Source organism: Vibrio gallaecicus (assembly GCF_024347495.1).
Lineage (GTDB): Bacteria > Pseudomonadota > Gammaproteobacteria > Enterobacterales > Vibrionaceae > Vibrio > Vibrio gallaecicus.
On sequence record NZ_AP025491.1, the window covers coordinates 807,402 to 1,268,774 of the forward strand.

Consider the following 461,373-nt stretch of genomic DNA (forward strand, 5'->3'; position numbering starts at 1 on the left):
CCACTACCCATTACGCCTTTCTAGATTTAGAGGGAAATCCTCTTAAACTTCACCACTCTGAAAAATTAGCGCAAGAATTAATGACGCTTCACCCGGTAATTCGCCTGCGTGATGCTAGGCACTTCGAGCGACCATTTAATGCTCAAACAGCTAAAAGCAATGGCAATGGCAATGGCAATGGCAATGGCAATGGCAATGGCAATGGCAATGGACAGACTAACGGTAACACTAGAGTTGAAAAACGAATTGATAACACTTGCCGACGTTTAATGGCTATTCCGGGACATGTAAACAAAGGTGAAATGCGTAGCAGCCTTAATTCAATGCAAAGTTTAATTGAGCACTACTTTTCATTTAAGAGCTTAACAAGAAAGAATCCTCGTAAACCAAGAGACGGTTTACTCTATTCATCAGGGGCAAATGACAAAAGTATTCACCAAATTGTAGAAGAAACGAAAAACAAACAAACTCAACTGCTGTTTATGGGACTGTTGAATGCCTATTTACAAGCAAAGGGACCAACCGATCTAAGGCGTTGCGCTCGCCCTTTATTGATCCTTGAAGATCCTGAAGGTCGTTTACACCCGACACACCTTGCTAGAGCTTGGAGTTTATTGCAGAAGTTACCCATGCAAAAGATCTTAACGACTAACAGTGGTGACCTTCTTGCAGCTGTACCTCTACAATCCATTCGTAGGTTAGTTCGTCAATCAGACAAAACTGTCGCAAATCAGCTATCTACAAACAAATTCTGTAAAGATGAACTGCGTAGAATCGGTTTTCATATTCGTTTTCACCGTTCTGGTGCTTTATACGCAAGGTGCTGGTTATTAGTGGAAGGTGAAACGGAAGTGTGGCTTTTCAATGAGTTAGCGAATCAATGTGGCTATAACTTAGCAGCCGAAGGCGTTCAAATCATTGAGTTTGCACAATCCGGTTTGAAAGCTCTTATCAAAGTAGCCAAAGAGTTTGGGATTGATTGGCACGTAGTGACTGATGGAGATGCAGCAGGTAAAAAGTATGCTTCCACTGTTATTTCACAGCTCGGACACGATCAAGAGAGACATAGACTGACAGAACTGCCAGATAAAGACATTGAGCATTATTTATATGCGAATGGCTTTGAAACTTTTTTTAGAGATATGGTGAAGATCCCGCATGATCACCCTATTCCAGCCAAAAAAGTGGTAATGAAAGTCTTAAAAAAACACGCAAAACCCGACCTAGCTTTAGCTATTGTTTCTTATTGTGAAAGTCGCGGTCAAGAGTGCATTCCTCTGCTACTTAGATGGACGCTAAAGCGTGTAATTACCATGGCAAACGGTAATACCTAACTTTCTGATTTCATATATGAATATTTTATAGATTAATCTGATTATAACTTCTATTAAAAAAGGCACACCAAATGGTGTGCCTGTATAAAAACATATACAAATTAATCGGGGGTTAATCTTAATCCTTACAGTACAACCAACATTGTGTAAAAACTGATTTAAGCTTTCGCGTGCTTAAGCTTTTACTTGTTTAGAGTGTTGTTCTGGTAATTCAGAAGATTGGTTTGATTTTTCATGAAGCCATAAGCCCGTTGCTTTCATTAAGTATCCAAATACACCACCGAGCAGAAGTGAAGGCACAACAAGTTGCCAATCACCTGCTGCTGCAAATGTCGCACAACAACCAATGAAGGTACCAGGGATGTACCCTAGCCAAGCTTGTTTTGCTTGAATACACATAAAGAAAGCAACCACAGCCGTAATCACATAACCCAGAATTTCAAGACCTGCAAATGTTGAGCTGTGAATAATCACCATCGCCCAAAAAACGCCAGTCATGTTTGTCAGTAAGCTACTCAATAGCCCCTTAAACCCGGCAGTAGGTGAAGCAAAGTAGCTGGTGCACCCTAAGAAACCAGCCCACGAGAGTAAGCCAAAAGAAATGGCAATCCATCCCCAAAGACCTGACAAAATACCTGTTGTTAAAGAAATTGCGACTAATGTACTCATACTATTTCTAAACATTCAGTAGTTGCTGTTGCTACTACCTGTTTAGCCTCATATAAAATCAAGTATGCATACTATGTGAAGAATGGACTTTTTCTAGCGATCTAAATCACACTAACAATGTACGGTGGATTGGGTTTATCACAATAAGGAGACCGATATCGCTTAATCAACAGATATCGGTATCTAGGTTTGGGTGGGATTTTTATGAATATTATCTAAATTAGAATCTTAAAGGACCGATGGTCTTCCTTTCATCATTCGTTTACCTTCTTGCTTTATACATTCAGCAAGCGGGTTTTCAGACATATCGGCACGCCAAATAAATGAAAGTGTTCTTTCCATTTCTAACTGCGGCACATTCAGTGTTACTAACTGTCCTGATTCGATAAAACGCTCTACATCTAAAAATGGTAAGCATGTTAGATATTGACCATTCGCAACCAAACTTCTCAGTACTGGAACGTGCTCATACTCACGCCATACATCAAGATCTGAAATTAAATGATGAATAGAGCTATCAAATATTTTTCGAGTGCCAGAGCCATGTTCACGTAATACCCACTTTGCTTGCTCTAATTGAGCCAAACTGACCCTTTCACGTTTTGCAAATGGATGATGAGCCGATGCAACAACGGTTAAATGGTCTGTACACCACACTTCTTGATTCACTCGGTTGTCGTCACAGCGCCCTTCAATCACACCTAAATCATATTTGTAATCCAGAACTCCATCTATCACAGCTTGGGTACTTTGCACTCCAAGCTCAATTCTCATTTCCGGAAAGTCGTTATCAATAATACTGATGAGGTCTGGAACTAAGTGCTCTGCTGGAGTTTGGCTCGCGCCAAGTTTAAGTTCACCACTTAATAGATGCTGTTCATAAAAGCCCATCTCAATTTGCTGAGCATCTTGCAATAAACGCTTGGCTTTGGGTCTAAGCCACATCCCCCAATGAGTAAGCGCCATTTGCTTCCCTTGCCTTTCAAACAAAGGTCTGCCGAGCATTTTCTCTAGTTGTGCAAGCGACATACTGGTCGCGGATTGTGTCAGGGCTAACTTGTCAGCAGCCTGGCTCACACTGCCGGACTCTGCAACAGCGTCAAACACCGTTAGTTGCTTAAGTGAATAGCGCAATTTTCTTCCTTAATTTTATTGTCATTATATGTGGATCCATCGCTTTATAAAACTGACGTTGTAAGCAATCAATTTCATTTTACCCTCTGAAAAATCTATATCAATATTTTTGATAAGGTTTTTAAAAATTATCAATTTTACCTAAGCACCTTCGAGTCGTAATCTGATTTGGCAGCACAGAAACACAGTCTGCAAAACAAATAAATAAACACTTTACTCATTAAACACTGACTCATTAAAACACTAGGAATTACGTATGAAGGATTGTTCAAGGAGGTGGTATGGCTGCCAGTACTTCTGAAAATCATCAATTGTTTTCACCGACAGAAATGATGGCTGAAGCTGAAAAGTTTGCATTAAGTAAAGCCAGTAAAACGAGCGGGATGACAATCAGCTTAGCCATTATGGCAGGTGCTTTTATCGGCTTAGCATTCTTATTCTACATAACCGTAACAACAGGTAGTGCAGATGCAGGCTGGGGGCTCAGCCGCTTAGCAGGCGGAATCGCATTTAGTATGGGGCTTATATTAATCGTGATATGTGGTGGAGAGCTTTTTACAAGTTCAGTTCTCTCTAGTATTTCATGGGCAAATAAGCAAATTACATTTGGCAAGATGCTGTCTATTTGGGGAAAGGTCTACCTAGGTAATTTCATAGGAGCAATGTTTCTTCTTGCTCTTGTGGCGGCGGCAGGTTTGTACCAATTGGATCATGGTCAATGGGGACTTAATGCTCTAAACATTGCACAACACAAGCTACACCATAGCCCAGTTCAAGCGTTTGCTTTAGGGGTGCTATGTAACCTACTCGTCTGCTTGGCTATATGGCTAACATTTAGTTCTGCCAATGCCATGACTAAAGCAATGATGACAGTTCTACCCGTAGCAATGTTTGTCAGCAGCGGTTTTGAACACTGTGTTGCCAACATGTTCATGGTGCCATTGGGGATTACTATCCAAACATTTGCACCTGAAAGCTTCTGGGTACAAATAGGCGCAAGCCAAGCAAGCTACGCAGATTTGAATATTGTGCAATTCGTTACCGCTAATTTAGTACCCGTAACACTTGGCAATATCGTCGGAGGTGCAGTACTCGTTGGATTAGCTAACTGGAGCATCTACCGCCGCCCACAACTAAAAGCAACTCAAGTTGCCACTATTACTCAAACAACAAATATTACGTCAGTTAAGGAAAATCCTATGAACACTAACACTCTAGTTAAAGAAATCATGAATACTCAACCTATTACTCTTAGTGTGGAAATGCCAACTGCCGTTGCTATCGATACACTTTTGGATGCTAACCAAGTTGGCGCTCCAGTATGTGACATTGAAGGTCGCTTAGTTGGATTTTTCTCTGTGCATGACGTGATGGTTGATTTGTGGTGCCAAGATTACTTACCAGTTAAAGGTCAAAAGGTTGTTGATTTAATGAGCCGTGATGTCATCGCAATAAGCTCTACAGACAAACTTGTGGATGTTGCTGAATTCTTATGCATCGATAAAGAGCAGCTATACCCAACAACAAGCATGGGCATCGCGACTCGCTTAACTTCTCTATCTCTTGAAGAGCGAGCAAAAGCGATGAAAGTGAGCCAGCCACATATGCTGCCTGTTTTAGAAAACGGCGTGATGACTGGCATGCTCACCAGAGCAGAAGTAATGAAGTCATTACGACCAGTATACGGTGATCGTTTGAATATTGTAGAGCCAGCACAACTAGAAACGGCGTAACTAAAAACCTTAGCTGTAAGAGCATTAGTTGGTAAAACAGTAGTTAGAACGCTAATCATAAAGAATTATTCGCCATACAACGTTAGGCTAATAGTTGGATAATAAGTAACAAAGCTAAACCTACAAAGATTAAAATTAATAATAGTCATGTAGTTAGTATAGATTTAGTGAGAATGGTTCTAGTGAGAATACGGCTTAAATTAATATAATTCTTGCTAGACGCTCTAGAAATGAATAGCTTAAATTCAACATAATAAAAAGGCGCAAAGTAGTAATACTTTGCGCCTTTCTTCATTCTATATTTTTATGTATTCAGTCTATTGCAACATATGCATGCTTCTTAAATTTAGAAGCCACTCACTGAAAGCAAATACCTAGAAGGCTCTAGGCTAAGAAAATACTGCTATTTTTTTACACCTTCAACATGCAGATCCATATCTACATAGCTTGAAGCGCCCATTACTGGAATGTTGAAATCAACAAGCTCTAGACGAGTAGTACCAACGAAACCAGCACGCTCTCCGCCCCAAGGGTCTTGACCAGCACCGATAAACTCTGCTGCTATTGTAATAGGCTTAGTAACACCATGAAGAGTCAAGTCACCCATCACATCTAGTTTACCATTACCTTTATCAACAACTTTTGTACTGCTGAATTTAGCGTCGCTAAATTTGCTTGTGTTGATAAAATCTTTACTACGGATGTGCTTATCACGCTCTGCATGATTTGAATCTAAACTAGTTGTATCGATAGTTACATTTACTTTAGACGCTTCAACATTGCTTTCATCAAAAGAAAAATCGCCTGAGAATGTGTTAAAGCGACCTTGAATAAAGCTGTAACCTAGGTGGCTTACTTTAAAGTTTACTGATGCGTGTGCACCTTTTGTATCAATCACATAATCGGCTGCGTTTGCTGCAAAAGGCATTGCCATTGCGAATGCTAGTCCTGTAGCGATAATTGATTTTTTCATTTTGAAGCTCCTATCATTTTTCGTAACGTATCGTCTTTGTCGATAATATGATGTTTAATTGCAGCTAGAGCGTGTACTGATGCCATGATGATCAGCACCCAAGCTGCGTAGTAATGAACTGAACCCGCAAGATCAGATTGATTTTCAAATAACTCACCTAAACTTGGAACGGTGAACCAATTGAATACGTCTATTCCTCTACCATCTGATGTTGAAATCAAATAGCCCGAAATAAACAATGCAAATAAATTAATGTACATAAAACCATGCACTAGTTTAGCCGCAACAACTTCATAAGGTTTCCCTTCAACAGAAGGTGACGTGGTCACATGCTTCCAAACGATTCTAATTAGAGTTAAGGCCGCTAGCAAAATTCCAGCAGAACGATGTAAATCAGGGGCAGTTTTATACCACTCACTATAGTAAGAAAGATCAACCATCCATAAACCTACACCAAATAAGCTAAAAATAGTCAGCGCTGAAATCCAGTGGATTGCTCGAGCAACTGCATTATAATTTTTGATTTTGTTTTCCATGAATAACCACACTAATACAAATGGGAATGATTTCGGCTAACTTTAACGTTGTGCCCCTTCTTGTTACACATTATTTACCAAGCTTTACATAAAGGACACAGGATGAAATGAATCAACTTATTCAAAATTTTCGAACAAGTCGTGCTTTCCCTAGCTTAAATCTCAACAATTTGCTCAATTTCATACAATTCATCTGCAATATCTAACATTTTTCTTTCCATTACTTTTTGAGCATCTTCAATACCTTTGTTGTAATAAACGGCTCCAAACTTCTTACTTACAAAATCAACAAGAAACTCTGTATCAAATTGACCGAGTTCGACATCAAGCTCATCTTGTAGGTAAACTTGCAATGAATCGGTTAACGCTTTTTTTTGATTTTTGTCTAACTGAATATCCATCATTAATCCTCTTTTTTTACAATAATTTAAAACACTCATTATCATATCGCTAGCTACTCAGATAATTACTCGCGCTATTGTTTATTTTTGATAGAGAGATCATGAACTAACTATTTGATGATAGTCATCTCAAATGAATTTACCGTACTATGACAAACTCTCAATTTCATTACCTGGTAGTAAGGGTGCTCATTGTTATTAGATCTCGTCATTCAAAGTGTCAATCTGTTTCAAGACGATTGCCTAAAGCTCTGTGAACGCCATTACCCAACAGTCCATAATCAAGGTATTAGTGAGCATCATATCGGTAAGGCATTTGCCAGAAGAATGCAGCACACCTTTCTCAGCTTCGAGCATGCTTCTGAAATTAGCCCCTTAGATACAGTCGAGTCACCGGATTACCCGCATCATTTTAGAATCTCTTCCGAAATTGGGACAGTTTGGGTGATCTCTCATCATATGGTCAGTGCAGGAAAGGTATGCCGTAAGAAATTAATGTCAGATATTCAAAGTTGGCAACAAGAATATGGCTTTGCAATACAACCTAATGATTTACTAATTTTAATTAGTGACCATTGGATCGGTAGAAATAAAAATAGCCGAGAACTTCTTCATTGGTGGATGGGTGAACTTCCTGATACTGTCAATGAATATACGCAACAGGGTATCACTTTATATAAAAGTGACTCGCAACTTGCGCATATCCTAAGCGAAAATTTCAATATAAGTCCTTGTTATATAAAATTTGGACATCCATTAAAGCGTTCAATAAATCAACAAATGGTAAGGAAATATATTCAACTTTATGCCGTTCTTCAATGGCAATAGTTATTATTACTTCTCACTTTAAAATACCTTTATAATTCGACATTCATCGCAAGCTGAAAATATCGTCACAACATACAAACCCTCACTTATTCGAACCTTTACCCATAAGGTCTCAAGTGATATTTGATTCATATGCAGAAACAAAATGTAATCGATTACTAGAGTTAATTTAGACACTCGTCCATAATCGATAAATAATCATCCGTTAATTACATAGTATGCTTACTTATTATTTTTATTTCTGATAATACTAAGACTATATAAATTCACCCAATATATTAGCCAAGTATTTTCAATGGTATACAGTAAAAAGTTTCAAATAAAATGTAAGTTTTGGGGGCTGTGATTGCATATTAATTAGCTAAATGGGGTGTTATTCTAAATACTCGAAATTGGGCTTTATTAATTGACAATTCACTCATACATGTCAATATTGTGACACTTGGTTAAACAATGGCTTCACCATTGTAATGTATTACTTGTAGCGTATTAAACTATGATTTTAAGTGAGAGAAGTGAGTTTATAAGCTGCATATACGTCGATGACGACATGCAGTTTGTAGCTGATTACAAAAATTTGACGCTGGGCAGTGTTTATCAACCCATATTTGATTCAACAATGACTCAAATCGGTGTTGAGGCATTAGTCCGTATTGTTGATGACAAAGGCAATACTGTACGCCCTGATGAGTTTTTTCATTCTGATGCAACCTGCAATACAGATAAGATCAATGTTGAGCGCTTAAGTCGAGTCATTCACATTAGAAACTTTGCTCAATCAGATATTTCTCACCTACATCTTTTCTTAAATGTGTTACCCAATGTAGGCGAGTTATTTGCTGTTGAAGACGTAAGTGATAGCCTGTTAGCTAAACGCCTTGTTGAACTTAATTTGTCAAGTAGTCAAATTGTCATGGAGCTTGTTGAGCTCGATGCAAAGTGCGAAACCAATCTCAAAATTGCTGCAAGTTCATTAGTTGACAATGGTTTTCAAATCGCTATCGATGATTTTGGTTCAAATGCTTCAACGGTCAGTCGCGTTAAGCTAATTGCACCACACATTATCAAAATTGACCGCTCTCTCATGCTTGAGTTCGAACAAGGGAATTCAGAGAAAATTGAAGTCGCCCTGTCTTTAGCAAAAAAAATGAACGCTAAAACTGTTATAGAGGGTATAGAAACACCAGAACAGCTCAATGCGATGCAAGATCTTGGGTTTGATATGTACCAGGGCTACCACCTTGCAATGCCTGAAAAAATCAACCTGAACACTCAGCAAACAGGTTAAACAACCGATATTTAAGACCTGTTCTCCCTGATCCAGGTCTTTTTACATTTATGGTTTCTCACCTACTCTACTAATTTCAAGTTCTGACTTCTACCTAACAACTAACGACTAACGACTAACAATTCTTCGTTTTAACAGTAATTGTTCCACTGTAATCACTACCAGCATGTGGAATTTACTTCCGCTTTACCCTCACCTCTTTTTTACTTCTTATGTTTCTATGTATAGCTTCCACAAAAACACTTACTTTGTGAACCGCTAAAAAAACCCAGTATTTCGACTGGGTTGGCTAAAGAATCACGAGATTAAAAATCCTTTTATCCGGCAGTGGATGGTTTGATTCTATATAAGATAGCGAACATCACAGGTACAACGATTAATGTAAGTACCGTAGCAAAGCCTAAGCCTGCCATTATTGTTATTGCCATCGAGCCAAAAAATGCATCAAATACCAAAGGTACCATGCCTAAAATAGTGGTTAACGCTGCCATTGAAACAGGTCTAACACGGCTAATTGCACTATCAACTACAGCTAAGTAAGGGTCTTTACCTGTTAATAGTTCGCTGTTGATCTGGTCAAGCAGTACAATACCGTTCTTCAAAATCATGCCGCTTAGACTCAGTAAGCCTAAGAATGCTGTGAAGCTGAATGGCATATTGGTGCTCAACAGACCAATAGACACACCAATGATTGATAGAGGTACTGTGAACCAAATTACGAGAGGCTTACGTACCGAGTTAAACAGAAGCATAGTGATGATGAACATCAGCAAGTAACCCATTGGCAACGAACCAAACAAAGACTCTTGCGCATCTTTAGAGCTTTCGTATTCACCACCCCAGCTAATGCTGTAGCCTTCCGGTAGATCTAATGCTTCTACCTTGGGTTTCACACGCGCAAACAAACTCGCAGGCGTTTCATCCCCAAGTACATCATGGTCAGCCAGTACCGTTAGTGTACGTTTTCTATCGCGACGCTGAATCAGTGGCTCTGACCATTGAAGCTCTACACCATCAATCACCTGTTCAACCGGAATGTAAGTTTGCAGCGATGGGCTCCAAATCTTCACTTTGTTTAGTGATTCAAAATCAAAGCGTTCTTCTTCTGGTAAGCGCGCTACGATTGGCAGCATGTGCGTACCATCACGTAATAATCCGATGTTATAACCGCCAAATGCCATTTGTAGCGTTTCTGACAGATCAGTTTTTGAAATGCCAAGACGACGAGCTTTCGATTCATTGAACAGTGGAACTAACTCTTTAGTACGTTCACGCCAGTCGTGACGAACATTTCTCGAGCCAGGATCCGCTAGCAATATATCTTCTACTTCCACTGCTATGTTTCTCAGTACTTGTGGATCAGCACCGATGATGCGCGCTTCAATTTTCGAAGCTGGTGAAGGACCAAATTCAATCAATTTGAGTTGGAATGTTGGCTGTTCAAATTTGTTGGCTAAGTCCTTGTCTAGCTCTTCTAGGACTTTAAACATAGTGTCACGGTCAGTCGTTCGAACTTGCAATTGACTGTACGCTTCGTAGCTTTTCTCAGGTTGATATGTCAGAGCAAAACGTTGCATGCCCTGCCCAACGGTTGTTGTTACAAACTCCACATCATCTTGATTACGAATGTAGCTTTCAACTTTTTCTGTCTGTTTGATCGTTTCACGGACATCAGTGCCTTCTGGCATCCACATATCTACGTAGAACATTGGCGTATTTGAAGGCGGGAAAAACTGTTGCTTCACCATACCGAAACCAACAACTGATACCGCAAGCAATGCAATCATGCTAACTACAGTTACCCATCTAAAACGTAATGCTAGTTTTAAAGAGGCGCCAAACACAACGAATAGGATGCCTTTGTAAGGGTCTTCGTTTTCATCAACCTTATCTTCTTCTTTAAGCATCATTTCAGCTAAGAATGGCGTCAACGTTAGTGCGGTTACCCAGCTCAAAAACAATGAGAAACACAGCACCCAGAACAATGAGCCCATGAATTCTCCGGTTGCATCTTTCGATAAACCGATAGGCGCAAAGGCAGTGATAGCAATAATGGTTGCGCCTAGTAGTGGCCACTGTGTTTGCGTCACAATGTCTTTAGCAGCTTGAAGTTTAGTCTTGCCTTTTTTCAAGCCAACCAAAATACCTTCAACCACAACAATCGCATTATCCACCAGCATACCCAGAGCAATGATCAAAGCACCCAGCGAGATACGGTGCAATTCTACGTTGTTGTAGTCCATGAGAATGAAGGTGCCGAAAACAGTCAACAAAAGTACTAAACCAATGATTAAACCACTGCGTAAACCCATTGCGAAAAGCAAAACGATAATAACAATCGCAACGGCTTCAATCAGACTAATTAAAAAGTCAGCAACTGATTTATCTACTTCCTGCGCTTGGTTGTAGAAATAGTTAAGCTCTACACCCGCTGGTTTAATGCTTTCTAAGCGATCAATTTCTGCATCAAGTGCTTTACCTATTTCAACAACGTTTACGCCTGATGAAAATGCAATACCGATATTGATGGCTGGCTTGCCATTGTAAGTTAGTACATTTCCGGGTTTCTCTTGGATTCCTCTTGTAACGTCAGCTACGTCTTTCAAGCGAATCAAGTTGCCCGTATCACGGCCATGAATGATCAGGTTTTCAAGCTCTTCAACCGTACTCAATGTACCGTTAGGTTTGATCGTTAAGCTTTGACCATTCAACATAACTTCACCAGCAGAAACTACATTATTCTGCTGTGCTAATAGTGAATTCACGGTACCCATATCTAGGTTAAGAGCCGCTAACCTCTCAAGAGACATCTCAACAAAAAGTTGCTCTTGTTGGTTACCAGCGATGCTGACTTTACCAACACCTTCTACCAATTCGATTTCTCGAGTCAGGTAATCTGCGTATTGCTTAAGCTCAACGTAGTCATAACCATCCCCTGTCAGCATCATCATCACGCCAAATACATCGCCAAAATCATCGATGATTTGAACAGAGTTAACACCACTTGGAAGTGTCGGTTGTAGATCGTTGATTTTACGGCGCATCTCATCCCAAATTTGCGGCAGCTCATCAGGACCGTAATCCATCTTCATGCTAACCATAATTTGAGACATACCATTCGACGAAGTTGAAGTGATCTTGTCGATATAAGGAAGCTGTCGTATCTCTTTTTCAAGTGGATAAGTCAGTTCCTCTTCAACTTCCATTGACGTAGCGCCAGGGTAAGTTGAAATAATCATTGCATCTTTAATGGTAAAAGCTGGATCTTCTAAACGGGATAGGTTGCCAAAAGACGTCACACCGCCAATGGCTAAAATGACTAGAAATAGCCAGCTGATTACTTTGTTTTTTATTGAATATTCTGCGATGTTCATTCTGTTTTTCCTGACAATTCGATTCCGTCACGGAGTTTTCTTAGATTTGAATTTACGAGTAGCTCACCTTGCTCAACACCATGAGCGATAAGAGCCCCTTGACCGCTGATCTTGTCAACTTCAACTGCGCTTCTGAATGCTTTGCCATCATCTATTTTCCAAACATAAAACTGGTTTTCTGCAGCACCCGCTTGCAGTGTCGTCATTGGGAGCAGGTAACCTTGTACATCACTTAAACCAGCTTTTGCCATATCGACATTTACCGTGACGCTTGTACCCGGGAGAATCTCATTGTCTGGTTGCGGCATTTGCATCCAAAATTCATAAGTACGAGATTGAGGGTGGAGTTCACTTGTGTGCTCTAAATAAGTCAGTGGGTATTGATCAGTGTGACCACCAAATGTTGCTTGAGGATGGTAGGAGCTTGAGCGCATTTCAGGGCTAATTGATGCCAAGATAGAATCTGAAACTTGAATGCGCACATACACTTTGTCGTTTTGATAAACACTTAATAACGTTTCACCTGGTGTCGTATTTTCAAAACGCTGTTTATCTACTGTGGAAATTGTTCCAGAAAATGGTGCTAGAAGTTCGGTATAGCTTAGTTTACGTTTTGCAGCAGCAAAATTAGCCGATGCCAACTTATAATTAGCCGTCAACTGATCATGCTCTGATTGCGAAAGCATCTTTCTGCCAAACATCTCTGTACCACGAGCCAACTGCTTACTTGCAAGTTGGAACTGCGATTTAGCATCCGTTAAATCTTGAAGATAAGTAGCGTTGTCTAGAGTTGCAAGTAGCTGCCCTTTTTCGACATTATCGCCAGCTTCAACCAATACTTGCTGAATTTCGCCAGACAACTTAAATGCCAAAGGTGTCAGTTCAGCAGGCATAACTTGACCATTAAAACTTCTGAATTGATCAGTAAGTGGTGCGTCAACTTCAAATGTTGAAACTAAAAGAGAAGGTTGTTCTCGGTGAGCTACTTCATTGTTGCAAGCTTGCAACAGCAATGCAGACAAAACTACAACGGATAATTTAGAAAGGTTCATTAAATACCACCCTCACGTAACCAAGCTTTTACTTGCTGTCCATCTGATAACACATCTACACCGGCTTCTACGATAAGGTCTCCAGAAGACAGACCATCAATCACATTGCCTTGACTATTTAGAGTAACTTCAACTTTAGAGATAAGCTGTGAATCTGGGTTATAGCGCCACAGTTCACCACTATCTGCGTTTTTACTTAGCCAAGCTGAATCAACAATTCCAATACCGTATTCAGATTTATTTTTCTGAACTTCAACTTGCGCTGTCATGCCTGAAAGCAGATTAATGTCTTCATGTTTTTCAATAGACACAACCGCCTCATAACTATTAGTGTCTTCATCTGGTTGAGTTGAAATTTCTTTAAAACGAGTCGGTATGCGAATGCCGCGGTGGCTATCCATTACAACCCACATATTTGAATTGGTTAGATCTTGAATTGAGCGGTCTTCCAGTTTCGATACCGGAATAGAGAAAGTAACATCCATTTCGCTGTGGTTTAGAATATTAAGTACCGGCTGCTTTTCTGCAATCAATTGATATTGCTTACCAAATACCATAGACACTACACCATCGAATGGAGCGACTAATGCGGTATAGCCTAGGTTCGTTTTTGCTTGGTCTAACTCAACTTCAGCCGCTGTAAAAGTGTTTACGGCTTGATCGTAGTAATCAGTACTTACAAGTTTTTTCTCATACAATTCTGACGCTTGTTTGTACTGGCTATTAGCTAAGTCAAAACTAGCCTGTGCAGCATCAACCGCAATACGGAAGTCTGTTGCGTCTAATACAGCTAACACTTGACCTTTCTTTACTTCTTGCCCCATACGAACAGAGAAAGTTTCAATATCACCACCAACTTGAAAAGAAAGTGCCGCGCGATCAGTTGCGTCAACTTTAGCAATAAAGCGATCTAATGCCATTTCACTCTGCAAAGGCACTTCAAACAACTTTACTGGTTTAACAACCAATTCATTTTCTTCTGATTGAGCTTTATCACACCCGGTAAGAACGCTGCTTAACAGTAACGCCATAATCGTAATGCTGATTACTTTAATAGACCTATTGGGCTGCATAATGCATCTCCATTTATCATTATAATTTATTACACAGGTGTGCAGTATATTGAAATTGAGGCATTACACAAGTTTTACTTTCCACGTGTACAGTATTTTTTATTATGACAAAAACAGTGTAGAATCTATTCCAGCTATTATTAATGTAGAATTTGATATGACAGAGAAGAAGCAAGGCAGAAGAAGCGCAAAAGATGCTGAAGAAACACGCTTTCAAATTATGACAGTTGCTGCAGAGATGTTTTGCGACTTAGGTTATGAGCGTGTATCACTAAGAAATATTAGTGAAAAAGCGGGTGTCTCTCACAGCCTTATTCGTCATCACTTTGGTAGCAAAGAGAAAATATGGCACTCAATAAGTGATTGTTTACACTCATACTTTCAATCTTACATTAGTAAGATAATGCAAGAGCTACCAAAAGACATTACGCCAAACATCTCCATTTATTTGTTTTCTATGCGGCTTTTTACCAACATGATTCATTCGCGTAGACCTATGCAATTACTCTCGGATTCCGTTCGTCAAACAGACAATCTAGTGGATTACTTCATCGACAATGTTGGTGATCTTGAATATGAAATTAATATGTTGGCTGACCAATTTAACGATGCTAACCCAGATAACATTGTCAATATTTACGAAATAAAATGGCAAATGATCATGTATGCCAATGGAGCCGTCTGTTTGACTCCGTTTATGGAAAGCACTTGGAACGAAGGCGATATGAAAGCCACTTCTGAAGAAGCTTTGATGAATCATTGGCAAATGTTCAATTCACAAATGGTCAGTAAGTTTCAAGTTGAAGATGAGTGGGTGCTTAACCCGAGTTGTCTAGAAGACCTGATTTATGATGTGCCTTGCGTTTGGAAATGTAACCACGATCAAGCGTAACCAGAAAGAAAATACAGTTTTACTTTCTCAGATAAAAAATGCGCCATTACAGAGTTTCTGTAACGGCGCATTTTTATGTGTAATCAGTTAATACCTTAACAAGGGCGATACCTTATCGACGGGATTGACCTCGACCTTGATGAATTTTCAATTTAGCTTTCATCTTTCTTTTTTCTGACGAGCGGCTTTTTCCTCGCCCACCACGTTCTGGTGCAGAGTCATCCACCAAACTTGGCTCAAAGCCTTTGAGCCACTCTTGAGGAAGTCTATTACCAAGCAAAGTCTCAATAGCTTCAAGAAGATATTCTTCGTCACGTCCCATTAAAGAAACAGCAAGACCGCTATTGCCAGCACGCCCTGTTCGACCAATTCGATGTATATAATCTTCCGCTTTATAAGGCATATCATAGTTCACAACTTGTTCTAGCTGCTGAATATCGATACCACGAGCGGCTACATCAGTTGCAATTAGTGCTCTCACTTTACCTGATTTAAAATCATCTAGTGATTTTTGACGCGCACCTTGGCTTTTATCTCCATGAATGGAAGCTGCTTTAATTCCATCTAACTTTAATTCTTTTACAAGGTCATCTGTGCCCTGCTTTGTTTTAGTGAAGACTAAGACTTGTTGCCAGTTTTTAGAGCCAATTAAATAAGCAAGTAACTCACTTTTACGCTTTTTATCCACTGGATAAACTATCTGTTTAACCGTTTCAGCAGTGCTATTTTTCGGTGTCACCTGAATTTCACTAGGTGATTGCATCATTCGGTGAGCAATCGTTTTGATTTTATTATCGAATGTAGCTGAAAAGAAAAGCGTCTGACGAACATCATTCATGCGTTTCAAAATACGCTTAATGTCAGGTAAGAAGCCCATATCAAGCATTCTATCTGCTTCATCTAGTACCAAAGTCTCAGTCTGGCTTAACATGATATTTTTTGTAAAAACATGGTCAATTAAACGACCAGGTGTCGCGACAAGAATGTCGGCTCCTGCTCTCAAATTGTCAGTTTGTACTTTCATACTTGTACCGCCGTACGCAACCACAATCTTAAGGTCGGTTCCTTTTGCATAACTCACCAAGTTATCAAACACTTGCTGGGCCAGTTCCCTTGTCGGCACTAAAATCAATGCACGAACTAATTTAGGGTTTGGGATCACGTTATCTTTTGTCTCAATTAATCTTTGAATAATTGGTAAGCCAAACGCTGCCGTTTTACCAGTACCGGTTTGTGCACCTGCTAAAACATCTTTGCCTTCTAAAACCAATGGTATTGCTTGCTCTTGCACGCTGGTGGGCGTTGTGAAGTTCAGCTCAGATAACGTCGACAATAATTGCTCAGTTAAGCCAAGTTGATCAAAGGCTTTGGTGGATTCAGACATAATAAGTTGCTCAAAGATTAAATAGGCGCGGATTGTAGCAAACCTACATAAAACTGTTTAGCTTTCGTGATTATTTTTCTGTATTTCAAGCTGATTGAATTGGTAGGCGTTCTTTAACACGATAGGATAGAAAGACTCAAAGTGACACTGTAGCGAATAGTAGTGTTCCTCTAAATCTTTAAAGCAGTGTGCCAATGCTGCTAATCTTGGTCTTCTTAGAGCCATGCGTTGTAGAACGACTTCTATCGACTCCATGCTTTGATAAGACTCAAGCCAACGACCTTGGCTCATTTTCTCGTGAACAAATACGAAGTTTTCAGACCAATGCGGTTCAACTTCATGCTGAATCGTTCGATGTGAGTTTTGACAAAAGTTGAATAACGGCTGTGGGTGATACTTTGACCAATTCTGAGCGAGGCAGTGATCCCAAAACACATCTAAAGCAATTGGCGAATAACGACGAGTTTCATTAGAAAATAACCGCTTACACTGCAAAGTTATCTCGTGAGTGTCCGTAAAACTATCAATAAAACGATGAAGCTTAATACCAGCACATAATTCAGGATTATAGTGTTTTGAAGGATCGCCTTTAACAAAATCTCCCAGTAAATTACCGGCAAGACTACTTTTACAATGATGGGCGATATGAAGATGGGCGAGAAAATTCATTGAACCTCATTAAAGCATGCTTAATCGTATACGGTTGTGAACGTATTCATCATCTCTACTACAAATAGAAAACACTGACTATAAACTTATTGCATGAAAGCTTATTTATTGATGATGTAATTCTAGCGAACTTTACGAGGTTCAGGTTAAACAATGTGATAGCTAAACAAGTTGATGGTTAATAAATCAATGCTTAAGAAAATTAATAGTTAGCGCAAATTATTCAGCTGGTTTGAAGATGTCTTCAGCGAGTTGCTGAATCATTTGCTCATAATCTGATAACTGGATACCAATTTCCATAGCATCTAGCAATTCCAAGTTTTCTTCGTTTGTGTATTGGTCACTCATATTGTGCCCTTCTATTCCTTGATTCGGACCTAGCGTCCATTTACTGATAACGTCTTGCACCAGTACTTTTTATCAAACTAGTTGTATCTAATATATATGACAGTTTTAAGACAAGACCAATCTCATAAATTTATATTTATGAACAAGATCATGGTAAATCGTTTGCGTTTCTGCCGACCTCATTAAAAAACCAAAATGTGTAAACATTGATTTACAGTGGATATTTTATATTACATTTACAGTTGTAATTTCCATTAAAGTTCTACAAAATAGAGTTAAACAAGATGATAACAGCGATTTTACCACCTATAATTGGTTTAATTATCTTAAACAAACCCTCTACGTAAAGAATTATATACAATGAATAAATCAAAGGTTTTTGGTAGTACTTTGATCATTGCTGGCACAACAATTGGCGCGGGCATGTTAGCTTTGCCACTTGCATCTGCTGGGATTGGTTTTTCAACATCTTTAATTTTAATGCTAATACTTTGGGCATTAATGGCATTTACCGCTTTGCTGATGGTTGAATTACATCAATTCGCGGATAACGATGCGACTTTGCATACCTTAGCTGAGAAAATTCTAGGGACAAAAGGGAAATGGGTAGCGAGCTTTGCTGTTATGTTCCTATTTTATGCTTTATGTGCGGCATATATTGCTGGTGGTGGTTCACAGTTTAACCAACGTATATTCGACTTATTCGACATATCTCTTGATAGCCAATTAACCACACTTTTATTCACTGTACTGGTCGCAGTAGTCGTGACGATTGGTACGCACAGTGTTGATAGAGTCAACCGAGTACTGTTCAGTTTAAAACTTATTGCAATGGTTTTAGTACTTAGTTTCTTAGCGCCTAACATCACTTCTCAGTACTTAATGAGTATGCCAATCCAACAAGGTTTAATAGTTGCAGCGATTCCCGTTGTTTTTACTTCATTTGGTTTCCACGGCAGCATTCCATCCATCGTCAAATATTTAGATGGGGACGTAAAATCTTTACGTAAAGTAATGCTCATTGGCTCTGCATTACCATTGATCATTTACGTCTTTTGGCAAGGGGTAACGTTAGGAGTGGTTAGCCAAGAAACACTATTGGCAGACTCAAGTTTAGGGGCTTTGCTTGTGTCTTTATCTCAGACCGTTCAGCAATCTAATTTAAGCGTAATTGTAGGTATCTTTGCTGATCTAGCACTGTTAACTTCATTTATTGGAGTGAGTCTTGGACTATTTGAGTTCATGGGCGACTCAATGGGGAAACATTTAGGCAGTGCTAAACGCGTTAAAACTGCAATCATTACTTTTGTACCGCCTCTAGGGTTTGCTTTATTTTACCCTCAAGGCTTTATCACCGCACTTGGTTATGCCGCAATTGCATTGGCTGTATTAGCCATCTTACTGCCTACCATCATGGTTCATAAAGTACGTACCCAACCTCAATCCTTAGTAATGGCAACATCGGTTCCAGCTTCTAATGCTAGCCAAACAGAAAGCTTATACCAAGTACGCGGAGGCTCTAAGTCTCTTATTATCGCAGGCGGTATCGGGTTACTTATCATTAGCTTTCAATTGATGATCTCTTTTGGGATGTTACCTTCTCTAGGTTAAGATTCCGTCGCTAAAACATCCCTTAATTATTATTAAAGGCTTCTTACTATAGAAGCCTTTTTATTTTAGAAGTACACATACATACTGCAACTTCTATACTAATAAATTGTTACAAGTATAGTCAGCTAACCCAAGATAGTACCAAGTTGCATATTAATGAAAATGCTTAAGATCTCATAAATATGATTCATGTAACACTATGTTTCAAAAATAGCAGATTTGTATCACGTTTTTATTAGGTCGTGTTTATTAAAGTTCAACGTAATGGATATACCGTGGAGTCTTTATGAAAGAAGTTGAATTTCGAACGATAGATAAATTATTTATTAAGATGTCTATCAACGATAAAATGTGGGTAATTTTCTTTATCTTCCTTATGGCACTGAGCTCTGTTTCTGGTGCTCGATATTTTTCAAGTGTCGATAAAATCAATGATAGTGCAAAACAGCAAGTTGAAATGAAGCTTGATGGAATACTCACGGTTCTGGATAACCCTTCAGAGCAATACGGTAAGCTTCAATCAGCTTCATCACCAAGTGACACCATCATCAATCGAAACGGTTTAGTTACCGCGACTGCACAAGGAAAAGATGGAAAATACTATTCTCTTTCACTCCCAAGCAGCAATACAGAACAACAGAAGCAGCAAGCACTTTATTCTTTCCTTTTAAGCTACTTGTGGTGCATTCCTTTTGCACTCTTTGTGTATTGGGTGGCAACCTTCCTTGGCGGTGCGCTTTGGGTTCTTTACTCAACCACTCAGAAAATTGGCGATGGAGATTTAACTTCCCGTTTGGGCTTCCACCCAGGGCGAGATGAGTTTGGTACGATTGGTTGTGCACTGGATCGCTCAATGGACACATTAAGTGAACTAGTGAATAACGTAAATGAAAGTGCATCGACATTAAGCGAAACATCTTCATCATTTGAAACTGAAATGAAACGTAGCGAAAGCCAGATTTCTAGTCAGCACGCTTCACTTGATTCGGTAGCTACTGCAATGGATCAAATGACAGCTTCAGCTCAAGAAGTATCGAACATTTCGGCTCGTGCCACTCAGCAAAATGAACATGATGCCCAGCATGTACATAATAGCCATGCAAAAGTTCAGCAAGCTATTTCTGAGATTTCGACTCTTTCAACATTAATTGAACAAACATCGTCTTCAGTGACAAGTTTGAACGAAAATACTAACCAAATTAATGAAGTAATCACCACGATTAATGCTATCTCCGAACAAACTAACCTGCTTGCCTTAAACGCTGCGATTGAAGCAGCACGTGCTGGTGAGCAAGGTCGAGGTTTCGCAGTCGTAGCTGATGAGGTTAGAACCCTTGCGAGTCGAACTCAATCTGCGACAGTTGAAATACAAGCTATGATTGAGAAACTGCAAAGCGAAAGCCAAACCATCGCAACTATCACTCAGCAAACCGTTAGTCAGGCTCATACGAGTAGCGACTTAATTTCCAATATAGGTGGTGACGTCAATGCGATTGCAGATTCTGCGCAAGCTTTAATGGATATGAGCATACAAATCGCGACATCTGCCGATGAACAAAGTAGTGTAGCAAATACTATTGCAGCGGAACTTAATGACATTCGAAGCCAATCTGATGTGATACGAGAAGTTGCGCAAAGCTCATCAAGCGGCGTTTCAAAGCTTACCGATGCTTCTGTAAACTTGTCTAATACACTTGCTCGATACCGTACTAGTTAAAAAATCACAGTTTACTTACGTAGATAATGAAAAAGGACTCAAAATAGAGTCCTTTTTTGTACATCATAGTTTTAGTTCATCATAGCTTTAGTTCATCATTGCAACGCTTCGACCAACTATAAATAACGACAAACCTAGATTCGAGCAACTATACAGTGACCTACCCTACATTGACACAAGTTCATTACCAGCTTTCGCATCGTTTGGTTCGTTCTGAACTTGGTCATGTTCTCTAAAAAATAAGCTATACAAAACAGGTACCACACCTAAAGTAAGTAAAGTCCCTACCGCCATACCAAAAATCATCACAATAGACATTGAGTACCAGAATTCACCACCAGATATTGCAAGTGGTACAAGACCAAGAATAGTCGTCAATGTTGTCATCACAATCGGTCTGAAGCGAGTTACACAGGCTTCAATGATAGAATGGTTGATATTCCTACCTGAATTACGATTTTGTTCAATACAGTCGATTAGAACAATCCCATTATTAATAATAATACCTGCAAGACTGAATATCCCTAACATCGCCGGAAACGTAAAATACGCATCCATAATCAGCAGTCCTGATACCGCACCAATTAAAGACAAAGGAATCGTCAGTAAAATAATCGCCGGTCGGCGTATTGAATTGAATTGCAGTAGCAGCAATAAAATCATAGCAGCGAAACATTGAGGCAGGTAACCAAACAGAGCACCATTAGCTTTGCTCGCACCTTTAAGCTCTCCTCCTAACGCAATATGATAGCCCGGCGGCAAATCGATTTGCTCAAGAGTCGGTTGTATGAGCTTATTCAGCTCACTGGCTTGCAGTGATTCATGCTTGAGACTTATTGTTACTGTTCGCTCAAGGTTAAAGCGTCGAATGATAGATGCTTCACTTGTCGGTTCAATAGTTGCAAACTGTATCAATGGTAAAGCAGCACCATTAGTTGACGATATAATTTGAGTCGTGAATAGTTTATCTATCGACTTTTCATCTTCAGATGCTTTTACCACAACAGGAATCACATCCTCATCGTCACGATAACTTGTGACCTCATGCCCTCTTAAATAGCTGTCTAAGCTTGTCGCTATATCTCGGCTGCTAACTCCAGCTCTAAGAGCCTGAGCTTGATCAATATTGAGTACAAGTTTAGGAACATTGTTTTCCCAATCATTACGTATACCAACCGCACCAGGCACTTGCCTTAAAGCAATTTCTATATCTTTTGCGATATCTTGAATAACTTTGATATCTTTACCAACTACTTGGTACTCAACTAACCCAAGCTCCGTTCCGCCAAGCCACATGCGTTTTGCTTGTCCACTGGCTTCTGGTAGCTGCTGGGTAATAAAGCGATTTGTTTTATTGACCATGGTCAGTGCCGATTCATAGTCTTTTGTATTCACGACCATAAACACTCGGTTTGGCACTCTATCAATGGGTGATAAAGCAAGGAAAAATCTTGGTCCACCATCTCCCACATATCGAACAGTACTAACTACATCAGGGTTTTCTTTGGCGTCGAGCAACCAATTATCTAGACGTGTAGATACCCTATCTGACTCTTTAGCTGTTGTCCCAGCGGGGAGATCGACAAAAACAAGGTACTGATTACGTTCAGAACCTGGCATAAATTGCACGGTAACAAACTTAAACCCATATATTGATACAGCGAAGATCATCAAAACAACTGTTAAAGTAATGAATCTCATTCTTAAAATTCCGCTGATAAAGCGGCGATATAATGAATGGAATAATGACTCAGGATTAGCCGTTACAGTTTCATTGCTTGGTTTAATGAACCACACGCACATGACAGGTGTGGCGAACAAACATAAGAACCAAGAAGATAACAAGGCAACGGTGATCACTTGAGACAGTGAGCGTAAGTATTCGCCTGTAACGTCTTGTGCCAACAATAATGGCATAAACGCTAAGATGGTCGTTAATGAGGACGTTAATAAAGGCACTGCCATTGATTTTGAAGCTAAAATTGCCGCTTCAGTTCGTTCCACCCCTTCAGATATTTTACTCTTAATGAATTCAGCCACCACGATGCCATTATCCACCAGCAAACCTAACGATATAATAATAGCGGCAATAGACATCCTCTGAAGCTCAACCCCCCAAAGGGACATTCCTACAACGGTCATCAAAATCGTTAAGGGCACAATGCTTCCAACGATAAGCCCCATACGAACACCAAGAAAGACCATAACCACAGCCAGTACAACCGCGACCGTTTGCATTAGGTTAGTTGTTGCAGAGCTTACAGATGCGTTCACTTTGTCAGGCTGAAATGTCGCGAGGTCGAGCTTCATACCAACAGGGAGTGCAAGCTGGCTTTCTTCTAAAAACTCGCGGACTTTAATTCCAAATTCATCACTTTGGCTGCCAGAAGCCATTGAAGCAGCAATAATGACCGCTCTTTTTCCATTAAAATAAACTGGCGTGTTAAATGGATCTTCATACCCTCTTTTTACGTCCGCTAAATCACGTAAGTAAACGGTGTTACCAGATTCTCTTTCTTGGAGGTCTAAATTTAGAATTTCATCAACAGAATTAAAGTTTCCTGTAGGTTCAATTTCAATTTGAAGAGTATCACTTTCAATGCTCCCACCAGGAAGAACAACATTACGAGACTGTAGCGCTGTAACTATCTGACGAAATTGAAACTTTTCATTTTCAATTGCACCACTTCTCGTTTTAACCCAAATTCTTTCTTCATTAACCCCGTACAGTTCGACCTGTGAGACAGTTTGGATGCTGCTCAATTGATCTTGAAGATCTTCTGCTGTTTTTCTCAGTTCGCGGTCATCAAATCCATCACCTGTAAGTGCAATCGTCGCTGAATACACTCGCCCAAATTCATCATTAACGATAGGACCAATTGTTCCATCTGGTAATTCGCTTTTAATGCTGTCCATTCGGTTTCGTAACGTGTCCCAAATAGGCTGTAGATCGAAGTATTTATCATCCACCGTGACCGTGATTTGAGAAACTCCGGTACGCGACCAAGATTTAATTTCTGTCACTTCAGAGATCTGTTTAATCTCTCTTTCAAGCGGCTTGGTAATAAAGTTTTCGATTCTATCCGGCGACATCCCTGGAAATTGAGCAACCACAATAGCGTTACGAATCAAAATTTCCGGGTCTTCTTTACTCGGCGCATTCTTGAACGTGCTGATGCCTAAAACAAAAAGCATGATTAAAAATACTTGAGTAAAACGGTGGTACTTTAAAGCAAGTTCGGTAATTTTATACATATGAGAATCCCTATAGCCCTTCCCATAATGTGACTTCTTGCCCTTCATATAAGAATGGGATACCGGCAGTCACAACTTGCTCACCTTCAACGAGGTTATTTAAGACAACTACTTCTGAATTGATATTTTTCTTTATTGATACATAGCGCTTCTCAAGACGCGATGTTGTCGGATCAACTATATATATCGCAGCATTTTCTTCAGTGTTTGCTCCTTTATCATCGAAGTTAAACGCTTCTAATGGTAATAGGACAACATTTTGGCTCGTACTTCCTATATTAAGTTGGATGTTTGCTGACATGCCATTTCGCAGTGCTGAGGAAGGTTCACTGAGTACAAGTGTTACTGCATAAGCATTACCTCGTTTCACAACCGCACCTATTTCTGATACTTGCCCAACAAATACGGTGTCGTTTAGCGCTGGAACTATAATTTGAATTTTCTCGCCGAATGTCACCTCTTGGATCAAAGCTTCAGGCAATAGAAAATCAACTTCGTATACGAAATCATTCACTAACTCTAAGATTTTTTGACCTGAATTGACCTCAGTGTAATCGTCAATAAACACTTGGCTAATTTGACCAGAAAAAGGGGCGTATAATTTGGCACGCTCAAGGTTTAATTCTGCATTTGAAAGGTCGGTGAGAGCTAATTGCTCCTGTTGGTGTTTAGCATCAAATTCGGCGTGGATAGCATTAAGTTCAGAATCGGAAACGAAGCCTTTATTATTTAATTTTTCAGATCGTTCGAATTTATCTTGAGCTTGAAGGCGTGAAGCTTTTGCTGCTCCTACCGATGCTTGCGCCTTACGAAGTGCTAATAGGAGGTTACTGGTTTCAAGTTGAGCAAGCACTTGACCTTGCTTTACTTTGTGCCCTTTGGAAACAAGTACATGATTAACTGTACCACTGACTTGAAAACTGATTGGTGAAGTTTGGGCACTTCTAATAATACCCGTAAGTTCTCGGAATTGAGTGTGGGATTGATAGACAGCTTCAGTATATTTTACGCTTCTTACCGGTTCGTCAGAAACAAGATTTGAACTGTCTATTTTTTCATTACAGCCAGACAAGATTGCTGCGGATACGAGCAAATAAAAAAATTTCACAATTAAGCCTAAAGGTTATGGTACTCCATACCATCATACCCTATTGCATATTGTTAATCTATTTTAAATAGATTACCTTGAGGCTTGTCTCAAATTTCAGATCTATTCTGCAGATAACTGTCCAATATTCGAGCATAGCGTTAATCTAATATGGTGACATTTATTCGCGCTATCTTATTGCTGCTAGGTGACATTATGACTACAAAAAAAACACCGCCAAATGATATAACATGCCCTCTTTGCCAACATGATGAATACTTCATATCAGAAAATGGAGAAAAATTTACTTGTGGTTCCTGTGGGTTTCATACAAAACAATTTAGCCAAATTAATCCAACTAACCTTGTTCCAATTAACCCACAACCTCAGAGCGTGATGCATTGCTTAAGTAGTGCTTGTCATTAATCCACGCCGTAAGTTCATTTAAACTATAGATATTTAAGGTCGACGCATTATGTGTTTCGACCTTAGTTTTATCTGCAATATTAAATGTTTTTAGACAAAACGTTTTAATTCCTGCACGAATACCAGCTTCAATACCTTTCTTTGTATCATCCACATAAATACAGTCACTGGGCAAAAAACCCATATTCATTGCCGTGTATAAGATTAGATCTGGCTCAGGCTTCCAACTGTTTGCGTCAAAAGCAGAGAAGATTTTTCCTTTGAAATGATCGAACAAACCAGTCATCAATAAAGATGATTCAATCCTAGACTTGGGAGCGTTTGAAGCGATACAAAATTCAATATTTTCATTTTTTAAATATTGAATTAACTCAAACGCGCCATTCATCGGCTGCAAATGACGCAGAAATAAGCTTTCCACTTCTTCACGATATAAAGGCTCTAAAATATCGAGTGAAATCGACAAACCAAGTCGATTTTGCGTCTCAGATAAAATATCGGCAAGTTTTCCACCTTGAAAATGTGTCAGAGACTCCTCGATAGATAAGTCAGCATCGAATTCTGAAAAGACATTTACTAATGCCTGACAACATAATCTCTCACTATCTATTAGCGTTCCATCACAATCAAAAATGACGCATTTAACTTCTTGTTGAACCATGCTCTACTCAATAAGCCTTGACCTAAGTTTCATAGTATAGGCTCCTCAACTTTAGAGGCATGACTGATGTAGCAATTTGTAGATACTGACTTATTTAGCTTTGCGAAATATGAAATAGATCACGTGATTAAGTGGATATTGGAGCAATTTAAAACACTAAAGATAAAACTCGTTCTGTAGAGAAGACCGTGAGTTGGTTTATGTGGTTAGCTGAATAATGAATCTGAGTGCGTATTTCAACAACATCAGCCAAGCTCTTCATAAACGACTGAGTAAAGTATGGGGGTTAAGCATTTTCGATGTTTTTTGGAGATAAGCCGTCCATTGATAAGACGGCTTGTAGGAATTCACAATATATTTGCGTTTAATGTCCCAGTCTAAAGGGTCAGCAAAAGCTTGTTAGGTAAAAGTAATCGCACCAATACAGTAATAGCCAATATTGTCTTTGAATATTCGCCACTCAATAAGTGAAGCTGTTATTGCTGTATCTTGAAATCGACTAAGAAATGCTTTTAGCTCTCTAACCAATTTTTAGCTCTCTAGCCAATATTGAGACTTCAAACCATGGGCGTCTTTGCAAACTGCTATTAATTGCTCTACAAAACTGAGTTCACTTTGACCTTGTTGCCCATGTACCACATCTGAGATGAGTAATGATTTTTCATCTACTGTTAAAATAGCGCTGGCAACCACTTCACCTTTGGATAGACCAATATATAAGGTATGTTCATCACAAAGAATGATTTGGCTAAAAAATTCAAGAAGATTAGCTTTGTTACTTTCATTGCTGCCAGCAGTGGCTTGGTTTAATGAAAACATCACCGTCAACTTGTGGAAATCAACTTTGTAAATTTCATCGACTTGACTTTCACCAGTATCAATACCATCAGGTGTAATAAGATGATAAGATTTTGTCTGAGTACTTTGTTGATAAATATCTCGCCCTAAAAGGCACTCTTTTGTAGGAAAAGCAACATCCACCTGACTCAAGAGCCAGTTGTTTTTTTTGATCGCGATTGCAGGTATTTCATTATTCATTCTTTTATTACCTTTAATTGTTACCCCCAAATATCACAATTATTTGGTAGGCACACATTCGACTTAGGTGCCGAACTGCAGGCAAAAAGCATACAGACCATCGATACCAGCAACAAGCACTTTAAATACTTCATAATTTCTTCCTTTTTATCTACAACAATGGACCTTTCGTTAATGTAAGAAAAGTTCTAAACTCCTACATAAATCTTAAGTCGCTGATTAAAACAATTAGAACTCATTAAATTAAAAGGATTTCTTATGAAAAAAGCCTTAGTTGCCATTGGACTTGTAACACTACTTGCAGGCTGCTCTGATAATGAGGTGGGTGACGTATCTCTTGGTATGTTTACCATGAAAGATATCAAACTCAACACTCTTATCGACCCTGAAGTACCAGGTGTAACATGCCACGTTGCAAGCATCGAAGCTGATTTCAGTTTAGCTGATCCTAGTGACAGCTCAATTTCATGTCGCCAAACGGGCGAAATCACTCTCGATATGCTGAGTAATATCGACACTAGTAAGTCTGGTGAAGTTGTTTTCAAAAAATCAAAAAGCATCTTTTTTAAGAACATGAAAATTAGACGTATTTTTGATCCAGCCAATCAAACCCTAATGTATCTATCATATTCTACTAAAGAGACATCTGGTAGCTTTAAGCATAGCCTTTCGACTGTTCCATTATGGGGAACAAAAGCTTATACAGACCCTAACACTCTCAATTTAGAAAAATAGACCAGTTATAAACCACCTGTTCAATAGATGTTCAGGTGGTTCTTTATGTAATAAAAATGAAAGAAAAAATACAATAATGTGATATGATACGGGAAAATTTTCTCACTGTATTTTTCATATGAAGTTTCCTGGACAGCGTAAATCTAAGCACTACTTTCCTACTCATGCACGCGACCCATTGGTCAACCAAATTCAACAAACACCTAAATTGCATCGCGCGACTATTGTTGGCGTAGGTCAAACTATTGTTGATATTGAAGCCCGTGTTGACAACGCATTCCTAGAAAAATACGAGCTGAGTAAAGGTCACTCTCTTGTATTGGAAGAAAGCAAAGCCGATGCACTGTATGAAGAGTTAGTTGAGCGCGGTTTAATCACACACCAATACCCTGGTGATACGATTGGTAACACACTTCATAACTATTCAGTACTTGCTGACAGTAAATCTGTTTTACTTGGTGTTATGTCTAAGAAGATTGAAGTAGGCTCATTTGGTTATCGTTACCTTTGCCGCACATCTTCTCGTATGAACCTTAACCACCTTCAAACTGTTGATGGTCCGATTGGACGTTGTTACACGCTTATTTCAGAAGATGGTGAACGTACGTTTGCAATCAATGAAGGGCATATGAATCAACTGCTGCCGGAAAGTATTCCTGAGAAAATTTTCGAAAAAGCATCAGCATTAGTTGTTTCATCATACCTAATGCGCGGTAAGCCTGAAGATCCAATGCCAAAAGCGGTACAAAAAGCGATTGAGTACGCTAAAGCACATAACGTCCCTGTAGTACTAACACTCGGAACTAAGTATGTGATCGAAGGTAACGCAGAATGGTGGCAAGAATACCTAAAAGAAAATGTCACCATCGTCGCCATGAATGAAGATGAAGGTGAAGCATTAACAGGTGAAAAAGACCCACTTTTAGCCGCGAACAAAGCACTGGATTGGGTTGACCTAGTTCTATGTACTGCTGGTCCTATCGGCTTATATATGGCAGGTTACACCGACGAATTAGCAAAACGCGAAACGACCTTGCCTTTACTTCCAGGTAACATTCCTGAGTTCAATAAATTCGAATTTAGCCGAGCTATGCGTAAGCAGGACTGTAACAACCCCGTTAAAGTGTATTCTCATATTGGTCCTTACCTTGGTGGTCCACTTGAGATTAAAAACACAAATGGTGCTGGTGATGGCGCACTTTCAGCCCTACTTCATGACATGGCTGCAAACAGTTACCACCATGTTAACGTTCCAAATTCAGAGAAACATGAGTATGAATGTTTAACTTATTCGTCACTTTCTCAGATTTGTAAGTACGCAAACCGAGTGAGCTACGAAGTGTTAACTCAGCACTCACCTCGCCTTTCTCGAGCACTGCCTGAACGAGAAGATAGCTTAGAAGAAACGTACTGGGATCGTTAATTACAATTCAATATGCGCTTAATTGCTTAATTGCTTAATTAAATATAAAAAAAAGGCTACTTTTTGTAGCCTTTTTTTATTGGTAATACCTTATGTCGTGATATGAAAATTTTGTAGTTTTACGACTAGTGGTTTCTAGACTTGATCTCGCGCAATGTCACTGCAGATCTGTTATCTTCTAGCACATAAATTCATTCGTTTGCCTTTACATCAGAATTTAATGCCTTAACATCCTCACGCAAACGATTACGTACACTATTTCTTGTTTGATAGAGGAGCGAAAATGCTTTCTGATATTGATATCTGTCGTTCGACAGTACTAGCCCCAATCAACTCAATTGCTCGTAAAGCAGGATTACTGGATCAAGAGTTCCAAGCACTTGGTCAACATAAAGCAAAAGTATCCCTTAGTTGTTTAGACCGTTTGACCAATGATTCAGCTATAAATGGCGAGCTAGATCACAACCTAAAAACGCAAGGTAAACTCATCGTTGTTACTGCGATTACCCCGACTCCCCTCGGTGAAGGTAAAACAGTGACAACAATTGGTTTAGCTCAAGGTATTGCCAAATTAAATGAATCAGCTTCAGCGTGTATTAGGCAACCATCAATGGGACCTGTTTTTGGTGTTAAAGGAGGAGCGGCTGGAGGTGGCTATTCACAGGTCGCTCCAATGGAAGAGCTCAATTTACACCTCACAGGTGATATTCACGCTGTTACTGCAGCGCACAACCTTGCTTCAGCCGCAATAGATGCCCGTATTTACCATGAGCAAAGAGAAGGTACACTAGCCTTTGAGCAACGTTCAGGTTTACAAGCTTTAAACATCGATTCAGATCGAGTGGTATGGCGAAGAGTCCTTGATCATAATGACCGAGCTTTACGCATGATTACTGTCGGTAAAAATGAAGCTGGTAAGTCTATTAACGGCTATGAGCGTGAAGATGGGTTTGATATATCTGCGGCATCAGAATTAATGGCTATTTTAGCTCTTGCCTCAGATCTACAAGATTTGAGAAAACGTATTGGTAAGACCGTATTGGCTTATGATATTAACAATAAAGCACTGACAGCAGATGATTTTCAAGTAGCAGGAGCCATGACGGTCACTCTTAAAGATGCAATTGAACCGACATTAATGCAAACTCTTGAAGGTGTACCTGCCTTTATCCACTCGGGTCCTTTTGCCAATATTGCTCATGGTAACTCTTCCATTATTGCCGACAACATCGCTTTACAACTTTCAGATTACGTTGTAACAGAAGGTGGATTTGGCTCTGATATGGGATTTGAAAAAGCCTGCAATATCAAAGCACAAACATCGGGGAAATCACCAGATTGTGCTGTTATTGTTACTACCTTACGAGGGTTAAAAGCAAATTCTGGTTTATATAATCTTCAACAAGGTAACCCATTGCCAGACTCCATTTTCAATGATGACAATAAAGCATTGATCGCAGGCTTTGAAAACCTTAAATGGCACCTTAAAAATGTCAAAAAATATGGGGTCACACCTGTCGTAGCTATCAATCGATTCCCACAAGACTCAGACAATGAATTAGCGTTGCTTAAATCAATGGTTAATACCTATGACCCAGAAGTTTCAGTTGAGATCAGTAACGCTTTTGGACAAGGTGGTGAAGGAGCTATTGAGTTAGCCAAGTCCGTTATTAAAGCCTGTGATAATGATGACACATTTACGCCGCTCTACAAATTTGAACAAACGCTAGAAGAAAAAATCATGGCAGTCGCCGAAGTTGGATATGGGGCAAGCAGTGTTACCCTTTCTGAAACCGCCAAATGCCAATTGGAACAATACACAAAATCTGGATACTCCGATTTAGCGGTATGCCTAGCAAAGACACCTTTATCGATCTCCACTGAAGCACGGGTAAAAGGTGCACCAACTCAATTTGATGTACCAATTCGAGAACTCAAACTCTGTGCCGGTGCGGGCTTTATTTATGCATTGTGTGGCAATGTAATGACAATGCCAGGTTTACCAGACAAGCCAGCCTTTATGTCATTAGACATTAATTCAAAAGGTCAAATTGTTGGGTTAAGTTAATAAAGCATATTTATTGGTCATGGATTTACCATTTATCGTATTTTCATGACCATAAAAACCATTAATAACCAGTTATTAAGTAAGGCTAAAATTACTACTGGGGTAAAGATCACATTATTTTTCAATATGAAACTGTATTATGCCGCCCACATTAGAGGGGAATAATGAATACGAATATCATTAAATTAGCCGGACAATTCATCTTTGTTGCTTTCGCACTTGGTCTGGTTCCTGCCCTCTATATAAATTCAGAACTTGATCGTATTGAGACCCAATACAATCGAAATATTCAGCAATCTAGTTACAATCAAATAGAATACAGTTCGCATAAATTAAAAGATATTATTCGCGAAATTGCTATTTCAATTCCGACTCTAGCTCAATCTAAAACTTTGCTCAAAGCAATAAAGCACCCGACAACTGATAATACAGAATCTGTTGAAGACCTCTGGAATATGCTGGCTTTAGGTCAAAAGTATTACTCGCAAATTCGCTACCTTGATTTAGATGGCAATGAAGTCATTAGAGTAAATTATAATGAAGGGACATCTGAAACTGTCCCTAGCCCTAAGCTTCAAAACAAATCTTCCCGTGATTATTTTCAGAAAGCACAAAGTCTAAACATTGGACAAGTGTCTGCTTATGGTATTGATCTTGAAATCGAAAATGGAAAGATTGTTCAACCGCTAATACCCGCATTCCGCATCATGACTCCTGTTGCTACAGCTAACAATCAGATACTTGGGTATTTTATTGTAAACCTCAGCATGTCTGACATTTACCAACAGCTTCAGTATGAAAAGCAGGTCACCCAAACCTTACCTATTTTGCTCAATCGATCTGGTCATATCATTATGGATACTGACCTAGAGAGTGCATTTGGTCACTTATTGCCAAACCGCGCTGATAAAACTTTCGCCATCACTCAACCAGACCTATGGGCTGAAATTCAAAATCACGCGAGTGGTAGCTATCTAGAAGGTGAATCATGGTACATCTACACTGATGTTGCTCCTGATATCCAGCAAATTACTGAGCCTTTATACATGGTTCTTAAAGTCGAAAACCGACAATTTAATAAACTTTACAACAGTGAAATTCGTTCAACAATCGAGCAATCCATTGCCCTTGGTATAATTATATTTCTGCTTTCTAGTGGCTTTGTTTTGTGGAATTACACACACAAGAAAAACAGCATTGAAAGCCAATTAGCCACAGCGGCTATGAATGGTATGTCCGCGCTCGTTATTACTGACCGTAACAACCGAATCATCAAAGTTAATCAAGAATTCACTCGCATCAGTGGTTACACGATAGATGAAGTAAGGGGCAGACAGCCTTCAATGTTTGCATCTGGTAAGTATAACCAAGAGTTTTACATTAATATGTGGGCTGTAATTCGTGATAATGGCATGTGGGAAGGTGAAGTCATTAATAAACGTAAAGATGGCTCACTGATAACTGAAATACTCCGCATACAAGCAATTAAAGACAAACTAGGGGTGATTCAGTTTTATGTCGCCTCTTTCGTAGATATTAGTCGCCATAAAGAACTAGAAAAGCGTTTAAGAGACTTAAGTGAGAAAGATGCACTTGCCGGATGCTGGAACAGAAGAAAGTTTGATAATGAGCTACGAGATGAATGTCTTCGTACCACCCGCTACCCTGATAAAATTGAATCTTGCCTAGCCATTCTAGATATCGATCACTTCAAACGAATAAACGATATGCATGGTCACGACCATGGAGATGAAGTCATTCAAACCGTTGCGAAAGTATTGCAGCGTGAATGCAGGGAAACCGATTTTGTAGCCCGAATTGGTGGGGAAGAATTCGGAATTATTCTCCCGCACACATCAACTAATGAAGCATATTGTGTATTAAACCGCTTAAGAATTGCTATTCATGTAGAGTTGGAATATAAAGTCACAATAAGTGGCGGCGTCACCAATATTACAGATAATGCTAAGACCAACTATAAATGTGCGGATTTAGCTCTCTACGATGCCAAAACTAATGGTCGTGATACGATCTGTATCTTCCTTGATGAAGAAATCAATCAAATTGCTTAAGCGAAACAACTAAGGTTTCGCCCCTTCCATAAATCACTTTAAAACCATCTAGTTTTAATACTCATGTGACTTAAATTTCAATCATTATTCCATTTACTCGTGTTGCTTAAGAAGTGTGGCTCAGATGAAGCGGTTCAACTGATCGGTTTAGGGAATAGCTCTAACTCACTACCATTTATGACCATTATGCAGTCCATATTCGCAGCATGGGCGGCTTTCTTTCCTAACTCCGTATCTTCGAACACCACGCATTGACTAGGCTCTAACCCAAGTTGCTCGCAGGCTTTAAGAAATGTCTCTGGGTGTGGTTTGTGCATTTCTACATCCGTCGCAGTCACGAGAGCACTTATTTTATCTAATATGTTATTTTTCTTTAATAGTTGAGTAGCGCTCACTCTTTGGCTTCCTGTCCCAACCGCTAATTTTTTATCGGTTTGGTGTTCCATTAACAACGAGTAAGTGCAATCAATGATTGAGCCTTTATCTTCAATTTCAGAGAAAACCTTCATTTTGAATTGTGATACTAATGTTGGGTCCAGATCCAAACCATATTTCATATTTACTTGAGAAGTAATTTTAAAACTAGGCATACCACCTAAACTATGAATCCATTGCTCGTCATATTGGAAGTTGAAATGCTCAGCTGTCGATCTCCAAGCTTTCATATGCGCAGGCATTGTATCGATTAAAGTCCCATCCATATCAAAAATTAAGCCTTCATAAACGCTTAAATCTATAGTCATCAAATTATTATCCTATTAAAAAATTACTGATACCTTAACCAACATTGCGTATCATACTCCATCAATTTCCATAGTGAATATAGCTCTATGTTACATATTTCAAACTCTGTCACCATCAAAAGCTGGGAACTCCAGCTAACTGCGATCCGCTCACAAGGTGCTGGAGGACAAAATGTCAATAAAGTATCGAGTGCAATACACTTACGTTTTGATATACACCACTCTTCCCTACCCGACTTTTATAAAGAAAGGCTACTAGCCTTCAAAGATAGCCGTATTACAAAAGATGGGGTCATCATCATTAAAGCTCAGCAATACCGGACTCAAGAAAAAAATCGAGATGATGCTTTGGAACGGCTTAAAGAGTTAATCTTAAGTGCAACGAAAGTTGAGAAAGTGAGGAGACAGACTAAACCAACTCGTAACTCTCAAAAAAGACGTCTAGAATCAAAGAACCAACGTAGTCAAACTAAAAAGCTAAGATCAAAGATTAATTAACGTATTGCATCCTATTTTAAGGATTCAGATTGATTATTTCTCTATTTATAATATGCTCAGATAGTTAGTAATATTTATATTAATAATATACATAATAAAAACAGTAATATATTTTTGAGATATGCATAAAAACAATAGTTAAGGATCGATGATGAACATTAGGCAAAAGCTATATTCACTTGGTTTTATTGCCGTATTAGGTGTATTAACACTGTTATTTACAGCAACACATTTTGCGACAACCACCGGTGATTTAAACCAAGCAACAAATTTAGTTTCACAATTAGAAACTCGCCTACTGCATCTACGTAGGAATGAAAAGGATTTTCTTCTCAGGCATAACATAAAATATTTAGACAAATTTGAATCCAATGTCACTTTGTTTTTAGATTTGGAAAAACAACTTTCGGTCATATTAGACAAACATCAACTCCCTTCGAGTAGCAAGCTACGTCAAGATCTCGTTGCCTATCAGAATGGCTTCAATAAACTAGTTTTCGGATATCAAAAACTAGGGCTGAGCAGAAAAGAGGGCTTAAAAGGTTCTTATAATAAAGCCTTTGATACTGCTTACTCGCAGGCCTCAACTAAACAAGCCTTAGATTTATTGCTTTTCAATAAAGAAGTCTATAACGGTGTATACAATTTTGATTTAATTTCCTCTATTAATAGCAGTCAGCTAGTCGATACTAGCCGTCAATTTATAGCTCAAGAGAAAGTAATCGGGCTCAAATATAATGAAGGTTTATTGGGTGATACGCGCTCATTATCACACGCAGTTGAAGAGCAATTTAAAAATTTTTCAGCGACCATACATGATGAAAATTCACAACAACTGGAACGCTTAAGTTTTATAAAGCAGCTGGTGTCTGTTGTTGTCCTTCTTGTTATATCAGGTCTAGTTTTCCAAATATCACGCTCCATCAACCGCCAAGTTCAATCTTTATCTAATGTTATAAGCAAAATATCTCAAACGAATGATATCGGCGTACGTGCTAATTTACCGGGTAATGATGAACTAACTTCTATTGGTAAACATTTCAATAGTTTATTAGATAAGATCGAAGCCTTGATTCTTGGTTCTCAAGATAAGTCTAAACATTTATCCGGCAGTACTGGCAACATGCATAATCAACTTGAAGGTGTAATTACTCAATTCCATGTTCAAGCCGATCACACAGCAACAATGGCTACATCAGTTCAAGAAATGGTTTCAACAATCAATGAAATCTCCGAAAGTACTACGATTGCGGTAGAAGGTGTTCAGCAAGCGGCTAATAATGCGCAAAGTGGGCGTCAAGTCGTAAGGACAACTGTACAAAATATAAGTGAGCTTTCCTCGACCCTAGCGAATAGCCAAACTTCTATTAATTCTTTAAATGAACATGTTGATAAAATTGGTGGTGCCGTAAACATTATCCAAGAAATTGCAGAACAAACTAACCTTCTTGCTTTAAATGCTGCAATTGAAGCTGCACGTGCAGGAGAGCAAGGAAGAGGTTTTGCGGTTGTTGCGGATGAAGTTAGAGCACTTGCCAGCCGAACCCATCAATCAACTGAAGAGATTACTAAGGTTGTGTCAGCGATTCAAAACCAAATGTCGACAGTTGTTGGAGACATCGATAAATGTAACCAGCAAGGGCAAGACACACTATCTGACTCTGAATTGCTTGATTCAAGCTTAAGTCAAATAATAACGGATATGAGTACCATTCAAGCCAACTCTGAACGTATTGCTTCTGCAATAGAGGAACAAGGCATTGTAATGAATCAAGTGAGCGAATCTATTACGGAGCTAAACGGTATATCCGAAAATAATATGCATTCAGCGCAAGAGTGCTTACTAGAAGTAGACAACGTATCAGCGCAAGCTAATGATATGGATTCTGCTGTCGCAGAATTTAAAACAAGCAAAGTTTAGTTTGATAGATATCCTAGCCTAAACAGGCATTACAACACGCACTAAAAAGCCGCTCAATTGAGCGGCTTTTCACATCATTCTCAAAATTTTACTTCATCTTTCTACGTCTTAAACCAGCTAATAAAATAAGTGGTAACCCCAATATGGAAATACTACCGCCGCTAGAGCTACTGCTGCTTGAAGAATCACCGTCTGTTGGGCTGTTACCAAAGTATTCAATTTCACCATTAACTGCTAAGTGATTAGTTCTGAGATTATCAGAACTAGTAGACTTAGGAGTTTCCCCGCCAGCTAAAACACTGTCAATCCAAGCATTGTAATCATGAATTTCGGTGAATACTGAGGTCACGCCTATATTCGCACCACATGATGATGGACCAAAGCTAGTGATCCCTACTTGTACGTATTTACTTCCATCATACCAATATACAGGGCCGCCAGAGTCGCCTTGGCAGGTACCATTTTTAAGTCGAGTTAAAGAGCTGTAATCCCCATCAAAACAAATTTGCTTGGTGGTTATTCGATCGCCATTAAAAAATACAGATGAACAGGCGCTATTACTAACTAGGTTTAAATCAACTTGCAGCAACTGATCATTACCATCATAGCCTGATACGGTATCTCCGTGCCCTACAGCAGTAAACTTAGTGTTGACCTGATCATTTCGATAGGACTCACTATCTGGTCTACGAATAACATCATTAATAGTATCGATGTTCATGGCTGTTTCCAGCTTTAAAATAGCAACATCGTTCTCTAAAAAATAACTGATATCATCGTTATAGTCATTGCGATAGTAAATTTCTTTGACTCTATTCCTTTGAATATCCCCTAAAGGGTAGTCATCAACATTTTGCAGTTGAGGTACTACAACCGTGAACAGAGAGATTGCTTCATTGCCATAAATACAATGGGCCGCGGTCAATATATGGTGTTCATCTAAGATGGTGCCACCACAGAAAGGATTGGTGAAATATTTACCATCGTATTCAAAGCTATCAAGAAATAAATTAGCAATAGAAGGATATTCACTGACTGGTGCATTTACGCCATTAACTATATAACTAGATACATCATTGTTGTCACTTGCACTTGCACTTGCACTTGCACTTGCAAAGCCTGACAGCAATAAACATAAAGTTACGGATAATCGATTCACCTTCATTATGTTGCTCCATTACATCTTTATAAAATACGTAGCTACTAGAAACGATTTTTGTTGCTAATACAAGTGTAGCGTTAAATCAATAGACAGAATGAGATGAAGGTCGAGGCTGGTTACATGGATTAAGTTATTTTTTCAAATCTCCTCTTCGATATCATCGTTTAGTTCATTTAAAAACGCAGGCAACTGCCTAATAAAAAACAAAAAAACCTACTGCTTACTCAGCAGTAGGTTTAACTTTCTCCACCTCTGTAGATGGGAAGATTACGAGTTATTTAGAGAAAAAAGTAAAATCTAACCTTTGACTCTTAACAAATTGTACTAACCGCGGTAATAGCGCTGCGGTACAAATGGCATTTTTTCAACAGTCATCGCAAGTTTCTTACCACGAACTTCAGCGAATACTTCAGTACCAATAACGGCTAAATCAGTACGTACATAAGCCATAGATACCGGCTTCCCTGCGTTAGGACCAGCAGTACCACTTGTTACTACGCCAATTTTGTTATCATCAGCATCAAATAATTCAGCGCCTTCACGAACCGGTGCTTTAGTTTGACCAACTAAACCTACACGCTTACGTTGTACGTCTTTAGTAACAATTTGCTCTAAAATAATGTCAGCACCTGGGAAACCACCAGCACGTTCACCATCAGTGCGACGAACTTTTTGAATTCCCCATAGAAGGCTAGCTTCAACTGGCGTTGTTGTTGTATCTAGGTCATGACCGTACAGACATAGACCACATTCAAGACGAAGTGAATCACGAGCACCAAGACCAATCCACTCAACTTCCTCTTCGCCCGTTAATTTACGAGCCAGAGCTTCAGCGTTATCATTAGGTACTGAGATCTCGTAACCATCTTCACCAGTGTAACCACTTCGGCTCACGATGCACTCAACGCCATCGATATCTACTTTTTGAACGTCCATGAACAACATGTCTGCAACACTTGGTTGGAAACGAGCAAGAACTTCAGATGCTTTAGGTCCTTGAAGTGCTAATAGAGCACGATCATCAATCACCTCCATCTCAACATCAGCAGGAAGATGAGCAGTTAGATGGTCGATATCTTGTGTCTTACACGCAGCGTTCACAACAACGAATAGGTGATCACCTAGGTTTGCAACCATAAGGTCATCCATAATGCCACCTTGCTCGTTAGTAAAGAACGCATAACGTTGCTTACCTGCAGGGAGATCCATAATATCTACCGGAACTAGTGACTCAAGTACTTTCGCAGCATTCTCACCATGCAGGCGTAGTTGTCCCATATGTGAAACATCAAATAAACCAGCAGCATCACGCGTGTGTAAGTGCTCTTTCTTAACGCCAAGTGGATACTGAACTGGCATATCATAACCAGCAAAAGGAACCATTTTCGCGCCTACTTCAACATGTAAAGTATGCAGTGGTGTTTTCAGTAAGTTAGCTTGTTCTTGAGTCATTTTATTCTCCATGCGTCGCAGGGCTTTCATTTTAAGCCTGCCGCTTTGTCTCTATTAAGAGTCATCTCTTATTTGCTTGATTGTAGATCTTATTAATTAAGATACCTTGTACAAATATCGATAAGACCCGGTAGATAGTGGGAACTTAATTTAAGCGTAAATCAAATCCCCAAGAATTCACTTCAATAAACCATGATCTACATGAGTAAACCTTGTTCACTATAATAAACAAGCATGAGGCAGTTTTATAGCCTTAACAAGATTAAAACAGTCGAAAATGTGACATTTAACAATTAAATTACAATTAAAACGCCCAAACAAAAACGCCACTTTGATGATTATCACATCAAAATGGCGCTTTTTAATCGAAGTTAGCAACACAAGCAAACGGTTGCCTTCACTATAAGAAATTTATTATTCTTTGTTTTATTTTGCAGTAACCCACAAAATATGAGCATCATCGACGCTCGAAGAGATCAGCATATGCCCCATATTCGCATCATAATACATGCTATCCCCTTCACTCATTGAAACCGGTTCATAGAACTCAGAATAAAACATAACTGAGCCTGATATGATCATCAGAAACTCTTCACCATCATGTCGAACCCAGTCGTTATACTCATCAAAGCTACGAGCTCGCACTCGGCTCTTGAAAGGCATCATTTTTTTATTTGATAACTCTGTTGCCAGCAATTCATGCTCATAAGTTGGCGTTGGGTGTGGTTTCCCTTGACCTGACTTGGTTAAATCCCTACGCCCTGTTGCCACCTTTTTTCTTGGCGGTTCAAAGAGTTGAGGCATATCTATCTGCAAACCCAAGGCGAGTTTTTGCATAGCTTGATAAGTCGGCGAGATTTGTTCGTTTTCAATTTTACTTAAAGTAGACCGTGCCAAACCTGTTCTTTGACTGGCTTCTTCTAGAGTTATACCCAATTTGCTACGGATATCTTTGATTCTCTGACCAAGCTTTAAAGGCTCGATATTTTGATCTAGCGACTCTTTCGCCAACGTTAAAGATGGGTACTCATCATAAATGTCTTCTGACATAGGTCCCTCATTATTTTTATGCATCCTGTCTATAAATATTATTGTTGCACGAAGACCTTTGTTGATTAAAGAGCACACAGCAAAATAAACCGTGCTCTCGGTAACAGAATCAGAAAATCTGTTTCCTATAGGAAATTTTTGATTGATTGTTTGTGACAGGAAAGCTATGTTATCGACTTGTTAGATGAAGAGATGCTACTTCTGCTCGAAGCGAATGATAGTTTTAACATTTGCTTAAGCTATTTTTACCCTACTTTTTGGGGACCAATTCGTACTGCATTTACCCTACAAATAATCGTTAAACGTAATAACAAATATGACGCGAACGATAACAATGCAGAAACTAACGTAATACTGATGGAACAATAATAAACACTCACCATTGGTTATAATGAAAGGTCATCGACAATGAACAACGCACATCAAAGCCATAGCCTAGACAGCTTTTTTTCTACTACTCTTGCTGCGACAGACGATGCGGTGTTTGCTGGAATTCAAGCAGAGAACACACGCCAAAATGATCAAATCGAACTTATTGCTTCTGAAAACATCGTTTCAAAAGCAGTAATGCAAGCTCAAGGCACATGCCTAACGAATAAATATGCGGAAGGCTACCCTGGCCGTCGTTATTACGGTGGTTGTGAACACGTTGATACTGTTGAATCTATTGCTATTGAACGTGCTAAGCAGCTTTTCAAATGCCAATACGTAAATGTGCAGCCTCACTCTGGCGCACAAGCAAACGGCGCAGTTAAACTTGCACTTCTTCAGCCGGGCGACACTATTCTAGGGATGTCCTTAGATGCAGGTGGTCACCTTACTCACGGTGCTCGCCCAGCAATGTCTGGTAAATGGTTTAACGCGGTTCAATACGGTGTTGATCGTGATACGTTAGAAATTGATTACGAAGCAGTACGTCAATTAGCTATCGAAAGTAAACCAAAAATGATCATCGCGGGTGGCAGTGCTATTCCACGCGTAATCGATTTTGCAAAATTCCGAGAAATCGCTGATGAAGTTGGCGCTATCTTAATGGTAGATATGGCACACATTGCGGGTCTTATCGCGACAGGTGCTCACCCTAGCCCACTTCCACACGCACACGTAGTAACAACCACAACGCACAAAACATTACGTGGTCCTCGTGGTGGCATGATTCTTACCAATCACGAAGACATCAATAAAAAAATCAACTCTGCCGTTTTCCCTGGTCTTCAAGGTGGCCCACTAATGCATGTTATCGCGGCTAAAGCGGTTGCATTTGGTGAGGCACTAGGTCCTGAATTTACGACTTATATTGATTCAGTGATCGATAACGCAAAAGTTCTTGCTGAAGTATTGCAAACTCGCGGTTGTGACATCGTGACAGGCGGAACTGACACACACTTAATGCTCGTTGACCTTCGTCCTAAAGGATTGAAAGGTAACGTAACTGAAGAAGCATTAGAGCGTGCAGGGATCACATGTAACAAAAATGGTATACCATTTGACTCAGAAAAACCTATGATTACTTCTGGTATTCGTTTAGGTACACCCGCTGGAACCACTCGTGGTTTTGGTACTGAAGAATTCAAGCTTATCGGTCAATGGATCGGTGATGTACTAGATGGGTTAGTTGAAAGCCCAGAAGGTAACGCCGAAGTTGAGCAACGTGTTCGCAAGCAAGTAAAAGAGCTTTGCAAGCGCTTCCCTCTTTACCGTTAAGACTTTTAAAATAATTACTCGTTTTTTAAATTAACATCTCATAAATTTTTGGAGAATTAGCAATGGACAATACACTGAAGTTTGCAGACAGCCATGAGTGGGTAAAAGACAACGGTGACGGCACTGTAACAATCGGTATTTCTGAGCATGCTCAAGAAATGCTAGGTGACGTTGTATTCGTTGACCTACCAGATACAGAAGACGAAATCGAAGCTGGTGAAAGCTTCTCTCTTATCGAATCTGTAAAAGCAGCATCAGATATCTATGCGCCAATCACTGGTGAAATCGTTGCAATAAACGAAGAGCTAGAAGATAGCCCAGAGCTTATTAACGAAGAACCTTATGACGGTGGCTGGATTGTTAAAGTGAAGATGTCAGACACATCTGAACTGAACAACCTAAAAGACGCTGAAGAATACCTAAGCTCTATTGAAGAAGATTAATAGGTAAACTCATTACGATAAAGCTGCTCTTTGGAGCAGCTTAATTTTAGGGGCTAGCTCACGGCTCCAAAGAGAAAGTAGAACATATTATGACTGAATTACTTCAAAGCCAATTACTGAAAGACTTGGGTACTCAAAACGAGTTTGTTGCTCGTCATAACGGCCCAAATAAAGCAGACCAGCAAAAAATGCTTGAAGCTATCAACGCGACTAGCCTAGAAGCACTGATCGACGAAACGGTACCTGCACAAATCCGTTTAGAAAAGCCAATGACACTTGCAGCGCCACTAAGCGAAGTCGACATGCTGACTTCTCTAAAAGAGATCGCTAACCTAAATCAAGTGAAACGCACTTTCATTGGTCAAGGCTACTACAACACATTCACTCCAAACGTTATTTTACGTAACGTTTTAGAGAACCCAGGCTGGTACACAGCTTACACACCATACCAACCAGAGATCTCTCAAGGTCGTCTTGAGGCTCTGCTCAATTACCAACAAATGGTAATGGACCTAACCGGTATGGAAATCGCGAACGCATCTCTTCTTGATGAAGCGACTGCAGCTGGCGAAGCAATGACGCTGTGTAAACGTGCTGGTAAAAGCAAGAGCAACGTATTCTTTGTAGCAGATGATGTTCATCCTCAGACACTAGAAGTTGTTAAGACTCGTGCTGAGTACATCGGTTTTGAAGTCATGGTTGGCGCTCTTGAAACACTTCCAGAGCAAGACGTATTTGGTGCATTGGTTCAATATCCAGGCACAACTGGTGAAGTAAAAGACCTAACAGACATCATTGCTAAAGCTCAAGCAAACAAAACACTCGTAACAGTTGCTACTGACCTACTTGCATCTGCTCTACTTAAGCCTGCTGGCGAAATGGGTGCAGACGTTGTAATTGGTTCAGCACAACGTTTCGGCGTTCCTATGGGTTACGGCGGTCCACACGCAGCATTCATGGGTACTCGTGAAAAGCACAAACGTACAATGCCAGGTCGTGTAATCGGTGTATCTATCGATACTCACGGTAAACAAGCGCTTCGCATGGCAATGCAAACTCGTGAGCAACATATCCGCCGCGAGAAAGCGACGTCGAACATCTGTACAGCTCAAGCACTTCTAGCAAACATGGCGTCTTTCTACGCGGTTTACCACGGTGCAGAAGGCCTACGTACTATCGCTCGTCGTACACACCACATGACAGCTATTCTAGCAGCAGGTCTAACGAAGGCAGGCTACGAGCTAACAAACAACAGCTTCTTCGATACCATCACAATCAACTCTGAAGAGAAGACAGATGCACTGTATGCGAAAGCGCAAGCAGCAGACATCAACCTTCGTCTGCTTAAGGGTAAGATCGGTATCAGCTTAGATGAAACAACAACGATCGACGACGTGAACGCACTGTTCGCAATCTTCGACGTGAAAGAAGACATTCAAGCGCTATCTTCTGACATTGCATCAAATGAATTTGCAGCAATCCCAGAAAACTGCCGTCGTGAATCAAAATTCCTGACTCACCCAGTATTCAATACGCACCACAGCGAAACGCAAATGATGCGTTACCTAAAACAGCTTGAGAACAAAGACTTCTCTCTAACGCACGGCATGATCCCACTGGGCAGCTGTACAATGAAGCTGAACGCTGCTGCTGAGATGATCCCTGTAACATGGCCTGAATTTGGTTCTATCCACCCATTCGCGCCTCTTGAGCAAGCGGCTGGTTACACAGCGTTAGCAAAAGATCTTAAAGAGAAGCTATGTGAAATCACCGGTTACGACGATTTCTCACTACAGCCAAACTCAGGTGCATCCGGCGAATACGCAGGTCTAATCGCGATTCAACGTTACCATGCAAGCCGCGGTGAAGGTCACCGTAACGTTTGTTTGATTCCTAGCTCTGCGCACGGTACTAACCCTGCAACGGCATCTATGGTTTCTATGAAGGTAGTGGTTGTTAAGTGTGATGAAGATGGCAACATCGACATGGTAGATCTAGCTGCGAAAATCGAGAAACACAAAGACAACCTATCAAGCATCATGATCACTTACCCTTCTACGCACGGCGTATACGAAGAGCAAGTGAAAGAAGTGTGTGAACAAGTACACGCAGCGGGCGGTCAGGTTTACCTAGACGGCGCGAACATGAACGCTCAAGTAGGTCTTACTTCACCAGGTTTCATTGGTTCAGACGTATCTCACTTGAACCTACACAAAACATTCTGTATCCCACACGGCGGTGGCGGTCCGGGTATGGGTCCTATCGGTGTTAAATCACACCTAGCACCTTTCCTACCAGGTCACATTGAAAACGGTGTACAAGGTTCCGACTACGCAGTATCGGCTGCCGATCTAGGTAGTGCTTCAATTCTACCTATCTCTTGGGCTTACATTGCTATGATGGGTGAACCGGGTCTAACAGAGGCAACGAAAGTCGCTATTCTGAATGCCAACTACCTGATGGAACAACTTGCTCCACATTACCCTGTTCTTTACCGCGGTACTAATGGTCGCGTTGCGCACGAATGTATTATCGATATCCGTCCGCTGAAAGAAGAGACGGGCATCAGCGAAGAAGACATTGCTAAACGTTTAATGGATTTCGGATTCCACGCTCCAACAATGTCATTCCCAGTTGCAGGTACATTGATGATTGAGCCAACTGAATCAGAAGATTTAGAAGAGCTTGAGCGTTTCTGTGAAGCGATGATTGCGATTCGTCATGAAATGACAGCAGTGAAAAACGGTGAATGGCCACTAGACAACAACCCTCTAGTAAACGCACCGCATACACAAGCTGATCTTTCAGGCGCAGAATGGAATCGCCCTTATTCTCGCGAACTGGCTTGCTTCCCATCGAAAGCAACGAAGAACTCGAAGTACTGGCCTACTGTTAACCGTGTAGATAACGTATACGGCGACCGTAACTTAATCTGTTCTTGCCCAAGCATCGACAACTACGAAGATTAATTAGTCGTTGAGTTGAGAAACAAAGAGGTATCTTCAAAAGTTAAGCATTAACTAAAAAACGAATATATCTTTTATGAAATCCGAGTGTTTAATCGCACTCGGATTTTTCTTATCTAAGTTGCAACGAATTTAATTGCCCCACCAGCAAGACACCTAACCATATTTCCGCCTCCAGCGCCCCTCTCCTTCTAAAGCTCGTATCTATCTGTTTCTGAAAAATACGCGTTTAACCCAAATCTTTATTAACAATAATTTAGGTTTTCCTTTGAGGATTTTCATAGTTCGTGCGGTGTATCGGTTAGGACATCATTACAACTTTCAAAACCGACTGGATAAACGATGAGCGTATACCTCTTTGTATTCCACTCAAGATTTGTATCAGGAATTCTAAATGCACATTACTTTTCATTGGGCACCCATCTTATTGTTTGCTGCGCTATCAACAGGCTGTAACAGTGGTGGAGATAGCAACACTCCAAGTACCGACCCAGGTTTGCAGAACAACCAGAGACCGATTGCGATTGCAGGCATAAATCAGCAAGTGAAAGAAGGCGATCGGGTACAACTCGATGGAACCTCAAGCATTGATTATGATAAAGACGAAATTACCTATCAATGGTCTTTGAGTTCAGCCCCGCTTCAAAGCCTAGCGGAACTGTCTCAGGTCGATGCCATAAAGCCCACATTTACAGCAGACAAGTTAGGAACCTATGTTGTTGATCTTGTCGTTCATGATGGAACCGTCAGCAGCCGAACCAATCAAGTAAAAGTTGTTGCGGTTTCTGATGGAGAAAACTCACCACCGACGGTTTCGATATTCAATGACCATTACCGAGAGAATATTATTGGTAAAGCTGACCTGTCTGCTTCAGCAAATGATGCTGATAATGATGAGTTGACATTTCGCTGGAAAATCATACAACAACCAGAAAACAGTAGCCCAAGACTGGATACAACCACTACCACTTATTTTAAAGGCACTTACTCTAACCAACCGGATTTATCGACAGATACTATCGGGGATTACATTGTGGAGGTTACTGTATCCGATGGTTTAGCATCCGCTAGTGATACAGCCACTGTTTCTTTCTACTATGAGAACGTCCCACCAATTGTTAGAGGGACAGGAAGCCCTATCGGTGCCATTGAAGGCATGACGATTCCATTAGACGCGAGTACAAGCGAAGATCCAAATGGTGACCCGATCACTTTCCAATGGTCATTCATCTCAAAACCTCAAGCGTCAAACACTGTCATTGTTAACCCAAGCTCAGCAAAACCTCATTTTTTAGCAGACGTAGCTGGTGATTATGCCATTACTGTTGAAGTCAGTGATGGGGAGTTGTCGTCTTTTCCATCGAGGGCTGCCCATGTACGTGTGGATTCGCTGACCGGCCCCCATGCAAAGGTAACAATTAATGATGATCCCAACCCTGTTCTATTACCTTATGACAACTCGTTGATCATCGATAAGACACAAGATAGTGGTGACCTCCCAGACTATTATGAACTCGGCACTTATACATTCGAAGCCGTAATGAATGACATCACTTTAACGGTTAGTACCTTCCGAGATCGAACGAATACAGTACAACCAATAGCTCGAACGCCCTTTGGTGAATTAAAGGAAAGCGAAATATACGTTATTCCTGCTGGCACAAAAGAAGTAATTACAATCCTTTCCCCTCCAACTTCAGGTCAAACCACGGATATAAGCCTTGATTTTGCCTGGAGCCTCTACGGCTTGGGTGATTACAGTCCAATCCGAAGAGCTGGTGGGAATTACGCATTCACTAGTCGATAGCCAATATATTTACTTAGATTTATCCATTCAAAAGCGCTTATGAACTTAGGCGCTTTTTTATTTTATTTTTGTTTACGGGTTTGGACTCTTACTTCGGTGTATTTGATGAAAGCAAGTGAGATGTCTGTCGCGCGCACCGGGCAACTGGCTTGATTTCAATCATTTAAAATACATTTAAAAGGAATAGAAAATGAAACCAGTTCAACTTTCATGGATCGCAGCAGCATTTCTTGGTCTAAGCCCTGTCGTTCAAGCCGGTTTTGACGGTGCTATCAGCGACAATTCACTTCGCCAAGTTGGTGAATCAGAAGTTTATGTGCCATTTTTCCACTCAAAAGGCAAAGCAGGAATCGGCAGTGCTACTGGTAAACGCGTCGACTTCGACGGCTTAGCTGGAAATATTTTCAGCAGTAAAGAGCGAGACAGTGTTCATACATCAGGCAGTAAACACTTCAGTAACTCTCACTACAATTTTGTACAAGTTGCGAACCAAGACATTTGGTTTGGGGAATGGTATGAGGGTACACAAGACGCAGATTTCAATAACCGAACGGTTTACTACGTAGGGAACGATGCAGGTACAACAGTACCCACTAGCGGAACTGCAACTTACAACATCACAGGCATTAATAAGTTTAGTGGCAGCAATAAATTGTCTGGAACATTTGATGCTGATTTCAATAACCAAACTTTAACGGGTGCTATTTCGAATGCAACCCTAACTGTTGGTGTGAATAGCACTATTGACTCTGCAACGGCGTCGTTCAACGGAAGTGCAACCGCTACACAAGCTGGTTCTGTAACCCAAGGTTCATCTCAAGGTCACTTCTTCGGTGCTGATGCGGCGTCTCTAGCTGGTATCGCGACATTCACTAGTAATAGTGATCTTGATACTGCCTTCGGTGGTGAAAAGCAGTAAAACTTTAGCCTAAACCAAAGAAGCAGCACGCGCTGCTTCTTTCTTTTTCATCTGTGCTTCGCAAGCACTCGCGCATTAAGACATCCATGAAGTTCAACCTTTCCCAACGATTATTCCTACCGCTTATTTCTTTTGTCGTCATTCCAAGCGCATTAGTCAGTTTGCCGAGTGTGGCATCTAACCCTGATACTAGTCTTCGAATTGAACAACAAGATGCGCTATCGGCAGTCGAAAAAGAAAACGCCATTTTAGCTGAAGAGCTGCAAGATGAAGAACAGCGTCAAAACGCGCAGCAATCATCTTCTAATTCAATTGACCCTTCAATAGCGGACCCTGAGTCAACGTTCAGCATAGATCTTTCGGATTCAAACCAAGTCGCCCAAGCCTTGCACCTTTCTGCTCAGCAGCATAATTGGGGCTTAGCTCAGCAACTACTCAGCCATTATCAGCTATTCGATAACGCAGACCCGCTGCTTATTCATTATGTGCGTGGTGGTATTTATCGTTCACAAGGTGAGCTAAAACGTGCACAAGAGGAATACACTCAGTTAATCACGTTACAACCCAATTTCATGCCAGCGCAATTAGAACTGGCACGCGTTCTATTCGAAAACCACAACAACTCAGAGTCATTAGAATTATTCGAACAAATTGAAGCTTCACTCCCATCTAACAACCCTCGAACTCAAGGTATTCAACGGACCATAGATGTATTTTCTAGTGCGCTCAAAGCCCGAGATGACTGGGGCGGTTCCATTAGTTTCGGGCCATCGTTTAATGACAATCTAAACAGCTCTTCCGAAAGCTACACCTGTTTAGTTCATAGCGATATTGGGCAATGCATCATCGATAGAGTCACCCCAAAAAAACAACAGGCTTTTGGTATCGATTATGAAGCGAGCTTAAATAAACGAACCTCACTCACTGGTCATCATGGCGTTTCTTTTAGTGGGCTCACCTACGGCACTCGTTATTCAGGTCATGACGAATATGATGAGCAAACCGTCAAAGCGAGCTTTGGGTACAGTTATCAGAGCCAAAGGGATCGCGTGTCCTTTGCTCCACAATTTGAATTCAATACGTTTGCTGGAAAAAGCCTGTATTTAAGTTCTGGAATCAAACTGGATTGGTTCAAAACCGTAAACAAACAAAGTGCATTTAAATTCGAAACCAAAGTTGATTATCAAAACTATCAACCAGGAAAACTGGATTATCAGTCTGATTGGCAATTCTCGACCTTGTTCACTTATTGGTATCAATTACCTGATAAATGGTTGTTATTTGGAGGTGTGGACTGGACAGATAAACGAAATGATCAACAAGTTCATGCTTATACTTTGTCTGGCGTTCGACTTGGGGTTAACAAAAACGTCAGCACATGGTTAGACGTCAGTCTGTTTGCTTCTTTGAGAGATCGCCGATATCAAGATTTCAGCGCTTTACTTGGAGATAAGCGGAATGACAGAGAACAAAATTACACCTTAGTCATTCACTCGCCAAGTATTCAGTATTTAGGAGTGTCTCCCACCCTTAGCTGGACTCATAAACGAGTGAAAAGCAACATCGACTGGCTTTACACCTACCAACAAAATGAAGTTAGCCTAAAACTCACTAAGCGATTTTAATTGCAATTTATTCACATTGCTTATTAATTCAAATGGCTACGCGAATCCAATTGTTGTTTAAATCTAATTGGTACATAAGTCAAACCAGCGCTTAAACTAAACCAAAGCATAAGAAAAACCAACGCATAAGAACAACTGTTGCCTAACTTAAGCAGGTACACGATTTAAACAGGTCCACCACTGAACCACCAGCTAGTTGTACCTGTTTTCTCTGCGGCTTCTTATCATCCGTTATTTTTCACAAATTTCATTACGGATTTCTGATTCTCATTCGGTATACCTTCCATATCACTCAGCAAACCTTTTGCTATTACTACTTATCAAATGAGCCAATATAATGAATACGCTTTTTTTTCGCCTCATGTCAGCCCTTTCGGTGTTGACACTTAGCCCACTGGTTAGCGCAACTCAAGACACTGTTGATACTGTTTCTTCAGTAAATACAGTATCTCCTGTAAATACGGTACCTCCACTAAACACCGTACCTTCTGCAAGTTCTCTCTCAAGTTCAACACCAGCTACGCTACCTGAAGTGATAGAGCACCAAATCATTCCGCCTTCAAATCCGTTAATTACTCATGACCTATCAGCGATGGGCATGTACCACGCAGCGGATTGGGTAGTTAAATCCGTCATGATCTCTCTTTTCATCGCCTCAATAATCAGCTGGGCTATCTTCCTTGCTAAACAAATACAATTAGTACGGGCAAGCAAACGCACAACCAAACTACTCAGCACTTTAGTACAGAGCGAAAGCATTCAAAACGCCGAAGTAAATTTAAGTAACCATAAAGCGAGTGAGTTGATACTTTTCACCGCGGTTCAACATGAACTTCATTTGTCATCACTGGGACACGCAACGCCAGATGGAATAAAAGAAAGAGTCCAATTACGTCTTGAACGGGTTCAAACCGAGCTTTCTCGTAAAATGACATCCCTTACCGGTATTCTCGCGACTGTTGGTTCAATTAGTCCATTCGTTGGATTGTTTGGTACTGTCTGGGGGATCATGAATGCCTTCATTGGCATAGCAAAGTCCAAAAGTACGACCTTAGTGGTTGTGGCTCCGGGAATAGCGGAAGCCCTACTGGCAACTGCAATTGGGCTGATAGCCGCCATACCCGCCGTGATTATGTATAACTACTTCACTCGATTTATTGGAAAGTACAGAGCATTAGTCACGGATGTCTCAGCGGCAAGCATGGTGTTAGTCAGCAGAGAGCTCGATAGAAAAAGCCACAATGAAACCAACCTTAAATCAGATATAAAAAAGGCGGGTTAATCATGGCGTTTAAAACCTCTTCAGACAGTGATGAAATGGCTGAGAATCATGAAATCAATGTCACGCCTTTAGTTGATGTGATGCTTGTACTGCTGATTATAGTGATGGTCGCTTCGCCACTGGCGACGGTTAATGTTCCTGTAGATTTACCTTCATCATCTGCAGCCCCACAACCGCAACCAAACGAACCTTTCTACCTAACTGTTCAAAAGGATATGTCACTCACTCTTGGTGAAAGTGACGTTGTGACGCTAAGCGCATTAAAGCCAGCACTTGATTCGGCATTACAAGGAAAAGATAAACGTATTTATTTACGTGCAGATAAAGATCTTAATTACCAAGACTTAATGAAAGTGATGAACGCATTAGTTAAAGCGGGTTACGGTCAAATAGCATTAGTGGGAATTAAATTACCGGCGGGGAGCCAATAATGAGTCTGCTTGCTGATCCTTCAGTGAATATAAAAGAGCCTAAGAAACGCTTCCTGCTGATTGGGCTAACTGCAAGTATTCTTCTTCATTTGGTGTTTATTGTGGCGTATATGTGGACGCCGCAATATGATTTTACACCTCCTATACAAGCAGCTCCTATAGTCGTCACGATTGTTGCGCCTCTCGCTTCAAACAAACAAAAAATTGAAGACACTGTATTAGGTGACCCTCAAAAAGAAATTATTCAACAAGAGGTATTGAAAACGCCACCGAAAGAAGAAGTTTTTATTGCACAAACTTCACCTTCAATTGTTCCTATTATAGAAGCTGAAAAGCCTTCAACATTCTTAGCTCCTAACAAACATAATCAAGAGGTAGTAAAAAAATCCCCACCTCAGAACCAAACGACCGAAAGTAAAGCTGATAAGCCGCAAAAGCCTGCACGAAAGCCTGTAAAGCCAGAGCAATCAAAGAAAAAAGTCACTGAGATACCAATTAAGCCAGAAGCTAAATCGAAACCAGTGGATCCCATCAAAAAAAATAAGCCACTAAAAACAGAGTCTCAAGCCATATCACAGCAAGCACAATCAAAGAAAAACATAACCGCAAGTAATGTAGCGAATGCGGCGGCAGCACTACGACAAGGACAACTTTCTGAAAATGGTCGGATAGCAAAAGTAAGTTGGCAACAGGCGTTACATGCTCATTTAGAAAAGAAGAAAAAATATCCAAGGAAAGCAAAGCGTATGAAGAAAAAAGGCACACCTGTGATACGTTTTACTATGGACAGAGATGGTCACGTTATCAATGTATCTCTGATCCAAAGCTCTGGTACTTCTTCGTTAGATAAGGAGGCGATTGATCTCGTATACCGAGCGCAACCGCTCATTAAACCCCCAAGTTCAGTTGCAGGAAACCAACTCAGTTTAACCCTACCCATCAATTTTTCTTTCTAGTTCTCTTAAAAACCTATGGATGAGTAAGGTTCACTTTACCTGACCAAATACCACGGAAAGTTTACTGATATAGCCTGATTATTACTCTAAAAGCATGATTTATTCCACTTACATTGCATTTATGAAATCAATATTAGCTTCATGCTTTATAAATATTGCATAGTGTCGCATGACATATTGACCTTTCTATCATATTGAAAATCGACACGGCTAGCATAACGTGGTTTTGTCTTTCATTCTGGTCGAGCAACCTAAAGAACTAACGGCATACACCAAGGTTATCGGACAAGATAAAGGACTTTTTGTTAAAAGCTAAATTTACAAATGGTCCCTCGTTCTACACGGTGATTTTAGGTAAGTATATGGATGATTACTTAAAAAGAATTGAACAGCTTGAGAAAGAAAATGAGCGTCTAAAATCAGATAACGCTCGTTTACAAGAAAAATTAAACCTGGCTTTAGATGGCACAGGGTTATGCTTGTGGGAGCAACATGTACCTAGCGGCTCTTTAACTATTTTCAATATGGAATGGGGAAAAATGCTTGGCTTCCAACCTAACGAACTCAGTGCAACTGTTGAAATGTGGAAACAAAACTTACACCCTGATGACTATGACCTAGCCGTGGGGGCATTTGAAGATCACCTTGCAGGTAAGACTGACCTTTACCAAGTTGTACACCGAATGGTTCATAAAGATGGTAGTGATAGTTGGGTATCAGACAGAGGGAGAGTCGTCGAGTTTGATGAAAACGGCGCACCTCTACGTATGATGGGCACTCATATCGATATCACTCAAGAAAAGCGATATGAGATGAAACTGGCTGACTTAGCAAACAAAGATCCTCTCACCAGTTTATTAAACCGTTCTGCCATTCAAAGCAGCTTCAATGAACACTTATCCAATTATAGTGACGAAACCGCTGCATTAATTTTTATTGATGTTGATAATTTCAAATCAGTAAATGATGGGCTTGGACACCAAACGGGAGACAATTTATTAATCGAAATAGCTAATTGGCTTACCGAAGTCGCATTAAATAAAAGCAAAATTGGTAGGCTGGGCGGCGATGAGTTTGTATTGCTTTGCCGCTATTCTGAACGCCACGAAATAATGAGATTATGTGACATGATCCTTTCTTTCATTTCCCCGACGTTACTCGCATCAGAAAAAAATATACAGATAGGCTTTAGTATTGGAGCTTGTTTATTTACAGGCAAAACTCATCAATTTGAAGATATTTATGAAAAAGCCGACGCGGCTATGTATCAAGTGAAAAAGAATGGCAAAGATGGTGTCGCCGTCGTAGAACTAGAGGTCACCAGTTTAGAAGCAGAACACAGCAAGGATGAAGAAACACTTGCTAGCAGAGATACAAAAATAAGCTGTAAATTGTGAGTGACTCGCTACATTGCTCGAATATTTTATTAAGATGATATCTAATAAGCAAATACTAAAAAGCCCCAGCATTTCTGCTAGGGCTTTCTAATTTGGAGGCGCCTCCCGGAGTCGAACCGAGGTCCACGGATTTGCAATCCGCTGCATAGCCACTCTGCCAAGGCGCCTTTAATCGTGTTTTAAGAGTACGACTCTTTGAATCTCACAACTAAGTGAAGTTCAAATAGATGGTGCCCCGGGCCGGACTTGAACCGGCACAGCGCGAACGCCGAGGGATTTTAAATCCCTTGTGTCTACCAATTCCACCACCAGGGCACGCAAACTTGTTGCGATGCTCCTAACCAATGTGCTTTTTCAAGCGGGTTAGACACCATCTTCGATACCGCTTTCGCCATATCTTATAATTCTGTATCTCTTAAAGAGATTGGAGGCGCCTCCCGGAGTCGAACCGAGGTCCACGGATTTGCAATCCGCTGCATAGCCACTCTGCCAAGGCGCCTTCTTAACACAATAAACAATTATCATGTTTCGCTTTTAAAGAGAGCGACTCTCACTGCGTTTGAGATTTAAAAGTCTAATTCAAAAAACAAACTATGATGGTGCCCCGGGCCGGACTTGAACCGGCACAGCGCGAACGCCGAGGGATTTTAAATCCCTTGTGTCTACCAATTCCACCACCAGGGCAACGCATTAAAAGCGATGGTGACACCATCTGTTCTTTTGGCTTCTGCCTGAGAACGAGGCGTACTTTAACCGATTCCTCACACACGTCAACACTAAATTTTGCCTTTTTAATTCAATCGATTAAATATCATTCCAAAAGCGTTAATTCGCGCCACTTTGATGTTTTTTGTAGCACTATTTCCGACAAATACTTTGTTATTCTTCGATACTTCTAAACTAATATCTCACGCAGTCACTGTTCATTCACACTTAAAAATTACACTGGGATAACTACCCATCAATTTAATGTTACGTGAAGCCTCTCAAACGGTACCAATATGAACGCTACGCCGTTCTTTGTAATCTCGCTTATCCACGTGTCTTTAAACAAACACGCTATGGGTTCGACCCTAATGGTCAAAGAGTAATTCGCAACATGCACGGGAAAATCATGATTCGTGTCCTTTGGAGTCGCGACAGCAAAGAAGTGGTCGTGGTTATCAAGGGTTCTCACAGTGTCAGTGATTGGCTCTTAAATTTTTTATTGTGGACAAGATGTTGTAGAAAACTTGGATTGAACTATCGAATCCATGCAGGGTTTTATCATTTATTGTTCCAGGAAAGCATGCCTTCAAGAAACGAAGATAGATTAGGGCTGAATGTCATTCAAAGGCTCGAAGCGACTCTGATACCGTTTATAGAGCAAGGAAAGCGTATTGCGATAACCGGTCACTCCTCTGGTGGAGCGATTGGCTGTGTATTTGCAGATTACTTAGAAAAGAAATACCCAAAGAGTATTAAACGCGTAGTGACTTTTGGGCAACCCGCCATAGGAGACTGGCACTTTAAAAAACATTACGGGCTAAATCAAAAAACCTATCGAATTTGTTGTGATTTAGACGTAGTGACTTTTATGCCACCAGTGCCTTTGCTTTATTGGCATGTAGGGAAAATGCTCTGGTTATACAATGGACGTATTTATGAAAACACCCCATCGTTAATCCGATTAGGGCGCTCACTGATTAGCTGGTTAATTCGACCTTTTTCATATCACTTAATGAGTAAATACATACGTAATAAGGACTTCTTTGATGACCACTAACTAATTAGCCAGCAAGCTAAGAGTCTGCGATTAATAGTAAGTAAATGATTAGCCACAAACCATTCGTGAGAGCTAGGAATTGGGCGTTACTAGTCGATAGTTAAACGAATGAGATGATAACGTTACTTCTACCATTTCTTCATTAAGCGCCCGACCAAGCTTGGATGATAAGACCAGCAATGATCAAACATAGTCATGAGCTGTGGGTTTCCGTATTTTGATAAACTCACCGCGTGAAAACGATTTTTATGCTCTTTTAGTTTCTCAACTTGAGCAATCATTTCGTCAGATTGTTTAGGTGCGATGAAATCAGATAACACAACCAAATCAGCATTCTTGTATTTATCTCCCATCATCAAGTCGATGGACTTCATTAATACCGGTTCTAAATCCGTCCCACCATGGAATGAGTAGCTCAAGAAGTCACTGGCTTCCCTTAAACCATCCTGACGAGTCAATTCATACGTTATTTGTTCAGAGGAAAATAAAATAACATAGCAATCACGTTCCTCTGCTAACGCAATTTGCATTAGGGCATAAGCCATCGCCTTCGCGGATTGCTCAGGAAATCCACTCATTGAACCTGATGCGTCCACACAAACGATAAACGGTCCCTTTTCTACATCGACATCTTTACTGTCCGGCTTTTGGGCTTTCACTTTGCGTAGAGTCCGAGACTTACCTTGAGAGCGATAACTTAATAAACGCTTATCCGCTAAATGTTTATAAAAAATCACTTCAAGTTCAGGATAAGCCAGAAACATAGTTTCATTTGGCAGCATTTTGTTCAGGTCATCACTTTCATGAATTCCGACAATATCATCTACCGCTTCATCACTCTTCTCTTCAACCATCTGCAGTTCTTCAACTGGGGCTTTGTTCAAAGAAGGGTCATCGACCAATCCAGCCATTCTACCAAGCTGTTCGGCGATATCTTGCAAGCCTTTATTTTTTGTTAGGAACTCAGCATGTCGCTTCATCACGGTAAGGTCAGTTTTACTTAACTTTGCAGAAGCCATATCCCACAATCGTCCTACACTGCCCTCATCACCCGACTCAGTCACTTTATCCATGCTTTTCATGGTTTCCATGCGCTGGTAAAGGTCAGCAAGTACTTTTTCTTTACTCGCTTCAAGTTCAGTAAGTTGTGCTTGTTGTATTGCATCCGACAGGTACTGATACCATTGATCGCAAAAATAATGCGGGAACATGGCGTTATCAACGCCTTTATTTTGTTCAATTAAGCGACGAGCTTGTAGATAAAATGCAGAATGCCACTCAAGCTTCTTGATTACAGAATCAATCTCATCAAAAAACTGGTCTTCATTCCAATAAATCACTTCTTGATAGAGAGCCAATTCCTCTTTAAAACGATCGGTTTCGCAGACTTTAGTCACACGCTTTTTAACTTTGCCTCGCCACTTCAAAAGGTGATTTTTTACTGAAGATTTCATACCTTTATTTTCTGCCGCCATCATCAACTGAGAGCGAGCCATAAGATCATTGACAGCCGAGTCAATGATCCCTGAATCTGCCAGCATTAAGGCAAGGTTTAAGCCATCTGCGCCTAACATAAAACTATCCCCTTACTCAAAATACTGGCTCATAAATTTTATGCGCTGAACAATCTTGCTACTTTTAACTTGGGTTGATTCGAGCTCTTGCATAATATTTTGTAAGCTGATTTCCATTGCTTTAGGCAATTCAGGATCAATAAAGCTATGAGGCAGTGCCCCATGGAACTCTGAACGCACTCTCTTTAAATGGAAGTCGGCGGCTGTTAATTCTTTAAGTGCTTGCTCTGCACGGGTTAGCCATTTTTGATAGCGTTCTTCATCAAGGCCTTCTGTTGTGACCACGCTGACTAAAACAGAACGGTTGGCAATGTCTTTAATAACCAGTTGGTTTGAAGCATCTAAATCCATTTTTAAGCGACATAAGTTGGTGTTCTGATTTACATAACCGTAAATATCACCATGTCCTTCTTTGAGTACTCGGTCAAAATCATCTTTTGCTACATACACCCAGCGGCTATCACCCTTTTCAGATTCAGACACTGACATATTGCTTTGAAGTAATACGAGTTTTACTAAGTTATAGGCACTACCAACGTTATACATTTTGGCATTTTTGATATCGTGCTGATAAACGTCTTTATCTTTTCGTAATAATCCTGATGTTGTGCTGCCAACAGATAAAGATACAGATAAGCTGGTTTCAACTTCTTCTTGGATATCTTCTAATTCTTCACGGCACTGTTCAATTTGATGTTTCGATTCTTGTTGATCAAACGCTTGGTTAAGAGCAAATTCCTTCACAACACTACGCACAATTTCTCGAGATTCAGGACTGTTCCACAAGCAATCTTGTAGTAGCATAATATCAAGTGGGTTTACTGAATCTCGCCCACTGAAAAATGCACTCGCTTTAAGTAATTTAACTGCTTTTTTCCAACGTCTATCTGAAACATATAAATCTGATTCCGCGATATCAATGCCGTGACTTTGGATCTTACTTTCCAGCATGGTTTTCAATTCAAACAGCTTGTCGAAGCTATTATCTGATAGCCCTAAAGTATCGAGCTCTTTCTGCCATTGATGATATTCAATATCAGTAATAGCTAATCCTGGTGGAATGACTGCTTCTTGCGAAGTCCCCGTGGTTAACATCGATTTGAAATTTTGCTTGTTCTGAATGCGATTAACGAAAATTCGAACTAGCATTCGATCATAAAGCGCATCAAGTCCACTATCTTCATCCGGTAATTCGTTTGATGCAGAGACAAGTAAACGCATGGGTACGCGCTGTATCTCGCTACCATTTTTAAAAGTTTTTTCATTCACTACGGTTAAAAGTGTGTTCAAAATTGCAGGTCCTGCTTTCCAAATTTCGTCAAGGAAAACAACCTGAGCCGTAGGAAGGTAGCCCTCAGTTAAACGAACATACCGCCCGTTATCTTTGAGCTCTTGTATGCTTAAAGGACCGAACACCTCTTCAGGTGTTGAAAAACGAGTCATTAGATATTCAAAATAGCTACTATTATCAAAAGCTTGGATCAAACGTTTCGCAATCAAACTTTTTGCAATACCTGGAGGACCAAGTAAAAACACGCTTTCACCCGCTAACGCAGCCAACAAACATAACTTGATAGTATCTTCTCTTTCATACACACCGTCAGACAACGCTGCAGCTAACTTATTTATTCTTTCTGAAAGCAGCGCTTTGTCTGTGTGGGAAGAGATGGATGGATTCATCGTTGTATTACTCCAAGAACTAATAGCATTTGAGTCTGTATATATGTTTTTATACATTTGTTAGCACTTTGTTACAAGTGCATTTTATATTTGAGCTGTACTTATATCAGAAGGTTACATAGCTATTTTTATTGTAATCATAGATTCCACATTTGGGAGTCATATCACAATCGGTATGCATGCAAGTATAGGTTAAATAACGTTTATCCTTTTCCTATGTTGGTATAACCGCTATTGTGGCATCAGTCTCGCTTAAGAATGAATTTGAGCAGTTAGCTAGGAAATAACCACCATAAATGAATAAAGTAATCCATAAATGGAAGAGCATATCTCTCGTAGAAGAGAACATCGAATTACCCACTGGCGTTTCAATTTTACATACCACGATCAATCACCCTGGTGCTGCTGTGATTTTACCAATCACAAATGAGGGAAATATAATTCTTGTGAATCAATTCCGGCCTTCTCTTAAAAAGTGGCTACTAGAGCTTCCCGCTGGCACTATGGAGCCTGGTGAAACACCACAAGCGTGTGCAGAAAGGGAGTTAGAAGAAGAAACTGGCTACAGCTCAGGTAATTTTAGTAGCCTTGGTCAAGTCACTCCACTTGCCGGGTTTTGTGATGAAATTCAGTACCTATTTGTGGCGGAAAACTTAGTTCATACATCAAGGTTTACTTGTGATGATGATGAAATAATTGAAGTTATAGAAATCTCGGTGCATCAACTTGAAGAAAAAATAAGAAACGACCAGATAACGGACACCAAAACCATCGCCTGCTTAAGCAAGGCCAAATTATGTGGTTTTATCAAATAGTGATTTGATCGTTTATCGCTTTTGATCAAATAGCGCCATTGATTAATTGGCACTGTTGATTGACTAGCACTTTTGACCAATAAACTATTCGCCACTTCCAATAAAAACCAATAAGGACAATTCATGGATTTTCGTTCTGATACTGTAACTAAACCTACCCAAGCTATGCGTGAAGCAATGGCAAATGCAGATGTTGGTGACGATGTCTACGGTGACGATCCAACCGTCAATGAGTTAGAACAGTGGATTGCTAGTGAAACTGGTTTTGAAGCGGCTATTTTCACCTCCTCAGGCACACAAGCTAACCTTCTAGCATTAATGTCGCACTGTGAACGCGGTGACGAGTACTTATGTGGGCAACAGGCGCATAACTACAAATATGAAGCTGGGGGCGCAGCAGTTCTTGGATCTATTCAGCCACAGCCTATTGAAAACAACCCTGATGGGACTCTGGATTTCAAGAAGCTAGAAAATGCGATAAAGCCTGACGATTCGCACTTTGCCCGAACAAAACTATTAAGCTTAGAAAACACAATTAATGGAAAAGTATTACCTCTAGAATACTTATCGAATGCAAGAAAGTTTGTAAACAAGCATAATTTGCAACTTCATTTAGATGGTGCAAGAGTTTACAACGCTGCGGCGGCTCTAGATGTGCCAGTACGTGAGATAGCACAACACTTTGATTCTATGACCATCTGCCTTTCTAAGGGGCTAGGCGCTCCTATCGGCTCTTTACTGCTTGGTAGCAAAGAGTACATTGCGAAAGCGCGTCGATTAAGAAAGATGTTAGGTGGTGGCATGAGACAAGCTGGTATCCTAGCCGCAGCAGGGAAAATCGCATTAACGGATCACGTGGGACAACTTAAAGTTGACCACGAAAACTCTAAGAAACTTGCGATTGGATTAAGTCAATTAGAAGGCTTCTCTGTCAATCCTGATTTTGTTCAGACCAACATTGTTTTTGCAAAACTTGATGAAACGGTTGATATCTCACGTATCTCGCAAGAATTAAGCGAGGAAGGCATTACGATTACACCAGGCAACCCCATTCGATTTGTTACTCACAGGGATATTAGCTCTGAAGACATTTCCACATTTTTAGATTCACTCTCTAAAAAACTTTAGCCTATTCAAAAAAGAAGTGTGGCTCATGAAACCACACTTCTTTTCCTTTAGCATTAGTCACACTTCATTGATGATGCACTCTACTCCACTAGCAACTAAGACCCAATCAGATCTAATACCTCCTCTTGAGCATCCGCCTATACACAAGCTAGTAGCGCTAGCCTACTCATGCTTCATGCCTAATAATTTAATTATCGTTGTACAGCTAAAAACGACTAATGAAACATCGTCAAGAATGAACATGAATTATTTTCATATTGAATGTTAATTAAAACCATTATTAACCATAAGCGTAAGCACGTATAAAAGTCATTCAGCCTGATATCTAAAAGTATTATTAGTTCTTAACAGCTCATCAAGTAAGAATAATTAATATATATCAGGGCTGACTGGGAAGTTAAAAATAAAATAAAACACCCGGTATTAGTTAGGAAAACACTCAGCTTTTATATCAGGAAATAGGATACCATCTCACTATGAATAATGACTTCAATTTTACAATTAAGAGCCTTAGCCTTGATGAAAATTACCACCCTTCAGACAACACTCGTATCACAACTAACTTTGCAAATTTAGCAAGAGGCGAAAGCCGTAAAGAGAACTTGAGAAACGCTCTTAAGATGATTGACAATAGTTTCAACGCGTTGGCAAGTTGGGACAACCCGAAAGGCGATCGTTACTCAGTTGAACTTGAGATCATTTCTGTTGATATGGACATCCAGGATGGTGGTGAAACATTCCCTTCAATTGAAGTATTAAAAACAAACATCCTTGATCATAAAACAAATGAACGTATAGAAGGTATCGTAGGAAATAATTTCTCTTCTTATGTTCGAGATTATGATTTCAGTGTATTGCTGTTAGATCATAATAAAGAGCAACCTAAATTTAGTATTCCTGATGACTTTGGTGTTCTTCACGGGAAACTCTTTAAGTATTTCGTCAACTCAAAAACTTATAAAGAAAATTTTAAGAAGCCACCTGTAATTTGCTTAAGCGTTTCAGATAATAAAACATACTACCGAACGGAAAACCAACACCCTGTATTAGGTTTTGAATATCAACCGAATGAATCTTCTTTAACTGAGCAATATTTCAAAAAAATGGGGCTAGAAGTTCGTTACTTTATGCCACCAAACAGTGTTGCTCCTCTGGCATTTTATTTCTTCGGTGATTTACTCAACGATTACTCTAACCTAGAGCTAATCAGTACCATCAGCACCATGGGGACATTCCAAAAAATCTATCGTCCTGAGATTTATAACGCTAATGCTGTGGCGGGAAATTGCTACCAACCAAACTTGAAGAACTTAGATCATTCGTTAACTCAAATCGTTTATGACCGAGAAGAACGCGGCAAGTTAGCCATTGAGCAAGGAAAGTTTGCAGAAGAGAACTTTATCAAGCCATACCAAACGGTTCTTGAGCAGTGGTCTGCTAATTACGCCTAATATTAAACTTAACGATAGTAGTATTTATTATGAAAACATTATTACCGACTTCAACGGCTGGCAGCTTACCTAAACCCTCTTGGCTTGCACAACCTGAAACACTTTGGTCTCCTTGGAAATTACAAGGCGAAGAATTAACAGACGGAAAACACGACGCTTTAAAGGTGTCATTACAAGAGCAGCAACACGCTGGCATTGACATCGTTAGTGACGGTGAACAGACACGCCAACATTTTGTAACCACCTTCATCGAACACCTCAACGGTGTGGATTTTGAGAAACGAAAAACAGTAAAAATTCGTGACCGTTACGATGCTAGTGTTCCTAGCGTTATCGGCCCTGTTTCTAGACAAAAATCTGTGTTTGTGGAAGATGCAAAATTCTTAAGGAAGCAAACGAAACAACCTATAAAGTGGGCTTTACCTGGTCCTATGACGATGATAGACACACTTTATGATGATCATTACAAAAGCCGTGAAAAATTAGCTTGGGAATTTGCCAAGATCCTTAATCAAGAGGCCAAGGAATTAGAAGCGGCTGGCGTTGATATCATTCAGTTCGATGAGCCTGCTTTTAATGTATTTTTTGATGAAGTCAATGACTGGGGAATCGCATGCCTAGAAAGAGCAATCGAAGGGCTTAAGTGTGAAACAGCAGTCCATATTTGTTATGGCTACGGTATCAAAGCCAATACCGATTGGAAAAACACCTTGGGGACAGAATGGAGACAGTACGAAGAAGTATTTCCTAAACTTCAACAATCTAATATAGATATCATCTCTCTAGAGTGTCACAACTCTCACGTGCCAATTGAGCTACTCGAACTCATTCGAGGGAAAAAAGTAATGGTAGGTGCTATTGATGTGGCTACTAATACAATTGAAACCCCTGAAGAAGTGGCTGATACCCTCAGAAAAGTACTTAAATTTGTAGATGCAGAAAATTTATACCCTTGTACTAACTGTGGGATGGCTCCTCTACCACGCGCGATCGCAACAGCAAAACTAAATGCATTAAGCGCTGGCGCTGAAATAGTTCGAAATGAGCTATCTTCCTAAAATTCGTTCTTTAACATGCATTAGTGCCAGTTTGACACTGATGCATGTTAGGTATTTAAATACTGAGCATTATTCTTTCACTGGGTAGTGTAGCTCTATAAAATCAAAGATATCTTGCCAACTTCTTCTATGGACATCATGAGTTGAACGGTATGAAAGGTGCTGAAAAGGGTAACTATATTGATTTGCTTCAAGCCTAGACATGATTCTCTCAGACATTTCTTTGGAGGGCCAAACATAATCATGCGTTGCTGACGTCAGTAAAATTGCGGCCGAACTTCTTTCTACGGGAATAAAGGCTGATTCAACCAACTTTGTATCATGTATTACACTATACCAAGGCTCATAACTGCCTAATAACTGGTTACAGATATGAGGTATGTCTTTTCCAGCCCATGTCCATGCTGCTTGGCAAGGATCCGTTTTTATCAACTCTATCCAATCTTTTTCTGTTCGGTTTCTATCATAAGAGCCCCAAGCATATGCACTTGGCACGCCCGCAACAGCTAGATCAATTATTTCAAATTTACTTGCAAGCAGCAGAGCAAGTTCACCACCTCGACTCACGCCATAAACTGCTATTGTGTTTTTCTTTAGGTCAGGTTGCTTCTGTACCCACCGAAATGCATCACCAAAGTATTCAAGTGGCACACGATTAAGTGCCTGAGGGGTTACTTTTGACTGACTATTGAAATCAAAATAAGTTAAGGCAAGTACCGCATACCCACGTTCAACAAGCATTTCAACACTTTGTTTAACTACCGCACTATCAGAAAAATCACCGCCACCGGAGCCTCCCCACATTGCAACAACAGGCTGTTCTTTCTTCCCATCAGTGTAATATAAAGTACCGATTAAGGTGGGATCATCAATGACTCTTTCCGACATTGCTATGCATTTAAAAGAAACGATGGCTATAAACGCCATAAGAATAACTTTATACATTTATCCTCTCCTTTGAATATAAGATTTTCTAAGTCATAACGGCTATAACTTGTATAAAATCTATTTAAACCAACCACTAAACTGCTTTTGGTTAGAAAATATCATTGGTAAGGATTCAACTTAAACTATGCTTATAAAGTATGCGTTTCAAGTCTCTTAATGAGTCTTTAGATGCTTTATAACATGCAAAGCACTTTAAGTTGTTAAACAATAACACTGAAAAATTGATTTCAGAGTAGTAAAACCTATATTGACGTAGCCTACATTCAAAAATGTAAGTCACCACAAGTTAGGCAAGTAAACGATATATGAAGGATAAGAATTCGTTCAACACTCCTCAAAGTAGATCAATATTTACAATTTTAAAGCAACTTTATCTTACTTTTTGAATAGCTAAACTTTGAGTTTGAAAAAATAGCCAAATCTGGTGGTCGTTATGATAATGGAAATAAAGATATACAATATAAATAAACACGTACATTAAACTTGTACGTGCTTGAGAAACTCTACTTATAAACAGGCAGCAGCGTTCCAGGGACCAAATTTTTGCCTATGAGATTCATCAATAAGCGTATATTCAATCCCAACACCAGATTCACGAATCGCTGCAAAAAAACCTTCATCACTAGTGCATAGTTGCTCATGCAAACGTTTACCTGGCACCCCCCACATATATCGGCTGTCACGATCCGCTTTAATTTCAATTTTTAATAATGCCTGATCTTCAACAAATACAGCAGAAAGGTTTTCTTCTTGGTTGAGTTTACTAGTAGCCTCATACAAATTACCTATCAAAAGTTCTGATAATTTATTAGGTGTATAAACGTACCCTTCTTTAGGCCCTGTTGTTGCACACCCAACTAAAGACATAGCTAAAACTATGCAAGGTAACTTCACTTTCATTTTAATAACTCTTATTGATTATATAAACTGGCATGATATTTATATCTAATAAAATTACAATCTCGAAGTGCTGAATATTGAGCCCGATCAGATAAACACAACAAAGTACAAAAAATTCAGTAATTTACAGAACATCGCACGATTATTTCCACCTAGATAAGTGAAGAGCTTTCCCATACATATCGCAATGTTTTCTTTATCTTCAAATTGGAAAACACACCCAATGATGAAGATTTTATCTGAGGCAGATCCTTGAAGTCAGAGTTTATAACAACTTTAATCGACTAAGTAATTGATTGTTATAACTAAAATCAGTATGGTTAACAATTATTAATAGCACAGTATCATGATTAATTATCCGAATTATCATTAAAGACAGTTTTAATAAATAATTTTGGTAATAAAAGAATTTAAGCATTTAAATTTCGAGTTGTTTATATACTAATATCCAGATAATTTTCCACCATTGGATTCTCAACGATCAACCAAACACTGACAGCCAGCAAACAGCATGCATAGAAATAATTTAGCCCTTTCTCATATAATGGATCATCTGAAACTCGTGATAAAACATCACCCATCGAAACCCATATAAAATGTATTGATATATTTAACAAAGCCAGCCAAGTGATTAAAATATATATACCCTTATCTCCAAAAGCCTCCTGTGATGATTCAGTAAACAAAGAGAACATCAGGAAAACCATCAACCAGCCTTTACTATTTAATACTTGAATGAGTAAACCATCAAAAAATCCAAGTTCGGTAGTCATACTTTTTTCTTTAGCCGAATTCATACGAATAAACTTAACGGCAACGTAGACTAAATAAATCGAACCTAGCATTTGTAAACTACTCATCACCTCTAGATAGTTTTTTACAAACCCTCCTAAACCAAAGCCTATGATGATAGATTTAAGAATAAATACACTATCTATACCAGCAATTAACGGTATCGAACGTTTAACTCCAACACTAGCACCAGACGCCGCAAACACAATATTTGCCGGACCAGGACTAAACACCAATGGAAACATTACTCCCAACCAAATTATAAATAAACTCATACGATTCCCTTAACTAAAAGAAAAAATTTTAGCCAAACAAATTGTATCGGTCTTGTACAAAATTGAAGGTTAACTAATTCTATTTAAGTAGTTTGATGGGGAAATACCATACGCCTTTTTAAAATTACGAGTAAAATGGCTTTGATCGTAAAAACCACAAGCAAGAGAGGTTTCAACACAACTTAAACCTTTAGAAAGTAAATTTTTTGCATGCTTAACTTTTGTCAAAAGTAAATATTGATGTGGTGTAATTCCAAAAATGGCTTTAAAACTTTTGATTAGCTGGAATTTTGAGCAATTTGAAATGATTTCTAATTCAGATAATGAAGGATTATATTCGAAATTATCCTGTATAAAATCTCTCGCGAGATAGCTACTTTTGGTGCAGATAGTATGAATTGTTTCTTTTTTAGCTCCACCATATTGCTTAAATAACGTTTCAATAGATAAGGTAAATAGAGACTCTTTAGTTAACTTAAATGACGATTCTTCTAACGACATATGTAGTTGGAGTAAAATTTTAAAAAGACATTCGTCATAAATGATTGGACTATCGATAATTGGATCAATTGGAATATCACGGTTCGCAAATTGGTTGTTAAGCTCCTCCAAATTAAAATAAAACATCCTATATCGCCAACCACTCGGTGAACCAGCGAAGCCAGTATGAACTTCAGATGGATTAATTGCCACGATATGACGTTTGGGTATAACAAGGTTTTTACCACGATAGTATAACCCTTCTGCACCTTCCTCTATTACTCCAATGGCTAACTCTTCATGCCAATGTTTAGTAAATTCAAATTTTGTATAACTTGCAGAAAGAAGCTCTACACCTTTGAACGTTTCATTCGTCCAAATCTTAGATTTTTCCAAAGTTTCTCCCTTCTAGGCTAACTAAATTTAAAATACGAGTCGTCCTTCTATACCTATACGTCTTTGTTATTTTCCTTTAACCTTTAAAACACAATTAAGTCTCTGACAACACTACTATATAAACTCACACTTAGCATAGATTCTTTGATTACATAACCATATCAATACTGTGCCCCATCATGTTCACCAATATTATTCACAACATAATCTGTTACTTTTATGAAAGACCTGTTTAAACCAATAAACTTTCAACACTTGTATAGTGCTCTAAATATTTTTTAGGAATTACAACTAACTTCCACCAGCGTTCCCACGTTTAAAGGCAATTGCATAAACGTGGAGTACCCGATCTAAAGTACCACCTCTAAAAATCATGAGGACAAAAGCCTGTCGTTTCTTTCACCCGTTGGAGTTGACGAGGAGAGCGGCGAACAATTTCAAAAATTTTTAAACACTGTGAATACAGTTTAAGTTTGAGATTATTTTTTCAACTATTTTATTCTATTCAACCACTTTTTGTTCAACTAAGAGTGGGCTTTGTTGCGTAATTCATTGGAACTAAACCTAAAACCTACGATCTGATCAGCTACATTCACTCCCTCTCGTAGCCCTATGCCTAAACCTCGTTACAAAACAACCAACTGGAAGCAATACAACCAATCACTCATTAACCGCGGTTCTTTGACCTTTTGGATTGATGAAGAAGCGATAAGTGGCTGGACGCAAAGCAAACAGAATAAGCGCGGGAGGCCTCGTCGGTTCAGTGATTTAGCTATCACGACAGCCCTCATGGTGAAACGAGTTTTTTCTATGCCATTAAGAGCGCTGCAAGGTTTTATCAACTCGATATTTAGGTTAGCCCATGTACCGTTAAGTTGTCCGCATTACACCTGCATCAGTCGTAGAGCCAAGCAAGTTGAGGTCTCACTTAAGACAAAAACGAGAGGTACGATACAACATCTAGCTATTGATGCGACTGGCCTTAAGGTTTATGGCGAAGGTGAATGGAAAGTCAAAAAACACGGGACAGATGGCAAACGTAGAGTCTGGCGAAAACTTCATATTGCCGTGGATACAAACACTCATGAAATTATTGCAGCCGAGCTAAGTCTATCGACAGTTACAGATGGAGAAGTACTCCCGAATATACTGAAACAAACTCGCCGAAGTATCCACGAGGTGTCTGGTGATGGCGCTTATGATACGAGAGCATGTCACGATGCAATTAAGATTAAGCGAGCCGTTGCGCTTATTCCTCCAAGAGAAGGGGCTGCCTTCTGGGAGCGGGGTCATCCCCGAAATCTCGCAGTAGGTTGCCAGAAGTTATATGGCTCAAATAAGTATTGGAAAGAGCGGTATGGTTACCACAAACGCTCCCTCTCAGAAACAGCGATGTATCGAGTTAAACAGTTACTTGGTGGTCGTTTAAGTTTAAGACATTACAATGCACAAGTGGGAGAAACTTACGCGATGATAAAAGCGTTGAACAAGCTCACTGGGTTAGGTATGCCTGAAACTTGCCGTATTGACTAAGAAACGCACGATACGGGGCTGCTCTGTCTCTAAACTGAATTACGCAACAAAGCCTATCGCAGCACAAGTAGCATGGTTAAATGTTGGATATGAAGTACTTAGTGAAGCTTTATTAGTTCCATTGTCATATATATTAGGCAAGTCTTTATCGGATAGTGTTAATTTTAACTATAAGGGTAAAGAAGCCTTAAAAATCATACTGTCTAGCTATTTTTTAGTAACGCTCTTTGTTATCACTTTTACAGAAAATTTAGTTCTTGCTATGCAACAACAGAAAGAGTTGTTTGATGCTACAGTGGCTTATATTAGGCTTGAATCATTAGCAATATTTATTTCAAGTATATATGCTTTTTTTTCATTGGTTCTTGTTTTGAAAAATGAGAAAAAAACGATATATAAGTTGTTGTCTATACAAGTACTGTTAATGATTTTTTGCGATAGTTTATTAGTCAGTCAATTACCATTTCCCCTGAATTTTGGTGTCAATGGTGTAGCATTTAGCAATATTATTGTTAATTCATTATTAGCTGCTGTTACAGCGATATACTTTGTTAAGTCTGGTTTATTTTCTAGCTCTTCTAAAGAACATACACGACAGAATACATGGATTAAAGAGTGGGCAAAAATAGGGTGGAAGTCAGGTTTAGAGTCGTTTGTTCGTAATACTGCATTCATTGTTATGATTTTACAACTAGTGAATGAGGTTCAGCAGGCAGGTACATACTGGGTAGCAAACCAATTTATTTGGGGGTGGTTGTTACTTCCAGTATTAGCTTTGGGTAAGTTGGTTACGCAAGATGCCGCTACAAATAATGGTCTATCAAAAGTGAGAGTTCAGAGCTACCTTGGGTTAACTGTTGGAATTGTTCTTGTCTGGATAACAACATCACCAATGTGGAGTGGATTTATATCTAATGTGATGGGTATTGAAGACCCTAGTGGTATCATTGATCTAGTGTGGTTATTAGTAGCTTTTTATATCGTATTTAGTCTGAATAACGTTATTGATAGTTACTTCTATGGTATTGGTCGTACAGACCTAATGCTCTATCAATCGTTAATAGTAAACAGCTTATTCTATGGTAGTGCTTTTGTGTGTTACCAAGTCGGCATGTTTACCCCTAACCTTGAAACTATTAGTTTAATGTTTGGTGTAGGAATGACAGTTGATGCCATCATTACATGGCTGCTGTATCACATACATCATAACCGAAAGAATGATGCTTCTATTCTTGTCACAGTGTAGTGTAAAAAACATAACAAAGCATTTAAGACGGATTCCCAACGCTCGGCATTTTAGGTTTGCTTCAGTTTCAGTGTTTACGGCACAATACTTTAGGTTTGGTGGTCTGCGTTGTTCACCACTTAATGCGGCGTTATGCCGCTATAAGAAAATGGAGGATATATGAAAGGGAAAATCGTTCGCTGGGTTGATGATAGAGGTTTTGGTTTTATAAAGTCTGACAATCTCAATGGTGACATTTTTGTTCATGTATCCAAATTCAAAAAGGGTTTTCGCCGACCACAAGTTGGAGATAAAGTAGAATTTCAACTTGCGGAGAATACCTCTAAGCCAAGCGCTTCGATTGCACAGTTGGTTGGTGTCGAACCCCAAAAAAGCAACCCTTTTTCAATTATACTCCTTGCACTTATTGTTGGTTTTTTAGGTGCAGTTTTATATATCTTTGTAATAGAGCCAAAGTTAAATCCAGCATATGAAAATATGGGCTTTAACTGCCAAGGTAAAACTTATTGCAGCCAGATGGTATCTTGTGATGAAGCCAAGTTTTACTTGTCAAACTGTCCCGGAGTTAAAATTGATGGTGACAATGATGGTAGCCCTTGTGAGAGCCAGTTGTGCGGTAGTTGGTAGTATCGGCATAACAAAGCGTTTAAGACAGATTCTCAACGCTCGGCATTTTGGGTTTGATTCAGCTTTAGTGTTTACGGCACAATGGTTTAAGTATGGTGGTGGCGTTGCTCACTACTTAACGCGGCGTTATATTTATTTTTAAATCATGAAGTTACTCGAAATCCAATCTTCCTAATTTTGGTATCGTTTTCCATTTGGGGGAGATTTATGAGTTATCAAGATAAGTTAGAAAGAGCTGACAATTACCTAAAGGTTTTGGGGCTTTCTTGTAATACAGACAAGACGGTCTTATATAGGTTTTTGCGAAATCGAGGTATCCAGTTAAAACCCGTATATTGGGAATCACTTCCTACAAATATAGTCTTGAAATTCATTGAATTCTTCTTCGTATACCTGTTTATAACGTATCTGTTTAGCCTAGCCCAAGAAAATTCTAAGTTCATGGATACCTTAACAAATGCTCTCATAACAAGCTCTGTATTCTCTATTGCAATCAGCATTTACTATATCATAGTGGCTAGAAGAAAATCTCTCATAAAGTGGGAAAAAGTATAGAGGTATCATAAATATAACAAAGCGTTTAAGACAGATTCCCAACGCTCGGCATTTTCAGTTTGGGTCAGCTTTAGTGTTTAAGGTGGCAAGGTTTTAGGTATGGTGGCAGCGTTGCTCACTACTTAACGCGGCGTTATGTTTATGGGGTAAGAATGACAAAATCAATAAAAACAATCATTTATTCTTTGATCTGCTTTGCAGTACTAGTAACCAGTATTAGATTTGCTACTTACTTTTCAGTTTTCAATGGCGGGCTCTCAACTGATTCAAGTGACTGGGCTAATTTGGGTTCATATATTGGTGGTTTAACTACACCTGTATTGTCTTTCTGCGCTTTGATAGCTTTGTTGTTCAGTATCTATAGGCTTTGTTGCGTAATTCAGTTTAGAGACAGAGCAGCCCCATATCGTGCGTTTCTTAGTCAATACGGCAAGTTTCAGGCATACCTAACCCAGTGAGCTTGTTCAACGCTTTTATCATCGCGTAAGTTTCTCCCACTTGTGCATTGTAATGTCTTAAACTTAAACGACCACCAAGTAACTGTTTAACTCGATACATCGCTGTTTCTGAGAGGGAGCGTTTGTGGTAACCATACCGCTCTTTCCAATACTTATTTGAGCCATATAACTTCTGGCAACCTACTGCGAGATTTCGGGGATGACCCCGCTCCCAGAAGGCAGCCCCTTCTCTTGGAGGAATAAGCGCAACGGCTCGCTTAATCTTAATTGCATCGTGACATGCTCTCGTATCATAAGCGCCATCACCAGACACCTCGTGGATACTTCGGCGAGTTTGTTTCAGTATATTCGGGAGTACTTCTCCATCTGTAACTGTCGATAGACTTAGCTCGGCTGCAATAATTTCATGAGTGTTTGTATCCACGGCAATATGAAGTTTTCGCCAGACTCTACGTTTGCCATCTGTCCCGTGTTTTTTGACTTTCCATTCACCTTCGCCATAAACCTTAAGGCCAGTCGCATCAATAGCTAGATGTTGTATCGTACCTCTCGTTTTTGTCTTAAGTGAGACCTCAACTTGCTTGGCTCTACGACTGATGCAGGTGTAATGCGGACAACTTAACGGTACATGGGCTAACCTAAATATCGAGTTGATAAAACCTTGCAGCGCTCTTAATGGCATAGAAAAAACTCGTTTCACCATGAGGGCTGTCGTGATAGCTAAATCACTGAACCGACGAGGCCTCCCGCGCTTATTCTGTTTGCTTTGCGTCCAGCCACTTATCGCTTCTTCATCAATCCAAAAGGTCAAAGAACCGCGGTTAATGAGTGATTGGTTGTATTGCTTCCAGTTGGTTGTTTTGTAACGAGGTTTAGGCATAGGGCTACGAGAGGGAGTGAATGTAGCTGATCAGATCGTAGGTTTTAGGTTTAGTTCCAATGAATTACGCAACAAAGCCTTACCGATACCAAGATTCGCTTTGCAAAAATAACCCGATATATAAGGAGACAAACCCACCCTGTCAAATGACAATTTAATATCAGTTTCGGACGAGTCGGCTGCGTTTGTTGCAATATAAACCCGGTGACTTTTTGATAACTCTTGAAGTGTTCGTAATGCTCCGTCCACAGCTTGAACTTTTACCCAATCGCACATTTCCCCCTTTTGGTCAGGGAAATCGACCATGAGGGTATTACCCCAGTCAAACAGGTAGATTTTAGTCATATTGCCTCCTTGCACATAACGCCGCGTTAAGTAGTGAGCAACGCTACCACCCAGACTAAAACCTTGCCACTTTAAACACTAAAGCTGATTCAAACCCAAAATGCCAAGCGTTGGGAATCTGTCTTAAACGCTTTGTTAACAAGCATTACTTCCAGTTTTTATAGCATTTCAGAGCAGATTCCAACCAGTCTTTTTGCTCGGTCATATATTTTACAACCCACGTTATAAACAATTCAGAATAACGATGAATATCGGTAAAATTGCGATGTACAGAATTGTTATTCTGTTTCACTTTATGCTTATAACAAATAGCTTGAAACGAATGGCGATTTATTCGCTTACTACCTAAAACAACATTGATTTTATCTATAGATTCATTAGTTGTATGTGGGTGCGTTGTATTCAAGTCTTTAGCCTGAGTAATAATAACTGCGTTCTGACCGTGGTCACCGACACTAAGAGTAAGATCTGCATTACTTGGGTTTTTAGTTAGAGCAAGTTTGTAATCAATAGATATTGAATACTTGTCGGAGTCTATTTCCTTGGCTTTGTTCTCAAACTGCTTAAGAAAATTTGTTACTTCTGAAGCCGTAATTTCTCCATAACACTCTTTGATGATTCCAATTTCAGTCGCAGGTCCATCTAGGACAAGGCTAAGCATGCCGACACTTTGCCCCGCAAGAGGTGAGTTACCCATTTGATTACGGTATCTTTCTTGATAATTTAGGACATTAGCTTGGAAGAGCCTTGAAAGCTGAGGCTGTAGCTCTGGAATTAGCAAATGTGTTGCCTGATCTCGTAGTTGAATCAATGTTTCAATATTAAGTTTAACTGGATCATTATTTTGCAAACGAAGTGGCAAAGCATCATTAATAGAAATACTTTTACCATTTTTGTAAAACACCTTCCCCGAACCTAAAGCATCTAATATTTCTGCTGTTAGAAATAGCTCCCAAGCATTTACCATCATGATGGTAAATGCCTCTACACGATTACTTAAACTAGGACGATTGTACATTTCAAGCGCAAGAGTAAAAGCATCAAGGCTGCGTTTTATGAGCTTTTGATGCATTTTTTCGTTTGGTGTTAACTTACGTACAGAAGTGCTTTGAGACATCAAACGAGTGAAGTCATCGTTTGATATTTGCGATAACCCTTCCGAAATCCAGCCACCATTATCGGATTTGAAGATATAAGTACCTTTCAGCTTTTCACTAATATATTTGCCAACACTTTTGGGGTTATACCCCGTTGCATTAGCTGCATCTAAAAATGTAAAGCTAGTCGACTCTTGTTCTTGCTCTCGAAAGAAGTCCAACAACAATATTCTTTTATCTTGTCTAACCATATACTCCGATCTTTCTGATGCTTGTTAACGCCGGGTTAAGTGGTGAGCAACGCTACCACCCTACCTAAACCATTGTGACATAAACACTTAAACCGATGTAAGCCGAAAATGCCAAGCGTTGGGAATCCGTCTTAAACGCTTTGTTATATGCGTTTTATCAGGCACATTCCAAAGCTTTCCAACATTCTCTGACATTGCTTAATGTACATTTCTGCATGCATATCCAGAGAAACATAAGCGAACTGGTCATTTTCACCGTTAATATGCTTGATGGTATTCTTCGAATAATTGAACCTCTTGAGTGCGTCTTTTGGCTTTGCAAAAAAGCTTGGGTTAGAGTCATAAAAATCTCTAAGCATTTGCTTCAAATTACCGTGGGCACTCTCTAGCCCATTGATTTCGCACAAGCCCGAAAGCAGCTCTGACGCCGCCGCTGCAAGATGTAAACTCGAAGAAAACCGACCCGATTTATATAGATCTATAGCATCTTCAAGCATATCAAGAGCTATGTCACCTTTATGAGTTTTCATTTATGACCTCTAAGCATATAACGCCGCATTAAGGTGTGAGCGGCGCTTGGCTATACTTGAGCGAAGCGAAAACGGCAAGCGTTGCGAATCATTCTTAAATGCTTTGTTATACGACTGGTACCTGCAGAGTCCCTTTAATGACTGTCACTGCTGAGCCTATTAACTTCGTACGCCCATTAGATAAAAGTTCGGTAGTAACATAACCACCTCGTTCAGATGCCTGATAGCCTTGTAGGTTTAACTTACCCAGCTTTCCTGACCAATAAACGGTTAAAGCACAATGCGCAGAACCTGTAACGGAGTCTTCATTTACACCTACCCAAGGTGCAAAGTACCTTGAAACAAAATCTAACTCGTTACTATTTGAACTTGTAGTAACCAGAACTCCACGCCCCTTGGTTTGTTTCATTGCCTCAAAGTTTGGCTGGAGGTTTAGTAATGTTTCCTCACTATCAACTTCAATGAAAACCTTCGAATCAAAGCTACCAAAGGAAACTATTTTACATGCCTCTACGCCTAAATTATCCAAGAGCACCTGACAGGGAGCAATGTCGAATTGAAGGGTTGGTGACGGGAAATCCAGTTCAATTGTCGATTCGTTAACTAGTGCAGTTAAGGTACCAGACAAGGTTTCAAAATTAACTGTATCCTGCGTACTTACTTGCCCCCTTTCTTTAAGGACATGAGCAACAGCAAGAGTTCCGTGACCACATAGCTTTACCTCCGCCTTCGGAGTAAACCACTTCAGCGTCATATCAGAAAGCGATAGAAAAGCCGTTTCGGACACAGCCATTTCTTCAGCAATTGATAGCATTAAGCTTTCACTTAAGCCATTGTTTGTTATACAGACCCCAGCGGGATTACCTTTGAATGCTTCACTTGTAAATGAATCAACCTGATAGATATCTAAGTCCATTTAGTTCTCCTAATTCTATAAAGTCGTATAACGCCCAATTAAGTAGCTGACAACGCTACCAATACACTCAAACTTACCACCTAAATCACTGAAACTAAACCGAGTTGAAAATGCCAAGCGGTGGCAGTCTGCTTAAATTGCTTGTTAGCTTATATCACCATTCGTTCAAGAGAAGACGCCTCAAACCAGAAGCAATCATTTTCATAGTCTGGAGCACTAGATAATTCATCGAACGGGTCTAAAGATAAGAATACTGTCGATTCAAGGTATAAAAGTTTTACTTGAGAGATATATTCACAACCAAAGTCTTCATAAATTGAGTACCTTGTAACGCCTGACAACGTATATCGATATTCTTGATCGCCCACAATCCGTAATACCAACTCTATAGAGTGAACTTTCTGCACCCAATCACTACTTACAGTTAAACCCACCACCTTTGAATCTCGGATATCAGAACAGTCGATCATTTCCACATATCTCCCTTGTAAAGCTAACGCCGCGTTAAGTAGTGAGCAACGCCTGCCACCCTACCTAAAACCTTGCCACCTTAAACACTAAAGCTGACCCAAACTGAAAATGCCGAGCGTTGGGAATCTGTCTTAAACGCTTTGTTATGCGTATTTACCAGCGACTGCCCAACCCTGTACTAACAACACGCTTTCTCTTTGGGGGCGCTACGTAAGAACTATCCATGTATATCTCTTTACAAGACCTGCACGCCCAACGCCCTTTAGAACCAGCTCGTTGAAGACGAACAAGTAATTCATCTACATCTTTGCAGCGTTGGCAATAAGGAACTTCTTTTTGACCATTAGTCTCCAGCCAATAATACGGCTTTTCATATACAGTGTTTCCCTCGTTCTCAACCTCTTTTTGAAGCTTAGAAATCAATTCATCTTTCTCAAGCAATAGAGTTTGAATTTCTGACACTTCAATTCGCGCATCTGCAAGTGCTGATATGAGATCTGCTATTTGCAGATTCACCTCTGCTTGCTCAAGAGTAGAAGCGCTTGTGCGAACCGCTTTAGCTAGTTCCACAGCTGTTTTCAGACTTGTTAAAGCAGTTCCGATTGTAACTATATCTGCCATATTTCCTTTTTATACGCATAACGCCGCGTTAAGTAGTGAGCAACGCTTATACCTAACCTAAACCATTGTGCCATAAACACAAAACTCAACTTGAACTAAAAATGCCCCGCGTTGCGAATCTGTCTTTAACGCTTTGTTAGCTTACTGAGCGTTGTTACAAGTTCAGCTAACTCTCTATGTATCATTTCAGACCATTCAGGTGGAGCGCCAATCCCTGCTACGTGATACAACCTTTGTATGACTTCATGCAGACGGCGAAAATACTCTAAGTCAGTCCCCGGTGTATAAGCGCCTATGATGTTGTCATTTTGAATTTGCTTTAAATCGCAGTGAGCAATTATTTTATTTCTCGCTTTCTGCATTCCTTTATAGAACGGTTCAAAGTCATTTAAGAAGTCTTGCATAATCGGCTCACGCTCGATGCCATACTTTTTGCAATAAAAAGTAATGAATGATTTTTGTTGCTTCCTGCCTCAGCATTGTCATGTAGTTTCGCAATTTGAAGTACGGCATATTCATTTAAAATGACACCAAGGTATTTGTCTAGTGAACACCATCCAATGAGTTCTTCGGTATTACAATACGTTTTCATCAAAATGTGTATTTTCCACGCCCAATCACATTGGTCATAGAATTTCACTAAATCAGTATGTTCTTCTATTATTTCAGGCTTCATCTATACCCTTTTGTAAGCTAACGCCGCGTTAAGTAGTGAGCAACGCCTCCACCTAACCTAAACCATTGCACCGAAAACACCAAAGCTGACTTAAACTGAAAATGCCGAGCGTTGGGAATCTGCCTTAAACTCCTTGTTATGTTGAAGACGGTGATTCATTTTTTAGCAATAATCTACAATGACATACATATCCAGGTAATTTTTCCTTACCTTAAGTATAACTTCATTGCCCTCTTGCTGGCTCAACCAAAACTTTTTAGAAACGTAGAAGCCCAAGTGCCCATAAAGCTCATGATCAACACTCAATACATACCTCGTACCACCTCTATATACAGATTCAGTTGTTTTATTTAATACCTGTGTTGTTGTTTTAAATGATTGCCCTACTGATGTGTGTAAACTAATTAGACCTACAATACTTAAAATCACAAATAGATAGACTGAAGGACCTTGTCTTTGAAAAAAGTTCCTTTTATCAACAGGGATATAATACATTTCTGACGCACTTCGTCGCTTATGAACAATAAAGCCTACACATAAACTAACAACAGCTGTGACAACGATTAATTCGAATCCAAAAAAAACCTTACGCTGAACAATCATGCTGATCATCGCCGCTGCAAGCATTAAGAAAGGATGCTTTAATAATCTTATATTTTGGATGTTAACCTCTCCATTTACATAACGCCCTGTTAAGGTGTGAGCGACGCCATACCGATGTTTCCGCAAACCACCTTAAACACTTAACGCAACGCATAGTAAAAATGCCACGCGTTGCGAATCACTCTTAAACAGATTGTTAAATTACTATTCACTGTTACGTGTTGTTGCCCATTTTTGGTCTGCTTCAGCATCAATAAACTCAGCGAGACCAACCATATCGATACCTAGTTGCAATAGCCATTGAAAATCAATTTTAGGCTGGGTATACCGACGCTTAAGGAGTTGTTCATAACTAGTATCTTTATATACACTAAGTCGCTGAAGGTATTGCTCAGAACAGTGTCCATCACTATGTTGGATTACGTTTCTCACTTCCACAAGGTCATGTACAATAGGTAATTCAACTGGTGACTTTTTAGAATGAATGCCTATATGGAAAAGTTTCTGAAAACTATCGACCCTCTTAGGGTACGCACTCATTGCATGCTCTAAGATTTTCCTTTGAATTAGATTATCTTTAATGTCTTCTAAGTCGCCTAAGTCAAAAATCTCTTTGTTACTGAGCTGCTTTTGGTCGTTAGCAAGTAGTTCAACATTCCTCCACAGAATGTCTTCTGTGATCTCATTTAGGAAAATTTCAAAATTTGTAGCTAATTGAGACACTGAATGATTGAAAAGATTTCTAGATAAGTTTCTAGATATCGAGTCAAAGTTTTTATCTTTAATCGTTATTTTTGGTGTCGGAAGCTCGTTGGAGTTATTACTCTGACGTTTTCTAGGAGCAAAAAGTTGAGGCTTAACTGAATAGTCAGAAATAGGCATTTTACTCCCAATATGACTAAACAGAAGAACCTCGCTTATATAGTTAACCCATTCAGTTGTCCTGATACAAAAGTCATCCAAAGCATCTGACTTTTCACCGAGCGGCTCGATTTTAAATGGAAGCGTAATGTCAGTGATATCCACTGTGTTTATATTTAATCCCTTAGCCAAATTTTCCTCCTGTAATTTAACGCCGCGTTAAGTGGTGAGCAACGCTACCACCCTACCTAAACCATTGTGACATAAACACTTAAACCGATGTAAGCCGAAAATGCCAAGCGTTGGGAATCCGTCTTAAACGCTTTGTTATATGCGTTTTATCAGGCACATTCCAAAGCTTTCCAACATTCTCTGACATTGCTTAATGTACATTTCTGCATGCATATCCAGAGAAACATAAGCGAACTGGTCATTTTCACCGTTAATATGCTTGATGGTATTCTTCGAATAATTGAACCTCTTGAGTGCGTCTTTTGGCTTTGCAAAAAAGCTTGGGTTAGAGTCATAAAAATCTCTAAGCATTTGCTTCAAATTACCATGGGCACTCTCTAGCCCATTGATTTCGCACAAGCCCGAAAGCAGCTCTGACGCCGCCGCTGCAAGATGTAAACTCGAAGAAAACCGACCCGATTTATATAGATCTATAGCATCTTCATGCATATCAAGAGCTATGTCACCTTTATGAGTTTTCCTTTATGAGTTTTCATTTATGACCTCTAAGCATATAACGCCGCGTTAAGTAGTGAGCAACGCCTGCCACCTACCCTAAACCATTGCACCGTAAACACCAAAACTGACTTGAACTGAAAATGCCGAGTGTTGGGGATCTGTCTTAAACGCTTTGTTATGACTTTTCCCAAATATATTCGTATGCATTCATTTGTTGACCATTCAACATTGCAAATTCTTTCAGGTGCGCCCTTACTTTGAATCCATTTCTCTCTAAAGCAATACTAGAACCTCGATTACTTGATAACACAATTGCTTTTAACCGAGTCAGTTGAGTTTGATCATGTATATACTTTTGCATGTATTCTATAGCTTGAGTCGCTAGCCCTTTACGAGTGAATTTTTCTCCTATACGGTAACCGATGACCCCTAAATTATTATCTGAATCTTCCATCGTCAGGTTCAATCGCCCACAGATTTCACCATCCTGAGTGCGTAATATCATTGGTATCATCGTGTTGTATTCGTATAAATTTAGAAACTCCTTAATTTGACTCTTTACACCTGAAGCTGAATAAAAACCATCAAATCTTGGCGGTATATGTTGTTCAAACCAAACTCTGTTCTCAAGTTCGAAATTCAATAGCTCTGTAGCGTCCGATAATTTTACTATTTGAACTGAGATAATCATATTTTCCACCAGAGTCATAGCGCCCGCTTAAGGGGCTGCCAATTTTTAACCTACCTAATTTAACTTAACCACCGTAAACACCGAACTAAGCCAAAACTGCCAAGCGTTGGCAGTCCCACTTGAAGCGCTTGTTATGTGTGTTCGGGAATAAAGCCTGAAACAAGATATTCTTCGTATTCTTGATGTAACTGTAAAATCATTGAAGCCCATTTAGAAAGTGTTTTTCCGTGACGCCGATAAATTGTTGCACCAACTCTGTCTGAAGAAATGTCTTTAGACCCTGTTTTTTCGGTAGTTATATCAATGACCACTTTATGCTGCTCTCGCAAAATACAACGGAACACTCATATCTTCAGGCACATTGGCGAGCAATAGTTCTTCACAAATAGCCAGCTTTAGCCGGTATTTTAGCTCGGCTTCATTGGTACATAAGATTCTGACTGATTCTCGAAGCCTAACACGAAAATTCGACATACTTTCTCCAAACACATAACGCCGCATTAAGGTGTGAGCGACGCTTGGCTATACTTGAGCGAAGCGAAAACGCCAAGCGTTGCGAATCACTCTTAAATGCTTTGTTATGTGCATGCTATTTATAACGCAAGCTTTCAGGTGCTTCAAGTACGTCACATACATGCTTTTGTAGGTCAAATAAATACTTTTGAACCATCAGGGATAACAGATCATGATAATAAAATTCGTCCAACATTGAAGATTGGTTAATCATCAAAGATGTTGGGTGAACTATTTTTGATGTGAGTTTATATATCGTTGAATAGTCAAAACCAAGATCTACGGCTTCAGCCATATCCTTAACATTTTGGGGGCGTTTGATTGCAGACAACTCATATTTGTCTTTAAGCGTCCCCAGTCTTTCAAGTTCACTTTGTAAAAACTGAACCTGTTCGGAACTAGAGTCTCCACCGGCTATAAAGCCTTTAACTATGTCTTTTTGGTCATTTAATGCTTCAGTGAGCCAATTGTTTAAATTTTCCTCACTTTGGCAAATAAACTTTGCGCGAGCTAAATTCTCTAAAATAGAACGAACACCAAATGCAAGTAAATGGATATCATTGTATGCCGATGATTCTACATATCCGATGAACTTTGGAGTAGATTCGAGAATACGAGCCACTAAATCGTTTTGCTTTGAGCGAGTGTAGTTTTGACTACCTCCTGTCCACGCTGCAATTTTCTTAATACACTTACCGTATTTGCCGATATTTTTAACTACATCTTTCTGTGAACCATGAGTCACAACATCTGAAAAACTTCTATTCAATCCAAAACCTCCATCGAAGCACATAACGCCGCGTTAAGTGGTGAGCAACGCTACCACTGCACTCAAGACATTATGCCATAAACACTGATGCATATCTTTGAGCTGAAGCCGCCGAGCGTTGGGAATCCGTCTTAAACGCTTTGTTATGTTCGTAATTTACAGCGTGAGCCTAACTTCAAAAGCCACAGATTCAGAGGAAGTAATAGGACGCCACCAACAGCCCATAAAGCATCATGCAGATAAGGTAAAGCAACTCCACCTTTTAGCAAATTCAGCCCAAAGACTACTTCCAACAACCCACCAATCAACAGAAAAACGAAATACAAAGGGATATATATCACCGAGACTATCCATTGGAATATTTCCATTGAAATCATGTCATTATGAAGAGAATATGCCAAAGAAGCTTGAACAGATGAAGCGATGAAAGCAACTAATATCATTCCTTGATTTCTCATTTTTCACCTTAGAACATAACGCCCAATTAAGTAGCTGACAACGCTACCAATACACTCAAACATACCCCCTAAATCACTGAATCTAAACCGAGTTGAAAATGCCAAGCGTTGACAGTCTGCTTAAATTGCTTGTTATATTCATTTCAACAAACTATCCATATATTGCTTATCGTAATCGAGTAACAACTGGTTTTTCGTTCGATATAGGTCTTCTAGAGCCCATTTACTGCTGGCGGCAACATCTAGACCACGGTCATCATAGAGGTGGAACATCAGGTCTTTGTCACAATTAATTATAAACAGTTGCCCTGCTAGGGTTGAACCACGATCACCAAAGTCATAGTCAATACAAGCCTGAATGATCGGTTTTATATTTAACTCTGATACTGACACACCGGAGATGGTAACTCTTTTCCAGCAATGTTTTTGTACTCTAGATCTTCGGTATAGATATCTCGATGTTCCGAAAACTCTAAAGCTTTACCACACAGAGGCTCGAACAGTTTAAAGAAGTAGTCACTTTTTCTAATTTTCTTCCGTCCATCGGAAAAAATTTGATAACAGATTTTGATCTTATCCGAAGGTTTAAATGCTGCGTCATAGATGCTAAGTGCTCTGCTCATCGCAATTTCAAAATACTCTTCATTATAATCTTTTCGGTCATCACCCAACCATATGTCGACGTCATCAGAGCCTAACTCAAACCTCAAAGCAAATTTATTACAATAGAAGACTGGTTTTTCTAGTTGTATGTTCATTATTTATCTCCAGTTTTCAGGATGAATATAACGCCGCGTTAAGTAGTGAGCAACGCCCACCACCTAACCTAAACCATTGCACCGTAAACACCACAACTGACTTGAACTGAAAATGCCGAGCGTTGGGAATCTGTCTTAAACGCTTTGTTATGTTTGGAGTTAAAGGGATAAACGCAACTCAATTTCACGCCCTTCAACTAAGTGACCTGTTGATACAAAACCACAATTTTCGTAGAAACCTTGAGGACTATCTGAACCCGAAACAACACTTGTATATAAAGCCGATATTCCGAATTCATTAACCAGTGCTGATTTCAACAAATCGATAGCAATACGACCATAACCCTTCGACTGCTTAGATTTATCGAGCATGAACCGCCAAAGCTCAAATTTACCTGAAACTGTGTCTGCATTTACTAAAACAAAACCACTTGGATTACTGTCAGAGTAGATACCTTTAAACCCAGGAAAGCTCATAAAGTTTGCTTCAGCCAATGAAATAGCATTGCTATCAACATGATTTAGCTGATTTTGAGCCACCTGTAACTGGCAAATCTCATAGAAATTCGTTTTGTCTATACTTCTTAGTTCGAGGCTCATACTACCAATTTCCTTCGAAAACATAACGCCCAATTAAGTAGCTGACAACGCTACCAATACACTCAAACTTACCACCTAAATCACTGAAGCTAAACCGAGCTAAAAATGCCAAGCGTTGACAGTCTGCTTAAATTGCTTGTTATAAGACTTTTTACTAACGAATTAACCCCAAAATTTTCTTGAATACTGGCTCTCGACAGTCCTTTACAATTTCATACAAACACATTTCCAAACCTGTAATTTCTGCACCGATACTTTGTAAACGATTAACACCGAGCTGTTTATTTAAATAAGTTCGAGATGAAACACAATCACTGACAAGCTCCACTTTGTAACCCAGTTCGAGCAAACCTTTTGCTGTTTGATAAACACAAATATGCGCTTCTATTCCGCAAATTAGCCAGGTATCTACTTTTTGGCTTTTAATTGAACTCAAGAATTCTGAAGATTCACATCCGTTAAACGAAAACTTAGTTATAGGCTCGTGATTAAGGGCTGTATTGAGTTCTTCGACTGTAGAGCCTAATTTATCAGGATTTTGTTCGAGAGTAATAATCGGTAATTCTAGAGCCTGAGCGCCTTTAATGAGTTTCTGACAATTAGAAATTAAAGCTTCACTTTCATAAACTAAACGAGCGAGTTTACCTTGAATATCAACGACGATAAGTCCAGTATTTTCTCTATTCAACATACCAACCCTCCCAAGTTTAAATAAGCCTTATAACGCCCAATTAAGTAGCTGACAACGCTACCAATACACTCAAATTTAGCACCGAAATCACTGAAGCTAAACCGAGTTGAAAATGCCAAGCGTTGACAGTCTGCTTAAATTGCTTGTTATGTGCTGATCTTTCGCAATAAACATATAGCCCTCTCATGCTCTTTACCAACCAACCCTAAGCTTTTGTGAAAACGAAATCCTGAACGTTTAACCTGAGCTACATCTAAAGCTTTTTGTGCTTCTAAACTGTCGTGATTGATTATTGCGATTGTCGTATGCCACTTAAAGTAATCCAAAGGAAAAGTTAACTGTTCAAAATGTTCATGTAACACTCTTAAAGCTTCACCGTATTCTCTTTCAATTTTCTGTGTTGCTACCAAATGCGGATAATCTAAATATGCTTGAGTCTGAATAGTTCTAGATACTTTTTCACGTTCTATAATTTCTTTGTAAGTCGAAATACATTTATCTAGTTGATTAACTTTTTTGTAGGCTGCCGCTTTTGCTAACAAAGCACGAACATCTTCAAAATCATCATTTCTAGTTTCGAAGTATTCATCTACTAATCTAAGCGTTACATGTGGATGATTTTCGCTCAAACTCAACGCCTGAATGACCATATATTGATACTTTTGAGTTCGAGATCTTTTCAGCTTTGAGTAAAACGCCTGCTCTATTGTTTCATCCCAATCTTCATTTCTGTACCAATCTTCCGATGACATAACTCCTCCGAAGCACATAGCGCCCTGTTAAGGTGTGAGCAACGCAGTACCGAGCCACTGCATATCACCTTAAACACTAAACGCAACGCATAGCAAAAAATGCCACGCGTTTCGAATCACTCTTAAACAGTTTGTTAGGCTAATTATTTTCGGCAAACTTATGTTTAACTAACATACTCTTACCGTTTTCTAAAACCTTGCGACCTTCTACCAAATATTCAACTTTTGTGGTTTCATCTCTTTCGAATGCAGTTACGGTAACAACACCGTTGTTAAACTCGACATTATCGCCCCCACCACATGCATTCAGCGCTGGACTAAAAGACGCCTCTCCTTCAGATAGTTTCACAATCGATAAAACCTCTGCACACCCACTACCACCAGTAACGCCACGTAAAACAACATAATTGGAGCCTTCAGACATACCTAGTAGCTGACCATCAACTTCCAGAAACTCACTTTTACCTAACGACTTACCGTTAAGTTTATATGATTGGTAGTACAAGCCATCAGCTTCAATTTGAAAATCACCAAAAGAAGTGGTGATAACATTTTGAGCATTTACTGAACAAGCTACAACTAACGTTGTTAAAGTTAAAATTTTATTTTTCATTATTTTCCTCATTATTATTTTATTAGCCTAACGCCCAATTAACTTGCGCAGCAACGCAATGCAGAGATTCTGCACTGCGCCATAATCACTAGGACTGATTTGAAGTAAAACTGCCACGCGTTGTAAGTCAGGTTAAATTGTTTGTTATGTTTACGAGTCAGTCATATATGTGACAACTTTCGGATCACGAAACATTGCTGATACAGCCTCACCTAAAGTGTGGCTTGCTGTATCGTGTACATCGTAGCCATTTTCACTATAAGCCGTATAAATTGCACTATATCCGTTACCGATAGAAATAGAGATTTTTGTCGTGCACGATGGACCAAACATTCCTTTTTTACAACTTAAGTTATCCACTGACATCGACAACTCTTTAGCTGGGTTTTTTGACGATATAGTTGCTTTTCTTTTCACCAATTCTTGTTCAGTTATTGCGACCAAAGTTTCGGTAAAATCAAATTTTGATCCAGTAAATGCCATAATATCAAGATCAGCTACAACTATTTTGTCGTGGCTAGGTTGGGTATTAATTACCGCCACAGTATCGTTTACGTTGAATTCAATGAAAGGGCTAATTTCCGTAACATCAACTTCTGTCTTTAATGGTTAAACGCAGCCTCCGAGAATTAGCGGGAAGAGTATTACTATTTTATTCATTAGAACCACTATGCAACTTGTATCAAAAAATTTAGAGTGCAAGCTAACAAATTAAAGCCTCACAAAATGAGACTTACGCCTAATTTCAGGTAGTTAACATAACGCCTTGTTAAGGGGTGAGCAACGCAATACCGATGCCACCGCATACCACCTTAAACACTAAAACCAACGCATAGTAAAAATGCCACGCGTTGCGAATCACTCTTGAACAATTTGTTAGGAGTTTTATTCATAGCGTTCACAATCTTTCGGTATGTCTATATATGTTTCATTTGCCCTCCAGTCCTGAGTCTGAGGGTCAAAGTAAAGCTCATACGTTGAGACGCTGTTATATGTACCCGATGTTATCTGATTTCCAATAGTAACGATATTTGGCTCTGAAATAGTGAAAATCCAAACATTGTCACCTGAAACTAGCTCAAGGCGGCTATCAGAAACAAACGAAACCTCTTCTGTAGAAAAGAACTCTCTAGGATAACTTTCACAATACCACTTTAAATTCTGACCATAAGAGCTATAGACAGTTCTCATGTTGAATTTCTCGTACAAATCTTTTGTGGTTACTTGCTCTGCTCCGTTAGAGTTGAATGCAAACAATGTTAAAACGACACTAAAAAATCAATTTCATGCTCAAACTCCTAACGCCGCATTAAGGTGTGAGCAACGCTACCACCCAAACTAAACCATTGCACCGTAAACACTAAATTCAACTTGAACTGAAAACGCCAAGTGTTGCGAATCACTCTTAAATGCTTTGTTATAAAACAATTTTCTCGCATTGGTAAACATGGTCTGCGTACAATTTACCGCCAATTTCATAAGCATTGGGGGTAACATCTTTAAGAGTAAAGCCACACTTGATTAACACTTTTTCTGAACCAGTATTACCCTCAGTTACGACTGCATTAAACGATTGTAAACCATGCTCTTGATATGCCCATTTTAGCAATGCTTTTAAAGATTCGGTTCCATACCCTAATCCATGATATTTCGGTTGAATTAAAAAACCGACTTCAGCTGAGCCATCATGTATTCGAAAACCAGTGACACCAATTTTTTCACCCGTTTCGTTCTGAGTTATGATCAAGCACAACCAATGCTTAGAAGTCTTATTCCAAACTGGTAACCGAGATTCAAAACTTGCCTTAATTTCATCTGATGATGGTTCATCAAAGCAGAAGCGAATAACACGAGGATCTCTATTTAATGATTGAAATAAATCCCAGTATTCAGCTGTAATTTGAATCATACTTAATCTATCTGTATCTATTTTCAAGCGATGAACTCTCCTTGTTTTATAACGCCCAATTAAGGTGTGAAGCACGCAACCACGACACTCAATTGGAACACCGTAAACACGAAACCCGACCCAAACTAAAATTGCCGAGCGTGCTGAATCACTCTTAAATTATTTGTTATAGCGCACCTTCCGACGCGCGCATTACTGACAATACTTTCGATAGTACGCTTGGAATACCCGTACCTTTTAAGTAACTAACGCTCATATTGCGACTTGTGGTTTCATCAAACAATTCGTGAAACGAGCTTTGTTTCTCAATGACAACAGCAGGCAATTCATAACCATCTTCGTTGAATTGGTCTGCTGTAATATCAATGATATAGCCATTGCACACCAACCATGCATGGGACTGATTGAAATTTTCACCTAGCCCACTGCCACAGACATATTCACTGTCTAAGTTGTGGTACTGCAATAGATACAAGCCTAATAAATCTGTGGCATCTCCACAGCAACCATTTGGAAAGCCAGAAGAGTGATAAAAGCTAGTCATGCTATGAAAGTCTGATTTCTCAAAATTAGCCCAAATATCCCTAATTTGATTAATCTCCTTCTTCACTTCTTTATTCAAACCAAACTCCAATATTGCTTTGCGCTATAACGCCGCGTTAAGTGGTGAGCAACGCTACCACCCTACCTAAACTATTGTGCCGTAAACACTAAAGCTGAATCAAACCGAAAATGCCGAGCGTTGGGAATCCGTCTTAAACGCTTTGTTATACGTTCTTTGCAACAGAAGATAATGTGTCTAACCCGTTCTTTATTGCTTTCTCTAATTCATTGTAATGTTTTTTGGCAAATACACGATTATGATCAGATGCCCAGCTTAATAGTTTTTCATCTTCCCTTATCCTAGAAACATTCTCAGCATAACTCTGGAGCTCTGAAAGAATAGTCGTGGTAATAGTATGAATTTCTTCAGGATAAAATGGCGTATGCTTATAGATAATTGATGATGTAGAAAGGTTAGAGTTGAAAAAATCTAAAATTCTCTTATCTTTTTCTTCCAAATTATCACCAAACTTTAAAATATATTTTAGCTTTTCTGCTTCCATATTAAGATTAGTAAGTGACTCCCAAATTTCTTGATAAATCTGAAATTCTTTATCAAAACGACTTTGATCAACATGAGCAATTTTGGAAAGAGTCTTATCTAACTTAATCTTAATTTCGTTCACTTCAATGTCTTTCAGTTTTTGTAATTCATTTTTCTTGTACATTAAATAGATTGTATATACGGCAACATTTAAAGTTGTAACAATCGCAGGTATTCCACCATACAAATTAATAATTTCCGATATGTCCAACATTTTTCTCCTAATCGACGATGAACGTATAACGCCCAATTAAGTAGCTGACAACGCTACCAATACACTCAAATTTAACACCATAACCACTGAAGCTAAACCGAGTTGAAAATGCCCAACGTTGACAGTCTGCTTAAATTGCTTGTTATGGCGCAGGTTCTTTAGGACTGATTCCATATTCATTAGAGCCAGGTTTACTATCCATTAAGGCGAAGAACAAAATTGCTAAGACACCAATGATTGGAATTAATAAGATAAAAGCCCAATAACCACTATGGCTACTATCGTGAATTCGGCGAACCGTTAGTGAAAGCGAAGGCAAAAAAATGAATATTCCATACACTCCACCAAGAAGACCACCACCCAGTTCTGGGTTAAAAGTACCCATTTGGTTATCTAAGAAAGCGAGAGCTAAACTAATAACTAAACTGATTAAATAGAAGTACCAAAACTCTTTTCGTCTGGCTCGACCTTTGAAGACTGCGTACTGCTTGATTGCACTAATGAAATATTCCACTTATCTTTCCTTGATGATGAAAAGTCGACTATGCGCCATAACGCCGCATTAAGGTGTGAGCGGCGCTTGGTAATACTTGAGCGAAGCGAAAGCGCCAAGCGTTGCGAATCACTCTTAAATGCTTTGTTATGTGCGTCCTAAAGGTAAGGATGCGATCCAACCATATAATGAACTAAGGCTACCAAACTTAATGTATCTTGATGTTTTGGGTAACCTTCAGGAAAGTTACCACCATTCATTGGATTATATGTTACGCCTACTTTCCTATAACCTTTCGCTTTGCAAAAAGCACTTACTGCATCTAAGTCACTCCACGAAAAAGTGCTAGTTCGACCCTGAGAATTTGTAATTGATATATTTTGCGAAGAAAAAGCAAAGTCAATAGATGAACGACCACCTAACGTGGGAATTGAAAGCTCACATAGTTTCAGTAGATCTTCATTCGTTCGTTTCATATCATTAATACCTCAGAAAAATTGCAGTATACCATGAGGTATAATCTTCGGTACGGTAAAGCACATAACGCCCAATTAAGTAGCTGACAACGCTACCTTTACACTCAAATTTATCACCTAAATCACTGAAGAAAAACTAAGTTGAGAATGCCAAGCGTTGACAGTCTGCTTAAATTGCTTGTTATGTGCTTAGCTGATTAGTTACTGCTTAGGTTCAGGTAAAACTGGTGGAGTACTGTCCATATAGGTTAAGAAGTTTGCCCAAACCTCATGAGTTCTCTGCTTCGTCAGCTTAGTTTCACACGAAATATACATTACACCGCGAATTGTACCTTCACGCCATTGCGTATAAATAGAGTCACAATGGGAAGACATATAAGCTTGCCAGTCGTTTTGAGCAACCTTGATAGCTTTAACTAACTCAGGGTCATAAGAGTTATGCTCAAAGCTTGCATCCAAGTACTTTGATAGTTCTTCCTTTGCAGAGTCTCGTTCAATTGATGCGCACCCATTAATTTGAAGGGTATTCACAGCATTGTTGCAATCGAAAGCTACATCTTCAGCCGAAACTATAGCAGTAAAAACCAAACTAGACAGAGCCAATAATAATCGACTTTTCATCACTTTCCTCATAAGCACATAACGCCGCGTTAAGTAGTGAGCAACGCCACCACCCGACCTAAACCATTGTGCCGTAAACACTAAAATTGAATCAAACCGAAAATGCCAAGCATTGGGAATCTGCCTTAAACGCTTTGTTAGGTTAATGGCTCAACATTTCTACTAACTTATTCCCAACAGGAGAGCGATAAACTTGCTTCCCCCATGTAGGGTCAGATCTGGCGTCACTTCGCTCTTTTGATATAAGTTCTGACAACACCAGCCTATAGATATACGATTTATCTTCATAATTTGGAATTTCCTTAAGCCTTTCATACTTATCTTTGCATCCGGCATTAATTCCACTATAAGTCATCAGTACGACAATGTGAGCTACGCTAAAGCCATCTAATAGAGCTAGGTAATAGTTGTATTCTTCTTGATCGTCGAACACCACGACTGTTGCGTTAATCAAAACAGATTTCAAATACTCTAACTTTTCTTTTTGAGAAGTCTTCACTGCGGTTTGTGATAAGCTAAGCAAGAAGTCAATAAACTGTTCATTAGACTGAATTTCTTCAATACTAAATCCTTTTTGGGTTACCAACGTATTTACCGCATCAGTAACTTCTACACACCATTTTTCAAGTCGTTTTTCATAGGGTGCAGTAAGCAAGGCTTGTAAAATATTACTCCCAGCGGGAACAATACTGGCAATCATCTGAGATACGCGGTAAAGCTTGTCAGCCGCAGGCTCCACAGAAGGAAAAAATATCGGTTTCGACTTTATTCAAAACAACTCCTTATTAACCTAACGCCCAATTAAGTAGCTGACAACGCTACCCATAAACTCAAATTTACTACCTAAATCACTGAAGCTAAACCGAGTTGAAAATGCCACGCGTTGACAGTCTGCTTAAATTGCTTGTTATGTTTGTGGTTGATTGGCTATTCGAACTGATGATTTGCTAATGGGATGATATTTATAGCCACTTCTTCATAAGGATGAACTTCACGAACAACATTAAGTGCAGTTTGCACCTGTGACTTTTTACAACGCACATCAATACGGACTTCATGACCAAAGTTAATCTGGGATTTCTCACCAGTCACTGGTTTAGCATTAATACTTGGGCGCCAAAACCCTGAGATTTGAACTACTGAAACTACACTGTCGTAATCGCCAACAACGCCGGCACCAACCGAGATTAAAGCATCTCGAATAGGGATAGCCTCCGATTCTTGTGCGTAAATTTCTAGCTTAAATTCCATTTTATCCTCGAAAAACATAACGCCCAATTAAGTAGCTGACAACGCTACCAATACACCCAAATTTACCACCGAAATCACTGAAGCTGAACCGAACTAAAAATGCCAAGCGTTGACAGTCTGCTTAAATTGCTTGTTAGCTGGTTTTGTAAACCTTTATGACATTCAAGTAAGTTATGAATAAGCCACCACTTAAAGTAACGAGAAGATGTTCACAAAACAAACCCAAACTCATTCCCTACAACTACTTATACCAAGTACATAATATCTTGTACGAATATCTAAATATGACATGCAATTACTATAAGGCTCACCAATTGATATGAAATTGAAATCATAACAATTAGAGTCTATGTTATTTATAGTCCCTAAAATAAAGGTAAATTCCCATGGAAACGTTGTTTAAGTCAGCAATCAAAAGCAGCAAGCGAACACCTGTAACTAGCTTATTCGTACAGAATGGTTTTAAGATCGCTATGACCGATTTTGATGATGTTGTATTCGAGAAAAATAACATAAAAGTCGGCGCACATTTCGACCTGAATTCGGACTTAAAGTCGGTGGTGCTGTTAACTAAATAGACTATAAAACTCTGATGTATAGCTGGCGGAAAAGTGGTAAGCCAGCTAACGCCGCATTAAGGTGTGAGCAACGCTACCGCTAAACCTAACCATGCCACCGTAAACACAAAACCCAACGAGGGAATGAAAAATGCCAAGCGTTGGGAATCACTCTTAAATGCTTTGTTAGTACTCTACTACGAGCACTGACTTTAAGTTAGTTGATGCATCTTCCAGTGCTTCAATTAATGTCGAAATCAACTCACGCCCTGTAGACGTAATGAAGTAATCTCCAAGAGATCTAATATCTGGTGATATTTCTTGCCCCCAAGGAGGTAGTTCGCTCCGACTTTCAATGTCCCACACGACCTTATATGGAGTTAAACAACATAATTCTCTTTGAATTTGCCTAAGTTCCATTATGGCGATATCGGCAAAATTTGGCTCTAGCCTTCCTTGATACAACTTACCCATCAATATTGGAAACCTAGTTCCCCAACCATTTACTTCTAGATTAGCACTGACCGTGCTGAAAAAGGCATGAAAGAAATCTGGAGTGCCAATTTCATCCGTAATACAACCAACTTTAATTCCTACAGCCATACTTATCCTTCACGAGAGTACTAACGCCTTGCTAAGCTGTGAGTGAACGAGTGCCATGTCTGAGCGAAGCGAGTTCGGCACGCGTTTACGAATCAGACTTAAGCAATTTGTTATGTGCGAAACTCAAATCTATCCTAGACGTTCTCATGTAATTGAAATCACAATTGGTAATGTACCTGGTGCAACAAACTGACTATCACAAGCTTCATCCCAGTGATAATGACAACCCACTTCGGCTTCAAGGTCAAAATCAAAGAAAGAAGCCAGTACCTTAAGGCTTACCACATTTCCTTCGATGACTACACCCTTACCATCAACGTATCTTGCACTCGCGGGTCTATTAATAACTGTTACTGTTAAATTTGATTCAAGAAAATCATAGAGCCCTGAGCCTCCATTAGTATCAAACTCAAAAACTATTTGAGCTTTGGCTTGGATGCTATTTAACTTCTTATACACTTTCTGCAATTCTTCAACAGAACCAGAAATTTCAATTTCATCATCAGAACGATAAAGTTTCATAGTTTTCCTTCGCACATAACGCCCTGTTAAGGTGTGAGCAACGCAATACCGATGCCGCCGCATACCACCTTAAACACTAAACGCAACGCATAGTAAAAATGCCACGCGTTGCGAATCACTCTTAAACAGTTTGTTATATGCTTATTGTGGTAAGTTTTGACCCACTAACCAAGTAACAAATAGAATTAAATTAAGTAGTAATGGCATCAAAAGGTCAAAAGCATCTTTGCTAGTTAACAGTACTTTTGAATATACACGAAGAACACCAAAGCTAAGTTTATTTTTTAACCACCAGCTTTGGATGCGGTTTGACTGGTAATACGAATCGCCCCCCTCTTCAAAGAAACCTTTTAATCCCCAACTGTCCTTTTGTTCTTTATTATTAAATGCTGCCTCATCGATTGTGTATGCTGGATTTTCATGCACAGTAATTCTTAAAAGTTCGTATTCTTTGTTGTATAAAAAACTCAAAGCTAACCATCTGTTCCCACTCTGATTCTGGATTATCATAGTGTTCTAGCTTTACGCTCGGAATAGATGAATCTTCTTCAGATATGACAACCTGATAGCTAAGCTCGGGCGAATATATGTGCTGCTGTATGAAGTTTTTACCTGACTTTGTCGATGAAAAAAAATGCCCTAATGATTGAAAGTAGTAACCTCTCATTAGAGGTAAATTGTGGAGCACAAATCTGTATGCTGTATATGCAACTAATGCCCAATACAGATAGACCAACCGGTCTACATTTTCAAAGTTAACAGTTGGCAGCCAAGGAATCGTAATTTTCGCACCTGTAAGGTCGACACCAATAATTACATGAAAAAGACCAATGCAAAAAAGTGTCAGTAACCCTTTGGTTGAGTTTGTAAACGTAGGTTCTGTAATTGTATTAATTGGATTTAACATCAGCTTGGATTGGTTCAAATAAAGAGTACGACGAACTATAACATACGTTGTAGATTTGATTGCATATAACGCCCAATTAAGTAGCTGACAACGCTACCAATACACTCAAATTTACCACCGAAATCATTGAAGCTAAACCGAGTTGAAAATGCCGAGCGTTGACAGTCTGCTTAAATTGCTTGTTAGCCGTTTATAACACCTTGACCGATTCAAGTCTTTCTTGTATTGCAGTGCACGCATCATCAATAAGTGAAGAAATTTCCCGGCTATTTGCAACAGCCTCTTTATAATAATCAGGATCATTCTTTTTACCTACATCAAAGTCTACACTTTCGTGATGACATTTAGTTCTGACATTAGATAAAGCTTCATAGACAGAAGAAGAGTAAAACGGCTTATGCGTCTGTAATAGCAATGAAAAACTATTAAAGGGATCTATGAATTGTGTCATTCGTTCCTGTTTTCTTTCGTCTTCGCTTTGTTTCGGGTCTACGTAATCCATAATTGGGCGTAGACCATCGGTGGCGATTTTTAAACTGACCAATGCTTCCCATATTTCACCATAAATTAGGTACTCCTTTTCAAACTGAATTTGTGAAATAGCAATGGATTTTTGAAGCCCTGCTTCAAGTTTGTTATTTGTTGCTTTTAGCTCTTGCTCAAAAGCTGTTAATTTCGTTTTCATTTCAAGCTTTTGGGTTTCAATAATTTTAGAAAGCTAGCCTTACTTATAAAACCAAAAATCGCGGCGAGGACTATAGTCGTTCCCCCTAATATTTTTATCAACTCTTCGTAAACTTCCATATCCACCTTAAACGGCTAACGCCCAATTAAGTAGCTGACAACGCTACCGTTATACTCAAAATTACCACCGAAATCACTGAAGCTAAACCGAGTTGAAAATGCCAGCGTTGACAGTCTGCTTAAATTGCTTGTTATAGGGCGGACTCAAACATAATCGACAAACTGACCATCCGCTATGTAACCGTATACTCTGAAACCATTTTCAATTTCATGACCGGGAAGATTAATTTTCTGTAGTTCAAATCTAATTAATTCATGATGAATGGAACCTTTAGTTTTCAGCTCAACCCATTCGATACAACGAAAGCCACCGATTTCAAAATGATAATACCACTCACCGTCCCAGCTAGAGATATACCCACTTTCTATATCTTTAGTCCGCCACTTGGGGCTATGAGCTTCAAGTGAATACATCTTAAGACGCAGCTCATTCCATTTTGTCTCATTCATTACGCTAAACATAAATATCCGAAGCCCTATAACGCCCAATTAAGTAGCTGACAACGCTACCAATACACTCAAATTTACCACCTAAATCACTGAAGTTAAAACGAGTTGAAAATGCCAAGCGTTGACAGTCTGCTTAAATTGCTTGTTATGTTCGTACTTACCCAAGCCTAGAACTAACCTTCAGCTAACCAACTTTCTGCAAAATATAAAGCTGAAGGTCCCAATAGCGTCCAAAAATGAGACAGCTCAAATTCATTATTATGACCGGCAATATTTATTAGGTTTTCAATAAAACAGGTACATGCAGCATTTGAAACACCTGCGTTCTCCGAGTGAATAGCAGCTTCAACAAACGCAAACAACTTTTCGCAGTGTTCGTAATCACCAAGTAAGAATTTTTCTTCTACAAATGACGTTAATACTGAAAAGAATGAATGGGCAGATATATCTCCTTTATCATCGATCCAACGGTCAGCTTCAGAGATGAAATGAGCGCGACAATCAGGATAAACTAGGATTAATTCGGGAAGTAGTTGATAAGATTCCAATTTATTTTCTCCAAGGACATAACGCCGCGTTAAGTGGTGAGCAACGCAGGCCACTACACTTAAAGTATTGTGCCGTAAACACTTAAGCTGAAGCAAACCAAAAATGTCGAGCGTTGGGAATCCGTCTTAAACGCTTTGTTATAGCGCTGCTCACCACGAATGCATATCACTTCTAGCTTCGAGATAGTGCATTATCACGGAATCAGCCGCATCTAGCTCTTCGCTAATTTCATTAATCATTTGTCCAAGGTGACGAAGGTTTATGTAAAAAATCCCCTTCAGTTGACCCCTTACCATTTCTGTCAGCTGAATACCTAAAGCTCATTGAATCTGGGTCAGCGTGCGCCAACTCATTAACTACGTGTTCTACTAGAGCAAATTTCTTATCAATGCTGCAGTCGAAGACTTTTCGCAAAATCCCTTTAACCGTTTTCCAGAGTTCATCGATTTTATGGTGCTTTGGATAACTACCTTTTTGATCTAAAAGCTGTCGACCGTTACTAACCATATTTTTTAGCAGCAATTCAATATGCTGCCTATACAAAAACACGATCGGATAAACCAAATAATCTTGGTCTCTACCAGTCTCGTTTACCTGTAGCACCAATGAATCTGCGGCTAATTTATATCCATTGATATACCCATGTGACATATCTGGATGATAGTTCAGACAAGCATTATTATGCCAATCACTATCCGATTTGAATAAGGGCTCAAACTGTTGTTTAGCCAAAGAAACCTCCTGCGCTATAACGCCCTGTTAAGGTGTGAGCAACACAATACCGATGCCGCCGCAACCAACCAACCAACCACCTTAAACACTAAACGCAACGCATAGCAAAAATGCCAAGCGTTGCGAATCACTCTTGAACAGTTTGTTAGGTGTTCAGTCCCCAATGACTAATTGATTTGGTTTGTTGCCCAAAAACTCTACCCCAACAACCGCTTCCAACTCACTTTCGGTATCAAAATAAACAGCCCATTCAAGCGTTGAATTTAAAAACACATTTGGATTAGAAAACGTTTTTGCTTCCATCCCATAGCTTTCTCGGTTTTGTTCGATATAGCCGTAACATTCTTTAATTGTTTCCAACCATGAAGCAGATATTCGCTTAATAGCTTCTACGTCCTCGTCGGTGACATGTTCTTTCTCTATATAAATAGTTGCACCGTTTAAATTGATGGGCTCAATTTCCCAATAGCCCTCGCGCTTTATTAGAGCCCCAATACCTTTTATTTCCACATGTTTCTCCATGACACCTAACGCCCAATTAAGTAGCTGACAACGCTACCAATACACTCAAACTTACCACCTAAATCACTGAAGCTAAACCAAGCTAAAAATGCCAAGCGTTGACAGTCTGCTTAAATTACTTGTTAGGCAAATTCTCCAATGTCTACGGAGTCTTTCAATAAGTTAGTCAACGGGAGGAATAAAGGCTCTGGGAGCTCATCTAAATTGAACCACTTCCACTGCTTACATTTTTCAGGCTCAGTTATCTGAGGCTCACCAATTGAGCAAGACGTTACGACAAATAAGGTCACATAATGTTTATTCTCTTTTTCGAAAATATCATTAGTAAAACCTAGATTTTTTAATGAGTTGACAACTAATCCTGTCTCTTCAAAAGTTTTACGCTTTGCACATTCTTCGATACTTTCACCCAACTCCAGATGCCCTCCTGGAGTTGCCCATGTATGAGCTCCATGAGAGCCTATACGCTCTCCAAGTAATACACGTCCGTCTCGTAAAATAACCGCAGCCACACCAACTCGTACTTCCTTATTCATTCAAAACTCCTTTATGGATACCAAGTTGCCTAACGCCGCGTTAAGTAGTGAGCAACGCGACCACCTAACCTAAACCATTACACCATAAACACAATACTCGACTTGAACTGAGAATGCCGAGCGTTGGGAATCTGTCTTAAACGCCTTGTTAGTTGTAATTCCCCAATTCGTGCGTAAGACTAAAGCCTGCATCACTTACTACCTTTGAGACTAGAGCAATGAATTTTTCAGCTTCGTAGTTGGGCTGGTATTTAGAAACAAGCCTGATTTCAAAAAGCTTGCCCTTTGCTGTAGGGTATTGTTGCAATATTTCACCAGATTCAATAAATGATAAATAAAGATTTAGTTTATCTTGCAATACTAATAACTTTTCATTTTTATCATCCCACTTTAAATGGTCAGATATCACCAAAATCACTTTTTCATCGTCATGTGCAATAACATCTACTTTATCGAGTTGCTCAATCGTCATTTTTCATCCTTAACAACTAACGCCCAATTAAGTAGCTGACAACGCTACCAATACACTCAAATTTAACACCAAAATCACTGAAGCTAAACCGAACTGAAAATGCCAAGCGTTGGCAGTCTGCTTAAATTGTTTGTTATGTGACATTTCTACGTTGTGACTCTTTTTGATATTTTGACTCTCTATGAAGCCAAATCCCCCAATATACGAAGAACATGAAAGCTGAGAAAACAAAATAATTAAGAACTTGTTCGCTTAAATATTGGAAAAGAGTTTCAGCCGGTGACGATGAATACTGAAAAAGTACATTGAATAAGATGTAGAACATAGTTATCAAAAAGCAGCTTTTGGAGATCCAAGTAAGAAAACCCTGCTCCCTTACTTTTTGCCAGTGTTCGAACATTTTATTTTTCATACAACACCTTATTTACCGATAATATAATTCTAAATTCTCATAACATTACGGATCTATCGACTTTTTCAACTTGTCACATAACGCCCAATTAAGTAGCTGACAACGCTACCAATACACTCAAACCTACCACCGAAATCACTGAAGCTAAACCGAGTTGAGAATGCAAAGCGTTGACAGTCTGCTTAAATTGCTTGTTAGAACTGTACTACAGAGCAATTGTAAGTTGGATTTCCATTAGGTTTTTAGCTAACTCCTCGTTTGCTGGCATTGGGAATACGCCTACAGCTTTCACAGCTTTTTCACTGCGCTCACATAGTTTCTCATAACCACTTGTACTTATTTCTGTAACATTGCCATGCTCACTTAAATGTATATTAAGCGTACAACTCTTACCTTCAAGCCCATCAGACAAAATCAATTCATTCTGAATCATTTGGGTATAGATTTGCCCATGTTTATTTAGCTCAGACGGGGCTAACTTGCCTATACTGCTATTGCTTTGAACAGCACAGCCAGAGATCACAAACACCATACTTGCAGCTATACAAATATATCGAAATGGAGCCTTCATCCTATTTATCCCCTAAAAGTTCTAACGCCGCATTAAGTGGTGAACAACGCGACCACCCAAGCCTAAACCTTGCCACATCTAACACTGAAGCTGACCTAAACTTAAATTGCCAAGCGTTGAGAATCCGTCTTAAATGCCTTGTTATGTGAATTACCAACCTCCAACTTTTAGCTTCTCTGTCGCAGCTTTAAGTTCTTCTCTTGTTAAACCAATAATAGTTTGGAAGTCTCTATCATCTAAACCAAAACCTAGATTATTAGCATTTAACGCATTAATGATACCTCCTAGCTCCTTCACTGTTAGCTCGTTTGGAGATACTTCTTGTACTGCTAGGCTCAGTTTGTCAGCGACAGCACTTATACTCGGATGTACCACGACTATCTCATCAGAATTTTCTAACTCTCTGAGTGCTTTTAATAACGCTTCTTTTACTACCGACTCGTTCATATTCTATACTCACATAACGCCCAATTAAGTAGCTGACAACGCTACCAATGCACTCAAACCTACCACCGAAATCAATGAAGCTAAACCGAGTTGAAAATGCCAAGCGTTGACAGTCTGCTTAAATTGCTTGTTATGTGCGTAACCTTTGTGCCGTAATGAATTGTTCATAGCACTCATTACACAACCAAGTACTTCCACCATAGTAATAGCCAAACCCAGACTCTTCATCAAATGTGTGGAATATTGTCCAGTAACATATTAAACAATGCTCGTGCTCACCTGAGTTAGAGTATTTTTTAAATACCCAATTCTGCTGGCTTGCCCAATCGACGTTATCTTGAATATCCTCAAATTTCCATTTACTTCCGTGAATTATGACTTTTTGAGCCACATATACCTCCTAAGCTCATAACGCCGCATTAAGGTGTGAGCAGCGCTTGGCTATATTTGAGCGAAGCGAAAGCGCCAAGCGTTGCGAATCACTCTTAAATGCTTTGTTATATGTAGGGTACACAACCCAAAACTCTACAACTTAAGCAATAATTACAGCAGTTCAAACTTTTCACATGGAGTTCCTTGATGATATTTCATCTGCCAACCTTGACCAGTGAACACCCAGATCGACGAGCGCTTAGAAAACCCGCTAACTTCACCTGATTTTGAAACCCATGCTGATTTATATAGAAGTAGCTGAACTGTAGGTTCTAACAAGATACACTCAAAATCTTGAGAGTGGATATAACCATTTGAAGGTTCTTCACTTTGCATCACTCCCAAAATAGAAAAGTAATCAAAACTACACCCCGAACGCCCAACTTCTTTAAAGCTCGAATGAAGCAACCTTGCTACTTCATTGGGATCTTGCCTAATTTCATACTGATGTAGCGCAATTTCCTGTTCAATTAGAACTTCCATTATTTCTCCAATGCTGAAAAAACATATAACGCCCAATTAAGGTGTGAGGCACGCTAACACGACACTCGATTTGAACACCTTAATCATTAAACTTGACCCAAACCCAAAATGCCAAGCATGCTGAATCACTCTTAAATTGTTTGTTATGTCTCTTGCGGCATTGCACACAATGTTGATGACCAGTTTCCAAAACCTAACTCATACACATCTTCAAGTGTCTTCACGTACTGAGCGGTTTTTAGCATGCCCAGAAATACGTTAAAACCCTTTCTTGGCTGCTCTTCATGCAATAGTTCGACAATGTATGAAGCCATCGGTGCAAAATCTTGTACTTCTTTTAAGAGTTGTTGATTTTGACCTTCAAAATCCGGGCTTTCCATGTCATAAATTTCCGCACATTCGAGCAAGAAATAACGCTCTGAAGATGAATGAGACTCTAAAAATGCGAGTGTTTCTTCAATTAACGGCACACTATCCTTTCTTTTAATTTTTGCTACAAAATCTTTTAATGTAGCGACTCCCCCAGAGAAATCCCCTATTAGCGCAATGTGTTCATCATCTTCAAAAACCTGAGATTGAAAAGTCTGAGTCTGACTAGAAACTAAGATTTTATACAATACGGGTATATCATAGCTCCACTCAGATATACCCTTAAAATTACATAACCCATTTCCATTAGGGTTCTTTTCACATGTATATAAATATGCTCGATTTGCCATAAATTCCTCCTTGAGACATAACGCCGCATTAAGGTGTGAGCGACGCTTGGCTATACTTGAGCGAAGCGAAAACGGCAAGCGTTGCGAATCACTCTTAAATGCTTTGTTATACGACTGGTACCTGTAGAGTCCCTTTAATGACTGTCACTGCTGAGCCTATTAACTTCGTACGCCCATTAGATAAAAGTTCGGTAGTAACATAACCACCTCGTTCAGATGCCTGATAGCCTTGTAGGTTTAACTTACCCAGCTTTCCTGACCAATAAACGGTTAAAGCACAATGCGCAGAACCTGTAACGGAGTCTTCATTTACACCTACCCAAGGTGCAAAGTACCTTGAAACAAAATCTAACTCGTTACTATTTGAACTTGTAGTAACCAGAACTCCACGCCCCTTGGTTTGTTTCATTGCCTCAAAGTTTGGCTGGAGGTTTAGTAATGTTTCCTCACTATCAACTTCAATGAAAACCTTCGAATCAAAGCTACCAAAGGAAACTATTTTACATGCCTCTACGCCTAAATTATCCAAGAGCACCTGACAGGGAGCAATGTCGAATTGAAGGGTTGGTGACGGGAAATCCAGTTCAATTGTCGATTCGTTAACTAGTGCAGTTAAGGTACCAGACAAGGTTTCAAAATTAACTGTATCCTGCGTACTTACTTGCCCCCTTTCTTTAAGGACATGAGCAACAGCAAGAGTTCCGTGACCACATAGCTTTACCTCCGCCTTCGGAGTAAACCACTTCAGCGTCATATCAGAAAGCGATAGAAAAGCCGTTTCGGACACAGCCATTTCTTCAGCAATTGATAGCATTAAGCTTTCACTTAAGCCATTGTTTGTTATACAGACCCCAGCGGGATTACCTTTGAATGCTTCACTTGTAAATGAATCAACCTGATAGATATCTAAGTCCATTTAGTTCTCCTAATTCTATAAAGTCGTATAACGCCGCATTAAGTGGTGAGCAACGCAGACCACCAAACCTAAAGTATTGTGCCGTAAACACTAAAACTGAAGCAAACCAAAAATGCCGAGCGTTGGGAATCCATCTTAAACGCTTTGTTAGCCGTACATTGCCCAACGAAAATACGGACGCTGATTATCCATACGCTCGACTTCTGCACCTAACTTTTTGTAGAACTCGTGTGCTCTGGTGTTATAAGGGCTAGCAGTCCATGAAATGTGAGAAGTTAACGACTCTTCAGCAACCATTTTCAAAGCATGCATAAGTTCAGCACCGTACCCCTTTGAGCGATTCTTACCGACAACTAGAAGGTCATCAAGCCAAATAGACGGCTCACCACGAAAGGAGGAATAACGATAATGAAATAAGGCGAACCCCTGAGCTTCGCCATCGACCTCCAATAACAAAGCGTGAGCAAACGGATAATCACCAAATAAAGTTCGTTCAATCTTCTGTTTAGTCGTAGAGATTTCGCCGTCGAACCCTTTCATACTTCAGTCAAACTCTGCTTTGTATCCAATAAGTTCTAACAACTTACCGGAGTCTTGCTTGATCGCTTTCCTTACGTTCACTTTGTTCTCCATAACTAAAATTTGTACTTGTCGGCTAACGCCGCGTTAAGTGGTGAGCAACGCTGCCACCACACTCAAATTGGACGCCGTAAACACTGAATTAGACCCAAACCAAAAATGCCAAGCGTGGGGAATCACTCTTAAATTGTTTGTTATATCGTTGCTAATTTTGGAGAAAAACCTATCGTTTTAATTGTCTCGAACAACCAATTTTGCGTTTCAATGATATCTTCAGATGAAAAATCATCCCCATCGTAACGAGCGCTTGGAGAACAAGTAATGGCATCAAACTTATCAGAGCTAAGCTGCTCGTTATAATGTTTGTTAAACGCATTGACTAGTTTGTGGATGCTGTGACCATATTTGTCTTTTAGACGTTTTTCAGAGATACCAGCCTTTAAAAGCTAAGCCTTAAGTATCTTCTCCGCACATTGTGAATACGCCCATCGAGCTTGCCCATAATTCATTGTATTGGTCTGTAACTGCACGGTTATTGTCTTAAGGTCTGCTTCTATAGCTTGGCAGAATGGTATTTTTGCGATTCGCCAACCAGATAGAATTTCGAATGATTCGAGAGCACTGCTAAATGATGCCATTAACGAACTCAATTCAGCGTCGGTTAAAGAATTCACATAAGCTTGCGTCATATTAGATGACATACGCATTATATTTGTCTCGTTATGAGCACCACAAACTGTCAAATTTTTATCGATGAAAAAGTTACATGTACCAACAAAGTTTGTCACACGATAATGCCACAAGTCTCCTCTGATTTTTTGATAGAAGAAGCCAAATCAGAATTGAAAGACCGAAGTTTACCGTACTTAGCATCATACCAGTCGTGCAACCATACACAAAGTTGATTACCCATTTCGTTATTGGGAAGAAGTGATTTCGGTGACAACGGAATTGGAACATTTCCAAAGTATGCACTGACCTCTCCAACGGCTTCCATATAACGGAGCTTAATGGGCACGCCCTGTGTGATAAGGCGTTCATCTATCTCTTCGAAGATATCATTAATGACCACTTTTTTACTCCACTAAGACCTCCAAGATATAACGCCCAATTAAGTAGCTGACAACGCTACCAATACACTCAAATTTACCACCGAAATCACTGAAGCTAAATCGAGCTGAAAATGCCAAGCGTTGGCAGTCTGCTTAAATTGCTTGTTATATGCACATAATTTCGACTTGCTTAATGCCGTCAGAGAATACTCTATGACACTTAAAATCGACCTTACTTCCAATTTTATGCCAGAAGAAATTGAACTCATGTCCACCGTCATCTTGAGTAAAGAAACTCCAGTTATTCGATAGTTTGGGGGCTATTTCACAAAGTACAAAATGCCACAAATGATTTTGAAAACCGCTTTCCCAACAGCCGAGATAGTGAGTTCTCGATACGCTAGATAACCCAGATTCTTCTTCCAGTTCTCTCAAGGCGGCACTTTCAATAGAAATATCCGACAATTCTAGTGTGCCTTTAACCAACTGAACATCAGCTAATGGGTGTTCAAACAGTAGTAACTCGAGATTGTTTCCTGATTTTCTAAGCACTACAGGGCAGACTTTGACTTCCCTCTTTCGGATTCTTTCTTCCATTGAACTATCCCGTGCATATAACGCCTAATTCAGTAGCTGACAACGCTACCAATGCACTCAAATTTACCACCTAAATCACTGAAGCTAAACCGAGCTGAAAATGCCAAGCGTTGGCAGTCTGCTTAAATTGCTTGTTAGGTTAATCCATGAAAATCAAAACATATAAGCAAGGTGAACGTCAAAGCCACTCCCATCAAACTCTGCGCTGTTAGAAGCTACCTCATAGTTTATATAGGTATATTTAGCACCAATTCCAAATCGACCTATAGCCAAAGGAGCAAAGGCATACTCATATTGAACTATCAAGCCAGCAGCATCTTTAAAATCTGCCGTTGAGTTACAGAGACCAGCAACGGAACACTCTAGTTCGACATTAGTATGATAAGTAACTCCTGCTCCTAGCTTATGACTTTCAAAGTTTCTAAAGAAAGATAGCTCAAATGGTATTTTGCTGAACGTAACCTCTCCGTTCGATGCCTCTATTGATTCTGATTTGTATCCTACAGTACCGCGGGTAGAAAACTGATTTGAGAATTGGTAGTCTATTCCGCCAAAAAAAGAAAGTCCTTCGTTAGCATTGATTTCATCACTTTCCCCTGAGCTGTAAATACCTTGAAATAGCTCATCTCCACCAAAGCCATAGCCAATACCTAAAACTCCTGATAGATCTTTAGAATAAGCCGATGAAGATATCAGCAACCCCAGTAGTACAACTTGAGGAACTACTTTTATTGTCATTTGAACTCCTTGTTCTTTTATTAAAATTTAAACCTAACGCCCTGTTAAGGTGTGAGCAACGCAATACCGAAGCCACCGCATACCACTTTAAACACTAAACGCAACGCATAGTAAAAATGCCACGCGTTGCGAATCACTCTTAAACAGTTTGTTATACCCGTTTTTGAATTCGTTCACCTAGAGGAACTTCTGACGACAGTTCTTTTAGACGCTTATTTGGAAACGATAAGAGCTTTTCACCAAATCCCTTTCGATGAGAGTACTCTTTAGCGATATATGATCCAGGACCATTAAATATTTCTGTATAGGAACCATCCTGAGAAATTTTGATACCAATGTAGTAATCAGAAACCTTCTTAAAGGTTAACGAGTCTTTAAATGTTGCTTTTATCTGCACTTTTCGCCCGCACGGTGTTTCACCGTCATAATCTTTTTCCATGCAAGAATACAGCCAAAGATGATAATCTCTTTCAACAATCGTTTCACCAATATCCCCAACCAAACGACCATCAATAGTAAACTCTTTCTTCGGTTGAGCTTTTCTCAGGAGCTCTATCCCCGAGAAGATATCTTTTAGAGCAGCCTCAATTAGCTCTTGTTTCGCCATGCTTTCTCCCAAAGGGTATAACGCCCAATTAAGTAGCTGACAACGCTACCAATATACTTAAACCTACCACCGAAATCACTGAAACCAATCCGAACTGGAAATGCCAAGCGTTGGCAGTCTGCTTAAATTGCTTGTTATGTTCGTAGCCATTTGTACATGATGTAGCTATCAACCAATCCTAGCTGACCATGATTGTATGCCTTAGGTATTGTGCCAATAATAGAGAAACCGAGCTTTTCCCAAAGCATAACCGCTACTTTATTAGTCGACACCACACTATTAAATTGCATAGCATCAAAGCCAAATTCAACTGCTTTCTTTTGTGAGTCCTCACACATAAGACGAGCAATACCTTTGCCTCTAGCTTCACTTGATACCATATAGCCACAGTTACAAATATGACTACTTGGACCCATAGCATTTGGCTTAATGTAATAAGTACCGAGAACAACGTCATTTTCAACAAACACATAAGCTTTTAATGGCATTTCACACCACAAGGAATAAGCATCTTCCAAGGTCATATTTGGGTCAAATGCATAAGTTTCTTGGGCTTGAATCACCATAGAAAACGTTGACCAGAATGACTCAAAGTCAAATTTTGTAATTTCCCTAATCATGAAATTCCTCCCGAGAACATAACGCCGCGTTAAGGCGTGACGAAATACTTGCCATACTGTGAGCGAAGCGAAACCGGCAAGTGTTGAGGAATCGCTCTTAAACGCTTTGTTATAGCGCTACTCACTCACTAAGGTCTTCAAGCCTTTCTTCTTTACAATGAAGTCACTAGCAAAAACCAACATAGATAAAACTAAGATCAGGACTCCCGATCTCAATAATGTTGTCTCTAAGCCCAAGTCTTTTAGTAATGAATCCACCATCACTATAGATACTAATAGGGATAAAATATATGGGATATACAAGGAAGCGTATATTATACCTCTTTTGTTTTCAAATGAGCGGATGCTTATTAGTGAGGAAAAGATAAATATTAAAGAAACAACACTAATTAGGTATGTGTTAAGTTTTATAAGGGTAGTTTCTTGAGATACAGCAACGGACTCATGTTTCATACGCTTTAAATATAAACCATCAGATTTCTGATAGTCTACTTGACGTGGTTTATCAATTCCTGCAATTCTTGATTGAACAGATATTATCTCAGGACGTTCTTTAGATAACACTTCAAATATAAACTGGTCGTTTGGATTTAAAAGTAACCCTTTAAAGTTAACTTCGTCTTCTTTAAAGTAATGATCAATATCAAGGTTGAAAGGAGAACTTCCTTCAACTCTGACGCCTAAGATATCGATTTCCTGTCCCATTTTGATTATCACATCTGAATCAAAATCATTTCTAGAGATTGGCTTATTTCCAGAGTTAACAATCAATATTCTAGATAGGTAGGCTGACTTCAGCTCTATCCCATCAAAACTAGTGCTTAGTTTTGACCATGAATCACCTTCTTTATAATCCTCTGTGAGGTCTTTCGTATGCATCAAGGCATAACTCAGAGATTTTTCACTACTAAACAGAGATGAATAAACTGGTGAAATCAAAAATAAAACTAGCGGAATTAAGATAGCGGTAACGAAGATAAATGCTCTACTGTTCATTGCTTTAATACTATTCCTCTAGAGAATTTATCATACCACATGTCGAAAGGTAGTTCTGATAGCTCTGCGCTATAACGCCCAATTAAGTAGCTGACAACGCTACCAATACACTCAAATTTACAACCAAAATCATTGAAGCTAAACCGAGTTGAAAATGCCGAGCGTTGACAGTCTGCTTAAATTGCTTGTTATGTACGTGGTGAAAGGTAAATACCTTGTTCCCGTAACTGAGTTTTGAGGTCGAGTAACTTCACCTGTGTAATAACTGCAATAAATAAATTCAGAATACAACTTGCCGTCAATAACACAACGGCAACAGTACCCATTATATTTTTTACCGACACCAATAGGAGAATGACTGATAGTAACAGTAGAAAAGTAGAGACCATTAACCAGCCTTCACTGCTTGAAAGCATGTACTTGTTAACAAGAGGCTCATGGGTGATTATAACTTTAGATGCAAAGCCACCTAATTTTATTGAAAAACTATTACCTGAAGAGCTATAGATTAGCCCATTTAAATCAAGAACATCTTCAATGCGCTTCAGCATAAAACCTACCATTAACTCAATAAACACAAAGTTTAATTTACTATTGGAACTACATTTTCGTTCTTGATTTAAAACACATTTCGGGTGAATTTTTACAAATCACAGAAAAGTACATAACGCCCAATTAAGTAGCTGACAACGCTACCAATACACTCAAATTTACCACCTAAATCACTGAAGCCAAACCGAGTTGAAAATGCCAAACGTTGACAGTCTGCTTAAATTGCTTGTTATGTTAATTACTACTCATTACTTCATGTATGGCGTCCATCAGTTCAAGTTCACTATTTTTCAGTTCTTTAAGTGAATCACCCCACTTCTCGCGACCAGAAGGCGAGTTTATTAGTAGCACTTTAAGTGTGTTAGATGATTGAAGGTTAAAGGCATTCATTTTCTCAACTACAGAGCTTCCCCCAAGAAACCCCGCTAAAATTCGAGCTTTAATGAACTTAGATTCAGAGGAATACATTCTTATCGCCATTTCTTTAACCAAATTATTATACTGTTCATCAGGCTCACGAGGCATACTTATAAGTATTGAAATGTATGATGACAAGTCACCACTAAAAACTGATAAATTATCAATTAATTCAGTTAGTTGTTCTCGATGATATTTTTTATCTTTTTGCACACTTTCAGCGTCTAACTTTGCTTTTTGAATTCGATATGGTAAGTAGCCCCCGAGCAAGCCACCGGCTAAACCGACTAGTGCAGGTATACCTATCTTTATTAGGTCCCTGTATATTTCCACCTCAGAGGCTGTTTGAACGATATCTGTCATATTGGCTATTACACATCTAGATTTTTTGATTTAATTACCATAACGCCCAATTAAGGTGTGAGCCACGCAACTACAACACTCAACTTGGACGCCGTAAACACTAAACTAAACCCAAACCAAAAATGCCAAGCGTGGGGAATCACTCTTGAATTGTTTGTTAGCTTACTCACCCACCGTTAAATACATGAACCCTTTCAAGCGATATTCCATTCTCTTGCTCTTTCGTTAGCAAATGTCCCTTTTCCATTACCTGGAATGTCGGTCTTTGAGTGCCATCACCTAGTCTAACCTGAACTTTCATACCTCTTGTTTCTGGGTAGTTTGGTAAACTATTAGCTACTGCCCCCGAAAAGGGTGATTCATTGCTATTATCGAAGTCGAATTTTTCAAAATAATTGAAAAAATCACCTTGCGAAACTTCAACCCAAATTCCCCAACCAAAACATTTTTTAACTGCATGGACAGGCAAATACAAAACTCCTCGAATAAAGTATCTTGAATCCAAACGACATAAATCTGAATGTGTTTGTGCTCGTTCATCTCGTACTTCATCACTGAGTTCCCAAATTTCATCAGGCATTTGATATGACTTATCAAAAACAAAGTCGCCGATTTCTTTTCCACAGCACCCACATTTCATTTGTAACTCCTTTTAAGCTAACGCCCAATTAAGTAGCTGACAACGCTACCAAGACACTCAAATTTTTCACCTAAATCACTGAAGCTAAGCCGAGTTGAAAATGCCAAGCGTTGACAGTCTGCTTAAATTGCTTGTTATACAAAGCCTAGCAACACTCGCAGAACTTAGTGCCTTGCCTTTGAATACTATCTTACTTTAATTTCTGGCGACTCGACCATTCTTTGCAGGCCTCAATCATTGTGAGGCCAATAGCTCCTTGCATCCATTGCATAAAACCTCGGTCGAATTTGAAATCATCGCCAAATTTGGATTTGAAATATCTACGAACATTTTGAGTCGTTTTATAAGTGTCTGTAATAACAGTGGTATCGAGTATATCAATCTTGTGCCAATCAACCTTTTCCATGGTTTAGATTACTCCCTTTGTATAACGCCGCGTTAAGTAGTGAGCAACGCAGCCACCTAATCTAAACCATTGTACCGTAATCACTAAACTCAACTTAAAATAAAAATGCCGAGCGTTGGGAATCTGTCTTAAACGCATTGTTATGTAAATCTTTGCTGTGGCAGTGAAGCTACTTTTCTACATATCCAGTTTCACAGTCGAATCCATTACATCGAATAGTGAAAGTAGTACTATTTTCACTATTCGATGCATTTAAAGTTAAAGAGCTCTTAGAGTTAGTTTTTCCCGAAAACTCTTCCACATATGTATCCACATCTGCATCTGCATCAAGAATATTTAGTATTTTAACTTTACTTGAATCAAAAGATAAAACTTCCATCAACTCTAATAATTCTGAATCAGAATATTCTTCGTGATGACCTCGTAATACTTTAACTACTTTAACTTTTGAAGAATCAAACTCGAAATTCTTTACGAGTTTTATTAACTCGTTAAAAGTCAGGTCTCGGTTTAGAGTATTTACATTTTCTGAAACAAACTTGTTTTTTGTTGAGTCAAAACTAAAAATTTCTACATTTTTCAGTAATTCTTCAGGCTCCATCGCCTGAACGCTTAATGAGTAAATAAAATAAAATATTGCTGATATGATAAGTTTAAACAATTTCGAATTCCTCCATTTATTCGATTTTCATAACGCCGCGTTAAGTAGTGAGCAACGCGACCACTTTACCTAAACCATTGCACCATAAACACAATACTCAGCCTAAACTGAGAATGCCGAGCGTTGGGAATCTGTCTTAAACGCCTTGTTATACGCGTTACAACGGTTTAGTTAAGAAACTTTCCATTCGTTCAAACTCAACTGGTGACAAGTCACACTGAAACATATACTTGTCATTGCCTAGTGTATGCAATTCAGCAAGGTATCCAGTAAAGTAATTATGATGATTACTCTCCCTTAAACTGATTAGACGCAATACAGTACCTGGCTTTATCGCCCATCCTGTAACGTCTCCAGCGCGGTAGTAGAGCCAACCATCACTTCGACTTAAGTAAATTGAATGTGTAGTACGTTTTTTATAGCCTTTAGTCTTGAAAAAAACACCTATACAACGCCACTAACGGCTGAAAACCTAACTTAGTTTCTATCTGCCACTAGAATGATTCCATTTATGGACCCCACCATATAGCTTATAACGCCCAATTAAGTAGCTGACAACGCTACCAATACACTCAAATTTACCACCGGAATCACTGAAGCTAAACCAAGTTGAAAATGCCAAGCGTTGGCAGTCTGCTTAAATTGCTTGTTAGGTTAATCCATGAAAATCAAAACATGTAAGCAAGGTGAACGTCGAAGCCACTCCCATCAAACTCTGCGCTGTTAGAAGCTACCTCATAGTTTATATAGGTATATTTAGCACCAATTCCAAATCGACCTATAGCCAAAGGAGCAAAGGCATACTCATATTGAACTATCAAGCCAGCAGCATCTTTAAAATCTGCCGTTGAGTTACAGAGACCAGCAACGGAACATTCTAGTTCGACATTAGTATGATAAGTAACTCCAGCTCCTAGCTTATGACTTTCAAAGTTTCTAAAGAAAGATAATTCAAATGGTATTTTGCTGAACGTAACCTCTCCGTTCGATGCCTCTATTGATTCTGATTTGTATCCTACAGTACCGCGGGTAGAAAACTGATTTGAGAATTGGTAGTCTATTCCACCAAAAAAAGAAAGTCCTTCGTTAGCATTGATTTCATCACTTTCCCCTGAGCTGTAAATACCTTGAAATAGCTCATCTCCACCAAAGCCATAGCCAATACCTAAAACCCATGATAGATCTCGATGAAGATATCAGCAATCCCAGTAGTACTGCTTGAGGAACTACTTTTATTGTCATTTGAACTCCTTGTTCTTTTATTAAAATTTAAACCTAACGCCGCATTAAGGTGTGAGCAGCGCTTGCCTATACTTTGAGCGAAGCGAAAATGGCAAGCGTTGCGAATCACTCTTAAATGCTTTGTTAGCTTTCTTGATAGTCATCAAGCCATTCTAAAAGCTGATTTTTATCTGCGAGTGATAAATCTAAATTTGTTGTTGCTTCATTTTCAACAAAATCACGAGCGCCGGAGGTGAACATTGAAGTTGTAACTACGATAGCTACATTACCACCACTTCTTGAGTTTTTGACGCCATATAAAGATCTAATGACATCAACACCTACTTTATTATTTTCAGCATAATGCTTACACTCAATTAGGTATTTTGTTTTAAAGCCGAGTTTATCTTTATGTAATGCGATAACATCTTTACCACCATCTCTCGTTCTTTTCGTTAATTCAACTTCAAAACCCTTAGCCCTAAATATTTCGGCAGTGACTTCCTCAAATTGTCGAGGATCTAATTCAGACAACAATTCTGGCTCAGACTTTAAAGCCAATACCAATTCAGGTATTGATTCATAAAGATCGAATAAGTCTCTTGCAGAATATATTTCACGAACATACTCTACATCTGGTTCATTAAGTGCTCTAGCACCGCTACATTTATCGATAGTGAAATTTATAAGCCCGATAGGATATTCTGAAACTTCAAACGTTAATTCAATATCATTTGAGCATTCATTACATTCAAATGGATACGAGAGTTCGTATATTTCTTCAGCTCCCATCGACCGCTCATCACCGCCAATACATTCACAATTAAAGTCTTCTATAGAGATTGAATCTTTCTCAGAGCATTTACTACACTCATATTCAATCTCACCTACAAATTGCCACATATTGAAATCTCCGATTGAAAGCTAACGCCCAATTAACTTGCGCAGCAACGCAATACAAAGGCTCTGCATTGCGCCTTAATCACTGAAATAGATTAGGAGTAAAACTGCCACGCGTTGTAAGTCAGGTTAAATTGTTTGTTAGCTATTTTTATTGCAAATGAAGTCACCGATACAATCTAATATTTTACCGAAAGTGATCACTAACTTTAAAATTTTCACAATCATTGAAATATGACGAGCTAATTCATTAAATTTCATTTTTTCACCTCTTACTTAGTAGATGAAGCAAATATATCAATGAATAAGGAGTACTCTAAATCAACTCATGTAGTGCAAAGCCATTTGCTCTATACGTCCGGAAAGTTTGCTAATTTATATTTAAAATCTTTTAGCAATTTGTCTATAGCGAATATACTTACGCCTAGCTGATCTGCTGCATCTTCCTTGATCTCCATAGCTTGATTTTCAAGCCATCTTTTAACATCTATCGGTTCGATACCCTCTTTATCTGCTTGGTGTTCAAGCAGAGTCTCGCCTCCGAATAATTTAGCAGTTTTGAATTCTCTAATTAAACCTAAATTCATTGATATTGTTTCTGCAATATACATTCTTTCATTGGCTGGGATTTTTAAATGTGCGGCAGCTTTTACTTTTTGTTTTCTACTTCCATCTATAATGGAAGCTATTAAGGGTTTATAAGCAGGAGGAATATCAGCTTTTAAAACAAGTTTAGCAAGTAAAGAGCCATCGCAATAGTCCCATGCATCAACTGATGCAATCCATTCCATCATATCTCGGTTATCAACAGTTCGTCCTAAAAATGAAACTTCATTATTGCTCATAAATCAACCTTAACCTCGAATAATAGCTAACGCCGCATTAAGGTGTGAGCGGCGCTTGGCTATACTTGAGCGAAGCGAAAACGCCAAGCGTTGCGAATCACTCTTAAATGCTTTGTTATGTGGTGCGAACTTCGCCAATGTGCTTAATAATGTTTCCATACAATAAGATAGTCCAAAGAGCGAATACTAGTACTTCTAGTAGAATGCTTGTAAAGCCTTCGCCGTTGCCTGACAACAAGGAGTCAAAAAAAGATAAAACGATAAGAACTGGAATTAACAATACACTAAATCGTACAGTCACGACGAAGCTCAAACTAAAAAAACGTCCTAAGAAATCTTCACCTTTAACCGCACCGTTTGCTTTGTATGCCAAATAAGTGCCAACCGCGACTGTTAAGATATTTAAAAGTGACGCTAGTCGATCATATATCGAAGGATTCTCCGGCATCGGCACATGGAATAATTCAAATGTAATGACACCAAACATAATGTTGATGAAAGCGTATACAAACCTATCAGCTTCATTTAAGCGATTTGAAACTATCTGGCGCTTGAGCGCTTCAATGTTCCAGAAATACATGGCATATATCCTTAATTAGTAAGTCTATGCATAGACTATTACCTTACCAATTAGCTTTATATGCACAAACGAGTACATTGCGAGAAGTGGCACAGTTCTCAAGCACCACATAACGCCGCGTTAAGTAGTGAGCAGCGCTAAACCACCTAACCTAAACTTTACACCGTAAACACTTAACCCAACTTAGAATGCAAAACGCCAAGCGTTGGGAATCTGCCTTAAACGCCTTGTTAGCATTTTTTTCGCAACGCTATTAATAATGGCTTTATTTGATTCTTGCATGATTCATGTGATGATTTAAGTGATTTTGCGTAGTCTGTAAGCGACTTTCGAGTGGTAACAAGAGCTTGTTCATTCACGCCACTTGGTTCTGACTGATAAGGAGAATATGCAATATCGAACTTTTCAACTAGTACGTTGTTCATACGGTAACTATCTACAAGACTTTTTAGCTCGCCGTAAACATTTACAATACTATGTCGAAGCTCCTTGTCTGGCAGATGTCCTAAAGCACTCGCATTGGCTGAATAAAAAGTAAAATAGTCTTGAGTTATGGGCCAATAGATAATCAAAGGGGTTCCTTCCGTAAGTTGTTCAATTTCATTTCCCATTCGTTCGTCATATTTCAACCACAAAGATTCCAGCTCGGCATGCAAACCATTTAAAACCCCTTGAACATATTCAACCTGCTGCTTATTTCGAGGTTTTTCTTGAAACCAATTCGCTATCCAAACACCGCTTAAAGTAGCACCACCGCCAATTAAAGCAGACAAAAAACTATTAAATTCAATACTCAACTTCAATCTCCAACTACTGTAAATGCTAACGCCCAATTAAGGCGTGAGCAACGCTACCACGAACCTTAACCATATCACCCTAAACACAAAACCCAACGATGGAATGAAAAATGCCATGCGTTGGGAATCGCTCTTAAATTGTTTAATTGTTTAATTGTTTGTTAGCACTCTTTTAGAACACCATCGCATGGTCTACTAAATAGCGACCGTCTTCGTAAACTAAAACCATTTCAGCTACATGTTCACCCGGCGCTTTAGTGTAATATTGCCTCCAAACAATTGCAGCTGAATCTGGTCGCCTGAATACTGCTACTAGCTCTCTTTCTGCAAAGAAACCTTTTTCGGCTTGATATTTTATGCAGATCTCATTGAGATAATCGCGAGTAACGATTTTTAACATTCGCTTATTAAAATCACGAACGTGCTGCTCATGGTCAATATTTGTGGACGCTTCCATCAAGTTGTCCATGATAGGATTCGCTATCTCTAATATTTCCTGCTCTGACATTTCTTGAAAATTCATGGTAATCCCTTGTTAACCTGATGAGAGTGCTAACGCCCAATTAAGTAGCTGACAACGCTACTAATACACTCAAATTTACCACCTAAATCACTGAAGCTAAGCCGAGTTGAAAATGCCAAGCGTTGACAGTCTGCTTAAATTGCTTGTTATGTTCGTGCTTACAGCGCTACGACAGCCTCAATTTCCACTTGTAAATCCGGATGAATAAATTTGGAAACTTCAACCAAAGAGCAGGCTGGTAAATGACCTTCATAAAAGTTAAATAGTAGCTCTCGGATACTAGCCAACATTGATATGTCACGAACAAAGATTGTGAGTTTCACCAAATCACTTTTCAAACGATTTTCTAACCTAAGAACTTCTGTAATCTGATAGAGAACCTCTTTAGTCTGCTCTATCAGATTAAGGGGTTGAGCATCTGTGCCGTAAGCTGTAAGCCCTGATATATATAGCGTTTTGTTGTGTTTTGTTGCATGGACATAAGGTCCTGCTATTTGAGGCAAGCTTTCATAAGTAACCCTTTCAACCACTTGATTTCTCCCTAGAACATAACGCCCAATTAAGTAGCTGACAACGCTACCAATACACTCAAACTTACCACCTAAATCACTGAAGCTAAACCGAGTTAAAAATGCCAAGCGTTGACAGTCTGCTTAAATTGCTTGTTATAAGACTTTTTACTAACGAATTAACCCCAAAATTTTCTTGAATACTGGCTCTCGACAGTCCTTTACAAGTTCATACAAACACATTTCCAAACCTGTAATATCTGCATCGATATTTTGTAAACGATTAACGCCGAGCTGTTTATTTAAATAAGTTCGAGATGAGACACAATCACTGACAAGCTCCACTTTGTAACCCAGTTCGAGCAAACCTTTTGCTGTTTGATAAACACAAATATGTGCTTCTATTCCGCAAATTAGCCAGGTATCTACTTTTTGGCTTTTAATTGAACTCAAGACTTCTGAAGATTCACATCCGTTAAACGAAAACTTAGTTATAGGCTTGTGATTAAGGACTGTATTGAGTTCTTCGACTGTAGAGCCTAATTTATCTGGATTTTGTTCGAGAGTAATAATCGGTAGTTCTAGAGCCTGAGCGCCTTTAATGATTTTCTGACAATTAGAAATTAAAGCTTCACTTTCATAAACTAAACGAGCGAGTTTACCTTGAATATCAACGACGATAAGTCCAGTATTTTCTCTATTCAACATACCAACCCTCCCAAGTTTAAATAAGCCTTATAACGCCCAATTAAGTAGCTGACAACACTACCAAATACACTTAAACCTTCCACCTAAATCACTAAAGCTAAACGAGTTAAAAATGCCAAGCGTTGGCAGTCTGCTTAAATTGCTTGTTATGCTTGAAGCCCGCGTAAACATTGAAAACTAACTTTACAGAATGACATTTATTTCACGTAATTTCTATTAGAATCCCTAGCTTATCCTCACTAAGTTTAGAACTATTGATTCATGTCTTTTTTTAAATTTATTACACCACTACTATTAATACTTTTTTCAACATATTCGCAAGCTGAAGACGTCTCTTTTTATGAAGACTTCATTGATAATTCTTATTACGATGATAAAGAAATCACGCTTACCTATACTGGGAGAACATTTCATTTAGGCTCAAGAAACAGAAATGAAAATAATGACATCTGGGGAATTGGATATCGAGGGTTCGAAATATCTACAATGAACAACTCATTCTATGACCGCTCTTATGTGTTCTCATACCATAAGAAATGGTACTGGAAAGACTGGATCGATGTTGGTCTAAGAATTGGTGGTATTACTGGGTATAAAAAAGAAGATAACCCCGTTCAATTGCTAGGAATTACCCCTCTATTTTCACCAACAATAACACTGCATTATGAAGGTTTTGGCTTTGAGACAGCATTGCAGACTGACGTTCTTATTTTTACGTTAAACTACCAATTTTAGAGAAAAGCATAACGCCGCGTTAAGTGGTGAGCAACGCTACCACTGCACTCAAGACATTATGCCATAAATACTGATGCATATCTTTGAACTGAAGCCGCCGAGCGTTGGGAATCCGTCTTAAACGCTTTGTTATGTGCGTGCTAAATCTGTGCGTACAATCTCAGCATGTCTTTGTGTTGAATACCATTTTCATAGATTGGTTCTGGGTAATTCAGTAAGAAGTGATCCTTGATGATCAAGTCAACGCGAAAACCAAGGCGCTGATAATAAATCAGTTGATAGCCAAAGGTACCTGTACCCAATTCAACACGAGTGATTCCCTTACTTGGTAGCTGAGACAGAACTGACTTGAGCAATTGAGAGCCAATTCCTTGACCTTGTAACTCGGGATATACAGAAACATTGAAGATTTCAGCAAGGTTTGGAGTTTCTGGCTTCACTATACATGCCGCCAAAATACGCTCATTATCTAGCGCAGCAAAGCACCATGATTCAGCTAAATATGATGAAATACTCGCTTCAGAAGGATCTGCTTCGAGCAGCAAATCTAGCGGAATTTGGCTACTTTTGACTTCGATAAATTGCATTTTCCCTCCAAGCACATAACGCCGCATTAAGGTGTGAGCAACGCAACCACGAAACTCAACCATGCCACCGTAAACACAAAACCCAACGATGGAACGAAAAATGCCAAGCGTTGGGAATCACTCTTAAATGCTTTGTTAGGCTTCTGTAGATTGTTTAAATGTATTGAACGTAGTTTCAACAGCTGTCCAAGTTACAGCAAGAGCTCCAAGTACTATAGCAACCCTCTGATCTGCGAACCCGCCTAAAGTGTCATCAGTAACCGTTAGTGCCATATAGCCTAGGTGTACTCCCATGACAGCACCAGTGCCAGACAAAATAATTATAGCCACTTGCATAAATTCTGGTGCTTTTCGGTACTTTATAAGCATGAATAATAGAAATATAAGTCCAAGCCCTAACCCAATGTACAGTCCAAACATATTAGGAGAATCAGTCATCACTATTCTCCTTTTTAGCAGATTCACTACCGAGCAAAGCACCTAAAACACCGCCAGCAACTGCTGCACCAAACCCTGGAATCAACATATTAGCAACAATAGCACCGCCAATCGGCTTTGTTGCGTAATTCAGTTTAGAGACAGAGCAGCCCCGTATCGTGCGTTTCTTAGTCAATACGGCAAGTTTCAGGCATACCTAACCCAGTGAGCTTGTTCAACGCTTTTATCATCGCGTAAGTTTCTCCCACTTGTGCATTGTAATGTCTTAAACTTAAACGACCACCAAGTAACTGTTTAACTCGATACATCGCTGTTTCTGAGAGGGAGCATTTGTGGTAACCATACCGCTCTTTCCAATACTTATTTGAGCCATATAACTTCTGGCAACCTACTGCGAGATTTCGGGGATGACCCCGCTCCCAGAAGGCAGCCCCTTCTCTTGGAGGAATAAGCGCAACGGCTCGCTTAATCTTAATTGCATCGTGACATGCTCTCGTATCATAAGCGCCATCACCAGACACCTCGTGGATACTTCGGCGAGTTTGTTTCAGTAAATTCGGGAGTACTTCTCCATCTGTAACTGTCGATAGACTTAGCTCGGCTGCAATAATTTCATGAGTGTTTGTATCCACGGCAATATGAAGTTTTCGCCAGACTCTACGTTTGCCATCTGTCCCGTGTTTTTTGACTTTCCATTCACCTTCGCCATAAACCTTAAGGCCAGTCGCATCAATAGCTAGATGTTGTATCGTATCTCTCGTTTTTGTCTTAAGTGAGACCTCAACTTGCTTGGCTCTACGACTGATGCAGGTGTAATGCGGACAACTTAACGGTACATGGGCTAACCTAAATATCGAGTTGATAAAACCTTGCAGCGCTCTTAATGGCATAGAAAAAACTCGTTTCACCATGAGGGCTGTCGTGATAGCTAAATCACTGAACCGACGAGGCCTCCCGCACTTATTCTGTTTGCTTTGCGTCCAGCCACTTATCGCTTCTTCATCAATCCAAAAGGTCAAAGAACCGCGGTTAATGAGTGATTGGTTGTATTGCTTCCAGTTGGTTGTTTTGTAACGAGGTTTAGGCATAGGGCTACGAGAGGGAGTGAATGTAGCTGATCAGATCGTAGGTTTTAGGTTTAGTTCCAATGAATTACGCAACAAAGCCACGCTAACCACCAAACCTAAACCATTGTACCTTAAACACTTAACCCAACTGGAAATGAAATCGCTAAGCGTTGTGAATCCGCCTTAAACGCCTTGTTATATGTTGGAGGGATAGATACATAACCCGCTAGTTTTTATATGAATACCATCACCAACTTTTGGCTCAATCGCCCAATCTTCTGATGATACACAGAGGAATTCCGGACCATTTATCAGATAAACATCATATATCGTGGAGTCTTCCGAAATATGAACCACGTTATGCACATGACCAAAAACTTGATGAATGAAAAGTCCGTCCCCTTGCTTAATTCCAGTTTTTGAATCAGGTAAGTCAGCTATAATTTTAGCGTCTAGAACTTCCTCGAAATCGAACTCTACTTGCAGATTTTCAGACAGTATATTTGCACTCAAGCTTGCGTTTACATCAATCAAGCATGTAAGCAAATTTCTTTGATATTCTAGCTGGCATAGGTATTTATCACCAACTGACTTACCGATACTTTTAATATTAACAGTCATACTTTACCCAACATATAACGCCCAATTAAGTAGCTGACAACGCTTCCAATACACTCAAATTTAACACCTAAATCACTGAAGCTAAACCGAGTTGAAAATGCCAAGCGTTGACAGTCTGCTTAAATTGCTTGTTAGGCAAATTCTCCAATGTCTACGGAGTCTTTCAATAAGTTAGTCAACGGGAGGAATAAAGGCTCAGGGAGTTCATCTAAATTGAACCACTTCCACTGCTTACATTTTTCAGGCTCAGTTATCTGAGGCTCACCAATTGAGCAAGACGTTACGACAAATAAGGTCACATAATGTTTATTCTCTTTTTCGAAAATATCATTAGTAAAACCTAGATTTTTGAATGAGTTGACAACTAATCCTGTCTCTTCAAAAGTTTCACGCTTTGCACATTCTTCGATACTTTCACCCAACTCCAGATGCCCTCCTGGAGTTGCCCATGTATGAGCTCCATGAGAGCCTATACGCTCTCCAAGTAATACACGTCCGTCTCGTAAAATAACCGCAGCCACACCGACTCGTACTTCCTTATTCACTCAAAACTCCTTCATGAACACCAAGTTGCCTAACGCCCAATTAAGTAGCTGACAACGCTACCAATAAACTCAAATCTACCACCTAAATCACTGAAACCAAAACGAACTGAAAATGCCAAGCGTTGGCAGTCTGCTTAAATTGCTTGTTATGCGTATTTTAGTTAGGTTCTAAATTGGGCGCGTTACCTGGGTTTCTTTCTACTGTATCCAACCACTGATTTGTGATGCCTACTTTGTGTAAGCAATATGACTGAAACTTTTTACTAAAGTACAATGCAATTACGGCTGCAACTCCAGCTAGATAACTTAGGTGGATAATTAAAAATAAAGAACCAAACACAATTAAATACATGCTGTAAACTGTTGCCTGCTGACTTTTAGGGCTATTAATTAGCAGAGCTACATTCTTTTGGGGGACTTTGTACTTTAGAAATATCCAATACGTCATCGAAAATGTCGCATATACAGGTAAGCATATCGAGAAAGCAATTGTTGCCAGTACTAGCCAAAAGCCAAAGTTATCAGGACTCACGTTAGTAAGAACCAATAATGAAGTGGCTGAATAACCTGAAAGAGCGGCAAAGAACCACTGATACTTTTCTATAAACACAATACCTCCCTACCTGTAAACTCCAAAGACGCATAACGCCCAATTAAGTAGCTGACAACGCTACCGATACAGTCAAAATGCCACCGAAATCACTGAAGCTAAAATAAGCTGAAAATGCCAATCGTTGGCAGTCTGCTTAAATTGCTTGTTAGGCATTTTCGATTTGCTTTATGCTCAATTGAACTGAAATAATACTCTGTTCTAGCTGTTCAAAGTAAGCTTTAACTACATACCCCAATTCATTCTTTATATATATAAACTCATTTTCTGTGTTAGCGCGAAGCTCTCCAATAACTTGATAATTGTGCTCGCAAAAAATTAAATCCTCATTTTCATCTCTACAGCACCAAACCCCCGTTGGCTCGCTATCTAAGTTTTTCCTTATATCAACACCAAGATTAGAAAGATAACTATATAGCTCTAAGTTTTTCCGAGAAAAAATATGGTAATAAAACTTACAGTCTTCACACTCACAGTCATCAATTATCCTACTTTGCGTTCTATAAAACTCCCTTGTTGCTTCAACATATGAAATCAACTCTATGTCATCGAGCTTGAAAATTCTTCCCATACTTACGACTACCCCAAGCCTAACGCCGCGTTAAGTAGTGAGCAACGCTGACCACCTAACCTAAATCACTGTGCCGTAAACACTAAATTCAAAGCAAACCGAAAATACCGAGCGTTGCGAATCTGTCTTAAACGCTTTGTTATACGAACATTTCTTCGTATGTGCTGATTGCTTTAATTGCACCATTTAGATCATTTTTGCCATTAAAGTCATGCTTAACTGCGATAACATCACAACCACTAGACTTACCAGCACAAATACCCGCCGTAGAATCTTCAAACACAATTGTTTGAGCAGGTGAAACTGCTAACTTAGCAAGAGCTAAAGTATAAGCTTCTGGATCAGGTTTATGCTTGGTTACGTGCTCTTGCGTGATAACAAGGTCGAAAGCGTTTTCTAACTGCAACGAGGTTAAAATATTCTCTACCATCCATGTTGCTGCTGAACTCACAACTCCACACTTTTTACCCGCTAGTTTCAACTGCTCTATATATGCCTTGGCTCCAATATTGAGCTCAAGCTCGTCATTGAGCATCTGTTCGTAGTGAGCTCGAAAGTAGCGATTAAACTCTGTTAAATCAGGTGCAATATTCGCATTTTTAAAGAAGTAACCCGTTACAACCTGCCAACTTTCACCCATTACATCTTTGTAGATATTGTGGTCTACGTGAACACCATAATCCAAACACGCCGATGCTAACGCTTTGCCTTTTAATGGCTCCGAGTTTACTAATGTTCCGTCCATATCGAACAGATAAACTTCATAATCTTTCAATTCACTCTCCATGTTAAATTTTGCGAGTTCGTATAACGCCGCATTAAGGTGTGAGCGGCGATTGCCTATACTTTGAGCGAAGCGAAAACGGCAAGCGTTGCGAATCACTCTTAAATGCTTTGTTATGCATATCGTGCCACACCAAAGAAATGTACATTTAAATTGTTGACCCGTCTATCAGGCAAGGGTTCAAGATGCACATTCGGTTAAACAATGGAGCATATATGCTAACTGTCACTCAAATCGCAAATCAGTTCGGTGTTTCACATACCACTATTTTGTACTACGAAAAAGAAGAACTATTGATACCAGCTTACCGCTCTGAAAATGGGTATCGTTGGTATGGCGAAAAAGAGATTAAACGCTTAGAAGCGATCATCTCTTATCGTTCGTATGGACTGTCAGTTTCTAGTATTCGCTCGTTGCTCAACCGAGATGGAGAGTCTCAAGCCAAAATATTGAAAGACCACTTCAATGAACTGGAAAGATAAATCCAAAACTTACGAAGACAGCAGGAAGCTGTTGTCATGTTGCTTCAAGAACCAAGTCTATTAGAGGAAAACATTGTGAATAAAGAACGTTGGGTAGAAATCATGGTTGCTGCAGGTTTTACTGAAACTGATATGGTCAAGTGGCACCAGAAATTTGAAGAACTTGAACCACTAGAGCACCAAAAATTCCTTGAATCTCTAGGCATTTCTAGCGATGAAATAACTACGATTCGAGCTCTCTAGCACCTAAATAGCCTCAAGGATGAGGCTATTATGCATAACGCCCAATTAAGTAGCTGACAACACCACCAATACACTCAAATTTACCACCTAAATCACTGAAGCTAAACCGAACTAAAAATGCCAAGCGTTGGCAGTCTGCTTAAATTGTTTGTTATAAATATTTTTGCTCGGGAACATATTTTGGATATCTTCGAATAAACTAAACTTCTTATCGAACCAATAGTCATCGAATTCCCAGTCCTCTATTGGCACCTCAGCAATATAACCCATGTGCCAAATATTATGAGCAATTAAAAGCCAAGGTATTGCTTCAATTTCCGTTTCAGTTAAAGGGACAACCGATTGATAACCTGACAAAAATTCAGACCAAATACCTGCTACATCATTACTTTGAGAGAAAAGAAGACTCCATAAAAATACAACGGCATCATAAATACGCCAACTTTTACAGCAAAAATCAAAGTCAAATACGGTAATTCGCTCATCGTCAAAGAACACATTCCCCCAATGATAATCGCCATGACAGACCGATTGGTAAGGTGACAAATGGGATAACTTGTCGGCTACAACATTTGCTAACCCACGAATATATCGCAATTCGCGGTGTCGCTCGCTGTGACCAATAGATAAAGTAGCAAGCGGGTTAACCAATAATTCCTTTGTTTTCTTTATAGGTAAATCTTTCGTATCAAAATGGGTAGCGTTTAAATGAATCTGTGCATTCTCGCACCCAAAAAGGAAGCTTTGATGGTGACTTAATTTTGAATAATGTTGCCCATTAGCATAGCTATATAACACCGCATATTTCCCAGCTAACTCATGGACATAATCTCCACCTAATCCTTTTATTGGATACGACACTTTTACGCCATTAGACTGTAAATATGTCAGCAACTGAGTAATCGTATTTATCCGACTAAGAGGCATATCGCTTTGTTTATAAAGCTTCAAGATATAACGTGCTTTATGATTTGAAGCGACCAAAGTATAGAGCTCATTCATACTCACAATTGACTCAATGCTAATTACATTAAAGCCATAAGTGTGAAGCAAGTACTTTGACAGACTTTCCATGTCCATTTTCGCTGAACCTCAAATATTTATAACGCCGCATTAAGGTGTGAGCAACGCTACTACAAAACTAAACCATACCACCGTAAACACAAAATCCAACGATGGAATGAAAAATGCCAAGCGTTGGGAATCACTCTTAAATGCTTTGTTAGGTTTTGGGGACTAAGTTATCTTTAGCGTGTACAATACCATAATTGACCACACAACAATTGCTCACGACCATATATGCTAACCAGAATAAGTCTTGATTCTATTGTAATTGACAGTAGAACCCAACACCGAAAAGAAACGAATTATGGACATATTGAGAACATAAGAGATTGCATACTAGATAAGAAAATATAAACCCTGTAACTGTTATTAAGGCAACAGATCTAGAACACGAGCGCTATTACTTGATAGATGGGTTCCATCGCGTCGAAGCTCATTACAAAGCAGACTTAACTCATATCTCTGCGAATGTAATTGAGCAGGGTGACATCCATAAAGCGATTTATCTTTCATTGTCTGCAAACGCTGAACATGATCAGGCTCTCTTAAGATTGAAGCATGATATAATCAATGCAGCTGAGACAGCGACTCAAATTATATTCGACGCTAAAAAGTGCTTAGATAGAAACAGCTCAAGCTATAACCCTTTCCCTAAAGTAGAAGTGGAGGAAGTGGTTGCTGCTGTAAAATGCTCAATGAGGATAGCACGGAATGTGTGTGCTCCTTTCAATAATCGTGTCAAAGAAGCTCGGGACCGAAGTGTGTTTCAACACTCTTCAGAAGGATGGACAGATCTTGATATAGCAGAAATTCATAATGTTTCAGTTAATACAGTAAGAAATATCGTCGATAGAATCGAGAAACTAAACCTCTATGAGAATAAGAGAGGTAGTGGTTGGTCTCGTCAAAGAACTTTAGATTATGAAACAACTGGGTCAGAAACAGGCTATAAAGGCAAACCTCGATACGAACACCGTGTGAGTGAGCCTGATTTTCAAGTAGAAGCTGATTTAACAGAATACTTACTCTCCGTACACTTTTTAGACGCCAACAAAAATGTGACGGAGCTAAACTGTGCAACTGGTCGTGTAGATATTTTGACAGACGATGAAGTAATCGAAGTCAAACGACGATTAGATAGAAAAAGCCTCCAGTCTGCAATTGGTCAATTGATGCTATATAAAAACTTTTTTAAAAAGAGAAAACTAACCATTGCTGGAATGTTCCACAATGAACTTACTCGTTTAGCTCCTTATATAGGTGAACTAGGTATAGACATCATTTTAATACACTCTAACGGTGATATTGAAAGGTACGTTAAAGGTGTTGCCAACGGCATCTAACCCCACCCGCCTAAACAACGGTTCCCTTGAAGTTTAGGCGGAAACCTAACGCCGCGTTAAGTAGTGAGCAACGCGACCACTTTACCTAAACCATTGCACCATAAACACAATACTCAGCCTAAACTAAGAATGCCGAGCGTTGGGAATCACTCTTAAATGCTTTGTTATGTGCGTACTAAAGACATTGGTACGAACCTAATTCCGTTGAACTCAGCCTCTTCACCTGTTGCTACGAAACCATTGCGATTGTAGAACTCAACAGCATTCACCGATGAACGCAGGCTAACCTCACGAGCATCTGTCTGGTTGAGCAAATGATTCAATAAAGTACGACCTAAACCCGAACCCTGCTGTGAATTAGCAACAAATAAATGTGTTAGATAATTCCCATCACGCAAAGCAGCAAAACCAAAGACTTTCCCACCTGATACAGCCTTGATAGATGAAAACTTCTCATTGTCAAAAGTAGTCGCTAGGTCTGGTAAAATTCTGTCCTTATACTCTTGCTTTCCCTGTGCATTAAACAATGGAAGCACATCCTTGTCTGAGACCTCTGAAACAAGCCTTGTTACTGACTCTAAATCCGATTTTAGGACCTTCTGAATTTCCATTCTCCCTCCAAGCACATAACGCCCAATTAACTTGCGCAGCAACGCAATACGATGGTTCTGCATTGCACCGTAACCACTAAAACTGATTAGAAGTAAAAATGCCACCCGTTGCAAGTCAGGTTGAATTGTTTGTTATGTGCGTACTTCGCCATTAACTGAACTAAGATATCCTACTAATGCTTTGGATCTTGACTTGGATATGTACAACCCTACAGGATGGCACAACACAATAGCTAAAATGAAAAAGCTCAGAGCAACATTTCCGTAGACAAAGCCAACAGCCACATTAATTGAAAGCCCTAGCATTACTACGATATACCGCCAACATTCAATTTTGAGTTCGTAAGTATTTAGCTCAGTATTGTGAATTATTAATACTGGGAAAGATAATAGAGAAAGATTGACAAAGATGCCTTTGTTACGCATTTTTTCTTTAAAACCGCGTTTTAGTAACTCTTCTAATAACTGATTCATTCGAAATCCTTTTAGAACCTTGTAGCACATAACGCCCAATTAAGTAGCTGACAACGCTACCAATACACTCAAATTTAACACCTAAATCACTGAAGCTAAACCGAGTTGAAAATGCCAAGCGTTGACAGTCTGCTTAAATTGCTTGTTATGGCGTACGCGATTTGGCACGAGAAAACCTAAAACATGTGCCACATCAATAGTTGACTAAATCACTCTGGTATTCTAATTCCACTAGCTCTGAATCATTGAGGAAACTAATATGACATTTTCAATCAAAAAGATATTTCAAAATAAAGAAACAGAACTTACTGAGGAAAATCAGTTAACCTCAAAAGAGGCACCTCAAGAAAGCGATAAATCGGAGAAAGAAATCAAACATGAAACGCCTAGTGGATGTTGTGGTTCTTGCTCATAAAATAGGCTTTGTTGCGTAATTCATTGGAACTAAACCTAAAACCTACGATCTGATCAGCTACATTCACTCCCTCTCGTAGCCCTATGCCTAAACCTCGTTACAAAACAACCAACTGGAAGCAATACAACCAATCACTCATTAACCGCGGTTCTTTGACCTTTTGGATTGATGAAGAAGCGATAAGTGGCTGGACGCAAAGCAAACAGAATAAGCGCGGGAGGCCTCGTCGGTTCAGTGATTTAGCTATCACGACAGCCCTCATGGTGAAACGAGTTTTTTCTATGCCATTAAGAGCGCTGCAAGGTTTTATCAACTCGATATTTAGGTTAGCCCATGTACCGTTAAGTTGTCCGCATTACACCTGCATCAGTCGTAGAGCCAAGCAAGTTGAGGTCTCACTTAAGACAAAAACGAGAGGTACGATACAACATCTAGCTATTGATGCGACTGGCCTTAAGGTTTATGGCGAAGGTGAATGGAAAGTCAAAAAACACGGGACAGATGGCAAACGTAGAGTCTGGCGAAAACTTCATATTGCCGTGGATACAAACACTCATGAAATTATTGCAGCCGAGCTAAGTCTATCGACAGTTACAGATGGAGAAGTACTCCCGAATATACTGAAACAAACTCGCCGAAGTATCCACGAGGTGTCTGGTGATGGCGCTTATGATACGAGAGCATGTCACGATGCAATTAAGATTAAGCGAGCCGTTGCGCTTATTCCTCCAAGAGAAGGGGCTGCCTTCTGGGAGCGGGGTCATCCCCGAAATCTCGCAGTAGGTTGCCATAAGTTATATGGCTCAAATAAGTATTGGAAAGAGCGGTATGGTTACCACAAACGCTCCCTCTCAGAAACAGCGATGTATCGAGTTAAACAGTTACTTGGTGGTCGTTTAAGTTTAAGACATTACAATGCACAAGTGGGAGAAACTTACGCGATGATAAAAGCGTTGAACAAGCTCACTGGGTTAGGTATGCCTGAAACTTGCCGTATTGACTAAGAAACGCACGATACGGGGCTGCTCTGTCTCTAAACTGAATTACGCAACAAAGCCTACATAACGCCCAATTAAGTAGCTGACAACGCTACCAATACACTCAAACCTACCACCGAAATCACTGAAGCTAAACCGAGTTGAGAATGCAAAGCGTTGACAGTCTGCTTAAATTGCTTGTTAGAACTGTACTACAGAGCAATTGTAAGTTGGATTTCCATTAGGTTTTTAGCTAACTCCTCGTTTGCTGGCATTGGGAATACGCCTACAGCTTTCACAGCTTTTTCACTGCGCTCACATAGTTTCTCATAGCCACTTGTACTTATTTCTGTAACATTGCCATGCTCACTTAAATGTATATTAAGCGTACAACTCTTACCTTCAAGCCCATCAGACAAAATCAATTCATTCTGAATCATTTGGGTATAGATTTGCCCATATTTATTTAGCTCAGACGGAACTAACTTGCCTATACTGCTATTGCTTTGAACAGCACAGCCAGAGATCGCAAACACCATACTTGCAGCTATACAAACATATCGAAATGGAGCCTTCATCCTATTTATCCCCTAAAAGTTCTAACGCCGCATTAAGTGGTGAGCAACGCAGACCACCAAACCTAAAGTATTAGGCCGTAAACACTAAAACTGAAGCAAACCAAAAATGCCGAGCGTTGGGAATCCGTCTTAAATGCTTTGTTATGTGTGGGCTGACTGATACACGTTATTTTCTATTGAAGCCCCTGCAAACTCAAAGGTTAGAAGCCCTATTCGACTCAACCCCAGATGCTCATAAAATCCATTGGATTCATTTTCAACCCAAGTGTAAAGCCAGTATTTATTACCCAACTGATTTTCGACTTCATTCAAAAGCTTTCGACCTAACCCTTTACCTTTGAAAGTGTTATCGACATATAGTTTTTCGACTTCAAAGCCATTACCGGACGTTTGATAATGCGATTCAAGATTAACCATTACATAGCCTTGAATAACTTCCTGTTCTTCACTTACAAACACACGATATTTAGTCGTATCCAATATTTCGAAGAAATAGGTTGCAGTGAAAGTAGACAATACATACTCAGCGTATTCAGTTTTGATACCTTCTCGAGCATATGTGTCTAGCCAAACTTTAATGGACAATGCCGCTAATTTTACGCAATCGTCTTTTGTCGCTTCCCTAACCATTTCCCCTCCAAACACATAACGCCCAATTAAGTAGCTGACAATGCTACCAATACACTCAAACTTACCACCTAAATCACTGAAGCTAAACTGAGTTGAAAATGCCAAGCGTTGGCAGTCTGCTTAAATTGCTTGTTAGCCCAATTTTTCCAACGTTAGAGAACGATAGCTTCCACACCCAATGCCGTTATCATGATAACCTGCCAAACTTTCGAACACATTGAAATGAGATACTACGATTACCTTTGAGTAATTCGTGTATCTAGATAACACATTTTCTGCACGGCTTTTAAGTGCATCCCAAGACTCATACGGAACATTACCAGCCTCCGCATTATTTTTCAGTGAAGTACGATGCTCATGCCAACGGCGATCTCTTTCTGAAAGTTCTACGTAACCACCATCTAAGTCTGCCCGCCACTCTCGTAAATCATGTTCAACAAAGAGCTCTAAACCTAGTTTACGGTTAATAATTTCAGCCGTTTGGAGCGCTCTTGTATACGGGGAAGATATGATTACTTCTGCTTTTTCAAGTTGAATGTCTTTAACAACCGCGTGCAATTCATGAATGTAGTCTCTATTTAAAGGGGCATAATCTTTTTCTAGTTGGGTCATTTTTCGCTCGTCAGATAACGAATAGTCAGGCACACCATGCCTTACAAATACAATTTCCATTTGTTCTAAATCTCCATTGTTACCGCATTGGGCTAACGCCCAATTAAGTAGCTGGCAACGCTACCAACATACTCAAACTTACCACCTAAATCACTGAAGCTAAACCGAGCTGAAAATGCCAAGCGTTGGCAGTCTGCTTAAATTGCTTGTTATGAAAATACTCACCACGCCCACATTACCTCTTAACACCCAGTAATATTGTACATTCTGAACGACCAGGAAAATGAAAACTTGAGCACAGAAAACCATTTTCTGAAATGTGAGCCATTAACTTTTTATTTGTGGTTTCATACTCATTTAAATCGGCATTACCATGAGCGAGATAAATACCTCCAATAACAACACCCAACTCCTGAGCTTCCATAAAGTCGAGTGCCAAATTCTTACTATTAAAAGCAAATAGATACCCTGAGCATTGGTTAAGATTCCTAATATCAGCTATATCGATATTATTTGGCATTTCATCAGAGAACAGCTTATCGGCAATATTTAAGACAACATCATGGATAACTGCTAAATCATTTGATGGACTTTCAAAAACAACCATTTCAAGACTGTAATTCTTACAGAGTTGAGACAACGTTGTAGTTTGTTCAGGAAATAAACCTGATACAAAGAACGCATCAAATTCAGAATTCAATAAAGGAGAAGATTCGATATTTTCATGAGGAATAAAGCTTCCATTTGACACCGAATCCAACTTCGGAAGTGAAATAGCTAATTGCAATTCATCCACATCTATTTCTGCTGGTTCAAACATCGCATTCCTTATTTATTCGATTTTCATAACGCCCAATTAAGTAGCTGGTAACGCTACCAATAAACTCAAACTTACCACCGAAATCACTGAAGCTAAACTGAGTTGAAAATGCCGAGCGTTGACAGTCTGCTTAAATTGCTTGTTATGTGAATGCCTATCGTGCGCCTAAAAACGGTAAATGCTTTCGCTGCTGATAGGTTAAAGCAAGCTCCAAACAATGCTTAACTTCAGCCTCTGGTAATGGGTTTGACAAAGTTAAGACAATTGCCCTATTACCCTGAAATTCCAACGTACCATCGTGTAATTCTCTAAAAGTATCGATTAGCTTAGTTTGGCAGTTAAAGAAGATGTAGTAGTTACTTGGTGATTTCAATTTCCAATCAATTCGAATTGGACTACCCGTCTTGACGACATAACTCGGCTCACCCCATTTTAGAGACTCTTCGACTTCACCTAGCTCCAGCTCAGAAACGATTTGAAACATTAGATTTCGCAGTTCCTCTAGCCGAATACGAACATTTTCTGGATATTCGTCGAACCGTTCTTTGACTACCTTATTCATTGGAAACCTCTATTCACATAACGCCCAATTAAGTAGCTGACAACGCTACCGATATACTCAAATTTACCACCTAAATCACTGAAGCTAAACCGAGTTAAAAATGCCAAGCGTTGGCAGTCTGCTTAAATTGCTTGTTATGTGCAAAGTTCCAACAAGTGATTGATTTGTTTAACACCTTTAGAAACTGAATGATTCGTGCACTTAGAGTTAAACCAAATTGCTTCAATACCGACTGAAATAGCAGGCTCAATATCTTTTTCATACGTATCCCCAACCATGATTATTGACTGTGGTTCAACATTTAAAACATTGATGATTTTGTGGAAGAATTCTGAGGTACCTTTACCGATACCAAGATTCGCTTTGCAAAAATAACCCGATATATAAGGAGACAAACCCACCCTGTCAAATGACAATTTAATATCAGCTTCGGACGAGTCGGCTGCGTTTGTTGCAATATAAACCCGGTGACTTTTTGATAACTCTTGAAGTGTTCGTAATGCTCCGTCCACAGCTTGAACTTTTACCCAATCGCACATTTTCCCTTTTTGGTCAGGGAAATCGACCATGAGGGTATTACCCCAGTCAAACAGGTATATTTTAGTCATATTGCCTCCTTGCACATAACGCCACGTTAAGGTGTGACAATCGTGTGCCATAATGGTGAGCGAAGCGAAACCGGCACGCGTTTGGAATCACTCTTAAACGTTTTGTTAGCTGCAAACTTTAAAGTTAGAGATCAAACTCTATATTATAGAGTTTAAACATATTAACCAATGGCTCTTCCCACCCAAGACTCTCTTTCAAAGCCCCTACAATAGGTCTCATTTGTTCTGTTGAGACGTTGATTTCAATTTTAAGTAACTTGTAGTTTTCAACCTCACCTTTAGAACCAAAGACTGGATTTGAGCCCTCTAATGCTCGATGAGATCCCATAACCGAACCAATTGCCCAGCAATGATCGTAATTACCAATTTTATCGACTCCAGATTCATGTAATACACTTTGTACTAACATCTGCTGTTCTGGATTACAGAATATTTCTAATTTATACATTTTCGATAATACTCGTTACATACTGATTGCAGCTAACGCCCAATTAAGTAGCTAACAACGCTACCAAGACGCTCAAATTTACCACCGAAATCACTGAAGCTAAACCAAGCTGAAAATGCCAGGCGTTGACAGTCTGCTTAAATTGCTTGTTAGGGCTAAATTTCGTAAGCCTCAAACCAACGACATTTAATGTTTGGCTTTTTGCTCTTTAAAGAAGAGAAGTGCTCTTTCGTTGTAAACCTAGCGCAAGACAATACACGTATTTTAGGTAAATCGGCTAAGCACAGTATTGATTTATCCGTTAGGCTCACTGACGTTAAAAACAATGCTTCTAAATTTGGCAATGTACTGATTGGCTCCAAAGATAAGACCTTTTGATTTGTATACATCGTACCTTCAACACCTAAACTTATAAGCTCTGTAAAACCTGATAGGCATTCTAAATTGTTTAGTTTTTTCGCACCCTCTATAAATAGATAGCGCAAATTAGGTAGGCTTGTTAAAACCTCAAAGTTTTCAGCCTTGCTGACTCCTGAAATTTTAAGCGTTTCCAACTTATTCAAATTAATCAATGGAAGTAGAGTGTCTGAAGATAGCCTCTCAATTTCCAAATATTCTAAGTTTTGCAGTTCTGCTATTTCACTAAGGAATTCAACGTTTACCTGCTTGGCTGACAAACGTGTAATTTGTTGTGAAAATGAACTGATTCCTTTGTGTGATTTCCCTTCACGGTAAAATGAAACCCAACGCCAATCTAACTCAATCTCATTTATGTTGGTGACACAACGAGGCCATTCCGACCAATTCTGATTACACCTATACTTATCATTAATCATATTATTTTCGACCAAACTAATACTGAGCCCTAACGCCGCGTTAAGTAGTGAGCAACGCTACCATCTAACCTAAACCATTGCACCGTAAACACCAAAACTCGATTTGAACTGAGAATGCCGAGCGTTGGGAATCTGCCTTAAACGCTTTGTTATGTGTTTTGTTTGCCGCTAAATAAGATCCTATTGGAAAATGGGTCTGTAATTGTAAAACACTCCCCACCCCATGGAGCTGATTCCAAAGCAGGATTACAATACATGTAATCTTTCTGCTCCAGCTCAGAAAACAGCTGCTGAATCTTATCTACGTTTACAAAGAGCTTACTTCCCGGAGTACCATCACCTGAGTGCTCACTCAAGTGAAAAACAAGATTGCCTTTTGATATTTGCATATAAAGCGGGAAGCCTTCTTCAAATCTATATTCCCAATCTAGATTCATACCTAAATAATCTAGATAAAACTCTTTCGCATTTTGAATATCGAAAATTCTGATAATGGGGATTGTCTGAAAGTTCATAGTTTTGCTTCTATCCTTGAAAACTCGGTATCTGAGTATGCACATAACGCCCAATTAAGTAGCTGACAACGCCACCAAGACACTCAAACTTACCACCTTAATTACTGAAGCTAAACCGAGTTGAAAATGCCAAGCGTTGACAGTCTGCTTAAATTGATTGTTATGTTAATTTACACGCTACTTTGGAATTGTATAAGTCACAGGCTTTTTAATGCTAAGTCTTGAGCCAGATATCACCACTTGACCTAACTTAATATTCCTAGATATTTCTCGTCGATTGACAAATATACTTTTCAAATTAATTAGCATAAACAAAATAAAGGTAAACCAAAGAAACCCAGAAATAACCGCTAAGAATTCATAATCTGTCAATCTACTTTCAGCAAAGTAAGAAGTGTATGCGCCAAAAACCAAGTAATAAAAATATGGCTTCTGCACAATTATTATTTCATTTTCCGTTTCTTTCCGATCAAAAACCCAAATCACTGTAGTTATTTCCTCTTGTTAACATAACGCCGCGTTAAGTAGTGAGCAACGCTACCACAGAACCTAACCATACCATACCACCGTAAACACAAAACCCAACGATGGAATGAAAAATGCCAAGCGTTGAGAATCTGTCTTAAACGCTTTGTTATATTTACCAAGCCACAATACTATCTAGGAGGGCTTCATGTCCTTTAAGCAAGTTCGACTCGATAACTTTTTCATCTGGAATACCATATTTACTACAAATTGCTTTAACACTTGAAGTATATGGTTCACCTGCAAACGGCGAGATGTATACAGCTTCAATAACTTCTGAAGCCAATGCTTTCACGAAATGAGATTCAGGTTTAATTTCCGCACCGCTCTCGACGCTAACTGTAGGAACAGTAAAAAGCCTAACCTCATTCTCATGCTGAAATGAGCTTCGCTTCAATAATGGAGATAGATGCCCGTCAGTAACACATTCTCTACCATCAATATTGGGGTCACTAAAGTCCATATACTTAACAGCACCGACCTGAACTGTAATATCTTGAACAAAGTGAGTTAATGCTCTTTGAAGGGAAGGAATACTTGTTTTTATAGCGACTCCTTTCTTATTGTCTGAGTACAGTTTCCACATCGCTTCAGACTCAACTGGGTTCGCGTGCCAACAATTAACAGCGATACTTTTATTAAGTTTCTTGTAGGTTTCTTTTGTTTTTGCCCCTAACCCCTCAATACCCTCTCGCATTGCTGTTAGTTGAGAGGGATTCGTACCCTCGCGTTGACACTGTTCTTCAAATTTTTTGTACTCATCCTTAAGTGCCTGAACTTCCGGAGCAAAGATTTTTCCATACAACTCAAATGCCTTTTTAGAAATATACCCCTCAAACGGGTCTGTTTTATTGTAAGTTTCAAGAGCCGTGAAATAGAAACTGTCAGTTTCAAGCAGATTAATTAATTTATCTAGGGACATATAGCGCCACAGTGAAGCACTTTGATCTACGCTATCTCCAATTTTTACACTAGCCAATTCAAACTCCTAATTTGATTGTAAATATAACGCCGCGTTAAGTAGTGAGCAACGCTTGCCACCTACCCTAAACCATTGCACCGTAAACACCAAAACTGATTTGAACTGAAAATGCCAAGCGTTGCGAATCACTCTTAAATGCTTTGTTATGTCACTACACACCACCAACGTCGTCACCACCACCAACGTCCCCTCCACCTAGCCCCTCTTGGGTACTTTTGCCCTCGTATTGGGCTGTAGAGCCATGAACTGAGGCATATTCCAAGTAAGCTTCAAAATCTGGGGCACAGTCTTGCTTGAACAAGACATTTCCTATTTCACGGTGAAACTCTGGGTGGGCACCGAAAGCTGTCGACAAACCCAAAGACATAAAGAAACTATGACTAGTTAGCATACCGTAGGCGTAGTTTGTATAGTTGAGGTCTTTTGATTTTCCTATAGCCCCTAGAGCCCAATCAATTTCCTCGGGGTTGTAGAAATCTTTTTTTCCGTACTTCACCGCAAGTCTTGGTGGAAGCTCTCTTGCAACAGATTTGATAATGTTCTTTTTCGTCCACTGAAACATATTTTCTCCTTGTGACATAACGCCGCATTAAGGTGTGAGCGACGCTTGGCTATACTTGAGCGAAGCGAAACTGCCAAGCGTTGCGAATCACTCTTAAATGCTTTGTTAGCTTTATTTTAACGTATTCAGCTCTTCTGTTAGCTGACTAAGCTTTTGCTTTTCTTCCGCGATCTTATCAGTATATTTCTTGACTTTGTCTGACTTATTGTCGTTTTGAGCCTCAAGTAAATCAGATTTATATTCTCTTATTTCTTCCTCAACTTCGGATATTTCAGAAGCTAGCTCTTCAACAAGTGATTCATTCGTACATGTCGACTTTGACTGATTCAAAGCGATTTTAAGCCCTTCCACTTTAGCTTGGTTTTCTTTACTGCTAGCTATAGTGATTTGCTTTTCTATTTCGCAAAACTTCCTCTCACAACCGACATACTTCCCGCATTCAAGGGGAGATGCAGAGACTAACTGTAAGCCTCCAGCAAGAAAGCTACACAGAACCAAATGTAGCTTAGTAAATCCATTTTTCATGTTGTATCTCCTATTGTTTGATGTATGAAGCTAACGCCCAATTAAGTAGCTGACAACGCTACCAATACACCCAAATTTACCGCCTAAATCACTGATGCTAAAACGAGTTGAAAATGCCAAGCGTTGACAGTCTGCTTAAATTGCTTGTTATATGATGACGCATTAATTAAAAAATTCATCTTCGGGAAGATCCCCGAAGCCGATGTCCTTCAAGTCAATTTCAAATACTTCAGCTTGTTGTTGCATTAGCGTAACTATTCTGTGGAAAGCCATCATATAGCCCGTGTTGAAATCACTTTTATCAGTATTACTCTCTGAAATTGACTCTAAAGCATACTCCTTTACTAGAGTACCTAAATCTCTCGAATAGCTTTCAAACTTATCATTAGACATATTATTCCTCGAATGCATATAACGCCCAATTAAGTAGCTGACAACGCTACCAATACACTCAAATTTAACACCTAAATCACTGAAGCTAAACCAAGTTGAAAATGCCAAGCGTTGACAGTCTGCTTAAATTGCTTGTTATGTTGAGGCTATCCACTGACTTTTTTGGACATATTGAAACCTGTAACCTCAAAACCTACATCTTTATATAATTTAAGTGCTCGTTCATTATGATACGCAACCCTAAGCTTTATTTGATTGATACCAATAGTTTTTAGCTGTGCTTCTAACGCTAATATTGATTGAGTTCCATAGCCACAACCTCGATATTCACTCGATACAAAGAAGTCGTAAATAAAAGTAGATTTGTCACTGATTTTAACTGAGTGCCAAAGGTACCCCACAAGCTTCAACTCACCACCAATTTCTGCATCAATGCAAAGTAATGAATGCTCATTACCTTCAAGCCCTTTAGGAAAGCAACGATGTAAGTCTTTCTTAGCTAATTCGATTGATACGTCTAAAGAGTGCCCATAATTCTTGGCAATTTCCTGACTATAATCATCAACAAAATACTGACAATAATCTGGATACTCTTCTTGCCGCATTTCTCTGAGTACAACCATATTCATCCTTAATCAGCGGTAAATTCAAACCGCAACATAACGCCCAATTAAGTAGCTGACAACGCTACCAATACACTCAAATTTAACACCATAACCACTGAAGCTAAACCGAGTTGAAAATGCCCAACGTTGACAGTCTGCTTAAATTGCTTGTTATGGCGCAGGTTCTTTAGGACTGATTCCATATTCATTAGAGCCAGGTTTACTATCCATTAAGGCGAAGAACAAAATTGCTAAGACACCAATGATTGGAATTAATAAGATAAAAGCCCAATAACCACTATGGCTACTATCGTGAATTCGGCGAACCGTTAGTGAAAGCGAAGGCAAAAAAATGAATATTCCATACACTCCACCAAGAAGACCACCACCCAGTTCTGGGTTAAAAGTACCCATTTGGTTATCTAAGAAAGCGAGAGCTAAACTAATAACTAAACTGATTAAATAGAAGTACCAAAACTCTTTTCGTCTGGCTCGACCTTTGAAGACTGCGTACTGCTTGATTGCACTAATGAAATATTCCACTTATCTCTCCTTGATGATGAAAAGTCGACTATGCGCCATAACGCCGCGTTAAGTAGTGAGCAACGCAGACCACCAAACCTAAACCAATGTGCCGTAAACACTAAATTCAAAGCAAACAGAAAATGCCAAGCGTTGGAAATCTGTCTTAAACGCTTTGTTAGTTTGCTTACATGATGAAGCCAAAGTTTAGCGCCAAGGTGCTGAATTGGTTATAAAACTACTGGCTTTGAGCACCAATGTAAAACTGAAAACTACAGAACTCAAGCCTAGCCAACAAAACACACTTGGCTAAGAAGCGACATGCGACAAACAGCCACAGTTTGAAGCATTTAAGCTGACAAAGGATTCATTCGACAAACCTGACAACCAAGTGCGACAAAGCCACTATTTACGGGTTAACCGTCAAGAAAAAGAAGTCGCGCGAGATTCACTAAGCGACCAAAATTACTGATGTGGAGAAATGAATAACGTTGAACTCACAGAGCCGAAAAACACCCTACGCGCGATGAGATTTGGTTGCACAATTTTCGAAAAGCGAACAGGTGTAAAGCATAGAAACCAGACTAGGCTCTTTGACCCAAAACGCTTTTCTACTTTTGCAAACTAACGCCGCGTTAAGTAGTGAGCAACGCCACCACCCTACCTAAAACCTTGCCACCTTAAACACTAAAGCTGACCCAAACTAAAAATGCCAAGCGTTGGGAATCTGCCTTAAACGCTTTGTTAGTTTGCTTACATGATGCAGCCAAAGTTTAGCGCCAAGGTGCTGAATTGGTTACAAAACTACTGGCTTTGACCGACAATGTAAAACTGAAAACTACGGAACTCAAACTCAACCAACAAAATGCACTTGGCTAAGAAGCGACATGCGATAAACAGCCACAGTTTGAAGCATTTGAGCTGACAAAGGATTCATTCGACAAACCTGACAACCAAGTGCGACAAAGCCACTATTTTACGGATTAACCACCAAGAAAAAGAAGCCGCGCGAGATGAACTAGGTGACTAAAGTTACTGATGCTGAGAAATGAATAACGTTGAATTCAAAGAGCTGAAAAACACCCTACGCGCGATGAAATTTGGTTACACAACTTTCGAAAAACGAACAGGTGTAAAGCATAGAAACCAGACTAGGCTCTTTGACCAAAACGCTTTTCTACTATTGCAAACTAACGCCGCGTTAAGTGGTGAGCAACGCTACCACTGCACTCAAGACATTATGCCATAAACACTGATGCATACCTTAAACTGAAACCGCCGAGCGTTGGGAATCCGTCTTGAACGCTTTGTTATGTGCGTGCTAAATCTGTGCGTACAATCTCAGCATGTCTTTGTGTTGAATACCATTTTCATAGATTGGTTCTGGGTAATTCAGAAGCACTTACAAAGGAAAATACTCCTGAGATACCGAGTATAGTAAATCGTGTTGATGCGATTGTTATGTTTATTGTTAAATAGCAATGGTGATTCTATTACCAGCAATTTTAACCATTTTTTCAATATCGGTATGATGATATTCTTTTTCGATAGTAATTAAACCTCCCTTCTCCACAACTTTCTCAACAATTTTAATTGCATCCGTATAGTGAATCTTTGATTCCTTCCCGATAAGAATATTAGCCCCAAGTTTTGCTATTTTTATAGCATCAGTATAATGCATAAGTATCACCAAATTAAATTGTAAATTAATATATGAATAAGACATTTAAGTAAACGTTATGATCCACTCTTTATGAGTATTCAGCGACAATGTTGACCATTAGAGTCTTATTAAGCAGTAAAACCCACACTTCCACCAAGGATATATGGGCAGAAATAATAAAAATCAATGTATATTAAGTACATAACGCCCAATTAAGTAGCTGACAACGCTACCGATATAATAAAACTTAACACCGTAATCATTAAAGCTAACCGAGCTTAAAATGCCAAGCGTTGGCAGTCTGCTTAAATTGCTTGTTAGGCTTTTATCGACTTAACCATTGAAGGTCATTTAGAATAGTGCCATCAAGGCGTTCTTTACCTTGAAGCCCAGTTTCACAAAAACCGTGCTTACGATAAAAATTCAAGGCTATTTGATTGGTGTCTAAAGCCCATAATACTATCTGTGTATAAGAGCTATTAAGCATACGTTTCTCGAAATAATCGAATAAGTCACTGCCAACGCCACGACCAAATAAGCCAGGAGCTACATACAGAGAATTAAGCTCGATAGAATTATTCGATTGCTCGCCTCGAGACTCTCGATAACTTAAAAAGCCAACAATCTCATTACCCATCTCAGCAACAAGTACCGATGCTAGGTTATCAGATAGCGTGTTACTCCATAACTTTTGTCTACATTCAATGTTATAGCTTTCAATGAACGACTTAGGTAGCAAACCATCATAAGCTTGAGCCCAAGAAGTCACGTGAACCAAAGCTATTGAGTGAGCATCTTTAATGTCTGCATCTTTAATGTCTGCATTTCTAATATTGATCTTCATAATTCCCTTTGTGAAGCCTAACGCCGCGTTAAGTAGTGAGCAACTCCTCCACCTAACCTGAACCATTGCACCGAAAACACCAAAGCTGACTTAAACTGAAAATGCCGAGCGTTGGGAATCTGCCTTAAACGCCTTGTTATGTTGAAGACGGTGATTCATTTTTTAGCAATAATCTACAATGACATACATACCCAGGTAATTTTTCCTTACCTTAAGTATAATTTCATTGCCCTCTTGCTGGCTCAACCAAAACTTTTTAGAAACGTAGAAGCCCAAGTGCCCATAAAGCTCATGATCAACACTCAATACATACCTCGTACCACCTCTATATACAGATTCAGTTGTTTTATTTAATACCTGTGTTGTTGTTTTAAATGATTGCCCTACTGATGTGTGTAAACTAATTAGACCTACAATACTTAAAATCACAAATAGATAGACTGAAGGACCTTGTCTTTGAAAAAAGTTCCTTTTATCAACAGGGATAGAATACATTTCTGACGCACTTCGTCGCTTATGAACAATAAAGCCTACACATAAGCTAACAACAGCTGTGACAACGATTAATTCGAATCCAAAAAAAACCTTACGCTGAACAATCATGCTGATCATCGCCGCTGTAAGCATTAAGAAAGGATGCATTAATAATCTTATATTTTGGATGTTAACCTCTCCATTTACATAACGCCCAATTAAGTAGCTGACAACGCTACCAATACACTCAAATTTACCACCTAAATCATTGAAGCTAAACCGAGTTGAAAATGCCGAGCGTTGACAGTCTGCTTAAATTGCTTGTTATGTACGTGGTGAAAGGTAAATACCTTGTTCCCGTAACTGAGTTTTGAGGTCGAGTAACTTCACCTGCGTAATAACTGCAATAAATAAATTCAGAATACAACTTGCCGTCAATAACAGAACGGCAACAGTACCCATTATATTTTTTACCGACACCAATAGGAGAATGACTGAAAGTAACAGTAGAAAAGTAGAGACCATTAACAAGCCTTCACTGCTTGAAAGCATGTACTTGTTAACAAGAGGCTCATGGGTGATTTTAACTTTGGATGCAAAGCCACCTAATTTTATAGAAATACTATTACCTGAAGAGCTATAGATTAGCCCATTTAAATCAAGAACATCTTCAATGCGCTTCAGCATAAAACCTACCATTAACTCAATAAACACGAAGTTTAATTTACTATTGGAGCTACATTTTCGTTCTTGATTTAAAACACATTTCGGGTGAATTTTTACAAATCACAGAAAAGTACATAACGCTAAGCTAAGCTAAGCTGCCGCAAACCGTGGCATATACTTTTGCGAAGCAAAAATGCCACGCGTTGGAGGTCTGCTTGAGCGCCTTGTTAGAACGTTATTCATAGGTATCGAGGTCTATTTTGTACTTACTTAAGACCTCCTGCATTTGAAGTTTTTTCTGACCTGCTGCAACCGCCATTACCTTTGCAGTTACATCTGAAATTTCACCTTTTGTAATGCCTGCTTTCTTTGACTGCGCTAGGTAGTATCGCGTACAAGGTAAGCAGTTCATTGCCATTGCTGCCGATAAACCAACTAGTAACTCAGTCTTGGTATCAAGGTGCTCATTTTCATGAGTGGAGTGATAAAACTCCTCATAAGGTTTTTGATGCTTCCCTAGCATGATATCTCCGTGTAAGTTCTAACGCCGCGTTAAGTAGTGAGCAACGCCACCACCTTACCTAAAACCTTGCCACCTTAAACACTAAAGCTGACCCAAACTGAAAATGCCGAGCGTTGGGAATCTGTCTTAAACGCTTTGTTATGTGATATTTGCGTCAAAGACAGTTTGAACAACATCGTAACCCGCATAATAGGCTTTTCTTGCCATTGATGTTTCATGTAACCAAACCCCAGTTTTGGGGTCCTCATGTGTATCTCGGCACACGTCAGGAAATATTCTGTCAAACAATGCGTCGCAATATTCAGTTTGTTCCTTTAATGCTGCCTTACGGCTTCCGATTAAGTTTTCTTCAAACATGACGTAGCTATTACAAATAAACCGAGGTCGGTGAAAAACAAAAACACATCTACCTTTAGGTAAACTGAGTCGTATACTTGTATGAGGGTTTAATTTGAACCAATAGAACAATATAGCAGCAGAGGAGATAGCATAACCCTCAAACTCTAAACATATGCGGCGGCTAGAGCTCTCTAACGCATCAATAAACTGACGAGTTGCCGTAATGTCTCCCCCTCCATTCCCATGTATACGAATAGTTAATGAACTTTCGCTACGATTAACTTCACTTATCGCATATTGAACAGACTCTGTGTCTAAATCGTTTAACTCGATCATCAGTTCCTCAAATCACATAACGCCCAATTAAGTAGCTGACAACGCTACTAATACACTCAAGTTTACCACCGGAATCACTGAATCTGAACCGAGATAAAAATGCCGAGCGTTGACAGTCAGCTTAAATTGCTTGTTATGTGCAAAGTTCCAACAGGTGATTGATTTGTTTTACACCTTTAGAAACTGAATGATTCGTGCACTTAGAGTTAAACCAAATTGCTTCAATACCGACTGAAATAGCAGGCTCAATATCTTTTTCATACGTATCCCCAACCATGATTATTGACTGTGGTTCAACATTTAAAACATTGATGATTTTGTGGAAGAATTCTGAGGTACCTTTACCGATACCAAGATTCGCTTTGCAAAAATAACCCGATATATAAGGAGACAAACCTACCCTGTCAAATGACAATTTAATATCAGTTTCGGACGAGTCGGCTGCGTTTGTTGCAATATAAACCCGGTGACTTTTTGATAACTCTTGAAGTGTTCGTAATGCTCCGTCCACAGCTTGAACTTTTACCCAATCGCACATTTTCCCCTTTTGGTCAGGGAAATCGACCATGAGGGTATTACCCCAGTCAAACAGGTAGATTTTAGTCATATTGCCTCCTTGCACATAACGATAAGTAGTGAGCAACGCCACCACCCTACCTAAAACCTTGCCACCTTAAACACTAAAGCTAACCCAAACTGATAATGCCAAGCGTTGGGAATCTGTCTTAAACGCTTTGTTAGTTTACTTACATGATGCAGCCAAAGTTTAGTACCAAGGTGCTGAATTGGTTACAAAACTACTGGCTTTGACCGACAATGTAAAACTGAAAACTACGGAACTCAAACACAACCAACAAAACGCACTTGGCTAAGAAGCGGCATGCGCTGCACAACCACAGTTTGAAGTACTTTGGCTGACAAAGGATTCATTCGACCAACCTGAAGACCAATTGCGACAAAGCCACTTGTTAACGAGTTAGACACAAAAAAAGAAGCCGCGCGAGATGCACTAAATGACCAAAGTTACTAACGCGGAGAAATGAATAACGTTGAACTCAAAGAGCCGTAAGACAACCTACGCGCGATGAGATTTGGTTGCACAACTTTCGAAAAGCGAGCAGGTGTAAAGCACAGAAACCGAACTAAGCTCTTTGACTAAAAACGCTTTTCTACTTTTGCAAACTAACGCCGCGTTAAGTAGTGAGCAACGCCTGCCACCTAACCTAAACCATTGCACCGTAAACACCAAAACTGACTTGAACTGAAAATGCCGAGCGTTGGGAATCTGTCTTAAACGCTTTGTTAGTTTGCTACTCGATGCAGCCAAAGTTTAGCGCCAAGGTGCTGAATTGGTTATAAAACTACTGGCTTTGAACACCAATGTAAAATTGAAAACTACGGAACTCAAACCCAACCAACAAAACGAGTTCGGCTAAGAAGCGACATGCGATAAACAACCACGGTTTGAAGCACCTTAGCTGGCAAAGAATTCATTCGATGAACCTGACAACCAAGTGCGACAGAGCCATTCATTAGCGAATGAGCCACCAAGAAGAAGAAGCAGCGCGAGATGCACTAAGCGACCAAAGTTACTAACGCGGAGAAATGAATAACGCTACACTCAAAGAGCCGAAAAACACCCTACGCGCGATGAGATTTGGTTGCGCAACTTTCGAAAAGCGAACAGGTGTAAAGTGTAGAAACCTGACTAGGTTCTTTGACCAAAAACGCTTTTCTACTTTTGCAAACTAACGCCCAATTAAGTAGCTGACAACGCTACCAATACACTCAAACCTACCACCGAAATCACTGAAGCTAAACTGAGTTGAGAATGCAAAGCGTTGACAGTCTGCTTAAATTGCTTGTTAGAACTGTACTACAGAGCAATTGTAAGTTTGATTTCCATTAGGTTTTTAGCTAACTCCTCGTTTGCTGGCATTGGGAATACGCCTACAGCTTTCACAGCTTTTTCACTGTGCTCACATAGTTTCTCATAGCCACTTGTGCTTATTTCTGTAACATTGCCATGCTCACTTAAATGTATATTAAGCGTACAACTCTTACCTTCAAGCCCATCAGACAAAATCAATTCATTCTGAATCATTTGGGTATAGATTTGTCCATATTTATTTAGCTCAGACGGGGCTAACTTGCCTATACTGCTATTGCTTTGAACAGCACAGCCAGAGATCGCAAATACCATACTTGAAGCTATACAAATATATCGAAATGGAGCCTTCATCCTATTTATCCCCTAAAAGTTCTAACGCCCAATTAAGTGTGAGCAACGTTGCCACCTTATTCAAACACTGCAACGTAATCACCAAACCAATAGAAACCGAAAGCGCCGAGCGTTGCGAATCAGCTTGAATTGTTTGTTAGGTGATTAGTACGATGCACCATTGATCTTCCTAATTGGGATACAAGAAAGCACTTCATTTTCAGCCATTCTCATATTTACAGCTAAGACATCTTCGGAACATTTCTGTGTCGTTACATAATGCGTTAAACAACCACATGAGTTGCACCGATGAAATTCTACTTCTTTGTCACCCCAACAATAGAAAGCCGTTTTCTCATCCATGCTAATTTGAATTTGTTCTGGAGAAAAGTACGCCCAAGCCGCAGCATAGCGACGACAAATAAAACAGTGACACTTTAATTCCATTCGATGATTCCCTGTATTCACCTAACGCCCAATTAAGTAGCTGACAACGCTACCAATACACTTAAATTTACCGCCTAAATCACTGAAGCTAAAACAAGCTGAAAATGCCAAGCGTTGGCAGTCTGCTTAAATTGCTTGTTATGTACGATGTTCCGAAAGTAGCTTCCAATCAGTAGCGTTCAATACACTTTTAGGGAGGTAAATAATACGTTTCTGCATAACACCCGCTGAATATGAAACCTTTAATACCGAGCCTATTTCATAAGGGAGAAAACTACGCCATAAAGTGATGTCACAACCTGAATTATTCAAAAAACATTATTATTAGATACTTTTAGCGATACGTTTTTAAATTTCACCCATAACATTGAAATTTTAATAGCAGTTCCAGCACTAAATACCATTAAAAAAAGGTGAAGTTGTTGAAAATAACCACCTGACAACAAATACAAAAAACTCAATAAAGTTATGATAAATACAAACTCAGATAAGACATACTTTCTAAAGTTCAATTTAATGTAAGTATCGATAATTACCTCCTAGTACATAACGCCCAATTAAGTAGCTGACAACGCTACCAATACACTCAAATTTAACACCGAAATCACTGAAGCTAAACCGAGCTGAAAATGCCAAGCGTTGACAGTCTGCTTAAATTGTTTGTTAGGCATTTTTGCTTAATATTTGCACTGCAATTTGAGCGGCTTTTCTGGTGTAGTTACTACAATTAGATCGAAGGTTATGAGAACGGAAATACTCCATACCCTCTTCAGTTCCAATGTCACAGCCTAAAAGTTTATGGCAGTCTTTTGCACCGAACTCACTTTCAAATTTTTCAACCAATTCCTGCGTTGCTTCGTACGTAGTAGAGACCGTATCACTTAGAGATTCACGGCCTAAAACTAAACTAATACCCATAACCGCTCCTGATAGAGCGCCACATGGTCCACACGTTCTGGCCATGCCACTACAAAATCCAGTCGCCATTTTTGAAGCTAAATGCTCATCTACACCTTGATACTCAGCGATAGCAGAAACAACACTTTCTGCGCACAAAAGCCCACTTTCAAAATGAGCTTCAGCTAACCTACCAAATTTAACTGATTCTTCCATGACAACAACCTCCTTAATGCCTAACGCCGCGTTAAGTGGCGAGCAACGCCTACCACCCTACCTAAACCATTGTGACATAAACACTTAACCCAAAGTAAGCCGAAAACGCCAAGCGTTGGGAGTCCGTCTTGAACGCTTTGTTATGCCTGTGCCAACGTTTTCAAAGAACTAGGGACGATGAGCTTGTGAACTGGAGCAACAAAAAACATGTACACTTTGCCAAACATGTTATGTACATGCACCACCGTGGTTGCGTGTACTGTAATTTTATCGCCAACTACGTCCAGTAAAAACGACACTCTTACATCAAGATGTTTGTCACTGTCCTCTAAGACAATTTCAGTATCACTATTGCTAAGTAACGTGAAAATACCGACTCTCTCACCAACGCCAATGTTTGCTAAATTTTCCGCTGACATAGCATCCTGAAGTCGACCTAAGTGCTTTAAACCAAGCACTGATACGATGCGATTTCTCGTTGCCATTAAGAATGAAACCCACGCTGGCGTTTGTTTCGCGATTTCAAGATAGACATCGAGTGCGGTTTGGTTATTGTTAGGGATTTCGCGTGAAAAGCTATCAGCGAAATAAGCCCCTTTGGCATAATCAAACAACTCAGAATGTTTTGGAATTGACATGTATTTCCTCCAAAAGGCATAACGCCGCATTAAGTGGTGAGCAACGCAGACCTCTTAACTTAAAGTATTGTGCTGTAAACACTAAATTTAAAGCAAACCAAAGATGACGAGCGTTGGGAATCCGTCTTAAATGCTTTGTTAAATTCCGCCGTCTAGGCATTGGTGCACAATTTCAGACACTTCCCAGAAGGGCTGATAATCGTCATTAACAGTACGATTTAATGGGTAAACAATTTGCTCAAATGACTCTGTGTAACAGATAAAGATAGCTTCAAACACCCCAACTTGACCAAGAGCCCATTGAGCGTTCATATAACCATCTCTATCTTTTCGGTAATCTTGCTTCCGAAAGTGCTCTTTAGCTTTGATATACTCATCCCTATGCTCATCTTTAACTACACCTGGGGCGCAATACAATGGTATACTGTGTGCAGCGGGATCTCTAAACTCCTTAAGTTCAAAAAACCAATCTTTATATTGATTAAGCTGACTAACCACATCAGGCTTTAATAACTTCAAAGATTCTTGGAATTTTTTTGAAAACAAGCCGATATGGGTTCTTTTCTTGTTGTTTTCTCTCGCTCCATCAATAACATTTAACTCATACTGTAGAGCCCATGCTAGGTTATCAATGGCACCGATCAGGTTTAGGTAGTAAGCGTTTAGGAGGATATTAATATTTGTCGTTTCGTAGGGGTCTAAGTTTTTCCCTCCCGACTTTTCAATAATCTGAGTTAATTGAAAATGAGTCTCCATCATTTGGAGAGCACGAATGCCATACCCCTGTCTAAGGTAATGCATAGCTTCATTATTAGATATTTTTGATGAAAGCTCTTGAAACTTTCCAATTGTGAATGAATCTCTGACCATTTTTACCTCAGGAATTTAACGCCGCGTTAAGTAGTGAGCAACGCCGACCACAATACCTAAACCATTGTGCCGTAAACACTAAATTCAAAGCAAACCGAAAATGCCGAGCATTGGGAATCTGTCTTAAACGCTTTGTTATGAGCCGTGTTTCAAGAATACGCCTTCTTGTCTTAATTGAGCGCGTAAATCCAACAATTGTATATTTGTCGAAATTACTGCAAACAGATTCCCGATTGCTATTGCAAACATTAAACCTGCGCTATAGCCCATCCACCACTGCGCATCAGGCTGATAAAGAGAATTAAAAGCTAGGCAGAAAAATACAATACTTGATATGAACAAACGCAATTCACCGCAGCTAACTCTGTATGTATTAGTCGCATAATCATAGTGAACTTTAACTTGTGAGCACAAGCCACCAAGTTTAATGTGCATCCTAGTTTCGCCGCTTTCATACACTATACCATTTAGGTCCAGCACTTTTTCTATACGTTCAAGCATACTTTTCTTATCCTTTGAATTTGATAATCAGATAAGACTATGACCAAAAGCAATTAAGCTCATATCATATGACGTAATTCACGAGAGACTTCACATTAAGATTAGGCTCATAACGCCCAATTAACGTGTGAGCAGCGCAAACACTGAACTTAAACATTGCCCCGTAAACACTAAACTCAACCCGAAGTGAAAGCGCCAAGCGTTGCGAATCACTGTTGAATTGTTTGTTATGTCTTACCACAAACATATGATTTACTTGAGAAAGAACTGCTATTTCTCACTGGTTTTCTGAGCTAAACCACAAGGTAAGAACCAACTTGGCAACCAAAGGCGATTAACCTAAAACCACTAATTCCACTTCCCTGCCCAATGAGGCAACCCGACCGAGCAACAACAAGCGCCCTTTCTTTCCAACCAAAGCGCAAAACAATGCTGAATTGCCGAGGCAACTGCCAAGCATAGATACTAATTGGCAAAGAACCTCAAAGCGACTTTGAGTCAGTTAAACCAAAAACCGACCGCCACGACCTGATAATGAGGCAACCCACGAATATTGGCTGTTTTACGGGCTGAGAGATTCAAGAACTTAGACCGACAATGCGGATTTGTTGAGTCTACTAGGGACGAACTGCCTGAGGGACAAAGAGCTTGAGCCTAAGATATTTAAGTCTTTGAAATACAAGTAAACATAACGCCCAATTAAGTAGCTGACAACGCTACCAATACACTCAAATTTAACACCAAAATCACTGAAGCTAAACCGAACTGAAAATGCCAAGCGTTGGCAGTCTGCTTAAATTGTTTGTTATGTGACATTTCTACGTTGTGACTCTTTTTGATATTTTGACTCTCTATGAAGCCAAATCCCCCAATATACGAAGAACATGAAAGCTGAGAAAACAAAATAATTAAGAACTTGTTCGCTTAAATATTGGAAAAGAGTTTCAGCCGGTGACGATGAATACTGAAAAAGTACATTGAATAAGATGTAGAACATAGTTATCAAAAAGCAGCTTTTGGAGATCCAAGTAAGAAAACCCTGCTCCCTTACTTTTTGCCAGTGTTCGAACATTTTATTTTTCATACAACACCTTATTTACCGATAATATAATTCTAAATTCTCATAACATTACGGATCTATCGACTTTTTCAACTTGTCACATAACGCCCAATTAAGTAGCTGACAACGCAACCAATACACTCAAATTTACCATCTAAATCACTGAAGCTAAACTGAGTTGAGAATGCAAAGCGTTGACAGTCTGCTTAAATTGCTTGTTATGGTGCAATTCTCAATGATGGCCACCTGACTAGCCAACCTTTTTGACTTACCCGTTGTTCAAATGTTTCTAGTGACCTTTGGGGATTATGTGTGACGCAGTAATTAAACAAAGATTCAAACCCAAATGACGAAATACACTCATATTGATTTGGGCCTACTTTTCGGATGGCAACCGCTGTTTCTTTTTCGGGCCAGTAACTCATTGCATCCAATGAACTCGTATATGGATCATCACCATTACGCACATGCATCACGGCTTGATTGCGTACTTGCCAATTAAGTTCAGGCATCCAACTATTAAGTTGTGCTTCATATAACAAGTAGGATTCAGAATGTAATTCATCAGGGTCAAAATAGATCACATCCACATCGTTCAATGGTGTCGGCTTTTCGAAGTTGTGTAATGAATCCCAAACCAGGTTACGCACAAATCCAGCGGCTATAAAGCACTGAGGCAAACCCAGTTGTGCAACACAATCTAAAGTCTTTACCCTAGTTGATTCTTGCTTAATTAATTCTACGATTTTGTTCATTTTCGACCTGCGCCATAACGCCCTGTTAAGTTGCAGACCAACGTAAACCTGAACCTAAAGTAACGCACCTATTACACCAACAACCATTGGAACTGAAAATGCCACGCGTTGGCTGTCAGCTTAAACAGTTTGTTATAACACTTACACGTATTTTCTAACTTCAAAGCTCTGAGTCGTAGTACTAAACACGCCGACACAAACTTCATCAAATGGGAGTTGAGCGATAACACCACCATTGTTAGAAATTATTTTACTACCTCCGAGCCCATGATTCTTTGGGTTATTCAACGAATGAGGCCAGTTACATTGAATAACCATAGCTACTAAAGACCGCGCTATTTTCGCTGAATCTGTATCATAAGTGGCACTTTCAGTTTTGAATGGTAATTCGCGCTTACCAATGTAGCTTGGCCATAATATATAAGATGGGGACTCAGCAGATAACTGCTCTACCACGCTACTGACATCGCTTGCTTCTCTGCAAAGGTAGGTACTAAACACACCAAGTTTATGCTTTAAAACAGGGCGTTCATACCCAGGTTTAAAAAATGTAGATTCACCTTCTGTTAGCCCAATTTTACACCATATTGGCTCTATACAACCTTGTTCATTTACAGCAGCATACGCGTTATAAACAACCCTACCTTTAACTAGCGGATAACCAATAAAAGCTAATATCTTTGATTTTTTACATTGGGTTGATATTTCTTTTAAAGCATTCTCAATTATCGAAGATTGAGTCTGTTTCTTTATTTCACGATGAAAACCAGTAATTGCTAACTCTGGAAATACAAGAATATCCAAATCTCTGTGTTCAGAAATAATATTACAAATCGTTTTCGTATTTTCCTCGACCGTCCAATTCATGGACATTTGAGCTATTCCAACTTTCAACGAGCACCTCAATTAAATTATATAAATGAACTAGTGTTATAACGCCGCGTTAAGTGGTGAGCAACGCCAACCACCAGACCTGAACTATTGTGCCGTAATCACTTAAGCTGAATTAAACCGAAAGCGCCAAGCGTTGGGAATCCGTCTTAAACGCCTTGTTAACTTTTTAGTCGAAGTCCATCGTATAGAGAACTTCTGGACACTTACGGCACTTAAACTTATAAACCGCTGGACTACCACCTTTCTGGTAGCCCGCAAGTATACTTACCCAAATATCGAGTTTGATCATTTCTTTCTCTAAAAATGAATCAAGTGCCTCTCCCGACAAAGCCTGCAACTCTTCTTTCTCAGCGTCTCCATGGAACTCACAGGCATCGTTACAATGGCTTTGCCATTGCTCTTGTTGCCACGAGTTATAGCCAGGTGTTCGTTCACAAACTTCTGAAACAACACTTTTGCCTAAACCTGCACTTATTAATGGGTAATCATCAATATACGTACCGTCAAACTTTTTTGAAGCTAAACCATCGGCTATGCACCAAGGGCAGATAAATTCTACTTCTTCTTGAGCATAGAGGGTTGATGAGTAAATATAACCAGTTGTTTTTTCACAACATTCGCAAACTTCATCACTAACCTCAATTGATCCAGTAGCCAAAGGATCAGGGTGATATTTAAATATGGGAAGTTTCATTACCTCTCCTCAAAAGTTAACGCCCAATTAAGTAGCTGACAACGCTACCGATATACTAAAACTTAACACCGTAATCACTAAAGCTAACCGAGCTGAAAATGCCAAGCGTTGGCAGTCTGCTTAAATTGCTTGTTAGGCTTTTATCGACTTAACCATTTGAAGGTCATTTAGAATAGTGCCATCAAGACGTTCTTTACCTTGAAGCCCCGTTTCACAAAAACCGTGCTTAAGATAAAAATTCAAGGCTATTTGATTGGTGTCTAAAGCCCATAATACTATCTGTGTATAAGAGCTATTAAGCATACGTTTCTCGAAATAATCGAATAAGTCACTGCCAACGCCACAACCAAATAAGCCAGGAGCTACATACAGAGAATTAAGCTCGATAGAATTATTCGATTGCTCGCCTCGAGGCTTTCGATAACTTAAAAAGCCAACAATCTCATTACCCATCTCAGCAACAAGTACTGATGCTAGGTTATCAGATAGCGTGTTACTCCATAACTTTTGTCTACGTTCAATGTTATAGCTTTCAATGAACGACTTAGGCAGCAAACCATCATAAGCTTGAGCCCAAGAAGTCACGTGAACCAAAGCTATTGAGTGAGCATCTTTAATGTCTGCATTTCTAATATTGATCTTCATAATTCCCTTTGTGAAGCCTAACGCCGCGTTAAGTAGTGAGTAACGCCTGCCACCTAACCTAAACCATTGCACCGTAAACACCAAAACTGACTTGAACTGAAAATGCCGAGCGTTGGGAGTCTGTCTTAAACGCTTTGTTAGTTTGCTTACATGATGCAGCCAAAGTTTAGCGCCAAGGTGCTGAATTGGTTGCAAAACTACTGGTTTTGAACACCAATGTAAAACTGAAAACTACAGAACTCTAACCCAGACAACAAAACGCACTTGGCTAAGAAGCGACATGCGCTGCACGACCACAGTTTGAAGTACTTTGGCTGACAAAGGATTCATTCGACCAACCTGACAACCAAGTTCAACGAACCGACCTTTCTGTGACCGACTCACCAAGAAAAAGAAACAGCGCGAGAAGCACTAAGCGACCAAAATTACTGATGTGGAGAAATGAATAACCTTGAACTCACAGAGCCGAAAAACACCCTACGCGCACTGATGATTTGGTTGCACAACTTTCGAAAAACGAGCAGGTGTAAAGCATAGAAACCAGACTAGGCTCTTTTACTACAAACGCTTTTCTACTTTTGCAAACTAACGCCGCGTTAAGTGGTGAGCAACGCCAACCACCCTACCTAAACCATTGTGACATAAACACTTAACCGAAAGTAAGCCGAAAACGCCAAGCGTTGGGAATCCGTCTTGAACGCTTTGTTAGTTGCACAACGCGCGCTGAATTTTTTGCTTATTGTCGATAATGTATTTTATATCATCGAGATAAGATTGAAGATGACCATGCTCGATGTTCTCAGAAAATTGTTCGCTACCATTGACTGCTTCTTGCCGCATGAAACTGACTAGTGCGTTTAGACGTATAACCATATAATCTGCGAGTTGTTCCCGCTGAGCCAACGAAGCGCCATAACTGTCGCAAAATACCTTAGCTCTTGTAGTTTGTTCCTCAATTGAACCTAGCCTATCGACACTGCCCGTTTTAAACGGAGCCCAGCAATAAAGTGAATATGCTAAATCCCAAACCCTTGGTGCAGGATGCGAGGTATCGAAGTCAAATACGCCACTCACAACATTACCGGTGAGAGCTACATTATATGGGGTAAAGTCACCATGACATATGACCTCAAATGGCTCTCGAGGTTCTAACATCCAAGGCAAGCTACTCAGTTCAATATTACTAACGAATGTTGCTGTTGAGTCGTGAAGCTTTCTTAGCAATTTAGCGGCGGACACCAAAGCCTCTTGTGTAGCGATAGCACCCGTTAGCGGGTAATTGAATGTGTCACCAGTTACAAAACTTAACTTCTCTTGATCACCCTCAACACCGAGAAACTGAGGTGCTTCGTTGAATCCATACTCTTTTAAGTGTTCTAGTAACCGATGAATCGTAATGCTCCAAGGCTGAATTGGTCGATAAACAACATCGCCATCTCGGAATATTGAAGACTCTCTTCCACCTGATAATTCTTCCATGATTCTCCATTTGCAACTAACGCCCAATTAAGTAGCTGACAACGCTACCAATACACTCAAATTTACCACCGAAATCACTGAAGCTAAACCGAGTTGAAAATGCCAAGCGTTGGCTGTCTGCTTAAATTGCTTGTTATACATACATTGCACCATAGATTGCTAGTAAGCCGATTGGAAGGAGCAATATCCATTGTGGAAGTTTTACAAAAACCTTAGATCCAAAAAAATACAACCCAACCGCCACAAACACTGATGCATACAGAATATATAAAAATCCTAGCGACTGAATTAGGAAATAGAGTGAATCAATACCATACCAACCGACGTATAAAAGCATTAGAGAGCTAACAAACAAAGTGACCGAGACAAGATGCCAACAAGCTAGAAGCGTTGCTTTCGGGATATCATCAAGCTTTGACTTTAGAAAAGGTCTAACCGGGTCTATTTGACCTGCAAATACATGCACTAACGTAGTAAACAGGGCTAATAACCCCGAGCTAAATATCCATATATTCATAATATACTCCGTATGTATAACGCCCAATTAAGTAGCTGACAACGCTACCAATACCCTAAACTTACCACCTAAATCACTAAAGCTAAACCGAACTGAAAATGCCAAGCGTTGGCAGTCTGCTTAAATTGCTTGTTATGTTGGCTTGCTGCACCCTCTAACAAACCCCTTTATTACTTCAATTTCAGATAACTCCGTTTTCTTTGCTACCCATGGAGCAGACTTCTTTTCTAGGTTGTAAGGCATGCTCCAATAGCCAGTCATAGTTTCATTTTTCAAATACCCGCTAAAATATAAACCTTGTCCTTCATTCTTCACTCTATCATCAGGGTAAAGTACAAGTTCGATTGCCTCCTGTTCAATAGTTCCTGAAATAGTAGCTAGATCTTTTAGGCAGACGCTGGTTTTACCAGTACCAGAGATGCTCGACCCATCAATAGATAACGTCAAATATATCGATGGTAGATCAACACCTTTAATTGAATAATCCAAAACCCAGTTTTGCTCTTGAGCACTAACGGAATTTGGAAAAGAATAATAACCGACTACTAGTAGTACAAAAAAATTATGACCACGCATACGCTAAACCTTTTTCGACGACATAACGCCACGTTAAGTAGTGAGCAACGCCAACCACCCAACCTAAACCATTGCACCTTAAACACTTAACCCAACTTAGAATGCAAAATGCCAAGCGTTGGGAATCTGCCTTAAACGCCTTGTTATAGCGCTTTGCCGTTTACAAATGACCAATGATGAGGCATTAATTCTCGTATAGTTTTGAAAACCAATGCATTATCTGAAGTCGTAATTGCTGCTTTAACATCCCCACCCCAGTGGACAAGGCGCTCTTGGCAAACCCCGCATGGTGACAAGATTAGAAACTCATCGTTCTCATTTTCACGACACAGACATAATGAGTGAGTCACTCGCTCATTGAGTTTGTGAGCCTCTAAATACGCTCCCACTTCCATGCATAGGGAAAGAGCATCGTTTTGGGTATCAGGAGCAACGCTTGTTAATATTTTGCCTGACTCTGTTCTAATAGCTGCGGCACCACCCCAACCCGAAGGGTATCGCATGTTTACTAATTCTACTGCCGCTTGATAAAGCTCTTTTTCGATACTATCCATCACCATCCATCTTCAATTTTATCGGGCGCTATAACGCCGCGTTAAGTAGTGAGCAACGCCTGCCACCTAACCTAAACCATTGCACCGTAAACACCACAACTGACTTGAACTGAAAATGCCGAGCGTTGGGAATCTGTCTTAAACGCTTTGTTAGTTTGATGACTTACACGGTCACAGAAGATGTTTCCTAGTTAACTACCGCCTTACACAAAAGCTATTTAATGTGTATTCTTCAACTCCCCAAATCACATCTCCTTTTTCATCTACAGTATTATAAAATTCAAACAAAGAACCATCTACGATTTTACTTGAGGTTGTACTAGTCCATTTTTCTCCGCTATTTAGAGCAGTCTCGATAGTTGTTGTATAAATTTTATTTTGGTTATCATCTAATGTGATTGTTGCCTTCATCACCTTAGACTGATCAGGTTTTAGGTGATCTTTATAATCTACGCTTTGATCTGTAAACGTTAAGGTGAAACGTTGTGCAGAGATGCTGTCTGTTGCAGTTTTTTCACAATCAAAGATAACATCACCTGAATTACAACCTGAAATAAGTGCTGTAGATATAAGTACTAAAAATACGTTTTTCATTGATTTTCTCGAAGTATTGATATTGATAAGTAGTTTAACAGTTAGTAACCATTCCAACATATAATACATCATACCATTTAATCGATACTTTAAAAAGTGTTGCACTAAGCGGGTTAAACTAACGCCGCGTTAAGTGGTGAGCAACGCTAACCACCCTACCTAAACCATTGTGCCGTAAACACTAAAGCAGAATCAAACTGAAAATGCCAAGCGTTGGGAATCCGTCTTAAACGCTTTGTTATAACCATTTTTCCATGTGCAGAAGACCCCAATCTTCACCTTCAAATGACCTAGTACCAACTTCATATGAGGTTACTGAAAAACCCAATGACTCATAGCAGTTTCTAGCCACTGTATTTTGCTCAAAAACGGCAAGTGACAATACGTTAGTTGTGTACTTTTCTTTTGCTAGTTCGATTAACTGACCTAGCATTTGCTTAGAAATAGCCTGACCACGAAAGCCATTTGATACAAATACTCGACAGATTCGGAAATGGGACTCAGCTACTTTGAAGAGTTCAATATAACCAGCGTTTTCCCCTGAAACGACAAAGATAAAAGGAAGCACTTCAGGCTGAGTACAATGTCGGCTAATTTGTTCGAAATTCAATGGAAACTCGAACTTTGGACCACCCCATAGGTAGTTCAATTTATCCGAGTCAATCCAGTCAATAAGTAACTCGTAGTCTTCCTTTTCGAATGCTCTCAGTTCCATTTTTTCCTCAAAGGTTATAACGCCGCGTTAAGTAGTGAGCAACGCAAACCACCAAACCTAAACCATTGTGCCGTAGACACTAAAGCTGAATCAAACTAAAAATGCCGAGTGTTGCGAATCTTCCTTAAACGCTTTGTTATGTATATCAACCGTATAGTGAGATATTAATATTTGGATTCACGGATACCCTTACTCCATAAGGAATTGGTGATATTCCATCGTACCTACTGCCAAAACTTTTCACAGGAGCAAACTCTAGGTACTCACCCGTAGAATCCAGTTTCCTAATTACGCCCTCACAACCGATTAGTCTCATTGAAAATAAAGTAGATTGATTGTGGCAATTAATCAGTTCAAATCGCACGTCGCCATCATATTGATACACCGTAATAGAAAGCTGTATACCCCCTTTTTCTACAGTGTATTTATGCCAGATTCCATCTACCTCTTGCTCAGGAATAACCTCTAAGACTGTCAATACATCTATTTCATCCCAAACTAACATTAAAACTCCCGATATACATAACGCCGCGTTAAGTAGTGAGCAACGCCTGCCACCTAACCTAAACCATTGCACCGCAAACACCAAAACTGACTTGAACTGAAAATGCCGAGCGTTGGGAATCTGCCTTAAACGCTTTGTTAGTTTGCTTACATGATGCAGCCAAAGTTTAGCGCCAAGGTGCTGAATTGGTTACAAAACTACTGGCTTTGAACGACAATGTAAAATTGAAAACTACAGAACTCTAACCCAGACAACAAAACGCACTTGGCTAAGAAGCGACATGCGCTGCACAACCACAGCTTGAAGTACTTTGGCTGACAAAGGATTCATTCGACAAACCTGACAACCAAGTGCAACAAAGCCACTATTTAACAGATTAACTACCAAGAAAAAGAAGCCACGCGAGATTCACTAAGTAACCAAAGTTACTGATGCGGAGAAATGAATAACGTTGAACTCAAAGAGCCGAAAAACACCCTACGCACGATGAGATTTGGTTGCACAACTTTCGAAAATCGAACAGGTGTAAAGTATAGAAACTAGACTAGGCTCTTTGACTATAAACGCTTTTCTACTTTTGCAAACTAACGCCGTGTTAAGCAGTGAGCAACGCCCACTAAACTCAAGACAACATATCATAATCACTACACTAAAACTTGATACCCAAAGTCGCAAGCGTTGAGAATCTGTCTTGAACACTTTGTTAGTTTGCCACCACGATGAAGCTAGAGCTCAGCGCCAAGGTGCTGAATAATTTGAGAAACCACCAGCTTTAGTCCTACAACTTAAATAAACAGCTCTGAACGCAGCCCAACCAAAAAAGCGAACTTGGCTAAGAAGACTTTCACAGAACTCAGCTACAACGAATACCCAACTTCAAGATCCACACAGGAACCAAAGCATCAAAGAAACAGCACTAGAGAACTTTGAGAAATGAACCTTACTGACACGAAAGAAATGAATAACACGGAAGCCAATTAACTGTAAAACTGACTACGTGAGATGAGAATTTCGATGACAAATATTTGGGAACTACCCGGTGAATAGCAAGAACGTAGAGCTAAGCTTTTAGACCAAAAATGCTTTTCTACCCTTTGCAAACTAACGCCTTGTTAAGGGGTGAGCAACGCAATACCGATGCCACCGCATACTACCTTAAACACTAAAACCAACGCATAGTAAAAATGCCACGCGTTGCGAATCCATCTTGAACAATTTGTTAGGAGTTTTATTCATAGCGTTCACAATCTTTCGGTATGTCTATATATGTTTCATTTGCCCTCCAGTCCTGAGTCTGAGGGTCAAAGTAAAGCTCATACGTTGAGACGCTGTTATATGTACCCGATGTTATCTGATTTCCAATAGTAACGATATTTGGCTCTGAAATAGTGAAAATCCAAACATTGTCACCTGAAACTAGCTCAAGGCGGCTATCAGAAACAAACGAAGCCTCTTCTGTAGAAAAGAACTCTCTAGGATAACTTTCACAATACCACTTTAAATTCTGACCATAAGAGCTATAGACAGTTCTCATGTTGAATTTCTCGTACAAATCTTTTGTGGTTACTTGCTCTGCTCCGTTAGAGTTGAATGCAAACAATGTTAAAACGACACTAAAAATCAATTTCATGCTCAAACTCCTAACGCCGCGTTAAGTAGTGAGCAACGCCACCACCCAACCTAAAACCTTGCCACCTTAAACACTAAAGCTGATTCAAACCAAAAATGCCGAGCGTTGGGAATCTGTCTTAAACGCTTTGTTAGTTTGCTACTCGATGCAGCCAAAGTTTAGCGCCAAGGTGCTGAATTGGTTATAAAACTACTGGCTTTGAACACCAATGTAAAATTGAAAACTACGGAACTCAAACCCAACCAACAAAACGAGTTCGGCTAAGAAGCGACATGCGATAAACAACCACGGTTTGAAGCACCTTAGCTGGCAAAGAATTCATTCGATGAACCTGACAACCAAGTGCGACAGAGCCATTCATTAGCGAATGAGCCACCAAGAAAAAGAAGCAGCGCGAGATGCACTAAGCGACCAAAGTTACTAACGCGGAGAAATGAATAACGCTACACTCAAAGAGCCGAAAAACACCCTACGCGCGATGAGATTTGGTTGCGCAACTTTCGAAAAGCGAACAGGTGTAAAGTGTAGAAACCTGACTAGGCTCTTTGACCAAAAACGCTTTTCTACTTTTGCAAACTAACGCCCAATTAAGTAGCTGGAAACGCTACTAATACGCTCAAATTTAACACCTTAATCACTGAAGCTAAACCGAGTTGAAAATGCCAAGCGTTGACAGTCTGCTTAAATTGCTTGTTAGGCGATTTTTTACAACGCCTACTTTCGCCCAACTTCGTGCTTTTCACTACGAGGTAATTCAGCATCTAAGTCATCCCAATTTGCCTTTGAAGTAACAAAGTTATGAGAAATAGGTCGTTCCGATATATCGGTATCCAAAATACCTAAACGAAGGCGAAACCTTTTCGGAGATTGAGAATTGGAACTATAGATTGGACTTCCGCAAGTTTGACAAAAGTACTTACGCTTACCCTCACTGCTTTCATAAAAAGTAAGAGTCTTATCGTTATCAATTAACTTTAAGTCTTCAGCGTCAATGAAACCATTGGTGGCATAGGCACTTCCGCTAGCCTTACGGCACAAAGAACAATGGCAATGAATAATATCGGTAACTCCACCATTTAATGACAACTGGATTGAGCCACATAAACAACTTCCTTTGTACATTTATACTCCTTAGCTAAAACTTTGCCTATTCGCCTAACGCCGCATTAAGGTGTGAGCAGCGCTTGCCTATACTTTGAGCAAAGCGAAAACGGCAAGCGTTGCGAATCACTCTTAAATGCTTTGTTATATTTATGCCCTAGAACTCAACAATACACCACTGCCCATCGAAATAAACAAACCAGCCGTAACTTTAGACAATTTCCTTTCAAAATTAGATATAGAAAAACAACGACTTAAATAAGATATACCATAAGAATAGAGCAGATGAACTATCGTCACTATCGCGCAAATTGTTATGTACATAATAGAAAATTGACCGACATAAGGTTTAGCCACATCAAGAAACTGAGGTAAGAAAGCGGAAAGAAAAATCATAGTTTTAGGGTTACTCGCTGACACTACAAATGCTTCCACAAATAGACCTGTAGTAGATTTAGGTACTGCCCCTTTGTCATACTCCCCCGACGGAAGAGTAAAAGACCTTACCGAACATAAACTCTTAACTCCAAGATAGATGAGGTACGCCCCACCAAAAAGTTTCATTACAACAAACCAAGCTGGCAATCTAACGAGTAACTCACCGATACCAAAAGCAACCAAAGCAATTATGACTAATTGACAACACAGATTACCAAAGATTGTGATGAGAGCTGATTTCCACCCATACTGAACGCTATTTTTAAGGACCAGTATTACATTAGGTCCTGGAGACAACGTCGTAACAAGATAGGCAATTGAAAACAAAGCCCAAGTTTCTATATTCATTGAATACTCCTTTACTCAAAAAATAATATAACGCCGCATTAAGGTGTGAGCGACGCTTGGCTATACTTGAGCGAAGCGAAACTGCCAAGCGTTGCGAATCACTCTTAAATGCTTTGTTATGCGTAATTTTTGACGTACTTTGTCATTGCTGTTTCCGAGACTGACAAACCGTCGATTCTATATTGATCTTTGAACTCTCCAACAACATCGAACCCTGCTTTTAAGTAGAGGTTCTTTGCTGGGAAATTCTCTGATAGTACACAAAGATCAAGCCAGTCAATTTCGGCTTTTTCTTGGCAGAAATTTATAACCGCATCAATGAGTCGTTGACCAATACCTTGCTTCCGGCAGGAAACATCTACGCCCATACCAAGTAGAACTCGATGAGAACGGTTATCATCACCATGGTGGCGAAGATCAATGTGACCTTTGATACTTCCAGAGGTGTCTTTTACAACCCAGAGCTTTCTCCAACCTAAAACGCCAAAGTGATGGGAAAAACCTTGGATAAACTTATCTTTTGTTGCTTCTGGAATTTCACTTTGCTCTCTGGACATTGGCTGGAAAAGAGGAACTTCTCCATTACCATTTTCAGACAGCTGATTTTCAAGATACGCAAAGAATGAATCTAAATCCGATTTTTCCGCTTCTACTACTTCCATCTAATACTCCGTAGTCCATCGATTACGCATAACGCCGCGTTAAGTGGTGAGCAACGCCAACCACCCTACCTAAACCATTGTGACATAAACACTTAACTCAAAGTAAGCCGAAAATGCCAAGCGTTGGGAATCCGTCTTAAACGCTTTGTTATGAGCGTGGTTCAGCTAGGTGCTCTATGCCCAATTCTTGCTGTTTGCGCTTAATTAGACCACTCGCGACAATTCGGTATGATTCCGATAAATAGTACTTTAGGTCATCGTCTAATTTGCCTGAAGTCTCAACCTGCTGTATCCACTTCATTCCACGACTAGCAAAATATGGAGCCGGTTTATAACCTTCACAATCTCTTAGAAAGTCGAAGTTTAAGTTGGAGGTTTTAAACGTGAATGCAGCTTGGGAACCATCGCTCCAACCACCTATGGCAAAGACTTTACCACCAACCTTCCATACATCGGAATTACCCCATTGAGCGACGTGACTCGTTCCAGCAAAAGAGCCGAAAAAATGGTTAAATTCTTCGTAATTCATGCTGATTTCCCTATTAGCTCATAACGCCAAATTAAGGTGTGAACAACGCTAACGCCTCACCTAAAGCATTGTGCCATAAACACTAAACTGGCTTGAAGTGAAAGCGCCCAGCGTTGTGAATCACTCCTAAATTTATTGTTAGCACTCTATTGCCAAGTTTTGCTCAATAAACGGTGTAATCTTAATAACGAATCAGACGTCCTAGGGCATACATACTTATAATTAGGAGTGTCGTATTTAGCTCCCGGCTTTACAATGCTCTTTATTGCCTTGGCTAATGACTTTAATTTATCACAATCATGAGGGTGAATTTTAAATGTTAGGCTATTAAAAATATCTTCAGAGTAGTCGTGATCATTATCATTCATCCAATTTGTAACACTACTGCTCTTCGGTACATTTCCCGTCATTCTTATCGTTATTTGTTCCTTAGACTCTACGACTGCGAACATCTTACAAAAGTAGCTATATAATTGTTTCTTGGCTCCAATATCTCCATCCGTACGATCGTCGATTATAAAAGTGGAACCCCTTGAGGTATCTTTTAGCCGCTTATCAGAAAAGCCCTCATATTCATCAAATAACACTTGTTTCAGATCGTTAAATTTACTCATTATTACCCCTAAATTTGAACACATGGATTGAGTGCTAACGCCCAATTAAGTTGCAGACCAACGCAAACCTGAACCTAAAGCAACGCACCGATTACACCCAAACCATTTGGAACTGAAAATGCCACGCGTTGGCTGTCAGCTTAAATTGCTTGTTAGCCCTGTTTTAACGACTTGAGGCTTGAATAAGAAACCCAAAGAACTAAAGCAGCTAGTATATTTAACGTTACAGTCAATTCGTTGAATGTAACGCTTATCGGGAGTTTAACTCCCGTAGACAGTGCAAATGAGAAATCAGGGGGTTCAATGCCTATTAGTTGTACAAAATAAAGTCCCATGATCAATTTAAGTGACCATAACTGCTTCTTAAAAAGACCGTAAAAACTGGCAATATTAAGGCTAACAATCAACAAAATAGGTAATAATACAAGTAGTAAATCCGAAAAAGGAAACTGAGACATTTGGGAAAGTACAGCAAATGATATCAACGAAACCCCGATTAAAGCTATTCCCTGTAATACCAGCAAAAACTTCGTTCTTTTTATATGAAATTCAAACAATTTTAAATCCTATTTTAAGGGCTAACGCCCAATTAAGTAGCTGACAACGCTACCAATACACTTAAATCTACCACCGAAATCACTGAAGCTAAACCGAGTTGAAAATGCCAAGCGTTGGCAGTCTGCTTAAATTGCTTGTTAGCCCAATTTTTCCAACGTTAGAGAACGATAGCTTCCACACCCAATGCCGTTATCTTGATAACCAGCCAAACTTTCGAACACATTGAAATGAGATACCACGATTACCTTTGAGTAATTCGTGTATCTAGACAACACATTTTCTGCACGGCTTTTAAGTGCATCCCAGGACTCATACGGAACATTACCAGCCTCCGCATTATGTTTCAGTGAAGTACGATGATCATGCCAACGGCGATCTCTTTCTGAAAGTTCTACGTAACCACCATCTAAGTCTGCCCGCCACTCTCGTAAATCATGTTCAACAAAGAGATCTAAACCTAGTTTACGATTAATAATTTCAGCAGTTTGGAGCGCTCTTGTATACGGGGAAGATATGATTACTTCTGCTTTTTCCAGTTGAATGTCTTTAACAACCTCGTGCAATTCATGAATGTAGTCTCTATTTAAAGGGGCATAATCTTTTTCTAGTTGGGTCATTTTTCGCTCGTCAGATAACGAATAGTCAGGCACACCATGCCTTACAAATACAATTTCCATTTGTACTAAATCTCCATTTTTACCGCATTGGGCTAACGCCCTGTTAAGGTGTGAGCAACGCAATACCGATGCTACCGCATACCACCTTAAACACTAAAACCAACGCATAGTAAAAATGCCACGCGTTGCGAATCACTCTTAAACAGTTTGTTATGCGTTTCCTTCCAACAAGCTGCTGTCATACCAGATATCTTCGTAGCCATTGTTATCTATTAGGAAGCGGTAGCCAGGAGGCAAACCAAGATAAGCTTGCACTTGAGGTAGGTATTTAGCTATATGCTCAACATGTAGCGGGTCAAAGAAGTCTGCGTTTGAAGATAACTCTTCACCGCACCAGATATACCAACCATTAGTACCATTTTCGGGAGCGACTCTCATACCATTAATAGGAATCTGACTTAAGGTAGAAAGTGCAATTCCTAGTTTGCTATCGGCTTCCGGATGTTCCTTTGCTAAATCTTTAAACTGATTATCCAACTCTTCCTCCTGACGCATAACGCCCAATTAAGTAGCTGACAACGCTACTAATACACTCAAATTTATCACCTAAATCACTGAAGCTAAACCGAATTAAAAATGCCAAGCGTTGGCAGTCTGCTTGAATTGCTTGTTAGGTTACTTATTCTCGGCAATGCGCCATAACACACCGCTAGGGTCTGTTATACAAAACTCAAACATTCCCCACGGCTGCTCAACAAGTGCCGTGACCTTTACACCAAACTCTTTGTCTAAATTCAGCTTTAGGATATGTTCATACCAACTTTGGGCATCTTCGACTAAAAGGTGCATCATGAAATTGTTGCTGTGAACCGGTTCATAGAAATCTTGGAGCAAGAAAGAGCAAGAACCAGATTTAAAATATGCGATACCTTCAAACTCAGATGCCATATCAAAGCCAATAATCTGATAAAAGCGCTTAGAGCATTCAAAGTCTTTAGCGGGAACAAAAGACTTTATTTCTACAGTGTTCAGGTTTTCCATTTCCATCTCCGTTTTATAGCGAATGCTTGTAGCCTAACGCCGCGTTAAGTAGTGAGCAACGCCACCACCCTACCTAAAACCTTGCCACCTTAAACACTAAAGCTGACCCAAACTGAAAATGCCAAGTGTTGGGAATCTGTCTTAAACGCTTTGTTAGTTTGCTTACATGATGCAGCCAAAATTTAGTGCCAAGGTGCTGAATTAGTTACAAAAATACTGGTTTTGAACGACAATGTAAAATTGAAAACTACAGAACTCTAACCAAGACAACAAAACGCACTTGGCTAAGAAGCGACATGCGCTGCACGACCACAGTTTGAAGTACTTTGGCTGACAAAGGATTCATTCGACCAACCTGACAACCAAGTGCAACAAACCAACCTTTCTTCGACCAACTCACAGAGAAAAAGAAGCAGCACGAGATACACTAAGCAACCAAAGTTACGGATGCGGAGAAATGAATAACGTTGGACTCAAAGAGCTGAAAGACAACCCACGCGCGATGAGATTTGGTTGCACAATTTTCGAAAAGCGTACCGGTGTAAAGCATAGAAACCAGACTAGGCTCTTTGACCAAAACGCTTTTCTACCTTTGCAAACTAACGCCCAATTAAGTAGCTGACAACGCTACCAATAAACTCAAATTTACCATCTAAATCACTGAAGCTAAACCGAGTTGAAAATGCCAAGCGTTGGCAGTCTGCTTAAATTGCTTGTTATGGCGCAATTCTCAATGATGGCCACCTGACCAGCCAACCTTTTTGACTTACCCGTTGTTCAAATGTTTCTAGTGACCTTTTGGAATTATGTGTGACGCAGTAATTAAACAAAGATTCAAACCCAAATGACGAAATACATTCATATTGGTTTGGACCTACTTTTCGGATGGCAATCGCTGTTTCTTTTTCTGGCCAGTAACTCATTGCATCCAATGAACTCGTATATGGAGCATCACCATTACGCTCATGCATCACGGCTTGATTACGTACTTGCCAATTAAGTTCAGGCATCCAACTATTAAGTTGTGCTTGATATAACAAGTAAGATTCAGAATGTAATTCATCAGGAACAAAATAGATAACATCCACATCGTTCAGTCGTGTCGGCTTTTCGAAGTTGTGTAATGAATCCCAAACCAGATTACGAACAAAGCCTGCGGCTATAAAGCACTGGGGCAAACCCAGTTGTGCAACACAATTTAAGGCCTTTACCCTAGTTGAGTCTTGCTTGATTAATTCTACGATTTTGTTCATTTTCGACCTGCGCCATAACGCCCAATTAAGTAGCTGACAACGCTACCAATACTCTCAAATTTATCACCGTAATCACAAAGCTAAACCGAGTTGAAAATGCCAAGCGTTGGCAGTCTGCTTAAATTGCTTGTTAGGTATATTGCGAGCGAGCACTAGTTGCTATGAATAAGACTCAACGCCCTTCCTTTAGAGTCAGTAAAATTGTTGCAAACTCCAATCCGAATGGTGTCTACAATCCACCAAATGCCAAAGCCACCTCCGGTCAAAAACATCAATATACCAGTGCCAATTTTTCCATACACAAACCTATGAATACCTAACCAACCGAAGAGTAAACAGACAAAAAAGGCTACCACACCATCTGAATTTCGACATGTCGTATCTCTGGAAGACATGAACTCTTGTTTATGATTACAAGTGCCACATACATTGGCAGTCTCTGGTATTGACTGACCACAATTTCGACAAAAAACATTCATATTTTACTCATTATCCTTAAAGTATTTGTTTATCCATAAACTCGGATACCTAACGCCGCATTAAGGTGTGAGCGACGCTTGGCTATACTTGAGCGAAGCGAAACTGCCAAGCGTTGCGAATCACTCTTAAATGCTTTGTTATGTGCGTACTAAACATTACCACTGCAAGACGAGTTAAAAGAAAACATACGTACTTCATCACGTGGAAACCAACCTAGTTTTTCATAGCAATATTGAGCATTCAGGTTTTCATTGGCAACAAATAAGTGAGTTTTAGCTATACCAATTTTCGATAATGCATCGACCGCTGAGGATATGAGTTTGGCACCAATGCCTTTGCCTCGACAATTCGCGTTTACAGCCAAATGTTGTACGTAGCCTCGACGACCATCTGTACCAACTAAAATTGCACCAACAATAGTGTCACCATCTACAGCGACAAAGCTGAGATTGGGGTTACGTTCTAAGTATTTACCTATGTTTTCTCTAGAGTCTGAATCACGCAGCAACATAGCTTCTGTTTCAGACCAAAGCTCAATAACTTGAGAGTAATCCGAGATATCCATTTCTCTAATCAATGCCATTTTCCTTCTAAGCACATAACGCCGCGTTAAGTAGTGAGCAACGCCACCACTGTACTTAAAATATTGTGCAGTAAACACTAAAGTTAAATCAAACCGAAAATGCCGAGCGTTGGGAATCTGTCTTAAACGCCTTGTTAGGCGTCTGTTGACTCGATTAATCTTGTACTAGGTTTTTCATTCGATAACACATGGACAAGATCGTTCATAGATATGAAGACAAAGTGCATTACCTTATGGTTTTTATAATCTTCTTTAGTGTGTGTTCTTGCTGCATACAAATCAGCCCATTGTGAGTTAGAAACTATCAACGTAGGGTAAGTCCAGCTCATGAATTTTTCTGAACAGCACTTCGGAAGTGTTTCTGGTAAATCAATGAGTCCATATGATTCATCTTCCCACTTCAAGGCGATCGGATTTTCAAAAGTCAGCTCAAGATCCTTAGCGTAACCTCCAGTGACTCTGGAAAAATGCAGAATTACAGTTAACCGAGCACAACGCTCTGATTCCCATTTATATGAGATATCAGAACATGGAAAATCCAATTCTTTAAATATTTCCCACTTGATCATAAATCTCCCTACGCCTAACGCCGCACTAAGCGGACTAAAATAATGGGTTATAATGTGTAGCGAAGCGAAACGTAACCCACTGTTTTAGTTACGTTTAAGTGCCTTGTTAGAATTTGTCAACTACTCAACTTTCCTCTTAAAATAAGCAACCTTATTTCTATTAGAAAGAGAGTTCCATTCTCGCTCTGTACTTGTTTTATAATTTGAACCACCCCATATGCCAATAACTAAGTTTGCATGCTGTATTGAAACCAACTCCCAACCATCAGAAGTTAATTTGGCAAACCCTCTATTAAATGGGTTGTAATCTAAAGCTTCTCCAAGGTCTGCAAGATTTTCATATTTCACTTCTCCATTTGTTGTGAAGTAATGTATGTAGCAGTCATATTCCCAGCCTTTCAACTCGCCTTTAAATATAAGCATCGTTGTTTTATGAATTGGATTTGATGAATTTAGATTTAACGTACAATGTTCCCACATACATGACTCCTTAAGAATTCTAACGCCCAATTAAGTAGCTGACAACGCTACCAATACACTCAAACTGAATACCGAAATCACTAAACCTAAACAGAACTGAAAATGCCAAGCGTTGACAGTCTGCTTAAATTGCTTGTTATGAATATTTTTCAATGGCGGCTGTAGAACCATGCTTATTTCGAATTGTCATTAGGTAGAGTCCAATAGAAGCGGCAATTGAAATTGCAATGATACTAGACCAAGTAAAACTGTAGCCATAGCTGTCAATAAGATAACCGACCACGATAAAACTTGGCATAACTAAAACGCTTCGTAGTGTAACTAGAACTCCCTGAATACGCCCTCGGTGACTAGAAGGTGAGTTATTAGCTAAATATATGCCTTCTTTCGTCAATAAGAGAACCTCACCTGCTGATAGAAATAGCCAAGCTATAAAGTGTATGGGAATACTAGGAAAAAACATGACTAGTGCGTAGCCAAAAGCAAACATAAACCCGGCATATGCCAAACTAATTGTTTCAGCTTTACCTGACGTAATTTTCATTAAAACTGGCGTAATAAGCACAACAATTACACACGCATAAGTCATCAGTTGACCAAATACAATTGGACCTTTTTCACCAAATATATGGCTTAAATATAATGGACTTGCCATTGTCATTTGGTTTAATGAATACCACAACAACCCACAAAGGAATGTAAAGAATAAGAGTCTAGGTCTTGACCACAATACTGCCCAGACAGAACCAGAAACGGGCATTTCTAACTCATTATCAGTTGTGTGGTCAATTTCTGGCTGTGCCTTAATAAACATAGCCACAATCACAACACCAAGTAATGCAGCAAAGCCATTACCAAAGAATATCCATTCTGTGTGGCTCCAAAACAAATACCCAGCCATAATTGGACCTAGAGCTGATCCAAAATTATAGGCAAGATAGCTCAGCGACATGACTGCGTCGCGATTATTCTTATTAGATAAATCTGCGACTAAAGCGTTACTTGCCGGTAATGCCAAACCAATAAAGAAATATGCACCAAATAAAAACGCTGGTACTAAAAAAGTATTATCAGGAAAGAAGCCACACCAAATAAGCAATAAAGCACCGGAAAATTCTCCAAATACCATGACTCGCTTATGCCCTAAAACATCAGATAATTTACCACCAATAAAGCTACCTAATAGATAAGTTCCAGTAACCCCCATAGCTAAAGAGCCCGCGACTGTTGCTGAGTAACCTAACTTATCTGTTAATAGTAAAACGAGAAATGGAATAATAAAATTACCCATACCTAAGATCATTCTAGCTACAGCTAGATAATAAATATTCGCTGGCAAACCTCGATAAATCGAAATTGCGGATGAAAATTTCTGGAACATGAAACTCCTAAAATATTGTAATGATACGTATATTCATAACGCCGCATTAAGGCGAACTTAACAATAAATTTAACACTTAAAATTCAACACTTTAAATATGGCTACTCACCTAAAATCAGGGCACTATGTAGCAAATGTGTAGCTTTATAGTTCTATGTTCTTACAACCAAAAAAACTCTTTCTAACACATGTCTGGACAGAAGCTAGTTAGATTAAATCGGCTAGACTCCCACTTTCAGATAACATTTCGTATCCAAAAACATCAAAGACCACCATTATTTGCGGTGGTCGATTTGCTCGGAAGTGGAAAAAGCTGTCACCCGATATGTTTAACTCCAGACTAAATTTGATTTTCTAGTATGTATGCAGTAAGTACCAGTATAAACTCCTACCTCGACCTATCACACCGTTACTTAGCTCATAAGCAAGTCCATTCTACTCATCTCAACATTAGCCTTACCCGATATAAATGCGTTTCTTTGAGCTTCGTAAACTTCTATACACTTGCTATACTGCTCTTCCCTTAGTTTGTTTGTATCAACAAATGTTTTAATAACACCAGCCTCAACTCTGGTACAGTTTAAATTACTAATGGATGTAAGGAAAAACATACCAAGTAACTCATCATTGTCACCCAAATATGGCTTGGCAATGTCCACCTCATTCAATCCTGGAGTTCTCCACTTTTCTTCAATGTTGATGGCGAAGTCTTTCTCAGGGCAGAAAAGATACTTTGTCACTGAGTGAATGGCTTTAGCAATCCCCAGCCTTGGGTTTTTCATTTGTAGCCGTAGGATTAGTCTCTCAACGGAGTGGACCGAAAACCTAATATTGCTGTCATAGATGGACAACACGCCATTGACCCTGGCTATGTATGCACCAGCGAACTTCAGGGAGCTTTCATCGAACAGGACAATCATGCCATAGATGGTTTTCTCATCGATGTAGAAGCCTGACATTGTTTTATCTTGAAATAGATTCTTTACCTGCTTTCTGAGGTTCTTTTCGCCCTTCTCTTTGATGTGTATCTTCTTGAGGTTTTCAACGCATTCCCTTTGTAGAAACTTTCTTGCCTTTACTGAATACTTCTGATCAATAGGAAGTGTTGGGTCCAAAACAAACTTATTAGCGGTAGTGCTCATACTTCATTCCATTTCTGGTATTGGTGGAACATCAACAGCCACAATTATTTTGTCCATATTTGTGGCCAGTGACTGTTATCTTTGGGAGTTACGATTCATTTAATAGCCATCTATTGCAGGATGGTAATCAACGTCCACGTAATTATCCCATTCAGCGTCCCACGCTCTGGAAATATGATTGTTAATTAGCTCGCCGTCTAGATAGAAGAACTCTCGGTAATTGCGCCCAATCTCGCTCTCCACTTGTTCAATCACAAGCTTCTCAGCATCTTCGATTGTCCACGGGTTATCTTTCTCTCTGACAAACTCAATGCAGATATAGCCCCAATCATGCAGATAGTCTTTGTCGCCATTCTCCGACCCGCCGGGAGCGATTAGACCACGTTGTTGTAATTCATCTACTGTGAGCAAACGTGCACCGATACGTTCAGCGAAGCCTTTGTTTAAGTATTCCTCTTGGAAGCTCTTTCTAGTCGTGATGAAATCACCTTCAACCTCTTTGTAGTCAAAAAGCTCCAAATCATCGTTGAACACTACAAGTAAGGAACTTTGCAGGTCAGGGTTAAACGGATTGATGGTAGCGCTAAACTCGTTTTGTTTGAGTCTTTTCAGGTAGGTGTCTAAAGCATGGAAAGATGGGTAACCAGTCTCTTGAGCGGCAACTTCAAGTGCTTTCATGTGACCGATTTTCTTCTCTTTTTTGATAGCTTTAGCACGAGATTTTACTTTAGAAATGGATGGTCGGGCAATTTTAGTCATGGTCTTATTCCTACACGGATTAACCTTTAGATTCACTCCTAATCATCAGTCATTCCGCTTATCAAAATAAGATCAGCTAAAACGATAGATATGTTCATGGTTCCAATATTGGAGTTTGCCTTTGGAGTGGGCTGGCTGCCATATAGCCGCTGGATAAGATATCCAATGCATAGTTGATTGTCAAAATGTTTTATATTTCTTCAGGTTGCAACTTGTTATTTTATAAAGCCACCATTGTGTGCTGGGCAGTCATCTAGCCCTCAACCTCTCATGACAAAAATTGATCAACATTTATTGGATCTGACCAAACTATTTTGTACTCCGACACTTGTATGCCTGGTACTTGTATATTGGAGCTGGACATAAACAATTTAGACGTATAGACCTAAACCGTTTTAGTCAGATTAAATAAAAACATTTTGAAACTTTAACAACTAATACACTACTTTTCATAAATTCATCATTTTTTCAAACACACACATAAGTCCGTTTATAAAAGTAAAATCTACCGAGCCTTTAAATCTTATACCCTTGACTATGTTTACCTCTTAACCTTGTGCTCATGCGGTTGTCATGTCTAATCGACGCTTCTTACTCTTGTTTTTCAAAGTATTAGTCCTCTAAACACAGACTAACATTGAGATTCATCTTCACTTGACATAAAATCCAATCAGCTCTTTAGCGTTTTAATATAGTCGGGTGTTTAGCCAGACTCTAACTTATTGAACGGGTTTGCATGCGTTGTAAACGCATCCCAAACTCGTTCCTCATTTGGGATGCATCTACAACGCACCCTTAAGTAAAGAGCAAGAGCCCTAAGTGCTTATTTCTTAGGGCTCTTTTAAAATTTGAGGGGAAGTATGAATTTGTTACAGAGGCTATCCATAGAACTAGGAGTTTCTGAGTCTCACATTTTAAGCATCACTGCATCAGGTCCATTAAAATATAAAGTCTATTCAATACCCAAAAGGACACATGGTAGACGAATCATTGCTCATCCATCTAAAGATTTAAAAAAACTCCAAAAGTCGTTTATCAAACTCCACAACTTCCCAATCCATACTAATGCTATGGCTTACAAGGAAGGGGTGAGTATCAAGGATAATGCTAGCTTTCATAAATCTAATAAATATCTATTAAAAATGGATTTTGAAAACTTTTTCAATTCAATTACTCCTGTTCTTTTCTGGAATGTTTGGAACCAACATTTCCCTAAATCTTCATACTTTGACAAGAAGATAATTGAAAATATACTTTTTTGGGCCCCCAACATACATGAAAGAGAACGATTGATTTTAAGCGTTGGTGCACCAAGTTCACCTATGATTTCTAATTTTTGTCTTTTTCAGTTTGATAGCATCCTGACCCACTACTGTATTGAACGTAGTATCTTCTTTACCAGATATGCCGATGACCTGACTTTTTCAACTGATACTCCTGACCTACTCAAAACCTTACCAGGTGTCATTTCAAACCTATTAAGGCAACTTTACGAAGGGCAGATAGAAATCAATAACCAAAAAACTGTTTTCTCCTCACAAGCACACAACAAGCATGTAACTGGTATTACAATTACACCCGAAGGGAAGCTGTCAATTGGACGTTCACGGAAAAGATATATTAAACATTTAGTTCACCAATATATATTAAACAAATTAAAAAGCTCAGATTTCAACCACTTAAGAGGTTTATTGACCTTTTCAATGCATATAGAACCCCAATTTATCACATCATTGGAAAATAAATATTCGACAAATATTATAGAAAATATCGTAAGAGGGATAAATGAGCAAAATTAATCGAAGCATTAGACATCTAGAAAATAATGCGAATAATGGAAACATTTCATCGTCATTCCAGTTATTTCAAGACTTTGAAAGTGGCGAAGGTGTAAACGTAGATCCACATAAGGCGGTTAAGTATTTTAAGCAATGCGCTACCGCTCTTTCATTTTCTGAAGAAAAAATTGAATGTCCTAGAAATCGAATCACGTTAAAAGATATTGAATTATTCTATTTTAGGAAATTTACTCATTTACCAATACGATTTGAAGAAGATATCACTGTATTCATAGGTGGAAATGGTTCTGGAAAAACTACAATTTTAGAAGCGATAGCTCGCACATTTTCGTGGATTAATGCTCGAATTGTTTTTCAAGGAAGGAACGGTCGCACTCTAGATGACTATGATGTAACTATTGGTGAACTAACCAATTCAGAAGTAAACACTACTTTTGGTTTGGGTGAGCACACTACATATAAAGGGGCTTTAGTTCGTCCAGCCAAAGGACTCGAGTCTGCTAAATCAAGTAAACTGGAAGAATATCGGAATCTTTCAAATCTCTTTAGAGTTGTCAACAGTCGAATGAGAACGTTGACGAAGAAAGAAATCGACATCCCGCTACTTGCATATTATTCAGTAGATCGCTCATACATAAAGTCAAACCTTACATTTGATCTAGAGAAAGTATCAAGCGGAGAACAAGAATCTAGATTCGATGTTATCGATAAATCTGTTTTAGATGGTACCGGTAATGTTAACGACTTCCTTAAATGGTTTATATATTCAGACAACTTATCAGATGATAAAGAAATAGCATCTTTAACAAAAATTCGAGCAGAAATATCTGCCTTAGAGAGTATTGTTACGGATGATTCATCGCCTCTACATGCTATTTTAGAAACTAAACGAAATGATGAGAATGAATTAAGTAAGAAACTATCACAATCTAACAAAAAAAACATATCTTCAAGTATTCAATATGTTAAAGATGCCATAACATCAGCCGTTCCTAGTGTTTCGGACCTTTTTGTTGATCGTTCATCTGGCAGAGCAGAAGTCCGAATAGTGAATGAAGGCGTCAACATCAACATATCTCAAGCGTCGAAAGGGCAACAAGTATACATAGCCTTAATCGCTGACATTGCTAGAAGACTAATGAGCTTAAATCCAACATTAACAAATAAGTTGAATGGACAAGGCATTATATTAATTGATGAAGTAGAACTACATTTACATCCCGAATGGCAAAAAAATATTCTATACAAACTCACATCGACCTTTCCTAATATTCAATTTATCGTTACAACACATAGCCCTATAGTTTTATCCGGTGTTAAAAGTCAGAATATTCGAACTTTAGGGACTAACATCGAAGGCATTGACGTAGCAGTGTCTCCATTAGCTCAGAGCTATGCTCGTTCTCCTTCTGATGTCCTTGAAACTATAATGCATGTCGATGTTTCAACTAGCTTTCCCGAGACATCAAAACTAGAAAAATATAGAAAAATTGTTGAACAGGGTAATTATCAATCTAATGATTCGAAGCAACTTCGAAAGGAATTAATTGAAGCTCTTGGTAGTTCGCACGAGGAACTAGTTCGATTAGATATGGTTGTAAGGAGAAGGGAGTTGCTAGGGTGAGAGCGATTAAAAAAGGAGTAGCTGATCGCTACCTAGCCTCAAAAAATATTAACCCACCAACAACACCTAGCCAAGCAACTAAAGCTTGGGATCGATTCAGGAGAAAATCCCGAACATCTAAGTTATGTTATAACGAACAATATGGGCTCTGTGGGTACAGTGAAATAAGTATAGACAATCTATATCCTATACTAGACAAGCAAAACAATGAGATCAGCAAGTTTTTGGGGGCACATCTCGAACATGTCGATCCAAAAAGCAGAAACCCGCTTACTACTTTTTCTCACTCAAACTTAATTATATCTGCGGTTGATGATATTAAAGCTCGAGGGCTAGTCCGTAAAGATGTATTTGGTGGACACCATAAACTCAAGAAGTATAGTGATACTTCATTTGTATCCCCCTTATGGTCTAACTGCCGTAACTACTTTCACTATGAAAGCAACGGAAAAGTAGTGCCTAATGAAATGCTTCCGAATAACCGAGAAAAAGCTAAAGCTCGTCTAACAATCTACATTCTAAATCTGAACGCGCCTTTATTGGTAAACTTGAGGAGGACGTGGCTTAATGAACTTGATAAATTAATTTTAAAGGCAAGCTCTAAGCAAGAGTTAATAGATTTAGCTGAAATTGAACTTTCTCCTATAAATGGAACACTCCGACCATTTCATTCAGCTCAAACACAACTTTTGGGGCAACTTGGCACGCGAATTTGCAATGAATTAGGTCTATAGCCTTTATGGTTCTATTCACTCATCCCTGAGATTAAAAAGGGATTTGTAAACAAGTATACTTAGTACCTATGCTCGCTAAAGCCTATCTTGGTAGTGGTAATCAGCATTCATACACACTGAACATTACTTGTTAGCCAGTGGTAAATCATCTTTATTTGGCATCTTCTTAACGATACCAATATTTATCGGTAAATATGCGTAGCTCTTAAATAAAACTAGAGCATTATCATACTGTTAAATGGATTTTCATATCAATAACAGGGTTGCTTAAATAGCACTAAGCTAATGAATGTTCAAAAAATTACCCCACTTACCCCACCTAATTGAGGTTCAAGTGGAGTAAGTGGGGTAGAAAAAGCAACTTACAGAAATGAAGTGTGGGGAGTGACGGTAGGAAAGCAGTAGCGATTTGAACCATTAAGCATTTTGCGCTCTAGTTTTTCTTCTTTGTGTAGTTGGTTTAAGGCTTTACCAATCACATTACCTTTAGATGCATCAACTTTGAGTAAGTCACAGATTTGTTTAGTCGTTAGCCATTCTCTAGCCTTGCCATGACAGGTTTCTAATTGGTCGTTAAGCATGTTGTACCAAGTCCCTTTATCCTCGTACTTAGCCGATTCTTTTGATACCAAGGCTTGAGCGTCAGATGAAAGCATCCAAGGGTGTTTTTGTACTAAGAATCGATGTTTCACTTCTAACCAGAATTGGCGCAGTTTCTCCGGCTCTGCTAGCGTCAGCTCACCCGTCATTTGATAATCCCACCCTAGTAGCTCGTTAAGCTTGTCCATATTGGTTTCAGCCACCAGTTCAATGACCGCGTAACGTGAGTTGCCTGTTTCATCTTTTAGGAAGTCCGTACCGTTAACCGTAGCTATTAGATTGGTTTGTCGTGACTTTTTGATATCACTTCTCGCATAAGGTGGACGCACCGTATCTTGAGCGCGTGTGACGAACGCTTTGAGTGCGCCTTGGCAGTTCTTGGTAGAACGCTCTAGCTCCCCTAGTTCGACTATCCAAGAACGTATCACCGATAAGACGCTGTCTTTGTTATCAGGGTTTAGCTCTGCCCCTTCTAAGAAGGCACTTGGCATCACGTTAGCGATACGCTCAACAAAAGCCGTCTTCTTAAAAGACTGTTCGCCTTGCAGCACTGGAACGAGTTTTGATTTGAAATTAGGCACAAGCAAACATGCTACACAGCCCACTAACCAGTGTAGCAATACCATTCTTGCCAATTGTGGGTTCTTAGCGCCTAAGCAATTTAACACCGAGTCCACTCTTGGCTGTCCGTCCCACTCACCTGATAACCAATCGTTGATAGGGTGATAGCTATTTTCTAAAGCAACGGCGTTAAAATGATCATCAATGGCAGGCTTAGGTAATGAATGGATAGACGCAACTGAAATCAGCTCACTTCTGACCGTATCAGGTGAGCCCATGCACTCCTTACCTTTAAATATATCAGGCTCTAGGGTCATCTTATTAAGCTTGGCTTCATACCCTGAACTTTTCAGCAAAGCCTTAAGATTATCAGCCGTATTCAGCACAATGGTTTTACCGGACTCGGTGTATTTCACATGAGGAAACTCTGGTTCTTTAAGCATGGAAGCACTCCTCTTGTGATAAATGGTCTCGCTTAGTGTGATTGTCTAGCCACCGGTCTAAATCTTCTTTGAGATAACGAACAGCGCGACCAATCTTAATGAAAGGTGGTGCGTCTGTTCTGTTTTTGCGTTGCCCTTCCATACGAGCTTGACGCAGAAATGAACGGCTCATACCGATGTAAGTCGAGGTTTCTTGCTCTGTGTAAGCGCGTTTGTTTTGTTCTTGGTTTTCCATACTTTAAGTACCTTCATTGTTCGTGGAGGTACTATGAAAACCTTGAAATCATTCACGGGAAAAAAGACGGGAGGATTGGCGGGAGCATTTATTCTCGCAGGGCTTTTCTCACTTCTGACAGCATGTTTTGAAACCGTTTAAAGGTCATCCCCTCATTAGCACTGTTCATTTGTTTACTGATGTATAGCCTTTCGTTGTCTATCCCATCAACTATCACGTCCACATCAAATTGATACGTCTCCGTTCGAACGTCTTCACGAATAAGGTTCCAAACCTCTCTTGCTTTGGCTTGAGGATAAAGGGTGAGTATTCGCTGTTGTATCATCTTTACAGGATTGGTTTCGATGTTTGGCTTTAAGCCTTGCTCTGATTGGTTTGGCGTTGAATGGGTAGCTGGCTTAGTGTGGTTAGATAGCTGGTTATCGTTACGGCTTAACTCTGGCCATGTTCGGTTAAAACTCTGGCTTAAATTGTTTGTGCAAAGCCTGATATCACTGGCTTGTAAGCCTATAGGTACAGACGATAATTGTTTGGTACTTTCGCTGATGGTTTCAGTGAAAGCCGACAATAGCCCAACGAGGCTTGATACCTGTCCCTGACTGGTTTTGTTCTTAGCAATCTGCATCATGCTTTCTTGCTCTGGGTACACCGCAGCCAGTTTTGGCACGATGAAAGCCATATTCTTTGCGCTTAAACGCTGTTCGTGGATTCCATTAAACTGACCTTTAACCGCATTCGGGAAAGTATGAGTAATGAGTCTCAGTTTGGAGTAAGCCAGTGTTGGTAAGGCTTCAAACCGTGTTAACTGGCTTTTACCCACTAAAACCTGTAGAGATTGCTTTTTGGTTAACTCGATGAAGCCCCGTACATGCAAGCTATAAAGCAATACGTTATCGCTATCGACTGCCGCCGCATTTGGAGAGTCAATTTTAGCGTGAAGCCTAAACGCCCCTCGCTCAACCGCATCAAACACCTGTTCCTTGGTGAGTGACGTTAACTTTTCCAGTTCGTTTAAGTGTATGTAGTCCCTGTTATCGTCCATCAGTAAATCAGTACTCGTAACCTAGTGAATCGTTAGCTTACTGATTTGGTGGTGGCGACATAGTAAAACGCACTCACTATCCGATGAGGTTCACAGCCGCTGCTTTATGCTCTGGGGCTAAGTGAGCATATCTAAGGGTCATTTTTAAATCAGAATGCCCTAACAACTCGCGAACTGTATTCAAATCCACACCGTTCGTCACAAGCTTACTCGCAAAGTGGTGGCGCAAATCGTGAAACCGAAAGTTTGAGATGTCAGCCGCTTTCAGTAAGCACTGCCATGGGTATTGAATCAGAGGTGCAGAGTCTCGGTGATTGAGTGTAAATACGTAAACTTGATTGGGGTTTTGCGCTCGCCACTGACTAAGGAGGTTAAACACGGTGTCATTGAGTGGGATACGCCTAGTTTTCTTAGACTTAGCATTTTCAGCTTTTACAGTCAGATAACGATTCTCAAACGACACATCTTCCCAAGATAAACTCAGTAACTCACTTTTACGAGCACCAGTGTTTATAGCAGTGATTACAAGCGGCTTAACAAAGTCTGAATATAGCTTTTCACTACTAGGCGCTCTTAGCCTGTCGTTACGTTCATCAAGGGCAATAAGTAAGGCACTTTCTTCTTCACTGGATAGATAACGCACACGGGTATTGTCCTCAGTGACCAGTTTCACTTTATCCAGTGAATGAGAGTCTAGTAGTTCCCATTCAACCGCTCTTGTGAGTGCCGCTTTGAACGACATGAATGTACGGCTCATTGTGGCGGGTGCTCGACCTTGTTTACGCTTGTGGGTGTACCACTCTTGAATGTCGCGAGCGGTAATATCAGACAGGCGCTTTTCACCTAAGTGAGCAAACGTATTCTTGATTGAATTAAATGACTGGTTAGCCGTACGAGGGTTTAGAGCAATCAAATAGTCTCGGTAATGCTCATCGAGAAAATGGGCTAACGTCAGTCCCTCACGCGCTTCTAACTTTTTAGCTTCATGACGGCTTTCTTGTACGTCTTCCCCACTGGCGACTTGTCCAGATTTCTCTTTAGCTAAATCTCTAGCTTGAGCGGGTGTTAAAGAATTAGCCGCGCCTAAAAAGTAGTTTCGCTGCTTACCGTTAATTCGATAGTACAGGTAATACTTCACCGTACCTTTAGGGGAGATACGCGCATGAAACCCACTGACTTCAGTATCGTTCAGACGCTTATCTTCAATGGTTAGATTCTTAATCGAGTTGTTGGTGATCTTCTGCTTTAATGCCATAACACAATCCTTAGTGTAGCAAATATGTAGCAGAAAAATTGTAACTTGAGGCATTACAGAGAACAACCATGAACCAACCAATCATAGCTATCTAATTGTATTTATTCGGTTAATTTATCATTTCAGTTCATAGTCGTTCATTACGTTACATTACCAAAACGCAGCATTAAGGTGTGAGCGGCGCTTGGCTATACTTGAGCGAAGCGAAACTGCCAAGCGTTGCGAATCACTCTTAAATGCTTTGTTATGCGTAATTTTTGACGTACTTTGTCATTGCTGTTTCCGAGACTGACAAACCGTCGATTCTATATTGGTCTTTGAACTCTCCAACAACATCGAACCCTGCTTTTAGGTAGAGGTTCTTTGCTGGGAAATTCTCTGATAGTACACAAAGATCAAGCCAGTCAATTTCGGCTTTTTCTTGGCAGAAATTTATAACCGCATCAATGTGACCTTTGATACTTCCAGAGGTGTCTTTTACAACCCAGAGCTTTCTCCAACCTAAAACGCCAAAGTGATGGGAAAAACCTTGGATAAACTTATCTTTTGTTGCTTCTGGAATTTCACTTTGCTCTCTGGGCATTGTCTGGAAAAGAGGAACTTCTCCATTACCATTTTCAGACAACTGATTTTCAAGATACGCAAAGAATGAATCTAAATCCGATTTTTCCGCTTCTACTACTTCCATCTAATACTCCGTAGTCCATCGATTACGCATAACGCCGCGTTAAGTGGTGAGCAACGCTACCACTGTACTCAAGACATTATGCCATAAACACTGATGCATATCTTTGAACTGAAGCCGCCAAGCGTTGGGAATCCGCCTTAAACGCTTTGTTATGTGCGTGCTAAATCTGTGCGTACAATCTCAGCATGTCTTTATGTTGAATACCATTTTCATAGATTGGTTCTGGGTAATTCAGTAAAAAGTGATCCTTGATGATCGAGTCAACGCGAAAACCAAGGCGCTGATAATAAGTCAGTTGATAACCAAAGGTACCTGTACCCAATTCAACACGAGTGATTCCCTTACTTGATAGCTGAGACAGAACTGACTTGAGCAATTGAGAGCCAATTCCTTGACCTTGTAACTCGGGATATACAGAAACATTGAAGATTTCAGCAAGGTTTTGGGTTTCTGGCTTCACTATACATGCCGCCAAAATACGCTCATTATCTAGCGCAGCAAAGCACCATGATTCAGCTAAATATGATGAAATACTCGCTTCAGAAGGATCTGCTTCGAGCAGCAAATCTAGCGGAATTTGGCTACTTTTGACTTCGATAAATTGCATTTTCCCTCCAAGCACATAACGCCCAATTAAGTAGCTGACAACGCTACCTATACACTCAAACCTACCACCAAAATCACTGAAGCCAAATCGAGTTGAAAATGCCAAGCGTTGGCAGTCTGCTTAAATTGCTTGTTATGTTAATTTACACGCTACTTTGGAATTGTATAAGTAACAGGCTTTTTAATACTAAGTCTTGAGCCAGATATCACCACTTGACCTGATTTCATATGCCTAGATATTTCTCGTCGATTAACAAATATACTTTTCAAATTAATTAGCATAAACAGAATAAAGGCAAACCAAAGAAATCCAGAAATAACCGCTAAAATGTCATAACCTGTCAATTTACTTTCAGCAAAATAAGAAATATATGCGCCAAAAACCAAGTAATAGAAATATGGCTTTTGCACAATTATTATTTCATTTTCCGTTTCTTTCCGATCAAAAATCCAAATCACTCTAGTTATTTCCTCTTGTTAACATAACGCCCAATTAAGTTGTGAGCAACGCTACCACTGAACCTGACCTTAGCGCCGTAAACACTAAAGTTGATTCAAACTACAATTGCCAAGCGTTGCGAATCAGCTTGAATTGCTTGTTATGTTTATAAGCTCCGTTTGCCCCCAAAAACCTTTGCTCGAACATTTTACAGTCCAACCACGTCGCCTCAACTCTTTGGCAATAAGCCGATTCGATATACCATGCCCAAAAATAGCAACGTCTTTATGCTCTAAGGCTTTAACCATAATAAGGTCTACTGCTGCAATAATACGCTTACGACCGACTTTGTAAGGTTCACTATTAGCCGATATTCCTACAAGCCAACACAACCTTGCGATTACTAACCAACTGTTAACTTTCATCGAAAAAGGTAACTTTAACCTGGGAATGTCCATCTCTCTCAAGTCACCTAACACTACATCTGCTCCTTTTCCCAAACAGATTTCCGCAGAGTGGATAGAACGATTCAGGTCACTAGAAAATGTATAGCTGTTGTGGAATTTGTCTTGTAGTTCTTGAGGCGGAAGACTGTCCGAGCAAACAAATGAACGATTATAGGCGCGAACCCATTTTGCAAAACCAGCAGCCGTAACCCGAGGGTTTGAACTAGCTATCGGCTTACCACGTCTAACTAACGTGATTCTCACCGAACCTCCTTTTTCGTTGATAAACATAACGCCCAATTAAGTAGCTGACAACGCTACCAATACACTCAAACTTACCACCTAAATCACTGAAGCTAAACCGAACTGAAAATGCCAAGCGTTGGCAGTCTGCTTAAATTGCTTGTTATGTTCGTGCTTACAGCGCTACGACAGCCTCAATTTCCACTTGTAAATCCGGATGAATTAATTTGGAAACTTCAACCAAAGAGCAGGCTGGTAAATGGTCTTCATAAAAGTTAAATAGTAGCTCTCGGATACTGGCCAGCATTGATATGTCACGAACAGAGATTGTGAGTTTCACCAAATCACTTTTCAAACGATTTTCTAACCTAAGAACTTCTGTAATCTGATAGAGAACCTCTTTAGTCTGCTCTGTCAGATTAAGGGGTTGAGCATCTGTGCCATAAGCTGTAAGCCCAGATATATATAACGTTTCGTTGTGTTTTGTTGCATGGACATAAGGTCCTGCTATTTGAGGCAAGCTTTCATAAGTAACCCTTTCAACCACTTGATTTCTCTCTAGAACATAACGCCCAATTAAGTAGCTGACAACGCTACCAATACACTCAAATTTACCACCGAAATCATTGAAGCTAAACCGAGTTGAAAATGCCGAGCGTTGACAGTCTGCTTAAATTGCTTGTTATGTGAATTTTTACTCGTACTTTTTACCGTTGCGCTTTAACCAACCATGCGGGTGTCTATTCTTAGGATCGTGGTGTGTCCAATGCATGACACCTCCCTTTTTATTCCATTCATACTCACCGTAAAATTGGACTCGATCGCCGACTCTTAGGTTAGGAACCCTAGGTGCAAGATCGATATTATGAGCAACAAGTAAGGTTTGCTTACTATCCAGTCTTAGGATGAATTTTTGATGTCGACTTCCATCATTATCATCAGGTAATAAACGAATTACAGTACCTGAGCCTTGAACCTGAAGATCACTTTGTTTATTTTCGTATGCCTTTTTCAATTTGTGATCATTGGCTTGAGTACCAACTGACATCAGGCACAAAGCAGCCACAAGTATTACTAAAAACTTCTTCATATACTCAAATCCCTTGAATTCACATAACGCCCAATTAAGTAGCTGACAACGCTACCAATGCACTCAAACTTACCACCTAAATCACTGAAGCTAAACCGAGTCGAAAATGCCAAGCGTTGACAGTCGGCTTAAATTGCTTGTTAGCATTTGATATCCACAAACTATAATTTAACTCCTTTCTCTAGGGCGAAAAGTACAAGGTACATTCTAATGAAGACAGCCCTTCACAAATGGCTGTTTGTATATCTAATTCTTTCTGAGTTTTCTTAGACTTCCTGGCTTTCTTTTTATAAAGCTCTTGAATAACTAAATACCCCCAATAACCTCTTCGTGCTGTGGCAAAAATTTCTTCTCCTACTGAAAAATAATGAGATCCTCTGGTGTGTAAATCATATGTAAGATCTCTTTCGCCGTCGTTTATACATAGGTATTTTATTGTTCCACCTTTAACTGAACGCTCACCTTTACAAGTAACCGTATAATTGATTTTTACTACTTCGTCACTCAGATAATTTTCATTAGAAATTGACATACCGATTCTTATAAAGATAAAAAGTGGAATGACCCAAATGGTCATAAACAAGTTGCTGACTTGGGGTTTTCCATATTTTCTATGTTCCACAATTATGTTTTCGGCACGTTTATCTCTTTTCATTTTATAGATATATAAAAATGCTGTTAAAGTAACAGCTAGGAAAGCTGAAACATAAGTGAAAGCACCATTGTCGAGAGTATTGTGATATACCGAAAATCTTGCCTTAAACACAAGAACCGATACAAAGACCAATGGGGCTATAAATGATAGAAACTGAATACTTCCTCCTAAAATGCTAACGCCCAATTAAGCAGCTGACAACGCTACCAATAGACTTAAACTTACCACCTAAATCACTGAAGCTAAACCGAGCTAAAAATGCCAAGCGTTGACAGTCTGCTTAAATTGCTTGTTATGTTCGTAGCCATTTGTACATGATATAGCTATCAACCAATCCTAGCTGACCATGATTGTATGCCTTGGGTATTGTGCCAATAATTGAGAAACCGAGCTTTTCCCAAAGCATAACCGCTACTTTATTAGTCGACACTACACTATTAAATTGCATAGCATCAAAGCCAAATTCAACTGCTTTCTTTTGTGAGTGCTCACACATAAGGCGAGCAATTCCTTTGCCTCTAGCTTCACTTGATACCATATAGCCACAGTTACAAATATGACTACTTGGACCCATAGCATTTGGCTTAATGTAATAAGTACCGAGAACAACGTCATTTTCAACAAACACATAAGCTTTTAATGGCATTTCACACCACAAGGAATAAGCATCTTCCAGTGTCATATTTGGTTCAAACGCGTAAGTTTCTTGAGCTTGGATCACCATAGAAAATGTTGACCAAAATGACTCAAAATCTAATTTTGTGATTTCTCTAATCATGAAATCCCTCCCGAGAACATAACGCCGCGTTAAGTAGTGAGCAACGCTACCACCGAACCTAAACCATTGCACCGTAACACCAAAACTCTACTTGAACTGAGAATGCCGAGCGTTGGGAATCTGTCTTAAACGCTTTGTTATGTGGGCACTATAGTTCGTTTAGGGGTTGAACAAACCTTTAAAGAGCATAAGACAAATAATTACAGGAACTCCCCCTAACAGCCAACCTAATACTGTAAAAAAGATACCTGAATAGATTAATTTCTCACCTGAAAATTGAGAAACTAGCTTTACACTGAGATAGGAAGAAACGAGAAATCCTGATATCACGAACAGTACAACAAGGCTTATTATAGGATGACCCACACTCTCACCGTAAACCAACATATAAGAGCCAATAATCCCAGAAAAAGAAATTACTGGAACTAAGTATAAAATCAGAAACTTAACTACTGTGCTCATACTTCCTCTAACGATACCGATATGCTGCCTTGCCCTCATAACGCCCAATTAAGTAGCTGACAACGCTACCAATACACTCAAATTTACCACCTTAATCACTGAAGCTAAACCGAGTTGAGAATGCCAAGCGTTGACAGTCTGCTTAAATTGCTTGTTAGCTGTATTTATTACACTCACTAGCTGAAATTATTAGCGTCATTTTCACTTAGAATCACAGTGTTAATAAATACACTTTGAATACTAAACTAATGTTTATAAATATGGTTAATGCACTAAATAGATAATTAAATCTGCGAATTTCATAATAACCCGACATAAACATGCCAACAAAAGCGGCTAACATAAAATAGATACCTTCAAGGACGCCGCTCTCTTCACCAACACCTATAAAATACAAAGCAAGTGTCAGGAGTAAAGCTCCCCCTAAACTTCCAATTGAAGATAAGAAACCAAAGATTGGATTTGAATACCCATACCCTTCTGTTTGAATCTCTTGCTGTACAAGGAAATTGGTTCCTGAAAAATAGCCCATTAAGAAACCCATAAAATAAATCACTATTTCCTCCATATTCAATTAAATACACATTTTAAGTGGTCGTTGGATTTAAAGATACAGCTAACGCCGCGTTAAGTAGTGAGCAACGCCACCACCCTACCTAAAACCTTGCCACCTTAAACACTAAAGCTGACCCAAACTGAAAATGACGAGCGTTGGGAATCTGTCTTAAACGCTTTGTTAGGCGATGTTTCCACCAAGCAGTGACTTAGCTTCTAACCAACGTACAACGACCAGTGCCGCAACAGAACATACACTTGCATCTTGCCCGTCAATAAACCTAAGTTCTTCAATTTCGGCATCTGGCTGCAACTCACCTGAGTACTCAGCAAAATAACAGGTTAGCTTAACTGACACACCTTCTGCCTTTCCATCAGCTTGAGCTGTAAAGGTTTCCATGTATTCAATGCTACCAAGTGTTAAATCGACTGATAGCTCTTCCTGAATTTCACGCGCTAAAGCATCAATATCGCTTTCACCAATTTCACGCTTACCGCCAGGTAGGTAAAACAACTCTTTGCCTTTCGATCTTACAGCTAAAAGCTTGCCATCTTTGATGAGTACCCATGCCAACTTATCAATTACTTTACTCATAACCCTACCTTCAAACTTGAATCCTGCCTCAATCGCCTAACGCCCAATTAAGGTGTGAGCCACGCGACCACGACACTGAATTTGGACGCCGTAAACATTGAACTTGACCCAAACCAAAAATGCCAAGCGTGGGGAATCACTCTTAAATTGCTTGTTATGAAAATACTCACCACGCCCACATTACCTCTTAACACCCAGTAATATTGTACATTCTGAACGACCAGGAAAATGAAAACTTGAGCACAAAAAACCATTTTCCGAAATGTGAGCCATTAACTTTTTATTTGTGGTTTCATACTCATTTAAATCGGTACTACCATGAGCGAGATAAATACCTCCAATAACAACACCCAACTCCTGAGCTTCCATAAAGTCGAGTGCCAAATTCTTACTATTGAAAGCAAAGAGATACTCTGATGATTGGTTGAGATTCCTAATGTCAGCTATATCGATATTATTTGGCATTTCATCAGAGAACAGCTTATCGGCAATATTTAAGACAACATCATGGATAACTGCTAAATCATTTGATGGGCTTTCAAAAACAACCATTTCAAGACTGTAACTCTCACAGAGTTGAGACAACGTTGTAGTTTGTTCAGGAAATAAACCTGATACAAAGAACGCATCAAATTTAGAGTTCAATAAAGGTGAAAATTCGATATTTTCATGAGGAATAAAGCTTCCATTTGACACCGAATCTAACTTCGGAAGTGAAATAGCTAATTTCAATTCATCCATATCTATTTCTGCTGGTTCAAACATCGCATTCCTTACTTATTCGATTTTCATAACGCCCAATTAAGTTGCAGACCAACGCAAACCTGAACTCAAAGCAACGCACCGATTACACCAAAACCATTTGGAGCTGAAAATGCCGCGCGTTGGCTGTCAGCTTAAATTGCTTGTTATATGCATTTCACCTGCGGAACCCATATATAACCATGCGCAATATCACCATAAGTCACACTTAAAACTCGAATCTGATATAAGCCTGCTATGTACAAGCATATGATTGAATCTAGAGCATCTTCGTTACTTTTAAGAGCACGACCTCTAAGGCTTTTGATGTGCGGTTCCGATAGGTATACCTTCAACTCTTCTGGAATTTCAAGTGATAGAACGCTTGAACTTTCAAGAGTTGTTATAAAATTCGCTAGTTTTATTTGCCCCTCTTTTTTATCAGCTACACTTCCTTTTTTATAAGCAAGTCTCTCCTGCAAATCAAAGCATTCAATGATAGCAGGATGAGGATAGCACTCTATTTGCCATCGTTTCAAAGATAAGTGTTGAAGTCCTAATGAGCTTAGAGACGATGAGAGGTTTACGCTTAAAGCATCAGGATAAAGTGACAAGTTAGAAGTATGACAAGAAGCTTTTCTTGCCCCATAATCACGACTAAGTGATTTCTCACATTCCCTTTGCCCTGTTTGATTCTTAATTACTAAGGGGGCATCGATTGCAACACCACATATTTCTTTTTGGCTTGCAATGATCTCTAGAATTTCAGATATGCCAAAGATCGCAGGTTCAAGCTGATTTAATCTCAGGTTGCTGCCGCTTAGAGTTCCAATCGCGATAGCTGACGGATTCTTTTCACCGTGCCAAGCTAAGTCAATTCCTGCTAACTTCATCATTTCCTCTTTCCTGCATATAACGCCCAATTAAGGTGTGAGCCACGCAACTACAACACTCAACTTGGACGCCGTAAACACTAAACTAAACCCAAACCAAAAATGCCAAGCGTGGGGAATCACTCTTGAATTGTTTGTTAGCTTACTCACCCACCGTTAAATACATGAACCCTTTCAAGCGATATTCCATTCTCTTGCTCTTTCGTTAGCAAATGTCCCTTTTCCATTACCTGGAATGTCGGTCTTTGAGTGCCATCACCTAGTCTAACCTGAACTTTCATACCTCTTGTTTCTGGGTAGTTTGGTAAACTATTAGCTACTGCCCCCGAAAAGGGTGATTCATTGCTATTATCGAAGTCGAATTTTTCAAAATAATTGAAAAAATCACCTTGCGAAACTTCAACCCAAATTCCCCAACCAAAACATTTTTTAACTGCATGGACAGGCAAATACAAAACTCCTCGAATAAAGTATCTTGAATCCAAACGACATAAATCTGAATGTGTTTGTGCTCGTTCATCTCGTACTTCATCACTGAGTTCCCAAATTTCATCAGGCATTTGATATGACTTATCAAAAACAAAGTCGCCGATTTCTTTTCCACAGCACCCACATTTCATTTGTAACTCCTTTTAAGCTAACGCCCAATTAAGTAGCTGACAACGCTACCAATGCACTCAAACTTACCACCTAAATCACCGAAGCTAAATCGAACTAAAAATGCCAAGCGTTGGCAGTCTGCTTAAATTGCTTGTTATGTGTGTTCTAACGAAGCTTTTGAGCCTAACTTTTCAATTAAACCACTTGGAGGATCCAAGAAGAATAGATAGTCAAAACCATGCACTGCACAAGCAATGACCGAATCATCTTTGAAGAACCGCCAGCCAGATACACCCTCATTACTTGCTAACAAGTCATCAAGTAAATGTGCTCCCATGCGACTTACTATAACTTGTGTACTGTCATGATTTAACTCCCAAAGCTTCTGCTTTCGGATATAAGGTTCGTTGTTATAACTAACAATTATTGGTGCATTCTCTTCACCTAAGAAGAATGGTGCTAGTGATTCAATAAGTTTTCTCTGATATTCATTGGCGAAACCTGTATTCTTTTCATCAAAATCAACCGAAAATTTATTACAACCAACAGCAAAAGCGTATTCAACGATCCACTTTGACGACCTGAAATCTATCACCTCATCAGATATATTAAGAATCATCAATTTCCTCCAAACATGGCATCAAGGATACCGTAGACGTATTCATGACAATATGAATTCCCGCCTAAATGTAATATTTGATCATCTTTAGATAAGAAAGTTAAATAAGGAAAAGCCTCTATGTCATCAAACTTAACTTCAGCTGAATTGTCGATCATAGTTGCCATTTCAAATGCTATTTTGCCAGTTAATTCTTTTAGCTGATCACCTTTGATACCAGCGCTTTCAAGATGGTCTGCAATTCGACTAATCATAACCCCAGTAAAGATCTCTTGCTGTTCAGTATAATTTCCTGGATCAGGTGCTAATTTCATAAAACCTCTTACACATAACGCTGCGTTAAGTAGTGAGCAACGCCTGCCACCTAACCTAAACCATTGCACCGTAAACACCAAAACTGACTTGAACTGAAAATGCCGAGCGTTGGGAATCTGTCTTAAACGCTTTGTTAGTTTGCTTACATGATGCAGCCAAAGTTTAGCGCCAAGGTGCTGAATTGGTTACAAAACTACTGGCTTTGAACGCAGATGTAAAACTGAAAACTACGGAACTCCAACCCAGACAACAAAACGCACTTAGCTAAGAAGCGACATACGATAAACAACCACAGTTTGAAGTACTTGGGCTGACAAAGGATTCATGCGACCAACCTGATAACCAAGTGCGACAAAGCCATTTGTTAACGAGTTAGACACAAAAAAAAGAAGCCGCGCGAGATGCACTAAGTGACCAAAATTACTGATGCAGAGAAATGAATAACGTTGAACTCACAGAGCTGAAAGACAACCTGCGCGCGATAAGATTTGGTTGCACAACTTTCGGAAAACGAACAGGTGTAAAGCACAGAAACCAGACTAGGCTTTTTGACCATAAACGCCTTTCTACTTTTGCAAACTAACGCCCAATTAAGTAGCTGACAACGCTACCAATACACCCAAATTTACCACCGAAATCACTGAAGCTGAACCGAACTAAAAATGCCAAGCGTTGACAGTCTTCTTAAATTGCTTGTTATGATTGTGGTCGGGGAATCGTATATTCGTAAAAGGACACACCACTTTCATTTGTTGGTTGCTCTATAAAGCCTAACTTTTTAAGTAAGTTAGCTGAAGCAACATTAGATTTTTCAACGCCACCAACAAGCTTTAACCAAGGCTCAGTATTAACTACTTCTTCGATAAAGCTTTTCAGTAGCTCACTCGCCAGCCCTTTACCCCAATATTTTTCATTGAGTAAGTAACCTATGTGCGCGTCACTTTCGTTCTCTACATAGGCGAACAGAAAACCGATTAACTCTTATGCCTCAGATTTCACTTGAAGTAATCGACTCTCCGACAACATTCGGTCGAGCCAAACTCGTGCCAATTCACAGGAAGTAATACCATGAAAATATGGGGGCAAGTTTTCAACAGCTAATGGCGTTAGAATACTAGGAATCTCTTCGATCAGAACTGAGCGCTCAGTTAACGAAAGATCACCTGAGATTTCAGCAACTCTCAGCCTCTGAGTTTCAAACGATATTGTCATAAAACCTGCCTATTTCGATAAAAATCATAACGCCCAATTAAGGGGTGAGCAACGCTACCACCCAACCTAAAGCATTGTACCGTAAACACTAAAATTGAAGTAGAAACAAAAATGCCAAGCGTTGGGAATCCCTCTTAAATTGTTTGTTAGCACTCTGGGCTTTCAAGACGACACATTAAGTGATTGAACTCGTGATATAAGTCAGACTCAAGAGTGTCAGTATACTCGTCAAAGTCATAGGACACTCCCTTAAACATTGTATCTAAGTCTTGGACTAACTGAACAACGGGTAGCTCAACTTCTGTTGCCGCATGAAGACCCTTGTTAGATTTATGATATCGTGACCAAGTGGGTGCAACTTCATAGCGTTCAATCGACTCAATCACAGGATCAAGCAAGAAACTCGGCATAGCAATATCGAGCTTTTTACAATTAACCTTTAAATCATCATATAACTTACTTATCTCATGACTACCTTCAAAGCGTTTTATTTGCTTATTCGAAGGCAATTCAGATTTCTCGCTTTCGTCTAGCTGGTGTCGCATTTTCAACACCTCATAAGCCAAGCTAAGTAGATCCTTTAATTTAAGTTCGGTTGCATGACGAACCATATAGAAAATAGGCAGACCAAACTCATCGAGCTGATTAGTCGAAATAGCGTTATCTAATAGGACTTTTGCAGAATTTAGGTATGCTCGTGAATAGCAGGGCTGTCGAAAACTGCCACCAAACCTAGATACTCCATTTTCAAGATCTTGTGCGACCTGACCTTCAGGCTTACCAAAAACTATAACGTCGGTATCTTGTTTGGAATCTTTAGCGTAAATCATTCTACCTCCCGTTTTCTAAGGTACTTGCTAGTTTGCGATTAAGAGTGCTAACGCCCAATTAAGTAGCTGACAACGCAAACAATACACTTAAACTTACCACCAAAATCACTGAAGCTAAATCGACCTAAAAATGCCGAGCGTTGACAGTCTGCTTAAATTGCTTGTTATGTTCGAACTATTCGACTTCAAACTCATTTAACAGTTTCTCGACAAACTCGTCCAAGCTATCAGAAAATAGATTACATTCCATTTTATTATGGTCGGTAAAACCGACAGAAAATTTCGTGCTAGTGTGGCTAATTACGTAATAATCGCCAAAACCATTGTGACCAATAATAAAATAGTCTTCCGGCCACTTTTCTCCAAAATAACCACTGACTCTAACCTCTAGGTTTTCTGAGATTATTTCATCTGCATCGGTAAGAAAATGGAAGTCTTCTGCTTCAGTTCCAACTAAAGCTTCGGGGTAATTTAAAAGAGCCTGCTTGTAGCTTTTAGGAAGCACGATCCCCGTCTTTCTTTCAATTAAACTCAGTTCTTCTAACTTCATTATTTCTCCTAGAACATAACGCCCAATTAAGTAGCTGACAACGCTACCAATACACTCAAACTTACCTCCGAAATCACTGAAGCCAAACCGAGTTGAAAATGCCAAACGTTGACAGTCTGCTTAAATTGTTTGTTATGTTCGTAACTTCACCGCTGTTCCGAAAGCCATAATCTCAGATGAGCCATCCATTATTGCACTCGTAGAGAACCGAATACCTACTACCGCGTCTGCACCTAAGTCAGTCGCTTCAGAAACTAGACGCTCAATAGCCGTGTCCCTAGCCTCTGAAAGCATTTCCGTATAGCCTTTTAGCTCACCGCCAACGATGCTTTTGAAACCAGCCATAATGTCTCGACCAACATGCTTTGTTTGGACAACATTTCCAGTCACAACACCCAAAATATCCTCAATCTCACGATTTGGAACACTTTCTGTAGTAGTAAAAATCATAATTTTCCCTCAAGAACATAACGCCCAATTAAGTAGCTGACAACGCTACCAATACACTCGAATTTACCACCTAATTCACAGAAGCTAAACCGAGTTGAAAATGCCAAACGTTGACAGTCTGCTTAAATTGCTTGTTAGCTGTTTTTACTCATGGCCCACCTAAAGTCATCTAAAAAGGGCTTCAAACATGTTTGGTCAGTTTTAAATTTAATTATTAAATGTTGTGAATGTTCGCTGTACTCATCAAAGTTGGCACTTAAAATCACATGACCAAACGTATTCAGTTCTAGCTTAATATAATGATCTGCATAGTCTTCTGATAATTCAGCACTACCTACCGACAAGTGACTCATCGCTTCTAGATCATTGAAGAATTTTGTAACGTTATCGAAAACAACAGATCCGTTATACCCAAACCCTCTAGAATTAATTGATACGTGACATTTCAGGCTATTAGCGAAAAATTTAATATTGGATAATACTAGACTTTTTGCCTCATCATTTGTCTTCAGTTCAACCATACATTTCATTTAAAGTTATTCTCAATTTTCATGTAACAGCTAACGCCGCGTTAAGTAGTGAGCAACGCGACCACTTTACCTAAACCATTGCACCATAAACACAATACTCAACCTAAACTGAGAATGCCGAGCGTTGGGAATCTGTCTTAAACGCCTTGTTATACGCGTTACAACGGTTTAGTTAAGAAACTTTCCATTCGTTCAAACTCAACTGGTGACAAGTCACACTGAAACATATACTTGTCATTGCCTAGTGTATGCAATTCAGCAAGGTACCCAGTAAAGTAATTATGATGATTACTCTCCCTTAAACTGATTAGACGCAATACAGTACCTGGCTTTATCGCCCATCCTGTAACGTCTCCAGCGCGGTAGTAGAGCCAACCATCACTTCGACTTAAGTAAATTGAATGTGTAGTACGTTTTTTATAGCCTTTAGTCTTGAAAAAACACCTATACAACGCCACTAACGGCTGAAAACCTAACTTAGTTTCTATCTGCCACTCGAATGATTCCATTTATGGACTCCACCATATAGCTTATAACGCCGCGTTAAGTGGTGAGCAACGCAGACCACTGCACCTAAAGTATTGTGCCGTAAACACTAAGTTCAAAGCAAACTAAAAATGCCGAGCGTTGGGAATCCGTCTTAAACGCTTTGTTATGTGTAATTCGCAACACCAAGTGTTAATAACTTGCCATTGTTTTTAAAGAATTTTATCGAGTTATCCACAGCAATAGCATAAAAATAGACCACCACCAGTTGAAAAGCTGTTTGCAACTTTAATTCGTGTCCGATATGATTAAGTCCAGATACAAAAAAACCACTAATGCTAACTAGTCACGTGCGCATTAGTGGCTCATTTACCTACATAACATAGGAGATCATATTGCTGAACGATGTTATCGAAATAGCAATTTGCTTACTAACTCTCGTTAGTATCGCATTAAAATATCTAGGCTGATCGTCGCCAAACAAATAGACTAGATTTCAAGATCAAAGCCATCTTAATGGATGGCTTATAAAAAATACAGAATTGATTTCCTGTGACCTACACATAACGCCCAATTAAGGTGTGAAGCACGCGACCACAACACTTAAATTGGACACCGTAATCACTAAACTAGAACCAAACCAAAAATGCCAAGCGTGCTGAATCACTCTTAAATTGTTTGTTAAATTACAATAGTTTGAAGAAGTAAACTGTGCCTTCTAGCTCACCTGTAGCACTACGTGCGAACTGAGGAATTTGACCTGCCTCGGTATAACCAATTGAACGATATAATGAAGATGCAATGTCACCTAAACGTGTGTCGAGAACCAGCAATGACAAACCAAGTTCACAAGCTACGCTTTCCATTAGCGACATTAGTTTTTTACTAACACCTTTTCCTCGTGCTCCCGTGTGAACCATAAGTTTTTCAACTTCCCCTCGATGTGAGCCATTAGGCTTAGAACAAAGAGACAGTTGAACTGCACCTACAATATTTTCATTGTCATAAGCAAGAAACAGTTTTCTCGCACCCGACTTGAGGTCTGACTCTACAGATGACCAATACAACTTTACTTCTTGTTCATCGACTGGTGTTAAGAAGCCTACAGAGGCTCCACTTTCTATACAATCAGTTAGTAACGAATTTAGCTGTTCGACTAAACCTGATGTTGTACTTACTTCCTTTATTTCCACGAAACTTTCCTTGTAATTTAACGCCGCGTTAAGTAGTGAGCAACGCCACCACCCTACCTAAAACCTTGCCACCTTAAACACTAAAGCTGACCCAAACTGAAAATGCCAAGCGTTGGGAATCTGTCTTAAACGCTTTGTTAGTTTGCTTACATGATGCAGCCAAATTTTAGCGCCAAGGTGCTGAATTGGTTATAAAACTACTGGCTTTGACCGAGAATGTAAAACTGAAAACTACGGAACTCAAATTCAACCAACAAAATGCACTTAGCTAAGAAGCGACATGCGATAAACAGCCACAGTTTGAAGCGTTTTAGCTGACAAAGGATTCATTCGACCAACCTGACAGCCAAGTGCGACAAAGCCACTATTTTACGGATTAACCACCAAGAAAAAAAAGCCGCGCGAGATTCACTAGGTGACCAAAGTTACTGATGCGGAGAAATGAATAACGTTGAACTCAAAGAGCCGAAAAACACTCTACGCGCAATGAGATTTGGTTGCACAACTTTCGAAAAGCGAACAGATGTAAAGCATAGAAACCAGACTAGGCTCTTTGACCCAAAACGCTTTTCTACTATTGCAAACTAACGCCCAATTAAGTAGCTGACAACGCTACCGATATACTCAAACTTAACACCGTAATCACTAAAGCTAAACTGAACTGGAAATACCAAGCGTTGGCAGTCTGCTTAAATTGCTTGTTATATGTGTTCTGCGCCTACAGTGAAGCATATAGCTCACTTAGTGTCGGAAACTTCGAGCAATCCCAACCGCTTGGAAGTTTTATTTCCTTACACGACTCAACTACCTTAAGAGCTTTAGAGCTCTCCGAAGAACAACTAACATCTGAAAGTTCATCGAGCAGAGTTAATTCATACTCTCCAGAAATAGGGCTGATGAATTTAGGCAATATGCCCCACCCGGTATCCCACGTATGCATTTCAAATTTTGATAATGCATACAAGTCTCGAATAAGGCTACCCTTGATAAACGGTAATCCTTTGAAATCCCGAAAACCAAAATTGTCAGCCGACTCCAAGTTTTCACGGCATAACTTCCAAGCCTGCCCAGCCACTATAAAGTTTGATGATGGTACATCACACGGGTCAAATTCAAACTTCAATATTTGATGATGAATGTCGTCAAGCTGAGCATCAGCCGCTACCCACCCCTTCCCTTTATCCCAATACTCACAAACCCAGTGATCTTCGAAATGATTTTGAACTAAATAAGTCGCAAATCCACTCCTTAGTCGGGCAGGAACTCCTTTTGACCTCAAAATAGAGCAAACCAATAGTGAAAAGTCTCTACAAATACTTACAACTCTATGGCTTGGTTTCTTGAACACATGGGAAGGTTCGCCTGATTTCAATATTGCTAAAGAGACTAAATCTTTAGCATATCGAGTTTGCATTTCTGTAAGTTTTTTTGAGGGGTCAACCTCGACACCATAGTGTTCAAGCCAATATGAATGAATAAGGTTGCCTTGAACAAATTTACATATACCCGCAATATCATCAGGCACTTCACTGATATCTAGTAGATTATTAGGGAGCTCTGTAAACTCCGTATTTTCTATATAGTCGTTGACAACCATTTATTTTTACAACCTTTGTGGAAATACCCACTAATACATATAACGCCCAATTAAGTAGCTGACAACGCTACCAATACTCTCAAACTTACCACCGAAATCACTGAAGCTAAACCGAGTTAAAAATGCCAAGCGTTGGCAGTCTGCTTAAATTGCTTGTTATACGAGTGTTGCCTTCAGTGCCGCAGCTTGTTGTTCAAATACCCCATTGTCAGATTCGGAGTAAGACTTAGCTACATTTACCCATTGAACTCCTGTTTCATCAATATGGCGAAACTCAATTTGTAATGCATATTTTGAACAACGAAGTAGACCAAATATAAGCCCTACAATCGTTAAAGTAACAACTAAAGCTTGCAACCAAAAAGGTGTACTCTCAAGAGTGGCGATTGCGAGCCAAACTGCTCCTGAAAAAACAAATAGCCAAAATATTATTTGCCCCAGATTATCGAGCAAACCGAGCTCCTTAACTCTCGCATTGTTAATTTTTGATAAAGGATATGAATCTTTTTTGAAGCTAAACTCTTCTTGGCTTAGTCTAAAATCTGTTTCCTTGTACATTATTTACTCCATTCGTATAACGCTTTGCTAAGTGGCTGATAACGTACACTCAACTAAAAGCAACGCGCCTTAAAACACAAAACCCAATTGGAACTGAAAATGCCAAGCGTTAGCAGTCCGTCTTTAGCAATTTGTTAGTTTGCCTACCATGACCAAATTGAGACTAAGTGCCAAGGTGCTGAATTGGTTACAAAACTACTGGCTTTGGATGCCAATGTAAAACTGAAAACTACGGAACTCAAACTCAACCAACAAAATGCACTTGGATAAGAAGCGACATGCGATAAACAGCCACAGTTTGAAGCATTTTAGCTGACAAAGGATTCATTCGACCAACCTGACAACCAAGTGCGACAAAGCCACTATTTACGGATTAACCACCAAGAAAAAGAAACAGCGCGAGAAGCACTAAGCGACCAAAATTACTGATGTGGAGAAATGAATAACGTTGAACTCAAAGAGCCGAAAAACTCCCTACGCGCGATGAGATTTGGTTGCACAACTTTCGAAAATCGAACAGGTGTAAAGTATAGAAACTAGACTAGGCTCTTTGACTATAAACGCTTTCTACTTTTGCAAACTAACGCCGCGTTAAGTAGTGAGCAACGCCACCACCCTACCTAAAACCTTGCCACCTTAAACACTAAAGCTGACCCAAACAAAAATGCCAAGCGTTGGGAATCTGTCTTAAACGCTTTGTTAGTTTGCTTACATGATGCAGCCAAGATTTAGTGCCAAGATGCTGAATTGGTTACAAAACTACTGGCTTTGACCGACAATGTAAAACTGAAAACTACGGAACTCAAGCCTAGCCAACAAAACACACTTGGCTAAGAAGCGACATGCGACAAACAACCACAGTTTGAAGCACCTTAGCTGGCAGAGGATTCGTTCGACCAACCTGACAACCAAGTGCGACAAGCTACTATTTAACGGATTAACCACCAAGCAAAAGAAGCCGCGCGAGATTCACTAAGTGACCAAAGTTACTGATGCGGAGAAATGAATAACGTTGAACTCAAAGAGCCGAAAAACACCCTACGCACGATGAGATTTGGTTGCACAACTTTCGAAAAAAGAGCAGGTGTAAAGCACAGAAACAGGACTAGGCTTTTTGACCATAAACGCTTTTCTACTTTTGCAAACTAACGCCGCGTTAAGTGGTGAGCAACGCTACCACCTTACCTAAACCATTGTGCCGTAAACACTAAAACCAAAGCAAACCGAAAATGCCGAGCGTTGGGAATCCGTCTTAAACGCTTTGTTATGCCTGTAGTTTCAAGAAGTAATGATACGCCCCTGACTCTCGCTCATAACCCAAAGACTCATACAGTTTTTGAGCATTTACGTTACTCTCTGCCGTTTCCAAAGCAAGACCCTTTACTTCGGTTTCTAGCCCCATATCTTTCGCTGCATTCATAAGTTTCTTAGCCACACCCATCCGTCTAGCTATATCAGCAACAAACAAGTCGTTGAGAACCCAAGTCCTAGCAGCAGAAACCGAAGAAAAGCTTGGGTACAGCTGCGTAAAGCCTAAACCATTACCTTCATCATCAAGTGCTAAAAATATCACTGATTCATTATTGTTAATGCGTGATTGAATGAATTCACGGGCAACATCGGGGTTACTTTCTTGACCATAAAATACTCGATATGAATCAAAGAGAGGTGAAATAACATCTAAATTATCGATTTTTGCTTTTACTATTTCCATGTATAAAGTCCATTTTTTTGTAGAAAGGCATAACGCCGCGTTAAGTAGTGAGCAACGCCTGTCACCTAACCTAAGCCATTGCACCGTAAACACCAAAACTGACTTGAACTAAAAATGCCGAGCGTTGGGAATCTGTCTTAAACGCTTTGTTAGTTTGCTTACATGATGCAGCCAAAGTTTAGTGCCAAGGTGCTGAATTGGTTACAAAACTACTGGCTTTGAACACTAATGTAAAATTGAAAACTACGGAACTTAAACCCAGATAACAAAGCGCACTTGGCTAAGAAGCGACATGCGCTGCACAACCACAGTTTGAAGCGTTTTAGCTGACAAAGGATTCATTCGAAAAACCTGACAACCAAGTGCAACAAAGCCACTATTTAACAGATTAACTACCAAGAAAAAGAAGCCGCGCGAGATTCACTAAGTAACCAAAGTTACTGATGCGGAGAAATGAATAACGTTGAACTCAAAGAGCCGAAAAGCACCCTACGCGCACTGATGATTTGGTTGCACAACTTTCGGAAAACGAACAGGTGTAAAGCACAGAAACTAGACTAGGCTCTTTGACCATAAACGCTTTTCTACTTTTGCAAACTAACGCCGTGTTAAGCAGTGAGCAACGCCCACCAAACTCAAGACAACATATCATAATCACTACACTAAAACTTGATACCCAAAGTCGCAAGCGTTGGGAATCTGTCTTGAACACTTTGTTAGTTTGCCACCTCGGTGAAGCCAAAGTTAAGCACCAAGGTGCTGAATTGGTTACAAAACTACTGGCTTTGAACGCCAATGTAAAACTGAAAACTACGGAACTAAAGCCCAACCCAAAAACGAACTTGGCTAAGAAGACTTTCGTTGAACTTAACGACCACCAGCACAGAGATTCAAAGCTTTTCGATAGTATTTCAAAACAAAAGAAACAGCCTCAAAGAACTTTGAGGACTGAACCTTACTGACGCGAAAGAAATGAATAACACGGAAGCTAATTAGCCGTGAAACTGGCTACGTGCGATGTGAATTTCGATGACAAGTATTTGGGAACTACCAGGTGAATTGCAAGAACGTAGATCTAAGCTTTTAGACCACAAATGCTTTTCTACCCTTTGCAAACTAACGCCGCGTTAAGTAGTGAGCAACGCCACCACCCTACCTAAAACCTTGCCACCTTAAACACTAAAGCTGACCCAAACTGAAAATGCCAAGCGTTGGGAATCTGTCTTAAACGCTTTGTTAGTTTGCTTACATGATGAAGCCAAAGTTTAGCGCCAAGGTGCTGAATTATTTACAAAAACTACTGGCTTTGAACACCAATGTAAAACTGGAAACTACAGAACTCTAACCCAGACAACAAAACGAACTTGGCTAAGAAGCGACATGCGCTGCACGACCACAGTTTGAAGTACTTTGGCTAACAAAGGATTCATTCGACCAACCTGACAACCAAGTGCGACAAAACCACTACTTTGCGAGTTAATCACCTAGAAAAAGAAGCCGCGCGGGATGCACTAGGCAACCAAAGTTACTGATGCGGAGAAGTGAATAACGTTGAACTCAAAGAGCCGAAAAACACCCCACGCGCACTGATAATTTGGCTGCACAACTTTCGGAAAACGAACCGGTGTAAAGCACAGAAACCAGACTAAGCTCTTTGACCAAAAACGCTTTTCTACTTTTGCAAACTAACGCCCTGTTAAGGTGTGAGCAACGCAATACCAAAGCCGCCGCATACCACCTTCAACACTAAACGCAACGCATAGTGAAAATGCCACGCGTTGCAAATCACTCTTAAACAGATTGTTATACAGCGGTTACTGCCAATGCTGTTTTTCAAGCCATGTGCAAAACACCTCTATTGCATCTATTGCTTGATTAAAGTTACTTTCATCAACATGAACACGAACCCAGTTAAACCCTGCATTTACCTTTGGTACATCAGCAGATTTTACAAATACATGAGATTGAAACTTATCTAGATCTCGTTTTAGGTGGGTTACTGAATTTGAGGTAATGTCCTCACTATGTTGCGTTCTATTGCGGGCTAAGACTAGCTGTTCAAGCACATCAACATCTATTGGGCATTGAGTAAAATCCACGCCATGAGAAGCTATTCCGTCTTTCAATGCATGAAACCAACCTTTGTTTCCTTTTCTTGAAACGGCTTCAACACCTTTAGGGGCTTCTTGACGATCAAGCCACCCATTCATGTATAGTTGCAATGCTGATGATAGCATCGACAAAGAAGCCAAACCGACAGCTTCAATGCCATCTTGAGCTTGAATCCATTCATAAATATATTGAGGCTCACCAGACTCATCATATGTTGGAACATATGGTTCTTGTTCATTTTCTATGAGGCTTATGATTGATTTGAAAGGCTTGACTCCCTCTGAATAAAAGAAACGAGCAAATTTCAGCCTTTCGTCTGTAAATACATGTATATCCAAAGATTACTCCTAATTCGTAGCTGTATAACGCCGCATTAAGGTGTGAGCGACGCTTGGCTATACTTGAGCGAAGCGAAAACGCCAAGCGTTGTGAATCACTCTTAAATGCTTTGTTATATGCGTTTAACTTGGCATCTAAACTGTAACAACGAAATATTTATTGAGTGATATTTTCCGTATTACCTAACACCTTGATAACATTTTCGCTCTGGATAGTGTTTGCTTCTATAGTATGCCTTAATGACCCGACATCTTGCTTTAAATTATTAATTCCCTTGCCAACACCGTCGATAGAATCAACGATTTTAAGAAGGTACGGCTTATTTATAAACCCAGGTAAATCAGCATAAGGCTTAACATCTAATAAATAGCTATCTTCAATAACTTTGCCTCCTTGTAGGGAAGTCCATTGAAGCTTAACCTTAAATGGTGATATGGGAGTTTGAACGCCAGTTCCTTTTTGTTTAAACAGCTGATAACCAATAGCAAAGAATAGAGATAATTTTTCACCTTGTGGTAATAACGTAATTGGTCCACGCTTTGATGTACAATCTAGCACCAAATCATATTTAGCAAATTCTTCCTGATCACCTAAAAATTGAAGGTAAATGTCTTTCGCTGGCCCTGTGCCTACATTTGCGATTGCAATATTTAACCCACCAGTACCATCAGGGTGAGGCTCAAAGTACGCTACCAATTTTGGTTGTGACCCTGCTTTACGCAATAAACGATTTTCAATATAAAGGAACAAGGTTAAAACAGCTATAACCACCGTTGACAAACCACTCAATACAGTCGCTAAATCTTTAATATCATTCATATTTATATCAAAAAAACCTTAATAATATCACTCATATTAATACCAATTATGCTCCTAAATATTGTTGCGATGCTTTAAATACTCGAATCTTTCCAAACAAGTGACTTACCATGCGCCACATTAAGCATATAACGCCGCATTAAGGTGTGAGCGACGCTTGGCTATACTTGAGAGAAGCGAAACTGCCAAGCGTTGCGAATCACTCTTAAATGCTTTGTTATGTGCGTACTAAAGACATTGGTACGAACCTAATTCCGTTGAACTCAGCCTCTTCACCTGTTGCTACGAAACCATTGCGATTGTAGAACTCAACAGCATTCACCGATGAACGCAGGCTAACCTCACGAGCATCTGTCTGGTTGAGCAAATGATTCAATAAAGTACGACCTAAACCCGAACCCTGCTGTGAATTAGCAACAAATAAATGTGTTAGATAATTCCCATCACGCAAAGCAGCAAAACCAAGGACTTTCCCACCTGATACAGCCTTAATAGATGAAAACTTCTCATTGTCAAAAGTAGTCGCTAGGTCTGGTAAAATTCTGTCCTTATACTCTTGCTTTCCCTGTGCATTAAACAATGGAAGCACATCCTTGTCTGAGACCTCTGAAACAAGCCTTGTTACTGCCTCTAAATCTGATTTTAGGACCTTCTGAATTCCCATTCTCCCTCCAAGCACATAACGCCCAATTAAGTAGCTGACAACGCTACCAATACATTCAAAATTACCACCATAATCACTGAAGCTAAACTAAGATAAAAATGCCAAGCGTTGACAGTCTGCTTAAATTGCTTGTTATGTACGTATTTGAAATTGTACTCCTGAGCATTCCAGTACCACATCGCCAAATTCGCCTACCAACCTAAATTTTGGACAACTGTCATCAAAATAATCGATATTTCCATAATCAATAGAACCGTCAATATCTTGCGTGCACTTAACCAATTCTTGCTCTAACAGACCCGTTATATGAATTACATTGGAGAAAATTATGCGACCAACCTTATAGCAAGTATATTCATTTTTTTTAGGTAAATCGTAGTATGGCGAGTCAGGCCAAATACTAAACTCAACATTAATTACTAACATTGTTTCACTCAGGGACCACCCGAGTACAAAAGAATCTTGCAGGTCTATCCCATTAAGATAATTCAAATTTAAACCTCAAGTACATAACGCCGCGTTAAGTAGTGAGCAACGCCTACCACCTAACTTAAACCATTGCACCGTAAACACCAAAACTGACTTGAACTGAAAATGCCGAGCGTTGGGAATCTGTCTTAAACGCTTTGTTATGTGGGCACTATCGTTCGTTTAGGGGTTGAACAAACCTTTAAAGAGCATAAGACAAATAATTACAGGAACTCCCCCTAACAGCCAACCTAATACTGTAAAAAAGATACCTGAATAGATTAATTTCTCACCTGAAAATTGAGAAACTAGCTTTACACTGAGATAGGAAGAAACGAGAAATCCTGATATCACGAACAGTAAAACAAGGCTTATTATAGGATGATCCACACTATCACCGTAAACCAACATATATGAGCCAATAATCCCAGAAAAAGAAATTACTGGAACTAAGTATATAATCAGAAACTTAACTACTGTGCTCATACTTCCTCTAACGATACCGATAAGTTGCCTTGCCCTCATAACGCCCAATTAAGTAGCTGACAACACCACCAAGACACTCAAACTTACCACCTTAATCACTGAAGCTAAACCGAGTTGAAAATGCCAAGCGTTGACAGTCTGCTTAAATTGCTTGTTAGGCAATTTTCACCACAACCAGTGAAGGCTTAGCTAGACCGGTTCTATGACTAAATTATGGTTTGTATTTGAGCTCGAAAATACGATATCTGAGTTTTCATGCGTCTCAACAATAAATTCAGCTCCAGGCTCTATGTAAAAACTAACCTTAGCTTGAGATACTTGAACTGTAATTTCACCTGATTCACTACCTGTATTTTTAAACTTCTTATTCATTTAAAGTTCCTTCCTGATTGTCTTTAACACAGTTGCCTAACGCCCAATTAAGTAGCTGACAACGCCACCAAGACACTCAAATCTACCACCTAAATCACTGAAGCTAAGCCGAGTTGAAAGTACCAAGCGTTGGCAGTCTGCTTAAATTGCTTGTTAGGTAATTTTTACCGTAGCCAATGAAGCTTTAATTAGACTGATTCTATGACTAGATTAAAGTCCATATTCGAACTGGAAAATACGATATCTGAGCTTTCATTAGTCTCGACATTAAATTTAGCTCCTGGCTCTATATGGAAACTAACTTTAGTTTCAAATACTTGAACTGTAATTTCACCAGATTCATTACCTGTATTTTTAAATTTCTTATTCATTTAAAATGCCTTCTTTATTAATTTTAATACAGCTACAGATGACATATAGCTACACTTTCCGAAGCAAAAATGCCATGGGTAGGAGGTCAATTTGAGAGCTTGGTTAGGTATAGCTTGATGAGTCATAATCGTTTTGATTTTATGAAGAAGAACACAAGAAAGTCAGACATTAAAATTAGCACCACGATTAACACTTCTGAAATTGTAACGGGCTCACCTTCCCCCCATTGTATTTTGATACTTGGTAAGGCATTTAATATAGTCCTATAAAGCTCTTCACCGCCCTTAGAATCAAATAATAAAAGGCCTGCAAGAAGTACGTCTAGGCAATTGTTTTTTAATGACATGAAAAACCCAATAAGTTCTGGCAGATAATCAGTAAATAAAATAAACGTTAACATTACAATTGAATAACCAAAGGGCAAAAAAAATTGAAGAGTTACGTTTAACCCTAAAGCGTACATTGCATTTCTGATTCGAAACATTACCAACGTAATTAGTACAATATCAACAATCGACAGATAAAAATAAGCACTTGAAAGGAATCCCTCCTTATGATGGAACTTCGCCGCCAGACCCCCATTCACAGACACTAACGTAATAATTATTAACGCTAGCATCAATACACGCCCAATAAAAGCTCCTTTATAAGGGCTATAAGTCTTCACAATCATTCCCCATTGTAATTTGCACACCCCCTGTGTACCTAACGCCCAATTAAGTAGCTGACAACGCTACCGATATACTCAAACTTAACACCGTAATCACTGAAGCTAAACCAAACTGACAATGCCAAGCGTTGGCAGTCTGCTTAAATTGCTTGTTAGGCGATTTTTACAGCGCCTACTTACGCCCAGCTTCGTGCTTTTCACTACGAGGTAATTCAGCATCTAAGTCATCCCAATTTGCCTTTGAAGTAACAAAGTTATGAGAAATAGGTCGTTCCGATATATCGGTATCCAAAATACCTAAACGAAGGCGAAACCTTTTCGGAGATTGAGAATTGGAACTATAGATTGGACTTCCGCAAGTTTGACAAAAGTACTTACGCTTACCCTCACTGCTTTCATAAAAAGTAAGAGTCTTATCGTTATCAATTAACTTTAAGTCTTCAGCGTCAATGAAACCATTGGTGGCATAGGCACTTCCGCTAGCCTTACGGCACAAAGAACAATGGCAATGAATAATATCGGTAACTCCACCATTTAATGACAACTGGATTGAGCCACATAAACAACTTCCTTTGTACATTTATACTCCTTAGCTAAAACTTTGCCTATTCGCCTAACGCCCAATTAAGTAGCTGACAACGCTACCAATACACTCAAATTTACCACCGAAATCACTGAAGCTAAAACGAGCTAAAAATGCCAAGCGTTGGCAGTCTGCTTAAATTGCTTGTTAGGGCTTGAACTCAAAGCCTACTGGATAGTTGTGAAAACCATCAAAGTCTCCTTTGCTTAAAGCAACACCATTTTTCTTTGCAATGGCATAAACCATACTCATATGAAACATATAGTTAGGAATTATATACTCTAGTATAAAGCGGCTTTGAGGAAGTTTAACTTGAGAGAAACCAGCTGATTCAGCCATAACTTTAGTATCATCAAACCCAGGCACTTCTGGTAGTAATTCAAGTTGAAGCTTTACATCTTCAAGCATTTTACAAACAGAGTCTTTACCTGATTCTTTTAGTTCGCAAGACACCAAGTCAACCGATACAATGGGGCAATACCCTCTCAAAAGAAAGTTCGCAGCAACCTGCGCATTCAACTCCAGAGAAAACATTCCCTCTGACAACGAATCTAAGAAAATACTATCTGGAATTTTATCAACGATAACTCTCATCTGCTGCAAGTAATTAAGAAATAACTTCTTAGTCGAAATATTCATATTAAATCCCTAGAGCCCTAACGCCGCGTTAAGTAGTGAGCAACGCTACCACCCAACCTAAACCATTGCACCGTAAACACCAAAACTCGACTTGAACTGAAAATGCCGAGCGTTGGGAATCTGTCTTAAACGCCTTGTTAGGGCTGCGGTTGAAGGGACTGCTTTTCTTTGAAGTAAAGGTACAGTGGAAGACCAAACGAAACGCCGACTGACAAAGTTCCCAAGATAGCAACATATCGATATTTCACTTCGTGTCTTTGTCCGTCCACTACGATAAAACCTAATAAAGCAACTGCCGCTACCAAGACATCGAGCCAAGCAAATAAACTAATGGGATTTGCCGCCGCTTCATTGAACAAAAGACTAATATCTAATCCATTAGAAATTAGCCAAGGAACAAATGCTCCATACGGTAGAAATATACCTAACAAAGTAAGAACTAGATAAAACTTTATCATTTCGCCATCCTTGCAATTTTTTGTAGTAAGCCCTAACGCCCAATTAAGTAGCTGACAACGCTACTAATACACTCAAATTTACCACCTAAATCACTGAAGCTAAGCCGAGTTGAAAATGCCAAGCGTTGACAGTCTGCTTAAATTGCTTGTTATGTTCGTGCTTACAGCGCTACGACAGCCTCAATTTCCACTTGTAAATCCGGATGAATAAATTTGGAAACTTCAACCAAAGAGCAGGCTGGTAAATGACCTTCATAAAAGTTAAATAGTAGCTCTCGGATACTAGCCAACATTGATATGTCACGAACAAAGATTGTGAGTTTCACCAAATCACTTTTCAAACGATTTTCTAACCTAAGAACTTCTGTAATCTGATAGAGAACCTCTTTAGTCTGCTCTATCAGATTAAGGGGTTGAGCATCTGTGCCGTAAGCTGTAAGCCCTGATATATATAGCGTTTTGTTGTGTTTTGTTGCATGGACATAAGGTCCTGCTATTTGAGGCAAGCTTTCATAAGTAACCCTTTCAACCACTTGATTTCTCCCTAGAACATAACGCCGCGTTAAGTGGTAAGCAACGCAGACCACAACACCTAAACCATTGTGCCGTAAACACTAAAGCTAACTAAGATTCAGAATGCCAAGCGTTGACAGTCTGCTTAAATTGCTTGTTATGTTTGGGACTATTTGAGTTCATCCAAAGCCTCATAAGATTCAGCACTCACTTTCAAATAAGTACCTTCGTCTAAAGCAATCGTATGAAATTCTGGTTCACCGGTATCATTGACTAAGTTTACTTCAAGCCATACTTTTCCATACTCATCTACATGCCAAACTCGCCATAATAAATTCGATTGAACAAGAATTTCATAAACCTTATAAGTTCTATATAAAATTGCATTGGCATCCCTCGACACCTCTATCAAATCGTCAGGAATTTTAACTACTTGAACCAAGTAATCAATTTCAATCATCAAAGCTCCAAATTAACCATTTCCCGCGAAAACATAACGCCGCGTTAAGTAGTGAGCAACGCCTGCCACCTAACCTAAACCATTGCACCGCAAACACCAAAACTGACTTGAACTGAAAATGCCGAGCGTTGGGAATCTGCCTTAAACGCTTTGTTAGTTTGCTTACATGATGCAGCCAAAGTTTAGCGCCAAGGTGCTGAATTGGTTACAAAACTACTGGCTTTGAACGACAATGTAAAATTGAAAACTACAGAACTCTAACCCAGACAACAAAACGCACTTGGCTAAGAAGCGACATGCGCTGCACAACCACAGCTTGAAGTACTTTGGCTGACAAAGGATTCATTCGACAAACCTGACAACCAAGTGCAACAAAGCCACTATTTAACAGATTAACTACCAAGAAAAAGAAGCCACGCGAGATTCACTAAGTAACCAAAGTTACTGATGCGGAGAAATGAATAACGTTGAACTCAAAGAGCCGAAAAACACCCTACGCACGATGAGATTTGGTTGCACAACTTTCGAAAATCGAACAGGTGTAAAGTATAGAAACTAGACTAGGCTCTTTGACTATAAACGCTTTTCTACTTTTGCAAACTAACGCCCAATTAAGTTGTGAGCAACGCTACCACTGAACCTGACCTTTGCGCCGTAAACACTAAAGTTGATTCAAACTACAATTGCCAAGCGTTGCGAATCAGCTTGAATTGCTTGTTATGTTTATAAGCTCCGTTTGACCCCAAAACCCTTTGCTCGAACATTTTACAGTCCAACCACGTCGCCTCAACTCTTTGGCAATAAGCCGATTCGATATACCATGCCCAAAAATAGCAACGTCTTTATGCTCTAAGGCTTTAACCATAATAAGGTCTACTGCTGTAATAATACGCTTACGACCGACTTTGTAAGGTTCACTATTAGCCGATATCCCTACAAGCCAACACAACCTTGCGATTACTAACCAACTGTTAACTTTCATCGAAAAAGGTAACTTTAACCTGGGAATGTCCATCTCTCTCAAGTCACCTAACACTACATCTGCTCCTTTTCCCAAACAGATTTCCGCAGAGTGGATAGAACGATTCAGGTCACTAGAAAATGTATAGCTGTTGTGGAATTTGTCTTGTAGTTCTTGAGGCGGAAGACTGTCCGAGCAAACAAGTGAACGATTATAGGCGCGAACCCATTTTGCAAAACCAGCAGCCGTAACCCGAGGGTTTGAACTAGCTATCGGCTTACCATGTCTAACTAACGTGATTCTCACCGAACCTCCTTTTTCGTTGATAAACATAACGCCCAATTAAGTAGCTGACAACGCTACCAATATACTCAAACTTACCACCTAAATCACTGAAGCCAAACCGAGTTGAAAATGCCAAGCGTTGACAGTCTGCTTAAATTGCTTGTTATGTGCGTAGTTGAGTGAAGTAGAAAGCTCACCATTTACTTTAATACTTTAAAAGTTATGAAATACAGTCCATTTTCGTTTGGATAGATTTTGCGAAGGATCCATTTGAGAATAAAAACAAATGGTAAATTCTCAGCTTTAGCATGCATTCGATTAAGTTGTTCGAAAGCTACTGGTTCATTACCTAGAATTTCTAGGCTACAGATTTTTCGATTATCTTCGTAAGTGTAAGCATCAACAATCTGCCCAATAAAGTAATGGCTTTCTGATTTATCACGAATAGTCGCAACCTTACGACCTGCCAATATCTGACGTTCCATTCGCGAGAAAAAAGTAATTTTATCCAATGAATTACACCTATTTCCTGATAAGCACATAACGCCCAATTAAGTAGCTGACAACGCTACCAATACTCTCAAATTTATCACCGTAATCACAAAGCTAAACCGAGTTGAAAATGCCAAGCGTTGGCAGTCTGCTTAAATTGCTTGTTAGGTATATTGCGAGCGAGCACTAGTTGCTATGAATAAGACTCAACGCCCTTCCTTTAGAGTCAGTAAAATTGTTGCAAACTCCAATCCGAATGGTGTCTACAATCCACCAAATGCCAAAGCCACCTCCGGTCAAAAACATCAATATACCAGTGCCAATTTTTCCATACACAAACCTATGAATACCTAACCAACCGAAGAGTAAACAGACAAAAAAGGCTACCACACCATCTGAATTTCGACATGTCGTATCTCTGGAAGACATGAACTCTTGTTTATGATTACAAGTGCCACATACATTGGCAGTCTCTGGTATTGACTGACCACAATTTCGACAAAAAACATTCATATTTTACTCATTATCCTTAAAGTATTTGTTTATCCATAAACTCGGATACCTAACGCCCAATTAAGTAGCTGACAACGCTACCAATACCCTCAAAATTACCACCTAAATCACTGAAGCTAAACCAAGCTGAAAATGCCAAGCGTTGGCAGTCTGCTTAAATTGCTTGTTAGTTGGTGGATTCCAATGCGTGCTGAAAAGCTACCAAATTTTTACAACCAAGATATACATTTTTGCCATTAGATAATGTTAACTTCAGGGCTTTACCCACAGATGCGTTATACAACCATCCATCTTTGAGCATGCGAACTCCTATGCCCTGATACCACTTAGTCTCATAAGGTAAAATATTTACGATATGACACAGTTCGATCTCTTTTCGAAGAAACCCAAATCCAAAGTACCAGTAAACTTTATTGCCATTTATCCCTATTGTCATAGAAAAAAACAATACGCCAATTACTAGATTAATTACTAATGCAATTACTGCACTACCTATGTGATTAGAGGTGGTAATTATGAATGCGCTAAGCGTAAAAAGAATAACTATCAATACTTTATTAATTTCTGTTTGTTTATACATAACTGATTATCCCTTTAGCCAACTAACGCCCAATTAAGTAGCTGAAAACGCCACCAATACACTCAAATTTACCACCTAAATCACTGAAGCTAAACCGAGTTGAGAATGCCAAGCGTTGACAGTCTGCTTAAATTGCTTGTTATGTGCCTGAACCTAAAGGAGGAACTCTAACCTTTCTGACGACATCGTTGGCACTATTTCTGTCACTTCATAGCTCGCTAAACCTTCTCGATGAAACGGGTCTTGAGCTAGTACATCATTTAACTTTCCACGGTCGCTAATAGTAGAAATGATAACACCACCAGTTCTTGGTTCTTTGCGACCAGATAGAATGAAGTAACCTTTTGCGTATTGCTCATTAAGATAATCCACATGTTCTGGAATAAAACCATCTACATTTTCTAGAGGCACCTGATAAGTCAAAGAAATGATAAACATACATAATCCTTGTATTTTCATGCTGAAACAAAGTGGCATATAAAATATTTGTTATGTGTCAGATTTTAAAAACTAATTTTTGTTTTTGAGCAATAAGTTCAACACCTTTTAGTGGTTCGTATTTCCATTTTGACAAGGCTTGTACAGCTACCTTGTCAAAGACTCCCTTTGGTGTGGACTCGATTACAACAATATCGGTCACATACCCTTGCTTATTGATGTTAAACGTCATGACTACATAACCTGACGTGTTATTATCCACTGCAGCTCTAGGGTATTTCGGAGATACAAACTCTATCGGCTCTAGATCTAAATATTCAGATGAGTCATTATTTCCTAATGAACTCGAACACCCAGCAATTAAGACCAAGACAAATAATTTCAAAAATCTCATAACCTTCTCTCTGGTACATAACGCCCAATTAAGTAGCTGGCAACGCTACCAATACACTCAAATTTAACACCGAAACCACTGAAGCTAAACCGAGTTGAAAATGCCAAGCGTTGACAGTCTGCTTAAATTGCTTGTTATAAGACTTTTTACTAACGAATTAACCCCAAAATTTTCTTGAATACTGGCTCTCGACAGTCTTTTACAAGTTCATACAAACACATTTCCAAACCTGTAATTTCTGCACCGATACTTTGTAAACGATTAACGCCGAGCTGTTTATTTAAATAAGTTCGAGATGAAACACAATCACTGACAAGCTCCACTTTGTAACCCAGTTCGAGCAAACCTTTTGCTGTTTGATAAACACAAATATGCGCTTCTATTCCGCAAATTAGCCAGGTATCTACTTTTTGGCTTTTAATTGAACTCAAGAATTCTGAAGATTCACATCCGTTAAACGAAAACTTAGTTATAGGCTCGTGATTAAGGGCTGTATTGAGTTCTTCGACTGTAGAGTCTAATTTATCAGGATTTTGTTCGAGAGTAATAATCGGTAATTCTAGAGCCTGAGCGCCTTTAATGAGTTTCTGGCAATTAGAAATTAAAGCTTCACTTTCATAAACTAAACGAGCGAGTTTACCTTGAATATCAACGACGATAAGTCCAGTATTTTCTCTATTCAACATACCAACCCTCCCAAGTTTAAATAAGCCTTATAACGCCCTGTTAAGGTGTGAGCAACGCAACACCGATGCTACCGCATACCACCTTAAACACTAAAAACAACGCATAGTAAAAATGCCACGCGTTGCGAATCACTCTTAAACAGTTTGTTACATAGCATGCCGAGATAAGTAATGTTTTGCGGTTTCTCTATGACCTTTTGTAAATTTTGAGTTGTCAGATACTTCCCTAAAAATTTCAACAATAGGTTTACCGTCGATTAAATCAACATTGCTATTTAGCAGTCTATTGAGCATCAACAAGCTCATTTCGTGAGGTTTGTTTAGGACAGATTTTACAAGCTCTTTCTCATAGTTCCCAATATTCTCTAGAGCGTGAACTATCGACCAAAAAGTACCGTAACCGTCATGCTCAGGATTGCGCTCCAAAACAAACAGCAAACTTTTAACGACTTGAATATCATTAAAATCACAAGCTTCTTCGACTAACTCGTCTAGAGCCTCCCATTCGTCATTCACTGGGAAAAAACTGTCGATATCCCTCACAACTTCTTCAATATTTCTCATTGATAGCTCCTGCTATGTAACGCCCAATTAAGTAGCTGACAACGCTACCAATACGCTCAAAACTACCACCTAAATCACTGAAGCTAAACCGAACTGAAAATGCCAAGCGTTGACAGTCTGCTTAAATTGCTTGTTATGTCTACTCAGAAATAGATAAAGAAGCCATTATTTTCTTTCCGATTGGTAACCATTGCTCTGATTGTTCAACCGTCGTATTAAAGGCAGTCAACAAAAACCTACCATCAACTGACGTTCCATACATTATATTATGTATCTCTGTATCAATGGCTGGTGTAATTAATTCTAGAACCATAAATGTCTGATTATTCTGGACAATAACTTCATCCCTAATCCAAGTCGCTGAAGGGTACATATTATGGAATATCTTCGATATTGCCACATGGGCATTTTTAACGTCAGAGGGAGCCATTGAGTTATTTGTATGGTTAAACACAAGTGTTACACCTCCCGTTTCATCACTAAGAACTTCTGTAGGCCTTCTAGTTGACGGGTATTTAAACTCTAAAATATCATCTGGCATAGGACCAAAATCTTTAGGTGCATTAATTGACACTTTGCCATTTAAAGCTTTAACTTCAACTAATTCAACGGCAGATGCCGTAATACTGCACAACGCAAGACTAAGAGTTAATAGTAATTTTTTCATTTCGAGCCTAACTAAGGTAAACCAGTTACCGATTAATAGAAAACATAAGAATCATACATACCACAAATAAGCAACACCACCGACAACTCATTAACCCAAGCTATTGGTTACATGAAGTCATTCACAGGTTCAACACTACTTGGCTAAACTTCCACTAAAGATAGCTAGAAATAAGGAGTGGTTTTGAGATTAGCACCTAAGCTACTAATCTCAGTAGAAGTTCACTAGCACCAAGAGACATAACGCTGCGTTAAGTAGTGAGCGACGCCACCACCTAACCCAAACCATTGCGCCGTAAACACAAAATTCGACTTAAACTGAAAATGCCGAGCGTTGCGAATCTGCCTTAAACGCTTTGTTATAAATACTATTTCACCGGACCAATATCCATGCCGTCATAACTATCAATATTTTCTTGGCTAGCAAATAAGTACAGCTCATCATTACGTTTATCTAATGAACTAACATCGTGAGTTTCTACTTTCTCCACATGCAAAAAGAAAATATCTTCGTCAATTTGACTTTCTTTGTCAGCCTGAAATATCCCAACTATTGTATAACCTTGCCGCTCCAACTTTGATGATACCTCATCTAACTTTGTCGGTTCATTATGGGTAAAAAAGTACCCCCAAAGCATCGGCTTGGATAACTCCCAATTAGTATTATGTCTAATATTTTCGAACATCTCTTCTAGTTGGGCTGCTGTTATTGCTTTTCCAGGAATCGATTTCATTTGATTTCCTTTTACCACGGTTGCTGCACATATAAAAAACAATACGAATAGTACTTTTTTCATTGGTGACTCCATGTATTTATAACGCCCAATTAAGGTGTGAGGCACGCAATACCGATGCCACCGCATACAACCTTAATCACTTAAACCAACGCATAGTAAAAAAGCCATGCGTGCCGAATCACTCTTAAATTGTTTGTTAGTTTGCCAGCACGATGCAGCCAAAGTTTAGCGCCAAGATGCTGAATTGGTTACAAAACTACTGGCTTTGAACACCAATGTAAAATTGAAAACTACGGAACTCAAACCCAACCAACAAAATGCACTTGACTAAGAAGCGACATGCGATAAACAACCACAGTTTGAAGCGTTTTAGCTGATAAAGGATTCATTCGACCAACCTGACAACCAAGTACGACAAAGCCACTACTTTGCGAGTTAATCACCAAGAAAAAGAAGCCGCGCGGGATGCACTAGGCAACCAAAGTTACTGATGCGGAGAAATGAATAACGTTGAACTCAAAGAGCCGAAAAGCACCCTACGCGCACTGATGATTTGGTTGCACAACTTTCGGAAAACGAACAGGTGTAAAGCACAGAAGCCTGACTAGGCTCTTTGACTACAAACGCTTTTCTACTTTTGCAAACTAACGCCGCGTTAAGTAGTGAGCAACGCCTGTCACCCTACCTAAAACCTTGCCACCTTAAACACTAAAGCTGACCCAAACTGAAAATGCCAAGCGTTGGGAATCTGTCTTAAACGCTTTGTTATGTACGTTTCACCGCGACCACGGAATATGTATGCCAATGCTTCATTCTACCCAATGAAGTCTTCGATTTTTCATCACGTTCAAAGAACCTGACTATTTCAAAACCTGAGAACAGAGCCTTTACCTCTGATTCCGATAAAGGTGTGGTTGGAGTACGATAGTTGTTAGCCCAACTGTCTTCAAAGCCCATGAAGTCACCAGCAAACACTCCACCGATTTCAATTGAAGATTTAATATTGCTCCAAGTCGATTCAAATTGGTTTGGCTCAGCGAAGAACAACTGGAATTTGCAATAACTACGCCAGACTTTGGATAGTCGAATGATTCAAACGACGACTCTGTAATTTCCACTAATGACTTTGCCCCAAACCGGTCTCTACAAATAGAGACTGAATCAGGATTAATATCGAAGCCATGAACCTGATAACCCTGTTGTTCTAGGTACTCGATATCACTACCTGTTCCACAACCACAGTCAGTGGCTATTTTAAGGTTTGATTCATTGAGTCTGGATGCAAACTCAGTACGTTTTGAATGTGGGCGAGACAATGCCTTTTCGTAGTACTGGCGCCAAATTTCAGTATTTTCATCCATAAGTTTCTGATTTTCCCTAAAAGTACATAACGCCGCGTTAAGTAGTGAGCAACGCCTGCCACCTAACCTAAACCATTGCACCGTAAACACTAAAACTGACCCAAACTGAAAATGCCAAGCGTTGGGAATCTGTCTTAAACGCTTTGTTAGTTTGCTTACATGATGTAGCCAAAGTTTAGTGCCAAGGTGCTGAATTAGTTACAAAACTACTGGCTTGGGATGCCAATGTAAATCTGAAAACTACAGAACTCAAACCCAACCAACAAAACGCACTTGGCTAAGAAGCGACATGCGCTGCACAACCACAGTTTGAAGCGTTTTAGCTGACAAAGGATTCATTCGATGAGCCTAGTAACCAAGTGCGACGAAGCCATTTGTGAATGACTTAGCCTCCAAGAAAGAGAAGCCGTACAAAAGAACCATTACGAAACCGTTAGAACCAGTAAGCGACTAACCTGCCACAAACTCTTCCAATATAGTGCCACCGGAAAGTTCGTGAGATTAGCAAACGAGCAGGTGTAAAGCATAGAAACAGGACTAGGCTCTTTGACCATAAACGCTTTTCTACTTTTGCAAACTAACGCCCAATTAAGTTGCAGACCAACGCAAACCTGAACCTAAAGCAACGCACCGATTACACCCAAACCATTTGGAACTGAAAATGCCACGTGTTGGCTGTCAGCTTAAATTGCTTGTTAGCCCTGTTTTAACGACTTGAGGCTTGAATAAGAAACCCAAAGAACTAAAGCAGCTAGTATATTTAACGTTACGGTCAATTCGTTGAATGTAACGCTTATCGGGAGTTTGACTCCCGTAGACAGTGCAAATGAGAAATCAGGTGTTTCAATGCCTATTAGTTGTATAAAATAAAGTCCTATGATCAATTTAAGTGACCATAACTGCTTCTTAAAAAGACCGTAAAAACTGGCAATATTAAGGCTAGCAATCAACAAAATAGGTAATAATACAAGTAGTAAATCCGAAAAAGGAAACTGAGACATTTGGGAAAGTACAGCAAATGAGATCAACGAAACCCCGATTAAAGCTATTCCCTGTAATACCAGCAAAAACTTCGTTCTTTTTATATGAAATTCAAACAATTTTAAATCCTATTGTAAGGGCTAACGCCGCGTTAAGTAGTGAGCAACGCCAGCCACCGAACCTAAACCATTGCACCGTAAACACCAAAACTGACTTGAACCAAAAGTGCCGAGCGTTGGGAATCTGTCTTAAACGCTTTGTTATAACTACGCTTTCCTAATTGGTTGACATATAAACCACAAAAAACAACACGCAAACGTTAATCCTGCTGCATTTAACTCGTTAAGTCCGAATTGATTGACGAAAAGGGAACTACCCGAAGCTGCAACAAAAAAGGTAGCATAATAATAGACCTTGAACAGCTTTAACTCATGAGAACACTTTTTGCATTTTATTAGTTTGCCAGGGATGAATTTTAACTTATCCCTCACAGTCAAGGGCTCTGCGCAGTTTGGGCACTTGAACATATCCACTCCTAATTGGCATTGTAAAACCAATAGGCTAAAAGCAACTAGTTTACTAAGCAAAACAGTAAGAATTTACTTCGAGGGAGTTCAAAAATGCCACGTAGTTATAACGCCGCGTTAAGTAGTGAGCAACGCCTGCCACCTACCCTAAACCATTGCACCGTAAACACCAAAACTGACTTGAACTAAAAATGCCGAGCGTTGGGAATCTGTCTTAAACGCTTTGTTAGTTTGCTTACATGATGCAGCCAAAGTTTAGCGCCAAGGTGCTGAATTGGTAACAAAACTACTGGCTTTGAACGCCAATGTAAAACTGAAAACTACAGAACTCTAACCCAGACAACAAAACGCACTTGGCTAAGAAGCGACATGCGCTGCACAACCACAGTTTGAAGTACTTTGGCTGACAAAGGATCCATTCGACCAACCTGACAACCAAGTTCAACGAACCGACCTTTCTGCGACAGACTCACCAAGAAAAAGAAACAGCGCGAGACGCACTAAGCGACCAAAGTTACTGATGCGAAGAAATGAATAACGCTACACTCAAAGAGCCGAAAGACAACCTACGCGCGATGAGATTTGGTTGCACAACTTTCGAAAAACGAACAGGTGTAAAGCATAGAAACCAGACTAGGCTCTTTGACCAAAACGCTTTTCTACTTTTGCAAACTAACGCAGCATTAAGGTGTGAGCAACGCTGCCACCAAACCTAAACCATTGCGCCGTAAACACGAAACACAACCTTGAATTGAAAATGCCAAGCGTTGGGAATCACTCTTAAATGCTTTGTTATGTTTTGAACTAAATCTCAGGCGCTAACACTTTACACACGCCTCTAATTCTTATCCCCATAACACCATCAACTTCATATTCGAGCGTGTGACGATTTATAGATAAAAAGCCGTCACTAGTAACATATTGAGTCTTCGTTACCTCATAAGGATGCCTCAAATCTTTTGTTTGCTCTTCAGTTAAGCCTGTAATGATTTGTTGAACATATTTGTCTTTCTTATTTATCAAAAAGTCATTATTAACTTTTTTGACTTCTTGATTTAAAGCAGTATCAAATACTTCCCCCTTACAGTGTAAATAAATACTATCTGACGCGTACACATTGGCGTTTACCAATAGTAGAAAAGGAATCCATAGTTTCACAACTGTACCTCGTAAAAACATAACGCCGCGTTAAGTGGTGAGCAACGCTACCACCTTACCTAAACCATTGTGCCGTAGACACTAAAGCTGAATCAAACCGAAAATGCCAAGCGTTGAGAATCCGTCTTAAACGCTTTGTTAGCTTTTGTTTCTGATATTTACCCCATGATTATAAGCATCAAAAAACACAAGCCCGAGATTTGAAATGCTGTAACTTTCGATATGAGTTCTATTTTGATTTTCTGTCCTAGCCAATAGTGGAGTAAAAGCCATGTTATAGACTTTGCTAGAGATCAGATCACTGAGTGTAAAATTAACAATGTCAAAGCCACACAATAGAAAGTTTTCCAGATCGACAGTATAAGACTTATCAACAACTTCCATTGCAATATTGAAATCTTCGAACGTCATAAAACCTTCAACATACCCAATAAATAAGTTAGCTATAATCGTTGGTTTCTTATTATCAGTAACTTTATCAAGGACACTTATAATTTTTTCCGACACCTCATTAGCATTACGACTATGTGAGAATTTTTTAATTTTATCGTAATCTCGTTCGCTTACATCTTTCAAGTTAATAAAAAACTGTTTCAGCTTATTAGCAAATAATTCGTCTCTGATAGAAGTAGCAAGTGAAAGCATGTTAAATACATTGTTCAACACCGGTATGTCTTTAATCCATTCATTTTCGGAGACGTGATCGATCAACACTTCAACATTGTCTTTGAATAAATTTAAACTACAATTTTTCATTAAAACTCCAAAAAAGCTAACGCCCAATTAAGTAGCTGACAACGCTACCAATAAACTCAAACTTACCACCGAAATCACTGAAGCTAAACTGAGTTGAAAATGCCAAGCGTTGACAGTCTGCTTAAATTGCTTGTTAGGTAATTTTTACCGTAGCCAATGAAGCTTTAACTAGACTGATTCTATGACTAGATTAAAGCCCATATTCGAACTGGAAAATACGATATCTGAGCTTTCATTAGTCTCGACATTAAATTCAGCTCCTGGCTCTATATGGAAACTAACTTTAGTTTCAGATACTTGAACTGTAATTTCACCAGATTCATTACCTGTGTTTTTAAATTTCTTATTCATTTAAAATGCCTTCTTTATTAATTTTAATACAGCTACTGATGACATATAGCTACACTTTCCGAAGCAAAAATGCCATGCGTAGGAGGTCAATTTAAGAGCTTTGTTAGGTATAGCTTGATGAGTCATAATCGTTTTGATTTTATGAAGAAGAACACAAGAAAGTCGGACATTAAAATTAGCACCACGAGTAACACTTCTGAAATTGCAAGGGCTCCCCATTTGTATTTTGATACTTGGTAAGGTATTTAATATAGTCCTACAAAGCTCTCCACCGCCCTTAGAATCAAATAATAAAAGACCTGCAAGAAGTACGTCTAGCCAATTGTTTTTTAATGACATGAAAAACCCAATAAATTCGGGCAGAAAATCAGTAAAGAAAGACAACATTAACGTTGAAAAACCATAACCAAAGGGAAAAACAAATTGAAGAATTACGTTTAACCCTAAAGCGTACACTGCATTTTTGATTCGAAACATTACCAACGTAATTAGTACAATATCAACAATCGACAGATAAAGATAAGCCCTTAAAGGGAATTCTGCCTTATAATACAGCGCAGTCGCCAGAACCCCATTCACATACACTAACGTAATAATTATTAACGCTAGCATCAATACACACCCAATAAAAGCTCCTTTATAAGGGCTATAAGTCTTCACAATCATTCCCCATTGTAATTAGCACACCCCCTGTGTACCTAACGCCCAATTAAGTAGCTGACAACGCTACCAATACTCTCAAATTTATCACCGTAATCACAAAAGCTAAACCGAGTTGAAAATGCCAAGCGTTGGCAGTCTGCTTAAATTGCTTGTTATGTGAATTTTTACTCGTATTTTTTACCGTTGTGCTTTAACCAACCATGCGGGTGTCTATTATTAGGATCGTGGTGTGTCCAATGCATTACACCGCCCTTTTTATTCCATTCATACTCACCGTAAAATTGGACTCGATCGCCGACTCTTAGGTTAGGAATCCTAGGTGCGAGATCGATATTATGAGCGACAAGTAAGGTTTGCTTACTATCCAGTCTTAGGATGAACTTTTGATGTCGACTTCCATCATTATCATCGGGTAATAAACGAATTACAGTACCTGAGCCTTGAACTTGAAGATCACTTTGTTGATTTTCGTATGCCTTTTTCAATTTGTGATCATTGGCTTGAGTACCAACTGAAATCAGGCACAAAATTGCCACAAATATAGCTAATAACTTCTTCATATACTCAAATCCATTTGATTCACATAACGCCCAATTAAGGTGTGAGGCACGCAATACCGATGCTACCGCATACCACCTTAATCACTAAAACCAACGCATAGTAAAAATGCCACGCGTGCCGAATCACTCTTAAATTGTTTGTTAGGCGCGTTTTTTAGGGTGCATTATTTGGTTGAATAGACTGCGATGAGTGCCAATTTCCATCGTTGCCTTGACTAACGATTTCAATAACTTATCGGATGCACTGTAGAAATTTGTTATTGGACTTGAAAAGTCTCTAATATCCAATTTTGAGATAATTTCGTACTGATTCAACGCATCTGCATCTCTATGAGCAATAGTATTAAGCCTAACTTCACGAAACTGTTGGATAGTTACTTTATGAGCTTTACGTAATTCCTTTAATGCACCTGACACTTCTTTTTTTGATTCATCAGATAAACCTGTGCACTCAAAAATAAAGCCCATTTTCTTGCCCGTCACCTTTGTCATATCCCATTCATATATGGTCAAGAGCAGAGTACGCAAAGCTATACCTCTTTTCGTTTCGTTCGGATGCGCAAAAGCATCTGCTTTCAAGGCTTGGATGTCCCTTTCGGCAAGTAGAAAATAAAGACTAAGGTTGAAGAACTGTTTAGATGCAGGGAAATATTCGGAATTGATCTTTTCCATCTGCTCAACAACTGTTTGAATTGTGTTGTTAATCACTTTATCTCTAAACTGAAACTCTTTGTTTAGCTTTCGATGTAACCGCCACAAGAACAATGCTTTCAATTGTTTTCCAAATTTCTGATGAAATTTCATACGCCACCATCGTTCTTGAACTTGGCGAGTAGAATTTAAAAATTTTTGACTCATCATAATATTCCACCGTAGCGCCTAACGCCGCGTTAAGTAGTGAGCAACGCCACCACCCTACCTAAAACCTTGTCACCGTAAACACCAAAACTGACTTGAACTGAAAATGCCGAGCGTTGGGAATCTGTCTTAAACGCTTTGTTAGTTTGCTTACATGATGCAGCCAAAGTTTAGCGCCAAGGTGCTGAATTGGTTACAAAACTACTGGCTTTGAACGACAATGTAAAATTGAAAACTACAGAACTCTAACCCAACCAACAAAACGCACTTGGCTAAGAAGCGACATGCGATAAACAGCAACAGTTTGAAGTACTTTAGCTGACAAAGGATTCATTCGACCAACCTGACAACCAAGTTCAACGAACCGACCTTTCTGCGACAAACTCACCAAGAAAAAGAAACAGCGCGAGACGCACTAAGCGACCAAAGTTACTGATGCGAAGAAATGAATAACGTTGAACTCAAAGAGCCGAAAAACACCCTACGCGCGATGAGATTTGGTTGCACAACTTTCGGAAAACGAACAGGTGTAAAGCACAGAAACCAGACTAGGCTTTTTGACCAAAACGCTTTTCTACTTTTGCAAACTAACGCCCAATTAAGTAGCTGACAACGCTACCAAATACACTTAAACCTACCACCTAAATCACTGAAGCTAAACCGAGTTGAAAATGCCAAGCGTTGACAGTCTGCTTAAATTGCTTGTTATGGTGCAGGTTCTTTAGGACTGATTCCATATTCATTAGAGCCAGGTTTACTATCCATTAAGGCGAAGAACAAAATTGCTAGGACACCAATGATTGGAATTAATAAGATAAAAGCCCAATAACCACTATGGCTAGTATCGTGAATTCTGCGAACCGTTAGTGAAAGCGAAGGCAAAAAAATGAATATTCCATACACTCCACCAAGAAGACCGCCACCCAGTTCTGGGTTAAAAGTACCCATTTGGTTATCTAAGAAAGCGAGAGCTAAACTAATAACTAAACTGATTAAATAGAAATACCAAAACTCTTTTCGTCTGGCTCGACCTTTAAAGATTGCGTACTGCTTGATTGCACTTATGAAATGTTCCACTTATCTCTCCTTGAGGATGAAAAGTCGACGATGCGCCATAACGCCCTGTTAAGGGGTGAGCAACGCAATACCGATGCCGCCGCATACCACCTTAAACACCAAAACCAACGCATAGTGAAAATGCCACGCGTTGCGAATCCCTCTTAAACAGTTTGTTATAAGCCATTTGTCGCTATAAACCAATTGCTTATGGTAACATACTCATGTTTATCGCATATTACTTGGTTTGTTACATGGCTGATTTAACCACACTAGAAAAGAAGAAATTAGAACGCTACTTCGGCATGGAGAGCGGGTACTTTAGTAATTTTTCCAATAACTCTCTAGAGCTATTCGTTGCGGAGCACTTAAGCATCGAGATCTATGACGAAAAGTACAACTTTGGGTCTGGTTCAAAAGCAAACAGAGTAAGAGCCTTGTGGCAACTAGAAAGCAACGATGTCATTGCGAAATTTCTCACTGCAGTCATGGAACAGGATGACTTTGAGAAAGATAATTCTTACTCATACACTGGCAATACCAATGATACTTTGAAACAAGAGTGCTTAGAAATTATTGCGAGACTCCAAGGAACCACACCGCAACCGCAACCGCAACCGCAACCGCAACCGCAACCGCAACCGCAACCGCAACCGCAACCGCAACCGCAAAATTCGATCACTGAACCAGCACAAGCGCAAGTATTTAATTGGTCAACACCTCCGATGAAAAAGAAAGTATTCATAGTTCATGGTCACGATGAGCTAACTAAAGAAAAGGTAGCTAGATTTATTTCCCAAGTAGGCTTAGAGCCAATTATCTTGCATGAACAAGTTAGTGGCAGCCAAACGATCATCGAAAAAATTGAACGTTACGCTGACCAAGTCTGCTTTGCTATCGTACTGTACACTCCTTGTGATAGAGGTGCGAAAGCCAGTGAAAGAACACCTATGTTCCGAGCTAGGCAGAATGTCGTGTTTGAACATGGATATTTCATCGCTAAGCTGGGACGAAGCAAGGTTACAGCCATCGTGAAAGGTAACATAGAGCTACCAAATGACTTTAGCGGAGTGGTATACGTTCCATTCGATGAGAATGAGGCGTGGAAACTATCATTAGCTCGTGAAATGAAAGGTGCTGGGTGCGAAATCGACCTAGCAGCCCTAGTTTAATATGCTTAAAGCCAGTGGAGCTAACTACTGGCTTATAACGCCCAATTAAGTAGCTGACAACGCTACCAATACACTCAAATTTACCACCTTAATCACTGAAGCTAAACCGAGTTGAAAATGCCAAGCGTTGACAGTCTGCTTAAATTGCTTGTTAGGGCACTTTCGTTTCAAGAGCCGATAATATTTCTTCGTAACCATTTTCTCTTGCTATAGAAGAAGCTGATAAACCATTCTCATTAACAAAATCAGTGTTTGCCCCATGTGCTATTAAGATTTCGACCGTACTTATATTTTCATTAAACACAGCAATCATTAAAGGACTAAACGCTGCATCTCCAGCAACTAAATTAGGAGTTGCGCCTGCTTGTAATAACTTAATTAGTATGTCGTCCTCAGCCCATTGAGCAGCCATATAAACTGGTGATTCACCCTGCCAATTTAAAACATTAGGGTTTGCAGATTTTGATAATAACAACATTACCAATGGCTCATTACCCACAATCGTGGATATATGTAACAAACTTGCACCACAGTTGTTTTGATAATTTACATCTAAGCCGTTTTGAATGAGCTGGAGTGAAAGCGACTCATCTCTAGCCTTAATTAAGCTTTCAAGAGCCACATTAAACTCTGTAGTTGGATCTGATTGGCAAACATTATCACTACATCCACTCATCATAGCTAAAACCAACAAACAACTCGGTAGTTTTATATCCACTTGACCTCCTTTGCCCTAACGCCGCGTTAAGTAGTGAGCAACGCCTGCCACCTAACCTAAACCATTGCACCGTAAACACCAAAACTGACTTTAACTGAAAATGCCGAGCGTTGGGAATCTGTCTTAAACGCTTTGTTATGGCGCTTTACTTATAATGTTGCTGACACCAAGTTTCCCAGTTTGTTTCGCCCAAAAGCTTTCGAGCCTTAATGGTGCGAAATACGTTGATAAGTCCCATACAAACGCCAAATAGAGATGCTGAGACAAGATATGTTACCCAATTATTTGGCTCTGAATGCCAAAAAAATACCCACATTAACGCTCCCCATAATAGCCCCATAAACAAGCCATGTGTTATGAGTATTTTTGCAGGAGATTGAAAAACTAGAGGCTTTTGGGAAGGGTCTTTATATCTAGACCAAATAAACGCTGTTGGCTTAGTTAAATCTGCGGGGACACCCTTCTCAATTAGGTGTTTTTGAATGAATTCTGCTTTTTCCATCTTCGCCTCACTAAGCGTACGCTAGTTTGAATTCTAAGACTTTATCAAAATTTATCGAGAATGATGATTGAAATGCTGCGACTGACTTCAAAGCCTCAGTGCGCCATAACGCCCAATTAAGTAGCTGACAACGCTACCAATACATTCAAATTTACCACCGAAATCACTGAAGCTAAACCGAGTTAAAAATGCAGAGCGTTGACAGTCTGCTTAAATTGCTTGTTAGCCGATCATGCCAACGAAAGCCCACCATCAACCACCAAAGTGTGACCAACGATATAACTGGCTTTGTCAGATAACAAAAACTCAATAGCATTGACAATTTCATCGACTTCTCCAAAACGATTGATGGGTACGACTTCTGAAACCTCAGTACGGATATCAGAGTTTTCAAGTTTCCTTTCTTCCCATCGTGGTGTCCAAGTAACACCAGGAGCAACCGCATTAATTCGAATATCCGATTTAATGCTTTCTAAGGCAACTGACTTAGTTAGCCCTTCAAGTGCGTGTTTAGCAGCACTATACATTGATGCGTTGGGTGTCGGTCTAATACCATTAACGGAACTTACATTTACTATCGATGCACCTGCTTCCATTAATTTCAGTTCAGACCTCAAGCACAAGGCTTGGCACAAAAAATCCACATGAAGCGTTTCTTTGAGAAGCGTTACATCTACTTCAGGTAAATAACCACGAGAAACAAGAGCCGGAGACGCGTTATTTACTGCTACATTCAACTTTCCGTAAAACTTTGTAATGTGAGTAAACAAACCCTCTAATTGTTGTTCATCAGCAATATCAACTAATTGATGATCAACAGTTTTTAAATCCGGATACTGTTCAATTACATTGTTCCAAGCATCCTTCGAACGCGAGCATGTAATAACTTTATACCCATCCTTCACGAGCCTAAGAACTGTATGTAAGCCGATACCTTTTGAACCACCCGTGACTAATGCAACTTTCAATTTAGGACTCCTTTCCTATTTATTTACTTTGACGGCTAACGCCGCGTTAAGTAGTGAGCAACGCCACCACCCTACCTAAAACCTTGCCACCTTAGACACTAAAGCTGACCCAAACTGAAAATGCCAAGCGTTGGGAATCTGTCTTAAACGCTTTGTTAGTTTGCTTACATGATGCAGCCAAAGTTTAGTGCCAAGGTGCTGAATTGGTTACAAAACTACTGGCTTTGACCGACAATGTAAAACTGAAAACTACGGAACTCAAACTCAACCAACAAAATGTACTTGGCTAAGAAGCGACATGCGATAAACAGCCACAGTTTAAAGCGTTTTAGCTGATAAAGGATTCATTCGACTAACCTGACAACAAAGTGCGACAAAGCTACTATTATGCGGATTAACCACCAAGAAAAAGAAGCAGCGCGAGATGCGCTAAGTGACCAAAGTTACTGATGCGGAGAAATGAATAACGTTGAACTCAAAGAGCCGAAAAACACCCTACGCGCACTGATGATTTGGTTGCACAACTTTCGGAAAACGAACAGGTGTAAAGCATAGAAACCAAACTAGGCTCTTTGACTACAAACGCTTTTCTACTATTGCAAACTAACGCCCGCTTAAGGGGTGAGTGAACGCGTGCCAGAATTGCAGCGAAGCGAAAATGGCACGCGTTTACGAATCCCTCTTGAAGCGTTTGTTATGACCCAGCTCTGAACTCCTTAATTTTAATTAGTTCTCGTTCTTGACCGTTTAATGGTTTAATCACTTTCCGTTGGATCAACACATCTAACTTCGCACCGTAATAGTCATGAACAAATTGTTTTGCCGCGAACTTTGTAACTGTTCCATAAATAGAATCTCCATTTTCCAATTTGGCTTCAAACTTACAGTGCTCTGGTAAGAAGCCAGATAAAATGAGTGTTATCTCTTCGTCATTTTCTACTATGTCCGTTGATTCAACTCTTTTTCGAGCTCTATGAATAAGGCGACTATCAAGGCAATATTCTTTTTCATCACCTACAACTCTTATCGTTGATTTCGCTTTATCTAAAACCTCAAAAAACTCTTTTAATGACTGAAGTACACGCTTATCAAGATTATTAACTAATTCTTCAAATAACATTTCATCATTCTGAGCTGATGTATTAATCATTTCTAATACATCATCCACTGTGTTCTTTAGCGCCGTCTCTGTAATTTCTATTTGATCCGTAACTTCGTCAAGTACAAAGCCAAAAGATCCCTTAACGACTTGAGTAACCATTAAATTAGAGTTTCTTTTTAAAGGAACCTTACCTCTTTCTCCTAATGTGCCGCTTTCTTTATTAGCAAATGTTTTATTAATTAACTTTTGAAATTTTTCAAGCGCACTCCCTGCAAAACTCGCAGAAATACCATGAGAACCTAAAACAGGCTCACCACCAAAAAATAGAGCAACACTAGCATTTGTAGAAATATTAGAGCCTAGCTCCTCAATCTCTGCAATTATTTCGTTTAAACGTTCTTTATATTGAAATTCACCAACAAAATCTCCGTACTCGACTGATTGATGAAGTAATTGTTCAACCGCATATTTATCAGCAGTTAAACTGTTTAATCGTAATTTACGAGGCATTGTTACCTCCTTTTTTAACTAATGAAGCTAAAAGCGCTTGCTCATCATCTACCAGTTCAATTTTCAACATACCTTTCCAAAGGTATGTATCTCTTTGATGAGAGAATAGACCAAACCAATAAGCTGTATCCGCTACTAACAGTTTAGATGACTTACCAAGATCTACATAGAATGCGTCACACTTGTACTTTTTTTTCAATTTCGGAGTGCTAAACATATCTTGATTCAAAAAGAAGAAGGTTCGCCATGCTTGCTCATCCATACCTACGGGACGCTCGGCAAATGTAACCAAATCAACATCATTAGGCGCTCCCCACGCGTTAATTCAACATTCTCGACAAAACTACCATCAATCCACTGAAAACCATCGACAATACCAATCGATTTAAGAGCGATACGATACTCCAAGAAACCGATTAGAATTTTTATTCGCTCAGGGCTTGTAGAAAAATGCTTAACAAAGTCAGCTAACGACACTGCATATGGTGCTTGGTTCGCTCGCCTTGCAGGACTATCACCTACAAATGGAGGAAGTACACCAGATTGTTCAAAAGCAGGAATCAAATCTAAATCCTAATAACGTTGTGAAATTTAAAATATTGCTAATATACTAAAATACAAAGAAAAAATCTTGCAATTCTGTAATTGATGAGATGTTCCAACATTTTTAGTAACGAAAGGGTCATAACGCCGCATTAAGGTGTGAGCGGCGATTGCCTATACTTTGAGCGAAGCGAAAACGGCAAGCGTTGCGAATCACTCTTAAATGCTTTGTTATGCATATCGTGCCACACCAAAGAAATGTACATTTAAATTGTTGACCCGTCTATCAGGCAAGGGTTCAAGATGCACATTCGGTTAAACAATGGAGCATATATGCTAACTGTCACTCAAATCGCAAATCAGTTCGGTGTTTCACATACCACTATTTTGTACTACGAAAAAGAAGAACTATTGATACCAGCTTACCGCTCTGAAAATGGGTATCGTTGGTATGGCGAAAAAGAGATTAAACGCTTAGAAGCGATCATCTCTTATCGTTCGTATGGACTGTCAGTTTCTAGTATTCGCTCGTTGCTCAACCGAGATGGAGAGTCTCAAGCCAAAATATTGAAAGACCACTTCAATGAACTGGAAAGATAAATCCAAAACTTACGAAGACAGCAGGAAGCTGTTGTCATGTTGCTTCAAGAACCAAGTCTATTAGAGGAAAACATTGTGAATAAAGAACGTTGGGTAGAAATCATGGTTGCTGCAGGTTTTACTGAAACTGATATGGTCAAGTGGCACCAGAAATTTGAAGAACTTGAACCACTAGAGCACCAAAAATTCCTTGAATCTCTAGGCATTTCTAGCGATGAAATAACTACGATTCGAGCTCTCTAGCACCTAAATAGCCTCAAGGATGAGGCTATTATGCATAACGCCCAATTAACTTGCGCAGCAACGCAATACGATGGTTCTGCATTGCACCGTAACCACTAAAACTGATTAGAAGTAAAAATGCCACCCGTTGCAAGTCAGGTTGAATTGTTTGTTATGTGCGTACTTCGCCATTAACTGAACTAAGATATCCTACTAATGCTTTGGATCTTGACTTGGATATGTACAACCCTACAGGATGGCACAACACAATAGCTAAAATGAAAAAGCTCAGAGCAACATTTCCGTAGACAAAGCCAACAGCCACATTAATTGAAAGCCCTAGCATTACTACGATATACCGCCAATATTCAATTTTGAGTTCGTAAGTATTTAGCTCAGTATTGTGAATTATTAATACTGGGAAAGATAATAGAGAAAGATTGACAAAGATGCCTTTGTTACGCATTTTTTCTTTAAAACCGCGTTTTAGTAACTCTTCTAATAACTGATTCATTCGAAATCCTTTTAGAACCTTGTAGCACATAACGCCCAATTAAGTAGCTGACAACGCTACCAATATACTTAAACCTACCACCGAAATCACTGAAACCAATCCGAACTGGAAATGCCAAGCGTTGGCAGTCTGCTTAAATTGCTTGTTATGTTCGTAGCCATTTGTACATGATGTAGCTATCAACCAATCCTAGCTGACCATGATTGTATGCCTTAGGTATTGTGCCAATAATAGAGAAACCGAGCTTTTCCCAAAGCATAACCGCTACTTTATTAGTCGACACCACACTATTAAATTGCATAGCATCAAAGCCAAATTCAACTGCTTTCTTTTGTGAGTCCTCACACATAAGACGAGCAATACCTTTGCCTCTAGCTTCACTTGATACCATATAGCCACAGTTACAAATATGACTACTTGGACCCATAGCATTTGGCTTAATGTAATAAGTACCGAGAACAACGTCATTTTCAACAAACACATAAGCTTTTAATGGCATTTCACACCACAAGGAATAAGCATCTTCCAAGGTCATATTTGGGTCAAATGCATAAGTTTCTTGGGCTTGAATCACCATAGAAAACGTTGACCAGAATGACTCAAAGTCAAATTTTGTAATTTCCCTAATCATGAAATTCCTCCCGAGAACATAACGCCGCGTTAAGTAGTGAGCAACGCGACCACTTTACCTAAACCATTGCACCATAAACACAATACTCAGCCTAAACTGAGAATGCCGAGCGTTGGGAATCTGTCTTAAACGCCTTGTTATACGCGTTACAACGGTTTAGTTAAGAAACTTTCCATTCGTTCAAACTCAACTGGTGACAAGTCACACTGAAACATATACTTGTCATTGCCTAGTGTATGCAATTCAGCAAGGTATCCAGTAAAGTAATTATGATGATTACTCTCCCTTAAACTGATTAGACGCAATACAGTACCTGGCTTTATCGCCCATCCTGTAACGTCTCCAGCGCGGTAGTAGAGCCAACCATCACTTCGACTTAAGTAAATTGAATGTGTAGTACGTTTTTTATAGCCTTTAGTCTTGAAAAAAACACCTATACAACGCCACTAACGGCTGAAAACCTAACTTAGTTTCTATCTGCCACTAGAATGATTCCATTTATGGACCCCACCATATAGCTTATAACGCCGCGTTAAGTAGTGAGCAACGCCACCACCATACTTAAACCATTGTGCCGTAAACACTAAAGCTGAATCAAACCCAAAATGCCGAGCGTTGAGAATCTGTCTTAAACGCTTTGTTATGCCGATACTACCAACTACCGCACAACTGGCTCTCACAAGGGCTACCATCATTGTCACCATCAATTTTAACTCCGGGACAGTTTGACAAGTAAAACTTGGCTTCATCACAAGATACCATCTGGCTGCAATAAGTTTTACCTTGGCAGTTAAAGCCCATATTTTCATATGCTGGATTTAACTTTGGCTCTATTACAAAGATATATAAAACTGCACCTAAAAAACCAACAATAAGTGCAAGGAGTATAATTGAAAAAGGGTTGCTTTTTTGGGGTTCGACACCAACCAACTGTGCAATCGAAGCGCTTGGCTTAGAGGTATTCTCCGCAAGTTGAAATTCTACTTTATCTCCAACTTGTGGTCGGCGAAAACCCTTTTTGAATTTGGATACATGAACAAAAATGTCACCATTGAGATTGTCAGACTTTATAAAACCAAAACCTCTATCATCAACCCAGCGAACGATTTTCCCTTTCATATATCCTCCATTTTCTTATAGCGGCATAACGCCGCGTTAAGTAGTGAGCAACGCCTCCACCTAACCTGAACCATTGCACCGAAAACACCAAAGCTGACTTAAACTGAAAATGCCGAGCGTTGGGAATCTGCCTTAAACGCCTTGTTATGTTGAAGACGGTGATTCATTTTTTAGCAATAATCTACAATGACATACATACCCAGGTAATTTTTCCTTACCTTAAGTATAACTTCATTGCCCTCTTGCTGGCTCAACCAAAACTTTTTAGAAACGTAGAAGCCCAAGTGCCCATAAAGCTCATGATCAACACTCAATACATACCTCGTACCACCTCTATATACAGATTCAGTTGTTTTATTTAATACCTGTGTTGTTGTTTTAAATGATTGCCCTACTGATGTGTGTAAACTAATTAGACCTACAATACTTAAAATCACAAATAGATAGACTGAAGGACCTTGTCTTTGAAAAAAGTTCCTTTTATCAACAGGGATATAATACATTTCTGACGCACTTCGTCGCTTATGAACAATAAAGCCTACACATAAACTAACAACAGCTGTGACAACGATTAATTCGAATCCAAAAAAAACCTTACGCTGAACAATCATGCTGATCATCGCCGCTGCAAGCATTAAGAAAGGATGCTTTAATAATCTTATATTTTGGATGTTAACCTCTCCATTTACATAACGCCCTGTTAAGGTGTGAGCGACGCCATACCGATGTTTCCGCAAACCACCTTAAACACTTAACGCAACGCATAGTAAAAATGCCACGCGTTGCGAATCACTCTTAAACAGATTGTTAAATTACTATTCACTGTTACGTGTTGTTGCCCATTTTTGGTCTGCTTCAGCATCAATAAACTCAGCGAGACCAACCATATCGATACCTAGTTGCAATAGCCATTGAAAATCAATTTTAGGCTGGGTATACCGACGCTTAAGGAGTTGTTCATAACTAGTATCTTTATATACACTAAGTCGCTGAAGGTATTGCTCAGAACAGTGTCCATCACTATGTTGGATTACGTTTCTCACTTCCACAAGGTCATGTACAATAGGTAATTCAACTGGTGACTTTTTAGAATGAATGCCTATATGGAAAAGTTTCTGAAAACTATCGACCCTCTTAGGGTACGCACTCATTGCATGCTCTAAGATTTTCCTTTGAATTAGATTATCTTTAATGTCTTCTAAGTCGCCTAAGTCAAAAATCTCTTTGTTACTGAGCTGCTTTTGGTCGTTAGCAAGTAGTTCAACATTCCTCCACAGAATGTCTTCTGTGATCTCATTTAGGAAAATTTCAAAATTTGTAGCTAATTGAGACACTGAATGATTGAAAAGATTTCTAGATAAGTTTCTAGATATCGAGTCAAAGTTTTTATCTTTAATCGTTATTTTTGGTGTCGGAAGCTCGTTGGAGTTATTACTCTGACGTTTTCTAGGAGCAAAAAGTTGAGGCTTAACTGAATAGTCAGAAATAGGCATTTTACTCCCAATATGACTAAACAGAAGAACCTCGCTTATATAGTTAACCCATTCAGTTGTCCTGATACAAAAGTCATCCAAAGCATCTGACTTTTCACCGAGCGGCTCGATTTTAAATGGAAGCGTAATGTCAGTGATATCCACTGTGTTTATATTTAATCCCTTAGCCAAATTTTCCTCCTGTAATTTAACGCCGCGTTAAGTGGCGAGCAACGCTACCACCAGACCTAAACCATTGTGCCATAAACACTGAAACTGACCTAAAACTCAAAGTGCCAAGCGTTGGGAGTCCGTCTTTAACGCTTTGTTATGTGGTTCTAGGCGCAAACATTATGATTGCCATTCCAAGTAGTGCCACTGAAGCTCCCACAATGTCCCAGAGAGTCGGGCGAATACCATCGACAACCCACAACCAAAGAATAGCGACAAAGATATAAACTCCACCATACGCGGCATACACTCGACCTGCAGCCGTTGGATGAAGCGAAAGCAACCAAGCAAATAGAGCCAGACAGAAAGCAGCAGGTACAAGAAGCCAAACAGATTTATCTTCTTTGAGCCAAAGGTAAGGTAGGTAGCACCCTAATATTTCAGCGATTGCTGTTACAAAGAATAAGCCTATTGTTTTAATTTCTAACACCTGAAAATCCTATTTTTACTGCAAACACATAACGCCGCATTAAGTGGTGAACAACGCGACCACCCACCTTTAAACCTTGCCACATAAAGCACTAAAGTCGACCTAAACTGAAATTGCCAAGCGTTGAGAATCCGCCTTAAATGCTTTGTTATGTGCGTTGCTAAAATCTTGCTATGTGACGTTTATACTTTTCTTCACGCCAGCACCAAATCAGAAAACTTACAGGAATAGCACCAATAGAGCCCCAAACACCACTCATTAATACATCGGTAGTTTGAGCCCAACCCCAAGCCGCTTCTGACAGGAACAATGGTTCAATACTCCGACCTATCATCATACCTAAAACCGCAGGAAAAGAAGTACGGACAGTAAAGCTAAGACTCCCCTTTTGTCTCTCTAGCTTCCACTTCGAGAACTCGATATCTGGGTCTTTCATTATCTCCTCCGTAAGATATTCGCCCTGAGCACATAACGCCGCGTTAAGTAGTGAGCAACGCCACCACCCTATCTAAAACCTTGCCACCTTAAACACTAAAGCTGACCCAAACTGAAAATGCCGAGCGTTGGGAATCTGTCTTAAACGCTTTGTTATGTTTTAGTAGCCTCGATCTCATTGCCAGCAATAGTACACAAAACCAAACCACTTTCCTTTTCGCTAGAGCTAATAATGAGCGTCCCAAATGAATCCCAAACTGAGCTTTTACCACAAGTTTTCCAGCCACCTGTTTCTGAGATGTGGTTGCTTAGAAGTACTGGAACTCGTTGCTCTAAAGCAATTTCGGATAGGATTGTAGAATCAGGGGTAAAGCCATTACCAGAAATTAGAGCACTTACAACATAAGCATCTGCACCGAGCTTTTTAGCCCGCAGAGAATGTTCCGGTGTTATAAAGTCGGCACAAATAGCCAATGCTATTTGATGCCCATTCACAGTAAAGAAGTAATCCGTCGCCCCAAAAGAACAATACTTATCTTCGCCTTCATGCAGATATTGCTTTGAATAAAATTGGACTGAGCCATCGGGAAAACAAACTACCGCACCTATTGTTGGCTTTGAGGAGTTGTTAGCTTTTAGCGGACAACCTGCAATAACTATAATCTCATTTTCAACTGACGCTTGAGAGAGTTCTTTAAAACTCAACGGCTCAGCCGAAAACGCTAGCTCAGAAACCAAATCTAACTCATAGCCCGTCAATGATAATTCCGGAAAAACGACAACATCAGCTTTGTAAGAAGATGATTCCTCGATCATTTTAATGTGATTTTCAATATTTCCACATAAGTCGCCTCTCACGATCGGGATTTGAGCCAAGCTTATAGTTACACCAGTTTCCAAGTTTCCTCCTTAAAACATAACGCCGCATTAAGGTGTGAGCAACGCTACCACGAAACCCAACCATACCACCGTAAACACAAAACCCACGATGGAATGAAAATTGCCAAGCGTTGGGAATCACTCTTAAATGCTTTGTTATGTGATTTCTATTTTGGGCAGTTAAAGGATATTGGTACTTTGAATGCAACACGCGATGAAAGAGTTTCTTTTGAGTTATTACCACCATTCACTGACGCAAACCCCATTACAGAGATTTTACCTTCTCCGTTACTTGTATCCTCAGTAATTACTGCCACATCGAACTCAACCTCTTGCATCCTAGTGCCATTTTTAGAGTGCTCGTTTGTAAATGTGCCTCCATTTGGTTTCGCATTAATTGCGCAGCCATATTCTGAAGATTGCTTTTGAGCGTCACTTACGCCTTTTGATATCATCAACAAAGTCTGTGATACAAACCTATCTAGTTCCATAATTTTTTCTCGTTTATCGTTAGCACATAACGCCGCGTTAAGTGGTGAGCAACGCTACCACTGCACTCAAGACATTATGCCATAAACACTGATGCATATCTTTGAACTGAAGCCGCCGAGCGTTGGGAATCCGTCTTAAACGCTTTGTTATGTATACCATTCATACTATGTTACAGCCTATGACAATTATCTGACACCGCCACCCAGAAAACTGAGCAAGATATCAGGTATTTAGCATGCTACTTGGGAGTAGTTGTGAATAACAAAAGCAATGTTATCGGCGAAGCAATACGAGACCACAAATATAGGTGTGACCATGTTTATGTGGCTTACTCCCCAAGTACAGACCTATTTAAGATAGGTATTAGCTCCGCACCACGAAACCGTATAACTTCTATTCGAGCATCAGGGGTTGGAGGAGTTAAAGACTGGGAATTCCATTGTGTCTACAACGTTGGATCTATAAGAGCTTTCAACATTGAGAAGGAAGTAGCACGGCAACTACGACGTTATAATGTGCATGCAAAATATCTGAAGCACTGCCATACGGAGTATTCTACTGAGCTTTACCAATGTGATATCAAATTGATCAAAGCTGCATTCAAAACTATGAATGTACTTGTGCCAATAAGTAGCGACATACTTAGGAAAAAGTTTGTAGAATTTGTCCCACAAATGAACTTCCTGAAATGGATAAATCTAAATCGGAAAAACGTAGGGCTTAGTCCGCTCTCTCTGATGCAACTCAAGCAATCGGCATTCTTCACTATACCTAAAAGTGCAAATTTAGGTTAATTTAACTGGTATTCATAACGCCGCGTTAAGTGGTGAGCAGCGCTACCACTGCACTCAAGACATTATGCCATAAACACTGATGCATATCTTTGAACTGAAGCCGCCGAGCGTTGGGAATCCGTCTTAAACGCTTTGTTATGACGATTTTCTATGCAACGTACTCACTTGCTTTCCTTAAAAGCGAAATAAACCGATGCTGTGTATCACTGATGCAGTATTTTGCAGACCACTTTATATTTTCATTAGCTTCCGCAAAACCAAATGCTTTTTGTTGGTTGGTTTCCATCAGCAGTAGCCCTCTGGACTGAAAATCCGATACATATATAAACAACTCATCGACATCTATAATATCACCAAGTGTTACGAAATTTTCTTCACTGATTGAATATGCGGGATATAGCGATTTTGTCTTTACTTGTTCGACTTTGTTTAAGCTTAGAAGAAAACTAACTTTTCTATCAGTTAACCCTAAAGTTGATGACACAAATCGCTCAACCTCATGACTATTAAACGGAAAGTCAGGATCATTCGCATACAATAACGCCAAAGCTGAATTTACAACAATACTAGGTGTTGTAGCGACTGCTACAGCAAAGTCTGCAATGATTTTTTGACCATTAGGGCTTTTGATGCATTCTTTAAACTTTTTCTTTTCCTCTGGATTCATAAGTTCGTAACGGGTTTCTACAGTTTTCAAAAACTCTTGAGAACGAAACCGTTGACCAGCCTCCAGAGCCTCACCGATAGTTGAAATTATCTCACTGACTATAGTTACACTTGGCTCAAAAGAAGCCACCAAACTTTTCATATGAACTCCAAACCTAGATCGTCATAACGCCGCGTTAAGTGGTGAGCAACGCCTATCACCCTACCTAAACCATTGTGACATAAACACTTAACTTAAAGTAAGCCGAAAACGCCAAGCGTTGGGAATCCGTCTTAAACGCTTTGTTAGTTTTATTGCTGGCGACTTAGTAGCAGACTTGCCCCAGACATAGCTAAAAAGGTAGCGCAGCCTCTATTGAAGCGCTTTGCCATTTTCGGTTTCGTGAACCACTGCCTCAAATATATTCCGAATATGGCATAAATAGATATTGCACCCATTTCTAATATTAGGAACGTCGCCCCTAAAACGAAAAACTGTTCATTTACATTAGCCGAAACATCAACGAACTGTGGGAGAAATGCAGTAAAGATTAAGATTGCCTTTGGATTACCAGCGGCTAACAAAAATTCTTGTTTAGCTAAACCTAGTCGGTTGTGAGTGCTTTCTAGTTCAACGACGGGACTTGACTCCGAACGCCAAAGATTAAAGGCAATCCATAACAAGTACGCCGCACCCACAATTTTAATGGTTAGAAATAGAGTCTCAGATGCATAGAGAACGACAGCTAAGCCTGAAGCTGCCAAAGCAATCATTACAGAGAATGCTGCTATTCGACCCAGACCAGCAATGAAAGCAGACTTGAAGCCGTAACAACGAGCATTATTCATAGACAGTAAGTTGTTTGGACCAGGGGTCATATTGAGCGCAAAGCACGCTGGTATAAAGAACAATAACTTCCAGATTTCCAAAATATTTACTCCATAAAAACTAACGCCGCGTTAAGTGGTGAGCAACGCATACCACTGCACTCAAGACATTATGCCCTAAACACTGATGCATATCTTTGAACTGAAGCCGCCAAGCGTTGGGAATCCGTCTTAAACGCTTTGTTATAACTCAGTTTCGTCGATGTACTCAATCTGCTTATTCACAGAAACGGCTAAAACCATTGCAAAAACAATAGCAATTGAGATTCGAATAAACGTAGATGGAATCATAGATTGTGTAGAAATGACAAATGGACCAGCGAAACCACCGGATATAGCTCCTATATAAGTTCGCCTCCCACTCCATTTCATTAGCGAACCACATGCAACACAACGATACTTCGTCCAATGAGCACTAAAGAAAAACCAGCTACATGCAACATTTTTCTGACACTTTGGACATTGTCTAGACTTCATAATAGCCTCGTAAAATTAAACCAAGCTGATATGAAACTACCCGACTAAAGAAACATCAAATCTTCTGGCTAGACTTTCGAGCGAGTTCATGAGTTATAACGCCCAATTAAGTAGCTGACAACGCTACCAATGCACTCAAACTTACCACCTAAATCACTGAAACTAAAACAAGCTGAAATGCCAAGCGTTGGCAGTCTGCTTAAATTGCTTGTTAGGCTTTTATCGACTTAACCATTTGAAGATCATTTAGAATAGTGCCATCAAGACGTTCTTTACCTTGAAGCCCAGTTTCACAAAAACCGTGCTTACGATAAAAATTCAAGGCTATTTGATTGGTGTCTAAAACCCATAATACTATCTGTGTATAAGAGCTATTAAGCATACGTTTCTCGAAATAATCGAATAAGTCACTGCCAACGCCACGACCAAATAAGCCAGGAGCTACATACAGAGAATTAAGCTCGATAGAATTATTCGATTGCTCGCCTCGAGGCTCTCGATAACTTAAAAAGCCAACAATCTCATTACCCATTTCAGCAACAAGTACTGATGCTAGGTTATCAGATAGCGTGTTACTCCATAACTTTTGTCTACGTTCAATGTTATAGCTTTCAATGAACGACTTAGGTAGCAAACCATCATAAGCTTGAGCCCAAGAAGTCACGTGAACCAAAGCTATTGAGTGAGCATCTTTAATGTCTGCATTTCTAATATTGATCTTCATAATTCCCTTTGTGAAGCCTAACGCCTTGTTAAGTAGCAGCTAACTACCACTATAACCAAACAAAGCCACCATAATCACTGAACTCAACCAAAACAAAATCGCCAAGCGTTAGCTGTCTGCTTGAACAATTTGTTATGTTTTTTACGACTAACTTTTGTTGTCTGATGATACGAAGCTATTAAATAGTATTTCGTATTTCCAACCATCACCAGCAACTACAGTGCAATCTGAAGAATGAACACGAGCATGAAGTACCGCAATAGGGTCTTCAATTTTAGGAAGGGTCAGGTGACTGTGAATCCGCACCCTTGCCCCAGCCAATTCAGGATAGTCCTCATAATATTCCGACTCCATGAACGACGCTGCTCTACGCATTTCTGATAAATCACCGTTACCCGAAAACTTTAGCAAGTCAAACCAATAGGGAATAACCATCAGCAAAGCTAATAATTCTGACAGGTTATTTGCGACTTTGCCCGCTTGTCCTTCAGAGGAAACAAATAGTATCGGTCGTTTTTCTAGATCTAAATTTCCATATGCGAGAAAAACACCACCTGATCCTTCGCCAGCCAAAGCAGTGAAAGGTAAATTAGGGTCTAGTTTTATCCAAGAAAAGTCGTCATTAGCTTGACCCAATTCAAAGTCAAATGACTCACCTAAATCATCAGCTATATCCGCTAACTGAAGCTCCGAATATTTAATCATCGGTTAAACTATCTCCAAAAACATAACGCCCAATTAAGTAGCTGACAACGCTACCGATATAATAAAACTTAACACCGTAATCACTAAAGCTAACCGAGCTTAAAATGCCAAGCGTTGGCAGTCTGCTTAAATTGCTTGTTAGTTGGTGGATTCCAATGCGTGCTGAAAAGCTACCAAATTTTTACAACCAAGATATACATTTTTGACATTAGATAATGTTAACTTCAGGGCTTTACCCACAGATGCGTTATACAACCATCCATCTTTGAGCATGCGAACTCCTACGCCCTGATACCACTTAGTCTCATAAGGTGAAATATTTACGATATGACACAGTTCGATCTCTTTTCGAAGAAACCCAAATCCAAAGTACCAGTAAACTTTATTGCCATTTATCCCTATTGTCATAGAAAAAAACAATACGCCAATTACTAGATTAATTACTAATGCAATTACTGCACTACCTATGTGATTAGAGGTGGTAATTATGAATGCGCTAAGCGTAAAAAGAATAACTATCAATACTTTATTAATTTCTGTTTGTTTATACATAACTGATTATCCCTTTAGCCAACTAACGCCCAATTAAGGTGTGAAGCACGCGACCACGACACTTAATTGGACCACCGTAAACACTAAACTCAATCCAAACCAAAAATGCCAAACGTGCTGAATCACTCTTAAATTGTTTGTTATATTTCTTTTAGCACAATTTTCTTTATCACTTCGTATCCCAATTGACGAACCTCTGGCGCAGCAAAGATCTTTTTCAATGCATTTGTAACCTTAGCTTTGTTAAAACGCAACCATGCACCTTTTGGATAGAGCTTTGCACCATTCTCAGCTTTTTTCAGAGCAATTTCTAACGACTTAATCTGCTCTTCAGAAACATCGCATTCTTCACGAATTTTGTTTATGCGCTCTCTCAAGCTAGCCAGCCCTTCTTTAAGCTTTTCAACCTCAGAACTGCTGAAACGTTCATTAGAGTCAAACATTTCTTCTGGAAACATCTCATCAATTCGAGTAGCTAACTCTTCATCACAACTAGTATCTTCCGCGTAAATGACTACTAATTCCTTTTCTATATAGCGACACCATTGCTTTAGATCATAAGCTAGCCCGCTCAAATCACTTCTTTGATGAATATCAGTAGCCTTAAGCTCACCTGGAATCATCGTAATTTGAAACGCTTTAACCTTTTCAGTTTTATACTGTGTTTCATCACCTTTTGGTCTTCTCCATTCAGGCATGAATGGGTCGACATCTAATGGTTTAGAAACCTTTACTTCTTTCTCATACTCGACTTCATTAACACGGACTTGAAAGAATTCATGATGCATAAACTTGATCACGACCAAGTCTTCACCCCCATTAGAACCAAAACTGAAGTCATCAGAACTGAACGCTGACTCTTCAAGAACGCCTTTTAATTCTTGTACAAAACTCTGATTTAATTTCAATTTCACCTCCAGAAATATAACGCCCAATTAAGTAGCTGACAACGCTACCAATACACTCAAACATACCACCTAAATCACTGAAGCTAAACCGAGTTGAAAATGCCCAGAGTTGGCAGTCTGCTTAAATTGCTTGTTATACGACTTTACTCTGGTGGTAAAGTAACTGAATCGAAGTATATTCCAGAAATCAAATAACTTTTCTTATCTTCTCTTATTTGAAAGATTATAGTCGCATCACCATGCTCAAAGGTTGTTCGTACATTGAATGTTAGTAACGTTTCACCTTCTTCATCAGATTTCATTGTAAAATCTTTTTTAACAAACTCTGGCGGCTCAAAACTTTGCATTTTTCCTAGTTTGGATAGATAAGTTAAGATACTTTGACCTTCAACTGATTTAAATTCCTCAATAACTTCTGGTATGAACAATCCTTGATATTGCTCAGTATCCCAAGTAGTAATCGTTGGCATGCTCTCTATAATAAAAGGGGTCCCCTTATCCGCTTGACCCTCCAGGTTAAATTCTACAAGAGCAGTTAGCGCGAATATTCCAACCACACCCAAAGCTACAATTAACCCAATAGCTTTCATTATTTTTTCCATATACAGCCTACATTCATTTACCACTAGATTCAGCAACAAGTATAAGTAAGACTTACTGCTAAGAGCCTTTTATTAAAACATTAAATAAAAGCTCGAAATTATAAGTTTCGTGAATGCATATTAATGTGGAGTTAATTCAATATTTTGTACTTAGTTGGTGAGTCGATATAACGCCCAATTAAGTAGCTGACAACGCTACCAATACACTCAAATTTACCACCGAAATCACTGAAGCTAAACCGAGTTGAAAACACCAAGCGTTGACAGTCTGCTTAAATTGCTTGTTAAGTTACAATATTTTGAAGAAGTAAACGGTGCCTTCCAGCTCACCTGTCGAGCTACGTGCAAACTGAGGGATTTGACCTGCTTCTGTGTAGCCAATTGTACGATACAGAGAAGAAGCAACATCGCCTAAACGTGTATCTAGTACAAGTAATGATAAACCAATCTCACATGACACCCCTTCCATTACTGACATTAGCGCTTTACTCACGCCTTTTCCTCGAGCAGCAGTATGAACCATCAGTTTTTCAACTTCGCCTCGATGCGAGCCGTTGGGTTTAGAGCAAAGTGATAATTGAACTGCACCTATTAAATTTTCTCCTTCGGATGCAATAAATAACTTTCTCTCACCTAACTCAAGCTCTGCTCCTACAGACGACCAATATGATTCAACTTCGAGCTCATCCACTGGAGTTAAAAAGCCAACAGAAGCTCCACTTTCGATACAGTCGACTAGCAATAAATTTAGTTGTTCAACTAAACCAGAAGTCGTTTTTATTTCCTTTATTTCCACGATACTATCCTTGTAACTTAACGCCGCATTAAGGTGTGAGCGGCGCTTGCCTATACTTTGAGCGAAGCGAAAACGGCAAGCGTTGCGAATCACTCTTAAATGCTTTGTTATACGCGTGGTTGAGTCCTGAGTGGGATACTCATTACGCTATGGTTTGGCTCACTTTCAATATCAACAGCCGACCAACCTAGTGACTGGTACAACGGGGCTACATTTGTATAAGCATACAGATTGCTTTGAAGGGTTTCTGATACTTGATTAACACCTCGGTTAATCAACTCGCTAGCGATGCCCTGACCACGCCATTCAGGTGAAACAAAGACAGCATTAAACCAAATGACATCTGAACTTCCGTGTGGCTCTTTAAAACGAGAATAAGCTAGCCCGCCGATAACTTCATTGTTTCTCAAAGCGACCAAAACAGGAGGAAGATTAGCTTCAGGTTTGTAGGTATCAAAAAACAAGAAATCAGACCATTCACTTTGAAATAGATTCTCTAGATCTGTCCAATATGGGCTATTTTCATCACAACTTCTGAATACTACTTTGTTCATACTGGACTATTCCCTCAAAAGCGTATAACGCTTTGTTAAGGTGTGAGACACGCAATACCGATGCCTCCGCATACCACCTTAAACACTAAAACCAACGCATAGTAAAAATGCCACGCGTGCCGAATCACTCTTGAACAATTTGTTATATTTTTTGTTCAGCCGCAATGGTCTTAAACACTCTAACACCAAACTCTGTCAGCTTATTTTCTTGATTTATCAAACCTACACTACGTAAACCTGTCATTGCACCGCCATTGATAGGAATGGACGGGTGCATTCTATGCTTTTCTGTATCTCGATATACTATGTCAAATGCCAGAACTAGACTTTCTGGTGGTGTAATCAGAACAAATTCATGCCCCAAGTACTGCGTTATTTCTTTGATTATGTATTGCCTACCCGGCGACACCTCGTAATTAGGAGCTAATCGAATACCATAATACGTATTTTCCTTACTACGTTCTTGTTCTTGAAATTCGACTAAAGGCTTTAATGTGTATTTTATTTCTTCGCTTAACCCTTCTTCAGAGTGGGCTTTCATTAATACATTCAGTGCTTTGGTTATATCTCGTTGCTTAGCTGATTTTTCAGCAATGCTTTGAGCTTTATCAGCTTTGTTGATCGCACTTTCTATTTGAACTTGAATTAGCGGAGAGGGAGTGAATATATTATTAGACTTCTTACGGTTACAACTTGCACAAGATGGTAGCCAATTTGAATACGAATTGATTTCAAAGTCTTTAGATAACCCAAATGATGCTAAAACGGAACTGAGCTCTTGTGGGGAATCCAAAAGACTTTCGGGAATTATGTGATCGACTTGCATCGATAGCAGGTCAATTGGCTTCGTACACAGATAGCACTTTTCCAAGTGCACTGTCCAAACCGCATGCCTTTGATGTGGTGAGAAACTATACTTTGACATATTAACCTCGTGAAAAATATAACGCCGCGTTAAGTAGTGAGCAACGCTACCACAAAACTTAACCAGACCACCGTAAACACTAAACCCAACAATGGAATGAAAAATGCCATGCGTTGGGAATCTGTCTTAAACGCTTTGTTATGTGACTTTATGCACTTTAGTGGTCATTTCCTGCATAAACCCACATAGGCTCTGTTTTACCTGCTCTCTCAAAGCCTAAACACTTATAGAAATCTACAGCCTCACCATCGGCTGTGAGCATTTGTTGATGAAAAGAGCCATATTTGGTTTGCATTAGTTCCATCATTTTTCTGCCAATACCCTGACCATGAAAATCTGGATGAACCAACATGTGGGGATAATAGACTACTAAATATCCATCAGATATAGCATTACCAACACCGACCAAAAACCCATCTAATCGGGCTGTTACCAAGCTATCAGAGTTGTTTAAAGCAGGTATTAGCTTTTCTGGAACTTCAGCTGATGACCAACCATTGGCTTGATACAAAGATACAACTTCATCTTGCTCAAGTCCTTTCTCAAATTGTACTTCTAGACTCATTTTGACCTCCTGTCACATAACGCCCAATTAAGTAGCTGACAACGCTACCAATACACTCAAATTTACCATCTAAATCACTGAAGCTGAACCGAGCTGAAAATGTCAAGTGTTGGCAGTCTGCTTAAATTGCTTGTTATGTTTTTTGATTTATAGCTTTAACCTGCTCTATTAAAGTATCGTATTCATCACGAAAGCTAGAACTGTGCAAAATCGATTCCTTAGAGCCAAAACCTGACGGGTGCGTAACAAATACACGAAGTTCATACTTCTTGGTTTGTAAAAAGCTAACTGCGAAAACAATTGGAAAAACTACTAATATTAACAGTGGGTGCAGTACAAGAAATAGCGCACTCACAACAGAACCAATAGCAGCTGCCTTTATGAGCTTTTCTGTACTGTCGTGTTTCTTAACGTACATATATTCAATTTTATCAACATGAATAGGAAGAGGCTTACTTACGCTGTATACCTGATTCCCTTCAAGCTTTACACTTCCATACACCAAAGACACCTCCAGAAACATAACGCCGCGTTAAGTAGTGAGCAACGCCACCACCCTACCTAAAACCTTGCCACCTTAAACACTAAAGCTAACCCAAACTGAAAATGCCAAGCGTTGGGAATCTGTCTTAAACGCTTTGTTAGTTTGCTTACATGATGCAGCCAAAGTTTAGTGCCAAGGTGCTGAATTGGTTACAAAACTACTGGCTTTGACCGACAATGTAAAACTGAAAACTACGGAACTCAAACTCAACCAACAAAATGCACTTGGCTAAGAAGCGACATGCGCTGCACAACCACAGTTTGAAGTACTTTGGCTGACAAAGGATTCATTCGACCAATCTGACAACCAAGTTCAACGAACCGACCTTTCCGCGACAGACTCACCAAGAAAAAGAAACAGCGCGAGACGCACTAAGCGACCAAAGTTACTGATGCGAAGAAATGAATAACGTTGAACTCAAAGAGCCGAAAAACACCCTACGCGCGATGAGATTTGATTGCACAACTTTCGTAAAACGAACAGGTGTAAAGTACAGAAACCAGACTAGGCTCTTTGACTACAAACACTTTTCTACCTTTGCAAACTAACGCCGCGTTAAGTAGTGAGCAACGCCTGCCACCTAACCTAAACCATTGCACCGTAAACACCAAAACTGACTTGAACTGAAAATGCCGAGCGTTGGGAATCTGTCTTAAACGCTTTGTTAGTTTGCTTACATGATGCAGCCAAAGTTTAGCACCAAGGTGCTGAATTGGTTAAAAAAATACTGGCTTTCGACGCAGATGTAAAACTGAAAGCTACTAAACTCAAACCCAGCTAACAAAACGAACTTGGCTAAGAAGCGACATCCGATAAACAGCCACAGTTTGAAGCGTTTTAGCTGACAAAGGATTCATTCGACTAACCTGACAACAAAGTGCGACAAAGCTACTATTATGCGGATTAACCACCAAGAAAAAGAAGCAGCGCGAGACGCACTAAGCGACCAAAGTTACTGATGCGAAGAAATGAATAACGCTACACTCAAAGAGCCGAAAGACAACCTACGCGCGATGAAATTTGGTTGCACAACTTTCGGAAAACGAACAGGTGTAAAGCACAGAAACCAGACTAGGCTCTTTGACCATAAACGCTTTTCTATTTTTGCAAACTAACGCCGCGTTAAGTAGTGAGCAACGCTTCCACCTAACCTAAAACCTTGCCACCTTAAACACTAAAGCTGACCCAAACTAAAAATGCCGAGCGTTGGGAATCTGTCTTAAACGCTTTGTTAGTTTGCTTACATGATGCAGCCAAAGTTTAGCGCCAAGGCGCTGAATTGGTTACAAAACTACTGGCTTTGAATGCCAATGTAAATCTGAAAACTACAGAACTCAAACCCAACCAACAAAACACACTTGGCTTAGAAGCGACATGCGATAAACAGCCACAGTTTGAAGCATTTAAGCTGACAAAGGATTCATTCGACCAACCTGATAACCAAATGCGACAAAGCCACTATTTACGGGTTAACCATCAAGAAAAAGAAGCCGCGCGCGATTCACTAAGTGACCAAAGTTACTGATGCGGAGAAATGAATAACGTTGAATTCAAAGAGCCGAAAAACACCCTACGCGCGATGAGATTTGGTTACACAACTTTCGAAGTACGAACAGGTGTAAAGCATAGAAACCAGACTAGGCTCTTTGACCCAAAACGCTTTTCTACTTTTGCAAACTAACGCCGCATTAAGTGGTGAGCAACGCAGACCACAAAACTAAAAGTATGATGCCGTAAACACCGAAGCTAAAGCAAACCAAAAATGCCAAGCGTTGGGAATCCGTCTTAAATGCTTTGTTATACCTGCCTACAATATGTATGATATACCATAAAATTCAATCACAGGTGTATAAGTATGGAACAGTATGTAAGTAATCCTATGTTCATAGCCCTCATTGGGTTGATAGTAGCATTACTTATCGCCTTACTTAAAGGTAAGTCGACTAACGGTAAATTAGCCAACATAGAAAAGCAACTAGCTGATTCTAACAATAAAAATAACAACTTAGAAAATGAACTAGGTACCCTAACCCACCGCTATAAAGATGTTATAGATATTGAAAAAGAATGCAAAAGCGTTCAGCAAAATCATACCGATAAAATACAGTCTCTAACCAAGCAAGAAAAAGAAATTGAAAGCAACATCGAGACTTTGAGACGTAATTACACTGGTAAGAAAGATACCTACGACCAACTGAAAAAAGCTATAGAAATATACTCCGATGATCTCGAAATGATCGAGTACGGATTCTATGAGCCGCAATTCCCTTTCGACGCTCCAAATCAGTATAAAGATGCCATCAAAGCTAACAAAGAAAAACAGAAAGCTATGGTAAAGGATAAAACCTCAAGAGGGGCAATATTTTGTACAACAGAATGGACAGTAGGGAACTCAAAAGCTGAAGGGCGAAAAATGACTAACAGAGGTATTAAACTTACCTCGCGAGCATTCAATAACGAATGTGATGCTGCCATAGCAAATTGTCGCTGGAACAATGTTCACAAAATGGCTGAAAAGATAAAAACTGCTAGTGACAAAATCAACAAGCTAAATGAAGTGAACCAGATTTACATTTCAACAAAATACTTAAAACTAAAAATCGAAGAGTTGTTCTTAGCGTACGAGTATCACGACAAAAAGCAAAAAGAAAAAGAAGAACAACAAGAACTAAGAGCTCAGATGCGAGAAGAAGCCAAGCGAGAAACTGAGCTGAAAAAACTACAAAAAGAAGCAGAAAAAGAAGCTGCTACGTATGAAAAAGCTCTTGAAAAGGCGAGGAAAGAAGCACAAGAAGCAACTGGCGAGCAGTTAGACAAGTTGCAAGAGGAAATATCAGCGCTAACATCACAGCTTGATGATGCCAACAGAAAGAATGAACGTGCCTTGTCTATGGCACAACAAACTAAACAGGGACATGTTTATGTTATTTCCAATATGGGTTCGTTCGGAGATGATGTATACAAGATAGGAATGACTAGACGTTTAGACCCTCTTGATCGAGTTAAAGAGCTAGGAGACGCATCAGTTCCGTTTTTATTTGATATTCATGCAATGATAAAAACTGATAATGCACCTGAACTTGAAAAACAACTTCACGAGAAATTTGGCAGTAACAGATTAAATTTAGTTAACATGAGAAAAGAATTTTTCAATGTAAAGCTAGTAGATATCAAAAATGCTGTTTCTGAACTTTGTGATGATGAGTATGATTTTATTGAAACAGCTGTTGCTCGTGAATATAGAGAAACATTAAGCATCAAAAACAGTAAAGAAAAGGTAATTCAACAACAAGAACCTATCTTTGCAGACGCAATTTAGAATTATACGGGTAGGCACTTTTATCGTATAAAGTGCCTATTCTCCCAAAAGGTATAACGCCTTGTTAAGGTGTGAGGCACGCAATGCCAAAGCCTCCGCATACAACCTTAACCACTAAAACTAACGCATAGTAAAAATGCCACGCGTGCCGAATCACTCTTGAACAATTTGTTATGTTCAATTTCCAAAGTGCTTCTGACGCTCTTCCCGCAAAAGGTTTCTCATTTGCGTACCGACAGCTGAAGCTAAAGCGCCTGAATCAGTATGAGAGCAATCCCTATTTATAACCGCTTTATTCAAGTCTGCAATTAGCCGATTTATAATTTTGCCTTGCTCTGAATCTGGTAATACCAGAGTGACATTCAGGCTGTTTTCCATCATCTCAGAGTATAATTGAGGTAAATTCAACGGCATTTCATCGCCTTTATGATTACGAATTACCATACCCAGACAGGAAACAGATGATAAATACTTTGCCGTATTTCTTTGGACGTTATCCCAATGAGATATCGCTAGACTTGCAGCATGTACTGCATTTTGTGACTTTTGGTTTTTCCGCGTTACATAGACTAGAGCAAGTGAAACAAAGACACTTCCCAAACCAACAAGAGCTGTAGCAGATACAGCGACGATATCAGTTACAACACTAATAACAAACCCTTGCAGTTCATCGCCAACCACCTGATTAGACAACTGAATCTTATCCAAAACTAATTACTCCAATGAGATATGGTTGAACATAACGCCCAATTAAGTAGCTGACAACGCTACCAATACGCTCAAAATTACCACCGAAATCACTGAAGTTAAGCCGTGCTGAAAATGCCAAGCGTTGGCAGTCTGCTTAAATTGCTTGTTAGGCAGTTTGACCACAATCAGTGAAAGCTTAGCTAAGCTGGTTCTATGACTAAATTACGGTTTGTATCTGAACTCGAAAATACGATATCTGAATTCTCATGTGTCTCAACAATAAACTCAGCTCCTGGCTCTATGTGAAAACTAACCTTAGCTTGAGATACTTGAACTGTAATTTCACCTGATTCACTACCTGTATTTTTAAACTTCTTATTCATTTAAAGCTCCTACTCGATTGTTTTTAGCTCAGTTGCCTAACGACCTAATAATTCAAAGTTTTTGGCTAAAAAATTGAGTAACGAAAACAGTTAACTATTTTTTAGGGTCATTATTAATTAGCTTATTTACTTAGGTCGTACTTCGTTAAAAAAATAATCCCACTTAGGGTCATGAACAGCCTCAATTTCTATTGGATAAGGTTCCATCTCTTGTGGAATATTATGAAGTTTTTCTGCAAAAACATCCGTAGACTTACAATAAAAAACCCATTCTCGATAACCATTTGTTGTAATAGCTGAACTAAGGACACCTGACATATCTGTTTCAAGCGAGTCAACTAATCGGTTTTCAAAGATTTCCATAGCCGCACTATCTACCTTCGAAGGCATACCAGACTCATGGACACTATAATTCCAGTAAACTTGAATAAGTTTAGGGTAATTTGAAATTCCTAAATGTGGCATTAATTTATCTCTGAAACGGATCATTAGAGGTAAATCATTATACTTGCCTTCTGCAACTGCCCAATGATCATTGTTTATTATATATTTCAAATCTTCCATGGAACTCTCTGCTATTCTGATGTTCGAATAAATATAGCTGCTAAGAAAACACTCTGAACATTTTAGATGCCTAACGCCGCGTTAAGTAGTGAGCAACGCCACCACCTTACCTAAAACCTTGCCACCTTAAACACTAAAGCTGACCCAAACTAAAAATGCCAAGCGTTGGGAATCTGTCTTAAACGCTTTGTTAGGACAATATCTCACGGTCAATCGAATAGATTTCCATACCTACTACTTTTGCGATTTCAGGGAAGAGTATCATCACATAACTCCCTTTGTGGTCTTCATAAACATACCTCATTTTCGTAAAGACCCCACTCCAGTTTTGAATAAGTGATTCTAATTTCAGTGATATATTCACTTTAGACTCCTCCCTGAGTTGTTTAACATCACTATTATCACGAGCCTTAACTAAGCTATCGAAGTTGTCATTCATTCTTTTACGCATTTCATCGGGCAGCGCCTTGTAAATTTTGTAAAAGTCATGGGAATGATTACCTTTAACTTTAAAATCTTCTCCAAAGATGAGTAGGTACAAGCTTTTGAAATAAAGCTCAAGCGACAGCGCAGCATTCACTTGGCTAGGTAAGAGTAATGTTGGGTGTTGTACAGATGAATGATTCAACACATTCGCAGCTTTCATATAGTCGACAGCTGATTCAAGAATTTTTCTAGCTCGAATGTTCATATTACCTCTATTGTCCTAACGCCCAATTAAGTAGCTGACAACGCTACCAATACACACAAATTTAACACCTAAATCACGGAAGCTAAACCGAGCTGAAAATGCCAAGCGTTGACAGTCTGCTTAAATTGCTTGTTATAAGTGCGTTTTAGCATAAACCATCGTACTATCGAGCTCACCTGACGGCAGTCGCCTTGAGTTAATTAATGTTGCTTCAACCTGATAACCACAACGTATTGCAACAGCCTGACTCTTAAGGTTTGACGCTGCCATTTTAATTTCCACTCGTCGTGCTGATAAGTCATGAAAAGCGTATTGTTCAACCAAACCAACTGCTTCAGTTATGTAGCCAAAACCAGTTTTTGAAGTTTGTAACCAATACCCAATTTCAAAATATGGCACTGATTTATCTCTGACAATAAAACCTACTACGCCTATAAACAACCCGGTTTTCTTTTCAATGATATTAAACCAAAACTCCCCAGTACAACGGGAGAAATTCACCATTGCTTCTTTAATGTTATCTTCAAGAACTTGTTTAGATAATAAGCCTGAAACCCAAGGCAAAAACTGAGAGAGATCTTGCTTAGATTCTTCAATGACCCCATGCATAACATCAATATAATTTAAGGACGGAGGTACCAGTTTAAGTCTTTCACTTTCCATCTAAACTCCGATATTAGGAAGTACTTATAACGCCCTGTTAAGGTGTGAGCAACGCAATACCGAAGCCGCCGCATACCACCTTAAACACTAAAACCAACGCATAGTAAAAATGCCACGCGTTGCGAATCACTCTTAAACAGTTTGTTATACCGTTTTAATGCCGAATAACTTTGCGACTTAAAACACCAACAAACGCAGCGATTAACGACGCACCTACTAGTGCTTCTGACGTACTGATGAGTCTCATTACACCTTGGGAGTTGCTATATGACAAATCGCCATAACCTAAAGTGGAGAATGTAGTAAAAGAGAAGTAAACAGATGTTACAAACGAATTGTCTCCACTCGGATTCCCGACAAAGTAGTAAATCAACGCGTAGAGCAAAGCGACAACTACACTCAAGAGCAGAAGTCTACTTGGTTTTGTACCATAACCTGTTGCCATCCCCCAAATGAGGTCAAATACCCACTCTCTCGCATTTTTCGCTGATTTATCAGCTTTGAAGGCAGAGTATAAGATATGTTTACGGTTTGATGACCGCTCCAAATTTAGAAATTGATCTACTTTGTGCCAAATATTTGCTTGCTCGTATGCAACTCTAAATGCTTTGAGATACTCCGGAATTTCGTGAGGTACCAAAGAGCGAGTTTCCCAGCTTTCTGCTATGCAACCGTCAAATTTTGTTAAATAACTTACCTTAATATTTTCGATTCTAGCGGACTCAAGATAAACACCACGAATGTCCGTTCCAGATAGATCTCCGTTAATTAAGCCAAAACTCCACAAGCAAGCATTCTTAAGATTTGAATCAATGAATCGAGTGCCATAGCCTCCGCTCCCGGCAAAAACGACTCCTTCCAAATTACATTTTTCAAATGTAGCCATTGAAAGCTCAGTCCTCTCAAGATTCGTACCTTTTAAATCGCAGTTGTAGAAGCGAGCATAATTCAGTGACTTGACGGTCCAACTTGAGTTTGCTGGAAATGTTTGATTGTATACATGAATACCTCGGAGGTCGTCTTGCGTTAAAACCCAAAACGCACCATCCCTCATTTCACTTTTCGGGTAGTATGGGTGTCCATAAGGATCTTGGTTGTCCGGGTGTTCTAGTACATATGGGTCTAGTATTGCCCTTATTTCAACGCCACTCTTAACCCCATCAATTACCTCTCTAAGGACTCTTTGACCTAAATCTGTTTCCCATCTATTTTTTATAAAACGTTGAGTTACCAAATCAAACGTAAAACCTTCAGTATCCATATATAACTCTCAAAGAAACGGTATAACGCCCAATTAAGTAGCTGACAACGCTACCAATACACTCAAATTTAACACCTAAATCACTGAAGCCAAACCGAGCTGAAAATGCCAAGCGTTGACAGTCTGCTTAAATTGTTTGTTAGGCATTTTTGCTTAATATTTGCACTGCAATTTGAGCGGCTTTTCTGGTGTAGTTACTACAATTAGATCGAAGGTTATGAGAACGGAAATACTCCATACCCTCTTCAGTTCCTATGTCACAGCCTAAAAGTTTATGGCAGTCTTTTGCACCGAACTCACTTTCAAATTTTTCAACCAATTCCTGCGTTGCTTCGTACGTAGTAGAGACCGTATCACTTAGAGATTCACGACCTAAAACTAAACTAATACCCATAACCGCTCCTGATAGAGCGCCACATGGTCCACACGTTCTGGCCATGCCACTACAAAATCCAGTCGCCATTTTTGAAGCTAAATGCTCATCTACACCTTGATACTCAGCGATAGCAGAAACAACACTTTCTGCGCACAAAAGCCCACTTTCAAAATGAGCTTCAGCTAACCTACCAAATTTAACTGATTCTTCCATGACAACAACCTCCTTAATGCCTAACGCCGCATTAAGGTGTGAGCGACGCTTGGCTATACTTGAGCGAAGCGAAACTGCCAAGCGTTGCGAATCACTCTTAAATGCTTTGTTATACCTTTATGCTTTATACCTTTCTTTTAGATATTCTGCTGTAGTTTCCATTTCTGGGTATATCTTATCTTTCGATAATCCTAATAACTCTAATTGCTCACGCAAAAGTTTTTTATTTGTTACCCTAAATTGCATAGGTTTAAACTCACGGTAATCTGCAAGTTTTTGTTTAGTCCCATTGATACCAAACAATAGAAAAGCACCATCTTGCTTTATGATTCGCCTATTGTTTAGCAAAGGTTTAACGCACCAAATTGATTCAAGGTGTTCTTTATCGATCACATGAGAAAAATAAGGCTTCTCATCCTTAATCTCATGTAATAGGTACTCAATAGGGGTCGTTTTATTAAATCGCCTTATCCATTTAGACTTCTCTTTCTCTTCTACTTCATCTCGTATAGAGCGACTTATGTCCAGCTTGTTATATGGTCTTTTAACTACATTGGAAACTACACTAACAGTATCTGAATCGTAATATTTTATATATTTATTAGGGATATCAAAAACTATGAAATCACCATCAGACTCTTCTTTTTCCTCGTCATATTCGACGGCAAAAAACAATGCAACCAATGGGTTTGTGGTAATGTCCAGTAGCCTTGTTGGTAAACCATAGTGCTGCATCTTGGTGAGAGCTTCAAAAGTTGACTTATTATCTCGAAATTCATCCGGATTTCTAATTATGAATTCTCTAAATAATTCATCTTCTTTTTTAAGAAATCCATCACGATCGATAGATGGCGTAATATTCGGATACTTCTCTTTTTGTCCTCTAAAGAACAAATTCGAGTCAGATTTTTTCACGCTAGCGATCAACTCCAGTAACTTAGGAATTGTATCAATTACTAATTCTTCTTTTTCTTCCATTACAACATATCTCTATGGTTACTCACTGAACTGAAAAAAGGTATAACGCCCAATTAAGTAGCTGACAACGCCACCAATAAACTCAAAGTTACCACCGAAATCACTGAAGCTAAACTGAGTTAAAAATGCCAAGTGTTGGCAGTCTGCTTAAATTGCTTGTTAGTTGCGTAGCTTGCCACTTGCTGAGTAATAGAGATACTGAAGATCAATCTAAGTTATCGGGTGTTTTGAGGTTGGTACCACATACTGTACATTTGTAATCACCAGTTGCTTCACCTTCCATTAACCCACCAATTATTGTAGAAAATAGACCCGAGAAAAAACCTTTAGCTTTTTTCTCAGTTACTTCTTTTGGTTTAGAGAAGCTTTCGTACCTATGCAGCGTTACTTCTTTACAATTACAACAAAACGCTCTTGTTTCTTCAGAACCATACATTTTTACCAATTTGATTACTCCCTGTAAGCTGATTTCTCCCAAGCAACTAACGCCCAATTAAGTAGCTGACAACGCTACCGATACAGTCAAAATGCCACCGAAATCACTGAAGCTAAAATAAGCTGAAAATGCCAATCGTTGGCAGTCTGCTTAAATTGCTTGTTAGGCATTTTCGATTTGCTTTATGCTCAATTGAACTGAAATAATACTCTGTTCTAGCTGTTCAAAGTAAGCTTTAACTACATACCCCAATTCATTCTTTATATATATAAACTCATTTTCTGTGTTAGCGCGAAGCTCTCCAATAACTTGATAATTGTGCTCGCAAAAAATTAAATCCTCATTTTCATCTCTACAGCACCAAACCCCCGTTGGCTCGCTATCTAAGTTTTTCCTTATATCAACACCAAGATTAGAAAGATAACTATATAGCTCTAAGTTTTTCCGAGAAAAAATATGGTAATAAAACTTACAGTCTTCACACTCACAGTCATCAATTATCCTACTTTGCGTTCTATAAAACTCCCTTGTTGCTTCAACATATGAAATCAACTCTATGTCATCGAGCTTGAAAATTCTTCCCATACTTACGACTACCCCAAGCCTAACGCCCTGCTAAGGGGTGAGCAACGCAATACAAAAGCCGCCGCAAACCACCTTAATCACTACATTCAACGCATAGTGAAAATGCCACGCGTTGCGAATCCCTCTTGAGCAGTTTGTTAGTTTGCAAACCCAAAGCGTTGATTTTTCGTTATTTTAAACTTTGCAAACAACAAACCTTATGTATTTTGATGCACTTAAGTCAGGCGTAGTCTCAAAGCGGCTACTCAATGAAACCACGTGGAACAAACAACGCCGCAGAAAACGAACTAACAACACCAAAAAGCGCTTTTGGAAAACCAATCTCACAATGCGGACTTTCAACAAAGCCACTGAAACCACATGAACTTACCACACCAGAGAAAACGCTATTTCAGCGAGTAGTACGACTTTTGTACCGACAAACTCAACGAGCAGAGTTTCAGCAAAAAAGTTCGACTCAGGTAAACCAAAAGTCGCCGCACCAAAAAACAAAACAACCGTTGAACGATGCCAATTTTGAATTTTCACCACGCTAGTTAACACTGAAATTGAACGCCGATAAGACAATTTCAACTTTGAGCTTTTACCACTAGATCTTGCGATATAGCTGCGTTTTTCCTCTTGCAAACTAACGCCCGCTTAAACTGTGAGTTAACGTGTGCCATGTCTGAGCGCTAGCGAGTTCGGCACGCGTTCACGAATCAGATTTAAAGCGTTTGTTAGTTTTATTGTATCTCGAACAAAAACATAGACTTAAAGCCACGACTAATACGATGTTGAATAGCTTCATGCAACTGGCTATGTAACTCATCAAATCTCTTTTTGTGGCTAATGACTTCGCCCATATTCTGCATATTACCACTGACAAAGTGATACAACTGACTGTTCAATGCTGAAGAGACAACACTGATGCTATCAAGGTATTGATTCATTGACTCGTAGTTTTTTATTGCGCTGTCATCTAGACGAACATTCCAGAAGCTAAGCTCACGGTTAGACTTATAAAGGCTTCTTCTCGCTTGGTACAGGTTGCCCCAAACATTATTGAGGTGCTCCACACGTTTGATTGATACGCTTTGATCTTCGACGACAACCCCAGGAGCAGGACATATATGATCATAATGAAAGCGCAGTTCATGTAGGTTTTCTTCAATTTCATCGATCGATGCAATATACCTCTTAGCCGCAATATATGAATCTTCTTTTCGTTTGTTGTTTAACCACTGAAAGTAGGTATAGAAACCAAATGTAAAACCAAGAAAAGTGACGATTAACGTACCAATATCAGTCCACTTTACTGAATCAAACATAGATTCTCGGTCAGTTACCCCAATAAAAAATCCAACGGCTACTAGATAGATCCCAGTAAGCCCAATAACTACTTTCTTCACTACTCAGAAACCTTAATGTGATGAATTCAAATATAAAACTAACGCCGCGTTAAGGTGTGATGCACGCTTGGCTATACTTGAGCGAAGCGAAACCGCCAAGCGTGAGGAATCACTCTTAAACGCTTTGTTATAACGCTGTTTATGACTTCGATTTTTCACCAAGATATTGCGAAAACCTCAAAAGATAACCATCTGGGTCTTGCACGAGAAACTCTCGTTGACCAGATAAACTATCACCAACATCGTACCATGTATCTTTTTGCTCTTTGAACAATGGTACCTCTGCGACTTTCAAACGGTCATAAACTGGCACTATATCTGATAACTCAATTTGGAAATTTACCCCACGACCAAGCGGAGTTTCTAGAGCACCTGTAACCCACGCATTGTCGTGAATTTGCTCTAACATGATTTGTACTTGTTCAAACTCAAGATAGACAAAATCTGGGGATTTTCTTTGACTTCTGATCTTGAACCCTAAAATTTCACAATAGAAATTCAGCGATTTTGAAAAGTCAGATACCGACAACTCTGGCACCATTGGATTCCAATATTCTTCCATATCATTCCTTAATATGTGTGATGAACTCTACTGCGTTATAACGCCCAATTAAGTAGCTGACAACGCTACCAATATACTCAAATTTACCACCTAAATCACTGAAGCAAACCGAACTGAAAATGCCAAGCGTTGACAGTCTGCTTAAATTGCTTGTTATAGGGCGGACTCAAACATAATCGACAAACTGACCATCCGCTATGTAACCGTATACTCTGAAACCATTTTCAATTTCATGACCGGGAAGATTAATTTTCTGTAGTTCAACTCTAATTAATTCATGATGAATAGAACCTTTAGTTTTCAGCTCAACCCATTCGATACAACGAAAGCCACCGATTTCAAAATGATAATACCACTCACCGCTCCAGCTAGAGATATACCCACTTTCTATATCTTTAGTCCGCCACTTGGGGCTATGAGTTTCAAGTGAATACATCTTAAGACGCAGCTCATTCCATTTTGTCTCATTCATTACGCTAAACATAAATATCCGAAGCCCTATAACGCCGCGTTAAGTAGTGAGCAACGCAGCCACCTAACCTAAACCATTGTACCGTAATCACTAAACTCAACTTAAAATAAAAATGCCGAGCGTTGGGAATCTGTCTTAAACGCATTGTTATGTAAATCTTTGCTGTGGCAGTGAAGCTACTTTTCTACATATTCAGTTTCACAGTCAAATCCATTACATCGAATAGTGAAAGTAGTACTATTTTCACTATTCGATGCATTTAAAGTTAAAGAGCTCTTAGAGTTAGTTTTTCCCGAAAACTCTTCCACATATGTATCCACATACGTATCTGCATCTGCATCTGCATCAAGAATATTTAGTATTTTAACTTTACTTGAATCAAAAGATAAAACTTCCATCAACTCTAATAATTCTGAATCAGAATATTCTTCGTGATGACCTCGTAATACTTTAACTACTTTAACTTTTGAAGAATCAAACTCGAAATTCTTTACGAGTTTTATTAACTCGTTAAAAGTCAGGTCTCGGTTTAGAGTATTTACATTTTCTGAAACAAACTTGTTTTTTGTTGAGTCAAAACTAAAAATTTCTACATTTTTCAGTAATTCTTCAGGCTCCATCGCCTGAACGCTTAATGAGTAAATAAAATAAAATATTGCTGATATGATAAGTTTAAACAATTTCGAATTCCTCCATTTATTCGATTTTCATAACGCCCAATTAAGTAGCTGACAACGCTACCTATACACCCAAATTTACCACCTAAATCACTGAAGCTAAATCAAGCTAAAAATGCCAAGCGTTGACAGTCTGCTTAAATTGCTTGTTATAACGAAGGGTCTTCGCGCGCCGGTAGCTTAAAAAATACAATTATTTAGCCTTTCTATGCCTAACGAAGGTAAAAACCACAGCAACCAACGCCAATAGCTGAAAAAGCCAAAATAAGGGGATAAACCCAAATGGTTCTATTAAAAAACCATTCTCATCTACATATGAACCAATAGTGTTATACGCAACTAAACACAAAACTCCGCTGATACAGAAAAGGAAGCTTACTTTATACTTACGAAGAAAATTCATCGGAGCCTCAATATTTGAACATCTAAAATGTTCGACATTTTATAAAGGTATATAGTTCACTCCAGTATGCGCAATAGGCGTTAGGAAAGAGAAGTTATAACGCCCAATTAAGTTGCAGACCAACGCAAACCTGAACCTAAAGCAACGCACCGATTACACCTAAACCAATTGGAACTGAAAATGCCACGCGTTGGCTGTCAGCTTGAATTGCTTGTTATATTTTATATCAATAGGTTGATTTACTTGATAAAGAATTGCGATTTAACTTGGTTTTCTAACTCAACTCACGCGTTGTAATTGAAAATGACGCTTAAAAACAGAAAATCACTTCAATAAGAAGAAATCTAATACTCACCGTTAAAATAGGATAAAGAAGAAAACCGAAATCTTCCAATTTATCAACGGTTGCAAGGCTCATAAAGCAAATATCATTGACGCGACTTTGAGCTAATTACACTTTCAAACAACCTGACTCGAATCCAAAATGAAGCACCCACGAACATTGGCGTGCTTTACGGCTGAAGAGAGCGAGAACTTTGAAAACATGACACTTAACTGCTGAAATAGCCGAAATTGACAGCCAGAGAAACCGACAAGCCACCTACTTCACATTGATTTTAAGACGCTGATTTCGAATAAAATATAACGCCTTGTTAAGTAGCAGCTAACTACCACTATAACCAAACAAAGCCACCATAATCACTGAACTCAACCAAAACAAAATCGCCAAGCGTTAGCTGTCTGCTTGAACAATTTGTTATGTTTTTTACGACTAACTTTTGTTGTCTGATGATACGAAGCTATTAAATAGTATTTCGTATTTCCAACCATCACCAGCAACTACAGTGCAATCTGAAGAATGAACACGAGCATGAAGTACCGCAATAGGGTCTTCAATTTTAGGAAGGGTCAGGTGACTGTGAATCCGCACCCTTGCCCCAGCCAATTCAGGATAGTCCTCATAATATTCCGACTCCATGAACGACGCTGCTCTACGCATTTCTGATAAATCACCGTTACCCGAAAACTTTAGCAAGTCAAACCAATAGGGAATAACCATCAGCAAAGCTAATAATTCTGACAGGTTATTTGCGACTTTGCCCGCTTGTCCTTCAGAGGAAACAAATAGTATCGGTCGTTTTTCTAGATCTAAATTTCCATATGCGAGAAAAACACCACCTGATCCTTCGCCAGCCAAAGCAGTGAAAGGTAAATTAGGGTCTAGTTTTATCCAAGAAAAGTCGTCATTAGCTTGACCCAATTCAAAGTCAAATGACTCACCTAAATCATCAGCTATATCCGCTAACTGAAGCTCCGAATATTTAATCATCGGTTAAACTATCTCCAAAAACATAACGCCGCGTTAAGTAGTGAGCAACGCTACCACGAAACCTAACCATACCACCTTAAACACAAAACCCAACGATGGAATTAAAAATGCCATGCGTTGGGAATCTGTCTTAAACGCTTTGTTAGCTTTTTGTTGCCGCAGCGACCGTTTGCGCTGAATTTTTAACCACCTCAACAATTTTGGTACTTTTTTCTGTAGATGAGTTTTCATTTTGCAGGTAACCAGTTGCACTCTCACTAAATATTGCTCGTGTAGTTTCGACCAATACTGCATCACGAATTCCAGAGTCATCTGTAGCATTTACGAACGCTTGAAATGTCTTGAGTGAATTTGCTTTAAACTTGTTCGCTGCTGACTGGTGCATAGCTGCTTTGTAAAGATTGCCGCACCAAAGAGTCGCTGTTATCAAAAGAACAAGTATTAATATCTTAGAAGATACATACTGTATCGCGCTTGCAGTAGTTGTTATATCTGGCGTCGCAAATAGAAAGTAAACAGCTGATATTAAAGATAGAAATGCCAACACAATTGTAGCTTTTAACCAATTTCCTGCTTGGGTTTGCATAGTTTTAGCTTCTGTATCAAAATCCGCTGTAAAGTGCGCAACACCAACACTAGCCGACGCCTCACGAGCAGCCTGAACTATTTTTTCTATTGCTTCATTTTTACTGCTAATTTCTTTTTTTGTCGTAGTTAACAAATTTTTTGCATCAGAAACCGAACTCGTTAATTGTTTAATATTACTTTGAACTTCGCCTTTTTGATATGCAAGGTAAGGCACATAAATATGAGAAAATTTATAAAAGCTGTCTACGTTACTCTTAACTTCACGAACATATTGATCACGAACACCTGAAGGGTTTGACTGCTCTATTGTAAAATTTCTTATATTGTTGACCGTTTGACTTATAGGTGTTCCATGAGACACTATTTGGTCAGCAACATCGTCAGGTAATTGCTCAAGTGGTAAAACTTTAAAATGATTACATAGCGCATATAGGCGTTCCAAATCCGATTCTGCATTTTCGAAATTTATACTTCCCCAATTAGAATCATAAATAAGATCTGCTATATCAATTTCTGTGATTTCATCCATCAACGACAGTAAATTTTTAACTTGCTCTGTTGAAGCCACAACTTATCTCCTTTGTATAATTGTACTGATAAAAGCTAACGCTTTCTATACATCTAACTGTATACCTAATCACCCACGCTACCGCCACTTCACACAGGCGAAGAACTAAGGATAATATCACGTAACTGATTGAAACACATATCAACTGAGTCTTACTACATGTTATGAACTTGGCAATTAGATTGCAAAGTGTCTCATAATTCTTGAATAACTTAACTTTAGATATAACTGTATATAAATACATACCAAAAAATAAGTTAATCATGAAAAATCAGTTTCTACTCAGTGTGCAAGATCATATGCGGACACGCCATTATGCGAGTAAAACCATTGAGGCATACCTTATGTGGATCAAAAAATACATTATATTCCACAATATGGAGCACCCTTCAAAGTTAAATGAAAAACACGTTGAAAGGTTTTTAAGCTATCTCGCTATAGAAAAAAAGGTAGCCGCCAAAACACAGGCTTTGGCTTTAAATTCGATCAATTTTTTATACCGCGAATATTTCAGAACACCGCTCTCCCTTGAAATGAAGTTTCAAAAATCACAACTAGACAGAAAGCTCCCAGTCGTTTTAACAAAAAATGAGATGTCACAGTTTCTAGTGCATATTGACCCCAAATATAAGCTCCACATAATGCTGCTTTATGGGTCAGGTTTACGCGTAATGGAATGTGTGAGGCTTAGAATACAAGATATTGATTATCATTACGGAGCTATTCGTATATGGCAAGGTAAAGGCGGAAAAAATAGAACGGTAACACTTGCTAAAGAGCTAGTACCCTTACTGAAACAGCAAGAGAGCATAGCGCTAAGCTATTACAAAAAAGATATCAACTCGGCTGGTTATGATGGAGTTTGGCTAAATCAATCTTTACAACGTAAATACCCAAACGCTAGTCTAGACTTTAATTGGCATTATTTGTTTCCCTCAACAAAATTATCTACAGATCCACAGTCCAGTTTATTGAGACGCCATCATATTAATGAAATTGCACTCCAAAGAGCCGTAAAACGAGCAGGTAAAGATGCAGGAATAACTAAAAACATAACCTGCCACACACTGCGACACAGCTTTGCTACTCATCTTTTAGAATCAGGGGCTGATATAAGAACGATACAAGAGCAGCTTGGTCATTCAGATGTAAAAACCACTCAAATTTATACCCACATATTAGATAGAGGTGCCAGTGGTGTTACCAGCCCACTCTCGAATATTATAAATTAAAGAAGGGAGTGTAAAAGTCGTGATTGAGGAGGTGGTAACTCTCTTCTTGTGCAATAAATAATAATGTAGCCAGTAAATTTCATAATATAAAAAAAGCGCATTCAATGCTTCACAAAGGAATTAGAATAACCTCCGTTCTGGCATCAAATGCGCTTTCCACAGAAAAGCATGACTAGTACTTCCCTATAGGGGGCTTAAGTATCCTATGATAGTACATCAAGAAAAAGAGTAGATTGCATATTATAAATTTCCCCTTTTTGTTTCCCAGCTAGACACTATAACTTCTAGTTAACGACTAAATTGCTCTTGGAGTAGCGTTAAAGTGACGTTTAAATTCTCTGCTAAATTGAGAAGGACTCGAATAGCCAACTCTTCTTGCTGCATCACTTATTCTCATGCCTTCTATCTGAATGAGATCTTTTGCCTTGTTTAATCGAACTTTTTTCAGATACTGCAAAGGGGATTCAAAGGTCACATTTCTAAACGCATTATGGAAAGCTGACACACTCATATTCGCTTCTTCAGCCAATGATTGAACAGTGATTGTTTGATCGTATTCCTCATGAACTTTAGATAGCGCTTTAGCCACTCTTGCGTAATGCCCATCTTGATGAGCCAGATCAAATAGAACGCGTCCTTCAGCTCCAGTTAATGCTCTATAAACAATTTCATCAATTAAAGCATCACCTAAGATATTGGCTTCTATTTCACAATGAAGTGTTTTCATTAAGCGAGTGCAGCTATCTAACATTAGCGCTTCCATTTCTGTCGATTCAAGACCACTACTGCCCGCTTTATGTTTATTGCAGTAACTTTCTAAAAAGCCTTGTTCCTCTAGTTGCTTAACGAGTTTATGCAGCCGTTTGGGATCAATCGTAATCGATAAACCCAATAAAGGTTCTCCATCAATTGGCATGGCTTCACACTCTAATGGCATAGGGACACCAACGACCAAGTAATCTCCCGCGGCATAAGTGACTGGACGATCACCGATGTAGATATTTTTGCGCCCTTGAGCAAGTAAGATGATCCCCGATTCATAAGTAAAAGGCTGCCGACCGTTACCATTACTGCTTCTATAAAGCCAAACACCGTCTATTTCAGTTTCTTTGATCCCTTCAAGATCATTCCAACCTTTTTTATCTACATAAGACTGCATCAAGTTCGCGAGAGTTTGCATAAATAGAGCCTGTTCCAACCAATTTTAATCTCTGAAGAATAACAACAATGTAGAAATAGGCAATTATTTTGGAGAAATCACTCTTTAACCACGATAAGAACAGTACTAATATGCAAATATACAAACAAAACAATAATCAAATGCGCTGATTTAAGGCATGTTGAACTTACACAAGGAATTAGCAATGCAATTCACATACGTCAACCCTACAGTTATCCACTTTGGACAAGGTCAAATCCAAAGTATCAGCAATTCAGTTGAATCATCTCAAAAGGTTTTAGTGATCTATGGTGGCGGTTCAATTAAAAACAATGGTGTTTATGACCAAGTAACTGAAGCACTTAAAAATCACTCTTGGGTAGAATTCTCAGGTGTTGAAGCGAATCCAACAAAGGAAACCCTAGATAAAGCGGTTGCGATTGTTAAAGAGCAAGACATTGATTTCATCATCGCAGTTGGTGGTGGTTCAGTTATTGATGGTTCTAAGTATGTTGCTGCTGCAGCGAAATACGATGGTGACGGCTGGGATATCCTGCAAGGTAAACACCAAATCACTGAAGCAACACCAATTGGCGCAATTTTAACGCTTCCAGCAACAGGTTCTGAGTCGAATATGGGTGCGGTGATTACTCGAAAAAAAACTCAAGAAAAACTTCCGTTCATGCACCCTGCTGTTCAGCCTAAGTTCGCTGTAATGGACCCGGATGTAATGAAATCTCTGCCAGAACGTCAGCTAGTAAATGGTCTTGTTGATGCATGGGTTCACGTATGTGAGCAGTACATCACCATGCCAACTAATGCTATGGTTCAAGAAGGTTACGCTGAAACGCTTCTGAAAAACCTGCTTGTTCTTGGTAAGCAATATGATGAACGCGACAATGATGAATGGCGTGCGAACCTAATGTGGACAGCAAACCAAGCTCTGAACGGTTTAATTGGTACTGGCGTTCCTCAAGATTGGGCAACGCACATGATTGGTCATGAATTCACTGCGCTTTGGCATGTAGACCACGCTCGTTCGTTAGCGATTGTTCAACCATCTTTACTTCGTAACCAAATCGAAGTGAAACGTGGCAAGCTAGAGCAAATGGGTAAGAATGTATTCTGTTTAGAAGCAGGCTCTGATTTGGCTGAACGCACGATCAGCGCTATTGAAGATTTTTACCATAGCTTAGATGTTGCAACAGAGTTTTCAGATTACGAGGCAGACAAGCCTACGGCTATTGATCGCATTATTTCTCAACTTGAGTCACACGGTTTTGTTCAACTCGGTGAAAACCAAGCAATTACTATTGAAAAAACACGTGAGATTCTAGAGTCTGCGGTTCAATAATTAATTAGTAAAAGATGTTAAGTTGATGACTTAAGATCGATTGTATATAAAATCAGCGGTATTTTTACCGCTGATTTTTCGTTTAAGCACAAAGCTTTACTTATCACCCATAAGCCAAGATTTTTATGTGCAATCGCATTTCTATCTTGTTATGGTGAACCATACCGCAGATATGTATGAAAAGAATTTGAACAGTCACCAACAAATGGTTGAGTTTAACGCACTTAACAAATGGTATGGCGATTTCCATGCCCTTAAGAATATTGATTTAAGTATCCAACAAGGTGAAATTGTTGTGATTTGTGGACCTTCTGGTTCGGGTAAATCCACACTTATTCGCTGTATCAACCAACTAGAGCCCTTTGAGTCAGGTGAATTAACCGTTAGGCAGCAATCTTTGCCTTGCCAGTTCAATACACCAGGAAAAGTAGGAATGGTATTCCAGCATTTCCATTTATTCCCACACTTAACCGTGCTTGAAAACCTCACTTTATCCCCTATTCGAACTTTAAAAATGAATAAGTCAGACGCCGAATCTCTGGCAATGCATTATTTAGAACGAGTACACATAGCTGAACAAGCTCATAAATACCCTGTTCAATTATCGGGAGGGCAGCAGCAGCGCGTGGCTATTGCACGTTCACTTTGTATGAAACCCGAACTGTTATTATTTGATGAACCAACATCAGCACTCGACCCTGAAATGATTAATGAAGTCCTCGATGTAATGGTCGAACTTGCAAGTGAAGGGATCACTATGGTGTGTGTGACACACGAGATGGGGTTTGCTAAACAAGTAGCTGACCGAGTCATCTTTATGGATGAAGGGCAAATTGTAGAATCGAACACACCTCAAGCTTTGTTCGAGAACCCTCAGCATATACGTACTCAAACTTTCCTAAATCAAATTCTCACTTACTGATGATCATACGAATTTTTAAACCCGTGATTTCAGCTCTTTTTCAGATTAGCCTGCTAGCTTTCGCAATTGGGTGGATTTTAGATTCTGGTGCACAATCTATGGGCTATAGCTGGCAATGGGATCGTGTGCCCGATTACATTGCCTTCTATGAAGATGGTGAATGGTGGCCTGCCGAGCTGATTGAAGGTTTGCTTGTCACCATTAAGATTTCTTTACTATCCTTAATCGCGACTCTATTCATTGGCTTAGTAACGGCATTACTTCGAAATTCTGATTCGATCGTCGGTCGGACGATTGCCACCAGTTATGTAGAGCTAATTAGAAACACACCGCTCCTAGTACAAATTTATTTGCTCTATTTTGTGTTTGGTCCTGTGATTGGATTAGACCGATTCAGTACTGCAGTACTGGCGCTGGCATTGTTTCAAGGTGCTTACACAGCTGAAATATTCCGTTCTGGTTTGAATGGTATTGCTAAAGGGCAATTTGAAGCAGCTCAATCGTTAGGGCTATCGAAAGCTTTTACTTACTGGGATGTTATTTTACCTCAAGTGGTTCAACGAACACTGCCACCACTGACCAACGAAGTCATATCATTAATAAAGAATTCCTCTATTGTGAGTGTCATGGCGATATTCGACCTAACAACAGAGGCCAGAAACATTGTTTCTGAAACTGCGATGCCATTTGAGATTTGGTTCTCAGTTGCCATCATTTACTTAGCGCTTACACTTTCACTTTCTGCCGTTTCCGCTTGGCTTGAGCATAAGCTCGGAGCCAACTGGCGAACTCAATAAGGATTTATCAGCATGAAGCTATTTAAAACCGCAATCACTGCCCTACTGACGCTAGCCGTTAGCTTGCCGGCACTTGCTGCATCAACACCGAATTTAGATAAGATCAACGACCGGGGCACTCTACGTGTAGGAATGTCGACTTTCGTTCCTTGGGCCATGCGCAATAAACAAGGCGATCTGGTTGGTTTTGAAATTGATGTGGCAAAGCAACTGGCGAAAGATTCTGGATGGAAAGTAGAATTTGTTCCAACCGCGTGGGATGGCATTATCCCTTCTCTACTTTCTAAGAAGTTCGATGTGATCATCGGCGGTATGTCGATTACTGAAGCTCGCGCGAAAAGCGTGTTATTTACCGCGCCTTACTCTCACTCAGGCGTTCAACTAGCCGCAAACAAAGAATTAGCAGAAGGTTTTACTCAGATTGATGATTTTAACTCTCGCCGCGTGAAAATTGCTGCTCGCCGTGGGGCATTCACAGTGCAAGTTGCACGTGAGACCTTCCCTAAAGCGAAAGTTCTACAATTCGATGACGATGCTCAAGCTTTCCAAGAAGTGTTAAACGGCAATGCCCATGCGGTTATCGCCTCTAGCCCAAAGCCTGAACATGAAAGTATTAAAAATTCAGACACTCTCTTTATTCCTTTTACAGAACGGTTATCTAAAGGCAATGAAGCTTTTGCTGTACGTTTAGGTGAAACGGATAAAGCAGAGTTCTTTGACCAGTGGATTCAAAAGCGTACTGAAGATGGTTGGTTACAAGAGCGCTATGAATATTGGTTCGCCACATTAGATTGGCAAGATCAGATAGCTCAAGGTCAGTAAGCACGCTATCTATTATCATCTAACCGTTAGGAGACTCTTATCTGTTAGGTGATTATTACCTGTTAATTTAACAAAAATCAGCTAAACCAACCCAGCCAATAGGTCCTTTGTGAGCAGTACTAGCAACGCATATTCAGTTAAACCCAATACGAATAACAAGCCTTGGTTTCGTCGTCTTAATTTGCTCGATGGAATACTGCTTGCCGTGCTCGCTGTATTCTCAATTTGGTTATATTACCGTTCCTCCATTGGTATTAATTACCAATGGCGATGGAATGAGGCCTTCTCACTTATTTTCATTCCGCCTTCCAGCGGTAACGTTCCTTACTTTTTTCAAGGTTTGATCGCCACATTGCGATTAAGCCTATGGAGCATGGCATTAGCCTTATCATTTGGCACCGTATTAGGCGTCGCTCGCCATTCAAAAATTGCATTCTTCCGAACCCCTGCGCTTTTATTTATTCAATTAGTGCGCAATATCCCACCTTTGGTATTCGTATTCATTTTTTACTTCTTCGTCTCTAATCAACTCATCCCGTTATTAGACTTAGAAGAATTGTTAAGAGAGCACAATGGCGATATCAATCAGGTACAAGCTTTCTTATTTGGTCCAGCTAATTTGTGGGAAAATTTAGCCTCAGGTGTCATTTGTATTGGATTACTGTCTTCTGCTTACATTGCTGAAGTTATTCGTGCGGGCTTAGAAAGCGTGCCTAAAGGACAATGGGAAGCCGCAGATTCGCTTGGGCTTTCTGCCTTCGCTAAATACCGCTTTGTTATTGGGCCACAAGTATTGACTGCCATCACCCCACCTTTGGCCGGGCAGGCTATTTCTTTAGTAAAAGATACCTCGATTGTCTCGCTAATTTCTATTCAGGAAATGACGTTTGTCGGTACTGAAATGGCTAACTCATCCGGTCTTATTTTTGAAATTTGGCTGATTGTTGGCGCCGTTTACTTTTCACTTTGCTTTATGCTGTCTCAATTATTCAAATCCATAGAGAAACGTTCGAGTATTTATTTGAATCTTCAATAGTCTGGAAATGAAAATCCACAATCTAATATATTCTGTAAGCTATACATTTGGTTACGTTGCTCACAGCAATTACATTGATAGTAAAGGATTCGCACGTTTAACTCGTTTGAAACCTATACTTTGATCATTCAATTCATACATGAGTTATCTATGGATCAACATAAAGAAAAAGCTTACCACGCCGTTGTTGGCGCTTTGGTCGGGGATGTCGCTTCTATGGGGTTACATTGGCTCTATGACCAACAACAGATAATCAAAGTAGCTGGCAAGCACCCCGAATTTCATGCACCAGACAGGTTCGACTATCAAGACAAAGGCTACTTTGCCCACTCCGGAAAATCAGTTGGGGATCATTCTCAATATGGCGCGCAAGTTTTAGCAATGGTCGATGCGCTGACTTGTGCAAAAGCGTACTCCGAGAAATGCTATATCGAACACTTTAGAGAGTGGTTCGATTTTGGTGGGTACTGGGTCGGTTACATAGATAAACCAACAAAAATAACCTTACAAAACATCCACCAGCAGGAAGCTAACGGGTTACCTGTCACGCGATGTGGCGCTGACGACACTCAGTTACCGGCTATTTCCAAGCTCATTCCCTTAATCGCCTGTTTTCACACCTCTAACGAGCTGCCAGCTATGGTAGAAAGCGCAGTAAGAGTAACGAATAACAATGATAAAGCGGTTGAGTGGGCTCATGCACTTACCTTACTTCTGCAAGCTGCTATTCAAGGACACACACCAATGCAGTGTGTCGAAATGGTCAGACAAACTTGTAGTTCATTCATACACGAACAAGTGAACTTAGCTCTAGCTGAACCTGAACTATCAATAACCGAAGCTGCTCAGAAATTTGGATTGCATTGTGATTTAGCCGCCGCATTTCCTGTGATTATTCGTATTGTGGCAACGGCAAAAAGCTACGAACAAGGGATTCGAGACAACATTCTATGTGGAGGTGATAATTGCGGGCGTTCTATCATTATTGGGGCTGTACTTGCTGCAGGATACTTTGATGAAGAAGGTTCTATTCCTTGTGAATGGCTTGCCCAACTAAACCTGAATGGCAAGGTACTCGCCTTACCCATCCAATAAGATACCCCTTCAATAAAATATCGCTTCCAGTAAAAAGCGCTGTGATAATACAGCGCTTTTTTTCAAGACTTTAAGCAGCCCACTTTTCTAATCAAACAAATTGAAAAACAGTCCGAATTATTTAGGCAAATTGTCTAATGCATTTGCCATAGTGATCAATCGGTCTAGAATACGCTCGCCATCCACACCAATACCATTATGTTCATATTCATTGGTAATCCACGCCTTAGCCATTGGTATGTTAGACAGCGTCTCACGCGTATAATCAAGCTCAACATACATATCGTCAGCGTATGCGGCACACGCTACTGGCACAGTGTTTTGGCTCAATACGTTTGCATCATAGACATCACACCAATCTTGCTTCTCAGCCAATAGGTTTGCAGCTTCACGAAGAGGTTTCAATGTTGCTAGTTGCTCGAACATCCATGGGTAAACCATTTCCCCGGTAAACCAAAACTCACTGCCCGTTTGGTAGTTATATTGCGGGTACTGCTGACGAACGCGATGTGCAGACCAATTTGATGCAAAGCCCTGGCAGTAAATCGATTCATGCAAAATGGCATAAATTGGATTCGTTAAATATCCCTGCTCTTGCTGCATTTGATTTAAAAAGCTATAGCTCAGTTGTCTTTCGCCATTCACATCAATAAACGCACTTTCTAATGTGAAGTAAAGCGGCATATTAGCCCCACCACGCCCTAAGTTAATACCAATCAATTGGAACTGTTCAACGGTAAACTGCTGACCATTAGGCAGCCTTACATCGTTAATTAGTAAGTAATCTGCAATTTCACGACACATCACTTGCGCTTCAGGGAACTGAGCAAAAAATGCATTGTTTTTGTCTGTCACACGTTTATAGGTTGCTTGGTACACATCATCGGCATGGCGAGAAATAGAAGGAATACCGCCAGTCACATAACAACGTAACAAGCTTTGAGGGAATAAAGATAAGTAAGACAATGTACAGAACCCACCAAAGCTTTGCCCAAGCGTTGCCCATTGGTTCACACCTAGCTTTTCACGAATCGCTTCTGCGTCTCTTACAATGTTATCAGCTCTAAAGTGAGTCAAGTATTGCACTTGTTGCTCACAAGACAGATGTGCCAGAGATTCTTGATTCACTGGTGTGCTGTGGCCGGTGCCACGCTGATCCAATAGCAGCACTCGGTAGTCTTGCAATGCACGCTTTAACCAACCAGATTCACCACTAGCTCTTGGAGAAGGAAAACCAGGACCACCTTGAAAGTACACTAACCAAGGAAGATCTTGATTGTCTTTTGAGAGACTGACGAGTTCACGGGCAAAAACTTGAATGTGTTGCCCTTGCTGATCTTCATAGTTAAGAGGTAATTGAAAATTATGTTGGCGATACAGTGTTGTTCCATCAATAAAGCTCGTTTGCACCTGAATTTCCTTTTTATTTGTAAGATTACGACTAATTTATAAGGTTGCGACTTAAATTGAAGTGCGGAAAATCATCAAATGAATAATTGCCGATATGCACCTCAAACAACAAAATATTAACACTAATCCACGGGAGAAACCGCTCATTAATGTTAAGAAGATCTTTCATCTGCGTGGATAAGTCTTCATAGATAAGTCTGCTTAAAAAAGCTTCACCCATAAAAAAGCCCGCGATTAGGTTCGCGGGCTTTTTAATAATTAACTGACCGAGTTAGGTAGGCAGAATTGAACAGCTATACAGCCTTACCGTAATTAGAAGAAGCTAATCGAATGGCGACCACTTTTTTGATCACGTTCTGCTTTTGGCTTGTCTTCTGTTTTCGCTTTCTTTGCCTGATTCGATTTACTCGCTTTATTTGATTTATTCGAATTGTTTGCAGACTTTTTCGGTTCTGCTTTGGCGCTTAGAGGGTGCGAACTGTTTTTCTTATTTTCTTTGCTCTGAGCATTTTTTTTATTTGCTGTTTTTGATTTAGCTGGCTTCTTCGCAGCTGGCACTTTTTCTGGTTTTGCTACCACTTCTTGTACAGGCTGATCACACACAACCACGTAATACTCTTGATTGAATTCAAAGAAGTCACCGTCGTACATTTTGCGGCGTTTACGGGTTTCCAGTTCCCCATTAACGGCTACATAACCTTCAGAAATAATGTGCTTGGCTTCGCCGCCACCGCTCACAAGGTTAGCGATTTTAAAAACTTTATATAACTCAATAGGTTGAGAAGAAACATCTACACCCAGAGCTTCAATTTCAATTTCTTCGCCTTCTTCATCACCAACATAGTCAGCGTCTTCGTAATATTCTTGTTCCATGTTGATTCTTACCTAAAACTAAATTCTAAACTGATTGCGCGCAGTGTAATGCCAAAAGGCATAAATAACCACGTTCTATTTAAAAACAATGATGGCATGTAATTACGCTATTTATGTCTCTCTATGTAGACTACAGTTAATAGTAAAGTCAATATTACAAAGGATTGTATGCGCATACTTTTGGTTTTATGTTTATGGCTGGGATTCAACCAATCACTTACCGCTAAGCAAATCCCCGTGACGGTTTATGCCGATGATGCTTATCCGCCATACAGTTTTGTAAGTGAGGGGGCAGCCAAAGGGATCTACTCTGATATTATGCGATTGGCTTTCAGTCGCATGCCACGCTACAACGTCACAATAAAGCCGACTCCATTTAAGCGAGGGTTAAAACTTCTTGAAGCAGGTAGAGGTTTTGCCCTTTATCCACCCTATTTCTACCCTAATCAACGCCATTATATAAATCCTTACTCTGTTCCTATTCTGCAAGAAGAAGTCGTGGTGTATTGCAATACAAAGCCGGCGGTCAGTACTTCTTGGCCAGACGATTTTTATGGTTTGAAGATTGGTATCAACAATTCCTTTGCCATTGGCGGAGAGCAGTTTTGGATAGCGGAAAAAGAAGACAAACTAACAATTGAGCCAGCGTTAGATAACCGTGAAAACATCTTAAAGCTCAAAACAAATCGCATAGATTGCTACATCAATGACAAGCTATCGATTCTTTGGGAAATAAAACGAATGAAGCTTTCTGGTGATCTGCATGAGGAACGAGAGTTTGAACTTGGTATCAGTGTCAGCACAGAGCAAGGTTACTTGGCATTTTCCGCCGATACAGATAACCGTTATCCATTTAAAGAACACTTTGTTAAGCAGTTCAACGCCATCATTCTTGAGATGCAAAACAATGGCGAGATTACAAATCTACTCAAGCGGTATATAAACTAGTTTACTTAACCGCTATGAAGATTAGTGCTATCAACTCAAGGTATCGACTAAACACAATCATTTAAATAAATACATTAAGGTGTTTAGCTAACGACCTTGGCTAAAAGACGATAAGGAAACCAGTTGCTTGGTGCATTCATGTTTAGGGTCATTAAATAATTGCTCTGTCGCGCCTTGTTCCACTATATACCCTGCTTTCATCACTATGGTGTAATGGCATAGTGATTTCACCACATCCAAATCGTGACTAATGAATAAGTAAGTCAACCCATACTTTTCCTGTAGAGATTTTAAAAGATCAAGTACTTGGGACTGAACAGTTCGGTCAAGGGATGACGTTGGTTCATCCAATAAAATGAATTCGGGTTTCAGTACCAGCGCACGCGCCACTGCAATACGCTGCCTTTGTCCACCTGAAAATTCATTCGGGTAACGGTGGCGAGTATTCGGGTCTAAGTCGACTTCTTTCATCACCTCACAAATTTGTTGGTCAAGCTGTGTCTCCGTCAACTCTTGATGTACTCGTAAACCTTCACCAATAACCTGAGCAACCGACATTCTTGGATTAAGTGCCGAAAACGGGTCTTGAAACACCACCTGCATGCGACTTCGATATGGCAACATACCGGTTCGATTTAAACCTTGAAGTTCACTTCCATCATAAGCAATTGAACCTTCACTATCGACCAGTTTGAGTATCGCCATACCTGTGGTGGATTTGCCCGAGCCACTCTCGCCGACTAAACCAATCGAGTGACCACGCTTTAGAGTAAACCCCATATCCGTGACAGCTTTTACATGCGACACCACTCGTTTGAATATGCCCCCTGTAATAGGGAACCAAACCCGAAGCTGATTCACATCTAACAGTGACTCACTGACTTCCGGTAACCTAACCGGCACACCTTTAGGGTCTGAGTTGATCAGTTTTTGGGTGTAAGCATGATTTGGGGAACTAAAAATCTGCTTACAATCACCACTTTCTACCAGATGTCCATCTTTCATCACTGCCACTCGATCAGCAATTTTTTTTACAATACTCAGGTCATGGGTAATGAATAACATCGCCATACCTAATTCTTGTTGAAGTGATTTAAGTAAATCTAAAATTTGAGCTTGCACGGAGACATCAAGTGCGGTGGTCGGCTCATCTGCAATCAATAGCTCTGGTTCATTAATCAGCGCCATCGCAATCATGACTCTCTGACGCTCTCCACCAGACAGTTCATGAGGGTATGACAATATTTTTTGTTCTGGGTAACGGATACCCACTTTATCTAACCACTCTAAAGCCAATTCATGTGCTTTGTTGGTGCGCATACCTCGGTGTATTGATAAGGTTTCAACGAGCTGCTTACCCACTTTGTGTAATGGGTTAAGTGATACCATTGGCTCTTGGAAGATCATTCCAATTCGTCCGCCTCTCACACCTCTAAGTTGACGCTCTGAACAACTCAAAATGTCGATACCGTTGAAGTTAATACTGCCATTTAAATAGTGAGATGAGCCTTTCGGAAGCAATTTAAGAATGGAATTGGCAGTCACCGATTTACCCGAGCCACTTTCACCCACCAAGGCTAAGGTTTCACCTTTTATTATTTCTAAAGACACCTTGTGAGTGACCTGCTCAACAGTACGTTTGTTATCAAGCACGTTCGCTCTTGCAAACCCAACCGACAAGTCTTTGATCGTCAAAACTGGTTCTACGCTATTTGTCATCAGGTTCTACCTATTCTGGTGCGGGTCAAAAGCATCACGTACCGCTTCACCAACAAAGACGAGTAACGTCAGCATCATGGAAAGTACAACAAACGCAGAAATGCCAAGCCATGGTGCATGTAAATTTGCCTTACCTTGGGCTAAAAGCTCCCCTAATGAAGGGGAACCCGCGGGTAAGCCAAAACCAAGAAAGTCCAAAGAAGTGAGTGTTGTAACCGAGCCAGACAAAATAAATGGCATCATAGTGAGCGACGCAACCATTGCATTGGGCAACATATGCCTAAGCATGATGCGTTTGTCATCGACCCCCATGGCTTGCGCCGCACGAACATAATCAAAATTACGGCAACGCAAAAACTCGGCTCTCACAATGCCCACCAGGCTCATCCAACTGAAGAGCACCATTATCCCCAGTAGCCACCAAAAATTGGGCTCGATAAAACTGGATAAAATGATCAATAAAAATAGAGTCGGCATGCCGGACCACACTTCAATAAAGCGTTGACCAAGTAAATCTAGCCAACCACCGTAATAGCCTTGGCTTGCCCCCACAAAGACGCCAATCACACTGGATACAATGGTCAATACAAACCCAAACAATACAGAGATTCTGAAGCCATAAATAATACGAGCCAGTACGTCGCGCCCTTTGTCGTCTGTGCCAAGCCAATTCACGTTATCGGGCTTTGAAGGAACAGCACCGGTGATATCAAAATTGATGGTGTCATAGCTAAAGGGAATCAAAGGCCATACGATATAGCCTTGCTCTTCTATCAGTTCAATCACATAAGGATCTTTATAGTCGGCTTCCGTTTCGAACTCTCCGCCAAACTCGGTTTCCGCATGCTCGGTTAAAACGGGATAAAACCATTCATTTTGATAGGACACCAACAAAGGCTTGTCGTTTGCGATTATCTCTGCAAACAAACTCAATACAAACAAGATGGTGAATACCCACAAGGAAATAAAACCGCGTTTATTCGCTTTGAATCTAAGCCACCTTGCTTGGTTTAGGGGGTTATTGAAGTGAAATAAACGATCATTAAATAGATATTTAGGGTGTAAACGTTTCAATGTTAAAGGCTTCTCTGCTGAAGGCTTCTTTGAAGAAGGAACACTATTCATGGTTATCTCGCCTCAAAGTCAATTCGAGGGTCAACCCACGTGTAGGTTAAATCGGAAATAATACTCAGTACTAAACCTAGAAGCGTCATGATATACAATGAACTAAACACCACAGGATAATCACGTTGAATGGTGGATTCAAAACCAAGCAGCCCTATGCCTTCTAAAGAAAACATCACTTCAATTAACATTGAGCCTGTGAAGAAGATGCTGATAAATGCACTTGGGAAGCCTGCAATAATAATGAGCATCGCATTACGAAATACGTGTTTATACAAGATGCTACTTTCATCAAGCCCTTTTGCTCTTGCTGTCACAACGTACTGCTTGTTTATTTCATCTAAGAATGAGTTTTTAGTTAGCATACTCAGCGTTGCAAAGCCGCCGATAACCATTGCAAAAATAGGTAACGTTAAGTGCCAAAAGTAATCGATGATTTGCTGGTACCAGTTAAGTTGTTCAAAATTACTCGACACTAAACCGCGCAGTGGGAACCAATTAAAGTAATTACCGCTGGCAAATAAGATGATCAAAATAATCGCGAATAAGAAACCCGGAATAGCGTAACCAATGATGACAACTGCACTAGACCAAATATCAAAGCGTGACCCGTGGTGGATAGCTTTAAAGATTCCCAAGGGAATAGAGATCAAATAGATGATCAAAGTGCTCCATAACCCTAGTGAGATGGAGACGGGAAGCCTATCTACAATCAAATCAATGACATCACCACCTTTAAACAGGCTCTCGCCAAAATTAAACATGGCGTAATTTTTTAGCATGTCAAAGTAACGTTCATGTATGGGCTTATCGAAACCAAATTGCTTTCTGATTTCTTCGACCACTTCTGGGTCTAACCCTCTTGAGCCTTTATAACCACTAGCCGATGCTTGTTCGCTGTTGCCTAAATCGACTTCTTGACCGCCACCAGAAAAACGTTCCATTATCCCTGAATTATGTCCCTCTAATTGCGCAACGGCTTGTTCAACCGGTCCGCCAGGGGCAATCTGGATAATAAAAAAGTTAATGGTGATGATCGCCCACAACGTTGGAATAACAAGCAGTAGACGTCTGAATATATACGCGGCCATTACTACTCCTAACGACGTTTTTCAGGTAATAAAGCCGCTTTTTCTTCCGATACCCACCATGTATCTACCCCTAAATCGTATTTAGGTAGAGTACTTGGACGTTCGAATTTATCCCACATGGCTACGCGGTATTTCCCAGAGTACCATTGAGGAATAAGGTAAAAGTTCCACTGTAGAACCCGATCAAAAGCAGGACCTAAAGCACTCAACTTTTCAGAGTCACTTTGGCTTTTAGCAATTTGCTCAGTTAAAGCATCAACGACTGGGTCAATTACCCCTGCGGTATTAAACGTAGAGTCAATATAGTTCGAATTCCAAGCAATCAATAAGTTCGGATTCGGGTAAGGGTTTGCGGAATAAGATGATGACACCATGTCAAAATCACGGTCTCTTAGCCGTTTAATATATTGAGTGGTATCCACAGTACGTATCTTCATTTCAATTCCCATGCGCTTTAAATTTTTCTGCATAGGTATCGCGATACGCTCAGATGTTGGGCTATAAATCAGGAGTTCAAAAGCTAAAGGCTGACCAGTCTCTTTGTTGGTCATCACCTTATTTTTTAGCTCCCACCCCGCTTCCTTAAGCAATTTAAACGCGGTGCGCATCTGACTACGAATTCGGCCACTTCCATCAGTGACGGGCGGCTTAAACTCTTGAGTAAATACGCGAGGATCAATCTGATCTTTAAACGGAGTCAGCAACGCTATTTCAGCTTCTGAAGGTAAACCTTTCGCTTCATACTCGGTATTTTGAAAGTAGCTGCGAGTACGTTGATACTGACTATAGAAAAGGTTGCGATTCATCCATTCAAAATCCATCGCATAGGTTAATGCTTCACGAACTTTAGGATCTGAGAAAGTAGCAATTTGACTATTGAAAATAAAGCCTTGTGACGTTTCAGGCTTTTCATGGTTTAACTCTTCTTTGGTAATGTAACCCTTATCGAAATTTGTACCTGTATATGACGTTGCCCAAAACTTGGCCGTGTTCTCAACACGCAAATCGTATTCACCAGCTTTGAAGGCTTCAAGCATAACGGTGTCATCACGGTAATAGTCGTATTGCACTTGTTTGAAGTTATTGCGCCCCACATTCACCGGTAGGTTTGCCGCCCAGTAATCTTCTAATAGACCGTAAGTAACACTTTGCCCTGATTTATAATCAATCACTTTATAAGGGCCACTACCAACTGGCGGTTCACTTAATGGATCACTTAACTTTCTATCTTGCCAATAGTGTTTGGGTAGTACACGGGTACCTTGCGCAAAGCTAAACAGCTTCTCTCTATTGGGTGTCGCCATTTCAACACGGACTATTAAATCGGAAATAGCAGTAACTGATTTGATATCTTTGTAGTAAACACGGTATTGAGGCACGCCTTCGGTTGAGAACTTGTCGAAGGTGAACGCGACATCATGAGCGGTAATAGGCACCCCGTCTTGGAAGCGGGCTTTAGGGTTTATATCAATTTCTAGCCAAGAAAAGTCATCAGCATAACGAACTTTGGAAGCAATAAGCGGGTAGTAAGCATCTATTTCATCACTTGGAGAGAACATCAACGTGTCGTAAAGCTCTCCTGTGTATTTCGCCGCAAGTCCACGAGAACCAAAACGGTTAAAGCTATCGAAAGTACCGGTTTCGCCATAGGTTACTTTGCCAAATTTAGGGGCATTGGGGTTCACGTAATCAAAGTGAGTGAAATCTTCTGGGTACTTTGCTTTACCAAAACCGACAAGTTGTGTGGTTTCAATTACTTTAGTCTTTTCAATTACTTTAGCCTCTGCTGCATTCGCACTGCTTATAGAAAAACAGGCTATAGAAAATGTTGCCGCTACTCCAAGCACTGAAAAGCTATTAACCAACTTTCTCTTAAACGTTTTTTGATTACAGAGGTCTTTATTGAAAGCAATGTTATGGCTGGATGCTTTACAAGCGGATGACTTTTCAACAATTGCTTGGTGAATAGCCGATCCACCTCCCTGAACATTGTGAAATGACTTACTTTGAAAACCTTTACCCATTTGACTCTCCCTTCAAATGTCTCAAGTGCTGGCAGCTCCGTTAGCTGAAAGCCTTTGATATCTAATGTCGTACTAATACCTTTAAAACTAGTATAGAGAAAAATATAACATCATGTAATAACTAATAAAAAACTCATCATATTCCTCTGTTTTTCCACATCAAAATACCAAGCTATTCACTTCATACTATTTAAATGCCAAACCATCATGCCAATTTATGCATAGAATAAACTCACTTTACTCATTATTATCCGTATAATATCTTATTAAATAACTCTATTGTTCTCAGGGCTGGATAGATGAAAACACGACTACTGAAGATGGCGATAAATGAAACTGAAATGGTGCGTCGTCAGTCTTTGATTCAACTTACTGATGAAGATTTATCCATACTTGAACAGCGTTTAAATTTGCTCTCTTTAAGCACAATAGACCTATCAGAACACACCGTAGAAAAGCTAAATTCCTTAACGGTAAGCAAAGTCATGTTCAAAAGAGTTAAAGGAGAGCTAAACGTACTCGTCAGCCGTCTGTTCACCACGCTCTGTACACTCAATTTTAAAATTGATTACTTATACACTCGTGCCGACATCAGCCAATTTTTAGTTACTCACGAAATATCGGTTATTGACCTTACTCTTTGTTTGCATAACACCTACTCACACATAGCTGAGCGCCTACATTTGTCTTTGGTGGAAGATAACCTAGACCCAACACCGACCCTTGCTACGTGGAATAAACGAGTTTTGTTGGAGACTCAACTCCTCTCTGAAATGTTCCATTACCTGCATCAGCTTAACGGCAATAGCCACTTGAAAGCACAGCCTTTGAGGGACGAACTGACAGGGGTTTACAACAAACCCGCATTTATTGATGAATTAGATCGAACTATTGCACTTTGCGACCGTTCAAATGATTCACTGACTATTTTGCATATAGATTTCCATGCATTGGCGAAAATCAATGACCGGCTTGGCTATGAAGTCGGTAATGCAGTTTTGCAGCAATTTACCAATATTTGTGCAGAACAGTTACGCAAAACTGAAACCATCGCACGGGATGGTGGTGAATTTTTTATTTTGCTGCCCTGTACGCCAATAAAAAATATACCGATTATTTGTGAACGTATTATCCAAAGATTTGAAGAAACCGTAGAAACTCAAACGACTTTAAGAATTGGGGCGTGCGCTTACTCACCTCAAGGTGATATTACGCTTGAACAATTGCTTTGCTGCGCGGAAACACATTTGAAGTACGCGAAAGAGCGCTCACTGATCACCGATAATCATGAATTCAGCTTAGGTACAAAGAAAACCACTAATAATGTTCTACGACTGATCAAATAAGATTCAAGAAAATCTAAAGATAAGTTTTTATGGTTTTGCGTTTATTAAACCGAGAAACCAAGCCATAATCATGAAAAATCATCATATTGAGCTTAACTTGAAATTACCTTCAACTCTGACTTTTACTACCATCAACATGCTCAATTACCTTGAGCCACCAAATGCGTACTACGATTTTGAAAACATCTACAGTCAGGACGAGTGGCAGCAAAAACAAAATTGGTTTTCAAACGCGATACAAACACTCGATAGTGATGTGATTGGCTTTCAAGAAGTGTTCAGCCCAGATTCGTTAGCGTCACTTTTACAAACACTTGGCTACCCATATTTCGAGGTTGTTGATTCCCCTCATGTAGAAAGTGATTATTTGTATACCTCTCCTGTTGTAGCCATTGCTTCACGCTATCCAATAATTCAAGTTCGCCCAGTCACTCCCAACCTTGATTTGCTCAAGAGTTTCAATGCAGCCAGTGATTTTTCTTTTAATCGCACACCAGTACACGCCACGATTGATCTGCCTCACTTAGGCGCGACCGATTGTTATGTGGTGCACTTTAAGTCGCAAAGACCTTCTGAGCCCCATACTGATACTGATACTGATACTGATACTGATACTGATAAGAATAAAGAGCCAAGTAGTGATTCTTTAAACCAATTACATACCGAACAACTGGGCAGGTGGCTTTCTACGGTGCAAAGAGGTTTTGAGAGTAACCTTCTGCACAAGTACATTTCTCAGCAACGCCTTCAATCTGATCAACCCATTATGGTTATGGGCGATTTTAACAAACCGATTTTCCATGATGAATTCAACGGGCTATTGTCTTACATGTTGAATCGTGATGAAGCTAGTAAGAACTGGTTATCTCACTTTCGATTACGAGACAGTTGGGATCTCTACCACCAGCTTCACCAAGAAGATTTATTAGAACACCGAAAGCCTACACATTACTACGGAGCGACAGGTTCTGTTTTGGATTATATTTTGCTTTCGAATGAGTTCGATTGCCAAAATTCATCCAGCTTAATGGAAGTCCATGGATTCACCGTCACAGACAAACACATCGTTAATCCAAGCTTTGAGGTTGACCAATTTAGTACCGATCACGCTTTAGTGTCGGTGACAGTTCGTATTCGAGAATAACCTCACGCAGTCTTTGATTACCTCAAATCTATCGAAGATAACCTTAATCCTATTTCGATAACCACGACTCAGTCCTTAAGTGGCATTTCGCTGAATGTCACTTCTCCCCACTCCCTTACAAATACGGTTTTGATGACGTTAATCGCGTGAGCTTCATCACCAAAAAACACGCCATCGAAACGTTTCGATGATCGTTATCACACAATTTAAAACAGAGAAGTGCAATTGATAAATGAAACACTATTATCACTATCGAAACGTTTCGATGGGTTTTATTTGAGCTTCTCTCATACCCACAGCGTTCTTTAAGTAGGTAGCATTATGAAAAAAAGTACTCTAATTAATTCAGACCTTTCATACCTTGTGGCGACGCTTGGCCACACTGATGAGATCACTATCTGCGATGCGGGTTTACCTATCCCTAACCATGTACGACGTATTGATCTAGCATTAACTCACGGAGTACCGAGTTTTCAGCAAACGGTACAAACGATGCTCGATGAATCACAAATTCAAGGTGTGATTATCGCCGACGAATTCGTAACAGTGAGCCCGGAGCATCACGCCGTTCTTATCGAGCAGCTTAAAGCTGAAGAAGCGCGCTGTGGAAAAACTATCGCTGTCACTTACATCAGCCATGAGGCTTTTAAGGAACGTACCAATGACAGCCGAGCGGTGATCCGGACTGGTGAATGTACACCTTATGCGAACGTTATTTTTCAAGCTGGCGTGACCTTTTAGCCACGTACTTTGACTTAATTCACTCTAACTTTATTTTAATTATTCTGGCCCCGAGTAAGGAACCAAGATGACTCAAGCCATTTTAGAACTTAGCGCTATTGAGAAAGCCTTCCCTGGCGTAAAAGCCTTGGACAAAGCTAGCCTCAATGTTTATCCAGGACGCGTAATGGCGCTAATGGGTGAAAACGGTGCTGGTAAATCGACGTTAATGAAAGTGCTCACGGGTATTTATCACCTAGATGCGGGCAGCATTGCTTATCAAGGTCAGCCAGCCGCATTTAAAGGACCTCGTGACTCACAAGAAGCGGGAATCAGCATTATCCACCAAGAGTTAAACTTAATTCCGGAGCTGACGATTGCTGAGAACATCTTCCTAGGACGTGAAATTACCGGAACCATGGGTCGCATTCTTTGGAATGAAATGTACCAAGAGGCCGATAAGTTACTGAAGCGTTTAAACGTAAACCACAGTTCTAAAACACCTTTAGGGCAGCTTAGCCTTGGTGAGCAACAAATGGTTGAGATTGCCAAAGCGCTGTCGTTTCAATCTAAGGTCATCATTATGGATGAACCAACGGATGCCCTAACCGACACAGAAACCGAATCGCTGTTTAAGGTGATCCATGAACTTCGCGCTGAAGGCTGCGGTATTGTTTACATCTCTCATCGCTTAAAAGAAATCTTTGAAATTTGTGACGACATTACAGTGCTTCGTGACGGAAAATTCATTGGTCAATGTGAAGTAAAAGACACCGATGAAGATGGCCTAATCGAAATGATGGTAGGTCGTAAATTAGATGAGCAATACCCTCGAATTGATGTGCAATTTGGTGAGACTTGCCTTGAAGTAATAGGGCTAACAGGTTCAGGCGTAGATGACGTGAGCTTTACTCTTAAACGCGGAGAAATATTAGGTGTTTCTGGCCTTATGGGTGCAGGTCGAACTGAGCTAATGAAAGTGATTTATGGCGCTTTACCAAGTGAACGCGGTGTCATTAATTTAGATAATAAGACCATTAACCCAGCCTCTCCTAAAGATGGTCTTGCCAATGGCATTGCTTATATCTCTGAAGACCGTAAAGGCGACGGGTTGGTTTTAGGACTATCGGTTAAAGACAACATGTCACTGTGCGCTTTAGACCAGTTAACCATCAATGGAAAAATCCAGCATGCTGATGAAGTCATTGCTGTGGATGATTTCATTAAGTTATTCAATATCAAAACCCCGACTCGTGAACAAATCATTGGCAACCTTTCCGGTGGTAATCAGCAAAAAGTGGCGATTGCCAAAGGGTTAATGACCAAACCTAAAGTACTTATCCTCGACGAGCCAACTCGCGGTGTCGATGTAGGTGCAAAGAAAGAAATTTATCAACTCATCAATAAATTTAAAGCGGAAGGCATGAGCATTATTTTAGTCTCTTCTGAAATGCCTGAAGTGTTAGGGATGAGTGACCGCATCATGGTGATGCATGAAGGCAAAATTAGCGGTGAGTTTGACGCTAAAGATGCGAACCAAGAATTACTACTGGCGTGTGCGGTCGGTAAAAAGATCAATAAGGATGCAGCATGAGTACTAAAACCATAAGCAAAACAACTGAAACTGAAGTACCAAAGAAAAAGCCGCTGATCAGCAAAGAATGGCTGATCGATCAAAAATCATTGATTGCTTTGATCTTTTTAATTGTTGTCGTTTCTTTCTTAAACCCTAACTTTTTCACAGTCGACAATATTCTTAACATCCTACGCCAAACCTCTATCAACGCCATTATTGCAGTTGGTATGACGCTGGTCATTTTAACGGCAGGCATTGATTTAAGTGTTGGTTCTGTCCTTGCTTTATGTGGTGCATTTGCCGCTAGCTTAATTGCTATGGAAGTGCCGGTATTGATTGCAGTACCGACCGCGCTTGTTGCAGGTGCTGCTTTAGGCGCTATCAGCGGTGTGATTATTGCGAAAGGCAAAGTCCAAGCATTCATTGCAACTCTCGTTACCATGACTCTGCTACGCGGTGTCACTATGGTTTACACCGATGGTCGCCCTATTTCTACTGGCTTTACTGACACTGCGGATGCATTCGCCTGGTTTGGTACTGGTTACGCTTTGGGCATCCCTGTTCCAGTATGGATTATGGTGGTTGTGTTTGCAGCGGTTTGGTACTTGCTTAACCACACTCGCTTCGGTCGCTATGTTTATGCCCTAGGCGGCAATGAATCTGCTGCACGCCTTTCTGGTATCGATGTCGATAAAGTTAAAATCGGTGTCTATGCAATCTGTGGTCTGTTGGCAGCCGTCGCTGGCATTATCGTCGCGTCACGTCTTTCTTCAGCACAACCAACAGCTGGTATGGGCTATGAACTTGATGCGATAGCAGCGGTGGTTTTAGGCGGTACAAGCTTAGCCGGCGGTCGCGGTCGAATTATGGGCACTTTAGTCGGCGCTTTGATTATCGGCTTCTTAAACAACGCCCTAAACCTATTAGACGTATCTTCGTACTACCAAATGATTGCCAAAGCAGTGGTTATTCTTCTGGCGGTATTAGTGGACAACAAAAACAAGTAACTGATAACACTGAATAATTATAAGAAACACATGACTATTTAATAACTGTACTACTAATAATATGACATCAGAGCTAGGTGCTAAAACATTTGGGCTAACCAGTAGAGCGTTTTAACTAACCCTTAAAATACTTGAACTAAAGTATTAGAACACTTGAACCAGCCCTAGCTCGCCCCCTACACAAAGGACTATAACGATGAAAAAATTAGCGACTCTTATTTCTGCTGCTGTACTTTCAACTTCTGTATCTGTGTCTGCACAGGCTCAAGATACAATGGCAATCGTACTATCCACTCTAAACAACCCATTCTTTGTAACGATGAAAGATGGCGCAGAAGCAAAAGCGAAAGAGCTAGGTTACAAGCTAATCGTTCTTGATTCACAGAATGATCCCAGCAAAGAGCTATCAAACATCGAAGATTTGACGATTCGAGGCGTGAAAGCCATTCTGATCAACCCAACGGATTCAGATGCTGTTTCTAATGCTATTCGTATGGCAAACCGATCAAACATACCAGTACTAACGCTGGACCGTGGCGCAAGCCGTGGTGATGTAGTGAGCCACATTGCTTCTGATAACGTGATCGGTGGTGAAATGGCAGGGCACTTCATCATGGAAAAAGTAGGTGAAAAAGCAAAAGTAATTCAACTTGAAGGCATCGCGGGTACTTCTGCTGCACGTGAGCGTGGTGAAGGCTTCATGAACACGGTAAACGGTAGCGACCTTGAATTATTAGCAAGCCAACCTGCCGATTTCGACCGTACTAAAGGTCTGAACGTAATGGAAAACTTATTAGCAGCTAATTCTGATGTGCAAGCCGTATTCGCACAAAATGATGAAATGGCATTGGGAGCACTTCGCGCCGTTCAAGCTTCAGGTAAAGACGTGATGATTGTTGGATTTGATGGTACTGACGATGGCATTGCTGCTGTTAACCGTGGCAAGTTAGCTGCAACTATTGCTCAACAACCTGACCTAATTGGTTCACTTGGTATTGAAATGGCTGACAAAGTGCTGAAAGGCGAAACCGTTGAAGCTTACGTACCAGTTCCTTTAAAAATCATCGCTCAGTAATCCTGTTTAGCGCTGGAAATCTAATTAAGCAGGGAGTCCAATACCTCCCTGCTCATTAACTCTAAGCTTATTAATTCTAAGCTTAAAATTAAAAATTCAGATAGTGCATCGCTGTTTCTCATCCAATATCTAATGAGAGGAGCAACAGCCATGCATTTTCAAATACGATATATCATAAGGCTCGTATCATGACTCAACTGATTGTTTTAGGTAGCGTAAACGCTGACCATGTTTTGCAAGTTCCTTCATTCCCTCGCCCTGGTGAAACTTTAGTGGGCGGTAACTATCAAGTAATTCCAGGTGGAAAAGGCGCAAACCAAGCGGTTGCTGCTGCTCGTTTAAAAGCAGATATCGGCTTTATTTCATGCGTAGGTGACGATGCATTTGGTATTAACATTCGTAATGCGTTTGCACAAGATGGCATCAATACAGATGGCGTGATCATTGCCGATAAAACCCCAACTGGCATCGCGATGATCCAAGTTTCCGCGTCGGGTGAAAACAGCATTTGTTTATCAGCTGAAGCCAACGACAAGCTAACGTGTGAACAAATTGAACCACACTTGCAAAAAATACGTGATGCAAAATACTTATTAACTCAGCTTGAAACACCAATTGAAGGCATCGAGTATGCAGCTAAAGCAGCAAAAGAAAACAGAACGAATGTTGTGTTAAACCCCGCCCCTGCCCGCCCTTTATCGGATGAATTACTGGCGTGTATTGATGTGATCACCCCAAATGAAACGGAAGCTGAAGTACTAACAGGTATCACAGTCACAGATGACCAAAGTGCTCAGAAAGCTTCAGAAGCATTGCATTTGAAAGGTATTGAAATTGTGATGATCACATTAGGTGCTAAAGGTGTTTGGCTAAGCCAAAATGGACGTGGTGAACTTATTCCAGGGTTTCGTGTAGAAGCCACTGATACTACAGCGGCTGGAGACACCTTCAATGGTGCATTCGTAACGGGTTTGCTTGAAAATATGCCAATTGAGCAAGCCATCAAGTTTGCTCATGCTGCTGCGGCTATTTCAGTGACCCGTTTTGGGGCACAAACTTCGATTCCTAGCCGAGAAGAAACCGACACTTTTCTTGCGAAGCAAATGCAGTAAGCCCATAAAAGATATTACGTAATCTGTTGTATTTCCTTTAGAATGAGTTTCATGGAAACATCTAAACGTAGTTATCTTTAATCAACACAGTTCTATTAGCTGGTTTATAGTCTGTACTTTTAGTGCTGTGTTTAAGATCATTTTCCGGCTACGACTCAAATTTAACATTCTCAATTGGGTACATTCAGTTTGAGCGTATTCAGTATCATCACAAGGACTTAATATGGCTACGATGAAAGACATCGCCAGGTTAGCAAAAGTATCGACTTCTACCGTTAGTCACGTGATTAATAAATCTCGGTTCGTCAGTGATGAAATCGCAGAGCGAGTCAATAACGCCGCTAAAGAGCTGAATTATGCACCATCGGCATTGGCACGTAGCTTAAAAATGAAACGCACCAATACTATAGGCATGCTGGTCACCACGTCTACCAACCCATTCTTTGGTGAAGTGGTAAAAGGGGTAGAACGTCGCTGCTATGAAAAAGGCTATAACCTGATTTTATGCAATACGGAAGGTGACAGCGAACGCATGAAATCATCCATCGATACTTTGCTACAAAAGCGAGTTGATGGGCTTATGCTCATGTGTTCAACCCTTGAAGGTGAACATTTAGATGTATTTGAACGTTATCCAGAACTACCCGTAGTGGTAATGGATTGGGGACCAATGCTTTTTGCCAGCGATAAGATCCAGGATAATTCGCACCAAGGCGGATATATGGCAACCAAGTACTTGATAGACAATGGTCACACTGAGATTGGTTGTATCACCGGTCCTTTACACCGAAATCAAGCTTCTTTACGTTATGAAGGCTATAAGAAAGCCATGGCGGATGCGAACCTAGAGCTAAACCCCCAATGGATTATTGAGTCTAACTTCATGTGTGATGGTGGGTTTGATTCTTACCATAAGCTCAAAAGCAAAGGTCAATTACCTAGCGCCCTATTTGTATGTAACGACATGATGGCAATGGGCGTGATCAATGCGGCTTATCAAGATGGTCTGCATATCCCAAGTGATCTTTCTATTATTGGATATGATGACATTCACTTATCTAAATTCATGACTCCCTCTTTAACGACTATCCACCAGCCTAAGCATCGATTAGGGAAAGCGGCTGTTGATACCTTAATCAACCGACTTAAAACACCAGATGCCTACCCGCAAGTTGTCGAGCTTGAACCTACGCTAGTAGTAAGAGACAGCGTACAAACGCTTTAAATTCAATCGGTCTCATTTCAAAAAACAATGGCATTTGTGACTCAAGGCAACGCTCACCACGTTGCCTTATTTATTGGCTTAACTCGCAACTTAAAGTACTCGCCGCCAAGACAATTCATCGCCGGTGAGTACTAATGACCAAGAGTACCAGCTCCCTAATCACCAAAAGCAAGTTGCTGTAAAAACTCACTTTCAAAATCTTCTTCTATGGGCTTATTAAAGCAGTCAATCAGCCAATCTATTTTCTGCTGGCTCAATTGCCCACTGACCACAAAAGCTTGTTGCATACCCGTTGAAGCTAACTTAGCTGTACCAAAACTTTTCTCTCGCAAGTCATGACGTCCAGTTACAGATTGCATTGGATCTTTTCCTAGCTCTCCTCCCTCTCCGTGAAAATGCAGTGTTTTAGATCGACTTGAGTTGTCCGTAGAAAGGGTGTCTAGTTTATTCGCAAGGTCAATAACCAACGCCATAGGATTTTTATGTGAAGAGATTCGATATAGGAAGCCACGTTCGACTCTTTGCCTTACCCAGTAGTCAAATTCATCACAATCTAAAATTGACTCACTGATCAACGCCGCTTCACTTTTATACCCACACGCTTCTAACATAATGGGGGTGTGCTTAAACTCTGGCTGCCCAGATGCGCTATCCACATTTGGTAAAATCAAATCACAAGGCTTAGTGTCTTTCGCTGTAGTGCCATTCCAATGTATCGGCATAAAAACTTGCTCTGGCTGTACATCTTTCGTCACCATCAGTCTCGCCTGACATTCACCTTGCTGACTTTTCACTCGTACCACTTGTGGTTGTTTCAAACCATTCAAAATCTGTTGAGAATTAGACTGATTAGACACATCTGGGTGTAAACCTAACAGGCTCACTGTATCAGGATGAACTGCAATAAAAGGTTCAGGGATATGCTCGCCTAAATCTGCCGCAAGTCCAGTACGAGACATAGTATGCCATTGATCTCGAATGCGCCCCGTATTCATGAGTAATGGGTATTCAGATGATATTGACGCGATTGGATCTTGATGCTCAACGGGCACGAACTGAGCTTTTCCAGACACGGTGAAAAATTGATTATCGGTAAACATCCGTTGATTGGTAGAATCCATTTGTAACTTCATCACTGGCCACTGCTGGGGGGTAAGGCGGCTATAACTTTGGTCATCTAACTGAGTTAACCCAATCAAACAAAGATCTCGCTGTTTACCATCCAGATTCTCTAAGCTGGTCATGCGGCAGTATTCATTAAAGATCTGACCTTCATGTAAGTAATCAAACTGTTCCAAGAAACCCATCTTTTGCGCAACTTGGCTTATCATCCACCAATCAGGTTTTGCTTCTCCAGGGCTGGGTAGAATACGCCTTTGACGAGAGATTCGACGCTCTGAATTGGTCACCGTTCCCGACTTTTCACTCCAGCCTTGTGCCGGCAATAGCACATTGGCAAGGCGCGTGGTTTCAGTATCTTCAATACAATCCGACACCACCACAAATGGGCACCTTTCCAACGCTTCTTTCACTTTCACACTATCAGGTAAGCTAACAACAGGGTTCGTTGCCATTATCCATACCGCTTTAATCTTTCCTTCATGCATTGCATCAAATAAGTCTATGGCTTTAAGCCCTGCTTGCTCGGCTAAATTGTCCGTTTGCCAAAAGTCACTGATCAACTGGTGAGCTTGAGCGTCGCCAAATTCAAAGTGAGAAGCCAACGTGTTCGCTAAGCCGCCAACCTCTCTTCCGCCCATAGCATTGGGCTGTCCGGTGACTGAGAAAGGTCCCATTCCCTGCTTACCTATCTTACCGGTCGCTAAATGACAGTTGATGATGGCATTGACTTTATCGCAGCCTTGGCTGGATTGGTTCACACCTTGAGAATAGATAGTGATGACTTTGTTCGTGCGAGAAAAAGCTTCGTAAAAGGATTCTAGCTCTTGTGAAGTCAGCCCCGTAATTTGCTCTGTGGCTTCACGAGTTTCGGCTTGTTTAGCCGCAGGTTTCATTGCTTTGTTAAAACCTTCGGTAAATTGATCAATGTAATTTTGATCCAAATAACCCTTTTCCTCTAGATACGAAAAAAGACCATTAAATAACGCGACATCCGAACCGGATTGAATCGCAAGGTGATGGTCAGCAATATCACAGGTTTCCGTCACCCGAGGATCAATCACAATGACCTTTAAATTTTGATTAGCTTGCTTGGCAGCCCTTAGCCTTTGGAATAAAACAGGATGACACCACGCGAGGTTAGAGCCCGTAATCACCACAAGATCGGTCTGTTCTAGATCTTCATAGCAGACTGGTACAGTGTCTGAACCAAATGCGCGTTTATGCCCAACCACACTCGATGCCATACATAAACGGGAATTACTGTCGATATTTCCGCTGCCGATGAATCCCTTCATCAATTTGTTCGCGACATAGTAATCTTCTGTCAACAATTGCCCAGAGACATAAAACGCGACGGAGTCTGGACCATTCTCCTTAATGGTTTGAGAGAACTTATCCGCTATCAGTTCAGTCGCTTCATCCCAAGCAAAAGTATTTCCGCCTCCTGCACTGGCAAGTGTTGGATAAAGCATTCTGCCAATAGGCGTTACGGTATCGCCTAAAGCTGCACCCTTTGTACATAGTTTTCCGTAATTCGAAGGATGTTGTTTATCCCCTCTTATTTCTAGTTTCCCTGAAGAGGTAGGTCTTGCTTCAATGCCACAACCGACACCGCAATAAGCACAGGTAGATTTTATCCATTCTTGTTGTGAACTCGTCATTCATCCCTCACGCAATTATCCTTAATTGTATGCAAGACACTACAGCAATTTACACGCCAGCTTTATTACCAGTTTAAAATTAAAAAATTAACCAATTAAAACAACAAGATAATGAAATTAATCATATGAATCATTTTGATTAATTCATACCACTCGATATATAACCTTAAATTTGCACCAACTTACGCAAAGCTGCACCATTAACGCTCATTTTAATCAATTAACTTAAAAATAAACCTACCACTTTAGAGGTACACTAAAAACAAAGAAATACAATAAGGCATTGTTAAGTAAGGATTAAAAATACAAATCACCTTATAAATATCACTTTGGCACCCTCCTTGCTGAACCAACACAAAGGACGAATAAATACAAAATTCAGAATGAACGATAAGTAAGAGAAAAACCTCTATTTACTCTCGCATTTATCATTCCTATCTGAACCAGCTGATAAAAAGGAATTTGCAATGAGCCAGACACCTACAAGAAAAACTAAGATTGTTGTCGTTGGAAATGGCATGGTCGGACATAAATTTATCGATAATCTGATTCAAGATAAATCCGATGAATTTGACATCATCACTTTCTGTGAAGAGTCTCGATTAGCTTATGATCGCGTACAACTCACTTCTTACTTTGATGAAGGTAAAGGGGCGGATGATCTCGCCCTAGCCAGTGAAGGTTATTACCAAAGTAACGGAATTAACTACTTACTCAACAGCAAAGTAACTCAGCTTGATACAGACAATAACCAAGTCATCACCGACAGTGGTCATATTGAAAGTTACGACAAGCTAGTACTAGCAACGGGCTCATTCCCATTTGTTCCCCCTATTCCCGGTAATGACCAAGAACATTGTCATGTCTACCGTACTTTAGATGATTTAGATGCCATCGAGTTATCAAGCAAGCAGAGCAAATCAGGCGTGGTAATTGGTGGTGGCTTGCTGGGTCTTGAAGCTGCTAACGCCGTTAAGAACTTAGGGCTAGAAACGCATGTTGTTGAATTCGCGCCTCGCTTAATGGCGGTTCAATTGGATGATGGAGGCGGTGCACTTCTACGCAGAAAGATTGAAGGACTTGGGGTTCAAGTTCATACCGAAAAAGCGACATCAGAAATTATAGCGGGTGACACTGCCCGCTACCGAATGAACTTTGCTGACGGTACTCACCTTGAAACCGATATGATCGTTTTTTCTGCTGGTATCCGCCCTAAAGATGCGCTGGCACGCAGCTCAAACATAACCATTGGGGAACGTGGTGGCATTGTAATTAACGACCATTGCCAAACCAACATCGACAATGTTTACGCCGTTGGTGAATGTGCACTTTGGGACAACAAAATTTTTGGTTTAGTGGCACCCGGCTACTCTATGGCAAAAGTAGCGGCATCACATATTGCAACGAACGGCGAAACTGAATCTAGTTTTACTGGCGCAGATATGAGTACCAAACTCAAATTGCTTGGTGTAGATGTCGCCAGCATTGGTGAAGTTCACGGACAAACTGAAGGCGCGCAGTCATACACCTACAATGATGAAATTGAGCAAGTATATAAGCGTTTAATCATTTCTGCCGACGGCAAGAAAATTGTCGGTGCGGTACTGGTTGGGGATGCCGAGGCTTACGGCACTTTGCTACAAACCAAGCAAAATGATATGCCCCTGCCAGAGAACCCAGCGGTATTGATTCTACCGAATGTGACCGATGATTCGGGCTCCGCTATGGGGGTTGAAGCATTACCAGATACCGCCGTGATTTGTTCATGTTTTGATGTGACCAAAGGCGATATTAAGCAAGCAGTTTCTGCAGGCTGCACCACTATGGCAGCACTAAAAGAATCGACGAATGCTTCAACGGGTTGTGGCGGCTGTTCTGCCTTAGCTAAGCAAGTCTTAGATAGCGAGTTAAGCAATTTAGGCGTAGAAGTGTGTAACGATATTTGTGAGCACTTTGCTTATTCTCGCCAAGAGCTTACCGACATTATTCGAGTCAATAAAATCAAATCATTCGATGAGTTATTGGACTCTCATGGACAAGGTTTAGGCTGTACCGTGTGCAAGCCAGCAATTGGCTCGATACTCGCTTCATATTGGAATGATTACATTCTTGAAGATCAACATCTAGAGCTTCAAGACACCAATGATATTTACCTAGGCAATATGCAAAAAGACGGCACCTACTCTGTCGTTCCTCGTATAGCTGGCGGTGAAATCACCCCAGACAAGCTCATTGTACTAGGTGAAGTGGCGAAGAAATTCGATTTATACACCAAGATCACTGGTGGTCAGCGAGTTGATTTATTTGGAGCTCAACTCAACGAATTACCTATTATTTGGAAAACTCTGATCGATGCTGGTTTTGAAACGGGTCATGCCTACGGAAAATCCGTTCGTACCGTCAAATCATGCGTGGGCAGCACTTGGTGCCGATATGGTGTCGACGATAGTGTTGGCTTAGCTATCAGGCTTGAAAATCGATACAAAGGGCTTCGTTCCCCGCACAAAATCAAATTTGCCGTATCAGGCTGTACCCGCGAATGTGCTGAAGCTCAATCTAAAGATTTTGGGATTATCGCTACAGACAAAGGTTGGAACTTATACATCTGTGGTAATGGCGGCATGCGCCCACGCCATGGCGATCTTTTTGCTACTGATTTAGATGAAACCACTCTTCTTAAATACATTGACCGAATCTTAATGTTTTACACCCGCACAGCCGATCGCTTACAGCGTACATCGGTGTGGATGGAGAATTTAGAAGGCGGTATGGATTACCTCAAACAAGTGGTCATTGAGGACAAACTTGGTGTAGCAGCGGAGTTAGAAGCCGATATCGAACTGAATATCTCTAAATATCAATGCGAATGGAAAACCACCATTGAAAACCCTGAAAAAATGAAGCGATTCCAACACTTCATCAATAGTGAAGATATGGATGAGAACGTCAGTTTTATCACCGAAAGAGAGCAACGCTTCCCAACGCCACTTTCCAGCTCTTCAATCAACAAGGCTGCAAACGATAAGTCAGAGCATGCGAGTAATAGATCAGAGCAAGAAAAAGCTCAAAGAATCGAAATCACTGAAGTGTCATAACGGTGTTCCTTCACGTCCACAATGATGCATCTAAAAACAATTTTAAACTCATGAGACAAGGAGAACGCCATGGGAAATTGGCTAACAGTCTGTAGCGCAGATGATTTAACTCCCAATGCCGGAATTTGCGCCAAAGTAGAAGATAACCAAGTTGCTATATTTTATTGTAAACGCAACGACAAACTCTACGCTTTATCTAATTACGACCCGATTGGTAAAGCCAATGTCATGTCGCGTGGTATCATCGGCTCGCTCAGCGGTGAACCTTATGTTGCATCGCCTTTATATAAGCAACACTTTCATTTAGAAACAGGGGAATGCTTAGAAGAACCAAGCCACCAACTGCATAAATTTGAAATTCGAAGACAAGGAAAGCAAGTACAAGTGTTATCACCTGCGGCTTAACGCGCCCAGTCAGACTAAATTTGGTAAACACAATTTTAGTTTGATAAACACGATTTTAAATACTGGATTCAAATTTATTCGCGTTCTTCTTAAACGCAAAATTCGCTTACTAACGATTGTTTAAATGAAAGTGCTTTTATTAGAAATTATAGGTTAATGGTAAACGTAACCCGACCGATAAAAGCCACTTTCACTCCATATATAAAGGATTTATTACATGGATAATACAAAGTTTTCGCTGCTGTCATTTACTGGGAAGATGAAGGTTTTACACCTCAGTTGGATGGCTTTTTTTATCACGTTTGTTGTTTGGTTTAACTTTGCCCCACTTTTGCAAATGGTTAAAACCACTTTAGGCTTAAGTACTGAACAAATAAAAACGCTACTCATTTTAAACGTTGCGCTAACCATTCCTGCGCGTGTCGTGGTGGGTATGCTCACCGATAAATATGGACCAAGACTGGTGTACTCCACCCTGCTCGCGGTCTGTTCCATACCATGTTTCATGTTTGCATTTGCAGATTCCTTCATTCAAGCCGCTATTGCCCGTTTCCTACTTGGTTTCATTGGCGCAGGTTTTGTTGTTGGTATCCGTTTGGTTTCTGAATGGTTCCCACATAATGAACTGGGTACTGCTGAAGGCATTTACGGCGGTTGGGGTAACTTTGGTTCAGCAGCAGCAGCCTTTACACTACCGACTCTTGCACTGATGTTTGGTGGTGAAGAAGGCTGGCGCTATGCCGTTGGTCTTACCGGCTTAATGAGTTTAGTTTTCGCGGTTATCTTCTATAAAAATGTCACTGACACCCCTAAAGGCGCGACTTACTTTAAACCGAGTCAAGTGACCGCAATGGAAGTGACATCTAAAGGTGACTTCTTCTTCCTACTGATAATGAAGATCCCAATGTATGCCGCTTTAGCGCTATTGGCTTGGAAACTCTCACCTTCTGGCATCAACATGATCACTGACGTCATGGTCAATGCCGTGTATGCCACACTTATTGCCCTTTATGCTTATGAAGTCTCACAAGTATGGAAGGTAAACAAGAAGGTATTTAAAGAAGAAGTGCCTGAAATGCACCAGTACAAGTTCAAGCAAGTTGCCGTGTTAAATGTATTGTACTTTGCAACATTTGGTTCTGAACTTGCGGTTATTTCAATGCTGCCATTGTTCTTCTCGGAAACGTTTGAATTAACCCCAGTGATGGCTGGTATGGTGGCTTCTGCCTATGCATTTATGAACTTAATGTCTAGACCTGGCGGCGGTTGGATTTCAGATAGATTCGGTCGTAAACCAACACTATTAATCCTTACTGCCGGTCTAGCCGTAGGTTACTTCCTAATGGGACAAGTAGGCAGTGATTGGCCTTTATGGTTAGCAGTAGCTACTGCTATGGGTTGTTCTTTCTTTGTTCAAGCGGGTGAAGGTGCGGTATTTGCGACAGTACCTCTGATTAAACGTCGTATGACAGGTCAGATTGCTGGTATGACGGGGGCTTACGGAAACGTAGGTGCTGTGGTTTACCTTACCGTTCTTTCATTTGTTTCATACCAAACGTTCTTCTTAGTTATTGCTGGTACGGCTGTGATTGGCTTTGCAACCCTAATCTTTATGGAAGAACCAAATGGCAAAATAGCAGAAGTGAACGATGATGGTAGCGTGACATTAATTGATGTTTCTCACTAATGAACGTGCGCGTCAATCAATAACTAAATCGGGGGCAACTATTCTAAGAAACGTTAATGCATCGAAGTGTTATTAGTGAATCATTATGAATGGCTGCCGTTCAAAAGCTCTGCTGTTACTTAGATTTACAGGTATTCGATCACCTACCTACTCTAAATATCAGTCTGAGCTTTTGTTCTTGCTTCTACTCTTCAACCAAGGGAAGGAGCAATCAAGGGAAAGAGAAGACATGGATCAAGCTTTTAAAAATCCAGAACAAGATCTAAACACCAGCCAAACCAGCAATCAATTAGAGCTGCGTTACGGTGGGTGTTCTTTACAAGGTAGAAGGGATGAAAACCAAGACGCTCTCATTGTTAAGCACCCCAAACTAACTGCTGAACGTGAACTAAAAGGCAGCATCGCCTGTATTGCTGACGGAGTCAGTTGCAGTTCTCAAGGTCAACAGGCAAGCCACACAAGCGTGATGCAGTTTGTCACGGATTACTACGCCACTCCCAATAGTTGGACAGTCAAAAAATCCGCTCAAAAGGTGCTTACCGCACTCAACTCTTGGCTTTTCAACTCAAGTGACAAACAAAGCTTATCGCATAACAGCTTAGTGACGACATTTAGCGCCGTAATCTTCAAATCCAATACGGCTCATATCTTCCATGTAGGTGATAGCCGAATTTATCGATATAGAGCTCCTCAAGAGCAATCCTCGACCAACCAATCGTTTATAAATCAATCTTCTACAAAAAATAATACCAATACGGAGAATAGTGACCAAAAGCGAAGTCATACGCTGACTTTACTCACAAGAGATCACCAGCGAAAAAGCTTTGGTGATAATCACTTTCTCACTCGTGCTCTTGGTATGGATAATAAACTCGATATTGATTATCAAGCCATACCGTTACAGCAAGGTGATATCTTTCTACTCACTACAGATGGCGTTCACGATTATTTACTAGAGGCTGAGATTCTTACCGAATTGAATAAGATGAAGAACTCATCTTTAAATGGTAATCAAGAAGCTAGCGCCTCTGCTAAATACCAACAAAACCTAGATTCATCAACGACTCAAGTAACTACACAATCATTAGCCACACAGCCATTAACCACACTGAGTGCAGACCACTTTGAAAGCACAGCTCAATCTCTTTGCCACAAAGCTCTAGCGCAGAATAGTAAAGACAACATTACCAGCTTATTGGTAGAAGTTTCCCATTTACCTAAGCCTTCACACCTTGAATTTCAGGAAAATTTACGAACCCGAGTTATCCCACCAGCTTTAAAAATCGGTAATACCATTGATGGGTTTAAAGTAACAAAAATCATCCATGCTGGTGCGCGCAGCCATGTCTATCAAGTCACTGAGATTGAGACTCAAAAAGAATACATCTTCAAAACCCCCTCTCTTCATTACAGTGAAGATCAAGATACGATCACCAGTTTTTGTAACGAGCAATGGGCGGGCACTCAACTAGATAACAGCAAAATAATGAAAGTGTATCCATGCCCAGCCCACTCTAAATTTTTGTATCAGCTATGTGAGCCGATTCAGGGCATCACACTAAGACAATGGATGTTTGATAACCAATCTGTGCCGCGCACAGCAGCCAAGCTTGATGAGATAAGAAGAATAATTCGTGATGTAATCAGTGCGGTGCGTGTTTTACAGCGAGCGGATATGGTTCACCGTGATTTAAAGCCTGAGAACATCATGTTATTACCAAATGGAGAGATAAAACTGATCGACTTAGGTGCCGTTTTAGTCAAAAGCCTTCAAGAATTAGAACTTAAAGATGCAGTGAGTGGAAACCATTCAAAAAAAATCCCTTTGGGAGCGGCGAACTACATAGCACCAGAATACCTAAACTCTGGCGAAGCCAGTATTCAATCCGATTTGTTTTCAGTCAGCGTGATTTGCTACGAAATGCTGACAGCAGAATTGCCATACAAAGAAATGGACACTCAGTCGCTTGCAAAGGCTCGCCATCAAGAATGGCACTATATCCCCTTTATAAACAAACATTCTCATCTTCCAACTTGGTTAGACTTAACCTTAGAAAAGGCTTGTCACCCTAGCCCTAACTCTCGGTATCAAATATTGAGTGAGTTTGTTGAAGATATCTATTCACCCAACTCTGCACTGGTTGAAAAACAAAAAAACAGCCCGTTCATTAACCGCCAGCCACTGCAGTTTTGGAAGTTACTCGCCTTGTTACTCGGCTTTGTCGCCATCGCAGAGTTTTTGTTGTTATTGCAATAAACTGAATAGCTAGAGTCTTTATTTATAACGAGACATCTCCAATTAAAAAGCCTCTGATCACTTTCATGATCAGAGGCTTGTTTATCACATCGAGTATCTTATAGCTTAAATTGGTCTACCAAGTTCTGTAGATTAGACCCAGCTGTCGATAATTCATCGACCACATTACTGGAATCATGGCTTGCTTCGAGTAAAGAAGAAACAATGTCACGAATAGCGACAAGATTGCGGTTTATTTCTTCGGTTACAGAGCTTTGTTCAGTCGCAGCAGTGGCAATGTGATCTGTCATACTATTGATTGATTCAACCGCTGAACCTACGGCATCTAACCCAGCAGTAATATCCGAAGAAGAACTGACTACCTTTCCACAAGTGGTTTGGCTGTCACTCATCGATTGAACAGCTTGCTCAACAAGTTGATGCAACTCATCTAACATGGTTTTTATTTCATGCGTACTGCCTTGTGTTCGGCTTGCCAAGCTGCGAACTTCATCGGCAACCACTGCAAAGCCACGCCCTTGCTCACCAGCTCGCGCTGCTTCAATAGCTGCATTTAACGCTAGTAAGTTCGTTTGTTCAGCAATATCGCCGATCACTTTCAGAACACCATCAATTTTCTTCGATTGCTCATGCAAAGAGCCCATGTGTGAGCTTGTTTTTTCAATGTTATCTTCTAAAGACGTAATAGAACCGATAGAAATGGTTACGCGCTCTTGAGCTTGTTGAGCATCTTTATTAGCGTCATTCGTAGCGGTAGAAACTTGATTGGCACTTTGAGCCACTTCATGCGCTGTCGAGCTCATTTCCGTTACTGCAGTCACTACTTGCTCAGTTTCGTGGTTGTGTGTTTGTAACTGAACTTTTAGGTTTTCAGTTTGCTGGTTAATAGTATTCGCCGCCTGAGTCACATGCCCCGTTGACTCAGTCACCTGTGACATAATGCCATGCAACTTACTAATGAACTTATCGAATGCTTGACCAAGTTGGGCAATTTCATCTTCACCTTGAGCGTTAATTCGGTGCGTTAAGTCACCCTCTCCACTGGCAATGTCTTCAAAGGTAGACAGCATTTTACGAATAGGTGCCGTAACCTTATTCGCCACATATGTCATCACTGCAGCCACAATCAACAGAATCGCAATTGAGCTTAGTAGTACAAACTGCATTTGCGTGCGCATCCGCTCATTCGCCGCATAGCGATATTCTTCTGTCGCACGAATAATGTCATCCGTATATAGACCTGTTCCTAAAAACCATGAGCTACCCGATATTGGTGCTGAATACGCAATTTTAGGTTGTGGAGTACTTGCTCCTGGTTTGTCATATACGTATTCAATAAAGCCGCCACCTTGTTTAGCTTTTGATCTCAAACCTTGGGTAATTTTCACGCCATTTGGATCTACGAGCCCCAGTCCAGATGTGCCTTCGGCTTTTGGCTTCAAACTATGGACAATATAGGTACCTTCTCCATCAAACATGAAGAAATAACCACTGCCACCAGCAGAAAAACGCGCTTTTTTTAGTGCATGTCTAGCCGCAATTCTAGCTTCATCACCAGTACCTAATCGGCTGACAATCTCTTCAATCACAGCTTGAGCGACAGTAGCAGCATCTTTAATGTTGTTTTGTCTTTCCTTTGTCAACGTCTCTTGGTAGTGACTGACTTCTGCTTCAACTGATTTCAATTGAAGGTTAAGGACTATAGACATAGCAACAGTTATCACGAGAACCATGGGCACAAGCGATGCGAGTAAAAATTTCAATTTCATTGATAAACGATTCATACATCCTCAATTATTATAATAAGTATGACTAACATTATCCACACAGCAGAATGCCGCACTGTAAATGAACATGGTCATTTATAGGCTTAATTATTAGTCCATTCTAAATATCAATATCAAATGAAACTTGATGTACCTTACATAAATGGAATTAGTATCCATTTTTACATCTTAAAAATACGAGGACTTAGAAAACCTACCGTTACAGCTTTTAATTTTTATGCGCCAACACCTGATACACACCCCATTTGGGTGACAAGTATTCAGAAAGGCTCAAATAACGGTAACTTATCAAATATATGGCAATAAATAGAAGAAGGTAACGGAAAATGGATTCTCTTGTTACGGTATCATTCAACCTTGTGTGCAAAAATGAGGCTCAATTCAGAACCCTCACGAATACGCTCTCACTCACATTCAAACAACCTCTATTCACATATAACGACCAAAGGAAGCAATGCCATCAGCGTGGTATTCATATTGTCGATACTAGCCAGCAACATTTTTTTCTAAATCATAATAAAAATGGATATCACAACTATAACAACCGTCTCCTTATAGATAATAAAGACATGAGTTTGGATCTAGCCTTTAAAAAAATTGCTGACGGCTGGCGCGGTGTTATCTCTATCGATGATGATTATCAGATAATCAATAAAGCGGTAAATACCGTTCTAGATGGGGGCTTATGGTACCCAAGAAAAGTCTTAGATGGGTTCATTCTTCATACTCTTGAAGGACACCCAAATGGTGATTTAGTACGATACTTTTCGGCTAAATGCAGCTTAACCAGCAAAGAAAGAGTAGTGATGAAACACTTACTATCTGGTTTTACAAACAAACAAATTGCTTCAAAAATGTTCATTAGCCTAAATACTGTTAAAACGCATATAAAAAACATTATGGATAAAACCAACTGCCACTCTCGTTATGCGTTAATTAGCATGCTTACTGAAGAAGATTAGAGTTTATGGATATTAGATCTTATATAGTAATTAGCTCAATACGCACAGGACCAACAAAATCACCACTATTGGTCAGCAAAACCGGGACTGGCAAAACCGGTTTTAACTTCAACTTCGAAAGCTGCTCTGGTGAGACGCGTAATAAATATGTCCCTAAAGGTATTTTGTCCATCAAAAAGAAACCGTCATACTCCGACACACTCTCTTTAATCACGATACCTTGCTGATTAATTAGTTGCATGACAACCCCCCCCACTTGTGTGTATTCGCCATCTTTCAATAAATAGGTATCACCATCCACTTCCCCCGTCGCAATAATAGGGTAATCGAATGTTTCGAAAACCCCTGAACGCCCAAGAACGCTTGCACCCGCAATGTTGGGGACTAAGTATGGATCAGAAAGGCTCGTTTCATCTATCACAATATCTCTTGAGCGAATATTACTTAACCCAGAAATTAACGTATGACCATTTTGTAATGTTTGACCAGAAGTCAATTGCAGCCCCTTGATCTCCTGCTCTTCTTGATCGAAGACTCCATTACCATTGGTGTCACTAAACGCTCTTAGCTCCAGCGCGCCACTGCTCGCTAAGCTATCCGCTCTCATATACAGTTTGCTCGAAGCCGTTGAATAACCTAATCCGAATGACATCGCGAGACCAACCTCGTACTCCCCTTCACTGTCAGCGCTAAGATTCAGACTCATATCAATATTCTCGAACACTTTACTCACCGTTAACTCATAATCCGTCAAATTCGAATCCATATCATAATCAAGACCGAAACCTAAGTAATAGCCCCACTCAGTGCGTCTACTTGCACTGAGAGATGCACTAGTTAGTTGATGCTTAGGAATCAGCTCATAATCAAGACCAGATCTCAGAGACCAATCCGTAATACGCTTACTAAATGCTAAGCCACCATCCAAATTTTTTTCACGCGAATAATAAAGAGAATAATCAAGCTCATTGGTTATTTGTACGAAAGAAGTAGATAAAGAAATTCGCTGGCTAAAACTGTATTGATCGGTTCGCCCGCCAACACCAACTTTCTCTTCTACTTCCTCCCTTGTGGTCGCAAGACTTAAGCCTAAAAACCCAAATCTATCGTCTAATCGTATTTCAGATTCACGCACAACGGCATTATCACCTTGTTCATGTGAAGGTGAATCAAAACCTCTTAACTCTAGATGTTTGAAATTTATATTAGTCGAGAGAACTTGGGTTTGTAACTGCCAGTTAAATGCTGGGTTGCTACCATCGTCGACAAGAATATTAAAATCATTAAACATTCCCCAAAAGGCCCAATTAGCACCGATACTAAACAGTTGCTGCCGACGGCTGTTATCAAACACAGAAGCAGTATTCATGTTAAGCGTGACGTCTCGCGTAGCTCCATAACTCAGCTTCGCTCCAAGCTGGTATTCACCTTCACCATCACTCGCGACATAATCCGTCGTGGTTAAATCTATAACTGGAACATCTAACTGGTTAACACCAAACTCATAGCCCCACTTTCCCGGGCTCAGCTGAGCATCACCAATGTAGACTGACTCATATCGTTCTTCTATTTGACCTTCTGGTCCATAAAACACCAATTTAATGGCATTGGTTCCGAACACCAGTTCAACATCTTCAAATTCATATAAACCATCATTTCTATCACGCGACGACTGCATAGCAATCAACTGATTATTTACATACAGTTCAACCTCCCAACCATTGATCAACATACCTCGTAAAGTTGTGCGATCAAATTCACTCGCTCGACCCAATTCTCGGTTTGAAAGGTAAACTCCTCGACCTGACGAGCTACTTGTTAAGTGATCGATATTTGGGGTAAATACATCACCAATTTGAAATTCCGTGGTGCCTAGAATTCCAGTATCTACGGGGTCGATACGCCCTAAAGACCATCGACTGCTGGTGATGCTAGGTTCTGAAAGAGAACCTGCGAGATAAAGCTCACTGGTCAACTTAGCTAAGTCGCCTGTCGTAAGTACACTGTAGTCTGATTGCCACTCACGATTGGAATCAATACTCGAGCTCAGGCTGACATCAACTAAAGGGAATGATAACCATTGGTAGTCAAAGTCAATGAGTGGGTAAGCTTGTTGCTCGTAACCTGAACGGTTTAAATCTTTTGCGCGTTTATCCCGTGCGATTTGTTGTTCAATGGGTAAAGCCTCTGTCGAACTAATATGCAGGGTTAGCTCCGACACCTCTAATTCGAAGATAATGGGAAACCACTGCTGCAATAATCGAGAGCTTATATATAAATCATCAAACTCATGTCTATAATCGGTAGCTTCAATGGTGTAGTTAGTAGATCCAACGAATGCAGTATGATCCTTTAAATCAAGTTTAAACCGCTGGCTCTCTTTCATAAACCAGCCCGTTGCTACACCTTCGAAAGGATCAACTTCAATCGGAAAACGAAGGCGCTCCGAGATTTCCCCTAACGGAACATACAGCAAGTCATTGGCTGAGAAGGCAAGAAAACTATCATGGAGTATTACTCTGCCTAATTTTAGTTCCAGTATTAACGGTTCATCATCCATCAGCTCGTTTTGACTTCCTTTAACATCAACCGCGAAAAATATAATGAAAAGAATCAATACTAATTGGCGAACCGAAATAGTATTGATTATATTGAGTTTATTATCTGTATTAATCTTACCCGCTATATTAAGCTTATTCGAAACATTAAGCTTGTGCGAAACGTTAAGCTTGTTCGCTGAATTTAATGCATTCAGTGAATGACGACAGAGGCTAAGGCACCTTCTTAAGGTCGACCAGATCCGTGGAATTTGTGCTGCAACCATGATGCACCAACCGTTTCTAATGATTATATGCAGACGACCACATCAAGTTCTCTTCAAAAAATAGCTCATCACTTTTATGCCGCTTAAACACGACCTTTAAAGGTGTTTTACCATCCCAATCATTCAATTTTAGCGTTATACTGCGCTCAGTCATTGGGTAATAAAAAGCCATATTTCGAAGTTTTGCTATTGGTTCTTCACTCGCCTCAGCCAAAATATCAACATCGCTGTAAACACTTGTGTCTCCAAACCTATCCAGCTGCATTTTAAGAGCATACCCTTGCTTTTCCTGACGGATCGTATATTGATTTAGGGCAACAACAGTATCAGCTGAAGAAGAAAGCCGAACAAATACTGGGATAGACATGGATGTCGTGATTTTGAGACCAATACCCACTTCATTATTCTTTACTAAATCTGAATTCAAAGCCGTATTTATGTCATTACTTTTCTTGTCTGGAACTTCAGTCAACACTAAATGGCTTCTAAATTCGCCAATATCTGATTGGCGTACTCTTCTTGCAAGAATTTTAACCGTTTGACTTCCGTTAGCTGCGATCTTTATTTGCCGAGGTGAAAGCCTTAACATCTTTGCCGCGGAATTTTTGGTTATATCGCCTTCATCAACGAGCTCTAAATTTCCATCTTCCGTCATAGACATATCAACGAAATTTAATCGATAAGTCACCGCCTCATCAGATGAATTAAATAAATAGAGATGATGTAACCTTTGGCTGGGCTCAAACTCTATTCTATAATCACTTAAACTCACTGATGCATTAACGGAAAATATAAAAAAATTAAAAACAGTAATAAGTGACAGTATTCTTATAATATATGACATACTTCATCCTTGACGGTATTTTATATAAAAAATAAGAGGCTTTAAAAGCCTCTTATTAATACCGCAATTATAAATAAGTTGCGGCTAGCTCATATGTACAATCTATTTTCCCGACGAATCCGGCGTCAATGCCCATCACGACACCCACTTCAAACTCTCCAGAGGCCCCGTCAAACTCAGGTCTCCAATCTAGGAACCCATATCGAACATACTTCTCGCCATCGATCATTTCACGTACAACAACCGCCAAGTCTCCATGAGTACCTTGGTTACATGACGCAATGGCTCCTTTCGTAATTCTGGCAGCAAAGCCCTCTGTACCAGAATATGTAAATTTGCCCGCTTTAGATCCGACTGTAGTTAAAACCGTTGGAAAAAGGTTGTCGTCAGCCCCCTCTCTAACCTTCCCATCAGGAGTGAGTAAGACGTAGCGTTCGAGCTCAGAGCTAGGAATTTTCCCAAAATCTGCTAATTGGCTTTGCTCCAATTTGATTGGATTCATGACATTAGCACCAACGTCACAATCCGCATCTTCAGTTTCGGCAGCACTAACACACCAGGGAATACTAGCCACTAATGCTGCTATACATAATTTGTTCATAAAGTATCTCCTTATACGCGATGAGAAAAGTCAAATCGACCTCCCTCATCACCATAAATCTACAATCATTACTGATAGTTAGCGGCTAAATTAACCATACATACTGCTGCTGCATTAGGACCGCTTGGAGCGGTATATGTGTACTTCACGGGTTGAATGAATGTATCGTTAGTTGTGACTACGACAAATGTAGGGTTTTTTGTATCAAGCTTCACGGTACCATTTACGCCCATGTCCTTTGGGTCGTGGCACTTACTGTTATCTTCTTGTACAGATGCCACTAAATCCAATGTATAGCCATCTGTTGCGTTAATAAGAAAGTCAAGTTGAGCAACCGATACCGAATTGGTTTTCACACGCCCTAACGCACCGTTATTACCATTTTCAGGCGGACTTACTACTAATGGGTTAATGACTTCTGCATTAATTTCACCTTGTGCAGTATCACTCATCCAGTCTGTTGTAGTTGCAAACACAGTAGATGAGCCAAGAGAAACAGCGATTAGAATGGATAATGTTCTGACGTTCATAATTATTTCCTTATTAAATTAAACTTCATCATTTATTACTATTTGAAAGTTAATTCATTTATTAACTTGGTATTTATTATGAACATTCCATTCGTTTATTCCTCACCCATTCCGGGTGATTATTTATACCCACAATCAATATAAAATATTAAACATAGAATTCAATCCACAAAAAATAATACCAAAGAGTTAGTTTTAAAATTCAAAAACATGAAGGGAAGTATCATGAGCAATAAGAAAATAGTATTTAAGACTTCATACCTAACTATGTTCACTGTATTGATTTTTGCAACATCTTTTATATTTGGTTGCCTCCATGAAAGCCCGAGTGACATAACATTAAAAGAACTGATCGCAGAGCAGCACTTAGATTCAGACCCACTTAATGACGTTGTACATAAAGATATTCGCAACCCGGTCGTGCAGCTCGGTAAAAAATTGTTCTACACCATGTCGCTAGGAGGTGAAGAAGACAGCGCGTGTGTCAGTTGCCATCACCCAATGCTCGGTGGCGGAGACCAACTCCCATTATCCATCGGCATACATGCCACTGAACCTCATTTATTAGGCGTAGGAAGAACCACAAAGCAAAACACTCCCCCTTTAGTACCTAGACAAGCCTTAACTACTTTTAACATCGCATTATGGAAACAGGCATTATTTTGGGATGGGAGAGTTGAAGTACACGGTGTGGATACCACCACAGGTTCACCAATTATAAATACACCTGATGGTTCTCCAGATCAGAGTGCTAATGTCGATATTCTGCATGCTCAAGCTGCTTTTCCTGTGACTTCTCAAGAAGAAATGAGAGGTAACTTCAAAGCTGGTGAACCCAATGATGCACTTCGGCTCCACCTAGCAAAAAGGCTGGCAGATACCCCGGAAGGTGGGGATCTACCACTCAGTTTTAGCCACTGGGAGCAAGAATTCAGAAGCGCCTTTGATATGCCTTTAGAGCCAATTGAAGAAGTGATTACTTTTAGACATATTCAAACTGCTTTAAGTGATTTTCAGCGCACCATGATTTTTTTAGAACACCCTTGGCGTCAGTATTTAAATGGGGATCTAAACGCAATGACAAAGCAACAAAAACAGGGAGCAATTTTGTTTTATACCAACAAACAGGATGGTGGAGCTGGTTGCAGTGCTTGCCATAATGGAGCTTTGTTATCTGATGAACAGTTCTACCCATTAGGGTTTCCTCAAATTGGGCGCGGCAAAGGAGATGGTCTACCCGACGCCCTGGGGAATACTGACGACTATGGTCGCTATCGTGTAACGGGAGTTACTACCGACATGTACAAGTTTAGAACTCCTAGCCTACTGAATATTGCACATACTGCCCCATATGGTCATTCGGGCAACTTTGCAACGTTGGAAGAAGTAATTCGATATTCAGCAAAACCTGATCAAGAATTCATCCTTTTCTTCAATGAAACACGCTGGTGTCAATTTGAACAGTTTTCATCTCTTTCGGGTTGTATTGATCTTTTCCCTAGTGCCCAAACATTTACGCAACACTCAATAGACGCTAGGAAAGTGTTTGAAGAACAGCATCAAATTTCAGTCGAGCTTTCCAATGAGGAAATTTCAAAAATAAAGTCTTTTCTAGAAGCCTTAACTGATCCTTGTCTCTTAACTAGAGAATGCATGCAACCTTGGATTTATGAAGCACCGATTACAGAAGATCCCGATGAAAATATGCTTCGAGCAGTCGATAGAAATGGCAAGTTGCTTTAATCAATTCATAACTGTTAATCAGCTTATATCTATTTATTTATCTATTTATCTATTTATCTATTTATCTACTCATGACGATTAAGCAATTCAACTATTCATCAACTCAACTTTAAGCAATTTACTATTAACCAAATATATAACTAAGGAGTGATACTGATGAGTGACTCACACAATAAGCCGATACTTGTATTCTGTATGGCTACTTGCTTAGTAAGCAGTTCCTATGCATCAAGCTCTGAGTTCAATACAAAGAACCTTAGAAAAATACAAGTTAGACAAGTCGAACCTTTTAATTTAGGTATTTTAGCTATGGATTCACGCTACCCGGGTACCCTAGCAGTATCACCAGAAGGGAAGATAAAAAGCTCACGTATACATTTGGTCAACAGAGTAGATTCTCAATTACTTTCCGTTTGTGGGGAGCCCAACCAAGCGTTCTCTATCAGCCTACCTGAGCAGGTTTACATAAAGCAAAATGGAAGCACGATTGCTATGGTCTCCAGCTTTACCAATGACCTCAGTTCAAATTCGTCCATCCATTGGCAGTCCGTGATTCCTAGGAGCGGTTGTCGTACAATTAGCATTGGTGCTGGCATACAATGGTTCAATAATTTTTCTACTGGGCACATCACTGCAGATTACTCAATCGAAGCTCAATACATCATGGATTAATTAAGACAAATGAGAGCTAACCCGTTAACTGTGATATGAATTCAAGAATAAAAGAGATACAAAACAACAATAGGGACCATATTTTTATATGTTCTCAGTTAAGATCGTTGGATCACTAGCATTCATAATGTATATGTCCTCGCCCTGCTCTTTTCGCGATATAAAGGAAGTTATCCGCTTTAAGTATCGCATTGTGTACTAATTCGTTAGGTTCTAGCCGAATAAACCCACCAGATACGGTGACGGGATGGAAACAAACCTCACATAAATATCGGTCTTGCTCAATACTATTTTGTAAACGGTTAACAAGCTCAATCAATTCGACATTGCGATGTGCCTTTATAATCAGAATAAATTCATCGCCCCCAACCCGATAACATTCATCAAATGTTCGGACATTTCCCTTTAAAATTTGTCCCACACGAATCAAAACTAAATCACCCGTATTATGCCCAAGTGAGTCATTAATTTGTTTGAAATAATCTATATCAAGAACAATTACACCAATACTGTTAAAGCCTTGAGCTCTAACATCTTTCTTTATTCTGTAATCTGCGCCTTGTAAAAATATACGATTTTTTAATTCGGTGAGAGAGTCATTCTCTAGTTGATGTTTTGACGACCGGTAATATCGCGAAAATTTAATTAACAGATAATAAACAAAAGACCAAAAAAATAGAGTGATGAAAAAGAAAATAGAGGCATGGTAGTCATGGACGAGCACATTATCGATAATAATTTCATTATGCTGCTCATCTACGCTGAAGTACACAATATGCACAATCAAAATTAGCATAACAAGATGTTTGTATTTGATAAGACGCCTTACATACTTCATACGCATCCCCTAATTAGTTTTTAATAACCTGCTATATCGATTCAAATGGCGCAGAGCCAAGCCATTTATAATGTCCATAGCAAGCAATAAGCTGGTTCTGACTATTACACTGTGATTTATTCAATATACTTTTGATTTGGCTGCGCACTGTCTCTTTAGACACTTGCCTAATATTTGCGACCTCAGTACTGCTCCACCCCTGTAATATGAGTTTCAATACATCACCTTCAGAAGGCGTTAAGTCTGGTTGCATCATGCGACCACTACTAGACACTAAGTTATCCCATATATGCAGCAACTTGTGGTGCGCTGACCATGAGTTCGCCCAAGCGGTTGCGATATCACAAATTGTACGTAATTTATCCATCTCTGCAGAGTTTAAATCTCGTAGGCTATGCATGATGAAAGTGAATTGGAACCCATAAGTCACACAGTCTCGCACCATGTAAGCTTTAAGGTTGTTACTAATATTAGTAAGCTGGTTATGGTCGAAAACTTGTTGCTCTACAAATTTATCTTCGTATTGGCATATCTCTTTACACTTTTGCATTAAGCTATTGCTGAGGTATTTTTGAAGATGTTTATTGATACAGGCACTAAGATTTATTCGACCAGAGATAGATTCAATCACTTTCAATTCAGGGTGATTTGAATCTGAAAATATTACCAAAACAATGTTTTCTATACCTATCGCACCCAAGTCTTTCCGTATTTGATCTTCAAATTGTTTGAAAGGTATACCTAATGTTTGTGTTACCTCTACAGGGTACGTACTCATTGTCATTTCATGCCTGCTTTTATGGAACTTACTGCGTAATAGCAAGCCTTCATATAAAAATATTAACCTTTATTTATGTATGGTTACATCACCCATATAGGGTACGAAATGGTTCTTTTACACCAAAAATAAAGCGTATATTCATCCAGGGGCGTTCAGCCGACAATGGCTATTTACTTATAGTTAAAATAAGTAAACCAATGGGGGGGGTTAATATGGGGAGTGGCTATAATATTCAGACATTATCTTGAGAAAACACTAATAATTAATAAAAATCGGATTAATATTTTAATTGTTAACGTCATCATGTTAGGAGAAATATCTGACTATTCCACTAATTAGCGTTCATCCACCGGGTGTCCGGCTAGTCATATAATTAGAAATTAAAATACATCTGAGATAATCATTATTAAAACCTATCAATAAAGCGACATGCACTCGTAATAGTTTCTTATATAATAATCATTAATTTATTATGCAGATAGTCCATTTTTTAGATTTACAATCAACCACAACCCTGCGCTAGATTCTACTCAACCTTTACTTGATAAAGTTGTTGATGCCTTAATCAACATTTCTCTCAACCATCGATGCTTCACATCTTTATCACTTGTTTTATGCCAATACATGCACGCTTTAATAGGATCTTGAAACATATCAGTGGATAGCACTTTAAGTTGATGCAGCCGGACATATCGATCAGAAATGATGTTTTCAGGAATAATGCCGATGCAATTCGTTTGTTCAATTATGGGCAATAGATCATGGATAGTACTCGCGTACCAAGCGACGTTTCTTCGCTGTAGAATATCTTCTGCTTGCATGCCTTTTCCAATCAAATAAGCCTCCTTTTTATCCCCTGAAGCATGCACTACGTGCTTTTCCGCAAGAAATTGTTCAACGGAGATATTATCGTCAGTAAGCCTTGGGTGATCATGGCGACATACGACACAGAGCTTCGTTTCCAATAATACTTTTGAACACAAATGGGGATACTGTTGATGTTCCATATCGAGTAATAAATCGAACTCTTTATTTCTCAAAATTTTATCTTGATTACTACTTACAAGTGGGAACACTCGAAGTTTTGCATTAGGTGCGGTTTTAAACCAGTAGTTCGACAACGCAGGTAACAGGTTTAAACCAAATACGCTTAAAGATGAAATAGAAAAGTCATGTGAGAATGTCTCAGGATCAAACTGACGGTGCTCCGGTGTTGTCATTTCAATATTCAACACCGCTTTGGAAAGTTCAGGGTAAATGTCTCGGGCATAAGGGGTAGGGATAACTTTCCGATCCTCAATGATAAAAAGCGAATCTTCAAATAAATCTCTTAAGCGCACGACACTTTGACTGACCGCCGACTGGCTTAAATTCAGCTTTTTCGCAGCTGCAGTGTAACTCCCTTGTTCGTAAATGGCGATAAAGGTTGGTATTAAGCTAAAGTCTGAGTGACGCATAAAATAGATAGCCAATAATTGAACTCAATAAAGTAACTTATACCAATAAAATGCAGTTATTGTTATAAAAACCTACAGTTTATGGATTTTGGTTATACACAGAATATAACTTTTTATACTTAAATAAAGTGAACTTGTATATTGCGCAGTTGATGGCTGAATCAAGTAAACACTGAATCAGGCCCAATCAAAACATAAGCAACAACACTCACACCAATCAAAAGAGAAACTCAATACTGATGTCATTTATTTATCAACACTAACAACTGTAAATATTAAATCATTCATATAATGATAATAATTTCCCTATAAAACTCACCCAAATTGCGTATTTATCATTATAAACCTCTGATTAATCCCTACTCTGATTGGACTGTCCTAATAAACGATCCTACTGTTTAGAGAGTAATAAAAAGGAATCCAGTTACTGATCTATTACCTAAATCTTTATGGTAATACATCTTATAAAACAATAATCGATTTCAGGAAGATATCGAAATGCTTAAAAACACGTCATGGCAACTATATACACTAACCAGTTTTTTTTTAAGTTATAGCGCATTTGCTAATGAAATAAATATCTACAATTGGGAAGGCTATATTGATCAGAAAATCATACAAGATTTCGAGAATCAAACCGGTCACACCATTACTATTGACACTTATGACAGCGATTCTATTCGTGATGAAGTGATCAACAGTGGGCGAGCTTATGTATTTGATTTAATCCTACTCGACAGCTGGACTCTAAAATCGATGGGCGAAAAAGGGTTACTGTATGACCTTTCTCATGTATCAAATGAGCTATCAAGTGTGATTGATGTGTCTCGCCAAAAAGATTGTGGGCGGTTCGGTCTCCCATATACATGGGGAACCATGGGCATTGCCTATAGAGAATCGGTTGCCAGAACGCCTATCACAAGTTGGATGCATCTATTTAACCCACCCAGCGAGCATCACCAACGTGTTGTATTTAGTGAGGATTTAGTTGATGGTGTAGCAAGTGCACTACTCGCTTCCAACTTACCCCCTTTCAGTTCCAGTAAAAATGATCTAAAAACAGCCTATAAATTACTGCAACAGCAAAAACCCCACGTACTTTCTTATGAATTTGGTGAGAGCTATGGGCTTATTTATGGCTCAGCCAGCCAAATGTCCATGACTTTGGCTTTCACTGGCGAACATTACTACATAGGTGAATATACGGAACAAAATGACTGGCAATATGTAGTACCTGAAGAAGGGACGTTAATTTGGACAGAATGTTTTGCCGTTCCTAAATCGGACAATATCAACACAGCTGCGATTAAGTTCCTTAAATACTTAAACCAACCTGACATAGCAGCTCGAAACGCTGAGTCTATCTGGTTCGCGACGCCGAATACCGCCGCCTTACCACTCACAAACCAAGAATACCGACAAGATAAAAATATATTTCCAAGTGCAGAAATTCTGTCACGTAGTGTCCCCTATCAATCTTTAGATGGGGACGCTCAATTAATTCGCGAGAAGATGATTCAAGCTGTCAAAAGGTAGTGAGCTATGAATTTAACCCAGCGTGTAAAGTTTTTTATTTTACCCATCATCATTCTCACCTTTGCAACGGCGGGATACTTATCCTTCCAAATTTTTAGGCAACATCAGGTTGATTACCATACTCATTTCATCAGTCATAGCTTGTATCACTTACATGAATCTTTGCAGATTGAAGACAGGTCAAATAATTCCCAGTTATCTACTCTATTGAATAATAATGAATTTATTCGAATTTCCGATGAAGTGAATTGGGACTATCTTGATTATTCCCTGAACCCTGCCATTTATTCTATGATTGCGCGCTCTGTAGAAAACAGCGCCACTCAAAGCATTCATATCACTAATAATCGCGGTCGCATATTACTCGCCTTCGATGATAACGACCCTTTTAGTGAAGTACAGCTCCCTCCCCATACTGAAGAATTTGTTAAGCACGCACTGCAACATTTCCTGTTGACCTCCTCTTTTTCTACCGTCAGCACTTTATTTAGAGACTCAGATGGAATACTCAAAATAGTGTATGCGCGATCTTTCTCTCCGAGACTGCTTCAGCATGACCTACGGAACAAAACCAACGAATACCTCGTTGCTATACAAGTCACTAACCTAGATAGCTTTACAACTTTTCAAAACCAAATTCGCCACGAGTTTGGAGACGAGGTCACTTTTTCAGTTCAACCTGAATTTTTCCCTGGTTCTTCACAAATAGACCAAACGGATATCAATGTTACTCTTAGCCAAGACAAATCCCTTATAGGTTCAATGGATGGAGGGGCGTATTTCTACTCTGTAAAAGTCCCTAAGCATTTAGTCGATAAGTCTACGACCACTTCATTTTACTTGGCTTTCTCAAGCGCCCTTGTCATGTCTGTTGTTACCTATCTGTTTTTACTTTGGGTAATAAAAACTCAGATAATCAACCCAATCCTATCTTTGGAGTCGAATGTTAGAGAGACAACATTCAGTGGCAATAATAAACTGATATTACTCGATAAAAATGACGAAGTGTCCAAACTCAATAACGCTTATTATCACTTGGTCAGTAACTTGGACCACCTTGCTTCACGAGACGTTCTCACTGATCTCGCCAATAGGCGACAATTTGAAACTTGGCTTGAAGAGTGCCTAAAGTTTGTTAATACCGTAGAATTCAAAGATAAAAAACCTCAAGACTTTGCCTTATTGTTTATTGATTTAGACAAATTTAAGCAAGTGAACGATCACCATGGTCATGAAACTGGCGATAAACTATTACAAATATTCAGTAAACGTTTAACGGACGTGGTCAAAACGTCGGTGTCATCGTCAAGCATAGAATTTTCAAGCATTGCTCGCTTGGCAGGAGATGAATTTTCCGTCGCGCTGCCTAAAATAAATGGACTTGATGAAGCAGAACATGTCGCTCAACAAATTATTGCCATGTTTGATGGTGGGTTCGAAGTTGGTGGAATATGCCATGATGTGAAAGCCAGTATAGGCATTGCAATGTACACGGAGAATATGAGTTCTGCTTCCCATCTTCTCAAATGCGCTGATACCGCTATGTATCAAGCAAAAGCGAATGGGCGTAATAGATATGAGGTTTTCACCAAAGCATTAGAAAACCAATTAAAACTAACCGAAACCATTGAAGACACGCTCCTTGAGGAGCTACTTGAGAATCAACTTGAACTCTATTACATGCCAATTTTCGAGTCTCGCTCACTTGCACTTGTCGGCTATGAGACGCTACTCCGAAGCCCCACATTGATGGCTAAAGATATTGGACCTGAAACCTTTATTCAAATAGCGGAATCATCCAGCTTGATCAAGAAAATTGACCTTTGGGTGATTGATCGCTCTCTTCTTGAATTTACGCAATTAAGGAATGAAGGGTTTGGCGGTTATCTGTCTGTTAACATCTCTTCTCTAGAACTCAAGAACAAAGAGTTTGCCCCACAAGTGGCGCTTAAAATTAAGCAATCAGGCATTGAACCTAGTTTGATTCACCTAGAAATAACGGAAACCAAATTGGCAGCCCCAGACGCCGATTCTGTTCACATACTAAACCAGCTTCGAGATATCGGAGTAAAATTGGTATTGGATGATTTTGGTACTGGCTACACCGCTTTTAATCAGCTCGTTCACTACCCAGTCGATTGTTTAAAAATCGATCGCAGTTTTGTCGATACCATCGAAGTGGATCATCATAAAAAAATGGTCGAAATTATTATCACTTTAGCAAAATTATATGGGCTAAGAGTAGTGGCAGAGGGCGTTGAAAATGAAGTGCAACTTACCTATTTAGCCGACCAAGGTTGCCAATTTGTACAAGGGAATCTCCTCTCTCGTCCATTACCCTTAGAGCAGTTTAGAGACCGTTTTATCCGCCGTGTTAATTATTCAAACGGCTAACTATGTAAACGTCTAATTATTAGAGGGGCAATGCATACTGATTTCAAATAAATCCGTACCTAAAACTAAAAATGGCGACACTTTGCAGTGACGCCATTAGAAATAGGAGCTTTCTATTATCTATTATCTATTATCTGTTATCTGTTATCGAAACACTAACTTGTTTTATTCAGTGAAACCAAAGCTTCTGCTGTTGCATCTTGAATAGACAAAAACAGTGAGTTGATCTTACCCGTAGGTGTTCTCATCGGGTTTAACGTCACATTCTGGTACATGAAGTCAGCCTGCTGCGTAATCGGTCTTACATTACGGCACTTAAACAAATAAGGGCGCTGCTGCCACGTAATGAAGCTTCGACAGCCTAGGTCATAAACTGGCTTGGTTTTTATTCGGAACCAATCTTCAGGTATTTCAGGGAACAATTCAAAAATAGATTTACCAATCGCATCATGTGACTGTAAGCCACTATGATGAGTCATAAAACCATTCCAAACTTGAACGTTATAATCTCGGTCCATAACCACTAAACCCATATCAACGTTTTGTACCATATCCACCATCCAGTGGAATTGTTCAAATTCTGCAGGAAGATTGAGCATACTTAAAACTCCTCCATTAGGTACGCAAGCTTGTTGTCTAATAAAGGCAAAGATTCATCAACAAACATAAATAGTAAATCACAACGAATTGAAGTGCCATCTATGTTATAGCTCACTTCGAATGTCATTGTTTTCTGAAATGATCCGCTGGTATTTTCGATAATAGAATCAATCGAAATATGCTGACCTAATAGCACAGGGGAACTTTGGAAGAATCGAACTTCGGACTGTTCACCTAAGCCATTTAAGAACGATCCAACAAGTATGTTAGACACATCCATTAATAGTTCGAGCTCTTCTAATTCTTCACTTTCAGTCGGCACTTTCATCAATTTTTTCAAGTCACTCACACTTGAGTCACTTAAAAGAACGAGTGCTTCACCGGCAATACCTTCACCACTAAAACCTTGGCATACACCTGAAACTTGGTCATTTTCTGCCAAGTCACGCAATGCCATATGCAGTTCACTTACCTCGAAAATATTCACATTCGGTAATGGTAAGTGCACAAACACATCAAAATGCCTTGCTAGCGCATCAGCAGCACGACCAATCGCAACGTTCGCTACTTCCATATATATATCGCGACGACGCAATACTGGTAAGTCAAGAATCGTTGGCGTAACAATTTGCGGCTGCTTCGGTGGATCAACTAATTCACGCAGTATTTCTTTTAGCGCTTCTTTATCTATCGGCTTTTTCAGGAAAGCTTTTGCCCCAAGAGATAACACTTTCTCTCTGGCTTTCGGTTGTATATCACCAGATACAACCACGACTGGTGTGTCATCACCCAGACGCTTCATTTCTTCTAATGTCCCATAGCCATCTAACTCAGGCATGGTTAGATCGAGGAACATAAGCTTAAATTTATTCTTTTCTAGCTCTTCCAGCGCATTCACGCCGTGAACTGCAAATGTTATATCTGCATTTAAAGATGCAGGCAGAGAGCGTGCCATCTGCTTTCGAGCTAACGCAGAATCATCACAAATGAGAATAGGAAACGACATTCATCCACCATTGATATTTTTAACTTATAAACATCAGTGTAACAGATTGTTATAGTATCAGGTACGGAGTTGCGGGGTTTTACAAGTTATATTTATAACTCAGAATGAAACTACTGCACTAGCCAAAATTCTAGCGCGAGGTTCGTTAGCTGTTAAAGTTATCTTTATAAAGTATTGTTTTAATGACAATACTAAAATCAATTGACTACTAAAGCTGATGCGTTGGCCATAAAATCAGTAACGCAAAGCGCATAATAACGGCAAAGACAAGAAGTGCTATGCCTAAGCGGTACCACTTATATTCAGCAATACTCATAGGGATTCGTTTATAAAACATAGTCACGACACCTTTCCAGTCTTGGCTCCGTTTACCATATTGCATAACACCAGTTAAAACAAAAAGCACACCGAGAAGCAACATCCCTTTTTCTGCCCAAAATAAACCAACTTCCATTTTAATCTCCTACGGCACATTAATAGAGTCAGTTTAGAGTGCTTTCTAAAAAATTGATGTACTACGATGGTCTAAAGCTCAAACCGAATCAATGAGTTCCGGTAACAGCTCAAATAAATCCCCCACGACCCCATAATCTGCCACATCAAAAATCGCCGCTCCTGAATCATGATTAATTGCGACAATCACCTTTGAATCTTTCATGCCTGCCAAATGTTGAATCGCCCCCGAAATACCCACAGCAATATATAGATCGGGCGCTACAATTTTACCGGTTTGCCCTACTTGTAAATCATTAGCCACATATCCTGCGTCTACTGCGGCTCTTGAGGCTCCTATTGCCGCACCAAGTTTATCCGCAAGCTTTTCAACCATAGCAAAGTTTTCTTTGCTGCCTAGCCCACGTCCCCCTGATACAACAATTCGTGCAGCTGGTAAGTCAGGACGAACACTTTCTTCTTTGTGCTGGGAAACAAAGTCAGAAACGGCATAGATGTCGTTGTCGTCTGCTGTGTTATCAGCAATAGGCAAGATAGTTAATGCGTTAATAGGTTCATCTCGGCTTTCATTAATGGGCACTGCATCAAATGCTGAGCTGCGGATGGTCATAACCTTCGTGGAATCAAAGCTTTTGACTTTAGCGAGAGCGTTACCTGCATAAATTGGTCTTATTACTGTATCGAGAGCTTGAATTTCTATCACGTCAGAGAGCTGACCAACATCGAGTAGTGCAGCAATTCGAGGCAATAGATTTTTCCCAAAAGTAGATGCCGGAGCCAAAATATGAGTGAACTGCTGATCCAGCGACACAACCACACTAGCCATTCTTTCAGCTAAAGGATTTCGATACATTTCGTGATCAGCCACTAGCAAATTATCAATGCCGTCAATTCCTTTAAAAGCATCTACTACGCTAGGCAAGTTATGTCCAATCACAGCTACATTAACTTCAATCTTATCAATTGCAGGGTCTAGTTTCGCTTGTTGTACAAGGTGGTTTGCTGCGCTTAATGTTTTGAGTGTTTCTGGTGCTAAATTAACATTATCGTGCTCAGCTATGATCAGGATTGAACAAAAGTTATTGTCCATAATGTGCTCCTTTTTAATCGGTTGAACACTCTCTCTGCATTTATTGACTAGATACAGATCCTTAAATTCAGGTCACAAGTTTTAGTCACTTACGTTGCCGTCAAACCATCATTCACTGACAATTTTTATTCATGAAGGCAAAACCTTCGCTTCGTTTTTTAATTTATCAACCAGTTCACTAATCCCACTGACAATCACACCAGCTTTTCTTTCTTGAGGTTCGTAAACCTCTAATATCTGTTGAGAGCTTTCTATAGCAACACCTAACTGATCTGGAGTGAGGACATCCAGCGGCTTTCTTTTCGCCTTCATAATATTAGGGAGTGACGCATATCTTGGTTCATTTAAACGTAGGTCGGTACTGAGAATCGCTGGCAAGCTCAGATTTAAAGTCTCCAAACCCACATCCGTTTCTCGGGTGACTTGAAAAGACGCATTTTTCGACTCGCCACAGGTGACAGTGTCACCCTGAGGCGATTCATTAGTCTCCGTTGAAGTGGCATCGGCGCCCATAGGGTGAGATTGAGGAACAATTGAAGAAATGAAAGTCCCCTGAGCGCAGCTAGATAAGGCCGCAAGCATCTGCGCGACTTGGTTATTATCCGTATCAATTGACTGCTTTCCGAGTAATACAAGGTCAGCCTCTTCTTGCTTCATCACTGATCGAAGTAATTTGGCAACATTCAATGGCTCTATTTGGTTCGGAGCTTCAATTTGAATAGCCCTGTCAGCCCCTAGTGCCAAAGCATTTCTTAGCTGCTCTTGACTAGATTGCTCACCGATTGAAACAACAATCACTTCAGATGCATGACCTGCCTCTTTTAAACGAATCGCCTCTTCAACTGCGATCTCACAGAACGGGTTCATGCTCATTTTGACGTTATTAACTTCAACACCTGAGCCGTCAGGTTTAACTCTAATTTTGGCATAAGGGTCAATAACTCTTTTAATCGACACGAGTATTTTCATAACTTCTCCCTACCTAACCACTATGCAATGCCACAGGTATCAATTTGTGCAAAATTATTACTCACCAGACAGAAAAACCATATAAAACAGTTCTTCACTTGAGCTTAGTAAAGTTTACGTTTCCGTCAACTGGACTATATTTGTAAGACACTAAGTGGGTAATGGCTAACAGATAAGGTGCACACAACGCGGCGGTTTAACTTCCAATTCATCATCACCTTGGCTTCAATTATTCATATTTTCGGTACGTCATAGCTTTCTATACGCCTTTGTCTTCAGCAGAAAAGCAGGTAAGAATCATGGATAGAGAATGCATGGAATTTGATGTTGTAATTGTAGGCGCAGGCCCAGCTGGCTTAGCTGCGGCGTGCCAATTGGCTATGCTGAACAAGCCAGCACCTCTTCTTAAAAATGAATCTCAATCGCCCGATATAAAGAACAAGAATGAGCCACTATCAATCTGTGTCATCGAAAAAGGCGCAGAAGTAGGGGCACATATTCTGTCAGGTGCGGTATTTGAAACCTCTGCACTTTATGAGCTTTTCCCTGAATGGCATCAGATGTCTGCACCGATAAGCTCACAAGTCACCGAAGATCAATTTCTATACCTAACAACCAACCAAAATCATGTTGTTATTCCGCATTTTCTTACTCCAAACCCAATGCTTAACAATAGAAACGACCATAAAAACTATGTCATCAGTCTTGCCGACTTGTGCCGCTGGCTTGCCATTCAGGCTGAAGAACTTGGCGTAGAAATTTTCCCAGGTTTTGCTGCTTCATCCATTAGCTATGACCAAGATGGTCGGGTTAGTGGGGTGATTACCTCTGATATGGGATTAGATAAAACCAATCAGCAAAAGCCTTCTTTTGAAGCCGGTATAGAACTAAAAGCTAAATACACGCTCTTTGCTGAAGGTGCTCGTGGTCATTTAGGCAATGAGCTCATAAATCGTTTCCAATTAGACCATGAAGCTCAACCGCAACATTACGCGTTAGGCATAAAAGAGATATGGGAAATACCCCGCGAATATCATGAAGAAGGAAAAGTCATACATGCCACGGGTTGGCCTTTGAGTGAAACCAATACTTGTGGGGGAAGTTTTTTATATCACTTAGCCGACAACCAAGTTGCGGTAGGTTTAATTACCGACCTCAATTACCAAAACCCATATCTAAGTCCATACGATGAATTCCAGCGCCTTAAACACCACCCTACTTTTGCTCGTTATTTGAGAGACGGTCAACGAATCGCTTATGGCGCAAGAGCCATTGCTAAAGGGGGATTATCATCACTTCCCAAGCAAGAGTTCCCTGGTGGTATTTTAATTGGCTGCGATGCCGGGACTTTAAACGTGGCCAAAATTAAAGGCAGCCACACCGCAATGAAATCAGGCATGCTTGCTGCTCAAGCTGTTTTTGATGAGCTTAATTCGAATGAACCTCAAAGCGAGCCAAACTATCAAAAACATTTTAAGCAATCATGGCTTTATGATGAATTGAAAGACACTCGTAACTTCGGTTCTGGAATTCATATGTTTGGTCATGTTCTCGGGGGATTACTTGCCAGTTTCGAGCATAACATCTGGTCTTCTATGACAAAAAAACCAGTTCCATGGACAATAAAAGATCAAATGTATGACCATGATACACTTCACCAAACTAACCAATCTTATAAGATCGATTACCCAAGGCCTGATGGCATATTAAGTTTTGATAAAGCGTCGTCACTATTTTTGTCTGGTACTCAACATGAAGAGAACCAACCTTGTCATCTTCAATTAATCGATCAAAACATTCCAATCGAACTGCATTTAGATCTTTACGATGAACCAAGCCAAAGGTACTGCCCTGCTGGTGTCTACGAATTTATTCGGGAAGAAGTCAAAGGGGAAAATGAAAAACAAATAGCCAAGTTTCAGATAAACGCGGCTAATTGCCTACACTGTAAAACCTGCGACATTAAAGACCCCTCTCAAAATATCAAATGGCAACCACCAGAAGGTGGTGGCGGTCCTAACTATCAAAACATGTAGTCTATTAGCTGAAATCTGAAATTATTAGGATATGACGAATCTGCATGAAAGTGCGGATGAGACTAAAAAAGGACAAAAAAAGTGAGAGTGTAAAAACACTCTCACTTTAAAATCATTCAAATACTAACGGCTTAACTAAAGGCGTTATTGAGGCTTCTTCGCTAGAACGGCATCAATGTCAGCCGCACTATGGCGTTCAGGTAGCTGCTCCCATTCTTCACCAAAAGAACGGTTCACAATGCGGCCACGTTGCACACCTTCACGGCTTTCAAGCAATTTAGCCCAACGAACCACATTCGTGTACGACTCGACTTGCAAGAACTCTGCTGCGTCGTAAATTTTGCCCAACACTAAATTGCCATACCACGGCCAGATTGCCATATCGGCAATGCTGTACTCTTCGCCCGCGACAAACGTATTCTTAGCCAGTTGTTTATCTAACACATCTAGCTGACGTTTTGCTTCCATCGCAAAACGATTAATTGGGTATTCATATTTGGTATCAGCGTACGCGTAAAAATGACCAAAGCCACCACCTAAGAATGGTGCAGAACCTTGAGCCCAAAACAACCAATTGAATGTTTGAGTCCTAGCACTGCCCTCTTTTGGTAAGAACTTGCCAAATTTTTCCGCCAAATGAACCAGAATAGAAGCTGATTCAAATACGTGGTTATCTTCCGAACCCGTCTTGTCTACTAAAGCTGGGATTTTTGAATTTGGGTTTACACCTACGAAACCTGATGAAAATTGGTCACCTTCGCCAATGTTAATAAGGTAAGCATCGTATTCAGCTTCTTTAATACCCAACGCCAATAACTCTTCTAAAAGAATCGTTACTTTTTGTCCGTTTGGCGTACCAAGAGAATAAAGTTGTAAAGAATGCTCACCGACCGGTAAATCTTGTTCGTGTCTTGCTCCAGACTCTGGGCTATTAATGTTTGCCCATTTATTGCCACCATTGGTGTCATTTACCCAAACTTTCGGTGGTGTATATTCATTTGTCATTATCATTCCTTAGTAATGTGGGTGTTTCATAAACTGATATCGGGGCGTTTCTACTAATTAAAACCCCAACCACTCTATTTCACTTACATTTTGTTACTGGGTGTTCTTTTGTGAATCTAAAGAGTAGTTCAAAGCGTAAGGTTTAAATGATCTAGATCCGGTGAAAAGCATCTACCCTTGTTAAACCATCCTCCTACTTTTAGAGTTATGATAAAGTACTTTGTATTGATATAGATTCATGAAGTAGGACCAACAAATGTCATCAGATTACACAGGCTCAAGTGCAGCCTATGCCCGCCAAGAAAGTGGGTACCGTGAAAAAGCACTGAAACTATACCCATGGGTTTGTGGCAAATGTGCTCGCGAATTTGTGTATTCAAATTTACGTGAACTAACGGTTCACCACGTCGATCACGACCACACAAACAACCCTCAAGATGGCAGTAACTGGGAATTGTTGTGCCTATATTGCCACGATCACGAGCATTCAAAATACACAGATCATGATCGCTATGGTGTGGATGCGAAAGCAAGCTTAGATGATCACCAGCAAGCAACGCACAACCCATTTGCTGATCTTGCTAAATTGATGAAGAAATGATCATTTCATAAAAAACCGTAAGTATTTAAACGGTTAAGCGAATAGATTGGATTCAATTTTTCAGCACTAATTTTAAATAAACGCTCTAGGTATAAATACCAGGGCGTTTTCATTTTAAGAAGCTCGCAAATTCCTCCTCTGAACTCCCCCTCACTTTGATCTTAATGCCGCCTTTCTCTGTTTATATTTCTACCTAAGCATTACATTCTTAACCCACCGTCGACTTCTAATATACGACCGGTAAAGTAATCATTTTCAAAAATATATTTCGCTGCGTGCGCAATTTCAACGGGCTCTCCAATACGCCCGACAGGCACCATGCTATTCAATCTTTCTATCGCTTCCGCCTTTAAACTTTCAGCCATCGAGGTTTGAACAATACCTGGAGCAATGGCTGCGGCTCGTATCCCATACCGCGCTAATTCCTTAGCCCAACACGTTGCCATTGCTGCTACTGCCGCTTTAGAGGCCGAGTAATTCGACTGCCCAATATTGCCTGAACGCGCAACACTCGAGATATTAATGATCACGCCTTTTCTCTGCGTCTCTATCATTTTTGCAGCCGCTTCTCTGCCACACAAAAATGTGCCTGTCAGATTGACATCAATGACAGAATTAAACTGCTCTAATGGCATTTTCGTCACTTTTCCATCTTTGGATTTAACTAGCAGAGCATCACGTAAAATACCCGCATTATTGATTAACCCATCTAGCTGACCAAAATCATCCACAATACAGTTAAAAGTCTGCTCTACTTGAAGTTCACTCGTGACATCGACGTTATACACAAAAGCTTTGGTTCCAAGCATATGACACTGTTTCTGAGTATCCAACAAAGCTTGTTCATTCATATCCAGCAAGGCAAGTTCAGCTCCTGACTGAGCTAATACTATCGCCATCATTTGCCCAAGCCCTTGCCCTGCGCCTGTAATAGCGATCACGCTCCCTTTTAGTTCCATTCTACGTCCTTATTTTCAGTTATTGCTCTAGGTGAAAGCAGTCCGTGATTGCTCTTGATAAAAACTTTCCTTTATAGCTTTGCTTTCCGTTATAGCTTTGAAGCGAATTAAAACTCACAGTAAATCAGAACCTTGAGTTAATACATGTCGGGCAATAATGACGCGCATGATCTCATTCGTTCCTTCCAATATTTGATGCACTCGCACATCTCTAAAGTATCTTTCTACCGGGTACTCTTTAATATAGCCATAGCCGCCATAAAGCTGCAGAGCTTGATCGCATACCCTGAACCCTACATCGGTCGCGAACCGTTTTGCCATCGCACAATAAGCGGTTGCTTCAGGGTCTTGTCTATCTAATTTACTGGCGGCATATCGAACCATTTGCCTCGCGGCTATTAATTCAGTTGCCATATCAGCTAACTTAAACTGGATGCCTTGGAACTGAGCGATTTCCTTTCCAAACTGCTTACGCTGCTGTATGTACTCGATCGCATCATTCAGCGCTTGTTGAGCTGTGCCAATAGAACAACTAGCAATATTAATTCGCCCTCCATCTAACCCTTTCATTGCGAAGGTAAAGCCGTCGCCCTCTTTGCCCAATAGATAGTGTTTGGGGATCTCAACATCTTTAAAAATTACCGACCGAGTCGCTTGGCTCTTCCAGCCCATTTTCTGCTCTTTTCTTCCATAACTGATACCGGCACTATTTGCAGGCACAACAAAGGCAGAAATAGCTTTAGCACCACTTTCCTCTTCCGATGTTTTCGCCATAACGACTAAGATATCCGTATCACCCGCCCCAGAAATAAACGCCTTTTCACCCGTCAGTACATAGCTATCACCCTGCTTTTTTGCGAAGGTTGACAGTGAAGCAGCATCCGACCCTGAATTCGGTTCAGTCAGGCAATACGAACCAAGCCATTCACCGGCAATCAACTTTGAACAAAACTCCGTTTTCGCTTCGCTGGTAGCAAAATTTGAGATCATCCAACTCACCATGTTGTGCACCGTCATAAAAGCAGTTGTGGACGTGCAGCCCATAGAAAGTTGTTCAAAAATAATCGATGAATCGAGTCGACTTAAACCTAAACCACCTTGCTCTTCAGGAGTATACAAACTCAAAAAACCAAGCTCTCCAGATAGTTTCAGCACGTCTTTTGGAAAGATTTCATCTTGATCCCATAAAGCTGCATTCGGGGATAACTTATCCAACGAAAACTGGCGAGCCATTTCAGAAAATGCTCGTTGATCTTCGCTTAATTCAAAGTCCATACATTCCTCCGGCTACAATTTTCAATTATGAATTAACGACTGAAACTTCAATTCCAACGGCTGTCGCTTCGCCTCCTCCAATACATAATGAAGCCACACCTCTAAGTACCTGAGGAGTCTTTGAAGGGGCGTTTGTTTGTGAAGCTAAAACAAGCTGTCTGAGGCTATGAATAAGAGTGACTAAGATCCTAGTACCACTCGCTCCAATAGGGTGTCCCAAGGCACATGCACCGCCTTTTACATTGACTTTTGAAGGATCTATCGACAATTGTTTAACGGCGATTTGAGTCACCACGGCAAATGCTTCATTAATTTCCCAGAGATCGACATCTTCAATATCCCAGTCTAATTGAGAGAGCAGTGATTGAATCGCAAATACAGGAGCGAGGGTAAACTCCGCAGGTTCACGAGCATGAGTGGCATGTCCTTTAATGATGGCAAGAGGCTCCAGACCATGGTGGCGTGCTAGTGTTTCATTAATAACAATCACAGCCGCAGCCCCATCCGCTATTGAGCTAGAATTTGCCGCGGTGATCGTTCCATCTTTAGTGAAAGCAGACCGCAAAGTCGAAATTTTAGTAGGATCGATGTCTCTTGGGTGTTCATCAAAATCAATGAGTTGCTCGCCTATATAGAAGTCATGGATCATTTCATCAGAAAATAGGTTTTGTTCTTGCGCAGTTACCGCCAAATTCACCGATTTTTCTGCCCATTCATCCATTTCTGTTCTGCTAAATTGAAACCTATCTGCCGATTTCTGAGCAAACACCCCCATTAATTCACCTTGATAAGCATCTTGTAAGCCATCAAAGAACATATGGTCGTGTGTTGTTTTATGTCCAAGTCGCATCCCTTTACGAGACTCTTTCAGCAGGTAAGGGGCATTGGTCATGCTTTCCATTCCACCAGCAACGATACATCGAAGGCTACCTGATTTGATCAGGTCATGAGCCAACATGACCGATTTCATTCCAGAGCCACACACTTTGTTGATAGTGGTACAAGCCACTGAAAATGGCAGCCCAGCTCCTAAAGCGGCTTGTCTTGCCGGAGCTTGCCCACACCCAGCCGGAAGTACACAACCCATAATTGTTTCATCAATATCTTCCAGCGGAATAGCAACTGCATTTACCGACGCTTCAATGGCTATGCTGCCTAATTGTGGAGCACTAAAATCACTAAGCATTCCTTGAAAACTGCCCATTGGTGTTCGTTTAGCGGAAACAATCCATATTTCATCGCTCATCACTTAACCCTCCAGATGCAATATCTGATTTCGGTAATTCGATTCTGATTTCTTGACGTTTCCACAAGCATAGCACTAACATTTATAAACATAGGAACAAGTTAAATTTCAAACCAATAGCATCATTTAATGAACAACGGCAGTAGTTGGTTACTTAAAGCGACGCAAATCAGTTGCACCTTCAGATACACAGTGCTGCCAGATAAATAGTGACGTCATCAACTATCACCACCACATAACGCCACCAATAATAAATTGCGTTTAACGTTCCATCCATGTTCGGGAGGAGTTATGCAAGACACATTCAAACCACTCAATTTTGGTCTTGGCGAAACTGCCGATATGTTACGTGAACATGTTCAGGCTTTTGCTAACGAGCACATCGCCCCTATTGCGGCTCAAGTCGATATCGACAATCAATTTCCCAATCATTTATGGTCGATATTTGGAGAAATGGGCTTACTTGGTGTGACTGTTGACGAACAGTACGGTGGTGCAGGCATGAATTACCTTGCTCATGTAATTGCCATGGAAGAAATCAGCCGAGCTTCTGCATCGATTGCCCTCAGTTATGGTGCACACTCCAATCTATGCGTGAATCAAATTTTCAGAAATGGTACAGAGCAGCAGCGCGAAAAATACCTCCCAAAATTAATCGATGGTAGCCATATTGGTGCGCTTGCAATGAGTGAACCTAATGCTGGTTCTGATGTGGTGGCGATGCAATTGAAAGCCGAACTAAACGGCGATCATTACATTCTAAATGGTACAAAAATGTGGATCACCAACGGGCCAGATGCGCATACCTTAGTGGTCTATGCGAAAACAGATCCTGATGCGAAATCACATGGTATTACTGCCTTTATTATTGAAAGTGAGTTTGAAGGTTTCAGCCATGCCCAAAAGCTCGATAAGTTAGGAATGAGAGGTTCTAATACTTGTGAACTAGTGTTTAACCAGTGTCGAGTGCCAGTAGGAAATGTACTGGGAAAAGTAAACCATGGCGTTGAAGTACTGATGAGTGGGCTGGATTACGAACGTGTGGTATTAGCCGCAGGTCCTTTAGGCATTATGCAAGCATGCCTCGACTTAGTTATCCCTTATATTCATGACCGTAAGCAGTTTGGTCGGTCTATTGGCGAGTTTCAACTCGTACAGGCGAAAGTTGCTGATATGTACACACGGACCAATGCCGCTAAAGCCTATGTTTATACTGTTGCTGCTGCGTGCGATCGCGGAGAAGCCACCAGAAAAGATGCCGCAGGCGCTATTTTATACGCAGCGGAACTTGCCACACAGATAGCATTAGATGCGATCCAATTATTAGGTGGCAATGGCTATATCAATGAGTTTCCCGCAGGTCGCCTGTTAAGAGATGCCAAATTGTATGAGATCGGGGCGGGTACATCTGAAATTAGGCGGATGTTGATAGGTCGAGAGCTTTTCGAAGAATCCAGTTAACACTTTAGGTTAGCTATGCTTTAACAAAACCTAGGGTTTACTCGAACAAGATCTTGAACTTAACTCTAACAAGTTCTGGAACTTGAAAGCCCATCTGATGGGCAATGATGACATTCAATGGAGGAGTGCGACGATGGCAGTAATCCAAACGAAAATTAAGCCAACCTCACCTCTGTTTTTGAAGAATCAGCAGTCAATGGAAACGCTGGTCAGTGAACTGCAATCCAATATAAGCAAAATAAAACAGGGCGGTGGAGAAACCGCTATCGCACGCCAGAAAAGCAAAGGAAAACTCCCCGTCAGGCAGCGCATTGAGAGTCTCATTGATGAAGGTAATGATTTCCTCGAAATTGGGCAATTTGCAGCATGGGAGGTCTATGAAGAAGAGGTTCCTTGTGCTGGTGTCGTAGCGGGAATCGGTAAGATCCACGGCATTGATTGCATGATCATCGCCAATGATCCGTCGGTCAAAGGGGGAACGTATTACCCGCTTACAGTGAAAAAGCATTTAAGAGCACAAAGTATTGCAAAGAAATGTCACCTACCCTGTTTGTATCTGGTTGATTCTGGTGGTGCAAACCTTCCCCACCAAGCAGAGGTCTTTCCTGATAAAGAGCATTTCGGTCGAATTTTCTATAACCAAGCTCGTATGTCAGCGCAAGGCATTCCACAAATTGCCATTGTTTTAGGCCTTTGTACCGCGGGTGGTGCTTACATTCCTGCCATGGCTGACGTATCCATTATCGTCAAGCAGCAAGGGACCATCTTTCTTGCGGGTCCACCTTTAGTTAAAGCGGCGACCGGTGAAGTGGTGACAGGAGAAGAACTGGGAGGTGCAGATGTTCATTGCAAAAAATCTGGTGTAGCTGACTATTATGCCGAAGATGAAAAACACGCTCTAGAGCTAGCTAGACAAGCCATAAAAAGCGCCAACATAGATCATTCTAGTGGCCGTAATGAAATCAATAACCAAAGTACAAATTCAACGGCCCAATCATCAATAGACCAGTCACCAATAGCTCAGTCATCAACAGTGCAATCTCCCATCTACAACCCAGAAGAAATGTATGGCATCGTCAATTCCGATCTGAGGTTGTCTTTCGACATCAGAGAACTTATCGCAAGAATTGTAGATGGCTCTGAATTTGATGAATTCAAAGCTCTCTATGGAAAAACCTTAGTGTGTGGCTTTGCTCACTTACATGGAAACCCAATAGGTATTGTGGCGAACAACGGCATCCTATTTTCTGAATCTTCTCAAAAAGGCGCACATTTCATTGAGCTTTGCGCCATGAGAAAAATCCCCCTCCTCTTCTTGCAAAATGTCACAGGCTTTATGGTTGGAAAAAAGTACGAAGAGGAAGGCATAGCCAAACATGGTGCAAAATTAGTGATGGCGGTAGCGTGTGCAGATGTCCCTAAATTCACGGTTGTGGTGGGAGGATCGTATGGTGCTGGAAATTATGGAATGTGTGGAAGAGCCTATGACCCGACAATGATGTGGATGTGGCCAAATGCGAGAATATCAGTCATGGGCGGACCTCAAGCTGCAGGAGTGATGGCGCAAGTACAGCGAGACATAAAAGCCCGCAAAAATGAAGAATGGACCGAGCAGCAAGAAGCAGATTTCAAGCAACCTATTCTTGACCAGTATGACACTCAAGGTAGCCCTTATTATGCCAGTGCAAGATTATGGGATGATGGCATTATTGACCCGAAAGAAACCCGTGACATTGTAGGAAAAGCCCTAAATTCAGCGTTAAGAGCACCAATTTCAGACAGTAAGTTTGGTATTTTCCGAATGTAGCTGTCCCGAATGTGGCTTTTTTAATGTAGTTTTTCTAATCCAGCTTTACGAATTCATATTTTGTATATGGCTCAGCTCAGAGGGATGGCTATGGACAGCAAATCAAACACATCTGGACACGTGATTTGTGATATCAACCACCAAGGTGTGGCGCTGCTCTCTATTAATCGCCCTGAGAAGCATAATGCGTTTAATGCTCAAATTATTCAGGGATTACTCAGCCACCTCTCCAACCTCGAAAAGAACCCGAAAGTTCGCTGTTTAATTTTACAAGGTACGGGCAAACATTTTTCTGCTGGGGCTGATTTAAGTTGGATGAAATCCATGGCAAGTAAAAGCCGAAGCGACAACCAAGATGATGCAGCTTCGCTCGCGCAGTTGATGAGCCACTTAGATACCTTTCCCCACCCAACCCTTGTGCGAGTGCAAGGGTTTGCGCTAGGAGGAGCGCTCGGGCTGATTTGTTGCTGCGACTTTGCGATTGCCCTTTACGACGCACAATTTGGACTAAGTGAAGTCAAAATTGGGCTAGTCCCTGCCACTATCGCCCCGTATGTGTGTCGTGCAATTGGGACTCGCCAAGCAAGGCGTTACATGCTCACCGCAGAGCGTTTTAATGCCGACACAGCGCAGCATATTGGATTAATCCATAGTGTCGCGCATGAAAATGAAATAGAGGATTTAACCAATCGCTTCATCGCCAGTGTTCTATTGAATAGCCCTGACGCACTTTCAAAAACCAAAGCCCTTTGTTTACACTGTGATGCTTCGCCTATTGAAGCAGAACTGATTGATTACACCAGCCAGCTTATCGCAGAGGTTCGAGTTTCTCAGCAAGGTCAAGAAGGACTTAATGCCTTTTTTGATAAACGGAAGCCTAGTTGGGCGGATGAGTCTTTTTCTTCTGAGCAGCCTTCTGCCGAATCTTCTAATGCAACATTCGAAAATCAAACAGGCAAGGTCGGCTTTAAGCTAGGTGATCTAGGTGAGCAAGGTGAACAATGAAAGCATCTCTACGGCACAGCCCCTTATCCCACTCATCAATGCCGAATAAGGTCACCATTGTTGAAATGGGGGCTCGTGATGGGTTGCAGAATGAAACCTTGGTCAGCACCGATGCAAAAATAGAATTGATCAATCAGCTTTCTGAAACGGGTCTTACGCATATTGAATCAGGATCATTTGTCTCCCCAAAATGGGTACCACAAATGGCAGATTCAGATTTAGTATTTAAGAACATAAAGCAACAGCCAAACATCATCTATTCTGCCCTAACCCCTAATCTGCAAGGTTTCGAAAAAGCACTTCAGGCTGGAGTAAAACAAGTGGCTATTTTCACTTCGGCATCGGAAGGCTTTAGCCATAAAAACATCAACTGCTCCATTGCTGACAGCATTAAGCGGTTTGAACCTGTGTTATCCGCTGCTCGTAAGCAAAACATTCCAGTAAGGGGCTATTTATCTTGTGTGATTGATTGCCCCTATGACGGTAGCACTTCTGCCGATCAAGTCGCTCACCTAGCACAAGTACTGATTGATTTAGGGTGCTATGAAGTCTCTCTGGGCGACACAATTGGGACTGGGACACCAATAAGAGTCGCCCACATGCTTGAAGCCGTGCAAAATAAAGTCAGCACAGAACAAATTGCGGTTCACTTTCATGATACTTGGGGACAAGCGCTCGCCAATATACATCAAGCTTTGGCTATGGGAATAAACGTAGTCGATAGTAGTGTTGCAGGACTTGGAGGGTGCCCTTACGCTTTAGGTGCCAGCGGTAACGTTGCGACGGAAGATGTACTCTATTTATGCCAAGGGCTTAGAATTGAAACCGGGGTCAGCTTAACGAAAGTCGCGCAATCTGGCTGGGATATCTGCCGGGCTTTAAACAAACAACCAAGTTCAAAAGTATCACTAGCATTAATGAATAAAGCACTCATAGCTAAATAACGAAGAAGCGAAAAACCGCCAACAAAGTAAACTAACAAACAAATAAATAAAGCCCGCACATAAATAAAAATAATACTCTTATTGACTAAATAGGTATTCCACATCAACAAAATAGAAACTAATACAAGTTTGCACTTTTACCGCGCTGGTGAATGATTTAGCATTGTTGCGAATAATTCTAATTACTAAGAAGAATACAAACGATGAGACTTTTTTTCCTGATAGTAACCATGATTCTTTCCGCTCCAACGTTTGCTGAAACCAAAGTCATTGAACAAGTGATGGACATGAACGTTGAGAACATCGATAAGATGTATCAGTTCATTCCAGATTACGTAGAAATACAGCCAGGCGATAAAGTACTGTTTAAAGGGACTGTGGGTTCTCACACTGCGCATAGCATTCAAGGAATGCTACCAGACGGAGCAAAACCTATTATGATTTCGGGTTCAAATGCTCAGGAAGTCAGCTTTGATAAGCCAGGAGTTTATGGCATAAAATGCAAAGTGCACCATCGACATGGCATGGTCGCCTTGGTGGTTGTGGGAGATCCAAGCGTAAACATAGTTGAAGCTCGTGCTGCGGCAAAGAAACGCGTAAGCCGTCGCTCACAACAGAAAATGCAAGATCTTCTTGATAAAGCAGAAGCGACAATTCAATAAATTGAGACTGAAATAAGTTGAAGTTAATACTCACTTCTTTCATATAAAAAAACAGCGCATTAAGCGCTGTTTTTTTATTGGCATTTTGGTGAAGCGTTGCCGCGTTAAATCTTGAAGAAAAGAAACGTTAAATCTTGAAAAAATAACGTTATACAATATTTCTAGGGGCAAACGAGAAGCCTGTAAATTGGTGTTTATATTTTGACTCACCGATTTTTTTGAGTTGAGCAACCCCCATCTTGAAGTTGTAATTGCCACTGATTTGATCAACAACTCTTGTGGTTAAAGCGTTTGCCGGGTTTTTCATGTCCATCATATTACAAAAAAGTACGCCTTTTTTCGTTGAACTACTCACAATAGCAACCGCTTTAATTTCAACACGATCTAACTGGATGTGACCATTTTTCATCAATGAACTAAATTGAAAGTCATCGGCTTCAACACCTAAAATCGTATCTTTAAAATTTGCGACTCGGTCTGAATACACCAATACCTCATCACCCGCTTCAATGCCGCGTTTAGCTGCATCTTCAGGGTGAATTTCAATCCAATTATCCGGCCATCGATTCTTAATGTAACTTCTGCGCTCCACATCATCGAAGCCTGACTGCCAAATCTCATTCACACGTCCATTGGAGAACCAAAGTTCATCGTCTTTTGGTGTTAACCATGAATAGAAATCACTGAATAAATCCCAAGGATGTTTTTGTAAATTGACTTTGCCTGTTTGGCTATTAAATTGCGTAAGCTGTTTACGCATAATGTTAGCCCCTTGAGGACCGTCTTGAAGCCCTTTTTTAACTAAGTCATCCCAACTCATTTCTGTGTCATGCAGGCGTTTAGTGCCAATCAATTCTTTGGTATCGTAATTGTAGAAAACCGGACCTTGGATGCCTTCTGTACCGAATTCAGCTAATTTTTGATGCAATGTTTTGTTTTCTGCATGAGCCGCCACTTTGATCATATTGTAATCTTTACGGCTACCGCGGCTGAATCGAGAAGACTCTTCAGCCACATCATTAGAATTCTGCCAATCAAAGCCGTCGTAACCCATTTTTTGTGCAAGATTAGCAATGATCCACCAATCTGGTTTCGACTGCCCAGGCGCATCATTAAATTTTTGATATAAACGTAAGCGACGCTCACCATTCGCGCGCATAAAATCTTCTTCACCCCAAGTGGCTGCGGGGAAAATAATATCGGCAAACTGTTTACCAATCGGATCACGCAAATAGATGTCTTGATTCACAACAACCATGCCACCTGAATCAGCTCTGCGTTTCAGCGTATCAATAATGTGCTGTTTATCTCGAGAGGTAACTTGATGCGGATTACCGTTTGTTAGCTCAACAAATTTATCTTTCAACCCATAGCTGCCACACATCGACTGAATCCAAGTGGTGCCAATAACATGCGCCATTCGAGTGTGACCAGAGTAAAGATAGCGATCGGTATCAATTGAACGGCGTCTACGACCTGCCACTTTTTCAGGTGATTTATTACGAGGCAATTTACCACCAGCGACACCGCCTCTTTGGTGACCACCAAAACGTCCGATCACTCGACCTTCTCGACCGCCCGTACCAATCACCGTTGCTAATGCTGAAATCGCATTAGTATTCCCCGTATTATTTGACCAATAGAAGCCTTTTTCGATACCTATCGATGCTTTGACTCGTTGACCATTGACAGGTTTAGAGAGCATTTCTGCTGCTTGATAAATCTTATTTACATCAATTCCAGCTATGCCTGCTGCGTATTCAGGTTCAAATTCTTTCTGTTCAAAGTTCCATGATTTGTAGCTTTCAATCCCATCAGTTTGAAACTTGCCCCACGTTGTTCTCCATTGCCATGGTGTATTACGTGTTCCTTGACCAAAGCCAGAGTCAGATTCCCACTTATTGTTTACCCAATTCTTTAACCATTCACTGTCTTCCCACTTGTTTTGTAAAATCACGCGAATGATGGCGCCAATCACTAAGTTGTCTGAGCCGGGGTTGATATCAAGATGCAGCCCACCTTGCTTTTTCATCCAAGCAATACCCGCGGTTTCCCGTGGGTTCAATATAACGGTTTTCATACCTCGTTGAACCGCAGGCATGATGAACTGAGTAAAAATGATAGTCTTCGTTTCGTAAGGATCAGTTCCGCAGATCATTAACGTATCTGCAGCTCCCCAGTCCTCATAACTTGGGGCAAAGTTATCAAAGCCAGCATCACGGAAACCAGGCGTTGCAGTCACATCTGATGGCGTATCATGAAATGAAAAATTAGCGGTATTCACGTGTCTTAATGCGTACTTAGTGATCGCGTAGGTATTCTCAATATATTGGTATGAGTATGTTTTTACGCAATAGCTATTTGAGCCGTGCGTATCAATCACATGGCGACCAACTTGCGCGGCAATATCTAATGCAAAATCCCACTCTACCGGCTGTAGCTGACCATTGATTCGTACCAGAGGTTGCTTCAATCGATCTTTAGTTGGTGTTTTAGGGTTATATACCTTTTGAGCTAAAAGCCCACCACGGATAGAAGAGTCGCCTCCTTTATTCACTACTTTTGCATCTCTATCTGCAATGATAACCACATGATGCGGCTTACCATTATGCGAGACAATATTATGCTGCTGAGGCGATACCCATGCTTGCAAAGTGCTTGTTGGAAAATCCACACCAAAGGCGTTTTGGTGAGCGAAAGCCCCACCAGATTGAGTACTTACCGGCCATCGATAGACTTTATAACCACAAGCTACAACGCAGTAATCACAAGCTGTTGTGATTACTTCTGCATTCGCGGGAGGAAGAAGTGTATGACTTAATTGATTATACTCACTCATTCTATGACTCCCAGCTCTTAAAGTTTGCTAGTTCGTTAAAGCCAGCTTTTTCTTTTGCCTGATCCGCATCTTTAGCCAGCTCTGTATCTTGAACTTCATCCAGTCCTTCAATATTTTCAATTCGCCCGAAGATTAGCCCCATAACACCAACGGCATAAATGTCGTCACCTTCGAGTTCCAGTAGAACTTGTGGCAAGCTTTCGAAGGCTTGACCAGAAACGATGATCCCATGCCTTCGTATGTCGAAGGTCGACAAATGATAAGGGCATTGCCCCACAACACGGTGTTCATCTATTGCCTTATAGTTACCGGTTAACGGCCCGCCTTGATGAGTACACATCATTGAAAACGCGACCACATCCCTTTGTTCACCAATACCACCACCGCAGGCAATATCCGTTTTTGTCAGCATAGCGATAGAGTTAGGACCATTATCAGGATATTGAAAATACACCGCTTCATGGTTAATTAACTGACTCATTTTTGCAATTTTTTTACGAGGATAGCCCGCCACTCTTCCGTGAGCCTCTTGCTGTTGCTCAGTACCCGCAAACAAAGTGATAGGTACCAAAGAAATGGCTGTCGCAGCGCCTGAATAAAGTAGAAAGTCACGACGAGAAAGCATGCACTTAGCATGACCTTTATCTGATTTTTCACCTGTAACCGATAAAGGCTCTGGTGATGTTTGAAATATTTGTGAGTTATGAATAGCCAAACTAGAGGCATTGGATTTTATCGACATTATTTTCTTGCCTCTAGGATCTGTTCTTTTGTATACATCGCTTCGTAAGGCGGAAGTTCAGGCTCTTCAATTGATATCTGTTCCCCAGAGAAGGCTTCGACAAAGCTAAGCAAATCTTGTTTCTCTTGGTCATTCAAGCCTAATGGTACGATTAAAGGTGACTTGGTTTGCGGAAAACCAGTTGAACGACCATCACTTGCGATGCCGCCACGGTTGTAAAAATCAATCACATCACTGAGCGTAGGGATCGCACCATTGTGCATGTAGGGCGCGGTATATTTTGTATATCGGATGCTTGGCGTTCTGAATTTCCCAAGCATTTCTTTGCGCTTCGCTCTGAAATACGCGCCTGGGTCAGCCTTAGTTTCTCGGTACATTTTTTCCGTTACGCCTTTTGAATAAAGCTCGAAGCGGAAGGTAATTTGCGCCAACTCATCGTCTTCCCACCATAAACTTGGTGGTACGCCAATGTTGTAAAACTTTTGGTCAGACGCGAGAGGTCCATTATGGCAAGCCAAACAATTGGCTTTGCCTTCGAACAATCGCTTACCTCGAATTTGTTGCTTGGTTAGTGCTGAACGGTCGCCTCGTAAGTATTGATCAATCGGTGTGTCTGTTTGCACTAATGTGCGTTCAAAGGCTGAAATTGCACGCCAAGCATTATGAATTTTCGGTGTGTCATCACCAAAGACCTGTTTAAATCGCTTAACGTATTCGGGTACTAGCGCTAAGCGGGCTTCCATGATGTCATCTTCACCATTACCAGCTACGGCACCTTTCGCAGCGTCTTTCGCTTGAGTTTCTAATGACATCGCGCTGCCCGCCCAAAAAAATTTATCGTAATACGCAGCATTAATAATGGTTTGGCTATTTCGCCAGTGAACGGTACCGGGATACCCCATAGACAAATCGTCAGGAAACCCCCAACCTTGAGTTTGAATATGACAGCCAGAACATGGGCTGCTAGTGTCACCGCTCAATCTCCCGTCATAAAACAGAATCTTTCCTAATTCGATTTTCTCTGGCGTTTGTTTGTTATCTAACGGGATTGGCACTTCCCCTAGTGGGGCTAAACTGTGTCCTGCATTCGCGAAAAATGGGAAGAACGCGCCCAAAAATAAAATTACAGTCAACGATAAACAGGTAGAGTTAATTCTTAGCATTTGACCAGTCCTCTGTGTATTCATAGCCAAAGTCATATTCTAACCATTCGTATTCATCACCGATTAACGGATCGCCTGATAAGGACTCCAAAAAAGCCACTAATGCAGCTTGCTCTTGCTTGCTCAACGACAATGGTTTCATCCGCTGATCTTTGTTCGAGTCTTGCCCTCCACCACGATTATAAAAATCGACAACCTCATCCAATGTACTCAACATCCCGTTGTGCATATATGGCGCGGTATAAGTCAGCTCTCTGAGGGAAGGAGTAATGAAAGAGCCTCGGTCCGAACCGTCTGCTTTATGAGTTTGAACATGAGCCCCGACATCACGCTTTAATGCCAAATAATCTTGTATACCCATAAACATATTGAATGCTAAGAAGCTTTGGTGACGCATAGGGTCGGTAAAAATATCAGGGTTCTCAGGCACGCCAGTATTATGCGCTAACCCATCACTGAATAACTCCCCTGTATGGCATTGGCTGCATCCAGCCTTTCCAGTAAACAAAGCCTGACCTTGAGAAGCCAGAGCGGAAAGGTTATTCAAATCATAAGGGGAGTTTTTAGACGTTAGAGTTTTTAAATATTCGGGCAAGGCTTTACGCACACCGCCATTGGATGGCTCACCTAGACCTGCTTTTTGAAACATTTCAACGTAGATAGGATCTTGTTTTATGCGCTCTTGCATGAGGCGCATATCCATATTCATTAGCCAATCTTCTGTAATATTTTCTCTTACTACATCATTTAAGTTGGTGCCAATGCGCCCGTCATGAAACCAAACTTCTTTATATGCCGTATTAATCAAAGATGGGGAATTACGAAAGCCATCACTGCCCGTGTAAGCAGGGCTTAGTGCTTCTGGATGTGAAAATCCATTTTGAGGAATATGGCAGCTTGAGCATGATATTGAGTCGTCACCCGAAAGACGAGTATCAAAAAATAGCCTTTTCCCTAACTCTGCTTTTGCAGAATCCACCGCTAAAGGAGGTAATTTGGCTTCCACACTGGCGCTCAACAATATACAAACACCCAGAATAGCCTGAGTAATTGCTTGCTTTGTGGTCTTCATTCCCTTCCCCATAATCATGCTACTATTGATGTTCTATATTATTCGGCTACGGTTCATCATTGATATGATGGTGATCATACAAATCTAAATGATATCCGTTAGTATTCTAAATTAATATTCAAGACCATGTTGTTATTACTATGATTTATGCCAGCCTCATCGACCTAACACTCAATAAATTACAACACGGTAATGAACTTGAACAAATATCCTCCGCTAATGCTCTCCACCAATGCGAAGAAGCCATAAACGCATTAATATCTCAGTTGCATAATGATTCTGAAGAAATAACTATTGGCTGTTTAAATGCTTTATCGTCTTTATCCAATAGCCCAATAGAGCCACTCATCAAATGCTTATCTTCGGCTCATGACCCAGACGTCAAATTAGCGGCAATTCATGCCATTTCTACAAACCACCGCATTGATGATGCAAAGTCAGCGTTACTTGAATTAGCAAGTGGGGACAACGAATGTTGGGACGGTGATTGGGATGATGGCATTGATATCGCTCTTGCCTCCGTCAATGCTTTACTCAATACGACACAGGGCTTTGTAGAAGAAGAGCTAGCTCAATTAATTACGCTCATTCATAGCGACCCTGAACCCGAATTAGAGCAAGCCTTGTATTACTTACTGGCTAAGGTTGCCCCAAATAAACTTGATGACTTAGTTGAACAAGAATGGAGCCGATTTTTATCATCTCCTTTAAAAACCAGTTTGGGATTATCACGAACCAGAAAGTTACTGAAAGCCTCCTCGAACAAGGTTCATTTGTTCAAGTATCTTGAAAACGATGACTTACTGATTCAAAGAATAGCATTAACGAGACTGTCCGATTTAGATTCACGAGAGTACCTGCAAAGCTTTTTAAGCATGCTATCCAGCACGCAACAACCGATGCAAGATATCGCTATTTCGACACTATTACGCTGGCAATATCCAGTCGCTCCCCAATACTTAGAGCCGATCATCCGCAATAATCATCCAATTTCAAAAGTACTGCCATTTATAACCAAGGAAAGCTTCTTATTACTTTTAGAACAATGGCAATCTGGAGAGATGAATAAGAGTAATTTTGCCTCTTTTCTTAGCCTAACAAGCAGGTTTGATTGTAATTTATCCGAGATAGTGAAGCATTTCTTTGCCGAGTTCGGACGTTTAGAGCCACAGCATCAAATAGACTCATTGACTGAGTTATGTCAAAGCCGTGAGATGCAAATTCCGGTTTCATTTTTACGCATGCATCTTCAATCACAGACTTTGGATAACAGCGTGCGTCTTTTACTGATAAAGAACCTAGCTTCACAAAACACTCCCGCTTCTAAAAACTTAATCAATGAACTTATATTTGATAATGCGTACATTGATTTTAAGTCGACTGAAAGATCAGATTCAGAGGTCAACAGTCGATTAGAAGAAATTAAGACGAAGAAAGCAGAAGTAAACACGAAAGATAATAACTCTGAAAACAGTAACCTTAGTGCGACAAAACCCATGTCTACACTTGCTGCTTTATCAATGCCATTAGATGAGAAAACCACCTCTCCTACGAAGCAGCCATTCAAAAAGTCCCAAAGAAAAATTGCGACTATTGAGAGCCTAACCAATCGTTCAAAGGTGATTGAGTATTGCGCCTCTCAAGAGCAGCTAATTGAATTATGTACCGCCGTTTCAATTGAGCAATTAGACGAAGAAGATTTTTTTGCCATTGTAAAAGCTTCACTGCGGTGTAACTTGGCATACGCCTCTATTCGTTCAGATGAGCTAGACGACTATGCACATAAACTGTTAGTTAATTCAGATTACCGTACAGAATTGAAAACGCTTGTAGAGTGGCTAGGACCAGTTCATTTACAAACTGAGATACCAGCATTAGTTGAACTCAGCTCTCCGTTGCTCATCTCTCAATTAATCCCCTTCATCGAGGATCTTGATGTACTCAACATTTTATTAGAGCATCCCTATTTAGGCGTAAAACAACAAGCGACCATCAAGTTAGAATCTCTTATGAGAAGCGATAAAACTCGCTATATTGAACTCATTCATTTTGCTTTAAGTTCACCAGACCTTCATTCGACGGTGAGTCAATTTGATCACACAGTAATTGAAGAAGAGTTGGTCTTATTGTTAAACACTCATCCTTTAAAGGCTCTGCAATTTATGGGGGATTTTGGGGAGATGAAAGAGAGGTTTGATCTTGAGATGCATCTCCATCGTATAAACGATTGTGGTGATACCAAAACGGCTATTCATAAAATTCAGTAAAAACAGTTAATAAAGGACGGAGAATGAATGACTCAGTTAACTATCTTCTATGATGGAACATGCCCACTCTGCGCTAAAGAAATGAATGCGCTAAAAAAACATGATAAACAGAATTTACTGAAGACAGTGGATATCTACAGTGAGGACTTCTCGGCATACCCAGAGATTGATGCAGAAGCTGCTAACAACATTTTGCACGCCATCAATCACAAAGGACAATTACTGCTTGGTTTAGATGTGACCTATAAAGCATGGCAATTAATGGGACGCGGTTGGATTTATGCCCCACTTCGTTGGAAATTAGTGAAACCACTAGCAGATTCACTCTACCTAAAATTTGCCCGCAATCGGTATAAGGTTTCATTTTGGCTGACAGGCACTTCACGTTGTGACAGCAACAGCTGTTCGCGGTAGTGTTTCTTATCACTGATTTAAGACCGATATCAATCTAAGTCTAGGTAACCCTCATCATAAACCTAGATTAACCGTTACCACATCACCAAGATTGCAGCGATTGCGATAAAAAATAAAGCCAGCATATCCTTTCTTTTTACGCCTTCTTTCAGCCAGAAAAATGAAATTAAAATCGTAAAGAATACTTCTATTTGCCCCAAGGTTTTAACCAACGGCACAGTTTGCAGTGACATAGCACTGAACCAACCGAGAGATCCGATAAAACTGGCGATACTGGTCATCAACACCAACTTAGGTTTAATAAACATCGCTTTTAATGTTTGGCGATCGCGAAACAGCATGAACAAAACGAGCATTACCGTTTGCAAAAAGATAACCGAGAATAGCACCCATGCAGCGCGATGAGGGAAAGGAACGTCTAACGTTAAGCTCGCTTCTCGCACCCATAACGATGTTAGAGCAAACGAAGTACTGCACGCTAAACCTATTAATGCCGTTTTTAAGGAAATACTGCGAATACCATTAGGGCAGCTCAGCATGAATACCGCTATTGCCCCGATAAGTACGCCAATCCACCCCAATACTGATAACGAAGTGCCAAAAAATAAGACACCTAAAAAAGCAGAAACTGGCGCTTCACTTTTTGCAAGCCCTGCCCCAATGGCAAAATTTTTCTGTTTAAATAGAACAACCATTAACCCCGTAGCCACAATTTGCATGACCGAAGCACCAATAATAAAGAAGTAAGATTGATTAGAAAAAATAGGTAAAGGTGTGGGTTGATACCAATGTAAAAGCACTAAATATGCCGCCGCTAACGGACCTGCCCATAAAAAACGAGCCAAGGTAACACCAACAACATTCAGCTCTTTACTTAATCGACTTTGAAAAGCGTTCCGCCAAGATTGACTAAACGCAGCCAAAACCGTGAAAAATACCCAACTCATACTATTCCTTTATTTTTGATTCCCTAAGCCCTTCATCGAACCTAACCAATTAAATCTATTTAATCACTTTCTTAATCACAATCTCTGCAATTTTAGGGCTTGCTACTTTTAAGGCCTCTGGCGCCTTTTTTAACGCTTCCGGAGCTACTTTTTTACTGACTTTAGCCATTCGATTAAATTGCTTTTTAATCGACGTTCCTCTTTTCATCGCCTCTGTTCTCTGGCGGTTTCGTTGCACGTTATTCGCTTCTGATATTTCATTAACGATGGTTTCCTTCAGCGTATCCACACCAAAATGAGCACGTTCTGGAGAAATAGACAAAGGCAAAGCCCCATCAGTAAGTAATAACTCCTGATTGTACTGTAACGCTTGCGCAATCACTTTTTCTTTAGCTGAAATGGGGTTAACCAAGTTAAATGGAGGCTCCCATTCAGTCAGAGGCTTCAAATTATCAACCTGATTGACCACGGCTAATAATTTTGGCTTTTTACGTGATACGTTTTTTGGGTCCGCGTAAAAGCCATCAAATTTGTCTTTTAGTTTTTTATCTAAATCACGAGCAGGCTGATTCGCCTTGAGTATCCAAAGCACTAAATCCGCTTGTGTCATTTCTTGTAGCATTGCCTTTTCTGTTTTTTCAGTGCCATCCAAACCTTTAAGATCGATAACTCTGACTTCGTTATCATCCACTTCCGCACTGTAAACGGTAGACGCGTCCGTAGAGGGTAATACATCGACCTCCGCAACCATTTCATTTTTTAGAATATTCACTATTGAGGATTTACCCGAGCTTGTTTGACCGACCAACACGACTCGGACCGGCTCTAGTTCAACAGCAAAACGCTTCTCATCTAACTTTGAAGCATCTGTGATTTGCAGGTCATCTTCTTCTAAACTGAATCGTCCGCTGTATAGATCAATTGCAACAGCAGCTATCTCATCTAATAAGGCTTCTTTCGCGACCTGCTGCATGTCTTCAACCACGCCTTTCGTCATCGACGATGTGGCTTGCTCTCGGCTTAGGTCAGACACCACCTTTAGTGGGTTGTAATATAAATTTTTAGCGTGATTAGCCCACATAGCCGCTTTAACAATTTTTTGACCTAATTCCCCATACTTATCATAAGCTTCATAGCCAGCTTTAATGTATGAGAGCTTAAGGTATTCAATGCCCGGAATGTTCTCTTTGACAACTCGCTTATATCTAAGACCCACTTCTTCAAATAACTTTAAGCCTTCTGGAATAGAGAAATCTAACGTCTTCTTACCAAACTCCTTTGCGACAAATTCAAGGATCTCAATACCAACTTTATCGAGATTGACCCAATCAATATCCGTTTTTAAATGTTCCCGATTATGCAGCTTCGCTTGATTCCAAATAACCAATTCAGCTTGAGACCATTCAGAGGATGCTTTAACAAGACCATCACCGACTTCTTCTCCTACTAAGCCATTTTCATTAAGAGCAGACTCTACCGCATCTTGGGATTCGCGATCACTCACGCGGCTTAACAAAAACAATGGAATAGTCGTCACTAGAGTGCTCACCGCAATAGCGATAGACAGCTCCAATACATACCCATATTTAAAGGCAAGAAAAAGTCCGAATAATGCCATAAGCAATACAGGCAAAATCGAGGATATGAGGATAATGCCCCAGCGCCCACCTGATAAATTGGAAAGTAAGTGATAAAAGCTTCTAATTTTCTTCATAGCCAGACGCTGCCTTACCTTTTTTCAATGATTCTTTATATATCGTTTGCATCTCTTCTTGAGAGATCTCAGTGCCTTTGCTTTTGTGGTAAAAGTAAAAACAAGCTGCTCGTCCCAAGCCATAAGTTGTTCCAAAGCTCATGGCTGCTGCTGCAACAGCGCCAACGGTTTGCCCATAACCAGGAATTAACTTAACTAACTGTCTCGCGCCTAACTTAACGCCATATTGCAAAGCAAAGCTGCTCCCAAGCGTGCTGACCAATTCTGTGAATGCTCGCTTATTCCATTCAACGCCATACTGATTGGCTAAGCTATGCAGCATTTTCGCTTGTATCGCTGGCACAGAAACAAGCCCAACGGCAGGAATGAGATCACTCGCGGAAGCACTACCTGCGTACCAAAGCACTTCATTTTCTACTTTGTCAAAATTGGCTTCTTCAACACTTGAATGTTCTTTATCTTCAATCATCATTCCGATAACAGGAAGGATATGAGTCAGTTTTTCAATCAGCTCATCGTAGTGATAAACCAGCCCTTCAGGCGCTTCAAAATCAACCGTCAGAGAATCAAACGTGTTACCCCACACCTTTTTCACTTGGCTTTCGTTGAAAGAAACCTGACGTTGGCACTCTGACTCTTCAGACAACAATGCGCCACTATGAACAAGTAGTAACTGCTTAATTTTCTTTTGCTTCTTAATCAACGTTAATGCGCTGAGTACCGATGATTGCTCAGGTTCATCGACTTTCATCACCACCACTAAAGCATGCCCTGCTTTACCTGTCTCATCGAGATCTGGCGTAGGGTCATATTCAGCCTCGCCTAACCCTCTAGTATCTAAGAAGCGCATAACTGGCTTACCTTGGGGAAACTCGTAGCTTTGAGCCGTCATTGTACATGGAGCAAAACCATTGCCGACTTCTACTGAAGAAAGCCCCGTTACGGATTGAATAAACGAGGATTTCCCTGCCCCTGTTTTCCCTAAGAGCCATAGCGTAGGTAGGTGCTGGCGCTGAAATTCATGAGCTTGAGTCAAGTCTGGATTTTTACTTGGATTAACAAATTCTTTAATTTGGTCAAACATAGGCAATAAGTATTAACCAGCAACGGTAAGAGAAAGTTAATAGCAGAATAGCGATTGATTACGAGGAAAGAAACAGGCACGTTCACTTTGTATAAAAAGCACATATTATTAACAGCCGAGAAGCGTATTTCATTTTTCAGAAAAACGGATAATGCTAAATAATTGGTTTTAAATAATTAACCTTCTAAAACAATTACCACAGATTTAGACGGTGGTTTAGCAGCTAATAAAAATAGCGAGCTGTAGTAGCTCGCCTCTTTGCATTAGCCGGTATTATCTAATAAATGGAAAATGACTCAGGTTGAGCCCTTCGTTTGACTAACCATCGCTATTACGTAATTTAGGATCATCCGTTAAGTATTCAACAAACTCCACTTCAAAGCCCGCGGGGTCTAGGAAATAGATGTTTTTACGATATGAGCTATCTGTACCATTTTGATAAATTTCGAACCCAGCTTCCGTTAGCCTTGCTATCACACCATCAAGATCATGCGTCACGTAAGCAAAATGAGCCAAACCGACTTGGTGACCAGATAAGTCTCGGTTTTCCCCTTCACCATGATCACTTATCGCTAAGTATTGGTATTCATCCCCGAAATGTAGCCAATTTCTCGGCTTACCTGACCATTCACCATGCCCCTCATCTCGTACATACCAATGTGGAAAAACAGCCTGGTAAAATTTCAGCATTTCTGGAATATCTTTTACGACTAAATTTACGTGTTCTAATTGGATCATGCTTCTCTCCTTAAAGTCTTTTTTGGCAACGTTTCTCAGCAACGAAACCAATCTTAATACTTAAAGTTAACTTGAGGTAAAGCGTTAATTGCCATTAATCTTAAATAAGTTTTAAAAACACTTTTAGCGTTACTGCCTTTAGGTTAAAAGCATCGTCCCAGATAAGTTTTTTGCCTGCTATCAGTTTTGTCTGCTATTAACTCTGCACAACGATTATTACAGTAATCGATGCAGCAAAAACAAACGCTAATAATGCGCGCCATTGAGAAACAAAATTAACCGTTCCTTCAAATTTTATTCGTCCCTGAACTCCAGATATCATCGCCCAAGTTAATGGCTTTGAGCGAAGTTTATAAAACAATACCGCTAAAACATGTACTCCAACCAATGCTGGAAGCACTTTTATCATGGTTAAGTGAATGTTCTCTAGAATTGAAAATACGGGATCTGTTAACCATATATCCGCAAATGGAAGATTATCGAGTAATCCAGCAAGGGCTAAACCGGAAACGCATTGAATGGCTAATGCAGACAAAAGTGTCACCACCATCCACCCACCTGCAGGGTTATGCCCAGCTTTAGCTTCCTCCTTTCCTTGTAAATACCTAACTACCGATTTTGGCGGGCGTATAAAATGTTGAAATCGGCTGGTTTCGCTACCAACCCAACCCCATATAAATCGCCAAATAAGCAACGTCATCAGCGCTAATCCCAACTGTACATGTGGTCCATTACCGGAGAGACCGGATGCCATTAATGCAATAAACAACGCAGCTTGCATCCAGTGATATAAACGAGTTGATAGATCCCAAACTTTCATAATTTAACTCTCTCTAGCCATTTCTTTCTAGCCGAATGTCGACCTCAATTTACGATAATTTACACAGCAATAGTTGCAATTGCAACTATTGCTGTGTAAATTACAGAAACTTTAAGATTGATGACTAATTAGGCAGTGAGGGTGATATGAAAAAAATGACAGTCAGGCTTCTATGTGTAACGACCGCTTTACTGGGCGCTCAAGCGTTCAGTGCACAAGATATGAACCAAACAGATACAGGCACAATTCAAGTTGAGCAACGTCAGCACGCTTTTAAACAAATTGAGACTTTTGTCGACAAGGCAGATGACACTTTAAATGGTTCAGACACAGATTGGGCTGCATTGAGCTCAATCAGCCTCAATTTAGCGAATCATAGCCAAGAATTAATGACAATTTTCCCTGCAGGGAGCCAAGAAGGAAGTAAAGCAAAAGACACAGTTTGGACAAAGCCAGAGAAGTTTAATCAGCTCATGAAGCAAATGAATGAGGGTTTTGCAAAGCTCCATCAAGCCAGCAAACGAAGCGACGTTTCACTGGCAGAGTTAGGGCTAGAGACCGCACAAGATACCTGTAAAAGTTGCCATCGTTCTTATCGTTCACGTTGGTAATCACAATAAACACAATAAACACAATCTAAGTCAGACCATTTAAGGAATTAAAATGAAAACTATAAAACTCATAACCTCCATTACCACCATCCTTTTCTCTACCTTCGCGAGCGCTCAAGATTATGCCGTTGAACTAAAGTGGAATACCGAAGATTTTCAGCAAGTACTCAATACAATGCCAGAGCAAAAAGCTGAGTTTAGAAAGCTAATAAACCAAGGCGAAATAAAAGATATGTATGTTTCACGCAGCGAAGTAGACGGTAACCCTGTTCAGCTGTTGCGCTTTGTTATTGCAGCCGATAGCGAACAGCAAGTACAAACTAAACTTGCTCATTTACCCTTGTATGAAAAAGACTTAGTCAACATCAGTAAAATTACACTTCTAGGAGCTAAGTGGTTGGATAACACACCTAATTACAATAACTACGGTGTGACAATTACTTGGAAAAACGGTATTGAAGCGCTCGAAATAGACCGCGTACTGAACATTGATTTACAGCGAGTAGTCAGTCTTAACCAAGCTGGTTTGGTGACTTCCTCGTACATTGATACTCAAGATCTAGGTAATCATGTCACAAGACCTATCTACTCTGTTTCATTTATAGCGAAAGATGCACAACACGCAAAAGAGCTGAGCCATCAATTTGAAGCCGTTACATTAGGCTATGCAAATATCGATGTTCAGTACCTTGGTAAAAAGCTTTCTCTTACAAACATCCACTAACCGATTCTGAAGTAATAGAGAAGCATAAATATGAATAGAAAAGTGATCAGATTCCTTAATGAAATCGGCACCATTATGTATGTGGGTGGCATCTTGTCTCATATCGTAATAGGTGCGACTTTGGGGCATGAAACAGCATTAATGGCTTATCATGTTGGAATGTATAAGGAGTTAAGCGCTTATATTTTAATTTTACCAGGCTTAGGGCTAAAGCTATTCGCAGATTTATATGACTATTATTCATCTCAGCAAAAACCTACGTGGCTCAAATTAAAACTCCTTATGCTAACTATTCTAAGCATTAATGCTTTTGCTTTTCTTGTTCCCATGATGCCTGAACTGGTTGCTCTGGCAAAAGCATCCATCCCACAAGGTGAAGTTAGCCAAGCCTACTTAGAAAAGGCAAAAATTGAACAATGGATAGGCATGTCCAATGCACTCCCACTTCTGGCAGAGTTACTGCTTGGTTCATTTAAAAGCAGCTTGATTAAGAACAGGACAACGTCATAAAGACTAAGAGAGCAGTAGAAAGGATTAAACATAGCTTTAGGTCACATATAAAAACAACCTAAAGCTATGTTCAAAAAGAACTATTGAACCTTAATCGAGAATGAAACCTCACTTCATTTACACTGCTAATAGGATACTGTTTAAGCGTGACCTTTTTAATAGCTCGCTAAATCATGAATTGTTCCATTTTCACATCAATAGCATGATTTAATTGACCAAAAGGTATATACATAATGATGTGTAATCTAACGTATGAAATAGTCTATGACGCTCAAAGAAATCCTTCAAATTCGTAATGTTCGCTACTTCTTAATGTTCCGAAGTAGCTACTTTGCGCGGTTCTATTACCCTATATTTACCTTGCTCTATTTAGACTATGGCTTAACTCTTTCGCAATTTGCCATGCTTAATGTCGTTTGGGCGGCAACCATAGTGCTAGCTGAAGTACCATCAGGTGCCTTCGCTGATACCTTAGGGCGTAAAAAGCTCGTTGTTTTATCTTCGATTGTCATGTTTATTGAAATCGCAATGATTGCAGTCGTCCCCACTGAAGATCCCAACCTGGTATTCATAGTGTTTTTGATCAACCGAATATTAAGTGGCTTGGCAATGGCATTAGCAAGTGGCGCAGATGAAGCTCTTGCTTACGACACGTTAAAAGAACAAGGCAAAGAGGAATTGTGGCCCAGAGTTTTACAAATCCAACTTCGAGTTGCTTCAACTGTTGGGATATTTGTCACTCTAATAGGCGCGGCAATGTACGATGTTAACTTTATGGCTAACCTCTACCATATACTTGGGTTAGCGAAACCAGAAAATACCCAAGATCTAATGCGTATTCCTGTCTATGCCACTCTATTTGTTGCAATGATTGCCATTTACTCTGCGATAAGCATGAGGGAACAAAAGAAAGTATTGCCAAGCAATCAAACCAAACTCGCAACCACTCTCACAAGCCTGAAGTTAACAGCAACCACCGCTAAGTGGGTCATCGCAACCCCTTACGTGTTCTTCATATTGCTTTACTACAGCCTATTCGAACATACCTCGCGGATGTTTTTAACAATGAACAGCCAATACTACCTCGCCATTGATATACCGATTATCTACTTCGGCTTTATTGGCGCAGGGATAAGTTTACTTAAAATTATATTGGCAGGCCAAAGCCGAATATTAGCGGAAAGTATGGCGCCCAAAACATTCATAGCTTTAATGGGCATAGCGACAATGGCTACTTATTACTGGATTAGTTTAGGTTGGTCTATTTACGGCGTAATACCGGCTTTGATATTAATATTCATCATCATGACCATGAATATTTTCATTAGTTATCACTTAAATAAAAAGACCGAATCACACAATAGAGCGACTGTATTAAGTTTCAAAGGCCTGATGTTTAATCTTGGATACGGCATAATAGGAATTTTGTATGCTTACTACTACAAGCTGGTATCACAGAACTACACTTCAGAAGAAATAGAACAAAACATTGATTTCTTAGCGTCGCTTTCTTCATTTTTCTATTACTTCACGTTTTTGTTCCTATCAATCAGTGCCGTTTTTTATTTTAGGAATAAAAGGAAAGCTATTTTTTAAGTCTTAAGCCAGCTAAGCGTTAACAAAATCTCACCACAGCATGATAAATAGCCGTCAGACAACGGCTATTTCGGGAAGCATCTAACCCTGTTCAGACAATTCAGCCGCGGTATCAACAAAAATACCTTGAATGTCTTTTGCTTCACGCTCTGTTTGTCCGCCATGTTTTAAAAATGCAGATATAATAGCGGCTGTTTTTTGCTCTTTAGCACGTTCTAAAAAGTAACGTAACTCTAGCTCTGCACCCGCGCCTTCATCTTTAATTGATGTTGCAATGATCTCTTTGTACATCACAATATCACGCACTTCTAATGTGCTAATCACACCTAAAGTCATCGCTAAAAAGTTATCCATTTCCGCTTTAGGTACAAATTGAGTAATGATGTTTAGGTTCTCAGCTTGTTGTGCTGTGAAATCGTTACCCACCAGTAGAGCTTGTAATGCTTTGTTTTTGCCCATTCTTCTTGCGAACTGAACAGCACCTTGTCCGCCAGTCGGAATATTTACGTGAATTTCTGGTTGAGCAAACGCTGCATTCTCGGTGCCGTAAGCAAGGTCACACGCCATAACAAATTCATTGCCGCCCCCACGAGCTACGCCATCAACCAAAGCAACAGACACTTGTTTCATCGCCTTGATGTTCATGATCATGTGGTTGAACTCAATTGACGCTGCTTGACCACCTTGCGTGCCGTTAATCACGTTCAGATCAAGATGCGCTAAGAAGAAGGTTTCGTGCATTGATTTAAACACCACCACTTTAGTATCTCGGTCATCTTTTAAAGAAAGTACATATTCATTAATTTCGTTGATTAGATTAATGGTTAATACATTCACTGGTGGGTTGTTGATAGCAACCGTTGCGATACCATTTTGATTAGTGATTGATAATGTTTTCATAATGTACTTCCTCTAAATCGCCTATTGGCTAGTTAAATATAGTGATGTTGAGAGGGTGTCCTCTCCGTCAGTGAGATAACTATAAGCAATCTATTAGGTGAGAAAAATACCGTTAATAGCATAAGATTGATGCTAAAATTGCACCAATGCTGTTTTTATTTATTCTCATGAGGTTCAAATGGATTTTTCTAATCGATTACTTTTATTGCTCGAAGTTACTGAACTTGGCTCTTTTACTAATGTTGCCGTGCAAAAGAACCTTGATCGCTCTGTTATTTCAAAGCAGATAAGTCGTTTAGAAGAAGAGTTAGGTGTCCGCTTACTTAACCGCACCACGCGCTCGTTATCGTTAACAGCAGCAGGTAATGAAATGGTGAGCCAAGCAAAACTGTTACGTGACTTACTTAATAACACCCACCGTTTAGCGCAGAACTACCATTCAGAGCCAAGAGGGATATTACGAATTACGAGTTCAATGATGTTTGGCCGTCAATACGTTCAAGATGCGATCTCTGTTTTTCAGAAGCAATATCCAGATGTGAAATGCGAGCTGAGATTAGAAGATAGAGTGGTGGATATTGTGCAAGAGGGTTTTGATATTGGCTTTCGTATTGGCAAACCAAAGAACTCCAGTTTGATCTCTCGTAAGATTGCCAGAAGCCGCTTACTTATTGTAGCTTCACCTGATTTCATTCAACAGCATGGGAAAATAGAGACGATTGAAAAGCTAGAATCTCTGCCAGCTACGATTTACTCGGCTCCCGGTTTATTCATAGATAAATTTAGTTATCTTGATGAGAACAATATGGAACAGCAATTTCAACTTAATGCCGCTTATAAAGTGAATGATGTTGAGATGGTAGTAAAAAGCGCGGTGGCGGGTAATACGCTTGCTGTGGTCACTGCCCAAATGATTGAGAATGAAATCATCGACGGAAAGCTTATACCGATAATGACGCATTTGAATCTTGAAGATTTCGGCACTTTTTACGCCGTATACCCGCACCGAGATGCACCCATTAAAACTAAGCTATTTATTGATGTTTTAAAGTCAATTATCGGAGAGGGTTCCCCTGTTTGGGAGAAAAATATACCAAATTTTGAACAACTTTATTCCGCGAGAAGTGATTAACAACTGAAATATGCAGTACTGCCCCGAAGAAGAGGTTCACTTGCAATTAAATAGTTATCCAACGCAGTAGTTATCTAACAAAGTAGCTATCCAACGCTTATTTCGTATTAACTGTTCATAGTTTTAGGCGGTACCTGTTATTGAGTCGACGAAGTGTCTTTTACTTTTATCTCGCTAACCTTGTGATGGTATAGCCAATAGCAAACCATCCCTATACATAGTCCCCAAAAAGCACTGCCTATCCCCAGTAAATTGACACCAGAGGCTGTGACTAGAAATGTAAACAGTGCTGGCTCGCGGCATTGGCTATCAGCCGTAGATACCGCTAAACAGTTCATTAAGGTCGGCATCACCGCAAGACCAGCAATAGCAATAACAACCTCCTCAGGAACCGAACTAAATAAAGAAACAAATGACATCCCCATCACCCCTGCTAAAAGGTAAAACACACCCATAAAAATTCCTGCTATGTAGCGTGTCTTAGGATTTTCATCCGCATTTGGTCCCATGCAAATTGCGCCAGTTATCGCCGCAAGGTTAAAAGCAAAGCCACCAAATGGCGCTAACAATAGACCTGTAACGCCTGTTGTTGTGATAATTTTAGACGAACCAACTTGGTAGCCATTCGCTTTCAATACAGCAAATCCCGGTAAATTCTGAGAAGCCATAGTAACGATAAACAGCGGTATCCCAACACTCACCAATGAGAAAAAATCGAAATCTGGAGCGATAAATACGGGAACGGTTAAGCCCATCGTCACTGCACTTACATCTAGCTTTCCCATCCCGATACACATTATTAAAGCGACGATGAAAATACTGGGGATCAATAAGTTTCCAAGCCGAACCCTTGCAACCATATAAATGGCCAGCATAACAAAGATAATTAGTCCCTCTTCCATGACCGATGTGAACAAGCCCAATCCGAATTGCAGTAAAATACCCGCTAACATTGCCGATGCTATCGACGTTGGCATCTGTTTAAGCACCCTTTCGAATATTCCTGCCACACCGACTAACGTAATTAACAAAGAACTAAACAAGAACACGGCAACTGCCTGATTCATTGTCAGCCCCTCAAGCGATGTAATTAACAATGCCGCGCCAGGAGTGGACCACGCTGTAACGATAGGCTTCTTGTAGTGTAACGAGAGCAATATAGTGGTTATTCCCATACCAACCCCTAACGCCCAAAACCATGAAGCGACCTGCTCGTTGGTTGAGCCAGCACTCATCGCAGCTTGAAAAATTATCGCAGCAGCACTCGCATAGCCTATAAACACCGCAATAAAGCCGGTACTGATATGGGAAAATTTTATCTTCATCATATTAATTCATTCCTATGTGCGTTATAACGTCCATACAAACAACTTAGCATTCGTGCGTTATAACGTACAAGTTATTTATTGAGAATAATATGCACAGAGAAATAAAAGTTGGCGATAATTTAAAGACCCTTCGTAAAGAAAAAGGGTGGAGTTTAGATAAAACAGCGAAAGCCACCGGGGTTAGTAAAGCTATGCTTGGGCAGATCGAGCGGGGAGAATCGAGCCCGACGGTAGCAAAACTATGGCAAATAGCGTCGGGGTTCGAGGTGTCATTTTCTAGCTTTATCACTGGCACTTCTAACAATGAGCTCACCAGTATGTTCCGAGATGCAAATGAGCTAAGGCGTGAAGAGTACAATACTGGTTTCTTCGTAAGCTTGTTATTTCCCTTTGAACGGGCGCTCGGATTTGAGATATTCGAGCTAACCCTCGCGCCCAATTATCAGCACGAGTCTGACCCGCATAACATAGGCGTAACTGAACACATCCTCTGTATTTCTGGTGAAATGTCGGTACTGTTTGATGATGAATGGCATACATTACGTGCAGGGCAAGCTGTACGCTTCAGTGCTAACCAAATACATGGCTACAAGAACATTGGAAAGGAAAATGCCGTGTTTCATGATGTTATCCACTACCCTGAAAAGTAAGCAAAGACTCAGATATTGCTTCTTGCAATATAAAGCGCCTTCCTTACCCCGAAAACAAAAAAGCGAGCACTAGGCTCGCTTTCTAATAATGTTAATTACCGCTTAGGTTACAGTAGCTCTACCGACTGTTGAGCAATTACAAATTCTTCGTTGGTTGGGATAACCATAGCCACAGCACCTAGAAGCTCTGATTTAGCTACAATGCCAGATGCGCCAAATCGTGCGTCTGCATTGGCTTTTTCATCTTCAACAAAGCCAAGTAACTTAAGGTTACGCAGTATTTCACTACGGATCGGTAATGAGTTTTCACCGATACCACCAGTAAAGATAACTGCATCAAGATGGTCTAATGGGATCATGTAAGAACCAATATATTTAGCCACACGGTAAGTGAAGACTTCAAATGCAAGCTTAGCACCTTCATGCCCTTCTTCCATCGCTTCTAGCACGCCACGAGCGTCAGAAGTGATACCAGATACACCAAGGAAGCCAGATTTCTTATTCAAAGCATCAAATACTTTTTCTTGGCTCCAACCTTTCTTCATTAAGAATTCGATGATGCCTGGATCTAAGTCACCACAGCGAGTACCCATCATCAAACCAGATAGAGGAGTGAAACCCATAGAGGTATCGACACTTTGACCATTGCTAATAGCACATACTGAAGCACCGTTACCAAGGTGAACTGAAATGAAGCTCGATTTTTCAACTAGCTTGTTAAGCATTTTTGCAGCTTCACGGCTTACAAAGTAATGGCTTGTACCATGGAAACCGTAACGACGAATTCCATACTCAGTGTAAAGCTCATTCGAGATAGCACCTGTAAATGCTTTTTCTGGCATTGTTTGGTGGAAAGCAGTATCAAATACAGCAAACTGAGGTAAAGACGGGAAAGCCGCCATAGCAGCACGAATGCCAATAGCTCCTGCTGGATTATGCAGTGGTGCAAGATCGGCTAACTTTTCAATTTCAGCCGTTACTGTTTCAGTGATACGAACAGTTGAAGTAAATTTCTCGCCACCGTGAACAATTCGGTGACCAATAGCCACTAGGTCGGCAGTAAAGCCTAGTGAATCCATTAACGCTACAATTCGATTAATTGCATGCTGGTGGTGGTTGTCAGGTTGGTCAATCGACTCCTCAACTTTCTCACCGTTATGCTTCCAGCTAATTACTGCTTCTGGTAAGCCAAAACACTCCCCAAGACCACTGACAATTGCATCACCGCTAACAGAGTCGATAACTGCGAATTTAAGAGAAGAACTACCAGAGTTGATAACCAGAACGAACGAATTAGACATTGGATATGGATCCTGTTTCAGTACGAATTTAATGAAGTTTTCACTTCAATTTTAGTTATGTTCATTATTCAATAATTTTTGAATCTTTCAACTTTTGTTTTACTTAAAATCCATTTATCCAGCATTTAACTTGATCTAAGTCATAAATTGTATTTATTCGACTAGGAAATTAAAAAATAGTTGAATGATTTATTCGAGTTTAATCAAAAGTGGGTGGGACTTTTAAAATTTATTTTAGAAGATAATTTATTGGCTCAAGTAAGAAAAAATAAGCGTGGCACTAGGAAAGTATTCGCTTTCATCGGTGTTATTACCAAACAATTAACTACAGATACAAAAAAGCCGAGCAATCGCTCGGCTTTCAAATTCACTGTTTAGGCTATTCGCTTATAAGCATTTAGTTTATAAATACTCAACTTGGAAGCTTCAACCTAAAGCTATAGGTTGATTAACCTTCGCTACGCTCTGGACGACGACCACGGTTGCCGCCATTGCCTGCTGCATTACCATGACCACGTTCGCCACGGTGGTTTCCACGGTGATCACCACCACGGTTGCGGTCAAAACGACGCTCACCATCACGACCACCAGCTGAATTACCATCACGTGCACCATCACGGTTGCCACGGTATCCACCACGACCGCCTTCACGGTTGCCACCTTCGCGGTTACCGCCTTCACGGTTACCACGGTAGCCGCCACCATCACGACCGCCACGACCGCCACCACGGTTGCCATCACGACCGCCGCCGCCACGACGAGGCTCACGGAAGTCGTTGAAATCAACAACTACAGCGCCAGCTTCTTTTTGACGAATGCGAAGTTTGCTTAGCTTACCAGCAGTCTCAGAGTTCATTGCTTTAGGCAGTTGAACGTAAGTAGAACCTTGGTCTAGCTTGATAGCACCGATAGAACCTTTAGTTAGGCCAAGTTCGTTTGCTAATGCACCAACGATATCTTTAACCTGAACACCTTGCTCACGACCAACTTGTAGTTGGTAAGTATCCCAATCTTGAGTATTGAAGTTGCGACCACCACCGTCACGGCCGTTGTCACGATCTTCACGACGCTCTTTGCGACGGTTCTTATCACGCTCAATAGCAGCGATCATTGGGTCTTCGCCAACGTAGAATAGTGGGCTCTTACCTTGCTGACGCTTAAGAAGCATTGCAGCTAGAGTAGCCGCATCAACTTCTAGAGACTCTTGAAGAGTAGAGATAAGACCTGCGAAGTTTTCTAGTGCTTTGCTTTCTTTCTCAGTTTCAAGTTCAGCGCCAAGCTTAGCAACACGAGCAGCAGCAACTTGGTCACGTAGAGGAAGTTGGATTTCTTCCATAGATGACTTAGTTACGCGCTCGATAGTGCGAAGCATACGAATTTGGTTTGTACGAACTAGTAGAATCGCTTTACCTTTACGTCCAGCACGGCCTGTACGACCAATACGGTGGATGTAAGATTCAACATCGAATGGGATGTCGTAGTTGAATACGTGAGTGATACGTGGAACATCAAGACCACGAGCTACAACGTCAGTTGCAACTAGAATGTCGATAACACCTTGTTTGATGTGATCAACAGTGCGCTCACGTAGAGACTGAGGAATATCACCGTGCAGAGCAGCAGCTTTGAAGCCACGTGCAGATAGCCAATCAGCTAGACGCTCAGTATCTTGACGAGTACGTACGAATACGATTGATGCGTCAGTTTCTTCAGTTTCTAGAAGACGAGACATTGCTTCGTCTTTTTCTACGCCTTTAACAACCCAGAAGTTCTGCGCTACTTTATCAACAGTGTGGTTAGTACCAGCAACGTCAACTCGTGCAGGGTTACGTAGGTAACGGTCAACAATAGTCTTAACCATTGGTGGCATAGTTGCAGAGAAAAGTACGCGTTGTGCAGTTTCTGGAGCTTGCTCAAGAATCCAAGTAACGTCATCCACAAAACCCATTTTTAGCATTTCATCTGCTTCATCAAGAACAAATGTGTGTGCTTCATCTAGGTGTAGACGGTCACGAGTTAGTAAGTCTTTAACACGACCTGGAGTACCAACAACAATGTGAGCACCACGGCTTAAAGCACGCATTTGGTCAACAATTGAAGCACCACCATAGATTTCAAGAACTTTAAGGCCTTTAACATCACGGCCTAGGTTTTTGATTTCCGCAGCAACTTGAATCGCTAGCTCACGAGTAGGAGCCATGATAATTGCTTGTGGTTTATGTTGGTTTAGGTTGATTTTGTTCAGTAGCGGTAGAGAGAACGCTGCTGTTTTACCAGTACCTGTTTGTGCTTTACCTAAAGCATCACGGCCTTCTAGAAGAAGAGGAATAGCTGCCGCTTGGATTGGAGTTGGAGAGACGAAACCCATGCTATCAAGTGCTGAAAGGATGTTTTCGTTAAGGGCTAATTCATTAAATTGAATTACAGATTCGGACATTGGGATCCCACTATCATATAAGTAAACAAAAGGTCCCAGGTGCTCTACCAATTCCAATACTGATCCAATCAGATACTGATTCCGTTCAGTTGCGAAACAGTAATAAAACGCATCAAGCCGTTAGGGACGTCTAAGGGAGGCGGATTATTCCTTAAATGCATAAAAAAATCCAGAAAAAATTGAAATACATCACATATTTTTCTGTTTCCTCGATAAACTGTCTATCATATCGTCAAATTTTGATGAATATCGCGTCACCTCCTTTATTTATGGATTTGAAACATCAATTCTACAAATACTCGACCATATGATTCAGCATGTACTTTATTCAAAGGCCTTTATTGGCTTTAAGTAGTAATCGGCTCTCGCAATGATTATAGTGTGCAGAATTATTCTCGTAAGATAAAAGTCAAATGTTTCAAGATAATCCTCTACTCGCTCAACTTAAACAGCAAATCCAAGAAACACTTCCTAAAAAGGAAGGCACGATTAAAGCTACTGAAAAAGGCTTTGGTTTTCTAGAAGTCGACAGTAAGACTAGCTACTTTATCCCGCCGCCATATATGAAGAAATGTGTGCACGGCGATAAGGTCGTTGCAATTATACGTACTGAAAAGGAACGTGAAATCGCTGAGCCAGAAGAGTTGATTGAGCAAGGTTTGACCCGATTCATCGCTCGTATAAAGCTATTTAAAGGTCGATTGAACGTTGTTCCAGATCACCCGCAGCTTAAAAAGCTTCAGTTAAAGGCTAAAGCTAAAAAGGGCTTAAACCCTGAACTTCTTAAAGAGGGCGATTGGGTTGTAGCTCATATAGTAAACCACCCTCTTAAAGGAGATGATGGTTTCTTAGCGCAGATTTCTGAGAAAATTACCGACGCCGACGACAAGATTGCTCCATGGTGGGTAACACTTGCACAAAACGATCTGCCTAACAGTGAACCTGAAGGCATTGATAACTGGCAAGTCAACGATGATGTCGACCTACAACGCGTAGACATGACTCATATTCCGTTTGTAACCATTGATGGTGAAAGCACCAAAGATATGGATGACGCCTTATATGCGAAGAAAAAAGATAACGGCGATTTTGAATTAACCATCGCGATTGCCGATCCTACAGCTTATATCTCTCCTGATGATGAAATGGATAAGGTCGCACGCAAGCGTGGTTTTACTATTTATCTTCCCGGCCGAAACATTCCGATGCTGCCTCGTGATCTTGCCGATAACTTGTGTTCACTTATTGAAAACGAAGAACGCCCAGCTCTTTGCTGTACTGTTACCGTTTCAAAAGACGGCGTGATTGGCGATGACATTAATTTCTTTGCTGCAAATATCAAATCTCATGCCCGCCTCGCATACAGTCATGTATCAGATTGGTTAGAGAATGGGACTTCTGAAAAATGGCAGCCAAGTGAAGAGATTGCAGTAATCGTTAAGGATTTACATGAGTTCGCTCAAGCTCGTTCAGCATGGCGACAAGCCAATGCCGTTGTTTTCCCAGACCGCCCTGATTACCGCTTTGAATTAAGCGAAGACAACGACGTTATCGCTATTCACGCAGATATGCGTCGTAGTGCGAACAAGTTAGTAGAAGAAGCAATGATCAGCGCTAACATTTGTGCTGGCCGTGTATTAAAAGAAAGCTTCGGACAAGGCGTGTTTAACTGCCACTCTGGTTTCAAATCGGAAAAAGTTGCTGATGTACTAGAACTAGTAAACCCTGAAGCTGAAACCCCATTTACAGCTGAAGAGATCATTTCTCTAGAAGGTTTTGCTTCACTTCGCCGCTGGTTAGGCACTCTGGACACTAACTACTACGATAATCGTATTCGCAAATTCCAAGCGTACAGTGAAATCAGCAACGAGCCTTTACCACACTTTGCTATGGGCTTAGATATCTACGCAACTTGGACATCACCAATTCGTAAATATGGCGATATGATCAACCACCGTATGCTTAAAGCACACATATTAGGTAAAGAACCAATTCAGACACCAGACGAAACGATTGGTGATGAGCTTGCACTTCATCGCCGCTACCATGGAATGGCAGAGCGTAACGTCGGTGATTGGTTATACGCTCGAACTCTAGTTAATGCGCCTAAGGAAGAAACTCGTTTCCAAGCTGAAATATTTGATATTAATCGTGCAGGCATGCGCGTTCGCTTGCTAGAAAATGGTGCCGCTGCATTTATCCCCGGCTCTCTCATTATTGATAATAAAGAAAGAATTGAATGTAATAGTGACATGGGTACTGTATCTATCGATAAAGAGATGGTATACAGACTGGGAGACGTATTAGAAATTGTTCTCTCAGATGTGAACCTAGAGAATCGCAACTTGGTAGCAAAACCAACGCAAGTTTTTGCTGAACAGCCGAGTAAAGAACCAAGCGAGAGTTAACTGAGAAACACTTTAAAAAGGCGCTTTATAGCGCCTTTTTTATTATTAAAAATAAATCGTCATATTGTCGCTTTCAACTGTAAAAGAAGTATCCGTATGCCATCTATCACAATCAGTCGATTTACCAATTTCATTCACAGAAGAAAAGAACGCTATCCAGCATCTAAGAATGGTTTATTCCTTGTCACTAAAGGCAGCATATCTTTTTCTCTTGCGCATGGAGTAAACGGAAGCCTTAACTCGGGAGATTTTGCCCTCTACACCTCAGGGGAAATTCAAGATATCGTTATCAATACAGAACGAGGTGAATTCTCAGGAATGTGCTTAGATTTCGATCTATCGATTTTCCAAAGTTTCCTAAGCCAATATTCTGAAATTGAAATACCAAGACCCTCTAAAGAATACATCAAGTTCAATAAAAGCAACGTCAATATTCACCAGCTGAAAGAGCTGATGTTAACGTTAGCAGAATTAGAACAACCCAATGATTTTGCCTTAGCGAAACTCGCAACAGCCTTACTTTCATTAATCGTTGAAGAACAACCAGCTTCACTTGCCATCATAGCAAACGCTGCTCAATTAACTGTTACCCAAAAAGTCATTCGCTATATCGAACAAAACATAGATAACGATATTACTCTCGACTCATTAGCCGACTATATGGGCATGTCACCTGCAACCCTTAAACGCCGTTTATCAGCAGAGAATTTGTCATTTTCGAGTTTATTAAAGGTAAAAAGAATTAGCCATGCCGCGACTCATTTGAGAACAACAAATAAATCCATCACGCAAATTGCTTATGAATCTGGCTTTAAAAGTGCAGCTCACTTTAGTACAGCATTTAAAAATTTCCATGGGCAAACCCCAAAAGATTTCCGGGTTAAAGTAGAAAATAAATTTAATACCTAACTAATTCAAATGTCATAGGGGAACGCTTAGGTATTGCGTGCTCGATAATTTATTAGATTAATAATTTAACTAAGAACTATGTAGCTAGCGGGTAAGAGATGTTACCCCCAAAAATAGGCATGAGGATCTTTTTCTATTTCTTGAAGAATAATATCAATGTCATGGCATTGAGGTAAGAATGGATAGGGTCCCCACTTTAAGTCCACTTGTCCCTTATCCATCGGCATAAATAACAACCAAATCTGGTTGGCTTCTTCAAAAACAACTTTGGCAACTTCGTCGGTATAATCGCAGTGCGAAGAATCCAGTAAATAATGCGCTTTTGAAAAAACAGCACCATTCAGACAAGGTTCAAAAAGAGACTTCCCGAGCGCAACAGGTAAACTAGTATTCCTCGAATGGCAAACTCGCTCAGCACCAGCGAGTAACCGACCTATTTCCATTTTAACTACAGACATAAAGACCTCGCACCGATAAATTTACTATAGCGAACCTATAGAGATGGCTTATTCCCGTAACGAAAACGAGCAAGGCAACTTTGTTTAGTTTAGAACCATCCTTACATTAATACTACGACTTCCCTCGCAGCAATCCATTAACAAGAGAGGTTTTATTGCTTCACAAAAATGTCATATAAGCCCCCTATGATAGTCGAAAATAATATTACTAGGAGTTGTTTATGTTACGAGTTGCACTTGCTTCTCTCTTAACCCTTGCCCTGTCTTCTCAGGTCGTTCTTGCTCAAGAAACCAATATCTCAGGTTCAACTTCTGTTGCTAGAGTTATGGACGTACTAGCGGAAGAGTATAATAAAACTCACCCAAATAATTTCATCGCGGTACAAGGTATAGGTTCAACTGCCGGTATTACTATGGTGACAAAAGGTGTATCAGATTTAGGGATGAGCTCGCGTTATTTAACTGAGCGAGAACAAGGTGAGAAACTGGATGTTTTTCCAATTGCCTTCGATGGACTAGCGGTGGTTGTTAACCGTTCAAACAGCGTAAACAACATCTCTAGAAAGCAACTTTTCGACATATACAAAGGCAATATAACAAATTGGAAGCAAGTCGGTGGTGCAGACCAAGCTATTGCAGTGGTCACTCGTGAAGCATCTTCTGGCTCTCGTTACAGTTTTGAAAGCTTAATGGGGCTCACTAGAATTATTAACGATCGATTAGTATCCGATATCAACCCAAATAACCTTGTCGTTAACGGTAACAGCATGGTGAAAACCATTGTTAACCATAACCCTCACGCCATTGGCTTCGTTTCTGTTGGGTCAATCGACCGCTCAATTAAAGCCATCACTTTCGAAGGTATCACTCCAAGTTCTAAAAACATAGCGAACCACACTTACGAACTCGCTCGCCCATTCTTAATATTGCATCGTAAAGAAGCATTATCAAAAGAGAGTCTAAGTTTTATTAACTATGTGAAGTCACCTGAAGGTCAAAGTTTAATTGAAGAGTATGGCTATACGAAAGTTAAATAAGGCTGAACGAAAAGTCATTTAGCTTTAAGACATAAACGGTAGCGAATAAAAAAGGGAGAGCAATGTGCTCTCCCTTTTCGTTTTAATAATGTGCTATGACACAAGTTTAAAAGTGCAATTGAATCACTGAAACGACAACACAACCAGGGCGTCGAATACCTTCAATTTCTACCTTAATCTCACGTTCAATCTCTAAACCTTTCTTAATTGGTGTCACTTTCAATAGCGTACTCTTTGCTCGTACGTTATTACCTGATTTCACAGGGTAAGGAAAGCGAACTTGGTTCAAACCAAGGTTTACCACCATTTTAGCTGTCGGGAATTGAGAGTTTTCAGGGTCAACGCTATCTGTCAATTTTGGAAGCAAAGATAACGTTAGAAAACCATGAGCAATAGTCGTCTTAAAAGGAGAGTCAGTTTCAGCTTTGCTTGGATCAGTGTGGATCCATTGCATGTCTTCCGTTACCTGCCCAAACTGATCGATGCGTTCTTGGCTAACGTTCATCCAATCACCAGTATGGATAACTTCACCAATTTGCTCGCTTAATTCGTTAAACACAGCCTGCGCTTCTGGTTTAAGTACGATCGGTTTTTCTACAGGTACTTCAATTTGAATATCAGGTTCATTGACCGCAGGCTTATGATGATCACGAACCCAAGCAAAGAAGTGACTATTTTGCGTGCGGTTCATGAAGTCACCCCAATACTCTTTTAGAGTAGGAGACATCCATTGCATAAACTCTGAGTGCTGTGCAGAAAAACTGTCGCCTCTATGTTTAAGTAAATCAATGACCTTCATAAGAACCTCAGTAGAAAAATATACTCTAATATAACGTTGTAATTTTGAAGCACTTCACACTAATCTGCAAACACTTTCGAGCCTACACTTGTTAGCTCAAACCTTATTAATAATTAAAAATCAATAAGATAACAATAAAACACCATTTTATTACAATGCTGTCATTAAAGTTTTAGCTCTATTTTTTAAGAACGAATAATTCTTTATTTATGACTTATTATTCTTTAAACGAATAATAAAGGCTTAACATTACGTCAAGCCTTTTAGTTATGACCTTACAAGTTATTACTCATCGTCTAGAGCAACTAACTTAGTATTGCCACCATGCGCCTTTTCTCGCTTACGTTGCACAAAAGCGTAGAAACCTGGAATTAAACATGTACCGGCGAGTAACACACAAAGTAAACCACCGATAAGTGAAATACCCAGGGAGTTTTGACTCACATGCCCCGCACCAGATGCAAAAATCAGCGGGAAAATACCTAGAATAAACGACCATGATGTCATGTTCACAGCTCGGAAACGTAAGGTACCTCCTTTGACTGCAGCGTCATCAATTGGAATGTCTTTTTCTTCACGTTCAACTTTTGCAAATTCAACGATAAGAATCGCGTTTTTCGCCGCCAAGGCTATCAACAAGACGAGACCAATTTGAGCATAAAGGTTCAGCGGTGTTCCCGTTATATTCAGCGCAAGGAATGAACCGAGAGTTGCAACAGGTACCACGAGTATAATCGCAAGTGGAATTGTCCAACTTTCATATTGAGCAACCATAAACAAGTAGATAAATATTAGCGCCAAAGCAAAAGCAAAAATCGCTTGGTTACCTGCTAGCACTTCCTGATAAGCCATACCAGTCCACTCATACTGGTAACCCTGAGGAAGCACTTCTGCTGCTACTCGTTCCATTGCAGCAATAGCATCGCCACTGGAGTAACCTTCTGCTGGTTGCCCTTGAATAACAGTACTGCGATACATGTTATATCGCCACGCTACATCTGGTTCAAAGATTTGATCGTAAGTCACTAATGTACTCAGTGGAATCATCTCACCACTTGAAGAGCGTACGTGGAAACGTTGTAAATCTTCCATGCTGCTTCGATGTTCACTGTCAGCTTGCATCGTCACACGGAAATTTTTACCGAACATGGTAAAGTCATTCACATATAATGAACCTAAGTTACCTTGAAGCGTTTGGAAGATAGACGACAACGGGATACCTAACTGTTGCGCTTTCTCTCGATCAATATCGACATAGTAATGAGGTACATTGGCACGGAAAGTACTAAATGTTTGTGCAATTTCAGGCTGCTTATTTGCTTCTTGAATCACATCACCCATCACCATAGCTAAATCACTACGGCTTCTACCAAGCGTATCTTCTAGAACAAACTCAAACCCAGAAGCTGCCCCCATACCTGGCACGGCTGGAGGTCCCATGGCAAAAACAATCGCTTCTGGGAGTTCTGTTGCAGCTCGTCTATTAATTCTTGAAGAAATAGCTTGAGCGGCATGCTCACCGTCTAAACCGTTCCTCGTCTCCCAATCATGTAGCTTAATGAACAACGATGCACCGTTCGATGCTGAAGCTCCCGTCATGAATGCATAACCATTTACAAGCGTCGCACCATCAACACCAGGCTCTTCTTCCACCATTTTAAGCAATTGCTCCGTCACTTCCTCTGTACGAGACAGAGAAGCAGCATCAGGCAACTGAACATTAACCAGTAAAATACCTTTATCTTCTTGTGGTACAAATGCTGTTGAAGTGGTCTTCGCAAAATAAGTGACCGCAAGCAATGCAACGAAGAAGAAAGTCACGAGTAGGATGCTTTTTTTAACCAAAAAGCCTGCAACCTGACCATACTTGGTCGTTACTTTATCTAACCCACGGTTAAATGTGGCATACCATTTTGATGTGTTTCCACCGCCTTGCTTCAACACGAGTGAACATAGAGCTGGAGATAACGTCAATGCGTTAATAGAAGAGATCACAACCGCGATACAAATCGTTAATGCGAATTGTCGATACATGATACCCGTAATACCAGGCAACATCGCAACCGGGATAAACACAGCCAGCAGTACTAGAGTTGATGTAACAATCGGACCCGTCACTTCTTTCATCGCAATTAGAGTAGCTTTGCGCGGTGAAATGGTCGGATCTTTCGCCATTGTGGTGTCAACGTTTTCAATAACCAGAATGGCATCATCAACAACTATACCGATCGCCAAAATTAAGCCGAATAAAGTGACGGTATTTATGGTGAAACCTGTCATTTGCATAATGGCAAACGTACCAATCAAGGATACAGGTATAGCAACAACTGGAATTAAAGTGGCGCGAGCACTACCTAAGAAAAGGTAAGTCACCGCAATAACAAGTAGAATCGCTTCTATAAGAGTCTTAACAACCCCTTTAATCGACTCCGCAACAAACAAAGTTGTATCGTAGCTGGATTCATAAGCCACACCTTCAGGAAAGTTCTCACCTAACCTTTCAAGTGTTTCCATCACCGCTTTACCACTTTCCAGTGCATTTGCATCCGATTGAAGCGATAAGGTTACGATAGACGCATCTTGTCCACGGTATTTACCATTGCCATCATAGAACTTCTTACCCAATTCCACTCTTGCAACATCTTTCAAATAAACCGTTGAACCATCATGATCAGCTCGCAGTACTACATTTTCAAACTCGCTAGCGCTCTCTAAGCGTCCTTTTGTTACTAAGTTAAATTGCACTTCTTGTGGGTTGCTATAGGGAGCAGCACCAATCCGGCCGGCAGCAACTTGGACATTTTGCTCAGCAAGAGCTGAATAGACGTCAGAAGTCGTTAGCTTAAGGTTCGCCATTTTCTCGGGATCTAGCCAAACACGCATCGCGTATTCACCACCACCCAAAACATTCACTTCACTGATCCCGGTTACACGAGCCAGTTGGTCTTTAATGTTCAAGTTAACGTAGTTGATTAAGAACTTATCGTCATACTCACCATTTGGTGAATAGAAGTTGAGAACCATCAATAAGTCGGGTGAGCGCTTTTTCACTGTCACGCCGACCATGCGCACTTCTTGCGGTAGCTTAGATTCGATCTGAGCAACACGGTTTTGAACGTTGACTTGTGCCATATCTGGGTCAGTGCCCACATCAAACGTCACGTTCAAGTTATAAGAACCATCATTAGCACTTTTTGAAGACATATAGATCATATCTTCAACGCCATTAACTGAGGTTTCTATGGGGTCCGCTATGGCTTGCTCAACAACTTCCGCGCTTGCTCCTGTATAAAATGCAGAAACACTAACCGAAGGTGGGCTAATCTTGGGGTACTCAGCAACAGGTAAAATTGCCAACGAAATAGCACCGGCTAAAGTCAATATGATTGAAATAACCAGTGCGAATTTAGGTCTTTGAATAAAGAAACGACTTAACATAATTCAGCCTACTTTTATTTGTCTGAAACTGGCTGTTGCTCTCGCACAGGCATACCATTACGCACTCGTTGCAGCCCTTGTGTAATCACTACATCGTCTGGAGTTAAACCAGAAGCAATAACTCCACCTTCGACTTGATGACCCATTTCAATATTGCGGCGTTCAGCTATTAACCCAGACTTGCCTTCAATAACCACCATCACAAAATTACCCTCTAAGTCCGTTTGAACGGCCCTGCGCGGTACAGTCATCGCTTCAATTGGTTGCTTGTCACGTAAGTTCACACGAACGTGTTGCCCAGGTAGAAGCTGCTGATTAGGGTTTTCTGTAATTGCACGCATTGCTAATGTGCCAGTATTCAGGTCAATTCGGTTTCCTAAAAAATCTAGTTGTCCTAAGTGTTCGTATGCTGACCCATTTTCTAAGATGATCTCAACTTCAACTCCACTCGACTCGGAAGAGCCATCACCTTCGATCTGATCTAGTCCTAGATTCAGGCGTTCACGCTCGCTGATACTAAATGAAGCATGGATGGGGTCTAAGCTTACCAGCGTGGTTAATGCGCCAGAAGAAGGAGAAAGTAAATCACCTTGACTTACTTTAGTGTCGCTAATTCGACCTGAGAACGGTGCAATAATTTTGGTATGAGAAAGGTTAACATTTGCCAAATTTAGCTGTGCTTGACTAGATTCAAGTTGAGCCTGAGCTCCAAGCAATCCGGCAGTTAATGAATCAAATTCAGACTGAGAAATACTTCCTTTCGGTAGCAAGTTCTCACCTCGTTTGTAATCCAACTCAGCTTTCTTTAGTGAAGCTTTAGCTTGAGCTACAGATGCTTTCGCACTCGCGACTTGAGCTTCAAATGATGAAGGTTCAATCGTATAAAGTAACTGCCCTTTTTCTACCATTTGACCTTCGTTGAAATGGCGACCTTGCAGATACCCTGAGACTTGGGCTGTAATTGCTGTATCTTCAACCGCTTCAATACGCCCAACATAAGATTTGCTTTGTTGGTGAGAAATAACATTAACATCTTGCGTAACCACTAGGGGTAAAGGCGCTTGCTTATTTTGTGTGGAGTTGTCTCCACAACCAGCAAGAATCAACGAGCTTGCAATGACGGTGAATAGAATCTTTTTACGCATATGAATACCGATAAAAATAAGGAACAGGAATAATTACTTAATTTAATTAACGTGTTGCGTATAAATGTCCGAGTAATATCAGAAATCACATTTTAAAGTGTTTCTAACTATTAACAAAGATGAATAATAACAAGGCAGTTACCGCCAATTAACTAACGTAATCATTTTCCTTAAGGTATGATTGAATATGCAGCTAACAAATAATTTAAATTCAGTATTGAGGAAACACCGATGATTTCTAAATGGGCTAAGCGATTTTACCAGATGGCCGAGCTTGTAGGCTCATGGAGTAAAGACCCATCTACTCAGGTTGGTGCCGTAATCACTAAGCATAACCGTATTGTGTCAGTCGGCTTCAACGGCTACCCACACGGTGTATCAGACAGTGCGGATACTGATGATCGTGAAATGAAATATTTAAAAACACTTCACGCTGAAGAAAATGCGATCCTTTTTGCTAAACGAGATTTAGACAGCTGTGAAATCTGGGTTACTCATTTCCCTTGCCCAAATTGCGCCGCAAAGATCATTCAAACGGGCATATCTGCCGTACATTGCCCAGAGCAGAGTGAAGATTTCTTATCTCGCTGGGGGGATAAGATTAAAGTCAGCCAAGATATGTTTGAACAAGCAGGTGTGACTGTTGATTGGCTACCTTTAAACGAACTAGATTAATTCGATTGGAGTAATCGCTTCTCTACTTCGCCATGACGAATAACGAAAGTAAACAAAAGAAAAAGCCGAGCATTGAAATTCCAATGCTCGGCTTTTTTATAATCTTTTATCCGTTTTCTTTCTCAGGGAATGCCAAAGAATAGGCTTCCATAAAGTCTTTGCGGATATCTTGCTCTAAGTGAGAGGCCTGCTCCGTGGGACAGAAAATCATGAAATGCATAACCTGCTCGCCCGTTGCACCACTGGTAATATGAATATGCGGCTCTGAACCAGGTAGATCAACGCCAGCATGTCTTTCAATAACACTGTTATAACGCCGTGCAACCTCGATGAACTCTTCACTGTGAGCTTCAATTTTTTCAATCAAATCTGGAATCATCGGATAAAGGTTTACAAAATTATTCACCACAATAGAAAAGTCATGGTAAACATAGCGCTTCATGAAGTTAAGGTTCTTTACTGGGTAAGTAAAAAACATACTATTAGGTAAGGTCGCTGTTTTACCTGTGAAATGATATTGCCCGTGGTAAAGGTCTATTTCCTGAATAACCGTTGCCATTAGGTTGTGTTCAATCACTTCACCGCTGATTTTCCCTACTTCAATCCAATCACCAATACGAAATGAGCGAGAACTTGCACGTTGAATTGAGCCTGTAAAACACAAGATAATCTCTTTAGAAGCGACAACAATGGCAACAGCAATCGCAGTAACAGATAGAGCAAACTCGCTAATTTCTGACTTCCATAACACGAATAAGGTCACAACAATAATGGCAAACGTACCGTTTTTGGTTCGTGACATCCAATTGCGCTGCTCTTCAGATAAGAACGCTACGTCTCCTCGGATTTTAGACAAGGTGACTCTTCGCACTATCAAAATTAAGACAATAATAAGCGCACTAAAAATAAACTTATGAGCGAGTAAGAAATCAATCACTTGCCACAACTTTTCCATTATTAACTCCATTTGGCTCTACGACGCAGTGACACATTAAAAAAGCGCTCAAGAAAGAAGCGCCTATTTGGTAATGACACAGGTTTTTAATGACACCGTTTATTCATGACAAAAATAGCTATGCCAAGGCTATCATTTTATCTTTGCAGACGTAATAAATTGCCCAAAAGTTTCACACCAAATCACAACCGTATTGTACGCATTAAGATCTAGATCTTCAGGTAAGCCAACCATAAAGCGATCAAACGTTTTCACCTCTCCAACTTGAAGCATTTCTTGCTTGCTGTCATTAAAAGCCTGTTCTGTTTCTATGAAGACTGGAGATAGATAGAGCCTATAGTCAGGTCCTGGAGCCAGTTCACCTTCAAAGGCAATAGCATTGTCACTAATAGAGACGACCCCCTCACCCCAATGTAGAAAATCACTGTCTTGCCTATCTTTGCTGAACTCTCCAGTGTAGATAGCATGCTGACTAATACTTTGAACTGAATCCGAAGACGGAGAGTCTGGTTCGATTAAGATTGGCAAAGCATAAACACCTAGCCCAAAACCAAAAGCACCCACAGCTAAGTGGGTGCAAAGTAAAAATAACTTTTTCATCGCTTACTCCCTTAATGCTTTTATTCAGTATTATTGATTCCTGAAAAAAATTCAAAAGGGAAAGCGTTTTATATCAATTAATTATCGATACGTAATGACTTACCATATCTAAATATTATGATTTATGGCTGTCAGTTTTTATGAATGCTTACTCGAATGTGGTTGATAGCTCAAAGCAGTTTTTTGCGATAAAGCGACGATAACTTTTACAGCTTGTTCCATACCTTGAATAGTGATGAACTCATGGATGCCATGGAAGTTGTAACCGCCAGTAAATATATTCGGGCAAGGTAACCCCATAAAAGATAAGCGCGCTCCGTCTGTACCACCACGAATTGGTTTAATCATAGGTTCTACATCGCACTCAACCATCGCTTGTTTGGCAAGGTCAATAATATGTTGATGCGGTTCAACCATTTCTTTCATGTTGTAGTAGCTGTCTGATAACACCAACTCAACTCGACCTTTTTCTAACCGAGCATTCAGTTCATCAACTTTGTTTTGCATGAATGCTTTGCGCGCCTCTACACCTTCTCGTTCAAAATCACGAATAATATAACCAAGTTCAGATCGTGCTACGCCCATTTCTGCTGATTTGAGGTGATAAAAGCCTTCATAGCCTTCAGTACACTCAGGCGTTTCTTCAGCTGGCATCATTAATTGAAATTGAGCCGCAATGTTCATGGAGTTAACCATTTTATCTTTTGCAGTCCCTGGGTGAACATTCACTCCATGGCAAATCACATCAGCACTGGTCGCATTAAAGTTTTCAAATTCCAACTCGCCTACTGGTCCACCATCAATCGTGTAAGCCCACTCTGCACCAAACTTTTCAACATCGAATAAGTTAGCACCGCGCCCTATTTCTTCATCCGGAGTAAAACCAATGCAGATATCACCATGTTTGAGTTCAGGATGAGCGATCAGGTATGCAACAGCAGAAAGGATTTCAGCGATACCAGCTTTATTATCAGCGCCTAGCAAGGTTGTACCATCTGTAGTGATCAAGTCATGACCATGCAATGTGTTAAGATCTGGATATTGTTCAGGAGTGAGCTTTTCACCGCTCGAACCAAGAAGGATATCTCCTCCTTGATAGTCTTTAATGACTTGTGGTGACACATTTTTACCAGATGCATCCGGCGCGGTATCCATATGAGCAACAAAGCCGATTGCAGGTACTGGGTAATCAACATTAGAAGGCAAGAAAGCCATCAGATATCCGTTAGCATCTAGAGATACATTCGATAAACCTAGAGTTTCTAACTCTATTTTAAGCGCATCTGCAAAGACCAATTGTCCAGAAGAACTCGGGCAATGTGGATTAGATGGGTCCGATTTAGTATCAAAAGTAACGTAGCGAAGGAAACGTTCAACAAGATTGTCCATGATTAATCTCACTTTGGAATATAGAAAGAACATTCACTGGTTATTAATTTTAGTTATGTGCCACCAGCAAAAAGAAAATTTATCTTACGCCCCTAAAACCTTAAGTTTTTGCTCTAAATCAGTTTTTTACTGATTCCCTCGAGATACCTATACTCAATGAAGAGGTGAACGTCAGCAATACAGCAACAGACGAATAAATCAGGATGATCATGACAATATCTACGCCCTCTATCTCAGCCTAAAAAAAACACAAAGTGGATGATGATCACATTTTTCAACTCCTGCATGATTCGTATACCGTTACATGAGGGTTCGTTATGACTATCAATAAATACTATGTTTTAGTTCCTCAACATTCTGAGGATTCGGTTCAACTAACCGATACTGATACAGATAAAGAGATCCAACGCCAAGAAGCTTTGAAGCAGGCACAAATCCAAGGTGGGTTTGACTCTTCAAACGATGCTTAATATTTCAAGCACGTCAGCGTAAATAAGTCTTAAACCCTCTCATAGCATGATGCGATGAGAGGGTTACTTCCCTCTCCTTAGTCACTAACGTCCAACCCCCTCTTAATCACTACTATCCAACTTATCCTTAAAATTCGTGAACTTTCTTAGCCATTCTACCGCTTGGCTTTAGGCGATTTTTATTTACCAAATACCTAATAAATACTTAAACCATTTAATATTTCGTACCCTGCCTTTGTTTTTTGTGTTAATTATTTGTATATGCATTTTTAATCCTCCAGTTCACTTATCTGTAAGATTTGAACCAATGCTGGGGGTATATCGTTTATGGGAACCAAATAGAATGGATTATTCACCACTAGGAAGCAGCCAACTCTCTGTATCTCGCATTTGCCTAGGCAGCATGACGTGGGGTCTTCAAAATACCCAGAAAGAAGCGGATCAGCAGATAGAGTTTGCTTTAAGCCAAGGCATCAACTTTATTGATACCGCCGAAATGTATGCAGTTCCACCATCGCCCGACACTTATGGTAAAACCGAAGCCATTATTGGCGATTGGCTTTCAAGAAACCCTCAGCGAAGAAGTGAAGTCATTATTGCATCTAAGATTGCAGGTCCTGGTCTTCCTTGGGTAAGAAATGGTGGACCAATTACAGGCGAAGCGGTAATCGCAGCTGTGGATGCTTCTTTAAAGCGATTACAAACCGATTACATCGATTTATATCAACTTCACTGGCCAAATCGAACGACCCCACATTTTGGTAAGCATACTCCAAATCACATCGCATTTTCTGACATAGACCGACACGCACATGAAGCTCAAATGCTAGAGATCCTTCAAGCACTTTCGGCTTGTATGAAAGCAGGAAAAATCCGTCACTGTGGCTTATCAGATGATTCTACTTGGGGCATTAATACGTATCTGAAACTCAGCGATAAACACGACTTGCCACGTATGGTGTCTATACAAAATGAATTCAGTCTATTACATACTAAAGATTGGCCGTACCTAATTGAGAACTGTGTCCATGAAGACATAGCCTATCTTCCTTGGTCTCCTTTAGCTGCGGGCATGCTAAGTGGTAAATATATTGATGGGGCACGACCAGAAGGAAGCCGATGGACATTTATGCAGCGGAAAGGGATTTTCAGAGATACCGAAGCGGCAAATGAAGCAGCGAAAGGCTATGTTGAAGTCGCGAAAGCCCATGGCTTTACCCCAAGCCAATTAGCGCTTGCGTGGTGTAACCAAATCGACGGTGTGACTTCTACAATCATAGGTGCAACAACGATGGATCAACTACGTGAGAATATTGCGGCATTCAGTAAGCCTTTATCGGAAGAGATACTCACAGATATCAACACAGTGTTTAAGCGCTACCCTGTGCCATATTAACACTCGGTAGAGCTTAACCTTCTCGGTTCGGCATCACCTTAGATAAGTAAAGTTAGGTAAGAGCGTGCTATTTAGTACGCTTTTCTTTTTTAGTGGACCGCTTTGAATTATCACGCTTTTGCTTCTCCAACCTTTGCTCTATAATGCGCGGGCTTATACCTAGGATAAAAACATGATTTCAAAAAACCAGTTAAAACTCCTTCGCGCTTTAGGTCAAAAGAAACAGCGTAAAGCCCACGGCTTATTTTTAGTTCAAGGTGAAAAAAACGTTCTTGAGCTGTTCAATAGTGACTTAGTCGTGAAGAACGTCTTTGCTACCGCTGATTTCTTATCTGAAAATCATGCTTCACTGATTGAGTTTGATTGTGTTGAAGCCTCACTAGATGACCTGACTAAAGCAAGCACATTAGTCAGTAACAATGCAGCCATCGCAGTGGTTGAAATACCATCATTTGATCTTCCTAAAGCGCAAGGCTTAATGATCGCTTTAGATGGTGTTTCTGACCCGGGTAATCTAGGTACGATCATCCGTGTAGCCGATTGGTATGGCATTAAACACATTGTCGCTAGTAGTGACTGTGCTGATCCTTATAACCCTAAAACGATCAGCGCAACAATGGGCAGTTTTGGTCGTGTTCACGTCAGTCAAACCGATTTACCTAGCTACTTAAACCAAGCTAATCTACCGATTTACGGTGCTTTCCTTGAAGGTACTAGCACCCACAAAACTGAATTCTCCGCTGACGGAATTTTATTAATGGGAAGTGAATCTCATGGTATTCGAGAAGAAGCCGCTAAATTCGTCACCGACAAAATTACTATACCTGCATTTGGTGGAGCTGAGTCTTTAAATGTGGCAATGGCAACTGGCATTATTTTAGATAACATTCGTCGCCAGCATAGCGAGTAACCAACTTCTAACGTTGAGTAGGAAAACCAGCCGACTCATTGCTTGTATGGCTGATGTTTGTGCTTCATAGCTTATTATTGTGTTTAATAAGCTATAAGCCTCCACCTCTATAAATACACTTTCGGTACTTCTACCCTCTGTATTTCACCTTCTTCAAATTCATGTTCTAAAACTCATGCCTATAATCATAGGGTATCGATTTGCCAATTTGCTCTTCTTGTATGCCAAATCAAAAGTGACACCGTCACCCATCTAGTTATTTGAGGATTATCCCGGATTGCATTTCACATCAACTTTATTGATAATAAAAACCATTATCAATAAAAGTAAAGAATGTATGTTTCTCACTAATGGTTTTGCCTCACCCGAAAATTCTTCTCAAATATCTTCCAATGCAGATCCTCTATCATTACTTGTGGTTGAAGATGACATAGCACTAAATGAGCAACTCACCGATTTACTTCGGGCAAAGCAATACAAAGTGACAAACGTTACCTGTGGTTCACAAGCTCTAGAACACCTGCAACAATCACAGTACGACTTAGTTTTACTTGATGTTGATGTACCTAATATTGATGGCTTCAGCCTATTAAACTTTATCAATGCAAATGCTAAGACCCCTGTCATTATTCTTACTGCACATGGCGCTGAAGAACATCGAATACGGGGCTTTCAATCCGGTGCCGATGACTACATCTCTAAGCCTTGTAGCTTTACTGAAATTAGCTTAAGAATTGAAGCGGTATTAAGAAGAACAAAACCAACAGCATCTACAACTTCTCATAACATTTTGCGCTACCAAGAATTGGAGCTAAACAGGCTCGAACAGACTGTTGAAATCAATAACACTCAATCACACTCATCTAATAAACCGATTCAATTCACGCCTACACAATTCAAATTGCTATGGGTACTTATGCAAAATGCAGGATCGGTGCAAACCAAACCTTATTTATATCAAGCTGTTCTCGAAAGAAACTTCAGCCAATATGACCGCAGTTTAGATATGCATTTAAGCCGGGTTCGAAAACGTTTAATTGCAGATGGAATGGCAGCAGATCGGATTCAAACTGTTCACGGGAAAGGGTATATTCTGAAATGAAGAAGCTACTCTTTTGGCGTTTATTCATCGTGTTATCTTTAGGCGTTGTGATCTTTTTTTCTTTACTACAGAGTGTTGCCATACTCTCGAATGAGAAAATGAGTTACCTCAAAAAGTCCCATCAGCAAGAGTTACTTAATTGGGGAAACATCGCACAGCAATATGTTAAAAACAAACAATTCAAAGAGTTAGATACTTGGATTAATAAACTCTCTGAAACAGAGAGCACTTGGGTTACTGTTGTTCAGTCCGATATTCAAGTACTCGCTGGCAACACTCTTAGCGAGCGATTTTGGGAAGGCTATGGAATTGGGCGTAATGTAGAATGGAAAATACACTTAGATTTTCCAAATAATCCCATCATGGAAATTGCTCTTACACCACGAGATCATCATTTCCTCATCCTACTCCCTGATCGAATGCGCCCTGGCACTTATATGTCGCATGCCTTCTGGCTATTTCGCGTGATTATTCCTTTTACCGCCCTTCTTGCATTAACCATTTATTTATACCGCCACGTTATGCGCCCTTTGCAGCATTTCCATCGTGCAACACAAGAGTTCAGTAAAGGTAACTTTAATGCACGAATTGGTGATCACCTCGTTTTAGGATCAGATGAGATAAGCCTAGTTGCTAAGACATTTGATCATATGGCAGAACGAACTTCTAATATCATTGAACATAATCGAAATTTATTATCGGATATGTCCCATGAAATCCGTACTCCGATAGCAAGAGTTGAAATGGCTTTAGATTGCATTGATCAGAATATCAAACCTGATCTTATGCTTGAACGTATAAAAAACGAAACTCAAAACATGCGAATGCTTGCAGAGGATACACTCACTTTAGCGTGGATTGAAAATGAACGCCCCGACTTACGACAAGAGTCATTTGACCTAACAGAGCTTATCGACGCTATCATCGATGATGCTTCATTTGAGTACCCGAATAGAATTATCGATGTTCAATCGGTTGATCACCTCCACCTTTCTTACTCCAACCAAAGGGCACTAGGGCAAGCGCTTGAAAACATTTTACGCAATGGCTTACGTTATACTCCGGAGCAGGAAACATTAACTGTCAATATTCAAAAGGTGGGAAAAAAAGCTCAAGTGACTTTCACTGACAGTGGTCCAGGTATTGAACCTATTTTCTATGACAAAATTTTTACTCCATTCTTTAAAACCCCGACCCAAGTAGGCACGAGAAAAGGGTTTGGTGTGGGTTTAGCGCTTGCTAAACGACATATAGAAGCGGTTCATGGCACAGTCACAGCAAGAAATGCCCCAGATAAAGGGCTATGTATTAGCGTTTTACTTCCAAGTTAATGGAAATGCCTACATGCTTTGAAAGTATCTACATATAGAAAGTATCTAAGTATGGTGAGATAAGCCTTACGTATTTTAAAAGACCATCCTCCTAAAATTAGGGCTCAGCGAGTACTCGCTGAGCCTTTTTGCCCCATACCTTCTATCGATATGTAACATTTGTAAAATTGATTTACTCAATACTTATTAATCACCAAAATCCAACTCGATAATAATTCTCATTAACATCGGAGGTTTCGGTGAATTTTCAAACCGTATTTAAATTAAGCCCTATCGCAAGTGCTTTACTACTTGCCCCTCAGTTCAGTGTTGCAGCCCAATCGACTGTCAATGAACAGCCATCTAGCTATGAACAAGAAGCTAACTCGCAAGACGTTGAAGTAGTTGAAGTCATAGGGATGCTTTCCCCATCTTCAGACATCAATATTTCAATTGATGACTTAGATAAGCGACAAGCTCAAGATCTCAATGACATTTTCCGCCAAGAGTCTGAGATCAGCGTGGGGGGTTCTTCTGGTATTTCTCAAAAAATTTATGTACGTGGTCTTGAAGACACAATGCTGAATATTTCCATTGATGGAGCAGAACAATCAGGCAGCCTATTCCATCACCAAGGTCGATTATCTATTGAGCCAGAACTTCTTAAGCAAGTAGAAGTTGCTGCTGGTGCAGGCCGAGCAACCAATGGTCCAGGAGCATTAGGCGGTGCTATACGCTTTGAAACAAAAGATGCACATGACCTACTTCACCCTGGTGACAAATTCGGATCACAGATTAAAGCAGGTTACTACACAAACAACAACGGCTATAAAGGCACTGCCAGCCTATTTGGCGAAGTAGCAGAAGACATAGGTTTGCTTGCTTCATTCAGTTACGTTGACGGTGATGACATTGAAGATGGTAAAGGAGATGAACAACCCTACACCGCTCTTGAGCAAAAGATTGCCTTGCTAAAACTGTCTGGTCAGCTAACTGACACCCAACACGCTTCAATCAGCTATGACTACCGCGAAGATAACGGTCGCCGCCTTAACAGACCTCACTTCCAGCCAAGTTTCAAAAATGAGTCACTAAATCAAGAAGCTGAACGTCAAACAATCACGCTCAACCATAGTTACCGTGGTGGCGAAAAAATCAATATCGATTCAACGCTATACAATACTGATAACCGACTGGTCCATAAAGATCACCCTCGTTGGGGAACCACAGATGGCTCCATTAAAACGAATGGTGCGAAAGTCAGTAATACGGCTAATTTCTTAAACAACACGCTTATCTTCGGTGCTGACTACAAACAAGATGTAGCAGAGCTTATAACTGGATCTGGCGCAGCTAAGGCAGAAGATAAAGGCACAGTGTTCGGACTGTTCATTCAAGATGATTGGCATTTAACGCAAGCTCTAACACTTACCGCAGGTGCTCGTTACGATTGGTATGAACTGAAAGACAGCCAAGCTTTAGAGCTAGATGCAAGTGGCTTCAGTCCAAACGTTGGACTTGATTTCAAAGCAACGAATGACCTCAACCTTTTTGCTAGTTACGCACAAGCAATTCGTGGTCCGCAGATCAAAGAGCTGTACGTAGTAGACTACAAAGTCAATGATCCAAACCGTAAAGAAGAAACAGCTCACAACACCGAGCTAGGCGCAAAATATCAATATCAAAACTTCGTAGCTGGTGTGACATTCTTCTACAGCAAAATTGAAGATGTAGTCGGTAATGAAGGTCGTGCCATCACCAATATCGGTGATTTAGAAAACAAAGGTGCAACCGCTTATCTTGGTTATTCAATCGAAGATATTTCCGCACGCTTGAGCTACAGCCAATCTCGACCAGAATTGAATGACGTACCACTTTCAGATAACGATATGAATATTGGTACATCTGTTGGTGACACTTGGGTAGCAGATATAGCTTACACACCAATGCATGACCTAGAGTTCGGCTGGAACGCAAAGTTTGTCGAACGATTAACTGATGTTGCTGACCCTGCGGTTAACCCGGAAAAACCAGGTTATGGGGTACATGATCTGTACGCACAATGGCTACCAATCAGTGATGAAGAACTTGTACTCACTATGACAGTGAAAAATGTCTTCGATAAGTATTACTACGACCATGCATCATACAGCCAATTTATCGGCAGCGTCGTGGCTCAGGGATACGCTAATGCAGGTCGAGATTTTCGATTCAACGTTAGCTACGCATTCTAAGTTGTCTGTTTTCTCTTAGCTTCTTAGCTTCTTAGCTTCTTAGCTTCTTAGCTTCTTAGCTTCTTAGCTTCTTAGCTTCTTAGCTTCTTAGCTTCTTAGCCAAGATTAAAATACAAACCCGCACAGTCAATAATTATTGGTCGTGCGGGTTTTGAATTAAAGCAAGCTGACTCCCACCCTAAAATTTATAATTACGTCACTTTTTCATTCACTCAAAACTTACGATTCGAGAATTATCAGTGATTTGAGATATACTTAGATAAAATTAAATCTATAAATATCTCGTATGAATCTACAAAGAATCCTCTTACTTGCGGTAGTCAGCCTTTTCTCAGGTTGTGCAGTTTACGCTGGGCTTAATTTTAATGAGCTATTCGGTGAGCCAGAAGTCCGCGAGAGAACCGCTCCTTTCGTTTCGGTGCAAGCGCAACATTTTATCAATGAAGTAAAACCTATCATTGATAAACGATGCGTTGTTTGTCACGCCTGCTATGACGCTCCATGCCAGTTAAAAATGTCTTCTGTTGAAGGGATTGACCGTGGAGCAAGCAAAACGCTTGTGTATCAAGGGACACGTTTAAGCGCATCGACACCATCACGGCTGTTTGAGGATGCAACCTCCACACAAGAATGGCGTGATGCCGATTTCCACCCGATCCTAAATGAACGTGAGCAAATTGCGTCTGCCAATTTAGATGCTGGTTTAGTTGCCCGTATGTTAGTTCAAAAAGAAAATCACCCACTGCCAAATGAAACACAGCTGAAAGGGTTTGATTTCGCGACAGACAGGCAGCAACAATGCCCAACCATTGAAGAGTTTGCTCAATACGAGAAAGATTACCCAACCTGGGGCATGCCTTATGGTATGCCTAACTTAGAATATTCTGAATACGATACCTTAATGGCTTGGTTGGAAAATGGTGCCACTATGAACGCACCAATGCCGTTAAATAAAGATGAGCAGCGGCTGATTGCTGAATATGAACAATGGCTTAACCACGGCGCAAATAAAAACCAACTTGCCGCCCGTTATATTTATGAGCACCTATTTCTATCGCACCTTTATTTCTCTGAGCTCAACGCACCAGCTCGTTTCTTTACCCTAGTCAGATCAGCAACTCCACCGGGTGAACCAGTGAAGCGAATCTCAACAAGACGTCCGTATGATGACCCTAAAGTTGAGCGTGTTTATTACCGTATCATCCCGGAACAAGGCACAATTGTTGATAAAACGCATATGCCTTTCGCACTTAATACATTACGTATAAGCAACTGGAAAAAATGGTTTATTGATGCTTCCTACAGCGTTGATCAATTACCTAGCTACAACATTGATGTATCTGCAAACCCGATGACATCTTTTGAAGCGATCCCTGTTAAATCTCGTTTCAACTTTATGCTAGATAATGCCCAAAACACGATAATGGCATTCATTAAGGGACCAGTCTGTCGCGGGCAACTCGCATTAAACGTAATTAATGACCGATTCTGGGTAGTATTTGTTGATCCTGAAAAAGCTGATTTACCTGAAATCAATGAATTTTATGCCAATCAAATAGAGAACCTAAAGCTACCAAGCGAGCTAGAAAGTAATACAGTTCCTGCTACCAATTGGGTGAAATACGCTGCTCAACAAGCGCGCTATTTAGATGCTAAATCAGAATTTTCGAACCAATGGTTTAAAGATGGTGACGGGCTAAATACAGATATCATTTGGACAGGTAACGGCACAAATGCCAATGCTGCCTTAACGGTATTCCGACACTTCGATAGTGCATCAGTAGTCCAAGGATTAGTCGGTACGCAACCCAAAACCGCTTGGGTACTAGACTATGCGCTTCTGGAGCGGATTCATTACTTATTGGTGGCAGGCTTTGACGTTTATGGAAACTTCGGTCACCAACTGATCACTAGAATGTTTATGGACTTCCTTAGATTAGAAGGTGAAAGTAACTTCTTAACTCTATTACCTAAAGAAGTTCGGCATATTGAACATTCAAGTTGGTACAAAGATCAGAGCCCTCAACTGAGTGATTTCTTACAACGAAATATCGCTCCTTTCGATCAACCGACCAGTGTTCAATACTCGACTGATGATCACAAATCAGAGCTTTACGGCATGATCAGGGAAAAACTAGATCCAGTACTATCTGATCGTTATAACATAGTGAATACTGGGTTTAGCGCTGAAATGGAAAAGCAATTACAGTCAATCAACGAGATCAAAGGGGAAGGTCTTCGCCAAGTCCCTCAACTCATGATGATAATGATCGAAGGTAAACAAGGCGGTGATCAGCTATTCACCCTAATACACAATAACGCGCACAGTAATATCTCAAGTTTATTTGATGAAGAAGGAAACCGAGATTACGCGAACGATGACTTAACCCTAGTTCGAGGTGTTGTAGGCAGTTACCCAGCGGCTTACTTATCACTTGTAGAAGCCGATATACCAGTATTGGTGAATTCATTAAAAAATATTTCTACTGAAGAAGATTACGTTAAGTTATTGGATAAATTTGCAATTCGCCGCAGCTCAAATGCATTCTGGCCATTCAGTGACCGTGTTCATCGTTGGTATCAAGACGATCAGCCGATCGAGTTCGGATTATTGGACTACAATCGTTTTGAGAATCGATAGACTCACGGGAGGATCCTATGAGAAGTAGAGAACACATCGAAGCTCTAGAACAGCAAATTTATATCGCTTTTTCTGAAGGCGATTACGAAACCGTTAACTTACTAGAAAATCAGATAGAGTTGTTAAGAGGAAAAGCTGAACATCCTTTTGATGACGACCCGAATGGGCCAGACTCTCCGATGTTCACTTCAGATAAGTGGTACTAGGATAATAACTGGTACTAGAGAGTACGATGATTTTCGATAGTGCTGCATCACTATAAAATCACCGTCGTAATATACAAAAAGCCCCAGAGCAATACGCGCTGGGGCTTTTTTATAGGTTCATTGCGGTTCAGCAAAACTAAATGTAATTTTTCAATTCACGAGATGAAGCATTCACTACAGCCTCAAGTTCCTTATTCTGCCTCTCATATTGATCCAAAGGCGAGTTACTTACCTCTATATCTCGACAAATAGAAAATAGCCTTAGCAAGCCTAAACTCCCTGCTGAACCTTTAAGCTTGTGTGCCAGAGATTTAACTTCTGCAGAATCTTCACACTGAGCAGCAGTACGTAAGCTTTCTAAAATTTCGTCACTACTCTGATCAAACAGCTCAATAATATGAGTAATCTGGTCTTGCCCTAATACAGCCAGGTCACTTTTAATGATTTCTGGGTTAATAATGTCCGTTGGATCTTCTGAATGCATCACTTTATCTCCTACCGTCCCATTAGCACCTGCATCGGCGTTATCATCAACACTCTCAGTTACATTTAAAAGATTGCTTGGTGGAAGATTCTCTTCTGCAGATTCCTCACCTTGAATTATTTGTGGAAGCAATAAAGCTTTGCCTGCTAACTGAGCAATAATAAGGTTTTCCAACGCTTCTTTTTCTAGTGGCTTAGGCAAAAAGCCATCAAAACCACTTGCTAAATACTCTTCAACTTCTTCATTAAAAACATGCGCGGATACAGCAATCATCGGAGTCGTCATAGTCTCTATTGACGTTAACTCTGGCTCTAACGGACTCGACTTTGTTCGATCGGATCTTAACTCTGAAGATGGCGTCTTTTTCTCACCTGCCAATAAACGCCCTTGTATGGCTTTCAGTTTCTTAATTAATTGTGTGCCATCACAATCAGGTAGGTTAATGTCAACTAAAGCTATATCAAACAGCTGTTCTTCAAAGATTGACTCGGCTTCATTACCCGTTGTTGCGACCACAACTTCATGACCTAAGTTTGTCAAAAAACCTTCTGCAACAATGCAGTTTACGGGGTTATCTTCAACCAAAAGAACTTTAGCTCTAACTGAATCCTTAACGACGGGCTTGGGTGTTGTTATTACTTCACCGTGCTCCATTGGCAATACAAACCAAAACTGGCTGCCTTCCCCTTCTTCTGAATGCACACCAATTTCACCTTTCATAGCGTTCATTATTCGTTGGCTGATGGCTAAGCCTAAACCAGTACCGCCTGTAGTGTTACGACCACTTTCTGTCTGAGAGAATGCATCAAATAAGCACTTTTGCTCGCTTGGTTTAATGCCAACGCCTGTATCAGACACTTCAAAGGCCACTTTTTGAGCATTATCTAAATCTAAGCTGATGAAGATATCGACCGAGCCTGACTCAGTAAACTTAATGGCGTTACCCACTAAATTGTTAAGTATCTGGCTGATCCGAGTAACATCACCTCGCCAGTATTTTTGAACATCACTTTCTATAAAGTAACTAAAATCGAGCCCTTTCTCTGCCGCTCTACCTTCCATCAGCTGGTAAGTATCTTGAACCATTTGGTGTAAATCAAATGATGACACTCGTATTTCAAGATGACCCGCTTCAATCTTCGAGTAATCCAATACATCATTCAAAATCGCTAATAAGTTTTTACCACTGCGGTTAATAATGTCTGCATATCCAGACTGCAACTTATCCAAACCAGTATCTTTTAGTAACCTTGCCGTACCCAGCACCCCATTCATAGGCGTCCGAATTTCATGGCTCATTGTCGCAAGAAATGCTGATTTGGCACGGCTGGCTTGCTCTGCTGAAGAGCGGGCTTTGGCGTGGTTAATCACCTCGACATTGAGCTTCTTATTCGTTTCCTGAAGTTGTACTGTTCGTTCAGTAATTAACTCTTCTAAGTGCTCTTTATGATCTTCTAACTCTCGCTTTGCTTTAGCTTCCCCAACCGCAACGACTTGTAGCGCTTGTGCGGTATTTCTAGCAGTAATTATGGCTTCGCCCATATGCGCCAACTCATCATTACCTTTTACCGTAATATCAATGTTCAAACGCCCCTGAGCAATAGAGAGCAACGCGGAAGAATATTCAGTTAAACGTTTGACCACTGAGATATACACCACTCGCCAAACAATCAAGGCAACAATAATAAGACCCACTACAGAAATCAGTGATAAAGACCATTGAGCATAGTTCAAGGTTGTCGTGAGCTCTTCAACCGCTTTAGTTGTACTTAAGTTTGAGTCATCCACCAGCTTGTTCACCGTCGTATTCAACTGTGAAAAAAGCTCTAGGGTATTGCGCATGAGAAACTCAGATTTTTGAGTATTTTCATACTGTTCTAACAGGATATTAAAAACGACTTGGCGCTTCTCAAGCTTAATGAGTAACTCCGACATTTGAGCAGAACGAGTCGGGTCTTCTACTGCCCTCACTCGCCTCATCATAATTTTGAGATTAGATTCAAATTCAGCTTGGATTTGATGAATTCGTTCCACATTGGTTACGGTTTGAGTTTCTTCAATTTGGTTCAGCATTTTAAATGCCAACAAATGCAATTCATGTAGACGTTCAGAAAGATCTAAATCCACTTCCACTAATGCATCTAACGCTTGGTAGGCTTTATCGATTTTCTGAGATTCTAAAAGCGCATAAATATGAGTGACATTTGCGACCGCTATCGTACTGGTGTTCAATACTTGTGTACGGGTAAGTTGTTCTAACTCCTCTCCCAGCAATCGCATTTCCGAAACTCGCTCAGACAAGTCTTTTACAAGCCAGAGTTTCCGTTCTACTGACAGCCCAAGCTGAGCAAGCGTGTCTATTACATTTTGAACGTTGGTTTCCAAAGTGCTCAGCAATTCGGAATCAAATGAGTCAGAGCCTAACGCCTTAATATGAGTTAAAAGCAGCTCTAATTGTCCAAATAACTCGATACCTGCGGCTTTACGCTGCTGCTCATTTTTCGCATTTGAAAGCGTTTGTACCGAGGCAATAATACGGGTACTCAGCTCTGAAACCTGACGAGCTTCTATCATGGCGGGTAAAGCAGAATCCACAACGTTACGCTCAGTTTTTGCTACAAAACTGAACCCTGAAACTCCAATCAATGCAGAAAGGAGAACCAACATCGCCATGACTAAAAATGAAGCGAGCAATTTTCGCCCGATACTCGCGGAGGCTAACAACATATCACTTAAACCTTAAATCGTTCTTCTTTACCCATGCAGAATACGCTATATTTTGCAGTGTTTACTTATTCAATGCCAATAAACGACCTTTTCATGCTAATCAAACGTTTTGCTTTACCGATTCTACTTTCCGTACTCTACTCATCGGCAGTTTTGGCTGTTAGCTTGAATACATCTACTGAACATGCCCCTCCTTTGCTTAATGCTACAGAAACAAATAAAGAAAAAGTCTGTGCGATTTATCCACACCTAAAAGATTCTTATTGGCTATCCGTTAACTATGGCATGGTTTCGGAGGCTGAAAAGTTAGGTATTGAATTAAGAGTATTAGAAGCAGGCGGCTACCCAAATAAAGCAAAACAAGCCAAACAACTTGAATTATGTACGCGGTGGGGAGCGGGTGCCATCATCCTTGGCACAGTATCTCCAGACGTTTTTTATGACAACTTAAATACTTGGGTTGGAACAACACCTATTTTTGCCACAGTGAACGAGCTTTCGCTGAATGAAGAACAAAGCAAGTTGTTAAAAGGAGTCGTTGGGGTTGATTGGTATATCATGGGCTACAAAGCCGGTGAGTATCTCGCTCAAAAACACCCTAAAGGCTCTGGGCAAACGAATATAGCGCTTCTTCTTGGTCCTAAATCCAGTGGCGGAACAAAACCAGTCGCGGCCGGTTTTTATGATGCAATCGAATTTAGTGACGTTAATATTGCTGTAAGCTACTGGGCTGATAATGATAAAGAGCTACAGCGAAATTTAGTGCAACAAGTCATTGATACTCCAGATATTAAATACATCGTTGGCAGCGCAGTGGCTATTGAAGCCGCGATAAGTGAAGTGAGAGCTGCCGAAAAAATGCAAGATATCGGATTAATCTCTAGCTACTTGAGCCATGGAATTTATCGAGGATTATTACGTAATAAGGTGTTATTTGCCCCAACAGACAAGATGGTAAAACAAGGTCGCCTATCCGTGATTCAAGCCGTTAAGTATTTGCGCTCAGAACCATATCAGTTAAAAGAAACTCCTAAAATTGAGTCTTTAACGCCAGATACGTTAAACAAAGAAACCATTGCAGATTCTTTATCGCCTTCGGCATTTAGACCAGAATTTAGTGTAAACCAATAGAGTATCACTATAGGTTCTCAACCTAATTAAGCCATAATTTTTAAACTTTACTTTGGCTTTTGGCAATTATCAATAAAACGAAATAATCAAAAACAATACAATTTTAAATAATAAGAAACACACCAATAATTTAGGGAACATTCATGCAAAAAACGACTCGCACCTTGCCGGCGCACAAACATATAGCCTTAGTCGCACATGATAACTGCAAGCCGGAATTGCTAAGATGGGTAAAAGAAAATAAAGAAAAGCTTCAACGCCATTTTTTGTACGCAACAGGCACAACAGGCTCAATGCTGAGTAAAGATACCGGGCTTGCGATCAAAAGCATGATCAGCGGACCTATGGGCGGCGACCAACAACTTGGTGCACTTATTTCTGAAGGTAAGATCGATATGATGATCTTCTTCTGGGACCCACTGAATGCCGTTCCTCATGATCCAGATGTGAAAGCACTACTTAGAATCGCCAGTGTTTGGAACATCCCGGTCGCAACGAACCGTGCTACTGCAAACTTTTTATTCAGCTCTTCTTTACTTGAAGAAGAAAGCTCAATTGAAATTCCAGACTACGAAGCATATTTGGCAGAGAGAACTTAACCGTTTCAAGCCTTATCTCTAGCTTCTAGCTTCTGCTTCTAGCTTCTAGCTTCTCAATGTACTCGCGAGTAAGCTCCAGAAACTAAAAAAGCGTACTGACGGTTAGTCACTACGCTTTTTATCGATGATAAATCAGTTAACTAAGGATTACTTCTCAAGCATTGCCAATTTGTCCGTAACTCCATTCCATTTATCCGCATCGTCCATCGCTGGCTTCACTTCAGTTTGTACTGGCCAAAGTTCAGCAAGCTCGGCATTTACCTCGATAAAAATCTTTTGATCTTCTGGTAACTCATCTTCTTGGAAAATGGCTTGTGCGTCACACTCAGGGACACATAAACCGCAATCAATGCATTCAATTGGATTAATGACCATAAAGTTAGGGCCTTCATGAAACGCATCAGCAGGGCATACCGCCACACAATCAGTGTATTTACATTGTATACAATTATCGCCTACGACAAACGCCATGATAAAAAGCTCTTAAGTTAGTCAAAAATTAAAGAATGGGGATAATACTCATCCCAAAACAAAATTCAACATTATGTGGAATGAATATTCACTCAAATTGCCGTCTACTTCCAATTTAGTATGACAGACAAATCAACTTAACGTAAAATGCGCGCCATTGTGAGCCTTACTGCTTTCTGCATAAACGAATTCTAAATAAGCGAATTGTTTACCGCTAGAAAACGTAAAGCTAAGACACCTATTAAAACGAGACATCAGCATGATACGTTTAACCGAAATTAAACTTCCTCTAGACCACGAACAAGAAGCTATTCAAGCGACTATCACCAAGAAGCTAGGTATTAGCGATGAGCAAGTTCTGTCTTATAACATCTTTAAACGTGGCTATGATGCTCGTAAAAAATCTAAAATTCTTCTGATCTACACACTTGATGTAGAAGTTGAGAATGAAGAAGCACTACTTGAAGAATTCATCAGCGATCCTCATGTAAAAATCACTCCGGATATGGAATACAAATTCGTCGCTAAAGCGCCTACCGTTCAGCAAGAGCGCCCAGTGGTTATTGGCTTTGGTCCATGTGGTTTGTTTGCGGGTTTGATTTTAGCTCAAATGGGCTTCAACCCAATCATTGTTGAGCGTGGTAAAGAAGTTCGTGAACGTACTAAAGACACATTTGGTTTCTGGCGTAAACGTACACTAAACACAGAATCTAACGTTCAGTTTGGTGAAGGTGGCGCGGGTACATTCTCAGACGGCAAACTGTACAGCCAAGTGAAAGATCCTAAACATTACGGCCGTAAAGTGATTGAAGAATTCGTTGCAGCAGGCGCACCTGAAGAAATTTTATACGTAAGCAAGCCGCATATTGGTACTTTTAAGCTGGTGACCATGATCGAAAAAATGCGCGCAAACATCATTGCACTAGGTGGTGAGATCCGCTTCAGTACGCGCGTTGATGACCTACATATGGAAGACGGTCAAATTACAGGTCTAACGCTTTCAAATGGTGAAGAAATCAAAACTCGTCACGTAGTATTAGCTGTTGGTCATAGTGCTCGTGATACTTTCGAAATGCTTAATGACCGTGGTGTATACATGGAAGCAAAGCCTTTCTCAGTCGGTTTCCGTATTGAACACAAGCAATCCATGATTGATGAAGCTCGTTTTGGTAAAAACGCAGGTAACCCTATCCTTGGCGCTGCCGATTACAAGCTGGTTCACCACTGTGAGAATGGTCGTACTGTTTACAGCTTCTGTATGTGTCCAGGTGGTACGGTAGTAGCCGCGACATCTGAAGAAGGCCGCGTTGTTACCAATGGTATGAGTCAGTACTCGCGTGCCGAGCGTAATGCAAACAGTGCGATTGTTGTTGGTATCGACCCAGAGCGTGACTACCCAGGTGACGCACTTGCTGGTATTCGCTTACAACGTGAATTAGAAGCTGGTGCTTATGTGCTTGGTGGAGAGAACTACGATGCTCCTGCTCAGAAAATCGGTGATTTCTTAAAAGGTCGCGATCCAAGTGATATTAAAGAAAATGGTGTTGCTCCTTCATTTACTCCAGGCATCAAACTGACTGATATTTCTAAAGCACTGCCTGATTTCGCGATTGAAGCTATCCGTGAAGCTATCCCTGCATTTGAAAAGAAAATCAAAGGTTTCTCTTCTGAAGATGGTTTGCTGACTGGTGTCGAGACTCGTACTTCATCTCCAGTTTGCATTAAGCGTGGCAAAGACTTCCAAAGCATCAACCTAAAAGGTTTCTACCCAGCCGGTGAAGGCGCAGGTTACGCAGGCGGAATTCTTTCTGCAGGTATCGACGGAATCAAAGCTGCGGAAGCGTTAGCCATTTCAATGGTTGAACAAGCTCAAGCAGAAGAAACAGAGACGGCTTAAGTTCCTGTTCAACTGAAACATACCTAGAAAAACCAAATCCAGAGTCTAAAAGCTCTGGATTTTTTATTAAGTGTTAGCTGATAAAACTAAAGGGTAGAGAAATTCTATCTACGCTTTGACTTACCTCTAATTCTAACCTTACTCCAAATATTAATACTTCTCAGGAACAAATGTTTGCTCTTCAAGCGGCGCTCGGATGTAACCATCTTTGTTGATTTCAGGTAGTTCGATGTCTGGGTAAGCAATATCCTGATACTCAATTTGTTCCAGAAGGTGACTGATACAATTTAAACGAGCCTTTTTCTTATCATCAGATGGCACAACCCACCATGGACACTGCTTGGTATCTGTATAAGCAAACATTTTATCTTTTGCTTCAGAGTACTCCGCCCAACGGTTACGCGACTCTAAATCCATAGGGCTAAACTTCCAACGTTTTATCGGTGTATTGATACGCTCTAAAAAGCGTTTCTCTTGTTCTTCATCGGAAACAGAAAACCAGTATTTCAGTAAAATAATGCCGGAGCGCTGCAACATACGTTCGAACTCAGGGCAAGATCGAAGAAATTCTTCATATTGCTCTTGGGTACAAAATTCCATGACTTTTTCAACTCCAGCTCGGTTATACCAACTGCGATCAAATAAGACCATTTCTCCTGCACTAGGAAGGTGAGAAACGTAACGTTGAAAATACCACTGCGTTTTTTCTTTTTCTGTTGGGGCTGGTAACGCTGAAATACGACAAATTCGAGGGTTAAGCTTTTCTGTAATTCGCTTAATTACCCCACCTTTACCTGCCGCATCTCGTCCTTCAAAGATCACCACAACTTTGAGCCCTTCTTGCTTGACCCATTCTTGTAATTTAACCAATTCAACCTGTAAACGTTCTAGCTCTTTTTCATAGAACTTTTTATCTAGTTTGCTTTTACCCATAGAACACTCCTTTTCTATCAAAAGGTTAGCACGAGCTGCCAGAGTAAGAGACTATTTAAGCTGAAAAATTAGTCAATATAACGGCTTGGTAGCAGGCTTCTTGAATATAGAACATTAAGCAGACGCATAATGGCCATTGAATGGATTTGTTTGATTGAACAGCCCGAGTATTGCTAGCGGTATCAAAGCAACATGGTAGAATGCAGCCATTCTTCTTATCATCGTATAAGACAGTTCCATCTATTCAACACGTTGAGATACCTATGCCATTTTCCAAACTTGGATTAAGCTCCCCTATTGTTAAAGCCGTTACTAAACAAGGCTACGAAAAACCGACTTCAATTCAAGAAAAAGCCATTCCGATCGTTCTATCTGGTAAAAACCTCATTGCAGCAGCGCAGACGGGTACAGGTAAAACGGCGAGCTTTGTTCTGCCTATTTTAGAAATGCTCAGCAAAGGTGAAACTCAACGTAAAAAACGCATTCGTGCGGTGATCTTAACGCCAACACGTGAACTTGCGATTCAAGTTGAACAGAACATCAACAAATATTCGAAATTCCTAAACCTAACATCCCTAGCGATGTACGGTGGCGTTTCTTATCAGCATCAAAAAGATCGCCTGATCGAAGGTGTCGACATTCTAGTAGCAACACCTGGTCGACTTATCGACATGTACGGTCAAAGAGCTGTGCATTTTGATGAAGTGGAAGTGCTAGTACTAGATGAAGCAGACCGCATGTTAGATATGGGCTTCATTGAAGACATCAACAAGATCATTGCTCGCTTACCACAAGACATTCAAAACCTGCTGTTCTCTGCAACCTTGTCGACACCAGTTCGCGCTCTTGCGAAAAGTGCGATCAGTGAAGCTGAAGAGATCTCGATTGCGAAAACAGACGCGTCTAAAGCGAATATTGAACAGTGGTTAGTGACTGTTGATAAAGATCGTAAATCGGCACTGTTGAGCCACATGATCACCGATGGTGAATGGGATCAAGCGCTAATCTTCATTGAAACCAAGCATGGCGCGGCAAAACTTGTTGCTCAGCTAGAAAAGCGGGGCATTCAAGCAGAAGCATTCCACAGTGGACGAAGCCAAGCCATTCGCGAAAAAATTCTCGCTGATTTCAAAAAAGGTCGTTTAAAATTCCTAGTAGCAACTGGTGTTGCTGCACGTGGTATTGATATTGATAACCTAACCCGCGTAGTGAACTATGACATGCCCTTCCCTGCCGATGATTATGTGCATCGAATTGGTCGTACTGGTCGTGCTGATGCCTCTGGTGAAGCGATTTCATTCTTATCAAAAGATAACTTCAAAAACTTGTGCATCATTGAAAAGCGCCTTGGTCACTTAATTGAACGTCGCGTTATTGAAGGTTTTGAACCTCGCAAAGAAGTGCCAATTTCTGTACTTAACTTTGTGCCAAAACACAAAAGAGATGCTCAAAACTCACAAGACTAAAGATCTTAAAATAAATATTAATGAGTCTTGAGTTAAAAGAGAAAGGCGAAGTGCTTAACCACTTCGCCTTTAATTTAGGTAGTATTATGATCACACCCATCGCTGTTCGCCTCACCAGAGGTCAAGATTTAAAATTAGAGATCCAACGTCTAGTCACTGACAACCAAATAAAAGCAGGCTCTATCGCTTCCTGTGTAGGCTGCGTTTCTCAGCTCAATATTCGCCTCGCAAACGCCGAATTCACGAAGACGTTAACAGCCCCTTTTGAAATTGTTTCCGTGATGGGTACGCTGACAGAATCTCATCAACATATTCATATTTCAGCAGCCGACGAAAACGGTAATGTTATTGGTGGACACTTACTTGAAGGAACCATTGTTTCTCACACTGCAGAGTTAATCATCCACCGCTATGACAATATGACGTTTTCACGAGAACCTGACTCTTCCACAGGGTATACTGAGCTTGTTATTACTTAACATCACCCCAGCCACACACTTACTAACTATTTACCTCTGAGCTTAGGAGCATTTTGTGTCCACACCTTTAGCAAACACCGTTATTGTCCTCGATTTCGAAACGACTGGATTATCACCAAACATGGGTGATAGAGCCATTGAAATTGGTGCGGTTCGTCTAGTGGATGGAAAAGTAACAGACACTTTCCAGCAGTTAATGAATCCTGGGTTCAGAGTGAGTGGGTTTATTGAGAACTACACAGGCATTACGAATAATATGCTTAGAACCGCGCCAAGTTGTGATGAGGTAATGAGTGAGTTTGCTGACTTCATCCAAGATAGCTGCTTAGTTGCTCATAATGCATCATTTGATAAACGCTTCTTAGATGCCGAATTGGATCTGATTGGAAAAGGTTACAGTGGTGAGTTTGCTTGTTCAATGCTGATTGCCCGAAGGCTAGTGCAAGACTCCCCAACCCACAAGTTAGGTGATCTCGTCCGTTTTTTAAATATAGACAATGATGGAGTATTCCACAGAGCGTTAGCCGATTCGGAAATGACTGCAAAGTTATGGTTAGCGATGCTTCAAGACATGAGTACTACTTACCAAATCGACAATCCCAGCTTTAAACTAATGCAAAAAATTGGAAAAACAACTAAGGCTGCAGTGCCACGTTTACTTCAAAGCGCTTAATTACGTATTACAACCAAGCGTGTATAAGCTAAAAGGGTATAAGCTAAGTTTTAAAGAAAGCTCGGTTAATTTAGCTCTGCAACTACTTCTTTCAAGTCTCTCAATTCTGATTGAAAGTGAGTCCATTGTTTATCTGACGCTAAAGACACAATAGTGGATAAGTAATTAGCTGAAATCTGAGCGTTATAATCAATATCCACCTTCAATTCGGCTGAATAATAAGACTCGTGAGAAAGTAACAAAGACATCAAAGTCGGTTGAAAGGTATGCCTATCGGACTTATTGTTCATGAGTTTAGAAACTTCAGCATAAATCGTACTTTGGTAATCTAACCAGCCGGCGTTGGTGTTTTTTAAATCACCAACCCACCTCAAAATCACCTCTTCTTGTGATTCACTAATAGTACCCAGCCAGCGCTTCACACTTTTGCTTATTCGCTCTTCATATCGCTCTCTTGTTTCGTTTTCAGAAAGTAATAAGAACTCTTCAGCGCTCTCTTTTTGCTTTTCCTGTAAACCAACTAGGAACTCTTTATCTTGCAGAGCTGTCATCTGCATAGACAAAGCATAAATATCAGGAGCAAATTTTGAAACAATAGTTTTGAAATGCAGAGAAAGCTGCTTTCTCTGTTTTAAAATAAAGGCGGCATCAATTTGAGATTGTTTTTGAACCTGTATTTCGGAAATTTGTTCAATATAAAGCGGCAATTCTGAGTGTTTATGCCACTCCTGCAATAGATTGATTCGGCTCTCTAGTTCATCTTCTTGAGAATCAGTTAAGGTTACAAAATCTTCTAAGTAGTCTAAAATTAACCAATCGACGTTATTATAAACAAACTTAGTTCCGCACCCTGTCATTAACAGGCATACGATAACAAATTGCCACCACTTTAATAATTTCATTTTTAGCAACTTCCTTTCTTAGATTCAGCATACAACCTTTAAATATCAGTAACTTAATTACGATGTGAAATCTATTGAGCTCTAATACATATCTTAATTCTTCGCGACTCCAAAGTTAATCGTTTAGATAAGCACTCAAATAAGCTTACTGCAAAATGATATGAAAGGAATGGCAATAAAGAGAAACAAAAACAAACTAATAAATGCGATTGAAATAACAATTTCCGGTATGGAAATTGCATTAATTCTCATAATTACCACAGGGGGGTAAGTTATGGCCGCTATTCCTCATTATGAATGCGAAATTGAATATGAAGTCTGCTACTTCGAAAATGGCAAGATAACAACAACAAGAATTATGGCAACAAATCGCCAGGAGGCTATGGATTGGTACTTGGGGGCAGGAAAGCACATGAATGACCTCTACTCAATCAGACCAGATGAATAGAGCTGAACTCTCAGTTTCTACTTTTCATTTTAGATATTTATAAGATCTTACAAAGTTTAACCTAAGCTTTTTGCCTAGGTTAAACCTTTGAACGATTTTTAAATCGTTTAATTCTGAGTGCGTTACTTCAAAATGCGAGCGCGGAATTGACGCCCTTTCATTTTGCCTGACTCAATTTTGTTGAGTGCTTTTTTCGCTAATGATTTTTCAATCGCAACGTATGCGCGCATTGCTGATAAATTAATCTTACCTACAGATTTACCATCAATACCGCCCTGACCAGTTAGTGCTCCTAAGATATCACCTGCACGCAGTTTAGCCTTCTTACCACCATCAATTTGGATAGTTACCATATTCGATTGATATGGTTTAGCATTTGGCTTTTCTGGCAATGTAGAAGGTTCTATTGGCATATCCATGTACTCATCAATTTGAGCAACACGGTGCATTTCTTTCTCGCTGAAGAAGCTGCAAGCAACGCCTTTCCCACCAGCTCGACCTGTACGACCAATTCGGTGAACATGCACTTCAGGATCACGAGACAGTTCAAAGTTGAACACGGCATCAAGATTATCAACATCCAGACCACGAGCGGCTACGTCTGTCGCGACTAAAATAGAAATTGTCTTGTTTGAGAATTGAACCAAAGCTTGGTCACGTTCACGTTGCTCCATGTCTCCATGTAGCTCCGTTACGCTGAAACCACGGTGGCTTAATTCATCATTCACGTTCTGAACTTCTTTCTTAGTATTACAGAACACGACAGCAGATTCAGGCTGATGATGAAGTAAAAGAAGTTCTAGTGCATCATCACGTGCTTCTGTGCCTTCAAGCTTATAGAAGTGCTGTTGAATACTTGAATGATCGTGAGTTGATTCTACTTTCACCATTTCAGGGTTTTGCATAATGCGATCAGCAACAGATTTGATCTGTTTTGGGAATGTCGCACTAAATAACAATGTTTGACGCTGTTTTGGCGCAGCTTCGATAACCGCATCCAACGCGTCTTGGAAACCCATTTCCAGCATACGGTCAGCTTCATCTAATACAAGCGTGTTCAGTTCAGATAAATCAATACGATCTTTTTCAAGGTGGTCCAAAATACGACCAGGTGTACCAACTAGAATATGTGCACCGTGCTCTAATGAACCAATCTGTGGTCCCATTGGCATTCCGCCACATAACGTCAATACTTTAATATTGTGAATACCACGAGCCAATGTACGGATTTCTTTTGCTACTTGGTCTGCTAGTTCACGAGTTGGACAGAGAACTAATGACTGCACACGAAAGCGCTTTACTCGCAAGTTTTGCAGTACACCTAAACCGAAAGCAGCAGTTTTACCTGAACCGGTTTTACCCTGACCAATTACATCTTTGCCCGCTAAAATAGAAGGTAAGCTCAAGGCTTGAATAGGGGTCATTTGGGCATAGCCTAATGAATCTAAGGTTGTTAGAAGCTCAGGCTTAAGGTCAATAGAAGAAAATTTAGAAGTGCTCAATGGAAATGTCCAACAGATGAAAAACAGAGTGCATTATGAGTGTTTTTTAAAAATATACCACCCATAAAATCGCTCAATATTTAACCGTAAATTTTCGGTAATTCAAAAACCATCAGTTACAGGTTTCAATATGTTATAGACATGATAAAATTCAAATGGAACTATATACCATATAATCAACATTAACGGAGGTTACCATGAAGCCACGCAAGCATAACTCCGGCTTTACGTTACTTGAGTTAATCGTTGTTATTCTGATTTTAGGGGTTTTAGGTATTGTTGCTGCTCCTCGATTTTTATCCTACTCAAATGAAGCGAATGAGACCGCTGCTACAGGCTTATTAAGCAATTTTAGAACCGGTACTAACCTATTCCAAGCAGCGTGTTTAGCAAGAGGTGGCGATACTGCAGAGCCTCAAGGTGAAAACTCATCTTCATTTAATATAGAGGGTACTTACTCCAACTTTTCGGGATCTTGCTTCCCCGTTAAAAATAGCCGAGGCGGTGTCCGCCGTGACATTAATAACGTCAGATCTTGTTATGCGCTATTACAAGAAATAACGAACTCCGATCACTATGAAGATAAAATCTACGGTAATAACCCAAGCTCTGGAGGGAGTAATAGCCGAGGAAATGTATCTGGTGCGAACTTTCAAACTGCGAAAGATGCGGGTTATGAGTTTCTGATTCACCAATCTCGTGACTATTTCTCTTATTGCCATTTTTACAGTATTGAAGGCAACTTAGAAAATGCACCATATTTACTGTATAACGCTGTCGATGGTGAAATGGTTTCAGGAACAAAAGACTTAACTAATGGTGTGAATTGGCCTGATGAACTACTTGAGTATCTTACTGCAACAGAACCGACCAAGTAATAATAAACAAAGCGTATAATAAATAGAGCTCATAATAAATAAAGCCAGTAATTGCTGGCTTTATTTACATTCGAATGAGCTTCAGTTTATGGCACACCGTGACCTTTTGAAGCAACCCAAACGCGATACCACTGCTCTCGAGTTAACTCTATTTTTAATGAATCAACAGCTGCTTGAACACGTTCAATTTTTCCAGAACCAATAATCGCTAATGGGTTTGAAGGCAAACGTCTCACCCAAGCGTAAATCACTTGATCAATACTGTTTGCGCCGACTTCAATTCGAATCGCTTCCAATTCTTCACGAACCCGCACTGCTTGCTTTGTATTACCCGTAAAAATACTTCCACCACCAAGACAAGACCATGCCATCGGGCGGATACGATTCATTTGAAGCTGATCCAATGTCCCATCATGTGCCACTTCAAAATTCAGAGGGTTAATTTCAACTTGATTAGTGACTAAAGGCTTGCCTAGGCGAGACTGTAAAAGTTCCAATTGGCGTGGTGAGAAATTAGACACACCGAAATGCTTCACTTTCCCGACTTTGTGTAACTCAGTAAATGCTTCTGCAACTTCATCAGCATCCATTAGTACGTCAGGTCGATGAATAAGCAATACATCCACTTCATTAACACCTAGACGTTCAAGTGAATTATTCACCGATTGGTAGATATGCTGAGCACTCGTATCGTAATGGTTGATCTTGCGATCTGGAGTATGATCACCGCACAAGTTGATATCGCACTTAGTAACAATTTGAATTTGCTCGCGGATACTAGGTTCAAGCGCTAATGCCTCACCAAATAACTTTTCACATTGATAGTTACCATAAATATCAGCGTGATCAACCGTCGTGATACCAAGATCGATATGCTGCTTAAGAAAAGTCAGACGCTCTTGAGGCGTCATATTCCATTCTTCTGTTCGCCAATAACCTTGTACTAATTCAGACAGCTCAGGACCTTGCGGTGCTGTCGTTACTTTTGCAACCATCGGTTGTCTCCTTCATCAATAATGCAATTATCCTATGCTTGTTTTACCGAAGGCTCAACGTATAAAAGGTGCAGCTAGGATTCCTTAATGAAAAGTGTGAATCTCGCTTTACTAAAGCGATTCTCGAAATTAAAACGCTTCTCGAAATAACTCCAGAGTTAATGTTGATCCTTCCCTTAATAATCTAACTTTAGGAGAACGATCATGACCTGTCATCCATGTACTAATTTGATCACTAACAAGCCTACGTTGATTCATAAATGTAATCAGTTTTTCATCCACTGACTGGGGGCTTTCATTCTGATTTGCGGCGGTGGCAAGCTCTTCAATTACATTGAACTCTTCCCCTGCAATAACTATGGATTGAATAACAAAACCATCCCGTCGTAAGTTCGCTTGCAGCATTGTATAAGAGTGAGCGCTATAAGTTGCATTAAAGCGTACAACACTGACAAACTTGGTAGGCAACTTATCTTCAGTTACATCAACTTCATCACTTTTTGGGTCAGTTTTTCCAGTCTGTTTCGTACCTGTAAGTTCTAGCTCAACATAAACTTTTTCGTTGTAGTATTTAATTTCATCACTACACAATAAGGTCGCTTCTTTTTCCCCACAATCAAATAGCTCAGCTTCATTCAGCAAACTATTGGCTTCGGGTAGGGTAGGTTCGGTATTAAAGACATGGCGAAGCCACCAAGGTTCTACCTCGGCAGCAGGTAGTAATGAAGAAAAACAAAGTAATAGCAAAGATAGGCAACGGCTATTTACAGAAAAGAAGGCTTGCAACAAGGAAGGTTTCATAATGGAAAACTAAAGGGGCGATACTCTGATTATATTCTTTCGAAAAGCCGATTGGGTAGTCCCGCGCTCAATTTCAATAAATAATTCACAGATAATTGCAGATAAAAAACGGACACAATTTCCCTTGCTGTACCGTATGTAAAAGTTCTTGTCTATGTGCCTATTAAAAGTAAAAACCTCTTTACAATTACATTCACAATAACTTTCTATCGGTTACTCATCATTAACATTTAATATGACATAATGACGATAATATTAAGCGTCAATTTACAGGGAACAAGATGACTGCTACTGCATACCTAAACGATCTCAATCAACGTTATTTATCGATCCATAGAACCAAAGAAAACTTCTTCTGGGAAACGTATATGGGCATCAGTGATGACCATGATGGCTCTACTCAAGCCCAAACCAAATGGACAGAATTCTTAAGTGCTGCTAGCCAAATAAAAGAAATCAAGCATCAAATCGAACAAGCAGAACAACTTCAAGACGAAGCCGAAAAGCAAAGCACTTTGGTTGGGCTACAAGGTTGGCTTGCGACATTTCAGGCTCACGCAATCGAATCAGAAGAGTCTCAAATACTGAAAGCAGAACTCATCAAGTTTGAAGCTGAGTTGTTCGAGAAAAAACAAAACCACATCATGACCTACACAGATGAAAATGGTCAGTCGGTTGAAGGTTCTTTACCCGTACTTAGTTCAGCAATTCGTACCAATGCAAAAGAATCGGTCCGAGAGTCAGCACACCAAGCTTTCTTAGATTTAGAGCAATGGTTACTTCAAAATGGATTCCTTGAACTTGTAAAGCGTCGTAACGAGTTTGCCCGCTCACTTGGTTACAAGACTTTCTTCGATTATTCAATCGTCAAAACAGAACAAATGACCACTTCAGAGCTGTTCACTATTTTGGACGACTTTGAAGAACGTACTCGCGACAGCCACCAAAACAGCTTAAACACCTTAGCGAAAAGCAAAGGTGATTCTTCGCTTAAAGGGCATAACTTTGTCTTCTCGTTCGCAGGCGATGTGATGCGAGATCTCGACCCTTACGTTCCGTTTTCTAAATCATTACGCCGCTGGGTTGAGTCATTTGGTCGTCTAAACATTACTTACTCAGACGCTGAATTAACTCTAGATTTGCTGGACCGTAAAGGTAAGTATCCGAATGGATTCTGCCATGGACCGATCCCATCTTTTTACGATCAAGGCGAATGGGTTGCTGCAAAAGTTAACTTTACAAGCAATGCTAAACCGGACCAAATGGGCAGTGGCTATGACGGCATCAACACGTTATTCCATGAAGGCGGCCATGCGGCACACTTTGCTAATGTGAAAATGAATTCACCATGCTTCTCTCAAGAGTTTGCTCCAACATCAATGGCATACGCTGAAACACAATCAATGTTTTGCGATAGCTTACTGAATGATGCTGATTGGTTGAAGCAATACGCAATTAACGCTGAAGGTGAAGCGGTTCCTGATGACATCATCAAAGCGATGATCGACAGTAAACAGCCGTTCCAAGCTTTCCAAGAGCGTAGTATTCTTGTTGTTCCTTACTTCGAACGTGCTTTGTACCTGCTTAGCGATGATGAATTAACACCAGAACGCGTAACAAAACTCGCTCGTGATACAGAAAAACAAATCTTAGCGTTAGACTGTAGCCCTCGCCCACTAATGGCGATTCCTCACTTGCTCTCTGACGAAGCTTCTTGTGCTTATCAAGGTTATCTACTTGCTCATATGGCGGTTTATCAAACTCGTGCTTATTTCACTGAGAAGTTTGGTTACCTAACTGACAACCCAGAAATTGGTCCATTACTTGCCGAGCATTACTGGCATGCGGGTAATAGTGTAAACCACAACGGAACCATTCAAAGCCTTACAGGTGAAGGTTTCAACGCTAAATACTTAGCTGATGAATGTAACCTTTCTGCTGAGCAAGCTTGGGCTGTAGAGCAAAAGAAAATTGAGCAACTCAACACGAGAAAGCGCTCTGAAGCATCTCCTCTTCAAGCTTCAATCACAATTGTCGATGGCAGCACAGAGTTAGCAAGTAACATCAAATCCAACGACGAGATGTGCGAACAGTTTGAGAGTTATATTTTCGAAAAATATGGCTGCTAGTTAGGAATATCCTGTAAGCTAATTTTCATCCAATTAAAGGCTAACACTGCATGTGTTAGCCTTCCTATTCTTCTATTCTTCTATTCTTCTATTCTTCTATTCTTCTATTCTTCTATTCTTCTATTCTTCTATTCTCTACCATATTGAATATTCGAGTAATAAACCCACGTTCTTTCAAGCACGCTCATAGATGTAGTTTTGAGTGGATAACGAGTGACTAACTTCTTGCGTCATACTAAAAATGAAGAGCCTTAATACGACGATTCAGATGTATTTTGCCATTACAAAGTTTCTTAACGTCTGGCCGCGCACTTCAATTTCCTGCTCTTTAACGACTTTAAAACCAAAATGTTCATAAAAGGGACGGGCTGTAATACTCACTTCTGAGTAGAAACGTTCCAACCCGCGCTGCTTCCCGATATTCAATACATGAGTCATTAGTGCCTTTCCGACACCTTGCCCTTGGTAGTCATGACGGCAAAAAAAGTGGTCTATGAGCCCTTTAGGCTGTAAATCTGTATATCCAACAATCTCCCCATTAATTTCAGCGACAAATGGCGATAAGTTTTCCATTACACTTTTCCAAACGGATAAGTCAGCACGTTCTGGCGCCCAAGCTTCTACCTGATCTTGCGAATAATCTTGAATATTAATATTTCGAATCGTGTAAAAGTGAAGATCCCACAACGCTTCAGCATCTGATTCCTTATATAACCTAATAGTAAGCACTTTGTTTTCCCCATTATTGCTAAAAAGAGCGTGTTTGGTATTGCTACACAGAACGCATTTAGCCATTGTCGATAATATTTTTGGTAAAAAATAATGCTGGTAAATCATACAGCTGTAAGATTATCGGAAGCACCTTCCCGGGCTTACCACTTAAGAGAGTGGCTTACATTGTACATCCGTATACCTGTCTTTTATCTCTGCTAAGTCGTTATACGACAGAATGAATGCCTTGACCACATCGGGGTCAAAATGGCAGCCAGACTCCGATATGATTAAGTCTTTTGCCTCTTGATCTGTCCATGCTCTTTTGTATGGACGAACGGAAGTTAATGCATCGTATACGTCGGCAATCGCAATTATCCGAGCGGATAAAGGTATCATCTCACCCGATAGCCCATATGAGTATCCAGAACCGTCCCATTTTTCATGATGCGCAATAGATATATCTTTCGCCATTTTAAGAAGAGGACTGTTGTGATCACCAATTATTTTTGCGCCAAATGCAGGGTGCTCCTTCATGGTTTCCCACTCGTCTTTATCTAACTTATCGGGCTTATGAAGGATCTTATCTGGAATACCGATTTTCCCGATATCATGCATTGGTGCTGCCGTTAATAAGTCTTCACACCATTCACTTGTACAACCGTAGTTTTTTGCTATGGCTTTTGAATAATGGCTCATCCTTATTACATGCATCCCTGTATCGTTATCTTTAAATTCTGCTGCGTTGCCCAATCTTTCAATAATTTTTCTGTTTGCTGTTATCAGCTTTTTATTTGATCTCGAGCTAATCCGAATCGTTAAAGTGATTGCTCCAACAGTAAAAAGCGTCATCGCCCCAATGATCAAAGCAATACTGTTTCTAAAACCATAGTGCTCAGCAAGAACCTCATCTACATCCATTTTTGCCACAAATACCGCTTCGAATGAATCCTGCCAACTTGCGACAACAAAGACATCATTACCAAGGTGATCTTTTGTCCGTATTAGCTGACTTAAATCTCCATTCTTAGATGGCATAGGGATATTGAGGTTACCACTGCAATTTCCGGTCTTACACCGAGACAAAATTGAGCCACTTAAATCAACAGCAATAACTTCACCGGTATTTTGGAAATACTTTTTATAACTATCAGGGAAATCAATTTCATCAGTGACGATGTTGGTAACGATTATCAATGACAATTTCTCTCAAGTTGTCATTGATAATCGGTACTAACAAGTACAAGTTACCTACGTATTGATTAAGCTCTTGGTCATATCTCCCTCGAACAGGAAATATTGACGGCTTACCTTCTAACGCACTTAAAAAATGAGTGTAGATGTCATCATTAAACGTGCTTCCATCAACTAAATCTCCATAGCTTGCCAGTGTCGCTCCTTTTGTATTCATTACAGAGAAAGAACTGGTCTCACCAATATGCAAAGAAGAGTACTTTTTTAATATCTCAACCATTCGTTGCTGCTCTGCAACGATATCATTGGTGAGCGATGAGCTAGATGTTTCGAGCAAAGATTGCAACGAATCTTTGAATTCAGAAGTACCGGCAACGTAGTAATAAGTATTTGCCATTGCCTTCATTTTTTCTTCAACACTCACCTTATAATCAACAATGAACTGGCTTAGCTCACTAGAAGCTTTGTTCGTTTCATAGCTTTCACTTGAATCAGATAAAGATGCGCCAACGGCACAGATAATGGTTACGAAAATAGTGACAGAAAATACGGCTATTCGAGTAAAGTTACTAGATGAAAAATCCACATCGATATCACTAGACTCAGATATCCTTAACACAAGCTTGAATACCGCCCAGAGAATAACTATAACGACTCCAAATACTGCAACAAGATACCAAATCTTAAATCTATCTCTAGAGCTGTACACCTCATCCTTAAGATACACTTCAACCTGACCCACGATCATATTGTTATGAACGATTTCTGAATAACCGTAAATAAAATAGGATCGAAGGTTTTTAGGAACATCTACCCCAAATTTAGGGGTCTGATCTTCTAAAAGGTAGCTTGCAATAATATCTCCGCTCACGGAGTCGGTAATCGCCATAGCCTTTATTTCTTCATCACCACCTGCCAGCGATTTAATTGTCGATTCAAGGCTTTCTTTATCGAGGCTGTAAACCATCGCGGCGGTTATCTTTGATATTTTATCCGCAGTTTTCGTGGCTGTATTAATATTGTGATTTAACGTGGTGGTATTGCTATCTAGGGGATAAGGAGACGACGATAGTCAGCGAAGGTGTAATCCCCCTTCCAGGTAAAATAGAACTCTTTGGGTGTGAATAGTGCCAATCACTTATTTACTCTACTTTTCAAAATTCAATTTTCTTCTTTAACTCTTTGCTAATGAAGAGCTAAACAGACTTCATCTAATTACCTTTCCAAAAGTGGCCATATAAAAAAAGCCACGCCCTGAGAGAAGTACATCGGACGTGGCTAGCTAATTAGCTATTGATGATTTACAAAAGTAGTTATCTACTCGGGCTATTATACACAACCAATAAAATTAACAAACATCGTCCATTATTTATTTTTAAACATGACAGTGTTTTGATTGAGATTTTTCAGTCACCGAAAAGGGGAATATCAAGCCAGTTTTTTGAACAGATTTGCTGTAAGTATTTATGTAGTTAGCTATGTAGATATGTCGTGCTAGCCGAACATGGCTTTAGATAAAATTAAAGCCCCATGAGGGGCTGAGATTACTAAGCTCGATAATGAACAAACGAACTTCGCTGGAGCATTTTCTCTTTTTTTGCGGTGTACATTGCTGAATCGGCAGCAGCAACAAGAGACTCCATATTAATGAGTACATCGTCGTTAAAAGCGATACCAATCGATATTCCAACCTCTACTTTTTCACCATCAATTTCAATGGGTTTGTGGACTTCATTAATGATGCGTTGTGAGATATTTGAAGCAATTTTTTGATTTATACCATCCACCGCTACTAGGAATTCATCACCTCCTATTCTCGCGCATATGTCGGTTGATTTTACGCTTGATGAAATACGGTTAGCTATAATCTTTAACAGTTGATCTCCGGCATCATGTCCAAGAGTGTCATTAACGTCTTTAAAGCCATTCATATCCATAAAGAGACAACACAGTCTTTTCTTATCTGTGATTCGTTTATTCATTAATTCGTTGCAGTGCTTTCTATTCGATAGACCAGTGAGCGCGTCTTTTCTAGAAACTTCTTTTACTCTTTTGAGCCTAGCAGCCATAAATACGAGTGAGCAAATCATTAGAAGAGAGCCAACAGTAACACTATAATTAAACATAATTTCTCGCTCACCAAGCGCTTTACGTTCTTTTAAGTATTGATCAAACTGCCCCCCTTTTAACTGGAAACGAACGACTGACGCATAGTTAACTTTAATAATGTTAATGGCGTCTAGAATGGCTAACATTGACTCTTTATTGCCTTTACCAGCCTCTAAATGCACCACTTCTAATACGTTGATACTGTCTTCAAGTTCGTTCTTAGCAATGGTTCTAAGGCTTTCGATAACGTGCGGGCTAGTGGTTAAAAAGTCGTACGTCACGTATATAAAATCAATACTCGCGGCTTCTTTCGTATCTTGCTCCGTGAGCATAGCGTTAAGAACCTTTGATTCGTACTTATAAACCTCTTTAATAAATCTCCATGAAGCCCAGTATGAAGCTCTTGTTTCATCAACGTAGCCTACGAACTGTTCTTCTTTAGCAACTTGCGCTTTATGGATCGAATTCAGAGTGACAAAGAAAACAGATAGTGAAAATAAGATTCCTAAGGTAAATAATATTCTTCTCACTTTTACGTCCTATTTTATGATCTTGATTTCACTAACAAACCAGACTTGATCATAGGCAATATCTAGAAGATTGTTACCTTGAGACTTGTCTGAAAAGTTTAATATGAGGGTAATAGGCCCCTTTTGACGAACAGGTATCCGTTTACCGTTTCTTTTAAAAGCGGCAAAATACCGTTTGTCCAATAAAGACTCTTGGGATATTTCAACCGAATAGTCATTAAGTGCCGTTACTTTCACTTCCTTGATATTCTTCACCTCAAAACCATATATTTTAATCAAATCGTTCAAATAGATACCGTCATAGACATCTTCCTTATCTCTCCAAGGAGTAATAGTCATCATTTTTTCTGTCGATAAGCTTTCTAGTTGTTCAATTGAGTAGGTGGTTACTTTGTCAGTTTTGTTGTTAGTTAAGGAAAGGTCACTTGCAAATACCGACAGAGGGAAAATCGATAGAGCTAACAATACCGCTCTGATCGCTTTATTCTTATACATATTGCTTCTCCTGCGTGCTGGTGTTAATCACTGAGTCCAAATGTGGCAACAATACTTGAAGTTTGATCGAAAAAATAGCAGACGTCATATTCTATTTTTAAAAATAATAAAATCACTCTTATAATTACTAGTACACAAACTAAGAGCTGACATGCCCCTTTATCAACCTTGGACTTATATTTTCTTTCATAAACCAGTAAACAATCCTTAATTAATACATTGAAATTTAATATAAATTTCCGCATTCAGCTCCGCTTAAATAAGGGCGATAAGCAAAATGACAAGTGTACGTTTTTATGTATAATCACAATGCTTTTACGGAGAGAGAAATATGCCAAGAGTTAACAGAGCGACTTCTGAACGAACAAAGGAACGGATTATTGAAACCGCCGCTCGTATCGTACTTAATGAAGGTTTTGAACACCTCACTTTTACGAATATTGCAAAAGAAGCGAATATTAGTCGTTCTAGTACCAATACGCATTTCAAAAACAAAGAAGATCTTATTGAGGCTATAAAACCTAAGGTAGGAGAGGTCATTGTTCCTTTATTTTGCTACGACAGCCCAGAGAAATTTTTAGAATCGTGGAAGAAGGTCTACCTTACGGATCCTCATGCTCAAAAGCTTTTGTACAACACTCGTCACTTGGTGAGCTCTAATGAAGGTATTGATGGACTGATTAGCTTGATTCAAGGAGAAGACAGAGAAAAGGTCGAAGAAGTGGTTTTATATTGTATCGGCTACTCAATGTACAAAGGCATTTATGGTCAGAAGCCAGAGCCTATATAATTTTAGCGCTTGTTTCTTTACCTTTTATACCTACCTTAAATTAATTTTCTTCTCAGTCTTTCTCTTCCAACTTATCAAGTTAGGCATCACTTCCTTTCAAGAGCAAAACCAGTAAAAATATGGCAAAAGGTAACAGTGGCTTCCCTTCTACTGTTCGCATTTATCCATTTATTAAAAGTGCTCAAAGAATCAACACCTCAACATCTATTGTGAACTTTTAGCCTATAAGTACTGTCCATTACGATACCTGAATCACAAACACTCAAATGCATATGGAAATTTTATAAAACCCTGCTATATGATTCGATTTATAAATCAATAGCTAGGTTAAAATAATGAAAAATAAAGCAATAATTTGTTCCACACTACTTTTAGTTCTATCCGGTTGTGCTTCAGTACCAACGGCGGAACCTGCAAAATCCAATCAACTAAAACAATTTGAAGCTCCTGAAAATGGCAGTGCTGGGGTTTACGTTTACCGCACGGATTCAGCTGTTGGTGCAGCTCTTAAAAAAGATGTTTTTATTGATGGAGACTGCCTTGGTGAGACAGCCCCAGGTGTATTCTTTTACCAAGAAGTAGAAGGTGGTAAAGAACATATATTGAGCACTGAGTCTGAGTTTTCTGCCAATGACATAACACTATTAACGGAGGAAGGTCGACTTTACTTTGTCAACCAATACATAAAAATGGGTGTCTTTGTGGGTGGCGCAGGTCTCGAGTTAGTTGATGAAAAAGTGGGTAAAGCCGAAGTTAAAAAAGTAGATCTCGCTATAAAGGGTAACTGTACATCTAACTAGCAATATCGACTAACAACAAACGCTTTAAGATAACAGCCAACGTATGGCACTTTTAGAACTCCACCCATTTGATTGGAACATGTCTTTAAGTTTGTCATAGCGTTGGCCTGAATTTTTCAGAGCGATGTTTGCAGTTCAGCAAAGTGAATAGACAAAATCAAGGAACACACCAAATGGAAGTAAGCTGTTTAAAATGCACTAGAAAAATTGAGTCCAGTAATATAAATGTGGCAATGGATACCGCTTACTGTCAAAGCTGTGAGACACTTTCTTCTCTTTCATCCTTGCTTGAAACTACACCGAATCATAAGTTTGATAGTACTCAAACCGTTAAAGGAATTCACGTTACTGAAAGCGGTTATAAATGGTCTATTGAAGCTTCCAACCGAAGCTGGTCTGCACTTTTTTTAGTTCCGTTTACTGCTGTTTGGGCTGGCGGCTCTCTCTCGGGCATTTATGGGACTCAGTTGGCAAACGGTCAATTTGACCTTGAAGCTTCTCTTTTCGGATTGCCATTCCTTATTGGTAGTATTGTTTTAATCAGTGTCACTTTGATGAGTCTTTTCGGTCGTACCCATGTATCAAGCGATAATGGTAATGCTCTGGTTTTTATTGGGATTGGTCCTATCGGTTGGTATAGAAGGTTTGATTGGCAAAATATAAACAGAGTAACGGAAAATGAATCGAAGCAGCGTAAGTATATTTCTTTAGAAGGTAGCCGAAGAGTGAATCTGGCTTGGGGGTTAAGCAGTGAGAAAATCTATTTCATGTCTAGCTTTCTAAAAACCAAACTAAACAAATAACTTTTATACGTAATAAGTTTAAATTATTTTCCTATTAAAAATGACGACAGAGTGGCGACAAAAAAGGCAACAGTTTTACCTGTTGCCTTCTGATATTCAAAACCGGTAGTGACCTACTCCCAGTCTAAAATTACCTTACCAGACATACCAGATCGCATCATGTCGAAGCCTTTCTGGAAGTCGTCCACTTTGTAGTGGTGAGTAATGATTGGTGTTAGATCTAGACCTGACTGGATTAGCGACGCCATCTTGTACCAAGTTTCGAACATCTCACGACCGTAGATACCTTTGATAACCAAGCCTTTGAAGATTACTTGGTTCCAATCTACTGCCATGTCTGAGGGTGGAATGCCTAGTAGAGAGATTTTACCGCCGTGGTTCATGTTAGTCAGCATGCTGTTGAACGCAGATGGGTTACCAGACATTTCTAGACCAACATCGAAGCCTTCTGTCATACCAAGGTCTGCCATTACATCTTCAAGCTTCTCTTCCATCACGTTTACGGCGCGAGTTACACCCATTTGACGAGCAAGGTCTAGGCGGTATTCATTAACATCAGTAATAACAACGTGACGAGCACCAACGTGCTTAGCAACAGCAGCAGCCATGATACCGATTGGACCAGCACCAGTGATTAGCACGTCTTCGCCTACTAGGTCGAAAGAAAGCGCTGTATGTACTGCGTTACCAAACGGGTCAAAGATTGATGCTAGATCGTCAGAGATTTCTGCAGGAATCTTAAATGCGTTGAACGCAGGAATCACAAGGAACTCAGAGAACGCACCAGTGCGGTTTACACCAACACCAGTTGTGTTACGACAAAGGTGAGTACGACCGCCACGACAGTTACGGCAGTGACCACATGTGATGTGACCTTCGCCAGATACACGGTCGCCGATTTCAAAACCACGAACTTCTTGGCCAATGCCAACCACTTCGCCCACGTATTCGTGACCTACAACCATAGGTACTGGAATTGTGTTTTGTGACCACTCATCCCAGTTGTAGATATGTACATCAGTACCACAAATTGCAGTTTTCTTAATACGGATAAGAAGATCATTATGACCCATTTCAGGTTTTTCAACCTCGGTCATCCAAATGCCTTCTTCAGGCTTAAGTTTAGAAAGTGCTTTAATTTTCATAATGTTACCTAGTTCATCTCGCCTAACCATGAGGCGAGAATCAAAAAATCGATATGTTCTATCTAATCAAAGGATACACGAGGCACCCTTTCAAAATTAGATGATACCCATGTCTTTGCCAACCTGGATGAACGCGTCGATAGCGCTGTCTAGTTGCTCACGAGAATGTGCAGCAGACATTTGCGTACGGATACGAGCTTGACCTTTTGGTACGACAGGGAAAGAGAAACCGACAACGTAGATGCCCTTCTCTAGAGCACGCTCGGCGAATTCAGCCGCAACTTTTGCATCACCAAGCATGATTGGGATGATTGCGTGATCAGCACCGCCCATAGTGAAACCAGCGTCTTCCATGCGAGCACGGAAGTGAGCAGAGTTTTCCCATAGTTGAGTACGTAGGTCACCAGATTCTGCAAGAAGGTCAAGAACACGGATAGACGCCGATACGATTGCAGGAGCAACAGAGTTAGAAAACAGGTACGGACGAGAACGCTGACGTAACCAGTCGATCACTTCTTTCTTACCAGAAGTGTAACCGCCTGAAGCGCCGCCCATAGCTTTACCTAGCGTACCGGTGATGATGTCGATACGATCAACAACGTTGTGGAACTCGTGAGTACCTGCGCCGTTTTCACCCATGAAGCCAACCGCGTGAGAGTCATCAACCATTACTAGTGCGCCATACTTATCAGCAAGGTCACAGATAGCAGGAAGGTTAGCTACTACGCCGTCCATAGAGAACACACCGTCAGTAACGATAAGAGTATTGCGTGCACCAGCTTCTTTAGCTGCGATTAATTGCTGCTCTAACTCTTCCATATTGTTATTTGAATAACGGAAGCGCATCGCTTTACAAAGGCGAACACCATCGATGATAGATGCATGGTTTAGAGCGTCAGAGATGATAGCGTCTTCTTTACCAAGAATGGTTTCGAACAGGCCTGCGTTTGCATCAAAGCAAGATGTGTAAAGAATCGTGTCTTCTTTACCAAGGAAAGTAGATAACTTTTGCTCTAGCTCTTTATGAGAGTCTTGAGTACCACAAATAAAACGCACAGAAGCCATACCGAAGCCGTGCTCATCCATTCCTTGCTTGGCTGCTTCAATAAGCGCAGGATGATTAGCAAGACCTAAATAGTTGTTTGCACAGAAGTTTAGAACTTCTTCACCGGTAGAGATAGAAACTGCAGCTTTTTGAGCAGAAGTGATGATGCGCTCAGACTTGTAAAGACCTTCAGCTTTTACTTCTTCGATTTGGTTTTGAATTTGTTGATAGAATGCAGAAGACATTATCCAATTCCTTCATAATTATTATGAAGCAGCTTTTTCGCTGCCTTATGTAGGGGAAGTACAAATTGGCTTGGTAGCCATTTACACTGTAAAACTAATGACAATATTCTAGTAGAACATTGCCGTTTCTATTATCCCTACAAACGGAAAAACATTAATGAATCTAAGGCACAAATTAAATGTAAGCTAAGTGACTTATAGCACAGTTAGGTTGTGGTTTTTCACGTCACTGCTCGTTTTTTCTTTTTCCAGGTTGGCTAAAGCAAAATCTCGAATCAATCATGTCGAGTTACGAGAATATGTATTTATCCATCATCGTCACCATTTTGCCAATCTCAGGCTTAGTGATCGTGTCGTTTGCTCCTAAAGCAATCGCTTTTGCACGGTTATCTTCACTCATCAATGATGAGAACATCACAATCGGTGTTACTGCATAAGCTTCACTATCACGTAAACGCTTAAGAAGGTGCATACCATCCATTCTAGGCATTTCTACATCAGTCACAATTGCATCGATTAAATCATCAATAGGTAAATTCTCAGCCTTAGCAGATTCAGCAAGCTCCATTAGCTTGTCATGACCTTCACCACCATCTTTACAAGCAATAACGTTGTAACCTGCCGATGTCAGCGTATCTTGAATTAGGTTTCTGATAAACGCAGAGTCATCAACGACCATAATAGTTTTGCCATTACGCTTGGTGATCATTCGCTGGTTCAGATCAACCGACTTATCTACCGTGACGTCATACTTCTCCATGCTCAACTCTGGGTTGATATCCGCAATGATTTTTTCGAAATCTAGGATCATGATCAAGTTGCCATCTTTACGTACAACCGCAACAACGCAGTCTTGTTCACCCGCTTCTAAGAATTGGCTTGGTGACTCCACATCATTCCAAGAAATACGGTGAATACGGCTAATGCTATCAATAAGGAAACCATTCGTCATTCTGTTAAAGTCAGTCACGATAACGAATTTCTTCTCCATATTTCCGCTAGTACGAACTCCAAGCCAGCCACCTAAATCGACCAAAGGTGTCAAAATGTCACGAGAAGAAAACACACCTACCATATGAGGTTGAGCATTAGGATAGTCCGTCGTGTCTGGTACTTGAATCACTTCACGAACTTTCGCAACGTTAATACCGTAGTAGCACGTTTTTGTACCACCGTTTGGTAGCTGTTTAATTAAATGAAATTCAATAATCTCAAGTTCATTTGTTCCGCTTTCTGTCAATATCGTACTGTTAGACTGACTCATATTTTTTCTTCTTTGTGTTATCTATTTATTATCAGTGACTTCAATTTTACTGCGCACTGGAATTAATATGTTTTAACCCTATCAATAGCTTGTTGCAACTTTTCAATGAAGCAAAGCTCGACATCTTTTTCAAATACGTAAAGTACATCTCTTTCTTACGCAACAAGCTTCATCTTTAAATCTAAATCATTCCGGTAGGATACATATTCAGATACGTACACTATACCGACAATTTTGATTGTCCATTATACCGTCATCCCACTCAAAGGCAGAATAAAGGATCTGATTATACGACTTGGTATAATATTACATCTATCATTAAGGTAGGAGTACATCAAAGAAAGATCTAGAAACGCACGCTTACAGAATGAAAGCCGCAAAACTGTATCAACAGAATTACGGCTTATCAATCAATATAGTATTTAATGGCGTGGAAAGCCGAATTCAGAAATAAATCATCCCACTTAAAGCTAAGTTTGGGTAATGGGTTCTCGCTGAACACTGTCTTCAGTTCTTTCTGCTAACCAGTACAGCCACATCATCACTAGGCACAAAATAAAACAAAGCCCAAAGAGCCAATTCGAGTTGAGTGACTCTATGACAATGCCTCCAATTAAAGGTGCTATTGCAAAACCTAGAGAATACAAAGCCGCCGCGCCAAAATATGAACCACGTAAATGAGGAGGAGCAAGGCGGTCAATTTGAACATTTAATGTAGGGAAAGCTATCACCTCACCCATACTTAGTATAAAACATGCAATTGCCCAACCAATCGGCCAGTCTGCAGGTGTTAGCAAGAAGCCGACTTGAGCCAAAGCCATCAATGCCATTCCAATACGAGTTCTTACAAATAGAGGGACATGCTCTAACCACTTGAGCATTGGAAACTGAAAGATAATGATCGTCATTGTATTTACGAGTACGAGCCCTGCCACAATTTGAGCCGCATCTGAAATGGATGACCGAACAATAACTTGAGGTATAGAAGACTCTACCTGAGCATACACAAACATCATGATGAAGTTTGCTATCATCAATTTTACAAAAATATTGTCTTTACGAATCACATGCAGTGTCGCGGTAAAGTTAGGCAATGTTGATGGGTCTGGTTTATTAAAACTTTGGTTGCGTTCAATACCAAATAATAACCAAAAACCGTAAACCACGTATGTAGCACCAGCAATAAAGAATAAATTTTGAGGATGCGACAAACCAAGAGTAATACCCAACAAAGGTCCTAATGCACCACCTAAATTAAGTAAAAAATATCGGATGTTCAGTGCTAATTCACGATCTTTCGGATCATCTAAATTATCGCCTAGCACCGCTTTTGCAGGGGCTTCTATCATTGGTCTCATTAAACCAGTGATAATAATTAGAATATAAAACTGCCATATTTCAGTTGCGAGACCAATACCAGTATAAGCCAGTGATGCCACCCAGCTTCCACATACCATGACCCACTTTCGCCCGAACTTGTCAGAAAGGTAACCTGAATATAACCCAGTTCCGGCACCAACCACGGCAGATGCTGCGAGCATCCCGCCCACTTCTATCGCAGAAGCACCAAAATCTTGATACAAAAACACAATAAGAAATGGCCAAGCCATAAAGTAACTGGTTCGCGCCAACAATGTACCGGTTAACACCGTCCAAACTGAGAAGTTGAACCTTTTAACTCTTTGAACTTGAAACAAACTGTCCTTTTTTTCCATATAATCTCCCTATGAACTGACTGCTGATTTACATTTTGTTATTGCAACTTTTTGTTGCTTATTATTCGCCCAGTATATGATTTTGTTATGTAAAATAAAGCTTTCATTTATAAATTATTCCTTCAGCATTATTTGTAGACATTTACGAGTTGACTCCCCCTTTATTTAGGCTATTTAATCAACTAAAACTAATTGAGTTAACTCGCTTAATCATCGTCATCAGATAGCGTGAAGCACCATAATCTAAGCCATAGAATTACTTACATAGCAGATTTAACTAACGGCTTACCTCTCATTTTTAACTTGATTCGTTTGGCGTATAGGGTAGTAAACATGCTTGCACTCGCAATCAAGACTATCCCGGTTATTTGCTGGTCGGTGAACCTATCGTCAAAGAACATGACTTGCCAAATTGCGGAAAAAAGCAGATTAGTAAATATCAACGGGGCAAGCTGAGAGCCACTTTCAGCTAGTTGGTAGGCTTTTGAACGAAAGATTTGTGTGTTGATGGTCAACAGAGCAAGTAAGATTACAAAAGCAATGACTTTCCAATCCAATAAGCTATTCGCTTCCCACAGCCCGTCCCCTTGCGATTGCCAGCCACTTGTTAAGGTAATAGGAAAAATCATGATTCCAGCAATAAAAAACGTCCAAGCATTCGTTTCTACTGGTGTTAGAGTACTTTTTGATGCTCGATATAAGCTTAATTGCGATCCGGAGTTGAACCCCCCAGCCAATAAACCAAACAATAGTTCACTCTTAAATTGGAAATGAGATAAGTCACCCGCCATTAATATTACGCCACAAAAGGTGAACAATAAGCCTAATATGGTTGATAACCTTATGGTGGCACCAAAGATTAGCTTTTCTAACAAAGGAATAAATAGAGGGCCCGTGCTGAATAGTACAATTCCTTCAACAAGAGATAACGTTTGTAATGATGTTAGAAAACACCACTGACAAGCTGCGATACAAAAACCACGAATCAACAATGGCTTTAGCATCGTTGAAGGGATAACTCTTATTCGTGTAAGCATGAGAAAGGCAAACAACATTAAACAAGGCACTACAAACCTTAAAAAGCTAAGTAGTTCAACTGGGGTTAATTGCGCTAAATTTTTTGATAACAAGCCAGTTATCGACAAACTGAATGTCGACAGCAGCATGAAATATGTAGCTTTGGTAATATCAGACATAATTATCACCTCCTAATGCGCTTATATTAAGAAAGTGACGATAAGATAAATAGCGAGTAATATTGACAAGACCTGTAAGGAAAACTTACCAATGAAAAAACTCGTTCCCTTAAAATCAATTTACGCTTTCATCGCAGTTGCAGAAACAGGCAGCATGACAGAAGCCGCTAGTCTTTTATTTGTTAGCCATTCAGCGATTAGCCAAGCTATAAAGTCACTAGAGCAACAAATCAACAAGCCACTTTTTCAAAGAGTGGGTCGTCGGGTTGTACTAAATGAGGACGGAAAACGATACTACCGAAAGGTTGCCCCTGCACTAGAGCAGATCATTGACGCGACAGCAGAGGCGGCTCACGTCGCTAATGAAAATAGAATTACTTTGAACATGGTTAACTCACTCGCGATGCACTGGTGGATCCCTAGAGTACCGAGCATCCAAGCTTTTTCTCCTATGCTTGATATAAGAATTTCTACTCTAACGGGAGCATTCAACTTAGATAGTGAAGGGGTTGATATTGCTCTAGTACATGGTGTACCCGATGAGTGGCAAAATTTCCATTGTGAAAAGTTAGGTAATGATGATCTCGTGTTGGTTTGTAGCCCATCATTACTTGAAAACCTTTCCGTGACTCAAGCTCATACCATTAACCCAAATACTGACCTTTCTATTTCTTCTACTATAAGCAGCCACGACACCGCGAATACAAACTTAGTCGCTGAGTTGAAAACCCTGCTGCAAAGTCAGCCAATCATTGGAGTGGTCAATAATCGTAGAAAACACGACTGGCAAGTTTGGTGTGATAACTATGGATTCGAACTGCCCAACTTCCATAGCCATTTAACTTTCAATGTATCCATACAGGCGGTGCAAGCTGCAACACGATCACTGGGAATATTGGTGACTCACCGACTATTTGTAAAAGATGACATAAGTCTAGGTTCATTAGTGGAACTTGGAGAGCCCGTTGTGAACCCACATCAAGACTTCTATTTCGTGTGCTCTAAAAACAAACTAAAGCAAGAAAGTGTGTTAAAACTAAGATCATGGTTACAAAATGAGTTTGCTCAACCGGAGCCAAGCTTCAATGTAAAACAGCACTGATAACATCTACTTAAAAATAAGTCATTTAATAAGGAATCATTATGATTGTCACAACGACCCAATCTGTTGAAGGGAAAAGAATCGTTAATTATAAAGGTGTGATTGCAGGAGAAGCCATTCTCGGTGTAAATGTATTTAAAGATATGTTCTCTGGCATTCGTGACCTAGTCGGTGGGCGCTCCGGTACCTATGAAAAGGAGCTAGAGAAAGCACGCTCTTACGCCTTTAAAGAATTAGAGCAAAAAGCGCGCGACTTGGGCGCAAATGCTGTAGTCGGGGTTGATATTGACTACGAAGTCCTTGGACAAGGCAATGGCATGTTAATGGTTTCAGCAAGTGGAACCGCTGTTGTCGTAGCATAATTGCAAGTAATCACCTCTTAATGACCAGCCATCACACCTTACTGGCTCAACATAGGTTCAATGGTTAATCACAGGCTTAATGACTCAGTATTGGCTTAATGTCACAGCATGATTTAGCGGCTCTATATTTATAGTCTAGCGAGCCAATATATTGCTCTATTTCACAGCTCAGAACTAGCAAGTCCTAGTCTGAGCTTCAGTCTTATAAACCGCCTATTGAAATACATTTATTCTTCTAGAAGTGCTTCAAAACGTTCCAGACCTCTTAGCATTTCAAAGTCAGGTTCATCAGCAAGCAGCTCTCGCATAGAGCCACTGGCTCCAATCGATCGAACTAGATCATCAATGGCTTGCCCTTCTGCCCCTAACCTCGCATAGGCGCAGGCTCTTTGGTAAAGCGCATGAGCATTTTGGTCATCCACCTCTAATACTCGATTACAGAGGCTCATAGCCCAGTGATACTCTTGCATTTCCATCGCAGCGTCCGCTTTGTATGTTAATGCTTCTAGATCTCCCGGGCGGATTTTTAATATTTCATCGTAGGCTTCTATTTTTTGCTCAGCTGTTTGAACACTTTGAGAACGAAGCCATAAGTTATGTATCTCATTAATGATTTCGATCTCTCGGTTATTCTCAGAAATAATTCGAGTTTTACGCTTTAAATCTCGCTCCAGAGCTAAGAATTTTTTCTCATATTCTTGCGCAATCTTATCCAGTCTCTGATCTGCCATTTCCTTGGTGTTATGTTTAATTTCTTTGAACGTCTGCCAGCCAATTAATGCCACCAGCGACGCTACACCTGCAATGATGTAGAAAAAGTAGGTCACAGTAACATTGACATAATTTAGCGACTTATCCGCGACTTCAAGTTCGCGATCGGTAATCTGAATAGTCAGTCGACGCTCTAAGTCCTGTTGTTGAAAACGAAGCTGCTTCAATTCATCGAGAATATAGCGCTCCATTAAAGGTCGGTCTAAATACTCTTTCTCTGAATATTTCACATCTTCAGCGCTAAAAGCTGAAGCGGTAAACAAAGCGAACATAAAAACGAGTAGTGTGCGAAACATCGCTAAATCCTTTTACTTGATGATTAAATTAGTGAGACTTCTAGTACAAGTTAGCATTCTATCTTCTTATAGTAGCTGTTCCCTTGAGCCACATTTAACATATTAACAACATCAGTACACCACCTCAGCGAGATAATTTAGTAAATATCAAACTATCAAATCCACTTTATGCTGTTCAGAAACGATAAGAGCACCCTTATAGGTGCTCTTATTAATCATCTTACTGCTCATTCAACTCAATAAAGAGAGAGAAACCTTAAAAAGGTTTATTCAAAATGATTATCCACTGTTCACATTTTGTTATGAAGCCTTGTAAATATGCCGTCGGATTTGCTAACTTTTCGCCGCCTTTAACATCAGCTCCGGTCACACGCCAAAAGTTATTAGAAATTAGATTTCTGTGCGAAACAAAATCTTTAATCTCATTTGTATTCATAGGCAATTTGTCGCCAAAAGCTTGCTCGTATGAGCTAAGAGCAAGCTCTAATTTTTTAGGGCTTCCTTTTAAAAACGCCTCAGGTGTAATACTCAGAACTTTTTTTTCTTTTTCACAGCTATGCTCTGCCGTTAGCTGTGTAATTACCAGGTAAAGTCCAAATTCAACTTTCTGAGCTTCTAAAAGTGCACTACCAAGTAAAGTAAGTTCACTCGAATTATTTTTATTAACTTCTGCAGCAGCGAATTCTGTCACTGTATCAACCTCAATCATTTCACTTATACATTATGTTTAATATATCTATGGCTAAAATATCCACACTTAATATATTTATGCTTAATACATATCTTTATCTAATAAAGCCAGTATCTAATAAATACCTGTTTAGCCTATAGATTCAAAGGAAAATTAGACAACATCATCCCATTGAACAGCTTCAACTAAACTTACACGGGCTGAGTCAAAAACAACATAACTAAGAGTCTTTTCACTTTTGGCTATTTGTACATCGCCTTTAAAACCAGTTCTACTCAGCTTTTTTGCTAACTGTTGCGGGGCTTTATCAAAAACAACATTTAAAAATGGTAGTTCTTTTCCATGGATAATTCCCTGTTCATTAAACAAATCTAAAGATTTAGAAAAATGGTCTGTATCCGTAAATTCAATTATTTCAACTATTTCTTCCAACAACATCTTTCAATCATTCCATAAAAATCATAAGGTTAAATATAATTAGCTTCTATGTTATTCATACTTTATGTAAATAACAAAAAACCAACGCCCTCCAATAGCGGTAACCCACAAGCGAGTTATCAACCTAAACATAAGAGCAGCATGCTACGCGTGTTTTGCGTCATAATAACATATTGTCCGAAGTGAAATATGTTGTCTAGACCTACCTTTGCCAGCAAGGATAACAGCTTGCCAGCAAAATAAACCACAAGAAATATAAGATCATGGTACGTCTATGATTCTATTATTATTCCCATAAAAAAGACCAGAAGTGATGGCTTCTGGTCTTCTAACTTTGGTTGCGTTGTGACCAACACTGAATTTTGTATCAGCTACCTCAGTTATGTATCTTTTTTGACTTAACTAACCTGGGACTGAGCGACTTACTAACTCTCATCGTGATTGTATATATGAACATCTCGCTGCGGGAATGGAATGCTGATGTTTTCTTGGTCAAAACGTTTTTTAACCGTTTCAGTCACATCCCAGTAAACTTCCCAATAATCTTCCGTTTTTACCCAAGGGCGAACCACAAAATCGACAGAAGATGTATTTAATGTATGTAACTTCACTATATGTTCTGGTTTCTTCAATACTGCAGGGTGGTTGGCTAAAATATCGTTTAGTACGACTTTTGCTTTATCGATATCGTCTGCGTAACCAATTCCAAAAACCATGTCTACACGGCGTAGTTTCTCTGCGGTGATATTATTAATCACATCCCCCCAAATTTTATTATTCGGAATGACTAAGATTTGGTTATCGATCGTTTTAACCGTTGTCGAAACTAAACTCATATCTTTCACAGTGCCTTGCACACCAGCAACTTTTACCATATCTCCGACATCATATGGGCGATAGATCAAAATCATTAAACCAGAAGCAAAATTAGACAATGTATCTTGTAGAGCAAAACCGATGATCACACCCGCAACACCAAAACCAGTTAATAATGGCGCAAGTTCAATACCAACCTGTGAAAGTGCAACGAGCAAACCAATGAATATCACACCCTTTGAAGCAATAGATACAAAGAAGTCTTGCATTAAGACACTGAAATCCATTTTTGAATGTGAAACACTCTTTCTGACAGTTTTACTGGTTAGACGCGATAAGACTCTGGTGATGTAAAGAATCCCTAGAAACAAGGTTAATTTAACGATCATGGATGGCGTGTTTTCAAACGCCCAATCTTTAAAAGAAGCTCCCCACTCTTCTAACAAGCCAAAGGCTACGTCGATATCCAAAACGTCAGCATTTATGTCACCCGTTGTCGCTAATAAAATTTTCCTATAAACCGTAACATCAATGCCTAAACCAGCCATTAAACCAACTGTAGATTCTAAGCTTAATGCCATAATGTTCGTGCGTTCCCCAAGCCTAACAATTTCAGTCGTGAGCAGTGTTTTTTCATCAGCACCTACATACGTCAAACGCTTCTTAATATCTTGAACTTGAGTGTCGGTATAAAAAATTGCATTCGTCAGAAATTCAGCGCGATTTTGTAGAGCACTCTTTAACTCTGCGAGTGGCTCCACCATATCTAATTGGCGAGCCTGAGACCAACGCAATGTCTCTGCGAGTTGACGGTAATAAGTGTCCATCGTACTAATACGCTTTTGAACTTCCACCTCTAAGCTCTTTTTTTCATCACCTGATGATTTGCGACTCAACTTAGTTAATTCGAGTATTTTAACTTCACTTAATCGCAGTAATTTCTGTAATAACGTAGCTTGCTCGACCAAAACCATATTGAGCTCTTCACCTGCACCAGCCGCAACTTGTGCACCAATAAGTTCTCGCAATGTTTGGTTTTTACGCCTTAGAATATCTTCAAGGAAGGATTGCTCGAATTCATGTGCAGATTCTAAGATGATGTAATCTGCTGATAATTTATTTTGGACTTCTACCACTCTATCCAGATTTTCTGCAAACCCAAATGTTGAAAACAACGTGAGCATTAATACAACGCTGCCTATTAACTTCCTCATACCTATTCCTTAGTAACCGTTAAAAGCTTTCCTCCTAGAATAGTAAATAGCACCTAATTAACAATGAGTTATTTAACCTAAATAGAAATATATGAATAAGCTCATATTAAATGTGTGGGTAATCTTCCATATTTATAGAAAGTACGTTTATCTCCCCTAAAACGAAGGCGCTTCCACTGTTCATTGATTGATGTGCGAATGTTTACATTTGAGTGTTAGTTTTGAATGAGTAGATAGGTAGATAGGTAGATAGGTAGATAGGTAGATAGGTAACTTTAATGTCCACCTTGAGAAATCTAAGGGTGGACATTAAATACATGCAATAACGTAAAAGGCTAGCTTAGGGGTGGCTAATAATTAAAATCATGTTTAAGAGGCTTTACTACACTATCTAGCCCTTCGACCTTTAACGCTAAGCATAGCTGCATGAGTTCACCTAGTTCGCCTTCTGGGAATTGCTTTTTATTAGCGAACCAAAGTAAATATTCTTCAGGGAGGTCAATAAGCACTCGTCCCGCGTATTTGCCAAACGGCATAGGCATTCTTGCTAATTTAACTAGGTTCTCTTTCTGTAACATGACCGATTATTCAGGCTTATCAATTTTCTGTAGAGTAACACTTAAGCGATCAACCCAAAAGTTGATTGCATCTTTAGGGTCATCAAGTGAATCCAACATAGTGGAAAAATCTTTATTCCCAGCTTGCCTATCAACGACCGCAAATAATGCATCACCATTTTCAGCGTCACTGACCAATAGCTCGATAGTGGCGCTACCTACGTTAGTATGCTCACCCGTGGTGATCTTTGAGATAGTCGAGATTGCTAATCCATAGGGTAGAACGCTGCTGGTTACCGCTAAAATTGGATTTGGTGTTTCCACATTACTTAAAGCAATACTTAAGCGAAGTGAGCGATCTGTGGGTGACTCTACAACCGGTTTGTGTTCTTTAATTGTATCGCTTAATCGCTGAACAAAATAAGCCGTCAGCTCTTCAATTTCTTCATCCGAGATTGAGTCCTCCTCGGCAAGAACAAAAACCTGATCAATGACAACTGAATCGTACTTATCTAACTTTCTCTTTAACCTATCAGCATCTCTTAAACCAATTCTCGCCCATACTAAATCTACGCCGCCTTCAGGACCAGGTCTAAAATCTTCATAGCTTGTAAACTTAGTCGCATGAGTTCTAGGGGACTGAGCACACCCAAATATAAGTATGCTCATCAATGTAATAAAGGCTAAACGGGATAATTGAGATGTCATTAAAGTGCTCCTATCTTTTCATACAGAATACTATTCCACTCGTGAAATTTATATGAATAGAGAACATCCTTTAGAGAAAGTTATGAAATGCATCTAAAAAAAGCCTGTCATTAACAGGCTTTGGGAAGTTCAACAGGCTGCCCATTGAAGTACAAACATTTGATAAAACTACATTTTAAAACAAGTGTCTGCCCAACGCGCTAGTCCAGCCGTAACAGAACCAAAATAATTACCACTGACAATTGGCACATTCGGCACTGCTTGCTCAACCGCTTGGCGTAAAATTGGAGACCGAGCAGAACCACCTGTCATATAAATCACATCCGGCGCTTTTTGCCCTTGCTGTATTGCTTCTTTCACTAATTCAATCATTTTTGACTTAGGTGTTTCGATCGCTTCAATCATTTGCTCAACCGAAATATCAATTTCAACTAATTCAGAAGCAACGTTCACCGCAGCTTTGAATTGAGCTGAATCCGCTAAGCCAATTTTGGCTTCTTCGGCACGGCGAACAATACTGTAGCCTAATGTGTCTTGGTACACCTTAAGTAAACGATCAAGCTTTACTGGCTCGGCGGCTTCTTTACGTAATAATTTAAGGGCATTGAAATTTTCACGGGAGTAGAAATTTTTCTGAGCTTCAACGTTATTAATAGCAATCGGGTTCCAGAATTGAGTAAGAGGCATATCAATACCAGACGTACTCTTACTCGCTAAGCCAAATGGCTGCATAAACTGTTTGAATGCCAGGTAAATATCCAGATCATTACCGCCCACTCGCTGACCACTGTGAGCAAGCAAACTTTGAGTACGATCAGTTCGTCCTATCCAACTTGGTCCCATGTCTAATAATGAGCAATCTGTTGTACCACCGCCAATATCCACAACAAGCACGGTTTTGTTTTCTTTTAGCGTACTTTCATATTCAAGACCTGCGGCAACAGGCTCAAATTGAAACTCAATATCTTTAAAGCCCGCACGCCTTGCAGCACGATACAAAATGCTCTCAGCTTGTCGATTGGCCTCTTCACCACCACGACCATGGAAGTTAATTGGGCGACCAATCACCGCCTGTAATATTTCTGTTTGGGTAGTCAGTTCGGATTGGGTCTTAATGTTTGCCATCATTGAACAAACCAGATCTTCAAAAAAGCTAATTTGAACATCATGTAAACCGTTGGCACCTAAGAATGATTTCGGTGATTTTACGTAATAAACATCTCTTGGGTCTTCAAGGTAAAGATCTAAGGCAGCTTGCCCAAATGCCATATCTTCTCGAACAAGTTCAATGCTCTCGTCTCTGTTTGCAGCGATAGCTCTGCGAAGAACTTGCTCACCAACAGTATCACTTGGCTTAATATTTAAATGGCGAAACAAATGCTCTGAAACACTCTCACGGGTGGGAGCACAAACAGTGGACGGAATATAATAATTGTCACCTTCTAAAGGTAATAACGTTGGTTGACCATCAAGCACAGCCGCAACTGAACAATTCGCGGTACCATAATCAAATCCAATAAACATAGTATCCTCCACTCAAGAAAAGGGGAAAGATGCTACATCAAACCTAGAACGATTACGAGTGTTGGTAAGCACTTAACTCCAGAAATTCAGCAATTTACCCTGCGACACCATTAGTGATACTCATCACAAATATTGTACAAAGATCAATATAACCACAAAAACTGTATGAATTTTAAAGTTAGTATTATCAGTAATTTAAATAACTAGCAGTTAAAACATAATAAAAACGATATAACTAATAAATAAATAGTCTTTAGTTTACAGCACTTTATAAAACCAACATCTTAATCAAGTTGAATAACAATATGATTCACATTGCTTGGCATGTTTGACGCAGGTAGTTCTATTTCCTAAGTTTTTATTGGACTTAAATAAGTACAGACAACTGTTTAGGATGAACAATGAATAAAAATAAAATTGTATTAGCACTCGGCTTAACATCAAGCTTAGGCTTAGTCGGATGTTTTGATAGTGATAGCTCTAGCGGCTCCGCATCTTCATCTGGTTATAGCGTTACGGCAATTGATGGCTACTTACAAAATGCCCAAGTCTGGCTCGACTTAAATGGTAACTTTGCATTGGATGCAAATGAACCATCTGCGACCACAGGGGCTGGAGGTAAAGCTACTCTCGATGTTAACGGCATACCTAACCCCGAAAGTTACTCTGTTATTGTTAGGGCAATAAAAGGACAAACCATTGATGAAGACACTGGGACTGAAGTTGCCAGTGATTATGTAATGTCAGCGCCTGCTGGTCAGCAAGATGTCACCCCTCTTTCCACCTTAGTTCACGTTATTTTAGAACGTGATGATTCAATGACCGAAGAACAAGCGGTTATGACAGTCGCGACACAATTAGGCATTGAAACCGATGAAGTTCTCGGAGATTTCATTGAAGACGGTAATACTGCCGCCGCATTTGGTGCGGAAAGCTTAGTTGATAACAATATACTACCAACCACAACAGAAGACCTTGCAAGTGATGCAGATGAAGATAATGCAGGGTCAACCCTACTGGATGACGCTCAAGCAGTTAATGAAGGCGTAGCGAATTATATAGATGAACTTGAAGCTAATTTAGAAGAAGGGGAAGAACTCGACATAGATGATAATCTGGTTCTGATTATTGATGAAAACGATCCTGATGGCTACGTGATTGAAACCGATTCAGACGGTGATGGCGTCATCGACGACAACGACTTTGCCCCTGATGATGCAACTGAATGGGTAGATTCTGATGGCGATCTTACTGGTGATAACGCCGACTTGGATGACGATAATGATGGTACCCCTGATTTAGAAGATGACCTTCCTTTCGATCCAACAGAAACATCAGATAATGATAATGACGGCATTGGTGACATCAAAGATCCTGATGATGATAACGACGGTATTCTAGATGGAGATGATTCTTCACCGAATACGCCAGATTTATCCCCAATTGAACAAGTTATTGCGTTCATGCAAAACAACAGCACATTCTACAGTTTATGGGCTGATGAAGACTCTTACCAAGATTCCATGGGTGAACAACAAACCGATATCAGCATTTTCATGGAAGAGTTCGAGGTGGCAAATAACATTGCTTCACTTCAAGCAAACTATGAAATTCAACCTGATGGTGCGATGTGGGAGCAAGATCTATACGACGAAGATGACCAAGATATAGCGTTAACCTCTACTGGATGGGTAGCCTTTAACGATGTGTTTGAGATAGCTATTTCGAGTGATTCTGTCAGTGTTTATCCAAAACAAATCCCGGCTTTAACTTCTACAGCATTTGGATATGTTAAAGCATTAGCAGGACAAAGCATTGCTGATAACGCTGGTGAACTTTCGGATTACGTCGACACTGAAGCTATCTTCCCAGAAGGCGCTGAAGGTGGCGTTGTACAACTCACACCAGATACTAATCAATACTTCTTATGGAATCAACCATGGTTCTGGCGTGCTTCTGGCAATACCGATGATGATGGACACAATGCCGTCACGTTTGATGAGTTAATGGTAGCGGCCGCAGATAAAGCTGAAACCGGTGATGTTACTTCAAGTGTGAAAGGTATCTCGTTAGGTTGGGATATCGGTGTGCAATTTGTCGATGATAATACAGCGGTATACGTCTCTATGGATTGGAGCTGGAATGAGCAAACCAACATGCCTGGTAATGTCACGGTTGTTGGTTCTGGTACATGGGAACAAGTAACCGTAAATGAACAAAGTATCATTACGTTCAATGTACCTATGGCAGCGAGCGATGCATGGGGAGACAATTGGGATGAAGATACCAATAAACTCATTCTATCGATTTACGACAATAAAGTTTATCAAGGCGATCGATTCGAAGCAGGAGAGCGAATTGAAGACGATGATGGCTTCTTACTCAATGAAGTTGCAAAAACTGCACTGCTTGGTGCTATTAACCTAGAGGGTTGGTGTCCGATCACTGAGGTTGAATCCGGAGCGACACTTGCAGACTTCAAAGCACAGTTAGAAGGTTGTAACCTCGAAGAGATGCAACTTGAAGGTGAAGTCCTATACCGAGTGAATGGTTCGAGACAAACACGAACAGAAGCATTTGCTGCAAATAACCAATTACTTCGTTTCAAAAATGGTGAACCAAGAGATAACTATTGGAACATAAATGAAGACGGGCTATTAGAAATCGGTGACGATGCTAATAACTTTTGGGATTACCGAGCTTACATCTCTGACGGTAGTGAAGAAGATCAATTACGTATCGCCAATTATGACCCAGAAGCTGGTGAAATTTGGATGGGTACCTATATTGAACTTGACCTTGATGCTGCCTTAAAAGAATGTAACACCAATGATTCTGAGTGGGATGACGTCAATGAAGTTCCAACTACTTTCTTTAGCTATGCTCAATATCTAGAAGCCTTAGATGGGTGTAAGGACGAACAAAACTATCGAGTTCCTAAGTTTAGTTCTGACTTCATTTCAGATGAGCTTGTGTTCCACTCCGATGATGAACGCTTAACATTCTACGGGGAAGGACACGACACTGAAACTGCTGGTACGGGTCAATTTGAAGAGTTCAATGACAATGGCGAACTTATCGCTGATGCAACCATGACCTTCACTTGGGCTATGCATGATGAAGAACGTGGCATCATCGCTTTGAGCTTCTCGTATACTGATGATAATGACGCAGCACAAACTGCAACAGACTATATGGCACTTGCTTATAGCAACGGCATAGAGTTCAACGTTAAAGTCTTTACTACTTCAACCGAGTGGCAAGGAAACGACATCAATTCAACGGGTGAAATTTGGTTTAATAACTATGCGCACCCAGATTCTGAAGGTGAGCTAACTGCATTAGGCTTTTTGAGCGAGGATGTTGTGAACCAACCTTAGAGATCGGTCAAACTGTAGAAGTGTTAAATAACCCTCTACATAATCAAAGAAAATAATCATGAAGCCAAACATGCGACAGTATGTTTGGCTTTATTTTTATAAGCCCATGAAATTAATATAGGTCCCTTAAATTGAAATAGTTCCACTTAATACGAATCTCAATCAACTTGTGCTAGAGTCCCTCACCTCTTTAAAGCTAACGGTCTTAATAATGAAAACGCCTTGTAAAGCAGCATGTAAAAATGAGGGTGGTATTTGCAGTGGCTGCCACCGAACAATCAACGAGATTATGGGTTGGGGCAAACTTTCTGATAATGATAGAAAGATAATTATGGACAAGTTAGACGGTACAAGTACAACACACACTTGCCCGCAATGTGAAAAATCCGCGCAATGTGACATTAGTATGGGTAAAGAAACTTGCTGGTGCTTTGAGCTTGAAAAAAGAGACACAAGCTCTGTCCCTAAAGCTGGCTTATGCATGTGTAGAAACTGCCTGACGGCATTACCAGTTGAATAAATACAATATATTGATTGCCAATAGTAAGAAGATCAAACGGCTGACCTTCTTACTTCTTACTTCTTACTTCTTACTTCTTACTTCTTACTTCTTACTTCTTAGCAAGAGCTTGCTGAGAAAATTGAACACCTTCCCAGCCAAATTTCATAAAGTTTCGAATATTTTGATGATCTTCATTCTCAGGAAATTCGAGCACATCTTTACGGTAAAACTGTCCAAAACAAGCCAATGTTTGGTCTACAGATAACTGCTGCAAGTTACCAAAAGCAAATATTTTGCATGACCCATTATTTTCACCAGCAAGATTCGTCACTTCACCATTTTTAAATTCACTTGGTGAAAAAGTGTAATTCGCTTCAATTACCGATATTGTTTCTTCAAATTGAATACTTTCAGGCGAGGAAATGAGTTTCGTTAAGAATGAATTAAGTTCCATTTAAGTGCTCCTTAGCAGTTGATGAATCAAAGTCTACCCTGTTTCACTTTGTTAAGTAAAAGATAATTCCTTCCGTTGTAAGCCACGCTTTAAAAATTGGTTTAAGGAAATCACTATTCGCTTAGCGAATACATACCTTCAGCCAGTCTAGGTATATACTGATATAAATAATAATATGGACATTGCTAAATGTTGAATGAAAATGATTGCTTACTTGGAAACAAACCAACGCAATTAGACCTGTCAAAATGGCAACAAACCGTAGACCTAATCTCTGAAATTTATAACTCGGCATGCGGCACTATTGTTCAAATGCGTGAAGATGATTTTAATGTAGTAGTTGCCAGCAAAAATGAAGATAACTTTCTCAAAGAAGGTGACAACTGGCCACGTTCCATACAAAGCTTTTGCCGAACGATCATTGAAACCAAGCAAGAACTTTATATACATGATGCATTGGACAATCCAGATTGGGTAAACGCGCCAGCGGTAAAAAGTGGACATGTCCAATCATATTGTGGTCTCCCCATTTATTGGCCGAGTGGAAAAGTTTTTGGCACCATCTGTGTAATCGATACTAAACCAACGGAATATAACGCAACACTTCAGGCGTTATTAACTCAGTTCTGTCTTCTGATTACCGCTGACCTAAAAATGATTTCTGATTTCAATAAGATCAAAGATCTTGCCATCACAGATGAACTCACAGGAGTGAGCAACCGAAGAGGTTTAAAAACTCTAGGGGAGCAAAAATTTAAAGATGCCCGCAGATATCAACATGCAATTGGCGTCGTATATTTAGACATCGATAACCTAAAATACGTAAATGACAACTTTGGTCACCACGCAGGCGACCGTTGCATAGTTACTCTAGCCAAGGTGCTTCAAGATAACTGTAGAGAGAGCGATATCATCGCTCGTCTGGGTGGGGATGAATTTATCATCATTTCTTTAATTGGCTCACGGCGAGAGTTGATGTTGATGGCAAACAGAATGGAAGACAAATATAAGGAAGCAGCCAACGCTAATGTTCAGCTCAATAATACTTCCATTAGCTTTGGTGCCAGTATTGTTGATTGCTACAGCCCCCTGTCATTCGAAACACTGTTAAGTGAAGCAGACCAAAATATGTATCGACACAAACAAATGAAAAAAGCCAAGAAACAAACCGAATAGTTTATGCAACCACTTCTAGAAGTGGTTCTAAATTTATCAAGCCCCTAGGTAATGTCACGTTGGTTTATAAAATATGAATTAATACGCATACAAATCGGTGAAAAAACTGACATCTATAGTATTGAACGTTATATTAATCATATACATAATCAATATTGAAATTGAATGAACTCAACTACAGATAAAAAAAACGATTTGAGTCGATACCTAAAATCAGGGATTAGAGCTGCAGCGGTTATCAACTTCGGGCCAAATGACTCAATCCCTGTTAACGGAATTTATATTGGCTGCAAACAAGAACAATACCTAATCATTGAACTCTCACAAAAGTCAGTCGAAAGTTTAACTCTACGCAAACTCAATAATGTAGACATTGTGGTTCGAGCCGTCACAGACACAGAACTCGGACATATTGTTGCTTTTAAAACCAGTATCCTAAGCTCAATTTCTAAACCTGCACATTTACTGTTTCTACGTCCACCAACGAACTATGCATCTAAACCGATCAGAGAGCACGAACGGTATAAAATCGATCTCGAGTGCCAAGTCCATTTCGGAACTCTTTTATTCGATGCAACTATTTTAGATTTCTCGGTTTCTGGTTGCGGGCTCTACTTTTCAGAACAGTCTGATATCGAAAACGGCATAAAGCTCAAAGTTCAATCAGCATTAAGTGCGCACTTACCAGACGAATTAGTTTACCAAGTAGTGAGCAAAAAGAAGCATAACAAAGGATGGTTAATTGGGGTTCAATTTAAAGAACCAGTAGAAATGAATGAGAACCTCAAAAAAGAGCTTTTAGAACAGGCTTTCCTTTCCGGCTCTCTCTGATTTATTTGGTAAAGAAATGAAGACTCTCATGTAACTTCTTTCTATCTAAAGCGTGCTTATTAAAGCGCTAAAGCATTCGTTTAAGTAAGGCAATTATCTACGAACAGACACAACTGCATGCTAAGTTCCCATACTTGTCACTAAAACCCGTTCAAACGATGAATCAGCTATTTACGAAATGCTGTTTAAAATGAACAAAAGCTTGGTGTAGCGCCTTTTCTTTAATTGGTTTAATAATGACATAGTTTGCACCAGCGGCAAGAAAGCTTTCCCGCGTAGACTCTTGTGTGTCTGCAGTACAAGCGTAGACTGGCGTAGATATATGAAACTCTTCTCTAATACGTTTTGTTGTTTCAACTCCACCAATGTTTGGCAGTTGGTTATCCATCAAGATCAAGTCAAACGACTCCTGCTGAACTATAGCAAGAGCTTCTAACCCATCTTTGGCCCAAGTCACTCTCATCCCATACTTCTTACAAAATGCCTGGGCAATAAAAGCATTGGTGTGATTGTCTTCAACAAGAAGTACATTCAATTCAACATCAAATAACTCTTTGGTGTCTAGTTCAAAAAGACTTGGTTCCTCGGGTAAAGTTCGTGTGACATATTCCACTGGAATTTCAACAATAAACTCAGAGCCAACCCCTTTAAAGCTCTGAACTTTAATATCACCTTGCAACATATCAACAAGATTCTTTACTATCGCAAGCCCTAACCCAGTACCGCCATACTCACGGGTAGTCGTTTCTTCTGCTTGCATGAAAGGTTCAAAGACAACATCTAACTTGCCCTCTTCTATTCCAATACCGGTATCTTTCACAGAAATAATCAAATCAGCAGTATTGGTATTAAAATCCGAGCCTAAGTCAAAAGTGACAGACACTTGCCCTTGATGAGTAAACTTGATTGCATTACTCAAAAGATTGAACAGGATTTGATTCAAACGAACCTGATCGGTATTAATCTCAAGTTTGTCCGTAACTCGGTTCTCTAAAATTAAATGTATCTGTTTATCTTCACAGAGAGGTCTATAAATACTATTCAGCGTACTAACGATATCTGATAGAAGGAATGCTTTTTTCTGAATGCTAAACTGCCCTTGCTCAATTTTTGAAAAGTCTAAGATATCATTCAAAACAGCCAGTAAATGTTCTGCACTATTACAAAGCATATCGACCTGTTTAATATTACTTTCGTGATCAACCGTTCGCTTGAGTAATTGTGAAATACCCAAAATACCATTCAATGGCGTGCGTATTTCGTGGCTCATTTTCGCAAGGAAATCGGCTCGAATATTGGCCAGGTTTTCCGCTTCTTTACGGGCAATATTAGTTTGTTTTTCGGCATCAATCAGTTTTGTAATGTCTTGACCTTGAACCACCACGCCTGACACATCATGTTCTACCGTTATCGCAGAAATATTCCAACGGAATACCTTAGTTCCAATAGGCACATTGATACCTGTTAGTTTAGCTCCATCTAGAACCATTTTGATATTAGGCAGCATTTCTTGTTCAAATTTCTTGGCGAACATACGTTCTTCTTCATCATTTACAGATAAAGCCATTTGAGCCGCAGGGTTCATCTCAATCAGCACACCAGATTCAGACCAAACCAAAATCGGAGAATGTGAAAAGTTGAAAAGGTCTTGAAACTTTTGGTTTTGCTCTGCTATGCGCTCAAAAGCATCAGCAAGAGTGCAGCCAATATGATGAAATTCATAAATTTCAGAGCCTTCAAATTTTTGATGGGAATCACCTTCACTCGCGGCGCGGGTATAGTCCATCAATTTATCTAACTCTCCTGAGACCCGTCGCTGAATCCATGATCTTGCAAAAAACGACAATGAAAGAATTCCGATTACGATTACTACAATCGCTTTTCCGTAATTCTGTTCTAATTCGATAACATTATTATTCTTTTGAACCGCTCGGATGATGAGTGGTGTTTCCACATGATTAATCGTTATAGGGACAACCGTAACAAAGTGTTCAGCAAGTTCACTTTTAGATCCATAACGTAAGACATCTGAAATTGAGTAGCTTTCGCTCCCCTTAAAAGTTGAAGTTACAGGTTGACCGTGAGCTTCAATAATGATGTTTTCACAATTACTTCGTTGCTGGATAGATTCAGCTAATGAGAAGTTATTGTCGAGGATGACGGCTATATATAACTGCCCTAACACTTCACCAGATTCATTATCAATAATTGGAGTACGTCGAGACAGCAAATGGCGCTTACCCATATCTGTATCTAGCTTTAAAAAATGCCAATTACTGCTAAAAGCAACTTCATTGGATACATTCTCTAAACTTTTATGAGTGAATCCGTAAAACTGGGCATTGCCATCATCCCATTCAAGACCATTGTGGGTGGTGATGAAACGTAAATCTGGAGCGTGATTTGGCTCCCTTTGATCTATCCCAAAAAAGAAATAGTTCAATTCATCTTTATCGCCACTTTTAAAGTAACTGCGAAGAGTTTCATTATTCGAACTACTGTCTTGATGTATTTGCAAAACCGAAAGACGGTAATCAAACATGTTCTGAATCAAGCTAGAGGTTTGTTTAATAGTTCGGTTGGTTTCTTGCTTAATAATATTACTGCTAGTTTCATAGTTATGAATAAGCACGCCAATAGCCATTACACCGATAACCAGTATGATAATACGAGTGATTAGTCTTGCTAGGGTGTTACGAGGCATAATGGCGTAGCTTTTTTTCATTACTGTCCTGAATATCTAAACGCGCGAGCTTTAAGCCGAGACACTCGCTCCGGGGAATCATTTTTAGTGACTATGGCAAAATCTCCAGAATATACAGTCGGCACAGTATACCCCTCTAGATCCCATTTAATGCCTTCAGCCATGGCAATGCCAGTGTCGTCATTCATTCTCATGACGGTCACGTCTAACTCACCTTTTTCGAGTGCTTCAAGTTCAGCAGAACCGCCACCCCAACCGTTGACTAAAATATCTGTGCGACCCGACTCTTGAATTGCCTGAGCGGCACCAAGGGCAACATCTGTTGCACACGCATAAATAAAGTCTAAGTCTTCATTTTTTTGGATACTGAGTTTTGCGGCTTTATAAGCACTCTCTTTGGTTGCTTTTGTATAAAACGACGAGGTGAGTTTAAAGTCGGTCTCTGAATTTATGTCATGGATAAATGTATCACCACGAGCATCACTAATATAACCTTCAGAACGGTATAACACCGAGTACTGAGCGTTTTCTTTAGCATTTTCTTTGAAGTAGTCAGCGAGTTTCAAACTGCCTGTTGCATGATCAAACCCCACATACATAAATGGCTGACGTTCTTTCCATGCTCTTACCGGAGTGGTTATATTCTGTAAGATTAACTTTGTGTCGGTAGCATTTAATACATGCTCGATGAATTTTCGGTGTCTAGTTGTATCCAGAGTGAAAATCAAATAATCCGTTTTATTCTTAATTGCTTCTTGTAAAGAAATGCTTTGTTGAGTGATATCGCCATTAACACGAGTAAAAACTTGGTTAATTTGATAATCAATTTTCAACCGGTCTAAACGCTTTTCAAACGCTTGAATATTCCTCACCCAATAATCTGAAATTTGCTGCCCAGGATAAACTATAGAAATAGTTATAGGTTTATCTTGTCTTATTGTTAATGGCTTGGGACGATTTTGAACAACCTCATTCAGCTTCTGAGTTAGCTCATTTTGCTCCGAAAAATGATCAAGGAATTCTTGATATTCCCAATAATCATTTAGTATATGTGTTCCGTGCGACATGGCGGGACTAGAGCATAAAGCCATCCCAAGTAACATAAGTGAACGTTTCATTTTTTTCTCATTTGTTATGAGCTACTTTGGCTCATTTTTTTTACCTAGCACATTGTCATATCGAGGTATGACTTATGCCCATTATGTAGGACATATAGAAAAAATGATAGAAAATTAACATTACATTGGAACAACGTTCTGTTTTTGTTTTTTAGAGAATTTTATCAATACGACTTCATCATTTAAACGGATAAAAGCCACCATTTAAGGTGGCAATATTTATGATTGTAATGGGTGATTACTTCTCAGTAGCTGATAAGTATCGACAAGATTAGACAGTGTGCTAATTAAAAAGTTAGTGCTAAGTTACCCGAAGCACCAAATTGATTATCACCAGCGTAACTTGCTGCTAAATCAAAGCTAACCACATCCCATGGGCTTATCCCGATACCTGCCGTTAATGAATCATCTAATGTATCTTCTAAATCAATCTCATAGCCAGCTCTTAACTGAGCCCAGCCCCAAGCATTGCCTTCGATGCCCAAACGGATAAATTGAGTGTCATCGTCAAGGTTTTTAAAACGCTCTTGAGCGGTTAGGTCAGCATCAGCGGCTAGAGTGAAATATTCATGAGCATACGCAAAACCAATCGTTGCTTGAGGATTTAGCTCATAAGCCCCTGTTGTACCTTGCGAAAATTTAACTTCTTGAGCAATGACATCTTTCACAGCGAAACCGACTTGATAGTTGTCTTTATACCACATGGCACCAATATCAAAGTTAAACGCGGTTTCAGACACCTCCGATTCATCATAATCTTCCAAATCAAAGTCTTTTACTCTTTGGCGGTTAGAATATGTTGTCAGCTCTTGGTATTTTGGTGAAACACCAAATGAAAACCTTTGCTCATTAATCGTGAACTCTTTTGCAAATGAAATACCAAGCTCAGCATATCCAAAAGCCGCCATCGCAACATATGAGTCGTTATATCGGTTCTCTACATCAACGGCAGAATTACCCGTATTGTCTGCAATTTCTTCCACCGCAATCACTTCAACATATCCACGAGAAAATAAGTTTGTCGAAATAGCTTTGATTGGAAGTGCCACAGCGATACTCGCGCCAGCCGTCACAGCCAATGGTGAATTCCCTTGCAAGTCATCCATGTAAGCGTTCAGTTGGTCGATGTCACTTTGGGAAGGAATTTGGCCGTTGTTGATCATGTCATCATATCGATCAATAGCGTCTTGTAGGTCATCGAGGGTGGTAAGTGAATCATCTGTATCTCTTGCTGTTACCCCTATTGCAGGTAACAAAAGACCAAAATCGTCATGTTCACGAAAGTTTGCGCCAAGCGCAGGGTTATAAAAAGGAGCCACTAAGTAATCAGCGGATGCTACACCCGTATTACCCATTGCATTACCACGTCCGTCAGCCACGTGGTTTGCTGCATTTACTGACAATGTTGTACACGCTAAGCCCACTGCCAACGTTAACTTGTTGAATTGTTTCATATCCGTATTAACCTTATTTTTTTATATGTCGCATAAATAAGATTAGCACTATCAATGAAATATATGCATCAATAACCACAAATAATGAGTTGCCCATCAACAAGCTGCAGTGATGTTTGCAAAGATATAATTTTCTCTTTTTTAGTTTTCGTCAGTTGCTTAATGGCATATTCCATTTTGAGAGCAATACTTTTGGATTCAACAGAGAGGTGCCATTCAAGCGTTAGAGGTCCTTTGCCTTTTAAAGCTTTTGCCCCTTTACCTGTTTGGTGTTGTTTAAAACGCCGTTCAAGGTTATTTGTCACGCCACAATACAATGCATTGTGGCAATTACGGATTAAGTAGACGACCCAATCCGCATTATCATTAGTGGTATTCATTCAAAGAGAATATTCAAAATAAAAGATTTAACCGCTATGCATTACAACAATGAATTCACGAGTTCTTTTAGCTCACGTAACTCTTCTTTTAAGCTCGCAACTTCAGACTCTAGTTCAGCAAGCTTTTCATCATTGGCCGCCGAAGGTGCCGCCATGCCAGAAGAAAAACTGGTAGGTGCTGCACTCTCCATAGCTTCAACATCCACTTCACCACTCAGTAGATGTTGGTAACGAGACTCACGTTTACCCGCTTCACGTGGTAGCTTCACCACAAGAGCACCGGCTTCTCTTACTGAAAGCCTATCTAACACAGCCTCTACTTCTTTAACATCGCTAAACGCAGCTAAGCGGTTAGTACGAGTACGAAGCTCTCCAGGCGTTTGAGCACCACGCAATAACATGCAACAAATGATGCCTCGCTCTTGCTCAGAGAATTGCAGATCACCAAATTCCGTATTACAAAAACGATGTTGGTATTTGTTCACGCGGCTATTAAAGCTACTTTCATCACTCACTAAGCGGCGATTAATTAATCCATCAACGGCATCCAAAACATCAGATTCTGATAGTGCCAAAACAGGTTCACGGTTACTTTTTTGATTACAAGCTGTCGTCAAACTATTCAGAGTCAATGGGTAATGGTCCGGTGTTGTCACTTCTTTCTCAATCAAACAACCAATGATTCTAGCTTCAATAGGTGAAAGCACAATATTCATAATTTTTCCTTATTATTGTTTTGAATTCCATCTAAACATTTTTGAATGTTTACGAACTTATAAGCTAGTGTTCAGACAAAATAGGGACTTTACGTTTACGACCTTGCTCATCAATCATTATGATTTTAGAACGATTTAGCTCAATTTCTATCACTTCTAAATATCTGCGCTCTTTAACGTACGCAGAGCGAATTTTCTCATGCTCTTTAGGGTAGTCAGGATCATAATCATCTTCGAAGTCATCCTGTATTGTTTGTTGATTCATTTCGCATTTTCATATCAATGTTATTTCTAGCGTAGATAATATAGTGAACTATCGATGAAAGACAATCGTCCTTCTATGTGAGTGTCCAATTAATACACAACCTTACTTTTGCTTTGATCTAAAGACTGTTACATCGCCATTTGATGTGTTTTAATCAAAGACAGACAACGTATTATCAAGATTAGGAAAAGGGAATCTATGAGCAGCGTATTTGAAATCGTGAACCAAGCACGTCGTAAAAACAAACTTAAACGTGAATTGCTAGACAACGAAAAGAAAGTTCGTGACAACCGTAAGCGTGTTGATCTACTTGATAACCTTCTGGATTACATCAAACCAGAAATGACTCATGATGACATTCTTGGCATCATTAAAAATATGAAAGCCGATTATGAAGATCGTGTTGATGACCACATCATCAAGAGCGCTGAAATTTCTAAAGCGCGTCGTGATATCAGCCGCCGTATTCGCGAATTAACAGAAGAAGATAAGCAAACTCAAGGCAAGAAGTAGTTTACTTCCCTTAGTTCGATTATTTTACAAACTCACGCTTAGTCGTGAGTTTTTTATTACTTGCTAATTAAACCCAGCTACTTAACCTCCTCAGTCAATTCTAAACAACGTCTATACTCTCTACATATCTAAAGGAGCTAGACTATGTTTTCACATCTATTGGCAGCACTACTTCTTACTACGACACAACCGCATTCTGAAGCTTTACAAAAGCTTCAATCCGACGACATGGAAATGACCTATGATGATTTGGTTGTTGATATTCACGGTTATAAAGTGCCCACCAGAGCCGCTTTCAGAGGGTGGATTCTTCTCAATCATGCTGAAGACAAAGTGCTGAAGATTGGTACACAGTTAAGAGAGGCTGGTATAACCACGAAAATGCCACTGCATTTGATTCTATTACAAGGCACCGACTGGGTAATGAACAATACAACCTTGTTCACGCTACCAAACGCGCAACATCTTCCTAATATGATTAATACGCTGAAGTTTATTCAAACGTACATAGAGCCCGAGCTTGGTATCGTTATTCCTGTATCAGGTGAGCGGACTGATATTTATAATAAACAAGCGGGAGGAGCACTACGGAGCAAACACCTAAACTTTTGCGCTTTAGATCTTGTTCCTTCACAAGATATTAGCCGGTCTGATCTGCACACAAAACTGAAAGCTATCCACGCTAAAGTAGGTCAAGAGTACAATGTGGGCTTAGGCTTATATTCCGGAGTACGCTTTCACATAGACACATGTGGATTTAGAAGCTGGTAAAAAAACACTAAAGGGTCAATCAGACTCACTACAGACAAGGTCTTATTGACTCAATAAGTGATAAGAAAAAAACCTAAAACATTGATCTAAATCAATTTAGGTTTTTGGCACGAATATCGCTATAAGAAGAATAATAGTAGTTATCATTATCTTTAGGTGATTAATATGTCTAGCTCAACACAACGCTTTCAAACTCTTTTATCTGTATCGAACATAGCTTTGCTATTAACTGCTACGCTCATGCTTGTAAGCGTGATTATGGCATACCCATTAGCAGACAAGTTTTCTTTACCCGTACAAATCGCAGCTCACATCAGCACAATCTTAATTGCAGCTTTTTTGAAAATCAGTTATGTCACACGCTGTTTGGCTCAATATAACCTAGGGTTAGAGGTTCGGTAAGTTCAGCCAAATAGATAATTTCCAGATCGGTTTGGTTAATAGCCAGCAGAAATACCTCGTGCAAATAATGGTATAAATGCTGGCTTAACCCTTTTAACCCTTTTAACCCTTTACTTGATTTTTTATCTTAATCAGTCTGATGAAAAATACGAAATAGCCCCGCTCCATTCAGCAAATCAGTTTAAGCTAGTTGCAGCGTGTTAAATAAGTCGTAGAGCTGATGTGACTTATAAGGCTTAGGCAAATACGCGTTCATTCCTGCATCAAAGCAATGCTTAATATCTTCATCTAGCACACTGGCAGTTAGTGCAATGATTGGCAGCTTTCCAAGACCTTGCTGGACTTCCCAATCTCGGATTGCACGTGTCGCAGTAATACCATCCATGACAGGCATCATACAATCCATCAGAATCGCATCAAATTGCCCACCTTGAGTAATTGCATCAACCGCTTCTTGTCCATTACTCGCCACTAAATAATCGTACCCCGCTTTCTCTAGAAAAAAACTGGCTATCTTTTGATTCATTAAATTATCTTCAACGATCAATATTTTCCTATTAAGTGGACGGCGGTTTAGATCACTCCCAATCGCAGCCTTTTGATTATTCAGGTGCTCTTGGAGCTGCGGTTTATACTCATCCAATGCAACTAAACTGTTGAAAAAGCGCTTACCGAGAAAAGGTAAAGTATGAGTTGAATGTACAGCTTCATGAATCACATTTGTTTTAAATAAGTGATGCTGACATACGATAATTTTTTGTTGCGGGTACTTTAAATGTAGCTCTTCAAGATCTTTATTGAGTGAATGATGCATGGTGTGGCAGTACAGAATGAAATCATAATCTAAACTATCGCTTTCTAAATTCTTCACTGATGGAAACAATTCAACGGTGATACCATTTCGCTCACATTCTTTATGTAACTGACTCACATAACTAAATGAATTAGAAATGATCACTGCGCTTTTCAGGTGTTCGAGCACTTTCTCACGGCTTTCCACCACATCCGCAGAAATATTGAATTTAAATGTAGAACCTATACCTTTAATGGAATTTGCTTCAATCTTGCCATCCATAAGTTCCACTAATTGGCGACAAATCGCTAGACCAAGACCAGTACCACCAAACTGACGAGTAATACTTCCATCTTCTTGAGTAAATGGTTCAAAAATAGAATCGAGTTTTTCAGACTCAATGCCGATACCAGTGTCAGACACATGAAACTCCACCATCCCTTGCGAATCAGATAGTGCGATATAAGTCACCGAAGTGATGATAGTACCGGAAGGCGTAAATTTGATCGCATTAGATAATAGGTTTGTCAGTACTTGCCTTAATCTGTGCTCATCAAAAAATAATTGAGGGGGAACATTGGAATCTATATTAATTTCTAATTCTACATTCTGACTGATCGCTTTAGACAGAATGACACTAACTGAGTCATATACCGCCTCTCGTAAATCGGACGAATTGGGCGACAATGTCAGGTTACCCGATTCTATTTTGGATAAATCAAGAATATCATTCAATAGCACAAGTAACGCGTGAGAAGATGACTCAATATCGGCAAGCACTTCTTTCTGGCTCACATTCAAATCACTTTGAGATAAGATCTCTGCCATGCCGATGATACCGTTGAGTGGTGTTCGGATTTCATGGGACATATTTGCCAAAAAAGCACTTTTCGCTTTATTAGCAGAGACAGCATCTTCTTTAGCCTCAATTAGATCAAGAGTATGCTGCTGTTCTTTAAGCATGATTTTATTTACAGCGTGAGCAAAAATGGCGAGCTCGTCATTACCTTCAACTTCTATCTTTTTCGGTGCTTTATCATCTTCATCTCTTTTGAGCATTCCATGTAGAATAATAGATAGCTTACGATTGATCCGTAATGAGGTGCTATAACCAAGTGAAATGACTAACACTGCAGAACTCAAAAGCAGCAAAGTCATGAATAAAATGTTTCTCTTCTGCTCTTTAATTCGATCAAGTAATTGTGTTTTTAGGCTTTCAGTATAGCCATCAATAACAACGAAAATATTTTCATGTCTTTGCTCTAGACTTTTAACATAGTCATAGATTTCACTGGGCTGCGCATTTTCACTCAAAATACGGCTTCTAATACGAAGGCTTTCTTGATAATCACTTTGAGAAAACACTTTAAGCAATTCACTGGTTTGATGCGAGGTAGCACCAAACTGTAAGAACCTTTCTAAATATTGTTCTTGTCTCTCGACTGCACCAAGGTAATTAAGAATTCCAGAACTCTTTGATTGCGGATCGATATATAAACAAAAGCTATGCCAAGCTTCCTTTTGCATCCAAAAAACAAATTGACTTAAATCTGAATAAAGCTGCTCAGACTTTGAAATATCATTATTTGTAATGTTTGCATTAATTTTTATTATTTCATTTAAGGTTTCTTGTAATACATCAAAAAACCAGTCTCCCACTGATCGAGTTTCCTGAATGGAAGCTCCCGACATTTCATTCACGATATCTATCAGTTCTTCAATTTCAGAAGAAAGCTCCAGTTGAGACTGATAAGACAACAATTGTTTGTTTTTTCTATCAAACTCCTGAAGGGTAGTGTTAATCTCATCAAGAAGAACTTCCCTTTCAGCCATACCTGATTCGCTGGTCAATAAATGGTATGAACTATTAGAAAGTGATCCAAATAGTTGTAACAATTCTGTTTTTATCTGCGTTATCTCATACCCGTCAACTTTGCTCTTATTTTTAGAAAACTCATTAACAGTTAAGCCAAATATAATTAATACAGAAATTGTAGAAAGAATTATGAGTCGAAGCCTAATTGAAACATTTATCATTATAATAATCACTCCCTTCCTTGAAAGTAATTGTACCTAGCCTATGTTAATAGTAGTCAATAAATAGAAATAATTGTTCAAAATGGACTTTGGAATAAAATATAAATGACAAGATGGTTGCCTCTAGTCGTTCTTCCGACGTTACTGTTAGCAATTTTAATATCTTCTGCTATTAAGGCCGAAGAATACGCTGTGATATCAATGAATTCAGAGCTTCTTCAATTGAAATCCATACAGGTTAAAATGCTATACAGAGGCAAAATAGACCGTATTGGAGAGCATCATATTAAGTTACTGGATCTTCCTCCCAAATCTGACCTTAGAAAAAATTTTTATCTCTCTTTACTCAATAAAAACCCATCACAAATGCAATCTATCTGGGCGAAGCAAAGCTTTTCTGGCAGGGCTTCAGCCCCATTCCAATTGCAAAGTGAGGACTTAGAAAGTGTGCTTATATGGCTTAAAAGCACGCCTACAGGCATTGCTTATTACCCTATAGAACAATTGCCTACCCACGTAAAAATACTATATATAATAAAAATTAAGGAAGAGTTATGAAGATAGCATCTCTACTCTTGTTGGCTATCTACTCCTCGATATCAGTCGCTGCGATTGATGTAACGGATACCTTTAGAGTAAGTGGCTTTGGTACACAAAGTGCGACGGTCACCGACCAAGAGATTCCAACGTTTTATCAATTGAATATTAATGATGAGTGGTGTTTTGACTGCGATACTACTTTTGGCATTCAGTTAGACTGGGAGATCAACAATGCACTTAGAAGCTCTGTACAACTAGTCAAAACACCTAATGATGAGTTTTCTGACCCCAGCATAGAATGGGCTTATGTTGCTTATCGAAATGGTGAGTTAAACACCAAACTGGGGCGACTACGTATTCCCTTGTTCATGATTTCAGAATATTACTATGTGTCTGAAGCCTACCCTTGGCTTCGTCCCCCTCAAGATGTTTATAACAGCGTATTCGGCTTTACTTATTTTGATGGCGCATCTATAGAGTGGAGCTCCTGGATAAATGATGAGGCACACTTACGCCTTCTTGCATTTGGAGCAACACCTAAAGAAACCAGTGAAATCATTCAAGGAAAAAATATAACCATAACATCAAGAGATGCTATAGGAGTCACAGCAGAACTGAATTTAGATGACATCCATTTTAGAGCGAGCTATTTGCACGCAAACTACAAACAAGACTTAGTCCCATCAGTGACTGGCTATCAAGATCTTGAGCTATTCACACTAGGAGCGAATTACTTGCTAGGGAACCTAAACCTAATGTCGGAAGTCATATTATCCCAAGACATTCATAGCAATTGGTATTTCAGTGCTAATTACCTATTTGATTCATGGAGCCCGTACATCACGTACAGCCAGCGTAGAAAATTAAGGGATAATGAATCCTTACTGATTGGTGCAAAATACTCTCTACTTGCCAATGTAAGCACTTATATTGAATGGCAGCATGTTTGGGGACGCACAGAATCGATCAGTGGGCACTTTACAATCCCGCAAAATCCAACTCAAAAGATACAAACGGATGTAAACGTTTATTCCATTGGATTATCGTTTACCTTTTAAGTTGAAGTTGAGATCTGTACCACCTGCAAAGTCGGCTGAATTTGTAATTTTTGCATTCAACTTTGATGTTAGTACTTTTCATCAAAAATTAAGTCTCTACATCTATAAATGTCAACATCGATAATTACGTAAAAACCACCTTATAACCCCAGAAAATTACAATATTTCAGTCATTTTACCTTCATTTAATTTTACTAGCAGAATAACAATTCATACCCTACAATCCCGCCACATAAAATTACAAAATAAAAACATCCCAATACAGGACGTTTTCAGAATGATTGATAGCTAATGGATTTCATTAGTGAATTTATGACACTGCATATAATCATTAGCTTTAAAGCATTCATTTTTAAGACATTAGTTATAAAAAAGAACAGCACTAAGACTGTCACCGTGATGATTTAATTCCCCCATGTATTATGGCAACCCTACACTCGCCACAATGCACCCAATAACGTGAAAAAGGTCCCGAGTTAAGATGAGCCCTGAAAAGCACCTTCTAGACTGGCAAACTAGCCAAACGATTGCTGAATCAATTTCGCCTACTTTAGGTCAACTTTATCGTCAAAAAGGCGTAGAAGTTATCCTCTTTGGGAAAACACTGGTTAATGCAACCACCATCGACATAATTAAAGCTCACCGCATAGCAAAACGTTACACTGGCTCACTTCTTACACCTGAACAAACTCAACCTATTATTCAACATCTACTCAATATGGACCTTTCTCCGTGCCGTATTGATGTTGGTCGCCTAGCTCACATGTTCTGGGAAAATAGAGAGGACACCACAGGCTTAGACGATTTCCTACAAACTGCACTTTTAGAGTCGTTAAATGGCGAAGCGATGACAGAACCTCGTGACGTTGTGCTTTATGGATTTGGTCGTATAGGTCGTTTATTGACTCGCTTGCTTATTGAGAAAAGCGGCCCAGGTTATCCATTACGTTTACGTGCAATTGTTGTACGAGGCGGCAAAAAAGGCGACTTAGAAAAACGAGCAAGCTTGCTACGCCGTGACTCAGTGCATGGTCAATTTAACGGCAGCATTGTTGTGGATGAAGAACGAAAAGCCATCATTGTTAACGGCAATTACATTCAGGTGATTTACGCTAACAAACCTGAAGATATTGATTACACCACTTATGGCATAAATAACGCTCTTGTTGTTGATAACACAGGTGTATGGCGCGACTCTGAAGGTCTAAGCCAGCATGTGGCATGTAATGGTGCGAAGAAGGTTTTACTTACCGCTCCAGGTAAAGGCGATATTAAAAATGTTGTATTCGGGGTAAATGAAGATGTTATTCAACCTGAAGACACCATCATTTCCGCAGCAAGCTGCACCACAAATGCCATTACACCAGTACTTAAAGCCGTTCACGATAAATATGGCGTACTTTCAGGACATATCGAAACCGTTCACTCATTCACTAATGACCAAAACCTTATCGATAACTTCCATTCTGGTGATCGCCGTGGTCGTGCTGCTTCATTAAACATGGTCCTCACTTCAACAGGTGCAGCAAAAGCCGTCGCTAAAGCAATGCCTGAAATGGCAGGTAAACTAACGGGCAACGCAATTCGTGTTCCAACGCCAAATGTTTCAATGGCTGTAGCTAATTTGAACCTAGAAAATGGGACTGATAAAGAAGAGTTAAACAGCTATTTACGTGAGATGGCACTGACTTCTCCGCTTTCAGCGCAAATTGACTACACAGATTCAACTGAGATTGTATCAACTGACCTAGTGGGCTCACGTCACGCTGGTGTAGTGGATGGTGTAGCGACTATTGCTCAAGACAACCGCGCCGTTCTTTACATTTGGTACGACAATGAATTCGGTTATAGCTGCCAAGTTGTACACTGCATGGAACAAATGATGGGCGTTCGTTACAAAACGTACCCTAGCACCTAAAATAACGGTATGAATCGCTAAGTAATTAGCAGTTATGTCACAGGCTCCACAACATAATAATGATAAAAGTACTGCTGTATTCAAACAGATTCAATAGGAACTCGACCCCATGAGATTGTTATTGAGTCGTTTAAATACAGCTCCCCCATTTAGCCGCTCATGCTTTGTTTGAGCGGCATTTTTATTTCTAGATACCTATAAGCCCTGCATACTTAAGATATTGAATAATAAGGAAGCTAATTTAATGACACTTCTACATCTGCATTAATGGTACTAGAACAGGCAAGTACATAACCTTGCTCTATCTCTTCATCAGTTAAAGTTTCTGTACTCGTTGAAGTGACTGAGCCTTTCGTTACCTTACACTTGCATGAACCGCAGATACCACTTCGACAAGCTGCAATTACTGGTACACCACCTTTCTCAAGTGAATCAATCAATGGGCTACCTTGCTCAGCTTCAAGCTCAACGCCAAATACAGGAACAAATACATTTACTGAACCGCTTGCTGCATTCTGTTCAGTTGCTTGTTCTTCATTATTTTCAATGTCACAGCTCAATGATTCAGCAGGCGTAAAGCTTTCTTGGTAGAAGTTACTCATATTAAATTCGAGCTCTTTCAAGTAGCTTTCAATATCGTGCATAAATCCAATTGGACCACACAAATAAACGGTTCTATCTAAAATATCGGGGCTCAGTGTAACCAACCAATTTTTATCTAATCGGCCTTGAGGAAATGCAGTATCTTGGTTGTCTTTTAGTAACAGCTTTAAGTGAAAGTTATCGAACTCTTCATTAAGTTGATTAAGCTCTTCAAAATAAATCGTTTGTCTTTTATTTCTCGCCATATGGATAAAATCAATTTCGATTTTACTGTCTGAAGCAAGCCAGTATTTCGCCATTGCCATTACAGGTGTAATGCCACAGCCGGCACTCACAAGCGTCACTTTATTAGTATTGGACGGCAAACAATCAATGCAGTTAAAGCCACCAGCTGGTTTCAACACTGAAACTTCATCACCTTCATCCAGTTCATCAATAATGAAGTTAGAAACCAAACCACCTTCAACTCGCTTCACTGTCAGTTTTAAGCGGTTTTCATCTGGGCGAGAGCTAATGGAGTATGCTCGGTAATCCAGTTTCTCAGGCATATGCAGGCCAAGAGTAATGAACTGCCCCGGTTTAAAATTAAATTTGAGATCTTGTGGAACACTACCAAGTTCGAAGCTTACTGTATCTTCAGTTTCATACCACTTTTTAAGACAAACTAATGAGATAGAGTCACTTTCAGACCATGCATACATAATTCAGAACACCTTTTAAAGAAATAGCCAGCCTAATAATCAGCTAGTGAAAATAGGTTTTATTAAATACGTAAATATAAAAAGCCTCGGGGCTTAAACAAGCACTCATGAAAGTACTTATCTTTGCCTCGAGGCTGATTCATTACGCCGCTAAGATTGTTTTAAGATCTTGCTCAGGTGTAGAAATTGCTCGCATATCAAACTCAGCTTGCATAATTTCAAGCAAGTTTTCAGTTAAAAATGCAGGTGCAGTTGGGCCGGTATAAATACCTTTAACGCCAAGTGCAAACAATGTCAGTAAGATAACAATCGCTTTTTGTTCAAACCAAGAAAGGACTAAAGTCAGTGGCAATTCATTAATACCGCAATCGAACTCTTTTGACAGCGCCAAAGCCAGTTGAATAGCAGAATAAGCATCATTACATTGACCCACATCCAGAAGACGAGGAATACCGTTAATGTCACCAAATTGGTTCTTGTTAAATCGGAATTTACCACAAGCTAAAGTCAGGATAAGTGTGTCTTCAGGCGCTTGAGCCGTGAAATCTGTGTAGTAGCTACGTTCTGATTTATCACCATCACAACCACCCACTAAGAAGAAGTGTTTGATGTTACCTTCTTTCACTTGGTCAATCACAGCAGGTGCGGCTTCCATCAAGGCATTACGACCAAACCCGACAGTGATCATTTGCTCAATTTCATCATGCTTGAAGCCTGGTTGAGATAAAGCACATTCAATCACATCGCTGAAGTCATCACCTTCAACGTGAGCAACGCCTGGCCAACCAACGATGCTACGAGTAAACAAACGGTCACGGTACTGACCCACATCTGGGTTTAGCAGACAGTTTGAAGTCATCACGATTGCGCCTGGGAAGTTAGCAAATTCTTTTTGCTGATTCTGCCATGCACTACCGTAGTTACCTGCAAGGTGCGGGTACTTATTTAATTCTGGGTAACCGTGTGCAGGAAGCATTTCACCATTCGTGTATACGTTAATGCCCTTGCCTTCAGTTTGTTGAAGGATTTTTTCAAGGTCATGCAAGTCATGCCCTGAAACCAAAATACAGTGACCCGCTTTCGTTTTAACATTTACAGCGGTTGGAGCTGGGTGACCAAAAGTATCGGTTTCGCCTTTATCTAGCATCTCCATTACTTTGTAGTTCATTAGACCAATTTGCATTGATGTATCTAATAACTCTTTAAGATCACTTGGGTCTTTACCTAGGAAAGCCATGATCTCATGGTACTCACCTTGGATAGCTTCATCTGTTTGACCAAGAACCAGAGCATGCTCCATGTAAGCAGCCGCACCTTTAAGACCGTACAAGCACAATAAACGTAAACCAATTACATCTTTATGCTGTGATTCATGACCACGGTTAACGGCCGCTTGAGGCGCAAGCGCGAGCAGTTCCGCAGAATCGGTAGGAAGATCGAATTTCGCCGCAGGAGAAAGTTCTGGAATTTCAAAGCCAGTTACAACAGCTGCCGCTCTTACTTTTTCTTCTAGTCGTTGTTTAAATGCATGAGATTGCTGTGCAAATTCGATAATGCGTGCAGGATCAAAGTTCACATTTGTTAATGTTGCGAAAAATGCACGAGGTGCCCATTCATCGATTTCTGTGTCAATTACACCACAAGTACGGCCTAAATTAGCCCAAAAAGAAACACCTTGAAGAGAGTGCACGAGCACATCTTGTAAATCAGAAACTTCCGATGTTTTGCCACACATGCCTTGAGAAAAAGAACAGCCTTTAACAGCTGGGGTTTGAATGGTTTGTTCACATTGAATACAGAACATAGAAATGGGCTCCAGTAATTTTTATTAACCACAAGTACTTTGCTTGCGGTGACTTATTTACAAGCCCTATAGAGCATCAATCGTGCCAAACTTTAACTTTCTGATTTAAAAGGAATTATATATTTAACCCTATTTTAAGTATGTATTTATGACTACAAAATATGACATCAAATAAACACCTTAAAGTCAAAAAGACCTGAAAATAAAATAACAATCGCGTTCATGTTTTGTTCATACACATATCGCTATAGTGCTAAAACAAAGAAAGAGGAAAGAATTATGAAGAATATTTTAATTACATTTGTCGCTTTAATTACTGGTTTCATGGCTCTAATTACCAGTCTACTTCTCGCTATCCCATTGGCTATTGCAGCCATGATCACAGGTAAGCGCTTACAAAGTAAAATGAAGAAGCAAGGCTTCTACTCTGCAGCTGGACCACAGGCTTCAATGCACGGTCAAACTATGCATAGTCAATCAACAATGCACCGACAGTATGCGACGCACTCAGGGGCAAGTACTGCAAAATCAAGTGTGATTGAAGGTGAATACGAAGATCTTTCAGCACAGAAGTAACGTATTAGTTGAATCAGAAACGTAAATAGCAAATAGAGTCCTACATACAAAATAGCTCCCCCAAGCGATGGCAAATGTAAATATACCTGCCATCGCTCAAGTCACTAACAAAATAATCAAACTTATCACTTGAACGTCATTCACTATTAATGAATGCACCCTTCATGACATTAAAGAGAGTCTCGCAAACGCACTATGATGAAACTTACTATTACCAGTATCCTTGCTATCTCCTCAATTGCCCTTGCTGGCTGCTCAAAAGAGGTCATCGACCCTGCATTCCAGAAATCCGATCACCTACCTAATTTCAAGCAAACTTCCTTCACAGATTACGTGGAAGAAACTCAGGAATGGCTACTTTCTCACCGTGTATTCATGACAAATGACAAACAATTCGAGATAGATGCAAATTCACCAGCTCAATACACTCCGGCGAATCCAAACGGGCAAGCGGTATTGTTGGTGCATGGTTTGGGTGACTCACCATACTCTTTTCATGATGTTGCGACACATTTAGCGGATCAAGGTTACTTGGTGCGAACCGTATTGCTTCCGGGTCATGGCAGTAAAGTGGGTGATCTACAATTGCCCACCCTTCAAGATTGGCAACAAGTCGTGGATCATCACACTCAATTACTTCAAAAAGACTATGATGCAGTCTGGCTGGGTGGATACTCAACAGGCGCAAACCTTGTTACCTCTCAAGCCATTAATGACCCGTCAATCAAAGGATTAATGCTTTTTTCACCAGCTTTCCAACCTTTTTCTCCAGCAGTGAAATTTGCGGGCATGGCTAGCCACATCATGACATGGGCAGATCAAGATCCTGAGGATAACCCTCTCCGCTATAATTCATTGCCTATGAACGGAGCATCTGTGTACTACCAAACTTCTGAAGTCGTTAGAGACGACCTGGAAAAAGGGATTTACGAAAAGCCAGTATTCATCATGATGAGTGAAGGCGACAGCGTTATTGATACTGAGTTTGTCCGAAATACCTTCGCTAATACAATGACCAATAATAGCAACATGCTTATTTGGCAAAGTGAGCACTCGCTAGATGAGCCTAGATCTAAAACATTCAGCATGGCACTTGAAGAACAGAGAATATCGAATGGTTCTCATATGGGCTTACTCTTCTCTCCTGAAAATCCATATTATGGAGTAAACGGTACGGAAGTAATTTGCAGTAATGGACAAGGCTCTAACCTAGAAAATGAATGCTTGGCGGGTAGTGAAGTTTGGTATTCATCTTGGGGATACACTGAACAAGGCAAGAACCACGCAAGGTTAACGTATAACCCATATTTCAATGAAAGCATGCAAGCTCTTGATCTGATGTTAAAAACATCGAATTAATAGCTTCTAGCTTCTAGCTTCTAGCTTCTAGCTTCTAGCTTCTAGGACAAGTTAAGCGTAAACCAATAGTTAAAACTCATCTAAAGTAAAAGGCTCATACTTTTCTGTCACTGTTTTCACATAAGTATGAGAACAAGAACAGAAAAGCATGAGCCTTTTATTATTTGCTTGGTGTAGGTCTGTAACTTTGAAAACAGTGATTCTTAAACCATTGCTCTAATTTCAACCACTGAAATTTTATTCATCTAAAACCTTTATTTATCTTAGCTAATAGTCTTAAACGGTCACCACAACACGCACAGCTAATAGGATAAGTACAACGCCAGACAACCTGTCTATCAGCTGAGCTTTAGAACGAATGCGATCAACAACCAAAGGGCTAGATAAGATTAAAGTAATGAAGCTGTACCAAAGCCCATCAATAATAAGTGGTGTAGAAACAATAATGATTTGATTGGTGATGTCATTGCCTAATGCTACGAATTGACTGAACAAGGCAATAAAAAACAAAGCAATTTTGGGACTTAAAAGTGATAACAAGAATGCTTCACGGGCCGATTGCCAATAACTCATTTTTTCGCCAGCTTCGAGCTTAGCCGCAACCCCACCTTTAGATCGAAGTGCATTAAAACCTAGGTAAGCTAAATAGCCAGCGCCCGCATAGCTTATCCCTTTGAACACCAATGGTGACTGCTCTAGTAAAACGGCTAACCCAATGATTGTCGCAAACGCATACAAGCCAATTCCAAAGGCGTGTGCCCACGCGGCAACAAGTCCATTAAGACGCCCACCAGCCAAACTATGTTTCGCGATCATTGCGAGGCTAGGGCCTGGCGACATTGCACCAAGTAAACAAATTAAGAGTAAAGAGAACCAAACTGTCAGTGTCATATATTTTTTCCTTGGCAAGCCAGTTCATACTAGATCCACATAGGGTTATAACAGTATTTATTTAAAAGAGAATATCATTAAAAGAAATGCTGAATTGAAACCATGCACCCTGTATCAAGCTCACCGATAAGCTATCGAATAACCTCAAAGTAAAGCGACTTGGGTATTATTTGAAATCAAAGATTATCATTTAGGTTATGATTTAAAATCATACTGATGTTATAGCTTGATCGCAGCATCGCTTTGCACGCTTTTTCACGAGCCCACTTATGTGCAGAATCATTGTCGTATTTTGGATGCCACATCAGCCAATATTTATGGCTTTCTGTATCAAAAGGAAGTGAGTGATAAGTCAATTCAAAGTGACGAGCTAAATTCACAGCAATGTGCTCAGGCACGATCATGAGATGATCACCTTGTGATAATACATTACAAGCCGATGAGAAGAATGGCACCTGTAATGAGACTCTTCGCTTGTAACCTAACTGTTTTAAAATCACATCAGCATGGGTGTCTTTATCCCCACCGCCTGTCACTTTAATATGTGGAAATGCCACAATATTATCTAAAGAGATCGTTTTTTGCTTGGCTAATGGATGACTCGAACGCATTAAACATACTGAAAAATCTTCCCCTAGTTTCAGGCTGGAAACATTGTCAGGCTTCTTTGGCAACATGGTGGATGCAAGGTGAATGCCCATCTCATTCAACGCTTCTAAATAGCTTGGCAGCCAAAGACGATAAGCCAAATTAATTTGGGGCGCGTGTTGGGCTATTTCTGCCACAATATCTGGCAAAATATATTGAGCAACATAGTCACTTGAAGAGAGTACCCACTCCCCTTTCCAATCTTTGGGTTCAAAGGGTTTATCATCTAATAAGTGGTCAAATTCACTAAGTAAATCATCCAGCTTATCTTTGAGTAATAGTGCTCGATTTGTGGGTACCAATTTATTTCCATCGCGTACCAATAAAGGGTCACCACATAACTCTCGCAATTGCGCCAGCTGTCGGCTCACAGCCGATTGGGTGATGTGCAAACGCTGGGCCGCTTTGCTGACATGACATTCTTCAAGCAATACATGCAGTGAGCGCAGCAAATTTAAATTAATGTTCCCTAACATTATTCACCCATTACCTGAACCCATTGGCGTCTCCATTCTGGAGCGGGGAAGCTTTCAGGCCAAAATTCGACTTGTTTACTGATCAAACCATCTTCAACCGTATGAAAAGTGATAGCCCTTTCAAATAGCTTACCATCAGACACGCTCACATCCGTTACCACCTGATTACGTTCCGCAACAATGCTATTCAGAACAAACGTCCATTTGCCGCTGGCGGGATATTGTGAGTTAATTTTGGCAAAGTTTTCTCTGCCGAAAATGGTTTCATGAGACTGAGGCCATTGAACCACACAATCGATGGTCAATAATTTCGATGCCAGATAAAAGTCATTCGTTTCCATTGCCGCCCAAAAGCTAAGTACCACTTCCTTTGGTGCCATACCATCAATGTTCGTTTCATCAGAAAAAGTATTTTGGGTAGGAGTCGAACCTTCATAAATGATACTTGATAATAGATAGTCCGTTTCAGCTTTAGATCTCATGGTTATTCTTCATTATTGGAAATATTCATATTTGGGAAATACAGGTTTATTGAACTGAGGCGAATTCGAGGATATTCGTTTCACGTTTTTAAAATCACCTCTCATAATTCAAAGCTAATCGCAGTGATCAACTAGAACATGATTTTTGTTTATTAAAAAACTCAGCTAAAACGGTATGAGTCATAAGGTGACGTAATTCAGGGTAAAGCTGTAATTGATCGCGTATTTGGTTCAATCGCCCCATACTTTCAACTTCGACATACAACATCATATCTGTCTCACCACTAATAGAATGACACCACAATACACCGTCGATGCTTTGAATTTGTTTCGAGTATGATTCGCAATTGTGCTCACAGCTCGACATATCAAACTTCAATAAAATATAAGCGCACACATTTCGAGATTTCTCTTGCTCTGCCAACTGTGCGTAGTAACCCAAGATCACTTTATCATTCTCTAATTTCTTGATTCTCGCCGTCACCGCAGATCGTGACAGATTGACATCCCGAGCAATATCACTCACTGAGCATCGTGCGTTTTCTTTGAGAATTTCTAAAATTTGGCGATCGAACTTATCCATATTATTTAAGCTTCCACTGCTTGTTCTATTTCTACCGTCTAATTTGCCACAATTCATAGCGTTAGAACAGAAAGCGGCTTTCAAGATCACAACATATTCGCGCATATTGCCTTTTCTTTAATCAAAGTGACGGAGTATTACGACGTTTCGCTAGCTGTAATATGCGCTTTAAAACGATATTCTTTCTATTCAGTGGATGCACCTGCAATTAACAAGATAAATTAAACGGCATATCGGGCAAGGAAAGCGAATGGCACAACTCAAGCAAGAAATCACCCTTATCTCTGGAATAGGGCAACTCTCCACCACCCTTCTTGGGACTGGTTTATTTATGATCCCTGCAATTGCAGCAGGCATTGCCGGTCAGTTATCGCTGTTAGCTTGGCTGCTTTTGTTTATCGCAATATGCCCTATAGCCTTAACTTTCGCCGCTTTAGGTAAACGCTACCCAAATGCAGGCGGCACTGCTTATTTCGTCCGCCAAGCATTCAATGAACGTTTGGAAACCAGCGTGGCTTGGTTATTTGTGAGTGTAATTCCTGTTGGTGTTCCTGCAGCTGTGGCGCTTGCTGGTGGGTTTGCTCAGCAATTACTCCCAGCTCCTTTCAATACTTCACTCATGGCACAGTTTTTCACGGTTGCTTTACTAGTTTTGGTGAACCTCATGGGCAGTAAATCCTCGGGTCGCTTACAAACCGTCATCGCTCTTTCTATTTTTACTCTCGTAGGCTCATTTATTTGGAAAGCCGATATTGGCACTCAAGATATTGCTTTTCCTGCCATAACTAGCGAATCAGTATGGGCAGTTGGCGCTGCGCTTGGAGTGATGTTCTGGTGCTTTGTCGGAATAGAAGCGTTCGCCCATATGGGTGAAGAATTTAAAAACCCACAAAGGGATTTCCCAATCGCTATTATCGCGGGCTGCTTTGTTGCTGGTGCCGTCTATTGGGCATGTTCTGTGGTCATTTTAAAATTAGGCGCTTATGGCTCACCTGAGTTCGATGCCACATCCATTCCATGGATCACCCAGCAATTATTCGGTGACGGGCTAAAAGTCGTAATTAGTATTCTGGGGTTTTTGGCTTGTTTTGCCAGTCTTAACCTTTATACCCAAAGCTTATCTCGTATGATTTGGGCACAAGCGAGACAGCATAGACCCGATAGCCATATGGCGAAACTATCACGTCAAGGTGTCCCTTATGTAGCCACTTTCGCAATTGGCTTCGTAGTATTAGTTTCTTGCAGCTTTGGTGAACTGTCTGGGTTAGATTTAGAATTCTTTCTTAAACTCGCAAATGGCATTTTCGTCTTGGTGTACTTACTGGCAATGCTCGCGGCTTATCAATTGCTGACTGGAGCTTCAAAGTACATTGCAGCGGTCTCATTAGTACTTTGTGTATTAGTCTTTGTATGCCTAGGTTGGTCTATGTTGTACGCCGTTTCTATCTTCACGCTGTTATCATTGCCTTGGCAAAAGTGGCTTAAAAAAACAAAGCCACAAACCAATATCGAATAATGCTGTTAGCGTTAGGTAGTGTTAGCGCTAGATGATATTCCAGGTGGTCGCGGTAAATAATAATCGCGCCACCTGCAAGTAAACGTAAACCATATCAATAAAATAAATTACTGATTACTGATTACTGATAGAAAAGTTGCGCAATCTCTTTTACTTTTGAATCAATGTCTTGCAAACGAATATTTCCAAACCCAAGTACGACACCTTGCCAAGTACGATTTGGGTTAGGAACATATTCATACACACCAAGCGGACGTACCACAATCCCCTTTTCTTTTGCCCTTAATTTCCATTCCTGTTCTGTAATATAGCCTTGCCATTTTATAGTGACATGCAAACCTGCCGCTTGGCTAATAACATCAACATCGTCAGCAAATTCTCTATTGACCGCTTCAACCATGGTTTGATGTTTTTGCTTATACAATCGGCGCATTTTACGGATATGTCTGAGCAGGTCACCTTCACTAATAAAATCAGCCAATGCTGCTTGGGTATGAGCAGCCGAATCTCCCGTTAAAGCATCTTTAATTTCTAAACATCTTGGAACTAGGCTTTCTGGTACAACTAAATAACCAAGTCTTAATCCATTAAACATCACTTTACTTAATGACCCGACATACAAAATTCGGTCATCGTGTCGTATTTTACTCGCAAGCCCCTGCATGCTGGTATAAGGACGATGAGCGAATTGAAATTCACTGTCATAGTCATCCTCTATCACCCATGACGAGCTTTGGTACGCCCACTCAATCAATTTTAAGCGTTGTTCAGTATTCAGCGTCGTTCCCATTGGGTATTGATTACTGGGTGTCAGGTACAGAGAATGAGCATCACTAGTAAGAATGGTATCTAGGCTAATTCCTGACTTTTCATGAACAGGGACGCCTTGCCTTTTAAGTTTCAATAAATTGATGATTTTATGCATTTGAAGGTAGCCCGGTTCCTCCATTAAGATCTCATCTCCTTGTTTTAAGGTCGCCATTAAAGCGATTGAAATGGCTTGCTGTGCCCCCGAAGTAATAATAATTCGGTTTGGATTGCACTTCACAGATCGACTACTTGCAAGGTAATCACTTAAGGCTTGCCTCAATGGTAAATATCCTTGCAGGCTTTGATTGCCAGCTAAAGTTTTACGAGTAATATGCCTTTGTAACAACCGTTGCCACTTCGCAAACGGAAACTGTTCTAAATCAGGGACTCCCGGCGCAAAACCGGCATTTAAGTCAAAGCTGTCTGAGTCATCAAAACTTCTGATTTCATCTTGAAACGTACACTGAGTTTGATGCTCTAATTCACGCGTTTTCTCTTTTTCAATAGAGGTTGAGTCTTCTGAGTTTGAACCTAAATTGGCATTTGGACCATTCTTAGCATTTATACTATTGCCCTCGCTTACATTCAGATCTGAAGTCGCGTTAATATCAGAATGTAAATACTGCTCAGGCTGTTCAACCATGACATAGTAGCCCGACCCGGTTTTACTCTCGATATAACCTTCAGTAACCAGTTGCTCGTAAGCATAAATTACCGTGTTTCGGCTTACTTCTAATTCAGAAGCGAGCTTACGAGTGGACGGTAATTTACTCCCTTTATTCCATAATCCATGGATAATTTTCTCTCTAACAGCATGAAATAACGCACTTTGTCGACTGCTGTATTTTTCGTCTAAGGTTAGGTCACCGATATCGATAGGCTGCATAACTGGATCCAAACACTCTTTAAAACTGGTTCTATTTATCGAACCAGTTAATCGCTATCTTTCTAGAAAAGCAATGAAGGAGAGCGCAATATGTTATCTAACACTAAAAGAACAGAAATAAAAAAAGGCGCGCATAAAGCGGAATTTGACCAAGAGAAACTGTATAAAATTATTGATGAAAGCCTCATCGCACACATTGCCCTTTCAGGAGAAAAAGGTCCTGTGGTCATCCCAATGTTAGCGTGGCGTGTCGATAATATGGTTTACATCCATGGCGCTAAAAACAGTCGACTATTAAGAGGGCTTAAAAAGGGAGAGCAAACTTGCTTAACTTTTACTCTTTTTGATGGATGGGTGCTCGCTCGCTCTGCATTTCATCACAGTGCACACTACCGTTCTGCGGTTGTATTTGGTCAATTTTCAGTCATCGATGACAACGCTGAGAAAGATCGTCTATTGAATATATTTATAGAGCAAATTGCGCCAGGAAGAATTAACGATATTAGACTGAGTAACCAGAAAGAACTGACGGCGACAGAGCTACTTGCTATTCCTTTAACGGAAGCTTCCGTCAAAATAGGTAAACACGGTGTAAATGATGATAAGGCGGATTTAGACATTCCAGCTTGGGCTGGTATTCTTCCATACCGAACCGTTGTGGGTCCACTAGAGCCAGTTTCAGATTTATATGAAGGTATTGAAGAACCTGATTATTCAAAAGCTTACGGTAAAAGGTGGCATCAACATTAGTCTAGCCAAGTAGATTATGTAGAGACGGGTGAAGGTATCTTGAACAGATATTTCTAGCTCCCGTCTCAATCCATTTATTTCAAAGACATTTTCTTCATTTAATGTTTACTTGAGGCCGAGTGGACAAACCTCGGCTTTATCCATTCAATCTAAAGCGTTCAATATATTGTTTAGGGGTTAGCCCCCTGTGCTTCTTAAACATCCGATTAAAACTAGCAATATTTGTATAGCCTAATCGGTTTGAAACTTCATCTAAAGGCACCAAATGCCTTAGCAACTCAACAGCCGTGTTACTGAGTACATACCCCATCACCGTCGAGAAATTCACACCCAACTTATGCAGCCGTCGCTGAAACTGTTGTTCAGAAAGATTCAATAAACTCGATACCTTCGCTAACGTCGGCAAACCAAAATGCCGGCTATAGTTTATAGCTTCATAGATCACTTTATATTCATCATTTGGATCCGGCATATTTAGATAATCATCAAGATCACTAAAATTCATCGCCAATTTCCCCTTTATTGGAGATGGATATTGATTGGTAGAAAGCCGTAAATCCGCCTTCAGCCAAATTTCCGTTCTTGGTTGCCCCCATTCCACGTTACAACCAAAATAATCAACATAAAGTTTACTGTTTTCACGACGACCAGCCACCAGCACACGAGCAGGTGAAAAATTGTCACCTAAATAACGGCGTAGGATTTTCATCATAAAAATGACGACTCGAATACTATCGTGAACTTTTCCTTTATCAGAATAAGAAGGGTTGTCGTAAGACCACTTAATCAAAGGACCGACTTGAGCACCAGAAAGGTAAGCTCCAGATTGTAAGCAATGCAGTCCCATGTTTACTCTACGAATAGTCGAAGCCAAATCATGCCCAGAGAAAAACCAATGACTAAGCGGTCCAATTCTTTCTATATCAACCAATGGGGCAAGTTTGAGTATAATATCAGGGTCTTGTGTCTCCTTTGCTAGGTTGACATACCACTGGCTCACCTCACTCACCGGTATCAAGTTCATTGGATTTTTAAACACTGATTCGGGAATCCCAAGCTTAGAAGTGAGTAATGGATAATGAGTCAGGGCATGCTGATATATCCCATAAATTCCAAGTGTTCTCAAAAAGTGGATATTATTCTTCAATGTGACCTCAACGAATACGTATTCATTAGAAATTTCAATTACAGATTAGCTCAAATAACCACTCAATTCGAACTAATCTGTAATTATCTTACCTTTATGGTCACGTGGCTTCACAATCACCCCATCAATAAGAAATAGGGGTTATCAATGAGTCTACTTAGTGTCCCATTTGTTGGAACAGGCGCAGACACTGCATTACATGTTGTAGCAGGCGTTGTGCTTGTAGCAACAATCGCAGCGGCTTGTTACGGCTTTTGGCGTTTCCATGAGCTACCAATCAATAAAGCACACAGTAAAGATCATCATCAACTTGGACTGATTACAGCTCTCACATGGATTGGATTCATCTGGCACTGGGTATGGGTTTTAGCCGTGATACTGGCTTTTGTTGATATGGAAAAAGCCATCATCAATCTTCGAGATACATGGCATGCGAAACCACAACCTGAAACTAAATCTGATGAGGAGAATCAATCATGCTAGAAGGCTTAGCTATTTGGGCTCTATTTATCTATCTATTACGACTAGTAGGCATGCCTTGGAATAAAGGCACGAAATCATTCGCTTACCTTGGTGGTACTGGGTGGCTGCTATTTGTTTGGGTAGGCTTAATTAACTACACACCAATGGATCTTTCTGGTGGTTCAGTGGTGCAATCTCCCCACATTCAATTGCGCCCAGATTCAACATCGGTAAAAGGTAAAACGACAAAAGTTCATATAGCGCCTAACCAAGAAGTAATGGAAGGTCAGCTTATCTACGAAATTGATGATACAAAATTCATTATTGCGAAAGATAAAGCACAAGTGAAACTTGAATCTGCACATGCTGAATTAGATACCGCGAGCCAAGAAGTTGAAATCGCAAAAGTGAGCTACCAGTCTGCATTAGCTGATATTGAAACATCGAAAGCTCAAATTGAATCAGCAGAAACCGATTTATTGCTGCAGACTAAAACACTGGCTCGTTACAAACAGCAAAATAAAGTGGTGAAGCACACCATTACGGAAACCGACATTGACCAACAGACCGCGGCGGTAGATTTAGCCAAACACAATGTGAAAACGCTACAGTCCCAATTGGGTAAGAAACAAGTAGATGCAAGCAATGCTGAATTAAACATTCATAAAGCAGAAACAAATGTTGTTCAAAAGAAAACGGATGTAGATTCAGCGCAAGCTTCGTTGGCACAAGCGCAATGGGATTTAAACAGCACGAAAGTAACCGCCCCAACCGATGGATTCGTTACCAACTTCATTTTGCGTGAAGGTCAGCGTGTATCACTGATGCCAAGAATTCAAATGTACACCAATGAAAAATATGTGCTTATGCGAGTAAATCACCAGGCAATTCGAAACGTAAAAGTGGGACAACCAGCAGAGTTCGCAACTGCGGTTTACCCAGGGAAAATATTTACAGCAACCGTAGAAGGAATTGTTGAAGCGACAGGTGAAGCACAAGGTTCATTAATGGGCTGGGATGATTCAGTAAGAGCAACGACTGGCAAAAACCTTCAAAACAAACACCATTTTGTACGTTTAAAAATTGAAGAACCTGATGGCTACGACATCCCAGTGGGAGCAGTTGGTCTCGCATGGGTGAGTGGTGATAAACCAATCAGCTTCATGGCGTTTTTAGATGTTATTCGTGGAATAATTATTAGAATGAAATCCCAGCTTTACTTCTTCTATTCGATTTAAATCCAGGTTTTCAACACGGTACATCAAGGTTAGGTCAATATGGTTACATCATATTGACCTTTTTACTTTGTTTTTTAGAAATTACATATTTCCATATCTCACCCAAGACTTGTGCTCACACCGTCGCAAGCAGATGCCAATTCGCATTTTGCAGTTTCACAATGCGAAATAAAAATACCAAAACGCAACAGCATTGAACAAATATGCACCAAAATGCTCTGAAATCACCATTTTTCATTGATGAAAAGTTGGCACGCTAACTGCAATATATAAATTGACCCTTCTTAAGCCGAGGGTCACCTAGCCAACTGACGTTGTTAGTGAACTCTCATTGTTCACACTATATATAAGCCAATTGCGGTTATTGCAATTGGCTCTTTTTTTATCTATTGCTCGTAAACGTCACTACCATCTACTTATAGTTCTGCTTCACTTGCACTGACCAACTTTCAACACATCTTCTGTGTGAAACGACTCCCGTTTTGACCTGTCAGTACTAAGCACTGTAAATGACTTCGCTACACTACTCTCGTTCAAGCAACCGAGTGCTCTTATGAAAACAGACTATTCAATAAAACTTCTCCCTGTAATTCGATATCTAGAAAAAAATTTCAACGAGCCACTCAATTTAAAGCAAGTTGCTGAGTTAGCCTGCCTATCGCCTTATCATTTCCATAGAATCTTTAAAGCTGTGACGGGGGAAACTCTCAACGAATTTATTCGGAGGCTAAGGTTAGAGGCCGCCGCCAATGAACTTTTCTATACAAAACCAAACATTACTTCTGTCGCATTAGGATATGGGTTTTCAAGCTCTCAAAGCTTAGCAAAAGCCTTCAAACAGCATTTTGCACTTACTCCGAGTCAAATAAGGGAATGTGAAAATATTCATGATTTTTCGGTACTTCTGAGAAGCAGCAAGATTGGACACTCACTGCGCAAGATTGGACACGCCGGAAAAAAGACACCGCAATATACTGGATATGAACGAACCTTATGGAGCAACAATATGGAAATTAAGACATTCGAATCAAGCCAGATCGCTTACCTACGAGTTACAGGTCCTTATGGTGAAAACTATGACCCAGCACTTGGCAAACTTTACTCTTGGGCAGGTCCTGAAGGATTAGCAGGCAATACTTCGATCTTTATTTATCACGATAACCCTGAAATTACTGCAGCTGAAAATTGCCGAACTGATTTATGCCTAATGATCGATGAATCAATCACGCCACCTCAAGGGATAGAGGTGAAAAATTTTACTGGCGGGAAATATGCAACGGTTCGAAAAACCATTACTGATAAGTCCCAGTATGGATCTACATGGGATGAACTCATCGCCCAAGTCGTTGATCAAGGACTAGACACTGATGACCGCCCTTGCTTTGAACTTTATCACCACTACGACCTTGAAAAAGGTCACGCTGATGTAAGCTTCTGTACTGCTATCAAATAGTTTAAATCTTAATCCTTTCAATACCTCTAACTTCTACCAGAAACCCACTTTTACTGTCTGCTCACAGAGAGTGAAAGTGGTGTGGGTGCAAATTCAAAGTACCATATTCAAATCACAATTTTTACAGTTAATCATTCATAAGCATATAATCGAATTTATCAAGTCAACACAGCTTAATAAACAATAATCACACCAATAGTAATCGATTCTTTATTATTTTTAATAAATAATTATGAAAACTTAATTGACTGTTTTTTAAAGCTTTTAAAATAAAAACCTCAGACTATCAAGACTTCATAATGAAAACTTTATTGACTAATCTATCTATATCACCATAATGCGCACGTTTACCTGAAATATGGTCAATTTAATTTAAATTAATTGTAATTGCGGAGGTGTAAAATGGCTGATAATAACTACAGTCTCGGGCCGGTACCAACATCGGCTAGGAAAGGGGTCGCTTCACTTACTATGGTAATGCTCGGACTCACTTTCTTCTCTGCAAGTATGTGGACGGGGGGTTCACTGGGAACTGGGCTTTCTTTTGACGACTTTTTCCTCGCCGTACTAATTGGCAACTTAATTCTTGGTATCTACACTTCATTTCTTGGCTACATTGGAGCTTCCACAGGTCTTTCCACTCACCTTCTTGCTCGTTTTTCTTTCGGAACTAAAGGCTCTTGGCTCCCTTCGGCTTTACTTGGTGGAACTCAAGTTGGTTGGTTTGGTGTAGGTGTCGCAATGTTTGCTATTCCAGTACAAAAAGCGACAGGTATTGATACCAATACATTGATCATAGTTTCTGGCTTACTTATGACTGCAACCGTCTATTTTGGTATAAAAGCACTCATGATTTTGTCTGCGATTGCTGTTCCGTCTATTGCTATCTTAGGCAGTTATTCTGTCTTCACCGCAGTAGACAGTGTAGGCGGTTTAGAACAGCTTCAGCTCATAAAGCCTGAGACACCAATGGACTTCTCCGTCGCGCTTGCGATGGTGGTGGGGTCTTTTGTTAGTGCCGGTACATTAACTGCCGACTTCGTACGTTTTGGTAAAAAACCTGCCAGTGCAGTATTAGTGACTATGGTGGCTTTCTTCATCGGTAATTCGTTAATGTTCATTTTTGGCGCGGCAGGTGCTGCAGCGACTGGGCACTCAGACATTTCAGATGTCATGATTGCACAAGGATTATTACTTCCTGCAATTATTGTACTGGGCTTGAATATCTGGACCACCAATGAGAATGCTCTTTATGCTTCAGGTTTAGGTATTTCGAATATTACAGGTCGTTCAAGTACTGCTATGTCTATAATCAACGGCATCATTGGTACTATTTTCGCTCTTTGGCTATATAACAATTTTGTGGGCTGGCTAACTTTTCTATCACTTGCTATCCCACCAATTGGTGGCGTAATAATTGCGGATTTTTTCTCGAACCGTAAACATTACAAAGATTTTGCAAAAGCAGAGTTCAAAACCGTTAACTGGGCTGGCATTATCGCGGTCGCAATCGGTGTAGCTGCAGGTCACTTCCTACCAGGCGTTGTGCCTTTAAATGCAGTTTTAGGTGGGGCGTTTAGCTACCTAATACTTAACCCTCTAATCAATAAAAAAGCACTGACTTCTCAGGCGGCTTAAGGACTCATTATGACAACCCTACTTATCAAGAATGCCAAAATTCAAGACCAAGATGCCTTGAAAAATATTCTGATAGAAGACGGTCAATTCAAACGTATTCTCAACATAGATGAGCCACTAGATCACCAAGGAGACACTCTTGATGTTGAAGGCGGTCTTGCTGTCTCGCCATTTTGTGAGCCACATATTCACTTAGACACTACCCAAACGGCTGGTGAACCTAATTGGAATATTTCAGGCACTTTATTTGAAGGCATTGAGCGTTGGTCAGAACGTAAAGAACTGCTTTCAATAGA

Annotated in this window: 486 protein-coding genes, 4 tRNA genes and 7 pseudogenes (2 of these 497 running past the window's edge); 135 read left to right on the top strand and 362 right to left on the bottom strand. The window is 40.0% G+C overall.

Features of this window, described 5'->3' with window-relative positions; genetic code table 11:
- Positions 1–1,334, top strand: the 3' portion of a protein-coding gene (locus OCU78_RS18005) for an ATP-dependent endonuclease (RefSeq protein ID WP_137374184.1). 367 nt of this gene lie to the left of the window's left edge; the window shows 1,334 of its 1,701 coding nt (coding positions 368–1,701); the start codon falls outside the window, past its left edge; the stop codon is at positions 1,332–1,334.
- Between the two features lie 174 nt (positions 1,335–1,508).
- Here OCU78_RS18005 and OCU78_RS18010 read toward each other — a convergent pair whose 3' ends face one another.
- Together OCU78_RS18010 and OCU78_RS18015 are read right to left on the bottom strand one after the other, a co-directional pair.
- Positions 1,509–2,003, bottom strand: a complete 495-nt coding sequence (locus tag OCU78_RS18010; protein ID WP_137374183.1) for a DUF1097 domain-containing protein — start codon at positions 2,001–2,003, stop codon at positions 1,509–1,511.
- Positions 2,004–2,231: 228 nt separating this feature from the next.
- Positions 2,232–3,137, bottom strand: coding sequence for a LysR substrate-binding domain-containing protein (locus OCU78_RS18015; protein WP_137374182.1), 906 nt, complete (start codon positions 3,135–3,137; stop codon positions 2,232–2,234).
- 281 nt (positions 3,138–3,418) lie between these two features.
- On the opposite strand from OCU78_RS18015, the gene focA reads away from it, so the two are divergent.
- Positions 3,419–4,870, top strand: coding sequence for a formate transporter FocA (gene focA, locus OCU78_RS18020; RefSeq protein ID WP_137374181.1), 1,452 nt, complete (start codon positions 3,419–3,421; stop codon positions 4,868–4,870).
- Between the two features lie 403 nt (positions 4,871–5,273).
- Here the strand turns inward: focA and OCU78_RS18025 are convergent, their stop codons facing one another.
- From OCU78_RS18025 to OCU78_RS18035, 3 genes are all read right to left on the bottom strand, one after another.
- Positions 5,274–5,843 (bottom strand): YceI family protein, encoded by a 570-nt coding sequence (locus OCU78_RS18025; protein ID WP_137374180.1) that lies wholly within the window; start codon positions 5,841–5,843, stop codon positions 5,274–5,276.
- Entirely contained in the window at positions 5,840–6,379 is a 540-nt protein-coding gene (locus OCU78_RS18030; protein ID WP_137374179.1) for a cytochrome b, read from the bottom strand. Before OCU78_RS18030 ends, OCU78_RS18025 begins: the two co-directional genes overlap by 4 nt.
- 155 nt (positions 6,380–6,534) lie before the next feature.
- Positions 6,535–6,780, bottom strand: a complete 246-nt coding sequence (locus OCU78_RS18035; protein ID WP_137374370.1) for a DUF2164 domain-containing protein — start codon at positions 6,778–6,780, stop codon at positions 6,535–6,537.
- A 192-nt stretch (positions 6,781–6,972) separates the two neighbouring features.
- Here OCU78_RS18035 and OCU78_RS18040 point away from each other — a divergent pair, with 192 nt between their 5' ends.
- Together OCU78_RS18040 and OCU78_RS18045 are read left to right on the top strand one after the other, a co-directional pair.
- Positions 6,973–7,608, top strand: coding sequence for a hypothetical protein (locus tag OCU78_RS18040; protein ID WP_137374178.1), 636 nt, complete (start codon positions 6,973–6,975; stop codon positions 7,606–7,608).
- A gap of 550 nt (positions 7,609–8,158) precedes the next feature.
- On the top strand, positions 8,159–8,896 hold the full coding sequence (locus OCU78_RS18045; RefSeq protein ID WP_137374177.1) for an EAL domain-containing protein: 738 nt from the start codon (positions 8,159–8,161) through the stop codon (positions 8,894–8,896).
- Between the two features lie 317 nt (positions 8,897–9,213).
- Here the strand turns inward: OCU78_RS18045 and OCU78_RS18050 are convergent, their stop codons facing one another.
- From OCU78_RS18050 to OCU78_RS18060, 3 genes are read right to left on the bottom strand one after another with little or no spacing between them, the layout of a single operon-like run.
- On the bottom strand, positions 9,214–12,270 hold the full coding sequence (locus OCU78_RS18050) for an efflux RND transporter permease subunit (RefSeq protein ID WP_137374176.1): 3,057 nt from the start codon (positions 12,268–12,270) through the stop codon (positions 9,214–9,216).
- Complete coding sequence (locus tag OCU78_RS18055) at positions 12,267–13,322, bottom strand: efflux RND transporter periplasmic adaptor subunit (protein ID WP_137374175.1); 1,056 nt, start codon at positions 13,320–13,322, stop codon at positions 12,267–12,269. The genes OCU78_RS18050 and OCU78_RS18055 overlap by 4 nt, the downstream gene beginning before the upstream one ends.
- Positions 13,322–14,395 (bottom strand): efflux RND transporter periplasmic adaptor subunit, encoded by a 1,074-nt coding sequence (locus OCU78_RS18060; protein ID WP_137374174.1) that lies wholly within the window; start codon positions 14,393–14,395, stop codon positions 13,322–13,324. Before OCU78_RS18060 ends, OCU78_RS18055 begins: the two co-directional genes overlap by 1 nt.
- A 157-nt stretch (positions 14,396–14,552) precedes the next feature.
- Between OCU78_RS18060 and OCU78_RS18065 the strand changes: the two genes are divergently transcribed.
- Complete coding sequence (locus OCU78_RS18065; protein WP_137374173.1) at positions 14,553–15,287, top strand: TetR/AcrR family transcriptional regulator; 735 nt, start codon at positions 14,553–14,555, stop codon at positions 15,285–15,287.
- 112 nt (positions 15,288–15,399) lie between these two features.
- Here the strand turns inward: OCU78_RS18065 and OCU78_RS18070 are convergent, their stop codons facing one another.
- The 3 genes from OCU78_RS18070 to OCU78_RS18080 all read right to left on the bottom strand — a co-directional run bounded on the left by OCU78_RS18070 (position 15,400) and on the right by OCU78_RS18080 (position 17,688).
- A complete protein-coding gene (locus OCU78_RS18070; protein WP_137374172.1) occupies positions 15,400–16,671 on the bottom strand; it encodes a DEAD/DEAH box helicase in 1,272 nt (423 codons plus the stop codon).
- A gap of 57 nt (positions 16,672–16,728) precedes the next feature.
- Positions 16,729–17,340 carry an acyl carrier protein phosphodiesterase gene (locus OCU78_RS18075; protein WP_137374171.1) on the bottom strand — a complete coding sequence of 204 codons (612 nt, stop codon included), beginning with the start codon at positions 17,338–17,340 and terminating at the stop codon, positions 16,729–16,731.
- A 219-nt stretch (positions 17,341–17,559) separates the two neighbouring features.
- Positions 17,560–17,688, bottom strand: a complete 129-nt coding sequence (locus tag OCU78_RS18080) for a hypothetical protein (protein ID WP_257217135.1) — start codon at positions 17,686–17,688, stop codon at positions 17,560–17,562.
- Between the two features lie 360 nt (positions 17,689–18,048).
- On the opposite strand from OCU78_RS18080, the gene OCU78_RS18085 reads away from it, so the two are divergent.
- Positions 18,049–19,299 (top strand): aromatic amino acid transporter, encoded by a 1,251-nt coding sequence (locus tag OCU78_RS18085; protein WP_137374169.1) that lies wholly within the window; start codon positions 18,049–18,051, stop codon positions 19,297–19,299.
- A 286-nt stretch (positions 19,300–19,585) separates the two neighbouring features.
- Positions 19,586–21,016, top strand: coding sequence for a methyl-accepting chemotaxis protein (locus OCU78_RS18090; RefSeq protein ID WP_137374168.1), 1,431 nt, complete (start codon positions 19,586–19,588; stop codon positions 21,014–21,016).
- A gap of 165 nt (positions 21,017–21,181) precedes the next feature.
- Here the strand turns inward: OCU78_RS18090 and OCU78_RS18095 are convergent, their stop codons facing one another.
- Both OCU78_RS18095 and OCU78_RS18100 read right to left on the bottom strand, forming a co-directional pair.
- Positions 21,182–24,271, bottom strand: coding sequence for an efflux RND transporter permease subunit (locus OCU78_RS18095; RefSeq protein WP_137374167.1), 3,090 nt, complete (start codon positions 24,269–24,271; stop codon positions 21,182–21,184).
- A gap of 10 nt (positions 24,272–24,281) precedes the next feature.
- Positions 24,282–25,379, bottom strand: a complete 1,098-nt coding sequence (locus OCU78_RS18100) for an efflux RND transporter periplasmic adaptor subunit (RefSeq protein WP_167494053.1) — start codon at positions 25,377–25,379, stop codon at positions 24,282–24,284.
- Between the two features lie 195 nt (positions 25,380–25,574).
- Here OCU78_RS18100 and OCU78_RS22950 point away from each other — a divergent pair, with 195 nt between their 5' ends.
- Positions 25,575–25,784, top strand: a complete 210-nt coding sequence (locus OCU78_RS22950) for a hypothetical protein (RefSeq protein ID WP_137374165.1) — start codon at positions 25,575–25,577, stop codon at positions 25,782–25,784.
- Here OCU78_RS22950 and OCU78_RS18105 read toward each other — a convergent pair.
- Together OCU78_RS18105 and OCU78_RS18110 are read right to left on the bottom strand one after the other, a co-directional pair.
- On the bottom strand, positions 25,732–26,445 hold the full coding sequence (locus tag OCU78_RS18105) for an HAD-IA family hydrolase (protein ID WP_137374164.1): 714 nt from the start codon (positions 26,443–26,445) through the stop codon (positions 25,732–25,734). The two genes, OCU78_RS22950 and OCU78_RS18105, sit on opposite strands and share 53 nt — an antisense overlap.
- Positions 26,446–26,976: 531 nt before the next feature.
- The gene (locus tag OCU78_RS18110) at positions 26,977–27,483 is read right to left on the bottom strand and encodes a hypothetical protein (RefSeq protein ID WP_137374163.1); all 507 of its coding nucleotides are present in this window, start codon (positions 27,481–27,483) and stop codon (positions 26,977–26,979) included.
- Between the two features lie 258 nt (positions 27,484–27,741).
- Between OCU78_RS18110 and OCU78_RS18115 the strand changes: the two genes are divergently transcribed.
- The 4 genes from OCU78_RS18115 to OCU78_RS18130 all read left to right on the top strand — a co-directional run bounded on the left by OCU78_RS18115 (position 27,742) and on the right by OCU78_RS18130 (position 33,781).
- Positions 27,742–28,218 (top strand): CreA family protein, encoded by a 477-nt coding sequence (locus OCU78_RS18115; protein WP_137374162.1) that lies wholly within the window; start codon positions 27,742–27,744, stop codon positions 28,216–28,218.
- A gap of 118 nt (positions 28,219–28,336) precedes the next feature.
- The gene (locus tag OCU78_RS18120; RefSeq protein ID WP_137374161.1) at positions 28,337–29,641 is read left to right on the top strand and encodes an inosine/guanosine kinase; all 1,305 of its coding nucleotides are present in this window, start codon (positions 28,337–28,339) and stop codon (positions 29,639–29,641) included.
- A 283-nt stretch (positions 29,642–29,924) separates the two neighbouring features.
- A complete protein-coding gene (locus tag OCU78_RS18125; RefSeq protein ID WP_137374160.1) occupies positions 29,925–31,709 on the top strand; it encodes a formate--tetrahydrofolate ligase in 1,785 nt (594 codons plus the stop codon).
- Between the two features lie 164 nt (positions 31,710–31,873).
- Positions 31,874–33,781: a sensor domain-containing diguanylate cyclase gene (locus OCU78_RS18130; protein ID WP_137374159.1), complete on the top strand. Its 1,908-nt coding sequence runs from the start codon at positions 31,874–31,876 to the stop codon at positions 33,779–33,781.
- 134 nt (positions 33,782–33,915) lie between these two features.
- Here the strand turns inward: OCU78_RS18130 and OCU78_RS18135 are convergent, their stop codons facing one another.
- Entirely contained in the window at positions 33,916–34,524 is a 609-nt protein-coding gene (locus tag OCU78_RS18135) for a beta-phosphoglucomutase family hydrolase (RefSeq protein ID WP_137374158.1), read from the bottom strand.
- Between the two features lie 87 nt (positions 34,525–34,611).
- On the opposite strand from OCU78_RS18135, the gene arfB reads away from it, so the two are divergent.
- Positions 34,612–35,022, top strand: coding sequence for an alternative ribosome rescue aminoacyl-tRNA hydrolase ArfB (gene arfB / locus OCU78_RS18140; protein ID WP_137374157.1), 411 nt, complete (start codon positions 34,612–34,614; stop codon positions 35,020–35,022).
- Between the two features lie 151 nt (positions 35,023–35,173).
- On the top strand, positions 35,174–36,943 hold the full coding sequence (locus tag OCU78_RS18145) for a methyl-accepting chemotaxis protein (protein ID WP_137374369.1): 1,770 nt from the start codon (positions 35,174–35,176) through the stop codon (positions 36,941–36,943).
- An 88-nt stretch (positions 36,944–37,031) separates the two neighbouring features.
- Here OCU78_RS18145 and OCU78_RS18150 read toward each other — a convergent pair whose 3' ends face one another.
- From OCU78_RS18150 to OCU78_RS18160, 3 genes are all read right to left on the bottom strand, one after another.
- Positions 37,032–38,108: a S1 family peptidase gene (locus tag OCU78_RS18150; RefSeq protein WP_137374156.1), complete on the bottom strand. Its 1,077-nt coding sequence runs from the start codon at positions 38,106–38,108 to the stop codon at positions 37,032–37,034.
- 321 nt (positions 38,109–38,429) lie between these two features.
- A complete protein-coding gene (gene gcvT, locus OCU78_RS18155; RefSeq protein ID WP_137374155.1) occupies positions 38,430–39,557 on the bottom strand; it encodes a glycine cleavage system aminomethyltransferase GcvT in 1,128 nt (375 codons plus the stop codon).
- 426 nt (positions 39,558–39,983) lie between these two features.
- Positions 39,984–40,607, bottom strand: coding sequence for a helix-turn-helix domain-containing protein (locus tag OCU78_RS18160; protein WP_137374154.1), 624 nt, complete (start codon positions 40,605–40,607; stop codon positions 39,984–39,986).
- A 192-nt stretch (positions 40,608–40,799) separates the two neighbouring features.
- Here OCU78_RS18160 and OCU78_RS18165 point away from each other — a divergent pair, with 192 nt between their 5' ends.
- The 11 genes from OCU78_RS18165 (at position 40,800) to OCU78_RS18215 (ending at position 54,137) form a co-directional block, all read left to right on the top strand.
- Complete coding sequence (locus OCU78_RS18165) at positions 40,800–40,976, top strand: hypothetical protein (protein ID WP_167494052.1); 177 nt, start codon at positions 40,800–40,802, stop codon at positions 40,974–40,976.
- Between the two features lie 39 nt (positions 40,977–41,015).
- Positions 41,016–42,311, top strand: coding sequence for a serine hydroxymethyltransferase (locus OCU78_RS18170; protein WP_137374153.1), 1,296 nt, complete (start codon positions 41,016–41,018; stop codon positions 42,309–42,311).
- A gap of 62 nt (positions 42,312–42,373) precedes the next feature.
- Positions 42,374–42,754 (top strand): glycine cleavage system protein GcvH, encoded by a 381-nt coding sequence (gene gcvH, locus OCU78_RS18175; protein ID WP_137374152.1) that lies wholly within the window; start codon positions 42,374–42,376, stop codon positions 42,752–42,754.
- A gap of 89 nt (positions 42,755–42,843) precedes the next feature.
- Complete coding sequence (gene gcvP, locus OCU78_RS18180) at positions 42,844–45,723, top strand: aminomethyl-transferring glycine dehydrogenase (RefSeq protein WP_137374151.1); 2,880 nt, start codon at positions 42,844–42,846, stop codon at positions 45,721–45,723.
- A gap of 391 nt (positions 45,724–46,114) precedes the next feature.
- Positions 46,115–47,527: a PKD domain-containing protein gene (locus OCU78_RS18185; protein ID WP_137374150.1), complete on the top strand. Its 1,413-nt coding sequence runs from the start codon at positions 46,115–46,117 to the stop codon at positions 47,525–47,527.
- Between the two features lie 190 nt (positions 47,528–47,717).
- On the top strand, positions 47,718–48,446 hold the full coding sequence (locus OCU78_RS18190; protein WP_137374149.1) for a Slam-dependent surface lipoprotein: 729 nt from the start codon (positions 47,718–47,720) through the stop codon (positions 48,444–48,446).
- A gap of 86 nt (positions 48,447–48,532) precedes the next feature.
- Positions 48,533–50,071, top strand: a complete 1,539-nt coding sequence (locus OCU78_RS18195) for a surface lipoprotein assembly modifier (protein WP_137374148.1) — start codon at positions 48,533–48,535, stop codon at positions 50,069–50,071.
- A gap of 337 nt (positions 50,072–50,408) precedes the next feature.
- On the top strand, positions 50,409–51,353 hold the full coding sequence (exbB, locus tag OCU78_RS18200; RefSeq protein ID WP_137374147.1) for a tonB-system energizer ExbB: 945 nt from the start codon (positions 50,409–50,411) through the stop codon (positions 51,351–51,353).
- Between the two features lie 2 nt (positions 51,354–51,355).
- The gene (gene exbD / locus OCU78_RS18205) at positions 51,356–51,784 is read left to right on the top strand and encodes a TonB system transport protein ExbD (protein WP_137374146.1); all 429 of its coding nucleotides are present in this window, start codon (positions 51,356–51,358) and stop codon (positions 51,782–51,784) included.
- Positions 51,784–52,740 carry an energy transducer TonB gene (locus OCU78_RS18210; protein WP_137374145.1) on the top strand — a complete coding sequence of 319 codons (957 nt, stop codon included), beginning with the start codon at positions 51,784–51,786 and terminating at the stop codon, positions 52,738–52,740. The genes exbD and OCU78_RS18210 overlap by 1 nt, the downstream gene beginning before the upstream one ends.
- Before the next feature lie 362 nt (positions 52,741–53,102).
- Complete coding sequence (locus tag OCU78_RS18215; protein WP_137374144.1) at positions 53,103–54,137, top strand: sensor domain-containing diguanylate cyclase; 1,035 nt, start codon at positions 53,103–53,105, stop codon at positions 54,135–54,137.
- Positions 54,138–54,230: 93 nt separating this feature from the next.
- Here OCU78_RS18215 and OCU78_RS18220 read toward each other — a convergent pair.
- The 4 genes from OCU78_RS18220 to OCU78_RS18235 all read right to left on the bottom strand — a co-directional run bounded on the left by OCU78_RS18220 (position 54,231) and on the right by OCU78_RS18235 (position 54,821).
- Positions 54,231–54,304: transfer RNA gene (locus OCU78_RS18220), tRNA-Cys, on the bottom strand.
- A gap of 61 nt (positions 54,305–54,365) precedes the next feature.
- Positions 54,366–54,452, bottom strand: a tRNA-Leu gene (locus OCU78_RS18225).
- Between the two features lie 110 nt (positions 54,453–54,562).
- Positions 54,563–54,636: transfer RNA gene (locus OCU78_RS18230), tRNA-Cys, on the bottom strand.
- 98 nt (positions 54,637–54,734) lie between these two features.
- Positions 54,735–54,821 (bottom strand) — tRNA-Leu (locus OCU78_RS18235).
- Positions 54,822–55,113: 292 nt separating this feature from the next.
- Between OCU78_RS18235 and OCU78_RS18240 the strand changes: the two genes are divergently transcribed.
- The gene (locus tag OCU78_RS18240; protein WP_137374143.1) at positions 55,114–55,902 is read left to right on the top strand and encodes a lipase family protein; all 789 of its coding nucleotides are present in this window, start codon (positions 55,114–55,116) and stop codon (positions 55,900–55,902) included.
- 128 nt (positions 55,903–56,030) lie between these two features.
- Here OCU78_RS18240 and viaA read toward each other — a convergent pair whose 3' ends face one another.
- Both viaA and OCU78_RS18250 read right to left on the bottom strand, forming a co-directional pair.
- Complete coding sequence (viaA, locus tag OCU78_RS18245) at positions 56,031–57,476, bottom strand: ATPase RavA stimulator ViaA (RefSeq protein WP_137374142.1); 1,446 nt, start codon at positions 57,474–57,476, stop codon at positions 56,031–56,033.
- 12 nt (positions 57,477–57,488) lie between these two features.
- Positions 57,489–59,156 carry an ATPase RavA domain-containing protein gene (locus OCU78_RS18250; RefSeq protein ID WP_137374141.1) on the bottom strand — a complete coding sequence of 556 codons (1,668 nt, stop codon included), beginning with the start codon at positions 59,154–59,156 and terminating at the stop codon, positions 57,489–57,491.
- 296 nt (positions 59,157–59,452) lie between these two features.
- On the opposite strand from OCU78_RS18250, the gene OCU78_RS18255 reads away from it, so the two are divergent.
- From OCU78_RS18255 to OCU78_RS18270, 4 genes are all read left to right on the top strand, one after another.
- Positions 59,453–59,971, top strand: a complete 519-nt coding sequence (locus OCU78_RS18255) for an NUDIX hydrolase (RefSeq protein WP_137374140.1) — start codon at positions 59,453–59,455, stop codon at positions 59,969–59,971.
- 123 nt (positions 59,972–60,094) lie between these two features.
- Positions 60,095–61,099, top strand: a complete 1,005-nt coding sequence (gene ltaE, locus OCU78_RS18260) for a low-specificity L-threonine aldolase (RefSeq protein WP_137374139.1) — start codon at positions 60,095–60,097, stop codon at positions 61,097–61,099.
- Positions 61,100–61,575: 476 nt separating this feature from the next.
- Positions 61,576–62,550: a DUF1852 domain-containing protein gene (locus OCU78_RS18265; RefSeq protein WP_137374138.1), complete on the top strand. Its 975-nt coding sequence runs from the start codon at positions 61,576–61,578 to the stop codon at positions 62,548–62,550.
- A 29-nt stretch (positions 62,551–62,579) separates the two neighbouring features.
- Positions 62,580–63,608 carry a methionine synthase gene (locus OCU78_RS18270; protein ID WP_137374137.1) on the top strand — a complete coding sequence of 343 codons (1,029 nt, stop codon included), beginning with the start codon at positions 62,580–62,582 and terminating at the stop codon, positions 63,606–63,608.
- Positions 63,609–63,677: 69 nt separating this feature from the next.
- Here OCU78_RS18270 and OCU78_RS18275 read toward each other — a convergent pair whose 3' ends face one another.
- From OCU78_RS18275 to OCU78_RS18290, 4 genes are all read right to left on the bottom strand, one after another.
- Positions 63,678–64,553, bottom strand: a complete 876-nt coding sequence (locus OCU78_RS18275) for an acyl-CoA thioester hydrolase/BAAT C-terminal domain-containing protein (protein WP_137374136.1) — start codon at positions 64,551–64,553, stop codon at positions 63,678–63,680.
- A 510-nt stretch (positions 64,554–65,063) separates the two neighbouring features.
- Positions 65,064–65,456: a hypothetical protein gene (locus OCU78_RS18280; protein ID WP_137374135.1), complete on the bottom strand. Its 393-nt coding sequence runs from the start codon at positions 65,454–65,456 to the stop codon at positions 65,064–65,066.
- 434 nt (positions 65,457–65,890) lie between these two features.
- Entirely contained in the window at positions 65,891–66,523 is a 633-nt protein-coding gene (locus OCU78_RS18285; protein ID WP_137374134.1) for a LysE family translocator, read from the bottom strand.
- Between the two features lie 69 nt (positions 66,524–66,592).
- Positions 66,593–67,399: an AraC family transcriptional regulator gene (locus OCU78_RS18290; protein WP_137374133.1), complete on the bottom strand. Its 807-nt coding sequence runs from the start codon at positions 67,397–67,399 to the stop codon at positions 66,593–66,595.
- A 612-nt stretch (positions 67,400–68,011) separates the two neighbouring features.
- Here OCU78_RS18290 and OCU78_RS18295 point away from each other — a divergent pair.
- The 4 genes from OCU78_RS18295 to OCU78_RS23005 all read left to right on the top strand — a co-directional run bounded on the left by OCU78_RS18295 (position 68,012) and on the right by OCU78_RS23005 (position 71,360).
- The gene (locus OCU78_RS18295; RefSeq protein ID WP_261856051.1) at positions 68,012–68,932 is read left to right on the top strand and encodes an IS5-like element ISVba2 family transposase; all 921 of its coding nucleotides are present in this window, start codon (positions 68,012–68,014) and stop codon (positions 68,930–68,932) included.
- Entirely contained in the window at positions 68,925–70,178 is a 1,254-nt protein-coding gene (locus OCU78_RS18300; protein WP_373367636.1) for an MATE family Na+-driven efflux transporter, read from the top strand. Before OCU78_RS18295 ends, OCU78_RS18300 begins: the two co-directional genes overlap by 8 nt.
- A gap of 159 nt (positions 70,179–70,337) precedes the next feature.
- A complete protein-coding gene (locus OCU78_RS18305) occupies positions 70,338–70,805 on the top strand; it encodes a cold shock domain-containing protein (protein WP_077681830.1) in 468 nt (155 codons plus the stop codon).
- 207 nt (positions 70,806–71,012) lie between these two features.
- Positions 71,013–71,360 carry a DUF6404 family protein gene (locus tag OCU78_RS23005; protein ID WP_290347108.1) on the top strand — a complete coding sequence of 116 codons (348 nt, stop codon included), beginning with the start codon at positions 71,013–71,015 and terminating at the stop codon, positions 71,358–71,360.
- Positions 71,361–71,777: 417 nt separating this feature from the next.
- Here OCU78_RS23005 and OCU78_RS18310 read toward each other — a convergent pair whose 3' ends face one another.
- The 32 genes and pseudogenes from OCU78_RS18310 to OCU78_RS18475 form a co-directional block, all read right to left on the bottom strand.
- Positions 71,778–72,698 (bottom strand): IS5-like element ISVba2 family transposase, encoded by a 921-nt coding sequence (locus OCU78_RS18310; RefSeq protein ID WP_261856051.1) that lies wholly within the window; start codon positions 72,696–72,698, stop codon positions 71,778–71,780.
- 78 nt (positions 72,699–72,776) lie between these two features.
- A pseudogene (locus tag OCU78_RS18315) lies at positions 72,777–73,043 on the bottom strand (HAD family hydrolase); the annotation flags it as partial.
- Between the two features lie 145 nt (positions 73,044–73,188).
- Complete coding sequence (locus tag OCU78_RS18320) at positions 73,189–74,391, bottom strand: DUF3644 domain-containing protein (RefSeq protein ID WP_167494101.1); 1,203 nt, start codon at positions 74,389–74,391, stop codon at positions 73,189–73,191.
- A 143-nt stretch (positions 74,392–74,534) separates the two neighbouring features.
- Positions 74,535–74,921, bottom strand: coding sequence for a hypothetical protein (locus OCU78_RS18325; protein ID WP_261856052.1), 387 nt, complete (start codon positions 74,919–74,921; stop codon positions 74,535–74,537).
- Between the two features lie 106 nt (positions 74,922–75,027).
- Positions 75,028–75,837, bottom strand: coding sequence for a PhzF family phenazine biosynthesis protein (locus tag OCU78_RS18330; RefSeq protein WP_261856053.1), 810 nt, complete (start codon positions 75,835–75,837; stop codon positions 75,028–75,030).
- 149 nt (positions 75,838–75,986) lie between these two features.
- A complete protein-coding gene (locus tag OCU78_RS18335) occupies positions 75,987–76,313 on the bottom strand; it encodes a hypothetical protein (RefSeq protein WP_137375781.1) in 327 nt (108 codons plus the stop codon).
- Between the two features lie 148 nt (positions 76,314–76,461).
- Positions 76,462–76,929, bottom strand: a complete 468-nt coding sequence (locus OCU78_RS18340; protein WP_137375782.1) for a hypothetical protein — start codon at positions 76,927–76,929, stop codon at positions 76,462–76,464.
- Between the two features lie 125 nt (positions 76,930–77,054).
- Entirely contained in the window at positions 77,055–77,333 is a 279-nt protein-coding gene (locus OCU78_RS18345) for a hypothetical protein (protein ID WP_137375783.1), read from the bottom strand.
- Positions 77,318–77,605, bottom strand: a complete 288-nt coding sequence (locus OCU78_RS18350; RefSeq protein WP_137375784.1) for a hypothetical protein — start codon at positions 77,603–77,605, stop codon at positions 77,318–77,320. The genes OCU78_RS18345 and OCU78_RS18350 overlap by 16 nt, the downstream gene beginning before the upstream one ends.
- Positions 77,606–77,767: 162 nt before the next feature.
- A complete protein-coding gene (locus OCU78_RS18355) occupies positions 77,768–78,232 on the bottom strand; it encodes a hypothetical protein (protein ID WP_261856054.1) in 465 nt (154 codons plus the stop codon).
- A gap of 180 nt (positions 78,233–78,412) precedes the next feature.
- A complete protein-coding gene (locus OCU78_RS18360; protein WP_137375720.1) occupies positions 78,413–79,261 on the bottom strand; it encodes a hypothetical protein in 849 nt (282 codons plus the stop codon).
- Positions 79,262–79,396: 135 nt separating this feature from the next.
- Entirely contained in the window at positions 79,397–79,750 is a 354-nt protein-coding gene (locus OCU78_RS18365) for a hypothetical protein (RefSeq protein WP_261856055.1), read from the bottom strand.
- A 184-nt stretch (positions 79,751–79,934) separates the two neighbouring features.
- Entirely contained in the window at positions 79,935–80,450 is a 516-nt protein-coding gene (locus OCU78_RS18370; RefSeq protein ID WP_167494093.1) for a GNAT family N-acetyltransferase, read from the bottom strand.
- 312 nt (positions 80,451–80,762) lie between these two features.
- Complete coding sequence (locus OCU78_RS18375; RefSeq protein ID WP_167494092.1) at positions 80,763–80,924, bottom strand: hypothetical protein; 162 nt, start codon at positions 80,922–80,924, stop codon at positions 80,763–80,765.
- Positions 80,925–81,039: 115 nt separating this feature from the next.
- Positions 81,040–81,732, bottom strand: a complete 693-nt coding sequence (locus OCU78_RS18380; protein ID WP_137375669.1) for a DUF5677 domain-containing protein — start codon at positions 81,730–81,732, stop codon at positions 81,040–81,042.
- Between the two features lie 143 nt (positions 81,733–81,875).
- Entirely contained in the window at positions 81,876–82,190 is a 315-nt protein-coding gene (locus OCU78_RS18385) for a hypothetical protein (protein WP_137375668.1), read from the bottom strand.
- A gap of 138 nt (positions 82,191–82,328) precedes the next feature.
- Positions 82,329–82,583 (bottom strand): DUF3885 domain-containing protein, encoded by a 255-nt coding sequence (locus tag OCU78_RS18390; protein WP_137375667.1) that lies wholly within the window; start codon positions 82,581–82,583, stop codon positions 82,329–82,331.
- Entirely contained in the window at positions 82,565–82,948 is a 384-nt protein-coding gene (locus OCU78_RS18395) for a DUF3885 domain-containing protein (protein ID WP_167494091.1), read from the bottom strand. The genes OCU78_RS18390 and OCU78_RS18395 overlap by 19 nt, the downstream gene beginning before the upstream one ends.
- 159 nt (positions 82,949–83,107) lie before the next feature.
- Positions 83,108–83,548: a GNAT family N-acetyltransferase gene (locus tag OCU78_RS18400; protein WP_137375664.1), complete on the bottom strand. Its 441-nt coding sequence runs from the start codon at positions 83,546–83,548 to the stop codon at positions 83,108–83,110.
- Between the two features lie 154 nt (positions 83,549–83,702).
- Positions 83,703–84,239 (bottom strand): isochorismatase family protein, encoded by a 537-nt coding sequence (locus OCU78_RS18405; protein WP_137375663.1) that lies wholly within the window; start codon positions 84,237–84,239, stop codon positions 83,703–83,705.
- 146 nt (positions 84,240–84,385) lie between these two features.
- A complete protein-coding gene (locus OCU78_RS18410; protein WP_137375662.1) occupies positions 84,386–84,991 on the bottom strand; it encodes a hypothetical protein in 606 nt (201 codons plus the stop codon).
- Positions 84,992–85,130: 139 nt separating this feature from the next.
- Entirely contained in the window at positions 85,131–85,604 is a 474-nt protein-coding gene (locus OCU78_RS18420; RefSeq protein ID WP_137375661.1) for a hypothetical protein, read from the bottom strand.
- A gap of 150 nt (positions 85,605–85,754) precedes the next feature.
- A complete protein-coding gene (locus OCU78_RS18425; RefSeq protein WP_137375660.1) occupies positions 85,755–86,147 on the bottom strand; it encodes a hypothetical protein in 393 nt (130 codons plus the stop codon).
- A 342-nt stretch (positions 86,148–86,489) separates the two neighbouring features.
- Entirely contained in the window at positions 86,490–86,795 is a 306-nt protein-coding gene (locus tag OCU78_RS18435; protein ID WP_137375659.1) for a hypothetical protein, read from the bottom strand.
- 226 nt (positions 86,796–87,021) lie between these two features.
- Positions 87,022–87,513 carry a GNAT family N-acetyltransferase gene (locus OCU78_RS18440; RefSeq protein ID WP_137375658.1) on the bottom strand — a complete coding sequence of 164 codons (492 nt, stop codon included), beginning with the start codon at positions 87,511–87,513 and terminating at the stop codon, positions 87,022–87,024.
- A 166-nt stretch (positions 87,514–87,679) separates the two neighbouring features.
- Entirely contained in the window at positions 87,680–88,135 is a 456-nt protein-coding gene (locus OCU78_RS18445; protein ID WP_137375657.1) for a hypothetical protein, read from the bottom strand.
- 145 nt (positions 88,136–88,280) lie between these two features.
- Entirely contained in the window at positions 88,281–88,874 is a 594-nt protein-coding gene (locus OCU78_RS18450; protein WP_137375656.1) for a hypothetical protein, read from the bottom strand.
- A 142-nt stretch (positions 88,875–89,016) separates the two neighbouring features.
- A complete protein-coding gene (locus tag OCU78_RS18455) occupies positions 89,017–89,388 on the bottom strand; it encodes a DUF805 domain-containing protein (protein WP_261856035.1) in 372 nt (123 codons plus the stop codon).
- 137 nt (positions 89,389–89,525) lie between these two features.
- Complete coding sequence (locus OCU78_RS18460) at positions 89,526–89,843, bottom strand: hypothetical protein (protein ID WP_137375687.1); 318 nt, start codon at positions 89,841–89,843, stop codon at positions 89,526–89,528.
- 201 nt (positions 89,844–90,044) lie between these two features.
- The gene (locus OCU78_RS18465; RefSeq protein ID WP_137375688.1) at positions 90,045–90,464 is read right to left on the bottom strand and encodes a lysozyme inhibitor LprI family protein; all 420 of its coding nucleotides are present in this window, start codon (positions 90,462–90,464) and stop codon (positions 90,045–90,047) included.
- A gap of 142 nt (positions 90,465–90,606) precedes the next feature.
- Positions 90,607–91,164, bottom strand: coding sequence for a hypothetical protein (locus OCU78_RS18470; RefSeq protein WP_137375689.1), 558 nt, complete (start codon positions 91,162–91,164; stop codon positions 90,607–90,609).
- A gap of 227 nt (positions 91,165–91,391) precedes the next feature.
- A complete protein-coding gene (locus tag OCU78_RS18475) occupies positions 91,392–91,715 on the bottom strand; it encodes a hypothetical protein (RefSeq protein WP_137375690.1) in 324 nt (107 codons plus the stop codon).
- Positions 91,716–92,101: 386 nt separating this feature from the next.
- Here OCU78_RS18475 and OCU78_RS18480 point away from each other — a divergent pair, with 386 nt between their 5' ends.
- Complete coding sequence (locus OCU78_RS18480; protein WP_137375691.1) at positions 92,102–92,293, top strand: hypothetical protein; 192 nt, start codon at positions 92,102–92,104, stop codon at positions 92,291–92,293.
- Positions 92,294–92,458: 165 nt separating this feature from the next.
- On the opposite strand, the gene OCU78_RS18485 is transcribed toward OCU78_RS18480, so the two are convergent.
- From OCU78_RS18485 to OCU78_RS18680, 37 genes and pseudogenes are all read right to left on the bottom strand, one after another.
- Positions 92,459–92,875, bottom strand: coding sequence for an Imm70 family immunity protein (locus tag OCU78_RS18485; RefSeq protein WP_137375692.1), 417 nt, complete (start codon positions 92,873–92,875; stop codon positions 92,459–92,461).
- A 144-nt stretch (positions 92,876–93,019) separates the two neighbouring features.
- Complete coding sequence (locus OCU78_RS18490) at positions 93,020–93,397, bottom strand: hypothetical protein (protein ID WP_137375693.1); 378 nt, start codon at positions 93,395–93,397, stop codon at positions 93,020–93,022.
- Positions 93,398–93,538: 141 nt separating this feature from the next.
- Entirely contained in the window at positions 93,539–93,868 is a 330-nt protein-coding gene (locus tag OCU78_RS18500; protein ID WP_137375694.1) for a hypothetical protein, read from the bottom strand.
- Positions 93,869–94,494: 626 nt separating this feature from the next.
- Positions 94,495–94,989 (bottom strand): hypothetical protein, encoded by a 495-nt coding sequence (locus tag OCU78_RS18505; RefSeq protein ID WP_240701801.1) that lies wholly within the window; start codon positions 94,987–94,989, stop codon positions 94,495–94,497.
- Positions 94,990–95,252: 263 nt separating this feature from the next.
- On the bottom strand, positions 95,253–95,558 hold the full coding sequence (locus tag OCU78_RS18510) for a DUF6678 family protein (protein WP_137375695.1): 306 nt from the start codon (positions 95,556–95,558) through the stop codon (positions 95,253–95,255).
- 173 nt (positions 95,559–95,731) lie between these two features.
- Positions 95,732–96,106 (bottom strand): DUF7674 family protein, encoded by a 375-nt coding sequence (locus OCU78_RS18515; RefSeq protein ID WP_137375696.1) that lies wholly within the window; start codon positions 96,104–96,106, stop codon positions 95,732–95,734.
- A 232-nt stretch (positions 96,107–96,338) separates the two neighbouring features.
- The gene (locus OCU78_RS18520; RefSeq protein ID WP_137375697.1) at positions 96,339–96,839 is read right to left on the bottom strand and encodes a hypothetical protein; all 501 of its coding nucleotides are present in this window, start codon (positions 96,837–96,839) and stop codon (positions 96,339–96,341) included.
- Between the two features lie 153 nt (positions 96,840–96,992).
- Positions 96,993–97,349, bottom strand: coding sequence for a hypothetical protein (locus OCU78_RS18530; RefSeq protein ID WP_137375698.1), 357 nt, complete (start codon positions 97,347–97,349; stop codon positions 96,993–96,995).
- Positions 97,350–97,483: 134 nt separating this feature from the next.
- Positions 97,484–97,897, bottom strand: a complete 414-nt coding sequence (locus OCU78_RS18535; protein WP_137375699.1) for a nucleotide triphosphate diphosphatase NUDT15 — start codon at positions 97,895–97,897, stop codon at positions 97,484–97,486.
- 148 nt (positions 97,898–98,045) lie between these two features.
- A complete protein-coding gene (locus OCU78_RS18540) occupies positions 98,046–98,369 on the bottom strand; it encodes a DUF6572 domain-containing protein (protein WP_102442681.1) in 324 nt (107 codons plus the stop codon).
- 617 nt (positions 98,370–98,986) lie between these two features.
- A complete protein-coding gene (locus tag OCU78_RS18545; protein WP_137375770.1) occupies positions 98,987–99,352 on the bottom strand; it encodes a cell envelope integrity protein TolA in 366 nt (121 codons plus the stop codon).
- Positions 99,353–99,502: 150 nt separating this feature from the next.
- A complete protein-coding gene (locus OCU78_RS18550) occupies positions 99,503–99,799 on the bottom strand; it encodes a hypothetical protein (RefSeq protein WP_137375771.1) in 297 nt (98 codons plus the stop codon).
- Between the two features lie 130 nt (positions 99,800–99,929).
- On the bottom strand, positions 99,930–100,190 hold the full coding sequence (locus OCU78_RS18555) for a hypothetical protein (protein ID WP_137375772.1): 261 nt from the start codon (positions 100,188–100,190) through the stop codon (positions 99,930–99,932).
- A gap of 152 nt (positions 100,191–100,342) precedes the next feature.
- On the bottom strand, positions 100,343–100,714 hold the full coding sequence (locus OCU78_RS18560; RefSeq protein ID WP_137375773.1) for a nuclear transport factor 2 family protein: 372 nt from the start codon (positions 100,712–100,714) through the stop codon (positions 100,343–100,345).
- Between the two features lie 143 nt (positions 100,715–100,857).
- Positions 100,858–101,433, bottom strand: coding sequence for a DUF7822 domain-containing protein (locus OCU78_RS18570; RefSeq protein WP_167494098.1), 576 nt, complete (start codon positions 101,431–101,433; stop codon positions 100,858–100,860).
- Positions 101,434–101,539: 106 nt separating this feature from the next.
- The gene (locus OCU78_RS18575) at positions 101,540–102,349 is read right to left on the bottom strand and encodes a PhzF family phenazine biosynthesis protein (RefSeq protein ID WP_261856053.1); all 810 of its coding nucleotides are present in this window, start codon (positions 102,347–102,349) and stop codon (positions 101,540–101,542) included.
- A 147-nt stretch (positions 102,350–102,496) separates the two neighbouring features.
- A pseudogene (locus OCU78_RS18580) lies at positions 102,497–102,982 on the bottom strand (N-acetyltransferase family protein).
- 392 nt (positions 102,983–103,374) lie between these two features.
- Positions 103,375–103,635, bottom strand: a complete 261-nt coding sequence (locus OCU78_RS18585) for a hypothetical protein (RefSeq protein ID WP_137375752.1) — start codon at positions 103,633–103,635, stop codon at positions 103,375–103,377.
- A 77-nt stretch (positions 103,636–103,712) separates the two neighbouring features.
- Positions 103,713–104,000, bottom strand: coding sequence for a hypothetical protein (locus OCU78_RS18590; protein WP_137375751.1), 288 nt, complete (start codon positions 103,998–104,000; stop codon positions 103,713–103,715).
- Positions 104,001–104,145: 145 nt separating this feature from the next.
- A complete protein-coding gene (locus OCU78_RS18595) occupies positions 104,146–104,577 on the bottom strand; it encodes an NUDIX hydrolase (protein ID WP_137375750.1) in 432 nt (143 codons plus the stop codon).
- Between the two features lie 153 nt (positions 104,578–104,730).
- Positions 104,731–105,315: an outer membrane beta-barrel protein gene (locus tag OCU78_RS18600; protein WP_137375749.1), complete on the bottom strand. Its 585-nt coding sequence runs from the start codon at positions 105,313–105,315 to the stop codon at positions 104,731–104,733.
- Positions 105,316–105,466: 151 nt separating this feature from the next.
- Positions 105,467–105,922, bottom strand: coding sequence for a DUF6998 domain-containing protein (locus OCU78_RS18610; protein ID WP_137375748.1), 456 nt, complete (start codon positions 105,920–105,922; stop codon positions 105,467–105,469).
- A gap of 134 nt (positions 105,923–106,056) precedes the next feature.
- Entirely contained in the window at positions 106,057–106,542 is a 486-nt protein-coding gene (locus tag OCU78_RS18615) for a GNAT family N-acetyltransferase (RefSeq protein WP_261856043.1), read from the bottom strand.
- A 117-nt stretch (positions 106,543–106,659) separates the two neighbouring features.
- Positions 106,660–107,538 (bottom strand): hypothetical protein, encoded by an 879-nt coding sequence (locus tag OCU78_RS18620; protein WP_137375778.1) that lies wholly within the window; start codon positions 107,536–107,538, stop codon positions 106,660–106,662.
- Between the two features lie 188 nt (positions 107,539–107,726).
- Positions 107,727–108,089: a hypothetical protein gene (locus tag OCU78_RS18625; protein ID WP_137375779.1), complete on the bottom strand. Its 363-nt coding sequence runs from the start codon at positions 108,087–108,089 to the stop codon at positions 107,727–107,729.
- Positions 108,090–108,324: 235 nt separating this feature from the next.
- Positions 108,325–108,870: a hypothetical protein gene (locus OCU78_RS18630; protein ID WP_137375780.1), complete on the bottom strand. Its 546-nt coding sequence runs from the start codon at positions 108,868–108,870 to the stop codon at positions 108,325–108,327.
- Between the two features lie 166 nt (positions 108,871–109,036).
- On the bottom strand, positions 109,037–109,510 hold the full coding sequence (locus tag OCU78_RS18635; RefSeq protein WP_137375805.1) for a DUF2199 domain-containing protein: 474 nt from the start codon (positions 109,508–109,510) through the stop codon (positions 109,037–109,039).
- Between the two features lie 190 nt (positions 109,511–109,700).
- Positions 109,701–109,916: a DUF6434 domain-containing protein gene (locus OCU78_RS18640; protein ID WP_137375801.1), complete on the bottom strand. Its 216-nt coding sequence runs from the start codon at positions 109,914–109,916 to the stop codon at positions 109,701–109,703.
- 169 nt (positions 109,917–110,085) lie between these two features.
- Entirely contained in the window at positions 110,086–110,577 is a 492-nt protein-coding gene (locus OCU78_RS18645) for a DUF4476 domain-containing protein (RefSeq protein WP_261856031.1), read from the bottom strand.
- 668 nt (positions 110,578–111,245) lie between these two features.
- Positions 111,246–111,740: an outer membrane beta-barrel protein gene (locus OCU78_RS23010; protein WP_137375747.1), complete on the bottom strand. Its 495-nt coding sequence runs from the start codon at positions 111,738–111,740 to the stop codon at positions 111,246–111,248.
- Positions 111,741–111,942: 202 nt separating this feature from the next.
- Positions 111,943–112,701: a restriction endonuclease gene (locus OCU78_RS18650; protein WP_137375746.1), complete on the bottom strand. Its 759-nt coding sequence runs from the start codon at positions 112,699–112,701 to the stop codon at positions 111,943–111,945.
- A gap of 347 nt (positions 112,702–113,048) precedes the next feature.
- On the bottom strand, positions 113,049–113,543 hold the full coding sequence (locus OCU78_RS18655) for a hypothetical protein (protein WP_137375745.1): 495 nt from the start codon (positions 113,541–113,543) through the stop codon (positions 113,049–113,051).
- A 115-nt stretch (positions 113,544–113,658) separates the two neighbouring features.
- Positions 113,659–114,123: a hypothetical protein gene (locus OCU78_RS18660; RefSeq protein WP_137375744.1), complete on the bottom strand. Its 465-nt coding sequence runs from the start codon at positions 114,121–114,123 to the stop codon at positions 113,659–113,661.
- A 230-nt stretch (positions 114,124–114,353) separates the two neighbouring features.
- Entirely contained in the window at positions 114,354–114,920 is a 567-nt protein-coding gene (locus OCU78_RS18665; protein ID WP_137375743.1) for a hypothetical protein, read from the bottom strand.
- A 172-nt stretch (positions 114,921–115,092) separates the two neighbouring features.
- Complete coding sequence (locus tag OCU78_RS18670) at positions 115,093–115,443, bottom strand: hypothetical protein (RefSeq protein WP_064626779.1); 351 nt, start codon at positions 115,441–115,443, stop codon at positions 115,093–115,095.
- A 158-nt stretch (positions 115,444–115,601) separates the two neighbouring features.
- On the bottom strand, positions 115,602–115,973 hold the full coding sequence (locus tag OCU78_RS18675) for a RidA family protein (RefSeq protein WP_261856040.1): 372 nt from the start codon (positions 115,971–115,973) through the stop codon (positions 115,602–115,604).
- Between the two features lie 150 nt (positions 115,974–116,123).
- On the bottom strand, positions 116,124–116,660 hold the full coding sequence (locus OCU78_RS18680; protein WP_137375769.1) for an isochorismatase family protein: 537 nt from the start codon (positions 116,658–116,660) through the stop codon (positions 116,124–116,126).
- A gap of 261 nt (positions 116,661–116,921) precedes the next feature.
- On the opposite strand from OCU78_RS18680, the gene OCU78_RS23060 reads away from it, so the two are divergent.
- Positions 116,922–117,395, top strand: a complete 474-nt coding sequence (locus tag OCU78_RS23060) for a hypothetical protein (protein ID WP_137375768.1) — start codon at positions 116,922–116,924, stop codon at positions 117,393–117,395.
- Between the two features lie 140 nt (positions 117,396–117,535).
- Here OCU78_RS23060 and OCU78_RS18690 read toward each other — a convergent pair whose 3' ends face one another.
- From OCU78_RS18690 to OCU78_RS18730, 9 genes are all read right to left on the bottom strand, one after another.
- Positions 117,536–117,982 carry a GNAT family N-acetyltransferase gene (locus tag OCU78_RS18690; RefSeq protein ID WP_137375767.1) on the bottom strand — a complete coding sequence of 149 codons (447 nt, stop codon included), beginning with the start codon at positions 117,980–117,982 and terminating at the stop codon, positions 117,536–117,538.
- A 135-nt stretch (positions 117,983–118,117) separates the two neighbouring features.
- Positions 118,118–118,420, bottom strand: coding sequence for a hypothetical protein (locus OCU78_RS18695; protein ID WP_137375766.1), 303 nt, complete (start codon positions 118,418–118,420; stop codon positions 118,118–118,120).
- The gene (locus OCU78_RS18700; protein ID WP_137375765.1) at positions 118,413–118,595 is read right to left on the bottom strand and encodes a hypothetical protein; all 183 of its coding nucleotides are present in this window, start codon (positions 118,593–118,595) and stop codon (positions 118,413–118,415) included. The genes OCU78_RS18695 and OCU78_RS18700 overlap by 8 nt, the downstream gene beginning before the upstream one ends.
- Positions 118,588–119,508, bottom strand: a complete 921-nt coding sequence (locus OCU78_RS18705) for an IS5-like element ISVba2 family transposase (protein ID WP_261856032.1) — start codon at positions 119,506–119,508, stop codon at positions 118,588–118,590. The genes OCU78_RS18700 and OCU78_RS18705 overlap by 8 nt, the downstream gene beginning before the upstream one ends.
- A gap of 174 nt (positions 119,509–119,682) precedes the next feature.
- Complete coding sequence (locus OCU78_RS18710; RefSeq protein ID WP_137375786.1) at positions 119,683–120,108, bottom strand: hypothetical protein; 426 nt, start codon at positions 120,106–120,108, stop codon at positions 119,683–119,685.
- A 131-nt stretch (positions 120,109–120,239) separates the two neighbouring features.
- Positions 120,240–120,653 carry a nucleotide triphosphate diphosphatase NUDT15 gene (locus OCU78_RS18715; protein WP_017037295.1) on the bottom strand — a complete coding sequence of 138 codons (414 nt, stop codon included), beginning with the start codon at positions 120,651–120,653 and terminating at the stop codon, positions 120,240–120,242.
- A 157-nt stretch (positions 120,654–120,810) separates the two neighbouring features.
- The gene (locus OCU78_RS18720) at positions 120,811–121,263 is read right to left on the bottom strand and encodes a hypothetical protein (RefSeq protein WP_137375785.1); all 453 of its coding nucleotides are present in this window, start codon (positions 121,261–121,263) and stop codon (positions 120,811–120,813) included.
- Between the two features lie 148 nt (positions 121,264–121,411).
- Positions 121,412–121,834: a hypothetical protein gene (locus OCU78_RS18725; protein ID WP_261856033.1), complete on the bottom strand. Its 423-nt coding sequence runs from the start codon at positions 121,832–121,834 to the stop codon at positions 121,412–121,414.
- A gap of 139 nt (positions 121,835–121,973) precedes the next feature.
- Positions 121,974–122,621, bottom strand: a complete 648-nt coding sequence (locus OCU78_RS18730) for an HAD family hydrolase (protein ID WP_137375798.1) — start codon at positions 122,619–122,621, stop codon at positions 121,974–121,976.
- A 212-nt stretch (positions 122,622–122,833) separates the two neighbouring features.
- Between OCU78_RS18730 and OCU78_RS18735 the strand changes: the two are divergent.
- Positions 122,834–123,343 (top strand): annotated as a pseudogene (locus tag OCU78_RS18735) (MerR family transcriptional regulator).
- A 111-nt stretch (positions 123,344–123,454) separates the two neighbouring features.
- On the opposite strand, the gene OCU78_RS18740 reads toward OCU78_RS18735, so the two are convergent.
- The gene (locus OCU78_RS18740; RefSeq protein ID WP_240701806.1) at positions 123,455–124,423 is read right to left on the bottom strand and encodes a phosphotransferase enzyme family protein; all 969 of its coding nucleotides are present in this window, start codon (positions 124,421–124,423) and stop codon (positions 123,455–123,457) included.
- Positions 124,424–124,812: 389 nt separating this feature from the next.
- Here OCU78_RS18740 and OCU78_RS18745 point away from each other — a divergent pair, with 389 nt between their 5' ends.
- On the top strand, positions 124,813–125,751 hold the full coding sequence (locus OCU78_RS18745) for a helix-turn-helix domain-containing protein (protein ID WP_240701807.1): 939 nt from the start codon (positions 124,813–124,815) through the stop codon (positions 125,749–125,751).
- 164 nt (positions 125,752–125,915) lie between these two features.
- On the opposite strand, the gene OCU78_RS18750 is transcribed toward OCU78_RS18745, so the two are convergent.
- Both OCU78_RS18750 and OCU78_RS18755 read right to left on the bottom strand, forming a co-directional pair.
- Positions 125,916–126,362, bottom strand: a complete 447-nt coding sequence (locus tag OCU78_RS18750; RefSeq protein WP_137375759.1) for a GNAT family N-acetyltransferase — start codon at positions 126,360–126,362, stop codon at positions 125,916–125,918.
- Between the two features lie 132 nt (positions 126,363–126,494).
- The gene (locus OCU78_RS18755) at positions 126,495–126,836 is read right to left on the bottom strand and encodes a hypothetical protein (protein ID WP_137375799.1); all 342 of its coding nucleotides are present in this window, start codon (positions 126,834–126,836) and stop codon (positions 126,495–126,497) included.
- Positions 126,837–127,095: 259 nt separating this feature from the next.
- Here OCU78_RS18755 and OCU78_RS18760 point away from each other — a divergent pair, with 259 nt between their 5' ends.
- A complete protein-coding gene (locus tag OCU78_RS18760; protein ID WP_167494104.1) occupies positions 127,096–127,251 on the top strand; it encodes a hypothetical protein in 156 nt (51 codons plus the stop codon).
- An 83-nt stretch (positions 127,252–127,334) separates the two neighbouring features.
- Positions 127,335–128,255 carry an IS5-like element ISVba2 family transposase gene (locus tag OCU78_RS18765; protein WP_261856034.1) on the top strand — a complete coding sequence of 307 codons (921 nt, stop codon included), beginning with the start codon at positions 127,335–127,337 and terminating at the stop codon, positions 128,253–128,255.
- A gap of 185 nt (positions 128,256–128,440) precedes the next feature.
- Here OCU78_RS18765 and OCU78_RS18770 read toward each other — a convergent pair whose 3' ends face one another.
- From OCU78_RS18770 to OCU78_RS18840, 15 genes are all read right to left on the bottom strand, one after another.
- Complete coding sequence (locus tag OCU78_RS18770) at positions 128,441–128,806, bottom strand: cell envelope integrity protein TolA (RefSeq protein WP_137375672.1); 366 nt, start codon at positions 128,804–128,806, stop codon at positions 128,441–128,443.
- A gap of 141 nt (positions 128,807–128,947) precedes the next feature.
- Positions 128,948–129,541, bottom strand: coding sequence for a GNAT family N-acetyltransferase (locus tag OCU78_RS18775; protein WP_240701800.1), 594 nt, complete (start codon positions 129,539–129,541; stop codon positions 128,948–128,950).
- A gap of 27 nt (positions 129,542–129,568) precedes the next feature.
- Entirely contained in the window at positions 129,569–130,108 is a 540-nt protein-coding gene (locus OCU78_RS18780; protein WP_137375673.1) for a histidine phosphatase family protein, read from the bottom strand.
- A 175-nt stretch (positions 130,109–130,283) separates the two neighbouring features.
- On the bottom strand, positions 130,284–130,868 hold the full coding sequence (locus OCU78_RS18785) for a hypothetical protein (RefSeq protein ID WP_137375674.1): 585 nt from the start codon (positions 130,866–130,868) through the stop codon (positions 130,284–130,286).
- A gap of 154 nt (positions 130,869–131,022) precedes the next feature.
- Positions 131,023–131,430 (bottom strand): DUF1801 domain-containing protein, encoded by a 408-nt coding sequence (locus OCU78_RS18790; RefSeq protein ID WP_137375675.1) that lies wholly within the window; start codon positions 131,428–131,430, stop codon positions 131,023–131,025.
- 134 nt (positions 131,431–131,564) lie between these two features.
- Positions 131,565–132,038: an HAD family hydrolase gene (locus OCU78_RS18795; protein ID WP_137375676.1), complete on the bottom strand. Its 474-nt coding sequence runs from the start codon at positions 132,036–132,038 to the stop codon at positions 131,565–131,567.
- 124 nt (positions 132,039–132,162) lie between these two features.
- Positions 132,163–132,486: a hypothetical protein gene (locus tag OCU78_RS18800; protein ID WP_137375677.1), complete on the bottom strand. Its 324-nt coding sequence runs from the start codon at positions 132,484–132,486 to the stop codon at positions 132,163–132,165.
- Positions 132,487–132,641: 155 nt separating this feature from the next.
- The gene (locus OCU78_RS18805; protein ID WP_137375678.1) at positions 132,642–133,322 is read right to left on the bottom strand and encodes a leucine-rich repeat domain-containing protein; all 681 of its coding nucleotides are present in this window, start codon (positions 133,320–133,322) and stop codon (positions 132,642–132,644) included.
- A gap of 149 nt (positions 133,323–133,471) precedes the next feature.
- On the bottom strand, positions 133,472–133,837 hold the full coding sequence (locus tag OCU78_RS18810) for a glyoxalase superfamily protein (protein ID WP_137375679.1): 366 nt from the start codon (positions 133,835–133,837) through the stop codon (positions 133,472–133,474).
- A gap of 640 nt (positions 133,838–134,477) precedes the next feature.
- Positions 134,478–135,341, bottom strand: a complete 864-nt coding sequence (locus OCU78_RS18815) for a DUF2971 domain-containing protein (protein WP_137375680.1) — start codon at positions 135,339–135,341, stop codon at positions 134,478–134,480.
- 154 nt (positions 135,342–135,495) lie between these two features.
- Positions 135,496–135,906 (bottom strand): hypothetical protein, encoded by a 411-nt coding sequence (locus tag OCU78_RS18820; protein ID WP_137375681.1) that lies wholly within the window; start codon positions 135,904–135,906, stop codon positions 135,496–135,498.
- A gap of 111 nt (positions 135,907–136,017) precedes the next feature.
- Entirely contained in the window at positions 136,018–136,431 is a 414-nt protein-coding gene (locus tag OCU78_RS18825; protein WP_137375682.1) for a DUF1090 domain-containing protein, read from the bottom strand.
- Positions 136,432–136,593: 162 nt separating this feature from the next.
- Positions 136,594–136,824 (bottom strand): hypothetical protein, encoded by a 231-nt coding sequence (locus tag OCU78_RS18830; RefSeq protein WP_137375683.1) that lies wholly within the window; start codon positions 136,822–136,824, stop codon positions 136,594–136,596.
- A gap of 146 nt (positions 136,825–136,970) precedes the next feature.
- Positions 136,971–137,447, bottom strand: a complete 477-nt coding sequence (locus tag OCU78_RS18835) for a GNAT family N-acetyltransferase (RefSeq protein WP_137375684.1) — start codon at positions 137,445–137,447, stop codon at positions 136,971–136,973.
- A gap of 153 nt (positions 137,448–137,600) precedes the next feature.
- Positions 137,601–137,972, bottom strand: coding sequence for a DUF805 domain-containing protein (locus OCU78_RS18840; RefSeq protein ID WP_261856035.1), 372 nt, complete (start codon positions 137,970–137,972; stop codon positions 137,601–137,603).
- A 1,027-nt stretch (positions 137,973–138,999) separates the two neighbouring features.
- Here OCU78_RS18840 and OCU78_RS18845 point away from each other — a divergent pair.
- Complete coding sequence (locus OCU78_RS18845) at positions 139,000–139,200, top strand: hypothetical protein (RefSeq protein ID WP_137375777.1); 201 nt, start codon at positions 139,000–139,002, stop codon at positions 139,198–139,200.
- A gap of 72 nt (positions 139,201–139,272) precedes the next feature.
- Here the strand turns inward: OCU78_RS18845 and OCU78_RS23020 are convergent.
- From OCU78_RS23020 to OCU78_RS19075, 44 genes and pseudogenes are all read right to left on the bottom strand, one after another.
- Positions 139,273–139,350 (bottom strand): annotated as a pseudogene (locus OCU78_RS23020) (GNAT family N-acetyltransferase); the annotation flags it as partial.
- A 72-nt stretch (positions 139,351–139,422) separates the two neighbouring features.
- Positions 139,423–139,632, bottom strand: coding sequence for a hypothetical protein (locus tag OCU78_RS18850; protein WP_137375776.1), 210 nt, complete (start codon positions 139,630–139,632; stop codon positions 139,423–139,425).
- Positions 139,633–139,939: 307 nt separating this feature from the next.
- Positions 139,940–140,458: a GNAT family N-acetyltransferase gene (locus OCU78_RS18855; RefSeq protein ID WP_167494099.1), complete on the bottom strand. Its 519-nt coding sequence runs from the start codon at positions 140,456–140,458 to the stop codon at positions 139,940–139,942.
- A 162-nt stretch (positions 140,459–140,620) separates the two neighbouring features.
- The gene (locus OCU78_RS18860; protein WP_261856036.1) at positions 140,621–141,100 is read right to left on the bottom strand and encodes a hypothetical protein; all 480 of its coding nucleotides are present in this window, start codon (positions 141,098–141,100) and stop codon (positions 140,621–140,623) included.
- A 156-nt stretch (positions 141,101–141,256) separates the two neighbouring features.
- Positions 141,257–141,619 (bottom strand): hypothetical protein, encoded by a 363-nt coding sequence (locus OCU78_RS18865; protein WP_137375756.1) that lies wholly within the window; start codon positions 141,617–141,619, stop codon positions 141,257–141,259.
- A gap of 214 nt (positions 141,620–141,833) precedes the next feature.
- The gene (locus OCU78_RS18870; protein ID WP_012604262.1) at positions 141,834–142,121 is read right to left on the bottom strand and encodes a carboxymuconolactone decarboxylase family protein; all 288 of its coding nucleotides are present in this window, start codon (positions 142,119–142,121) and stop codon (positions 141,834–141,836) included.
- Between the two features lie 138 nt (positions 142,122–142,259).
- Positions 142,260–142,796, bottom strand: coding sequence for a hypothetical protein (locus OCU78_RS18875; RefSeq protein ID WP_137375755.1), 537 nt, complete (start codon positions 142,794–142,796; stop codon positions 142,260–142,262).
- Between the two features lie 133 nt (positions 142,797–142,929).
- Positions 142,930–143,403, bottom strand: a complete 474-nt coding sequence (locus OCU78_RS18880) for an HAD family hydrolase (protein WP_137375754.1) — start codon at positions 143,401–143,403, stop codon at positions 142,930–142,932.
- Between the two features lie 233 nt (positions 143,404–143,636).
- Positions 143,637–143,780, bottom strand: a complete 144-nt coding sequence (locus OCU78_RS18890) for a hypothetical protein (protein ID WP_167494097.1) — start codon at positions 143,778–143,780, stop codon at positions 143,637–143,639.
- 892 nt (positions 143,781–144,672) lie between these two features.
- Positions 144,673–145,038, bottom strand: coding sequence for a cell envelope integrity protein TolA (locus OCU78_RS18895; protein WP_137375736.1), 366 nt, complete (start codon positions 145,036–145,038; stop codon positions 144,673–144,675).
- Positions 145,039–145,182: 144 nt separating this feature from the next.
- The gene (locus tag OCU78_RS18900) at positions 145,183–145,464 is read right to left on the bottom strand and encodes a GFA family protein (RefSeq protein ID WP_240701805.1); all 282 of its coding nucleotides are present in this window, start codon (positions 145,462–145,464) and stop codon (positions 145,183–145,185) included.
- 663 nt (positions 145,465–146,127) lie between these two features.
- Positions 146,128–146,577: a C-GCAxxG-C-C family protein gene (locus OCU78_RS18905; RefSeq protein ID WP_137375651.1), complete on the bottom strand. Its 450-nt coding sequence runs from the start codon at positions 146,575–146,577 to the stop codon at positions 146,128–146,130.
- Between the two features lie 140 nt (positions 146,578–146,717).
- Positions 146,718–147,215: a DUF2867 domain-containing protein gene (locus OCU78_RS18910; protein WP_137375737.1), complete on the bottom strand. Its 498-nt coding sequence runs from the start codon at positions 147,213–147,215 to the stop codon at positions 146,718–146,720.
- 138 nt (positions 147,216–147,353) lie between these two features.
- A complete protein-coding gene (locus tag OCU78_RS18915) occupies positions 147,354–148,085 on the bottom strand; it encodes a hypothetical protein (protein WP_137375739.1) in 732 nt (243 codons plus the stop codon).
- A 135-nt stretch (positions 148,086–148,220) separates the two neighbouring features.
- Positions 148,221–148,586: a hypothetical protein gene (locus OCU78_RS18920; RefSeq protein WP_137375740.1), complete on the bottom strand. Its 366-nt coding sequence runs from the start codon at positions 148,584–148,586 to the stop codon at positions 148,221–148,223.
- Positions 148,587–149,864: 1,278 nt separating this feature from the next.
- Positions 149,865–150,401, bottom strand: coding sequence for a nucleotidyltransferase family protein (locus tag OCU78_RS18930; protein WP_137375700.1), 537 nt, complete (start codon positions 150,399–150,401; stop codon positions 149,865–149,867).
- 141 nt (positions 150,402–150,542) lie between these two features.
- A complete protein-coding gene (locus OCU78_RS18935) occupies positions 150,543–151,295 on the bottom strand; it encodes a carbon-nitrogen hydrolase family protein (RefSeq protein WP_180033760.1) in 753 nt (250 codons plus the stop codon).
- Between the two features lie 166 nt (positions 151,296–151,461).
- Positions 151,462–151,989: a CbrC family protein gene (locus tag OCU78_RS18940; protein WP_137375702.1), complete on the bottom strand. Its 528-nt coding sequence runs from the start codon at positions 151,987–151,989 to the stop codon at positions 151,462–151,464.
- A gap of 132 nt (positions 151,990–152,121) precedes the next feature.
- Positions 152,122–152,634 carry a GNAT family N-acetyltransferase gene (locus OCU78_RS18945; protein WP_137375703.1) on the bottom strand — a complete coding sequence of 171 codons (513 nt, stop codon included), beginning with the start codon at positions 152,632–152,634 and terminating at the stop codon, positions 152,122–152,124.
- A 705-nt stretch (positions 152,635–153,339) separates the two neighbouring features.
- The gene (locus OCU78_RS18950; protein WP_137375704.1) at positions 153,340–154,113 is read right to left on the bottom strand and encodes a phosphotransferase; all 774 of its coding nucleotides are present in this window, start codon (positions 154,111–154,113) and stop codon (positions 153,340–153,342) included.
- 133 nt (positions 154,114–154,246) lie between these two features.
- Positions 154,247–154,630: a hypothetical protein gene (locus tag OCU78_RS18955; RefSeq protein ID WP_137375705.1), complete on the bottom strand. Its 384-nt coding sequence runs from the start codon at positions 154,628–154,630 to the stop codon at positions 154,247–154,249.
- Positions 154,631–154,762: 132 nt separating this feature from the next.
- Positions 154,763–155,206: a hypothetical protein gene (locus tag OCU78_RS18960; protein ID WP_137375706.1), complete on the bottom strand. Its 444-nt coding sequence runs from the start codon at positions 155,204–155,206 to the stop codon at positions 154,763–154,765.
- Between the two features lie 143 nt (positions 155,207–155,349).
- A complete protein-coding gene (locus OCU78_RS18965) occupies positions 155,350–155,760 on the bottom strand; it encodes a cytidine deaminase (RefSeq protein ID WP_137375707.1) in 411 nt (136 codons plus the stop codon).
- 195 nt (positions 155,761–155,955) lie between these two features.
- A complete protein-coding gene (locus tag OCU78_RS18970; RefSeq protein WP_137375708.1) occupies positions 155,956–156,354 on the bottom strand; it encodes a hypothetical protein in 399 nt (132 codons plus the stop codon).
- A gap of 238 nt (positions 156,355–156,592) precedes the next feature.
- Positions 156,593–157,069 (bottom strand): GNAT family N-acetyltransferase, encoded by a 477-nt coding sequence (locus tag OCU78_RS18975; protein ID WP_137375709.1) that lies wholly within the window; start codon positions 157,067–157,069, stop codon positions 156,593–156,595.
- A gap of 145 nt (positions 157,070–157,214) precedes the next feature.
- Positions 157,215–157,646, bottom strand: coding sequence for a Ypar14, super integron cassette (locus OCU78_RS18980; protein WP_261856037.1), 432 nt, complete (start codon positions 157,644–157,646; stop codon positions 157,215–157,217).
- A 1,156-nt stretch (positions 157,647–158,802) separates the two neighbouring features.
- Positions 158,803–159,204: a hypothetical protein gene (locus tag OCU78_RS18990; protein WP_137375791.1), complete on the bottom strand. Its 402-nt coding sequence runs from the start codon at positions 159,202–159,204 to the stop codon at positions 158,803–158,805.
- A gap of 714 nt (positions 159,205–159,918) precedes the next feature.
- Positions 159,919–160,326 (bottom strand): GFA family protein, encoded by a 408-nt coding sequence (locus tag OCU78_RS18995; RefSeq protein WP_261856038.1) that lies wholly within the window; start codon positions 160,324–160,326, stop codon positions 159,919–159,921.
- A gap of 129 nt (positions 160,327–160,455) precedes the next feature.
- Positions 160,456–161,091, bottom strand: coding sequence for a LysE family translocator (locus tag OCU78_RS19000; RefSeq protein ID WP_137375730.1), 636 nt, complete (start codon positions 161,089–161,091; stop codon positions 160,456–160,458).
- A gap of 116 nt (positions 161,092–161,207) precedes the next feature.
- Entirely contained in the window at positions 161,208–161,753 is a 546-nt protein-coding gene (locus OCU78_RS19005) for a GNAT family N-acetyltransferase (protein ID WP_137375729.1), read from the bottom strand.
- 148 nt (positions 161,754–161,901) lie between these two features.
- A complete protein-coding gene (locus tag OCU78_RS19010) occupies positions 161,902–162,282 on the bottom strand; it encodes an MmcQ/YjbR family DNA-binding protein (protein ID WP_137375728.1) in 381 nt (126 codons plus the stop codon).
- 146 nt (positions 162,283–162,428) lie between these two features.
- Positions 162,429–162,896 (bottom strand): hypothetical protein, encoded by a 468-nt coding sequence (locus OCU78_RS19015; protein ID WP_137375727.1) that lies wholly within the window; start codon positions 162,894–162,896, stop codon positions 162,429–162,431.
- A gap of 152 nt (positions 162,897–163,048) precedes the next feature.
- Positions 163,049–163,453: a hypothetical protein gene (locus tag OCU78_RS19020; RefSeq protein WP_137375726.1), complete on the bottom strand. Its 405-nt coding sequence runs from the start codon at positions 163,451–163,453 to the stop codon at positions 163,049–163,051.
- A gap of 138 nt (positions 163,454–163,591) precedes the next feature.
- Complete coding sequence (locus OCU78_RS19025; protein WP_137375725.1) at positions 163,592–164,131, bottom strand: histidine phosphatase family protein; 540 nt, start codon at positions 164,129–164,131, stop codon at positions 163,592–163,594.
- A 150-nt stretch (positions 164,132–164,281) separates the two neighbouring features.
- Positions 164,282–164,608: an immunity protein Imm33 domain-containing protein gene (locus OCU78_RS19035; RefSeq protein ID WP_240701804.1), complete on the bottom strand. Its 327-nt coding sequence runs from the start codon at positions 164,606–164,608 to the stop codon at positions 164,282–164,284.
- A 138-nt stretch (positions 164,609–164,746) separates the two neighbouring features.
- Positions 164,747–165,112 (bottom strand): VOC family protein, encoded by a 366-nt coding sequence (locus OCU78_RS19040; RefSeq protein WP_137375723.1) that lies wholly within the window; start codon positions 165,110–165,112, stop codon positions 164,747–164,749.
- Between the two features lie 716 nt (positions 165,113–165,828).
- On the bottom strand, positions 165,829–166,365 hold the full coding sequence (locus tag OCU78_RS19045; RefSeq protein WP_137375722.1) for a nucleotidyltransferase family protein: 537 nt from the start codon (positions 166,363–166,365) through the stop codon (positions 165,829–165,831).
- A gap of 152 nt (positions 166,366–166,517) precedes the next feature.
- Positions 166,518–166,844, bottom strand: coding sequence for a TM2 domain-containing protein (locus OCU78_RS23025; RefSeq protein ID WP_137375806.1), 327 nt, complete (start codon positions 166,842–166,844; stop codon positions 166,518–166,520).
- A gap of 149 nt (positions 166,845–166,993) precedes the next feature.
- Positions 166,994–167,428, bottom strand: coding sequence for a GNAT family N-acetyltransferase (locus OCU78_RS19050; protein ID WP_167494086.1), 435 nt, complete (start codon positions 167,426–167,428; stop codon positions 166,994–166,996).
- Between the two features lie 134 nt (positions 167,429–167,562).
- Positions 167,563–167,997 (bottom strand): hypothetical protein, encoded by a 435-nt coding sequence (locus tag OCU78_RS19055; protein WP_137375567.1) that lies wholly within the window; start codon positions 167,995–167,997, stop codon positions 167,563–167,565.
- A gap of 120 nt (positions 167,998–168,117) precedes the next feature.
- Positions 168,118–168,477 (bottom strand): hypothetical protein, encoded by a 360-nt coding sequence (locus tag OCU78_RS19060; protein ID WP_137375568.1) that lies wholly within the window; start codon positions 168,475–168,477, stop codon positions 168,118–168,120.
- Positions 168,478–168,613: 136 nt separating this feature from the next.
- Positions 168,614–169,858, bottom strand: a complete 1,245-nt coding sequence (locus OCU78_RS19065) for an MFS transporter (RefSeq protein ID WP_137375569.1) — start codon at positions 169,856–169,858, stop codon at positions 168,614–168,616.
- Positions 169,859–170,271: 413 nt separating this feature from the next.
- The gene (locus tag OCU78_RS19070; RefSeq protein WP_137375570.1) at positions 170,272–171,000 is read right to left on the bottom strand and encodes a hypothetical protein; all 729 of its coding nucleotides are present in this window, start codon (positions 170,998–171,000) and stop codon (positions 170,272–170,274) included.
- Between the two features lie 99 nt (positions 171,001–171,099).
- On the bottom strand, positions 171,100–171,759 hold the full coding sequence (locus tag OCU78_RS19075; protein ID WP_137375571.1) for a hypothetical protein: 660 nt from the start codon (positions 171,757–171,759) through the stop codon (positions 171,100–171,102).
- Positions 171,760–172,619: 860 nt separating this feature from the next.
- Between OCU78_RS19075 and OCU78_RS19080 the strand changes: the two genes are divergently transcribed.
- The 3 genes from OCU78_RS19080 to OCU78_RS19090 are packed head-to-tail and all read left to right on the top strand — an operon-like array spanning position 172,620 to position 175,916.
- Entirely contained in the window at positions 172,620–173,558 is a 939-nt protein-coding gene (locus tag OCU78_RS19080; protein ID WP_137375572.1) for a retron St85 family RNA-directed DNA polymerase, read from the top strand.
- Positions 173,545–175,182, top strand: a complete 1,638-nt coding sequence (gene ptuA / locus OCU78_RS19085) for a retron Ec78 anti-phage system effector ATPase PtuA (RefSeq protein WP_137375573.1) — start codon at positions 173,545–173,547, stop codon at positions 175,180–175,182. Before OCU78_RS19080 ends, ptuA begins: the two co-directional genes overlap by 14 nt.
- A complete protein-coding gene (locus tag OCU78_RS19090; protein WP_137375574.1) occupies positions 175,179–175,916 on the top strand; it encodes a retron system putative HNH endonuclease in 738 nt (245 codons plus the stop codon). Before ptuA ends, OCU78_RS19090 begins: the two co-directional genes overlap by 4 nt.
- Positions 175,917–176,278: 362 nt before the next feature.
- Here the strand turns inward: OCU78_RS19090 and OCU78_RS19095 are convergent, their stop codons facing one another.
- From OCU78_RS19095 to OCU78_RS19245, 30 genes and pseudogenes are all read right to left on the bottom strand, one after another.
- Positions 176,279–177,520, bottom strand: coding sequence for a VapE domain-containing protein (locus tag OCU78_RS19095; protein WP_137375575.1), 1,242 nt, complete (start codon positions 177,518–177,520; stop codon positions 176,279–176,281).
- Positions 177,513–177,755, bottom strand: coding sequence for a helix-turn-helix transcriptional regulator (locus tag OCU78_RS19100; RefSeq protein WP_046224721.1), 243 nt, complete (start codon positions 177,753–177,755; stop codon positions 177,513–177,515). Before OCU78_RS19100 ends, OCU78_RS19095 begins: the two co-directional genes overlap by 8 nt.
- 88 nt (positions 177,756–177,843) lie before the next feature.
- Positions 177,844–178,797, bottom strand: a complete 954-nt coding sequence (locus OCU78_RS19105; protein ID WP_137375576.1) for a hypothetical protein — start codon at positions 178,795–178,797, stop codon at positions 177,844–177,846.
- A 76-nt stretch (positions 178,798–178,873) separates the two neighbouring features.
- On the bottom strand, positions 178,874–180,052 hold the full coding sequence (locus tag OCU78_RS19110; protein WP_137375577.1) for a site-specific integrase: 1,179 nt from the start codon (positions 180,050–180,052) through the stop codon (positions 178,874–178,876).
- A gap of 244 nt (positions 180,053–180,296) precedes the next feature.
- Positions 180,297–180,740: a GNAT family N-acetyltransferase gene (locus OCU78_RS19115; RefSeq protein WP_137375578.1), complete on the bottom strand. Its 444-nt coding sequence runs from the start codon at positions 180,738–180,740 to the stop codon at positions 180,297–180,299.
- A 160-nt stretch (positions 180,741–180,900) separates the two neighbouring features.
- Positions 180,901–181,347, bottom strand: coding sequence for a GNAT family N-acetyltransferase (locus OCU78_RS19120; protein ID WP_137375579.1), 447 nt, complete (start codon positions 181,345–181,347; stop codon positions 180,901–180,903).
- Positions 181,348–181,496: 149 nt separating this feature from the next.
- Positions 181,497–181,805 (bottom strand): ATP synthase subunit B family protein, encoded by a 309-nt coding sequence (locus OCU78_RS19125; RefSeq protein WP_137375580.1) that lies wholly within the window; start codon positions 181,803–181,805, stop codon positions 181,497–181,499.
- 123 nt (positions 181,806–181,928) lie between these two features.
- On the bottom strand, positions 181,929–182,495 hold the full coding sequence (locus OCU78_RS19130) for a histidine phosphatase family protein (protein WP_137375581.1): 567 nt from the start codon (positions 182,493–182,495) through the stop codon (positions 181,929–181,931).
- A gap of 154 nt (positions 182,496–182,649) precedes the next feature.
- Positions 182,650–183,021, bottom strand: coding sequence for a RidA family protein (locus OCU78_RS19135; protein ID WP_137375582.1), 372 nt, complete (start codon positions 183,019–183,021; stop codon positions 182,650–182,652).
- Positions 183,022–183,168: 147 nt separating this feature from the next.
- Positions 183,169–183,564, bottom strand: a complete 396-nt coding sequence (locus tag OCU78_RS19140) for a DUF3465 domain-containing protein (protein WP_137375583.1) — start codon at positions 183,562–183,564, stop codon at positions 183,169–183,171.
- A 181-nt stretch (positions 183,565–183,745) separates the two neighbouring features.
- Positions 183,746–184,405 carry a hypothetical protein gene (locus tag OCU78_RS19145; protein ID WP_137375584.1) on the bottom strand — a complete coding sequence of 220 codons (660 nt, stop codon included), beginning with the start codon at positions 184,403–184,405 and terminating at the stop codon, positions 183,746–183,748.
- Between the two features lie 106 nt (positions 184,406–184,511).
- Positions 184,512–184,997 carry a GNAT family N-acetyltransferase gene (locus OCU78_RS19150; protein WP_137375585.1) on the bottom strand — a complete coding sequence of 162 codons (486 nt, stop codon included), beginning with the start codon at positions 184,995–184,997 and terminating at the stop codon, positions 184,512–184,514.
- A gap of 159 nt (positions 184,998–185,156) precedes the next feature.
- On the bottom strand, positions 185,157–185,459 hold the full coding sequence (locus OCU78_RS19155) for a hypothetical protein (RefSeq protein ID WP_137375586.1): 303 nt from the start codon (positions 185,457–185,459) through the stop codon (positions 185,157–185,159).
- Positions 185,460–185,670: 211 nt separating this feature from the next.
- Complete coding sequence (locus tag OCU78_RS19160) at positions 185,671–186,015, bottom strand: hypothetical protein (protein ID WP_137375587.1); 345 nt, start codon at positions 186,013–186,015, stop codon at positions 185,671–185,673.
- A gap of 180 nt (positions 186,016–186,195) precedes the next feature.
- Positions 186,196–186,609: an NUDIX hydrolase gene (locus tag OCU78_RS19165; RefSeq protein ID WP_137375588.1), complete on the bottom strand. Its 414-nt coding sequence runs from the start codon at positions 186,607–186,609 to the stop codon at positions 186,196–186,198.
- 180 nt (positions 186,610–186,789) lie between these two features.
- The gene (locus tag OCU78_RS19170) at positions 186,790–187,374 is read right to left on the bottom strand and encodes a hypothetical protein (RefSeq protein WP_137375589.1); all 585 of its coding nucleotides are present in this window, start codon (positions 187,372–187,374) and stop codon (positions 186,790–186,792) included.
- 143 nt (positions 187,375–187,517) lie between these two features.
- Complete coding sequence (locus OCU78_RS19175) at positions 187,518–188,246, bottom strand: DUF429 domain-containing protein (RefSeq protein WP_240701796.1); 729 nt, start codon at positions 188,244–188,246, stop codon at positions 187,518–187,520.
- A 143-nt stretch (positions 188,247–188,389) separates the two neighbouring features.
- Entirely contained in the window at positions 188,390–188,863 is a 474-nt protein-coding gene (locus OCU78_RS19180) for a DUF2199 domain-containing protein (protein WP_137375805.1), read from the bottom strand.
- Between the two features lie 134 nt (positions 188,864–188,997).
- A complete protein-coding gene (locus tag OCU78_RS19185) occupies positions 188,998–189,462 on the bottom strand; it encodes a hypothetical protein (protein ID WP_137375614.1) in 465 nt (154 codons plus the stop codon).
- The gene (locus OCU78_RS19190) at positions 189,462–189,776 is read right to left on the bottom strand and encodes a hypothetical protein (protein WP_137375615.1); all 315 of its coding nucleotides are present in this window, start codon (positions 189,774–189,776) and stop codon (positions 189,462–189,464) included. The genes OCU78_RS19185 and OCU78_RS19190 overlap by 1 nt, the downstream gene beginning before the upstream one ends.
- A gap of 697 nt (positions 189,777–190,473) precedes the next feature.
- Positions 190,474–190,989 (bottom strand): annotated as a pseudogene (locus OCU78_RS19195) (GNAT family N-acetyltransferase).
- 146 nt (positions 190,990–191,135) lie between these two features.
- A complete protein-coding gene (locus tag OCU78_RS19200; protein ID WP_137375616.1) occupies positions 191,136–191,819 on the bottom strand; it encodes a hypothetical protein in 684 nt (227 codons plus the stop codon).
- Positions 191,820–191,994: 175 nt separating this feature from the next.
- Positions 191,995–192,369, bottom strand: coding sequence for an SMI1/KNR4 family protein (locus tag OCU78_RS19205; protein ID WP_137375617.1), 375 nt, complete (start codon positions 192,367–192,369; stop codon positions 191,995–191,997).
- A 132-nt stretch (positions 192,370–192,501) separates the two neighbouring features.
- A complete protein-coding gene (locus OCU78_RS19210; protein WP_137375618.1) occupies positions 192,502–192,819 on the bottom strand; it encodes a heavy metal-binding domain-containing protein in 318 nt (105 codons plus the stop codon).
- Positions 192,820–192,953: 134 nt separating this feature from the next.
- Complete coding sequence (locus OCU78_RS19215) at positions 192,954–193,340, bottom strand: hypothetical protein (RefSeq protein ID WP_137375619.1); 387 nt, start codon at positions 193,338–193,340, stop codon at positions 192,954–192,956.
- Between the two features lie 167 nt (positions 193,341–193,507).
- Complete coding sequence (locus tag OCU78_RS19220; protein WP_137375620.1) at positions 193,508–193,858, bottom strand: hypothetical protein; 351 nt, start codon at positions 193,856–193,858, stop codon at positions 193,508–193,510.
- A 663-nt stretch (positions 193,859–194,521) separates the two neighbouring features.
- The gene (locus OCU78_RS19230; RefSeq protein WP_017083313.1) at positions 194,522–195,028 is read right to left on the bottom strand and encodes a GNAT family N-acetyltransferase; all 507 of its coding nucleotides are present in this window, start codon (positions 195,026–195,028) and stop codon (positions 194,522–194,524) included.
- 718 nt (positions 195,029–195,746) lie between these two features.
- The gene (locus OCU78_RS19235; RefSeq protein WP_137375621.1) at positions 195,747–196,625 is read right to left on the bottom strand and encodes a transglutaminase-like domain-containing protein; all 879 of its coding nucleotides are present in this window, start codon (positions 196,623–196,625) and stop codon (positions 195,747–195,749) included.
- 156 nt (positions 196,626–196,781) lie between these two features.
- Positions 196,782–197,183, bottom strand: a complete 402-nt coding sequence (locus tag OCU78_RS19240) for a hypothetical protein (protein ID WP_137375622.1) — start codon at positions 197,181–197,183, stop codon at positions 196,782–196,784.
- A gap of 1,264 nt (positions 197,184–198,447) precedes the next feature.
- The gene (locus OCU78_RS19245) at positions 198,448–198,897 is read right to left on the bottom strand and encodes a GNAT family N-acetyltransferase (protein ID WP_137375623.1); all 450 of its coding nucleotides are present in this window, start codon (positions 198,895–198,897) and stop codon (positions 198,448–198,450) included.
- Between the two features lie 704 nt (positions 198,898–199,601).
- On the opposite strand from OCU78_RS19245, the gene OCU78_RS19250 reads away from it, so the two are divergent.
- Entirely contained in the window at positions 199,602–199,859 is a 258-nt protein-coding gene (locus OCU78_RS19250; RefSeq protein ID WP_167494090.1) for a hypothetical protein, read from the top strand.
- 852 nt (positions 199,860–200,711) lie between these two features.
- On the opposite strand, the gene OCU78_RS19260 is transcribed toward OCU78_RS19250, so the two are convergent.
- The 32 genes and pseudogenes from OCU78_RS19260 to OCU78_RS19425 form a co-directional block, all read right to left on the bottom strand.
- Complete coding sequence (locus OCU78_RS19260) at positions 200,712–201,347, bottom strand: hypothetical protein (RefSeq protein WP_102315665.1); 636 nt, start codon at positions 201,345–201,347, stop codon at positions 200,712–200,714.
- A gap of 157 nt (positions 201,348–201,504) precedes the next feature.
- The gene (locus OCU78_RS19265; protein WP_137375624.1) at positions 201,505–202,167 is read right to left on the bottom strand and encodes a hypothetical protein; all 663 of its coding nucleotides are present in this window, start codon (positions 202,165–202,167) and stop codon (positions 201,505–201,507) included.
- Between the two features lie 217 nt (positions 202,168–202,384).
- Positions 202,385–202,831, bottom strand: a complete 447-nt coding sequence (locus OCU78_RS19270) for a GNAT family N-acetyltransferase (RefSeq protein ID WP_137375625.1) — start codon at positions 202,829–202,831, stop codon at positions 202,385–202,387.
- A 651-nt stretch (positions 202,832–203,482) separates the two neighbouring features.
- Positions 203,483–203,785, bottom strand: coding sequence for a hypothetical protein (locus tag OCU78_RS19275; protein ID WP_137375628.1), 303 nt, complete (start codon positions 203,783–203,785; stop codon positions 203,483–203,485).
- A 189-nt stretch (positions 203,786–203,974) separates the two neighbouring features.
- Positions 203,975–204,157, bottom strand: a complete 183-nt coding sequence (locus tag OCU78_RS19280) for a hypothetical protein (RefSeq protein WP_137375629.1) — start codon at positions 204,155–204,157, stop codon at positions 203,975–203,977.
- 188 nt (positions 204,158–204,345) lie between these two features.
- A complete protein-coding gene (locus tag OCU78_RS19285) occupies positions 204,346–204,528 on the bottom strand; it encodes a hypothetical protein (protein ID WP_137375630.1) in 183 nt (60 codons plus the stop codon).
- Positions 204,529–204,650: 122 nt separating this feature from the next.
- Positions 204,651–205,196 (bottom strand): hypothetical protein, encoded by a 546-nt coding sequence (locus OCU78_RS19290; RefSeq protein WP_137375631.1) that lies wholly within the window; start codon positions 205,194–205,196, stop codon positions 204,651–204,653.
- Positions 205,197–205,371: 175 nt separating this feature from the next.
- Positions 205,372–205,779, bottom strand: coding sequence for a GFA family protein (locus OCU78_RS19295; protein WP_261856039.1), 408 nt, complete (start codon positions 205,777–205,779; stop codon positions 205,372–205,374).
- Positions 205,780–205,929: 150 nt separating this feature from the next.
- A complete protein-coding gene (locus OCU78_RS19300) occupies positions 205,930–206,421 on the bottom strand; it encodes a DUF1993 family protein (protein ID WP_167494103.1) in 492 nt (163 codons plus the stop codon).
- A 137-nt stretch (positions 206,422–206,558) separates the two neighbouring features.
- A complete protein-coding gene (locus tag OCU78_RS19305) occupies positions 206,559–206,879 on the bottom strand; it encodes a DUF2834 domain-containing protein (protein WP_137375793.1) in 321 nt (106 codons plus the stop codon).
- 161 nt (positions 206,880–207,040) lie between these two features.
- Positions 207,041–207,412, bottom strand: coding sequence for a RidA family protein (locus OCU78_RS19310; protein ID WP_261856040.1), 372 nt, complete (start codon positions 207,410–207,412; stop codon positions 207,041–207,043).
- Positions 207,413–207,561: 149 nt separating this feature from the next.
- Positions 207,562–207,852 carry a hypothetical protein gene (locus tag OCU78_RS19315; protein WP_137375804.1) on the bottom strand — a complete coding sequence of 97 codons (291 nt, stop codon included), beginning with the start codon at positions 207,850–207,852 and terminating at the stop codon, positions 207,562–207,564.
- A 700-nt stretch (positions 207,853–208,552) separates the two neighbouring features.
- Complete coding sequence (locus OCU78_RS19320) at positions 208,553–209,119, bottom strand: phosphoglycerate mutase family protein (protein ID WP_137375790.1); 567 nt, start codon at positions 209,117–209,119, stop codon at positions 208,553–208,555.
- A 179-nt stretch (positions 209,120–209,298) separates the two neighbouring features.
- The gene (gene yqfB, locus OCU78_RS19325; protein ID WP_029405546.1) at positions 209,299–209,610 is read right to left on the bottom strand and encodes a N(4)-acetylcytidine aminohydrolase; all 312 of its coding nucleotides are present in this window, start codon (positions 209,608–209,610) and stop codon (positions 209,299–209,301) included.
- A 166-nt stretch (positions 209,611–209,776) separates the two neighbouring features.
- Positions 209,777–210,103, bottom strand: coding sequence for a TM2 domain-containing protein (locus OCU78_RS23030; protein ID WP_137375806.1), 327 nt, complete (start codon positions 210,101–210,103; stop codon positions 209,777–209,779).
- A gap of 166 nt (positions 210,104–210,269) precedes the next feature.
- Positions 210,270–210,683 carry a hypothetical protein gene (locus OCU78_RS19330; protein WP_137375611.1) on the bottom strand — a complete coding sequence of 138 codons (414 nt, stop codon included), beginning with the start codon at positions 210,681–210,683 and terminating at the stop codon, positions 210,270–210,272.
- A 153-nt stretch (positions 210,684–210,836) separates the two neighbouring features.
- Positions 210,837–211,121, bottom strand: a complete 285-nt coding sequence (locus OCU78_RS19335; protein ID WP_057622071.1) for a YciI family protein — start codon at positions 211,119–211,121, stop codon at positions 210,837–210,839.
- 58 nt (positions 211,122–211,179) lie between these two features.
- Positions 211,180–211,515 (bottom strand): energy transducer TonB, encoded by a 336-nt coding sequence (locus tag OCU78_RS19340; RefSeq protein WP_057622072.1) that lies wholly within the window; start codon positions 211,513–211,515, stop codon positions 211,180–211,182.
- A gap of 149 nt (positions 211,516–211,664) precedes the next feature.
- Entirely contained in the window at positions 211,665–212,201 is a 537-nt protein-coding gene (locus OCU78_RS19345; RefSeq protein ID WP_137375610.1) for an isochorismatase family protein, read from the bottom strand.
- 147 nt (positions 212,202–212,348) lie between these two features.
- Positions 212,349–212,765 (bottom strand): hypothetical protein, encoded by a 417-nt coding sequence (locus OCU78_RS19355; RefSeq protein WP_137375609.1) that lies wholly within the window; start codon positions 212,763–212,765, stop codon positions 212,349–212,351.
- 139 nt (positions 212,766–212,904) lie between these two features.
- A complete protein-coding gene (locus tag OCU78_RS19360; RefSeq protein WP_137375608.1) occupies positions 212,905–213,432 on the bottom strand; it encodes a hypothetical protein in 528 nt (175 codons plus the stop codon).
- 367 nt (positions 213,433–213,799) lie between these two features.
- A complete protein-coding gene (locus OCU78_RS19365; RefSeq protein WP_206383713.1) occupies positions 213,800–214,228 on the bottom strand; it encodes a ribonuclease E inhibitor RraB in 429 nt (142 codons plus the stop codon).
- A gap of 705 nt (positions 214,229–214,933) precedes the next feature.
- A pseudogene (locus tag OCU78_RS19375) lies at positions 214,934–215,529 on the bottom strand (class I SAM-dependent methyltransferase).
- Between the two features lie 695 nt (positions 215,530–216,224).
- Positions 216,225–216,629 (bottom strand): hypothetical protein, encoded by a 405-nt coding sequence (locus OCU78_RS19380; protein ID WP_137375607.1) that lies wholly within the window; start codon positions 216,627–216,629, stop codon positions 216,225–216,227.
- A 1,212-nt stretch (positions 216,630–217,841) separates the two neighbouring features.
- Positions 217,842–218,195 carry a hypothetical protein gene (locus OCU78_RS19385; protein WP_137375605.1) on the bottom strand — a complete coding sequence of 118 codons (354 nt, stop codon included), beginning with the start codon at positions 218,193–218,195 and terminating at the stop codon, positions 217,842–217,844.
- Between the two features lie 138 nt (positions 218,196–218,333).
- Complete coding sequence (locus tag OCU78_RS19390; protein ID WP_137375604.1) at positions 218,334–218,951, bottom strand: hypothetical protein; 618 nt, start codon at positions 218,949–218,951, stop codon at positions 218,334–218,336.
- Positions 218,952–219,119: 168 nt separating this feature from the next.
- Positions 219,120–219,302: a hypothetical protein gene (locus tag OCU78_RS19395; protein ID WP_137375603.1), complete on the bottom strand. Its 183-nt coding sequence runs from the start codon at positions 219,300–219,302 to the stop codon at positions 219,120–219,122.
- Entirely contained in the window at positions 219,303–219,962 is a 660-nt protein-coding gene (locus OCU78_RS19400) for a hypothetical protein (protein WP_261856041.1), read from the bottom strand.
- Between the two features lie 167 nt (positions 219,963–220,129).
- Positions 220,130–220,525: a DUF3465 domain-containing protein gene (locus OCU78_RS19405; protein WP_137375601.1), complete on the bottom strand. Its 396-nt coding sequence runs from the start codon at positions 220,523–220,525 to the stop codon at positions 220,130–220,132.
- 141 nt (positions 220,526–220,666) lie between these two features.
- Positions 220,667–221,386 (bottom strand): hypothetical protein, encoded by a 720-nt coding sequence (locus OCU78_RS19415; RefSeq protein WP_137375600.1) that lies wholly within the window; start codon positions 221,384–221,386, stop codon positions 220,667–220,669.
- 232 nt (positions 221,387–221,618) lie between these two features.
- On the bottom strand, positions 221,619–221,765 hold the full coding sequence (locus OCU78_RS19420; protein ID WP_167494088.1) for a hypothetical protein: 147 nt from the start codon (positions 221,763–221,765) through the stop codon (positions 221,619–221,621).
- Between the two features lie 323 nt (positions 221,766–222,088).
- Positions 222,089–222,460, bottom strand: a complete 372-nt coding sequence (locus tag OCU78_RS19425) for a DUF805 domain-containing protein (protein WP_137375599.1) — start codon at positions 222,458–222,460, stop codon at positions 222,089–222,091.
- Positions 222,461–222,663: 203 nt separating this feature from the next.
- On the opposite strand from OCU78_RS19425, the gene OCU78_RS19435 reads away from it, so the two are divergent.
- A complete protein-coding gene (locus OCU78_RS19435; RefSeq protein WP_137375598.1) occupies positions 222,664–223,611 on the top strand; it encodes a TIR domain-containing protein in 948 nt (315 codons plus the stop codon).
- A gap of 151 nt (positions 223,612–223,762) precedes the next feature.
- Here the strand turns inward: OCU78_RS19435 and OCU78_RS19440 are convergent, their stop codons facing one another.
- From OCU78_RS19440 to OCU78_RS19465, 6 genes are all read right to left on the bottom strand, one after another.
- Entirely contained in the window at positions 223,763–224,329 is a 567-nt protein-coding gene (locus OCU78_RS19440; RefSeq protein ID WP_137375597.1) for an ankyrin repeat domain-containing protein, read from the bottom strand.
- A gap of 145 nt (positions 224,330–224,474) precedes the next feature.
- Positions 224,475–224,831, bottom strand: a complete 357-nt coding sequence (locus tag OCU78_RS19445) for a DUF6404 family protein (protein WP_137375596.1) — start codon at positions 224,829–224,831, stop codon at positions 224,475–224,477.
- Positions 224,832–225,061: 230 nt separating this feature from the next.
- Complete coding sequence (locus tag OCU78_RS19450) at positions 225,062–225,799, bottom strand: SDR family NAD(P)-dependent oxidoreductase (RefSeq protein ID WP_137375595.1); 738 nt, start codon at positions 225,797–225,799, stop codon at positions 225,062–225,064.
- A gap of 694 nt (positions 225,800–226,493) precedes the next feature.
- The gene (locus OCU78_RS19455; protein WP_137375594.1) at positions 226,494–227,411 is read right to left on the bottom strand and encodes a hypothetical protein; all 918 of its coding nucleotides are present in this window, start codon (positions 227,409–227,411) and stop codon (positions 226,494–226,496) included.
- On the bottom strand, positions 227,401–227,703 hold the full coding sequence (locus OCU78_RS19460; protein WP_137375593.1) for a DUF6932 family protein: 303 nt from the start codon (positions 227,701–227,703) through the stop codon (positions 227,401–227,403). The genes OCU78_RS19455 and OCU78_RS19460 overlap by 11 nt, the downstream gene beginning before the upstream one ends.
- Positions 227,676–227,975, bottom strand: a complete 300-nt coding sequence (locus OCU78_RS19465) for a DUF6932 family protein (RefSeq protein ID WP_137375592.1) — start codon at positions 227,973–227,975, stop codon at positions 227,676–227,678. Before OCU78_RS19465 ends, OCU78_RS19460 begins: the two co-directional genes overlap by 28 nt.
- Before the next feature lie 312 nt (positions 227,976–228,287).
- Here OCU78_RS19465 and OCU78_RS19470 point away from each other — a divergent pair.
- Positions 228,288–228,797: pseudogene (locus tag OCU78_RS19470) on the top strand (MerR family transcriptional regulator).
- Between the two features lie 151 nt (positions 228,798–228,948).
- On the opposite strand, the gene OCU78_RS19475 reads toward OCU78_RS19470, so the two are convergent.
- The 9 genes from OCU78_RS19475 to OCU78_RS19515 all read right to left on the bottom strand — a co-directional run bounded on the left by OCU78_RS19475 (position 228,949) and on the right by OCU78_RS19515 (position 234,978).
- A complete protein-coding gene (locus tag OCU78_RS19475; protein ID WP_261856042.1) occupies positions 228,949–229,290 on the bottom strand; it encodes a hypothetical protein in 342 nt (113 codons plus the stop codon).
- A 145-nt stretch (positions 229,291–229,435) separates the two neighbouring features.
- Positions 229,436–229,921 (bottom strand): GNAT family N-acetyltransferase, encoded by a 486-nt coding sequence (locus OCU78_RS19480; protein WP_261856043.1) that lies wholly within the window; start codon positions 229,919–229,921, stop codon positions 229,436–229,438.
- A gap of 651 nt (positions 229,922–230,572) precedes the next feature.
- Positions 230,573–231,040 carry a cold shock domain-containing protein gene (locus OCU78_RS19485; RefSeq protein WP_077681830.1) on the bottom strand — a complete coding sequence of 156 codons (468 nt, stop codon included), beginning with the start codon at positions 231,038–231,040 and terminating at the stop codon, positions 230,573–230,575.
- Positions 231,041–231,210: 170 nt separating this feature from the next.
- Positions 231,211–231,675 carry a hypothetical protein gene (locus tag OCU78_RS19490; protein WP_261856044.1) on the bottom strand — a complete coding sequence of 155 codons (465 nt, stop codon included), beginning with the start codon at positions 231,673–231,675 and terminating at the stop codon, positions 231,211–231,213.
- Between the two features lie 180 nt (positions 231,676–231,855).
- Positions 231,856–232,704: a hypothetical protein gene (locus tag OCU78_RS19495; RefSeq protein ID WP_137375720.1), complete on the bottom strand. Its 849-nt coding sequence runs from the start codon at positions 232,702–232,704 to the stop codon at positions 231,856–231,858.
- A gap of 136 nt (positions 232,705–232,840) precedes the next feature.
- Complete coding sequence (locus OCU78_RS19500) at positions 232,841–233,173, bottom strand: YnfA family protein (protein WP_137375719.1); 333 nt, start codon at positions 233,171–233,173, stop codon at positions 232,841–232,843.
- A 160-nt stretch (positions 233,174–233,333) separates the two neighbouring features.
- The gene (locus tag OCU78_RS19505) at positions 233,334–233,609 is read right to left on the bottom strand and encodes a hypothetical protein (RefSeq protein ID WP_137375718.1); all 276 of its coding nucleotides are present in this window, start codon (positions 233,607–233,609) and stop codon (positions 233,334–233,336) included.
- A gap of 152 nt (positions 233,610–233,761) precedes the next feature.
- Entirely contained in the window at positions 233,762–234,508 is a 747-nt protein-coding gene (locus tag OCU78_RS19510) for a carbon-nitrogen hydrolase family protein (RefSeq protein WP_167494095.1), read from the bottom strand.
- Positions 234,509–234,654: 146 nt separating this feature from the next.
- Positions 234,655–234,978, bottom strand: a complete 324-nt coding sequence (locus tag OCU78_RS19515; RefSeq protein WP_137375717.1) for a hypothetical protein — start codon at positions 234,976–234,978, stop codon at positions 234,655–234,657.
- A 255-nt stretch (positions 234,979–235,233) separates the two neighbouring features.
- On the opposite strand from OCU78_RS19515, the gene OCU78_RS19520 reads away from it, so the two are divergent.
- Positions 235,234–235,773 (top strand): GIY-YIG nuclease family protein, encoded by a 540-nt coding sequence (locus tag OCU78_RS19520; RefSeq protein ID WP_167494094.1) that lies wholly within the window; start codon positions 235,234–235,236, stop codon positions 235,771–235,773.
- A gap of 148 nt (positions 235,774–235,921) precedes the next feature.
- On the opposite strand, the gene OCU78_RS19525 is transcribed toward OCU78_RS19520, so the two are convergent.
- From OCU78_RS19525 to OCU78_RS19595, 13 genes are all read right to left on the bottom strand, one after another.
- Positions 235,922–236,581, bottom strand: coding sequence for a hypothetical protein (locus OCU78_RS19525; RefSeq protein WP_137375715.1), 660 nt, complete (start codon positions 236,579–236,581; stop codon positions 235,922–235,924).
- Positions 236,582–236,730: 149 nt separating this feature from the next.
- Complete coding sequence (locus OCU78_RS19530; RefSeq protein ID WP_137375714.1) at positions 236,731–237,348, bottom strand: LysE family translocator; 618 nt, start codon at positions 237,346–237,348, stop codon at positions 236,731–236,733.
- 141 nt (positions 237,349–237,489) lie between these two features.
- Positions 237,490–237,783: a hypothetical protein gene (locus tag OCU78_RS19535; protein ID WP_137375713.1), complete on the bottom strand. Its 294-nt coding sequence runs from the start codon at positions 237,781–237,783 to the stop codon at positions 237,490–237,492.
- A gap of 211 nt (positions 237,784–237,994) precedes the next feature.
- Positions 237,995–238,507 (bottom strand): GNAT family N-acetyltransferase, encoded by a 513-nt coding sequence (locus OCU78_RS19540; RefSeq protein WP_137375712.1) that lies wholly within the window; start codon positions 238,505–238,507, stop codon positions 237,995–237,997.
- A gap of 147 nt (positions 238,508–238,654) precedes the next feature.
- Positions 238,655–239,212, bottom strand: a complete 558-nt coding sequence (locus OCU78_RS19545) for a hypothetical protein (RefSeq protein ID WP_137375803.1) — start codon at positions 239,210–239,212, stop codon at positions 238,655–238,657.
- 138 nt (positions 239,213–239,350) lie between these two features.
- Positions 239,351–239,764, bottom strand: coding sequence for a hypothetical protein (locus tag OCU78_RS19550; RefSeq protein ID WP_137375635.1), 414 nt, complete (start codon positions 239,762–239,764; stop codon positions 239,351–239,353).
- A gap of 140 nt (positions 239,765–239,904) precedes the next feature.
- The gene (locus tag OCU78_RS19560; RefSeq protein ID WP_137375636.1) at positions 239,905–240,672 is read right to left on the bottom strand and encodes a chromosome partitioning protein ParA; all 768 of its coding nucleotides are present in this window, start codon (positions 240,670–240,672) and stop codon (positions 239,905–239,907) included.
- Positions 240,673–240,815: 143 nt separating this feature from the next.
- The gene (locus OCU78_RS19565) at positions 240,816–241,262 is read right to left on the bottom strand and encodes a hypothetical protein (RefSeq protein ID WP_137375637.1); all 447 of its coding nucleotides are present in this window, start codon (positions 241,260–241,262) and stop codon (positions 240,816–240,818) included.
- 301 nt (positions 241,263–241,563) lie between these two features.
- The gene (locus OCU78_RS19570) at positions 241,564–242,070 is read right to left on the bottom strand and encodes a GNAT family N-acetyltransferase (protein ID WP_137375638.1); all 507 of its coding nucleotides are present in this window, start codon (positions 242,068–242,070) and stop codon (positions 241,564–241,566) included.
- A 107-nt stretch (positions 242,071–242,177) separates the two neighbouring features.
- Positions 242,178–242,624 (bottom strand): GNAT family N-acetyltransferase, encoded by a 447-nt coding sequence (locus OCU78_RS19575; protein WP_137375639.1) that lies wholly within the window; start codon positions 242,622–242,624, stop codon positions 242,178–242,180.
- 142 nt (positions 242,625–242,766) lie between these two features.
- The gene (locus OCU78_RS19585; protein WP_137375640.1) at positions 242,767–243,549 is read right to left on the bottom strand and encodes an HNH endonuclease; all 783 of its coding nucleotides are present in this window, start codon (positions 243,547–243,549) and stop codon (positions 242,767–242,769) included.
- Between the two features lie 157 nt (positions 243,550–243,706).
- A complete protein-coding gene (locus tag OCU78_RS19590) occupies positions 243,707–244,114 on the bottom strand; it encodes a GNAT family N-acetyltransferase (protein WP_137375641.1) in 408 nt (135 codons plus the stop codon).
- Positions 244,115–244,247: 133 nt separating this feature from the next.
- A complete protein-coding gene (locus tag OCU78_RS19595; RefSeq protein ID WP_137375642.1) occupies positions 244,248–244,616 on the bottom strand; it encodes an FUSC family protein in 369 nt (122 codons plus the stop codon).
- A gap of 1,321 nt (positions 244,617–245,937) precedes the next feature.
- Between OCU78_RS19595 and OCU78_RS19605 the strand changes: the two genes are divergently transcribed.
- Both OCU78_RS19605 and OCU78_RS19610 read left to right on the top strand, forming a co-directional pair.
- Positions 245,938–246,183 (top strand): hypothetical protein, encoded by a 246-nt coding sequence (locus OCU78_RS19605; protein WP_137375643.1) that lies wholly within the window; start codon positions 245,938–245,940, stop codon positions 246,181–246,183.
- 330 nt (positions 246,184–246,513) lie between these two features.
- Positions 246,514–247,977, top strand: a complete 1,464-nt coding sequence (locus tag OCU78_RS19610; protein WP_137375644.1) for a DUF4041 domain-containing protein — start codon at positions 246,514–246,516, stop codon at positions 247,975–247,977.
- Between the two features lie 177 nt (positions 247,978–248,154).
- Here OCU78_RS19610 and OCU78_RS19620 read toward each other — a convergent pair whose 3' ends face one another.
- The 18 genes from OCU78_RS19620 to OCU78_RS19715 all read right to left on the bottom strand — a co-directional run bounded on the left by OCU78_RS19620 (position 248,155) and on the right by OCU78_RS19715 (position 260,808).
- Positions 248,155–248,685, bottom strand: coding sequence for a hypothetical protein (locus OCU78_RS19620; protein ID WP_137375645.1), 531 nt, complete (start codon positions 248,683–248,685; stop codon positions 248,155–248,157).
- Positions 248,686–248,867: 182 nt separating this feature from the next.
- Positions 248,868–249,050, bottom strand: a complete 183-nt coding sequence (locus OCU78_RS19625; RefSeq protein WP_137375646.1) for a hypothetical protein — start codon at positions 249,048–249,050, stop codon at positions 248,868–248,870.
- Positions 249,051–249,176: 126 nt separating this feature from the next.
- Positions 249,177–249,614, bottom strand: a complete 438-nt coding sequence (locus OCU78_RS19630; RefSeq protein ID WP_137375647.1) for a DUF695 domain-containing protein — start codon at positions 249,612–249,614, stop codon at positions 249,177–249,179.
- A gap of 190 nt (positions 249,615–249,804) precedes the next feature.
- Positions 249,805–250,305, bottom strand: coding sequence for a hypothetical protein (locus tag OCU78_RS19635; RefSeq protein ID WP_137375648.1), 501 nt, complete (start codon positions 250,303–250,305; stop codon positions 249,805–249,807).
- A gap of 132 nt (positions 250,306–250,437) precedes the next feature.
- Positions 250,438–250,968, bottom strand: a complete 531-nt coding sequence (locus OCU78_RS19640; RefSeq protein WP_137375649.1) for a GNAT family N-acetyltransferase — start codon at positions 250,966–250,968, stop codon at positions 250,438–250,440.
- 154 nt (positions 250,969–251,122) lie between these two features.
- Positions 251,123–252,229 carry an ion channel gene (locus tag OCU78_RS19650; RefSeq protein WP_137375650.1) on the bottom strand — a complete coding sequence of 369 codons (1,107 nt, stop codon included), beginning with the start codon at positions 252,227–252,229 and terminating at the stop codon, positions 251,123–251,125.
- Positions 252,230–252,368: 139 nt separating this feature from the next.
- Complete coding sequence (locus OCU78_RS19655) at positions 252,369–252,818, bottom strand: C-GCAxxG-C-C family protein (protein ID WP_137375651.1); 450 nt, start codon at positions 252,816–252,818, stop codon at positions 252,369–252,371.
- A 117-nt stretch (positions 252,819–252,935) separates the two neighbouring features.
- Positions 252,936–253,796: an FRG domain-containing protein gene (locus OCU78_RS19660; protein ID WP_137375652.1), complete on the bottom strand. Its 861-nt coding sequence runs from the start codon at positions 253,794–253,796 to the stop codon at positions 252,936–252,938.
- Positions 253,797–254,001: 205 nt separating this feature from the next.
- Positions 254,002–254,232 (bottom strand): hypothetical protein, encoded by a 231-nt coding sequence (locus OCU78_RS19665; RefSeq protein ID WP_180033757.1) that lies wholly within the window; start codon positions 254,230–254,232, stop codon positions 254,002–254,004.
- 162 nt (positions 254,233–254,394) lie between these two features.
- Positions 254,395–254,817, bottom strand: coding sequence for a hypothetical protein (locus OCU78_RS19670; RefSeq protein ID WP_261856033.1), 423 nt, complete (start codon positions 254,815–254,817; stop codon positions 254,395–254,397).
- A gap of 366 nt (positions 254,818–255,183) precedes the next feature.
- The gene (locus tag OCU78_RS19680; protein WP_137375760.1) at positions 255,184–255,444 is read right to left on the bottom strand and encodes a Zn-dependent exopeptidase M28; all 261 of its coding nucleotides are present in this window, start codon (positions 255,442–255,444) and stop codon (positions 255,184–255,186) included.
- A gap of 98 nt (positions 255,445–255,542) precedes the next feature.
- On the bottom strand, positions 255,543–256,208 hold the full coding sequence (locus OCU78_RS19685; protein ID WP_108162568.1) for a hypothetical protein: 666 nt from the start codon (positions 256,206–256,208) through the stop codon (positions 255,543–255,545).
- Positions 256,209–256,347: 139 nt separating this feature from the next.
- Complete coding sequence (locus tag OCU78_RS19690; protein ID WP_137375761.1) at positions 256,348–256,770, bottom strand: bleomycin resistance protein; 423 nt, start codon at positions 256,768–256,770, stop codon at positions 256,348–256,350.
- Positions 256,771–256,936: 166 nt separating this feature from the next.
- Positions 256,937–257,242, bottom strand: coding sequence for a DUF6678 family protein (locus OCU78_RS19695; RefSeq protein WP_137375762.1), 306 nt, complete (start codon positions 257,240–257,242; stop codon positions 256,937–256,939).
- A gap of 176 nt (positions 257,243–257,418) precedes the next feature.
- Positions 257,419–257,922 (bottom strand): DUF4476 domain-containing protein, encoded by a 504-nt coding sequence (locus tag OCU78_RS19700; RefSeq protein ID WP_261856045.1) that lies wholly within the window; start codon positions 257,920–257,922, stop codon positions 257,419–257,421.
- A gap of 190 nt (positions 257,923–258,112) precedes the next feature.
- Positions 258,113–258,322 carry a DUF3955 domain-containing protein gene (locus tag OCU78_RS19705; protein ID WP_137375795.1) on the bottom strand — a complete coding sequence of 70 codons (210 nt, stop codon included), beginning with the start codon at positions 258,320–258,322 and terminating at the stop codon, positions 258,113–258,115.
- A gap of 772 nt (positions 258,323–259,094) precedes the next feature.
- The gene (locus OCU78_RS19710) at positions 259,095–259,652 is read right to left on the bottom strand and encodes a hypothetical protein (protein WP_137375803.1); all 558 of its coding nucleotides are present in this window, start codon (positions 259,650–259,652) and stop codon (positions 259,095–259,097) included.
- Between the two features lie 142 nt (positions 259,653–259,794).
- Positions 259,795–260,808 (bottom strand): hypothetical protein, encoded by a 1,014-nt coding sequence (locus OCU78_RS19715; protein ID WP_137373863.1) that lies wholly within the window; start codon positions 260,806–260,808, stop codon positions 259,795–259,797.
- Between the two features lie 263 nt (positions 260,809–261,071).
- Here OCU78_RS19715 and OCU78_RS19720 point away from each other — a divergent pair, with 263 nt between their 5' ends.
- Positions 261,072–262,040: an integron integrase gene (locus tag OCU78_RS19720; RefSeq protein WP_137373862.1), complete on the top strand. Its 969-nt coding sequence runs from the start codon at positions 261,072–261,074 to the stop codon at positions 262,038–262,040.
- A gap of 295 nt (positions 262,041–262,335) precedes the next feature.
- Here the strand turns inward: OCU78_RS19720 and OCU78_RS19725 are convergent, their stop codons facing one another.
- Positions 262,336–263,220 (bottom strand): AraC family transcriptional regulator, encoded by an 885-nt coding sequence (locus OCU78_RS19725; protein WP_137373861.1) that lies wholly within the window; start codon positions 263,218–263,220, stop codon positions 262,336–262,338.
- 184 nt (positions 263,221–263,404) lie between these two features.
- On the opposite strand from OCU78_RS19725, the gene OCU78_RS19730 reads away from it, so the two are divergent.
- From OCU78_RS19730 to OCU78_RS19755, 6 genes are all read left to right on the top strand, one after another.
- Positions 263,405–264,553 (top strand): iron-containing alcohol dehydrogenase, encoded by a 1,149-nt coding sequence (locus OCU78_RS19730; RefSeq protein WP_137373860.1) that lies wholly within the window; start codon positions 263,405–263,407, stop codon positions 264,551–264,553.
- A 205-nt stretch (positions 264,554–264,758) separates the two neighbouring features.
- Complete coding sequence (locus tag OCU78_RS19735) at positions 264,759–265,475, top strand: amino acid ABC transporter ATP-binding protein (protein WP_137373878.1); 717 nt, start codon at positions 264,759–264,761, stop codon at positions 265,473–265,475.
- Positions 265,475–266,272, top strand: coding sequence for an amino acid ABC transporter permease (locus OCU78_RS19740; protein ID WP_137373859.1), 798 nt, complete (start codon positions 265,475–265,477; stop codon positions 266,270–266,272). The genes OCU78_RS19735 and OCU78_RS19740 overlap by 1 nt, the downstream gene beginning before the upstream one ends.
- A 12-nt stretch (positions 266,273–266,284) precedes the next feature.
- On the top strand, positions 266,285–267,094 hold the full coding sequence (locus tag OCU78_RS19745; RefSeq protein ID WP_137373858.1) for a transporter substrate-binding domain-containing protein: 810 nt from the start codon (positions 266,285–266,287) through the stop codon (positions 267,092–267,094).
- A gap of 109 nt (positions 267,095–267,203) precedes the next feature.
- Positions 267,204–268,130 carry an amino acid ABC transporter permease gene (locus OCU78_RS19750; protein WP_137373857.1) on the top strand — a complete coding sequence of 309 codons (927 nt, stop codon included), beginning with the start codon at positions 267,204–267,206 and terminating at the stop codon, positions 268,128–268,130.
- A gap of 150 nt (positions 268,131–268,280) precedes the next feature.
- The gene (locus OCU78_RS19755) at positions 268,281–269,225 is read left to right on the top strand and encodes an ADP-ribosylglycohydrolase family protein (RefSeq protein ID WP_137373856.1); all 945 of its coding nucleotides are present in this window, start codon (positions 268,281–268,283) and stop codon (positions 269,223–269,225) included.
- Positions 269,226–269,342: 117 nt separating this feature from the next.
- Here the strand turns inward: OCU78_RS19755 and OCU78_RS19760 are convergent, their stop codons facing one another.
- Positions 269,343–270,635, bottom strand: a complete 1,293-nt coding sequence (locus OCU78_RS19760; protein ID WP_137373855.1) for an alpha/beta fold hydrolase — start codon at positions 270,633–270,635, stop codon at positions 269,343–269,345.
- Positions 270,636–270,947: 312 nt separating this feature from the next.
- Positions 270,948–271,508 (bottom strand): RNA-binding S4 domain-containing protein, encoded by a 561-nt coding sequence (locus OCU78_RS19765; protein ID WP_137373854.1) that lies wholly within the window; start codon positions 271,506–271,508, stop codon positions 270,948–270,950.
- Positions 271,509–271,676: 168 nt separating this feature from the next.
- Here OCU78_RS19765 and OCU78_RS19770 point away from each other — a divergent pair, with 168 nt between their 5' ends.
- Positions 271,677–272,456, top strand: a complete 780-nt coding sequence (locus tag OCU78_RS19770) for a substrate-binding periplasmic protein (protein ID WP_137373853.1) — start codon at positions 271,677–271,679, stop codon at positions 272,454–272,456.
- An 87-nt stretch (positions 272,457–272,543) separates the two neighbouring features.
- Here OCU78_RS19770 and OCU78_RS19775 read toward each other — a convergent pair whose 3' ends face one another.
- Genes OCU78_RS19775 through OCU78_RS19790 form a run of 4 tightly spaced genes read right to left on the bottom strand, consistent with a single transcriptional unit; the run spans position 272,544 to position 278,415 of the window.
- Entirely contained in the window at positions 272,544–274,175 is a 1,632-nt protein-coding gene (locus OCU78_RS19775; RefSeq protein ID WP_137373852.1) for an ABC transporter ATP-binding protein, read from the bottom strand.
- 6 nt (positions 274,176–274,181) lie between these two features.
- Positions 274,182–275,300: an ABC transporter permease gene (locus OCU78_RS19780; RefSeq protein WP_240701746.1), complete on the bottom strand. Its 1,119-nt coding sequence runs from the start codon at positions 275,298–275,300 to the stop codon at positions 274,182–274,184.
- Positions 275,301–275,302: 2 nt separating this feature from the next.
- Positions 275,303–276,391 carry a microcin C ABC transporter permease YejB gene (locus OCU78_RS19785; RefSeq protein ID WP_137373851.1) on the bottom strand — a complete coding sequence of 363 codons (1,089 nt, stop codon included), beginning with the start codon at positions 276,389–276,391 and terminating at the stop codon, positions 275,303–275,305.
- Between the two features lie 8 nt (positions 276,392–276,399).
- Positions 276,400–278,415, bottom strand: coding sequence for an extracellular solute-binding protein (locus OCU78_RS19790; protein WP_240701745.1), 2,016 nt, complete (start codon positions 278,413–278,415; stop codon positions 276,400–276,402).
- 299 nt (positions 278,416–278,714) lie between these two features.
- On the opposite strand from OCU78_RS19790, the gene OCU78_RS19795 reads away from it, so the two are divergent.
- The 8 genes from OCU78_RS19795 to OCU78_RS19830 all read left to right on the top strand — a co-directional run bounded on the left by OCU78_RS19795 (position 278,715) and on the right by OCU78_RS19830 (position 287,620).
- The gene (locus OCU78_RS19795; protein ID WP_137373850.1) at positions 278,715–279,761 is read left to right on the top strand and encodes a GGDEF domain-containing protein; all 1,047 of its coding nucleotides are present in this window, start codon (positions 278,715–278,717) and stop codon (positions 279,759–279,761) included.
- 97 nt (positions 279,762–279,858) lie between these two features.
- The gene (locus OCU78_RS19800; RefSeq protein ID WP_137373875.1) at positions 279,859–280,905 is read left to right on the top strand and encodes an endonuclease/exonuclease/phosphatase family protein; all 1,047 of its coding nucleotides are present in this window, start codon (positions 279,859–279,861) and stop codon (positions 280,903–280,905) included.
- A 321-nt stretch (positions 280,906–281,226) separates the two neighbouring features.
- Positions 281,227–281,646 (top strand): D-ribose pyranase, encoded by a 420-nt coding sequence (gene rbsD / locus OCU78_RS19805; protein WP_137373849.1) that lies wholly within the window; start codon positions 281,227–281,229, stop codon positions 281,644–281,646.
- A 67-nt stretch (positions 281,647–281,713) separates the two neighbouring features.
- The gene (gene rbsA / locus OCU78_RS19810) at positions 281,714–283,219 is read left to right on the top strand and encodes a ribose ABC transporter ATP-binding protein RbsA (RefSeq protein WP_137373848.1); all 1,506 of its coding nucleotides are present in this window, start codon (positions 281,714–281,716) and stop codon (positions 283,217–283,219) included.
- Positions 283,216–284,208: a ribose ABC transporter permease gene (gene rbsC, locus OCU78_RS19815; protein ID WP_137373847.1), complete on the top strand. Its 993-nt coding sequence runs from the start codon at positions 283,216–283,218 to the stop codon at positions 284,206–284,208. The genes rbsA and rbsC overlap by 4 nt, the downstream gene beginning before the upstream one ends.
- A 196-nt stretch (positions 284,209–284,404) precedes the next feature.
- Positions 284,405–285,283 (top strand): ribose ABC transporter substrate-binding protein RbsB, encoded by an 879-nt coding sequence (gene rbsB, locus OCU78_RS19820; protein ID WP_137373846.1) that lies wholly within the window; start codon positions 284,405–284,407, stop codon positions 285,281–285,283.
- A 188-nt stretch (positions 285,284–285,471) separates the two neighbouring features.
- Positions 285,472–286,395 carry a ribokinase gene (rbsK, locus tag OCU78_RS19825; protein WP_137373845.1) on the top strand — a complete coding sequence of 308 codons (924 nt, stop codon included), beginning with the start codon at positions 285,472–285,474 and terminating at the stop codon, positions 286,393–286,395.
- Positions 286,396–286,618: 223 nt separating this feature from the next.
- Positions 286,619–287,620: a substrate-binding domain-containing protein gene (locus tag OCU78_RS19830; RefSeq protein ID WP_137373844.1), complete on the top strand. Its 1,002-nt coding sequence runs from the start codon at positions 286,619–286,621 to the stop codon at positions 287,618–287,620.
- 155 nt (positions 287,621–287,775) lie between these two features.
- On the opposite strand, the gene OCU78_RS19835 is transcribed toward OCU78_RS19830, so the two are convergent.
- Positions 287,776–290,403 (bottom strand): molybdopterin oxidoreductase family protein, encoded by a 2,628-nt coding sequence (locus OCU78_RS19835; RefSeq protein ID WP_137373843.1) that lies wholly within the window; start codon positions 290,401–290,403, stop codon positions 287,776–287,778.
- 467 nt (positions 290,404–290,870) lie between these two features.
- Here OCU78_RS19835 and nirB point away from each other — a divergent pair, with 467 nt between their 5' ends.
- The 4 genes from nirB (at position 290,871) to OCU78_RS19855 (ending at position 297,847) form a co-directional block, all read left to right on the top strand.
- Positions 290,871–293,498 carry a nitrite reductase large subunit NirB gene (gene nirB / locus OCU78_RS19840; RefSeq protein ID WP_137373842.1) on the top strand — a complete coding sequence of 876 codons (2,628 nt, stop codon included), beginning with the start codon at positions 290,871–290,873 and terminating at the stop codon, positions 293,496–293,498.
- A gap of 69 nt (positions 293,499–293,567) precedes the next feature.
- Positions 293,568–293,903: a nitrite reductase small subunit NirD gene (gene nirD / locus OCU78_RS19845; protein WP_137373841.1), complete on the top strand. Its 336-nt coding sequence runs from the start codon at positions 293,568–293,570 to the stop codon at positions 293,901–293,903.
- Between the two features lie 217 nt (positions 293,904–294,120).
- The gene (locus tag OCU78_RS19850; protein ID WP_137373840.1) at positions 294,121–295,590 is read left to right on the top strand and encodes a NarK family nitrate/nitrite MFS transporter; all 1,470 of its coding nucleotides are present in this window, start codon (positions 294,121–294,123) and stop codon (positions 295,588–295,590) included.
- 229 nt (positions 295,591–295,819) lie between these two features.
- Positions 295,820–297,847, top strand: coding sequence for a bifunctional protein-serine/threonine kinase/phosphatase (locus tag OCU78_RS19855; RefSeq protein WP_137373839.1), 2,028 nt, complete (start codon positions 295,820–295,822; stop codon positions 297,845–297,847).
- Between the two features lie 98 nt (positions 297,848–297,945).
- Here OCU78_RS19855 and OCU78_RS19860 read toward each other — a convergent pair whose 3' ends face one another.
- Complete coding sequence (locus OCU78_RS19860) at positions 297,946–299,631, bottom strand: methyl-accepting chemotaxis protein (RefSeq protein WP_137373838.1); 1,686 nt, start codon at positions 299,629–299,631, stop codon at positions 297,946–297,948.
- Positions 299,632–299,960: 329 nt separating this feature from the next.
- On the opposite strand from OCU78_RS19860, the gene OCU78_RS19865 reads away from it, so the two are divergent.
- Positions 299,961–300,596, top strand: coding sequence for a helix-turn-helix transcriptional regulator (locus OCU78_RS19865; RefSeq protein ID WP_137373837.1), 636 nt, complete (start codon positions 299,961–299,963; stop codon positions 300,594–300,596).
- A 19-nt stretch (positions 300,597–300,615) separates the two neighbouring features.
- Here OCU78_RS19865 and OCU78_RS19870 read toward each other — a convergent pair whose 3' ends face one another.
- The 4 genes from OCU78_RS19870 to OCU78_RS19885 form a co-directional block, all read right to left on the bottom strand.
- Positions 300,616–303,420: a TonB-dependent receptor gene (locus OCU78_RS19870; protein ID WP_137373836.1), complete on the bottom strand. Its 2,805-nt coding sequence runs from the start codon at positions 303,418–303,420 to the stop codon at positions 300,616–300,618.
- A gap of 16 nt (positions 303,421–303,436) precedes the next feature.
- Positions 303,437–304,264, bottom strand: coding sequence for a fimbrial biogenesis chaperone (locus OCU78_RS19875; protein ID WP_137373835.1), 828 nt, complete (start codon positions 304,262–304,264; stop codon positions 303,437–303,439).
- 67 nt (positions 304,265–304,331) lie between these two features.
- Positions 304,332–304,865, bottom strand: a complete 534-nt coding sequence (locus OCU78_RS19880) for a hypothetical protein (RefSeq protein ID WP_137373834.1) — start codon at positions 304,863–304,865, stop codon at positions 304,332–304,334.
- Positions 304,866–304,933: 68 nt separating this feature from the next.
- Positions 304,934–305,395, bottom strand: a complete 462-nt coding sequence (locus OCU78_RS19885; RefSeq protein WP_137373833.1) for a hypothetical protein — start codon at positions 305,393–305,395, stop codon at positions 304,934–304,936.
- 225 nt (positions 305,396–305,620) lie between these two features.
- Here OCU78_RS19885 and OCU78_RS19890 point away from each other — a divergent pair, with 225 nt between their 5' ends.
- A complete protein-coding gene (locus OCU78_RS19890; protein WP_167494042.1) occupies positions 305,621–307,138 on the top strand; it encodes a cytochrome-c peroxidase in 1,518 nt (505 codons plus the stop codon).
- 156 nt (positions 307,139–307,294) lie between these two features.
- Positions 307,295–307,810 (top strand): DUF4402 domain-containing protein, encoded by a 516-nt coding sequence (locus tag OCU78_RS19895; RefSeq protein WP_137373831.1) that lies wholly within the window; start codon positions 307,295–307,297, stop codon positions 307,808–307,810.
- A 115-nt stretch (positions 307,811–307,925) separates the two neighbouring features.
- Here the strand turns inward: OCU78_RS19895 and OCU78_RS19900 are convergent, their stop codons facing one another.
- The 3 genes from OCU78_RS19900 to OCU78_RS19910 all read right to left on the bottom strand — a co-directional run bounded on the left by OCU78_RS19900 (position 307,926) and on the right by OCU78_RS19910 (position 310,886).
- Positions 307,926–308,648, bottom strand: coding sequence for a GGDEF domain-containing protein (locus OCU78_RS19900; RefSeq protein ID WP_167494041.1), 723 nt, complete (start codon positions 308,646–308,648; stop codon positions 307,926–307,928).
- A gap of 31 nt (positions 308,649–308,679) precedes the next feature.
- Complete coding sequence (locus tag OCU78_RS19905; protein ID WP_137373829.1) at positions 308,680–309,432, bottom strand: helix-turn-helix transcriptional regulator; 753 nt, start codon at positions 309,430–309,432, stop codon at positions 308,680–308,682.
- A 527-nt stretch (positions 309,433–309,959) separates the two neighbouring features.
- Complete coding sequence (locus tag OCU78_RS19910) at positions 309,960–310,886, bottom strand: LysR family transcriptional regulator (protein WP_137373828.1); 927 nt, start codon at positions 310,884–310,886, stop codon at positions 309,960–309,962.
- A 498-nt stretch (positions 310,887–311,384) separates the two neighbouring features.
- On the opposite strand from OCU78_RS19910, the gene OCU78_RS19915 reads away from it, so the two are divergent.
- Positions 311,385–312,422: a polyamine ABC transporter substrate-binding protein gene (locus tag OCU78_RS19915; RefSeq protein ID WP_137373827.1), complete on the top strand. Its 1,038-nt coding sequence runs from the start codon at positions 311,385–311,387 to the stop codon at positions 312,420–312,422.
- Between the two features lie 6 nt (positions 312,423–312,428).
- Entirely contained in the window at positions 312,429–314,816 is a 2,388-nt protein-coding gene (locus OCU78_RS19920; RefSeq protein WP_137373826.1) for a putative bifunctional diguanylate cyclase/phosphodiesterase, read from the top strand.
- 155 nt (positions 314,817–314,971) lie between these two features.
- Here the strand turns inward: OCU78_RS19920 and OCU78_RS19925 are convergent, their stop codons facing one another.
- The 5 genes from OCU78_RS19925 to OCU78_RS19945 form a co-directional block, all read right to left on the bottom strand.
- Positions 314,972–315,415, bottom strand: a complete 444-nt coding sequence (locus tag OCU78_RS19925) for a PAS domain-containing protein (RefSeq protein WP_137373825.1) — start codon at positions 315,413–315,415, stop codon at positions 314,972–314,974.
- A gap of 2 nt (positions 315,416–315,417) precedes the next feature.
- Positions 315,418–316,422, bottom strand: coding sequence for a response regulator (locus OCU78_RS19930; protein ID WP_137373824.1), 1,005 nt, complete (start codon positions 316,420–316,422; stop codon positions 315,418–315,420).
- A gap of 208 nt (positions 316,423–316,630) precedes the next feature.
- Complete coding sequence (locus OCU78_RS19935) at positions 316,631–316,876, bottom strand: hypothetical protein (protein ID WP_137373823.1); 246 nt, start codon at positions 316,874–316,876, stop codon at positions 316,631–316,633.
- Between the two features lie 78 nt (positions 316,877–316,954).
- The gene (locus OCU78_RS19940) at positions 316,955–317,965 is read right to left on the bottom strand and encodes an electron transfer flavoprotein subunit alpha/FixB family protein (protein ID WP_137373822.1); all 1,011 of its coding nucleotides are present in this window, start codon (positions 317,963–317,965) and stop codon (positions 316,955–316,957) included.
- A 129-nt stretch (positions 317,966–318,094) separates the two neighbouring features.
- Positions 318,095–318,934, bottom strand: a complete 840-nt coding sequence (locus tag OCU78_RS19945) for an electron transfer flavoprotein subunit beta/FixA family protein (protein WP_137373821.1) — start codon at positions 318,932–318,934, stop codon at positions 318,095–318,097.
- Positions 318,935–319,233: 299 nt separating this feature from the next.
- On the opposite strand from OCU78_RS19945, the gene OCU78_RS19950 reads away from it, so the two are divergent.
- Positions 319,234–320,970, top strand: a complete 1,737-nt coding sequence (locus OCU78_RS19950; RefSeq protein ID WP_137373820.1) for an electron transfer flavoprotein-ubiquinone oxidoreductase — start codon at positions 319,234–319,236, stop codon at positions 320,968–320,970.
- A 144-nt stretch (positions 320,971–321,114) separates the two neighbouring features.
- On the opposite strand, the gene yghU is transcribed toward OCU78_RS19950, so the two are convergent.
- Positions 321,115–321,975: a glutathione-dependent disulfide-bond oxidoreductase gene (yghU, locus tag OCU78_RS19955; RefSeq protein WP_137373819.1), complete on the bottom strand. Its 861-nt coding sequence runs from the start codon at positions 321,973–321,975 to the stop codon at positions 321,115–321,117.
- Between the two features lie 256 nt (positions 321,976–322,231).
- Between yghU and OCU78_RS19960 the strand changes: the two genes are divergently transcribed.
- Positions 322,232–322,576: a YajD family HNH nuclease gene (locus OCU78_RS19960; protein ID WP_137373818.1), complete on the top strand. Its 345-nt coding sequence runs from the start codon at positions 322,232–322,234 to the stop codon at positions 322,574–322,576.
- 200 nt (positions 322,577–322,776) lie between these two features.
- On the opposite strand, the gene OCU78_RS19965 is transcribed toward OCU78_RS19960, so the two are convergent.
- The 3 genes from OCU78_RS19965 to OCU78_RS19975 form a co-directional block, all read right to left on the bottom strand.
- Positions 322,777–323,535 (bottom strand): SDR family oxidoreductase, encoded by a 759-nt coding sequence (locus OCU78_RS19965; protein WP_137373817.1) that lies wholly within the window; start codon positions 323,533–323,535, stop codon positions 322,777–322,779.
- 114 nt (positions 323,536–323,649) lie between these two features.
- On the bottom strand, positions 323,650–324,810 hold the full coding sequence (locus OCU78_RS19970) for an acyl-CoA dehydrogenase family protein (protein WP_137373816.1): 1,161 nt from the start codon (positions 324,808–324,810) through the stop codon (positions 323,650–323,652).
- A gap of 25 nt (positions 324,811–324,835) precedes the next feature.
- Complete coding sequence (locus tag OCU78_RS19975; RefSeq protein WP_137373815.1) at positions 324,836–326,056, bottom strand: thiolase family protein; 1,221 nt, start codon at positions 326,054–326,056, stop codon at positions 324,836–324,838.
- Positions 326,057–326,347: 291 nt separating this feature from the next.
- On the opposite strand from OCU78_RS19975, the gene OCU78_RS19980 reads away from it, so the two are divergent.
- From OCU78_RS19980 to OCU78_RS20000, 5 genes are all read left to right on the top strand, one after another.
- The gene (locus tag OCU78_RS19980; RefSeq protein WP_137373814.1) at positions 326,348–327,517 is read left to right on the top strand and encodes an isovaleryl-CoA dehydrogenase; all 1,170 of its coding nucleotides are present in this window, start codon (positions 326,348–326,350) and stop codon (positions 327,515–327,517) included.
- A gap of 133 nt (positions 327,518–327,650) precedes the next feature.
- Positions 327,651–329,324 (top strand): carboxyl transferase domain-containing protein, encoded by a 1,674-nt coding sequence (locus tag OCU78_RS19985; protein ID WP_137373813.1) that lies wholly within the window; start codon positions 327,651–327,653, stop codon positions 329,322–329,324.
- A 90-nt stretch (positions 329,325–329,414) separates the two neighbouring features.
- Complete coding sequence (locus OCU78_RS19990; protein WP_137373812.1) at positions 329,415–330,329, top strand: enoyl-CoA hydratase-related protein; 915 nt, start codon at positions 329,415–329,417, stop codon at positions 330,327–330,329.
- Positions 330,326–331,273 carry a hydroxymethylglutaryl-CoA lyase gene (locus OCU78_RS19995; RefSeq protein ID WP_137373811.1) on the top strand — a complete coding sequence of 316 codons (948 nt, stop codon included), beginning with the start codon at positions 330,326–330,328 and terminating at the stop codon, positions 331,271–331,273. Before OCU78_RS19990 ends, OCU78_RS19995 begins: the two co-directional genes overlap by 4 nt.
- 203 nt (positions 331,274–331,476) lie before the next feature.
- A complete protein-coding gene (locus tag OCU78_RS20000) occupies positions 331,477–331,935 on the top strand; it encodes a plastocyanin/azurin family copper-binding protein (protein WP_137373810.1) in 459 nt (152 codons plus the stop codon).
- 148 nt (positions 331,936–332,083) lie between these two features.
- Here OCU78_RS20000 and OCU78_RS20005 read toward each other — a convergent pair whose 3' ends face one another.
- The 4 genes from OCU78_RS20005 to OCU78_RS20020 all read right to left on the bottom strand — a co-directional run bounded on the left by OCU78_RS20005 (position 332,084) and on the right by OCU78_RS20020 (position 337,751).
- The gene (locus OCU78_RS20005) at positions 332,084–334,774 is read right to left on the bottom strand and encodes an arsenate reductase (azurin) large subunit (RefSeq protein ID WP_137373809.1); all 2,691 of its coding nucleotides are present in this window, start codon (positions 334,772–334,774) and stop codon (positions 332,084–332,086) included.
- A 1-nt stretch (position 334,775) separates the two neighbouring features.
- Positions 334,776–335,399 (bottom strand): arsenate reductase (azurin) small subunit, encoded by a 624-nt coding sequence (locus OCU78_RS20010; protein WP_137373874.1) that lies wholly within the window; start codon positions 335,397–335,399, stop codon positions 334,776–334,778.
- A 116-nt stretch (positions 335,400–335,515) separates the two neighbouring features.
- Positions 335,516–336,679 (bottom strand): cytochrome-c peroxidase, encoded by a 1,164-nt coding sequence (locus OCU78_RS20015; protein WP_137373808.1) that lies wholly within the window; start codon positions 336,677–336,679, stop codon positions 335,516–335,518.
- Positions 336,666–337,751, bottom strand: coding sequence for a cytochrome-c peroxidase (locus tag OCU78_RS20020; protein ID WP_137373807.1), 1,086 nt, complete (start codon positions 337,749–337,751; stop codon positions 336,666–336,668). The genes OCU78_RS20015 and OCU78_RS20020 overlap by 14 nt, the downstream gene beginning before the upstream one ends.
- A gap of 140 nt (positions 337,752–337,891) precedes the next feature.
- Between OCU78_RS20020 and OCU78_RS20025 the strand changes: the two genes are divergently transcribed.
- Together OCU78_RS20025 and OCU78_RS20030 are read left to right on the top strand one after the other, a co-directional pair.
- Positions 337,892–340,018, top strand: coding sequence for a HEAT repeat domain-containing protein (locus OCU78_RS20025; protein WP_137373806.1), 2,127 nt, complete (start codon positions 337,892–337,894; stop codon positions 340,016–340,018).
- Positions 340,019–340,045: 27 nt separating this feature from the next.
- Positions 340,046–340,432, top strand: a complete 387-nt coding sequence (locus OCU78_RS20030) for a thiol-disulfide oxidoreductase DCC family protein (RefSeq protein ID WP_137373805.1) — start codon at positions 340,046–340,048, stop codon at positions 340,430–340,432.
- A 74-nt stretch (positions 340,433–340,506) separates the two neighbouring features.
- On the opposite strand, the gene OCU78_RS20035 is transcribed toward OCU78_RS20030, so the two are convergent.
- The 5 genes from OCU78_RS20035 to OCU78_RS20055 all read right to left on the bottom strand — a co-directional run bounded on the left by OCU78_RS20035 (position 340,507) and on the right by OCU78_RS20055 (position 345,735).
- Positions 340,507–341,379, bottom strand: coding sequence for a DMT family transporter (locus OCU78_RS20035; protein WP_137373804.1), 873 nt, complete (start codon positions 341,377–341,379; stop codon positions 340,507–340,509).
- A gap of 55 nt (positions 341,380–341,434) precedes the next feature.
- A complete protein-coding gene (locus tag OCU78_RS20040) occupies positions 341,435–343,093 on the bottom strand; it encodes a GTPase family protein (protein WP_137373803.1) in 1,659 nt (552 codons plus the stop codon).
- Complete coding sequence (locus OCU78_RS20045) at positions 343,080–344,177, bottom strand: YcjF family protein (protein WP_137373802.1); 1,098 nt, start codon at positions 344,175–344,177, stop codon at positions 343,080–343,082. The genes OCU78_RS20040 and OCU78_RS20045 overlap by 14 nt, the downstream gene beginning before the upstream one ends.
- Before the next feature lie 318 nt (positions 344,178–344,495).
- The gene (locus OCU78_RS20050; RefSeq protein WP_137373801.1) at positions 344,496–344,915 is read right to left on the bottom strand and encodes a VOC family protein; all 420 of its coding nucleotides are present in this window, start codon (positions 344,913–344,915) and stop codon (positions 344,496–344,498) included.
- 196 nt (positions 344,916–345,111) lie between these two features.
- Positions 345,112–345,735, bottom strand: a complete 624-nt coding sequence (locus OCU78_RS20055; RefSeq protein ID WP_137373800.1) for a cytochrome b/b6 domain-containing protein — start codon at positions 345,733–345,735, stop codon at positions 345,112–345,114.
- Positions 345,736–345,881: 146 nt separating this feature from the next.
- Between OCU78_RS20055 and OCU78_RS20060 the strand changes: the two genes are divergently transcribed.
- The 4 genes from OCU78_RS20060 to OCU78_RS20075 all read left to right on the top strand — a co-directional run bounded on the left by OCU78_RS20060 (position 345,882) and on the right by OCU78_RS20075 (position 349,176).
- Positions 345,882–346,346 (top strand): c-type cytochrome, encoded by a 465-nt coding sequence (locus OCU78_RS20060; RefSeq protein WP_137373799.1) that lies wholly within the window; start codon positions 345,882–345,884, stop codon positions 346,344–346,346.
- A 52-nt stretch (positions 346,347–346,398) separates the two neighbouring features.
- On the top strand, positions 346,399–347,070 hold the full coding sequence (locus tag OCU78_RS20065) for a hypothetical protein (RefSeq protein ID WP_137373798.1): 672 nt from the start codon (positions 346,399–346,401) through the stop codon (positions 347,068–347,070).
- Between the two features lie 30 nt (positions 347,071–347,100).
- Positions 347,101–347,580, top strand: coding sequence for an enoyl-CoA hydratase (locus OCU78_RS20070; protein WP_137373797.1), 480 nt, complete (start codon positions 347,101–347,103; stop codon positions 347,578–347,580).
- 264 nt (positions 347,581–347,844) lie between these two features.
- Positions 347,845–349,176 carry an MFS transporter gene (locus OCU78_RS20075; protein WP_137373796.1) on the top strand — a complete coding sequence of 444 codons (1,332 nt, stop codon included), beginning with the start codon at positions 347,845–347,847 and terminating at the stop codon, positions 349,174–349,176.
- 81 nt (positions 349,177–349,257) lie between these two features.
- Here the strand turns inward: OCU78_RS20075 and OCU78_RS20080 are convergent, their stop codons facing one another.
- Entirely contained in the window at positions 349,258–350,076 is an 819-nt protein-coding gene (locus tag OCU78_RS20080) for an enoyl-CoA hydratase/isomerase family protein (protein ID WP_137373795.1), read from the bottom strand.
- A gap of 178 nt (positions 350,077–350,254) precedes the next feature.
- Between OCU78_RS20080 and OCU78_RS20085 the strand changes: the two genes are divergently transcribed.
- Positions 350,255–351,208: a LysR family transcriptional regulator gene (locus OCU78_RS20085; RefSeq protein WP_137373794.1), complete on the top strand. Its 954-nt coding sequence runs from the start codon at positions 350,255–350,257 to the stop codon at positions 351,206–351,208.
- A 137-nt stretch (positions 351,209–351,345) separates the two neighbouring features.
- Here OCU78_RS20085 and OCU78_RS20090 read toward each other — a convergent pair whose 3' ends face one another.
- Positions 351,346–352,536, bottom strand: coding sequence for a benzoate/H(+) symporter BenE family transporter (locus tag OCU78_RS20090; protein ID WP_137373793.1), 1,191 nt, complete (start codon positions 352,534–352,536; stop codon positions 351,346–351,348).
- A gap of 89 nt (positions 352,537–352,625) precedes the next feature.
- On the opposite strand from OCU78_RS20090, the gene OCU78_RS20095 reads away from it, so the two are divergent.
- Positions 352,626–353,186, top strand: a complete 561-nt coding sequence (locus OCU78_RS20095) for a helix-turn-helix domain-containing protein (RefSeq protein WP_137373792.1) — start codon at positions 352,626–352,628, stop codon at positions 353,184–353,186.
- Positions 353,187–353,293: 107 nt separating this feature from the next.
- Here OCU78_RS20095 and OCU78_RS20100 read toward each other — a convergent pair whose 3' ends face one another.
- Complete coding sequence (locus tag OCU78_RS20100) at positions 353,294–354,487, bottom strand: acetate/propionate family kinase (protein ID WP_137373791.1); 1,194 nt, start codon at positions 354,485–354,487, stop codon at positions 353,294–353,296.
- Positions 354,488–354,935: 448 nt separating this feature from the next.
- The gene (locus tag OCU78_RS20105; RefSeq protein ID WP_137373790.1) at positions 354,936–356,924 is read right to left on the bottom strand and encodes a DEAD/DEAH box helicase; all 1,989 of its coding nucleotides are present in this window, start codon (positions 356,922–356,924) and stop codon (positions 354,936–354,938) included.
- 413 nt (positions 356,925–357,337) lie between these two features.
- Here OCU78_RS20105 and rnb point away from each other — a divergent pair, with 413 nt between their 5' ends.
- Together rnb and OCU78_RS20115 are read left to right on the top strand one after the other, a co-directional pair.
- Entirely contained in the window at positions 357,338–359,332 is a 1,995-nt protein-coding gene (rnb, locus tag OCU78_RS20110) for an exoribonuclease II (RefSeq protein ID WP_137373789.1), read from the top strand.
- Between the two features lie 96 nt (positions 359,333–359,428).
- Entirely contained in the window at positions 359,429–360,241 is an 813-nt protein-coding gene (locus tag OCU78_RS20115; RefSeq protein WP_137373788.1) for a helix-turn-helix domain-containing protein, read from the top strand.
- Between the two features lie 101 nt (positions 360,242–360,342).
- On the opposite strand, the gene OCU78_RS20120 is transcribed toward OCU78_RS20115, so the two are convergent.
- On the bottom strand, positions 360,343–360,699 hold the full coding sequence (locus OCU78_RS20120) for a DUF3024 domain-containing protein (RefSeq protein ID WP_137373787.1): 357 nt from the start codon (positions 360,697–360,699) through the stop codon (positions 360,343–360,345).
- Positions 360,700–360,920: 221 nt separating this feature from the next.
- Here OCU78_RS20120 and OCU78_RS20125 point away from each other — a divergent pair, with 221 nt between their 5' ends.
- A complete protein-coding gene (locus tag OCU78_RS20125; RefSeq protein WP_137373786.1) occupies positions 360,921–361,736 on the top strand; it encodes a phosphate ABC transporter substrate-binding protein in 816 nt (271 codons plus the stop codon).
- Between the two features lie 106 nt (positions 361,737–361,842).
- Here OCU78_RS20125 and OCU78_RS20130 read toward each other — a convergent pair whose 3' ends face one another.
- From OCU78_RS20130 to OCU78_RS20140, 3 genes are all read right to left on the bottom strand, one after another.
- Positions 361,843–362,535 carry a MaoC family dehydratase gene (locus tag OCU78_RS20130; protein WP_137373785.1) on the bottom strand — a complete coding sequence of 231 codons (693 nt, stop codon included), beginning with the start codon at positions 362,533–362,535 and terminating at the stop codon, positions 361,843–361,845.
- A 285-nt stretch (positions 362,536–362,820) separates the two neighbouring features.
- Complete coding sequence (locus OCU78_RS20135) at positions 362,821–365,973, bottom strand: efflux RND transporter permease subunit (RefSeq protein ID WP_137373784.1); 3,153 nt, start codon at positions 365,971–365,973, stop codon at positions 362,821–362,823.
- Positions 365,974–365,987: 14 nt separating this feature from the next.
- Positions 365,988–367,118, bottom strand: coding sequence for an efflux RND transporter periplasmic adaptor subunit (locus OCU78_RS20140; protein ID WP_137373783.1), 1,131 nt, complete (start codon positions 367,116–367,118; stop codon positions 365,988–365,990).
- A gap of 231 nt (positions 367,119–367,349) precedes the next feature.
- Here OCU78_RS20140 and OCU78_RS20145 point away from each other — a divergent pair, with 231 nt between their 5' ends.
- Complete coding sequence (locus tag OCU78_RS20145) at positions 367,350–367,793, top strand: dCMP deaminase family protein (RefSeq protein ID WP_137373782.1); 444 nt, start codon at positions 367,350–367,352, stop codon at positions 367,791–367,793.
- Between the two features lie 106 nt (positions 367,794–367,899).
- Here OCU78_RS20145 and OCU78_RS20150 read toward each other — a convergent pair whose 3' ends face one another.
- The 3 genes from OCU78_RS20150 to pepT all read right to left on the bottom strand — a co-directional run bounded on the left by OCU78_RS20150 (position 367,900) and on the right by pepT (position 370,737).
- Positions 367,900–368,748: a mechanosensitive ion channel family protein gene (locus OCU78_RS20150; protein ID WP_137373781.1), complete on the bottom strand. Its 849-nt coding sequence runs from the start codon at positions 368,746–368,748 to the stop codon at positions 367,900–367,902.
- Positions 368,749–368,880: 132 nt separating this feature from the next.
- Positions 368,881–369,348, bottom strand: coding sequence for a DM13 domain-containing protein (locus tag OCU78_RS20155; RefSeq protein WP_137373780.1), 468 nt, complete (start codon positions 369,346–369,348; stop codon positions 368,881–368,883).
- Between the two features lie 138 nt (positions 369,349–369,486).
- Positions 369,487–370,737 carry a peptidase T gene (gene pepT / locus OCU78_RS20160; RefSeq protein ID WP_137373779.1) on the bottom strand — a complete coding sequence of 417 codons (1,251 nt, stop codon included), beginning with the start codon at positions 370,735–370,737 and terminating at the stop codon, positions 369,487–369,489.
- 317 nt (positions 370,738–371,054) lie between these two features.
- On the opposite strand from pepT, the gene OCU78_RS20165 reads away from it, so the two are divergent.
- From OCU78_RS20165 to OCU78_RS20200, 8 genes are all read left to right on the top strand, one after another.
- The gene (locus tag OCU78_RS20165; protein WP_167494040.1) at positions 371,055–371,207 is read left to right on the top strand and encodes a hypothetical protein; all 153 of its coding nucleotides are present in this window, start codon (positions 371,055–371,057) and stop codon (positions 371,205–371,207) included.
- A 403-nt stretch (positions 371,208–371,610) separates the two neighbouring features.
- The gene (locus OCU78_RS20170) at positions 371,611–372,603 is read left to right on the top strand and encodes an aldo/keto reductase (RefSeq protein ID WP_240701748.1); all 993 of its coding nucleotides are present in this window, start codon (positions 371,611–371,613) and stop codon (positions 372,601–372,603) included.
- Positions 372,604–372,775: 172 nt separating this feature from the next.
- On the top strand, positions 372,776–373,513 hold the full coding sequence (locus tag OCU78_RS20175; RefSeq protein WP_137373777.1) for an RNA methyltransferase: 738 nt from the start codon (positions 372,776–372,778) through the stop codon (positions 373,511–373,513).
- Between the two features lie 337 nt (positions 373,514–373,850).
- Positions 373,851–374,615, top strand: coding sequence for a response regulator transcription factor (locus OCU78_RS20180; protein WP_137373776.1), 765 nt, complete (start codon positions 373,851–373,853; stop codon positions 374,613–374,615).
- Positions 374,612–375,946 (top strand): sensor histidine kinase, encoded by a 1,335-nt coding sequence (locus OCU78_RS20185; RefSeq protein WP_137373775.1) that lies wholly within the window; start codon positions 374,612–374,614, stop codon positions 375,944–375,946. Before OCU78_RS20180 ends, OCU78_RS20185 begins: the two co-directional genes overlap by 4 nt.
- Positions 375,947–376,185: 239 nt before the next feature.
- Positions 376,186–378,159 carry a TonB-dependent receptor domain-containing protein gene (locus OCU78_RS20190; protein ID WP_137373774.1) on the top strand — a complete coding sequence of 658 codons (1,974 nt, stop codon included), beginning with the start codon at positions 376,186–376,188 and terminating at the stop codon, positions 378,157–378,159.
- A gap of 286 nt (positions 378,160–378,445) precedes the next feature.
- Positions 378,446–380,800, top strand: coding sequence for a fatty acid cis/trans isomerase (locus OCU78_RS20195; protein WP_137373773.1), 2,355 nt, complete (start codon positions 378,446–378,448; stop codon positions 380,798–380,800).
- A 17-nt stretch (positions 380,801–380,817) separates the two neighbouring features.
- Entirely contained in the window at positions 380,818–381,006 is a 189-nt protein-coding gene (locus OCU78_RS20200) for a hypothetical protein (RefSeq protein ID WP_137373772.1), read from the top strand.
- Positions 381,007–381,142: 136 nt separating this feature from the next.
- Here the strand turns inward: OCU78_RS20200 and torS are convergent, their stop codons facing one another.
- Entirely contained in the window at positions 381,143–384,217 is a 3,075-nt protein-coding gene (gene torS, locus OCU78_RS20205) for a TMAO reductase system sensor histidine kinase/response regulator TorS (RefSeq protein WP_137373771.1), read from the bottom strand.
- Positions 384,218–384,310: 93 nt separating this feature from the next.
- Here torS and torT point away from each other — a divergent pair, with 93 nt between their 5' ends.
- Both torT and OCU78_RS20215 read left to right on the top strand, forming a co-directional pair.
- Positions 384,311–385,348 (top strand): TMAO reductase system periplasmic protein TorT, encoded by a 1,038-nt coding sequence (gene torT, locus OCU78_RS20210; protein WP_137373770.1) that lies wholly within the window; start codon positions 384,311–384,313, stop codon positions 385,346–385,348.
- 143 nt (positions 385,349–385,491) lie between these two features.
- Complete coding sequence (locus OCU78_RS20215) at positions 385,492–385,947, top strand: methylglyoxal synthase (RefSeq protein ID WP_137373769.1); 456 nt, start codon at positions 385,492–385,494, stop codon at positions 385,945–385,947.
- Positions 385,948–386,094: 147 nt separating this feature from the next.
- Here the strand turns inward: OCU78_RS20215 and fdxA are convergent, their stop codons facing one another.
- Positions 386,095–386,418 (bottom strand): ferredoxin FdxA, encoded by a 324-nt coding sequence (fdxA, locus tag OCU78_RS20220; RefSeq protein ID WP_137373768.1) that lies wholly within the window; start codon positions 386,416–386,418, stop codon positions 386,095–386,097.
- Positions 386,419–386,677: 259 nt separating this feature from the next.
- On the opposite strand from fdxA, the gene OCU78_RS20225 reads away from it, so the two are divergent.
- Positions 386,678–388,315 carry an NAD(P)/FAD-dependent oxidoreductase gene (locus OCU78_RS20225; protein WP_137373767.1) on the top strand — a complete coding sequence of 546 codons (1,638 nt, stop codon included), beginning with the start codon at positions 386,678–386,680 and terminating at the stop codon, positions 388,313–388,315.
- A gap of 150 nt (positions 388,316–388,465) precedes the next feature.
- Here OCU78_RS20225 and ppk2 read toward each other — a convergent pair whose 3' ends face one another.
- A complete protein-coding gene (gene ppk2, locus OCU78_RS20230; protein WP_137373766.1) occupies positions 388,466–389,248 on the bottom strand; it encodes a polyphosphate kinase 2 in 783 nt (260 codons plus the stop codon).
- Positions 389,249–389,511: 263 nt separating this feature from the next.
- Here ppk2 and OCU78_RS20235 point away from each other — a divergent pair, with 263 nt between their 5' ends.
- The 3 genes from OCU78_RS20235 to OCU78_RS20245 all read left to right on the top strand — a co-directional run bounded on the left by OCU78_RS20235 (position 389,512) and on the right by OCU78_RS20245 (position 391,866).
- Positions 389,512–390,714, top strand: a complete 1,203-nt coding sequence (locus tag OCU78_RS20235) for a DEAD/DEAH box helicase (RefSeq protein WP_137373765.1) — start codon at positions 389,512–389,514, stop codon at positions 390,712–390,714.
- Positions 390,715–390,800: 86 nt separating this feature from the next.
- Entirely contained in the window at positions 390,801–391,193 is a 393-nt protein-coding gene (locus tag OCU78_RS20240) for a PPC domain-containing DNA-binding protein (protein WP_137373873.1), read from the top strand.
- A 121-nt stretch (positions 391,194–391,314) separates the two neighbouring features.
- Positions 391,315–391,866, top strand: coding sequence for a 3'-5' exonuclease (locus OCU78_RS20245; RefSeq protein WP_390904824.1), 552 nt, complete (start codon positions 391,315–391,317; stop codon positions 391,864–391,866).
- Positions 391,867–391,931: 65 nt separating this feature from the next.
- On the opposite strand, the gene OCU78_RS20250 is transcribed toward OCU78_RS20245, so the two are convergent.
- Positions 391,932–392,768 carry a DUF6279 family lipoprotein gene (locus OCU78_RS20250; RefSeq protein ID WP_137373763.1) on the bottom strand — a complete coding sequence of 279 codons (837 nt, stop codon included), beginning with the start codon at positions 392,766–392,768 and terminating at the stop codon, positions 391,932–391,934.
- 274 nt (positions 392,769–393,042) lie between these two features.
- Between OCU78_RS20250 and OCU78_RS20255 the strand changes: the two genes are divergently transcribed.
- Positions 393,043–393,216 carry an RNA helicase gene (locus OCU78_RS20255; RefSeq protein ID WP_137373762.1) on the top strand — a complete coding sequence of 58 codons (174 nt, stop codon included), beginning with the start codon at positions 393,043–393,045 and terminating at the stop codon, positions 393,214–393,216.
- A 122-nt stretch (positions 393,217–393,338) separates the two neighbouring features.
- Here OCU78_RS20255 and dbpA read toward each other — a convergent pair whose 3' ends face one another.
- Entirely contained in the window at positions 393,339–394,718 is a 1,380-nt protein-coding gene (gene dbpA / locus OCU78_RS20260) for an ATP-dependent RNA helicase DbpA (protein ID WP_137373761.1), read from the bottom strand.
- Between the two features lie 197 nt (positions 394,719–394,915).
- On the opposite strand from dbpA, the gene OCU78_RS22955 reads away from it, so the two are divergent.
- A complete protein-coding gene (locus tag OCU78_RS22955) occupies positions 394,916–395,596 on the top strand; it encodes a type II secretion system protein (protein ID WP_137373760.1) in 681 nt (226 codons plus the stop codon).
- An 86-nt stretch (positions 395,597–395,682) separates the two neighbouring features.
- Here the strand turns inward: OCU78_RS22955 and OCU78_RS20270 are convergent, their stop codons facing one another.
- Entirely contained in the window at positions 395,683–396,591 is a 909-nt protein-coding gene (locus OCU78_RS20270) for an aldo/keto reductase (protein ID WP_137373759.1), read from the bottom strand.
- Positions 396,592–396,720: 129 nt separating this feature from the next.
- The gene (locus OCU78_RS20275) at positions 396,721–397,392 is read right to left on the bottom strand and encodes a hypothetical protein (RefSeq protein ID WP_137373758.1); all 672 of its coding nucleotides are present in this window, start codon (positions 397,390–397,392) and stop codon (positions 396,721–396,723) included.
- Positions 397,393–397,673: 281 nt separating this feature from the next.
- Here OCU78_RS20275 and OCU78_RS20280 point away from each other — a divergent pair, with 281 nt between their 5' ends.
- Entirely contained in the window at positions 397,674–399,521 is a 1,848-nt protein-coding gene (locus OCU78_RS20280) for a M3 family metallopeptidase (RefSeq protein ID WP_137373757.1), read from the top strand.
- 264 nt (positions 399,522–399,785) lie between these two features.
- On the opposite strand, the gene OCU78_RS20285 is transcribed toward OCU78_RS20280, so the two are convergent.
- From OCU78_RS20285 to OCU78_RS20305, 5 genes are all read right to left on the bottom strand, one after another.
- Positions 399,786–400,250: a GNAT family N-acetyltransferase gene (locus OCU78_RS20285; RefSeq protein WP_137373756.1), complete on the bottom strand. Its 465-nt coding sequence runs from the start codon at positions 400,248–400,250 to the stop codon at positions 399,786–399,788.
- 150 nt (positions 400,251–400,400) lie between these two features.
- Positions 400,401–401,435 carry an HD-GYP domain-containing protein gene (locus OCU78_RS20290; RefSeq protein ID WP_240701744.1) on the bottom strand — a complete coding sequence of 345 codons (1,035 nt, stop codon included), beginning with the start codon at positions 401,433–401,435 and terminating at the stop codon, positions 400,401–400,403.
- On the bottom strand, positions 401,401–402,393 hold the full coding sequence (locus OCU78_RS20295; RefSeq protein ID WP_137373755.1) for a hypothetical protein: 993 nt from the start codon (positions 402,391–402,393) through the stop codon (positions 401,401–401,403). The genes OCU78_RS20290 and OCU78_RS20295 overlap by 35 nt, the downstream gene beginning before the upstream one ends.
- A gap of 580 nt (positions 402,394–402,973) precedes the next feature.
- Positions 402,974–404,065, bottom strand: a complete 1,092-nt coding sequence (locus tag OCU78_RS20300) for a GGDEF domain-containing protein (protein ID WP_137373754.1) — start codon at positions 404,063–404,065, stop codon at positions 402,974–402,976.
- 9 nt (positions 404,066–404,074) lie between these two features.
- On the bottom strand, positions 404,075–404,560 hold the full coding sequence (locus tag OCU78_RS20305) for a hypothetical protein (RefSeq protein WP_137373753.1): 486 nt from the start codon (positions 404,558–404,560) through the stop codon (positions 404,075–404,077).
- Positions 404,561–404,891: 331 nt separating this feature from the next.
- On the opposite strand from OCU78_RS20305, the gene OCU78_RS20310 reads away from it, so the two are divergent.
- From OCU78_RS20310 to OCU78_RS20320, 3 genes are all read left to right on the top strand, one after another.
- A complete protein-coding gene (locus OCU78_RS20310) occupies positions 404,892–405,350 on the top strand; it encodes a TetR/AcrR family transcriptional regulator (RefSeq protein ID WP_137373752.1) in 459 nt (152 codons plus the stop codon).
- Positions 405,351–405,685: 335 nt separating this feature from the next.
- Positions 405,686–406,150, top strand: coding sequence for a DUF2846 domain-containing protein (locus tag OCU78_RS20315; protein WP_137373751.1), 465 nt, complete (start codon positions 405,686–405,688; stop codon positions 406,148–406,150).
- Positions 406,151–406,323: 173 nt separating this feature from the next.
- Complete coding sequence (locus tag OCU78_RS20320; protein ID WP_137373750.1) at positions 406,324–406,953, top strand: hypothetical protein; 630 nt, start codon at positions 406,324–406,326, stop codon at positions 406,951–406,953.
- Positions 406,954–407,066: 113 nt separating this feature from the next.
- Here the strand turns inward: OCU78_RS20320 and tdh are convergent, their stop codons facing one another.
- The 5 genes from tdh to OCU78_RS20345 form a co-directional block, all read right to left on the bottom strand.
- A complete protein-coding gene (gene tdh, locus OCU78_RS20325; protein WP_004730216.1) occupies positions 407,067–408,098 on the bottom strand; it encodes an L-threonine 3-dehydrogenase in 1,032 nt (343 codons plus the stop codon).
- 96 nt (positions 408,099–408,194) lie between these two features.
- Positions 408,195–409,388: a glycine C-acetyltransferase gene (locus OCU78_RS20330; RefSeq protein ID WP_137373749.1), complete on the bottom strand. Its 1,194-nt coding sequence runs from the start codon at positions 409,386–409,388 to the stop codon at positions 408,195–408,197.
- 289 nt (positions 409,389–409,677) lie between these two features.
- Entirely contained in the window at positions 409,678–410,652 is a 975-nt protein-coding gene (locus OCU78_RS20335) for a chemotaxis protein CheV (protein WP_137373748.1), read from the bottom strand.
- A 470-nt stretch (positions 410,653–411,122) separates the two neighbouring features.
- On the bottom strand, positions 411,123–412,367 hold the full coding sequence (locus tag OCU78_RS20340; RefSeq protein WP_137373747.1) for an MDR family MFS transporter: 1,245 nt from the start codon (positions 412,365–412,367) through the stop codon (positions 411,123–411,125).
- Between the two features lie 260 nt (positions 412,368–412,627).
- Complete coding sequence (locus OCU78_RS20345) at positions 412,628–413,563, bottom strand: DMT family transporter (RefSeq protein WP_137373746.1); 936 nt, start codon at positions 413,561–413,563, stop codon at positions 412,628–412,630.
- 91 nt (positions 413,564–413,654) lie between these two features.
- Here OCU78_RS20345 and OCU78_RS20350 point away from each other — a divergent pair, with 91 nt between their 5' ends.
- Together OCU78_RS20350 and OCU78_RS20355 are read left to right on the top strand one after the other, a co-directional pair.
- Positions 413,655–414,665 carry a LysR family transcriptional regulator gene (locus OCU78_RS20350; RefSeq protein ID WP_137373745.1) on the top strand — a complete coding sequence of 337 codons (1,011 nt, stop codon included), beginning with the start codon at positions 413,655–413,657 and terminating at the stop codon, positions 414,663–414,665.
- Between the two features lie 41 nt (positions 414,666–414,706).
- Positions 414,707–415,027, top strand: coding sequence for a heavy metal-binding domain-containing protein (locus tag OCU78_RS20355; RefSeq protein ID WP_137373744.1), 321 nt, complete (start codon positions 414,707–414,709; stop codon positions 415,025–415,027).
- Positions 415,028–415,254: 227 nt separating this feature from the next.
- Here the strand turns inward: OCU78_RS20355 and OCU78_RS20360 are convergent, their stop codons facing one another.
- From OCU78_RS20360 to yegD, 7 genes are all read right to left on the bottom strand, one after another.
- Positions 415,255–416,094, bottom strand: a complete 840-nt coding sequence (locus OCU78_RS20360) for a tetratricopeptide repeat protein (RefSeq protein WP_137373743.1) — start codon at positions 416,092–416,094, stop codon at positions 415,255–415,257.
- A gap of 256 nt (positions 416,095–416,350) precedes the next feature.
- The gene (locus tag OCU78_RS20365; RefSeq protein ID WP_137373742.1) at positions 416,351–416,803 is read right to left on the bottom strand and encodes a hypothetical protein; all 453 of its coding nucleotides are present in this window, start codon (positions 416,801–416,803) and stop codon (positions 416,351–416,353) included.
- Positions 416,804–416,938: 135 nt separating this feature from the next.
- Positions 416,939–417,223: a hypothetical protein gene (locus tag OCU78_RS20370; RefSeq protein ID WP_137373741.1), complete on the bottom strand. Its 285-nt coding sequence runs from the start codon at positions 417,221–417,223 to the stop codon at positions 416,939–416,941.
- A 425-nt stretch (positions 417,224–417,648) separates the two neighbouring features.
- Positions 417,649–419,253: a mechanosensitive ion channel family protein gene (locus OCU78_RS20375; protein WP_137373740.1), complete on the bottom strand. Its 1,605-nt coding sequence runs from the start codon at positions 419,251–419,253 to the stop codon at positions 417,649–417,651.
- 350 nt (positions 419,254–419,603) lie between these two features.
- Entirely contained in the window at positions 419,604–419,831 is a 228-nt protein-coding gene (locus OCU78_RS20380; RefSeq protein ID WP_137373739.1) for a DUF3820 family protein, read from the bottom strand.
- Between the two features lie 6 nt (positions 419,832–419,837).
- On the bottom strand, positions 419,838–420,518 hold the full coding sequence (locus OCU78_RS20385) for a DUF3313 domain-containing protein (protein WP_137373738.1): 681 nt from the start codon (positions 420,516–420,518) through the stop codon (positions 419,838–419,840).
- A gap of 168 nt (positions 420,519–420,686) precedes the next feature.
- Positions 420,687–422,042 carry a molecular chaperone gene (yegD, locus tag OCU78_RS20390; protein ID WP_137373737.1) on the bottom strand — a complete coding sequence of 452 codons (1,356 nt, stop codon included), beginning with the start codon at positions 422,040–422,042 and terminating at the stop codon, positions 420,687–420,689.
- 401 nt (positions 422,043–422,443) lie between these two features.
- Between yegD and OCU78_RS20395 the strand changes: the two genes are divergently transcribed.
- Positions 422,444–425,422, top strand: coding sequence for a hypothetical protein (locus tag OCU78_RS20395; RefSeq protein WP_137373736.1), 2,979 nt, complete (start codon positions 422,444–422,446; stop codon positions 425,420–425,422).
- Positions 425,423–425,633: 211 nt separating this feature from the next.
- On the top strand, positions 425,634–425,942 hold the full coding sequence (locus tag OCU78_RS20400; protein ID WP_137373735.1) for a DUF1289 domain-containing protein: 309 nt from the start codon (positions 425,634–425,636) through the stop codon (positions 425,940–425,942).
- Between the two features lie 91 nt (positions 425,943–426,033).
- On the opposite strand, the gene OCU78_RS20405 is transcribed toward OCU78_RS20400, so the two are convergent.
- Positions 426,034–426,378 carry a HopJ type III effector protein gene (locus tag OCU78_RS20405; RefSeq protein WP_137373734.1) on the bottom strand — a complete coding sequence of 115 codons (345 nt, stop codon included), beginning with the start codon at positions 426,376–426,378 and terminating at the stop codon, positions 426,034–426,036.
- Positions 426,379–426,567: 189 nt separating this feature from the next.
- On the opposite strand from OCU78_RS20405, the gene OCU78_RS20410 reads away from it, so the two are divergent.
- Entirely contained in the window at positions 426,568–427,554 is a 987-nt protein-coding gene (locus OCU78_RS20410) for a sensor domain-containing diguanylate cyclase (RefSeq protein WP_137373733.1), read from the top strand.
- 165 nt (positions 427,555–427,719) lie between these two features.
- Complete coding sequence (locus OCU78_RS20415) at positions 427,720–428,385, top strand: PilZ domain-containing protein (RefSeq protein WP_137373732.1); 666 nt, start codon at positions 427,720–427,722, stop codon at positions 428,383–428,385.
- Between the two features lie 163 nt (positions 428,386–428,548).
- On the opposite strand, the gene luxQ is transcribed toward OCU78_RS20415, so the two are convergent.
- From luxQ to OCU78_RS20445, 6 genes are all read right to left on the bottom strand, one after another.
- On the bottom strand, positions 428,549–431,110 hold the full coding sequence (gene luxQ / locus OCU78_RS20420) for a quorum-sensing autoinducer 2 sensor kinase/phosphatase LuxQ (protein ID WP_137373731.1): 2,562 nt from the start codon (positions 431,108–431,110) through the stop codon (positions 428,549–428,551).
- A complete protein-coding gene (locus OCU78_RS20425) occupies positions 431,110–432,207 on the bottom strand; it encodes an autoinducer 2-binding periplasmic protein LuxP (RefSeq protein WP_137373730.1) in 1,098 nt (365 codons plus the stop codon). Before OCU78_RS20425 ends, luxQ begins: the two co-directional genes overlap by 1 nt.
- Before the next feature lie 287 nt (positions 432,208–432,494).
- Complete coding sequence (locus OCU78_RS20430) at positions 432,495–433,661, bottom strand: conjugal transfer protein TraF (protein ID WP_137373729.1); 1,167 nt, start codon at positions 433,659–433,661, stop codon at positions 432,495–432,497.
- A 68-nt stretch (positions 433,662–433,729) separates the two neighbouring features.
- Positions 433,730–434,041 (bottom strand): GIY-YIG nuclease family protein, encoded by a 312-nt coding sequence (locus OCU78_RS20435; RefSeq protein ID WP_137373728.1) that lies wholly within the window; start codon positions 434,039–434,041, stop codon positions 433,730–433,732.
- A 41-nt stretch (positions 434,042–434,082) separates the two neighbouring features.
- The gene (locus OCU78_RS20440) at positions 434,083–434,757 is read right to left on the bottom strand and encodes a YceH family protein (RefSeq protein ID WP_137373727.1); all 675 of its coding nucleotides are present in this window, start codon (positions 434,755–434,757) and stop codon (positions 434,083–434,085) included.
- Between the two features lie 64 nt (positions 434,758–434,821).
- Positions 434,822–435,022, bottom strand: a complete 201-nt coding sequence (locus OCU78_RS20445) for a hypothetical protein (protein WP_137373726.1) — start codon at positions 435,020–435,022, stop codon at positions 434,822–434,824.
- Positions 435,023–435,220: 198 nt separating this feature from the next.
- Here OCU78_RS20445 and OCU78_RS20450 point away from each other — a divergent pair, with 198 nt between their 5' ends.
- The 3 genes from OCU78_RS20450 to OCU78_RS20460 all read left to right on the top strand — a co-directional run bounded on the left by OCU78_RS20450 (position 435,221) and on the right by OCU78_RS20460 (position 436,708).
- Positions 435,221–435,535 (top strand): DUF496 family protein, encoded by a 315-nt coding sequence (locus tag OCU78_RS20450; protein ID WP_137373725.1) that lies wholly within the window; start codon positions 435,221–435,223, stop codon positions 435,533–435,535.
- A 144-nt stretch (positions 435,536–435,679) separates the two neighbouring features.
- On the top strand, positions 435,680–436,306 hold the full coding sequence (locus tag OCU78_RS20455) for a D-Ala-D-Ala carboxypeptidase family metallohydrolase (protein WP_137373724.1): 627 nt from the start codon (positions 435,680–435,682) through the stop codon (positions 436,304–436,306).
- Between the two features lie 165 nt (positions 436,307–436,471).
- Positions 436,472–436,708, top strand: a complete 237-nt coding sequence (locus OCU78_RS20460) for a hypothetical protein (protein ID WP_137373723.1) — start codon at positions 436,472–436,474, stop codon at positions 436,706–436,708.
- Positions 436,709–436,889: 181 nt separating this feature from the next.
- Here OCU78_RS20460 and OCU78_RS20465 read toward each other — a convergent pair whose 3' ends face one another.
- Entirely contained in the window at positions 436,890–439,478 is a 2,589-nt protein-coding gene (locus OCU78_RS20465; RefSeq protein WP_137373871.1) for a hybrid sensor histidine kinase/response regulator, read from the bottom strand.
- 165 nt (positions 439,479–439,643) lie between these two features.
- Here OCU78_RS20465 and OCU78_RS20470 point away from each other — a divergent pair, with 165 nt between their 5' ends.
- The 3 genes from OCU78_RS20470 (at position 439,644) to OCU78_RS20480 (ending at position 443,054) form a co-directional block, all read left to right on the top strand.
- The gene (locus OCU78_RS20470) at positions 439,644–440,096 is read left to right on the top strand and encodes a hypothetical protein (protein WP_137373722.1); all 453 of its coding nucleotides are present in this window, start codon (positions 439,644–439,646) and stop codon (positions 440,094–440,096) included.
- Positions 440,093–441,136, top strand: a complete 1,044-nt coding sequence (locus OCU78_RS20475) for a porin family protein (protein ID WP_137373721.1) — start codon at positions 440,093–440,095, stop codon at positions 441,134–441,136. Before OCU78_RS20470 ends, OCU78_RS20475 begins: the two co-directional genes overlap by 4 nt.
- A 481-nt stretch (positions 441,137–441,617) precedes the next feature.
- Positions 441,618–443,054 carry a glyceraldehyde-3-phosphate dehydrogenase gene (locus tag OCU78_RS20480; protein WP_137373720.1) on the top strand — a complete coding sequence of 479 codons (1,437 nt, stop codon included), beginning with the start codon at positions 441,618–441,620 and terminating at the stop codon, positions 443,052–443,054.
- Between the two features lie 236 nt (positions 443,055–443,290).
- Here the strand turns inward: OCU78_RS20480 and OCU78_RS20485 are convergent, their stop codons facing one another.
- Both OCU78_RS20485 and hcp read right to left on the bottom strand, forming a co-directional pair.
- Positions 443,291–444,358, bottom strand: coding sequence for a hybrid-cluster NAD(P)-dependent oxidoreductase (locus tag OCU78_RS20485; protein ID WP_137373719.1), 1,068 nt, complete (start codon positions 444,356–444,358; stop codon positions 443,291–443,293).
- A 142-nt stretch (positions 444,359–444,500) separates the two neighbouring features.
- Complete coding sequence (hcp, locus tag OCU78_RS20490) at positions 444,501–446,162, bottom strand: hydroxylamine reductase (RefSeq protein WP_137373718.1); 1,662 nt, start codon at positions 446,160–446,162, stop codon at positions 444,501–444,503.
- A 279-nt stretch (positions 446,163–446,441) separates the two neighbouring features.
- Here hcp and OCU78_RS20495 point away from each other — a divergent pair, with 279 nt between their 5' ends.
- Positions 446,442–446,738, top strand: a complete 297-nt coding sequence (locus OCU78_RS20495) for a hypothetical protein (RefSeq protein WP_137373717.1) — start codon at positions 446,442–446,444, stop codon at positions 446,736–446,738.
- Positions 446,739–446,933: 195 nt separating this feature from the next.
- Positions 446,934–448,097, top strand: coding sequence for an alpha/beta hydrolase (locus OCU78_RS20500; protein WP_137373716.1), 1,164 nt, complete (start codon positions 446,934–446,936; stop codon positions 448,095–448,097).
- Positions 448,098–448,373: 276 nt separating this feature from the next.
- Here the strand turns inward: OCU78_RS20500 and OCU78_RS20505 are convergent, their stop codons facing one another.
- From OCU78_RS20505 to OCU78_RS20520, 4 genes are all read right to left on the bottom strand, one after another.
- On the bottom strand, positions 448,374–448,988 hold the full coding sequence (locus OCU78_RS20505; RefSeq protein ID WP_137373715.1) for a LysE family translocator: 615 nt from the start codon (positions 448,986–448,988) through the stop codon (positions 448,374–448,376).
- 176 nt (positions 448,989–449,164) lie between these two features.
- Positions 449,165–450,112 carry a LysR family transcriptional regulator gene (locus OCU78_RS20510; RefSeq protein ID WP_137373714.1) on the bottom strand — a complete coding sequence of 316 codons (948 nt, stop codon included), beginning with the start codon at positions 450,110–450,112 and terminating at the stop codon, positions 449,165–449,167.
- Positions 450,112–450,492, bottom strand: coding sequence for a nuclear transport factor 2 family protein (locus OCU78_RS20515; RefSeq protein WP_137373870.1), 381 nt, complete (start codon positions 450,490–450,492; stop codon positions 450,112–450,114). The genes OCU78_RS20510 and OCU78_RS20515 overlap by 1 nt, the downstream gene beginning before the upstream one ends.
- Positions 450,493–450,721: 229 nt before the next feature.
- Positions 450,722–451,177, bottom strand: a complete 456-nt coding sequence (locus tag OCU78_RS20520; RefSeq protein WP_137373869.1) for an Lrp/AsnC family transcriptional regulator — start codon at positions 451,175–451,177, stop codon at positions 450,722–450,724.
- Positions 451,178–451,427: 250 nt separating this feature from the next.
- On the opposite strand from OCU78_RS20520, the gene yjeH reads away from it, so the two are divergent.
- Positions 451,428–452,693, top strand: a complete 1,266-nt coding sequence (gene yjeH / locus OCU78_RS20525) for an L-methionine/branched-chain amino acid transporter (RefSeq protein WP_137373713.1) — start codon at positions 451,428–451,430, stop codon at positions 452,691–452,693.
- 121 nt (positions 452,694–452,814) lie between these two features.
- Here the strand turns inward: yjeH and pdxR are convergent, their stop codons facing one another.
- On the bottom strand, positions 452,815–454,389 hold the full coding sequence (pdxR, locus tag OCU78_RS20530) for a MocR-like pyridoxine biosynthesis transcription factor PdxR (protein WP_137373712.1): 1,575 nt from the start codon (positions 454,387–454,389) through the stop codon (positions 452,815–452,817).
- Positions 454,390–454,479: 90 nt separating this feature from the next.
- On the opposite strand from pdxR, the gene OCU78_RS20535 reads away from it, so the two are divergent.
- A complete protein-coding gene (locus OCU78_RS20535; protein ID WP_137373711.1) occupies positions 454,480–455,139 on the top strand; it encodes a pyridoxamine 5'-phosphate oxidase family protein in 660 nt (219 codons plus the stop codon).
- Positions 455,140–455,275: 136 nt separating this feature from the next.
- Here OCU78_RS20535 and OCU78_RS20540 read toward each other — a convergent pair whose 3' ends face one another.
- The gene (locus OCU78_RS20540; RefSeq protein ID WP_137373710.1) at positions 455,276–456,286 is read right to left on the bottom strand and encodes an AraC family transcriptional regulator; all 1,011 of its coding nucleotides are present in this window, start codon (positions 456,284–456,286) and stop codon (positions 455,276–455,278) included.
- 147 nt (positions 456,287–456,433) lie between these two features.
- Here OCU78_RS20540 and OCU78_RS20545 point away from each other — a divergent pair, with 147 nt between their 5' ends.
- The 5 genes from OCU78_RS20545 to OCU78_RS20565 form a co-directional block, all read left to right on the top strand.
- Complete coding sequence (locus OCU78_RS20545) at positions 456,434–456,769, top strand: MFS transporter (RefSeq protein ID WP_137373709.1); 336 nt, start codon at positions 456,434–456,436, stop codon at positions 456,767–456,769.
- The gene (locus OCU78_RS20550) at positions 456,763–457,986 is read left to right on the top strand and encodes an HlyD family secretion protein (RefSeq protein ID WP_137373708.1); all 1,224 of its coding nucleotides are present in this window, start codon (positions 456,763–456,765) and stop codon (positions 457,984–457,986) included. Before OCU78_RS20545 ends, OCU78_RS20550 begins: the two co-directional genes overlap by 7 nt.
- A 553-nt stretch (positions 457,987–458,539) precedes the next feature.
- Positions 458,540–459,439 (top strand): AraC family transcriptional regulator, encoded by a 900-nt coding sequence (locus OCU78_RS20555; protein ID WP_137373707.1) that lies wholly within the window; start codon positions 458,540–458,542, stop codon positions 459,437–459,439.
- A 402-nt stretch (positions 459,440–459,841) separates the two neighbouring features.
- The gene (codB, locus tag OCU78_RS20560) at positions 459,842–461,077 is read left to right on the top strand and encodes a cytosine permease (RefSeq protein ID WP_137373706.1); all 1,236 of its coding nucleotides are present in this window, start codon (positions 459,842–459,844) and stop codon (positions 461,075–461,077) included.
- A 9-nt stretch (positions 461,078–461,086) separates the two neighbouring features.
- Positions 461,087–461,373 carry the 5' end (the start) of a cytosine deaminase gene (locus tag OCU78_RS20565; RefSeq protein WP_137373705.1) on the top strand. The gene runs 991 nt beyond the window's last position, so only the first 287 of its 1,278 coding nucleotides appear in the window; it begins with the start codon at positions 461,087–461,089; its stop codon lies beyond the right edge, outside the window.

What these genes read in the sequence shown, in the direction of transcription:
- OCU78_RS19985 (WP_137373813.1), top strand. Translation starts at nt 327,651, where the DNA reads ATGGCAGTAATCCAAACGAAAATTAAGCCAACCTCACCTCTGTTTTTG.
- OCU78_RS18410 (WP_137375662.1), bottom strand. Translation starts at nt 84,991, where the DNA reads ATGTCATCGGAAGATTGGTACAGAAATGAAGATTGGGATGAAACAATA.
- OCU78_RS18165 (WP_167494052.1), top strand. Translation starts at nt 40,800, where the DNA reads ATGCTACTTCTGCTCGAAGCGAATGATAGTTTTAACATTTGCTTAAGC.
- OCU78_RS19710 (WP_137375803.1), bottom strand. Translation starts at nt 259,652, where the DNA reads ATGATTAAATATTCGGAGCTTCAGTTAGCGGATATAGCTGATGATTTA.
- OCU78_RS18355 (WP_261856054.1), bottom strand. Translation starts at nt 78,232, where the DNA reads ATGCTTGCAGCGGCGATGATCAGCATGATTGTTCAGCGTAAGGTTTTT.
- OCU78_RS18250 (WP_137374141.1), bottom strand. Translation starts at nt 59,156, where the DNA reads ATGAATCCATCCATCTCTTCCCACACAGACAAAGCGCTGCTTTCAGAA.
- OCU78_RS20040 (WP_137373803.1), bottom strand. Translation starts at nt 343,093, where the DNA reads ATGAAGAAAATTAGAAGCTTTTATCACTTACTTTCCAATTTATCAGGT.
- OCU78_RS18215 (WP_137374144.1), top strand. Translation starts at nt 53,103, where the DNA reads ATGGATGATTACTTAAAAAGAATTGAACAGCTTGAGAAAGAAAATGAG.
- OCU78_RS18055 (WP_137374175.1), bottom strand. Translation starts at nt 13,322, where the DNA reads ATGAACCTTTCTAAATTATCCGTTGTAGTTTTGTCTGCATTGCTGTTG.
- OCU78_RS18545 (WP_137375770.1), bottom strand. Translation starts at nt 99,352, where the DNA reads ATGAAGGCTCCATTTCGATATATTTGTATAGCTGCAAGTATGGTGTTT.
- OCU78_RS20180 (WP_137373776.1), top strand. Translation starts at nt 373,851, where the DNA reads ATGTTTCTCACTAATGGTTTTGCCTCACCCGAAAATTCTTCTCAAATA.
- OCU78_RS19180 (WP_137375805.1), bottom strand. Translation starts at nt 188,863, where the DNA reads ATGAAATGTGGGTGCTGTGGAAAAGAAATCGGCGACTTTGTTTTTGAT.
- OCU78_RS19285 (WP_137375630.1), bottom strand. Translation starts at nt 204,528, where the DNA reads ATGAATAAGAAATTTAAAAATACAGGTAATGAATCTGGTGAAATTACA.
- OCU78_RS19270 (WP_137375625.1), bottom strand. Translation starts at nt 202,831, where the DNA reads ATGGGAATTCAGAAGGTCCTAAAATCAGATTTAGAGGCAGTAACAAGG.
- OCU78_RS18640 (WP_137375801.1), bottom strand. Translation starts at nt 109,916, where the DNA reads ATGGAAAAGGTTGATTGGCACAAGATTGATATACTCGATACCACTGTT.
- OCU78_RS18945 (WP_137375703.1), bottom strand. Translation starts at nt 152,634, where the DNA reads ATGAAGATCAATATTAGAAATGCAGACATTAAAGATGCTCACTCAATA.
- OCU78_RS18600 (WP_137375749.1), bottom strand. Translation starts at nt 105,315, where the DNA reads ATGACAATAAAAGTAGTTCCTCAAGTTGTACTACTGGGGTTGCTGATA.
- OCU78_RS19730 (WP_137373860.1), top strand. Translation starts at nt 263,405, where the DNA reads ATGCAATTCACATACGTCAACCCTACAGTTATCCACTTTGGACAAGGT.
- focA (WP_137374181.1), top strand. Translation starts at nt 3,419, where the DNA reads ATGGCTGCCAGTACTTCTGAAAATCATCAATTGTTTTCACCGACAGAA.
- OCU78_RS18465 (WP_137375688.1), bottom strand. Translation starts at nt 90,464, where the DNA reads ATGAAAAGTCGATTATTATTGGCTCTGTCTAGTTTGGTTTTTACTGCT.
- OCU78_RS20380 (WP_137373739.1), bottom strand. Translation starts at nt 419,831, where the DNA reads ATGTTACAGAAAGAGAACCTAGTTAAATTAGCAAGAATGCCTATGCCG.
- OCU78_RS19885 (WP_137373833.1), bottom strand. Translation starts at nt 305,395, where the DNA reads ATGAACGTCAGAACATTATCCATTCTAATCGCTGTTTCTCTTGGCTCA.
- pdxR (WP_137373712.1), bottom strand. Translation starts at nt 454,389, where the DNA reads ATGCAGCCTATCGATATCGGTGACCTAACCTTAGACGAAAAATACAGC.
- OCU78_RS18185 (WP_137374150.1), top strand. Translation starts at nt 46,115, where the DNA reads ATGCACATTACTTTTCATTGGGCACCCATCTTATTGTTTGCTGCGCTA.
- OCU78_RS20015 (WP_137373808.1), bottom strand. Translation starts at nt 336,679, where the DNA reads ATGCTAAGAATTAACTCTACCTGTTTATCGTTGACTGTAATTTTATTT.
- OCU78_RS19925 (WP_137373825.1), bottom strand. Translation starts at nt 315,415, where the DNA reads ATGCTCAATCTTCCTGCAGAATTTGAACAATTCCACTGGATGGTGGAT.
- rbsD (WP_137373849.1), top strand. Translation starts at nt 281,227, where the DNA reads ATGAAAAAAAGTACTCTAATTAATTCAGACCTTTCATACCTTGTGGCG.
- OCU78_RS20535 (WP_137373711.1), top strand. Translation starts at nt 454,480, where the DNA reads ATGTTATCTAACACTAAAAGAACAGAAATAAAAAAAGGCGCGCATAAA.
- OCU78_RS19170 (WP_137375589.1), bottom strand. Translation starts at nt 187,374, where the DNA reads ATGTTTGAACCAGCAGAAATAGATATGGATGAATTGAAATTAGCTATT.
- OCU78_RS19275 (WP_137375628.1), bottom strand. Translation starts at nt 203,785, where the DNA reads ATGAGCACAGTAGTTAAGTTTCTGATTATATACTTAGTTCCAGTAATT.
- OCU78_RS18145 (WP_137374369.1), top strand. Translation starts at nt 35,174, where the DNA reads ATGAACATTAGGCAAAAGCTATATTCACTTGGTTTTATTGCCGTATTA.
- OCU78_RS20130 (WP_137373785.1), bottom strand. Translation starts at nt 362,535, where the DNA reads ATGAAGGTCATTGATTTACTTAAACATAGAGGCGACAGTTTTTCTGCA.
- OCU78_RS18045 (WP_137374177.1), top strand. Translation starts at nt 8,159, where the DNA reads ATGCAGTTTGTAGCTGATTACAAAAATTTGACGCTGGGCAGTGTTTAT.
- OCU78_RS20085 (WP_137373794.1), top strand. Translation starts at nt 350,255, where the DNA reads ATGGATTTTTCTAATCGATTACTTTTATTGCTCGAAGTTACTGAACTT.
- ptuA (WP_137375573.1), top strand. Translation starts at nt 173,545, where the DNA reads ATGAGCAAAATTAATCGAAGCATTAGACATCTAGAAAATAATGCGAAT.
- OCU78_RS20545 (WP_137373709.1), top strand. Translation starts at nt 456,434, where the DNA reads ATGAGTCTACTTAGTGTCCCATTTGTTGGAACAGGCGCAGACACTGCA.
- OCU78_RS20340 (WP_137373747.1), bottom strand. Translation starts at nt 412,367, where the DNA reads ATGGAAAAAAAGGACAGTTTGTTTCAAGTTCAAAGAGTTAAAAGGTTC.
- OCU78_RS18705 (WP_261856032.1), bottom strand. Translation starts at nt 119,508, where the DNA reads ATGCCTAAACCTCGTTACAAAACAACCAACTGGAAGCAATACAACCAA.
- OCU78_RS19610 (WP_137375644.1), top strand. Translation starts at nt 246,514, where the DNA reads ATGGAACAGTATGTAAGTAATCCTATGTTCATAGCCCTCATTGGGTTG.
- OCU78_RS18450 (WP_137375656.1), bottom strand. Translation starts at nt 88,874, where the DNA reads ATGTTGGACATATCGGAAATTATTAATTTGTATGGTGGAATACCTGCG.
- OCU78_RS20435 (WP_137373728.1), bottom strand. Translation starts at nt 434,041, where the DNA reads ATGAATACCACTAATGATAATGCGGATTGGGTCGTCTACTTAATCCGT.
- OCU78_RS18780 (WP_137375673.1), bottom strand. Translation starts at nt 130,108, where the DNA reads ATGGAAATTGTATTTGTAAGGCATGGTGTGCCTGACTATTCGTTATCT.
- OCU78_RS18635 (WP_137375805.1), bottom strand. Translation starts at nt 109,510, where the DNA reads ATGAAATGTGGGTGCTGTGGAAAAGAAATCGGCGACTTTGTTTTTGAT.
- OCU78_RS19345 (WP_137375610.1), bottom strand. Translation starts at nt 212,201, where the DNA reads ATGTTGAATAGAGAAAATACTGGACTTATCGTCGTTGATATTCAAGGT.
- OCU78_RS20275 (WP_137373758.1), bottom strand. Translation starts at nt 397,392, where the DNA reads ATGAAACCTTCCTTGTTGCAAGCCTTCTTTTCTGTAAATAGCCGTTGC.
- OCU78_RS20470 (WP_137373722.1), top strand. Translation starts at nt 439,644, where the DNA reads ATGACAAGATGGTTGCCTCTAGTCGTTCTTCCGACGTTACTGTTAGCA.
- OCU78_RS19065 (WP_137375569.1), bottom strand. Translation starts at nt 169,858, where the DNA reads ATGTTCCAGAAATTTTCATCCGCAATTTCGATTTATCGAGGTTTGCCA.
- exbB (WP_137374147.1), top strand. Translation starts at nt 50,409, where the DNA reads ATGAATACGCTTTTTTTTCGCCTCATGTCAGCCCTTTCGGTGTTGACA.
- OCU78_RS19635 (WP_137375648.1), bottom strand. Translation starts at nt 250,305, where the DNA reads ATGAACATTCGAGCTAGAAAAATTCTTGAATCAGCTGTCGACTATATG.
- OCU78_RS20270 (WP_137373759.1), bottom strand. Translation starts at nt 396,591, where the DNA reads ATGGTTGCAAAAGTAACGACAGCACCGCAAGGTCCTGAGCTGTCTGAA.
- nirD (WP_137373841.1), top strand. Translation starts at nt 293,568, where the DNA reads ATGGGAAATTGGCTAACAGTCTGTAGCGCAGATGATTTAACTCCCAAT.
- rbsB (WP_137373846.1), top strand. Translation starts at nt 284,405, where the DNA reads ATGAAAAAATTAGCGACTCTTATTTCTGCTGCTGTACTTTCAACTTCT.
- OCU78_RS18035 (WP_137374370.1), bottom strand. Translation starts at nt 6,780, where the DNA reads ATGGATATTCAGTTAGACAAAAATCAAAAAAAAGCGTTAACCGATTCA.
- OCU78_RS19080 (WP_137375572.1), top strand. Translation starts at nt 172,620, where the DNA reads ATGAATTTGTTACAGAGGCTATCCATAGAACTAGGAGTTTCTGAGTCT.
- OCU78_RS20250 (WP_137373763.1), bottom strand. Translation starts at nt 392,768, where the DNA reads ATGAAATTATTAAAGTGGTGGCAATTTGTTATCGTATGCCTGTTAATG.
- OCU78_RS18655 (WP_137375745.1), bottom strand. Translation starts at nt 113,543, where the DNA reads ATGAGCAATAATGAAGTTTCATTTTTAGGACGAACTGTTGATAACCGA.
- OCU78_RS19705 (WP_137375795.1), bottom strand. Translation starts at nt 258,322, where the DNA reads ATGAATTTTCTTCGTAAGTATAAAGTAAGCTTCCTTTTCTGTATCAGC.
- OCU78_RS18170 (WP_137374153.1), top strand. Translation starts at nt 41,016, where the DNA reads ATGAACAACGCACATCAAAGCCATAGCCTAGACAGCTTTTTTTCTACT.
- OCU78_RS18285 (WP_137374134.1), bottom strand. Translation starts at nt 66,523, where the DNA reads ATGAGTTTATTTATAATTTGGTTGGGAGTAATGTTTCCATTGGTGTTT.
- OCU78_RS19535 (WP_137375713.1), bottom strand. Translation starts at nt 237,783, where the DNA reads ATGAAGTCTAGACAATGTCCAAAGTGTCAGAAAAATGTTGCATGTAGC.
- hcp (WP_137373718.1), bottom strand. Translation starts at nt 446,162, where the DNA reads ATGTTCTGTATTCAATGTGAACAAACCATTCAAACCCCAGCTGTTAAA.
- OCU78_RS20200 (WP_137373772.1), top strand. Translation starts at nt 380,818, where the DNA reads ATGAGAAGTAGAGAACACATCGAAGCTCTAGAACAGCAAATTTATATC.
- OCU78_RS18575 (WP_261856053.1), bottom strand. Translation starts at nt 102,349, where the DNA reads ATGGACTTAGATATCTATCAGGTTGATTCATTTACAAGTGAAGCATTC.
- OCU78_RS20195 (WP_137373773.1), top strand. Translation starts at nt 378,446, where the DNA reads ATGAATCTACAAAGAATCCTCTTACTTGCGGTAGTCAGCCTTTTCTCA.
- OCU78_RS19670 (WP_261856033.1), bottom strand. Translation starts at nt 254,817, where the DNA reads ATGGGAAGAATTTTCAAGCTCGATGACATAGAGTTGATTTCATATGTT.
- OCU78_RS20320 (WP_137373750.1), top strand. Translation starts at nt 406,324, where the DNA reads ATGGAAGTAAGCTGTTTAAAATGCACTAGAAAAATTGAGTCCAGTAAT.
- OCU78_RS18950 (WP_137375704.1), bottom strand. Translation starts at nt 154,113, where the DNA reads ATGGAAGAATTATCAGGTGGAAGAGAGTCTTCAATATTCCGAGATGGC.
- luxQ (WP_137373731.1), bottom strand. Translation starts at nt 431,110, where the DNA reads ATGAAAAAAAGCTACGCCATTATGCCTCGTAACACCCTAGCAAGACTA.
- OCU78_RS20480 (WP_137373720.1), top strand. Translation starts at nt 441,618, where the DNA reads ATGAGCCCTGAAAAGCACCTTCTAGACTGGCAAACTAGCCAAACGATT.
- OCU78_RS20510 (WP_137373714.1), bottom strand. Translation starts at nt 450,112, where the DNA reads ATGTTAGGGAACATTAATTTAAATTTGCTGCGCTCACTGCATGTATTG.
- rnb (WP_137373789.1), top strand. Translation starts at nt 357,338, where the DNA reads ATGTTTCAAGATAATCCTCTACTCGCTCAACTTAAACAGCAAATCCAA.
- OCU78_RS19355 (WP_137375609.1), bottom strand. Translation starts at nt 212,765, where the DNA reads ATGAGAAATATTGAAGAAGTTGTGAGGGATATCGACAGTTTTTTCCCA.
- OCU78_RS18265 (WP_137374138.1), top strand. Translation starts at nt 61,576, where the DNA reads ATGAATAATGACTTCAATTTTACAATTAAGAGCCTTAGCCTTGATGAA.
- torS (WP_137373771.1), bottom strand. Translation starts at nt 384,217, where the DNA reads ATGTTGTTAGCCTCCGCGAGTATCGGGCGAAAATTGCTCGCTTCATTT.
- OCU78_RS18975 (WP_137375709.1), bottom strand. Translation starts at nt 157,069, where the DNA reads ATGGAACTGAGAGCATTCGAAAAGGAAGACTACGAGTTACTTATTGAC.
- OCU78_RS20310 (WP_137373752.1), top strand. Translation starts at nt 404,892, where the DNA reads ATGCCAAGAGTTAACAGAGCGACTTCTGAACGAACAAAGGAACGGATT.
- OCU78_RS19390 (WP_137375604.1), bottom strand. Translation starts at nt 218,951, where the DNA reads ATGAAAAATTGTAGTTTAAATTTATTCAAAGACAATGTTGAAGTGTTG.
- OCU78_RS18320 (WP_167494101.1), bottom strand. Translation starts at nt 74,391, where the DNA reads ATGGTTAGACAAGATAAAAGAATATTGTTGTTGGACTTCTTTCGAGAG.
- OCU78_RS18510 (WP_137375695.1), bottom strand. Translation starts at nt 95,558, where the DNA reads ATGAATGAGACAAAATGGAATGAGCTGCGTCTTAAGATGTATTCACTT.
- OCU78_RS18025 (WP_137374180.1), bottom strand. Translation starts at nt 5,843, where the DNA reads ATGAAAAAATCAATTATCGCTACAGGACTAGCATTCGCAATGGCAATG.
- OCU78_RS18345 (WP_137375783.1), bottom strand. Translation starts at nt 77,333, where the DNA reads ATGCAAGACTTCTTAAATGACTTTGAACCGTTCTATAAAGGAATGCAG.
- OCU78_RS18915 (WP_137375739.1), bottom strand. Translation starts at nt 148,085, where the DNA reads ATGGTCAGAGATTCATTCACAATTGGAAAGTTTCAAGAGCTTTCATCA.
- OCU78_RS18195 (WP_137374148.1), top strand. Translation starts at nt 48,533, where the DNA reads ATGAAGTTCAACCTTTCCCAACGATTATTCCTACCGCTTATTTCTTTT.
- OCU78_RS19875 (WP_137373835.1), bottom strand. Translation starts at nt 304,264, where the DNA reads ATGTCATATATTATAAGAATACTGTCACTTATTACTGTTTTTAATTTT.
- OCU78_RS18375 (WP_167494092.1), bottom strand. Translation starts at nt 80,924, where the DNA reads ATGTCGAATTTTCGTGTTAGGCTTCGAGAATCAGTCAGAATCTTATGT.
- OCU78_RS20430 (WP_137373729.1), bottom strand. Translation starts at nt 433,661, where the DNA reads ATGAAACAATTCAACAAGTTAACGTTGGCAGTGGGCTTAGCGTGTACA.
- OCU78_RS19360 (WP_137375608.1), bottom strand. Translation starts at nt 213,432, where the DNA reads ATGAAAAAATTACTATTAACTCTTAGTCTTGCGTTGTGCAGTATTACG.
- OCU78_RS19935 (WP_137373823.1), bottom strand. Translation starts at nt 316,876, where the DNA reads ATGGAAGTTGGTTTATTTTGGGCAGAAAAAGGGATGTTGCTTCTCGGT.
- rbsC (WP_137373847.1), top strand. Translation starts at nt 283,216, where the DNA reads ATGAGTACTAAAACCATAAGCAAAACAACTGAAACTGAAGTACCAAAG.
- OCU78_RS18800 (WP_137375677.1), bottom strand. Translation starts at nt 132,486, where the DNA reads ATGTATAAATTAGAAATATTCTGTAATCCAGAACAGCAGATGTTAGTA.
- OCU78_RS18920 (WP_137375740.1), bottom strand. Translation starts at nt 148,586, where the DNA reads ATGCTTGAACGTATAGAAAAAGTGCTGGACCTAAATGGTATAGTGTAT.
- OCU78_RS18095 (WP_137374167.1), bottom strand. Translation starts at nt 24,271, where the DNA reads ATGTATAAAATTACCGAACTTGCTTTAAAGTACCACCGTTTTACTCAA.
- OCU78_RS18350 (WP_137375784.1), bottom strand. Translation starts at nt 77,605, where the DNA reads ATGAAGCCTGAAATAATAGAAGAACATACTGATTTAGTGAAATTCTAT.
- OCU78_RS18895 (WP_137375736.1), bottom strand. Translation starts at nt 145,038, where the DNA reads ATGAAGGCTCCATTTCGATATATTTGTATAGCTTCAAGTATGGTATTT.
- OCU78_RS18870 (WP_012604262.1), bottom strand. Translation starts at nt 142,121, where the DNA reads ATGCTAGGGAAGCATCAAAAACCTTATGAGGAGTTTTATCACTCCACT.
- OCU78_RS19545 (WP_137375803.1), bottom strand. Translation starts at nt 239,212, where the DNA reads ATGATTAAATATTCGGAGCTTCAGTTAGCGGATATAGCTGATGATTTA.
- OCU78_RS20125 (WP_137373786.1), top strand. Translation starts at nt 360,921, where the DNA reads ATGTTACGAGTTGCACTTGCTTCTCTCTTAACCCTTGCCCTGTCTTCT.
- OCU78_RS18550 (WP_137375771.1), bottom strand. Translation starts at nt 99,799, where the DNA reads ATGAACGAGTCGGTAGTAAAAGAAGCGTTATTAAAAGCACTCAGAGAG.
- OCU78_RS19190 (WP_137375615.1), bottom strand. Translation starts at nt 189,776, where the DNA reads ATGAAATTAGCACCTGATCCAGGAAATTATACTGAACAGCAAGAGATC.
- OCU78_RS19000 (WP_137375730.1), bottom strand. Translation starts at nt 161,091, where the DNA reads ATGAATATAGAAACTTGGGCTTTGTTTTCAATTGCCTATCTTGTTACG.
- OCU78_RS18480 (WP_137375691.1), top strand. Translation starts at nt 92,102, where the DNA reads ATGGAAACGTTGTTTAAGTCAGCAATCAAAAGCAGCAAGCGAACACCT.
- OCU78_RS19165 (WP_137375588.1), bottom strand. Translation starts at nt 186,609, where the DNA reads ATGAGTAAAGTAATTGATAAGTTGGCATGGGTACTCATCAAAGATGGC.
- OCU78_RS19835 (WP_137373843.1), bottom strand. Translation starts at nt 290,403, where the DNA reads ATGACGAGTTCACAACAAGAATGGATAAAATCTACCTGTGCTTATTGC.
- arfB (WP_137374157.1), top strand. Translation starts at nt 34,612, where the DNA reads ATGTTACATATTTCAAACTCTGTCACCATCAAAAGCTGGGAACTCCAG.
- OCU78_RS18910 (WP_137375737.1), bottom strand. Translation starts at nt 147,215, where the DNA reads ATGTCAATTCCAAAACATTCTGAGTTGTTTGATTATGCCAAAGGGGCT.
- OCU78_RS20385 (WP_137373738.1), bottom strand. Translation starts at nt 420,518, where the DNA reads ATGACATCTCAATTATCCCGTTTAGCCTTTATTACATTGATGAGCATA.
- OCU78_RS19175 (WP_240701796.1), bottom strand. Translation starts at nt 188,246, where the DNA reads ATGATGAAGTTAGCAGGAATTGACTTAGCTTGGCACGGTGAAAAGAAT.
- OCU78_RS18810 (WP_137375679.1), bottom strand. Translation starts at nt 133,837, where the DNA reads ATGAACTTTCAGACAATCCCCATTATCAGAATTTTCGATATTCAAAAT.
- OCU78_RS19245 (WP_137375623.1), bottom strand. Translation starts at nt 198,897, where the DNA reads ATGGAAATAGTAAAAGCAAAAATCGATAATTTAGATGTTATTTCACCT.
- OCU78_RS20150 (WP_137373781.1), bottom strand. Translation starts at nt 368,748, where the DNA reads ATGGAAAAGTTGTGGCAAGTGATTGATTTCTTACTCGCTCATAAGTTT.
- OCU78_RS19740 (WP_137373859.1), top strand. Translation starts at nt 265,475, where the DNA reads ATGATCATACGAATTTTTAAACCCGTGATTTCAGCTCTTTTTCAGATT.
- OCU78_RS18865 (WP_137375756.1), bottom strand. Translation starts at nt 141,619, where the DNA reads ATGCTGAAGCGCATTGAAGATGTTCTTGATTTAAATGGGCTAATCTAT.
- OCU78_RS18625 (WP_137375779.1), bottom strand. Translation starts at nt 108,089, where the DNA reads ATGCTGAAGCGCATTGAAGATGTTCTTGATTTAAATGGGCTAATCTAT.
- OCU78_RS18770 (WP_137375672.1), bottom strand. Translation starts at nt 128,806, where the DNA reads ATGAAGGCTCCATTTCGATATGTTTGTATAGCTGCAAGTATGGTGTTT.
- viaA (WP_137374142.1), bottom strand. Translation starts at nt 57,476, where the DNA reads ATGTTAGGCGCAGATGGCTTAAACCTTGCCTTAATGCTGGCAGATTCA.
- torT (WP_137373770.1), top strand. Translation starts at nt 384,311, where the DNA reads ATGCTAATCAAACGTTTTGCTTTACCGATTCTACTTTCCGTACTCTAC.
- OCU78_RS18160 (WP_137374154.1), bottom strand. Translation starts at nt 40,607, where the DNA reads ATGTCAGAAGACATTTATGATGAGTACCCATCTTTAACGTTGGCGAAA.
- OCU78_RS19755 (WP_137373856.1), top strand. Translation starts at nt 268,281, where the DNA reads ATGGATCAACATAAAGAAAAAGCTTACCACGCCGTTGTTGGCGCTTTG.
- OCU78_RS19690 (WP_137375761.1), bottom strand. Translation starts at nt 256,770, where the DNA reads ATGGAAGAATATTGGAATCCAATGGTGCCAGAGTTGTCGGTATCTGAC.
- ppk2 (WP_137373766.1), bottom strand. Translation starts at nt 389,248, where the DNA reads ATGGGTAAAAGCAAACTAGATAAAAAGTTCTATGAAAAAGAGCTAGAA.
- OCU78_RS20225 (WP_137373767.1), top strand. Translation starts at nt 386,678, where the DNA reads ATGATACGTTTAACCGAAATTAAACTTCCTCTAGACCACGAACAAGAA.
- OCU78_RS20415 (WP_137373732.1), top strand. Translation starts at nt 427,720, where the DNA reads ATGAACTCAACTACAGATAAAAAAAACGATTTGAGTCGATACCTAAAA.
- OCU78_RS18595 (WP_137375750.1), bottom strand. Translation starts at nt 104,577, where the DNA reads ATGGAAGAAAGAATCCGAAAGAGGGAAGTCAAAGTCTGCCCTGTAGTG.
- OCU78_RS20065 (WP_137373798.1), top strand. Translation starts at nt 346,399, where the DNA reads ATGAAAACTATAAAACTCATAACCTCCATTACCACCATCCTTTTCTCT.
- OCU78_RS19960 (WP_137373818.1), top strand. Translation starts at nt 322,232, where the DNA reads ATGTCATCAGATTACACAGGCTCAAGTGCAGCCTATGCCCGCCAAGAA.
- OCU78_RS18485 (WP_137375692.1), bottom strand. Translation starts at nt 92,875, where the DNA reads ATGGCTGTAGGAATTAAAGTTGGTTGTATTACGGATGAAATTGGCACT.
- OCU78_RS19640 (WP_137375649.1), bottom strand. Translation starts at nt 250,968, where the DNA reads ATGGAAAGTGAAAGACTTAAACTGGTACCTCCGTCCTTAAATTATATT.
- OCU78_RS18695 (WP_137375766.1), bottom strand. Translation starts at nt 118,420, where the DNA reads ATGACTGATTCTCCTAATATGTTTGGACTGTACATTGGGTTAGGGCTT.
- OCU78_RS18940 (WP_137375702.1), bottom strand. Translation starts at nt 151,989, where the DNA reads ATGAAACTTCCCATATTTAAATATCACCCTGATCCTTTGGCTACTGGA.
- OCU78_RS19205 (WP_137375617.1), bottom strand. Translation starts at nt 192,369, where the DNA reads ATGAAGTTAGAAGAACTGAGTTTAATTGAAAGAAAGACGGGGATCGTG.
- OCU78_RS19025 (WP_137375725.1), bottom strand. Translation starts at nt 164,131, where the DNA reads ATGGAAATTGTATTTGTAAGGCATGGTGTGCCTGACTATTCGTTATCT.
- OCU78_RS20315 (WP_137373751.1), top strand. Translation starts at nt 405,686, where the DNA reads ATGAAAAATAAAGCAATAATTTGTTCCACACTACTTTTAGTTCTATCC.
- OCU78_RS18905 (WP_137375651.1), bottom strand. Translation starts at nt 146,577, where the DNA reads ATGGAAGAATCAGTTAAATTTGGTAGGTTAGCTGAAGCTCATTTTGAA.
- OCU78_RS19905 (WP_137373829.1), bottom strand. Translation starts at nt 309,432, where the DNA reads ATGACAATGAGTACGTACCCTGTAGAGGTAACACAAACATTAGGTATA.
- OCU78_RS19240 (WP_137375622.1), bottom strand. Translation starts at nt 197,183, where the DNA reads ATGTACAAGGAAACAGATTTTAGACTAAGCCAAGAAGAGTTTAGCTTC.
- OCU78_RS20330 (WP_137373749.1), bottom strand. Translation starts at nt 409,388, where the DNA reads ATGTCTTCTGCATTCTATCAACAAATTCAAAACCAAATCGAAGAAGTA.
- OCU78_RS18420 (WP_137375661.1), bottom strand. Translation starts at nt 85,604, where the DNA reads ATGAAAAATAAAATTTTAACTTTAACAACGTTAGTTGTAGCTTGTTCA.
- OCU78_RS20050 (WP_137373801.1), bottom strand. Translation starts at nt 344,915, where the DNA reads ATGATCCAATTAGAACACGTAAATTTAGTCGTAAAAGATATTCCAGAA.
- OCU78_RS19660 (WP_137375652.1), bottom strand. Translation starts at nt 253,796, where the DNA reads ATGGAAGAAAAAGAAGAATTAGTAATTGATACAATTCCTAAGTTACTG.
- OCU78_RS19050 (WP_167494086.1), bottom strand. Translation starts at nt 167,428, where the DNA reads ATGGCATTGATTAGAGAAATGGATATCTCGGATTACTCTCAAGTTATT.
- OCU78_RS19070 (WP_137375570.1), bottom strand. Translation starts at nt 171,000, where the DNA reads ATGAGCACTACCGCTAATAAGTTTGTTTTGGACCCAACACTTCCTATT.
- OCU78_RS18385 (WP_137375668.1), bottom strand. Translation starts at nt 82,190, where the DNA reads ATGAGAAATCAAGGAATGATATTAGTTGCTTTCATCGCTTCATCTGTT.
- OCU78_RS19010 (WP_137375728.1), bottom strand. Translation starts at nt 162,282, where the DNA reads ATGAATTACGAAGAATTTAACCATTTTTTCGGCTCTTTTGCTGGAACG.
- OCU78_RS19005 (WP_137375729.1), bottom strand. Translation starts at nt 161,753, where the DNA reads ATGGAAGTAGTAGAAGCGGAAAAATCGGATTTAGATTCATTCTTTGCG.
- OCU78_RS18370 (WP_167494093.1), bottom strand. Translation starts at nt 80,450, where the DNA reads ATGATTATCTCAGTTCAAATAGTAAAATTATCGGACGCTACAGAGCTA.
- OCU78_RS18690 (WP_137375767.1), bottom strand. Translation starts at nt 117,982, where the DNA reads ATGCAATTTATCGAAGTCAAAAGTAGCCAAATTCCGCTAGATTTGCTG.
- OCU78_RS19945 (WP_137373821.1), bottom strand. Translation starts at nt 318,934, where the DNA reads ATGAAAATACTCGTGTCGATTAAAAGAGTTATTGACCCTTATGCCAAA.
- OCU78_RS19940 (WP_137373822.1), bottom strand. Translation starts at nt 317,965, where the DNA reads ATGGACAATAACTTTTGTTCAATCCTGATCATAGCTGAGCACGATAAT.
- OCU78_RS19895 (WP_137373831.1), top strand. Translation starts at nt 307,295, where the DNA reads ATGAGTGACTCACACAATAAGCCGATACTTGTATTCTGTATGGCTACT.
- OCU78_RS20145 (WP_137373782.1), top strand. Translation starts at nt 367,350, where the DNA reads ATGATTTCTAAATGGGCTAAGCGATTTTACCAGATGGCCGAGCTTGTA.
- OCU78_RS18440 (WP_137375658.1), bottom strand. Translation starts at nt 87,513, where the DNA reads ATGATTCAAATTACAGCTGAATACTGGGATTTATTTCAATCATTAAAT.
- OCU78_RS18660 (WP_137375744.1), bottom strand. Translation starts at nt 114,123, where the DNA reads ATGTATTTCTGGAACATTGAAGCGCTCAAGCGCCAGATAGTTTCAAAT.
- OCU78_RS20360 (WP_137373743.1), bottom strand. Translation starts at nt 416,094, where the DNA reads ATGTTTCGCACACTACTCGTTTTTATGTTCGCTTTGTTTACCGCTTCA.
- OCU78_RS18280 (WP_137374135.1), bottom strand. Translation starts at nt 65,456, where the DNA reads ATGAAAGTGAAGTTACCTTGCATAGTTTTAGCTATGTCTTTAGTTGGG.
- OCU78_RS18855 (WP_167494099.1), bottom strand. Translation starts at nt 140,458, where the DNA reads ATGAAGATCAATATTAGAAATGCAGACATTAAAGATGCAGACATTAAA.
- OCU78_RS20235 (WP_137373765.1), top strand. Translation starts at nt 389,512, where the DNA reads ATGCCATTTTCCAAACTTGGATTAAGCTCCCCTATTGTTAAAGCCGTT.
- OCU78_RS18090 (WP_137374168.1), top strand. Translation starts at nt 19,586, where the DNA reads ATGAAAGAAGTTGAATTTCGAACGATAGATAAATTATTTATTAAGATG.
- OCU78_RS19665 (WP_180033757.1), bottom strand. Translation starts at nt 254,232, where the DNA reads ATGTATGGTTCTGAAGAAACAAGAGCGTTTTGTTGTAATTGTAAAGAA.
- OCU78_RS20350 (WP_137373745.1), top strand. Translation starts at nt 413,655, where the DNA reads ATGAAAAAACTCGTTCCCTTAAAATCAATTTACGCTTTCATCGCAGTT.
- OCU78_RS20345 (WP_137373746.1), bottom strand. Translation starts at nt 413,563, where the DNA reads ATGTCTGATATTACCAAAGCTACATATTTCATGCTGCTGTCGACATTC.
- OCU78_RS19830 (WP_137373844.1), top strand. Translation starts at nt 286,619, where the DNA reads ATGGCTACGATGAAAGACATCGCCAGGTTAGCAAAAGTATCGACTTCT.
- OCU78_RS20500 (WP_137373716.1), top strand. Translation starts at nt 446,934, where the DNA reads ATGATGAAACTTACTATTACCAGTATCCTTGCTATCTCCTCAATTGCC.
- OCU78_RS20105 (WP_137373790.1), bottom strand. Translation starts at nt 356,924, where the DNA reads ATGTCCGAATCTGTAATTCAATTTAATGAATTAGCCCTTAACGAAAAC.
- OCU78_RS19405 (WP_137375601.1), bottom strand. Translation starts at nt 220,525, where the DNA reads ATGAAGAAGTTATTAGCTATATTTGTGGCAATTTTGTGCCTGATTTCA.
- OCU78_RS19590 (WP_137375641.1), bottom strand. Translation starts at nt 244,114, where the DNA reads ATGAGTCTAGAAGTACAATTTGAGAAAGGACTTGAGCAAGATGAAGTT.
- OCU78_RS18060 (WP_137374174.1), bottom strand. Translation starts at nt 14,395, where the DNA reads ATGCAGCCCAATAGGTCTATTAAAGTAATCAGCATTACGATTATGGCG.
- OCU78_RS19120 (WP_137375579.1), bottom strand. Translation starts at nt 181,347, where the DNA reads ATGCAATTTATCGAAGTCAAAAGTAGCCAAATTCCGCTAGATTTGCTG.
- gcvH (WP_137374152.1), top strand. Translation starts at nt 42,374, where the DNA reads ATGGACAATACACTGAAGTTTGCAGACAGCCATGAGTGGGTAAAAGAC.
- OCU78_RS19150 (WP_137375585.1), bottom strand. Translation starts at nt 184,997, where the DNA reads ATGATTAGAGAAATCACAAAATTAGATTTTGAGTCATTTTGGTCAACA.
- OCU78_RS19155 (WP_137375586.1), bottom strand. Translation starts at nt 185,459, where the DNA reads ATGAGCACAGTAGTTAAGTTTCTGATTTTATACTTAGTTCCAGTAATT.
- OCU78_RS18190 (WP_137374149.1), top strand. Translation starts at nt 47,718, where the DNA reads ATGAAACCAGTTCAACTTTCATGGATCGCAGCAGCATTTCTTGGTCTA.
- OCU78_RS20455 (WP_137373724.1), top strand. Translation starts at nt 435,680, where the DNA reads ATGTTTTCACATCTATTGGCAGCACTACTTCTTACTACGACACAACCG.
- OCU78_RS18125 (WP_137374160.1), top strand. Translation starts at nt 29,925, where the DNA reads ATGCTTTCTGATATTGATATCTGTCGTTCGACAGTACTAGCCCCAATC.
- OCU78_RS20445 (WP_137373726.1), bottom strand. Translation starts at nt 435,022, where the DNA reads ATGAATCAACAAACAATACAGGATGACTTCGAAGATGATTATGATCCT.
- OCU78_RS19095 (WP_137375575.1), bottom strand. Translation starts at nt 177,520, where the DNA reads ATGCTTAAAGAACCAGAGTTTCCTCATGTGAAATACACCGAGTCCGGT.
- OCU78_RS20240 (WP_137373873.1), top strand. Translation starts at nt 390,801, where the DNA reads ATGATCACACCCATCGCTGTTCGCCTCACCAGAGGTCAAGATTTAAAA.
- OCU78_RS20060 (WP_137373799.1), top strand. Translation starts at nt 345,882, where the DNA reads ATGAAAAAAATGACAGTCAGGCTTCTATGTGTAACGACCGCTTTACTG.
- OCU78_RS18570 (WP_167494098.1), bottom strand. Translation starts at nt 101,433, where the DNA reads ATGGCAAATCGAGCATATTTATATACATGTGAAAAGAACCCTAATGGA.
- OCU78_RS18275 (WP_137374136.1), bottom strand. Translation starts at nt 64,553, where the DNA reads ATGTATAAAGTTATTCTTATGGCGTTTATAGCCATCGTTTCTTTTAAA.
- OCU78_RS23025 (WP_137375806.1), bottom strand. Translation starts at nt 166,844, where the DNA reads ATGAATGTTTTTTGTCGAAATTGTGGTCAGTCAATACCAGAGACTGCC.
- OCU78_RS19910 (WP_137373828.1), bottom strand. Translation starts at nt 310,886, where the DNA reads ATGCGTCACTCAGACTTTAGCTTAATACCAACCTTTATCGCCATTTAC.
- yjeH (WP_137373713.1), top strand. Translation starts at nt 451,428, where the DNA reads ATGGCACAACTCAAGCAAGAAATCACCCTTATCTCTGGAATAGGGCAA.
- OCU78_RS18110 (WP_137374163.1), bottom strand. Translation starts at nt 27,483, where the DNA reads ATGAATAATGAAATACCTGCAATCGCGATCAAAAAAAACAACTGGCTC.
- OCU78_RS18830 (WP_137375683.1), bottom strand. Translation starts at nt 136,824, where the DNA reads ATGTCTAATGATAAGTTTGAAAGCTATTCGAGAGATTTAGGTACTCTA.
- OCU78_RS19775 (WP_137373852.1), bottom strand. Translation starts at nt 274,175, where the DNA reads ATGACAAATAGCGTAGAACCAGTTTTGACGATCAAAGACTTGTCGGTT.
- OCU78_RS19265 (WP_137375624.1), bottom strand. Translation starts at nt 202,167, where the DNA reads ATGAATGATATTAAAGATTTAGCGACTGTATTGAGTGGTTTGTCAACG.
- OCU78_RS18105 (WP_137374164.1), bottom strand. Translation starts at nt 26,445, where the DNA reads ATGGTTCAACAAGAAGTTAAATGCGTCATTTTTGATTGTGATGGAACG.
- OCU78_RS19915 (WP_137373827.1), top strand. Translation starts at nt 311,385, where the DNA reads ATGCTTAAAAACACGTCATGGCAACTATATACACTAACCAGTTTTTTT.
- OCU78_RS18680 (WP_137375769.1), bottom strand. Translation starts at nt 116,660, where the DNA reads ATGTTGAATAGAGAAAATACTGGACTTATCGTCGTTGATATTCAAGGT.
- OCU78_RS19860 (WP_137373838.1), bottom strand. Translation starts at nt 299,631, where the DNA reads ATGAATCGTTTATCAATGAAATTGAAATTTTTACTCGCATCGCTTGTG.
- OCU78_RS20035 (WP_137373804.1), bottom strand. Translation starts at nt 341,379, where the DNA reads ATGAGTTGGGTATTTTTCACGGTTTTGGCTGCGTTTAGTCAATCTTGG.
- OCU78_RS19585 (WP_137375640.1), bottom strand. Translation starts at nt 243,549, where the DNA reads ATGTCAAAGTATAGTTTCTCACCACATCAAAGGCATGCGGTTTGGACA.
- OCU78_RS20375 (WP_137373740.1), bottom strand. Translation starts at nt 419,253, where the DNA reads ATGAGGAAGTTAATAGGCAGCGTTGTATTAATGCTCACGTTGTTTTCA.
- OCU78_RS19075 (WP_137375571.1), bottom strand. Translation starts at nt 171,759, where the DNA reads ATGACTAAAATTGCCCGACCATCCATTTCTAAAGTAAAATCTCGTGCT.
- OCU78_RS19485 (WP_077681830.1), bottom strand. Translation starts at nt 231,040, where the DNA reads ATGAAAGGGAAAATCGTTCGCTGGGTTGATGATAGAGGTTTTGGTTTT.
- OCU78_RS19185 (WP_137375614.1), bottom strand. Translation starts at nt 189,462, where the DNA reads ATGATTCTTAATATATCTGATGAGGTGATAGATTTCAGGTCGTCAAAG.
- OCU78_RS19850 (WP_137373840.1), top strand. Translation starts at nt 294,121, where the DNA reads ATGGATAATACAAAGTTTTCGCTGCTGTCATTTACTGGGAAGATGAAG.
- OCU78_RS19765 (WP_137373854.1), bottom strand. Translation starts at nt 271,508, where the DNA reads ATGGAACAAGAATATTACGAAGACGCTGACTATGTTGGTGATGAAGAA.
- OCU78_RS20080 (WP_137373795.1), bottom strand. Translation starts at nt 350,076, where the DNA reads ATGAAAACATTATCAATCACTAATCAAAATGGTATCGCAACGGTTGCT.
- ltaE (WP_137374139.1), top strand. Translation starts at nt 60,095, where the DNA reads ATGGATTTTCGTTCTGATACTGTAACTAAACCTACCCAAGCTATGCGT.
- OCU78_RS19855 (WP_137373839.1), top strand. Translation starts at nt 295,820, where the DNA reads ATGGATCAAGCTTTTAAAAATCCAGAACAAGATCTAAACACCAGCCAA.
- OCU78_RS20185 (WP_137373775.1), top strand. Translation starts at nt 374,612, where the DNA reads ATGAAGAAGCTACTCTTTTGGCGTTTATTCATCGTGTTATCTTTAGGC.
- rbsA (WP_137373848.1), top strand. Translation starts at nt 281,714, where the DNA reads ATGACTCAAGCCATTTTAGAACTTAGCGCTATTGAGAAAGCCTTCCCT.
- OCU78_RS18135 (WP_137374158.1), bottom strand. Translation starts at nt 34,524, where the DNA reads ATGACTATAGATTTAAGCGTTTATGAAGGCTTAATTTTTGATATGGAT.
- OCU78_RS18790 (WP_137375675.1), bottom strand. Translation starts at nt 131,430, where the DNA reads ATGAATAAGGTAGTCAAAGAACGGTTCGACGAATATCCAGAAAATGTT.
- OCU78_RS22955 (WP_137373760.1), top strand. Translation starts at nt 394,916, where the DNA reads ATGAAGCCACGCAAGCATAACTCCGGCTTTACGTTACTTGAGTTAATC.
- OCU78_RS20410 (WP_137373733.1), top strand. Translation starts at nt 426,568, where the DNA reads ATGTTGAATGAAAATGATTGCTTACTTGGAAACAAACCAACGCAATTA.
- OCU78_RS20010 (WP_137373874.1), bottom strand. Translation starts at nt 335,399, where the DNA reads ATGCTTTCTCGTCGTGACTTTCTACTTTATTCAGGCGCTGCGACAGCC.
- OCU78_RS18750 (WP_137375759.1), bottom strand. Translation starts at nt 126,362, where the DNA reads ATGGAAATTCAGAAGGTCCTAAAATCGGATTTAGAGTCAGTAACAAGG.
- OCU78_RS18365 (WP_261856055.1), bottom strand. Translation starts at nt 79,750, where the DNA reads ATGCATGAAGATGCTATAGATCTATATAAATCGGGTCGGTTTTCTTCG.
- OCU78_RS18740 (WP_240701806.1), bottom strand. Translation starts at nt 124,423, where the DNA reads ATGGACATGGAAAGTCTGTCAAAGTACTTGCTTCACACTTATGGCTTT.
- OCU78_RS18070 (WP_137374172.1), bottom strand. Translation starts at nt 16,671, where the DNA reads ATGTCTGAATCCACCAAAGCCTTTGATCAACTTGGCTTAACTGAGCAA.
- OCU78_RS20555 (WP_137373707.1), top strand. Translation starts at nt 458,540, where the DNA reads ATGAAAACAGACTATTCAATAAAACTTCTCCCTGTAATTCGATATCTA.
- OCU78_RS20305 (WP_137373753.1), bottom strand. Translation starts at nt 404,560, where the DNA reads ATGTATAAGAATAAAGCGATCAGAGCGGTATTGTTAGCTCTATCGATT.
- OCU78_RS19890 (WP_167494042.1), top strand. Translation starts at nt 305,621, where the DNA reads ATGAGCAATAAGAAAATAGTATTTAAGACTTCATACCTAACTATGTTC.
- OCU78_RS19505 (WP_137375718.1), bottom strand. Translation starts at nt 233,609, where the DNA reads ATGAAAGACCCAGATATCGAGTTCTCGAAGTGGAAGCTAGAGAGACAA.
- tdh (WP_004730216.1), bottom strand. Translation starts at nt 408,098, where the DNA reads ATGAAAATTAAAGCACTTTCTAAACTTAAGCCTGAAGAAGGCATTTGG.
- OCU78_RS19315 (WP_137375804.1), bottom strand. Translation starts at nt 207,852, where the DNA reads ATGATTGAAATTGATTACTTGGTTCAAGTAGTTAAAATTCCTGACGAT.
- OCU78_RS18955 (WP_137375705.1), bottom strand. Translation starts at nt 154,630, where the DNA reads ATGAATATATGGATATTTAGCTCGGGGTTATTAGCCCTGTTTACTACG.
- OCU78_RS18065 (WP_137374173.1), top strand. Translation starts at nt 14,553, where the DNA reads ATGACAGAGAAGAAGCAAGGCAGAAGAAGCGCAAAAGATGCTGAAGAA.
- OCU78_RS18620 (WP_137375778.1), bottom strand. Translation starts at nt 107,538, where the DNA reads ATGAACAGTAGAGCATTTATCTTCGTTACCGCTATCTTAATTCCGCTA.
- OCU78_RS19950 (WP_137373820.1), top strand. Translation starts at nt 319,234, where the DNA reads ATGGATAGAGAATGCATGGAATTTGATGTTGTAATTGTAGGCGCAGGC.
- OCU78_RS18725 (WP_261856033.1), bottom strand. Translation starts at nt 121,834, where the DNA reads ATGGGAAGAATTTTCAAGCTCGATGACATAGAGTTGATTTCATATGTT.
- exbD (WP_137374146.1), top strand. Translation starts at nt 51,356, where the DNA reads ATGGCGTTTAAAACCTCTTCAGACAGTGATGAAATGGCTGAGAATCAT.
- OCU78_RS18650 (WP_137375746.1), bottom strand. Translation starts at nt 112,701, where the DNA reads ATGTGGCAATTTGTAGGTGAGATTGAATATGAGTGTAGTAAATGCTCT.
- OCU78_RS20395 (WP_137373736.1), top strand. Translation starts at nt 422,444, where the DNA reads ATGAATAAAAATAAAATTGTATTAGCACTCGGCTTAACATCAAGCTTA.
- OCU78_RS18460 (WP_137375687.1), bottom strand. Translation starts at nt 89,843, where the DNA reads ATGAAACGAACGAATGAAGATCTACTGAAACTATGTGAGCTTTCAATT.
- OCU78_RS23005 (WP_290347108.1), top strand. Translation starts at nt 71,013, where the DNA reads ATGAGTTATCAAGATAAGTTAGAAAGAGCTGACAATTACCTAAAGGTT.
- OCU78_RS20070 (WP_137373797.1), top strand. Translation starts at nt 347,101, where the DNA reads ATGAATAGAAAAGTGATCAGATTCCTTAATGAAATCGGCACCATTATG.
- OCU78_RS18860 (WP_261856036.1), bottom strand. Translation starts at nt 141,100, where the DNA reads ATGCATCCTTTCTTAATGCTTACAGCGGCGATGATCAGCATGATTGTT.
- OCU78_RS19695 (WP_137375762.1), bottom strand. Translation starts at nt 257,242, where the DNA reads ATGAATGAGACAAAATGGAATGAGCTGCGTCTTAAGATGTATTCACTT.
- OCU78_RS20295 (WP_137373755.1), bottom strand. Translation starts at nt 402,393, where the DNA reads ATGGTTTACAGCCTCGATAAAGAAAGCCTTGAATCGACAATTAAATCG.
- OCU78_RS19445 (WP_137375596.1), bottom strand. Translation starts at nt 224,831, where the DNA reads ATGGAAAAAGCAGAATTCATTCAAAAACACCTAATTGAGAAGGGTGTC.
- OCU78_RS19415 (WP_137375600.1), bottom strand. Translation starts at nt 221,386, where the DNA reads ATGATGAGTCAAAAATTTTTAAATTCTACTCGCCAAGTTCAAGAACGA.
- OCU78_RS19970 (WP_137373816.1), bottom strand. Translation starts at nt 324,810, where the DNA reads ATGGACTTTGAATTAAGCGAAGATCAACGAGCATTTTCTGAAATGGCT.
- OCU78_RS19235 (WP_137375621.1), bottom strand. Translation starts at nt 196,625, where the DNA reads ATGGTTGTCAACGACTATATAGAAAATACGGAGTTTACAGAGCTCCCT.
- OCU78_RS19870 (WP_137373836.1), bottom strand. Translation starts at nt 303,420, where the DNA reads ATGGTTGCAGCACAAATTCCACGGATCTGGTCGACCTTAAGAAGGTGC.
- OCU78_RS20100 (WP_137373791.1), bottom strand. Translation starts at nt 354,487, where the DNA reads ATGTCTAATTCGTTCGTTCTGGTTATCAACTCTGGTAGTTCTTCTCTT.
- OCU78_RS18835 (WP_137375684.1), bottom strand. Translation starts at nt 137,447, where the DNA reads ATGGTTGTACTCAGAGAAATGCGGCAAGAAGAGTATCCAGATTATTGT.
- OCU78_RS19995 (WP_137373811.1), top strand. Translation starts at nt 330,326, where the DNA reads ATGAAAGCATCTCTACGGCACAGCCCCTTATCCCACTCATCAATGCCG.
- OCU78_RS19280 (WP_137375629.1), bottom strand. Translation starts at nt 204,157, where the DNA reads ATGAATAAGAAGTTTAAAAATACAGGTAGTGAATCAGGTGAAATTACA.
- OCU78_RS19980 (WP_137373814.1), top strand. Translation starts at nt 326,348, where the DNA reads ATGCAAGACACATTCAAACCACTCAATTTTGGTCTTGGCGAAACTGCC.
- OCU78_RS19735 (WP_137373878.1), top strand. Translation starts at nt 264,759, where the DNA reads ATGGTTGAGTTTAACGCACTTAACAAATGGTATGGCGATTTCCATGCC.
- OCU78_RS18475 (WP_137375690.1), bottom strand. Translation starts at nt 91,715, where the DNA reads ATGGAATTTAAGCTAGAAATTTACGCACAAGAATCGGAGGCTATCCCT.
- OCU78_RS19865 (WP_137373837.1), top strand. Translation starts at nt 299,961, where the DNA reads ATGGATTCTCTTGTTACGGTATCATTCAACCTTGTGTGCAAAAATGAG.
- OCU78_RS20165 (WP_167494040.1), top strand. Translation starts at nt 371,055, where the DNA reads ATGACTATCAATAAATACTATGTTTTAGTTCCTCAACATTCTGAGGAT.
- OCU78_RS18505 (WP_240701801.1), bottom strand. Translation starts at nt 94,989, where the DNA reads ATGAAAACGAAATTAACAGCTTTTGAGCAAGAGCTAAAAGCAACAAAT.
- OCU78_RS18850 (WP_137375776.1), bottom strand. Translation starts at nt 139,632, where the DNA reads ATGCATTATACTGATGCTATAAAAATAGCAAAACTTGGGGCTAATATT.
- OCU78_RS20485 (WP_137373719.1), bottom strand. Translation starts at nt 444,358, where the DNA reads ATGTATGCATGGTCTGAAAGTGACTCTATCTCATTAGTTTGTCTTAAA.
- OCU78_RS18130 (WP_137374159.1), top strand. Translation starts at nt 31,874, where the DNA reads ATGAATACGAATATCATTAAATTAGCCGGACAATTCATCTTTGTTGCT.
- OCU78_RS20505 (WP_137373715.1), bottom strand. Translation starts at nt 448,988, where the DNA reads ATGACACTGACAGTTTGGTTCTCTTTACTCTTAATTTGTTTACTTGGT.
- OCU78_RS20280 (WP_137373757.1), top strand. Translation starts at nt 397,674, where the DNA reads ATGACTGCTACTGCATACCTAAACGATCTCAATCAACGTTATTTATCG.
- OCU78_RS20355 (WP_137373744.1), top strand. Translation starts at nt 414,707, where the DNA reads ATGATTGTCACAACGACCCAATCTGTTGAAGGGAAAAGAATCGTTAAT.
- OCU78_RS18115 (WP_137374162.1), top strand. Translation starts at nt 27,742, where the DNA reads ATGAAAAAAGCCTTAGTTGCCATTGGACTTGTAACACTACTTGCAGGC.
- OCU78_RS18085 (WP_137374169.1), top strand. Translation starts at nt 18,049, where the DNA reads ATGAATAAATCAAAGGTTTTTGGTAGTACTTTGATCATTGCTGGCACA.
- OCU78_RS18845 (WP_137375777.1), top strand. Translation starts at nt 139,000, where the DNA reads ATGAATAACGTTGAATTCAAAGAGCTGAAAAACACCCTACGCGCGATG.
- OCU78_RS20170 (WP_240701748.1), top strand. Translation starts at nt 371,611, where the DNA reads ATGACGTGGGGTCTTCAAAATACCCAGAAAGAAGCGGATCAGCAGATA.
- OCU78_RS20450 (WP_137373725.1), top strand. Translation starts at nt 435,221, where the DNA reads ATGAGCAGCGTATTTGAAATCGTGAACCAAGCACGTCGTAAAAACAAA.
- OCU78_RS20175 (WP_137373777.1), top strand. Translation starts at nt 372,776, where the DNA reads ATGATTTCAAAAAACCAGTTAAAACTCCTTCGCGCTTTAGGTCAAAAG.
- OCU78_RS19060 (WP_137375568.1), bottom strand. Translation starts at nt 168,477, where the DNA reads ATGTGGGAACATTGTACGTTAAATCTAAATTCATCAAATCCAATTCAT.
- OCU78_RS20255 (WP_137373762.1), top strand. Translation starts at nt 393,043, where the DNA reads ATGGCCGCTATTCCTCATTATGAATGCGAAATTGAATATGAAGTCTGC.
- OCU78_RS20095 (WP_137373792.1), top strand. Translation starts at nt 352,626, where the DNA reads ATGCACAGAGAAATAAAAGTTGGCGATAATTTAAAGACCCTTCGTAAA.
- OCU78_RS18875 (WP_137375755.1), bottom strand. Translation starts at nt 142,796, where the DNA reads ATGATCGAGTTAAACGATTTAGACACAGAGTCTGTTCAATATGCGATA.
- OCU78_RS23030 (WP_137375806.1), bottom strand. Translation starts at nt 210,103, where the DNA reads ATGAATGTTTTTTGTCGAAATTGTGGTCAGTCAATACCAGAGACTGCC.
- OCU78_RS18930 (WP_137375700.1), bottom strand. Translation starts at nt 150,401, where the DNA reads ATGAACAAAATCGTAGAATTAATTAAGCAAGAATCAACTAGGGTAAAG.
- OCU78_RS19455 (WP_137375594.1), bottom strand. Translation starts at nt 227,411, where the DNA reads ATGCCTCGTAAATTACGATTAAACAGTTTAACTGCTGATAAATATGCG.
- OCU78_RS19930 (WP_137373824.1), bottom strand. Translation starts at nt 316,422, where the DNA reads ATGTCGTTTCCTATTCTCATTTGTGATGATTCTGCGTTAGCTCGAAAG.
- OCU78_RS18080 (WP_257217135.1), bottom strand. Translation starts at nt 17,688, where the DNA reads ATGAGTGACCAATACACAAACGAAGAAAACTTGGAATTGCTAGATGCT.
- OCU78_RS19975 (WP_137373815.1), bottom strand. Translation starts at nt 326,056, where the DNA reads ATGAGCGATGAAATATGGATTGTTTCCGCTAAACGAACACCAATGGGC.
- OCU78_RS19515 (WP_137375717.1), bottom strand. Translation starts at nt 234,978, where the DNA reads ATGGAACTAGATAGGTTTGTATCACAGACTTTGTTGATGATATCAAAA.
- OCU78_RS18560 (WP_137375773.1), bottom strand. Translation starts at nt 100,714, where the DNA reads ATGGAAGTTCTAATTGAACAGGAAATTGCGCTACATCAGTATGAAATT.
- OCU78_RS18405 (WP_137375663.1), bottom strand. Translation starts at nt 84,239, where the DNA reads ATGTTGAATAGAGAAAATACTGGACTTATCGTCGTTGATATTCAAGGT.
- OCU78_RS19330 (WP_137375611.1), bottom strand. Translation starts at nt 210,683, where the DNA reads ATGTATAAACAAACAGAAATTAATAAAGTATTGATAGTTATTCTTTTT.
- OCU78_RS18765 (WP_261856034.1), top strand. Translation starts at nt 127,335, where the DNA reads ATGCCTAAACCTCGTTACAAAACAACCAACTGGAAGCAATACAACCAA.
- OCU78_RS18900 (WP_240701805.1), bottom strand. Translation starts at nt 145,464, where the DNA reads ATGGAATTAAAGTGTCACTGTTTTATTTGTCGTCGCTATGCTGCGGCT.
- OCU78_RS18995 (WP_261856038.1), bottom strand. Translation starts at nt 160,326, where the DNA reads ATGTACAAAGGAAGTTGTTTATGTGGCTCAATCCAGTTGTCATTAAAT.
- OCU78_RS20030 (WP_137373805.1), top strand. Translation starts at nt 340,046, where the DNA reads ATGACTCAGTTAACTATCTTCTATGATGGAACATGCCCACTCTGCGCT.
- OCU78_RS20405 (WP_137373734.1), bottom strand. Translation starts at nt 426,378, where the DNA reads ATGGAACTTAATTCATTCTTAACGAAACTCATTTCCTCGCCTGAAAGT.
- OCU78_RS18760 (WP_167494104.1), top strand. Translation starts at nt 127,096, where the DNA reads ATGACATTTTCAATCAAAAAGATATTTCAAAATAAAGAAACAGAACTT.
- OCU78_RS19015 (WP_137375727.1), bottom strand. Translation starts at nt 162,896, where the DNA reads ATGAGTAAATTTAACGATCTGAAACAAGTGTTATTTGATGAATATGAG.
- codB (WP_137373706.1), top strand. Translation starts at nt 459,842, where the DNA reads ATGGCTGATAATAACTACAGTCTCGGGCCGGTACCAACATCGGCTAGG.
- OCU78_RS22950 (WP_137374165.1), top strand. Translation starts at nt 25,575, where the DNA reads ATGACTACAAAAAAAACACCGCCAAATGATATAACATGCCCTCTTTGC.
- OCU78_RS19115 (WP_137375578.1), bottom strand. Translation starts at nt 180,740, where the DNA reads ATGGAAGTAGTAGAAGCGGAAAAATCGGATTTAGATTCATTCTTTGCG.
- OCU78_RS19480 (WP_261856043.1), bottom strand. Translation starts at nt 229,921, where the DNA reads ATGATTAGGGAAATTACAAAATTTGACTTTGAGTCATTCTGGTCAACG.
- OCU78_RS18960 (WP_137375706.1), bottom strand. Translation starts at nt 155,206, where the DNA reads ATGCGTGGTCATAATTTTTTTGTACTACTAGTAGTCGGTTATTATTCT.
- OCU78_RS20520 (WP_137373869.1), bottom strand. Translation starts at nt 451,177, where the DNA reads ATGGATAAGTTCGATCGCCAAATTTTAGAAATTCTCAAAGAAAACGCA.
- OCU78_RS19305 (WP_137375793.1), bottom strand. Translation starts at nt 206,879, where the DNA reads ATGATAAAGTTTTATCTAGTTCTTACTTTGTTAGGTATATTTCTACCG.
- OCU78_RS19200 (WP_137375616.1), bottom strand. Translation starts at nt 191,819, where the DNA reads ATGATTTACGCTAAAGATTCCAAACAAGATACCGACGTTATAGTTTTT.
- OCU78_RS20090 (WP_137373793.1), bottom strand. Translation starts at nt 352,536, where the DNA reads ATGATGAAGATAAAATTTTCCCATATCAGTACCGGCTTTATTGCGGTG.
- OCU78_RS23060 (WP_137375768.1), top strand. Translation starts at nt 116,922, where the DNA reads ATGTCTTTTTTTAAATTTATTACACCACTACTATTAATACTTTTTTCA.
- OCU78_RS19900 (WP_167494041.1), bottom strand. Translation starts at nt 308,648, where the DNA reads ATGAAGTATGTAAGGCGTCTTATCAAATACAAACATCTTGTTATGCTA.
- OCU78_RS18270 (WP_137374137.1), top strand. Translation starts at nt 62,580, where the DNA reads ATGAAAACATTATTACCGACTTCAACGGCTGGCAGCTTACCTAAACCC.
- OCU78_RS19630 (WP_137375647.1), bottom strand. Translation starts at nt 249,614, where the DNA reads ATGGAAGATTTGAAATATATAATAAACAATGATCATTGGGCAGTTGCA.
- OCU78_RS19335 (WP_057622071.1), bottom strand. Translation starts at nt 211,121, where the DNA reads ATGTTTATCATTTCTTTGACTTATCAGGTGCCTCTAGAAAATGTAGAT.
- OCU78_RS18965 (WP_137375707.1), bottom strand. Translation starts at nt 155,760, where the DNA reads ATGGATAGTATCGAAAAAGAGCTTTATCAAGCGGCAGTAGAATTAGTA.
- OCU78_RS20475 (WP_137373721.1), top strand. Translation starts at nt 440,093, where the DNA reads ATGAAGATAGCATCTCTACTCTTGTTGGCTATCTACTCCTCGATATCA.
- OCU78_RS20135 (WP_137373784.1), bottom strand. Translation starts at nt 365,973, where the DNA reads ATGTTAAGTCGTTTCTTTATTCAAAGACCTAAATTCGCACTGGTTATT.
- OCU78_RS18610 (WP_137375748.1), bottom strand. Translation starts at nt 105,922, where the DNA reads ATGGCGAAACAAGAGCTAATTGAGGCTGCTCTAAAAGATATCTTCTCG.
- OCU78_RS19215 (WP_137375619.1), bottom strand. Translation starts at nt 193,340, where the DNA reads ATGGTTGAACTGAAGACAAATGATGAGGCAAAAAGTCTAGTATTATCC.
- OCU78_RS18755 (WP_137375799.1), bottom strand. Translation starts at nt 126,836, where the DNA reads ATGAATCAGTTATTAGAAGAGTTACTAAAACGCGGTTTTAAAGAAAAA.
- OCU78_RS19210 (WP_137375618.1), bottom strand. Translation starts at nt 192,819, where the DNA reads ATGATTTTTACTACTACAGAAAGTGTTCCAAATCGTGAGATTGAGGAT.
- OCU78_RS19365 (WP_206383713.1), bottom strand. Translation starts at nt 214,228, where the DNA reads ATGAAAAAAGTACTATTCGTATTGTTTTTTATATGTGCAGCAACCGTG.
- OCU78_RS19650 (WP_137375650.1), bottom strand. Translation starts at nt 252,229, where the DNA reads ATGGATACTGAAGGTTTTACGTTTGATTTGGTAACTCAACGTTTTATA.
- OCU78_RS18050 (WP_137374176.1), bottom strand. Translation starts at nt 12,270, where the DNA reads ATGAACATCGCAGAATATTCAATAAAAAACAAAGTAATCAGCTGGCTA.
- yghU (WP_137373819.1), bottom strand. Translation starts at nt 321,975, where the DNA reads ATGACAAATGAATATACACCACCGAAAGTTTGGGTAAATGACACCAAT.
- OCU78_RS20115 (WP_137373788.1), top strand. Translation starts at nt 359,429, where the DNA reads ATGCCATCTATCACAATCAGTCGATTTACCAATTTCATTCACAGAAGA.
- OCU78_RS19720 (WP_137373862.1), top strand. Translation starts at nt 261,072, where the DNA reads ATGAAAAATCAGTTTCTACTCAGTGTGCAAGATCATATGCGGACACGC.
- OCU78_RS19725 (WP_137373861.1), bottom strand. Translation starts at nt 263,220, where the DNA reads ATGCAAACTCTCGCGAACTTGATGCAGTCTTATGTAGATAAAAAAGGT.
- OCU78_RS20335 (WP_137373748.1), bottom strand. Translation starts at nt 410,652, where the DNA reads ATGAGTCAGTCTAACAGTACGATATTGACAGAAAGCGGAACAAATGAA.
- OCU78_RS19745 (WP_137373858.1), top strand. Translation starts at nt 266,285, where the DNA reads ATGAAGCTATTTAAAACCGCAATCACTGCCCTACTGACGCTAGCCGTT.
- OCU78_RS18825 (WP_137375682.1), bottom strand. Translation starts at nt 136,431, where the DNA reads ATGAAAAATGGATTTACTAAGCTACATTTGGTTCTGTGTAGCTTTCTT.
- OCU78_RS18395 (WP_167494091.1), bottom strand. Translation starts at nt 82,948, where the DNA reads ATGAACATACAACTAGAAAAACCAGTCTTCTATTGTAATAAATTTGCT.
- OCU78_RS19300 (WP_167494103.1), bottom strand. Translation starts at nt 206,421, where the DNA reads ATGAATATTTCGACTAAGAAGTTATTTCTTAATTACTTGCAGCAGATG.
- OCU78_RS19780 (WP_240701746.1), bottom strand. Translation starts at nt 275,300, where the DNA reads ATGAATAGTGTTCCTTCTTCAAAGAAGCCTTCAGCAGAGAAGCCTTTA.
- OCU78_RS19295 (WP_261856039.1), bottom strand. Translation starts at nt 205,779, where the DNA reads ATGTACAAAGGAAGTTGTTTATGTGGCTCAATCCAGTTGTCATTAAAT.
- OCU78_RS19055 (WP_137375567.1), bottom strand. Translation starts at nt 167,997, where the DNA reads ATGATCAAGTGGGAAATATTTAAAGAATTGGATTTTCCATGTTCTGAT.
- OCU78_RS20365 (WP_137373742.1), bottom strand. Translation starts at nt 416,803, where the DNA reads ATGATTGAGGTTGATACAGTGACAGAATTCGCTGCTGCAGAAGTTAAT.
- OCU78_RS18150 (WP_137374156.1), bottom strand. Translation starts at nt 38,108, where the DNA reads ATGAAGGTGAATCGATTATCCGTAACTTTATGTTTATTGCTGTCAGGC.
- OCU78_RS20460 (WP_137373723.1), top strand. Translation starts at nt 436,472, where the DNA reads ATGTCTAGCTCAACACAACGCTTTCAAACTCTTTTATCTGTATCGAAC.
- OCU78_RS19655 (WP_137375651.1), bottom strand. Translation starts at nt 252,818, where the DNA reads ATGGAAGAATCAGTTAAATTTGGTAGGTTAGCTGAAGCTCATTTTGAA.
- OCU78_RS18710 (WP_137375786.1), bottom strand. Translation starts at nt 120,108, where the DNA reads ATGACTGTTAATATTAAAAGTATCGGTAAGTCAGTTGGTGATAAATAC.
- OCU78_RS19625 (WP_137375646.1), bottom strand. Translation starts at nt 249,050, where the DNA reads ATGAATAAGAAGTTTAAAAATACAGGTAGTGAATCAGGTGAAATTACA.
- nirB (WP_137373842.1), top strand. Translation starts at nt 290,871, where the DNA reads ATGAGCCAGACACCTACAAGAAAAACTAAGATTGTTGTCGTTGGAAAT.
- OCU78_RS20120 (WP_137373787.1), bottom strand. Translation starts at nt 360,699, where the DNA reads ATGTCTGTAGTTAAAATGGAAATAGGTCGGTTACTCGCTGGTGCTGAG.
- yegD (WP_137373737.1), bottom strand. Translation starts at nt 422,042, where the DNA reads ATGTTTATTGGATTTGATTATGGTACCGCGAATTGTTCAGTTGCGGCT.
- OCU78_RS18535 (WP_137375699.1), bottom strand. Translation starts at nt 97,897, where the DNA reads ATGAATAAGGAAGTACGAGTTGGTGTGGCTGCGGTTATTTTACGAGAC.
- OCU78_RS19785 (WP_137373851.1), bottom strand. Translation starts at nt 276,391, where the DNA reads ATGGCCGCGTATATATTCAGACGTCTACTGCTTGTTATTCCAACGTTG.
- OCU78_RS19045 (WP_137375722.1), bottom strand. Translation starts at nt 166,365, where the DNA reads ATGAACAAAATCGTAGAATTAATCAAGCAAGACTCAACTAGGGTAAAG.
- OCU78_RS18295 (WP_261856051.1), top strand. Translation starts at nt 68,012, where the DNA reads ATGCCTAAACCTCGTTACAAAACAACCAACTGGAAGCAATACAACCAA.
- OCU78_RS20055 (WP_137373800.1), bottom strand. Translation starts at nt 345,735, where the DNA reads ATGAAAGTTTGGGATCTATCAACTCGTTTATATCACTGGATGCAAGCT.
- OCU78_RS18785 (WP_137375674.1), bottom strand. Translation starts at nt 130,868, where the DNA reads ATGTTTGAACCAGCAGAAATAGATGTGGATGAATTGCAATTAGCTATT.
- OCU78_RS18400 (WP_137375664.1), bottom strand. Translation starts at nt 83,548, where the DNA reads ATGAGCCTCGAACTAAGAAGTATAGACAAAACGAATTTCTATGAGATT.
- OCU78_RS18305 (WP_077681830.1), top strand. Translation starts at nt 70,338, where the DNA reads ATGAAAGGGAAAATCGTTCGCTGGGTTGATGATAGAGGTTTTGGTTTT.
- OCU78_RS20215 (WP_137373769.1), top strand. Translation starts at nt 385,492, where the DNA reads ATGCAAAAAACGACTCGCACCTTGCCGGCGCACAAACATATAGCCTTA.
- OCU78_RS18310 (WP_261856051.1), bottom strand. Translation starts at nt 72,698, where the DNA reads ATGCCTAAACCTCGTTACAAAACAACCAACTGGAAGCAATACAACCAA.
- OCU78_RS19540 (WP_137375712.1), bottom strand. Translation starts at nt 238,507, where the DNA reads ATGAAGATCAATATTAGAAATGCAGACATTAAAGATGCTCACTCAATA.
- OCU78_RS18010 (WP_137374183.1), bottom strand. Translation starts at nt 2,003, where the DNA reads ATGAGTACATTAGTCGCAATTTCTTTAACAACAGGTATTTTGTCAGGT.
- gcvP (WP_137374151.1), top strand. Translation starts at nt 42,844, where the DNA reads ATGACTGAATTACTTCAAAGCCAATTACTGAAAGACTTGGGTACTCAA.
- OCU78_RS20245 (WP_390904824.1), top strand. Translation starts at nt 391,315, where the DNA reads ATGGGTGATAGAGCCATTGAAATTGGTGCGGTTCGTCTAGTGGATGGA.
- OCU78_RS18120 (WP_137374161.1), top strand. Translation starts at nt 28,337, where the DNA reads ATGAAGTTTCCTGGACAGCGTAAATCTAAGCACTACTTTCCTACTCAT.
- OCU78_RS19490 (WP_261856044.1), bottom strand. Translation starts at nt 231,675, where the DNA reads ATGCTTGCAGCGGCGATGATCAGCATGATTGTTCAGCGTAAGGTTTTT.
- OCU78_RS20550 (WP_137373708.1), top strand. Translation starts at nt 456,763, where the DNA reads ATGCTAGAAGGCTTAGCTATTTGGGCTCTATTTATCTATCTATTACGA.
- gcvT (WP_137374155.1), bottom strand. Translation starts at nt 39,557, where the DNA reads ATGACTCAAGAACAAGCTAACTTACTGAAAACACCACTGCATACTTTA.
- OCU78_RS19220 (WP_137375620.1), bottom strand. Translation starts at nt 193,858, where the DNA reads ATGGAATCATTCGAGTGGCAGATAGAAACTAAGTTAGGTTTTCAGCCG.
- OCU78_RS19770 (WP_137373853.1), top strand. Translation starts at nt 271,677, where the DNA reads ATGCGCATACTTTTGGTTTTATGTTTATGGCTGGGATTCAACCAATCA.
- OCU78_RS19140 (WP_137375583.1), bottom strand. Translation starts at nt 183,564, where the DNA reads ATGAAGAAGTTTTTAGTAATACTTGTGGCTGCTTTGTGCCTGATGTCA.
- OCU78_RS18970 (WP_137375708.1), bottom strand. Translation starts at nt 156,354, where the DNA reads ATGAAAAACGTATTTTTAGTACTTATATCTACAGCACTTATTTCAGGT.
- OCU78_RS20440 (WP_137373727.1), bottom strand. Translation starts at nt 434,757, where the DNA reads ATGAATATTGTGCTTTCACCTATTGAAGCTAGAATCATTGGTTGTTTG.
- OCU78_RS18435 (WP_137375659.1), bottom strand. Translation starts at nt 86,795, where the DNA reads ATGAGAACTGTCTATAGCTCTTATGGTCAGAATTTAAAGTGGTATTGT.
- OCU78_RS19795 (WP_137373850.1), top strand. Translation starts at nt 278,715, where the DNA reads ATGAAAACACGACTACTGAAGATGGCGATAAATGAAACTGAAATGGTG.
- OCU78_RS18820 (WP_137375681.1), bottom strand. Translation starts at nt 135,906, where the DNA reads ATGTTTCAGTGGACGAAAAAGAACATTATCAAATCTGTTGCAAGAGAG.
- OCU78_RS19100 (WP_046224721.1), bottom strand. Translation starts at nt 177,755, where the DNA reads ATGGAAAACCAAGAACAAAACAAACGCGCTTACACAGAGCAAGAAACC.
- OCU78_RS19105 (WP_137375576.1), bottom strand. Translation starts at nt 178,797, where the DNA reads ATGGACGATAACAGGGACTACATACACTTAAACGAACTGGAAAAGTTA.
- OCU78_RS18490 (WP_137375693.1), bottom strand. Translation starts at nt 93,397, where the DNA reads ATGAAACTTTATCGTTCTGATGATGAAATTGAAATTTCTGGTTCTGTT.
- OCU78_RS19525 (WP_137375715.1), bottom strand. Translation starts at nt 236,581, where the DNA reads ATGAAAAGTTTGGTGGCTTCTTTTGAGCCAAGTGTAACTATAGTCAGT.
- OCU78_RS20155 (WP_137373780.1), bottom strand. Translation starts at nt 369,348, where the DNA reads ATGAAAAAGTTATTTTTACTTTGCACCCACTTAGCTGTGGGTGCTTTT.
- OCU78_RS20075 (WP_137373796.1), top strand. Translation starts at nt 347,845, where the DNA reads ATGACGCTCAAAGAAATCCTTCAAATTCGTAATGTTCGCTACTTCTTA.
- OCU78_RS18880 (WP_137375754.1), bottom strand. Translation starts at nt 143,403, where the DNA reads ATGACTAAAATCTACCTGTTTGACTGGGGTAATACCCTCATGGTCGAT.
- OCU78_RS20140 (WP_137373783.1), bottom strand. Translation starts at nt 367,118, where the DNA reads ATGCGTAAAAAGATTCTATTCACCGTCATTGCAAGCTCGTTGATTCTT.
- OCU78_RS20515 (WP_137373870.1), bottom strand. Translation starts at nt 450,492, where the DNA reads ATGGCACCAAAGGAAGTGGTACTTAGCTTTTGGGCGGCAATGGAAACG.
- OCU78_RS20005 (WP_137373809.1), bottom strand. Translation starts at nt 334,774, where the DNA reads ATGAGTGAGTATAATCAATTAAGTCATACACTTCTTCCTCCCGCGAAT.
- OCU78_RS18670 (WP_064626779.1), bottom strand. Translation starts at nt 115,443, where the DNA reads ATGAATTTTCAAGAAATGTCAGAGCAGGAAATATTAGAGATAGCGAAT.
- OCU78_RS18540 (WP_102442681.1), bottom strand. Translation starts at nt 98,369, where the DNA reads ATGACGATTGAGCAACTCGATAAAGTAGATGTTATTGCACATGACGAT.
- OCU78_RS19435 (WP_137375598.1), top strand. Translation starts at nt 222,664, where the DNA reads ATGTTTATCGCATATTACTTGGTTTGTTACATGGCTGATTTAACCACA.
- OCU78_RS20020 (WP_137373807.1), bottom strand. Translation starts at nt 337,751, where the DNA reads ATGAAGACCACAAAGCAAGCAATTACTCAGGCTATTCTGGGTGTTTGT.
- OCU78_RS20425 (WP_137373730.1), bottom strand. Translation starts at nt 432,207, where the DNA reads ATGAAACGTTCACTTATGTTACTTGGGATGGCTTTATGCTCTAGTCCC.
- OCU78_RS20400 (WP_137373735.1), top strand. Translation starts at nt 425,634, where the DNA reads ATGAAAACGCCTTGTAAAGCAGCATGTAAAAATGAGGGTGGTATTTGC.
- OCU78_RS19965 (WP_137373817.1), bottom strand. Translation starts at nt 323,535, where the DNA reads ATGGAACTAAAAGGGAGCGTGATCGCTATTACAGGCGCAGGGCAAGGG.
- OCU78_RS19880 (WP_137373834.1), bottom strand. Translation starts at nt 304,865, where the DNA reads ATGAACAAATTATGTATAGCAGCATTAGTGGCTAGTATTCCCTGGTGT.
- OCU78_RS19790 (WP_240701745.1), bottom strand. Translation starts at nt 278,415, where the DNA reads ATGGGTAAAGGTTTTCAAAGTAAGTCATTTCACAATGTTCAGGGAGGT.
- pepT (WP_137373779.1), bottom strand. Translation starts at nt 370,737, where the DNA reads ATGGACAATCTTGTTGAACGTTTCCTTCGCTACGTTACTTTTGATACT.
- OCU78_RS18255 (WP_137374140.1), top strand. Translation starts at nt 59,453, where the DNA reads ATGAATAAAGTAATCCATAAATGGAAGAGCATATCTCTCGTAGAAGAG.
- OCU78_RS19990 (WP_137373812.1), top strand. Translation starts at nt 329,415, where the DNA reads ATGGACAGCAAATCAAACACATCTGGACACGTGATTTGTGATATCAAC.
- OCU78_RS20370 (WP_137373741.1), bottom strand. Translation starts at nt 417,223, where the DNA reads ATGTTGTTGGAAGAAATAGTTGAAATAATTGAATTTACGGATACAGAC.
- OCU78_RS19920 (WP_137373826.1), top strand. Translation starts at nt 312,429, where the DNA reads ATGAATTTAACCCAGCGTGTAAAGTTTTTTATTTTACCCATCATCATT.
- OCU78_RS18075 (WP_137374171.1), bottom strand. Translation starts at nt 17,340, where the DNA reads ATGAATTTTCTCGCCCATCTTCATATCGCCCATCATTGTAAAAGTAGT.
- OCU78_RS19040 (WP_137375723.1), bottom strand. Translation starts at nt 165,112, where the DNA reads ATGGAAAACCTGAACACTGTAGAAATAAAGTCTTTTGTTCCCGCTAAA.
- OCU78_RS19340 (WP_057622072.1), bottom strand. Translation starts at nt 211,515, where the DNA reads ATGAGATTTTTGAAATTATTTGTCTTGGTCTTAATTGCTGGGTGTTCG.
- OCU78_RS19475 (WP_261856042.1), bottom strand. Translation starts at nt 229,290, where the DNA reads ATGAATCAGTTATTAGAAGAGTTACTAAAACGCGGTTTTAAAGAAAAA.
- OCU78_RS19565 (WP_137375637.1), bottom strand. Translation starts at nt 241,262, where the DNA reads ATGAAAGCTATTGGGTTAATTGTAGCTTTGGGTGTGGTTGGAATATTC.
- OCU78_RS18730 (WP_137375798.1), bottom strand. Translation starts at nt 122,621, where the DNA reads ATGGAGAGTGAATTGAAAGATTATGAAGTTTATCTGTTCGATATGGAC.
- OCU78_RS18615 (WP_261856043.1), bottom strand. Translation starts at nt 106,542, where the DNA reads ATGATTAGGGAAATTACAAAATTTGACTTTGAGTCATTCTGGTCAACG.
- OCU78_RS18990 (WP_137375791.1), bottom strand. Translation starts at nt 159,204, where the DNA reads ATGAAATTGATTTTTAGTGTCGTTTTAACATTGTTTGCATTCAACTCT.
- OCU78_RS20000 (WP_137373810.1), top strand. Translation starts at nt 331,477, where the DNA reads ATGAGACTTTTTTTCCTGATAGTAACCATGATTCTTTCCGCTCCAACG.
- OCU78_RS19550 (WP_137375635.1), bottom strand. Translation starts at nt 239,764, where the DNA reads ATGTATAAACAAACAGAAATTAATAAAGTATTGATAGTTATTCTTTTT.
- OCU78_RS19575 (WP_137375639.1), bottom strand. Translation starts at nt 242,624, where the DNA reads ATGAACAAAGTAGTATTCAGAAGTTGTGATGAAAATAGCCCATATTGG.
- OCU78_RS18795 (WP_137375676.1), bottom strand. Translation starts at nt 132,038, where the DNA reads ATGACTAAAATATACCTGTTTGACTGGGGTAATACCCTCATGGTCGAT.
- fdxA (WP_137373768.1), bottom strand. Translation starts at nt 386,418, where the DNA reads ATGGCGTTTGTCGTAGGCGATAATTGTATACAATGTAAATACACTGAT.
- OCU78_RS18210 (WP_137374145.1), top strand. Translation starts at nt 51,784, where the DNA reads ATGAGTCTGCTTGCTGATCCTTCAGTGAATATAAAAGAGCCTAAGAAA.
- rbsK (WP_137373845.1), top strand. Translation starts at nt 285,472, where the DNA reads ATGACTCAACTGATTGTTTTAGGTAGCGTAAACGCTGACCATGTTTTG.
- OCU78_RS19395 (WP_137375603.1), bottom strand. Translation starts at nt 219,302, where the DNA reads ATGAATAAGAAATTTAAAAACACAGGTAATGAATCTGGTGAAATTACA.
- OCU78_RS18630 (WP_137375780.1), bottom strand. Translation starts at nt 108,870, where the DNA reads ATGACAGATATCGTTCAAACAGCCTCTGAGGTGGAAATATACAGGGAC.
- OCU78_RS18330 (WP_261856053.1), bottom strand. Translation starts at nt 75,837, where the DNA reads ATGGACTTAGATATCTATCAGGTTGATTCATTTACAAGTGAAGCATTC.
- OCU78_RS18470 (WP_137375689.1), bottom strand. Translation starts at nt 91,164, where the DNA reads ATGATTGCCAGTATTGTTCCCGCTGGGAGTAATATTTTACAAGCCTTG.
- OCU78_RS20025 (WP_137373806.1), top strand. Translation starts at nt 337,892, where the DNA reads ATGATTTATGCCAGCCTCATCGACCTAACACTCAATAAATTACAACAC.
- OCU78_RS20045 (WP_137373802.1), bottom strand. Translation starts at nt 344,177, where the DNA reads ATGTTTGACCAAATTAAAGAATTTGTTAATCCAAGTAAAAATCCAGAC.
- OCU78_RS20495 (WP_137373717.1), top strand. Translation starts at nt 446,442, where the DNA reads ATGAAGAATATTTTAATTACATTTGTCGCTTTAATTACTGGTTTCATG.
- OCU78_RS18340 (WP_137375782.1), bottom strand. Translation starts at nt 76,929, where the DNA reads ATGGCAGATATAGTTACAATCGGAACTGCTTTAACAAGTCTGAAAACA.
- OCU78_RS18325 (WP_261856052.1), bottom strand. Translation starts at nt 74,921, where the DNA reads ATGAAAACTCATAAAGGTGACATAGCTCTTGATATGCTTGAAGATGCT.
- OCU78_RS18805 (WP_137375678.1), bottom strand. Translation starts at nt 133,322, where the DNA reads ATGATTAATGATAAGTATAGGTGTAATCAGAATTGGTCGGAATGGCCT.
- OCU78_RS18585 (WP_137375752.1), bottom strand. Translation starts at nt 103,635, where the DNA reads ATGCGTATGTCATCTAATATGACGCAAGCTTATGTGAATTCTTTAACC.
- OCU78_RS19110 (WP_137375577.1), bottom strand. Translation starts at nt 180,052, where the DNA reads ATGGCATTAAAGCAGAAGATCACCAACAACTCGATTAAGAATCTAACC.
- OCU78_RS18030 (WP_137374179.1), bottom strand. Translation starts at nt 6,379, where the DNA reads ATGGAAAACAAAATCAAAAATTATAATGCAGTTGCTCGAGCAATCCAC.